The following is a 461373-nucleotide window of genomic DNA, read 5'->3' as shown; positions in this document are numbered from 1 at the left end:
TACGCGGCGGCACGGCTGTGGCTGGATGCCATCATCGATCCGCTGGATGGGCTTGCGCGTGGCCGTCATCCCGGGCTGTCATCCCGGGCGAGACCCGGGACGGGATGGATCAGCATGGGCATCGAAGCGGCCAGCCAGCCCCGGGTCAAGCCCGGGGTGGCAACGAGGGAGCTCAACATGGGGGTGTTCGACGCGATCACCGGTTGAACCGCCCCCTCAGATCAAGCCCTCCCGCACCGCCAGGTTCACCGCGCTGGCCACGCCCTTCACCTGGAGCTTCTCGTAGATGTGGCTCACGTGCGTGTTCACCGTAGCGTAGCTGATGTTGCACTTCGCGGCGATGATCTTGTAGCTGTAGCCTTCCGCCAGCAGCTTCAGGATCTCCAGTTCGCGTTCGCTGAGCTGGAAGTCGATGGCCTTGCTGTTGGAACCACGCTGCGCGAAGAGCTTCAGCACCTTCGCGGCGATCACCGGCGTCATGGGCGCACCGCCTTGGGTCACCTCCACGATGCCTTCGATGAGCTTGCCGGGTTGGGTCTGCTTCAGCAGGTAACCATCCGCGCCGGCGAGGATGGACGAGAAGATGCGCGCATTGTCCTCCAGCACGGTCTGCATCAGGATCTTCACGTCCTTGAACTGCTTGCGGATGAGGGTGACGCCCTCGATGCCGTCCACGTGCGGCATGTCGATGTCCATGAGCACCACATCCGGCGTGGTCTCCGCCACATGTCGCACCACCTCGCGGCAATCGGGCCAGGCGCCCACGCAGGTCATGTTGTCCGTGCTGTCGATGAGCAGCTGCAGCCCTTCGCGGCGCTTGGCGTTGTCATCGAATACGGCTACGCGGATGCTCATCTGTATCGTCGTTCGCGGGCAAAACTATTCCGACGCGGTGGGCGCATCCGTCATTGCGTCCAATGATTTTGAGCGGCCATCGGGCACGAAACGCAGTTCGATGCGGGTGCCCTTGCCGACTTCGGACGTGATGGTGAGCGTGGCTCCGAGCTCCGCCGCGCGCTTGCGCATGTTGGGCAGGCCATTGCCGCCACCGGTGGCGCTGTGCACGTGTGCGGTATCGAAGCCTTTACCGTTGTCGGCGATGCTCAGGACGATCTGCGACCGGTCGCGTACCAGCGTCACGCGCAATTCGGTGCAGTCGCTGTACTTCACGGCGTTGTTCACGGCCTCTTTGAACACGAGGTAGAGGTTCTTGCGCGCCGACATGTCCAGCGGCAGCGCGCGCAAAGCGGGGTCGTGGTCGACGTGCAGCGCGCATCCGCGCGTCTCGGTCATGCGCACGGCGTGGTCGATCGTGCGCTTCACCAGGTGCTCCATGTCGTCGTTGTCCGCGTTCACGGCCCACACGATGTCGTTGATGGACTCCAGCACCTGCGTGGTGCTCTCGCTGATGCGCGCCAGCAATTCGTTGGCCTCGGGCGCCTTCTGCGCCACCTTCTTCTGCGCCACGGAACTGTACAAGGACACGCTGCTGAGCGTGGACCCGATCTCGTCGTGCAGGTCGCGTGCGATGCGTTCGCGCACCGCCACCACCTTCATCGCCTGCGCCAAGCGGTAGCGGTAGAACGCGTAGAGCCCGCCGCCCAGCACCAGCAGCACCGCACCGCGGAACCACCAGGTGCCCCACCACGGCGGTTCGATGATCAGCTGGAGCGTGGCGCCTTGCTCGTCCCACACCTCGGCACTGTTGCGGCCTTGCACGCGGAAGGTGTAGGTGCCGGGATCCAGGTTGGTGAAGCTGGCCTGGTGCGTGGTGCCCGCGTCCACCCAATCGGTGTGGAAGCCTTCGAGCTTGTAGCGGAAGCGGTTCTTCCACGGGGCACCGAGGTCCATGCACGCGAAATGGATGGTGAGCGAACGTTCCGCATAGGGCAGCGTCAGTTCGGTCAGGTGGTCCGGCGGCGATGGCAACAGGAAGGCATCCGGCTCCCCCGTCCGCTTCACCCAGGCAACGGGCGTGTTGGCCAGGCCCAGCCCCGTGATCACCGTGGCGGAGGGGCCCATCTCGTCGTACAGCGTAGTAAGATCGAACCAGGTGACGCCGTTCGTGCCGGCGAAGTAGAAGTTGCCATCGGCGCCCACTGTCGCACTGTAGCGATTGAATTCCGTCCCTGCCAGACCATCGTTGCGGGAGTAATTGCGCGTGGCACCGGTCCGCGGGTCGAAACGGCACAGGCCGTTGTTGGTGCTCACCCACAGCTGGTGGCGTGCATCGGCGAGCACGCCGTAGATGGTGTTGTTGGGCAGTCCCGTGCGCACATCGAAGGTGGTCGTCGTGTACGTGCGCACGTCCACGCGCGCGAGCCCGGCATCCTCCGTGCCCACCCAGAGGAAGCTGTCCGGCCGATCGGGATCGGGGCACAGGGAGAAGATGCGATCGCTGGGAAGTGAGCGCGGTTCGGCCGCATCATGCCGGTGCACCGTCCATTGCTGTACTGCAGGGCGCCATTCCAACAGGCCTTGTCGCGTGCCGAGCCAAAGCGTACCCCCCGCGCCGAAGTGCATGGCGGAAATGGCGCGGTAGTCCACCTCGTGCAGCGCGAAGGGCAGCGCGTAGCGCGCGGTGATGCGCAGCGCGCGTGGATCGAAACGGAGCAGGAGATCGGCGGGCTTGCCAACGGTGCTGCTGGCGAGTATCCACAGGTCCGGGCTGTCGCAGTCCACCAGCATCAAGGGCTCTTCCTGTGTGCCCAACGGAACGGACACGGGCGCAGCGCTTCCTTCCGTGTAGCGCAGCAGCTTGTTCTCCTTCAGCGTTACGCACGCCCACCAATTCCCATCGTCATCGCGCTTGAAACAGGACCAGCTGGGTCCGCGGCCCGTGGGTGCGAGGGCTTCTTTGAGCGGTATCGGCCGCACCAGGCTGTCCGGCGGGTTCAGCCACAGCATGTCCGTGGTGGCCACCACGTAGCGCCCGGCGCGGTCGGCTTTCACCAACCACGGACTGGAACCTTGGAACAAGCGGTGGAAGCGGCCGGCCAGCGCGCGATGCAGCAGCACGCCATAGCCCGTGGTGCCGATCCATAGGTTGCCGGTACGGTCCTTGGCGAAGGTGTTCACAACGACGTCCGCGGGCAGGGTGCCACCGTTCACTTCGGCGAATCCATTGCGCACCGAACGACCGTCGTTCAACGCAACGCACCAAGCACCTGCAATGCCCCGGAAGCCCAACCACAGCTTGTCGCCATCCAACATCGATGCGCCAAGCTCCCCGTCATCCGCATGCAAGACGATGGTATCCGTGGGCGAACGCGACTTCCGATCGAAGAGAACGACCTGGTCCTGCCGCACCATCACCATGCGATCGCCCACCGTGTCCACGAGCAAGGACGCTGGCGCTGTGGTCGCGGGCAAGGCCAGGGCCTTCAAGGGTGAACGCGAAAGGTCGGCCTCGAGCGCTTTGATCACCAGCTGATCGGTGCCAAGCATCCAAACCTCGTTGTTGCGGCCGCAAGCCAACGCCTCGATGTGTTGCGCGACTTCCCGCACCGCACCGGACCCTGCGAAGGAAACCGTGCCTTGCACATCCAGCACGAGCATGCCTCTGCCTTCTACTTCACAGAACTGACGCACGGCCCTGGGCATCGCCACCGCGGAGGGAACGGCCCGAACGATGTGGGCGAACACACCGGTGCGCGGATCGTAACGGTCCACCGCACCGCTCTCCGTTCCGATCCACAAGTTGCCCGCACGGTCCTCGCACAAGGCGCTGATGTGATCGGCACAGAGGCTCAGGCTGTCGCGTTCATCGTGCCGGAAGACGGTGTAGCCATAGCCATCACTTCGAGCAAGTCCATCCTTCGTACCGAACCACAGGTAACCGGTGCGGTCCTGGAGTATGGCGCGCACCATGCCCTGCGGCAGGCCATCGTCCACCGTGATCCATTCAACGGGAAGCTCGGAGGTCCGCACAGCCTCTTGGGCCGCGGACGGCACCACCGACAGACCCATGATCAGGGCTGCCAGGGTGTTCGGCAGAGGGCTCGCGCGCATCGCTTCTTCGGGAAACTTAGGCATTAGCCCACGGGTGCGAATCATTGGACCCAATGATGCCTGCCGAGGCCCGGCTCATTGGACACAACGATTGTGGTGCCGTGCCGCGTGGAGTTCGTTTGCAGTGTCGAATCCCATCACTGACGAGCAAGCTCCATTCCCATGAAACCGTCTCTACGCCTTCTCCTCATCGGTTGCGTGTCGCTCCCCATGGCAGCGCTCGCTCAAACCTATTGCCAACCGGAGTACGTTGATGCCGGTATCTTCGGCCACTACATCGATGGTTTCGAAATGGGAACCATCGACAAAGTCGGTACCGGCGCTACCGCAGCTCCGGGCTTCACGAGCTACACCAACGGAGGTCCCGGCACCTTCACCGCCGTGGCACCTGGCGGCACCTATCAGGCGACCATCACTTCCGGACCCGCCGCCGATATTCAAACGTATTCGATCTGGGTGGACCTGGACCACGACCTCATCTACGAGTCGAACGAGTTGTTGGTGCAAGCCGCAACAAGTGGTGCAGGGGTGCAAGTGACCACGGTGAACATGACGATACCGGCCGAAGCAGCCGTTGGCTATACCAGCATGCGCATCGCGAGCGGAGGTCTGACCGCCCCCACTGAGCCCTGCGGTTACTACCTCTTCGGCGAGACCGAGGACTACATCGTGGTGATCGACAATGGCGCGCCGTGCATACCGGTGTACCTGTACGGAACCACCCAGGAAGACTTCATCAGCGATGTGATCGTCGGCACCATCAACAACAGCGCTTCAGGAACTGGTTCCACACCGTACAGCGACCTCACCCATGCCGGGCCGAACTACATCACGTCATTGACGCCGGATGTGAACACCCCCATGATCATCACCGCCGGCACGCACTACTCGACCATAGACTACCCCAACTATTACTCCGTTTGGGTTGATCTGGACCGGAACGGTGCCTTCTCGCTAACTGAGCGGACCGCCTTGGTCAGCGCCTTCCTTCCCAACCAAGTGGTCTCGTTCAACCTAGTGATTCCGGCTGGAACACCTAACGGCTACACGCGCATGCGCGTGATGTGCACTTATGACACCATACCGAGCGACGCCTGCGGCACCTACGGCTACGGCGAGACCGAGGACTACACCGTGGTGATCGACGATGGCCAAACCTGCATTCCCCTTTACGCGGCGCAAGCCAGCCAAGGCAACTACGTGACCGATGTGCAGTTGGAAGACATGCATTGGACCTCACCGAACGCGCCTGCTTCGGGCTACACCGATGCAACGGAATTCGCAGCGCACCTGCAGGCGGGTGTACCCAGTTCGCTCCACATCACCGGCGGCCCGTTGACAACGCCCGGTACCTATGTGTGGATCGACTGGAACGGCGACGGTTTCGATGCAGGGGATCTGTTGACATTCCTGTTCCAAGGGGTCGAATTCGAGGAGTACACCATTGAGGTCACCCCGCCAGCAGACATGTTCGGCTACGCGCGCATGCGTGTGAGCTCCGTTAGCGAAGAAGTGGGTCCGTGCGATCCTGCTGCGGCCGGCAGCGCCGTGGACTTCGGGCTCGCCGTAGGGCACAGTGGTTGGCCCTGCCTGCCCTTGCTGGGGTATGGCACACAACTCGGCGACGGCTTCGCCAACCCCTCCGTTCAGGGGGTCGCGCAGGCAACGCAAACGGCCTTTCCCTATTACGCCTGGTCGGCTTCCACACCCTACCACTGGGAACGCGGAAGCAGTTACGGGATCAGTTTCGAAGCCGGGGCCTATGTCCCTGAAACGTACCGCGTGTGCATGGACATGAACGACGATGGCGACTTCGCCGATATGAACGAAGTGCTGGCAACCAGTTCCAGTGCCTCCGCCGGACAACTGATGGCGATCGGCTTCACGATACCCGCCAATTGTCCGCCCGGCCAGCACTTCATGCGCCTGCGTGCGAACGATGATGCCAACTACCCGCTGGTGGATCCGTGCGAGGATCAGCTCTACGGACAGATCTTCGATTGGGTGGTCGCCGTGGAAGACCCCAACGGCCCGTGCATTCCCTTCGTCAACGCGTGGACCACGGGCGGCGATTTCATCGATGGTGTGCAACTGGGCACCATCGAGAACATGAGCACCGGCGGCACCTTCGCAGCGGCCTACCGCGACTACACGGCACAGACCGCCGACCTGATGGTGGGGCAGGCCGCGCCCTTGTTCATCACCAGTGGCGCGAACGGAGGCAACAGCTACAGCGCGTGGATCGACTACAACAACGACAACGACTTCGATGATGCGCAGGAATCGCTGGGCTGGATCGTCATTGCGGACCCGTATGCCACGGAGCTGCTCATCTTCAACGTACCACCGGGAACACCGCTCGGCCCCAAGCGCATGCGCGTGCGCTGCGCACCCACCGGCATCAGCGATGCCTGCGTGAGCGCGCCTACCGGTGAGACCGAGGACTATACCGTGAACATCAACGTGAACACCGGCGTAATGGCCGCCACCACCGCCGACCTGCGCCTGCTGCCCACCACCGATGGCGTGCAACTGCTCTCCGATGCCTCCCTCATCGGCAACAGCTATTTGCTCCTCGATGCCACCGGCCGCACGCTCTCCACCGGCCGCATCACCGCCGACCGCACGGACCTGCCCATGACCGACTTCGCGCGCGGCGCTTACACCGTGCAGGTGCACAACGGCGATGCGCGGCAGGTGAAGCGCTTCGTATGGTGAGCCAAGCACACGGCCACTGATCGCCGCAGGGGCTTCGGGAACGAAGGCCTTGCGGCGTTCATCTTGAACTTGCTTTCCATGCGGCGCTGGTTTGCGTAAACCCATTTCAGGACAAGACACCGAAGCCCAGAATCCGAGTCAGCCCATCGCCCTAGGCCATCCTCCAAAGCAGCTGCGCTGCCATCGCACAACGATCCGGCAATTCGGCCGTGGCATCCCGGATATCAGCGTCACCGATCCGACCGGCCACCTTATCAATTGGTGGGGTTGTCGGCGATAGACCCGGCGATGCGATCGTGTTCACTACTATCGCGGATCACGCGGCCTCTACCTTCACGCCATGCTCACCCCGGGTCGTCTCCGCGTAGCGATCATCACCTTGATCGTGTTGATCATGTGCTGCGTCACCGCATCAGCGATACTCAGCCTGCGCGCAGGGCATGCCGCACGGGCAGCATCCACCTTCTTCGCGGGGCTCGCGTTCTCCATCCTCTTCTGGACGCGCCTGCCGAAGAAGGTCGGTTGACCCGTTGCGGTTGAGCCGCTCTTGCCGGTCATCATCCTATTGATTCTGGCAGGGTGCCTAGTGATCGCGGCCCTTGCCGCAAACTTCCGCAGCTGGTCTCGCCGTGCGCGGCCTGTGCGTTCAGACGGACCCTGCGGCCTCGAAGTTGCGCACCTCGTTGCCGCGTGCAGTGGGTCTCGTTCTACCTATCCGTAGGACCCCTCCGCTGAACCTTCCCCTTGCCCTGGTGTACCGCACCGCATCATGCGCACCCGACTACTTGCGGCCCTCCTCTTGCTCGGCACTATCGGTCGTGCCCAGGACACGCTGCCGAATATCATGGACGACCACACGTATTTCGGTCCGATCCATTTCGCGAACGCCACCGATAGCGCCGACTTCATGCATTTCCGAAGAGGTCTGCGGATGGTGCAACGCGCCGACGCCAAGGACACCGCGAAGGTCCAGTACCGCATGGTGTGGAGGGAGGATCAGCACGGTGGCTTTGGGTCGGTGAGCCGAGGGGACAGCAGCGTGTGGCAGCCTCCTGAAAAGGTGTTGTTGGGCCTGTTCATGGGCGGCCCCTTTGTCACCGCGGATGGACGGCGCGGCATGTTGGTGGTGCACGATACCCCTTGCGGTTTGATCTGCCGCAATGCCTGGTACTACGTGGAGGAATGAGGAGGTGGCTTCAGGCCACCGCAGGGCCTCTGTCTTCGGGATCCAGCGCATGATGGCCACGTGATCCGTCCGAACCAAGGGCGTCGGTCGTCGGTGCAGGTCGTCAGGCAATACGTACCCTGTTGGGCGTGACCGTATCCATGCCATCTGATAGTTCGGCCTTGCGATGATGCGGCCAATGCCTTGCGCGGCTGTTGCCTGTGACCCATGCGCTACCGGAACCGACCTCGCACTGCCGCGCACCGCACGTTCGATGGGCCAGCGAATGCCGATGGCACGATCCGTCCGGTTCTTGGCCGTTCTTGATCCGGCACCACTTATACGTTTGCATCGTGAACTGTTGATGGATGAAGCCTCGTGTTGTTCTGCTCCTGCAACCGCGCACCAACTTGCTGGACCTGGGTGGCGTGGCACAAGTCTTCCTTGAGGCCAAGGCACAGGGATTTGATATCACCGTGGAGCATTGCGCGATGGGTGACCCGATCGATACCTCCATCGGGCTCTCGTTCACGGGTGTGAGCGACTTCGGCAAGCAGCGGCTCCAACGCGGCGATCACGTGTTCGTGATCAGTTCGGACATACAGTACGTGCTGTCGAACAGGTTCCAACCGAGCAAGGCGCTCTTGGAGCGGCTGCGCGACGCGCACGAACGCGGTGTCACCATCTGCGGGATCTGCAATGGCGTGTTCCTGCTGGGCAAGGCGGGGCTGCTGGACGGCCGTGCCTGCACCACGCATTGGAAACGCACGGCCCAGTTGCAGCGCATGAACCCCAAAGCCCAAGTGAAGGAGAACATCCTGTTCGTGGAGGATCGCGGCATCATCAGCAGCGCGGGCGCTACCTCAGGCGTGGACGTCGCCCTTCATGTGCTGGCCCGCTTGAAGGGTGAGCAGTTCAGCTTCCGCATCTCGCGCGAGCTGATCGTGTACAAACGGCGCAACGGCTCCGAAGCGCAGCACAGCGTGTACCTGGCCAGCCGGAACCACATGCACACGGGCATCCATCGCGTGCAGGACTGGTTGCAGGAGAACCTCCACCGCCGCACCACCCTGCCCGAACTGGCTGAGCGCGCGAACATGAGCTACCGCAACTTCTGCCGGGTGTTCCGGCGGGAGACCTCGCTCACCGTGCTGGAGTACATCACCCTCCTGCGCAAGGAGCTGATCAACGAACTGCTGAAACAACCGGACCTGTCGCGCCAGCAGATCGCGCAACGCTGCGGCCTGACCAGCGAACGGCACCTCTCACGCATGATCGCCCAATGACCATGAAGCACCAGGACCGCATCGATCACTTCCGACGGAAGCTCGATCACGAGCTCGACAGCGCCGACCTGTACGCCGCCATCGAAGCCGGGGAACGGATCGTGGTGGTGGACACGCGCACACGCGATGCCTACGCCACCGAGCACATCCCGGCAGCCATCAATTTGCCGCATCGTGAAATGAACGAGGGATCCGTTGCCGACCTGGACCGCCACGTGCTCTATGTGACCTATTGCGATGGCATCGGCTGCAACGCCTCCACCAAGGGCGCGCTGAAACTGGCCTCCATGGGCTTCGATGTGAAGGAGCTGGTGGGCGGATTGGACTGGTGGAAGCGCGATGGTCATTCCACCGAAGGGCGTGAAGGGCGTTCGGGCCTGCAATTCCAATGCGCGTGCTGATGGACAGCGCCATCGACATCCGGATCCAGCGCGCGCGGCCGGAGGATGCGCCCGTGGTGGCCTTGCTGGCGCAAGTGACCTTCCGCCAGGCCTTCGGTACGGTATGGAAAGACCCCGTGGTGCTGAAGAACTACCTGCGCGAAACGTTCGCGGTGGAGAAGGTCAGGAACAGCATCGGCAAGCCGAACAACGCTTACTGGCTCGCACTGGCCGATGGACTACCGGTAGGCTACGCGAAGATGAAAAAGCATAGCCCGTACGCGGGTTTGGACGATCCCTCGCCCGCCCAACTCCAGAAGATCTACGTGCTGGACGAGCACATCGGCAACGGCATCGGGGAGAAGCTCCAGGACGATCTGCTCGCCGAAGCGCGCGCCCTCGGTAAGCGCACGCTGTGGCTCGCAGTATGGGTAGGCAACGACAAGGCCATCCGGTTCTACGAACGGCACGGGTTCCGCAAAGCGACGGCCTACGCATACGACTTCCAAGGCATGCACTTCGATTACGACGTGATGACCCGAACGCCTTGACCGATGAAGGCGATCCACTTCGCACTGCCCGCACTGCTCGCGCTCATCGCTGCCTGCGGCAACGCCCTGGTGACCGTGGGCCAGAAGAAGGCCAGCGCCTTCGCGAACCCGTTCCTGTTCGGTGCTTTCTCCCTACTGCTGGCGGCCCTGTGTCTGTTCGCTATCGCCTGCATGCATTCCACCACGGGATGGCGCGCGTACATCGGATCGAACGCGAAGTGGATGGCGGCGAGCGCTGCGGGCCTGGTGCTGCTGAACGTGTTCCTGTACCTCCTCTATCGCAGCAGCGGGGCGGGCGCCTACACGCTGTACGCCTTGCTGGCCATGGGCACCACCTCCGTATTCGTAGCGATGAAGGTGTTCGGCGAACGCATCACCTTCTTCCATTGGATCTCCCTCCTGCTGGCCGCCGCTTCCATCGTGTCCCACTTGACGGGGAGCCTGTCGAGCCGAGGCTGAGGGACAGTGGTCGCACATGGGCCGCCGATGGAGGCATCAGATCTTGCGGGAATTGTTGTTCGCGATCTCCGCAATATCTGCGGAGAATAAACGCCGCCCGCGACCTGTCCGATCTGGTGATGAAGAGAGTCCTGTAGAAGGTCATGGCGGGCGGAGCGCACTTCATGCGGGCGTGATCGATCCGCACAGCCCAAACCGCTGGTTCAATGGCCAGTGATGACGATCGCTGCGCGCGCGACGGTGCTGTCGTCGCGTACCATGGCCGTGTAGCGTCCGGGCGCCAGTTGGGCCGCCGGCATCCATCGCCAGCGCAGGCCATCGCTACCCGCGTGCGGCAGCGAGCGCTCCTCCACCACGCGTCCCATGGCATCGAGCACTTGGAAGCGTGCTCCCGGTAAGACGTGGTCGAGCCGCAATTCAAATGGACCAGTTCCCACGGCGGGCATCACGGCAAGAGTTCCGGTCGCCACCGGGTCTTCCGCGATTCCCACGGCGGGCACTTCGCGCACCACCACGCCGTTGGGGTCGGTCAATCCGTTGCCGCTCGCGAAGAAGCCCAGCGCCGTGCCCGACGCGTCGAACCAATGCACGGCATCCTCGCCCCAGTCGCCCATGAGCAGGTCGCCGTCGGGTGGCAGGAAGGCATGCCCCTCCGGGTTGATGAGTCTGCTGATGTACACGCCGAGGTAGCTTCCGGTGGAGTCGAAGCGCAGCACGTTGCCCACGGTCCAGTCCTGCACCAGCACATCGCCGTTGGCCTCCTGCCAGATGTCGGTGGGGCCTTGCAGGATGGTGCTGTTGATGAACACATCGAGGAAGGTGCCGTCGGCCGCGAAGCGCTGCACCGTGCCGTTGCCGCCGTTGCCGTACACGGAGAGGTAGAAGCGGCCTTGCGCATCCCAGAAGTGGCCCAGCCCGTTGGGCGTGTCGATGCTGGTGAACTCATCCACGAAATCGCCGTCCAGGTCGAAGCGCACCACCTTCTTCTGCACGGTGCCCCATTGGGTCACATAGATCAGGCTGTCAGGGCCGATGGACATCTTGGAAGGCATTTCGAGCGCGTAGCCCGAAGTGAAATCACCGAGGTAGTCGCCGGTGAGACCATCGTAGCGCTTGATGGCGGTGTTGCCGAAGCCGGTGACGAGCACCGAGCCATCGGGATGGAAGAGCACCTGCTCCGGACCGAACAAGCTGCCGGAGCCGGAAGTGATGAACTCGCCGAGGAAGTTGCCGCTGGCATCGTAGCGGTGCACGGCGTTGGTGCCGCGGCTGTTCACCAGAACCTCGTAGGTGGATTGCGCTTGCACGGAGGAGGACAGGCAGCACGCGACAAGTGCAACGGGTATCGATGGTCTCATGGGCGATGGGGTTCGGGGCCGACGTGTTCAGCGCCAAGCCATGAGCAACCTAGGCAGACCGCGCATGCCATCTCCTGCAGAACAACCATCGGTGATGCGCACCAAGGCAGCGGCGTTCCGGGGGATGAACGGTGGCGGCGAAAGGGATGCTGAGCGCGTGACGCTATTCCTTCACGAAGCGCCAGCGCAGACCGGCCGCTTGGAGGATGTAGCTGCCCGCCGACAAGCGGACCACATCGACGCTGTGCTGATCCTGCGTAGTGAAGATCACCCGGCCGTTGATGTCGGTGACCCTGACCACGGCACCGGCCGGCAGCCCGCTCGGCAATTGCAATCGGTCCGTGGCCGGCACAGGATACAAGAGGCCTCTTGGTGCATCCGCCTCGGCAAGGGCTGTGGCCAGGGGCGTCAACTTCGCCACGAACCCATCACCGGCCTGGCCGGTCAGCTGGGCGCGTCCGGCGAGGTAGAGCGCCCCATCGTTGCCCATGACCATGGCGTTCACCTTGCTGTTCTGCGCACCGGGCACGTTCCACGGCTGCCGGAAGAGCCGTGTGCCGCTTGTGTCATACTCGTAGAGATAGGATCCGATATAGGCCGAGGCGATGATCCAACGATCATCGTGCAGGAGCGCATGGTCCATGTTGAGGCAGTAACTGATGTTGCCACCGGTGAGCGTATCGGTCCACAGCACGTTACCCGCGCTGCTCAGCTTGGCCGCTAGCAGATACGGCCCGGGGATGGACGCCTGGAAGGACCCCTCGCCCACTGCGTACACATCGCCCTGCGCATCGCAGCGCAAGTGCCGCACCCGGCCATTCACGCTGCTCAATCCGGGGAAGCCGAAGTCGGTGCTCCAGAGGATCGCGCCGTCGGCGGCCAGTTTGGTGACGTTGAACTGCTGGTTGCGTCCGCCACCGACCAGGACGTGCCCGAGCCCATCGGTGGTCATCGCGTTGTTGTTGTCCGTGGTGCTCACCAGCAGGTCCGTGGTCCAGAGGTGCGTTCCCGCTGATGAGTAACCGACCGCGGCGGAATAGGAACTGCCGTTGCGTGTCCACATTACCACCACCGAGTCGCCGATTGCCTCCACCGCCAGGCCGAGGCCGAAGCCGTTCCAGTTGGTTGGCAGCGGATGGGTGACCCACCACGCCAGATCACCCGAAGCCGTCAGCCTCGCCAGCCCCGGCCTGGTCTGCCCACCGGAAGTGAATCGGCCGGTGAGGTACACCTGGCCTTCGGTGTCCATGGTGGCATCGCCGAAGTCATCACCCGTGTTGGTGCCTGCGGAGTTCAGCACGATCTCGCCGGTCTGGATCCCGCCTGCCGTGTAGCGCTGCACGAGCACATCGTTGGTGCCGGTCTGGTTCTCGTAGTCCCCCAACGCGAGCACGGAGCCGTCGTTCAACTCGAAGATCTTCCACGCGCGCCCGATGCTGTCCGGCAGCCCGTTGATCCACAGCGGAACTCCCGTTCCATCGAACGCCGCCACGTAGAACTCCGCCGTGTTGGCGGGCTTGAACAGGCCGCTGGCGACCAGCTCCCCGCCGGGCAAGAGCACGAGGTCCTCCGCGCTATGGTAGCCGGTGAGCCCATCGAAAAGGCTGATCCACTCCGTGTTGTACTGCGCGCGTCCATCGGCGACCGCAACCGTTAGGGCACCCGCAAGGAGGAAGGGCAGCGATCCATTCTTCATGAGTTGATCCGTTTAAGCCAGCGTACCCAAGTGTACGACGGATCGTTCGCCCTCCGCACGCTGCCCACAAAGCTGCCGCCCACGCATCCATCGGCGTCCCGCAGCTTGTTGAGCGTCGGCTTTGCCGGGTGTTCCGGCGATGTGAATCACGAACGGCGGAAGGGTCACCCACCTACCAGCACCCTGAAGCCGCCCACCGTCATGCGCTTCATATCGAAGGGCGGATTCCTGGGGTCCATCATCTTCTCCATGCGCGGATCGGCCATGATCTTCTTCATGATGCTGTTGCGGTGCGCTTTCGATCGGTACAATATCCAGGAGAAGAGCACGGTCTCCCCCGCCTTCGGCTTCACGATGCGCGGAAAGGTGGCCGTGATGCCCTCGGGGGTGAGGTCGTCCCCCACGCACTCGAAATAGGCGAGCGCGCCGTATTCCATCCAGATCTTCTTCGCCTTGGCGGCGATGACGCGGTATTCCTTCAGTTTGTGTTCAGCGATGGGGATCACGAATCCATCCACGTACTGGGCCATGCGTGTTGGGTTTGAGGTCGACGGAATGCCTGCCCGAAGTTAGATGGCACGCGCGGCAACCGGAACAAGCCTGCCCCCATCCACGCGCCCCTTCGTCCGTCAGGCTCTGCGCCCGGCGAGGGCACCGAGGACGAGCGGCATGCGCATGCGGCTACGCCTTCTTCACATACATGCTCTTCAGCGCCATGGCCCCGAAGCCTTCGATCCAGCAATCGATGTTGTGATCGCCTTCCACGAGCTTGATGCCGCGCACCTTGGTGCCCGCCTTCAGCGCTTTCGGGGCGCCTTTCACGGCCAGGTCCTTCACCATCACCACATCGTCGCCATCGTGGAGCACGTTGCCATTGGCATCCTTCACCACCAGGCCGGCCTCAGGCATCTCATCCGGATTCCACTCATGCCCGCACTCCGCGCACATCAGCGAGGTGCCGGTCGGATACGTGATGAGCGATGCGCATTCGGGGCACTTGGCGTTCTCGGGCATGGTGATGGGTTCGCGCGCGAAAGTACCCGGCTGTCCGTGACCAGAAGCTTGCATCCATCATCCGCCAACGAGGCCAGCGCGCATCTTTGCGCAACATCATGCGGCCTATGCCTGATCCCAAGACCACATCCCTGAGGGACGGCGACAGGTGCATCGTCGTAGCCGGCACGCACAAAGGCAAGAGCGGCATCGCCCGCGACCTGAACATCAGCAAGAGCGGCCACCTCACCATCACCGTGGTGCAGGCTGATGGCGTGCGTTTCAAGACGCTAGGGCGAAACGTGAGCGTTGCGAACGAGTGAACGCGCCCTGCAGACTTACCTCACGCGCATCTTCTCCAGCCCCTTCACCCCTTTCACGATCAGCTCCTCCAGCACCTTCGCATCCACATCGCTCAGGCGCCTGAAATACAAGCAGCCCTTGCCCGTGCTGTGCTTGCCGAGCTTCTTCAGCTGCGCTGCCGACTTGTCGAGGCCCGTAAGGATGTACAACGAGAGGTTCGCCTTGCGCGGACTGAAACCGGTGAGCATCCATTCCCCTTCGCGGCCGCTGGCCCCCTTGTAGTGGTAGCGCCCGAAGCCCACGATGCTGGCGCCCCACATGCGCGGCTCCTCGCCGGTGATCTTCTTCATCAGCTTCATGATCGCGCGGCAATCGGCGGCGACTTCTTCGCTCTGTTCCGCGATGAAGGCTTCCACGCTGGCATCGTTCTCCTTGGTCTTGAGTTCAGCTTTGGCCATGGCGTTTGGTGTCACGCAAAGATGATCGGGCGCACCGTGCTTCAACCGGCCCTGCTTTACTTCGGGCCATGCCAGCGAAGAAAGCCCAAGGCACGAAGAAGACAACTACGCCTGCCAAGTCGAGGAATACAACGACCCGACCAACGGCGAAGACCCTGCGGTCGATGAAGGCGGGTGTCGCGAAACCCAAGGTGAAACTGTTGAGCGGCGGCAATCCGCAGATCGCCAAGGGCGATGGCGATGCGCCGGTGCAGGCGTACATCGCCGCGATGCCCGGCTGGAAGCGCGCGATCGGGGAGCGGCTCGATGCGCTTCTGGAAGAGCACATCCCGAAGCTGCAGAAGGCCGTGAAATGGAACTCACCGTTCTATGGGGTGGAAGGCCAGGGCTGGTTCATCGCCACGCACGTGTTCAACGAATTCGTTCGCATCACCTTCTTCTTTGGGCAGTCGTTGAAGCCGCTGCCACCCGGACCGAGCAAGGACAAGAACGCCCGCTACCTCGACATCTACGAGAGCGGCATCGAGGACGAGAAGCAACTGGTGAGCTGGCTGAAGCAAGCGGCGGCGCTTCCCGGCTGGTTGAATCATTGATCGATCATGAACGGACCGAATCCACGAGTAGACTGGTTCTTCGACAAGGATGGACCATGGAAAGCATCTTTCGCGAAGCTTCGTGAGCTGGCGCTGGACACCGGCCTCACCGAAGAACTCAAGTGGGGGCACCCCTGCTACACGCTGAAGGGGAAGAACGTCTTCCTCATGCACGGTTTCAATGAATACTGCGCGCTGCTCTTCCACAAGGGCGCGCTCCTGATGGACGATCATGGCATCCTGGTGCAACAGACGCCCAATGTTCAGAGCGCTCGGCAGATCCGTTTCAGCAGCCTGAAGGTGATCAAGGACATGGCCCCGTTGATCCGTAGCTACATGGAGCAGGCCATCGCTGTGGAGAGGGCGGGCATGAAGGTGCCGTTGAAGCCAGCGCAGGAATTCGCGATCCCCGAAGAGTTCGCCGCGAGGCTGAAGGCCATGCCTGCGCTGAAGAAAGCATTCCAAGCGCTCACGCCGGGAAGGCAGCGCGGCTACCTCTTGCATTTCGCCGGAGCCAAGCTGAGCAAGACTCGCGAAGCGCGCATCGAGAAGCACATGCAGCGGATCCTGGCGGGGAAAGGCCTGGATGACTAAGCCGATCAGCTGTTCCTAACTGGCATCGACTGAAGTTGCCGCAGCCATGGTCCGCTTGACCGCGACCAACCGAACAGCTACCGATCAGAGGTGACTGTAATTCGGGGCCTCACGCGTGATGTACACATCGTGCGGATGGCTCTCCTTCACACCAGCCGAGGTGATCCGGATGAATCGCGCATGCTTCAAGGCGTCCATGTCCGGTGCGCCGCAATAGCCCATGCCGGCGCGAAGCCCCCCTACGAGCTGATGCACCACTTCAGCGAGCTTGCCTTTGTAGGGCACCCGGCCAGAGATGCCTTCGGGCACCAGCTTTTTGATATCGTCCTCCATATCCTGGAAGTAGCGGTCCTTGCTGCCTTGCTGCATGGCCTCGATGCTGCCCATGCCGCGGTAAGCCTTGAAGCGCCGGCCTTCGTAGATGATGGTCTCGCCGGGGCTCTCCTCAACGCCGGCGAACATGCTGCCCACCATCACGGTTCCGGCGCCGGCCGCCAGGGCCTTCACGATATCGCCCGTGTAGCGGATGCCCCCATCAGCGATCACGGGGACGCCGGTGTGCGCGATCGCGCTGGCGCAATCGAGCACCGCCGTGAGCTGCGGAACGCCCACGCCCGCGATCACGCGCGTGGTGCAGATGCTGCCGGGCCCAATGCCCACCTTTACCGCATCCGCGCCAGCTTCAACCAGGGCCAGAGCGGCTTCCGCCGTGGCGATGTTCCCGGCCACCACATCCACGCCGGCGAAGGCAGCCTTCACTTGTTTCACCATGTTGATCACGCCCTTGGTGTGGCCGTGGGCGGTATCGATCACCAGGGCATCAACGCCGGCATCAACCAGCGCCTTCGCGCGCTCCATGCTGTCCGCAGCAATGCCGATGGCCGCGGCCACGCGCAGACGGCCCAAACGGTCCTTGCATGCGTGCGGGTGCTGCTTGAGCTTGAGGATGTCCTTGTAGGTGATGAGGCCGACGAGCTTGCCCTCCGGGTCCACCACGGGCAGCTTCTCGATCTTGTGGCTCTGGAGCACGTCCTCGGCCTGGGCCATGGTGGTATCAGGCTTGGCGGTGACGATGTTCTTTGAGGTCATCACCTCGGCCACCGGACGGGCCATCTTCTTCTCGAAACGCAGGTCGCGGTTGGTGACGATGCCGACCAGGAACCCGTCGGAATCGACCACCGGGATGCCTCCGATGCGGTTCTCGGCCATCAGGCGCAGCGCATCGCCTACGGTGGCGTGCCGGTCGAGCTTCACGGGATCGAGGATCATGCCGCTCTCGCTGCGCTTCACCCGGCGCACCTCTGCGGCTTGCTCCGCCACCAGCTGGTTCTTATGGATGACGCCGATGCCGCCCTGCTGCGCGATGGCGATGGCCAGCTCGGCACTGGTCACGGTGTCCATCGCGGCCGAGACCACGGGCACGTTCAGGCGGATGTTGCGGGAGAAATGCGAGCGCACATCCACGTCGCGGGGCAGCACCTCGCTGTAGGCAGGTACCAAGAGGACGTCATCGTAAGTGAGGCCCTCGCCGGTGAACTTGTCGTTGGGGAGCTTCCCGTTGGAGGGAAGGGCGCTGGCGTTTTTGCCCTGCGCTGCGGTTGCCGATCGTTCCATGCACAAAGGTAAACACCTGCCCGGAAGACCGGATCAATCGTCGCGGAGAAGCAGCACCGTTCCGCGCTTCACCACCATGCGGCCGGCGCCATTGCGCACGCTGCAGTAGTACGCATAGATCCCCTGCGGCATCACCTGGCTGCCCACCACGCCGTCCCAACCATCCTCCACGCGCTCGGTCTCCCAGATCACCTGGTTCCAACGGTTGATGATCACGAACCGGTATTCGGTCACATCGCCGAAGCCGATGATGGGCCTGATCTCGCGGTTCGCTTCAATGGCGCTGCCGATGATGAAGGCGTTCGGGATGTATATGAGCTCCTGCTGGAAGGCGCAGGCGTTATTGCTCGTGGAGGTGGCGTTGATGCCGGACGGGTTGCCCGCCTCGATGGCGACCACGTAGTAGCAGAAGTTCCCGGTCTCAGCCACGAAGGCATTCACGTCATCGTCGTACTCCCAGGGATCACTCGGGAGCAGCGCGATCTGCTCGAAGGCGCCATCGGCCACGCTGCGGTACACAGCGTAGCCCGCCACGGTCCCAGCCCATTGGATGTACCCATTCCAATTGAGCCGATTGATGCCATCGAGGCCCGGTTCGGCTTTGAGGACGATGTTCGCACCGAGGTTGCTCGTCACGGATGCGCTACCGCAGCTATCGAGCACTTGCATCCGATAGCGGTAGCCGTTCAACGACGGATCAACGCCCAGGTCAGTATAGGTGATCACCGGCCCTGCCGTGGCCGGGAAGATGGCCACTTCGTCATAGGCGGCGCCATTCACCGAACGCTCCAGCCGGTAGCCGCTCACTTGGGCGTTGAAGTCGACGCTGTCGATCACCGCGATCGCGTCAGGCGCCGTGACGGTGACGGTGCGGATGTAATTCCCGACCGGCAACTGGGGGTATTCCGTGAAACGGCAGGTCTTGTTGCTTAGCGAACTCGGAAGCCCCGGCCCTTGGATCGCCTTCACGATATAACAATACGTCTGACCCGGCTGGACATCGTGCTGGCAGGTGGTGGCATCGCCCGGAAGATTGGCGAGCACGGCCCAAGTGCCGCCATTGAACTGAACAAGGACCTGGATGCTGAGCGGCGCCCATCCTACATAGGGCGACCAGATGATTCGCGTTCTCGCGGCGCAACGATCGTACTCGGTACGGGCGAACATGGTGCTGTGGGAGGCACCGGTGGCACTGGTGTTGGGGCTCGGCGGCGTTCCTGAGAAACAGGTGTCGAAAGAGGCGATGGTGAAGGACTCCGGTCCGCCGAAAGGATAGCTGTCCGGCCAGGTGTAGCTGTTGTTGAATTGCCCGAACACCGTATCGATGATCACATCGCCACCGGGGCCGTTGTACACGACGATGTACCCGTCGGTGTCGGGCTGTGGGCTCGGTCCCCAGATGACCGTGCTCAGCCCACTGGTGCTATCCACGCTGACGGCCTGCACCACCGGCACCGAAGGCGGGGTGACATCGCGGAAAACCTCTCCGTCGCGATTGCTGAAAGAGATGCACCCATTAGCATCGGCCAGGCCTACACGGAACGTGAGCGAATCCTCGCAGATATCGACCACCCATTGGTAGGCGAAGGTGTTGGTGGGCACGGTGGCAATCTGCGTCCAAGTGCCAATCGGATACTCGAGCCAAATAGTGAAATCAGCGGACGAGGTGGATGAGGTCGCAGGCGCGTTCCATGAAAGGTTGGCACTGCCCAGCGGCGTGCTCTGGAACACTTGGAGGAAGAGCGTGGCAATGGTATCGCTCGGCACCGATACCTCCGGCGGCACTGCGTTGGTGGCTGATGCCATGAAATAGAACTGCGGACCCGCATTCGCCCCGGCACCAGCGTGCAAGAAGCTGGTGGTGCCGCAAGGCACATTGGTCACAAGGGCGAACGGCCCTAAAGGCGAGTTGGCATGCCAGATCTGGTATTGACCGCAAATGCCATTAGGGTCCAAGGGTATTGTCCAGGAGAGCGTCACGTCGCCGCTGACATCGACCGTGGCGCAGTGCGGCACCGGCGGATCAAGCGCCTGACCTGCAATGCCCGATGCGAGCACGCTGCCCCCGAAAAAGGCGGCAGCCCTTGCCATGCGGTTCGCACGCTTCATCACTGCTATAAGACGCTTCAGCATAGGGTCTTGTTGCCACCAGAGCATCATGCTGATGGAAGGGCGCACAATTGCGTGCGCGCGGCTTCGTACTCCGAGATCATCTGCCCGAGTATCGTGGCCGCCGGAAGCACATCCGAGAATCGGGCGCTCACCTGGCCGATTTCCAATTCGCCTTCGTCGAGATCTCCTTCGAACATCCCCTTCTTGGCTCGTCCACGTCCAAGCAATTGCTTTAATCCATCTGCATCAACCCCCTGATTGTATGCCGATTGAACTCGACCGAAAAAAGCGTTCTTCAAGAGGCGGACGGGGGTGATCTCCTTCAGGGTAAGCAGCGTATCGCCCTCCCCCGCTTGAGCGACTTGCTCCTTGAACGCAGGGTGCGCCGAACTCTCCTCGGAACAAACGAACCGGCTGCCCACCTGTACGCCATCGGCTCCCAAGGCCATCGCTGCGAGCATGCTGCGTCCATCGCAGATGCCGCCCGCCGCAATCAAGGGGATGCTGATCGCATCACGGACCAAGGGTACCAGCACGAGCGTGGTGGTCTCCTCACGCCCATTGTGCCCGCCTGCCTCAAATCCCTCGGCCACAACAGCATCCACGCCGGCCTTCTCGGCTTTCACGGCGAACTTGACGCTGCTGACCACATGCACCACCCTGATTCCTTGGTCCTTGAGCCGGCTCGTCCAGGTTGCAGGGTTGCCCGCCGATGTGAACACGATGGGCACCTGTTCCTCCGCGATGATGGCCATGTGCTGATCGATGTCGGGATAAAGCATGGGCACATTCACGCCGAACGGCCTTTCGGTGGCCGCCTTGCACTTGCGGATGTGCTCGCGCAGCACTTCCGGGTACATGCTGCCGGCACCGATCAGCCCCAAGCCACCTGCATTGCTCACCGCCGAGGCAAGCCGCCATCCCGAGCACCAGATCATGCCGGCTTGGACCACCGGGTACCGGATGCGGAAAAGGCTGGTGATGCGCGGATTCATGCGAGATTCGACGAAAGGCCGGCAAATCTAGGCGAGCAAGCTCCGGACCCCGTGGGATCGGGTGTTGAAAAAGCCTTGCCCATGAAGATCGTTCAGGGTACCGGTTCTTTCCTAAGTTTGCGCGTCATCCATCACGCTCCCAACGCCTTGCGCATGCGCCTTGCTACGCTTCGACTACCGCTCCTTTTCCTGGCTCTGGCAGCCCTATCAACGTCAAAGGCCCAATACGCCTGGGACATCGGCTTCCACATCGGCGGAGCTAACTATCTGGGCGAGATGGGCGGCAAGGACCAGCCCCGTCGCGACTTCATCTGGGACATGAAGCTCAGCCAGACGCGCTGGGCCATCGGCGGCTTCGCACGCCGGAAGCTCAATCGTTCTTTCTCGATCAGCACCGGGTTGATGTACATGCGGCTCCAAGGCGCTGATGCCCTTACCGAGAGCTATCGTCCCCGCCGTGGCCGCAATCTGAACTTCCGCAATGACCTGATCGAGTGGTACATCCGACCGGAATTCACCATCTTCCAGGATAATGATGTCGGAGGCCGCGGCCGTTACAAGACCGACTTCCGCCTGTTCGGCTATGTGGGCGTGGGCGTCTACTACCACAACCCGAAAGGACAGATCAACAGGGAGGGAGCCTTCTACAATCTTCAGCCCCTCAATACGGAGTTGGCGGATTATTCCCGCTTCGGCGCGAGCATTCCGGCGGGCATCGGGTTCCACTTCACGAAGAAGCGCCGGCACCGCTACGGCTTCGATATCGGCTGGCGCACCACCTTCACCGATTACATCGATGATGTGAGCACCACGTACAAGAATCCGGATCTGCTTCCGGGAGGTGCTACCGGCGATGCGGCTCAACTGGCTGACCAAAGCTCATACGCCTACGCCCTCGACCCCACCCTGCCGGATCCCAATAACTATGGATGGGGCTCGTTGCAAGCCAACGGCCAGCCCGAGAACATCCGCGGCGATCCCACGCACAACGACAGCTACTTGACCTTGACCTTCACCTACAGCTACGTGCTGCGCGGCCAATCCAACTTCTACCGCCAGCGCTATAGCTGGATTCGTGGCGGTAAGCGCGTGGGCCGCAAGTCGAGGGCGAAGTTCTGATTGCGCATAGCGGCGGACCTTGCCCGCCGAGTTCGAAGGCCGGGCCAAGAGCCCGGCCTTCGTTATTAGCGGCCCGAGTCCATCCCAAACACCCGCCTATTCGATCCCGTGCCGCTCGAGCCAATCGCCCAGGACCACCAGCGACCAGAGCCGCGACCAGTTCACGCGCTTGTCGCCAGCCAGGAAGCGCCGCCACTGATTGACTGCGGCCCCCGACCTGAACTCGGGCCGTGCATCCAAGCGTGCGATGCGCTCTTCGCAGAATGCACGAAGTTCGTTGCGCATCCAAAGCTCCCACGGCAGCGTGAAGCCCATCTTCGGGCGGTTCACGATTTCCGCTGGCAGCAGGTCGCCGAGCGAATCGACCAACAGCTGCTTCGGGCTGTGCGGGTACTTCTGCGCATCGCTCACGCCGAGCACGAACTCGACCAATTCGTGGTCGAGGAAAGGCACGCGCACCTCCAGCGCATGCGCCATGCTCATCTGGTCCGTGTCGCGCAACAGCACGCTCTGCAGGTAGGTTGACAATTCGCCAAGGGAAACCTGGCTGAGGAACGGCAGAGCATGCCCGGCGTCGTCTCGGATCAGGCCACGCATCACCGAAGACGCGCTTTTGGCTGGCAGGGAATCGCGCTTCAGCAACTGCCGAAGCTCGGCATCGGTGCGCGTGAGCCTGGAGACCGGGAAAGTATCATCGACGCTGAATGCAGGCAAACGCAGCAACTCGCCGAGCTTCTCACTGGTGATTCCCGGTCGGGCGGCAGAAATGACTGAGGCGGCCAATGACCTCAGCCCGCGCGGGAACTGCGTCACCCACCGCTTCTTCCACAAAGCGAGGGTTCGCGTGAAAACCGGATAGCCCGCGAAAACCTCATCGCCGCCCAGTCCGCTCAGGGCCATGGTGATGCCTGCCTCCTTGGTCACCTTCGAGACCACGTAGGTGTTGGGGCCATCGGCGCTGGGATGATCCATTGCCGCAAGCGCATCGGGCAGCATGCGCAGCATGTCATCAGGCTGCAAGCGGATCGCGGTGTGCTCGGTGCGGAACTTCCCGGCCACCAACCGCGCGTACTTCTCTTCGCTGAAGGCTTCTTCGTTGAAGACCACCGAGAAGGTGTGGACAGGCTGTGAGCTGGCCTGCGCCATGAGCCCCACGACCGCGCTGCTATCGATGCCGCCGCTGAGGAAGGCGCCGAAGGGAACGTCGCTGACCAAACGCTTCTCCACGGCGCGTGAAAGCCGATTATGCACTTCCTTCTTCACCGCTCCGATCGGCAAGTGCTCCGCCGAGCGATCCACCGCGGCAACCAGGTCGTACCAGCGCTCGATGCGGACTTCCTGGTCGCTTATCCGCATCCAATGACCGGCCTCCAGCATGCGGACGTCCTGCACCATGGTAGCTGGCGCGTGAACGGTCTGGTAGCGGAGGTGATCGACAAGCGCATCGGCGTCCAAGCGCCGAGGCACCAGCCCGGTGGCCAGCAGGGCGCGCAGCTCACTGGCGAAGAGCAGATGCCTGTCGTCGCGGTACCAATAGAGCGGCTTGATGCCCATGCGGTCGCGCGCGATGAAGAGCTCATCGCTCAGCGCATCGTGCACGGCGAAAGCGAACATGCCATGCAGGCGATGCAAGCATGCGGCGCCCCAGCACGCGAAGGCGGCCAGCAGCACTTCGGTGTCCGAACCGGTGCGCCAGGGCCACTCAAGCTGCTTCCTCAGCTCGCGGTAGTTGTAGATCTCGCCATTGAAGGCGAGGGCATAGCGGCCATCGGCGCTCACGAAGGGCTGGTTGCTATCGGGCGAGAGGTCGATGATGCTCAGGCGCCGGTGGCCCAGGACCGCATTGCTGCGCCTGAGCACGCCTGCAGCATCGGGCCCGCGATGGGCCATGGCATCGGTCATCCGCTGCGCGATGCCCTCCGGATCGGCGATCCCTTCAAGCCCGTGGATGCCCGCTATGCCGCACATGTTCAGCCGGAGCGTGCGCGCCGATGGATCAGTTTGACACGGTGGCGAGGGCGATGATGCGCTCCAGCCCTTCGCGCAACGGAAGCGGCTCGCGGCCCAATAGCGCACGCATGCGGGTGATGTCGGGCATGCGCCTCGTCATGTCACCCTCTTCAAGGGGCGGCAGGTGCACGATGCGCGATGAGCTGCCGGTGATCTCGATGATCATGCGCGCAAGTTCCTTGATGGGCAATTCGGCATCGCTCCCGATGTTGACCACATCGTTGAGCACCTCGTTGCCATGGAAGGCCGACAGGCAGGCATCGGTGTTGTCGTCGATGTAGCAAAAGGTGCGCGTCTGCATGCCATCGCCATACAAGGTGATGTCGTCATTGGCCAATGCCGCGCGGATGAACTTGCTCACCACGAAGTCGCGGCTCTGCTTGGGGCCGTACGTGTTGAAGAAGCGGAACACGGTGTACTCCAGCCCGAACTCCTTCTGGTAGCTGCGAAGGAAGGCCTCGCCGATGTTCTTCACGATGGCGTAAGGCAGCTTGCTGTTGAGCGGCGTGGTGCGCTCGTTCTGCGGGATCTCCACCGGCTCGCCGTACACCTCGCTGCTGCTGCTGTAGAGCACGCGCTTCACCCCGGTGTTCTTCGAGAGGTCGAGGATGTTGCGGATGCCATCGATGTCGCGCAGCACCATCACCGGATTGTCGGTGGTGCGCTTCACCCCCACCACGGCTGCATAGTGGAACACGTATTCGAAGCCGTGGGCGTAGAACACGGCGCTGATGTCCTCGAAGCGGTTCACATCGCACTTGATGAAGCGCATGTTTGCGGGCAACTGGGCCGGCAGCTTGCGCCGGTCGCCAGTGAGGAGGTTGTCCACCACCACTACTTCATGCTTCGGGTCGCTGGCGAGCTTCAGGGCGAGGTCGCTGGCGATGAAGCCGGCGCCGCCGGTGACTAGGATGCGTGACATGCGGTTGCGAATGTAGTTGGGCTTGCTTCGCCCCGCATTCCAGCGGCGCTCGCAACCACCGTTTGCAGGTTCAAGTCTTTCTGATGGAAGGACATTGCGCTTAGTACGAAGGCTCGTTCGCCGCTCACCACCGACGGTGGATCCGGCGCAGCACCAAGACGAGCAGCAGCGCGAAGGATGCCCCCCACCAGAACTCGGAACGGGTCACCATGCGCTTGATCCGGTACGGGAGCAAGCGCCAGTTGAAGCCCTCGCCCCTGCCCGACTGCGCGCGCCACCAGGCCGCATCGTAGGTCTCCGGCGATTGCAGCTCCTGGCCCGTGAGCGAGAGCGCGCTCCATTCCACGGTATCGGGATACGCATCGGCGATCAGCAGGGCATCGCGCGGCTCATCGCGGATGGCGCATTGGATGTAGGTGATGTTCGTAGCATGCTTCTGGAAGAAGATGCTGCTCGGCGCCTGCCCGCCCAAGCTTCCGCTGATCCAATAGACCTGCGCATGCTCGGCGATCTGCTCCAGGATCGGATAGACCTCTTTCCGGAAGTTGGTGCCGGTGAGCGAGCGGGTGTTGTCCTTGAAGAGATCGGAATACTGAGGGTCGTCCTCGGCCCAGATGGGGCGATGAGAGAAGATGAAGACACGCTGCAGCGCAAAGCTCGAGAGTGGATCGCTCACCGAGCGCAGTTGATCGAGCGCCTTGTCGCTCAAAGCGCCTTCGTTCAGTTCAGTATTCAAGATGAAAAGCAAGTCTGATCCGCGTTGGATCCGACCAAGCTCTTCGAACAAATCACCGGTATGGGGCTTCAAGTCATGATTCCCCGGCGCATTGAAGAAGGGCACCTTCAACTTGCTGAATAGCGCACGTGCATAGCGCGCGCTGTCCTTCTTCGCATCCATGAAGAGATCACCCGTGCTGAGGAAGAGGTGCGCCCCAAGCGCGTTGATCGTATCCAGGTTCGCAAGCAGCGTGGAGGCCGGATACCCGCTGCGGTTGCTGCTCTCGCCGTGGAAGTGCCCGCCGATGAGGATGCGGTAATGGCCGGTGCTATCGGCAGGCAGCACCTCCAAGCCATTGAAAGGCGAGCGCTGCGCGAATAGGGTGGCACTGGGATAGAAGGAAGAAGCGAAGAGATGTACGCCGAAGATGCCCAGCGCTTGGCTGCGGCTCCGGACGCGATACTTGCGCGAACCGCTCATGGGGCAACCGCGCTTTCGGACTTTCCATCGAGCGAAACCTCGTTGCCCTCGCCGGGAAGCAATTCCTTCCCTCCCGCGGTGATCGCGGTGGCCTTCAGCGCAACCCGGCTCGGGCCGCTGATGCGCTCCAGTTCCTTCACCACGATGCCGTTGCCTTTCGCCTCGATCGTGCAATTCACGACTTCCAGTCCCGAGCCATCGCGCACCTCAACTCCGTCACCTTGGGACCCGATGCTGCTACCTTTGATTACCGCCTCGCCCTGCACGCCCAGCTTCAGCGCTGCGCCCTTGCCGCCGAGCAGCACGCCATTCTCCCAGGTTGCCCTTCCGCCACGCAGCACCAGGCCATCGTCCTTCACGCCGCGCACTTCGCATTCATCCGCTTGCAGATACGAGGCGATCACCGTGAGGCCATCGTTCCCTCCAGCGAACACGACCTCCTTCATCTTCACCGTGCTGCGCACCACCGTGAAATGGTCGCTCGTGCCGGTGGTGGCGAATGCGCTACGTGTCATGCGCAGGGGCGACTCATGCACGAGCACCGTGCCCGAGCCTTCCACCATAACACCTTCCATCACTGATTCCTTCCGGCATTCCAGCAACTGCAGCTCGCCGTGGTTCAAGATCCGGATGGGCGCTTCGTTCAGGCCTCTCCAATCCAGCGGCGACCTCGACCGCAGCCTCACGCCCTTCCCGATGCTTAAGCTCAGTGGCGCCCCGGCCCGCACCGTGTAACCGGCCGGCATGTCCACATCCGCTGCGATGGACCAATCCCCCGGCTTGATCGTGATCACGCGCGCTTGATCATCGAAGGCCAGGAAGGGCAAGGTCCGCGGATCAACGCTGGGCATGCGAGTTATCGCCGCTCCATCGAGCAAGGAATAGGGGAAGACCTCCACGTTCCGTTTCACTGAAGCGCCGAGCACGGAGCACTCGAGCTTCAAGTCGCCGCGCCCCACCTTCTGCTTTACAGCGAAGCGCAGCTCCATCGGCTCGCCCACGCGGCCCGGCTTGCGCACCGGCACGATCGCAGGACCGATGGGAATCGCCCGCGTGCCGTCGGGCAGCAGCAGCGCGTGCACCTCGATGGGCAAACCTTCAATAGGCACCACGGTCACACGTACGGTGTCGGGACCATTGTCACCCAGGTAGGCGTGAAGCGCCTTAGGTGGATCGAGCAGCTTGCGTATGATCTTCTGATTGCCGTAGTAAACGCTGCGGTCCAGTTCCTTGTAGGGGAACTCGCGATAGAGCGTGGCGCTGGCGCTGTCGAGCGCGGGCTTCACGGCGGTGAAGGCGCTATCGAGCCAGGTCGTGCGGCTCACGCGCTCGAGATGCTGCACGTAGGCGCGGAAGAGGGCCTCGTCGTTGAACCATTGCGTGTGCAGGTCCATGCCCGGATCGCTGCGGCCGATGAACTTGTTGCTGCCCGCGAGCGTGCGGATGCCATGCGCGCTGAAGCTCTCGTAGCTCACCGGCTCCACGCGCTTGGCGAGCGGATCGTAGTAGAACTTCACGTCGCTCCAATCCATGCTGTGGTGGCCGCCCACGAGGTCGAGGATGGCGTGGTGGCGCGCGATGCGGTCGGCATCGAAGACCTCCGAAGCGCTCAAGTACCCGCGCCGGAAGCCATCGACCAAGGCCACGGCCTCCTCGAATCGCTCCCGCGCTTCCTTGTCCTTCTCCAGCTCGCTGCTTCCGAAGGCATCGAGCGATGCGGCCTGGTACGCGGCGAAAGGCTCGTCGAAGCGAACCTTGTTCATCTCGTTCAGGCGGTGCTCCCAGAACAGCGCGGGATCGAAACGGAAGAGCGGACCGGGGGCGCGGCCGTTGCGCGCGAGCAATTCCGGGCCGAAGTGCTCCTCGTATGCGTAGATGCCGAGGTCATCGTCGTTGAGGCGCACGCGGACGAAGCCGTATTGGAGCGCGGCCACGCCTTCGGCCTTCATGAGCCGGTGGTAGAGCCAATCGCAGAGGTAGTTCCGCGTGCCGGGGTGCTGCAAGGAGAAGCGCTGCATGCCCTTGAACCCGCCGTCCTTCTTGGCGATCACGCGCAGGCTCCACTTCTTGCCCTCCACATGGTCGGTGAGCTTGCCCTTGATCCGCACCTTGGCCTTGAAGACGCCCGCACCGCCATCGATCTCGGCGGGCACATAGCTGTTGCCCTCGGGCAGGATCACGCCGCGTGCGCGGGCCTCCTCCACCACGCGCTCGATCTCCTCCAAGTCATGCTCCTTGATGCGGATGGTGATGGTCTCCGGCTCATGCGCGAATCCCTTGGGGTAGTTGCGCACCAATTGCTTCGCGAAGACCGCCAAGCCAGGATGCCGCTTGCTCTTCAGCAGCCGATCGGCACCGAAGCCGCCCACGATGAACAGCGCGGCCACGATGCCCAGAACCCATGGCCAGCGGCGTTTGCGCGGGGCTTTGGCAGTTGGTCTGTTCGGCTTCGGCATGCCCTTATCGGAAGGGCGGCGAAGGTAGCGTGGTGCGGTGAGGTGGGGGTCTTTCAAGGATCTCGCGGAGGGCCTTTCTCCGAATCGCCGGCCTCCCCCACCAATCGTCTGATCAGGACCGCATCGATCACGGCGTGAGCCGCCATCGCCAGCAGCAATCCGCAGTGGTCAGCGGCCCAGCCGATGCCCAGCATGGCGAAGGTCAGGTAGAGCCCGTAGCGGAAGAGCGGGATATTGCGAAGTGGCAGGTAACCGTGCAGCGCCACGAAGAGCACAGCGGTGAGCGGGATGCCCAGCCAATGCTGCAGCGCGCCGCGGAAGAACAGCTCTTCGCCAATCCCCGCGCTGAGCGAAACCGCAAGCTGCAGCGACCGGTCAGGCATGAGCTCGCGCACCAAGCCCGCGTAGCGCATGCGCACTTCAGCCATATCAGGCCGAGCGATGATCCACCACGCGACCCACGCGATGATGATCCCCGCGCCGATGCCGATGACCGACTGCACTCCCCAATGCCAAGGCCCGAGCAAGAGCGCGAGCGCATCACGGTCCTGTACCTGCGTGATCAGCAGCCAGCCGCCGCCGCCCATGCCCACAAGGGTGAAGGCCGCCATGGCCCAGGCCCAACGCGATGCACGCGGCTTCTCCGCTTCGCGGTGACCTATCATGCGCCAAAGGAAACGCGCCCTCCCGCTTACGGAAGGGCGCGTTGCCAAATGCCCGGTTGCCTATTGCACCACCACGCGTTGCACGCGGCGATCGCCGTTGCGCGCGGTGACGCTCACCAGGTAGGCGCCAGCACCCAGGTGCGCTGCACCGATCACAGCACGATCACTGCTTAACGTGAAGCTCTCGACGATGCGGCCCGCTGCGTCAGCGATCTCCACGCGCGCCCCGATGCCATCGGCCACCTCGATGGTGAGCGGCCCATCGGTGGGGTTCGGATAGGCGGTGAATACGTCTTCGTCCGAGAAATCCTCCGGAAGGCCTACGGTGAATCCTTCGCCGGTCCACTCAGCGCGCTTGGTCACGGCCCATGCTCCGCCATTGATCTGCACCGAATCGACCTGCAGCTTCAGCTTGGGATACCGAGCCATTGACTGGTAGTAATAGTTCACGGTTTCGATGCGGACCGTCGTGGCGATCGCAGCCGCATCGGTGATCTGGCGGCGCACCTTCACGCGCAGCACATCATGCTGGTAGTTATTCGGTAGTTCCAGCTGGCCATAGGCGTCAGCGATGCCCGTGATGGTGCCTGTGCGCGTGACCGGGAAGCCGCTGATGGAATAGCTGGCCGCGTGCTGGTCGGTCCACGCGGTGAGGTAGGTGCAGGGCAGTTTCAGTTCGGTGAAGGGGTCGGAGTAGTTGATCACCCCGCCGGTCAGGTTGGTGCGCGATCCCACTTGCACGAGCCCATCGGCATCCACGTCCCAGAATGTGGTATCGGTTCCGCCATCGGTGCTCAGGAGTGAAGCACTGGGAACGAGCGCCGCGCTGGGCGTTACCGAAGCATTGAACCACCGGAAGTTACGGGTGCCGGTGTTGGGCACCAGCATGTTCCAGTAGTCCCAAGTGACGTTGGTGCCGGCACCGCCGATGGAGGTGAAATTATCCACCGTCAGAACGATGAACTCCATCCCGTCCAAGGGGATATCGTTGGCAGCGGTGAGCGTGGGCTGGGCCTTTGCGGCGAGGCCGAAGAATGCGCCCATGGCGGGCAGCGCGTAACGAAGGTGCATGGTTCCGTTCTGGTTTAGGTGGCGGAAGGTATGACGGGGCTGAACGATGCTTCGCTGCCTGAGCTTGGCAATGCTTCTCTTTGCGCCATGAAATTCAGCGTGAGCGAGATCAGCGAGCTCATCCGGCATCGCCGCACCATCTACCCGAAGGACTACTCCAGCCGCGAGGTGCATCGCGAAGTGGTGGAGCGCATCCTTACCAATGCCACTTGGGCTCCCACGCACGGCCTCACGCAGCCTTGGCGCTTCACCGTGTTCATGGGGGCAACGCGCGAACAGCTCGCGAACTTCCTGGGCGAGACCTACCGGTCGGGCACGCCGCCCGAGAAGTTCCTGCAGAAGAAGCTCGACAACATGACCCAAAGGCCGCTCCAGAGCAGCGTGGTGATCGCCATCGGATTGGAGCGCGACCCCAAAGGGAAGATCAGCGCGCGCGATGAGCAGTGGGCCGTGGCCTGCGCGGTGCAGAACATGCACTTGACCTGCGCGGCTTACGGCCTCGGCGGCTTCTGGGCCACTGGCGGTCCCATGACCGGTGAGGCCATGCGCGAATTCCTGAGGCTTGGACCCGAGGGCCAAGCGATGGGGCTGTTCTTCATCGGTTATCCGGCGATTGAATGGCCCAGCAGCCATCGGCGTCCGCTGGAAACCGTGTCGGAATGGAGAACCGCCTGAGCCATGCAGCTTCCCAACCTCACCAACTACGCGGAACACCCGACAGAAGATCAGTGGCTGGTGTTCCGATTCCCGAGTGAAGAGCAGGCGCTGGAGTTCGAGGAAGCGCTGCGCAGCAATGGATTGAAGCATGAGCGGGACCCTGCAGGAGGCCCTCCTTTCCTGGTGGCGGCCCGGCGCACCGACCGTGAGAAGGCCGTTCGTCTGAACTACATGGTGCTGGGCCGTCATCGGGAGCCCTTCATCGCGAACACGGCGCTGCGGTGGGCGCTGATCGGCTTACTCGCAATGCTGCTGGCTTTGGTCGTCATCGGTGCGTGGCTCGGCCAAGGCGCTTGACCGCGTTCCTCGCTCCTGGGCTGCCATAACCGGGAATGCAGCACGCGCTTCGCTCAGTCCACGTCATCTTTGGCCCATGTGGATAGTGCGTCCGGCGCTGGTGATGACTGCAGGCTGCTTCTGCTGGCCTGTTGCCGCGCAGGTGGGCGTAACCACCCTTGGCTTGCAGGTGAAGCCCGTGATCGCGCTCGACTATTTCGAGCCAGCCGTTGATGCGGAGCTGGAGCACCTCCGCTTCCGCCTTGAATTGGAGGGCGGCATCGCCTACGGCATGAGCGTGCGCGTTGGTCTGAGCCGGATGCTGAGCTTGGAAACCGGCCTCGGCCAGATCCAGCGCCGATTCCGATTCAGCGCAACCAACGACACCAGCGGCTACGAACAGAACGGAAGCTTCCGGTACGTGGGCTACGAGCTGCCAATGGCCTTATTGGTGTACCTGCGCCTCGGTGAGCGCACCTGGATGAACACCGCGCTCGGCGCCTCGCTCGACTTCTATCCCAGTGATGCGCAGGCCATACTTGGCGCGGGCGAGAGCGGCGTGTACGTGTTCCGGCAGAATTGGGCGCAGGCCAGCGTTCTGGGCAACATCGGCTTCGAGTACCGCACGGAACACTCTGGGTACTTCTACATCGGCGCCACTTATCACCGCCCATTCAACGATCTCGCGCAGGCCGATGCCACCTGGAGCTACTTCGGTCCGCCCGCCGTGCAGCGCTTCGGCACTCGCATGGCGCTTTCGGGCACCTACCTCACCATCGATCTCCGGTACTACTTCCACGAGGACCCCGAGAAGGCCCGCCTGCGCCGCGAACGGCAGCGGCGAACCCGGTGATCGGCGCCTCCGGGTACATTCGCGCGCAGCAAACGCACGCCATGACCCGCATCGCCCTGCCCGCATTCCTGTTGCTTCCCGCAACGCTCCTCGCGCAAGCGCCCAACGACGATTGCAGCAGCCCCATCGCCATCGCCTGCGGACAAGCGCTCGAGGGCAGCACCGAAGGCGCCACCGCCGATGCCGCACCCACCTGCGGCGCCACCGTGACCGCACCGGGCGTTTGGTTCAGCATCACGGGGAACGGGCAGCAGATCACGCTGAGCACCTGTCCCGATGAGCAGTACGACACCAAGCTCAACGTGTACACCGGCTCCTGCAGCGACTTGGTATGCGTAGCCGGCAACGACGACGCGAATGGCGATGTGTTCTGCTCCACGGTGAGCTTCGCATCGGAATCGGGCACCGATTACCTCGTGCTCGTGCAGGGTTATGATGGCGATACGGGTCCATTCACGCTCACAGCCTCCTGCGAAGGAATAACCTTCGATGTGTGCCAAGGAGCGCTGCCCATCACCTGCAACCAGACCTTCAACGGAAGCACCGAGAGCGCCACGCCTGATGCGGCCCCCTTCTGCGAGACCGGGATCACGGCCCCCGGTGCGTGGTACAGCTTCGTGGGCACTGGTCAGCAGACCGTGATCAGCACCTGCCCCGATGAGCAGTTCGATACCAAGCTGAATGTGTACACCGGCCCATGCGATGCGCTTGTTTGCGCAACCGGTAATGATGACGCGGCCGAAGGCGTGTATTGCTCCACGGCCACTTTCGTGGCGCAAGCGGGCACCACCTACTATGTGCTGGTGCAGGGCTACGACGGCGAGACCGGCCCTTTCGAGCTCACGGTGAATTGCCTGAGCTGCGGTGCGCCGCTGGACGCGGGAGTGCTCGCCTCGGATGTGACCGCGACAGTGAACTGGGCTTCAACGAACACCTCGGCCACGTACACCGTGGAATACGGCCCGGCCGGATTCACATTGGGTACTGGCACCGTCTTAAGCGGAGCCGTTGGAATTGATGGCCCGCCAGTGCAATTGACCGGCCTCACGCCGACCACCGATTACGAAGCGTACATCCAAGAGCAATGCGGCGCGGACCTCAGCCCGATGGCGGGCCCGCTGGCCTTCACCACCCTCACGGATCCGCCCGCGGTGAACGCGCTGTGCGGAGGCGCCCTGCCCATTACCTGCGGTGGCGAGGTCACCGGTAATACCGAGAGCGGATCGATCGGCGCTGCGCCGACCTGCGCAGCGGCCAACATCACCGCGCGCGGACTCTGGTACAGCTTCACCGGCAACGGCGACGACGCCACGCTCAGCACCTGCCTGAACAGCGGCTACGACACCAAACTCAGCGTATTCACCGGATCATGCAGCGCACTGACCTGCGTGGCAGGCAACGACGATGGCCCGAACTGCCCCGGTAATTCCAGTGAGGTCACTTTCCAGACAACGGCCGGCACGGATTACCTCGTGCTGGTGCATGGCTACGGTGCGGACGAAGGCGATTTCCTGCTCCGCCTGACCTGCACGCCGGCATGCGCACCGGTGGAGAACGATGCATGCACGGATGCCAGTGAGCTCACCGTTCAGCTGCCCGGCGGTTGCGAGAGCAGCACGGGCACCACGGTCTGCGCCTTCGGCACGCCTTCGCCCAACCCGCCATGCGACCCGTACGCCAACATCGTTGATACGTGGTATTCATTCAACACCGGATGGGCAAGCGATCTTCAGGTGATCATTGAAGCCGGTACGGCCGGCCTCGTGAATGCGGCGCTGTACACGGATTGCAACGAACCCGTCTACATCGACTGCTGGACCGAGATCGCCGCGCCGATCGACCTGACCGGCTTGGCCCCGAACACCGATTATCTGGTGCGCGTGTGGAACGGCGGCGGCTCGGAAGCGGGCAGCTTCAGCATCTGCGTGGAAGGCAATTTCAACCTGGCCATCGCTGACGGGATCGCCACGCGCGGGCGGATCTGGCCCGTGCCCGCGCAGGGCATGGTGCAATTCAGCAACAGCGGTGCCCCAGGCATTTATCGCGTACTCGATGCGCAAGGCCGATCGCTCCTGCTCGGCGCTGCGGTCCACGGCGTGAACGCCATCCCCATCGGCGGCTTGGAAAGCGGCGCCTACCTCTTGGTGGTCGGTGAGCGGCCGCTCGGCCGTTTCATCAAGGAGTGACCCTTCGCGGCGTTCAATCTTTCCGGGCGCGCAGCATCTCGCGCTTTCCGGGCGGGCCGGGCAGGCGCTCAACGGTGAATCCGACGGCCTGCATCGTGCGCCGCACCTCGCCTTTTGCGCAGTAGGTCACGAGCAGACCACCTGGACGCAGCGCATCATGCATGCGTTGGAAGACTTCCAAGGCCCACATCTCCGCCTGATGTCGCGGGGCGAAGGCATCGAAGAAGATCACATCATAAGCGCTGGTCTCATTGAACGCCTGCACGCGAGTGGGAAGCTTGCGGAAGCGCAGGCCGCCGGTCGCTTCATGCCAATCCTCCGATGGCGAGGACATGCGCTCTAGGAAGGGCTCGTGCAAGCCGGGCCAGGCAAGGTCGTCGCAGTGGCGGAGGCGCTCCAGCACTTCGGACGCGATCGGATGCGGCTCCAACGCGGTGTAATCGACCACGAACTTGCCTTCGAGGCAGCGCACCCAAGTGAGCAGCAGGTTCAGGCCGGTGCCCAGTCCAACCTCCAGCAGGTCGACATGCGCCTTGCCGGATGCCTCAAGGCCCGCCCGGATGAAAACGTGCGTGCTTTCGGCTACTGCGCCATGCAGGCTGTGGTAATGCTCATCGCCCCAGGCCAGGGTGTGCGAGCCATCGCCGGTGCGGATGGTCGATTCAATTCCCTGCATTCCTTGGAAGGGCAGCGGATCGTGCGCATTCTTCGAGGCCATGTCCATGGAACCGTCCGGCCCTACTTTCGCGAACATAGCGGCTCAACCCGATGCGACACACAATCCCCGTCTTCTTCGCTGTCCTCATCTCCTCTCCTGCCCTCCGAGCCCAGCAATGGGTGGAGCTGATGCTCGACGAATCACGCCCTGTGCATGAGGTGAAGGCCGCCTTCGATGCGCATTGGCAGAACCGCCCTTACGAGCGCGGCCAGGGCTGGAAGCAATTCCAGCGCTGGTACTGGTTCATGGAACAGCGCTGCGGCGCGGATGGGGCACGCCTCGACCCATCGATCTACGCGCAGGCGAACGCTGAATTGGACGCCCTCCGCAACCAGCGCGGTGCTCGCGACGAAGCAGTGTGGGAGCCTCTTGGCCCGTCGAATTGGACGAGCATCTCTTACAACCCCGGCAATGGCCGCGTGAACTGCACGGCCACGCATCCGGGCCAGGCCGATGTGATCTATGCGGGCACTCCCGCCAGCGGCCTCTGGCGAAGCACGGACTACGGCTCGACCTGGGAACCGCTGTACACCGACCTGTCAAGCATGGGCGTGAGCGGCATCGCCATAGACACCAGCGGCTCAGGCGTGATCTACATCGCCACCGGTGATGGCGACGGCGCGGACACGTACAGCCAAGGCGTGCTGAAGAGCATCGACAATGGGGAAACGTGGAGCGCGACGGGCCTCAATTGGACGATCACCCAGACCCGCACCACACGGGCGTTGCGCATGGACCCTACCAACGCTCAGCGACTGTATTGCGCAGCCAGCAACGGCCTCTACCGAACGCTCGATGGCGCGAACACCTGGCAGCAACTCTCCACGGGCAGCTTCCGCGATGTGGAGTTCAAGCCCGGCGACCCCACGCAGGTGTATGCCTGCACCGATCGCTTCTTCCGCAGTACCGCGGGTGGAGAAATCCTCACGCCGACCACCAACGATGGCTTGCCCACCCCCGACCTCGTAGGCCGCATGGCGATCGCGGTGAGCCCTTCGGCGCCCGAGGTGGTGTATGCCCTATGCAGCAACGAGGAGGACAATGGCTTCCTGGGCCTCTGGCGCAGCACCGATGCCGGACTCACCTTCGAGCTGCGCTCCGATTCACCCAACATCTTCAGCTATTCGGAGAACGGCAGCGGCAGTGGCGGCCAGGCTTGGTACGACATGGCCCTGGCCGTTGATCCCGACAATGCCGACATCGTTTACGTGGGCGGCATCAACGTGTGGCGCAGCGTGAATGGCGGGGCCAGCTGGCAGATCAAATCGCATTGGGTCTATCCTGCTGAGGTGGGCTACACGCATGCCGACATCCATTCGCTCGATGTGCATGACGGCAAGCTCTATTGCGGATCGGACGGCGGCATGTACGTCTCCGAAGATGGCGCAGAGACCTGGAACGACCTCAGCGCTGGGCTCGACATCATGCAATTCTACCGCCTCGGCAGCAGCGAACTGATGCCCGGCCTGATCATGGCAGGGGCACAGGACAATGGCAGCAACCGATGCATGAACGGTGATTGGACCCACGTGTTCGGTGCCGATGGCATGGAAGCCGCTGTGGACCCTTTCGATCCAGGCACCATCTTCAGCTCTTCCCAGAACGGTGGCCTCCGGCGCTCGAGCAATGGCGGCGTGGACTGGACCTCCCTTACCGATGACATGTTCGAGGAAGGCGCATGGGTAACTCCTTTCGCATTGGACCCACAGGTGCCTGGACGCATGTTCGCAGGCTTCAACAACCTGCTGTACTCCGAGGATCAAGGCGGCAATTGGGTGGACATGACCGGATGGCCCACAACGGAATTCGTTCGTTGCCTCGCCATCGCGCCAAGCAATAGCGATGTGTGGTACGTGGCGCGCAACGACAAGGTCTCGCGGCTCACCGACCAAGGCTTCACGCAGGTCAACATCCGGCCGGGCCTTCCACAGAACCAGTCGCCCACCTCCATTGCGGTTGACCCTGAGGATGCCTTCCATCTCTGGATCAGCTACTCCGGGCAGCATGTCTCGAACAAGATCTTCGAGAGCACCGATGGCGGCGCCACTTGGATCAACAGGAGCGCGGGCCTGCCCAATGTGCCGGCCAATAGCGTCGTGTGCCAGCCCAACTCGCCCAACGGCGTATATCTGGGCACCGACCTGGGCGTGTTCTACCGCGACGATTACACGAATGCATGGGAGCCATACGGAACGGGCATGCCCAACGTGGTGGTGAGCTAGCTCGAGATCAACATGGCCATCGGAAAGCTGCGCGCAGCCACTTATGGCCGCGGCATCTGGGAGGCGGATCTGTTCTTCTCACCCTTCGCTTCAGTGACCGAGATCGGGGCCAGCACGCCGCCACGCATCGTGCCCATCGACCACGAGGGCCGATTCAGATTGAATCTGGCCCAAGAGCATGGCGCCCTGCGGCAAGTGCGCGTGATGGACGCATCGGGACGGATGGTCCTGGAACAGCGTGCAGCCACCGGCATCATCGACCTGAGCGCGCGCGCTGCATCTGCCTACATCGTGCAGGTGATCACGGACAGGGGCCTCTGGAACCAGCGGCTGGTGCGCTGAGCGGCGCTCAGAGCACGGTGATCTCCGTGCGGCGGTTGAGCGCCTTGGTCGCTTCCGAGTCGTTCGGAGCCACTGGCTTCGACGCTCCATGGCCCTTGGCCACCAGCCGGTCGGCCGCAATGCCCTTGCCGATGAGATGATCGCGCACATTATTGGCCCGCTCCTCCGAGAGCTTCTGATTGTGCTCCTCGCTGCCGTCCGCATCGGTGTGGCCGCCCACTTCGATGCGCAAGCCAGGATTGACAGTGAGCAGCTCGACCAGCTGGTTGAGCTCCGTGCGTGAGGCCTCTTCGAGCACCGCGCTGTTCACAGCGAAGAAAAGGTTGCGCATGGTGCTGCTGCTTCCAGCGGCGAGCGGCTCCAGGTTCACATCCCAATCGAGCTGTGCGGCGCTGCGCTCAGGCACGGTGATCCGCTGGCTGTGCACCAGGTGGCCGTTAGCCTTCACGTACATGGCGTACTCCTTCCCGCCGGGAACGGCCACCATGTACTCGCCCGTCTCGCCATCGCTCTTGAAGCGCGCCACCAGCGAAGCATCGGAGAGGTCGAGCAGCTCAATATCGGCCTCCATGCCGTTAAGGAAACGGAGCGATAGGATCTTGCCCTTGACCAGCACGGCGGTGGATGATGCTGGTGCGATCGGGGCACCGCTTGCGCTGGCAACCGGCTCACCTATGGCTTCCTCCGCCAAGAAGTCCACCGCGTAGAGATCGTCTTCTCCCAAGCCGTCGGCACGGAATGAACTGAGGAAGCCATGCTTCCCATCGGCGCTGAGCACGAAGAAGAGGTCATCGTCGGGCGAGTTCACGGGCCATCCCAGGTTCTCGGGCTTGGTCCAACGGCCGTTCTCCAAACGCGTGCGGAACACATCGTAACCGCCCATGCTGTTGTGCCCCTTGCTGCTGAAGTAGATCGTCCTGCCATCCGGGTGAACGAAGACGCCTTCCTCATCATGGATCGTATTCACCGTGGGACCGAGGTTCTCGGCGGCGCCCCAATCACCTGTGGCCGCATCCCAACGACTGCGGTAGATATCCTGACCGCCCACATTGTCATCAGGCCGCTCGCTCACGAAGTACAGCCATTGGCGATCGAAGCTGTACCAAGCGCTGCTCTCGTGCTGAGGCGTGTTCACGGTCGGCCCCAGCGGATCGGGGACGCTCCAGGCGCTGCCGGTGCGCTTGCATTCGAACAGGTCGCCTGTGCCGTCCTGATCGCGGTAAATGAGCATCGTGCGGCCATCGTTGAAGAGGCCCACGCTCGCATCATTGCCCGGTGTGTTCACCGGCTCCGGCAATCGTTGCGCGGCGCTCCATCCCGATGCGCTCTTCCGGCTCATGTACACATCCTCGAAGTGGTCGCCGTTGACCCGGTTCACCTTGTCAGCGGCGCTTGTCGGCCGGCGCGATGTGAAATAGAGCTGCTCACCATCGGCGGTGATGGCCGCGCCATAGTCCGCGTGCGGGCTGTTGATCACCGCGCCCATGTTCATCACCTCAGCTCGAACGGCCCGTGCCTGCAGCGCCTTGCCATTGCGGCACTGGGTGATATGATCGTCGGCGGTGTTGTACAACGGGTCGGGATCCTGGAAAGGATTCTGCGATTTGTGCCGTTGGAAAGCAACAGTGGCTTCATCCCAACGGGCATTCAACTGCAGCGCGAACCCGAGCAGGAACTGCAATCGGGGGAACAGCGGATCGATGGAAGCGGCCTTCTCAAGGTATAGCAGCGCTTTGTGGCGGTGCGGCCCATTCAGTTGGCAGAGGCCCATGCGGGCATTGGCCTCAGCGCTCTCTGGAGCCAAGGCCAGGGCTTCCTCATACAAGGTCTCGGCATGCACGAATTGGGTGCTGCCCGCGCGCTCAGCCTTCTCGGCGCGCTTGAGCAGGTCCTGCAAGCGCTTGGCATCGGCCGGATCCTGGGCCAGCAGCAATCCGCTAGCAGCGATCAGGAAGGCAAGGAGGAGCGTGGCGATGCGCTTGGCCATGGGAGGGTTTCTTCGAAAGCGCTGTTCATACGCCGATTCCAGGTGAAGGTTCAGCGCTCCGGGCCGCGCCTATGTTTGCCGCGCACCGCATGGAGCGGCCCCGATCCGAACAACATGGCCAAGAAGAAGCAAGGCAAGCAGAAGAAGGAGGCGAAGAGCCTGCTCACCGAAGATTCACTCGCGTTCCTGGAGCGCTACCTCAATAACCCCTCGCCCACCGGCTTCGAGAGCGAAGGGCAGAAGCTCTGGCTCCAGTACATCAAGCCGTACGTGGACGCGCATCTGGTGGACCCTTACGGCTCCGTGGTTGGCATCATCAATCCGGAAGCGAAATGGAAGGTGGTGATCGAGGCCCATGCCGACGAGATCAGCTGGTTCGTGCATTACATCACCAAGGAGGGCTTCATCTACGTGAAGCGAAACGGGGGCAGCGACCACATGATCGCGCCGAGCAAGCGCGTGAACATCCATACGGACAAGGGCATCGTGAAAGCGGTGTTCGGCTGGCCCGCGATCCATGTGCGAACGGCGAAGAATGACCCGGTGCCCACCACCGAGAACATCTTCCTGGATTGCGGCTGCGAAAGCAAGGACGAGGTGGAGAAGCTAGGCGTGCATGTGGGCTGCGTGGTCACCTTCGAGGATGAATTCATGGTGCTCAACGGCCGGCACTTCACAGGGCGCGCGCTCGATAACCGGATGGGCGGCTTCATGATCGCCGAGGTTGCGCGGCTGCTCAGGGAGGAGCGCGCCAAGCTGCCCTTCGGGCTCTACATCACCAACAGCGTGCAAGAGGAAGTTGGGCTCCGCGGCGCGGAGATGATCGTGGAGCGCATCAAGCCCGATGTGGCCATCGTAACCGATGTCACGCACGACACGCAGACGCCCATGATGAGCAAGGTGCAGAGCGGCGACATCGCTTGCGGCAAAGGACCGGTGCTCAGCTATGCGCCTGCCGTGCACAACAGCGTGCTCCGCCACATCGTGAAGACCGCCGAGGCCGAGAAGATCCCCTTCCAGCGCTTGGCCGCCAGTCGCGCCACCGGCACGGATACCGATGCCTTCGCATACGGTGGCGCGGGCGTGCCCAGCGCATTGATCAGCCTTCCGCTCCGATACATGCACACCACCGTCGAGACCGTGAGCCGCGCGGACGTGGAGAACGTGATCCGGCTGATCCACGCCAGCGTGAAGGGCCTGAAGCCTGGGCAGGACCTGCGCTATTTCAAATAATTCGACGAGGGAGCCGGTGAACGCCGGCCCCGGCAGATCATTGCGCGCGGCAACGCCTTTCCGCGAATCCGTCTTCTTGTTGTGCATGGAGATCCAGCGCATCACCACCGAACAGACCTACCCACTGCGCCTGCTCGTGCTTAGGCCGGGCGGCGCACTGAGGAGGTTCAATGGCCGCACGATAATGATGAAGCCGCATTCCATCTGGGCGTGCAGAACGGAGCCGGTTTGATCGGCGTAGGAACCATTTACCCGGAGAAGCACAAAGGCATTAAAGGGCCTCGTCCCTTCCGCTTGCGCGGCATGGCCACGCATCCCGACCATCGTGGCCGCGGCGCCGGCGGCCTCATCGTTCGGTACGCCATCGAGGAACTGCGCAAGCTCGATTGCACGCTGGTATGGTGCAACGCGCGGATCAAGGCCGTGCCCTTCTATGAGCGCGAAGGCTTCCAGGTGCACGGCGAGGCATTCGAGCTGCCGGTGATCGGCATGCACTACGTGATGTGGAGGAAGATCTGATGGCAGGAGTTGGCTGCTTCGCTGCCGATTCCGGCAATGGTCTGCGGGCTAAGGCCGCTCCTGCCGGCGTCCCATCGGACGCCGCATTGTGGCAATTCTCTGAATTACCGTTCCGTGCTCCGGTTAACCTTGCGCAGCTACGCTGGCCGTGAACAATCGTCTGATCCTCTTCGCGCTCATCGGCTTCAACCTGGTGGTGAAGCTGCTCTGGCTCGGCGTTAACGACCTCGCGCACGATGAGCCCTTTACGGTGTATTGGTCGCAGCGGCCCATTGGCCGGGTTCAAGGCCATGCTCTTCGCGGAGAACAACCCGCCTCTGCATTTCCTGATCACTCGGTGGTGGAGCCAACTCGTTCCTTTCGAGGCGGCCTGGCTCAGGGTGCCCTCGGCCGTCTTAAGCGCCATGGCGGTCTTGCCGCTCCATCTCATCGGTCGGAAGCTCGGCGGCGACCGCACGGCGCTCATCACGGCAATGCTCTTCAGCTTGAGCAACTACCACTACAGCTATGCGCATGAGGTGCGCGCCTATGCGCTCTTCACGCTGCTGGCGTGCTGGAGCCTTTGGCTCGTGGTGCGCCGCATGGGCGATGCGCAAGTGGGCTGGCTGGCGCTCTTGCAACTGGCATTGTTGAATGCCGTGATGGTCTACACGCATTACTTCGGCTGGCTGATGGTGGGCGTTCAGGGCCTCTGCATCGTGCTGGTTCCCGGCCTTCGTGCATGGCGCGGCGCTTTCGTGGTGGGCAATGTGATCACCGCGGTGCTCTTCGCGCCGCTGGTGCTGGTGTTCCTGAAGCGTGCTGGCCATAGCCTTGGCGAAGGCACTTGGCTCACGCACCCGGTGCCGGAGGAGCTCTACAACATGGTGTGGAAGTGGAGCAATGCCCCGGTGGTGGCAGCGGCTTCCATCATCTTGATCGTTGCTGGCATAGCTCGTCGGCAGCGAGGCGACGCCGGCTTGCGGTTGGCCATTATCTGGGGCCTGGTTCCCCTGATAGGCCTGTTCATGCTGAGTCAATTCAAGCCCATGTTCCTCGACCGCTATTTGGTATTCTCCGCACCGGGCTTCGCGCTGCTGGTGGCTCTATGCATCCAAGCATCGCGCTTGCCGCAACTGGCGGCCAACCTGACCGGGGCGGCCCTGGTGGTTGCCATGGCCGTCACCTTCAGCCCTTGGAAGAAAGGACTCTACCAGCCTTCACGAGTAGCGGCCCAAGTGGATGCTTGGTGCGGGAGCGATTGCCACGTGGAAGTGGTGCCGCCCTGGTATTGGCTCAACCTGAAGGCCGGGCAGGGCATCGCTGAGCTGCGGCAGGACCAAGCGCACCTTCTGGAAGCGCGCGTCCTGGTGCCCGATCCGGTTCAAGCCAGAGCGCTCGGCCCCTACGTGCTCGTGGACGCCAGCGGGAACGACGAGAGCGCATGGGTGCGCGACGCGCTGCGACAGGCCTATGATACCATGCAATTCGCTGAGCCAGACCATCGGCTCCGGGTGTTCCTTTTCAGCGAGAGTCAGCAAGCCGTGCCGAACTGACCTGAGGCCTTGGGCCGGATGGTTGTTCGACGCTTCGGGCAACGGAAGGTCCTGAACAGCCGTCCAATGACTGTGTAAACCTGGCCTTGCCATGAGGTGAGGCCAGTGCTACCGCGCCCTCTACCTTTCCGCACCCAAGACCTAGCCCTGATGCTATATCGCCCTCTGGTCCTTCTGGTATCCGCCACGCTCCTTTCATGCAGCGCATCGGCACAAGTAGTGATCAACGAAGTGAGCGCGGCCAACTGGAGCGGCCCCACGGACAATTTCGGCGAACGTGAGGATTGGATTGAATTGTACAACAGCGGCGGCGCGGCTGCAGACCTGAGTGGTTGGTACCTGAGCGATAGCCAGAACAACAACACCAAGTACCAGATAGCGCCCGGAACCACCATACCAGCTGGAGGCCGGCTGGTGGTCTGGTGCAGCGGGCGCGGCACCACTGCAGCTCCGTTGCATACGAACTTCAAGATCACACAGGCCGCTGGCGAACGCGCTGTCCTGAGCAACGCATCTGGAACCATCGTGGACAATTTCCAGATCGTCAACACCACGCAGGCCGACCACAGCTGGGGCCGCACGACCGATGGAGCAGCTGCTTGGAGCCTCTTCCTCACGCCCACCCCGAATGCTGCCAATGCCGGCGCCAGCCCATCCTATTACGCGGCAACACCCACCATGAGCCAGCCTTCGGGCTACCATGGCACACCGATCAACGTGGCCATCACCGCACCGGGCGCTGGGATCACCATTCGTTACACCACCGACGGCAGCACGCCCACTGCCGCCAGCACGGCCTACGCTGGCCCTGTCGCCATCAACACCACCACGGTGCTGCGGGCACGGGCCTTCAGCTCTGCCGCAGGGGTTCCACCGAGCTTCGTGGAGACCAACACCTATTTCATCAACCAGACCCATACCCTGCCCATCCTCAGCTGCAGCGGTGATCAGGTGACCACGCTCCTTAATGGCAACGGTGGCATCGAGCCCGAGGGCATCATGGAGTATTTCGGCGCCAATGGCGTGCTGCGTGATAAGACCGGATGCACTTTCGATGAGCACGGACAAGACAGCTGGGCCTATCAGCATCGCGGCTTCGACTTCGTGGCGCGCGACCAATTCGGGCAGAACGATGGCATCCATTATCCGATCTTCCGCACCAAGGACCGCGATCATTTCCAACGCCTGATCGTCAAGGCATCGGCTGGAGACAACTACGACTACGGACCTGGTCAGCCGGCCCATATCCGCGACCAGTACGTGCAGGCCCTCAGCCAGGTCGGGGATCTCCGCGTGGACGAGCGCAGCTATGAGCCCGCTGTGGTGTACATCAACGGCCAGTATTGGGGCGTTTACGATGTGCGCGAGAAGGTCGATGACCACGACTACACGAACTACTACTATGGCCAAGGAGAGTACGACCTCCAGTTCATAAAGACCTGGGGCGGAACCTGGAGCGAATACGGGGGGGCGCAGGCCCAAACGGACTGGGATGCCTTGGTGGCCTACATCATGGGCAATGACATGGGCGTGCAGGCGAACTTCGACTATGTGGACACCCAACTCAATTGGAAGAGCCTCATCGACTACTTCTGCTTGAACAGCTACACGGTATGCGCCGATTGGCTCAATTGGAACACGGGCTGGTGGCGCGGATCGAACCCAACGGGTGAGCACAAGAAGTGGGGATATATCCTTTGGGACATGGATGCCACTTTCGGCCACTACACGAATTTCACCGGGATTCCAGACCAAACCGCGAACGCAGACCCATGCGCTGTGGAGGATCTGCCCAACCCGGGCGGGCAAGGCCATACGGACATCCTAGAGAAGCTGCTGGCGGAGAATGAGATGGTGCATGATTATTACATCAACCGCTACATCGATCTCGGCAACACGCTCTTCAACTGCGACTTCATGCTGCCCTTCCTCGACAGCCTGGTCGCCAACATCGCTCCGGAAATGCCGGGCCAAGTGGCGCGGTGGAACGGCACCTTGGCGGGCTGGCAGAACAACGTGCAGACCTTGCGCACATTCATCGAGACCCGCTGCGTCACCATCCAGCAAGGGCTCATCGATTGCTATACCCTGGCCGGCCCATTCCAGGTCACCTTCAATGTGGACCCTCCATTGAGCGGAGAGATCCAGGTGAACAGCATCGTGCTGCCCGATTACCCGTTCACGGGCACGTACTACGGGGGCATCAATACCACGCTGGCCCCTATTCCCGAAACCGGTTGGGTCTTCAGCCATTGGGAGATTTTCGGCGCTGATGCGCTCACGCCGAGCACCACCGATTCATTGGTGCGGGTCAACTTCACCGATGCCGACAGCATCGTGGCGCACTTCATCCCCCCTACCCGCTACGATGTGATGCTCGATGTCGTGCCCGCCAATTCCGGCAGCATCACCTTCGATGGAACCACCTACACCAGCTTCCCAACCGTGGCTTCCGTGGGCGAGGATGTCGATGTGCCGTTCAACATCAACCCGGCGCTCTACTACGATTTCCTCTATTGGGACTTCAAGAACGATACCGTGAACACCTACCTGCCCGGTGATTCGCTCACCAAATCGCAGGTGGCGCGCTACCTCACCACCGATACGGTGATCGCTTATTTGAAGCCGCAGGACTATGTGTTCTACATCGCTAACGCCTTCACCCCGAACGGCGATGGCTACAACGACTCTTTCAAGCCCATCATCAACGTAGTGGATCTTGCCACCTACGAGCTGAACATCTTCGACCGTTGGGGCGGCATCATCTGGTCCAGTAACGATCCGTGGGCCGAATGGGATGGTCAGGCCAGTGGCAAGGAAGTGCCGAGCGGGGTTTATGCTTGGCAGGCCTATGCCGTGGATGCGATCAAGAAAGACCGCTATGAGCTCTTCGGCCACGTGACCATTGTGCGTTAGCTATTGGACGGGCGCTATGAGGCGCTGCTTCGCTGGTGACCGGATTCGGCCCCAATAATACTCGGTCTTGGATCGTTAAGTGTTAAATTGTTCAACTAATTTGATCTTGCGCTGAACAATCGTCCGTGAGCCTTGTTCTCCCGGTGTTGTCAACCTAAACCCGCAACACCGATGAATCTCTTCCCTACCCTTCGAACCGCCCTGATCGCTCCGAGCCTCGGCTTGGCACTCTGGGCATCCGCGCAAACAGCGCGATTACAAGTGATCCACAATTGCGCCGACCTGAATGCGGCCGTAGTGGATGTTTATGTGAACGGAAACCTGGCGGTGCCCGATTTCGGTTTCCGCACTGCCACCCCATTCATCGACCTTCCGTCTGGGGTCGATCTGGAAGTGGCCATCGCCCCGGGCAATAGTTCAAGCGCAGGTGATGCGTTATTCACGCAAACCTTCAACTTGGCTGACGGAGAGACTTACATCGCCGTGGCAAGCGGCACCTTGGGCCTAGGCGGCTACAACCCCGCCACCCCATTCACCATCGAGGTCTTCGCTGGTGCTCGCGAAACCGCCCAAGGGCCCGGCACCGACGTGCTGGCCCTGCACGGAGCCACTGACGCTCCCATGGTTGACGTGTTCGAGAGCGCCGTGGTGAGCACCACCATCATCGACGACTTCAGCTACAGTGATTTCGCAGGTTACCTCGAACTGCCCACGCTCGACTTCACCCTGCAAGTGCGCACGGCTGACAACAGCACCATCGTGGCTGCCTATGCCGCCCCTTTGCAGACCCTCGGCCTCCAAGGCGCAGCGCTCACCGTGCTCGCCAGCGGATTCCTGAATCCCGCAGCCAACAGCAACGGACCTGCCTTCGGTCTTTGGGTGGCCCTGCCCCGCGGCGGAGCCCTGGTTGAACTGCCTGCAGCCACCATTCCCACCGCTCGTATCCAGGCCATCCATAACAGCGCCGATGCTGCCGCCAGCGAAGTGGACGTGTATCTCAACGGCGCACTGTTTGTTGATGACTTCGCCTTCCGCACCGCCACGCCCTTCGTTGATGTGCAGGCCGGCGTTGACCTCACCCTCAGCATCGCTCCGGGCAACAGCACCAGCGTGGCCGATGCCATCGCCGATTTCAATTACAACCTGCCTGCCGGTGAGACCTTCATCCTGGTGGCCAACGGCATCGTGAGCGCTAGCGGCTACAATCCCGCCACGCCCTTCGACATCCTTGTTTTCCCGGGTGCTCGCGAAACCGCCCAAGGGCCCGGCACCGACGTGCTGGCCCTGCACGGAGCCACTGACGCTCCCATGGTTGACGTGTTCGAGAGCGCCGTGGTGAGCACCACCATCATCGACGACTTCAGCTACAGTGATTTCGCAGGTTACCTCGAACTGCCCACGCTCGACTTCACCCTGCAAGTGCGCACGGCTGACAACAGCACCATCGTAGCTGCCTATGCCGCCCCTTTGCAGACCCTCGGCCTCCAAGGCGCAGCGCTCACCGTGCTCGCCAGCGGATTCCTGAATCCCGCAGCCAACAGCAACGGACCTGCCTTCGGTCTTTGGGTGGCCCTGCCCAGCGGCGGAGCCCTCGTTGAATTGCCTGCAGCCACCATTCCCACCGCTCGTATCCAGGCCATCCATAACAGCGCCGATGCCGCCGCCAGCGAAGTGGACGTGTACCTCAACGGCGCACTGCTTGTTGATGACTTCGCCTTCCGCACCGCCACGCCCTTCGTTGATGTGCAGGCCGGCGTTGACCTCACCCTCAGCATCGCTCCGGGCAACAGCACCAGCGTGGCCGATGCCATCGCCGATTTCAATTACAACCTGCCTGCCGGTGAGACCTTCATCCTGGTGGCCAACGGCATCGTGAGCGCTAGCGGCTACAATCCCGCCACGCCCTTCGACATATATGTTTACCCCGGTGCCCGCGAAACTGCCCAAGGCGCTGGCACCGATGTGCTCGTTTTCCACGGCTGCACCGATGCGCCCACGGTTGACGTGTTCGAGAGCGCTGTGGTGAGCACCACCATCGTGAATGACCTCTCCTACGGTGAATTCGATGGCTATCTGGAACTGCCCACGCTCGATTTCACCCTGCAGGTGCAAACGGCTGATGGCGCAACGACCGTGGCCTCTTATGCCGCTCCGCTTCAGACACTCGGCTTGCAAGGCGCCGCCCTCACCGTGCTCGCCAGCGGATTCCTGAACCCTGCGAACAACAGCAACGGTCCAGCCTTCGGTCTCTGGGTGGCCTTGGCCAGTGGCGGCAGCTTGGTGGAATTGCCCATCGCAACAAGCGTTTCGGAGGAAGGCCCCATCGCGTCTGCTACGGCATGGCCCAATCCGGCCAACGACCGGCTCATGCTTGATGTGGACGCCTTGCGCGATGCCAACCTTGAAGTGGACCTGATCGACGCCACCGGCCGCACTGCACGCCTGATGAGCAGCACGGCCCTGAACAGCGGTCGCACTCAGTTGAACTTGGACCTGAGCGGCATGGCCAATGGAAGCTACACGCTCACGCTTCGGAGCGACGGCGGCTCAGTGAACGTACCGGTCGTGATCGCGCGCTAAGCGATTCGTCCGCCATGCGGAAGGGCCCCCGAAGGTTTGGTGGGGGCCCTTCCCATTTGGCGGTGAATAGGGCGCCCTCTCTATCGCTATCCGATCATTATTAACCACCCCTTTACTTTCACCGCCGCCAATGGGACCCTTCCTCATGCGATTCCAGATCCGTGATCTGGAGCAGTTCACCGGGGTGAAGGCGCACACCATCCGGGTTTGGGAACGGCGATACGGCCTGCTGAAGCCCGATCGCACCGACACCAACATCCGCACGTACGACATCGATGAGCTGAAGACGATCCTCAATGTGGCCTACCTCAATCAGAAGGGCCATAAGATCTCCAAGATCGCCGCCATGCCCGTGGCAGAGCGCGACCGGGCAGTGCGCCAAGCCGCCTTACAGGACCATGATTCCTTGGGCATCATCAACACGCTGGTGATGGCGATGCTCTCATTCGATGAGCCGCTGTTCGAGGGCACCTGCGATGCCTATGCGGCGCAGCATGGCTTCCGTGCGCTCGTCGAGGACGTGCTCGTGAAGCTCCTGGAGCGCATCGGCCTGCTTTGGCAGAGCAATACGATCTGCCCGGCACAGGAGCATTTCGTGAGCAATCTGGTGCGGCAACGGCTGATCACCGAGACATCGAAGCTCCCGTTGAGCAACAGCCATCCGATCGATGTTCTTTACCTGCCGGAGGATGAGATCCATGAATTGGGCCTTCTCTACTTGAATCACCTGTTGCGCGCCGCTGGCCATCGAACCATCTATTTGGGCCAGAGCGTCCCCAGCAATGACCTGCTCCAGGTGGCGGGCCTTTACCACGGTCCCATCCGATTCATCACCCTTCTCGTGGTTCGGCCAACGGCCGATGATGCGCCAGCGTACCTGCGCGCGCTTCGCGCAAGCATGCCCGACCCGCGGATCACGTTCATGGCCGCAGGCATGCCCTTGCGTGGGGTCGAGGCCTCCGCGGTGCCGGAAGGCATGCAGCTCTTCCCTGACCTGGGAGCGCTCATTTCTACGGTGGCCCCTCGCTAGGGCAGCACCTTCCCGGGATTCATGATGCCCTGCGGGTCGAAGGCTTGCTTGATTGCGCGCATCACATTGAGCTGTTCAGCATTGAAGGCGATGTCCATGTAGGGCCGTTGAACCAAGCCGATGCCGTGCTCGCCGCTGAGCGTGCCGCCCAGCGAAACGGTCAGGGCGAAGATCTCGCGGATGGCTTTCGGCAATTCGTGTTCCCAGAAAGCATCGGAAAGGTCGCCCTTGATGATGTTCACGTGAAGGTTGCCATCGCCGGCGTGGCCGTAACACACGCTGCTGAAGCCGTAGCGCGCGCCGATCCCCTTCACGCCCTTCAGCAAACGCGGCAGTTCGTAACGCGGCACCACGGTATCCTCTTCCTTGTACACGCTATGGGCCTTCACGCTCACCGGCACGCTGCGCCGCATGCGCCAAAGCGCATCCTTCTCGGCTGAGCCCTCTGCGAAGAGCACTTCTCCCGCTTCATGCGCCTCCATCACCGTGACGATCGTCTCGCAGCAGCGCATGATCGCATCGGCATGATCGCCATCGACCTCGATGAGGAGGTAGGCACCGGGTTCCGATGAGAGCTGCGCGGGCAGTCCCTCGGTGTGCTGCATCGTCCACACGATGGCGTCACGCTCGATGAACTCCATGGCGCTGGGCGTGACGCCAGCTCTGAACGTGGCGCTCACCGCCTCACATGCCTTCTCCGCGCTGGCGAAGGGCACGAGCATGAGCCGGTCCTCCTTCGGCAAGGGCACAAGGCGCAGCACGGCCTTGGTCACGATGCCCAAGGTGCCCTCGCTGCCCACGAGCAAGCGCGTGAGGTCGTAGCCCGTGGCGTTCTTCAGCGTATTGGCACCAGTCCAGATCACCTCGCCATTGGGCAGCACCACTTCCAGATTGAGCACGAAGTCGCGCGTGACGCCATACTTCACGGCTCTTGGCCCGCCGGCGTTCTCTGCGATGTTGCCGCCTATGGTGCAACTGCCGCGGCTGCTGGGGTCCGGCGGATAATACAGGCCCTTCGCGGCCACGGTCTCTTGCAGCACCTGCGTGATCACGCCCGGCTGCACCGTCACTTGCAGGTTTCGCTCATCGATGTGCTCAATGGCATCCATGCGGTCGAGTGCGAGGCCCACGCCACCATGCACGCTCAGCGCGCCACCACTAAGGCCAGTCCGACCACCGATGGGCGTGATGGGGATATGATGCTCCGCACAGATGCGCACCACGGCGCTCACTTGCCCGGTGCTAGCGGGCCTTGCCACGGCCGAGGGCGGAAAGCTGAGGTCCTCGGTCTCATCGTGACCATAAGATCGGCGTGCCTCGTCGGAACGCGAGAGGCCTTCGGGGCCCAGTGCATCCAAGAGCTGCTGATACACGGAATCAATGATGTCGAGATCGGGCATGGGAGCCGGTTAAGCGTTCGCGAAGTTCTGCAACTGGAGCTAAGAGCGTGAAGGATCCGGAACAACGAGCGAATGGAATCGGGAATCGGAGAGGCCAGGTCCCTGCGCTGAAGGTCTTCAATGAACTCGAATTGCAGTAAGGATTGCCGTTGCGGATTGAGTGCGAGGCGTGAGCTGACGGGAATATCACCACTGCCGCAGCCTAGAGCGAAATCACCCCCCTTTGGTCTCAGCTCATGCCGGCCGGTCCTCTGCCATCACTGCACCACCACCTCTTTCACCACTTGGCGCCCGGCCCGTTCATTGATCCGCGCAAGGATTTCGGCGCGCAGGTAATTGAGCTCTTGCCGCAGCGGTGCACTGTCCACGCTTATCCGCAGGACGGTGCTGCGCAAGCGGAGCGCGGTGGTATGGCGCGCCACCATGGCACCCGCCACTTCGGGCCATGCTTCGGCGATGGCGGCCTCGTCGAGGCGCTCGCGCATGCCAGCGCCATCGACCAGGTGACCGATGGCCTCAGCCAGCGATTGCTCGTTGCGGCGCTTCACGGGTGATGCCTTCATGGGTGAGGTGGAAGAAGCGCGTCTCAAGGTCGAGGCCATCGAGCGCGGCATGGAGGCGCTTCGGATCGGTGTCGGTGATGAGCACTTGCCCGAAGCGGTGATCGCTGAGCAGCTGCAGCAGGTGGCGCATGCGCTGCGGGTCGATCTTATCGAAGATGTCGTCGAGCAGCAGGATGGGGCGCTGGCCGGCGCGCTGCGTGGTGAGCTCGAACTGCGCGAGCTTCAGCGCTATGAGGTAGGTCTTCTGCTGGCCCTGCGATCCGAAGCGCTTCAAGGGCTGCCCGTCTAGGGTGAAGAGCAGATCGTCCTTGTGGACGCCCGACGTGGTGTGCTGCGCGGCGAGGTCGCGTTCCCAGCTCCCGGCAAGCAGGTCGCGCATCGATGCGCCATTGAGCGGTGAACGGTATTCCAGCGCCACTTGCTCAGGCCCTGAGCTGATGGCGGCATAATGCTCCAGCAGCAGCGGTGCCAGGTCATGGATGAAGGCGCTGCGCGCGGCATGCACAGCCGAGGCGAGCACGCAGAGCTGCTCATCCCACGGCTCCAGCGCCGATGGCTGCACCCCGCCATGTTCAGCTGCCTGCTTCAGCAATGCGTTGCGCTGCGAGAGTGCGCGGTTGTATCGGATCAGCGCATCGAGGAAGGGCTTATCGAATTGCGCGATCAGGCCATCGATGAAGCGGCGCCGCACCTCGCTGCCATCGAGGATGAGCTGGCCGTCGTACGGCGTGATCATCACCACGGGGTAGCGGCCCACGTGATCGGCCAGGCGGTCGTATTCCTTGCGGTTGCGGCTGAGCACCTTGCGCATGCCGCGTCGCACGCTGCAGAGCACGGCATCATCGCCATCATCACCGCGCATCACGCCCTGAACCACGAAAAGCTCCTCACCGTGCCGCACGTTATGCTGGTCCTGCGCCTCGAGGTATCCTTTGCCGAGCGCGAGGTAATGGACCGCATCAAGCAGGTTGGTCTTGCCCACGCCATTGGGTCCGGTGAAGCAATTCACCTCAGCGCACAGATCGGCTTCCGCTTCGCGGTGATTGCGGAAGTTGATCACATGCAGTCGGGCGAGGTGGAAGGCCATGCGGCGAAGCTAACGGCGCCGCGAGCGTCCGGCGCGGTGCTGGCCACTGCCGAGCGATCGCGCTTTTATCTTCGGCCCCGCCTCATCGCCTACTTCCGCCATGCAAACACAACCTGTTGCCAAGCCCTCGCCCACCCAAGCTGCCAGCACTGCAACGGGAGCTCGGCCCGTTTCGGCGTTCATCGAGAAGCACTTCCTGCACTTCAACGCCGCCGCGCTCGTGGATGCCGCGAAGGGCTACAAGGAGCATTTGGGCCGAGGGAGGAAGATGATGATCACGCTGGCCGGGGCGATGAGCACCGGTGAGCTTGGCAAGATCCTGGCGGAGATGATCCGGCAGGGCAAGGTCGATATCATCAGCTGCACCGGCGCGAACCTCGAAGAGGATGTGATGAACCTGGTGGCGCACGACCATTACGAGCGCATCCCGAATTACCGCGACCTCACCCCGGAGCAGGAGCGCGCATTGCTGGACCGCGGCATGAATCGCGTCACGGATACCTGCATCCCTGAGCACGAGGCCTTTCGCCGCTTGGAGAAGCACGTGCTCGACCTCTGGACAGCCGACGATAAGAGCGGCAACCGCCGATTCCCGCACGAGTACTTCTACGCCATGATCAGGAGCGGCGTGCTGCAGCAGTACTACCAGATTGACCCGAAGGACAGCTGGATGGTGGCGGCTGCCGAGCGCAACCTGCCTATCATATGCCCCGGTTGGGAGGACAGCACCCTTGGCAACATCTTCGCCGGCCATTGCATGACCGGTGATTGCAAGCCGCAGATGATGAAGAGCGGCATCGAGTACATGATGTTCCTGGCCGAATGGTACACGAGCAATTGCGGCACGGACGGCATCGGCTTCTTCCAGATCGGCGGGGGTATCGCCGGAGACTTCCCTATCTGCGTGGTGCCCATGCTGCACCAGGACCTCCAGCGTGATCACATCCCCTTCTGGAGCTACTTCTGCCAGATCAGCGACAGCACCACCAGCTACGGCAGCTATAGCGGCGCCGTGCCCAACGAGAAGATCACCTGGGGGAAACTCGATACCGACACCCCGAAGCACATCATCGAGAGTGATGCTACTATTGTGGCGCCCCTCATCTTCGCCTACGTCCTCGACATGTGAACCACCATGCAGCGCCTGATTCGCTCCTTCAACACCTTGACCGATGCGCTCAAGGAGACCCTGCAGGAACAATATCCTGACGGGATCGACACCTCGCACATCAAGACCATCCCTACCGCCAAAGGCGAGATGCTGCGGGTTATCGAGCTGAGTACACCCGAAGCCCTTTACCTGATCAAGATCAACGCGGAGAGCCGCGCTGAGATCGAAGAGTTCCTGGATCAGGACAACGAGCCTGCCGCAGCCGGTGATGAAGACCTTGATGCGGAGGATGGGATCGAGGGCGAGGCAGAAGACGAAGGCGATGGCATCGACGACGCCGACGATGCGGATGATGATGATGATGATGATGATGCCGATGACGACGAGGACGATGAGGAGGACGCCGGGGATGATGATGACAAGGACGATGACGAGGACTGATCCCCGCTGAACCTTGCTTCTGAAACAGGCCCCGGATAACTCCGGGGCCTGTTTACTTTCGGCGCAACACCTGCACCATGAACGGCACTTTCCATATCGCCATCGCCACCACGGACCTCAAGCGCATGAAGGCTTTCTACGGGAAATTCCTCGGCCTCAAGGAAGGCCGGAGCGCCAAGACCTGGGTCGATTTCGACTTCTTCGGCCACCAACTCACTATCCAGGAAGTGCCCGTGACGTACAGGACTGCGCGCATCTACAACCCGGAATCCAATGTGCCCAGCGACCATTGGGGCATCGTGCTTTCCATGAGTGACTGGAAGAAGCTCCGAGACAAGCTCAAGAAGGTCGGCCATCCCTTCTTCATTGAGCCGCGCTTGGTGATGAAAGGCGAGGTGGGTGAGCAGCGCAGCATGTTCATCGAGGACCCGGATGGGCACGCGATCGAGTTCAAGGCCTTTGAGGACGCGGATGACCTGTTCCGGAAGGCATGACCGCGCGCGGAGCCATCGTGCTCTTTCTCTTCGGTCTCGCCCTCACCATCATGGGCGCAACGATCAAGATCATGCATTGGCCCTATGCTGATGCCCTGCTCGCTGGGGCTTCACTCATGCAGACCATCTCTGTCCTGGTGCTCGCCTACAAGGTCTTCAGCTACCCCGGCGCGAAGGACTTCCTGGACCGTTGATCAGCAAAGATGAAGGCGCCCGGATGAGCGCCTTCCTGAATCGAGTGCAGCAAGGTCAATAGTCGCGCATGGCGACCAATTCGCCTCGCTCATCATATTGCTCGCCGCGCTGTATCACGCCTTCGCTGTAAACCAGCCGGCAGACCACGCTGTTCCTATGGCTGCGGAACTCCCAAACGCCCTGCCGCAGGCCATTGCGGAAGCTCGCATGCGCCAGCACCGCACCGGTATCGCTGAACTGCTTCCATTCACCATCGCGGCGACCATCGCGGAAGCCGCCCATCTCCTTCACACGGCCATTTTCATGATAGGTGATGAAACGGACCCGATCACCCTCGCGATAACGCGTTGCCCGGAGCGTACCATCAGGATAGCGCTCTTGAACAAGCAACTCCGCACGTTGCGCGGACAACGACCCACCCATGATCATGAAAACGAAGAAGAAAGCAATCCCACGCATGGTCTTCCGGTTCTTTGCCGTCTTATACGCACAAAGGTAGCATCAAGTTCACCGAAGATTAACATGGAATTAACGCAAGTTCCTCCCTGCGCATTGTTCGTAGGATTACGAGACTTGATCGCGCGTGCAATCCGTGGTTCCCGCCCTTTGTGGACGAATGCTCAATCAGGATTAGCCGCAAACCACCAACCTCAGGCCTTGCGCAAATACCTGCTCTTCAGGACCATCGCGCCGAATCCTTCAATCCGGCAATCGATGTGGTGCTCGCAGTCAACCAATTCGATGTTCCGCACCTTGGTGCCCGCCTTCAAGGCCTTCGGTGCCCCTTTCACAGCCATGTCCTTGATCATCAGCACATCATCGCCATCCTGAAGAACTTTTCAATTGGCATCCTTCACAACAGGTCCCCCGCTCGCAGCAATCGATCCTCCGGGTTCCATTCTTGCCCGCACGCGACGCACATCTCGAGTTGCATGTTGGATAGATAAGGATGTGCATTCAGGGCATTTCTGGGAATCGCTCATTGGGATCGGAATGGACGGTAAGCTATTTCATGGCTCGGCTTCCAGATGACCCAGTGCACCTTTAGGCCCATATTTCCATTGACCGCTCACATCTGCGGTTGCGCGCATGACGAATGTCCATCATTATCCATGGTCGTCCAGTACCTTCACCGCAAAGCCGAAAGCCATGAAGAGCATCCTTGCAGCCGTCGACTTTTCAGCAGTGACCCCGAGCCTGCTTGCATTGTCATGTGAGTTTGCGAAACACCACAACGCCAAGCTGTGGCTCATCCATGTGGCCGCGCCAGACCCCGATTTCATCGGCTTCAAGACAGGTCCGCAATACATCCGGGATCATCGGGCTGAACAGCTGCGGCAAGAGCACATCGACCTGCAAGGGATGGCTGCGGAAGCCCGCGAAAAAGGCATTGATTCCGAGGCGTTGCTGTTGCAAGGCCCAACAGCAGAGACCATTCTCGCCGAGGTCGAAAGGTTGAAGAGCGACATGGTGGTGGTGGGTTCCCATGGGCACAGCGCTCTCTACCGCGCCTTCGTTGGCAGCGTGAGCGAACAAGTGCTCCGTGAATGCACGGCACCCGTTCTTGTGGTGCCCACGCCGAATCGCGGATAGGCCGGTTACCCTGGCAATCACGGAACTGAGCCGAGGGGCCAGTTCATCGAGCGAAAGGCCATTCAAACGGCCTCTACAATGCGCTATTTACCGCACGAACAGGGTCTAATCTTCGACGAACACTTGACATTCGTCTATCAATCCTGATACGTTCGCGCCACTCTTTCTCGACCGGATCGCTCTTCAGACCCTGCCTTTGGACGCTTGTTCAGTCAACTGAGCAAGACCATGCGATCCACTCAAGCAGCCTTGCCGGCGCCCAATCCTGAGGTGCTCTGGCTCGATCCCGACCTGGGCCTAGGGCCCTATCAAGGAAGCAGGCCAACAACGACTCCACTGGAGGGCCATTGGCCTTCCGCACCTCATGAGCAAACCCCTACACCTCGAACCCCGATGAAGCACCGAAACCCCTTCACGAAAGAGATCGCGCGGCTGATCGCGCTGCTCTTGCTGCTTGCCACAGGCTGGCATGCAGCGGCACAGCACCGGATCGATCCGGTGAAACCCCGTGCACCGCACACCGGCCACGACCACGGCCACGAGCACGTGGACATTGATGCCCTGCTGAACCGGCACGATCAGCGCATCACCTTCATGGAGAACGGAGGGCAGTTCGGAGCTCAGGTCCTTTACCGCGCCGATTTCCCGCTTGGCCAAGCCGTGGCCACCGCGCAAGGCATGGTGGTCACCGCCTTCGACCCGGTGGAAGTGGAGAAGCGCATCGCTGAAGGATTCCGCATCGAGGAGGAAATGGCCCAAGGCCGACCGATGCGCGAGCTGCAATGGCGCAAGCGCGGCCACTCCTGGCGGCATCGCTTCATCGGCGCATCGGATGCCATGCGGATCGAAGCACGTGATCGGCACCCCGAACTGACCAATTACTTCGTGGGCGAGCGCAGCGCCTTGGATGCCTCCAGTTTCCAGGAGGTCTGGTACACGGGCATCTATCGTGGCATCGATGCGCGCTACTATCCGGCTGAGGACGGCTCGTTGGAGTATGACCTGATCGTGAAGCCGGGCGGCGACCCCGGTAATGTCGCCATCGCCCACGAGGGCATCGAGCGCATGCATGTGAACGATGATGGCGAACTGGTCATCGAGACGATCCTGGGCGAAATGGCCCATCCCGCTCCATACGTGTACCAACGGAGCAACGGCCGCGAGACCCGCATCGACGCCGCCTACAAGGTGGACGGCAATGTCCTGCGATTCACCTTGGGCGCCTACGATCGCACCCAACCCTTGGTGATCGACCCCATTGCCATGCGATGGGCCACATGGATCAATACCAACAGCAGCAGCGACAACCACGGCCACTGCATCTGGGTGGACCCGAGCGACGGCGCCATCTATGTGGTCGCCCGAGTGACCGGGACCACCGACCAGATCACGCCCGGCGCGTTCGATGAGACGACGAATGGCGGCTTGGAGATGATCGTGGGCAAGTACCTCGAGCCTGCAACGGTGGGAGGCAGCGGCACCCGGGTGTGGCAGACCTACATCGGCGGAAACGGCGATGACAACCCCTACGCGATGGAGCAGGGACCCGACGGCAACCTGTACATCACCGGCCAGACCGGCAGCACCAACTTCCCGCTTCTGGGCGGTACGGCCTTCACCGGCAGCAGCGTGAACCAGCAGGCCCAGAGCGGCATCGATGTGTTCGTGCTGAAGATCAACACCGCCGGCAACAGCATCAAGGCGGCTGTCGTTGGTGGCAACGGAAGCGACGACAACTACGACGTGCGCCTGGCCGCAAATGGCGATGTGTTCGTGGGCGGGAGCACCACGAGCACCAACCTGCTCACGCTGAACCCCGGCAGCGGAGCCAGCAACACCAACAACGGCGGGAGCGATGTCTTCCTCTTCCGCGTCAACCAGGACCTGAGCAGCATCGTCTGGATGCGGAACTACGGCGGCAGCTCCGCCGACCGGGCCAGCATCATGCTCCACAACACCGCAACCGGAGACCTCTTCGTGGGCGGCAATACCAGCAGCACCAACTTCCCTACCCTGAACCCGCGCCAGAGCACGCGCGGCGGCAGCACGGCCGGATTCCTCCAACGCCTCAACGGAACCACCGCTGCCACCGTTTGGAGCAGCTATTACTCCAGCGCCAGCAGCCAGAATGCCAACCTGCTTTGCATGGAGTTCAATACCGCCAAGGATGAGCTCTTCTTTGGCGGCGTAACCAGCGGACTCAGCAGCTCGAACATCACGGACGGGGTGTTCGACACCAGCCACAACGGCAACAATGACTTCTATGTGGGCCGCATGACGATTGACCAGACATTCCTCGCTGGCACCTACATCGGCGGCTCCGGCAATGAAGTGAACATGATGGGCCTCAATACTGACCTGAACAATGATGCGTACGTCTTCGGCTACAGCGCCAGTACGAACTTCCCGGTGAGCGCCTCGCCCAACGTTCCGCTGCAGACCACCAATCAAGGCAGCAACGACAAGGTTTTCTTCAAGCTGAAGAGCAACCTGAACCAGCTCGAATTCAGCACCTACTACGGCGGCACCAGTGACGACTACGACCCCGTAGGCGAGCGCGGCATCAAATTCAACGATTGCCGCATCTACACCATCGTCACTGCGCAGAGCAACAACATCCCGCTAACCCAAGGCGCCGTCAACACCACCAAGAACAGCACGACGAGCCGCTACGAGCCGGGCCTTGTGGTCTGGGCCAACCCGCCCGACCTGCTCGGCAACAGCATCACCTATCAAGGCGTGTCCATCTGCCCCGGCGCAACCCCAGGCGACATCATGGGATCGGAGCCGAGCTATTCGTTGCCCACCATCGTGCGCAACAACGTCGCCTCCGGTTACCCTGCCTTCCCGAGCGCTGCGACTTACCAATGGCAGATCAGCCCTGACAGCCTCACTTGGACGGACATACCCGGCGCTACGGGCCAGAACCTCAGCGGCGCGCAGATCGGTGCGCTCACGCAGGACACGTACATCCGCCGCATCATCGGAGGCGATGCCTGCATCCTCGCCGGTGCTGCCGACCAAGTGGTTAAGGTGCGCATCATGACCGCCGACGGAACAGTGACCGATGCGCTGTGCAACGGTTCTGCCACTGGCAGCATCACGGCAACGGCCGATGGCCAGGCGCCTTTCACTTACGCCTGGAGCAATGGGCAGACCAGCGGGACCGCGGTGAACCTTGCGGCCGGTCCTTACAGCGTGACCGTTACCGACTTCAATGGCTGCAGCGCAACAGCCAACTTCGTGGTGGGGCAACCCGCTCCGCTCAGTGCGAATGTGAGCACAACGCTCGATGCCTGCGGAACCGGAACAGGCAGCGCCACAGCAAGCGGAACAGGAGGCACCCCCGGCTACAGCTATCTCTGGAGCACCGGTGCCACAGGTCCGAACCTCACGAATGCGAGTGCCGGAGCGTACTCCGTGCAGGTCACCGATTTCAACCAATGCAGCGCGGTGGTGCTGGTCAATATCGATGGCACCTTGCCGCCCTCTGCGAACGCGGGCGCCGACGCGGAGATCAATTGCACCACAGGTGCGACGGTGCAACTGGATGGCTCCAGCCAGACGCCAGGCGTGAACTTCAGCTGGACCGGTCCGGGCATCGTCAATGGCGGCGGTTCGGCCAACCCCACGGTGAACGCAGCCGGCACCTACACGCTAACGGTCACCAATCCTCAGACCGGCTGCACGGCGACGGATCAAGTTGATGTCACAGTGAACACGACTGTCCCCGGCGCGCAAGCCGCTGGCGGAACCATCACCTGCAGCAATGAATGCGTGATGCTCATGGGCACCGGCAACGGTTCGTTCGCCTGGAGCGGCCCGAACAACTTCAACAGCACCGAGCAGAACCCGACCGTGTGCGCCCCCGGCACCTACACGCTGGTTGTCACCGGCAGCAACGGCTGCACGAGCACCGCTACCGCTGAGGTGGAAGAGGACACCGATGTCCCCGGCGCGCAAGCCGCTGGCGGAACCATCACCTGCAACAACACGTGCGTGATGCTGAGCGGCAACGGCAACGGCTCCTTCGCATGGAGCGGCCCGAACAACTTCAGCAGCACCGAGCAGAACCCGACCGTGTGCGCTCCCGGCACTTACACGCTGATTGTCACCGGCAGCAATGGTTGCACGAGCACCGCCACCGCTGAGGTGGAGGAGGATACCGATGTGCCCGGAGCCTTCGCCACGGGAGGAACCATCAACTGCAGCAATGAGTGCGTGATGCTCATGGGCACGGGCAACGGCAGCTTTGCGTGGAGCGGCCCGAACAACTTCAACAGCACCGAGCAGAACCCGACCGTATGCGCCCCCGGCACCTACACGTTGGTGGTCACCGGCGCGAACGGCTGCACGAGCACCGCTACCGCTGAGGTGGAGCAGGACAATGACGTCCCCGGGCGCAAGCTGCTGGTGGCACCATCACCTGCGACAATGAGTGCGTGATGCTGATTGGCACCGGCAACGGTTCGTTCGCTTGGAGCGGCCCGAACAACTTCAACAGCACCGAGCAGAACCCGACCGTGTGCGCCCCCGGCACCTACACGCTGGTGGTGACCGGCAGCAACGGCTGCACGAGCACCGCTACCGCTGAGGTTGAGCAGGACACCGACGCACCCGGCGCGCAAGCCGATGGCGGAACCATCACCTGCAACAACGAGTGCGTGATGCTGATGGGCACCGGCAACGGTTCGTTCGCCTGGAGCGGCCCGAACAACTTCACGAGCACCGAGCAGAACCCCACCGTGTGCGCCCCCGGCACCTACACGTTGGTGGTCACCGGCGCGAACGGCTGCACGAGCACCGCTACCACTGAGGTGGAGCAGGACAATGACGTCCCCGGAGCGCAAGCTGCTGGCGGAACCATCACCTGCGACAATGAGTGCGTGATGCTGATTGGCACCGGCAACGGTTCGTTCGCTTGGAGCGGCCCGAACAACTTCAACAGCACCGAGCAGAACCCGACCGTGTGCGCCCCTGGCACCTACACGCTGGTGGTGACCGGCAGCAACGGCTGCACGAGCACCGCTACCGCTGAGGTGGAGCAGGACAATGACGTCCCCGGAGCGCAAGCCGCTGGCGGAACCATCACCTGCAGCAATGAGTGCGTCGAGTTGAGCGGCACCGGCAACGGCAGCTTCGCTTGGAGCGGCCCGAACAACTTCAGCAGCACCGAGCAGAACCCGACCGTGTGCGCCCCCGGCACCTACACGCTCGTGGTCACCGGTGCGAACGGCTGCACGAGCACCGCTACCGCTGAGGTGGAGGAGGACAACGACGTGCCTGGAGCCTTCGCCACGGGCGGAACGCTCACTTGCACGAACACCTGCGTGATCCTCATGGGCACCGGCAACGGTTCGTTCGCCTGGAGCGGCCCGAACAACTTCAGCAGCACCGAGCAGAACCCGACCGTGTGCGCTCCCGGCACGTACACACTCATCGTGACCGGCACGAACGGCTGCACGAGCACTGCTACCGCTGAGGTGGAAGAGGACACCGATGTGCCCGGAGCGCAAGCCGCTGGCGGAACCATCACCTGCAGCAATGAGTGCGTGATGCTCATGGGCACCGGCAACGGTTCATTCGCTTGGAGCGGCCCGAACAACTTCAGCAGCACCGAGCAGAACCCCACCGTGTGCGCCCCTGGCACCTACACGCTGGTGGTCACCGGCAGCAACGGCTGCACGAGCACCGCTACCGCTGAAGTGGAGCAGGATACCGACGTCCCCGGCGCGCAAGCCGCTGGCGGAACCATCACCTGCAGCAATGAGTGCGTGATGCTCATGGGCACCGGCAACGGTTCGTTCGCTTGGAGCGGCCCGAACAACTTCAGCAGCACCGAGCAGAACCCGACCGTGTGCGCCCCCGGCATCTACACACTGGTGGTAACCGGCAGCAACGGCTGCACGAGCACCGCTACCGCTGAGGTGGAAGAGGACACCGATGTGCCCGGAGCGCAAGCCGCTGGCGGAACCATCACCTGCAGCAATGAGTGCGTGATGCTCATGGGCACCGGCAACGGTTCGTTCGCCTGGAGCGGCCCGAACAACTTCAACAGCACCGAGCAGAACCCGACCGTGTGCGCCCCCGGCACCTACACGCTGGTGGTGACCGGCAGCAACGGCTGCACGAGCACCGCTACCGCTGAGGTGGAGCAGGATACCGACGTCCCCGGCGCGCAAGCCGCTGGCGGAACCATCACCTGCAGCAATGAGTGCGTGATGCTCATGGGCACCGGCAACGGTTCGTTCGCTTGGAGCGGCCCGAACAACTTCAGCAGCACCGAGCAGAACCCGACCGTGTGCGCCCCCGGCATCTACACACTGGTGGTAACCGGCAGCAACGGCTGCACGAGCACCGCTACCGCTGAGGTGGAGCAGGACAATGACGTCCCCGGAGCGCAAGCCGCTGGCGGAACCATCACCTGCAGCAATGAGTGCGTGATGCTGATTGGCACCGGCAACGGTTCGTTCGCTTGGAGCGGCCCGAACAACTTCAGCAGCACCGAGCAGAACCCGACCGTGTGCGCCCCCGGCACCTACACGCTGGTGGTCACCGGTGCGAACGGCTGCACGAGCACCGCTACCGCTGAGGTGGAGGAGGATACCGACGTCCCCGGCGCGCAAGCCGCTGGCGGAACCATCACCTGCAGCAATGAGTGCGTGATGCTGATTGGCACGGGCAACGGTTCGTTCGCTTGGAGCGGCCCGAACAACTTCAGCAGCACCGAGCAGAACCCGACCGTGTGCGCCCCCGGCACCTACACGCTGGTGGTCACCGGTGCGAACGGCTGCACGAGCACCGCTACCGCTGAGGTGGATGAGGACAACGACGTCCCCGGCGCGCAAGCCGCTGGCGGAACCATCACCTGCGACAATGAGTGCGTGATGCTGATTGGCACGGGCAACGGTTCGTTCGCTTGGAGCGGCCCGAACAACTTCAACAGCACCGAGCAGAACCCGACCGTATGCGCCCCCGGCACCTACACGTTGGTGGTCACCGGCGCGAACGGCTGCACGAGCACCGCTACCGCTGAGGTGGAGCAGGACAATGACGTCCCCGGAGCGCAAGCTGCTGGTGGCACCATCACCTGCGACAATGAGTGCGTGATGCTGATTGGCACCGGCAACGGTTCGTTCGCTTGGAGCGGCCCGAACAACTTCAACAGCACCGAGCAGAACCCGACCGTGTGCGCCCCCGGCACCTACACGCTGGTGGTGACCGGCAGCAACGGCTGCACGAGCACCGCTACCGCTGAGGTGGAGCAGGATACCGACGTCCCCGGCGCGCAAGCCGCTGGCGGAACCATCACCTGCGACAATGAGTGCGTGATGCTGATGGGCACCGGCAACGGTTCGTTCGCTTGGAGCGGCCCGAACAACTTCAACAGCACCGAACAGAACCCGACCGTATGCGCCCCCGGCACCTACACGTTGGTGGTGACCGGCAGCAACGGCTGCACGAGCACCGCTACGACGCAAGTAGGCAGCGACTTTGAGGCGCCGCAGGCGACGCTAAGCAGCACGCTGATCGGCTGTGAGGGCGAACCCGCAACGGTGAGCTACACAAGCAGCAGCGCAATCGCGACAGCCGAGTGGTTCAACGCCAATGGACTTGTAGGCAGCGGCAGCTCGATCTCCACGAGCACACCAGGCGCTTACACGCTCATCCTCACCGGAGTGAACGGCTGCACCAATGAGTTCAGCATCGAAGTGCAGCAGAACACCGATTGCGACAAGGACTGCGACCCCTTGATCCTCGAATGCCCTGCTGACATCACCGTGGCGTGCGCCGATGATTTCTCACCCTTCGGCCTCGGCGGCGAACCCATCTTCAACAAGAAGAAGGACGATGATTGCCCGGATGTGGTCCAGGCCTGGTGGAGCGATGCCATCATCAGCAACTGCCCGTACGTGATCCGCCGCACCTGGCACGCGGTGGGCAGCGATGGCAGCACCGAGACCTGCATCCAGTACATCACGGTCATCGACGATGTGCCCCCGATCTTCTACAACGTGCCTGCCGCGATGAGCATCGCCTGCGACGCCGACATGGACGCCATTGCCACGCCGGACGTGACCGCGTACGATGAATGCACCAAGGTGGATGTGACCGTCTATCACAGCATGGAGGTGATCCCCGGCGATTGCGCGGGCAACTACACCATCGTCCATACCTGGACCGCGCGCGACCAGTGCCACAACTGGGGCACCGCCACCTGGACGATCACCGTGCACGACGATCAGCCACCGGTGCTGTCTTGCCCGGTCGATGACATCACCGTGATCTGCAAAGAGCTGCCCGAGCCCAGCGACAAGTGCGAAGCCACCGACAATTGCTCCGCGGAGGTGAGCATCTCCGTGGAAGAGGAGAAGAGCGAAATGGATGACGAGGGCAAGTACGTGATCACGCGCACTTACATCGCCACGGACGACTGCGGCAACAGCTCCACCCACGTGCAACTGATCACGGTCTGGTGCGATAAGAAAGAGGAGGACGGCAAAGGCCCCGATCAGGCCGGCGTGAAGATGTCCGCGAGCGCCTGGCCGAATCCCTTCCGCGAAGAGAGCAGCATCAGCCTCACGCCCACGGAAAGCGGCTCCGCCACCGTTCTGGTGACCGATCTGCAAGGCCGGGTGGTGAGCGAACTGTACAACGGCCATGTGGAGGCCGGCGCCACCTTGGTGCTGCCCTTCCGCCCGGCCTAGCGCAATGGCTGCGCTTACCTCTATCGCATCCGGTTGAATGGCGAGGAGATCATCGGCCGCATCCTTGCGCAGCCCTGATCGACTTTCGACGATTGAACGACGAAGCCCTGGCGCGAGCCGGGGCTTCCTCGTTCTCAACGGCACGGTTGCTCGATCCTATCTTGGCCGCATGGCCGGTCGCCTTTTCCCGCGCTGGGGCATCCTCCTCATCGACCTGGTGCTCTGCATGGCGGCACTGGCCTCAGCGTACCTGCTCCGATTCAACTTCAAGGTGCCTGCGCACGAGGTTGAACTGCTCCTGCCCGTGCTGCCTGTCTTCCTGCTCGTGCGCGCCTCCACATTCCTGATCGCAGGCATCCCGCGCATCATGGTGCGGCACACCAGCACGGAGGATGCGCGCCGCCTCTTCCTCACCGTTGCTGCCGGCACAGCGGTTCTCGGCGCGATCAGCTTGCTTCGATTCCTCCTCTTCGATGGCCAGTACTTCCTTCCGCGCGCGGTGATCATCATCGACTTCATGGCCACCGCCATGCTCGTGATCTCGGCGCGCATCGCCTTCAAGCTGCTGCACCTGCGCAGCCGCGGCGCGGGCAAGGAGCGCGTGCGCGTGATCATCCACGGTGCGGGCGAAGCGGGCTTGATCACCAAGCGCACGCTCGAGCGCGAGGGATCAGTGAAGTACGAGGTCGTCGCGTTCATTGATGATGATGACCGCAAGGCCGGCAAGCGGCTCGAAGGGGTCGGCATAGCGAGCACCGGGCGATTGCCCGCCCTGCTCACCGAGGGCATCGATCAGGTGATCATCGCCATCGGCAAGCCCGACCCCGAGAAGCGGCGCCTGGTGGTGGATGCCTGCATAGCCGCGAAGGTGCAGGTACGCACCATTCCGCCGGTGAATGATTGGATCAATGGCCAACTGAGCGCAGGGCAGATCCAGCAGGTGCGCATCGAGGACTTGCTTGGGCGCCAGGTGATCCACATCGAGCAGGAAGCCGTGCGCCGGCTGGTAGCCGGCAAGCGCGTGCTGGTCACCGGCGCTGCGGGCAGCATCGGCAGCGAATTGGTTCGGCAGCTGGCGGAGATGGGAACGGCTGCACTTGCGCTGGTGGACATCGCCGAGAGCGGCTTGTATGATGTGGAGATGGAACTGGTAGGCAAGGGCCGCGGCGACATGCTCCATGTGCACGTGGCCGATGTGCGTGACTTGAATCGCATGGAAGCCGTGTTCGCGATGGAGCGGCCGCAGCTGGTCTTCCACGCAGCGGCGTACAAGCATGTGCCCTTGATGGAGGCCCAGCCCGAAGAGGCCGTGCGCACCAACATCGGCGGCACGGGCACGGTGGCGCGGCTGGCGTGCAAGCATGGGGCGGAGCGTTTCGTGCTCATCAGCACGGACAAGGCCGTGAACCCCACCAGCGTGATGGGTGCCAGCAAGCGCGCGGCCGAGATGCTCGTGGGCGCCATCGCGCAAGGCTGCGGAACCGTATTCGTCACCACGCGCTTCGGCAACGTTCTAGGCAGCAGCGGCTCGGTGATCCCGCTCTTCCGCAAGCAGATCGAAGCCGGCGGCCCGGTAACGGTGACGCATCCGGACGTCACGCGATTCTTCATGACCATCCCCGAAGCGTGCCGGTTGGTGATGGAGGCCGCAGCGATGGGACAAGGCGGCGAGATCTACGTGTTCGACATGGGCCAACCCGTGCGCATCGCTGACCTGGCGGACAAGATGATCCGCCTCAGCGGGAAGGAGCCCGGCAGCGAGATCGCCATCACCTACACCGGCCTGCGCCCCGGAGAGAAGCTCTACGAAGAGCTGCTCGCCACCAGCGAGAACACCCTGCCCACGCACCACCCGCGCATCCTCATCGGGCAGGTGTCGCCGGTAGATACCGAAGACGTGCTGCGCCGAACGGAAGCGTTGCTCCGATTGAGCGGCACGGAAGCCGTGATCGCACTGAAGGGCATGATCCCGGAATACGGCCCGGAAATGCGCGTGCGAACCGCACATTGAATCGGCTTGGCAACAATGCACCACCAGCATCCATGAGTCAGCACACCGAAGCCCAATTCCTCGCTCGCATCGTCGAACGCTCCCGGGAATACTCCCGATTCTACCTGAGCCAGCTCAAAGGCCAGGACCCTCATCGCGTCTTCGTTTGTGAAGGCAAGCCGCTGAATAGCCTGTTCTGGATCGTGGCCCACATGGCCACCACGCAGAATGGCCTGCTGCTCTACAGCACGGGTGGCCCGTTCAAGAAATTCAGCTGGGCCAAGCACTTCAGCGTCGGCGGCAAGGGTCTGCCGCCAGAGCAGTGCCCGCCATATGAGGAGGTGTGGGCCACTTTCAAGGAGGTGCATGAGAAAGCCATGGACTACCTGCCCACGCTCACGCCTGAGCAACTGGATGCACCCAATCGCACGGGCCTGCCGCTGATCGGGACGACGGTGCGCGACGCGATCATCCATGCGGCCCGGCACGAATCGCTTCACACGGGGCACCTCACCACCCTTTGCAAGCTCTACGGAATCGCCACCGTGTAGGACCGCTCGAGTACATCAGATCTCCAATCCAGACTTGGAGAAAGACCGGCAGAATGGCCCGTATGCACATCTGCTACAAACCTTCAAAGGCCATGTTGTTAAATCCTTCTGCGCAACACACCTTTGTTAGTCAATTGACAGAATCTCCGCACCGAACATCCATCTCAGCCAACCGAGGGGATTGATGTCAACGGAACGACAGACTCCGCTTTCATCACACCAAGCAGCTTGCGCCATGCCGAAGAACGTTTCATCGATGGTCGCAACCCTCAACCCGATAGGCCGCGTGACTCAAAGGGTGATTTTCTCGAGCACCATTCTCTTTCTAGCTCTTCCACTGACGGCCCAGTTCGGTCCACCGCGGGTCATCAGCCAATCACCATGGTGGGGGTTCAACTATGTCCATGAATTAGCGGACTTTGATGGCGATGGGGACTTGGATCTGCTCACCGGCGCGCAGCCCATCACCATATTCGAAAACACAGATAATGCTGGCACGTTCGCAACTGCGACAGTCATAGAATGCTGGATGCCACTTCTCGCAAGTGAATTATTCGTACTGGACGTGAATAATGACGGACTTCCGGATTTGATTCGCCGCAATCCCGACGGTGGACCTCCTATTTGGGAACGCAACATGGGGGGATTCCAGTTCGCGGCCGGAGTTGATATCCCTTCCTTGATTCTCTTCGATGTGAATGGCGACGGCGATCAGGATGCTGTTTCGAAATCAGGCAGTCAGTTGTTCATTAGCGAGAATGACGGCGCGGGCAACTATTCGGATCCGACTGCGATTGCGCAACTCATTGGAGGGAACAGTGACCTCTACCATCTTGATGTCGATGGCGATGGGCTTGACGACCTCGTTTTTCAACCACCCGGTCAATCTCAGCACGGGGTTTTCAGGAATCTAGGCAATGGCACCTTCGCCCAAACACAGACGAATGCCATCAGTCAAGGCAGCGACTTCCATGTCGCAGATGTGAACAGTGACGGGAGAATGGACCTGGTCCATAGCACCACAGGAGTGTCTCCGTATCAATGGGGCTATAGGCCAGGGCAACCGGACTGCACCATCGGGGCTTCACAATCCCTGTTGCTTTCAACGGGCACCGAGGCATTCCTCTCTTCGATAACCATGGCCGACGTGGATGGAGATGGTCAAAAGGACCTCCTCACCTCTCTACCCAACAATCTCCTGGTCGTGCGCATGCAAGGGAACTCAGCCATTGCACCTTCCACCTCGGCGCTCCCCAACCAACTCGGAATCATTAGTGGCCAGATGAGCGCGGGGGACATCGACGGTGATGGCCTCGACGAACTCGTTCTAGTCAACGAGGTCTTCGACATTCCGGGCGATGGCACATTGCTGCACATGCCCCCAGTGCATGCAGGCGTCAACACAGTACCTTATTTCCTGAGCATTTCAGACTTTGACCTGGATGGGCGTGACGACATCATGACCGGACCCTTCAACTTCTATCAGGTCGGCGTCTATAAGAACCTGGGGCCTGGTGAATTCGCGCCCGTGAAGTTCTCCGCTCGTTTAGGCAATGATTGGGCCTGCGACTACATCGACATGGATGATGATGGCGACCTGGACGTCGTTTCTATACGGAATGACAGCGTGTTCCTGAACACGAATTCGGGGTCACTCAATTTCCAAGAGCAATTCCTTGTCAGCGGCTCAGGCCTTCGCTCAGTGCGTTGCGCTGATGTGGACGCGGACGGGGACGTCGATATGATCGTTACCGGGGACACGCACCACATGCGCTTCCGCAATATCGGAGGCAACGAGTTCCAGTTCATGAGCAATATCTCAGCACTTAATTACAGCTTCGGGGAATGGCATTGTCTTGGATTCGCAGACATAGACCACGACGGCAATCCAGATTTGCTGGTCCATCAATCCGATATTGTGAAATGGGTCAAGAACAACGGGGCGATGAGCTTCGGGCCCAAAGCGAATCTTCCCAATAACTTCAACGCGGATTGGATCGAGCTCCGCGACATCAACGGCGATGGATCGCAGGACCTTCTCGGAGGGAGCGGTGGATCCGATGGAACAACCCAATGGATGCCGCACATCAGTGGCTCAAGCTACGGCGCCAGCTCTTCCATCGTGCCGAGTGGCATATGCAGTCAGTGCTGGTCCTTGCCGCTCGATTACGATCGGGACGGCGATGTTGATGTAGCGGTACTGCGAAGCGGAAATAATACAGGCTATCTCTGGCTGAATGACGGGCTTGGTGCATTCACTCCGGGCCCTTCCATCATTCAGGCCGGTTGGGATATCGAAGGCTCCGCGATTTTCGGATATCAACGCAAGTTCCGTGCTTTCGACTTCGATGACGATGGTGACGAGGACATCCTGTTATTCTCAGACGCGATCCAAGGTCGCGGAGCCCGGATGGCATGGGTCGAGAATTATGGTGCGGACCCCTTCACGCTGAGCGGCACCGTTTTCGGCGACATGAATGCGAACGGCGAATTCGATTCGGGCGATTTCGCGCTGCCTGGATCGAATATCACGGCTTCGCCCAATGGATATGTCGCACTTGGCAGTTCCGCAGGCACCTACACCCTGCACTCGAACAATGTGGACCAGACCGTATCGGCAACCCTGAACCTTCCGTTCTGGTCAACCTTGCCCGTTCCTCCGAGCTATACCGTTCAGCCTTCGCCAAGCGCACCGGATTGGACCGGCCTCGACTTCGGATTCGTGCCTTTGGTTGATACGAGTCTGATCCATGTTGACATCACGATCGCATCTGCACCTTGCTCCGCGCAGAACTCGTTGTGGGTGACGCTGCACAATCAAGGGACACGGATTGAGTCAGGCACCGTTACCGTGGCGCTCAACAACCTGTTCACCTACGTCTCATCCGCGCCTGCGGCATCCACCGTGAACGGAGCGACTTTCACCTGGAGCTTCAACGACCTGTTGCCGTTGTCGGTGCTTCCGATTCAAATCGTTATCACCATGCCACCTGCACAGAGCATCGGCACCGTTTGGACCCAAACGGCGACAGTGCTGACCAATGGCGCTGGGGGAGGATCGCCGAACAGCTTCATAGGCAGCCTCGATGGCACCGTTGCATGCTCCTACGACCCCAATGACAAGCTGGTTGAACCTGCAGGCTACGGCGTATTCGGCGCAATCCCGCTCAGCACGGAGGAATTGACCTACACTATCCGCTTCCAGAATACGGGCAACGCACCCGCTCAGGATGTCATGTTGCGCGATCAGCTCCACCCTCATCTCGATCTGACAAGCCTTCAGGTGCTCGCCTACTCGCATCTTCCAACGGAAATCCACGTTGAGTCGGCCGGAGAATTGGTCGTTCGTTTCGATGGCATACAGCTACCTGACACCTCGGCTGATTTCACAGGCAGCCAAGGCTTCATCAAGATGAGATTCCGGCTGATGCCCGGTCTTCCGCATTTGACGCAAGTATTGAACACGGCAGAGATCTACTTCGACCTGAACGAGGAGGTCGTGACCAATACCACGACATCGACCTTAGTGGATTGCTCCTTGTGGGAACCGGCCGTCAATCAGCTTTCCAATGGTCAATTGACCGCTACTGAAGGGGATGCGTATCAATGGTACTTGAACAATGAGCCCTTGTTCGGGGAAACGAGTCAGACGATCCAGCCGTTCGGACCCGGCGCATACGCTGTTGAAGTGACGAGCATCTTTGGTTGCCTGGCCATCACTGCGCCCATCGCTATCACGTCCGTTGGAAGCGCATTCATGCCAGCGGGCGGCCTGAAGCTATTCCCCGAATCCGGCGAGCACCACTGCCACCGCGATTCTGGAAGCACCTCCCGAGCCTGGTGCCAGTCTGGCCCTGATGGATATCCGCGGACGCGCTTTGATCACTGTCCCGATGCGTTCGCGCATGGTGAGCATACCCTGTGAGCAACTTGCGCCAGGCCTCTATGTTGTCCGCGTGTCCGGACCCCGAAGCACCTCCATCACTGGTTGCCTGATGATTCAGGACCGCTGAAGACGGACTGCCGTGTCACTTGAGTATTTGCTGCTTCCGTTCCTGCATCTGCTGGCCCTCGCCATCGGCATCGCTGCCGTGTATGCCCGTGGCCGGGCATTGCGTCGCACCACCACTGCGGCCGACCTGCCCGACGTTTTCCACGCCGACAACTGGTATGGGCTCGCCGCGCTGATCTGGATCGGCACCGGGCTGTGGCGCGCCTTCGGCGGTGCGGAGAAAGGCAGCGATTACTACCTGGAGAGCCACTGGTTCATCGGCAAGATGGGCCTCTTCCTGCTCGTGCTCGCACTGGAACTGCTCCCCATGATCACGCTGATCCGTTGGCGCGCGGCCTTCAAGCGGAACAGCGCGATCCCGCTGGAGAAGGCGCCGCTCCTCGCACGGCTCACCTTCGCACAATTGCCCTTGCTCCTGCTCATGGTGCTCATGGCAGCGGCCATGGCGCGGGGGATCTGAATGCCGCCTCTATCTTCCCGGCGCAACCCCCAACCGCATGCCCGCACTGCGAAAGCTCCTGCGCGGATTCATCCGCTTCCTTGTGCCTTGCTGCTGCTGCACGGCGGCGGCCCATGCCCAGCAGTACAAGCTGCGCGGCACGGTGAGCGACGGCACAACGGGTGAGACCCTCATCGGCGCCAACGTGGTGCTGAAGGGCACCACCATCGGCGCCGTGACCGACATCGATGGGCGGTTCGAGCTGCTGGTGAGCGAGCTGCCGCCGTATACCCTGGTGGTCAGCTACATCGGCTACACGCAATTCGAGCTGGTGGTGAAGAGCCTCGACAAGGAATTGAAGCTGAAGCTCAGCACCGATCAGGTGCTGCTGGGTGAGACCGAAGTGGTGGGCAGCCGGATCAGCGAGAAGCAGAAACAGGCGCCGCTCACGGTGGAGAGCATGGATGTGATCGCCATCCGCGAAGCGCCCAGCGGCGACTTCTACGAGAGCCTCGGCACCCTCAAGGGCGTGGACATGACCGCGGCGAGCATGGGCTTCAAGGTGCTCAACACGCGCGGCTTCAACAGCACCAGCCCCGTGCGCTCCCCTGCAGCTGATCGACGGCGTGGACAACCAGAGCCCCGGACTCAACTTCTCGCTCGGCAACTTCCTCGGCGCGAGCGACCTCGACGTGATGAAGGTGGATGTGATCGCCGGAGCCAGCACGGCCTACTATGGCCCAGGGGCCTTCAATGGCGTGGTGAGCATGACCACCAAGAGCCCGTGGAACTTCCCCGGCTTGAGCGTGAGCGCCAAGGGCGGCGAGCGCGGGCTGCTGGAGGGCGCGGTGCGCTGGGCGCAGGTTTTCAAGGACAAGGATGGCAAGCAGCGCTTCGCCTACAAGCTGAACGTGTTCGGCATGCGCGCCGAGGATTGGTACGCACAGGACTACAGCGCCACGAGCAACAGCCCGGCGCAGCCGGGCAATCCCGGCCGATTCGATGCCGTGAACATCTATGGCGATGAGAATGTGACGGTGAACAATGACTTCAGCAATAACGCCTTCGACCGCAGGACCTATCCCGGCCTTGGCCTCTTCCTGCGACCGGGTTACCGCGAGGAGGATCTGGTTGACTACGGGACCCACAACCTGAAGGCAGGTGCTGCGCTGCACTACAAGATCACCGACAGCGTGGAGGTGATCGCCGCCGCCAACTACAGCACGGGCAGCACGGTCTATCAAGGCGAGAACCGCTACCGCTTGGATGGCGTGCGATTCTGGCAGCAGCGGCTCGAGGTGCGCAAGGAAGGCAAGTGGTTCCTGCGCGGCTACTATACCGGCGAGGATGCCGGCAGGACGTATGACATCTTCACCACCGGTGTGCGCCTGCAGGAGGCCGCTGGCGAGACTCGCGAGTGGAACATCAAGTACTTCACCCTTTGGGAGACCTGGATCAAGCCGCGCATCAACAACGAACGCCCTGATTTCATCACGGTGCAGGAAGCGCCGGGTGCGGGCATCACATCGCAAGCTGCCTACGATTCCTACATCCAGCAATTCGTCGCTGACAACAGCGGGCTGTTCACGGGCTACCACAACGAGGTGGCCGATAGCATCGCTGTGATCGACAACAATGAATTGAATCCATCCTACGCCGCGGGCACGCAGCGCTTCAACGAGAAGCTGGATGAGATACGCGGCAAGCGCTTCACAGAGGGCGGATCGCTCTTCTACGACCGGAGCCAGCTCGCGCACGCCATGGGCGAGTACCGCTTCAAGCCGAAGTTCGGGGAGATCGCCGTGGGAGGCAGCTTCCGGCAATACATGCCCAACAGCGCGGGCACCATCTTCCGCGACACCGGCGATGTGGTGATCCGGAACAACGAATTCGGGCTCTATGCCGGCTTGGAGAAGAAGCTGATGAAGGACAAGCTGAAGGCCACCGCCACGCTGCGCATGGACAAGAACCAGAATTTCAATGCCCTGCTCTCCCCGGCCCTCTCCTTCGTCTACGTGCCTCGTCAGGACCGCACCTTCCGTGTGAGCTTCAGCAGCGCGGTGCGCAACCCGACGCTCGCAGATCAATACCTCTACTACAATGTGGGGCGCGCCATCCTGCTGGGGAATGTGGAAGGACAGTTCGAGGACGGCCGCGACAGCCTGATCACGGTGGAGAGCTTCAACGAATACCGCTCCTCGCCCACCCTGCTCGAAGGCCTCTCGAAGCTCGACTACTTCAACGTGGACCGCCTGCGGCCGGAACAGGTGCGCACCATCGAGGCTGGATACCGCGGCACGCACGCCGAGAAGTTCTACGTGGATGCGAGCGCTTACAGCAGCTGGTACACGGATTTCATCGGTTACCTCATCGGCCTCAGCGCTCGCTTCGACCAGACCAATGGATTCCCCGTAGGCGGCCTTCAGGCCTACCGCCTTGCTGCCAACGCCAGCACCACCGTGCGCACCCAAGGCCTCAACCTCGGCGTGAGCTACTTCCGCAAGCGAATGACCTACGGCGCGAATTACAGCTACAACGAACTCATCACCGGAGATGACGACCCGATCATCCCCGCCTTCAACACGCCGCGCAGCAAGTTCAACGTGAGCTTCACCGGGCACGACATGAAGGTGCCTTTCAGCGGCAAGCCCAACCTCGGCTTCGGCATCAATTGGAAGTACGTGGAGGGCTTTACCTTCACGGGCTCACCGCAATTCACCGGCCCCATCCCGAGCTACGACATGATCGACGCGCAGGTGAACGTGAAGTTCCCCGTGCAGCACCTGACGGTGAAGGTGGGAGGAAGCAACCTGTTCGGCTTCATCCCGATGTTCGAGGATTCTGAACCCAACCGGCCGCGTTGGGAACGGGTCTTTGACAATCAGGTGCGCATGGTGTACGGCGGTCCGTTCGTGGGGCGGCTGGCGTACGTGCAGGTGATCTATGAACTGGATCGGCGCTAGCGCAGCACCGCAAGTCTTTCCTCCAACGCCTTGATCTTCGCCTCGGCGTCGGCCTTCTTCTTGCGCTCGTTCTCCAGCACCTGCGGCGGCGCGCCATTCACGAAGCGCTCGTTGGTGAGCTTCTTCTCCACACCGGCCAGGAATCCGCGCAGGTGCGCGAGCTCGGCTTCGGCCTTCTTCGCTTCGGCCTCGGTGTCGATGTTGCCGCCAAGGTCCATGGCATACTCGGTTGTACCGACCAGGAAGGTGATGGAGCCTTCGCTGGCCTTCTCCACCTCAGCGATGGCCGATACGTTGGCCAGCTTGTTCACCAGAGCTGAAACGGAAGCGCGCATGGGCGCGGCACCCTTAGCCTGCACTTCCACCGCCTCCTTCGGGCTCATGCCTCGCTCGTTGCGGACGTTGCGCACGGCGGTCACCAGGTCGAAGGCGTGCTGAACCTCGGCATCGAGCTTCATATCGCCCTCACCACCCTTCGGCCACGCGGCGACGATGATGTCCTCGCCGTCCTTCCGCTCGCGGAGCATGTGCCAAACCTCCTCGGTGAGGAAGGGCATGAAAGGATGCAGGAGCCTCATCACCTCCTCGAAGATGGCCACGGTGGCGTCGTAGGTCCTGCGATCGATGGGCTGGGCCGCGCCATCCACGAATGCGGTCTTGATGCTCTCGAGGTACCAGCTGCACAGGTCGTCCCACACCAGCTTGTAGGTGGCCATGAGCGCCTCGCTGATGCGGAACTGCGCGAAGAGCTGATCGATCTCGGTGATGCTGCGCGCCACGCGGCTCTGCATCCACGCCACCACGGCCGCTGAGGGAGCCGGTTGCGGACGATCGTCGACGCTCCAGCCCTTCACCAGGCGGAAGGCGTTCCAGATCTTGTTGCTGAAGTTGCGGCCTTGCTCACAGAGCGAATCGTCGTAGGGCAGGTCGTTGCCGGCGGGGCTGGTGAGGAGCATGCCCACGCGCACACCGTCGGCCCCGAACTTCTCGATCAGTTCCAAGGGATCGGGGCTGTTGCCGAGGCTCTTGCTCATCTTCCTCCCCTGCTTGTCGCGCACGATGCCGGTGAGGTACACGTTCCTGAAGGGCACCTCCTGCCGGTATACCATGCCGGCCATGATCATGCGCGCCACCCAGAAGAAGAGGATCTCCGGCGCGGTGACGAGGTCGTTCGTCGGGTAGTAGTACTTGATGTCGGCGTTGTCCGGGTCCTTGAAGCCATCGAACACGCTGATGGGCCATAGCCAGCTGCTGAACCAGGTGTCCACGACATCCTCATCCTGCTTGATGCCGTTGGTGCTTTGCCCAGCGGCCTTGAACTGCGCGATCGCTTCGGCTTCAGTCCTGCACACGGCCGCATCGCCCGTCTCATTGTACCACGCCGGCACGCGCTGCCCCCACCACAACTGGCGGCTGATGCACCAATCGCGCACGTTCTCCATCCAATAGGCGTAGGTGTTGGCGAACTTCTGCGGATGCAGTTTCACGCGGCCATCCTTCACCGCTTCCAAGGCGGGCTTGGCCAGATCGCTCATCTTCACGAACCACTGCAACGAGAGGCGCGGCTCGATCACCGCATCGGTGCGCTCGCTGTAGCCCACCTTGTTCTTGATGTCCTCGATCTTGACGATGTGCCCTTTCTCGTCCAGTTCCTTCACGATCTTCTTGCGCACGGCGAAACGGTCCTCTCCGACGTACAGCTGAGCGGCCGGGCTGAGCGTGCCGTTCGGTTCCAGGATGTCGATGGTCTCGAGCTGGTGCTTCCTGCCCAGTTCGTGATCGTTCGCATCGTGCGCAGGCGTCACCTTCAAAGCTCCGGTGCCGAATTCACGCTCGACGTATTCATCGAAGATGATCGGGATGCTGCGCCCGATCAGCGGCACCAGAGCGCGCTTGCCCTTCAGGTGGGCGTAGCGCTCATCCTCGGGGTGGACGGCGATGGCGGTATCACCCAGGATCGTCTCGGGGCGCGTGGTGGCGATGGTGACCCATTCCTCCGCTGCGCCTTCAATCGCATAGCGCACATGGAAGAGCCGCGAGTTCTGCTCCTTCATGATCACCTCCTCATCGCTCACTGCCGTCAGCGCCACCGGGTCCCAGTTCACCATGCGAAGGCCGCGGTAGACAAGGCCTTTCTTGTGCAGGTCGATGAAGACATCGATCACCGCGTCGCTCAGGTCGGGCTCCATGGTGAAGCGCGTGCGGTCCCAATCGCAGCTGGCACCGAGCTTCTTCAGCTGCTCCAGGATCACGCCGCCGTACTTCTCCTTCCAAGCGAAAGCATGCTTCAGGAACTCATCACGTCCGATGGCGCTCTTCTTGATGCCCTGCTCGCCGAGCAACCGCACCACTTTGGCTTCGGTGGCGATGCTGGCGTGATCGGTGCCCGGCACCCAGCAGGCGTTCTTGCCCTGCATCCGCGCGCGGCGCACCAGCACATCCTGGATGGTATTGTTGAGCATGTGCCCCATGTGCAGCACGCCGGTGACATTGGGCGGCGGGATCACCACGGTGTAGGGCTCGCGCGCGTCGGGAACGCTGCGGAAGTAACCCTTGGCCATCCAGTGCGGGTACCATTCGGACTCGGCGTGCTGCGGATCGAAATGCTTCGGGATCTCCATCGCTTGGAATGAGCGGCGAAAGTAGCCCGCTGCCCAGCCCCGCAGGTGCCAAGGCGCTCAGGGTATCTTGCCGCGCACCACCGTCATGCGCCGCAGCCCGCTACGTGATGCCCTCGAAGCCATTGCCGCCAGCGATGGCAGCGATGTGCAGCCGCTCGCCCTGCTGGTGCAGGCGGTGCGGCCATCGCGCGGCGAGCGAAAACGGGGCGAGGCCCAGCGGTTCACCGCCCTGCTGCAGCTGATCGAGCACCACGACGACCTGCGCGAGGGCTTGTCGCGCTACGTGCACAGGTACTTCGGCGATAAGGCCATCGGGCGAACGCTCACCGACGCGGGCATGCCCAGCGGGTCGTTCTGGCATGAGCTGCGGCAGCGCCTTACCTATAAGGTCCTCCCCTACCAGCCCGCGCCCGAGACCTTGGACCATGCCCTGATCAATGCTTTCTTCCAGGAAGGCGATGCCGATTGGGTGAGCGCGCTGCCAGATGCCGATGTGGTCCGCTTGCTGGCCCTGCTCAGCGTGGATGGAATCGATGCACGCGACCACCATGGCCTGCTGATGCAGGAGCTGTTCTTCGCAGCCAAGGTGCTTGGGCTGCGCATCGCTGGACGCGCGTTCGATGGAGAGGTGCTCCGCATGGTTCCCGAGCATGCCAACTTCAACAGCCCCTTCGTGCGGCTCGAGGATGCGCTGGATCAATACCTCGACCTGTTGCGCCTGGGCGAGGCCAGCCGCCGGCCGGATGATGCCGCCCGCGCTCCGGTCATTGCCCTGGTGGCCGACTGCCACGCGGCCATCAACGATGCGTACCGCAACAGCGAGGTGCTGGGCATCACTTTCCGAGTGAACCAGCACCTGATCCTGATGGAGCGCATGCTGCGGCGCCTGCGCGGCGTGCTCGACGCCATCGCTCCGCCGTTGGAGATCGATGGACGCACGGCGCTGGCACGCACGCTGAAGGAAGTCGTGCGCATCAGCAGTGGCCGCACGCGCGTGGGGGCTTTCATCCAGGAGAGCACCCAGGTGGTGGCGAGGGAGATCACGCAGCACACGGGCCGCAAGGGCGAGCATTACATCACCACCAGCCGCAGCGAGTACCTCTCAATGCTGCGCAGCGCGCTGGGCGGCGGCGCGATCGTAGCCGTGGCGTGCATGCTGAAGGCCTGGTACGGCAGCATCGAGGGCAGCCTCTTCTTCCATGCTTTCCTGTACAGCATGAACTACGCGATGGCCTTCATCGCCATCTACCTCCTGCACCTCACCTTGGCCACCAAGCAGCCCGCCATGACCGCCGCCACCATCGCGAAGGCGCTCGACGATGGCCGCCGCGATGGCAGCATGCATTACGATTCACTCAGTGAATTGGTGGCACGCGCGTGGCGCAGCCAGTTCATCGCCTTCGTGGGCAACGTGGCCATGGCCTTCCCGGTGGCGGTGGCGCTCGCATATGGGTGGAGCACCCTCTTCGGCCCGGAGCTGCTATCGCATAAATCGGAGAAAATGCTTCACGAGCTCGACCCCTTGCGGTCGCTGGCCATTCCTCACGCCGCCATCGCCGGGGTCTTCCTCTTCATCAGCGGCCTCATCGCGGGCAGCATCACCAATGCGAGCATCCACCGCCATGTGCCGTTGCGCATACAGGAGCACCCGGCTCTGAAGCTGGTGATGAGCGAGCGCTGGCGGAAGCGGATCGCCCAGGCCTACGAACAGCACGCTGGCGGCGTGATCAGCAATTTCTGGTTCGGTGTCTTCATGGGATCGGTGGGCGCAGTGGGCGCCTTCCTCGGCCTTTCGCTCGATATCCGCCACATCACCTTCGCCGCTGGGAACCTCGGATTGGCCCTGGTGGGCATGGATTGGACCGCGACGCTTAACATGGTGATCGCCTCGGTGCTGGGCATCGGCCTCATCGGCCTATTCAACTTCATGGTCAGTTTCGCACTATCGATCATCCTGGCTATGCGCTCGCGCGGCATCGCCTTCCAGGACCTGCTGCCCATGCTCGCGGCCGTTCGACAGCGTTTTGCCCGGGAGCCCAGATCGTTCTTCCTCCCTCCGCCGGATCGACCTGCTTCCTCTACCGAACCGGAAGCGTAAGGAAACGCGATCCAGCGCGACCATCTTCGCAAATCACCCTGCACATGCGCATCCAGTTCCTGTTGGCCGCGTCGTTCATCGCCTTCGGCTGCTTTGCCCAAGTGAGCACCGATCCGCAGCCGCGCAACGTGCTCTTGGAAGAATTCACCGCCATCAACTGCGGCAACTGTCCTGCTGGGCACGTAACGGCCTCGGCCATTCTGAATGCCAATCCAGGCCGTGTGGTGCTGGTGAATGTGCACGCCGGTTCACTGGCGAACCCATCCGCATCGCAACCCGACTTCCGCACGCCCTGGGGCAACCAGCTGCACAGCGCCTATGGTGTCGCCTTCACGCCGCAAGGACTGGTGAGCCGCACGGCTTACAATGGCACTGCCCTGCTCTCCTCAGGGAACTGGAACGCGGCAGCGAATACCCTGCTCATGCAGACCTCCATCGTGAATCTGGGCATCGCCACCGATTTCGATCCCGCAACGCGCTTGTTGCAAATCTCCGTGGAGCACTATTACACCTCAACCAGCCCCGGTCCGGCCGATCGAATACATGTGCTGCTCACCGAAGATCATTTGACCGCTTACCAGGCGAACTACGGCGCAGGCGGCCCGCAACCCAGCTACGACCACCGGCATGCCTTGCGTGTGGGGCTTACTCCATTTACCGGTGATGCGCTCGGAACAGGCGCAGCCGGCGAGCAAGGTGTGAATACCTATTCGCATGTCCTGCCCATCGGGTGGGACGTGAACAACATGCGCGTGGTAGCCTTCATCAGCGAAGCTGCTGGAATCCTTCCGGGCATGGTGCATCAGGCGGCGGAGGCTCCGGCCATCGACGCTACGGCAGGAATAGCTGAAATGCCGCACCCAGCTGCATTGAACGCATTCCCGAATCCAGCGAACGGCGCTTTCGTGCTGCAAGCGCTTCATGGTTCAATCGGCGCGCTCACCGTTCGTGATGCGTCAGGCCGCGTGCTGGAACGGTTCAAGCCCATGGCTCCGGCCAATGCCCTGCTGCTTGATGCCTCGACATGGCCGGATGGGATCCATGTCATTGCCACGGACGATGGCCGTGCAACGCGACTGGTGGTCCAGCATTGATCAGCCGTTGATCCGCTTGAGCACGGACCGCTGGAGCGCTTCCGCATCCGGCGGCTGGCCGATGTCCCGGCGCTGCTGCATCCACCGATCGATCATCGCGCTCTGACGCTGGTAGGAACGGCAAGCCGTGCAGATGCGCAGGTGAAGCCAAAGGCGAAGGCGCTCGGAGAGGCCCAACGGCTTGAGCACGCGACGCTCGATGAGCATGGTGGCCTTCCGGCAGGAGACGCTCTGTGGCTGGCTCATTCGCGGGTCGGTTTGAGTCGTTGCTCGATGCAGGCGCGCAGCTTGAGCTTGGCGCGGTGCACCTGCTGCCAATAGTTCGCTTCGCTGAGGCCTAGCGCTTCCTGGATGCGCGCTCCCTCCATGTCTTGCAGGTACTTCATCTCCACGGCTGCTCGCAAGTGCTCGGGCAACGCATCCAGGCAATGTCGGAGCGCGCGATCGAGCTTCTCGGACTGGTCGTCTTGATGGAAGAGCGCGATGTCTTTCGGCGCATGACCACTGTTCCAATGCCCTTCCTGATCGAAGAACTGTTCAACAGGGTCGTCGGAACCGGACTCGCGGCCTGACAAGCGTTCGGCCTCGCGGTAACTCTTGCGGTAGTGGTCTAGCAGCTTATGCTTGAGGATGGCGAAGAGCCAAGTGCGCGGCGAGCTCTCGCCTTGGTACCGATCAAGGGACTCCCATGCGCTCACCAAGGCCACTTGCACCAGATCCTCCGCATCATCGGGGTCCTTCACCCGGTTCCGGGCGAAACGGAACAGGTCGGCGGTGTGCGCCTTCACCCATTCCTCGAAGGTCCTTCTCCGAGCAGTCTCGTCGATCGCCGTTGGCACGGCGCCAAGGTAGCGGAGCTATTGCACGATGAAGCGCTGCGAAAGCGTATTGCCTTGAGAGGTGAATCGCGCCAGATAGGCGCCGGGCGCCAAGCTGGAGAGGACGCTGCCGCCGCCCTGGGAAAGGCGCTGCTCACGCACGATGCGGCCCGAGCCATCGAGGATCACGAGCTGTCCGCTTGCGGTTGCGCGAATGCTGACCGGCCCTGCTGCAGGATTGGGGAAAACGGTGAGCGATCCCTCCGTCTGCCCTAATTCGCCGGAGCCCACAGCGAACAGGAGCGCGTTGAACGCATTGATCCGCCCATGGCCGTGGTAGATGTCGAAACCGGGCGTGTCCTCCAACGGATCACCCACCTGGTCCTCAGCGGTGGCCTCGATGATGGCGCGGATCTGCGCGGGCGTGCGTGTTGATTGCTGGGCCTTCAGCAGAGCGGCTAAGGCGCTCACATGCGGCGTGGCTTGGGAAGTGCCCGACCAATAGGTGGTGAACGAGACGTTACTCGCGTGACTGAGCCCGTAGATGTAGTCGCCTGGAGCGCACACGCTGATGTGGCTGCCGTAGTTGCTGCCGCTGGAAGCGCTCCAATAGAATGGCACGGCGCGACGGTCATTCGGCTTGGTGGCGCCCACGGCCAGCACGCCGTTCAGCGCAGCAGGAATGAAAGGCGTGCTGCTGTTGGTGTTCATCATGCAGGCCACAACGAGTACATCATTCGAGAGAGCGTAGTCCACGGCCGCTTGCATTTCCGGTGACGGATCCGTTCCGCCCATGCTCATGCTGATTACGTCGGCCCCATTGTCGATGGCGTAATACATGCCCGCGACCCACCAGCTGTAAAAGCCTTGGTTCGAGCTGTTCAGCGCCTTGATCACCATGGCCTTGCAATTGAGGTCAACGCCCGTGAAGCCGACCCCATTGTCGCCGACGGCCGCCACGATGCTGGTGACGTTGGTGCCGTGGCCCTGGTCGTCAGTCGGGTCGTTGTCGTTGTTGGCGAAGTCCCAGCCCTGCGCGTCATCAATGAAACCGTTGCTGTCATCATCGATCCCGTTCCCCGCGATCTCGTCGACGTTCTGCCAGATGCGATCGCCCCAGTCCGGGTGCTGCAAGCGCACACCGCTGTCGATGATGGCCACGGTCACCTCTTCGCTGCCCTGCTCGATCTCCCATGCGGCTTGCATGTCGATGTCGGCGCCTGCTACGGCCGGCGAGAGCGCGAAGGAGCCATCGTTATGCAGTCCCCATTGCTTGGCGTAATGCGGGTCGTTCGGCGTGAAGTCCCGATCGCCGCCGCCATGGCCCATGTGGTCACGCTCGGCGCGCAGGACGCCCGGGAGCAGGCGGTACGCCGCCAGCGCTTGGTCGACCTCTATGCCTTCAGGCAGCTCAACGACGAAGAGGGCGGGCATACCAGGCTTCGTCGGCGTGAGCCGATCGGCGCGCAATGCACCGAGCATCGCGCTCAGGCGATCCACCGGCTCCGCTCCGATGACGGCCCTGGCCGCGATGGGAACGGCCTTCAGCTGCGCGTTGGATGCGAGACGGATCATGATGCGATTGTTCATGCTCGCTTGGAGCGAGACGGCCAGGACGAGGAACGTGAACGAGGCGAATAGTCTCATGGCGATGGGTTCTGCATTGCGAAATTAAAGGAGTTAGCATGCCTCCGCGGCAATAACGGGATCCGGGATGATCATCCGCGCTCCTTGAGTTGCTCCTTTAAGGTCGGTCCCGCATGCCCAGGTTTACGCGGAACCAGGCTCATGGCATATTCCGCCAGCGCCGTGATGGTAAGGCTCGGGTTCACGCCCAGGTTAGCCGGGATGATGGAGCCATCGAGGATCCGCAGATCGGGATAGCCGAAGGCCTCGAAGCGCTCATTCACCACGCCCTCCTCGGCACTCGTGCCCATAGGGCAACCGCCGAGGATGTGCGCCGTGCTGCTCATGTCGAGAAGAACTTCGGGCAATGCGTTCATGGCCGTGCCACCGCTCTTTGCCGCGCAGCGATTCATCACCTCCTGTCCCACGCCGATGAAAGCGGGAACGCGCTTGCCCCCATCGTGCGCAACGCTGAGCCTGCCGCCGAACAGTCCGCGCTTCCATCGCACGCGCACGGCATTGTCCAAGCTCTGCATCACCAACAGGATGATGCTGTGCCTGCCGAAATCGCGGCGCAGCGCATTGAACGCCTTGCGGGGTCGGGTGATCGTGCTCCAGATGCTCTTCGCCACGCGCATGATCGGTGGCCCATCGCCTGCGGCCATCACAGCCAGCAGGCCCATGGCACCGGAGCCGTCGCCGTACTTCACCAGCTCGATGTGCGTGTGCGCATCGGGCTCGAACACGCGGCTGATGGCCACGCCGTGGTTCATCTTCTCCGGGATGCCGCGGATCCCGCAGAGCGACTCGCTGTTGGTGCGCACAGTGGCACCGAGCTGATCAGACAGCTTGGGCAGAGCGCGCAGCTCGTGTTTCTGCCGCAGGAGCAGCTTCAGCGTGCCCATGACGCCCGCGCTCACCACAAGCCCTCTTGACCGGGAAACGCGCTCCTTTCGCCCGAATAGCGCCGTGGTGCTGCGCACATGCACATGGTAGGATCCGTCCTTATGCTCGATGCGCGTGACCTCCGACTCCGCCATGATGCGAGCGCCGAACCTTTCCGCGAACCAGAGGTAGTTCTTGTCGAGCGTGTTCTTGGCGTTGAAGCGGCAGCCCACCATGCAGTTGGCGCAAGCCGTGCATCCGGTGCGCTCTGGTCCAAGGCCATTGAAGTAAGGGTCGGTCGGCGCCTTCGCATCGCCGAGGTAAACGCCCACATGATCCACGGGCTTGTACGTATCGGCCTTGCCCATGTCGCGCGCGACCTCTGCCAGCAAGCGGTCCTCAGGACCTTCCTGCTCGTAACGCGTGCTGCCCAGCATGAAGCGGGCGGTGGCGTAATGAGGCGCCAGCCGCGCTTTCCAATCGCCGAAGCGCGACCACGCCGGATGCGAGAAGAAGGCATCGCCTGGCATCATGTGGGTGTTGGCGTAAATGAGGCTTCCGCCGCCCACGCCCGCGCCGCTGAGCACCATGATCCGATTGAGCAGCTCGATCTGCTGCGGACCGAAGCAGCGCAGCATCGGGGCCCACAGGAACTTGCGCACGCTCCAATTGGTGCGCGGGAAATCCTTCGCTTCCCAGCGCTTGCCCTTCTCCAGTACGAGCACGCTGTACCCCTTCTCGGCCAGCCGCATCGCGCTGACGCTGCCGCCGAATCCGGAGCCGATGACGATGTGGTCGAGGACGTCGTCGGCGGGCATGCACCAAAGCTATCTGTGGGCGGGAAAGCCGCGCGCTCTAGAACTGGAAGTAGATGAAGGGCACCATCTCCGCCGTCACGGTCTGGTAGATGAGAACCACCGCACCTGAGCACGCGAGCACCATGGCCCAAAGGGGCAATGCTGCGAAACCCTCGCGGTAGCGCTGCTTGAGGGCCTCTGGCAGCCAATGCACCACGAGGCCGATGAGCATCAGCAGGAACACGCTCTTGAATGCGACGAGCACATCGAGCATGTGCCCTGTACCGAAATCACCGGTGAGCTGATGCAGGAATGCGTTCGCGGTCTCCATATCAGGGCTTCGGAACCAGATGCGGGTGAATGAGATGAAACCGAAGGTGAGCGCCACCTTCCAGGCGTGGGCGAGCCAGTGCGGGCTCTTCTCCCACGGGCTGATCCGCTTCCATTGCCTGTACACCAGAAGGCCCAGGCCATTGAGCCCGCCCCATATCACGAACATCCAACTTGCACCGTGCCACAAACCGCCGATGAGCATGGTGATCATGAGGTTGCTGTTGGTGGTGATCGCGTTCTGCAATCCGGGCCAGAAGCGCGAAAGCACGACGAGCAGCGCCACCACGCTGAGGTAGACCGCTGGCAGCCACCACCAGCCGGTGAGCAGCACGAGCGCCGCGCCGACCACGCTGAGCATGATCCAAGAGAAGAGCGATCCACCGCGATTGCCGCCCATGGGGATATAGAGGTAGTCGCGCAGCCAGGTGCTGAGGCTCATGTGCCAGCGCTTCCAGAACTCAGCCACGTTGCGCGCCTTGTACGGGCTGTTGAAATTCATGGTGAGCCGGAAGCCCATGAGCAGGGCCACGCCGATGGCGATATCGGTATAGCCGCTGAAGTCCGCGTACACCTGCAACGAATAGCCAACGATCGCCATCAGGTTCTCGAACCCGGTGAAGCGCAGCGGATCGGCGAAGACGCGGTCGATGAAGTTCACGGCGATGTAGTCGCCCACCACCATCTTCTTCACGAGGCCATTGAGGATCCAGAAGATGGCGAGCCCGAATTCAGCGCGTGCCAGCGCGTAGGGCCTGGCGATCTGCGGGATGAACTCGCTCGCGCGCACGATGGGGCCCGCCACCAGTTGCGGGAAGAAGCTCACGTAGAAGCCGAAGTCGAGCAGGTTCCGGACCGGCTTCAGGTCGCCCCGGTACACATCGATCGCGTAGCTCATGCACTGGAAGGTGTAGAAGCTGATGCCAACGGGCAGCAGCACCTTGTTCTCCACGAAGTGCGCATCCCACGCGAGGTTCGCCCAGCGCGAGAAGAAGTTCACCGGCTGCATCGCGGTGCCCGCGATGGCATTGATGTTCTCCACCACGAAGTGAGCGTACTTGAAGAAGAGCAGCACGCTCAGGTTCAGGGTGATGCTGAGCGCGAGCAGCAAGCGCTTGCGGCGCCGATCGTCCGTGGAGCCGCTGGCCCGGCCGATCAGGAAATCCGTGACGATGCTGAATAGCAACAGGCCAACGAAGAGCCCGCTGGTCTTGTAGTAGAAGAAGAGGCTGACCGCGAAGAGCCAGCCGCTGCGCACCAGCGGACGCTTGTGCACCAGCGAATACCCGGCGAGCGCCACGGCGAAGAAGCCCCAGAAGTAGAACCGCGTGAAGATCACCGGCGACTGCGTATCGTATGCCAGGACCGAGGTCCAGTCGAAGGCGAGCGTGGTCATGCTTGCGCGCAGCGATGCTTGATTGCGATCCGGCAGTCCACAGCTGAGCTTTCTGGGTTCATCGGGCCGTGCGCTGGATGTGCTCTCCGTACTTCCCGATCATCGCTCCGAACAGAAGGTCGCCCAGCAGTTCGTAACCCGCGCGGTTCAGGTGAACGCGGTCGGCTTTGGCCATTCCCGCCTTCTCCCAGCGCCGAATGCTCGCCTCTCCGCCCATCACGCCCCAGGTGTCCCAGACACCCACGCCTTCACTCGCGCTGAGACGCAGCATGGCATCGCGCACCGCGCCCGCGTTCTTGTTCACGAAGCGCCTCTTCATGTAGCTGTCCGTATTGGTGGTGAGCAGGATCGCGGCATCCGGCTCCGCGACGCGGATGCGGCGGATAAGCTCCCGGTAGTTGGCCTCATAGCGCGCCGCGCTGAAGTCCGGGTCATGCGCGTCGTTGATGCCGATGGAGAGGATGACGAGGTCAGGCTCCAGCAGCGCGAGCTCCTCGCTGAAGCGCTGGCAGCGCAGCCAACTCGCGGTGCTCGCGCCATTCACGCCGAGGGCGTGCAGCACCACGCCGGGATCATCCCCATCGAGCACGATGCCGCGCAGCGTGAATTGCCGCTGGGAGGTGTCCGTGCGCTCGATCCGAAGGCGCAGCGTATCCATGTAGCGGTCGTAGCTGAACTCGGTGAAGCCGCCGGCCTCATCCACGCGGCGATCGATGCGCACGGTGCTGTCCCGATCCCACGCGGTCACGGCGTAGCTGCTGTCCATGCGATGCAGCACCCGCACGCGCCGGAAAGGATAACCCGCATGGATGTCCGTCCGGAAGCTCACCTTCAGCTCAGCGAGCGTGTCGCGGGTGGTGGCGCTGATCCCCGCGATGCCGAGGATGCTGCTATCTGCACGCGTCACGTTGCGAACAGCCGACCACTGGCCGGTGTACTCGGGCCGGTACCACCACGGCGTGTTGCTCTTCGCCATGGCATAGGGGAACACGAAGCCGCGCCCAGCGCGCAAGCCGGGCGACAGTGACTGCAGGCGGTGCCGCAACTGCATGCTCCATTGATCGGCCTGCACGTGAGAACCGCCGATGTGCGCGATGCTCATTCTCCCTTCACCCTCGAATACCAGCTTGTCCAATCCGGCGTGATAGCGCGTCCACGCCGCGCTATCGCCCTTGAAGATGATCCGGTTGGAGGCGGTGTTCACGAAGGGAAGCTCCTTCACGCGCACCGGATTGCCTTGCGCGAGGACGGACGGTGCCAGCAAGGTCGCGAGCAGCGTGATCCGGCAACGGTTATTGCTGAGCAGCATGATGGTCGGCGTAGGCATTGATCAATGCGGTGTAGAAGAGCTCGCCCACTTTGCGCGCGCCCAAAGGGCTGAAGTGCGTATAGTCCTCGGCAGCGAGCGGCGGATCGGCCTGCACCCAGCTGACCATGCTGTTGCGCCCGCCCATGGCGTCGTACATGTCCCAGAACACCGCGCCTTGCGCGAGCGTGTTGGCCTTCATCGCGTCGCGAACGTCCTCAAGGTACGGCCGCGTCACGTAGTCCTCACCCTCTTTGATGCTCATGTCGCTGGGGCCGATGACGATCACCGGCACCCCGGGCGCGAGCTTGCGGAAGCGGCCGATCTGAGCGCCGAAGAAGCGGCCGTACTGCTCTGCTTCCTCCTTGCTCTTCAGGTTGGGCAGCACGTTGCCGCCGTATTGCAGGATCAACAAGGAAGGTCCGAGCTGCGCGTACATGGAGGCCAATAGGCTTTGGTCCTGCCGCTTGAATTCGTAGCCCGCTGCGCCGCGTGCTGCGATGTTGTCCACGGAAACGCCATCGCGGCCATCGAGGGCGATGCCGAAGATGTCGGGGCTGTCTGCGCCACGGAAGCGAAGCGTCAACTCCTTCGGCGATGATCCGAGTCGCCATTCGCGCAGCAGCAGCTCGTTCGCCGGTCCGATGGTCTCACTCGCGAGCTCCGCACCGTCAGCTTCCACCGTGACGGTCACCGGCGCACGGTGCCAACCGAACCAGAGCTTGCACCGGCTCCACGCCTGCGCCTTCGCGTAGCACCTGCGCTCCGGCTTCAAGGTCACGAAGGCCTCATGCACGATGGTGTCCAGCGCGAAGGTATCGTGGAGGATCGGCGAGAATCGGGAGAACGCGGAAAGCGCTCCGAAACGATCATGGCTCTGCTCCTTGGGCTTCTTGCCCATCACGCTGTACCGCTTCCAATCACCGCCGAGCACGCGCTCCACGCTGAAGTGCGGAACGATGTCCGCCACGGCGATGAGGCCCGGGCCGTTGCCACCGAATTGCGCTTGCAGCTTGTTCCGCACGTAGGCAGTGATGCGGTCACCCTCGATCTGCGAATCGCCATAGTGCAGGATGCGGATCGGCTTCGGCTGCGACGCCGCCGACTCCAGATCGGCGAAGAAGGGTTGCAGCACGGCTGAGCCTTGCGCTGGGAAATGCAGTTTGATGCGCTCTTCCAATGGCGCAAGGGCGCTCGGGTCGAAGGCCGGCACCTTGGACGCGGAATCGACCGGGGCTTCCACGGCGCTCGTGTCCAACGGCGCTTCCGTTGAATCCGTGGCTACTGCGAGGATATCACTGATGTCCACGCGCGCCTGCTCCACCGGAAAGAGCACGTCATGCGTCCGCGGCAAGCGAAGCGTGAGCCCAAGAATGGCAAGGCCATCGCGCGGGATCAACTGGCCGAGGAGCGCGAGCACCGCAAGCACCACGACAAGGAAAACGAGCACGCGTGCAGGGCTCATGGCTTGGTGGGGACTTTGATGCGCTGCCCCGGCCGGATGCCAGGGCCGATGCCATTCACGCGCATGAGGCTGTCAGCATCGACGCCGGGGTAGCGCTTGGCGATGCCGTAGAGCGAATCGCCCTTGCGCACCGTGTACCATGTGAAGCGCTCGCCCGCCGAACGCGAAGGCGGATGCTCGGCGTCCACCGGCACCTCCGCCGTCGCACCATCGGGCTTCGGCGATGCATCGTTCACAGGGCCATCCGCATCGTCGCTCCTCTCCTGCTGCTTCTCGAAGCGCGCGCGCTGCGCGGGCGTCACCCAGATCACGAGTTCCTCGCCCACATCGATATGATCGCCGCGCATGCGGTTCCAGGTCCTGATCTGCGACACCTTAACGTTGAAGCGCTGCGCGATGCGGCCGAGGAAATCACCGCTGCGCACCCGGTAGTAGATGGCCTCACGGCCGCTCGGTCCTTGTGCGATGGCATCCGCGCCGGGCTCGCTGGCGGTGCGTGCGCGCTCGACCAGTGCTTGCTGCACATGCGCGATGGAATCGGACAACGCCGAGTATCGGACGCCTTCGCCCTTGGGCACCAGCAGCGCATGGTAGGCGGGCGCCTCGGCACCGCAGAGCGTGGGGTTCAGGGCGCGCAAGCGATGCAACGGCAGGCCCAAGGTCATCGCCAGCGCATCGAAGCGCACGGCTTGCGGGGATCGCAATGTGTCCGCCGGCTCCATCGGGGTCACTGTCATGGGCGCAATGCCGAGCTGTTCCTGGTGCGATGCGAGGTAGCACATCGCCATCCAAAAGGGCAGCGCATCGCGCACGCCAGCGGTCACGTGCGGATAGAGCTCGTGCAGTTCCGCGGTCGCATGCGTGCGTCCGATCGCGCGCTGCAAATTCGCCGGTCCGCAGGTGAAGGCCATGATCGTTCGGCTCCAATCGCCATGCTGCGCGAAGAGGTCCTTCAGGTAGCGCACTGCCGCCATCGTGCTCAAGCGAGGGTCGAGGCGCTCGTCCACTTCTCCGTTCACGCGCAGGCCGTAGCGCAGCGCAACAGGATAGGTGAGCATCCAGAGACCAGCGCCGCCCTCAGGACCTTCGGCCAGCGTATTCATGCATGAGAGCGCAAGCGGCAGGCGCTTCAGCTCCTTCGGCAAGCCTTGCTGCACCAATTCGCCCTCGATGAGCGCATCGTAGGCGTGCACCAGGCCGAGGGCAGCCCGAAGGTCGTCACGGCGCGCTTCGCCGAGCACATCCACATAGCGCGCCACCAGGCTGTCGGCGAATACGGGAAGTCCGGGCTGCGCGGTGCGCAGCTTGGCGAACAGGCCGCGCGTGTCCATGGCGCGCACCACGCCGGGCGCGTGCTGGCGACGGTCGGCTTCCTGCGCCGATCGCACTGGCCATGTGGCCACAAGGCTATCGAGCCGCCACAGTGGCTGCGCTGGTGCGCAAGCAGTGGTGAGCACGGAGATGATCGCGAAGGCGCGCATGTGGGCGCGTAAAGCAAGAACCGCGCGCAGGGTGGAACGCGTGGTGCAGCGCGGGCATTTTGCACGGTAGGGTGTTGAGGGGGGCGCAACGGCAATTAGGACCCCATCACCCCGCACAGATGCCACAGCAAGCGCGCGCCCACGTTGGCATCCCACTCATCCTTGCCGGGGCTCACTTCCACGAGATCGAAGCCGATGATGGTGCGCTTGGCGGCGAGGCGAGAGAGCAGGTAGGTTGCTTCTTCGAAGGCGAGTCCGCCCGGCACCGGCGTCCCCGTATTGGGGCATAGCGTGGGGTCGAGGCCATCGATGTCGAAGCTGATGTGCACCTTCTCCGGCAATGCGTTGATGATGGCCTCGCATTGATCCTTCCAAGTGGCACCGGCGTATTGCATGGCGCGCATATCTGCGCTGCGCACCACGCGCACGCGGTCCTTCTGCTTCAGGAAGACCTCGTTCTCCTGCTGGCAGAAGTCGCGGATGCCCACGCTCACGATGCGCTCCAGCTGCGGCAGCGCCAGCGCGTTGTGCATGATGCTGGCGTGGCTGTACAGGAAGCCTTCGTAGGCGATGCGCAGGTCGAGGTGCGCGTCGATGTGCAGGATGCCGAACTTCTTGTGGCGCTTGGCCTGTGCGCGGAAGAGGCCGAGCGGCGTGCTGTGATCGCCGCCCACGAGGCCGACCAGTTTCCCTTTCTTCAACCAGTGGGCGCAGCGCTCCTCCACCCAATCGTTCATCACCGCGCACTCCTCGTTGATGAGCACCATGGACTCGGCGGCCTTCGCGAGCTTCTTCGGGCTCGTTTCGCCGGTCTGCGCATCGATCACGAGCGCGGCGAGCTTCTTCAGGGCGGCGCTCTGCTGCTTCAAGGCCTTGGGCACCTCATCCATGGCGATGCCTCGTTTCCATAGCCCAGGGAATTCCGGATGGAAGAGATCAACTTGCAGGCTGGCCTCCCGGATGGCCTGGGGGCCCCGCGAGCATCCGCCCCCGTAGCTGGTGGTCACTTCCCACGGCACCGGCACGAGCACGATGTCGGCCTCTTCGCAGGTGAAGGGCAGGCCGTAGATCTGCGCGCTGGGGTCAGCTGGGCTGTTGGGGTCGAAGGACTTGGTCTTGGCGGTCTTGCTCATGGCCGCCAAGGTAGGATCACGGCGTTACCTCAATCGGTCCGCGCCGCGCACCAGTTCCTCATCCTTCCGGATGGCCCGCTCAGCCAGGATGCCGAGCGCGATCACCGCCACCGGCAGGAAGAATGAGGCTCCGTAACGCCCTTGAGATGAACTGCAGCACGCCCGTGAGCAGCGCTACCATCCAGCCGCCGCGCACCAGCCTTGCCTGACGCATTCGGTTCCTGTAAAGGAAGACCGCGGCCAGCAGCACCAATGCTACCGCGGAATGCAGAACGGCATACGGTATCGGCAAGCCGATGTCCAGGATCTCGGTGCCATCAGAGGTCCTCATTCCCGATGCAAAGAACCGCGCCTCCGTTCCGCCCTTTGACCATGAGCGTACAGGAAAGAACCAAGTGGCACCGCTGGATAGAGCGGCTGCGAAGAGGAAAGCGGACTGGATGCGCTGGATCATGTGCGGAACCGGTGGGCAAAGATGCTCCCGGCCGGGCTTGCGCATATCGGGGATCCGCTTACGTTTGCGCCGTACTGCATCAACGGGCTCCGTTCGGAGCCTGTGACCCGACTGAAATCTTACCGGATCGAATAAGGCCCTGAAGGGCTTTCCGCATGGCGCAGTGGCGCCCCTCCATTCACACTACCGCACGCAAATGCACGACCAAGAGGCGCTCAGCGCCATGAAGCTCGCTGAGCTGAAGGACATCGCGAAGAAGCTGGGCCTGAAGAAGACCGACACCCTGAAGAAGCAGGACCTGGTGACCAAGATCCTGGAGGCCCAGGCCTCCAAGAAGGGCGAAGGCGAAAAGGCCATCGGCCCGGCCTTCCGCGGCGACGATAAAGACCTCACCGACCTGGCCACTTCGGATGAACCCAGCGTCGTCGAGGATCCCGAACCGGAGCCCACGACCATGGGCGATGACCGGGACGACGATGAGGATGACGGGGATGACGATGAGGAGGAGGACGACGACGAGGACGAGACCAGCGAAACGGCGGAGAAGGCTGCCACCGGCGCACCGCCACCACCTTCAGAAGCGCCTTCCGGTCAGGATCCGAACCGTGAGACCCGGCAGGACCGTTGGCGAGATCGTCGCGAGCGTCAACGGCAGGAGCGTCAACAAGGAGGCGAACAACGTCAGGCGCAGGAGCAGCGCCCGCAGCAGGCCCACCGTCCGGAACAGGGCGATCGCCCTCGCGAGGACCGCCGCGAGGATCGCCGCGAACCTCGACAGGACCGTCCGCAAGGCAATGGCGGAGAGCAGCGGGGCGACCAGCGCGTCGATCAGCAGCGCCAGGACCGCCCGTTCCAGCCGCCGCGCGAGCAGATCACCTTCGACGCCTTCGTGGAATGCGAAGGCGTGCTGGAGGTGATGCCCGAAGGCTACGGCTTCCTGCGCAGCAGCGACTACAACTACCTCGCATCGCCGGACGATGTGTACGTGACGCAGCAGATCATCAAGCAATACGGCCTCAAGCTGGGCGATACCGTGAGCGGCTTCGTGCGCCCGCCGCGCGAGGGCGACAAATTCTTCCCGTTGGTGAAGATCGACCGGATCAACGGCCGTGACCCCGAATGGGTCCGCGACCGTGTCCCCTTCAAGTTCCTCACCCCCCTATTCCCCGACGAGAAATTCACCCTCGCGGCCAAGGACGCCAACATCAGCATGCGCGTGCTCGACCTCTTCGCGCCCATCGGCAAGGGACAGCGCGGCTTGATCGTGGCTCAGCCCAAGACCGGCAAGACCGTGCTGCTGAAGGACGTGGCCAACGCCATCGCCGCGAATCATCCGGAAGCCTACCTGATCGTGCTGCTCATCGATGAGCGCCCGGAGGAAGTGACCGACATGGCCCGGAGCGTGAAGGCAGAAGTGATCGCGAGCACCTTCGACGAGCCGGCCTCTCGGCACGTGCAGGTCGCCGGCATCGTGCTGGAGAAAGCGAAGGCGCTCACCGAGTGCGGCCACGACGTGGTGATCCTGCTCGACTCGATCACCCGCCTGGCACGTGCCTACAATACCGTGCAGCCCGCCAGCGGCAAGATCCTCAGCGGTGGTGTCGACGCCAATGCGCTCCAGAAGCCCAAGCGCTTCTTCGGCGCTGCTCGGAAGATCGAGAACGGCGGCTCGCTCACGATCCTGGCCACCGCTCTGGTGGATACCGGCAGCAAGATGGACGAGGTCATATTCGAGGAGTTCAAGGGCACCGGCAACATGGAGCTGCAGCTCGACCGCAAGATCTCCAACCGCCGCATATTCCCTGCCATCGACATCATGAGCTCCGGCACCCGCCGCGACGACCTGCTTCACGGCAAGGAAGTGATGCAGCGTACCTGGATCCTGCGCAAGCACCTGGCCGACATGAACAGCGTGGAAGCCATGGAATTCGTGAAGAAGCACATGGAAGGGACAAGGAGCAACGAAGAGTTCCTGGTCTCGATGAATGGGTGATGGCGCAGCGCCGACCCTCTGGGTCGACCAAGGAAACAGAGAGGTTCCCGGATGAAGGATCGAGGGTTGATATGGCGCTAGCGATCCTCACGGCACTGGCAGTCGTAGCGCTGCGCTTGGTCCTGCATGCCATTGATGCCGCTCCACAGGGAACCGACTTCATGCTTGTGCATTTCCTGGCGATCGTGACCGTGGTCTTCTTCAACCAGCTGCGCTTCATGCGCAAGGCGAAGGAAGACGCGGGATTCCCTCACCTGGTGCGCGAGGGTTTCAAGGGCGCTGCGATCTACGCGCTGATCATGCTGCTCTTCCTCTGGTGGTATTACCATGCCGTAGAGACGGACGCCTTCGAGCGGCGGGTTGAGCAGCTCGTGTTCAGTGCTGTTGAGGAAGGACAGGAGGAGCTTCGGGTGCGCCCGATGATCATGCGCTTCTTCACCCCGTTCAACTACGCGAGCATGAGCTTCTTCGCGCTCCTGGCGGCAGGCATTGCGAACGCGCTCATCATCGGCGCCATCCACCACAAGATCCTGCGCCGAACTATGCGGTGAAGGCCTCGCTGAGGGCCTGCAGGTCCAGCCCTCCGAAATTGCCGCTGCTCATCATCAAGAGCACGCTGTCCCCTCCGATGCCCTTGCGGACCTCGCCCATCACGGCGATGGGGTCGTTGAGCACGATGAGGTCCTCGCGCGCGAAGGCGCGCTTCACGCGCTCCATGGGGATCGGCGGCAGGCGCTTGAGCTCCACCGCATGCGGGTCGTAGAACACGATGGCGTGATCCGCAGCGTCCATGCAGCCGGCGTATTGGTCGATGAAGCCCTCGTTGAGGCTGCTGTACGTGTGCAGCTCCATGCAGGCCACCAAACGGCGATCAGGGAATTGCTCGCGCACGGCTTCCAAGGTGGCCTTCAGCTTGCTCGGTGAATGGGCGAAATCCTTGAAGACGATGCGGCCGGGGGACTCAGCGAGTTTCTCCAGCCGCTTTGCCGCTCCGTGGAAGGTGCCGATCGCGGCATGGAACTGCTTATCGCCGATGCCGAGCAGGTGGCACACATGGCGCGCGCCCTCGAGGTTCTGCAGGTTGTGCTTGCCGAAGACCTGCAGCGGGACATCGCCATGCGCGGTCTCCAGGATGGTGACCCCTTCGACGATGCGGTGCTTCGGCACGCCGTAGCCCACGCGCTGCGCCTTCACTTCTTCCTCTTCCCCGACTTCCTTCACCGTTCCGTCCTCCGTGCAATACACCAGCTTGCCACCTGGCTCAATGCACGCGATGAACTTCCGGAACTGGTCCACATAGCCATCGAAGGTCTTGAACACGTTCACATGGTCCCACGCGATGCCACTGATCAAAGCGATGTCCGGCCGATACAGATGGAATTTGGGAACGGGTTCCAAGGCCGAAGCGAGGTACTCATCGCCTTCGATGATGGCCACCTGGCTCGTATCGCTGAGCTTCACCATGCAATCGAAGCCGTCGAGCTGAGCGCCCACGAGGTAATCGAACTCCACACCGGCCTGCCGCAGCACATGCACGATCATGCTGGTGATGGTGGTCTTGCCGTGGCTCCCGCCGATCACCACGCGGGTCTTGCCCTTGGTGCGCTCGTAGAAGTACGATGGGTAGCTGAACACGGGGATGCCCAACTCCTGCGCGCGCTTCAGCTCGGGGTTGTCGGCGCGGGCGTGCATGCCGAGGATCACCGCGTCGATCTCCTTGGTGATGTCCTCCGGATGCCAGCCGAGCCGATCAGGCAAGAGGCCAAGGCGATCCAATCGGCTGCGGCTGGGCTCGAAGATCTCATCGTCGCTGCCGGTGATGTCGAAGCCCTGGCGATGCAGCGCGATGGCCAGGTTGTGCATGGCGCTGCCGCCGATGGCGATGAAGTGCAGGCGTTTTGGGGTGGGCATTTCTCAAGGGCCAGTCGGACATATGCTGCTGACCTCGCCGCGAAGCTGCGCCCACTGGACCGTTGTCGGTGACCATCCGTACGTTTGAAGTGAACGCGCGCTTGTCAGCAAAGCGAATGATCCGCTATGCCTCCTCGCTCACTTGGGCCGAAATGAAAGCCAAGGCGGATGCCTTCGCCCCTAGCCGATTGATGCTTCGTTTCGGCATACAAGGCGCTTATTCGCGTGAATCCCGGGTAACTGTCATCGGCCTTCAGTCATCGCTCATCCTGAAACAGAGCGCCGATGGGCCATGGTTCACCGGGCGCTTCACTCCTGCTTTCGGGGAGTGGTTCGTGACGGCCAGTCTTGTGCTGTTCGCCGCCATGGCCTTGTTCGCACCCACCCTGCGCATCAACGGCGAAGCGGCTACGTGGCCGATGCGCATCATCGCCTGCGCAGCGGTACTCACCCTTCTAGGGCTGGTCCGTTTCTATATGAGGCTTGAGCGCAAGCATTTCGTGCGCGAGGCCGAGCGCTTCCTCGGATTGGATCGGATGGATGAAGCCGCCCCTATGCCCTAAGGCTTCACCAGCACCACCTTGCCGTCCTTCATCACCGCGATGGCAGTGCCCTTGGCCTTCGCTTCCGTCCGCGCGGCTTTCGCTGCGCGTCGTAAGGCGCGGCCGACCATTTCGGTGAACGCCTCCTGTGCCTTCGACTTCGCGGCCTTACTCATGCTTCTGCAGAATCAGTTTGGCGGGACCTGATGTATTGTCGTAGACAGCCCAATAATCAGCTACTTCCTTGTAACGCGCTTCAAAGTTAGCCCAACCACGCTTGAAGCGCCGCCGCACACCGGACTTGGGCACATCATAGCCACCGCTCTTCACCCTGAGTTCGATGCGCTTCAGGGCGGTTTCGTTTACCTCGATGAGCATCACAGGGAGGCAGCGCGCTACGGTCTTGGCCATGGCTGGCGAAGGTGCATCCTCCATCCAGTCGAGCGATCTTCGCCCCTATGACCCTTCACCCGATCGACACGGGCTACTTCAAGCTCGACGGCGGCGCCATGTTCGGCGTGGTGCCCAAGACCCTTTGGAGCAAGCACCACCCGCCCGATGAGAACAACCTCTGCACCTGGGCCATGCGCTGCCTGCTGGTGGAGGATGGAGACCGGCTCATCCTCATCGACAACGGCATCGGCGACAAGCAGGATGCGCGCTTCTTCAGCCACTATGACTTGCATGGGGACGATACGCTCGAAGGCTCCCTGCGCAAGGCCGGTTTCAGCAAGGACGATGTGACTGACGTGTTCCTCACGCACCTGCACTTCGACCATTGCGGAGGCAGCATCGTGCGCGAGGGCGACATGCTCATCCCGGCATTCCGCCGTGCGAAGTATTGGAGCAACGAGCACCACTGGGCCTGGGCCACGCAGCCCAATCCACGCGAGAAGGCCAGCTTCCTCAAGGAGAACATCCTGCCCATCCAAGAGAGCGGTCAATTGGAGTTCGTGCCCGTGGGGCGCCGCAGCGAAGAGGAGAACGTTTACCTGAAAGAGGTCTTCCCCGCGTTCGACGTGTTCCTGGTGAATGGCCACACCGATGCGATGATGATCCCGCACATCCGGTACAAGGGCCGCACCATCGCGTACATGGCCGACCTATTGCCGAGCATCCACCATATCCCGCTGCCGTGGGTGATGGCCTACGATACGCGCCCGCTGCTCACCATGCAGGAGAAGTCCGATTTCCTCGGAGTTGCCGCCGACGAGGGCATCGTGCTCTTCTTCGAGCACGACCCCGTGAACCAGTGCTGCACCGTGGAGCGAACGGAGAAAGGCGTTCGGCTGAAGGAGGCGTTCCCCTTGAGCGCTTTGTGAGCCGCTCCTTTTTGAGCATCGTCCGGGACGAGGACTGCGCCAGGTCGCGGCCACGGTTGATAACTTGACGGGTATTCCGTCGCGGAGATTCCGGGAAACAGGCCATATACTTGTGCCGGATAATCGGCCAAGACCATGACGGATACCATGGCATCGGTACCGTGTGCCGACCTGATAACCCGCGCAATCCTCTAGCCTCCATCCTGCTTCAGACCAACCTTCACCCTCCTTCCCCCATGGCAAACACAGTCTTCGGAAGCAACATCAAGCTCCTGCGCACCCGACGCGGCCGATCGCAGGAGGAAGTGGCGGTCGCGCTCGACGTGAAGCGATCGAGCTACAGCGGCTATGAGAATGGCAGCGCCGAGCCCACCTTCGAACTGCTGGTGCGCATGAGCGAGTACTACAAGATCAGCATCGACAAGCTCTTGCGCGATGACCTCACCCAGCTGAGCGAGAGCCAGCTGGGCATCCTGGAGCGCGGCGGCGACATCGACCTCAGCGGCCGGAGGCTGCGCGTGCTGGCCACCACGGTGGATAAGAACGACCGCGAGAACGTGGAGCTCGTGCCCGAGAAAGCCAAGGCCGGCTATGCATTGGGCTACGCCGATCCGGAGTACATCAGCATCCTGCCCACCTTCCAGATGCCCTTCCTGGCCAAGGACCGCAAGTACCGCACCTTCCAGATCAGCGGCGACAGCATGCCGCCCGTGGCCGACGGATCCTGGGTGACCGGCGAGTACGTGCAGAACTGGCAGGCACTGCGCGACGGCCAGCCCTACATCGTGATCACCAAGGAGGACGGCATCGTGTTCAAGGTTGTGTACAATCAGTTGAAGGAGAAGGGCTCCTTGCTGCTGTGCAGCACCAATCCGCTCTATGCGCCCTACGAGGTGCAAGTGGCCAACGTGCTCGAGATCTGGAAATTCACCCACTTCATCAGCGCCGAGCTGCCCGAGCCCAATATGAGCCGCGACGAGCTGGCCCGCAGCGTGATGGAACTGCGCAAGGAGGTGAGCCAGCTGCGGCTATCCATGGAGCAGCAGGGCCGGTTGGCGTTCTGAGCGGCTTCGGGAGAACCACGTGCGCCAACGCATTCCCGCAGGCCGGGACCCGCGTTGGCGCTTGGTCTTTTTTAACGGCGAAACCCGCATGCTCCCGCCAAAACCGAACGGTTACATTTGGCACCCTTTCAACGACCTTATCCTCAGGAGAATGACACCGAAGAAGCTCTTGGCCGCGGCGTTCTGTGGCCTCTGCATCACGTACGCCAACGCCCAGAACGGAAGCACCGACCCCGTGCTGATGACCGTGGATCGCCAACCAGTGACCCGCGCGGAATTCGAGGCCATCTACAAGAAGAACAACAAAGAAGCCTCGGTGACCAAGGAAGCCCTGGACGAGTACCTCGAGCTCTTCATCAACTATAAGCTGAAGGTGCGCGAGGCGGAGACCTTGGGCATGGACACCATCGGGAAATTCCGCAATGAGCTCGATGGCTACCGCAAGCAACTGGCCCGCCCCTATCTAATCGACCGGGAGCTGAATGATGCGCTGATGCGCGAGGCCTATGACCGCAGCACGCAGGAGGTGCGCGCCAGCCACATCCTGCTGCAGGTGCCACCAGACGCCAGTCCGGAGGACACCATGGCTGTCTGGAAGCGCATCACGGCGCTGCGCGACCGCATCATGAACGGTGAGGATTTCGCAACGGTGGCCAAAGGCGTGGGCGGCAGCGAGGACCCCAGCGCGCAGAAGAATGGCGGCGACCTGGGCTGGTTCAGCGCCTTGCAGATGGTTTATCCCTTCGAGAACGCAGCGTACAACACACCCGAAGGCACCGTGAGCCAACCGGTGCGCACGCGTTTCGGCTACCACATGGTGAAGGTGACGGGACGCAGGCCCGCACGCGGCCAGATGAAGGTGGCGCACATCATGCTGCGCAGCACCGATCAGGACAGCCCCGAGAAGCAAGCAGAACGCAGAGCAGCGCATCCGCGAGATCCACCGCCAGCTCGCATCGAACGCCATCACCTTCAGCGAGGCCGCGCTCAAGTACAGCGAGGACGAGAGCAGCAGCACCAAGGGCGGCGAACTGGCGCAGTTCGGCACAGGCAAGATGATCGAGGAGTTCGAGGATGCCGCCTTCGCGTTGAAGCAGCCCGGTCAAATGAGCGAACCGATCAAGTCGCGCTTCGGCTGGCACATCATCCGCTGCATCGAAGCCATTCCGCCTCCTACCTATGACCAGGCCAAATCGGAGCTTAAGACCAAGATCGCCCGCGACAGCCGCGCTGAGATCACCCGCAAGGCCTTCATGGAGCGCCTGCGCAAGGAATACGCCTTCACCACCTATCCGAAGAACTTCGACAAGGCCATCGCCCTGATCGACACCAACGTGTTCAAGAAGGGCACCGCCACCACCGATACGATCATCCGCCGCCAGTACGTCGAAGGCCCATTCACCAAGGGAAAGGGCAAGAAGGCCGTGCGTTACCGCCGCGAACTTGCGGGTGCCATCAGCGGTGGCCGCATGCTCGCCGCGAAGAGCCGGCCGTATGAGGAGATGACGCAGACCCTCGATGATACCGTGGTGGTGCGCGAAGTGATGGAAGGCTGGGCCTACGACCGGAAGAGAGCCGCGAAGCTCACCAAACCGGTCTTCTCCTTCGCCGGCGGCACGGTGAGCCAGCGCGACTTGCTCGACCAGATCGAATCGCGCCAGCGCCGGGAGCGCGTACAGGCGATCCCTGGATACGCGAGCGCACGCATGATGGAATACGCCGACGAGCGGATCCTGGCCTATGAGGACAGCAAGCTCGAGGAGAAGTACCCCGAGTTCCGCATGCTGATGAAGGAGTACCGGGATGGCATCCTCCTCTTCGAACTCACCGACCAGAAGGTCTGGGGCAAGGCCGTAAAGGACAGCACGGGCCTCGATGCCTTCCACAAGGCCAATACGGATCGATTCATGTGGCCAACACGATACGAATGCGACCTGTACGCTTGCGCGGATGCTGCCGTTAGCAAGCAGATGCGCGCCCAGCTGAAGCGCGGCAAGCGCGGAAAGGACCTGATGGATATCGTGAACAAATCGAACCCGCTCGCATTGAGCATCGATGGCGGGATCTTCTCGGCCGAGGAGAAACCCTACCTCGCCGGGCTGAGCGCAATCGGCCTGAGCAAGGACATCGCCTTCGAGGGCAAAGTGATGGTGGCGGATGTGAAGCGCATATTGCAACCGGCCCCCAAGGCGATCGACGAGGCGCGCGGCGTGATCACTGCGGCCTACCAGGACCATCTGGAGAAAGAATGGATAGGCGAATTGCGCGCGAAATACCCTGTCACGGTGGACAAGGCCGTGCTGTATTCCATCAAGTGACCCCGCAAAGGGCACGGCTCCGAACGGCCTGCGCATCGCTCGCAGCCTTGGCGTGCCTGGGCGCGTGCTCCACTGGATCAGACGATGACGACCCCGTGGTTGCGCGCGCTTATGAACAGCAATTGCGCTGGAGCGACCTGCGCCAGATCGTTCCCATGGGCACGGAACCAGAAGACAGCGCAGCCTTGGTGCAGGCCTACGTGAACAGCTGGCTCAGGCAGCAGGTGGAACTGCGCCACGCTGAGCAGCAGCTTGCGGAGAACCGGAAGCTCTTCGATGCCGAGCTCCGCGATTACCGCAGTTCACTGCTTCTTCACGCATACGAGGAGGAACTCGTGCGGCAGCACCTCGACACGGCCTTCTCAGAGGGCGAGATCGAGTCATACTACCAGGCCAACACCGATCGTTTCGTCCTCCGCGACGACCTGGTGCGCGCGCGATGGTTCCGTGTCACCGAGAATGACCGCCGCGCACTGAAGCGCATCGAGGACCGTTTCCTCAGCGGGAAATCCGATGACATGCGCGAGGTTGAGATCCAATTGGCCTTGCGGAACATCGCGATCACGGATCGCAGCGGAGCCTGGACCCCCCTTTCGGAACTCCGCAATGAGGTGCCCATCGAATCCATCTCCGCAGTGCCTCCGGCGGGAAAGCGGCTCACCTTGAGGGACGACGATGGAGCGTGGTTCCTGGACATCGTCGAACTTCGCCCCCGCCTGAGCCCATCGCCCATTGAACTGGTGCGTCAGGACATCCGCTCCATCCTCCTCAACCAGCGCAAGCTCACCTTGATCGAGCGCATGCGCGAAGACCTTTATCAACAAGCCCTAGCAAACGATGCGATCGAAGCGCCTTGAAATCCTCGCGCTCGCCGCTGCGATGCCTTTGGCGCTGCTCGCGCAGCCCCAGTCGCTGATGATCGACAAGGTCGTGGCGGTGGTGGGCCGCGAAGCGTTGCTGCGCTCCGATGTGCTCGGAAAGCTGGAGCAGGCGCGTCAAGCAGGTGCTCCGTCGGACGGATTGGAATGCGCGATGCTCGATGAGCTGCTCTACGAGAAGCTGCTGGTTGAGCAAGGCAAGCTCGACAGCGTGAACGTGGATGAGGCGCAGGTGAACTCGGAGCTCGACCGCCGCATCCGCTATTTCTCCCAGCAGATCGGTGGCGACCGCAAGCTTGAGGAATACTACGGCAAGAGCATCGCCGAGATCAAGGACGATTTCCGAAAGCAGGTGCACGATCAATTGCTCATGCAGCAGGTGCAGCAGCGCATCACCGCGGAGGTGAGCCTCACCCCGCGCGATGTGAAGCGTTTCTTCGAGCGCATACCCGAGGACAGCATCCCATACGTGGGCACCGAGGTGGAGTTCTCCGTCATCCTTCGGGTGCCCAAGGCCAGCGAAGACGAAGTGAGGCGCGTGCGAAGGAAGATGGAAGAGTACCGGGAAGCCATCGTGAAGAAAGAGAAGGACTTCTGCGTGCTGGCCATGGCCTACTCCGAGGACCCAGGGTCGGCCAAGGATTGCGGCGAACTCGGCATGGTGCCGCCTGGAGTGATGGTGCCCGAATTCGATGCCGTGGCCATGAGCCTGAAGGATGGCGAGGTGAGCAATGTGTTCTCCACGCAGTTCGGATGGCACTTCATGCAGATGGTGGAGCGACGGGGCGAGCAGTACAATGCGCGTCATGTGCTCATGATCCCCAAGGTCTCACCTGCCGACCTGCTGCGCGAACGCGACCGCTTGGATAGCGTGCGAACGGCCGTGATCGCCGGCACGCTCGATTTCGGTGAGGCCGCGCTTGCCATGAGCGATGATGAGGAGAGCAAGGGCAACCGGGGACTGATGGTGGAGCCCAACGCGAATTCGACCCGATGGGACCTGAAGGCCATCGACCAGCAGACCTTCTTCGTCCTTGACCGGCTGAAGCCCGGTGAGGTGAGCGAGCCCCAGGTTATCATCAATCCCGATGGAAGCAAGGCCTACCGCCTGCTCAAGCTCTTGAGCCGCAGTGAGCCGCACCGGGCCAATCTGCGCGATGATTACCGCCTGATCCATCAAGCCGCCGAAGCGCGCAAGCGCCAGGAGAGCGTGGATCGGTGGGTGAGCGAACGGAGCGCAACCACCTACATCCGGATCGACCCCGAATACCAGGAGTGTCCATTCACCCATCCTTGGAACCCGCCCGCAACAGGGCAACGACCATGAGCAGCGACGTGCAGAGCGTAGAGCGGTTCGGCGATCAGTATCGCCGGCTGAAAGCCGAAGTGAACAAGGTGATCATCGGTCAGGATGCCGTGGTGGACCATGTGCTCCTGGGCATTTTCAGCCGAGGGCATTGCCTTCTGGTCGGCGTGCCTGGATTGGCGAAGACCTTGCTGGTGAATACTGTGGCGCGCGCGCTCGGATTGACATTCAATCGCATCCAGTTCACCCCTGATCTGATGCCGAGCGACATCATCGGCAGCGAGATACTTGGTGAGGACCGTCACTTCCGCTTCATCAAAGGGCCGCTTTTCGCCAACATCGTCCTGGCCGATGAGATCAACCGCACCCCGCCGAAGACCCAGGCCGCGTTGCTCGAAGCCTTGCAGGAGAAAGCCGTGACCGCGGCCGGCCAGACCCACCGTTTGCCAGATCCTTTCTTCGTGCTCGCTACGCAGAACCCGATCGAGCAGGAAGGCACCTATCCCCTTCCAGAAGCGCAGCTAGACCGGTTCATGTTCGACATCCGGGTCGATTACCCCTCCTTCGCTGAGGAGCTCGCCGTGGTGAAAGCCACCACCAGCGATGAACAACCCGAATTGAGGCCTGTTCTCACGGCCGAGGAGATCATCCATTTCCAAGGCCTCGTGCGTCGGGTACCGGTTGCCGAGAATGTGCTTGAGTACGCCGTTAAGCTCGCTACACGGACGCGGCCTGGCTTGGTTACCGCACCGGCCATCATCAACGATAACGTGGGTTGGGGTGCGGGCCCGAGGGCCTCGCAATACCTGGTGATCGGTGCGAAGGCGCATGCCTTGGCCCACGGAAGGTTCTCTCCCGACATCGCGGATGTGCAGGCCGTGGCCCTGCCGATCCTGCGACACCGGATCGTTCGCAACTACAAGGCGGAGGCCGAGGGCGTTACCGTGGACCGCATCGTGAAGGAACTGCTCTGAGCGGCGCTCACCCAAAGCGAGACGCAATTCACCGATTGGGTTCTTCGCCATGGGCCGACCGGGCAGCGATCCGCCTAGCTTTGCCTTCAACACCGAAAGCCATGAACAGCAGATTGCAACGCTCCGCATGGCTGGCCGCAGCCGCTATTTTCCTCGGACCCGCGAGCGCGCAGCTTCCCACCAGCGTCGACATCTCTTTGGACCATGATCCCGGGAATCAAATGCTGCATGTCAGGTTCAGGGCCAATGATTTCAGTTTCAACGAGCTGTTGAGCAGCGTGGTGTTCACCATTCGCTGGCCTGAATCATCCACGGCCACCTTGGGCTTTGGCGCCAGCCCTTGGTGCCCTTCACCAAGCGTGGCTTTCCCCGTTACCCCATCAAGCATGCAAACGCCGGGGAACGGGTACAAGTACCGCACATGGACCTCCATTGCGCTTGTGGCGATCGGGGACCTGATCGATGACGGTGGATGCGAGCAGAGCCTTCCTGCCGATGAATGGGAGATCGTCTACGATATCCCCATCAGCAACGATCCGGGCGGGACTGCTTTCGAGATCGCAGCCGATCAGTGGACCTTGGACAATAACCGAGCGTACTTCGTGTCGCTGAACGGTGTTGACGCAACAGGAGCGATTTTCTCCACTTCCACGGGATCTGCCATTCCCGAAGCCGCCACGGGCTTCACGATCCAGCCGAATCCTGCGAACCAATTCATCGCATTATCCTCTCCGGAGGGAACCTCAGGCCTTTGGCAAGCGGAGGTCTTTGATGCTGCCGGTCGCTCAGCGATGCTCGCCAACGGTCAGCATTGGCCTGCCGTGATTGATGTGAAAAGCCTCATGCCTGGCTCTTATTCAGCTGTCCTCTCCGTGAACGGGTCCTTGCGCACGGAGCGCTTCATCATTGCCCGATGATGCTTGCCCGAACAGCGCTCGTATTGGGTTTCGCCGCTGTTGCCCATTGCGCCTCCTCCCAGGCATGGCAGGTCTTCGACATGACCAATGCAGGCCTGCCTAGCAACACCGTCACGGACCTTGCCATTCAGGCTGACGGCGTTGCATGGGCCGCAACGGATTGGGGCTTATGGCGATGGGAGAACGGTGAATACGAGGTCTTCCAGACCAGCAATTCAGGATTGCCTGATAATACGCTGCGAGCGCTTTGCATCGATAGCCAGGACAGGCTCTGGATCGGAACCTCCATCAGTGGAGCCGTTATGTTTGATGGTCAGGCTTGGGAAGTGTTCAGCACACTCAACTCACCCATGCCAGATGATCAGGTGAACACCATTCATGAGGATGCCAATGGCTGGCTCTGGTTCGGCACGGTGAGCGGGCTCGCGTGCTATACCGGTTCGGAATGGCGGATCTACGACAGCACCCCCTCGAGCTACAATGGTCGCGTGCTCAATGGAGACCACATCCTGTCCATCGATTCACGCGACGATGGCTTGTATGTCCTCGGAACGCTCAATGGCGGGTTCCATTTCCTTACGGACACCAGTGTCCACTTCTTCACCACGTTCAACTCAGGGTTCTGGGACAACACCCAGCGTGGCGTGCTGCTCGACGTTGGTGCCAATGAGCGTTGGGTCGCAACTCCGGCTGCAGGCCTGCTTCGGCAGTTCGGTGATTGGTACGGCGGCACCTGGTTCCAATACTCGAATTTCAACTCCGACCTCCCCTCCAATGCCTTAGTTGACCTGGATCAGGATGCTGCAGGGAACCTCTGGCTGGCCAGCCAGACAGCCGGATTGATCAAACGAACGGAGGCGGGCACCTACGAGAGCTTCACATCCTCGAACTCCGGGCTGCCTGTGAACACGCTGAACACCCTCTTGGTTGCCCCCGACGAAACCGTTTGGGTAGGCATGTACGACGGCGGCGTTGCCCGATTCGACCCCTCGCTTGGAGAAGTTGAGGCGGTTGTGGAGCCGCGTGGGATTCAGGTCGTTCCGACCCTTAACCACGGCACGTTCACACTGCGCTGGCCAGGCGCCAATGCTTGGGTCCGTTGGACCGTTTCGGATTTGAGCGGCCGCGAGCACGCACAAGGCGAAGGCATGCTGGTTGACGGCCTCCGCTTCGACGGAATTCATCTCGCTCCTGGAGGGTACATCCTGTCCGTTTCTGGCATCGGGAACCCAATGTCAAGCCGATTCTTGGTCCATTGACCTTGCGCATCCGATAAGGTATCTTGCGCGGCCTGCGACGGCAAATCCCACACGAATGAGGTCAATCCTACTCGGAAGCTTAGCTTCTTTCCTGTTCATGGCGCCCATCGCCCATTCCTCGTATGGGCAGTGCACCACCACCACCGCCACCACCTGCCAGTGCAAGGTCGCCGGGCAAACCAACTGCGATCTGCTGCCGGACATTCAGATCTCATGGTACGCCTTGGCGAACTACGCGAGCGGCCCAAGTCAGTATGCGCAGAATGCCAGCAGCGATGCTGGCCGGCTCCGCGTAAGCGGAAGCACCCCGAACCAGGGCTTCGGACCTTTGGAGGTCAGGGGAAAGAACGCTGCAAATCAGCGGACCTTCATTTGCGGGCCGGATACGGTTGTCGTGGACAGCCTACCCAACGACAACAACGGATTCACTTGCTCGAATGGCTTCGAGGCGAAACAGCGCCTCTATCAGCGCGTGTACCGGAAGCAGGGCAACACGATGACCTATACCGAGGAGCTCCGGGGCACAATGACCTATCATCCCACGCACAACCACTACCATGTGGATGATTGGACCACGATGACGCTGCGGATCGAGCAGCCCGGCGTATCCGACCCGAGGCTTTGGCCGATCGTGGCCACTGGTGCCAAGTTGGGGTTCTGCCTGATGGACCTGAGCACTTGTCCTTCGAGCTCCGGACACTGCCGGACCTCGCAGTTGTACAATCAGGGCACGGCGCTCAACAGCTCCAGCAATTTCCCGAATTATGGGCTCGGCGTCGGATACAGCTGCTCCGAGAATTTCCAGGGCATCAGCGTAGGCAAGAACGATATCTACTCAGAGGGATTGGATGGGATGTGGATCAATCTGCTTCCGGGAAACCCAGGTCTTCCCGTGCTGTGCAACGGCAATTACTGGATCGTGGCGGAAGTTGATCCTCGGGATGCGTGGCGGGAAGAGAACGAGGACAACAATTACACGATGATCCCCATTACCATCAACACCCAGAAAGCCGCTGGCAGCGGTGGTACTGGAAGCCTTTTGACGAATAAGCGCGCCCTGATCGCACAGGGTGAGACCATTACCCTGACCGCCACTCCGGGGTACAGCTATCTGTGGAGCAATGGCGCCACAACGCGGTCGATCACGGTATCGGCAGCTGGAACTTACTCGTGCACGGTTACGGCTCCTTGCGGCTCCATCGCCACACCGAGCATCACCGTGAGCGTGCTCACGGCTCCCGCTGCGCCGGTTGGGACCGGAACAACGGTGCTCACGGGAAACACGGCCGAGATATCAGCCACAGGTGCGAATGTGCGCTGGTACGATGCCCCCGCTGGCGGCAACCTCCTTGGTACCGGTAATTCATTCACTACCCCAGCACTCACGAGCACAACGAACTACTGGGCCGCAGCTGTGAATCAATCGCTCGGCTCAACAGTTTCAGCCGGAAAAGCCGACAACACGGGCGGCGGCGGCTACTTCAATGGGAAGCATTGGCTCTACTTCGATGCTTACGAGCCATTCAAGCTTGAGTCCTTCAAAGTGTACGCGAACAGCTTCGGCAAACGGCAGTTCGTCCTGCGCGACCAGCTCGGCAACCTGATCCAGGAGAAGTTCATCGAACTCGCCCCGGGCATGACTGAAGTAGTGGTGAACTGGGATGTGCCGGCGGGTGTGCAGCATGCCATCACCGCCTTCGACGACAACAGCGACGTATACCAGGATCTCTACCGGAACAACGCTGGGGTCTCTTACCCCTACTCTATTGGCTCCATGGGGGCCATCACTGGTTCGTCCGGCGGAAGCGGCGTTTACTACTTCCTCTACGACTGGCGCGTGAGCACCAACAATGTGGAAAAGGAGAGCGCGCGCACCATGGTCACCGCTACGGTTCACCAAGGAGTAAGCGCCGATGTGAGGGTGTTCTTGGATGGTCCGTACAACACGGTGTCGGGCAAGATGAACGATGGACTGCGCGCCGCCGCTCTGGTACCAGCTTCAGAACCATTCACTGCATTAGGGTTCACCCATGCAGCAGGTGGTGGTGGCGAAACAGCCACCCCGGCATTCCTGCAAACAACCGGAAACGATGCACCTGTTGATTGGGTGCTTCTCGAGTTGCGGAATTCGGGGAATCCAGCTCAGGTGGTAGCCACGCGGAGCGCACTGGTCACGCGTAGCGGTAATGTCGTCTCTGGATCCGGTGGCGTGGTCCGGTTCGGCATGCTCGACGGTACCTTCCACCTGGCCGTGCGTCATAGGAATCACCACGGATGCATGACAGCAGAACCGATTCAGCTCACCGAAGGCTCCACCGTGGTCGATTTCACTGCTCCTTCCACTCAGACCCATGGCACCAATGCTCGGAAAGCGAGCGGCAGCGTCATGACCCTGTGGTCCGGAAACGTCCATCGTGACGGCTTCCTGAAGTATGTCGGCGATGTGAACGACCGCGATCCCATCCTAGAAGCCATTGGCGGATCCGTCCCCACCAATACGGCCTCTGGATACATGATGGAGGACGTCAACCTTGATGGTTTGATAAAGTATGTCGGCGATGAGAACGATCGCGACCCCATCTTAGTGAACATCGGCGGAACGATCCCCACTGATGTGAAAGTTGAGCAATTGCCCTAAATCGCGACATTGCGCCCTCGTCCATACCCCCCGATAAGCCCCTCGTTCGAACAGTGCCCTAACCAAAACCAATGGCAACGATGAACCGGAAACGTAACGCCCTCAGGCAGCTGATGGGAGCTTGTGCCGCCTTTTTCCTCTACGCTGCACCGAGCTTCGCCCAACTCCCATCCAATGTAGACATCGACTTGGTAGAGGGGCCAGCGGCCAATCAACTTGACGTCCGCCTTCGGGCCAACGGCGCCGATTTCGGCCAGTTACTCTCCTCGTTGACATTCACCGTTCGCTGGGTCGGTACCTCTCCAGCAACACTGACCGCCGGAACCTCGCCTTGGTGCCCAGGCCCAGCCTTTCCGATAGCACCCACTACACAGGTCAACAGCGGCGGGTTCAACTACCGCACGTACAACGCGGTATCCTTGGTACCGCTGGATGATGAGGACAACGGCGGTTGCGGTGCTACCCTCACGAATGGGGCTTGGGTCACCGTGCACCGCATCAATGTGAACAACAACACGGGTTGCACGGAGTTCCAAATAGTGAACGACAGCTATACCGCTGCCAACAACAGGAACTTCTACATCTCCCTCAACGGTGTTCCAAAGACAGGCGCTATTGAACCGACGACTGCACTGCGCGGGAATTGCGCGCCTGATTGCCTCGGGGTTATCGGAGGCACTGCTTTGCCCGGCACGCCTTGCAATGACAATAACGCCTGCACAGTCAATGATGTGTACACAGGGACCGCTCCGAATTGCGGTTGCGCTGGAACTTTCCAGGACACGGACAGTGATGGCGTGTGCGATGCGAACGACCCGTGCCCGACCCAGGCCAACGTGGTGCCCGGCCAAAGCTGCAACGACGGTGATGCCTGCACGATCAACGATGTGGTGACCGCCAACTGCGGTTGCGCCGGTACCTTCCAGGACACTGATAGCGACGGCACATGCGACGCCAATGACCCTTGCCCGACCCAGGCCAACGTGGTGCCTGGCCAGAGCTGCAACGACGGTGATGCCTGCACGATCAACGATGTGGTGACCGCCAACTGCGGTTGCGCCGGTACCTTCCAGGATACCGATAGCGACGGTGTGTGCGATGCCAGCGATCCGTGCCCGACCCAGGCCAACGTGGTGCCCGGCCAGAGCTGCAACGACGGTGATGCCTGCACGATCAACGATGTGGTGACCGCCAACTGCGGTTGCGCCGGCACCTTCCAGGATACCGATAGCGACGGCACATGCGACGCCAATGACCCTTGCCCGACCCAGGCCAACGTGGTGCCTGGCCAGAGCTGCAACGACGGTGATGCCTGCACGATCAACGATGTGGTGACCGCCAACTGCGGTTGCGCCGGTACCTTCGAGGATACCGATAGCGACGGTGTGTGCGATGCCAGCGATCCGTGCCCGACCCAGGCCAACGTGGTGCCCGGCCAGAGCTGCAACGACGGTGATGCCTGCACGGTCAACGATGTGGTGACCGCCAACTGCGGTTGCGCCGGTACCTTCCAGGATACCGATAGCGACGGTGTGTGCGATGCCAGCGATCCGTGCCCGACCCAGGCCAACGTGGTGCCCGGCCAGAGCTGCAACGACGGCGATGCTTGCACGATCAACGATGTGGTGACCGCCAATTGCGGTTGCGCCGGCACCTTCCAGGATACCGATAGCGACGGCACATGCGACGCCAATGACCCCTGCCCGACCCAGGCCAACGTGGTGCCTGGCCAGAGCTGCAATGACGGTGATGCCTGCACGATCAACGATGTGGTGACCGCCAACTGCGGCTGCGCAGGCACCTTCCAGGACACCGACAGCGATGGCGTTTGCGACGCGAATGATGCCTGCCCGCTGCTGCCCGTCCTGGTGAACGGCGACCCTGCGATGACGGCAACGCGAACACCGTCAACGACGTGGTGACCAACTGCATCTGCGCGGGCACCCTGCTCGATGATGACTGCGAAGGCAACCCCGGCGGCCCTGCCCAGCCCGGAACCGCGTGCAACGACAACAACGACTGCACCATCAACGACCTGTGGGATGCCAACTGCAACTGCGCAGGCACCTTCCAAGACACCGATAGCGACGGTGTGTGCGATGCCAGCGATCCGTGCCCGACCCAGGCCAACGTGGTGCCCGGCCAGAGCTGCAACGACGGCGATGCTTGCACGATCAACGATGTGGTGACCGCCAATTGCGGTTGCGCCGGCACCTTCCAGGATACCGATAGCGACGGCACATGCGACGCCAATGACCCCTGCCCGACCCAGGCCAACGTGGTGCCTGGCCAGAGCTGCAATGACGGTGATGCCTGCACGATCAACGATGTGGTGACCGCCAACTGCGGCTGCGCAGGCACCTTCCAGGACACCGACAGCGATGGCGTGTGCGACGCGAATGACGCCTGCCCGCTGCTGCCCGTCCTGGTTAACGGCGACCCCTGCGATGACGGCAACGCGAACACCGTCAACGACGTGGTGACCAACTGCATCTGCGCGGGCACCCTGCTCGATGATGACTGCGAAGGCAACCCCGGCGGCCCTGCCCAGCCCGGAACCGCGTGCAACGACAACAACGACTGCACCATCAACGACCTGTGGGATGCCAACTGCAACTGCGCAGGCACCTTCCAGGACACCGATAGCGACGGCACCTGCGACGCCAATGACCCTTGCCCGACCCAGGCCAACGTGGTGCCCGGCCAGAGCTGCAACGACGGTGATGCTTGCACGATCAACGATGTGGTGACCGCCAACTGCGGTTGCGCCGGCACCTTCCAGGATACCGATAGCGACGGCACATGCGACGCCAATGACCCCTGCCCGACCCAGGCCAACGTGGTGCCTGGCCAGAGCTGCAATGACGGTGATGCCTGCACGATCAACGATGTGGTGACCGCCAACTGCGGCTGCGCAGGCACCTTCCAGGACACCGACAGCGATGGCGTTTGCGACGCGAATGATGCCTGCCCGCTGCTGCCCGTCCTGGTGAACGGCGACCCCTGCGATGACGGCAACGCGAACACCGTCAACGACGTGGTGACCAACTGCATCTGCGCGGGCACCCTGCTCGATGATGACTGCGAAGGCAACCCCGGCGGCCCTGCCCAGCCCGGAACCGCGTGCAACGACAACAACGACTGCACCATCAACGACCTGTGGGATGCCAACTGCAACTGCGCAGGCACCTTCCAGGACACCGATAGCGACGGTGTGTGCGATGCCAGCGATCCGTGCCCGACCCAGGCCAACGTGGTGCCCGGCCAGAGCTGCAACGACGGCGATGCTTGCACGATCAACGATGTGGTGACCGCCAATTGCGGTTGCGCCGGCACCTTCCAGGATACCGATAGCGACGGCACATGCGACGCCAATGACCCCTGCCCGACCCAGGCCAACGTGGTGCCTGGCCAGAGCTGCAATGACGGTGATGCCTGCACGATCAACGATGTGGTGACCGCCAACTGCGGCTGCGCAGGCACCTTCCAGGACACCGACAGCGATGGCGTTTGCGACGCGAATGATGCCTGCCCGCTGCTGCCCGTCCTGGTGAACGGCGACCCTGCGATGACGGCAACGCGAACACCGTCAACGACGTGGTGACCAACTGCATCTGCGCGGGCACCCTGCTCGATGATGACTGCGAAGGCAACCCCGGCGGCCCTGCCCAGCCCGGAACCGCGTGCAACGACAACAACGACTGCACCATCAACGACCTGTGGGATGCCAACTGCAACTGCGCCGGCACCTTCCAGGACACTGACAGCGATGGCGTTTGCGACGCGAACGACAATTGCGCCACTGTGCCCGGCCAAATTGGCTCGACATGCGATGATGGGAACATCGGTACCGAGAACGATGTGTTGAATGCCAGCTGCGTTTGCCAGGGCACCCCAGTCGGAGGCTGCGACTACCCGGTGAACCTGGTGATTGAAACGGATGCGAACGGAGGTGAGACCGAATGGGATATCGTCCTTCAGGGCACCGAGACCGCCGTTTGCTCCGGAGGGCCTTACACCGGGTCGAACGACGCCTTCATTGGCGAGCAATGCTGCCTCAACACCGGATGCTATGAGCTGCGCGTGTTCGATAGCGCAGGCGATGGCATGAGCTCGGGTGGATATGTGCTCAGCCTCCTCACCGGTGAACGCCTGATCGACAACCGTGACAACGGAAACGGCTTCACCGAGGTGAGCACCATCGCGAACGGCGAGGGCTTCTGCTTGCCGATCGGATCTTCGACCCTCAGTGTCACTTCCTGCGACAGGGAATGGTGGACTTCGGGTGAGTTGATCAATTTGAATCCTGAAGCGGCCGTGACCGCCGTTTGGAATGCATTCCCTGCAGGTAGCCCGGAGCGCAGCAATACCGGCTACCAGATGTGGTGGTTCGATCCCAATGGTGGATTCAGCTTCCGCCGGTATCAAAGCCACAACACCGCCAACAGCTTGCCCGCCAGCTCCATCCGGGCCTCACGGTTCGTGGTTAATGGCTGGATCGGCAATCAGCTTGAGGAAGGCGTGCTTTATAACGTCCGTGCTCGCAGCCGCGTCCTTGGCACCTACTCGGAATTCGGACCCACATGCCGGTTCCGCCTCGATGTGCAACTGGCAGAGTGCCCCCCCACTCAGCTGGTGAACATTCCCGGTCATCCGGAGTATTCCTGCGGTGTTACTCGCCAAGCACCGTCAAGCCAGAAGATCTGGGCATTCGCCCGCCCAGGTGCCGACCTCTATCAATTCGAGTTCCGCGTGCCATCTGAGGGCATCCAATTCCTGAAGACCTCGACCACGCACTGGACCAAGCTCAATTGGACAGGCGCGAACGCTCTCTTGAATGGCACGACTTACGAGGTGCGCGTGCGCATCTCCAAGAATGATGGCCTGAGCTGGTGCCCATACGGCGACGTCTGCCAAGTGACCATTGATAACAGCACAGGTGAGCTGGTGACCATTGGTTCTGAAAGCGTTGGGAACCAGAGCATGCAGGAGACCCGCATGACCGTGTGGCCAAATCCGAACCGCGGAGAGCTTCTCAACATGAGCATCGATGGCTTCACAGCCACGGATGCGGCATTCACCTTCGACCTGTACGACATGCTGGGCAACCGTGTGCTATCGACCACACGCGCCGCTCAGGAAGGATCAGTGAATGGGGTGCTTGAGCTGCCCGCGAGCCTTGGCACCGGCATCTATGTGCTGCACGTGACCGGAGCCGGAAACAGCTGGACCGAGCGCGTGGTGCTACAACGCTGATCACTGCATACCATCTGAATGAAGGGGCCGTCTCGCAAGAGACGGCCCCTTCTGCTCCTGAGCTTAATGCACCATGGTCAGCTGCTCAGGAGATGAACCGCGGCCCAACAGGATCACCTTAACGCATCGGTATCACCAATGGGGCGCCGTAGATCCTATCCTCAATCGGTCACTGGGCGATTCATGGCCCTTGAGGGGTGCTTGTAACGATGCCACCGATGAACATCCAGAACGGCATCATCGATCACGAGTGAGACCCAACACCAGCAGCCAACCGACCCTGCTTTCTCGATCCGGAGGATAGGGCGGGGAACAACAGGTCAGAAGCCGCTTCGCAACCCCGGCTACCTGATCTGCTCCTCCAGTTTCACCCAAGCCTGCACCATCCTCAATTGGCCATAGCCGAATCGCCCTTGGAAATGACCCGCCGCACCGTTCAAGCCCTCTTTCGGGTTCTCGCGCATCCAGTTGGCGATGGCCTCGCGCTCGCTCTCCAGCATCAGCTCGGCGATGTCCACTTCGCCCTCAGCGATGCCCCGCGCGAAATGGCCTTCGATGGTGCTCTTGGCCATGCTGCGCTTGGCAGCGATCTCCTCCAGCGTGAGGCCTTCCTTGTGCAGGGCGTAGGTTGTGGCGTAGGTGGCCCCTGCTGCGCGGGGCGGTGACCCGCTCCTGCCGGTGCCATCCGCAGAATCCTCAGCGTTGCGGCGACCGCGTTTACGTCCGGATTTCCCGCTGGCCTTCGGCTTGTGCGCCTCGGCCCATGCACGTGCCTCTCCGACCATCGCCGCGCGCTTCGCAGCCAGACCCTGCTCGATGTCCTTCTGCCGCCTCACCTCCACACCATTTAGGATGCACGTTGTGAGGTAGCCCACCTTGGCGATGGTGGCCACCTTCTTCATCAGCATGCCGTCGATCTCCTTCAGCGCATTGGTGTACTCCTTGGTGCGGCTCAGCATCTCTGCTTGCGCCATATGCTGGAAGAGCGCCTTCATCTGCGCATGCAGCAGCTCGCCGTAGTAGGCGCCGCCCTTCTCGATGCGCACCAGCAATTCCTCACGCTTGTCTTCGTGCAGCAGCCTGATCAACTGGCTGCGGAACTTCTGCGTGTTCTCCTCCTCGCTGCGCAGCTTCTCTTGGAAGACCTTCAAGGCGGTCTTCATGCTCTCGTCCTCGAACTGGGCGGTTTCGGGATGATCCTTCTGCGTGTAGTCCACCTTGCGCAGCATGTCGCCGAAGTCGAAGGTGCCTGCAAGCAGCTGCTTCAGGTAGTCACGCTGGCTGGCCTTCAGTTGCTGCGGAAGCGGCTCCTGCCCAAAGCCCCGGTTCGTGAAGGCCACCACGTCCTTGTCGCTGCTCACCACGCTGGGGTCGATAAGCGTGCGCAGGATCAATCCATCCAAGGAGCGCAGCCGAGAGAGCGCCACATAGACCTGCCCAGGCGCGAAGGCATGACCTACATCGATGATGGCCTTGCTGAAGGTGAGGCCCTGGCTCTTATGCACCGTGATGGCCCAAGCCAGCTTGACCGGATACTGCTCGAAGGTGCCGAGGACTTCCTCCTGTTGCTCCTTCGTGGCGGCATTCACCACATAGCGCTTATTCTCCCAGGTTTCGCGCTTCAGCTTATAGGGTTCGCCCGTATCCATGCGAACCGTGACGCCATCCTTCTCCAACACTTCCACCTTGGCAAGCTTGCCGTTGAAGTACGCCTTCTCCATGTCGTTCTTCACGAACATGACCTGCGCGCCCACCTTCAGCTCGATGCGCTCGAGCACCGGGTGCATGCTCTGCGGGAAATCGCCTTCCACCTCGGCCACGAACGCGTGCGATATGCCGGGCAATTGGGAGAGTGCGCGCTGGTTCAGCTCATCCGCCTTGTGATTGTGGGTGGTCAGGGTGATGACGCCGTCCCTTTCCTCCTTGCTGATCTCGGGCTTGTAGTGCCTGTTCAGCTCTTTGACATCCTCTTGCGTGACGGTGTTGTTGCGCAGATTGTTGAGGATATGGATGAAGTTGCCATCCTGCTGGCGGAAGATCCTGTCCAATTCGATGTGCGCGTAACCGTGCTCCTTGATCACGCGGCTCTCGAAGAAGTGCATGCTCGCGTAGTAGCGCTGCATCACGCGCAATTCATGGTCCTTCACGACGGGCGGCAGCTGGAAGAGGTCGCCGATGAGCAGCACCTGAGCGCCACCGAAGCTCTGGTATCGATTCTGCCGCACGGCGCGCATACGGAAGTCGATGGCATCGAGCAGGTCTGCGCGAAGCATGCTCACCTCGTCGATGATGAGCAGGTCCACTTCGCGCAGCACATTGCGGCGGATGGCGTTGAGCGGATGCCTCCGCGTGAGCGTGTCCTGGTCGTGGAAGGCGCCCTCGGGGATGTCGTGCGGCCGCTGCTTCTCTGGAAGGAAGGCCCCGAAGGGCAGCAGGAATTGCGAATGGATGGTGACACCCTTCGCGTTGAGCGCCGCGATGCCCGTAGGCGCCAGGATCACATAGCGCTTATGCGTGCTGGCGGCGAGTTGGTGCAGGAAGGTGGTCTTCCCGGTGCCAGCCTTGCCGGTGAGGAAGACGTGGCGGTTGGTGCTGTTGACGAAGCGTGCGGCCAACGCGGCCATCTCGGTTTCCTCGAAGACTCCCCCAGTCATCGGGCGCAAGTTCGCCTCTGAGGAATCGAGTGCGGTGAGCGAAGGGAAGGAAGCGCTCGGCGTGACTGCTGCTTCAACGGGCATCGGTTAAGGGTGAACAGAACGGCTCCGGCTTTCACTGACGGGAAAACCGTCATCCGGCACGGGTAGAAAATAGGAGCGCCGCCGTTAGAGCAGAGCTTCAGATCATCACCGACTTTTCAACGCTCCACCATGAAACGAACCACCTCGCCGCCGATCCGCATCGCATAGAGCCCGGCTCGCAGCGACGCCACATCCAAGCGGAACCGGTGCCCAGTGGCGCGATCCGAAAGCACCGAACGGCCGCTGGCATCCAGCACATCGATCACGGTACTTCCCGTGGACGTGTTAAGCATGACCTCGATGAAGGCGCCTGCTGGATTGGGGAACACCCGGAAGGACCCCGCCTCATGCTCTTCAATTCCGATTCCGATGCCGCTGATCTCCGTGAGGCCAGTGCTGGTGGCCACCCAGATATCGCCTTGCGCATCCATGGCGAGACGGCGCACGTTCGGGCCTGCAAGCCCGTCGTCTTCCTCGTACTGAGACCAGGCATTGTCGGCGTAAACGCTGACGCCTCCTTCAGTCACGAGGTAGTCCACGTACACCGCCGCCCACACCCGACCTGCATTGTCGATGAGCATATCGGTTACCGGATTCAACTCGTCGGGCGGCGGCAGCACGAAGAAGGCCTCGTGGTCAACGATGTGCGTGTTGGCGGCACTGAGCACCGAGATGCCATCGGCAGTGCCAACCCATTTCTCCTGCGCATTGCTCACCGCGATGCTGCGGATGCGGTTGCTGAGCAAGCCTTGGGTGGTGGTGATCGCCGTGAATGCAGTGCCATTGTACACCAGCACCCCGCCTAAGCCTCCGCTCAACAGCACATCGCCATTGCTGGCGAACGCCACGTGCGTAGTGCCGCCGAATGGGATGCTCGGTGAGCCGAATGCCGTGAAGGTGCTTGCGCTGAACCGCGTGGCGCCGTTGATCGTGGCCAGCCAAACATCGCCATTGGGCGCCTGTTTGATGTTCTTGATCTCGTTGTCGCTAAGGCCATTGGCCGTCGTGTAGTTGGTGAAGGTGCTGCCCTGCAGAACACTCAAGCCGAAATCGGTGCCAACCCACACGTCGCCGTTGTCAAGGACCTCGATGGCATAAGTGTCATCATTCAGGAAGGTGGGGTGCGAACCGACACTGTACGTGTTGAACGTGGTGCCGTCGAAGGAGGCGATGCCAGAGGCCGTGGCGACCCAGATCTTCCCGTCCGGAGCAACGGCAACGTCGCGCACATCGGCATTGGGAAGCCCTTGGCCGGTGCCCCAGGTGTTGAAGGTCTGCGCGTGGAGGCTAACGGTTGCAGCCAGTGCAATCAGTGAGGAAAGGTGCTTCATGGGATGATGAGGAATGGTTTGCTCAACGCGGCATCGTCGAAGGTGGCTCGCAGTGTGTAGTGCCCGGCAGCCAGGGCAAAGGTGCGCAGTTCGATCAATTGGCGGCTGGCAAGTGCAGCCGGCCCGGCCACGCGTCGGCCATCGGAACGGAACACCTCCACCACGAAGTCGCCGTCGCGATCGATGAACGCGAAGACATCGGTGCTGCCGGGGTTCGGCCAGAGCTGAAAGGAGGCATCAGGATCGAGACCGACAGTTGGCTGGTTGTAGGCCTTGAAGGTCGGGGGCATGCGAGTGAAGCCGCCGGTCGCATTGGGTGAACGGGCCCAGCTGTATATCGGGTATTGGGCTCCGTAGCCCACCTGATCCATGATGTGATCCGCATCGTAAGCCAAAGTGAGGCTCTCCCCTTCCGCATCGAGCTTGAAGCTCGCGTGGTAGTCGTCCACCCATTCGCGGTCATCGGCCCAGATGATGAGGTACTCGCCGGGCGCAAGCGTGAATGCGGGCATGTACCACTTCTGCACGTCAGCGGGATCATCACTGAGGCAAAGGCCGTTGGTCGTGATCACCGCATCACTTGCGTTGAACAGCTCGATCCAATCGCCGGTGCTCCCGGACGCATCGGGCTGCGTCCGGTTATCGGCCATCACCTCATTGATCACCAAGTCGCCGGGAGCGAGCCGCGTGAAGATGCGGTGCGTCTTGTAGGCAGCGCCGCGCGGAGAGAATTCACCGGCCGTTGCATTCTCCGCATAGATGTAGTACTCGATCAGGTTCGACTCGGCGAGGAAGGCCGCCCCATAGACGCCATCGCCCGCGGCCCCATCGCCATGCGCGCCATCGTCGAGCATCGCGATGCGTTCGAAGCTCCCGCGCTCAGCGAAGCGGTAAGCGATGATGGCGCTGTCCGCACCCGAGATCGCACTGGTGATGGTGACCGCCTCACCAACGCTGATATCCACGGGCGCGCTCTGAGGCCAGCCGATCGCAGGCTGGCCCGTGTATCCAGGCACCGTCTGCAGGTAGGCATTGCGGCTGGTCATGAGCGATGCGATGCCCGGATACGCGATGGTGAAGCTCACCGGGTCGGCCAGGTTGTCGAGGAAGCCTTGGTAGCTGTAGAACTTGTTCGTATCGGCCTGCACATGAGGTCCGATGAGGGTGCGCAGCTGCTCGGCGAGCTGATAGATGCCTCCGTCCACGAAATGTTCCTCGATGATGGCGCGGATGTGCGCGAGGTACATCCGTCGGTGCATGGGATCCTCGAACAGGCTTCGCATCAGCGGCCGCTCTGAAACGCTCACGCCGTTGAAATGGCTCAGCGGATCGATGCTCGCCGCCTGCGTCACGCTGAATCCGTTCCAATAGGTGCTCGCATCAGAGAGCCGGAATGCACCGAAACTCATGTTCATGTCCCACGGGATGGTGTTCCATAGGCCGTCGGTGTCGCGGTAGAGGTAGTAGTTCTGCGCGTAGCCCACGTAGCTGTCGAAATTGATGAGCGCGTAGTTGAGTGCATGCATCCATAGGGCGCGATCCACATTCAGCACGGTATCGATCCGCTGCGGATTCGCATTCAGCGCATCGATCAGCTCAAGCAAGTGGCCCCAGCCGTGCGCGCTCTGCATCTCATAGAGCGAATAGTACCCGGCACTGTCTGGTCCGGGGGCGTCGCTCAGGTTGCAATTGTCGCCCGTGAGGTCCACCGTGGGCGGGTTGCCTTTGACGAAGGCACCGTTATCCTCCCCGAAATGGGCCTTGAGGAAATCGTTCGACACATCCTCCGTCAGCACATAGAGGCCTTGCAGCGTGTCGTTCACGAAAACGTTGGCGTAGCTGGCCCGGGAAGCGGGCATGTAGTCGCGAGCGATCTCATAGGTGAGCACTTCGCGCAGGAACGAGGGGTCCTGGAACACGTTGCTGAGCTTGATCTTCTTCTGGCCCTGGTAATCCTGGCCGCCTATGGTGTGGTTCAGGTCGATGTTGAACGGGTTCTTCATGCGGCCTGAGCTATAGGAACTGTAGCCCTTGAACCGGACCCCGCAACCTTGCAGCACCGTGCCGTCGATGGAGACCTGGCCGGTGAGCCTGCCATTCTCGCCCTGCGTGTAGAGGTCCTCCAACTGCGATCGCCAATCCGCTTCGACGAAGGTCATGCGGATCTCATGTACAACGCCCGCGTCGAATAGATCGGACTGCGGACGCGCCTGAAGCACGGCCCCGATAGCCACGGCCAATAGAAGGATCCTGCCTCGCATCAATGCGCCACCACCAGCTTCCTCGTTTGCCGGTCGCCAGTGCCGTGTTCGAGCACAATGGTATAAACACCGCTGGGCAGGGAGCTCACATCGATGGTCCAGTCCGGAAGCTGCCGCCTCACGTTGCGGCCGCTCGCGTCAAGGACAACATACGATCGCAAGGTCTCCATGTCCACACCAGCCAGGTTCACCTGCTGGTTCGCCGGGTTGGGGAAGATATTGAAGGACTCAGCCTCCTCTTCCGTGAGCACTTCAGTCGTGATCCCGCACGGATCGTTCAGCAAGGCGATGATGCCTGGATGGTCACAGGTGTATCGGAAACCCTTCTGCGGCCCTGCATTGTACTGCCATACCAATTGATTGGAGCTGTTCACCTCGTACATGTACTGCTGCGATACCGCGCAAAAGACATTGCCGTTGGGCATGAGCTGCTGGGCGCTCTGACCGCTGGCATTGGCCAGGCACTGATGGCGGAAACCGTAAGTGGCCGGCCCCCATACGGTACCCGGTGTCCAAGGGTAGTTGTAGCCGTCCATCGCCGGGTTTATGGCATCCACTACGGACGAATTCCCGCTGCCCCCGCTATTGTTGAAAAAGGAGATCCAGCCATCCATGGTGCCGCCCACCACCCATCTGGGGTCATGCACGGCCGCTGTGATGCGCTGCGTGCCCGCGACCCCATAGTTCGCCGGTTTGCCCCAGCGGAACAGGAAATCACCTCCGCGCCCCCCATTGCCTCCGGTATGGCCGGCCGCCTCGGCGGTTGTTGTGCTGTGGTCGATGATGAAGATCTCACTGAGGTAGCGCGCGCTGAAGACGATCTGATCGAGATCCTCGTTGTAATCGATGCCGTTCTCGTGGAACCAATCGATGCCACCAGGCCCAGCCCCGCCGGAGACCGTTACGTTGATGTTCATACGGTGCGGGTTCTCCGCAATGGGCATATAGTTGGGCTTGGTCGCGTCCACATATTGGATGAAGCGATCAAGCATCTCCCATTGCCACACCACCTGAGCCGTGCTTCCCGTGGGCTGGATCTCGATGATGCGGCCAGGGTACTTGGCCGATGCGCCGGTATAGCCCAATGCCTGCAGCTCGGCTACCGTTTTCTTCACATAGGCCAACAGCAGCACATTGCCATTGGGCATCAGGCAGAGGTCGTGATGCGTGACGTGATCGGCGGTGGAATAGATGAAATCCCAAACCACCTGCCCTTGCGGATTCAGCTCCTGCACGCGGCCGCTCACCGCCGCCGTGCTGATCTGATTCCCGGTATTCACCGCGCTGCGCACCAGATTGCCGTTCGGCTTCAAGGCCATGGCATAACTGTAATTCGTGGGACAGGTCCACGTGTAGGCGATCTGCTGGTTGGCGTTGATCAGACGTGCGGTTGTCGCGTTGCTGAGGTTGTACAGCGCGAAGCCATCGAACTGGGCTGAAGCCGTGGTGGCAAAGCCGATACCAATGGCTAGGATTGAATTCCGGAGCATGAGCTAGGTGAGGAGGGTTTGGGGATGGAGACCGCCGAAAGGGAACGCCGTTTTCATGCAGGCTTCACACAAAAGTGACATTCGCTCCGATGCCGCCGTGCCCTGTTGGTTTAACCCTAGCCCATCGCCGATGAATGGGTTTCGATGAACGACCGAAATCAATGGACGAAGGATACGACCGGCCGATGGCTTCACACAGGCTCGATGGTTGACGCCGGCGTACACTTGGGCACCGCCTGCCACCAAGCAGCGGAGAATCTGCCATGTGCTACGGAGTGAAAGCGCGCACGGAGATGAGCCTTCGGATCGCGAAAAGCCGTGGGAACAAGGAAGCGGCCGATAAGCTCACCCGACTGCTGAACCCCTTCCCCGAGCTGGACCTTCACTACGCGAATGCCTTCGCGCACCCGCGCATGGTGCTTTACACCGATGCCAAGCCGCATGACCCGCAGTTGGCGTTTTGGGGCCTGGTGCCCGCTTGGGTGAAGGATTCGGACCAGCAGCGAGCAATCTGGAACCAGACGCTCAACGCACGCGGCGAGAGCATCTTCGAGAAGCCTGCATTCAGGGATTCGGCAAAAGGGCGGCGTGCCATCGTGCATGTCGAAGGCTTCTATGAGCATCATCATTTCGGCAAGAAGGCCTACCCCTTCTTCATCCACCTGAAGGACAGGCCGCATTTCGCACTGGCTGCGCTCTGGGATAGTTGGAAGGACCCCAGCGGCGGCGCCCCCATGCTCACCTTCAGCATAGTGACTTGCAAGGGCAATGATCTGCTCAAGCGCATACACAACAATCCGAAGCTCGAGGGTCCGCGGATGCCTGTGATCCTCACTGAGGAAGAAGAGGCACAGTGGCTGGCCCCGGTCCAGAACCGAGCAGATGAGGAATCCATCTTGCGGTTGATCAAGCCTTACCCCACCCAAGCCATGGCCGCCTACAGCGTGCGCCCCTTGCTCGGCAAAGAAGGAATGGGGAATTCCCCGGTCGCAAGCGAGGCATTCGTTTATCCAGATCTGATCCTCGCTGACCCGTTGGCCTGAAGCCGTCTTATTCAGCCAGCCAGTTCGCGATGATGCGGGGACCATCAGGGGTGAGCACGCTCTCCGGATGGAACTGCACTCCGCACACCCGGAATCGCGCGTGGCGCAGGGCCATCACGATGCCCTCAGCACTGCGAGCGGTCACCTGCAATTCAGCCGGCATGCATGATTCGTCGGCCGCCCAACTATGATAAAGGCCGGCTTCGAAGGGCGATGGCACTCCACGGAAGAGAGGATCGACCGGTCCCTCAACGTTGCACGGGACCGCGGCTCCGTGCATGACCCGTGCCTGATTCATCAATCGGCCGCCGCAGGCTTCCACCAAGGCTTGCATGCCCAGGCATACGCCGAGGATGGGGTGCGAGGGCATCAGAGCTTGCATCAGCGGCATGGTGATCCCCGCTTCCGATGGGAGGCCTGGCCCTGGGGAAATCACGATCCTCTCGTAGCGCGAAGCCTCACTGATGCTGATGGCGTCATTCCGCACCACATCCACCTGCGCATGCACCGCGAGCAGGTGGTGCAGGTTCCAGGTGAAGGAATCGTAGTTATCGAGGAGCAGGATACGCACGTGCCGATTGCCTGGGGATTGAAGGCGCCAACCTATGCCAGAAGCTGCTCCATAGCGCTGGTCCAGTCCACCGATAACCGTTGACGGATAGCCGCGAACGGCACAACACCGCCCCGGCCCGCCTCGTATCATTGACCGAAAGCCCTTCAAAGCATGACCGCCCGCCTTCCCGTACGCATTTGGTGGCGCCGGGCTATCTATTTCTTCCCCTTCCAGCTGCTGCTGCTGCACCTGAAGAAGAACCACTTGCTGCTCCTGGCGTGGCTGGTGCTGTTCGCCTATGTGACGGAGAGCCTTGGGGTGAAGTACGGCGTGCCCTACCTCTTCCTTTTCCCGGAGTACTTCGGCCGTGTCGATTTCTTCTCGCACCTGATCACCGGCTTCGCTTTGGGCGGATTCATCACCGCTTTCAACCTGTACAGCTACGCGATGCATGGGTACCGCTTCCCCTTCATCGCCACCATCGCCAGGCCCTTCCTCAAGTTCAACGTGAACAACGCCTTCATCCCGGCACTGTTCATACTCACCTACCTCTGGTGCGCAGCGCGCTTCCAGTACACTCAGGAATTGGTCCCGATGCCGCGTGTGGCCTTGCACCTGCTGGGATTGCTCGTGGGCGTCCTCGTCTTCTTGGGCATCGCGCTGCTCTACTTCACGCGCACGAACACCGACATCGTGAAGCTGTCCGGGAAGTCGGCCGAGGAGTACCGGCCGGAAGAGCCGCTCATGGACATTTTGGGGCCGCAGCACGAAGCCCCGCCCAAGCGGCCTCATGAGCGGCGCAAGGCCATGCGCTGGCTGCGTCGCCAGCAGCGCACGGAGAAATGGCGCGTTGAAACCTACCTCACTCCCCGCCTGCGCATCATGCTGGCCCGAAGCAGCGCGCACTACGATCAGGAGCTGCTGCGTGATGTTCTCTGGCAGAACCACATCAACGGGTCCATCTTCGAGGTGGTCCTGGTGCTCACTTTCATCCTGCTCGGCGCATTCAACAACGTTGCGCTCTTCGCCATCCCTGCTGGGGCAAGCGCCTTCCTCCTGTTCACGGTCGTGCTCATGCTCGTGAGCGCGCTCTTCAGTTGGCTGCACGGCTGGACCGGGGCTGTGATCCTGCTGGCTGTGGTGGGCCTGAACCTCGTGAGCCAGCGCACGGAACGCTTCATGTATGACACCCATGCCTATGGGCTCGACTATGAGCAGCCGCCCGCCACCTATGATCGCAATACCATCACGGTCATGGCCAACGACACGGCTGTTGCCGCACGCGATGCCCGAGCCATGCTGGCCACGCTCGAGCGATGGAAGGCGAACAACCTGCGCTTCGCCGATGCCAGCGGCAAGCCCAAGATGGTGATCATCAACACCAGCGGGGGGGGGCTGCGAAGCATGCTATGGACCTATCGCGGGCTGCAGGTGGCCGATAGCATGCTGGATGGAACGTTGATGGAACGCACTGCATTGATGACCGGCTCTTCTGGCGGGATCATTGGTGCGGCTTACTTCCGCCAGATCCAGCAGCGCGACCGGGATCAAGGCACCAAGGATCGCTTCAGTCATGCCGTGCTCGATGAGATCAGCGGTGACGTGCTCAACCCGGTGGCCTTCAGCTTCGTCACCAACGACATGTTCATCCGGTACCGCAGCGTCCGCGATGGCGATCGCCGGTACACGCTCGACCGCGCCGCAGCGTTCGAAAGGCGATTGAATGCGAACACGCGTGGCCTGCTCGACGTGCGTTTGGGTGAAATGGCAGCGGCCGAACGGGAAGCCCTCGCCCCAATGCTCGTGGTGAGCCCGACCAGCATCAACGACGGGCGCCGATTGGTGATCGCGGCGCAGAATGCCTCGTACCTCACGTCCATCACCCCGAGTGCATCGGTCCATCTTCAAAGCCAGGCTGAGGCCATTGAATTCCGCCGCCTATTCGCCGATCACAGCCCGGACAGCCTCAAGCTATCCAGCGCACTGCGCATGAGCGCCAGCTTCCCGTACATCACACCGATCACCACTTTGCCCAGCCAGCCACCCATGCGCGTGATGGACGCAGGGGTGCGGGACAATTATGGATACAGGGTAACCCTGGCTTGGCTCGCAACCTTCCGGGACTGGATCGCAGCGAACACAAGTGGTGTCGTGGTGCTGCAACTGCGCGACACTCAGAAGCAACTGGAGGTGCACCCGAGCAGCGGCTCTCTGATAGGCCGGGTACTCGACCCGATCGGAAGCGTGTACGACAACTTCGTGCGAGCACAGGACCAGGACTACGACCTCATGCTGCGCCTATTCGACCCCACAGGGGCTGCGCCAATGGAGGTGGTCGATGTGCAGCTTTGGCACGATCGATCCGAGCGCATCTCACTCAGTTGGCATCTTACGAGGGTTGAACGGGAGCGAGTGCTGCGATCAGTGCACGGACCTGGGAACCGCTTGGCGTTCGCGCGATTGTCCGAGCTCTTGGGTACGGCTAGCCCGATTGCTGAAGGTGCCAGCGCACCAGCCCGCTGAGCGGATCGCGCTCCACGCCGAGCAGTTCCATTCCATGCTCCAACAGGCAGGCTGATAGGATCTCATGGAAGCCCCAGGCCACCGATCCAGTAGCCTTCACCGCTTGGGTCTGTTCATAGGAATGAAAGGGCTTGAAGGCCTCGATGAAGGCATGGAAGCGCGCGGTGATGAGTTCCCGGACATAGGGTTCATCGGTATAAGGAGCCAATCGCCCCGCGTAAGAAGCCAGCGCACGCGACGGGAATGGAGAACGGTGAACGGCATCCAGCACGTCCGCCAAGACAGGCCCATGGAGGCCGAAGAGCTGAACGCGCAGATCCTCCGGCATCCGTCGGTAAAAGGCATCCTGGAGCATCGTCTTCCCGATGTCTGCGCCGCTGCCTTCGTCACCTAGCACAAAGCCCAAGGAAGGCAGGGATTGGTGCAGATGCGCACCATCCCACCAACCCACGCTCGATCCGGTTCCCAGCACCAGCACCAAACCCTGTCCGCTACCCCAGAGCCCCCGTGCCGCTCCTTCCAGATCCGTATGCACGATGATCTCGGCCGATGGCCAAATCTGGCGCAATGCCGCTTGCATGATGGCCGCTCGTTCCGCAGAGCCGCAGCCCGCACCGTAAGCAAGCACCTGCCGCGCGGCAAGGGCCGATGGCAGCCTCTGGGTGAGGTAATCGCGAACGCCTGTTCCGAAGCGCTCAGCATCGCCGCTCAAGGGATTGAAGCCGGGCATCGACTCGCCAGCCAATGGCAGCATCGAAACTGGTGCCTGGCCATCAACAAGCGCCCAGCGGCTCGAACTGCCTCCGATCTCAGCGATGAGCAGTGACATGCGGCAAAGTTCGGCCTCCCCGCATCAAGCCCCTTCGTTGAATAGGAAGTGGTTGGGGCTGGCCATGCCATTCTTCACCGCGTAGAGCACCAGGGCCGCTGTGCTGTTCACGCCCAGCTTCTGCATGATGTTCTTCCGGTGGGTGACCACGGTATGGGCGCTGAGGTTCAATTGGTCTGCGATGCGCGTATAGGATTTCCCTTCAGCGATGAGGCCGATGATCTCGCATTCCCGGTTGCTCAACGTCACCGGTGCGCATGACAAGGGCTCGGCAACGAACCGATCCACATCGTGCCCGGCTCTGCGCAAGGCATCCAGCACCTTTCCGCAGAAGAAGCGCTGGCCCATGGCGGTGCATCTCAAGGCATCGCGTATCTCCTGAAGGTCGCAATCCTTCTTCACATAGCTTGTGGCGCCGGCCTTCACGGCGTTCATGAGCACGACCGGCGTTGGCTCCGGGGTGATCGCCACGAACCGGGTCCGCGGGGAGCGCTTGATCCCCTCCCGGATATCGCGAGCCGCGAAACCCTCGGAAGTGTGATCGATCAAGGTCACATCCGGCCGGTGCCGCACAAGCAGCGCTTTCAGCGCAATAGGATCCCGCGCCGAGCCCACCAACTCCACATCCTCGGCCGCCTCGAATAAGCCTCGCATCCCTATCAAGGCCAATTCACCATGATCCGCAAGAAGCAACTTCACCCTTCTCATCCGTTCTTTGGAATCATTCCAGATTGGTTGCGAATGTACCCCCCGCTCCCAATGCACCCGTCCTGCGATATGCACACGTGTTAGTTCACGTTGCGTTCAGGCACGCTGTAACGTGCACCATCTTCGCTGATACGTGCCCCCGGGTAGATTGAGACCGCCTCATTCAACAGTTCAACGCTGCTCTTGTACCGAGAGCTGAAGTGACCGAGCAATAAGGCGTGCGCACCGGCATCGCGCGCCATGGTGGCGGCATCTGCGGCGGTGCTGTGCATGGTTTCCTTGGCGCGTTTGGCCAATTGCCGGGTGAAGGTGGCCTCGTGGTAGAGCAGGTCGACGCCTGCGAGGAAGGGGATGAGCTCCGGCGCATACGCTGTATCGGAGCAATAGGCATAACGCCGGGAAGGCGCTGGTGGATTAGTCAGCGAATGGTTGGGAATCACCGTCCCATCATCCATGGCGAGGTCCTCTCCGGCTTTGATTCGGTTGCGCATGAACGGCGGAACGAGAGGCACCTTGGATTCGATCAAGGAGCGAAGGGCCGGGGTTTCGGTGAATACGAATCCTGTGCACGGGATTCTGTGCCGAAGCGCCAACAAGGTCACGACCACATGCGAATCGGCCCAAGCCAAGGACCCGCTGCTGGGTTCAAGCGGATGGAAGGCGAGCGGATAGCGCAAATAGGTCTGTGAAGCGCGCAACTGCACATCGATGATCTCCTTCAGCGGATTCGGGCCATGCACATGCAGTTCGCGGGTTCGGCCCATGAGGTGCATGCTGCTGATCAGGCCCATGAGGCCGAGGTAATGATCGCCATGCAGGTGACTGATGAAGATGTGTCCGATCCGGTTGAAAGGCGCTCCCGCTGTTCGCAGGCGCTCCTGGGTCCCTTCGCCGCAATCAATCAAGTAGTGCTCACCATGCACGATGAGCAACTGGGCTGTCGGGAATCGCCCACGGGCCGGCAGTGCGGCACCCGTGCCTAAGGTGATCAGGTCAAATTGGCGATGTGCCATGGAAAGCAAGAAGGCCCCACGGGGGCCTTCTCAAGTTGTCAGCTGTTGAAGCGGCTCATCGGCTCACCATCATCCGGCCGGTGAAGCTGCTCCGACCGCTCTCCACCTTGTACAGATATACTCCTTCCTGCAGGGTGCCCGACTCATAAGGGATTCGATTCAGGCCGGCTTTGCCTTGGGTTCGATAGCCCCATAGCTCTTCTCCTAGCAGGGTGAACACCCGCACCTTGACTTCAGCCGAGCGGTCCAAGCTGAATTCGATGTTCGTTCGGGCGCTGAAGGGATTTGGGGCATTATGAACCCCGCTGACCGTGGCCATGCCGATATCGGCCACTCCCACGTTGTTCGGGGCAATGATGATCCTGTACCCCGTGAAATCAATCGGGTAAGGAACAGCAGAACCGAAAAGGGTGAAGTACCCGGTTACTTGCAAGGTGAGCGGGAAATCACCGGCTTCGGTGGGAGTCCCTTGGATGACCCCGCACCCGAGAACCGATGGCAGATAAGTGCACGGTGCAGGTGTTTGAGAGGCACAGCCGACGGTGAGCCCGGCAGGCAGTCCCGTCACGCCATCGAATGCGATGCTATCAATCGTAACCGCAGGGAAGGTCGGATCGATGTCCTGTGCATTGACCGGGACGATCAGATTCAAATCCTGGCTATATGGTATATCCACCATGCCATCGACGAAGTTCTCCGTGGTATCAGGCCATACGCCATAGACGCTATCAGCGTACAACGGATTGGGCGTACACGGCTGGGCGAGCGCCGAAGCGCTTAGTAAGAGCGAATGCAGCGGTGAGTAATGCGTTCTTCATGCGTTCCATTCAGTCTTTGTTCACGTCCTTCTCGATCTCCTCCATGTAGAGCAGGTCAACTGCCTCGGCAACCGTGGGTGTTACGGAGAGCACACTCTCGAGTTGCGAGATCTGGACCAGCTTCTGAACAGGCTCCTGCAAACCGCACACCACCAAGCCACCATTAACGCTCTTGCACAAACGGTTGGCCACAAGCAAGGCGCTAAGGCCGGAAGAGTCGCAATAGCGGGTCGCCGCAAGGTCAATGACCACATTCCGCACCCCCGTCTTGTTCAGGTATACGAGTTCGCTCTTCAACTCAGGTGCACAGGTGGTATCCAGCTTATCGACGTTACTGGTTACGAGCGTATAGCGCCCTTTGTCCTCAATGGTGAAGTTCATGGTGCGATGGTCTCCGGCCAAATATAGGCAGCGGCATCCGGCTGCCGGGAATGATCGCCCTTTGCCACTTTCAAACAGCTGTGCGTGGGATACGCGCCGCAAGCAGGTACAGGACCGCCATGCGGATTGCAACCCCGTTCTCGACTTGATCAAGAATGATGCTATTCGCGTGGTCAGCGACTTCACTCGTGACCTCTACCCCGCGATTGATCGGGCCAGGATGCATGACCACCACTTCCTTGCCGATCCGGCGGTAGCGGGGCAGGTTGAGACCATAGAGCATGGCGTACTCGCGCAGGCTCGGGAAGCTCGCGATACCATCGCCTCCCTGGCGTTCGAGCTGGATGCGGAGCATATTGGCCACGTCGCACCAGCCCAAGCCGCTGTCAAGGTCATCCACGAACCGCACACCAAGGGCCCGGATATGGCGCGGCATCAACGTGCGCGGTCCGCAGAGCATCACCTCTGCACCGAGCTTCTGGAGGCAGAAGATGTTGCTGAGCGCAACGCGGCTGTGGAGGATATCGCCCACGATGAGCACCTTCACCCCTTTCACCCTTCCAAGCTTCTCGCGGATGCTGTAGGCATCCAGCAAAGCTTGCGTAGGATGCTCATGGGTTCCATCGCCGGCATTCAGGATCCGAGCCCGTGCATGCCGGGCCAAGAACATGGCCGCGCCGGGGTCCGGGTGGCGCATGACCACCATATCCACCTTCATCGCCAGGATATTGTTCACCGTATCGATAAGGGTCTCGCCCTTGCTGACACTGCTGCCGCTGCTGCTGAAGTTGACCACATCGGCGCTCAATCGCTTCTCGGCGAGCTCAAAGCTCACGCGCGTGCGTGTGCTGCTCTCGAAGAACAGGTTGGCGATAGTGATGTCCCGCAGGCTGGGAACCTTCTTGATAGGGCGCCCGAGCACCTCCTTGAAACCGTCGGCGGTGCGGAAGATCAGATCGATATCGGCCCGTGAAAGCTCCTTGATCCCAAGCAGATGATCGACGCTCAGCGACTCGCTGCCCAGCGCATTCCGATTGGTGTTGACGGGGCTCATTGGTCAGCGATGGATCCCTTGGAAACGGAGGTTCCGATTTCCGCATCGGAAGTGTGCAGCAAGACCCGATCCTGACCTTCAATTTCCCTCCATGCCACGGTGACCCGCTGGTCGCCGATGCTATCCACCCATTTGCCAACGTAATCAGGCTGAATAGGCAGCTCACGGCTGAACCGGCGGTCGATGAGCACCAACAGGCTCACGCTGGTTGGCCGTCCGAAAGCGAGCATCGCATCGAGTCCGGCGCGTATGGTGCGTCCTGTGTAGAGCACATCGTCCACGAGCACCACGCGACGGCCGTCCAGATCGAAGGAAATGTCCGTCGCGTTCGGAGCCGGCAGCGTGCGGCGCTGCCTGAAATCATCACGATGGAACGTGATGTCGAGCTCTCCGTACGCCAAGAATTCCTTGCCGATGATGGAAAACAACTCGGAGCGGAGCCTTCTTGCCAAAAGCACCCCGCGAGGCTGAAGGCCGATCAAGGCGACCCCATTCAGGTCACCATAATCCTCAATCAGCTGATGGCAAAGCCGGGTAATCGTCAGGCCGAAGGCCTTGCTCGCCAAGAGTGTCGCCGGCCGCATGCGTGGCCGAAGATAGCGGGCGGCATTCTTCAGCACGGGTGCAACGCGCAGGAGTACCATTGCCAAGCCCCGAACGACAGCCAGCGAATGCGCAGGAATCAGACCTTCGCGGCATGCGATTGCTCCTGCTTCCCTTAGGCCTTGCGTGCGCACTGGACCCTGGTGCCGTGCGTGCGCAGCAACATGACCTCGTCGGCTATTGGCATAATTGGAACGATGGCAGCGCTCCGTACTTGGCGCTCTCCCAGATTGACGACCGCTACACCGTGATTGACGTCGCCTTCGCTGAACCGGTACCAGGTACAAGCCACCTGATGGCCTTTTACCCTAGCGGAACGCCTCAATCGATTTTCATCGCCGAGGTGGCGGCCTTGCGTGCGCAGGGCAAGAAGGTGCTCATCAGCATTGGCGGCGCGAATGCCTCTGTGCATCTCGATTCAGACCAGGAACGGGATGAATTCGTGAGCAGCATGCTCGCAATCCTCGGCACCTATGGCTTCAATGGGATCGATATCGACCTGGAAGGCAGCTCAGTCGCCATCACTGGAGGCACAATCGGGACCCCTGCCGATGCCACCATCCTTCGTCTCATCAACGCCATCAATGCCATCGCTGATGCTTTTGAAGCATCGACCGGCGCTCCGATGATGCTCACGATGGCTCCCGAGACCGCGTACGTGCAAGGCGGCCAGAGCGCATACGGTGGGATCTGGGGAGCTTATCTGCCGGTGATCGATGCGCTCCGTGACAGAATCGACATCCTCCATGTGCAGCTGTACAACAGCGGAAGCATGTATGGCATCGATGGCGGAATCTACACGCAAGGCACCGTGGACTTCATCGTGAGCCAGACTGAGGCCGTGCTGCAAGGCTTCGGCACCGTAGGCGGTTCCTTCGCCCCGCTCCCTGCGGAGAAGGTCGCCATTGGCCTGCCTGCGTGCCCTTCTGCGGCGGGTGGCGGCTATGTGAGTCCTGCAGTGCTGGCAGCTGCAGTGGGTTACCTGCGCGGCGCCGGGCCTCAACCAGGGCAATACCAGCTCTTGTCCGCCTACCCCGACTTGCGCGGCTTGATGACCTGGAGCATCAATTGGGATGCTGCGCCGGGATGCGCAGCAGCATACGAGTTCGCGGACTCTTATGAAGAAATCTTCGAACTGAGCACGAGCTTCAATGATGCGGTAGTCCCGATCAGGGCCGCCATCGTCGAAGATGGCGATCTCATCGTTCCCGACCTCGTGGAGCAGAGCGCGCTCAGCCTTTTCGATTCCATGGGCAGGCTATGCGCCAATATGGTGCTGCAGGGCGGAAGGGCGAGATTGCCCTCGAACCTCCCACCGGGCATTTACACCATCGTGCTGACTGATTCCAGCGTGACGCCGATGCGTGTGCTCGTGCCTTGATTCAGGAAAGCAGTCGTTGCCGCAGGGCGAACTCAAGCTGCCGATTGGCTTCTTCAAGTCGCTTCAGATAGGCCTCACGCGCCTCTTCCTCGCGGATGGCCGTGAAAGCGTCCTGAACGGCCTTCACCAATTGATCATGCACCCATGGCTTGGCGAAATACTTGGTAACGCCGCCATTGTTCACGGCGTCGATGACCGCCTCGAGGTCAGAGTAGGCCGTGATGAGCATGCGGCACACCTCTGGAAACCGCTCCTTGGCCAATGTGAGCAGCTCACTCCCTTTGAGGCCCGGCATCCGCTGGTCGGCGATCAAGACGTGAACACGCTGCGAATTCAAGTGCATCCACGCTTCATGCAGGTCGGCTGCCAACAGCACCGTCATGCACTGCCTGAATGCGGCTTGGAACGCTTGGCGGTTGCCTGCGTCATCATCCACAAAGAGCACCACAGGCATTTCATGGGGGGTCGGATCGCGAGCAAGGGCGTTCATTGGCGATAGGGTTGCGCCGCTCTTACGCAGGTCTGAATCAGAGGTTCGTCGAAGTCTGATGTGGATAAATTGTTAATAACTTGACCTTGACTAGCTTCGCCCCCACTCGGACACCTTGGGCATCACTCTCCTGACCACCCATGAACACCTGGCTCGAAGGGCTGCGAAGCGCTTCAGCGGCGGACCCGGATCGTATTCGGCCCGTTTTCTTCCGCCTTGCGAACTCGTCTGACCAACGGGGGCTGGAAGAGCTGCTGAGGCGCCATTCGGGCATCACCGTGCACAATCAGCTGAACGCACAGTTGCGCGAGCTGCTGAGAGCTCGATGCCCGGCCGTGAAGTGGACTGAGGAAGATCTCGAGGCGGCGGTCATCGCTCACCTGAACGGCTGTTCACCCGAGCTTTATGGATGCTGGGTGTTCTACCCTTGGTCGAATCGCTTGGTCCATCTCCTCGACGAGCCTGAATTCGCCGAAGTAAGGACCGACCGTAACCGCAACAAGATCACCACGGAAGAACAAGCCATCCTTGCCACCAAGCGCGTAGGTGTCATCGGCCTAAGCGTAGGTCAGAGCGTTAGCCTGGCGATGGCGATGGAACGCAGCTGCGGGGAGCTCCGATTGGCCGACTTCGACACATTGGACCTCAGCAACCTGAACCGGATCCGCAGCGGAGTGCATCATCTCGGGATCCGCAAAACGGTGAACGCGGCGCGGGAGATCGCTGAGATCGACCCCTACCTCATGGTGACCTGCTACCATGAGGGCATCACTGAGGAGAACCTTGACCGTTTCCTCACCGAAGGCGGGAAGGTGGACCTGCTCATAGAGGAATGCGATAGCGTGGCGGTGAAGATCATCGCCCGGCAGCGTGCGAAAGCACACCGGATCCCGGTGGTGATGGACACCAGTGATCGGGGCATGATCGACGTGGAGCGCTTCGATCTGGAGCCGGACCGGCCGATACTGCATGGGTTGGTGGAGCATCTGGATGCGCCCAAGGGCACTGAGGTGAACCCGGAACTGAATCGGGCCCTGAGCATGGCCCTCATCGACCCAGCAATGCTCAGCGCGCGCATGCGCGAGTCCCTTCCGCTCATTGGCAGGAACTTGAGCAGCTGGCCTCAACTAGCATCAGCCGTAATGATGGGTGGAGGCGCTGCCTGCGACGCAGCGAGGCGAATACTGCTCGGCCAGCTTCAATCCAGCGGTCGCTGGTTCGTGGATGCTGCCGAACTCATGAAGGAGCAATCGTTCGACGCGGTCGATCAACAACAGAGCTTGACATGAAACGCAGCGACCGGCTTTGGATACGCGCCTTCCGGCCAGTGGATGAACCCAAGCTGGCAGCGGAATACCTGCTGGAACACGAGCGCGTGCTTTCCGATATCGGGGTGACCCCAGCGATTGCCAGTTCCAACCGCTGGCTCTCAGACCCATCGGTCCACTTGATCGCGGCCATGCACGACCGCTTAGGAATGGTGGCAGGCATCCGGGTTCAACCCGCAGGGCCATCCGGTCCATTGCCGATGGAACAAGCCATCGCCTCGTTGGATGCCGGCATCCATGGGGTGCTCCGATTCTTGGAGGAAGGCGGCGTGGCAGAGATCTGTGGCCTCTGGAATGCTCACCGCTTCGCAGGACGAGGGCTACCACTGCTCTTGAGCGCATCTGCCGTGGCGCTTGCGAGCCAACTCAATGTGCGATCCATGACCTGCTTCGTAGCGCATTACACGCTCCGTCATGCAAGGAGGGTGGGGTTCGTCCCGCTTGAAGGGATTGGAGACAAAGGAGTATTCACTTACCCCATACCGAGCATACGCTCCATTGCGATGGTCATTCCTGATGCGTTCGCCCTCACGCACGCTTCACCTCAGATCCGCGAAGCAATGTTCAGCCTGCGGACCAGGCCGGTGCAGAAACGGCTTGAGAACGTTACGGACTGCGCGCTAGAGGTGCACTACCTGCTGCACGCCGATAACCAGCAAGAGGATCTCCGCGTGTTCGGAGAGATCCTGCAGCAAAGGCACCGCTACAGCGCCTGAACGAAACCGAGGACCGCGTGCTTGGCGTACAAGCGCGCGATGAAGAATCTCCTCATTTCGGTCGCCAGCCTGCTCGCGCTGCAGGCGGCTGCAAAAGCTGAATCCCGGATTCAGGCCGTTCGCCCCGGTCATGGGCCCATCGGCAGCGCAATTCATGTGCTCAGCGACAGCGCTGGCACCTTGACTCCGGAACAGGCATTCAATAGCGAGGGCTATTCGGCTTCGTTCGCGGATGTTCCCAACCTGGGCATCAGCGACTTCACCTTCTGGCTTCGCTTCAAGGCGCTGAACGATTCGGAAGAGTCGGGCCTTGTCATGCACCTTCCTCATCCCGAGCTGGATGACATCCAGGTTTTCCTCGATCGCGGCGGGAAATTGGTGCAGATCGCCCATACCGGGCAGATGATCGGTCACGGCTCGCGCTCCGACGCGGAGAGAGAATATGCCTTCCACATCCCAACAGCGCCGGGGGAAGAGTCCGATGTGCTCGTTCGCTTGCAGAGCAGGAAGCAGCTGCAAGTCCCCATGCTCGTGCAAACAGAATCGGACTTCAGCGCAGCTAAGGCCAAGCGCAACCTCTTCATCGGGCTGTACGTCGGCGTGATGCTCGTCCTTGCCCTCTACAACCTCTTCATATTCCTCTCCACGCGTGACCGGTCCTACCTGCTATACGTGGCGTACATCGCCGCGGTGGCCTTGACCCAGCTCGCCTTCTTCGGCACAGGCCAGTTCCACCTCTGGGGGGCAAGCAACTGGCTGAGCACGAACGCTTCGATCATCCTGACGCTGCTCACCGCCACGGCCGCTACTGAATTCATGAAGTCCTTCCTGCGCACCCAGGTCCTGGTGCCTCGGATGCACGGCGCCTTCAGGTGGTTCTATGCGAGCTTCGCGCTCTGCCTTGCCATCTATCTCTTCGTCGACCCCCTGATCGGCTATCCGCTCGCCCAGCTGATCTCCGGCATCTATGCCTTCTTCTTCCTCGCTGTTGCGATCAAGGTCTCGCGCAGCGGATCTCGACAAGGCAAGTACTTCCTGGCTGCGTGGCTGATCTTCCTGCTAGGCACGATCGCATTCGTGCTGAAGGATGTCGGCGTTTTGCCTTACAACCTGATCACGACGAACACGATGCCGTTGGGATCGGCGATAGAAGGGATACTCCTCTCATTCGCTCTGGCTGATCGAATCAACACGCTTCGGCGCGAAAAGGACCGCTCCCAGGCAGAAGCCCTATCCATGGCCCAAGAGAACGAGAAGCTCATTCGTGAACAGAATCAGGTCCTGGAGGAGAAAGTGCATGAACGCACCGCCGCGCTGCAGGAGAGCAACGAACAGCTGAAGCGCACACAGACGCAATTGGTGCAGAGCGAGAAGATGTCGAGCCTCGGTCAGCTCACCGCCGGCATCGCGCACGAGATCAACAACCCGATCAACTTCATCAGCAGCAACATCGGGCCGTTACGGCGCAATGTGGGCGAAGTGATGGACGCCATCCGATCCTACCGGTCCATCCCCGCAACCGATGAGGCCGCAACAGCCCTTGCCGCGCAGCGAGAGCGCGACGACCGCACCGGCCTGGACGAGACCATCACCGAACTGGACGAGATCATCCACAGCATGGACGAGGGCGCGCGCCGCACAGCGGAAATCGTGCGCGGCCTGCGCAACTTCTCCAGGCTGGATGAAGACGACCTGAAGCCCAGCGACCTGAATCTTGGCCTTCGGAGCACCTTGGCCGTGCTCGCACCCCAGTACCGCGACAAGGTGGAATTGCGCATCGAGGCCGGAGAGCTCCCCAAAGTGGAGTGCTTCCCGGGCAAGATCAATCAGGTCTTCATGAACGTGATGAACAATGCCGCTCAAGCCACGCTTGCACGGCAGGACGGCAGGCCGAGGCAGGTCACCGTGACCACAGCAGCGAACGAGCATGAGGCCAGCGTGCGCATCAGCGATACCGGGGTCGGCATGTCCAATGATGTGATGGCCAGGATCTTCGAGCCGTTCTTCACCACGAAACCGGTTGGCGAGGGCACCGGCCTCGGGCTGGCCATCGTTTACGGGATCATCAGCGAGCACCAGGGCTCCATCCAAGTGGAGAGCCAGCCCGGCATTGGCACCACCTTCATCATCACCCTTCCGTTGCGCCAAGCGCGCGTGCAGGAGCAAGCCGCTTGAAACCATGGCAACCGAACGCCTGCGCGTGCTCTTCGTTGATGACGAGGAGCGTAACCTGAAAGCCTTCCGCGCAAGCTTCCGGCGCGAGATGGACGTCTTGATAGCCCCTTCCGGGCAGGACGCGCTGGAACTGCTGGCGCGGGAGAACGTGCATGTGATCGTATCGGATCAGCGCATGCCAGGCATGAGCGGCAGTGAATTCCTCGCCATCGCCCGTGAGCGGCATCCGCATGTCATGCGCATGCTGCTGACCGGGTACAGCGACCTGGACGCCGTGGTGCGCGCCGTGAACGAGGGCGGCATCTACGCGTATGCCACCAAGCCATGGGATGAGAACGACCTGCGCCTGCGCATCCATCAGGCCTTCGAGATCCAGCAGTTGCGGGCAGAGAAGGAAAGGCTGCTCGACCGGTACAGCCAGGTCTTCGAGGCCACCGCCGACCCCATCGTGATCGTGGACCAACGCGGCCAGGTACTCGACGCCAACGCCGCATGCGCCGCGCTCATCGGCGTTGACCGCGACGATCTGCGCCAACGGAGATTCACGGAATTCCTCGACGACGCGAAAGCGCTCATCAGGAGCCTGAAGCAGCACCGCTCGGGCAGGGACTTCGTGAACGTCGACCTCACCATACGCAACGCCCTTGGAGCGGTGATCGACTGCTTGATGACCGCCACCAGCCTGGGACCGCAAGGCGAGCACCGCAACGTGTTCCAGGCGGTGATCAAGGACATCACCGACCGCAAGCAGGAGCAGAAGCGGCTGGAGAAGCTCAACGCCGACCTCGATCGCCGGGTAACCGCTCGGACCTCGCAACTGCTCGAAGCGCTCGAGGACCTCGGCTCATTCTCCTACTCCGTGGCCCACGACCTGCGCTCACCGCTGAAGAACATCGCTGCCATGAGCGAAATGCTCAGGGCAACCGCCCTGAAAAATCCCGCACTCGACGATTGCGTTCCTTATGCTGACCGCATCGAGCGAGGCGCCAAGCGGATGATCCAATTGGTCGATGACCTTCTGCGGTTCTCGCAGACCAATACACGGGCGCTGGAACGGAAGGAGCTCGACCTGCGTCAACTCGTGCGCGAGGCTGTCACCGACACGGTGCCCGATGAACGCATGGGGCAGGTCAGCGTGAATGTGGAGCCGGGCGCCACGGCGCTGGCCGATGCGCCCATGCTCAAGGTGGCTTTGCACAACCTCCTCTCCAATGCGCTCAAATTCACCCGCAACAAAGAGCTCCCGTCCATAGCCATCGACCATTCCCAAGAGGCGGAACATGACCATATCGTGGTGCGCGACAATGGCGTCGGCTTCGATTCACGGCACAAGGAACAAGCATTCAGCGCGTTCAAGCGCCTGCACAAGGCTGACCAGTTCGAAGGGACCGGTGTTGGCCTGGCCATAGTCCAGCGCATCGTTGGCAAGCATGGCGGCGAGGTATGGGCCGAAAGCACCATTGGCCAGGGGACCTCCATCCACATCAAACTGCCGCGGTCCATGAGCCAGCAGCCCGGCTTGCCGTTCGTGAAAGTGGCCTGAATGAAACCTGCCTGAAGGACGAGCCGTATCGAAGGCAACTTTCCCGCTCTCCCATGAACCGCATCATCGCCCTCGCCCTCTTCTCCGCTTTCGCAAGCGGCAGCGTCCTCGCGCAGGCCAAAGCAAAAGGCAAACTCGTGGACCGCCGCGACCAAGCCGAGGGCTGGTACGTGCCCGTCCACGGACATGTGACCATCGACGGCAAGAAGGCCGAAAGCTTCGAGATGGTCCTTTACAAGGACAACATGGAGCTGGGCAAGCTCGAAGGCAAGAACGGCCACTTCGAGCTCGAGCTCGACATCGACCAGTTCTACACCCTTCGCATCACCAAGCAAGGCGTGCAGGAGAAGATGCTCTACTTCGACACCAAGCTCCCGCCCGACCTGGTGAAGTACCCCGATTATGAGTGCTTCGTGAACCTGCAGGAGCCCCTTGCTGACGGCATCGACCCCTTCTACACCGATTTCCCCTCCGCGATCGTCCGGTACGATGAGGCAATGGGCGGGTTCTACCATAGCGAGCATTACCTCTCGCATATCCAGACCCGGCTCGCTGGAGTCAGCAGCGCCACCTTCTAGCAGCGAACACCTTCCCTCCGGCCTGACAAAAACAACCAACCAAGGCCGAGGAACAGCAAGGCGGGCCCGTAAGCCCGCCTTGATCTTTGCTGTCAGTGCTGATCGTAATCGATCACTACCCGCTGCGAGCGCGGATGGGTCTGGCAGGTGAGCACGTAGCCATCGGCCACCTCTTCATCGGTAAGCGCGTAGTTCATCTCCATCTCCACCTGCCCTTCGATTACCCGCGCCTTGCATGTGCAGCACACCGCTCCCTTGCAGGCGTACGGCACATCGAGGCCGCTATCCAGCGCCACATCGAGCACGGCATCGCCGTTGGCCTTCACCTTCAGCTCATGCTCGCGGCCGTCCATGATCACCTTCACATCGGCCACACCGCTGAAGGCGGTCGACGTGGCATGCGTTGCCTCCTTCTTCGCCTCCGTGCTTACCGGCGTGCCGAAAAGCTCGACGTGGATCCGCTTCCTATCGACCCCGAGCTTCTCAAGCGCCTCGCTCACGTTCACCATCATCTGCTCCGGGCCACAGATGAAATACTCATTGGTATCGCTGTCCGTCACGAAGCGCTTCACCAATTCCGCCGCCTTCTCCGTGGTGATCCGCCCGTTGAAGAGCTTCTCCTCATCAACGCCCTTGCTCAGGATGTGGAATACGCCGAGCCGGTCTCCATGCTGCGCCTTCAGTTCCTCCAAGCGCTGGCGGAAGATGATCCGGTCCGCATCGGTGTTCCCATAGAACAGGGTGAACCGGCTCCTTGGCTCGGTGCGAAGAACCGTCTTCAGGATGCTCAGGATCGGCGTGATGCCGCTGCCTGCCGCGAACGCCACGATCTGGCGCTCCTTGGCGGGGTCCAAGGCGGTGGTGAAATTGCCCATGGGAGACATCACCTCGATGCTCATGCCCGGCTTCAGCTTATCAACAAGCTGGGTGCTGGCACGGCCATTCGGCACTTTCTTCACCGCGATGCGAAAGCGCTCGCCATCCAATGGGCTGCTGCAGATGCTGTAGGAGCGGCGCAGCTCCTCGCCGTTCACCGTGAGCTTCAACGTAACGTATTGGCCGTGCTGGAAAGCGAATTCACTGCGCAACGAAGGCGGGACATCGAAGCCCACCACGATGCAGTCAGGGGTCTCCTGATGCACTTCGGCGACGGGAAGGGACTGGAAGTGAGCCATACGGGTGCTGCTCATGCTGAAGGCGGGCAAAAATAGACGCGGTTGTTCAGGCAGGAGCCCGATGAACAGATTGACCGCCCGTATCGTTCGGAAGTGACGGGAATCAGGCTCGCATGGAGGCCCGCCCCTACTTTCGCGAACCGTAATCGTATGCCCACAATGACCGAAGTGAAGAACCTCGAGGATCTCTTCCAAGCCAAGATCGACGCCGAGCAGAAGATCGAGCCGAAGGACTGGATGCCTGATGCGTACCGCAAGAACCTCATCCGGCAGATCAGCCAGCATGCGCACAGCGAAGTGGTGGGCATGCTGCCCGAGGGCAACTGGATCACTCGCGCACCCAGCCTGAAGCGCAAGGCCATCCTGCTCGCCAAGGTGCAGGACGAAGCCGGGCACGGACTCTATCTGTACAGTGCCGTTGAGACCATGGGCACCAGCCGTGAGCAAACCATCGACGACCTGCTTAGCGGGAAAGCGAAATACAGCAGCATCTTCAACTACCCCACCCTGACTTGGGCCGATATCGGCGCCATCGGCTGGCTGGTGGACGGGGCCGCCATCATGAACCAAGTGATGCTCTGCCGAACCAGCTACGGCCCTTACGCCCGCGCCATGGTGCGCATCTGCAAGGAAGAGAGCTTCCACCAGCGCCAAGGCTATGAGATCATGGCCGTGCTGGCGAAGGGCTCTCCCGAGCAGAAGGAAATGGCCCAGGATGCCCTGAACCGTTGGTGGTGGCCCAGCCTGATGATGTTCGGACCCACCGACGCCAACAGCCCGCATAGCGCGCAGAGCATGAAGTGGAAGATCAAGCGCCAGAGCAACGACGAGCTGCGCCAGACCTTCATCGACCGCACCGTGCAGCAAGCGGAAGTGATCGGCCTCACCATTCCTGACCCGGACCTGAAGTGGAACGAGGAGACCAAGCACTACGACTGGGGCACGATCGACTGGACCGAGTTCAACAACGTGGTGGCCGGCAATGGCCCTTGCAACAAGGAACGCCTCGCCGCCCGCAACAAGGCCCACAGCGAAGGAGCATGGGTGCGTGAAGCGGCCGTGGCCTACGCCGCCAAGAAAGCGAAACGCAAAGCCGCCTGATCGAAGCACACGTAGCGTCGACCCATCGGGTCGACCTACACTGTTACCACCGGACACCAATGAGCACCAACCCGAACAACTGGCCCCTCTGGGAGATCTTCATCCAGAGCAAGCGCGGCCTCGATCATAAGCACGTGGGCAGCTTGCACGCCGCTGATGCCGACATGGCCATCGAGAACGCCCGCGATGTCTACACCCGACGCAACGAAGGGAACAGCATCTGGGTGGTGAAGAGCGAGCACATCCACGCCAGCCGGCCGGAAGATGCCGAGAGCTTCTACGACCCCGCGGATGACAAGGTGTACCGCCACCCCACCTTCTACACGATGCCCGAGGGCGCTAAATACATTTAGTGAATGGTGAATGGGAGGTGGTGAATAGCGCCAACGCGCATTCCCCATTCACCATTCACCAAGCCCCATTCACCATGAGCCCAGCACTCTACACCTACACCATCCGCCTCGCGGACGACCTCCTCATCCTGAGCCAACGCCTCAGCGAATGGTGCGGCCACGGGCCCATCCTGGAGGAGGACATCGCCCTGACCAACCGCGCGCTGGACCACCTCGGCGAAGCGCGGAACCTCTTGACCTATGCTGGTCAAGTGGAAGGCAAGGGACGGACGGAGGACGACCTCGCCTACCTGCGCATGGAGCGCCAGTACACCAACGTGAAGCTGGTGGAACAGCCCAACGGCGATTACGCCCACACCATGGTGCGCAGCTTCCTCTTCGATGCCTACCACCTGCCGCTGATGCAGGCCCTGCTGAAGAGCAACGACGCCCAGCTCGCGGCCATCGCGGGAAAGGCCGTGAAGGAGGCCACCTACCACCTGCGGGCCAGCAGCGAATGGATCATCCGCTTCGGCGATGGCACCGAAGAGAGCCACCAGCGAGCCCAGACCGCCTTGGATAACCTGTGGACCTACACCGGTGAGCTGTTCGAGACCGATGGCGTGATTGATGAAATGGTGAAGGCGGGCATCGCGCCCGACATTTCCGCAGTGAACGCAGCGTGGAGCAAGACCGTGGACCAGGTGCTGTCCGAAGCCACGCTGAAGCGCCCCGCCGACGCCTTCATGATGACCGGCGGTCGCAAGGGCCTGCACAGCGAGCACATGGGCTTCATCCTGGCAGAGATGCAGCATGTGACGCGGGCGTATCCTGGTGTTAGCTGGTAACGGCCGGCGACAGATCCGCCCCCTCAATCGAATCACCAGTAGCGTCGACTCACCGAGTCGACCTACCACCATGGAACCGAACGCGAACATCACCAAACGCCGCATCCTCGAACTCCTCGATTACGTGAAGGATCCGGAGATCCCGGCGATCAACGTGCTGGAACTGGGCGTGGTGCGCGGCGTGGAGGTGGAGGTGAGCGGCAAGGCCATCATCACCATCACACCCACCTACACCGGCTGCCCGGCGATGGACGTGATGGCGGCCGACATCAAGACGGAATTGCTGGAAGCCGGCGTGCCCGAGGTGGAAGTGAAGATGAGCCTCTCCCCCGCCTGGACCACCGACTGATCACGGATGAAGGCAAACGCAAGCTGAAGGAGTACGGCATCGCGCCGCCCGAGAATACCGCCGACATCCGCGCGCTGAAAGGCGAGCAGCCCGTTGTGCAATGCCCGCAGTGCGGATCGACCAACACGGTAATGCTTTCGCTCTTCGGCAGCACAGCCTGCAAGGCGCTGTGGAAATGCCAGGATTGCCTGGAGCCGTTCGATCAGTTCAAGTGCCTGTGAGCCGGCCGAGCCGCTCTGCCTGAGGCCGCTACTTTCGCCGCCCGATGCCGACCGGGCAGAAATACACCGTCGATCCCTCACGCCTCGATGGCGTCACGGATGAACCGCTCTTCGCAGCGGTAGCAGCGGAAGCGGCGCATCAGGACATTCCCGCCTTCGCCATCGGCGGCTACGTGCGCGACCGTCTGATCGGCCGTCCGTGCAAGGACATCGACTTCGTGGTTGAGGGCGACGGGATGGCCTTCGCCATGACCGTAGCGAAGCGATTGAATGCCGAACCCGTGCATGTCTTCAAGAATTTCGGGACGGCGATGTTCATGCACGGCGACACGCAAGTGGAATTCGTGGGCGCACGTAAGGAGAGCTACAGCCGCAACAGCCGCAAGCCCGAGGTGGAGCCGGGCAGCATCAAGGACGATCAGGAGCGCCGCGACTTCACCATCAATGCGCTGGCCATCTCGCTCAACCAGGGCAGCCTCGGCGCGCTGGTGGATCCCTTCGGCGGCATCCTGCATCTCGATCAAGGCCTGCTGCGCACACCGCTCGATCCCGACATCACCTTCAGCGACGATCCGCTGCGCATGCTGCGCGCCGTGCGCTTCGCGAACCAGCTGGGCTTCACCATCGACCCCATCACCTTCGAGGCGATCAAGCGGAACGCGAAGCGGCTGGAGATCATCAGCGCCGAGCGCATCCACACCGAGCTCAACAAGATCATCCTCTGCGACACACCGAGCCAAGGCTTCATCCTGCTGCGCGAGAGCGGCTTGATGGCTGAGTTCTTCCCCGAGTTCCTGGAGCTGGCGGGCGCCGAGGAGAAATTCGGCATCGGCCACAAGGACAACTTCTACCACACGCTGCAGGTGCTCGACAACGTGTGCGCGAATAGCAACGACCTCTGGCTGCGCTGGGCCGCCATCCTGCACGACATCGCCAAGCCCGCCACCAAGCGCTTCGAGCCTGGCCATGGCTGGACCTTCCACGGGCACGAGGACAAAGGCGCGCGCATGGTGCCCAAGATCTTCCGCCGCCTGAAGCTGCCGCTCGATGAGCAGATGAAATTCGTGCAGAAACTCGTGGCGCTCCACCTGCGGCCCATCGCCCTCACCAAGGAAGAGGTCACCGACAGCGCCATCCGCCGCCTGCTCTTCGACGCCGGCGACGACATCGATGCGCTCATGATCCTCTGCCGCGCGGACATCACCAGCAAGAACGAGAAGAAGAAGGACCGCTACCTGCGCAACTACGAGCTGGTGATGCAGAAGCTCAAGGACGTCGAGGAGAAGGACCGCGTGCGCAACTTCCAGCCGCCCATCACCGGCGAGGACATCATGCGCGCCTTCAACATCCCGCCCTGCAAGCTCATCGGCGACATCAAGACGGTGATCAAGGACGCGATCCTCGATGGCGAGATCGAGAATGAGCGGGGGCAAGCGTGGCAGTTGATGTTAGCGACCGGGAAAAGGCTGGGGGTTGAACCTGTTGAAGGGGTTGAGGGTTGATTGCGGGACGGTTGCGGGTCAGTCAACGCACTTAGCTTCGCCAGCGATTCGGCGGCTAAAAGCCGACCCCCGACCAGCGCCCGAGTCAACCTCCAACCTTCAACCGCACCAGTGAGAATCTACCGCTTCCGCGTCCTGATCGACCACCCGAGCGAGGCCTTCCGCGACATCGAGATCGGCAGCGAGCAGACCTTCAAGGAACTGCATACGGCCATCAAGGATGCCTTCGGGTTCATCGGGCAGGAGATGGCGTGCTTCTACGTGAGCGACGAGGAATGGGGCAAGGGCCCGGAGATCCCCTTGGCGGATCTGGGCTTCGCCGAGGAAGGCGAGGTGCCGGCGCTGATGGACCAGGTGCTCATCAGCGACCATATCCGCAGCACGAACCAGCGCTTCGTTTACGCCTACGACTTCCTGCATATGTGGATGTTCATGGTGGAGCTCATCCATGCCGGCGATCCGGAACCGGGCATCACCTATCCGCGCGTGGTGCTCAGCATGCACGAGGCGCCCGATGAGCACAGCAAGGAGGACGACCTCTCGGCCGGCATCCTGGAAGAGGATCCTTATGCGGTGGGCGAAGAGGAGCATCAGTTCGAAGAGGGCGAGGATGAGGACCTCTTCGGCGACGAAGGCGATGAGGGTGAAGGCCATGATGAATTCAGCCAAGGCGGTGGCGAGGACGATCCGTTCCGCTGATGCCTGAACGCGCGCTCGTGATCATCGGCGGGCCGACCGCTTCGGGCAAGACCGATGCGGGCATCGCGCTCGCGAAGCACTTCGGAACGGAGGTCATCAGCGCGGATTCGCGGCAGTTCTACCGGGCGATGCGCATCGGCACGGCGCGGCCCTTGGAGCACGAGCTGCACGGCGTGAGGCATCACTTCCTCGGGCATTTGGAACTGGAAGAGACCTGGAGCGCGGGCCGCTTCGCCCGTGAAGCGGAGCCCCTGCTGCAAGAGCTGCTCGCCAAGCATGGCATCGCCGTGCTCGTGGGCGGCAGCGGCCTGTACATCGACGCGCTGGTCAAGGGCCTCGACCCGTTGCCGGCCAGCGACCCCCGATTGCGCGAGCGCTTGCAGAAGCAGCTCGAGGCGCGAGGCCTCGATTCGCTGGTGCATGAATTGGAGAAGATCGATGCCACCACCCACGCGCGCATCGACCGGGCGAACCCGCACCGCGTGATCCGCGCGCTCGAGGTATGCCTGCTCACCGGCAAGCCGTACAGCGAGCAGCGCACGGGCGCACAGGACCGCGCGGACATGCGCATCATCCGCATCGCCATGGACCTGCCGCGCGAACAGCTCTATGCCCGCATCGACGAACGCGTGGACCGCATGATCGCCGAGGGACTTGTGGAGGAAGCGCGCGCCCTCCTTCCCCATCGCTCGCTCAATGCGCTGCAGACCGTCGGCTACAAGGAGCTCTTCGCCCGCTTCGATGGCGCGTTGGACCTGGCTGCGGCCATCGCCCTCATCAAGCAGCACAGCCGCAATTACGCCAAGCGGCAGGTCACCTGGCTCCGGCGCGATGCATCGTGGCACTGGCTCCCGCCCGCCGATCATCTCGCGCACATCGCCCATGCGGAGGCCCAGCGATGACCGGCTCCTCCGCACCGCGGTCTGGCTGATCCTCGGCCTGGGCCTCGTCGATCGCGCCAACGTCCTCTTCGGTTTCGCATTCACGCACATCGGAATCGACGATGCGCTGATCATGCAGGTAGCCGCCGATTACGGCAACGGGATCTTCCGCGAGCCCTTCCTCTACGGCCAGAACTACAACCCCATGCTAGAGGCCCTGCTCGCAGCGCCCTTCATCCGCATGGGGGCCGCGCCGTGGATCGTCCTCCCCATCGTCACCTCGGTGCTCGCGCTTCTCCCGTTCTGGTCGTGGAGCCTATGGGCGCTCCGGAAAGGCGCATTGGCCCCTGCCTTGGTGATCGCCCTCGCGCCGATCGTGCTGCCCGCGGAGTGGGCCATGATCACGAGCATGCCGCGCGGCTGGGTGCATGGGCTCGCGCTATTGGCCTTCGTGCCTTGGGTGCTGAATGTGCGCCATGCGTGGACCAGGCACCTGCTCTCGGCCTTCACGCTGGCGGCCGCGCTGCTCTGCAATGCGAATGCACTGCCTGCTGTTGCAGCCGTCGCGCTTTGGCTGTTGCTGCGCGATGGAAGGCATGCTTCGCTTTGGATCAGTGCGGCCCTTGCTTCCGCGACCGGTTATGGCGTCCATGGTGCTGCGCAAGCATGGTATGCCGCCCGACCCGGTTCCGTGGTGCATGGGATCGGCGCGAATGACCTGGCCTTCAACCCGTGGTTGATCATCGACGGGCTCGCGAACATCGGCTTGCACTTCGAGCACCTGCATCCCTTCGGCGGCTTGGGCTGGTTGCCCCTCGCCTTGCTGCTCGTTGCCGCATTCGTGCTCTTGCGTCAAGGCGAATGGCGCGTGGCGCTGTCCATGATCGCCGCGATGACCGTCTTGGTCCTAGCGCTAGGCATCCCCAAGGTGCATGAAGGATGCGCGAGCGTATTCTTCCCGCGCTCGCGGATGATGCTCAGCGTGCCTTTGCTCTTGGCGGGCATGCTCGCCTGGCTGCTGCGGGGCTCACGGGTCCCGCGCTGGTTCGCGATCGCGGGCCCGATCCTGGCGCTGATCACGGTCCTCGCACAGGCGCAGGCGCTGGAAGGCATCGTGGATCGCGAGCTGGCCCAACAGGAATGCGCCTGGGTTCGCGAAGAGCCGTTGGGATCAGTGCGTGACCGTTGCGAGGCGATTCGAGAGACGGCCATCACCAACGGTTGCAGCTTGATCGTTCCCATCCGCTGGCCGCACATCAAGGTGGACCATCGCGCGCATTTCACCGCGCACCTCACCTGCTACGCCTGCCCGGTGCTCGTCGAGGGCTTCCCGTCGGCCTATGGGGCAGGTTACGACCGTCGGTCATGGGTGCGCGAGGCGCATCAGCAAGCACCGCAAGGACGCGTGCTCTTCATCGGCGGGGATGGTGCCGCTTGGCAGCGCGCGGTCGCCGGTGGCTTGGCCATCCAGGATGTCAGTGACCAGGGCGTCACGATGCACATCGCGCAATGCGACTCGATCGCCATCAGCGATCTCATCCTGCTCCTTGGTATTGACGATGACCTTGACCTTTGATCACAGCTGCACGCCGATCAGCAGCACATCATCCACCTGCTCCTCATCGCCCTTCCAGTGGCGGAAGCGGTCGCTGATGGCTTGGTGCTGATCGTCCATGCCGAGGCCCGCGGTCTCCACGAGCCATTGCTTGAAGCCCGTGCTGCGCAGCTTCCTGCCCTGCGGCCCACCGAACTGGTCGGCGATGCCATCGGAGAAGAGGTAGATGCGATCGCCGGGAAGGCATCGCGCTTCGTGCTGGGCGAAGGGCTTGTCGATGCCCTCGTGGTAGCCGATGGGCATGCGGTCGGCCTTCAACTCGGTGATCGCGCCGTTGCGCACCAGGTAGAGCGGATGGTAGGCACCGGCGAACCGCAAGGTGGCGCTGCGCTCATCCACGACGGCCACGCTCACGTTCATGCCATCGCGGTGGCTCATTTCGAGCTCGCCCCTGTTCAGCACCTGCTCGAATCCCGCGCGCATGGCATCGAGCATGGCTGCGGGCTCCGTGATGCGGCGCTGCAGCACCACCTCCTCGAAGAGCGAGGCGCCGATCAGGCTGAGCAAGGCGCCCGGCACGCCATGGCCGGTGCAGTCCGCCGCTGCGACGATTTTCTTCCCATCCACCTCGGCGAACCAGAACAGATCACCGCTCACGATGTCGCGCGGACGGAAGAGGATGAAGCTCTCGGGGAACAGCGCGGCGAGGTCAGCCGCTTCGGGCAGCACGGCGCGCTGGATGCGCTGCGCGTAGCGGATGCTGCTGAGCAGGTCGGCGTTCTGGCGCTTCACCAGCGCCTGCTGCTCGCTCACCTTCTCCTGCAAAGCGATCCGCTCGTGGATGTCGCGGATGAAGAGGATGATCGCGGGACGGCCATCGTAGCTCGTGACGCGCGCGCTGCTCTCCACGGGGAGCACGGCGCCGCTGGCGGTGAGCATCGGCACATCGTCATATACCGCGCCCTTCTTCTCCCAGGCATCGGCGATGCGCTCGGCGCTGCGGTGCAGCATGCTGTCCGGGTGCAACTGGAAGATGGTGAGGCCCTGCAGCTCCTCCCGCGCATAGCCCAGCATCGTTGCGGCCTTGTCGTTCGCCTGATAGATGCGGCCGTTCACGAAGTTGATCACGAAAAGCCCGTCGTTGCTGCCCTCGAGCACTTCGAGGTAGCTGGACCGGTCGCGCTCGAGGCGCTCGTGGCGCGCACGCAGCCGGTTGTAAGCGAAGGCCAACCCGGTAGCGGCGCCGAGCAGCGCCACGGGCACGGCCACCACGGCCAAACCGATGCTCAGCTCCATGATGCTGCTGGTGTTGCCGGTAGGCCTTGGAGCGCGCCGAAGATCAGCTCCGGGTCCAGGAACTCGCCGACCCGATCGGGGCGCGAGACATAGCGTACCGTGCCTTCGATGTCGATGAGGAATGAAGCCGGCAGCGGGATGCCTTGCTCGTAATCAACGCCCATCTCGAGCATGGGGTTGTTGTACACCACACCGTATTGCCCGCTCACCGCTTGGTCGTTGTCGCTGAGCATGCGGTAGCCCACGCCGATGCGCGCCACCATGTCGCGGTTCACGTCGATGTTGTCGGGGCCGATGGCCACCACATGCACGCCCTTCTCCGCGAAGCGCTGCCGGTTGCGCTCGTAGGTGCGCAGCATCATGTGGCAGCCGGGGCACCAATCGCCGCGCACGAAGACGAGCAGCACCGGATGCCTGCCGGCGAATTCCGATAGGCGCCTCATCTGCCCGGTCTGGTCGGGCAGCTCGAAATCGATGGCCTGCTGGCCCACCTGCACCTTGTAGCCGAAGCGCGCGCTGCGCCGGATGCGGAAGCCGTCCTGCACATAGCTGAAGGTGAGCCCGAGCGCGCCGACGATGGGCAGCAGCGGCGCGAGCCAGAGGTCCCAGGCGAAAGGCTGGCCGCTGACCGCGAGCGCGTAAAGCCCCGCAGCGGCGACCGACATGCCCGAGTCGAGCCAGAGCAGGTTCACATAGGTGAACTGCTGCATGAAGGCCTGCCGCGCAACGATGGCCGTGCCCGCCAGCAGCATGACCAAGGAGAGCATGGGCCAGGTGCTGTAGCGCAGGTCCAGTGCAATGCCGATGGCCAGCGCCGTGAGCAGGATCAGCGTGAATTGGTAGTTGCTCGTGTACTTCTTGAACTCGAGCTGCACGAAGCCGTGCGCGAGGACGAGCATGCCGGCCATCAGCATGGGTTCACCGAACAGGAGGGGCACCGCCGAGGCCAGCAGCAGGAGCACGGCCAGGCTCGTGAAGGGGTGTATCCGCGTAAGCACGCGCGTCTTACGCAATGCAGCGACCGATGTTGCCCGGGAAACCGTTCAGCGGGCGCGGTACTTCGCCCAGTTGATCAGCAGCACCCCGAGCAGGATGATCATCAAGCCGCCGATCTCGGTGGCGCCGATCTGCTCCTTGCCCAGCCAAACGCCGAGCAGCACCGCCACAACGGGATTCACATAGGCATAGGTGCTCACCTGCGTGGCGGGTCGCACGCTCAGCAGCCAGACATAGGCGCTGAAACCGATCACGCTCCCGAAAACCACGAGATAGGCCTCGGCGATCCAGGCATTCCGCGGCACCTCGGCGAAGGAGAAGCCCTCCCATTCCCCCAGGGCGAAGCTCACCACCAGGAAGCACACCGCACCCGTCAGCATCTGCCACGCGCTGTTCGCCGTGTTCGAGAGCTTCACGGGGTTGTACTTGCTCCACACCGAGCCCGATGGCCAGGCCAGGATGCCCAAGGCCAGCACCGCGATCGCCGTCGCCTCCGCCTCGAAGCCCTGATCGGTCAGTTGCACGCTCAACCGCTCCCGGAAGAGCAGCCACACGCCCGCGATGCCCGCCGCTATGCCGATCATGGTGGTGGGGCTGCGGAAATTCACGCTCCACTGCGGACGGTCCACCACGGTGAAGGTGAGCGGCGCCACGGCGATGGCGATGGCCGCCACGCTGCTGGGCACCGTTTGCTGCGCCCACACCACCGCGCCATTGCCCACGAAGAGCAAGAGGAAGCCCACGAGCAGCACCTTCCACAGGCCGTTCTCCGGTACAACGCTGAATCCCTGCGCGCGGGTCATCGCGAACATGATCGCGCTCGCCGCCGCGAAGCGCAGGCCGCCGAGCATGAAGGGCGGGAAGCCCGTGAGCGCTTCCTTGATGCCGTAGTAGGTGCTGCCCCAGATGATGTACAGCGCCGCGAAAGCGAGGATGACTTTCAAGCGGGAAGGCGCGGCGGGCACGGGTGCGAAGATGCCGCAGCCAAGCTGAGTTGCATCGAGAATCTCTTCACCCTCCGCCCCTACCTTCGCCCGGTACCCATTCGACGCCATGGCCCGCACCAAGACCGCCCCCGAAGCCGAGATCAGCTTGAGCGAATTGAAAGAGGAAGTCCTGCGCGACTACGAGCTCTGCGTGCTCAGCCGCGAGGCCTCGCTCATCGGCCGCAAGGAGGTCCTTGGCGGCAAGGCCAAGTTCGGGATCTTCGGCGATGGCAAGGAGCTGGCGCAGGTGTGCATGGCCAAGCAGTTCCGCGATGGCGATTGGCGCAGCGGCTACTACCGCGACATGACCTTCATGTTCGCCATCGGCCAGCTCACCGTGCAGCAATGGTTCGCGCAGCTCTACGCCCACGCCGATGTGAGCGCCGACCCCAGCAGCGCTGGCCGCAGCATGAACGGCCACTTCGCCACGCGCAGCCTCGACGACCACGGCGAATGGAAGGACCTGATGGCCCAGCCGAATTCCTCGCCCGACATCTCTCCCACGGCCGGACAGATGCCGCGCCTGCTCGGGCTCGCCCAAGCCAGCAAGGTCTTCCGCAACAACGAGGCGCTGCATGGCCACACGCACCTCACCGACCGCGGCAACGAGGTGGCCTTCGGCACCATCGGCGATGCCAGCACCAGCGAGGGCCACTTCTGGGAGACCCTGAATGCCGCCGGCGTGCTGCAAGTGCCCATGGCCATGAGCGTTTGGGACGATGGTTGGGGCATCAGCGTGAGCAAGGCCTACCAGACCACCAAGGGCAGCATCAGCGCGCTGCTCGCAGGATTCCAGCGCGAACCCGGCACCAACGGCATCGAGCTCTTCAAGACCAAGGGCTGGGACTACGTGTCGCTGAACCGCACCTACGAGACGGCCATCGCCCTGTGCCGCGCCGAGCATGTGCCCGTGCTCATCCACGTGGAGGAGGTGACGCAGCCACAGGGCCACAGCACCAGCGGCAGCCACGAGCGCTACAAGAGCAGCGTGAGCGATTGGATCCGCGACAAGGACGGCAACCGCGTGGAGGAAGTGCCCCTGCTCGATTGGTACAAGGTGTACGACTGCAACGTGAAGTTCCGCGAGTGGATCCTGAATGCGCGGCCGGGCGGCGAGCTGATCGCCAGCGTGCAGGAATTGGACGAGATCGAAGCGAAGGCCAAGGCCGATGCGCGCGCAGCGCAGAAAGCCGCGTGGAAGGCTTTCCAGGATGAGATCAAGACGGAGCGGGAAGAGGTTGTGGGGTTGATTGAAGGGTTCGGGGTTGAAGGTTGCAATGCCATTGCCGCGGAGCTGAAGGCCGAGATGTCTCCCGGTCGCAAGGAGGTGCTGAGCGCCGCGCGACGCGCGCTGATCGCATCCGGCGGCCATGCGCCCGCGCTGCAAGCCTGGGTGGACAACGCTCTTGCCCTCAATGCCGACCGCTACGGATCGCACCTTTACTCGCAGAGCGCGAAGAGCTGCTTGCGCGTGCCCGAAGTGCCCGCTGAGTACGCCACCGACGAGCAGGTCGATGGCCGCATCATCATCCGCGACAACTTCAAGGCGCTGTTCGAGCAGGAGCCGCTGCTGCTCACCTTCGGCGAGGACACCGGCAAGATCGGCGACGTGAACCAGGGCATGGAAGGCATGCAGGCCCAGTTCGGCGAGCTGCGCGTCTCCGATACCGGCATCCGCGAGGCCACCATCCTCGGACAGGGCATCGGCTTGGCGCTGCGCGGCCTGCGCCCCGTGGCCGAGATCCAATACCTCGATTACCTGCTCTACTGCCTGCAAGGCATGAGCGACGACCTGGCCACCGTGCTCTGGCGCACCAAGGGTGGACAGAAATGCCCGCTCATCGTGCGCACGCGCGGCCATCGGCTCGAAGGCGTGTGGCACAGCGGCAGCCCCATGGGCATGATCATCAACAGCCTGCGCGGCGTGGTGGTGTGCGTGCCGCGCAACATGCAGCAGGCCGCCGGCATGTACAACACGCTGTTGCAAAGCGATGACCCCGCGCTGGTGATCGAATGCCTCAACGGCTACCGCAGCAAGGAGCGCCTGCCCAGCAACCTCGGCGCCTTCACCGTGCCCATCGGTCAGGTGGAAGTGGTGCGCGAAGGCACCGACCTCACCCTCGTGAGCTACGGCAGCACTTTCAACCTCTGCGCGAAGGCCTGCGAGACGCTCGAAGGCATGGGCATCTCCGTGGAGCTCATCGATGCGCGCACCCTCCTCCCCTTCGACCGCGCGCACCGCTGCGTGGAGAGCTTGCAGAAGACCAACCGGCTGCTGGTGGTAGATGAGGACGTGCCCGGCGGCGCCAGTGCCTTCATCCTCCGCGAAGTGCTCGAAGTGCAGGGCGGCTACCGCTACCTCGATGCCGCACCCGCCACCCTCACCGCCAAGGCCCACCGCCCCGCCTACGGCAGCGATGGCGATTACTTCAGCAAGCCCAGCGTGGAGGATGTGGTGGAGAAGGTGATGGGGATGGTGAGGGAATAATCATTGGCCATGAACCGGATCCACCTGCTTCCTGCACTCCTGGTAGTAGCGCTTTGCCAGGCCCAGAGCGGTCCTTGGACCATCTACAACACCAGCAACTCAGGCCTGCCCTCGAATTACGTTCGGGCGATCGTGCAGGATGGGATGGAATATTGGATCGGCACCGATGCTGGCGCTGTGCGCTTCGATGGTGTGGACTGGACGGTTTACAACACGCAGAATTCCGGCCTGCCGCACAACAACGTGCGAGCCATCCTGATTGACGGCACAGATAAATGGTTCGGCACCGCCGGTGGCGGTATCGCCAGGTTCGATGGTATGAACTGGACGGTGTTCAACACCCTGAACTCCATGCTGCCCTTCAACACCGTGCTGAGCATGACCATGGATGAAGAGGGCCAGCTCTGGATCGGCTGCGCGAACACCCCCCTTGCACCCTTCCTGGGCGGGGCGGCGCGCTTCGACAAGGTGTCGTCCTGGACCATCTATAGCAGTGCCAACTCCGGGCTGGTGTACAACAACGTGCGCACCATCAACGCGGATGACCTCGACGACGTCTGGTTCGGCACCCTTGCAGGGCTTTCGCGCAAGCAAGGAAACAACTGGACGACCTATACCACAGCGAACTCGCCCATGCAATGCGATGACGTGCGTGCGCTGGTGCACGATCCTGACGGTGACCTGTGGATCGGAACCTACGGTTGCGGCACAGCCGGTGGCGCCCTTGAGTTCGATGGCGTGAACTGGGAGGTCTACGACACCACCAATTCCTCTTTGCAATTCGGATCCGTAGGCACCATCCATATCGACACCTGCGGGGATGTCTGGATGGGGAACGTTTTCTTGAACCGTTTCGATGGAACTGCGTGGACGCTGTACGACACGGCGTTGTTCGATATCCCCAGCTACAATGTGACGCTGGTGACCGAGGATGACCAGCACCGCATCTGGGCGGGCACGGCCGATGGTGGGATCGCCGTGTTCGACAACGACTGCGGTTCCGTTGTAACGGGTCTTGATCCTTCCATCATCGCCCCTTCCATAACCCTCGCACCGAACCCGGCGACGGACCTGGTCGTGCTCCACATCAACAACATGGGAACCGGTCGCTGCGACCTCACGGTGTTCGATGGGATGGGACGCCGCGTGCGCTCCACACCCAACATGGACGGGCAGGATATCACCATCCAGCGGAATGGCCTGCCCGCCGGTCCCTATTCATGTATTCTGCGCACCCAGCACGGTGAAGCGTGGATGGGATCCTTCATCTTCGAACCATGAGCTTCACCGCCAGAGCATATCGCCCCGCCTACGGCAGCGATGGCGATTACTTCAGCAAGCCGAGCGTGGAGGATGTGGTGGAGAAGGTGGTGGGGATGCTTGCTGAGTAGGGTGGCGCTCCACGGCTTTCAAGCGTCTTGGCGCTGCGCGCGTTTCGAGATCGCTTCGGGCCTCTGGCCCTCGCGATGACCGGCTCCGCGAATTGATGCGCGGAGCCGGTCATCGCGAGGCTGGCCGACAGGCCAGCCGAAGCGATCTTGCCACCTGTGACCGGGATCTGAGGCGCGACCGTGCCACCTGTGACCGGGATCACCAGCCAACGCACATGACCGCCTGGGTGTACATCATGACCAACAAGCCCAACGGCGTGCTCTATGTGGGCGTCACCTCCGACCTCAAGGGCCGCGTGGCCAAGCACAAGAGCAAGGCCTACCCCAACAGCTTCTCTGCCGAGTACAACCTGGACAAGCTCGTGTACTTCGAGAAGATCGATGGCATGAGCAAGGCCATTGAGCGCGAGAAGCAGCTCAAGGCCGGGAACCGGGCGCGCAAGGTGAAACTGATCGAAGGGATGAACCCGGAGTGGAGGGATCTGGGCGGACAGATACCTTAGCATGTCTCATGAATCTCAATATCGCCTGCACGCTCACCGCCAAGACCCACCACCCTGCCTACGGCAGCGCTGGCGATTAATTCTCGAAGCCGAACGTGAAGGATGTGGTGGAGAAGGTGGTGGGGATGGTGACGGAGTGACGAGGCCACGTTCAGCAGCTCCGCGGGAATTGGGGAGCCGCTGAGCGGATGCCTCCTTGGCTACATTCGCTGATAAGCTTGCGGTGATGGAGGCCTAAATCTCAGAACAGTGATCACACATGAGTAATATTCTTCGGCGCTCGATAACGGCTCGCTCTTGCATCGTCATCCTGCTTTCGTTGGTGTTGAACGCGAGCATGTCGCATGCTCAGAGGAAATGGGACTATGTGTACTCGCCTATCGACTTCGACATTCTTGGTGAAGCCGCTCCGCTTGGACAAGCGCCAACAGGGTCTGGGTTCTTCTGGGGCAATTCATTTGACTACGCCGTCTATTCATTCACCAATATCCTACGCGATATCAACGCGAACAAGAAGGAAGAGCAACAACAGGCATTGCGCGCCCAGCAATCCATGGCCAAGCTGAACATGATCAAAGGGCAATACGCCAGCTATCCTGAATACCCTGAAGCCATAGTAGATGGTTGGCATAATGTAGTCGTAACGGACAACATGAACTTCTGCAGCAACGCCAAGGTTCTTGTCAAGGACAATCGAATCATCAAGTTCGTTGTGAATGAATGCGTCCCTTTGAATTTCCTCGCTATGTCTCCGATCAGAAACGGGAAGACCATCATCACGTTGCGAGGAGCAAATAATGACCAATTGAACATCATTGAGGTCTATTTCCTATTCGACTTGGACGAGCCTGTTCTGGTTGATAAACCGGAGCAACCGGGATATGTGTGCTTCTGGACCACAAGTCAATCCTACGACAAGGTGCATCTGAAGTTGGATGGACAGTGGATGGAGAAGATGACCGTTGAATTCGATGACATGCCAGATTGCTTCAGCAACGGCATGGTGTGCCGCATTCTTAAGCCTGGTACATATAGCTATATGGCACAGCGGAGTGGTGGGGCTGATTCTCAAGGCACTTTCGAAGTGAGAAAGAACGAATGCCTTCGGATACGGATCCATTGATACCAATTATGCTCAAACCCGCACAGGTTTCCGGAAGCGCCAGCCCTTAACAAGAACCTCCGCAGTGGTCTGTCCGCTGCTCTTGAGCGGACGACCCTGCGGCCACGGAGACCGAATCATCAGCGCCTTAATGACCCCGGCCGAATGACCCGTGCTGCAGGGTCCGCCCGCTGGGCGCTGTGCCAACGCGCGGCGACACCGTTGTGAGGGTAACGTGGTGGTTACTGCTAACGGAGACCCTGGCGAGGTTAAGACCCTGCATAGGTGAAAGGTGAACGCAGGGTCCCCGAGGACAGGAGACCATGCGGCGGTTCAGATGGCCTCCCAGCTGGCCTGCACGTTGGGGTCGCTGGCCGTCGCAGATCAATTGTGACATGGGTCTATTTGTCCTGCAGCCTTGCGCAAGGAGGCGGTGCTCAAGAGCATATGGCCGCCGGTGCCCGGGAAGTACTGGGTAATGGAATGGGCGGCGTCCGGATCGACAACGACCCCGTTCCACCGTTCCTCGCCTTTGATGAGCGTAAGGATGAGCTCCGTGAAAAGGATCTGGAAGAGCTCTACACCCTCCTCCGTCTCCGGAATCTCTTCCACGGTCGTGAACACATGCAGGACCGGATGCGGGTTTCCATCGACCACAGTTGTGAACGCGCTGGTTCCATCGGCCTCGAAGAACATGGGGACAATCACGGTGAATTTCTCGGCCATCATGGTCTGGATGAGTTCGAAACCACGCTCTTCCGTAGGGTTCTCCACGAAGAACATCATGGCTGCCCGCATGCGGGCATTGTCGGGCACCATGCCGCTTACGTTGTTCTCAGAGTAGTTCATGTTGCGCACCTTAACGCCAAAGACGAAGGTAATTGCATGCCGGTGCTTCCTTTCGCATGATCTGGAGTGAGCGCCGCACCATCACTAGCGAATCTCTTCTTCCAAGCCCGCGCAGCGTCCTCGCCGAGTGCCCCCCCTTGAGCACAACCTACGAAGGGTCTGGCGTTGCAAAGCGAGCGGAGCAAGATGGACCCTGCGGCGGTTCAAAGCGCCTACATTCGTTCGCACGGCAACACCGCATCAACTACCAAGCACCCATGACAACCCTCAATTTCCAAGACGCGCAGAAACGATTCGCCGAGATCCGTGAGGAGATCAAGAATCTTCAATTGGAAGCAGAACAGCTCCTTCTAGCGCATCAAGGCCAGGACAGGCCGGCGGGGTATGGCAAATGCGACCACTTCGATAGCTGTGGTTGTGATATCTATAACAACAGCACTGTACCTGCAGTTTGTGGCACCTATAGGAATGGCAGAGAATGCGGGCACTATGCGTCAGAACATGCGTTCTGATCGGTTAGGGCATTAGGCCTCCGCAGGGTGCCCCCAAAGTTTCGAGGCGGTCTGTCGTGCCATTAAGACCTGGCACCTCCTCCCTCGACCACCGCTCGACCCGTCGTGCTAATCACGACAACCCAACGGCCGCACCAGAACGTCCATCAACACGTTCGGCTCACTGCACCACCAAGCGCTCGTGGAGCAAGGTCCCTCCGCGATCCACACTGAGCACATAGGCACCCGTTGCCCATCCGCTCACATCGAGCACGAGCGGATCCGTCCGCATGGTGCGGGTGAGCACCAGGCGGCCGGTCATATCCGCGATGCGCAGCACATCGTTCGCACGCGCATTCACGCGCAGCTCACCATGCGCGGGATTGGGGTAGACCAGGCGCCCCCCTGCAGCGCCCCCCTGCTCGAGGCCCATCACCGCGTCGTACTCCCCGATGGTGATGTTGTCCAGGTACACGGTCTCGTCATAGAAGGGCGCCGGCAGCCAGTCCTTGCTGATGCGGATGGTGAGCTCCGCGTTGTCGTAGAGGTTCCATTGGCCCGTTCCGAAGGCCAGATCATACCACTGCGCGGGCGCCGTGGGCACGAAGGCGCTGTCCGTGTTCGTGCCGGAGAAGTAAAATTGCGAGAGGGTGTACCACGGCCCCACGGGCAACGTGCCATCGCAGAGGTCGCGCAGGTAAAGGCCCACATTCGCGAAGCGCACCATTGGGTAGTTGGTGCCGGCGATCTTGAAGCGCACGGTGGGCATGCTCAAGCCGCTGAAGTCGAAGTTGCCGATGCGCACCTCCACCTGCTCGCCTGCCAAGGGGGAAGGGGCCGGTGGCACCACGATGCAATGCGCGCTGTTGTAACCCGTGGCGGCGGACACCTGCCAGAGCTGTCCGCCGTTGTCGACCAATGCGGCGTTGGCATCCGGGAAGGCGAAGCCGTCCTCGAAATCCTCTGCATAGGGCACTGGGCCAATGGCGAGCCCGTTGCTGCTCCCGCTGTTCAAGGCCACGGGGATGACCTGCTCCACCGAATCGCACACCGCACCCGCGCACGCCTTGAGCTTAACCGTATAGCTCCCCGCAGCCGTGTAGGTGAGCACCGGCGAAGCCTGCGTGTTGGGCGCCATGCTCGCTCCAGCATGGGTCCAGATGAACTGGTCGGCCACCAGGCAGGTGACGAGCGGCACCACTGTGACCACGGCATTGCTGCAACTCGGCTCCACGCTGTAGTGGAAGTCCACATTGAGCGCGCAGGGCACCTCGGGCTGCACGCCGGTATCCTCGAGGTTCTGCGCGGTGACGTGCATGTGGCGCGGATAGGCCAGGTCGGTCATCACGGCGGCCACGCGCCCGGCCTGGCCTTCGGTGAACATCCGGCGACAGCTTGAATAGTCCATGATGTTGTCCACGTTCTCCACCACGCCTGGGGTGCAAACCGTGAGGGTGGTGTCGCAGGTACCGGGCGAACCCATGGTGACCGGGGTGTCCAGCACGCCATCATCGCCGCAGGCCACGCCCGGGTTGTTGCTGTTGCCGAAGGTGTGGTAGAGCCCGAGCCAATGCCCCACCTCGTGGGCCAGGATGCGGCCATTGCCCGCGTGCGTCCGCATCCAGAAGATGCCATCGTTCGGGTCGTTCGGATCGCCGCCCGGCTGCGGGATCGTCGCGGAGGAGAAGGCGGACACGCCGTAGAGGAAGATGTTGAGGTACTTCGATGGATCGAACGCCGCGCCGGTGATGTTCGGCGCGCCGATGCTGATGTCGTAGTAGTGGTACACGATGCCCGAGATGCAATTGCCCGACGGGTCGAGGTGGGCCAGGCGCAGTTCCACCGAGAGGTCTCCGATGATCGGCTCGAACGCTGAGCACACATCGGAGAGATCATCGTTGGTGCCACGGAGCACTTCGTTGGCCACGTTGATGGAGTTCCGGATGGTCCATGGCGCAACGGGCTGTTGGATGTCCGAGTAGAACACGTGCACCACCGTGGGGATGATGAACTGCGGACCGCCGCCGCGCGTTGGGGCATCCATTGGGATGCTGAGCGGCAGCGGGCCTTGGGGAGCCAGGGTGCCGCACTGCGCGAAGGCTCTTATCGCGATCACCAGAGCAAGGCAGGTCAAGGATAAGCGATGGCCCATGGGATGGTTTCAATCCATGACGGGCGAGGGCATCGCGGAGGTTGTTCCAGACCAGAGAAGTCCTGGGGCGAGCCGTTCGCTTCAGCGATGCCTCATCGCCGAAGGTCCGCCTCTCCTGCTTCCGCATCGGATTCATTGTGGATCGCGCAGGTTGAATTGGCGCCCCGATCGCGACGGCCTGGATCGCAGGAGTGCCTGAAGCGAGACGACACTTCCTCTTGTCCTTCGGCCGAATCCCCAGCTCCATGCATCCGCGATCCGTGGCCATGCCAGAATCGCCTCCGCGTTGCGGATGACCGGCATCTGACCCGCGCCAGGACTAGACCGCCGCAGTGTGTCCTCGAACCTCCGCATTGGTCGGTCCGCCGCACTTGAGCGGAGACCCTGCGACCCCGAAGATGCAGGCATCATTCTTCTCGTAGGTGCCGCCGAATCCGTCCGCCGCGCACGGCACACAGCCCTACTCCACCACCAACCTCCCCTTCACCTCCCGCTCCTTGCTGCGCGCCACCACCAGATAGGTGCCGTGGCCCCAATCGCTGGCATCGACCTGGATGGTGCCGGTGGCTTGGGGGATGCTGTGCACGGTGCGGCCGCGGATGTCCATGAAGGTGAGGGACCATGCGTTCGTCGCATCGGGCAAGGTGATGCGCACAGGACCGTGCGATGGCACGGGCGCGATGAGGAGCTCGCTTGCTTCGGCGTGCTCCTCGATGCCCACGAAGGCGCAGGGGCACACCCATGGCTCGCGGCCCAGGTCGGGGTCCTGCATGCCGAAGAAGAGCGCATGGCCCATGTCGGCGAGCTCGTGCGGCCAGCTGGTGTCCGGACCCGGAAGGATGTCGGCCAGCAGATAGGTGCCCGCCTCGGTGCCATTGGTGTACCAGAGCTCGGCGCCATGCACGCCATCGTCGGCGCGGAAGACCACGCCGCCGCAGGCCGCCGTGAGATCGCCAACAAAGGAGGAGCTCGGGCCCGGCAGGATGTCCTTGACGAGCCAGGTGCTGCTGCCATCGCTCGCGTAGAGCTCGTAGCCCACGGCTGTGCCCGACGCATAGCCGAAGAAGTAGTAGAGCCCATTCGCCGCGAGGCTCTCGAAGACGCCGGTGCTCGATGCGCCGGGGCTGAAGTCGCTCACCAGCTGCGTGCCCGCCTCGGTGCCGTCGCTCACCCACAGCTCATCGCCGTGGTCCGCCGTGCGTGCCAGGAACATGAGCCGATCGCCCACCACGTGCAGGTGGCTGATGCCGGAAGGCTCGGTGCCGGGATTGATGTCCTTCACCATCCACGTGCCCGCCTCGGTGCCGTCGCTGCGCCAGAGTTCAAGGCCATGGTCGGCATCGGCGGCGGCGAAGTAGGCCACCTCATCCAGTGCGTGGATCTCGCCGGGATCATCGGTGGAGCTGCCCGGTGCGATGTCCTTGATGAGCGCGGTGCCGGCTTCCGTGCCATCGCTGCGCCAGGGCTCCCAGCCGTGCACGCCATCGTTGGCCCAGAAGAAGAGCAAGCCGTTCACCACCCGCATACGGCTCACGTTGCTGTTCATCGTGCCCGGATAGATGTCCTTCACGAGCGAGGTGCCCGCCTCGGTGCCATCGGTGCGCCAGAGCTCCACGCCGCTGCTGCTTCCGTTTGCGGCGAGGTACACCGCTCCGTTGAATTCCGTCATCTGGTTGGGCATGCCATGGCCCGGACCGGTGTTGAAGTCCTTCACCAAGGCGGTGCCCGATGCGGTGCCGTCGCTCCTCCAGAGCTCCATGCCGTGCACGCCGTCGATGGCCCCGAAGTAGAGCTGGCCGTTGACCGCCTGACACTCCAATATGCCCGAATTCCCATCGCCGGGGTTGATGTCCCTGACGAGAATCGTCCCCGACGGGGTCCCGTCGCTCTTGTAGAGCTCGCGTGAGGTGGGCACATCCGTCGCGCTGAAATAGATGCGGCCGTTCATCAGCACCGGCAGCATGGGCATTGATCCGCAGACCCCCGGCCAGATATCGCGCAGCATCTGCGGCGTTTGGGCGTGGCTCGCGCCAGCCAAGGTCAATTGCACGATGAGCGCGGCGAGCGGGGATCGGCGTGTCATGGATCGGGTGGTTCTTGGTTGCGGCTCCTGGCGTCGTGAAGATCGGGACTGTCCATCAATCAGCACTGCGATTCCTGAGCGGCTTGGCACCGGTGCCGTTCCATCGGGCATCGGACGGCGCGGGGTATCGAAGCCCTGTTGGTTGCAGATAGGCGTATAGAGGACGCTCTCGCTTGCATCGTCGAGCGGAGAACGCGTGGAAGGGTGGGTCGGCATCGCATGGGGCCATTCACGACGGCGCGAACGCAGGTGAACAGGGTTTTAGTGCCTTGGGGGAGCAATCGCTTTCCCCCTGCATGTGCATACGACCGCATGTCTGCGCATCAACGCCTTTCTGAAGCGCCTCGGGCTGCAGGGCGGATCACTGGGACCACGGATCGGCGATCCGCCCGTCCTCACCTCACCATCGCCACCCCGAGCCCGCTGATACGCGATCACTCGGTCGCACTTGCATCATCACGCGCCAGCGACCTTGATTCTGATCCTGCCATTCTTGCTTCAACGGATAGGTCCTGAAATCGATGCTAACCCCATCTTCGCCCTCCCCAGCAGCGGGATGAATCACATGCGCCCTCTCCTCTGCCTCATCCCCCTCGTTCTCCTGCTCCCTGCTTGCGAAGCCATCACCGGCAAGGAGCTGGCCCGGCTGCCCATTGAATCGCTGAGCACGCCGGAGGACCTGGTGATGGGCGAGGCCACGCTGAACCTGAAGAAGGATGACGTGATTGCGCTGTGGAGCCACCTCGATCTGGCGTACGACGGCGTGGCGGCGCTGCGCATGCGCGTGCGCGTGGTGAAGGACGATGCCGACCTGCAGCTCTTCGAGCTGGACCCCATGGAGAAGAACGTGACCATCGGCGAGACGAAGACCGAGCTGAACGGCCACACCGAATGGAGCTTCACCGGCAAGAACGGCGAGTACACCGTGCCGGAGGATGGCGCCTACACCTTCAAGGCGATCCTGACCGCCGAGGAGAACCCGAGCCTGGTGTTGAAGAAGGCGGAGCTGGTGCTGAAGCAGTGATGGCTCGGTAAGCGAGAACCTCCGGATGGACCATTACGCCGCCCTCGGCCTCACGCACGAGGCTACCGCTGATGCGATCCGCGCGGCCTACCGCCGTTTGGCCAAGGTGTACCATCCCGATGTCTCCGCGCTGCCCGATGCGCAAGCCCGCTTCGTGCGCATTACCGAAGCGTATGAGGTGCTCGGCGATCCGGCCAAGCGCCTGCGCTACGACCATACGCGGCACAGCCCGAGCCCGCGCCGTGCCGCGCCGCGCCAGGAGCCGCGCTACGAGCGCGACGTGAACCGCTACCAGCGCGAGGCCCGTGCGCGCGCCGAGCAGTTCAGCAGGATGAAGTATGCCGACTTCGACGCGCAGTACTTCGATACCGCCTTCGGCTACTTCGCGCCCAAGATGCTCGGCTGCTTCGGCATCGCTGCCGTCTTCCTCGTCGTTATGCTGCTGCTGATCGCCGCGACCTTCATGTTCGACCTGAACGTGGGCTGGGCGTTATTGGCCATGCTCCTGCTCATCCCTTTGGGCGTGTGGGCGAGCACGGAGTTCGATGCCTGGCACAACCGACGGCAGCGCAAGCGGAAGACCGGGATGCCTTGAGGCCGTGGTCGGTCCCGATGCGATCCGGCGCCAACGCGCATCTTCGCCCCATGCCTTCCCGCGCCTTCGACCGTCGCACGTTGATGCTCGTGACCGTGGCCGCCCTCGGCTATTTCGTGGACATCTACGACCTCGTGCTCTTCAACGTGGTGAAGCGCGAGAGCCTCGAGTTCATCCTGGGCGCCGGGCATCCCGACATCAAGGACCGAGGCATCGACCTCTTCAACATCCAGATGCTCGGCATGCTGGTGGGCGGCGTGCTCTGGGGCGTGTGGGGCGACAAGAAGGGCCGCATCACCGTGCTCTTCGGAAGCATCCTGCTCTACTCCATCGCCAACATCGCCAACGCCTTCACCTTCGACCTGGTGAGCTACGGCGCTGTGCGCTTCATCGCGGGCGTGGGCCTCGCAGGCGAATTGGGCGCGGGCATCACGCTGATCGCCGAGACTATGCCCCGCGAGAAGCGCGGCTGGGGCACCATGATCGTGGTCACCGTGGGCGCGCTGGGCGCCGTGGCCGCGAGCATCGTGGGCGGCTATGGCGAGGGCATCAGTGCGTTCATTGAATCATTCACCGGATATCGCTTGATGAACTGGCAGGTGGCCTACGTGGTGGGCGGCGCAATGGGCCTGGCCCTGCTGGTGCTGCGCATGGGCACCTTCGAGAGCGGACTGTATAAGAGCACGGAGAAGATCGAGGTGGAGCGCGGCAGCCTGCGCATGCTCTTCGGTGATCGCACGCGCGCGCTGCGCTACCTGAAGACCATCCTCATCGGTGTGCCCATCTGGTACGTGATCGGATTGCTCGTGAGCCTGAGCCAGGATGTCGTCGTGCCCGAGCTCGGCATCGATACCAGCGCGCTCGATGCGGCCGGCAAGCAGCGCATCAACGGCACCGCCATCCGCTACGCCTACATCGGCCTCAGCCTCGGCGACCTCCTCAGCGGGCTCTTGAGCCAATGGCAGCGCAGCCGCCGCAAGGTGATCATGCTCTACCTCGGCCTCAACCTCGCGCTCACGCTCTTCTTCCTCTTCGGCATGCGCGGCGCCACCATTGCCACCTACAATTGGATGTGCTTGGCGCTGGGCATGGCCACCGGCTACTGGGTCATCTTCGCCACCGTGGCCAGCGAGCAGTTCGGCACGAACCTGCGCGGCACCGTGGCCATCACCGCGCCCAACTTCGTGCGCGGCAGCATCTACCCCATCACCATGATCTTCCGTGCCTTGGTGGTGCCCGTGGGCAACGTCACCGCGGCCCTGCTCGTGGGACTGCTCTGCATCGGCGGCGCCTTCTGGGCCGTGCGCCGCAGCACCGAGACCTTCAGCAAGGACCTGGATTTCGTGGAGGAGTGAGCCTCACGCCTCTTCTTCCTCCTCTTCACTGCTTGTGCCCAGCAAGGAGCCCAGCACATCGCCGAAGCGGTGCCCGCGCGTGAGCTTGCTGCGCCCGATGCGGCTATGCTCAGCCATGCCGTGCAGCATGAACTCCATCCACAGCGGCACTTCCTCCGGCTGCAGATACGGCTGCTTGCCGGTGACTTTCTCGCGTAGGCCCGGCACCGCAGCGAGTGATTTCAGGTGCTGCGCATCGGGCGCATCGGCCAAGAGTTCGAGCTGATCGTTGTCGAACCAATCGAGCAGCGCGGAGTAATCGTCGCGGCCTTGCGGCTTGCGGCTCGCCTGCTCGGCGGCACGACGCGCCTTCACGGCATCGGGGAAGAGCTCCTTGAACACGTTGCGGATGGCGGTGGCGATGAGGATGCGCGCCACGCTGTCGGCCCCCTCCTGCTCGCCCTCGTACACCAGCTCGATCTTGCCGTTGATGGCGGGCACCACCGCCCAGAGGTCGGCGATGCGCGCCACGGTGCGCTCCTCGCCATTGCGAAGCGCGCGCAGCTCGGCCGCGCCGATCAGGCTCTCCAGCGCGCTGATGGTGAGGCGCGCGCTCACGCCGCTCTTCGGGTCGACGAACTCGCTGGATCGGGCCTCCATCGCGATGCGCTCCACGAGCACCCGCAACAGGTCAGGCACGCGCACGCGGGTGGCCTGCTCCGTGGTGGTGCGCGCCTCCTGCGCGGTGATGCGCATGCCCAGCTCGATGCTCTCCGGATAGTGCGTGAGGATCTGCGTCTGGATGCGGTCCTTTAGCGGGGTGATGATGGCGCCCCGATTGGTGTAATCCTCCGGGTTGGCGGTGAAGACGAACTGGATGTCGAGCGGCAGGCGCAGCTTGAAGCCGCGGATCTGCACATCGCCTTCCTGCAGGATGTTGAAGAGCGCCACTTGGATGCGCGGCTGCAGGTCGGGCAGCTCGTTGATGACGAAGATGCCGCGATGGCTCCGCGGGATCAAGCCGAAGTGGATCACGCGCTCGTCGCTGTAATCGAGCTTCAGGTTGGCGGCCTTGATGGGATCACTGTCGCCGATGAGGTCGGCCACGGTGACATCGGGCGTGGCGAGCTTCTCGGTGTAGCGCTGGTCGCGGTGCAGCCAAGTGATGGGCGTGGCATCGCCGTGGGTTGCGATGAAGTCCTTCGCGAAGCGCGAGATCGGCGCCAGCGGATCGTCGTTGATCTCGCTGCCCTCCACCACCGGGATCCATTCATCGAGCAGCTGCACGAGCGAACGGGCCATGCGCGTCTTCGCTTGTCCGCGCAGGCCGAGCAGGTTTATGCTGTGCCCGGCGAGGATGGCGCGCTCGAGCGCGGGGATCACGGTGTCCTCGTAGCCGTGGATGCCCTCGAAGAGCGGCTGCCCGGCACGGATGCGGGCGATGAGGTTGGTGCGGAGCTCGGCCTTCACGGAGCGCGGCGCGTAGCCGCTCTTCTTCAGTTCGCCGAGGGTGGTGGGCTGTTTCATCTGTTGGGTCGTTGGGGCGCGCCAGACGCGCCCTTGCTCATCGCTGTTAGGAAGCCTTCCTGTTGGAAGCGTGATCGCGGAACACCATGTCCGCGAGGCCTTGCAGGCCGGTGTAGAAGGCGCGGCCCTGGTTGGCCTCGGTGAAGCGCTCGATGAAGCGCTGCAGATGAGGGTCGCGCGCGATCATGAAGGTGGTGATGGGGATCTGCGCCTTCCGCGCGCGAGCGGCGGCATCGAGGCAGCGCGCCACGATGAAGTCGTCGAGCCCGAAGCTGTTCATGTAATACTCGCCATCGCGCTTGATGCAGCTGGGCTTGCCGTCGGTGATCATCACGATGCGGCGGTTGCGCACCTTGCGACGGCGCAGGATGTCCATGGCGAGTTCGAGGCCGGCCACGGTGTTGGTGTGGAAGGGACCCACCTGCAGGTAAGGCAGGTCCTTCAAGCTCACCTGCCAGGCATCGTTGCCGAAGACGACGATGTCGAGCGTGTCCTTCGGGTAGCGGCGCTTGATCAGTTCGGCCAGCGCCATGGCCACCTTCTTGGCGGGCGTGATGCGGTCCTCGCCGTAGAGGATCATGCTGTGGCTGATGTCGATCATGAGCACGGTGGCGCAGGCGCTCTGGTGCTCGGTCTCGATCACTTCCAGATCGTCCTCGCTCATGCGCAGGTCGTCGATGCCGCGCTGCTGGGCATTGCGGATGCTGTCGCTCATGGCCACCTGCTCGATGCGGTCGCCGAAGCGGAAGGCGCGCCGGTCGCTGGTGGGCTCATCGCCCGGACCGGCCTTGCGCAGGCCGTGGCTGCCGCGCTCGCTCTTCTTCAGCTTGCCGAAGACCTGATCCAGCGCGCGCTCACGGATCAGCTTCTCGGCCTTGCCGGTGAGCGGCGTCTTCCCGCCTTTCGTGGGCCGGCCGATCATGCCGTGCTTGCGCAGGTCGTCCTCGAACTCCTTCCGGCCATAGGCCTTCGTGTAGAAGCCGTGCTCCTTGTCCAGCTCGTCCATCCAGTCGAGCGCCTCTTCCACATCGCCGCTGGTATGGGTGAGCAGCTCGATGAAGAGCGGCAGCAAGCGCTCGAAGGGCGTGCTATCGTCCTGCGGCGGAACGTACTTGGCGAAGCGGTGCCCGAGCATGCAGCGAAGTAACAGCGGGAAGCGGCCGGGGTTCGATGGGCTGCCGAATCATACCGCGGCGGTGATGAACGGTGCCACGAATGACCATCGGCCCCAGCCCGAAGCAGTCACGCAGCTACCTTGCCCACCCCTCAACTGAACGCATGAACGCACGCCTCGCTTCTGTTTCGGCCCTCATATGCCTGGGCCTGCTGCAACCTGCCACCGCCCAGCAAGCCCTATCCAACAAGGACATCTGGGCCAGCCCGCTCTTCAGCGCCGAGTACGTGGGCGGCTTGGCCAGCATGAAGGATGGCCTGCACTACACCGTGCTCGAGGAGGAAGGTGGCGAGGCCATGATCAACCAGTATGCCTATCGCACCGGGAATAAGGTGGCCACCTTGGTGAAGGCCGGTGAGTTGGTGCCTTCGGGTGGCAAAGAGCCCATCGGCATCGAAGGCTACAGCTTCAGCGGCGATGAGAAGAAACTGATGTTCGAGACGGAGAGCGAGCCGATCTACCGCTACAGCTCCTTCGCCTACAACTACGTGTTCGACCGCGCGAGCAAGAAGCTGGTGCCGCTGAGCGATGTGAAGAAAGCCAAGCAGCGCCTGGCCACCTTCAGCCCCGATGGCAGCAAGGCCGCCTTCGTACGCGACAACAACCTCTTCGTGGTGGACCTGGCCACGATGAAAGAAGAGCAGATCACCACCGACGGCGAGTGGAACAAGGTGCTGAATGGCGCCACTGATTGGGTGTATGAAGAGGAGTTCACGCTGGTGCAGGGCTACGCATGGAGCCCCGATGGCAGCAAGCTCCTGTACCTGCGCAGCGACGAGAGCGGCGTGAAGGAATTCGACCTGACGCTCTACAAGAACCAGCTCTACCCGAGCGAGTACCGCTTCAAGTACCCCAAGGCTGGTGAGGACAACAGCAGGATCTCCTTGCACCTGCGCGACCTCAGTGGCGGCCTCACCTACAGCATCCCCTTGGGCACCGAGGAAACGGACATCTACATCGCGCGACTGGGCTTCACGCCGAAAGGCGAACCTTGGTTCATGCGCCTGAACCGACTGCAGAACGAGAAGGTGCTTTGCACGGTGAAACTGCCGCCGCCCGGCACCAAGGCGCGTCCGGTCCCCACCGAGATCTACAAAGAGACCAGCCCCACCTACATCGAAGTCACCGACGACCTCTTCTTCCTGGCCGATGGCAGCGGCTTCATCCTCACCAGCGAGAAGGATGGCTGGAACCACATCCACCGCGTGAACCTGAAGGACGGCAGCCAGCAGCAGCTCACCCGCGGCGCCTGGGACGTGGTCGGCGTGAAGGGCATCGACGAGAAAGGGCAGCGCGTGATCTTCACCGCGGCCAAGAGCGCGCCCGAGAACCAGGAAGTGCTGGCTGCGCCGCTGAGCGGGAAAGGCGTGATGCAGCTCTCGCCCCTGGGCGGCGTGAACGATGCGGAGTTCAGCACGGGCTTCCGCTTCTTCATCAACACGCGCAGCACGCTGAACACGCCGCCGGTGATCACCCTGCACGATGGCAGCGGCAAGCAGGTGAAGGTGCTGAAGGACAACGCCAAGCTGGCGAAGACCTGCGCCGACTACGGCATGCAGCCCCGTGAGTTCTTCACCTTCACCACGAGCGAGGGCGTGGAGCTGCGCGGTTGGATGATGAAGCCCGCGGACTTCCAGAGCCGGGAGCGCTATCCGGTGCTGCTCACGCAATACAGCGGCCCCAACAGCAACCAGGTGCTCGACTCCTGGGGCGGGCGCAACAACCTATGGCACACCCTGCTCGCCCAGAAGGGCTATATCGTGGTGTGCGTCGATCCGCGCGGAACGGGCCATCGCGGCCGCGACTTCCGCCACATCACCTATGGCCAATTGGGCAAGTACGAGACGGTGGATCACATGGCCACCGCCCAATGGCTGGGCCAGCAGCCATGGGTGGATAAGGAGCGCATCGGCATCTGGGGCTGGAGCTACGGCGGCTACATGAGCAGCCTGTGCATCACCAAGGGCGCCGACCTCTTCAAGGCTGCCATCGCCGTGGCGCCCGTGACCAATTGGCGCTACTACGACAGCATCTACACCGAGCGCTACATGGGCCTGCCCAAGGACAACGCCAAGGGCTACGACGACAACAGCCCGGTGTTCCATGTGAACAAGCTGAAAGGGAACTACTTCCTCATCCACGGCCTGGCCGACGACAATGTGCATTACCAGAACGCTGCGGAGATGACCAACGCGCTCATCAAGGCCAACAAGCCCTTCGACCAGTTCATGTACCCCGATCGCAACCACGGGATCGGCGGCGGGAGCACGCGGCTGCACTTGTATGAGATGATGACCGAGTGGCTGACCCGGAATCTTTAAGGACCTGTTCATAAGCCGGATCAGCAGCCTGCGCGCCAGTTCCGCATCCGCTACTTTTGCCCTGCATGGCGCATTCGCGCCCAGTGCATGAACGAAGGTCATCACCCGCCACCGCATCGCAACCATCAGCAAGGCTGCGTGGACCGCTACGAGGCCATGCAGCGCAAGGGGACGAGCGTCTTCTTCGACGTGGAGGACCTTGAATTGGTGATTGACCACTACCTGCAGGAGAACGATGCACGGCGCGCCAAGGAAGCGCTGGACTTCGCCATGGCGCAGCATCCGGGATCGGTGGAGCTCATGTACAGCGAGGCCGTGGTGCTCATGAACCTCGGGCGCTTGAACAAGGCCCTGGAGGTGCTCGACGCCTTGGGGAAGCTGGAGCCCTGGAGCGCGGAGGTGCACCTGCACAAGGGCAGCATCCATAGCCAGCTGCGCAACTACCGCCGGGCCATTGAGCACTACCGCCGCGCGCTCGAGCTCGCCGATGAGGGACACGATGAGATCCTGCTCGACCTCGCCTTCGAGCACGAGAGCCTGGGCAAATACGACGAGGCCATCGACCTGCTGAAGCGCGGCCTCGACGTGAACCCGGAGAACGAAGGCCTGCTCTATGAGCTCGCGCATTGCTTCGAACTCTCCGGCGCGGACCAGAGCGCGATCGCCTTCTTCCGGGAGTTCACCAATGAGCACCCGTACAGCCTGGTGGCCTGGTACAGCCTGGGCAACGCCCTCTCCCGCCTCGACCGGATCGATGAGAGCAACGAAGCGTTGGAATACTGCCTCGCGATCAACGAGGAATTCGCTTCGGCGCTCTTCACCAAGGCGCGCAACATGCTGGTGAAAGGCGATTATGCCGGTGCGGTGACCTGCTACGAGGAGGTCCTCGGCATCGAAGGCCCGCAGGCCGTCACGTTCAGCTACATCGGCGAATGCTACGAGAAGATGGAGCGCCATGAGCAAGCGCTGATCCACTACGACCAGGCCCTGGCTCTGGACCCGAACTGGGTGGATGCCTGGGTGGGCCGTGGCGTGGTGAAGGACATCCAGGGCAAGCTCTCCGAGGCGGTGAAGGACTTGGAGACCGCGGTCCGCCTCGCGCCGGATTCGGGCGACGCTTGGTACTACTATGCGAATGCCTTGGGCCGCAGCGAACGGTACGAAGAATCCCTGTCGGCTTATACCCGCCTGAACACCCTCGACGCTGGCAACCTCGATGGCTGGCTCGATCATGCCGACCTGCTGCTCGGCCTCAAGAGCCCCGAAGCAGCCGTGCTGAAACTGCGCGAAGGCGACCAGGTGCACCGCATGAATCCCCGCTACCGCTACCGCCTGGCCAGCTACCTGCTCCGCGCCGGCCAGCAGCAGCAGGGCCTTCTGGAACTCGAAGAAGCGCTGATGGCCGATCACGCAGGGCACGCGCAATTCCTGGAGCACTACCCCGAGGCCTCGGCCATGCCTCAAGTGATCCATCTCCTGGGACTATACGCTCCATGAACTATACGCTCTCGCATATCCCGGAACGCACGGCGAAGCCGCGCGAGCACGGGCTGACCATGGTCATGGACAAGGGCCTGGCCATTCGGCAGGCCGAGGACATGATCGAGGCGAGCGGCCATTTGACGGACCTGGTGAAGCTGGGCTTCGGCACTTCGTTCATCACGAACAAGCTGAAGGAGAAGATCAAGTTGTACCAGAAGGCCGGCATCCGCGTCTATCTGGGCGGAACGCTCTTCGAGGCCTTCGTGGCACGCGGGCAGTACAAGGATTACCGCAAGCTCCTTGATCAATTCGGCCTCGATACCGCTGAAGTGAGCGACGGCTCCATCAACATGCCTCAGAAGGAGAAGTGCCGCTACATCACCGATCTGGCCAAGCATGTCACGGTGCTCAGCGAAGTGGGCAGCAAGGAGAGCGGGATCCTGATCAGCCCCTCGAAATGGGTGAGCATGATGAAGGCGGAGCTCGATGCAGGCAGCTGGAAGGTGATCGCAGAAGCGCGGGAGAGCGGCACCGTGGGCATCTATCGCCCCAGCGGCCATGCGCATACCCAGCTCGTGAACCGCATCCTGGCCAAAGTGCCCGCCGAGCACATCATGTGGGAGGCTCCGCAGAAAGCGCAGCAGGTCTGGTTCATCAAGCAGCTCGGCGCCAATGTGAACCTCGGCAACATCGCTCCCGAAGAGGTGATCCCCCTCGAAACGCTCCGTCTGGGCCTGCGCGGCGACACCTTCTTCCAGCACCTGCCCGAAGCAGTGGCCGAGAAGCTCCGGCAAGTGAAGCCCGAGAACTGACCCGCGCTCCAGGATCACTTGGAAAACTCGCTGCCCGAACGGGCCGGATGGATGGCGCAGCGCACCTACCTTCGTCGCTACAATTCAAACCACGCCCCATGAGTCAACGGATACCCTTCGCCTTCGCGGCGCTTGCCCTTACCGCCACGGTGAGCGCACAGCGCTACCTCACGGAGACCTTCTCCGCGGCCAACATCACGACCACCCCCGACGTGATCTACGGCACCAACATCGATTTCCTCACCAGCAACCTGGCCTCGCCGGATGTGAACGCCAACGTCACTGAGCTGCAAACGGCCGTGACCCTGGGCAACCCCATCCCTTCGGCCTACTTCGACCCCACCGATGGCAGCACGGCCGTGAAGGTGACCAACGTGCGCATGGATGTCTATGAGCCGAGCCAGAGCATCGATACCGAGATGCAGCGCCCGCTCGTGGTGTACATCCACACCGGCAATGCACTGCCTCCGCCCATCAACGGCAGCCCTAATGGAACGCGCAAGGACAGCAGCGCCGTTGAGGCCTGCACCCGCATGGCCAAGCGCGGCTACGTTGCGGTGAGCATGAGCTACCGCTTGGGCTGGAACCCCCTTGCGGCCACCGAGCTCGAGCGCCGCGGCAGCTTGCTCAACGCCATCTATCGCGCCCTTCACGATGTTCGCCAGTGCGTGCGCTTCATGAAGGCCAACGCCACCACCTACCGCATCAATCCGAACAAGATCATCGTCCTGGGCGAAGGCACCGGAGGCTACATCAGCCTGGCCCATGCCACGCTCGATGACGTGCAGGAGCTCTACATCGAGAAGTTCCGCCCCGACCCCTTCGATCCCACGGTGAGCTTCGTGGACCCTGCCTTGGTCGGTGACATCGAAGGATTGAATGGCCAGCTCACCCTTTACCGCCCGAATGGCCAGACCAGCACCTCTCAGTTCTGCGTGAACATGGGCGGCGCCCTGGCCGATACGAGCTGGCTTGAGCAAGGCGACCAGCCGATGGTGGCCTTCCACACCGTGTTCGACCCCTTCGCGCCCTTCACCGAGGGCATCGTGATCGTGCCCACCACGGGCGGCCCTGTTGTTCCGGTGCAAGGCAGCAATCTCTTCATGGAACTGGCCAACCAGTACGGCAACAACGCCAGCTTCGCGAACCTCCCCAGCACGGATTCCTACACGGCCCGTGCACGCTCGCTCTACGGCAGCACCCAGACCCATGGCGCCAACAGCGTGGTGATCAATACCGATGTGGAGGGCCTGTTCCCCGTTGTGCGCCCGGCATGGCCTGCCCCCGCACAGGAAGAAGCCAGCCCTTGGCAATGGTGGGACCCCAATAGCCCCATCGCACAGACCGTGGTGAGCGCCGGCCCTCCGCCCATCACCGCCCACATGGCCAGCAGTGCCAGCAACCCGGATATGAGCGCCACCAAGGGTCGCGCATACCTCGATTTGAGGGCGCTGGTTAAGTGAGCGTTTGGCCGAACCCCGCAACGGAGAATGTGAACGTCTCCATCGCGCAGGGCCTTGTGCGCCGCTACCGCCTGCTCGACATCAATGGCCGCGTGGTGGCCACTGGCAATCCTGCGGCGCAGCGCTTCGTGATCGAGCGCAACGGGCTCGTGGCCGGCACCTACCTGGTGGAATTGGAAGCGGAGAACGGACGCATCGTGCGCAAGCTGATGCTCGATTGATCATTCAAGGACGGATCGGAGAAGGGCTGCCGCAAGGCGGCCCTTTTCTTTGCGCCCATCATGGAACGCATCACGGAGCGCGAATCGCGCCACAACGACCTCGAGCGCAAGACCACGCGTGAATTGCTGCTGGGGATCAACGCCGAGGACCGGCTCGTGGCCGATGCCGTCGCTGAGGCGATACCCTCCATCGAATCGCTGGTGGATGTTCTTGCGGAACGCATCGCGCGCGGGGGCCGGCTCTTCTACCTGGGCGCGGGAACGAGCGGGAGATTGGGCATCGTGGATGCGAGCGAGTGCCCCCCCACGTTCGGCGTGCCGCACGGCCTGGTGATCGGCCTCATCGCGGGCGGTGACAGCGCGATCCGCAAAGCCGTGGAGTTCGCCGAGGATGACCGTGAGCAAGGCTGGGCGGACCTGCAGGAGCATGCCATCGGAGCAGACGATACCGTGATCGGCATCGCGGCGAGCGGGAGCACGCCGTATGTGGTGGGCGCTTTGGAGCGATGCAACACTGAAGGCATCCTCACCGCGTGCATCACCTGCAATCCGGGAAGCCCCGTGAGCCTGGTGGCCAAGCATCCCATCGTTGCCGCTGTCGGCCCCGAATTCATCACCGGCAGCACGCGCATGAAGAGCGGCACGGCGCAGAAGCTCATCCTGAACATGATCAGCACCGCCACCATGATCAAGCTCGGCCGCGTGAAGGGCAACCGCATGGTCGACATGCAGCTGAGCAACAACAAGCTCATCGACCGCGGCACGCGCATGGTGATGGACGGGCTGGGCATCGGCTACGATGAGGCGAACGCGCTGCTGAATGAGCACGGCAGCGTGCGGAAGGCGGTAGAGAGCCGCCGCTGAACGACGAGGCCCCATGCACGAAATCGAGCCCTACTGGAACTGGCGGCACAAGTACACCAGTGAAGAGGACGAGCGCTCGCCCTTCTTCGGCGAGGAGCACAGTGAGCTCTACTTCACCAACGCCGTTTACGACCACTTCATCCACCCGCAATGGGACAGCTTCGGGAGCAGCACGCTGTACATGAAAGTGCTCTTCGCCGACTACGAGGATGGTTTCGCGATCCTGGAGCTCATCGGCGAGTGGAACGACCTGCTGCACAACGACGTGATGACGCTCAAGCGGAACATTGTCGAGCACCTGATGGCCAACGGCATCCAGCGCTTCATCCTCATCGGCGAGAACGTCCTCAATTTCCACGCGAGCGACGACGAGTACTACGCCGAATGGTTCGACGAGGTGAACGAGGCCGATGGCTGGATCGCGCTGCTCAACTTCCGCCCGCACGTGCTCGAGGACATGCAAGCGGCGAACATCGACCACTACTTCCTGCTCGGCGGCAAGCTCGATGCGATGCGCTGGCGGACGCTGGGTCCGGAAGAGCTGTACGAAGCGGTCGGCGCCGTGGTGATGAAGCGCTTGGGCTCCTAGAACCCGCCGATCTTCACCGTCATTCGCGCCATGTAGTTGCGAAGCGCATCGGGCGCGGTATAAGGCAGCTCGAGATCGCTCGTCCACAGGTAGGAAGCGCCGAACCCCACGCGGAAAGCCTCCACCACGGTGACCTCAAGCTCAAGGCCGGGCTCCACCGCTACGAAGGCCTGACCATCCGTGCGGTTACGGCGATCGCTGTTGCTGCCGCTGTTCGAGCGCGGGTAGCTGTACGATACGCTGCCCAGACCGATGAGCACCGGAACGGTAAGGTGCACTGCGTGCTTGCCCAGGACTATCGGTTCGATCAGCAGGCCGCCGTAGCCGTAGCGCAGCTCGAGCCCGCTCACGTCCTCGGTGCCGAAATCGCGCAGGAACTGCTCATAGGCCACATTCTTGATCGTGCTGCTGCTCCATGCGCCGCCCAAACCCAGCGCCACCTTGTGCTCGAGGATGAAGGCCCCGCTGAAGCCGAGCAGGAGCACATCGGCGCCCATCACGTTGGTCAGCTTCGGCGTGAATCCGAAGTAGCCGCCGGTCACGGAAGTGCTGTCGTTGAACAGGGCCTTGGGCTTCGGTTTCTCCTGGGCCGATGAGGTGGAGGCTGCAAGGAGCGCCAGGGCGAAGAGAAGGGGTCGGTTCATCATGGCCGAAAGGTATCGGCTCACGCCCGCCTTTTCCGCAGCAGGTGCCATACGTGCCGGTCGATCGGCAGCGACACCGCATCTTCAGCGGCCTGCGCAAGCGGGGCCCATCGGAACACCTCTTGATCGCCTGGACCCGTTATGCCCCTGTACGGGAGATCCACCACGGGAATGGCCTCCAAGCCTGCCACCCGGAACGTGAAGTACACGCTCACCACCTGCATGGGCGTGCTGTGGAAGGCGCTCTGCTGGAAGAAATCCGTGGTGTAGAAATGCTCCACATCCAAGGCCTCCACCCCGATCTCCTCGCGCACTTCGCGGATCAAGCATTCCTTCAAGCCTTCGCCGTATTCCAAACCGCCGCCGGGGAACTTGGTGATGCGCTGGCCCTTGATCAGCTCATCGGCCACCAGGACCTGCGTCCGTTCCGCATTCAACAGCAAGCCGTAGGCGCGGATCGTGAACATGGCTCAGGCCACCGGTTCGAGTTTCACGCTCTTCAAATGCTCATCGAGCGAATCGTCGGCCACCTCGCGCCTCATCAGCGTCAGGTCGGTCACAACGCGCTCGCCGCAGTACTGCTCGTTCTCGAGCATGGACCAGGCCTGCTCGAACTGCGCGGCCTTGAGCGGCCCGGCGATCAGCAGCATGGGCTGCAAAGGAATCTCGACACCGAGCTTCTTGATGCGCTTGTTCGCGCGCACATGGTCCAGCAATCGCTGCTGCAGCGCGCTGATCGGCCCGACCGGCTCAACGCCCACATAGATGCGCTTGCGGTCATCTGAATGGCGGATGCCATCGAGCTTCAGCCGGAAGCCGCGCTGGCCGGAGGCGCCGCGCGCAATGGAATCGCTCAACGTGGATTCGTACTCCGGCGGGAGCTCGCTCTCCAGCAGCGTGATGCCCGGCAAGCGGTAGAAGCACTCGAAGCGCCCGATGCGGTCGCGCAGCGCATGGCGCGTCTGCATCACCCAGGCCAGCGCATCGCTGGGCACATCGATGCTCACGCGGTACTGGCAGGTGTACACCAGCGAGTCGAAGAGCGTGAGGGCGTCAACCGCCGCCTTTCGGGCCATGGCGCAAAAGAAGCCGCCCGGAGCCCCGGTCAACCCCTGCTCGTTACCGCGAAGGCAACAGGTCATTGGTGAAAAGCGGCACGATTCACGGTGCGCGCATACTGATCGCATGGCGATCGCGGTTGTTCAAGCATCCTAACCCAAACCCTTGCGCTATGGTCCGACCCTTGACCTTGTCGTTGGCGCTGGCGCTGGCCGCAGGCCTCGCCGCGCAGAGCACCGAATCGATCCAGCTGCGCTTCGCGCTCGATAGCCACGAGCTCGCGGCTACAGAGCACGCCGCCTTGCTGCGCGCCTGCGACGATCCCGCGGTGAACCGCATCACGCGCATCACCCTGCACGGCCACACCGACGTGCGCGGCAGCATCGCTTACAACGAAGCCCTGAGCCGCCGCCGCGTGGATGCCGTGCGCGAGGCCCTGACGGGCACCTGTCTCGCCGGCAAGCCCATCGAAGTGACCTGGAGCGGTGAGCGCATGCCCGCGGCCCAGGGCGCCAACGAGGCCGACCACGCGCTGAACCGCCGCGTCCACGTGGAACTGCACTTCGGCGACGCCCCCCTTCCTCCGGCAGTTCTTTGCGCGCATCCCAAAGTGAAACCGCTGCTGCCGGGCATCGACAAGGCACGCGAGCGGCATGTGGTGGATGCTGCGCAGTCCATCAACGTGCTCATGAGCGATGGCGTCCGCGTGATGATCCCGGCGAACGCGATCCTGGACGCGCTTGGCCGACCGGTTGAAGGCGAGATCGAACTGAGCTACCGCAGCTTCAACGAGCCCTACGAGATCATCGCGAGCGGAATCCCCATGCACGTGAGCACACCGGCGGGCATGGGCCACATGGAGACCGCCGGCATGTACGAGCTGTACGCCAGCGCCAACGGCGAACAACTGAGCCTTGCGGAAGGCGCGCGCATCACCCTCGAGCGACCGGAAGAACCAGCGCTCGAAGAGGGCTTCGTGGGCTGGCAACTGAATGCCGGCACGGGCGATTGGCAGCCGAGCGGCCAAGTGAGCGCAGCGCCCATGAGCGCAGTGCAAGCATCGAGCGCCACGGAAGCCACCAGCCTGTATTGGAACAAGCTCTGGGACCTCGAGCGAGAGAAGCGGCCGGACACCACACTCTTCGATGCGCGGCGGGCCAGCGCCCGTTACTGCCATCTGACGCCATGCGATACCGCGGCATCCGGCAGAAGCTGGATCCGCAAGCGCGACCGCTTCAAGCACCAAGGCCGCGTGCCGGAGATCCGCGTGGCGGGTCACAAAGGCATGTACGACGCCGACCGCATCGTCTTCGTAGTGCAGGTCGACAACAAGAATGACAAGCAATTCCCCGATTGGCGCCGCGTGCCGCATAAGGCCATCTGGGAATACACCGGTCCCGAATCGCGCGCCATGTTCAAGCGGCTCTATGGGCGGAGGCACCTGTTCCAGGACATCCACCTCGATATGGAAGCCGGGCAGGAGGAAGGCACGCTCTGGCTGAAGGAGAACGGCGAATGGCTGCAACTGCCCGTGAGCGCGAAGTGGAACCGCAGCTCGCCCTTGAAGGCTGCTCAATGGGACCGTGCCATGGTGCTGTATGCCAAGGCGCTCAACAAGCGGCAGGCCCGCTTCGACCGTGATGTCATGCGCAGCGCCAACCGCTACAAGCGCGAGCATGCCGATATGCCGCTCACTGCCTGGAAGCACGCACGCCGCGCCATGAATGACAGCGAACAGGCCATGGTGCTAGAGCCCTGGCGCGAATACGCCGCCACGCGCCGCCCGGTGAACTGGGAACAGGGCAATGCCAATTTCGCTGCGGTGCGCACCACGTTCGGCCTCGATGGCTTCGGGCTGTACAACATCGACCGCATCATGAAGATGGCCGTGCAGCAGAACGTGCTGGCCAGCGCCGTAGGACCCGATGGCGCGCCCTTCCCTTGGGTCAATGCCTACGCCGTGCTGCGCGACGAGAACTCCGTGATCACCTATTGGGAAGCGGCACCGGCACGCGCGACAACCTGTTGGTGGCGCCGGGCAAGATGAAATCGCTCTTCCTCGTGGACCGCGACGGCAAAGTGGCCCGCGCCGATGTGGCCCCGCTGAACAGCAAAGAGCCGCGCGTGGTGCTCAAGGCGCATCCGCTGGATGAACCGAAGAGCTTGGACGAGCTGCGCGCGGATGCCAGTCGGTGAGCTAGCTTCGGGCGCATGAGGACCTTCATGCTCGTGCTGGCCTTAGCGCTCACGCGCCTTGCAGGAGCCCAATTCCAATGGGAGCAGCTGCCCGATTTCCCCGGCACGGCGAGGGATGATGCCGCTGCCTTCAGCATCGATTGCGACGTGTACGTTGGGACGGGCATGCAAGTGGGCTGGTCGTTGACGAATGACTTCTGGAGGTACGACTCCTTCAATCAGACCTGGAGCCCATCAACGTCAGTACCCGCGTCACCTCGGCAATACTGCACTGCACAAAGCATATCCGGCCAAGGCTACCTGTTCGGCGGCCTGGATGCTTCCGGTCCATTGAATGAGCTCTGGTCCTTCGATCCGGGCACGCAATCCTGGATCCAGCGTGCCTCACTGCCCGGTGCTGGTCGCTATGCATGCGGCTCATTCGTTTCTGCCAACGACCTCTACATCTGCGGAGGAATCATCGCCGGCGGAACTGCTTTGACCGAGTTGTGGAGGTATGAACCCTCCACGGATTCCTGGGAGCAGCGCACGTCCCTGCCCGGCGTGGGCAGGCACCGGATGGGCACTGCCGAAGGCGGATTCGTCGCCGGTGGCGCTGATTCCAGTTATGCCGCATTGGATGAATGCTGGTCCTATAACATCTCTGGAGATGAGTGGGCGCCAATGCCCGCATTGCCCGAAGGCCGGTTCGGAGGAAGCGGGGTGAGTTGGAACGGAGGCCTCTTCTACATAGCCGGCGCGGTTGACAATTCGAACTTCAGGGCGACGGCTTTCCGCTTCACCGCATCGGGCTGGGAACTTGCAGACGCCGTGCTTCCAAGCGATCGGCGGGGAGGCGTTGTCGCCGCGTCCGGCTGCGCCGGTGGATGGAATTTCCTGAACTACGGCCTTGGGCTCGATGGCACCATGGCACGCCGCAACGATTGGTACGGGACCACGTTCGCATTCTCCATCGGCGAACAATCGCCGTCCTCCTTCAGCGTTTACCCGAACCCCGCCAACGAGGCGATACGATTGCCTGATGGCATGTCATTCAACGAGGCCCTCATCATCAATGCCCAGGGCCAAGTGGTGGACCGGATCAGGGCGAACCGTGGGCACGTGCTTCCGATCCATCATCTCTCAGCTGGTGCATTCACGCTGCATCTTCGGCTGAACGAGGGCTTCAGCATCGCACGCTTCATCAAGCTCCCTGATGCAGTTCATTGAACCTGCCCTCGATGCCTATTGCGAAGCCCAGAGCGGCAACGAGCCGTGGTACCTGAAAGAGCTCGCCGCCGAAACACGCGAGAAAGTGCACATGCCCGCCATGCTCAGCGGTCATCTGCAAGGGCGATTCCTCGCCATGCTCAGCCAGCTCGTTCGGCCGCGCATCGCTGTCGAGATCGGCACCTACACCGGCTACAGCGCGCTCTGCTTGGCCGAAGGGCTCGCTCCCGGTGGCATGCTGCACACCATCGACATCGACCCCTACCTGCCGGAGATGGTGCACCGCTACGTCGAGAAGGCCGGCATGCTCGACCGCATCACCATGCACCATCGGCCAGCGCTTGAGGTGATCCCGGAGCTTCCCTCTCCTTTCGACCTCGTGTTCATCGATGCTGATAAGCAGAACTACCCGGCTTACCTCGAAGCCGTGCTTCCGCGCATGGCGAAGGGCGGCATCATCATCGCCGATAATGTCCTATGGAGCGGAAAGGTGCTCGCGCCAAAGCAACAGCGCGACGACCAGACCTCCGCGCTGGTCCGATTCGCCGAGCTGGTGAACGCGGATCATAGGCTCGACCCGGTGATGATCCCGCTGCGCGATGGAGTGCTCGTCGTGCGCGTGAAGTGACCGGCGTCAGCCGCGCATACCTTCGTTCGACCCCAACTTCACCGCCATGGAAGCACAACTCTTCTACAAGGAACTGGGCCGCCTCCTCTACGCGATCGCGGCCGCGGATGGAAAGGTGTCCGACAATGAGGTGCGCACCCTGAAACGCGTGGTGAGCGAGCAGCTGGTGCCGCAGGAGGTGAGCACCGATCACTTCGGCACCGACCAGGCCTACATCACCGAATTCGAGTTCGAGGTGCTGGCCGAGCGCGGCGCTTCCGTGGAGGGCGCCTTCGACTCCTTCATCGCCTATATGGCCCGGCACCGGCACGACCTCACCGCTGAGCGCAAGGAGCTGATCTACCGCTGCGCCGATGCAGTGGCCAGCGCCTTCCATGGCGTGGGCAAAGCCGAACTGCCCTTGTTGGCCGAGCTGCACAAGCACCTGCATTAGCCCTGTACCCGAGCCCGTTATCTTGGGCGCGTGCGCATCGTCGACCTCCGCTCCGATACAGTGACGCAGCCAACGCCCGCCATGCGCGAGGCGATGCTGAGCGCGGAACTGGGCGACGACGTATTCGGCGAGGACCCCACCGTGAACGCCTTGGAGGAGCGCATGGCCGTGCTCTTCGGGCACGAAGCGGCGCTCTTCTGCCCGAGCGGCACCATGACCAACCAGATCGCGATCAATGTGCATACCCGTCCCGGCGACGAGGTGCTCTGCGAGGAAGGCGCGCATGTCTACCGCTACGAGGGCGGCGGCATGATGGCCAACAGCGGCTGCAGCGTGAAGCACCTGCCTGCCGATCGCGGCCGCTTCACTGCCGATGATGTCGAAGCGGCCATCAACGACCGCAACGCCGCTTACCTGGCCAACACGCGGCTGGTGGTGATCGAGAACACCGTGAACCGCGGCGGCGGCGCCGTCTGGGACATTGCCGAAACGGCGCGCATCCGAACGATCTGCGATGCCCATGGCCTTGCGCTCCACCTCGATGGCGCGCGGCTCTTCAACGCCATGGCCGTTGATGGCAGCTCACCGCAGGATTGGGGCCGCACCTTCCAGAGCATCTCCATCTGCCTCAGCAAGGGCCTTGGCGCCCCGGTGGGCAGCGTGCTCACCGGCGATCGGACCTTCATCCTTCAGGCCCGTCGCGTGCGAAAGCGCTTCGGCGGCGGCATGCGGCAGGCGGGCATGCTCGCAGCGGCCGGCCTCCATGCGCTCGATCATCATGTGAAGCGCCTCGCCGTTGACCACGCGCGCGCCAAGCTCATCGGCGCAGCGATCAGCACAAGGCCCTGGTGCAAGCACCTGATGCCGATCGACACCAACATCATCATCTATGACCTGCGCGCTGAACGCACGGCGAAGGAGCACGTGGCGCTGCTCGAGTCGAAGGGCATCCGCTGCTTCGCCATCGGCCCAAGCCAGGTGCGCATGGTCACCCACCTCGACATCGGGGACGAAGGCACTGATCGGACCATTGCCGCGCTGAACAGCATCACTGCATGAAAGCCGCCATCCTCGCTGCCATCGCTTTCACCCTTGCATCCTGCACCGGTGCGCAATACCTGGAGAAGGGAACGCACGATGGTGTCGAGGTCGCTTACCGATGGAACCACCCGCCTGGCAAGCCCAGCGAGCTGCTCCTGCGCTTGAAGAACATCGCCGATACTGACCGCGCCATCGCGCTGGCCATCGACCTCCACTACCAGGGCCGCAACGTTGAATCGTTCGAGGCCGACACCTGCTTGCGCCCCGGCATGATGCTCTTGGGCAAGCTCAATGGGATCTACTTCATCCCGGAGCGCCTCACCACCGATCAGATCAAGGATGGCGGCGCTCAGATCGAAGTGACGCGTACGGATGTGACCAAGGCCCCCTGCCCGTGATCAAGCGCAATGCCATCGACCGTGCGTTGCCAGCGCTGATCGCCTTGCTGCTGGTGGCTTCCGGACTGCTCCTGGGGTGGCATCACCGTGAAACCGAGCAGCGCACGGCGGACCTGGCGGGCATGGGCCTCCTGCGTGCCCAGCAGATGCTTGCGGTCCGGATCGAAGCCATGTTCCATGAATGGGAGGAGGATGCCGTGGAGGAATCCTCCTCCATCGCCGAAGGCATCAGCGATGAGCAGATGATCCTGCGCTGGAAAGGGCTGCTGCGCTCGGATTGGCCCGTGATCTCCATCCGATTGGCCGACGAGTTCGGCAACGAGACCAGCCTGCACCGGAAAGACACGGCCTTACTGCTCGTGCGCACGCAGCAAGGAGGCCCGGACAGCCTGCCCATGGCTTATACCATCAGCGAGCGCGGCATGGACACCGTGCCAAAGCCGTGGGGCGCATTCGGGCGCTACGACCCGCGAGAGCGGATCTGGTTCAGCAAGGCGCTGGAGAACCGGCGCGAGGAACCGGTCTGGAGCGAACGCCAGTTCGGCGATAGCGTGCAGCGTGTGTTGCAGGTTTGTCACCTGATCCGCAGCAAGAGCCCCGAGCAGGCCTTCCGTGTGCTGCTGCTCGACATCGACCTCGGCCGCGCCGCCTCCATGGATGCAAGGTCACCCAGCCTGGTGCGCTACGGCATGCTGCTGATCAATGGCGACGCCCGTGTGTATGCCAGCAACCCAGCTGCCACCGAAGAGCCCATGGCCATGGTGCTCTCCCGGGCGCTCCCAACCTGGATCGAACGGAAATTCAACAAGTCCATCATCCTGGAAGAGGGCGGCCGGTCCTACGCCGTCCAAGTGAGTCCCGTGCAACTGAACGGCTGCCAGCTGTATACGGCCATCGGCATCGAAGCCACGGAATTCGCGGAGCTCACGAGCAGCGAGCTGCGCGCCAATCGCATCGCGGCTGCCATCCTGGCCACCTTGGCCGTTTTGCTCATCCTGCTCGCCTGGCGGGGCCGGATGCGGCGACGGGCTGCTGGAATTCTCGCATTGCAGGCACGCCAGCTGCAGGATCGCCTCACGAAGGCCACAGGTGAGCGTGAAGTGCTGAGCCGAGAGGTGCATCATCGGGTGAAGAACAACCTTCAGGTGGTGAGCAGCTTGCTGAACCTCCAGGCATCCTCGCTCGACGATCCGCACGTACGAGACGAATTCCTGCGCGGCAAGCGCCGGATAGACACCATCGCGCTGGTTCACCACCGCCTGTATGACCAGCCTGACCTGCGCAACATCAATCTCGATTCCTTCCTGAGGCAGCTCTCGGACTCCATCGCTGGCATGCACGAAGGACTGCGTTCCACGGTGAGCATCGGCGTGGAGGCCAATGGCCTGAAATGCGACCAGGACACCGCCATCGAACTGGGCATCATCGTGTGCGAATTGGTGAACAACGCCTTTCAGCACGCATTCCCGCACGCCACGGGCGGCCACATCGATCTCACGGCTTCGCGCGTGGAGGGCGACCTGTACCGCTTGGTGGTGAGCAACAACGGCGTCCCGCCCGCGAACGGCGCGCGCAGCGGACCGGGCAAGCTGGGACTCGAGATCGTGGAGGCGCTGGCCGAGCAGCTCGATGGCAGCCTGCACATGCGCAACGATGGCCATGCGGCCTTCGAAGTGCTCTTCCGCATGCGGCACACAGGCACCTCAGCGGAAACCGACGAGGCCCAAGGCACCAAGTAGGCCGCCGCTCGCCCTGAGCAAGGTGATCTCCGCCACCTTGGCATCGAAGCCGGCTACAACGGACTGCCGCTCGGCATTCGCCAGGTCCAACTGGGCCTGGCGGAACTGAAGGCCGGTGAGCAGGCCGGCTCGGAACAGCTCGCGTGTGCGATCGAAGTTGAGCTGGGCCGTTGTCACGGCATCACCTTGCATCCTCAAGACCTCGCGCTGGCTGCGCCACGTGGTGAAGGCATTCCGCACATCGCGCTCCACTTGAAGGCGGGCCTGCTGCTCCGCAAGCTGGGCATTCTCGGCTCGCAGTCTCGCTTGCTCGGCCTGGGTGCTGACCCGTCCGCCATCGAACAAGGGAACGCTGACCGTGACGCCGGCATTGAGGCCTTGCGTGTAGGTGCCGAGCACGAGGCCCACTCCATTGCGCTGATCATTCACGCCGTAGTTCGCGTTCAGGTCGAGACGTGGCCAGCGCAACGACCTCGCGATCCGCTGCTCCACTTCCGCAGCGCGCACCTGGGCGGTGGCCGATGCGAGCTGCACGTTGCCCTGCAGGGCCTCCTGCACCAGCTGCTCCTGCGACAAGCCTTGGGCGTAGGTGATGCTCCGGGAAACGCGCAACGGCGCATCGGGCGCCCGCCCGATCAGCACGTTAAGGTCGCGCGCACTGCGTTCCCGTCGCTGGCGTGCGAGCAGGTACGCCGTGCTGTCGGACTGCAGATCCACTTGCGCGTTGAGCAAATCCAAGCGGCCCGTGCCGCCCAGAGCCGCCTTCCCTTCCTGCCGCTGGTAACGGTCGGCGCTGATCTCCACGATGCGTTGCGTGATCGACACATCCTCATCCAGCGCGGCGAGGGCGTAATACAGCGCGATCACCTGCGTGAGCGTGCCCTCCACCTGGGCGCGGGTGCGGAGATCGGCCAGCTGGGCGCTCAACTGAGCACGATCGAGCGTGGCGAAATTGCCCATGCCATTGAAGAGCGTGTAGGTGAGGCCGATCTGCCCGCCGAGGGAGGTGTTCACCACGCCGGTGCGCTCCACATCGGGGATCCCTTCGGTGAAGTCGAGCCGGGTGTCCTGGTTGCTGTAGTTGCCGCGCCCAGAGGCCTCGAAGCGCGGCAGCAGGCCCGCATTGCCCGCAGTGGCTTGCGCATCGGCGATGGCCGCCTCGTTCTTCGCGATGCGGATGCCGTGCTCGTTGGCGAGCGCAAGCTGGATCGCAGCGGAAAGCATGAGCGTATCCTGAGCGAACAGTACGGCAGCGCACACGAAAGCACTAGTGCTCGCGATGATCCTCAAGGTTCTCATAAGGTAGTTCGATCACGGCGGGTTCAACGGATTCGGCGCTCGGCCTCTCTGCGTTCCAGGCCCAGCCCATGAAGCGCCGCAGCTCGTTCAGCACGGCCATGAGCACCGGAATGAGGATAAGCGTGACGAATGTGGCGATGGCCAGGCCGTACGCCACGGTAATGGCCATGGGAATGAGGAATTGCGCTTGGAAGCTCTTGTTCAACGTGATGGGCAACAGGCCGGCCACCGTGGTGAGCGAGGTGAGCAGGATGGGCCTCAGGCGAGAGAGCGCTGCGGTGCGCAACGCTTCGTGGAAAGGCATGCGCTCCTTCATGTTATCATTGAACGTGCTCAATAGCACCAATGAATCGTTGACCATCACGCCGATCAGGGCGATCATGCCGAAGAAGCTGAAGAGGCTGATCTGCACGCCATGCAGCCAATGGCCCCATGCGATCCCGATGAAGCCGAAGGGGATGCAGAGCAGCACCACGAGCATCTGCCAGAAACTGCGCAGCGTGATCACGATCATGGCGAACATGATGATCAGCGTGATGGGCATCACGCGCATGGCGCTGGTGCCCACCTTGCGGCTCTGCTCTCCCTGGCCCTCGAAGCTGTAACTGAGACCGGGGTACTTGGCAAGCAGCGGCGGCATCACCTCGGCAGCGATCACGCCCTGGGCATCGGTGGCGCTCTGGGCGCTGCTCGCCAGGTCGGCCTCCACGCGGACCTCCCGCTTCCCATCCAGGTGATTGATGGCACGGATGCCCCGTTCGATGTGATACGTGACCAGTTCGCTCAAAGGGATCTGCCGTCCGTCGATGGTGCGGATGCGCATATCCTCCAGATCGCGGAGCGATGCGCGGGCAGCTTCCGCGAAGCGCACTTGGATCTTCACCTCATCCTCGCCGCGCTGCACGCGCTGGGTCTCAAGCCCGAAGAAGCCCTGCCGCACCTGACCGGCGATCTCCTGGGCGTTAAGGCCCAGCAGGAACGCCTTCTCCTTGAGCTGCAGCACCACCTCCCTGTTACCCGGGCGGTCACTATCCACCACATCGCGAAGGCTCGGGAGCTCTTGCAGCTCCGACCGCAACTCGGTCTTCGCCGCGTTGAGCTCCGATAATTCGTTGCTGCGCAGCGATACCGATACGGGCTTCCCGAAGGGCGTGGCCAGCCCGAATGTGAGGTTCTGCACACCCGGGACCGTGCCTGCCATCTCCCTGATCCGGTTGCTGAAGTCCTCCGCGCGGAAGCCGCGCTGCTCTCCATCGAGCAGTATGATGTTCAGCTTGCCCTGCTCCGCGCGGGGCCCGAGCATGGATTGGACCTTCAGCACCACGTCCTGGCTGTCCTCGCGGTTGGCGCTCAGCTCATCGTTCAACTTCCAAACGAGCTGCTCCATGCGCTGCAGTTCGCTCAGGACGATCGATTCCCGCGTGCCTGTGACCATCTCAAGGTCAACAGCCACATCGTCGCGCTCGATCACCGGGAAGAACGTGGTCTTGATGACGCCTTTCCCGACGAAGCCGATCGTCACAGCCAACAGGAAGAAGCAGATGCCCACTGTGAGCATCTTGTGCCGCATAATCCGATCGAAGAATGGACCGTAGCGCTTCTCGCGCAGCCAACCCATGAAGCCATCCATGCGCGCCTCGAAGCGGTTCTTCTGCCTCGTGAGGCCCTTCGAGTGCGCTACGTGCGCTGGCAGCGTGAAGGCTGCTTCCACCAAGGAAAAGCCAAGCGTGGCGATCGTGACGAAGGCAAGGGCCGGCGCGAAATCACCCAAGCGGCCCTCGATGAAGAAGAAGGTGCTGAAGGCGGCCACCGTAGTGAGCACCGAGCTGACCACAGCCGGCAGCACCTTCCGGATGCCGATGAAGGCAGCCTGGACCGGGGGATGGCCGCGCTCGAACTCCTGGTAGATGCTCTCGGTGATCACGATGCCGTCATCGACGAGGATGCCGACCACGAGGATCATCCCGAAGAGGCTCATGACATTGATGGTGATGGCTGAGGGCGCCAGGATGAACATGCCGGCGAAAGCGACAGGTATGCCCACCGCCACCCAGAAGGCAAGGCGCCAATTGAGGAAGAGCGCCAGCGTGACGAGCACGAGGACGAATCCCTGCAGGCCGTTCTCCACGAGCATCTCGATCCGCTGCCTGAGGACGGTGGTCGCATCGCTGATGAGCGTGGCCTTCACAGCGCTGCCGCGTGCGTTGAAGTCCTCCATGTACTTCAAGGTGGTCTCAGCGATGAAAAGGATGTCCTCGCTCACCGTGCTGCTCACCGTGACCACGACGCTGGGCACCCCGTTCACGTAGTTCCGCGCTGGGTCATCGGCCCAGGCATCGCGCACATCAGCAACGTCCTGCAAGCGCAGCATCCGACCGTCGGCTCCGGCCCTCACCACGGTGTTGCGCAGGCCTTCGGCTTCCACGCGCTTATCGCGAACACGGATGAGCAGTTCCTCGTCGCTGGTCTTGATCTTGCCGCCCGTGACATCGAGGTTCGCGGCCCTTACCGCCGCAGCGGCCTGCACGAAGCTCAGGTTGTTGGCGCGCAGGTCGGCTTCGCGGAAGGCCACCTCGATCTCTTCCTCCGGGAAGCCGCTGAGCTCCACCTTGCTGAGGCCATCGACCGAGCGAAGGTCCTGCTCCACACGGCGGGCCATGGTCTTCAGCGCACGCAGGTCGACGCCCTCACCGCTGAGCGCGAAGCTCACCGCCGGGCGGATGTTCTCCAGCTTGAACGTGCGGATGGGCTCCATGCCTTCAGGCAACTGCGGAATGCGGTCCACCGCGTTCTTCACATCCTGGAGCACCGCATCCGTGTCGTATCCCTTGACCACCTCGACCGTGATGATGCCGCCGTTCTCCTGGCTCACGCTGCTCACGCGCTCCACGCCGCTCACGCCCTTCACATCATCCTCGATGCGCAGCACGACGCCCTCCTCCACTTCTTCAGGAGCAGCGCCCGGATAGATGATCTGCACTTGGATCGTTCGGCTCTCCACCTCAGGGAAGAGCGAGCTCCGCGTGGACCTCAGGCCGAAGATGCCGAAGATGAAGATGAGCACCATCACGGTGTTCACCGCAACGGGGTACTTGATGAAGTATGCGGTCAGGCCTTTCATGGCTGCACGGCGGCTACACGCATTCCTTCATGAGCGCCGCTGAGGCGATCGGTCACCACCACCTGCCCATTCGCAAGGCCGCTCACCACGGCCTGCTCCACGCCTTGGTGCAGCACCTCCACCGGCTGCTTCACCAGCGCGCTGTCCTGCACGGTGTAGAGGGCCGCATCCTCCAACAAGGCGCTTCGCGGAACGCTCACCGCATCGTTCAGCGAACCGGCCATGATGGTGCCCGTGAGGTATTGGCCATCGCGCAGTCCTTGACCGTTCACCTGGACGAAGAGCTTCACTGTCTGCGTGCCGCCATCTATGCTCTCACCGACCCGGATGATGCGGCCCTTGTAGGTTCCAGGGACTTCATGGCTGGCAAGGCGAAGCGTATCGCCCACCTTCACGAAGGCCAACTCGCCCGCACCGATGGCCGTCTCCATTTCCAATGAGCCCGGCGCGATGAATTCTCCGAGCCGTGTTCCCGGCGTCACGATCGTGCCCGCTTCTATGCCGGCTCCAACCACCACGCCATCGAATGGCGCCGGTACGGTGTACTTGGCGAGCCGCTCGTAAAGCGCTCGAATGCCGTAGTACTGGTCGAGGACTCCGCGGCCTGCGAGGTAATTGCGTTCTTGCTCGCTCACCACCTTCGGCAGATCCGGCAACTGGCCTTCCACCGGTACGCTCTTCAGATAGCTATCCCATTTCGCCGCGACATCCGGCAGGTCGATGCGGAGATCAGGCACAAGCTGCACCAGGGTCCGGATGAAGCCGCTCTGCTGGGCGTTCACCTGCGCACGCACCTCGCCATCATCAATGCGGAACAGCACCTCGCCTTCGGCGAAGCTCACACCCTCGCGGAAATCCTTGCCGGTACGCAGCACGGTGCCGCCCACTTCCGCGGTGATCACCATGCGGTCCATGGCGCGGAGCCTGCCAGTTACCGGGATGCTCAACTGCACGGGGCCGTTCCGCGCCACAAGCGTTCGAACCAGGCGCGCCTGCGTCGCTGGCGTTGACCGCTCGGTATCGGCCTTGCTGTCCTTCAACTTCCTGCAGGTGACCACGCCACCCACCATGAGCACTAGGCCAAGGACGATTGACAGGCGTCTTCTTAAGAGATCATTCATGCGCGGATGGATCGGATGATGAATTCGGGGACGGACTTGCGGCGCTTGCTGATCATGCGGCGGAAGGCCTCGTCGGTGATGCCGTGTATGTGCGTGATCATGGGCCGGGCGATGAAGGGGTGCGCGCAGAGCGCCATGATGTTCACCAGCAGCTCGCGCGGGTCGATGTCGATGATCTCGCCGCGCTCGCGCGCTTCCGACACGAGTCTCAAGAAGCACTGGCGGCTCTCCATGCCCCGGTCGATGAAGGCGCGCAGCCCTTCGGGATCGCGGTTCACCTCATTGGCGATGAAGAGCGGGAGCTGCGGGTTCTCCGTCATGCGGTCGAGGTAGGCCCCTACGAAGGCCTCGATGGCCTCGAAGAGGTGCTCGCGCCCTCTGAGCGAATCCCAGATGCAGCCGAATTGCTTCTCCACCCCGCCCTTGAACACGCCCTCGAAGAGCCGCTGCTTGTCCCGGAAGTAGTAATGGAGGAGCGCCTTGTTGATGCCGGCCTCATCCGCCACTTCCTGCATGCGGGTGCCCGCCATGCCCTTGCGGATGAAGACCGCGCGCGCAGCTTCAAGGATGCGCTGCTCGGTGCTCTCTTCCTTCACGGGGGCCATGCGGGCGCAATATTAACCATCTGGTTAAACCCGATGGTGAGGCGCCATGACCAACCGTTGGTGCGCCGCTTGCGCGCAGGCAGCGGCTGAGGGCATCAAGGCACCGGCACCTGCCGGCCCGGTGCGGGCGCTAGCTTTGGCACACCATGCGGAACCCCTGCGCGCTCGCCCTCCTGTTGCTCACGCCCACCTTCGCTGTTGGAGCTGTCGGCGTTGTGGTTGAATCGAAGGTGTACCACGCTCCGGGCATCGGCCCTCGGGTGGAGGTGAGCATGGCCTTCCTCGCGGGAACGCTGATCACGGCGCCGAACGCGGCGGGCTTCATGCAAGCGCGCGTGGAAGCGCTCACGCTGATCGAGCAGAACGGCGCCATCAAAGCCTTCGCGAAGACCGAGGTGCTCGGGCCGGAGCGGCTCGATTCGATCCAGGTCGATCTGATCCACCAGGAGACCTTCAACCTGGCGCCTGGTAGCTATGAACTGGTGCTGGAGCTGCGCGACCTGAACAGCACCGACACCACCGTGACACGGCATCGTTCACCGCTGGCCATCGGAGCGGCACCGGCAGGCGTGAGCATCAGCGATATGCTGCTCGCCGAGCGCATCGAGCCGGCCACCGCCGAGCGTCCTCGTCCATCGGGATACTGGCCGGTCCCGCTCTTGAGCGATTACCTGCCTTCGGCCATCGCCAGCCTGGGACTCTATGCCGAGGTGTATGGCACGGACTCGGCCTTCGGCGCGGATAGCCTCTTCCTCTTGAACGTGCAGATCGAGGACTTCGAGCACAAGCGCGTGCAAGGCGCCTTCAAGCGGAGCATGCGCGCCAAGGCGGCCCCCGTGGTACCCGTGGCCTTGGAGATGCCCATCGACCAGCTGCCTAGCGGCAACTACGTGGCCGTTGTTGAGGCCCGCGACCGCAGCGGAGCGCTCATCGCGCGTCGCGAGCTCTTCTTCCAGCGCAACAATCCGATCCAGCGCAACTACGACCTCGAATCCATGGCCACGCTCGACCTCAGCAACACCTTCGCAGGCGCGCTCACGGACCGCGACACGCTCGCCGAGCACTTGCTGAGCATGCGGCCCATCGCCGATCCACTTGAGCGGAAGATCATCGACGACCGCTGGAAGGACCAGGACATTGACCTCATGCGCCGCTTCTTCTACAGCTTCTGGATGAACCGTGGCGGCGCGGACCCGGAAGCCGCATGGAACGCCTACCGGGCGGAAGTGATCAAGGTGAACAAGCTCTTCGGCTGCCGCGTGCAGAAAGGCTACCAGACCGACCGCGGAATGGTCTTCCTGAAGTATGGTGCCCCCAACAGCATGATGGACCGCTTGAATGAGATGGATGCCTACCCGTACACCATCTGGCATTACTACCGCGCGGGCCGCTTCACCAACCGGCGATTCGTGTTCTACCAGCCCGACCTCGCGAGCACCTGCATGCAATTGCTGCACAGCGAGGTGCCCGGTGAGATCCAGAACCCGCGCTGGAACCAGATCCTGCACAGCCGCAACGTGGCCATGCCGAATGTGGACCCGGCCAAGGTCGATACCTACAGCGGCGAGCGCGCGAACGAATTCTTCCAGATGCCGCGCTGACCGGCGCAAGCCGAAGCGCGCCACCTTTGCCGCCGCATGAACCGGACGGCGGTCGTCATCCTCAACTACAATGGCCGGGCCTGGCTCGAGCGCTTCCTGCCGGGGGTGCTCGCCCATAGCCCAGGGGCCGAGGTGATCGTTGCGGACAACTGCAGCACCGATGATTCACGCATCTGGTTGCGCGGCGCGCATCCGAGCGTCCGGTGCATCGCATTGGAGAGGAACCTCGGCTTCGCCGGGGGCTACAATGCTGCGCTCGCTCAGGTGGAAGCCGGGCGTTACGTGCTGCTGAACAGCGACGTGGAAGTGACGCCGGGCTGGCTCGATCGGCTGAACGCGTACATGGACGCGCACCAGCGCATGGCGGCCTGCCAGCCGAAAGTCCTCTCGCACGCGGCGCCGCAGCAATTCGAGCACGCTGGTGCCGCGGGCGGCTGCATCGACCGCAACGGATACCCCTTCTGCCGCGGCCGCATCTTCGAGCTCACGGAGCAGGACAACGGCCAGTACGACGACGATCGCGCCGTGTTCTGGGCAACGGGCGCGTGCCTGATGATCCGCAGCGATGCCTTCCGCGCAGCGGGCGGATTCGATGACGCGCTCTTCGCGCACATGGAAGAGATCGACCTGTGCTGGCGACTGCGCCGGATGGGCTGGAGCATCGGCTACACGAGTTCGGCGCGCGTGCTGCACGTGGGCGGCGGCGCGCTCGGGTACGGCCATCCTTTCAAGACCTACCTCAATTTCCGCAACAGCCTCATCGTGCTCACCAAGAACCTGAAGTCGCGCGCCCTCTGGCTGCGGCTGCTGCGCCGATTGGTGCTCGATGGATTCGCCGCGCTGAAGTTCCTGCTCGAAGGGCATCCCGGCCATGCCTGGCAAGTGGCGCACGCGCATTGGTCGTTCTTCGCGGCGCTTCCGCGCGTGCTGCGCCAGCGCCGCGAGCTGATGCGCGCCGAGCGCGACCCGGACCTCACCGGCCTCTATCTGCGCAGCATCGCCTACGACCGCTTCATCATCGGATGGCGCCGCTTCGACCAGCTCGATGCCAAGGCCTTCGTTCAGGAGCGCTCCAGCAAGTGAAGCACCGCCAAGCGGTAGCCATCAAGGCCCAGGCCCATGATGCTGCCGACGCACGCCGCGCCCACGATCGATTCGTGGCGGAAAGACTCGCGCGTCAGCAGGTTGCTGATGTGCACCTCCACCACCGGCACACGCACGGCGGCCACGGCATCTCGGATGGCCACTGAAGTATGGGAGTACCCTCCTGCATTCAGCACCACGCCCTGGAAGGCGCCCTCTGCTTGCTGAATGGCGGTGACGAGCTCCCCCTCGAGGTTGGTCTGCAGGTGCTCGATCACCACCTGCGGAAGCGCCTCGCGCAATTCAACCACATACTCCTCGAACGAGCGGCCGCCATACACCGACGGCTCGCGCGCACCCAGCAGGTTCAGGTTCGGACCGTTCAGGATGAGGATGCGCGGGGCTGGGGTCATGCGGGCGAAGTTCGCTATCCCCGTGGAGTGATGAACCATCCACACCGCCGCGTTGGCATTGCGCTCCGGGACCCGTGGCCGGTGCAGTACATGCCGCTTCACCTTCGCACGCATGGATTGGGACAAGGCGCTTCGCGGATTCCGCATGCACCTGAAGCTGGAGCGCTCACTTAGCGACCGCACCCTTGCGGCCTATCTCACCGACCTGGCCAAGCTGCGCGCTTTTGCCGAAGAGCAGGTTCCGCCCATCGCGCCGGACGCCTTCGCGCTCGATGATCTGCAGGAGTTCATCTCGTCCGTTGCTCGGGGCGGCGCAGCCGCCACCAGCCAGGCGCGCCTGCTCAGCGCGGTGCGCATGTTCCACCGGTACCTGCGCAAGGAGAGGTCGATCAGCGATGACCCGAGCGCGCTGCTCGGAAGTCCGCGCTTGGGCCGCAAGCTGCCCGTGTTCCTCACCCTCGATGAGATCAACGCCATCTGCGACGCCATCGACCTGAGCAGGCCGATGGCCCACCGCGACCGCGCCATGGTGGAGACGCTCTACGGCTGCGGCCTGCGCGTGAGCGAGCTCTGCGGATTGCGGATCTCGCGGATCAGCGCGGCGGAAGGATTCGTGCGCGTGGTGGGCAAGGGCGACAAGGAGCGGCTGGTCCCCATCGGAGCGGAGGCGCTGCACTGGATCGGACTCTACCAGACCCATGAGCGCGGCCATCTCCCGATGAAGAATGGCGCGGAGGACATCCTGTTCCTGAACCAGCGCGGAAGCGGCATCTCCCGCATGTGGGTCTTCAAGCTGGTGCGCGCGCTCGCGGTGAAGGCCGGCGTGCGCAAAGCCATCGGCCCGCACACCTTCCGCCACTCGTTCGCCACGCATTTGGTCGAGGGCGGCGCCGACCTGCGCGCCGTGCAGGAGATGCTGGGCCACGCCAGCATCACCACCACCGAGATCTACACGCACCTCGACCGCGAATACCTCCGCAGCAGCATCCTGCAATTCCATCCGCGCGGGCGCTCGTGAGGCCTTGGCCTTGCCCGATAACTTGCGCGCCGAATGCGAACGGTCGTCCTCCCGTTGCTGGTCCTATCGGCCACTGCCTGCGCCCAGCAGCCGTGGTCCATAGGCGCGCGCGGCCACTACGGCTTCTTGTGGGCGCACCGGCCGGCCAGCTGGATCCTCGTGGAGGGACATGCTGGTGCCACTGAGCTGTTCGTTGAACGGCAAGTGGAAGGCGACCGGGCCTGGCACCGGTCTTACGGTATGCCTCGGTACGGGGTGCTCGCCGTCCATACGCGCATGGCGAACCCGGAGCGCATCGGCGACGCCATCAGCCTGATGCCCTACCTCTCCTTCCCGCTGGCCCAGGGCGAACGCTTGAGCTTCGGCTTGCGCGTGGGATGGGGCGTGGGCTACATCGCCAAGCCCTTCGACCGGCTTGAGAACACGCGGCAGATCGCCATCGGCTCGCGGATCAACGGCTCCCTGCAGCTGATGCCCGAGCTGCGCTACGATGCGCGACGCCTTGGCCTGCACCTTGGCCTCAGCCTCGATCACTGGAGCAATGGCAGCGCGAGGCAGCCGAACCTCGGCCTCAACTTCCTCAGCCTCGCGCTCGGCGCATCATACGCATTGGGCCATGCGCCACCACAGCGCGCCGTGCCCGAGACGCGCGGGTTCGAGCGGGAGCGTCGCGAGTTCTGCGTGGTGGGCGCATTCGGAATGAGCGAGAGCGGCCGTCCGCTCAACGGACAGTACAGCGTGTACGTGCTCAGCGCCGACGCGAGCTGGCGCATGGGCGGCAAGGGCGCGCTGTGCGCAGGCATCGATGCCTTCAACAAGGGCGACTTGCCCACGGTGCTTCCCGGCCTTGAGGGAAGAAGCCGGGCGGAGCTCACCCAAGCGGGCGCGCACATCGGCGGCTCGCTGCTCATGGGCCGCGGCGAATTGCTCTTCCACTTCGGCGGCTACCTCTTCTCCCCAGAACCCGATGATGCGCCGGTGTACCAGCGCACGGGCATGCGGTACCGGCTGGGCAAGCACCTGCTCGCCAGCGTGTGCCTCAAGACGCACTTCGCCACCGCCGACCATTGGGAGTTCGGCATCGGATACCGATGGAATTGAAGCGCCTCCTCCCTTTCCTCTTCATCGTGCTCGCAAGCTGCCAGCGCGATCAATGGGACGATTGCGTGACGAGCACAGGCGCCGTGCAAGTTGAAGGCCGCGCCGTCCCAGCCTTCAGCTCGATCGAGATCGACGACCGCATCGACCTCGTGCTCGGATCGCGCGCCACAGGCAGCGTGGCGGTGGAAGGCGGTGCCAACCTCATCGGCCAAGTGGTCACTGAAGTCAAGGACGGCACCCTGCGCATCCGCAACGACATGCGCTGCCGATGGGTGCGCAGCTTCAAGCCGCGCATCACGGTGCATGCACCCGTGGAAGGCATCTGTCGCATCACCCTGCGCGGCACCGGCGACATCAGCTGCGCCGATACGCTGCGCTGCGCCGCGCTCCTACTGGAGCAATGGGGCGCTGAAGGCACCGCCGCGCTGAAAGTCGATGTTGACCGCCTCGACATCGCGCTGCACACCGGCGCCGGCGATGCGCTCATCACTGGCGCCTGCAACGAAGCGAACCTCTACAGCGGCATCATGGCGCCCATCGATGCGAGCGGGCTTCGCGCAAGCACGGTGCGCGTGAACAACAGCAGCGTGGCGAACGTGCGCTGCTGGGCGGTGAATGAACTGGACGCCCAGGTGCGCAGCGTTGGCGACGTGTTCTACAAAGGCGATCCCGCCAGCATCCAGAGCGTGATCACGGGAAGCGGGAGACTGATCGCCGAGTAGGACCCTCAGTCGCGCACCCAGGCCCCACGCGCAACGGCCTCGGCATTCGGCGCGAGCACCAGGTAGCCGTACACTCCGGACGGAAGTGCACTGGCATCGAATTCCACGCGTGCATCCATGATCAGCCGCTGCATCACCAAGCGCCCGGTGGCATCGCGCAGCTCGAAGAGGCCGCCCGCCTCAGCGCCATTCAGCAGCACCTGCACCATCGACGATCCCGGATTCGGCACCAAGCGGACCGCGCTGGCGAAGGATGCGATGTGCACGGCACGGGTGCCGGAGTAGGCAGCCGTTCCATCCTCATCGACTTGATGCAAGCGGTAATAATTCACGCCCTGCACGGGATGCTCATCGACGAGCCGATAGGCAATCGCCTGCGCACTGCTGCCGGCGGCCTGCATATGCCCGATGGCCTCGAAGGACCGTCCATCGCTTGAACGCTCCACGCTGAAGTATGCCGTTCCCGATTCACTCGCGGCGCGCCATTCCAGGTTGACGCCTGTGCCTTCGCTGTGGGCATCGAAGCTCAGCAACTCCACAGGAAGGACCGTGCAATCGAGCGAGGCGCCGTTCTGCAGGATCCAATCCAGGCTGAAGCCCGTGCTGCTCTGGCTCCAGTTGCTGATGTACATGAGGTAGACCTGTCCGATCACGACCTGCATGCCGGGGACCCATCCGCAGCGTTGCGGCGCGACCAACGGGCAGTCATCGAACGTGGAGGGGATCCCATAGGAAACCGCCGTGCTCGCGAATTGCGGGGGCGAGAATGTTGCGTGGCCCATGCCGGTGGCGTAGCTGCCCGTGCTCGCGAAAGTGGCCGGACCGCTCGACGCGGCGCACCGGATCGGCGGGCCGCTGGGCGGGCAGAGTGTGCCGGGCGTGGTGCCTGGGGGATAAGGCCCCCACACCGCCCAATCGTAATCATCCGGTCCGATCGGGTTGATGGAGAAGCCGAGGTTGCCCGAGGCGCTGGGCGAGAACACGTACCAGGTGCCTTGGAACTCGGTCACGTCGAGGCAGCCGGAGTTCGTAGGATTGATGTCGGCCACATTGCCGGTGTTGGTGGTGTTGTTGCCGATGGACACGTTGCTGCAGATGGTCATGGCGCCGAGGCAATCCTCTTGCGGTGGCGGCGGCGGCACGCAGGTCACCGTGCCGGCATAGGTGGTTCCAGCGGCCGGTGGGGTGCCGGAATTGAACAGCGTGGAGCCGCCGAGCGTGAGGATGTACGAGTTGTCCGTCTGCCACGCGCCCGACGCGTTGTAGGTGAGCACCACCGTGCCGCCGATGTTCACGCCGAACTGCACGGATACGGAAGGCGATCCAAAGGGAACCGTGTAGTACTGGAACGGACCGCCGTTGATGCTCACGCCCACATTCGAGGTGCCCCAGCCGTCGCTAAAGCTGTCGAAGAGCGTGAGGGTGTACACGCAATCGCCCGCAGGCGGCGTGGCACAGGTGATCGCGAGCGGCGCGCACGTGGCATTGGTGGCGCAGTTGTACAGATCCACCAGCACACGGAGCTGCCCGGTGAAGCCCGCTGTCCAGGTCACCGTTGATTGCAGCCCGCAGAAGTCATCGTTGTAGCCGAGCGAGCCGCCGCCGGCGTTGTTGTACAAGGTGATCTGCGTATCGAAGGAAGCCCCGCAGGTGCTGAAGGTGTATGTGTTGCCTGTCACCACATTGATCAGCGCGTACTGACCGCCCTGCACGCACGGCACATTGGTGGTGCCGGGGCAACTGGGTGTTACCGCCGCACCGGTGAGCGTGTTGTTGTTCGGGCATTGCGCTGCCGCAACAGCACCGATCAACAGGAAGAAGAAGGAAGCGGAGAATCTCACCATGCCATTCCTTGACGATGGTGAAAGTAGGGGAATTGCACTTTGCCGCGCTTGCCCTCCATGCCGGTTCTGCACAGCGGCCCAAACTCACTCCTTCACCCAGCGCAGGGTGATGCGCATTCCATCAGCTGACTCGATGCGGATCAAGTACTGACCCGGCGCGAGATGCGCGGTGCTCAAGGTGGTGGAACCGCTCAGTCCCGATCCGGCTGCAATCATGCGCCCCACAGGATCGAGCATCGTGAACGCGTGCGCTCGTTCAGGAAGCGCGACCGTGAGCTGCTCCGAGCCCGGGTTCGGGAAGATGCCGATCCCATGGTCGAGCTGTGCGCCGGATGTACTCAACGCCACATCGCACCAAGTCGTGCCGCCGGGTAATTGGGGGTTCGTGAAGGTGATCTCGCCATCCCAATAGCAGCGGAAGTTCTCACCAGCGTCGATGGTCCAACCGCAGAACGGGTAAGGCACCATGCCATAAATGAAGCCAATCCGTTCGTAATACCATTCACCGCCGAAGACCGGGACACCATTCCCAAGATCAACCATGTACTGCCAGCGCCTGATCGGAACACCATCAACGAGCACTGTGCCCGTATCGTTGACCTGAATGATCCCGGTGTTTCCGATGGCTCCTGCGCAGTACAGGCCATGATTCGGGAAGAACCAGCGATCGCCGGGCACGGCATCGAAGCGCAACAAGGTGTCCCAAGCCGTGCCATTCGGGCTCCATGCGGGCACCATCAAGATGTCGTCTTGCACCGTGGTATAGAGGACCTCATCTATCCACACGGTGTCCTGATCAAGGATGCTCGCACGCATGCCTGTGGTGCGGATGCGCTGGGCAGGATGACCCAAGAACACGGTATCTCCGATGTAGGCCCTGTGGTAATGGCCGTAGAAGCCGATGGACATGTCCTCGTAATTCCATTGGGCGCCGGGCGGGCACCAGCTCTGGGCCATGGTCATGCACGGCTCCAGCAAGCAAGAAATCAGAAATGCGCGCATAGCGAACGAATGTAACCGGAAGTTCTGGATAGGATCGCGTCTCTGCTTGAAAGGTGAGCGCCGCATTCTTCCATGCACCCGATCTTCGTTGCCATGCAACGCGCTCCCTTCGTGCTCTCCGGCGGCGGGGCCCGCGGCTTCGCGCATCTGGGCGTGCTGGAGGCATGTGCCGAAGCGGGCATCACACCTTCAGCCATCAGCGGCACCAGCGCGGGAGCGCTGCTGGGAGCCTTCATTGCCGGCGGCTTGGCACCCGAGGCCGTGCTCGAACTGATCCACGCTCAGGTGCCGGAGGTCTTCAATCGCTGGCGCATCCTGCGCGGCGACCGGCTCTCGCAGCAGCGCATGCGCGATTTCCTCGAGGCCTACCTGCCCGCGAAGCGATTCGAGCAGCTCGGCATTCCCTTCTTCGTGAGCGCCACCGATTTCACCACCGGCCGACAGCGCTTCTTCTCCAGCGGCGATCTGGTGCCTCCGTTGTTGGCCGCCAGCGCAGTGCCCATGATCTTCCCAGCCGTGGAGATCAACAGCGTTTCTTATGTGGACGGCGGCCTCAGCAACAACCTGCCCATCGAGCCCTTCGACGATCGACGGGAGCAGGTGATCGCTGTGTACGTGAACCCGTTGTCGCCGCTCGATGGCCGCATCGGCTTCTGGGAAACGTTCGACCGCACGGTGCACCTCAGTTTCCGCGAAATGGTGGCGCGATCGGCGCAAGGATGCCGATTGCTCATCGAGCCGCCCGACCTCGCCGCCTTCAGCGCCTTCGACCTGCATGATGCCGATTTGATCCGCGCCATCGGCTTCGCGCACGCCAAGCAGGTGCTCACCCACGCGAAGTGATGAGCATCACCTCCGCGTGATGGCCGGTACACGCCGCACAGACCAATCGCGCATCTTCGCCACGCATGAGCAAAGCCCTTCGGAAAAAGGCCACGGAGCTCCTGGGCTTCGGCATGCCCAAGCAGACGGTGTTCGATACGATGGTGCTGGAGCACCCTGAGGCCAAGCCGAGGAAGATCGCCGAGCTGCTGCGCTACATGCCCACGCAATGGGCACGGGAGAAATTCCGGCTTGCGCACCTGACGCTCCTGGGCATCATCGCTTTATCGGCCGCATTGCGCGTGCTCCGCTCCTTGATGGAGAAGGATATCCAATTCGATCAGGCCACGGCCTACCTGAGCCTGGTGCCCATCGCTACCCTTCTCGTAGGCTGGAGCCTTTACCGCTGGCAAGGCCAGGTATTCGAATGGGTGGGCTGGGGCAACATCTTCAGCGGCACCACCCTCCTGAGCGAACTGGGAGCTTTGGCCAAGGGCGAAGTAGATGCATGGTCGATCGCGCTGAGCGCGCTCTCCGTGGGCATCGGAGCGCTATCCCTCTACCTGGCCCGGAGCGCATTCGCCAAGCCGAAGGAAGAGAAGGACCCGTCAGGCGGGCCTGTGCGGTACCTGTTCCCCGTTGAAGAACTCAGCTGACGGCCGCCTACATTTCCCGCGCCTTCCATTCCATGCTACGAACGCTGGCCTTCGGGCTGCTCCCCTTCTCGCTCACCAGCGCTGCGCAGGATGGCGTCTTCCACATCTTCCACAACAACAAGATGCTCGGCACCATCGACGTGCTGCGCGTGGCCCAAGGCGACAGCGTGACCTACTCGATGATCTCGCGTTCGGACTTCACCCTCCTGTGGAAGCGCCACGTGAACACGGTGGCGCGCACGTTGCATGTGGCCGGCCAGGTGACCAACTGCCTCACCACCGTGCACGAAAGCGGCGCATTGCGCGACAGCAGCGCGCTCCGATGCATCGGTGGCCGCGGGCTCTACGTGGTGCATCCGGACAAGGTGTACAGCGCCGACCTGCCTAAGAACCCGTGGTCAACGGCGCGCATGTACTACGATGAGCCAATTGGGCAGGACAGCGTGTTCGTGGAGAGCGAGCTGTTCGAGTGCCCGCTGGAGCGCATCGCGCCGGGCGAGTACATCCTGAAGCTGCCCAACAAGGAGAAGAACCACTACGTGTACCGCAATGGGCAGCTCCAGGAGATCCGCGTTGACCGCGGATGGCTGGGGCTGGTGTTCAGGCGCGCCGGATAACACGCCCAGGTCAGGCCAGCCTAACGCATGATCGACAACTTCGCAGCCTGGCGAAGCAGCCTATCCCGGCTCGTTCGTCTTCCAGCCGCAGCACCACCCATGAAGAAAGCACTACTCGCCCTCCTGCTCGCCGCCGGTGCGCCCCACGTCTCCTTCGCGTTGCAGATCGGACTCACCGTGTGGAATGAGACCTGCGGTCATGCCAACGGCGCGATGGAGGTCAATGTCATGATCGGTCAATGGCCTTACACGTACGCGTGGTCCAACGGCTCTATCGAAGGGACGATCACGGATCTCACCCCCGGCTGGTACACCGTGACCGTGACCGATGCATTGGGCCAGGTCGCAGTGGACAGCGCAGAGGTGCTGGCCGTGCCCTACCTGCAATGGCCCTATTCCATGACCACTCCGCAAGGCGGTCTTTTCGGCTGCGGCGGCTGCAACGCAGGCTTGCATCTGCCCGATAGCCCGATGGACCTCGGCTGGCACAATGTCGAAGGCTTCTTCGCGGTGTCCCCGGCCGCCTTCGATTCCTTCCCGGGATTCGGCTGGCTCTTCGGACCGTATTGTGCCAACGACTATCCGCAGCTCACCATCACGGACAGCACGGGTTGCATGGGCACGGTAACGCTCAACACGCTGAATGTGTCTTATGGCAGTCCCATGGCCTTGCTCGATGTGCAGGGCGCCTGCCTCGGCGCCAATGGGAGCCTTACGATTGACGTGTTCTCTGGCGCCGGCATCGTGGACCAGATCAACGTGACAGTGTACAACGATGCTTGGACGGAGGTGGGCGGGTGCACCGCCTGCGGCTGGCCCGAAGTGTACACGTTCGAGGGACTTGCGGCGGGCGACCACCACATCGTGCGCACCGAGTACTACTACGATCCCTACGGCATGAGCTGTCCGCCTGAGACCTTGAATGTGACCGTGCCCGATCTCGGGCCCTTCTGCGGGCAGGTCTACGGCTCACTCTTCTTCGATCACGACCAGGATTGCACGCAGGACGCGAACGATGAAGCCATGCCTTACCGGGTGATGGAGATCACGCCCGGTCCGGAGTATGTGATCACGAATGCCGCGGGCACCTTCAGTCGGAACCTCACCTATGGGTCGTACACGCTCGATCAGCAAACGGGCACTGCTCTCATCCAGTTGTGCCCGGCGCAGGATCCGATCCCGTTCACGATCTCGGCGGGCTCACCGCTCGTCAGCATCGCAATCGCCGATAGCAGCGCCATCCCCTTCGACCTCGCACTCTTCGGCGCGCAGGGCCCCACGCGCGTCGGCTTCGATGCGAGCTATCACTTGGACGTCCGCAACCTCTCCGGCGCGCTCTCGGGTCCGATCACGCTCGCCTTCGTCATCGATCCGGAGCTCACATACGTGAGTGCATCACCATCGCCGACAATCATCGCTGGCAATACGCTCACTTGGGACCTGCCTGCACTGGGCGCATTCGGCAGCACCGACATCCATATCGCGTTGAACGTGCCTGCGAACATCAACCTGCTCGGCACCGATGTGACGTGCACGGCATCCGTGAGCAACAGCGTGAGCGAGACGACGCTGGCGAACAACGCCATCGCGCTCACGAGCACCATCACCGCCGCGGTCGACCCCAACGACAAGATGGTACGCACCAGCAGCGGCACCAGCGCCACGCAATACTTCATCGGCACCGATGCCTGGCTCGATTACACCGTGCGCTTCCAGAACACCGGCACCGATACGGCCTTCACCGTGGTGATCGTGGACACGCTGCCAGCCGCTTTGGATCCGCTCAGCTTCGAGCCTGGGGCGGCATCGCATCCCTATGATGTCGCCATGAGCGGAGATGGAATCGTCGCCTTCACCTTCGCGAGCATCCTATTGCCGGACAGCAACGTGAACGAGCCGGCGAGCCACGGCCTCATCGGCTTCCGCGTGAAGCTGGACCAACCGGAACTGCCCGGCACGGTGGTGAGCAACGCGGCCGACATCTTCTTCGATTTCAATCCGCCCATCCGCACCAACGATGCGGTGGTGATCACCGAGGTGAGCACCAGCGTCGGCGAAGGCGCGGTGGATGCATGGGCGCTTGCACCGAATCCTGCGGAGGATCATGTGCGCATCATCGGCCCGCAAGAACAAGGTGCTTCCTACCGGTTGCTGGCCAATGATGGCCGCTTGTTGCAAGCTGGACTCTTGGGCGATGGTCGCATCGGCACAGGCGCGCTCGCGAACGGGCACTATCTGGTGCATGTGTCGAATGCGAAGGGCACGAAGGTGCTGCAGTTCGTGAAGCGCTAGCGGTCCTGGCGTTCACTCGGACCATGGGTCCAGTAGCTTGGCCGCATGGGAATGAGGGTCATCATCACCGGCGCGACCGGTTATGTGGGCGAAGGCGTGCTGCTCGAATGCCTCGTGCATCCTGCCGTCGAACAGGTGCTCGTCGTCGGACGGAAGAGCTGCGGCCGCCAGCATCCGAAACTCAAGGAGCTCTTGGTGATGGACTTCTTCTCGCTCGATGCAGCCGTGGACCAACTGCGCGGATACGATGGCTGCTTCTATTGCGCGGGCGTGAGCTCTGTGGGCAAGAACGAAGCGGACTTCACCCGCCTCACCTACGATACGACGCTCGCCTTCGCGAAGGCCATGGTCAGCGCTTCGCCGCAGGCCATCTTCATCTACGTCTCCGGCGCTGGCACCGATAGCAGCGAGAAGGGCCGTTTGATGTGGGCGCGGGTGAAGGGGCGCACGGAGAACGAACTGGGGCGCTTGGGCTTCAAGGCGAACTACAACTTCCGGCCGGGCATCATGACAGTGACGCCGGGCATGCGTAACCCCAAATGGTGGATGCGCGCGCTGGTGCCGGTTTTCGCTGTGCTCATGCCCTGGGCCACTTGCAGCATGAAGGCGGTGGGCCTGGCGATGATCAACGCGGTGCGGAAGGGATATCCCAAGTCGACCATCGAGGTGAAGGACATCAAGGTGCTTGCGAAGACGTAGGGTTACGGCCAGAGCATCTGCCAATAGGCCAACAGGCCGACCATCGGAACGATCAGCACGACGAGCGTTCCATTGAGCCAACGAGGCACGCCGCTTCCACGAACGGCCATGAACAGGCCCGCCGTCATCGCTACGATGATGAGCGGCAGCCAACCCAATGCAGGATGCACATCGGCGAGACCGAAGTAGTACGGCGATTCGTTCAGCAAGAGCACGGATAGCAGCACCGCCAAGGCCACACAGAGCAGGCCGCTCAGAAGTGCCGTAACCAACGCCGATCCGGGATGCTTCCGGATCAGGCGGATTGAATCGCGCAGGAACCAGAAACCACAGCCCACGCCGGCAAGCAGCACGATGCAAAGCACTGCCACCAAGGTCCAGAACAGCCACGGCTGATGGAAGGGCGTTCGGTAGGAGAGCAGCGCGGCGTATTCCGGCCGCTCACTGAAGAGCGAGGCCATTTCCACAGCGTGATCGCCCTTGGCCAGTTCCTCCTTGAGGTCGAAGGTGACGCGCTCGCCGAAGTCGTGGTAGAAGAAGAGGTGCGCCTTGCCGAGCGCGGGGTCGAATAGCGCGCTGAAGAGCGTTCCTTCCCCCATCCGGCTGCGACAAGCCTTCATGCTTTCCAGCACGCGTGTCGCGTGTTCCAATGAAGCATCGGTGCCTTCGCTGAGCAACGCACGACCGGCCTGCAGACGTGGAATCGGGATCGCAGCAGGGTCAGCGCATGTGCTCATGCGCCAGTTGCCTACAGCGTACCACGGGTCGTGGCCTTCGATCAGGGTATCGTTCTCCACGATCAGGTAGTCGCCATTCCTATCAGCCAGGTAGAGCATGGCATGCGGGATGGCGCTGCGGTCGTAACGGCGGAATACGGTGGCGGCCTCGTGCACATCGGCGCACGTGCGGAGCACGAGCCGTATCAAGTCATCCAGGTGAAGCGTGCTGAGCCCTGGTCGTGCTGCCGTATGGTGGATGGGGATGCCGAGTCCATCGTACACCAGCCCGGCTTCGTTCATGCCCATCTGGTCGGTCATGGTGCGCAGGGGGCTGCCGTTGAAGTGGCCGAAATGGATCGCGCCATACTGCCCGTAATGCCCCTGCTCGAACCGCACCTGTGCATTGATGCTCCACGCATCCTCGTTGCAGCCGATGAAGGTGCGGCCGTCGGCGGTCACCTTGAAGCTGGTGCAGGCAGGTGCGCTGAACGGCAGTAGCGCGAAGGGAAGAAGCGTGAGCCGCATGATGAGATCAATGCTGCGCTGGGCTAACGTAACGCGCGGCGGGATGAGTTCGGGTCCACCCTCTCCAGATTCCTTAGCCTCATGTCCTTCGTCCGAGCCCCACCCTACGACCCAAAGCACAAAATCCGCATCGTCACCGCCGCCTCGTTGTTCAGCGGCCACGATGCCGCCAGCAGCATTCCCGCTTAGGCGGGATTTCGCTTCGCTCTACATGCTTGGCGGATCATCCTGATCACCGGCGCCGGGGTGATCCACCTGGGACACGACCGCAGCGTAGAGGACTTGCCAATCAACGCGATGCGGTGCTCATGGCCGGGGTAGTTGTCAACGTGCCGTGCTGAACAGAAGGAACAAGCTGCCAGGGCGCACGATGTCCATCGGCCTCCGTCAGGGTACCTGTTCTGTGCGTGTGGCGGTGGGTGTAGCACCGCCAATGGTAATGAGCACCGGATCGCGATCATTATCGGCGCCTACGTACTTCACCACGCCATCCATGTTCACATCCTCGGGCCAGTAGCCGCTCACCGTGTTGGTGGGCACGTTGCCACCGACGCGTACCAGGATCGGGTCGCGATCGTTCTCTGTGCCGACGTATTTGATCGTGCCATCGCGCAGCACATCGCCGGCCCAGTGCAGCCGTGCGGATCCCACTTGGGTCATCGGCTGGTTGCCGACAACGGGTGTAGCCGGGTCGGACAGGTCGAGCACCGTGGCACCGGACAGGCTGAAGGCCACCGGCAAGAGCGACATGGCCCCGAAGTGATTGCGGTGATGCACGGCGAGGTGGTGGTTCCCCAGCACCAAGGGCCAAAGCGGCCATGATGTGCCATCCATGCCCACGATGTCGCCATCGCGCTGCAGCAAGCACGAGCGTGTGGCCAGCACCCTCGTAGGGTCTGCTACATCGCGTTGTTCCAGCACGACCCAATCCACCACGGCATCCGGTCCGGCGATCGCGAGCACTGCGTTGGTGGTCGCTTCTCCCCCGCCCTTCATGCGGTGGTCGTAGCCCAACGCGGTGTACGGCTCGTTCACGGGCACGAGGCCCGCGCTGCGAAGGCCATCGTTCATGGTGCCGTCCAGTGTGTTGTATGGTCCGGACAGCAGCGTGCGCACCTGCACTTGCACCGGCGCGCACACCGGAATGATCGAGCGGCCGTCCAGTTGCCAGGCGGGGTCATCGGTGATGCATAAGTAGGCGAGTACCGTGGGCACCAGATCGGCTTGTGTGACCGTGCCGGTAATATCCGTGGTGATCAGCGGCAGCACGTTCGCAGCCCAAGTAGCGCTCGTTGCCGAGGATGATGTGTAGTGCTGGGCCGAGGGCGCACCGCTCACCTGATTGGCCAGCGATCCTCCGCTTCCTTCATCCATTCGCCAGTGGCCGATCAGGTTCGATGCGTTCGGATGGGTGCCGTTCAATGGCTTTCCGCTCCACGCCGAAACGGTCTCGATGGGCAGTGCCACGTTCCAGATGCGCACATCGGCCATGGTGCCCGTGAGGCTGACGCCGTAGGTGGTGGTGCCGTCCTGCCCGAAGCAGAGCTGCAAGGCCGTGCTCACATCGCCGATGACGCTCATGGCGGCGCTACGCAACAGCAGGCCATCCTGGAAGATGCGAGCCTCGCCGTTGCGATCGCAGGTCACCGCGATGTGATGCCACTGGTTGTCGTTGATCGGCAGCCCGCTCAGGTCGATGCGATCCACGCCGTCGCCGATGTTGAATTTCCACGTGCTGCCGCTGGTGTTGGTGCTCAGCACCCAGCCGGGGTTCAAGCCGCTGTTCCAATTCTTGTTGCCCACGAACACCGGGTCGCCGGTCCACGAAGCGGGCATCTTCACCCGGCATTCGATGGTGAAATCCTGCGCAGTGCCGAACTGGTACGGTGCGGTGCTGCTGACGCGTGCGTGCTTGCCTGCGGCGAACACGATGGCCGTGGAGGGCGTGATGGTATCGCGGTCGGCAGGCCGAACGGCGGGGTCGATGCCATCGCCGCTCACGAAGGTGAAGATGCGCTGCTCATCGAAGGTGATGCCGCCGTGCCCGGCAGGGCCATTGCCTCCGTGGTCCGTGGTCACGATGATCATCCAATCCTCGTCCGCGGGACGCTGGCGCACCGCGTTCAGGATAGGACCAAGCTGCTGGTCCACCACCTCGATGGCGGCCGTGTATTGCGGCGTGGCGGGGCTGAAGCCGTAGAGGTGCCCGGCGTGGTCCACATCATCGAACTGGAGGAAGAGCACATCGGGATCACCGTTGGTGAGCAGGTTCACCGCCGCATCGGCCACGGCCTGATCGGTGGTGGGGCTCAGCTCCTGATCCGCACCGCTGGTGATCGTTGTGTTGATGGGGGCCCAGTGCGAGATGCTCCGCAGATCAAGGGAGGGGTCCACCGCACTGAGGCGGGCGAAGAAGTGGGGCCAAGTGGCGAACTGGTTGTTGGCGAATGAATTGTCGATGGCCTTGTGCTTCTGCTCCCACACGCCAGTGAGCATGGTGCTCCAACCGGTGGCGCTCCAGGTGGGCGGATGCGTGTTGCCTTGGAAGCTCTGGATGCCCGCTGCGGCCAGGCTGTCCAGGTGCGGGGCATTGGTCGCGAGGATGGCATCGCCGCGGCAGCCATCGATGCCGATGATGAGGACCTTGCGCTGTTGGGCGAAGAGCGCGGCAGAAAAACCGAAGAGAAGGACGAGCAAGGCGGATCGCATGCCCGCAATTTGGCGAAACGCATGATATGCTCTGCTCCACCGATACCTTCGCCTCATGTCCTTCGTCCAAGCCCCTCCCTACGTCCCCAAGCACAAGATCCGCGTCGTTACCGCTGCGTCCCTCTTTGACGGCCACGATGCTGCGATCAACATCATGCGGCGCATCATCCAGAGCACCGGCGCCGAGGTGATCCACCTGGGGCACGACCGCAGCGTGGAGGATGTGGTGAACACCGCGATCCAGGAGGATGCCCACGCCATCGCCATGACGAGCTACCAGGGCGGGCACACCGAGTACTTCAAGTACATGTTCGACCTGCTGAAGGAGAAGGGAGCGGGGCACATCAAGATCTTCGGCGGCGGCGGCGGCACGATCCTTCCGGAAGAGATCAAGGAGCTGCATGCGTACGGCATCACGCGGTTGTACCACCCGGACGACGGTCGTGCGATGGGCCTTCAGGGCATGATCAACGACATGCTCGAGAAGGCCGACTTCGACTTGAGCAACAAGGTGAACGGCGAGGCGAAGAAGCTTACACCGAACAACTGGCCGGCCATCGCCAAGCTCATCAGCACGGCGGAGAACCACCCGGAGGTGTTCGCCACCATTGCCGACGAGATCCACAAGAAGGCCGAAGCGAACAAGGCGCCGATCCTCGGTATCACGGGCACGGGCGGCGCGGGCAAATCATCCATGGTGGATGAGCTGATCCGTCGCTTCATCCTCGATCAGCCCACGAAGACCATCGGCGTGATCAGCGTGGACCCTAGCAAGCGCAAGACCGGCGGCGCGCTGCTGGGCGACCGCATCCGCATGAACAGCATCCGCGGCGAGCGCGTGTACATGCGTTCACTGGCCACGCGCCAGAGCAACCTCGCGCTGAGCAAGCACGTGAAGGAGGCCGTGAGCATCCTGAAGGCCGCCGGCTTCGACATGATCATCCTCGAAACGAGCGGCATCGGCCAGAGCGATACGGAGATCCTCGACCACAGCGATGTCTCGCTCTACATCATGACGCCCGAGTTCGGCGCGGCCACGCAATTGGAGAAGATCGACATGCTCGACTTCGCCGATGTGGTGGCGATCAATAAGTTCGACAAGCGCGGCGCACTCGATGCCCTGCGCGACGTGAAGAAGCAGTACAAGCGCAACCACCAGCTCTGGGATGCCAACGACGATGACCTGCCCGTGGTGGGTACGATCGCCAGCCAGTTCAACGATCCCGGCACGAACTCGCTGTACGCGCGCCTGATGAAGAAGATCGCCGAGAAGACAGGCGTCGCGCTCGACAGCAGCTTCCACGCGCACGACGAGATGAGCGAGAAGGTGTGGATCATCCCCCCCGCCAAGAGCCGCTACCTGAGCGAGATCAGCGAGAACAACCGGAGGTATGACGAGAAGGTCAGGCAGCAAGCCACGATTGCTGATCAACTCTACGGTCTCTATTCGGCTGTGCTGACGTTCGGTGGGCCTGACCTTCTCGGATCAGATGATCAGACGATCAGACGATCAGAAAATGGCAGTGCCGAAGTCGCGACGCTGGTGAAGAAGTTCGACGCGCTGAAGAAGGACCTCGACCCGCACCTCTGGGCCATGATCAGCGGCTGGAAGAGCGAAGAGGAGAAGTACGGCGGCGAGTTCTACACCTACTTGGTGCGCGGCAAGGAGATCAAGGTGCCGAACCACACCGAGAGCCTCAGTCACCTGAAGATCCCGAAGGTCGCGCTGCCGAAGTTCCGCAGCTGGGGCGACAAGGTGCGCTGGGCCATGCAGGAGAACACACCCGGCTTTTATCCCTACACGGCGGGCATCTATCCCTTCAAGCGCACCGGCGAGGACCCCGCGCGCATGTTCGCCGGCGAGGGCGGACCGGAGCGCACCAACAAGCGCTTCCACTACGTGAGCCAGGGCCTGCCCGCCAAGCGCCTCAGCACCGCCTTCGACAGCGTCACGCTCTACGGCCACGATCCCGGTCGCCGTCCGGATATCTATGGAAAGGTGGGCAACAGCGGCGTGAGCATCTGCTGCCTCGACGATGCCAAGAAGCTCTACAGCGGCTTCGACCTGAGTGCGCCCACCACCAGCGTGAGCATGACCATCAACGGTCCCGCGCCCATGCTGCTCGGCTTCTTCATGAACGCCGCCATCGACCAGAACTGCGAGAAGTACATCCGCGAGCACAAGCTCGAGGGCGAAGTGGAGAAGCGGGTCAACGAGATCTGGGAGAAGCGGGGGATCGCGAGGCCGAAATACGCCCTCACCCCTAACCCCTCTCCCAAGGAGAGGGGGACGGATCCCGCAGAAGATGATGGCCAGGTGCATGCCTATATGACCGGTGACCCTGCCACTGCTGCGAAGCTGATGGCCTACGCCAACAGCATGCGGAAGAACCCCACGGAAGCCGAGGACAAGCTCTGGCAGGCCATCCGGGGCAATGCCACTGGCGGACGCATCCGACGCCAGCACATCATCGACAATTACATCGTCGACTTCGTTTCGCTGCCTAAGCAACTGGTCATCGAAGTCGATGGTGACATCCACGACTTGCAAAAAGAAGAGGACGCGGCCCGAACGCTTATGCTCAATGAACGCGGCTACCAGGTCATCCGGTTCCGGAACGAAGAAGTCTTGGCCGATGTCTTCAAAGTGAAGAAGGCCATCGTCGACGCACTCAACAAGCGCCCGGACTTCTCGAAGGAGGATGCGCATTCCTCCCTCTCCCTGGGAGAGGGCCGGGGTGAGGGCCCCCCTCTCCCTGGGAGAGGGGCCGGGGGTGAGGGCGCATTACCCAAAGGCAACGATGGCCTCGGCCTCCTCCTTCTCGGCATCACCGGCGATCAAGTCCTTCCGAAAGAGGTCTACGAGAAGATCAAGGCCGACACCCTCGCGCAAGTGCGCGGCACCGTGCAGGCCGACATCCTCAAGGAAGACCAGGCGCAGAACACCTGCATCTTCAGCACCGAGTTCGCGCTGCGGTTGATGGGTGATGTGCAGCAGTACTTCATCGACAAGAAGGTCCGCAACTTCTACAGCGTCAGTATCAGCGGCTACCACATCGCGGAGGCCGGTGCGAACCCGATCTCGCAGCTCGCCTTCACCCTGGCCAACGGCTTCACCTACGTGGAGTACTACCTCAGCCGGGGCATGGACATCAACGCCTTCGCGCCCAACCTGAGCTTCTTCTTCAGCAACGGCATGGACCCCGAGTACGCCGTGATGGGCCGCGTGGCGCGCCGTCTCTGGGCCAAGGCGCTCAAGCACCGCTACGGCGCCGACGAGCGCAGTCAGATGCTCAAGTACCACATCCAGACCAGCGGCCGCAGCCTCCACGCGCAGGAGATCGACTTCAACGACATCCGCACCACGTTGCAGGCGCTCTACGCCATCTATGACAACTGCAATAGCCTGCACACGAACGCCTACGATGAAGCGATCACGACGCCGACGGAAGAGAGCGTTCGGAGGGCGATGGCGATCCAATTGATCATCAACAAGGAACTCGGGCTCGCGAAGAATGAGAATCCCTTGCAAGGCTCGTTCATCATCGAGGAGTTGACGGACCTCGTGGAGGAAGCGGTCTTGACGGAGTTCGATCGGATCACGGAGCGCGGCGGTGTATTGGGTGCGATGGAAACGATGTACCAACGCAGCCGGATCCAGGAAGAGAGCTTGTACTACGAGACCTTGAAGCATACCGGCGAGTATCCGATCATCGGGGTGAATACCTTCCTGTCGAGCAAGGGATCACCGACGATCCTGCCGAAGGAAGTGATCAGGGCGACGGAAGAAGAGAAGGAAGCCCAGATAGCGACCGTGGAGAGCTTGAGAACGGCTTACGCGCACGAAGCTGCGAAGGCGATCAAGGATCTGCAGCAGGCTGCGATCCGGAACGAGAACATGTTCGAGGTGCTGATGGAGGCGACGAAGTATTGTTCACTGGGTCAGCTTACGGCGGCGATGTTTGAGGTTGGCGGGCAGTACAGAAGGAACATGTGAAACCTTCGATCGTGCTTTCTCAGAACACCTGGCCGATCCCGAAGAACAACAGCCGGTCCTCGTGTGATACTCCGTAGTCGAGGAAGAGCATTGTGCTTTGGTTCCAGGCGATGCGCAAGCCCGCACCATAGGATGCTCGTGCATGCGCGAGGTCGAGATCCTGCCAACGATCTCGCACACTGCCGAAGTCGGCGAAGGAAGCCACACCAACCCCGAAGCGTTGTTTGCCCCAAGACAGGTCGATCAGCCGAGCGCGCAGTTCCACGTTGGCGAACCAGAGCGCACGTGCGAGGAAGCGGTTCGCACGATAGCCCCGCAAAGACTGCTTTCCGCCCAGCGCATTGATGCTGCCGTCCGGGCTCCATTGGTCCTGGAACTCGAAAAAGGGCGCCTCGGAGCCGAAAATGTTCCCGGCCGCAACACGCCCCGCGAGCACGGTGCGTGGACCCACTGGCAGCTTGTGATAGGAACGCGCCTGTACGAACAGTTTACTGAAGGTGAACTCAGAGCCGATGGTTGGCGACGAAAACTCGTTCGCCACTTCAACATAGTGGCCGCTCGTGGGGTCCGGCTCAAAGTCGCGCGTGTCGTGCATGATGGCCCCTTGCACGATGGAGACCCAGCCGCCATCAACGCCGGAGATGAGTTCCTGGTCGTATTCACGCCGAAGCAGTGAGTGTCCATTGGGCGCGGTCAGTTCTTCGCCGGTCAAGGGATCGCGGGCCTCGGCCTCGGTGCCCTCGAAAGTGGCATACCGCAAATGCTGGATCTCGTAACCGGCCATGACTCGCCAGCGCCCCCTGCCCAAGGCATAGTCGCCTTTGAGGTTGAGCATGTACTCGGTCTCGCGAAACCGGTTGGAGAGCGCGTCCGTGACAAGCGCCGCTTCGCCCTCTTCTCCGGGACGCAAGGTCTTCCGTGCTTCATCGAAAGCGGCATAGGTGCTGAAGCCAGGACCAGTAGGATCGGAGGGAAGGTGCAATGGACCCAATGTGCTCTCCGTAAGCCCGAAGTAGAGGTTGGCGGGGTTCTGCTGCGCCTTGAAGTCGATTTTGATCCGCCAGCGCGTGCCTTTGTAATAGGGCGCATCGAGCGATAGCACCAGCTCGCGGGCGTTGCTGGTGTAGTAGGCCGCATTGGCCTTGAGCTTGGCGAGGTAGGGCGTGTAGGCGAAGCGCGGGTCGTCGCGCGTGCCGTTCCAATACACGTTGCCACGTATGCCAAAGCCAAAGCCGGTCACCGGATCGGAAGACAGGTCGGGAATGCCGGTGAAGAAAGTGCCTTCGCGCTTTTTCGCGAGATCGGCATCGCTCATGCGCCGTGACCGCATGAAGGCCAAGGAATCCTCGGTCGTTTGGGCGAGCGAATGCCCAGTCACGGCCAATGAAACGAGCAGTGCGGACATCTTCATGCCGCGAAACACGGATGCGCTCCGGAAGAAAGTCTGAAGGTTCAGCCGGAGGTGTTCGGCTGTACGCCGAAACAGTGCATGCCCTTCTCGAAGGCATAGCCGAGCGACCAGCCCTGCCGTTCACACACGCGTTGCGCAATGGCTAAGCCGAGGCCAAGCCCTTTGCCGGAACCGGCGAAACGCTTAAACAGCCGGTCCAGGTCCAAGGGATTGTCCGTTCCAGTGTTCGTAACAGTGAACATCGTTGCGGAAATGTGGATGCGGATTCGTCCGCCCGATCTGTTATGGCGGATGGCGTTGCTCACGAGGTTGCCCAGCAGGATCTCCGCCATACCCGGCTCCATAGGCCATTGCACAGGTGGCTCCGCCTTCAAGGATACCGAGAGGCCAAGGCTGGCGATGTGTTCCTGTGCCTGGTCCAGCAACGAGCGGACGATCACGTGTGGATCGCACAGCACGCTCGGCCCCGCCAACATATTGTCCACATGGATCAAAGTCAACAAACCATCGTGGGTGCGGCGCATCCGCCCCAAGAGCCGGTTGGCCTCGTCCAACAGACCGGCCTGTTCCGTGGTGAGGCCGCTGGTCTGGAAAAGACGTTCCACTTTGCTTTGCAGCAAGGCGATCGGCGTGCGCAATTCATGCGCGGCGTTCTCCGTGAAGCGCTGCTGCTCGGCATAGATGGCCCTGTTCCGTTGTGTGAGCTGTTCCACCACGCGTTCGAGTTCATCGAACTCGGTAACGCCCGTAGGCGTGGCTTTGAAGGGCACGGGGCCGTCCACTTGGAAACGCTTCAGCGCGTCCAGCAGGCGATGGAACGGTGCCCAGATCCGTCGAGCGGAGACACGGTCGAACACCATCACGCCGCCGAAGAGCAGCACGAGCGACACCAAGGTGACCATGGTGATCGCCGTCACCAATTCCTCGGTTTCCTCGACTACGCGGGTCACGGTGATCGCATGAGGTACTCCGTTCAGCACGACCGTGCTTTCGTAGGTTCGGAACGGCTCCTCATGGCCGTGCAGTTCATCGTGCCGCTCGATCGTATGGAACCGGTCCTCTACAACACTGTCCGGTGGAAGAACGGACAGGTACGCACCCGCCTCGATCGCATTGATCCGTTGGATTGCTTCGGCGAGCTCTTCCTGGGTCAGCCGCTCCGCATGAAGGCCGCGCTCCACCTTTCGCTTCACCACTTCAAGGTCTTGGTCGATATCTGCCAGCCACACCGTGCGCAGGATGAGATAGTAGGCCGGGATGCTCAGGAGCAGCACCACTGTGGCATAGATCCAAATCGGTCGCCGAGTGCGTTGCAGCAGCTTCATGCCTGAGCGGAAAAACGGTAGCCAACACCGTGAACGGTACGGATGCGATCGGCGCAGCCCGCCTCGGTCAGCTTGCGTTTCAGGTTCTTCATGTGCGCGTAGATCAACTCCTGTGCCCGGTCGTCATCCATGCCGCCAGTGAGGTGTTCGGCGATCACGTTGCGCGGCAATACGCGATCGCGCGATGAGGTGAGCAGGCGCAACAACCGGAATTCCGTGGGTGTCAGCGGTACCGGGACCCCATGCACCAATGCTGTATGGGCGGGCAGGTCGATCTCCAGTTCTTCGAAGCGTAACCGGTCATGCCCTTCGAAACGTGTGCGGCGCACCGTGGCCTGCACGCGCACGGCCAGTTCCGCCAGATGGAAGGGCTTTGTGATATAGTCATCCGCGCCGATGCGCAGGCCCTCGATGCGATCGTCCAATGCATCTTTCGCGGACACGATCACGACTCCGTCGGTCCGCCCTAGCTCTTTCAGCTTGCGCAACACTTCGAGGCCATTACCATCAGGCAGGGTCAAGTCGAGGATCACACAGTCGAAGGGCTTATCCAGGATGTTGTCCAAGGCTTCGCGCACGGTGCCTGCGATGATGCACCGTGTACCGGGATCGTCCAGATAGGCCTTGACGTCGTCGGCCAGTGAACGCTCATCCTCGACGATCAGCAGGTCCATCATGCTCCAAAGTTCCGTGATACATGCACGCCCAAACAACGCTTCGATCCTGAAGTTCTTTGGAATGGCCGTTCGTTGCATGCTTCCCAACTTCGCGGCATGGAACGCTCCATCTGGTTCGCCTTGATCTCCATGGTCTTCGCCGGTGTCACGGCCGTGATCGCCAAGGCGGGCATGCGCCATGTGAGTGGTGACGTAGCCTTATTGGTGCGTACCAGCCTGATCTTCCTGCTGGTGTGGGGCAATGCCTTCGCCTTTCGGCAGGTGAAGGACATGGCGTTGCTCACCACCCGTGATGTGCTTCTTCTCTGCTTGAGCGGTGCCACCACCTTCTTCTCGTGGCTGTTCTACTATCGCGCGATGAAGGAGGGTAGCGTTTCGGTGGTGGCCACGATTGACAAGGCGAGCATCGTGGTGACGCTTGTGCTTTGCTTCCTATTCCTCAAGGAACCCTTCACATGGCGCATTGCCTTGGGTGCCACGTTGATCTTGAGCGGACTGTTGGTGCTGGTTTGGAAATGATGGTTGCCAACGTGATGTGCGTGAGCGGGCGAAGCGGCAGCCCGGCGCAGGCAGGGCCTTGCGGATGCGTGCAACGAGGAGGCGACGAAGGAGCCCCCGGAGTTCCGCAGCCGCTGGCCCTGACAAGTTCGGCTACAGCGCAGCACGCGACCCCGAGGCTTTTGCGAGGGGGCACGCCCAAAGAACCACCAGGCGCAGAACAACGATCTTCAGCACCGAGTTCGCGCTGCGCCTGATGGGCGACGTGCAGCAGTACTTCATCGACAAGAAGGTCCGCAACTTCTACAGCGTCAGCATCAGCGGCTACCACATCGCGGAGGCCGGCGCCAACCCCATCTCGCAGCTCGCGTTCACCCTGGCCAACGGCTTCACCTACGTGGAGTACTACCTCAGCCGGGGCATGGACATCAACGCCTTCGCGCCCAACCTGAGCTTCTTCTTCAGCAACGGCATGGACCCCGAGTACGCCGTGATGGGCCGCGTGGCGCGCCGCCTCTGGGCCAAGGCGCTCAAGCACCGCTACGGTGCCGACGAGCGCAGCCAGATGCTCAAGTACCACATCCAGACCAGCGGCCGCAGCCTCCACGCGCAGGAGATCGACTTCAACGACATCCGCACCACGCTGCAGGCGCTCTACGCCATCTACGACAACTGCAATTCGCTCCACACGAACGCCTACGACGAGGCCATCACCACGCCCACCGAGGAGAGCGTGCGCCGCGCCATGGCCATCCAGCTCATCATCAACAAGGAGCTCGGCCTGGCCAAGAACGAGAACCCGCTGCAAGGCAGCTTCATCATCGAAGAGCTCACCGACCTGGTGGAAGAGGCCGTGCTCACCGAGTTCGACCGCATCACCGAACGCGGCGGCGTGCTCGGCGCCATGGAGACCATGTACCAGCGCAGCCGCATCCAGGAGGAAAGCCTCTACTACGAAACGCTGAAGCACACCGGCGAATACCCGATCATCGGGGTGAACACCTTCCTCAGCAGCAAGGGCTCACCGACAATACTGCCGAAGGAAGTGATCAGAGCGACGGAAGAAGAGAAGGAAGCGCAGATCGCGACGGTGGAGAACCTGCGCGCGGCGTACGCGGATGAAGCGGCGAAGGCGATCAAGGACCTTCAGCAAGCCGCGATCCGGAACGAGAACATGTTCGAGGTGCTGATGGAGGCGACGAAATATTGTTCGCTGGGGCATTTGACAGCAGCGATGTTCGAGGTTGGGGGGCAGTATCGTAGGAACATGTAGGTCGGCATGGCTTTTCATCATTGGGTAGCGCCTTGGCCCGATGTGGCAACTGAGCCCGAGGATCAATACATCCTAGCAAGGGACATCTCAGATGGCGATGTGCGCTTGGAGGCATATAAGGCCATGTCGAACAGGAGGAATGGGTTCTTGGAACGGCCGATCGCTCCTGATCTGTTCAAGTTAGCTCCAGGTGCCAGTCCGACGGACATGCTTACGAAGCTGGTACAGCCCCATCGGACCATGGTCATCAGTGACAGATTGAAGGGCATCGTAGAGCACTTCGACATCTTCGAGCATCGCCTTCATCCACTTCGGATGCGTCGCAGCGATGGGCCATCCTTGAACTACTGGATGCTGGAGTGGCGGGACGATGTCATCCAGTATGTCGACTTCGCTCGGTCGAGATTCACCAAGATGGACCTGTTCAGGCGCGCTGCTCCCGTGGATCTGCCAATAAGGTCCTTGGCAGAGTATCAGGAGCAAGTGATTGCGATCAACAAGGAAGCCCCAGCGAGCTTCTGGACGATACGCGGCAATATGGTCGTTTTCGCGACCAATGATTGGCCGGGTCGTGATATGTTTGACCTAGGTGCCCTCAACCTAATCGTTCAACGAGGCCCGATCATCAGTAATCGATTGCTTGGTGCGTTGTTGGATGCTGGGGTCACTGGCATACAGTTCAGCCGAGCCGAAAACATTAAGGATGTATGAGGCACTGTCAGACATTATGAGCATGGCAGTGTACCCTAGGATGGAAGTTCAGACCTTGGTCAAGAACTAGAGCATCTTCGCAGTACTGATGGAAGCGATCGTACTGCTCGCTCGGGCAGCTCACGCAAGCGATATTCGAGTGGAGGGACAGCACAGGCGCAACATGTAGTTCATGACCTCTCACACCGACCTCTCCCAGCTTGAGCGCATCTACAAGGGTGATCGCACCCGCATGGCAAGTTGGGTGGGCATCTACCTGGAAGAGACCCCGGACCAGCTGCAGCGCATGGCGGCGTGCTTGGAGCGCGCGGACCTGGACGGGCTGCTGGCCATCGTGCACGACCTGAAGCCGACCATGCATTACCTGGGCGCACAGCGCATGCAGGAGCTCTTGGTGCGGTTGGCACAGGAGGCGAGGTCGTCTGATGGCGCAACCGGCGCGTCGGTCCTTCCGGAGCTGATGGAAGAGGTCCAGGCCGTAGCGGCGGAATTGCGGCACCACTTCCAAGCCGAACTGGGCTGAGCGCAGAACTGGTGTAAATACGAGGTGCCGGTCCCCTTCACCCCACAACCTTTGGACGATGATCCGCCTAGCCCTCGCCGATGACCAGCTGCTGTTCCGCAAGGGCATGGCCATGATCCTGCGCGACATGGCGGGTGTGCGCGTGGTGCTGGAGTGCGCCAACGGCGAAGAACTGCTCGCTGGGCTGAAGACCACCAAGGTCGACCTTGTCTTGCTCGACCTGGAGATGCCGGTGCTCGACGGCACGGCCACCATGCGACGGATCAAGCAGGAATACCCTGCGGTGAGAGTGATCATCCTGAGCTCCCACGATGAGGACAAGTACATCACCAGCCTCATGGCGCTCGGCGCGAACGGCTACATGCTGAAGTCCGCCGAACCGGACGAGATCGATACGGCCATCCGGTCCGTGGCACAGAGCGGGTTCTACCTGAACGATGCGGTGAACAAGGCGATGCTGCACGGGCTGGTGAAGAAGAAGCAGGTGAAGCCGACGTTCAATGAGATCGATCCCCTGAGCGACCGTGAGCTGGAAGTGCTGCGCGGCATCTGCACGGAACTCACCACGGCGGAGATCGGGGCGAAGCTCTTCGTGAGCCCGCGCACGGTGGAGTTCCACCGCAACAACCTGCTGCTGAAGACCGGCGCGCGCAACATCGCAGGGCTCGTGGTGTACGCCATGACCAAGGGGATCTACACGCCATGAGGGTGCGTGTGCTGCGATCCATGCTGCTGTTCGTTCTCCTGACCGGGAGCGTGGCGCAGGCGCAGTGGGATACGCTCTTCCTTCCGTTCCGTGCGCTCACCATCGAGGATGGCCTTTCGCAGGGCATGGTGAGCAGTATCATCCAGGACCGGGCCGGCTTCATGTGGTTCGCCACCAAGGACGGCCTGAACCGCTACGATGGCTATTCCTTTCGTGTGTTCCGCAACGATCCGGCGGACAGCACCACCGTGCGCGACAACTTCATCCAGGCGATCCACGAGGACCGTGCTGGGCTGATCTGGGTAGGCACGAACAGCGGGCTGGACGTGTTCGATCCCGCAACGGAGGTCTTCCACCATTTCCCATGTGGTGGGCCGGCATCCAGCCCACCTGCTGGCAAGGCAGGCCCGCTCTGGCCAATTGGTAGTGATCAATGTGCGACGAACGCCATCGCGGAAGACCCCGACGGGCATCTCTGGGTGTCGGTGGGACTAGGGCTCTACCGCATCGATGCCGATCGAAGTGGATCTTCTCCTGCAGGGCCAGGCACGCGCGTGGAACTGGTCGGGGCGTGCCCCGGAGTGAAGGTGAATTGGATAGCCTTGGATGAAGCGGGCCTGTTACGCGGGGCATGGACCTTGAACGGCGAGGACCTGAACGTGCGCACCTTCACCGTGGATACCCGCGATGAAGCACGCATCGCGGCCATGATCGCGGATCCGCAACTGCTACCGTGGAGCCCCTTGGTCGCTGGGCAGGGCGAAGAGGATTGGGCCGTCTTTGCCTCCGATACCACCCGGCATCGCACCTACAGCTTCAGTAATGCGGTTCTGGAATTGCGCGATGACGCGAAAGCGATCATCTCCACCACCAGGCTCTCCACCGCAGATTGGATGAGTGTGATCCGCGCGACCCCTGATGCCCATGGAGCGCTGTGGGCGACGGACCACCGATTGTGGCGCTGCGACCCGCGTACCGGCCGGGTAACGCGCCTGATCCCGACATCCGCCGAACTGAGGATCGAGGCGTTGAAGCCGATTTGCCTGTATCGCGATCGCAGCGGTGTGATGTGGATCGGAACGAACGGCTTCGGGGTCCTGCGGTACGACCCACGAGCGGAACGCTTCCACAAGCAGCGGTTGCACAGCATGCGAATGATGGTGCCATTGCGCGACGGGCGCATGTTCGCGTTCACTTGGTCACAATGGGTCTATCTCTTCAAGGAGCCGGACCTCGCACAGTTTTCCATCGAGACCTACGGCAAGGAGATCGATCCGGGGACCTACGAACCCTGTTTGGTGGAGGAAGGCCGTGGGGTGTTCTGGTCGAACATCGGGAATGCGCTCACACGCTACGACGAACGGGACGGAAGCATGCTGCGCTATGCCGACGCGCAGCTCCCGGTCCGCTTCCCGCTCCATATCGGGCATGATAGCCTGATCAGCTTCGGCAGCACCAAGGCCTTCGGCCGGTTCAACACGCGCACCAAGCGATTCAGTGGCATCCCCTATCCCATCCCTGCGCTAGGTGGTACGTATGAGTTCGTGCAGGCCATCGTCCAGGACGCGCAGGGGACCTTCTGGCTCGGCACCATGAAGGGCTTGCTGCGCCTTGACCCGGTTACCAATGCCTGGACCCACTATGCCAATAAGCCGGATGATCCGGGTTCACTTTCCACCGATGTGATCTTCTGCCTGCTCAACGATCCGAAGGACTCGAACATCCTCTGGGTGGGCACCAACGGCGGCGGCCTCGACCGTTTCGACAAGCGCACGGGCCAATGCACGCAGTTCCAGACCCGAGAGGGCCTGCCGAACAACGTGATCTACGGTCTGCTCGCCGATGACGACGGCCAGCTCTGGATGAGCACCAACAAGGGCATCGCACGCTTCGATCCCGTGACGCGGGAGGTCCGGAGCTTCGATGCGACTGATGGCCTGCAAGGCGATGAGTTCAACCGCTATGCCTTCTGCAAGACCGCGGACGGCACGTTCTACTTCGGCGGCGTCAACGGCTTCAATTATTTCCGCCAGGAGGAACTGCGCACCGATACGCTGCCTGCGGTGGTGCACATCACGGACATCAAACTGACGAACCGGTCCATCGCCTTCGGGGCGGAGGGTTCACCCCTGACGGCCCCCACGCACCTCACGCGCGAACTCGTGTTCGCCTACCGCGATGCGGCCATGATCACCTTCGAGTTCGCCACCATGGAGTTCAGTGAACCCGAGGAGCACCGCTACCAATACAAACTGGACGGCTTCGACACCGATTGGATCATGGCCGGCAAGGACCGCAGCGCGGTGTACACGAACCTCGATCCCGGCACCTACACCTTCCAGGTGCGAGGCGACAACCGCGACGGCCTCTGGGACACGGAGGGCACTACGCTCCAGCTGACCGTGCTGCCTCCCTGGTACCGCACGTGGTGGTTCTATGCGCTGTGCGTGCTGGCGATCGGTGGCGGAGTGTTGTTGTACATCCGCTCGCTCACCGCGCAGAAGAAACGCTTGGAGCGGACCGTGGCGCAACGCACGGCGGACTTGAGCAAGGCCAAGGAACGGGCCGAGCACAGCGAACAGGTGAAGCAGCAATTCCTCGCGAACATGAGCCACGAGATCCGCACGCCGATGAACGCCATCGTGGGCATGAGCAATGCGCTGCGCCGCGATAAGCCCACGGATGAAGCGACGCGCGCGAGCTACGTGGATGCCATCGCGACCAGCAGCGAGAGCCTGCTCGGCATCGTGAACGAGATCCTGGACCTGAGCAAGATCGAATCGGGCAAGCTCCAACTGGAAAAGGTGCGCATGGAGCCGCGCAGCGTGATCAAGAGCGTGATCGAGGTGTTGCGCTATCGGGCCGAGGAGAAAGGATTGAAGTTGGATGCGGTGATCGCGAGCGAGGTACCGGTCGCGGTGATGGGCGATCCTGCGCGCCTGCAGCAAATACTGATGAACCTGGTGGGCAACGCGATCAAATTCACCGAACAGGGTTCGATCCGGATACACATGGACGTACAGGAACGGTTGTCCGATGCGATCATGCTCCGCTGCACCGTCACCGACACCGGCATCGGCATCGCACCCGATCGTGTGGCCCATGTCTTCGACGAATTCACGCAAGCCGAGAGCGATCATACGCGACGCTTCGGTGGCACCGGTCTCGGCCTCACCATCTGCAAACGCCTGGTGGACATGCAGGGCGGCACCATCGGCGTTACGAGCGAGGTGGGCAAGGGCAGCAGCTTCATGTTCACCGTTCCTTACGCCATCGCGAAGCAGCAGGAGGAGGCGGAGATCCAGTACGGGCGGGAAATTTCCCGCCCCCACCCATTGCATGACCTCCGCATCCTCCTCGCAGAGGACAACAAACTCAACGTGATGGTGGCGCGGGTGGAACTGGAGAACATCATCCCCGGCCTGCACCTGGATGTGGCGGCGAACGGCCAGCTCGCGCTGGACATGCTGCAAGCCAACGACTACGACCTCGTCCTCATGGACGTGCAGATGCCCGTGATGGACGGCTACGAGGCAGCCCGTGCGATCCGTGCGCTGCCCAACGGGAAGTCCCGCATTCCCATCCTCGCCATGACGGCCAACGTGATGCAGGCCGAATTGGACCAGTGCCTGGATGCCGGCATGGACGGCTTCGTGCCCAAGCCCTTCAAGCAGGAGGAGCTGGTGGCGGCGATCTCCAAAGCGATCAGGCGATCAGAGAATTAGACGATCAGAAGATCGCTCCTTGGGGAAAGGCGATCGGTCCTGGCGGAACCAGGCATTCCATTTTCTGATCGTCTGATCTCGCGAGCAAATCGAAGCGATCATTTTCCGATCGGCTCGCAGAACTGGTATTTCTACTAGGTGTGGGGTGAAACGGTCTTGGGACCTTCGTTCCGTGAAACCAACCCTACTGAACATGAAACACGCTCTACTCGTTCTGGCCTTGATCGCCACGCAGGCACAGGCCCAGATCATCTACACGGATGTGATCCCTGATGCCAGCTACGGTGGCACCAACGACAGCTGCTACCTCGATCTCGATAACAATGGCGAGGCGGACTTCTTGATCATCCGACGGGAGGACCCGGGTTACTGTATGAGCTGCCTTATAGGAACGCATTATCGTGTCCTCATCTATCCAATGTCCACACATGTGATCTCTGGTTTTACCTGGCTTTCCCAACAATTTCCCCAATGCCATCAGAGCGGACAGGTGATCGGCACGAACCTGAGCTACAGCGTGACCAATGGCCTGATGAGGGATGCCTCCCCTAGCGGTGGCTGCCCGCCGATCTTGGTCGGCTGCACTCCCTGGCCTCCATTCTCATGGGCGAACTACCCGGAGGGCTACCTCGGCCTGCGCTTCATGATCGCAGGAGAGATCCACTACGGTTGGGCCCGGCTCAGCATCCCCTCGGCCGCCGGGTTCACCTTGAAGGACTACGCCTACAACAGCGTGGCCAATGAACCGATCGCGGCAGGGGATGATGGAGCGACGACAGGAATAACGAGCATCGCCCTCCGCACCATGCAGGTATCGCCCAACCCGTTCACCGCCGCGTTGAGCATTTCGCTCCAGACCGGAACAACGGGTGCCGTGCTCTGCAGGGTGCTCTCCTTGACCGGCCAAGCGGTGATCACGCGCACGGTGGCAGCCACCAGCGGGCCTTCCGCCATCACCCTCGATCTGGCGTCGCTGGCACCCGGCACCTACCTGCTGGAAATGCAGGTGGACGGCGAACGGATGGTGAGGAAGGTGGTGAAGGAGTAACGGATGATCGGAAAACACACAACTCGGATCACCACACTCTTCACACCATGAAACACGCCAACCCTGTCCTGCTCTCAGCGTTTCTGTTCGCTGGCGTTGCCGAAGCGCAACCCACCATCGACCACAGCAACTTCGCTGCAAGCCCGGGTGAATCGTTCGTGCTGAACGCCAGCACCTGGATGAACCCGGGTGCCAGCGGCGCCAATGTCACCTGGGACTTCAGTGGCCTGGTGATCGATAGCACCTTTACCTATGCGTACGTGGATCCGGCCTCGACACCGATGACCGATAGCTTCCCCACCGCCACAGTGGCGCATGCCGAGGGTAGTGGCTACGCCTACCGCTCCTTCGACGCCACCGGTGGTTACTACCTCGGATACCACATGGACCAAGACGCGGTGGTCGACTACCAGGATCCGGAAATGACCTTCCAATTCCCGTGCACGTATGGCACGCAATGGGTCGATGACCTCTTCGCGGATTACCTCCCCGGCCCTTCCTGGTTTATGCTGGTTCGATCGACGCCGAGGCCGATGGCTATGGGACATTGATCCCTTGCCCTATGGCACCTTCACCAATGTGCTTCGCCTGCATCTCACCAGGAGCTACACCCTCGAAACCCCTTGGCCGGAGGATGGATTCTACGTGGACACGATCTACTACTACCTGCACCCCGGCACGCACTACCCGCTGGTGGAAGTGTATTCCAACAGCGCCGGTGAAGATCTATCATCCCTCACTGTGACCACTGGCGTTCGCTGGCTCAGCGACCCCTTCGCGGGGATACAGGGAACCGTGGCGCCCGCGAACACGCTCGTTGCTGTGGCGCAGGGCGATGGCCTGGTCCGCCTGGACGTAGTGCTGACCACGGGCGGCGCTGCCACGATCGATGTTATCGATGCGGCCGGAAGAAGGGCCGCGCAGGAACGCATGGCTTTGAGCGCGGGAGCCAGCAGCCACACGCTTTCTGTATCCACCCTCAGGCCCGGCCTGTATAGCGTGCGCTTGCTCCTGAACGGCCAGCAGATGACGACACGGTTGGTGATGCCGTGAGCCGGATCCAAGAACCGGTATTTCTACGAGGTGCGGGATGAACCGGTCGTTGGACCTTCGCTCCACCCATACAACACGTTCCGACCATGAAACACGCACTACTCCTTTTGGCCTTGCTCGCCACCCAGGCACAGGCCCAGATCATTTACACGGATGTGGTCCCGGATGCCACCTACACGGGCACCAACGATACTTGCTCCCTCGACCTGAACAACGATGGGAACATCGACTTCCTGATCGTGCAAAGCACGATAAATGCCCCCTGCCCTAACGGCCCTGGCCTGAACTGCGTAGCGACCAATACAAGGCCGCGTAGTTGGGTGAAGATCACACCCCAAGGGACCAATGCGGTGGTAAATGCGGCCTCCTTTGCTTCACAACTTCCAGCGTGGCAGGCGATCGCCCCTGCGTTGAGCTGGAACAATGCGGGTGCGCAGGTCCTGATGACCCAGGGCTCACCAACCTGCGTCTATGCCCCAGTGGGGCTTGGCCAATGGGTCTGCAATCTGGGATCGTTCACTGGGTCATGGTTGGGCGGTGCATCCGTGGATTCCCCCATGTTCCTCGGTTTGCAGTTCGATATCGCTGGAATCACGTTCTATGGTTGGGCCCGCTTGAGCATTCCTACTAACGGTACGAGCTTCACCCTGAAGGACTATGCCTACAACAGCGTGCCTGGTGAAGCGATCCTGGCCGGTGATGTGGGATCGATCACCACAGGCATCACGAGCACCGCGCTCCGGGGCATGCAGCTATCGCCCAATCCGTTCTCCTCAGTGTTGAGCATCTCACTCCCCAGCGGAACAACGGGTGCCGTGCTCTGCAGGGTGCTCTCCTTGACCGGCCAAGAGCTTCTCACGCGCACGGTGGCAGCCACCAGCGGGCCTTCCGCCATCACCCTCGATCTGGCATCGCTGGCACCCGGCACCTACCTGCTGGAACTGCAGACCGGCGGCGAGCGGATGGTGCGGAAGGTGGTGAAGGAGTAACGGAAGATCGGAATACACACAACTCGGAACACCGCACTCTTCACACCATGAAACACATCTACCCTGTTCTGCTATCAGCGCATCTGTTCGCTGGCACCGCGGCAGCGCAACCCATCATCGACCAAAGCAACTTCGCTGCAAGCCCGGGCGAGTCGTTCGTGCTGAACGCCAGCGCCTGGATGGATCCCGGCGCCAGCGGCGCCAATGTCACCTGGGACTTCAGTGGCCTGGTGATCGATAGCGCCTTTACCTATGCGTACGTGGATCCGGCCTCGACACCGATGACCGATAGCTTCCCCACCGCCACACTGGCGCATGCCGAGAATGCTGGCTACGCCTACCGCTCCTTCGACGCCACCGGTGGTTACTACCTCGGATACCACATGGACCAAGACGCGGTGGTCGACTACCAGGATCCGGAAATGACATTCCAATTCCCGTGCACGTATGGCACGCAATGGGTCGATGACCTCTTCGCGGATTACCTCCCCGGCCCTTCCTGGTTTTATGCTGGTTCGATCAACGCCGAGGCCGATGGCTATGGGACATTGATCCTGCCCTATGGCACCTTCACCAATGTGCTTCGCCTGCATCTCACCAGGAGCTACACCCTCGAAACCCCTTGGCCGGAGGATGGATTCTACGTGGACACGATCTACTACTACCTGCACCCCGGCACGCACTACCCGCTGGTGGAAGTGTTCACTAATAGCTCCGGGGAGGAAGGTGGCGAACCCATAGTGACCACGGGCGTTCGCTGGCTCAGCGATCCCTTTGCTGGGATACAGGGAGCCGTCGCGTCCGCGAATACGCTCGTTGCTGTTGCGCAAGGCGATGGCCTCGTTCGCCTGGATCTATCGCTGAACGCAGGCGGAGCTGTCACGATCGATGTGATCGATGCGGCCGGACGAATTGTCGCACAGGATCGGTTGGGCCTTGGCGCGGGAGCAAGCAGCCATACGCTTGCCGTGTCGGCGCTCAGGCCCGGACTTTATACCGTGCGCATGCTCCTGAACGGCCAGCAGATGACGACACGGTTGGTGATGCCGTGAGCCGGATCGCAAAACCGGTATTTCTACGAGGTGCGGGGCCGAACAGGCCCCGCACCTTTGGTCCTGCCTAGCAACCCCTCAACCAACGCCTTCGCCGGGCTTCGGCGACCAACGCATGAAACACCTTCTACTCCTTTTGGCGGTGATCGCCACGCAGGCACAGGCCCAGATCATCGTTATCACCTTCGAAGGCACGGTGAACGGAGCCCCGACACCCTTGGACAGCATCCTTGTGATGAACCTGACGCAAGGAGGGGACACCACCATCTACTTCCCCGATAACGTGCTGGTGTTGGGCACCACAGGGATCAATGATGCAGGGAACCCTGGTCCTGCCATGCAGGGCATGCCCAATCCGTTCGCTGGCAGTACGGAGGTGGTGTTCGATGCCATGGGTGGTATGGCGCTGATCACCTTGCACGATGTTGCCGGGCGCGAGCTATTGTCGCAAGCTGCGAACTTGGAGGCAGGCACACATCGTTTCCGGGTGAGTTGCGAACGGCCGGGGGTACACCTGCTCACGGTGGTGCAGGGCGGTGTCCGGAGCTCTTTGCGCTTGATGGCCACGGAGGGCGCTGGTGTGGCGTGTCTCTCGCTCATGGGTGGTTCGGACCGGGGAGCACCCAAGTCCGACCGTTCCTTGTTCACCTGGACCCCGGGTGACGAGCTGCGCTACATCGGCTACGCCACGAGCGGCGTGGTGTTGCACAGTGCCGCGATCGATGAAGTGCCGGTCGCCACGGCCACGCGCACCTTCGTGATGGCCGCAGGAGCGGTTTGTCCGGCATCCCCAACGGTTACGGACATCGACGGTAACACCTACCCCGTGGTGCAGATCGGCGACCAATGCTGGATGGCCGCCAACTTGAGTACCAGCCGCTACAGGAACGGCGACGACATACCCAACGTTACGAGCAGCCCAGCTTGGGGCCAGTTGACCACCGCTGCCTGGTGCAGCTACAGCAACGATGCTTCCAACGACGCCACCTACGGCAAGCTTTATAACTGGTACGCTGCCGCCAACCCCAACATCTGCCCCCAAGGGTGGCACATGCCCACGGATGCCGAATGGCAGCAAATGGAACTGGCCTTGGGTATGCCGACCGACGAGTTGAACGGCGAGCTTTATAGGGGGCGTTTACAGAACGTAGGCGGCAAAATGAAGGCCACCACCTTGTGGGATGCTCCCAATACCGGCGCCACCAACGAGACCGGGTTCTCAGGTCTTCCGGCCTCCTACCGCAACCATAACGGCTTTTACCTACTTGGCCGCATCGGCTATTGGTGGACTGCCACCGAGTACAGTTCGGGCGGCGCGCTGATCCGCGGCCTCAGCTTCGTTGGCCCGAACCCGAACGATACCACGCTAGGCATCGAGAGGCGGTTCATGGGCAAGATCCTCGGGGGCTGCCTGCGTTGCGTCATGGATTGACGCTTCGAATGCGCACAACGCACCTTCACGTTGACCTGTCCAGAAGAGGTTCCAGCCACCGTAGGATCTCTCGGCAAGGACACTGGGGCATGAGCCACCAAGTGCGCCGGGCATTCCATATTCTGATCATCTGATCTCGCGAGCAAAGCGAAGCGATCATTTTCTGATCGGCTTGCAGAACTGGTATTTCTACGAGGTGCGGGATGAACCGGTCGTTGGACCTTCGCTCCACCCATACAACACGTTCCGACCATGAAACACGCTCTACTCATCTTGACCTTGATCGCCACCCAGGCACAGGCCCAGATCATCTACACGGATGTGATCCCTGATGCCACCTACACGGGCACCAACGACACCTGTTCCCTCGATGTGGACAACGATGGGAACATCGACTTCCTGATCGTGCAGCGCACGGTGAACGCCCCGTGCCCGGGCGGCCCGGCTAATTGCGCCGCGACAAATACACGGCCGCAAAGTTGGGTGAGGATCACGCCGCAAGGGACCAATGCCGTGGTGACCGCGGCCACCTTCGCCTCTCAGCTTCCAGAGGGGCAGCTGATCAGCCCTGCTTCGGCATGGAACAATACGAGCCACCAGGTATTGATCACCCAGGGCGCGCCAGCGTGCATCCCCTTTGGGCTGGTGAATCCGCCACAGTGGTATTGCCGGGCAGGGCTCTACACGGGAGCCTGGTTGGATAGCGCGTCCGTAGCTTCACCTAAGTTCCTCGGCCTGCGGTTCGAAAGCGCTGGAAGCACCTACTATGGTTGGGCCCGATTGAGCATCCCCTCAAATGGAACGAGCTTCACCCTGAAGGACTATGCATACAGCAGCGTGGCTGCTACGGGGATGCTTGCAGGGGAGACCCAATGCGCCATCCCCTTAGGCCTGTCCGTGACCAACGTGGACTCCAATACGGTGAACCTCACGTGGCAATCGACCACCACCGACACCTTCAACCTGCGGTACCGGCCAACGGGTGCGGCTACCTGGTCGGTGATCGACTCGATCGCCGCGACCAACTTCACCTTGGCGGGCCTTTCCGGTTGCACCGAGTATGAGTTCCAGGTGGAAGGCTTGTGCGATGGCGTATCGACCGGCTATTCGGCAAGCTTCATCCGCACCACCTTGGGCTGCGGCGCGTGCATCGAACTGACCTATTGCCCCAGCTACAGCATTCTCACCGGAGATGAGTACATCGCTCGTGTTGCGGTGGGCACCTTGGACAACCAGTCCGGCGCCAACGATGGCTATGGCGATTTCACCGGGTTAGGCACCGCGCTGCAGATCGGTCAGGGCCACCCCATCACCCTTGAACCGGTCTTTGTTCTATTCGATGTCTACCCCATGTACTTGAGAGTGTATGTGGACCTTAACCAGAACGGCAACTTCACCGGCCCGGGGGAATTGGCCTATAGTGCCAGCGTCTTTGCGCAAGGCTCCATCAGCGGCACGCTCAACATTCCCGCGAATGCGTTGACAGGTCCCACCCGTATGCGCGTGGTCATGGTGGAAGGTGACCCAGCGACCACGAGTTGCGACTATTACAACATCGGCGAGACCGAGGACTACTGCATTGAACTCGTGAACAACACCACCTCGGTGGGCGAAGGCACGCATTCCGCACAGCTGCGCGTGTTTCCCAACCCCAGCGATAGCGAGGTCATCTTCGATCTGGCGGGCATCGGCGCAGGAACAACGCTGCGCATCGATGTGCTGGACGGGATCGGCCGCACCGTGGCAAGCCAGAACCTGGACCAGGGGCGTGCCATGATCACCACCTCCGGATTGGCCGATGGCCTCTACGTGTATCGCATCACCCGCAGCGGTATGGAGGTGGCGAGCGGCAGGTTCCAAGTGCAGCACTGAGCACCGGCTCCTGGTCCTCATCAGGTCTTCGCTCTGCGCAGAGCTTGCGGAATGTCGATTCTATGGCAATTCAGAAGGAGCACGGCCTGGCCAGGAATGAGAACCCGCTTGTGCAGCCATCATCGAAGAACCCGCCGACCTGGTGGAAGCGGGGAGCCGGTCCCGGCCCCGAGCCGCAGTGCTTGCTCGGGCAGTTGACGCAGGCGATGTTCGAGGTGGGGGGCAGTACCGGAGGAACTCGCAACGCGCAATAGCCGCCCTGCTTTCAGGTAGTTCCATTCCCCATGGACCGCTCCATCGCCTTCGCCCTCCTCTCCATGGTCTTCGCCGGGGTAACGACCGTGCTGGCCAAGGCGGGCATGCGCCACGTGAGCGGCGATGTGGCCCTGCTGGTGCGCACCTGCCTCATCTTCGGGCTGGTGTGGGGCAACGCCTTCGCCTTCCGGCAGCTCAAGGAGCTGGCCCTGCTCACCATGCGTGATGCGCTCTTTCTGTGCCTCAGCGGCGCCACCACCTTCTTCTCCTGGCTGTTCTACTACCGGGCGATGAAGGAGGGCAGCGTATCGGTGGTGGCCACCATCGACAAGGCGAGCATTGTGGTCACGCTGGTGCTCAGCTTCCTCGTGCTGCGCGAGCCCTTCACCTGGCGCGTGGCCCTGGGCGCCACCCTCATCCTGTGCGGCTTGGTGGTGTTGGTGTGGAAGTAGGGGGGGGCGTGCCGGCTCGAAGACTCGCCGACGCGCTTTCCGCTCGTACTCCTCGCTTCTTCGTCGCTGCGGGGTACCCGCTTCAATCGCTCACGCGGCATCCTGCACTGCCTTCTGCATGACCAACTGATGAATGATGCTCTTGTAGTGTTCCGCGATCCGCCAGGCCTCCCCGGCATCGTCGCATTCCTCGATCACGAAGCCGTCGGGTGCTTCGCCGGTTCCGAGGTAGGTGGCAGTGAGGCGCCAAGCCGTTGCTCGAGCCTCCAGTCCGTCGATCAGCTGGCCGAGGTCGAGACCGTTGAGGCGGATGACGTATTCCTTGTCGTGGGCCATGGGGCCAGGTTAGGCACTCCCCGACATAAGAGCCAGGGATTACTCCAGCACGCGACAGCCAGCAGCGATCAAATGGTCATAAGTCTCGTCCAATTCGTGGATTGCACTTGGAACGCAGATCAGGACACCCTCGCGGCCACGCGTTAATAGAACGCGGTACGCGTTCAATCGCAGACCGAGCGGATCATCAACATCGCTGGGCTTCTGGTAACGCATGGCCAAGGCATCGTCCCACTGTCCCTCTTTCCGGATAAGGTCGGTACCCCAGACCAAGAGGCTGTGGTCCAATTCCAAACCTTGTGCTGAGAACTCACTGATCGCATCGTTCAACCGTCGGCAAGAACTGGGTGAACTTTCAGGGTCGGCGTACCAAGGCCCTGCACGGAAGGTCAAGGTCTTCACCTTCTGGAAGTCCAGCTCATCGAGGCCTTTGTCACGCCCACCCGTCAACAGTCCGTAGCGTGCTTCCGGCTGGTCGCGGTACTTCTCCCACAGAAAGGCCTTTGCTTGATGAAGGTCTCTCGAGATGCGTATCTGATAACCTTGGGACCAAAGTCGGTCGACCAGCGCCCTCAGTTGCTCCGATGAGTGTGTCCCATCCATCAAGGCACTGGCCCATTCACTCAGTCCGTGCGCGAAGTGGAAGCGCACGGAACGGGCCAAGTGCAAGGACTCGATGGACTTGTAGGGTATGCCGCGAGACTCGAAGATCGACGCGAACTGTGACGGGCCGCTCACATCCCACATTTCCCCGCCTAGTTGCACCGCCTCGGCCCATAGCTCCATGCCACCTTCTTCACCCGTATAGATCTGTTGTCCCTCGCCGATGAGGCCGATCACAACGGACCAAGATGGGATGCGGCCTGCGAACTGGACAAAAGAAGCTGGCTCGGAGATGGCTTTCGTGTCTTTGTGCTTCTGTTGCACACGATGAGCATCCCAAGCACGTTGGGCTTCGTCGAAGATGAGGACATGGTGAGGCGGGGCGATGGACTTCTTGTTGGAGTAACGCTTCACAAAGTCCTTCACATTCTGGACGAACACCTTGCCTTCGCCACCGGCGCGGCGCATCTCGTACTGCAGCACATCCACCAATGGCTTATTGCCGGAGAGGAATACCGCTGGTGCGCTCGGCTTCTGACCATTGGCCATTGGCTCGGCCAGATCATCGAGAAAATGCTCGTGGGCGATCTGAAGTCCCACATAGGTCTTGCCGGCACCGGGTACGCCGCTCACGAGCACCAACTTCCTCCGTTGCCGTTGGTGGGTCTCGTGTATCTCATCCACAACCGCTTTCAGTGCTTCACGGGTCACCTCGTCGATGCGCTTGATGCGAGGGAGGGCTTGGCTGCTGAAGTAGGCGCGGACAGCCTGTACGAGCGAAGGAGGGGGTTGGTGATTGTGCTGATCGAGGAATCGCTCCAATGCGATCGGTGCCTTCCCCGGAGAATCAAACCTTAGGACCTCCGCGTGCAAGCTGTCGATGTTGGTGAGGGTGAGCCATTCCTCCCTGCGCTGAACGCCGGGCATGCCGTAGTTGACCACCAGCGCGTGAACCGGAACACCATCCTCTCCGCAAAGAACGTGGTTGGTGTAGATCCGGCGAGCATAGTCGGCCACTTGCTCCAGATAGGCTTGGCCGGTCTGGCCATCGCCCTTCAGTTCCACGACCAAAACAGCGCCAGATATCAGCAGGACAACATCTGCCCGCTTTTGTGACTGTGGCAGACCATATTCGAAAATCGCCGAATAGTCCTGCGCCAAGGGCTGTATATCCAGCACTTTCCCTGCTTCCACTTGGATCAAAGGCAACGAGCTGTTCCAAGCCCTGATCTGCTCAGGTGTAGATTCCTTAACGAATGTGACCAGCGCATTCACCATTTCGCTCGTAGAAGTGCCTCGCAAGACCGGGAACGAACCGGCCCAGCCAGCATCCATTGACTCAATGACCGGGAACAAAGCGGAACTCATTTGATGTATGCCGAGCAAGGTAGCCGGTGCGGCCTCATCACCTTCAATACCGAGTTACGGCTGGTCTGCTCAAAGGCGCTCAAGGACCACTTCGCCAAGACAATCATAGCCCAGCACTTCCAAGCCTACGAAGGCAAGCAGCTGACCCTTCCTGCGGAAGCCGCAGGCCTGATGAGCTGACAACAGCCCGTCCATCCGGAGCTGCGGCCGGCTGATGCGTGATGCCCTCCAGACGCCGGCGCGATGAACGGACAGCCCTTCCGGGTGTACGGACCGTGCGATGATCCTGCAATCTCCTCCGCTCTTCCGACTTGCCCTCGCACTCCTGTTCTCCGCATGGGCGCCCCTGCCGCTTGTCTTCGCCTAGGATCTCAGTGGCACTTGGCGCGGCGAGCTGGTCCGCGGCATGAACGAGCGCTTCGTGATCGATATGGAGCTGATGGCCGATGCGGGCCGCATCACGGGCACCAGCCACATCACCTTCCCTTGGCAGCAGGCGCATTACGCGCGCATGGCCATCGAAGGCGAGTCGCGCGGTGGCGTGTGCCGCTTGCGCGAATCAGGCATCGTGGAGCAGAGCCTGACCGAGTACCGCTGGGTGCTGCAGGGCGGCGCGCTGCGGCTCGATACCAACGGAACCGCATGGCGGCTGTATGGCGAATGGCATCCGCCCGGCTGCGCGCCCGGCCGGATCATGCTGCTGCGCACGGCCACGAAGCAGCGGTCAGTGCACGAGCCGCCGCCACCGGTGCTGCCCCGGCGCGTGGAAGGAAGGCCGGTGGACTGGGAGGCCTCGGTGACGCTCGCGGCGGACGGCACGCTGCTCTTGCTCTACGACGACCGCCGCATGGACGGCGATACGGTGACCATCTTCGTCAATGGCGATTGCATCGCGCGGCGCATCGCGGTGCCGCATCGCTTCACGCCGCGCGCCATCCCCATCCGGCTGAGGCCTGGCACCAATTACCTGGTGATGCAGGCCGAGAACGAGGGGAGCGAGCCGCCGAACACCGCGGGGCTCGTGTTGCAGGCGGCAGGCGAGGAGCACCGGCTGGTGCTGCGCGCCACCGTGAAGCGCAGCGGCGGGCTGCGGATCCAATGCGGTCCCTAGCGATTGGCGCGATGAATCAGTGCGCCCGCAAGCTTCTCGCGCTCGTGGCGCTCACCGTGTCCACCGGCCTTCATGCGCAACCCGATCAATCGGTCATCATCGTGCGCGACGAGAACGGACACAGCATGCGCGGTACGTATGCGCCGAGCTTCGCTGAGCAGCAAGGGCTCGGCACCCGGCGATGGCCGGCGTGGACGGTGGAGCTGCATTTCAACGTGAGCGCCGATTACCCGTACGACCCGCATCAGGTCGGCACGCATCAATGGTGGGCGCTCGCACCGGACACGGTACGCTTCCATGGTCGCCGCCATCCGCGGTTCCAGGTGATCGATTGCTGGTGCGAGCGGAAGTTCCTGCTCGTGCGGCGCGGCCCGGAGAGCATGCGCATCGACCTGCCCGAAGCGAAGGATGAAGGCGTGGAGCGCGGAAGGGAACCGACCGTGATCGTATTCAAGCCGGATGGGCGCGCGCGTTGACCTGGTTCAGCTGTTCGCTCGTCGCGCCGACCAGCCGTACGCGGCATAGAGCAGACCGGGCACCGCCACCACGATGAAGGGCGAGGCCAATAGGTCGGGCCGCAGGGCGAGCAGCGCGACGATGCTCCCGAAGGCGATGAGCCCGCCAGCGAGCGGGCGCCAATAGGCGAGTGCAAGTCCCACGCTGGTGCAGCAGGGGAAGAAGGCGAAGGCGATCACCTCCTTGGTGCCGTTGAAGCGCATGCCGTTGGGTCCGTTCGCATCGCCGGTGAGGTGCCCGATGAGCATCCAGAGCAGGAAGAGGAGCATGACTGTGCCGGCGGTGAGCGCGGCCCAGCGCAGCAAGCGGAGCAAGGAAGTGGAAGGCATGATGGTACGGTGGCGCGAATCGAAAGTACGTGTTCGCGGATCTCGCTATGCGCCATGCGCTGCTCCACGTTGCGCGACCGCGAACAACGGGCCCTGCAGGAGGACAAGCATCATGGGATGTCCGAGGGGAGCAAGCGCAATGAGCTGCCTGATCGGTTCGCGTTATCGCTAGGGCCAACCAGCGCCTTCGCAAGTCCGGCGATACCGGTGGTGAGCGCGCGCCTTCGTGAGCGCAACAGCGTACCCCACCAGACGGGGTCGCGTCAATGCACGACGATCAGGCGTTCCTGCGCCAGGAGTTGCCCCTCCTCGCCCACCACGCGCACCAGGTAAGGCTGCGCGGCCAGGTCGGCCACGGGCAGAATAGCCTCCGGGCCCGTGAAGCGGACGGCGCGGAGCACGCGGCCCGAAGGGTCGATCAGCATGGCGCGCGCCGCACCCGGCGATGCGGGCAGGCGCAGGAACACCGCGTCGTTCGCCGGTACCGGGTACAGCAGCAGTTGGGGCAATCGCGATCCGGGCAGTGCCGTGGCGACGTCCGCGCAACTCGACCACACCCCGCTCAGCACGTTCGCGGTGTAGCTGTTCAGGCTGTCGATGTCCGCGCCGATGTCGCTGCCATCGGAGGCTGCGCCGTAATACGGACTGGTGGGCAGCAGCGCGTAGTTGTCGTTGGCAGCGTCCACGAAGCCCACGGGACCGGTGCCCGCCGGGAACCAGTGGTTGGGCGGGTAGCTCGCGGGGTTGCCGTTGGGTCCGCCGGGTGTGCCGATGAGCACGTTGTGCGAGAAGGTGGAGCCCGGGAAGTAGGTATTGATGGTGGGGTTCCCGCAGCCTGATCCCGTGCCGCACACCCCATAGCTGCCGAAGCCCACGATGTTGTCCTGGAAGGTGAGGAAGAGCGTGGGGTCGCCGCCCGCGCTGGTGGTGGTGCCCGCGTTGAGGCTGGTGTTGTGGCGGATGGTCAAGTGCTCCGTTCCGTTCAGGAACTGGTACATCTTGTTCACGTTGCTGATGGCGTACGCGAGGTTGTGCTCGATGAGGATGCGCGTGCTCACGGGATTGTCCAGCTGGTCATCGTGCCCGCTGATGTTGTAGCCGCCATCGCTGCCTTTGAGGATGTTGTAGCGCATGGTGATGTCCGTGGTGCGCGCCCACATGCTGGCGCCGCTTTGCGTGCGCGGGGTGATCACGATCGCGAAGCCGCTCTGGCAATCGGCCCAGTTGTTCTCCAGGATGTTGCCTTCCACCAGCACCCGCTGCGCGCTCTTCAACTCGAAGATGTTCTTCACGCACCAGGCCGTCCCGCCGAAATCAGGGTGCCCCTCCTTCCAGCTCATCGGCTTGAAGAAGTGGTTGTTGCGCACTTCGATGTCGGAGGGCACGAGGTCGGGGATGTTCGGGTTGGCGCCACCGAACATCACGTTCTCGCCGCTGCCCTCGAGGTAATTGTTCACGACCTTGAACGGGCCGGGGCCGTTCCATCCGCAGATGGCCTGCGCATCCTGGCTGGTGCTCTTGCAGTCGCTGATGTGGCAGTTGATGATGGCGGTGCGCGCGCTGTTGAGCATCACGCCGCGCTTGCTGCCGAGCGTTGCATCACCATGGATGTACATGCGATCGAGCACGATGTCGTGGGGCAGCGCGCCCACATTGTTCTGCGTGCCATCACCGATGCGGATGATGTCGCTGACGTAGCTGGTGGCCGCCACCTCCAAACCCATGAGGTAGTAATGATGCGCGCCGCTGAGGAAGGTGATCGCGCTCTGGTTGGCCGGCGCTTGGAAGCGCGCCAGGGTGCCGGCGTACGAGGGGTCGATGCGCTGATCGGCCGGCGGCAATTGCACATCGGGCAAATTGGTGCGGATCACGATCCAGTCATCGCCGGTCTTGGCGGGCAGCGTGATCGCCGCCGCGTAGGTGTGACCGGGCTGCAGCAGGATGGTAGTGCCGGGCTGCGCGGCGTTGATGGCCTGTTGCAACTGCCCGTTCAGGTAATCGCAGCCGCTGCTGCACACGGTGATGGTGGCCGCGGTGGTTGGGTAACAGACATCGAGGTACTCCTGCGGGAGTTCGGGGAGCACCTGGGAACGAGCGGCCAGAGCGAACGTGAGCAGGGCGATGGTGCAAGGAAGGCGCATGACAATGCGAAAGTAGAAGGTGTGCCGCCTTAGCTTGTGTCTCAGTTTGCCGAAGTGCCCTCTAAGTCGGTAGCACTTCGGCAAACTGAGACACTAACGTCAGCTGACGGTGTCAGAGCTTCACCACCCGCCAGCTGCCGATCGTGCGCTGATCGTTCGCGATGCGCACGATCAGTAGGCCATCACCGCAGTCCACGCGGAGCATCATGCGTTGATCGTTCACTTGTGCACGCGCTGGCACTTCGCGTCCCAGCGCATCGTGCACGGTGACGGTGTATCGATGGGCTGCTTCGGGCAGGTCGATCAGGAGCACATCCATGAACGGGTTCGGATGAACGGACACTTCCGCAGCGCGCAGTGACGCAACTCCCGTCGAGATCGGGTCCACGCAATCCGAGGTGCTGCTGCAGCCATCCACGGTAATCGTCACGGCAAAGGACCCGTTACCGCCCGGCGTGTAGATCTGGTCCGTCGCTCCAGCGATGGGCAGCGAGTCGTTGTCGCAATCGATCCATTGATACGCATCGGCGGTGGCATCGCAGAATAGCGAGGCATCGCCAACGGTGATGGTGGGCACGGCCGGTGGCTGTGCCACGGTCACCTCCACGGGATCGGTGTCCAGTTCGCAGCCCGATCCATCGGTCACCGTTACGAGGTAGCTGCCGGCATCGGTAACGGTGATGCTTGGTGTGGCCTCGCCCGTGCTCCAGGCATACGTTACCGCCGTCGGCGCCGTGAGCACGACGCTATCGCCGCTGCATAGGGCGATCGTGCCGGCAGGGTCGATCGGCAGCGCTGCCAAGGGGCATCCTGGAACGAACTCCCAGAACTCGTCGGTAAGTGTCTGGCCACCGCCCACGTATCCTATGCCGTTCAGGGCGACACCGGTGCTCACATTGGACGCTACGCCCGGGAAGCCCGCTGCGGGTGTCCAGGTATCGGTCGCCTGGTCCCATGCCCAAAGGTCATTTAAGCCAGGGCTGCCGGCGCCGATGAAGCCGCGGTTGCCGATGCTGAACCCGAAGGCCTGATAGCGCGGCGCACCGCCTACATCGGCCTTCTGCGTCCAGGTCTCCGTGACCGGGTCCCACTCGTAGAACTCGTCATGCTCGTTCACGCCATCGTATCCGGTGCCGATGTAGCCCTTCCCATTGATGGCGAAGCCCACACTGCCATACACAGGCGTGCCGGGGAAGGACGGTTTCTGCGTCCAGGTATTCGTCGCCTGGTCCCATTCCCAGAAGTCGCTCTGGCAACCCTCACCGTTGCCGGCATTGTCTCCGGTGCCGATGTAGCCCTTGTTGCCGATGGAGAAACCAGCCGCGCCCCATCGCCCGGTCGCGGGCAACGGCGCCTTCTCGGTCCAGGTGTTGTTCGCGGGATCGTACTCCCACAGGTCATTCCGGTAGCCGATGTCCCAGCCACCGAAGAAGTATCCTTTGTCGCCGATCGTAAAGGCGGTCACGTACAGGCTGCCATCACCGGGATAGGACGCGCGTGGCACCCAATTGCCTGTTTGGGTGTTGTACGACCAGAAGTCATGGAGGAAGGTATTGAGGTTGTACCCGCAACCGATGTACACACGATCGCCTATAGCAAAACCGGTTGCCCAGTATCGGTCGCCCCCCTCGATATCCGTGAGTTGGCTCCATGTGCCTTGGGCATGAATCGTTGTACTGGTGGAAAGGCCGACGAGCAGGAGAATGGCGGTGACTGTGTTGCGCATGGTGGTTGGGTAGGCAGCGTCAAATATCTGCTGATATCAGGAAGCTGAACATCAGTGAAGCTGGTCGGTGGAATGCGTTGATGGTGCGATTAGGGCGCGACCAGCACAGCGCCTTCCGTTCGCGTACTTTACGCGCAACCGATCCCTCGTATGAACACCAGGTCCTTGCTGCTGGTCCTTGCTGCGCTCGCGTTCCATCGCGCTATGGCCCAACCCTGCGCCTGCCCAGCCGCCTTCAGTTGGATGGTGACCACCTTCGAGCAAAACGACGCCGGTTTCCAGCTTGTGGTGGACCGCAAAGGCCAGGCCGCCTACGAAGAGCACACACAAGCCCTGCGCGCCAAAGCCGACAGCGCTAAGGATCCGGTCGCCTGCACGCAAGTGCTCGACGAATGGCTGCACTGGTTCCGCAAGGGGCATATCGGCATCGGTCCCACGGAACAGGCGCAACAAGCAGCGCAAGTGCACGCAGCGAACACGGCCGCGCAGCCCACGACCGTTCCACCGAGCCGCACGATGAAGCTCACGGAAGGGGATCTGGTGAAGCGATTGAATCAAGCCGGTGCGAAACGGCACCCCTTGGAAGGCGTGTGGACCATGGGACCCTACCGCGTGGGCATCGTGCGGCAACCGAAGGACAGCACGCGCTTCGATGCGGTGATCCTGGCCTCGGAGAACAAGAATTGGAGAACCGGCGAGGTGAAAGTTGAACTTCAACGCCAGGCGGACGGGCGCTACGCGGGCACCTTCTATATGGGCGACCATTCACCCGAACCAGTGGCGGCCACCTTAAAGGGCAGCAGCGGCAGCATGCTGCAGATGCGCGGTGTTTGGATGCGTCAGGTGCCCGCGCCACAGTTCTCCCCGGCCGAACGCATGCACCAACGGGCGATGGACGCCGAAGCGCCCTTCCTGGAGCGGCTCAGCGACCGCACGCTCTACATGCGCATCCCTTCCTTCGAATACGCGCAGAAGGCGATGATCGACAGCGTGCTCTCCGCCAACGATGCGCTGATCCGCAACACGGAGAATTTCATCATCGACATCCGCAACGGGACCGGTGGCAGCGATGCGAGCTACGCAGGGTTGATCCCCTACCTCTACACGGGACCGATACGCAGCGTAGGCGTGAAGCTGCGCGCCACCGAGCTGAACGCTGCGGGCTACGAGGCCTATGCCGACATGTTCGGTCGGGACACAGAGGATGGGCGCTGGTGCCTGGATGTGGCCACCCGCATGCGTGCTGCGCTCGGGACGTGGTTGGAGATGGACGAACAGCCGTGGTCAGTGGACAGCGCGCACACCGTGCTGCCCTTCCCGCAGCGGGTGGGGATCCTGCACAACGCCGGCAACGGCAGCACCGATGAGCAGTTCCTGTTGGATGCGCGCACCAGTGCCAAGGTGAAGCTCTTCGGACGCCCCACGCAAGGTTCGATCGATGCATCGAACCTGCGGGAGATCGCATCACCCGATGGTTGCTTCATGCTGGCCTATACCATGAGCCTGAGCCACCGCCTGCCGCACATGCCGGTGGATGTGATGGGCATCCAGCCGGACCACTACCTGGATGAGGGCATTCCGGAGATGGAGTGGATCGGGTATGTGCAGGGCGTGTTGGAGGGGCGGTGAACTGAACGACCGGTAACGTGTACAGCCTGCCGATGCGCGCGCTCCTCCTTGTGCTCCCGGTGCTGGCTTGTTGCGCCTGCACGCATACCCGTAACATACGCAAGGCGGAGCTGGTGAGCGCCAGCATGGACTCCGTCCGCGTAAGCCTCACCGGAACCGTGATGCTGGATGGCGGTTGTTCCGGGGATCGTCCGCTGTTCGCGTTGGAAATGCGCACAGATACCGGATGGGTGCAGCACATTCCCTTTGCGGGCTCGCAAATGCTCTGTGGCGCGGGCTCATGGTACTGGCGCAAGCGCGATGTGCTGCTGGACCTGAAGTTTGAAGTTGAATGGGGCCTGAGGCGTCGCAAGGACCGTGTGCTGGCACCAGGCATCTACCGCTTGGTGTTCATGGGCGCCAGCGGGAAGCGGAAGGCGACGCGGGAGTTCAACCTGTAGTATCACGAACCAGAAGTCCACCCCGACAGGATCGAACCGTGACCTCGCCTTGCGTGCACCATCCCTCGATGCGCCACCTCCTCACAGCCCTGCTCCTGACCCACTGTGCCCAAGCAGGAGCGCAGTTCAATGAGTTCTCCTTCCGCTTCAACTTCGCCTTCATCGAGGATGGTCCCGCGCTCGCTCCGTTGAAAGGTGCCTATCGCGTGGAGTACATCGGGCGCGGGCAATACTGGAGCTATGAGGATCCGCGCTGGCCGGTCCACTTCCCGGGCCAACCACGCAGCTTGACCCCGTGCATCAAGGTGAACGGCGCTCCCTTGATGGTGGTGGAAATGCGCGGGATCTTCGGCTACCCGGATAACAAGCTGATCGCGATCCGCGGATCCGACACCATGATCGTGGACCTGAACCTGGACGGGCGCATGGAAACACGTATGCTGGAGCGCACCGCGAAGCTGGGTGCACCGCCGCGTCCGCCCGTGCTGCTGCCGTTCCGCAAGGGATGGTTCACCAACATCGAACTGGTGCACGAGCCGGGCATCATGGCGCTTACGGAACGCTTCGACGCGCTTTGGGCGGAACGGCGCTCCGAGGTGCTCGCGCTCTATGAAACAGCCCGCCATTCGTTCACGCTCGAGTCGGACGGGTTGCGTACCGGGCCCTTGTCCATCAATATCGATCGCGACCCGAACTATGCGCACCACTTGCTTGAGTTCCCGGCGAGTGGACCTGGGACGCGCTTCGAGCTTTACATGCAGGATAGCACGGGCGTGGCGAGCACCACTGCCAGCCTGAGTGTGGACATGCCGCCGGATGGGGAGACCAGCAAGTGGGTGGACATCACCGAGCTGCCGTATGGTCGGTACACCACCTACCTGCGATGGCGTGGGCATGAGAGCTTGTTCTTCTTGACGTTCGGATGGTGATGGGCAGAACGGCTCCGCATGGCATGCGCACGGCCTGCGCCGCTGTCCTCTTGATCGCTGCGCATTTGATACAGGCTCAACCCGGTTGGCGTGAGCTGGAATTCTCCTTCATGCTGGAGCACCAAGGGTTGGCTGTGCCCGCTGAACGGTTGCAGAAAGGCAACGAATTCATCTTCGAGGTGGACGGTGAACGCACCCGGCCGTTCCCCGTCAACAACACCCCCCTCAGCATGGTCGAGTTCCCGGCAGAACGGAGCGACATCACCCGGCATCGCGACACGCTCTGGCTGCGCATCCGGCATCGCGATGAAGGGGTGATGGAGATCGCCTTCCCGCCACGCGCGGGCTTGCGCACGAACCACCCGTATGCCACGGACCACATGATCGTGGCCTTCGCCCCCGGCCGCACCAGCGTGACCGACCTGCCCAAGTTCCTGCGCGTCACCGGCACCTTGGTCGGACTGGACCCCTTGATGGAGTTCTTCCCAGGCACGATCATGGCCGCGAGCTGTGGGTGCGACACGGTCCATCACGCCATTGACCGTTTGCGACCGACCTTCGACTTCGGCGTACGCTGCCGCACGACCCGTACCGGCAGCCTGCCCGAAGCGGTAGTGCACCTATTTGCCGAAAGTCCCTACCACCCGGACATCAGCATGCGTATCCGTGGTACGGCCCTCGGACCTGAGTGGCCGCTGGACACGGTACGCTTCGCCCCCACACAGTTCCGTGCAACGGGCTGGCATCGCGTTGAATTGGATACCGCCGTGGTGCGCGACACTGTGTTCGGCTGGGACCATGCAGGGTACGATCGACATGTGGGCGTGCCACCGCCCAGCTATGTGGTGCACCTCTCGCACGCGCAGCCCACCAAACGCGATACCTTGGTGTTCCGCTTCTGGTGGTTGGGTGGCAGTGAGCATGTGCGCATCACGCATCGCACGGTCCCGGACCTTGAAGGTGAGCACATCCTGGAGTTCACGGTCGATCGGTCCCCGGTGGGGATAACCGATGATCACGCGCAGGAACGCGAGGTCACCGTGCAGGTGCCGCCCTTGCCTGCCGGGCGTGTGCGGTTGCAGGTGAAGTACAAGGAGGATCCGTCCTTCCCTACGCCACGTTATGCCGCGTTGGATGGACACTACCTTACGGTACGATGAAGTGGTTGGCCGCACATGACTTGCTGATCGGTGCGCTGGTGATCATGGGCGCACCACTGAGCGCGCAGCCCCAACCGCCCGACTTCTGCTTCGTGATCTCCGAACCCGGCGATGCCGACAAGCCGCTGTCGCGTGCCTACGTGGTGAAGCAGCAGTACCGCGAGCGCGTGCGTTACTACGACTCGGATCAATACTGGCTCAAGCGGGACACGAGCATCGCATTGCATAGCCGCGACCTGTTCAAGGAGAAGAACGATGGCTGGCGCGTGTTCACGCCGATGGTTGGTGTGTCCGAGAGCCGCATCCTGGTGATCGCCGGCACCGACACCATGCGCATCGATCTGCCCGATGATATGCAGCCGCTGATCGATCGGGCCTGGGCGCGCTGGCCCGAGCCTTCTCCGGAGGTGATGCGCTTCAAGCCCGGACGCACATGGGACGTGAACACCTGCATCAACGAATACCAGGCCGGTGTGGCCACGCACCAGTTCATTCTGAAGCGCTTGAAGAAGGAAGCGAACTGGGTGGATCCACCCGCGAACATCCCACCGCCGGGCATCCGTCCGCCGGAGCCGCGACGACCTATTGAGCCCATCGCCGCACCTGAGCCGAAGCGACCTGCCACGCCCGAGGATCCGGAAGCGTTCTGGGCCAAGCAGCCGCCGTTGAAGAACGTGGAGGTGGAGCGCATCAGCGCCGACACGGTCTGGCTGCGCATCACCGGTCGTGTGATGCTGGACGGCGGGTGCGCGAGCAGGATGCCCCTGTTCGGCGTCGAGCTGCTCGCCGACACGGGATGGGTGATGCGGCTCCCGCATCGCGTGCAGATGGACTGCGGCATGCCGTGGGGAGACTGGGAGGACCAGCTGGTGATGCTGCACCCCTTGCGAAGCGTTAGCGGGTGGGTAGGCGCCAATTCACCCACGGCCACGAAAGAGCTTATGCCCGGCACCTACCGCATTGTGCTGATGGGTGGGAATATGCAGGAGATGCGTACAAGACCTTTCCGGTTGCCGTGAAGGGCTGTGCAGCGATGCCTTCCAGCTGATCGATCCAGTACGTTCGAGAGCAAGCGTGCAGTGTTCGCGCGGTTCAGAACGATGATCGGATCACGGTCCTCGTAAGGTTGGCTCAACATGATCCACCTACATTCACGTCCGACTTTCCTGGGCAGGTCATTGCGAACGAGGCAAGGGGGATGACCATCCCGATACAGTGGAGCGCAGATCATGAGCACATACCGCAACCTGATCTTCGCGATCGTCCTGGGGCTATCGACAAGCGCGCAAGCACAGTACCTCGATTCGCTCTACGCCATCTGGCAAGACCCGTCCCGATCCGATTCCATCCGTGTTGCCGCCTACGTTGACTATGTGTGGGACGGCTACCTGTACACGCAGCCCGACACGGCCGCGATCCTGGCCGAAGCCCTGCACACCTTCGCCCAAGCGCGCCAATACCCCAGGGCCTCAGCAAAAGGGTACAACCTGCAAGGTGGTGCGAGCAAGAACTTGGGCGACTACCCCCGCGCCTTGGCCTACTACCAACAAGGCTTGGCGATCAATGAACGGATCGGGGACAAGAAAGGCATCGCAGGCAGCCTGAACAACATCGGCCTCATTTACTGGCAGCAAGGCAACAACCCGCGCGCGTTGGCATACTACCAGAGGTCCCTCGCGATCTTCGAAGGGATCGGGGAGAAGACCGGCCTCGCGAACAACCTCAACAACATCGGCACCATCTACCTCGATCAAGGCAATTTCACCCGCGCGTTGGAGTACCTCGAAAAGAGCCTGGCGATCCGGGAAGCGAGCGGGGATATGAAGAACATGGCGAGCAGCCTAAGTAATCTCAGTGCGGTGTACGCCGAACAAGGTGATACGGCCCGCGCGTTGGAATACAACCAAAGAGCCTGGCGATCCAGGAAGAGATCGGGGATAAGAGCGGCATCGCGGTCAGCCTGAACAACATCGGTGTCATCTACGGTGGCCAAGGCAACTACCCCCGTGCGTTGGAATACCACCAAAAGGCGCTGGCGATGCGGGAAGAGCTCGGGGACAAGAGCGGGCTCGCCATAAGCCTGAACAACATCGGGCTGGTCTATCGCGGACAGGGCAAGGCCAGCCTTGCGATCGGCTATTGCCGAAAGAGCCTGGCCCTGGCGGAAGAGATCGGTGCATGGGACCTCCAGAAGGATGCGTGTCAATGCCATTATGATGCCTACAAGGCCATGGGCAAAGGCAACGAAGCGCTGGTGTATCTGGAGAAGATGAACGTGATCACCGACAGCCTCAACGCCCAAGAGACCTCCAAGAAATTAGAGCAGATGGAGTTCGCCAAGGTGATGCTGCAGGATAGCATCGCCAAGGCCGAAGAAGCCCGTCTGGTGCAGCAAGCGCATGAAGCGCAGATGCGCGGCGAGGAGCGTACACGGAACATCGCCATCGGTGGTGGCTTAGCGGTGCTGCTGTTGGCCGGTGGCATCTACACCCGCTTGCGGTACGTGCGCCGATCGAAGGCTGCACTGCAAGTGGAGAAGGACCGCTCCGAGAACCTCCTGCTCAACATCCTGCCGGCCGACATTGCGGCCGAGCTGAAGGAGAAGGGCAGGGCCGATGCGCGTGACTTCGATCAGGTCAGCATCCTCTTCACCGATTTCAAAGGCTTTACCGCTGCATCAGAGAAGCTGAGCGCCCAGGAGCTGGTCAGTGAGATCAATACATGCTTCGAGGCCTTCGACGACATCGTGGGCAAATACGGCATCGAGAAGATCAAGACCATCGGCGATGCGTACATGGCCGCTGGCGGGCTACCGGTGCCAACGGACAACTCGGCCACGAACACGGTGCTGGCGGCCTTGGACATGCAGGCCTTCATGAAGCGGCACAAGGCCGAGCGCGAGGCCCTGGGGAAGCCCTACTTCGAGATGCGCGTGGGCATCCACACCGGCCCTGTGGTGGCAGGCATCGTGGGCGTGAAGAAGTTCCAGTATGACATCTGGGGCGATACGGTGAACACGGCCAGCCGGATGGAATCATCCGGCGAGGTCGGACAGGTCAACATCAGCGAGGCGACGTATGCGCTGGTGAAGGATGCCTCGGCATCGCGCGGCAACCCGGCATTCACCTTCACCCCCCGCGGCAGAGTGCAGGCGAAGGGCAAGGGCGAAATGGAGATGTACTTCGTTCACCGTAGCAGCGAAGTCGCGTAGGTGAAATTCGTCCAATGCCCGGCCACCATCAGTACAACGCGGAGCGATGGACCCGTCTAGGCGCCGATGGGCAACCACTGAGGGGGCCGATCGCAAGGATCTCCCCATTCACCAACCCCCATTCACCATATCCTATTCACCATTCACCAACTCCCATTCACCTGCATTCGTAAGTATTGATAGTTCGCGCGGCTTTGTGCAGTTTGGCACCATGCTATCCTCCACCGCACGCACCCTGCTCGTGCCTGCCCTGCTCACCTGCCTTGCCTTCTCGGCAGCTGCCCAGCGCAATGTCGATTCGATCCTGCACGTATTGGAGACCGCGCCGCCGGACAGCAACCGCCTGCGCTCACTGAACCGCGCTGGCGCCATCTTCATGGAGCGCGGCGATCTCGACAGGGCCATCGCGCTGTACACCGAGCTCACGGAGCTCGCGCGCAAGTTGGGCAACACCCGTGCACAGGGCCTCGGCCTTGAGCAGTTGGGCACGGCGAACTACTACCTGGGCCGTGCACCCGCCGCCATGGACTTTTGGGAGCAAAGCATGGCCATACGCTTGGACCTTGCCGATTCCATCGGAATCTACGCGCTGCGCATCAACATGGCGAACGGCATGGTGAGCATGGACGATCTCGAGCAGGGACTGCGCGCGTTCTTCGAGGTGCTGGCTTGGGCGGAGCGCAACGGTGACCGTTCGTTCCAGTCTTCCTGCTACTCCAACATCGCCATGGTGTATGCCCTACAGGGCAAACTGGAGGATGCCGCCAGCTACTACCGCCGCTTGCTCGTCGATTTCAAGTCAGAGATCACTCCGGTGGACCGAAGCATCGCGCTCGCCAACTTCGGGCAGGTCCAGTTGGACATGGGCCAGCCGGACGCTGCGCGGATCACCTTCACCGAGCTGAAGGAATTGGCCGAGGCCGGGCGCATGATCGCAGCGTTGTCCACCGCCGAACTCGGTTTGGGCAACGTGGCACGGCTGGCCGGGGACCGCATCGGCGCTCGCGCGCATTTCGAACGGGCCCGGCTCGGCTACGCGGCGGAGGACCATGCGATCGACGTGGCCATCGTTCAGGAACGCCTTGCCTCGCTCGATCGCGAAGCGGTGGACAGCCTCGACCGCGCCTACCTGGAGCGCTTCTTCCACGGAGCCACCAAGCCGGCCCTCGCCGAAGCCCATGCCCTGCTCGATAGTGCCATCACCACCTTCCTGGTCAACGAGGACACGCCCAATCTGATGAGCGCCTACAGCGCGCTCAGCGAGGTGGAGCGCGCGCAGGGTGATCATCGCAGCGCCTTGGAGCACCACAAGCTCTTCAAAGCATGGAGCGATACGCTCTTCAACGCCGAGCGCGACAAGAAGCTCACGGAAACGGCCATGACCTATGAATTCGAGAAGAAGCAGGCCGCCGCGAAGGCCGAGCAGGAGAAGAAGGACCAGCGCCAGCGGCTGGTACGCAATTCCATCGCGGGCGGTCTCGCCTTCTCGTTGTTGTTCCTTGGGGTCGTATGGCGGCAACGCAACAAGATCAACGCGGCGCGCAAGCGCAGCGACGAACTGTTGCTGAACATCCTGCCCGAAGAGGTGGCGGATGAACTGAAGGCAACGGGCGCTGCGGAAGCGAAACACTTCGACACGGCCACCATCCTTTTCACCGATTTCAAGGGTTTCACGCAACTGAGCGAGCAGGTGACACCGGCGGAACTGGTCGCGGAACTGAACACCTGCTTCAAGGCCTTCGACGGCATCATGGCGAAGTACCGCATCGAAAAGATCAAGACCATCGGAGACGCTTACATGGCCGCCGGCGGATTGCCCGACCCGCAACACGGTCCACCGGCCGATGTGATCCGTGCGGCACTGGAGATGCAGGACTTCATGAAGCGGCACAAAGCGGAACGCGAAGCCGCAGGCAAACCCTTCTTTGAGATGCGCGTGGGCATTCACACCGGCCCGGTCGTAGCAGGCATCGTGGGCGTGAAGAAGTTCCAGTACGACATCTGGGGCGATACCGTGAACACGGCCAGCCGCATGGAGAGCAGCGGGGAAGTGGGGCAGGTCAATATCAGCGAAGCCACCTATGCCTTGGTCAAGGACGCGCCCTGGCTCGCCTTCGCTCCGCGCGGAAAAGTGCAGGCCAAGGGCAAGGGCGAGATGAACATGTACTTTGTAACATCCGAATGAGGCCCCATCTGTTGTGGTTATTCGGCCTCGCCGCCTTGGCAACGAGTGCCCAGAGCCCGGCCATGCTCGACTCCGTGGAGCAGGAGATCAACCGTGCCGCACACGATACCACTCGAGCGGACCTGCTTGTGACGCTGTACGAATGGACCGCGCACCAAGGCGCCATGGCCGAACAATACCGCGACCGCCTGTTCAACGTGTTCGTTGAGCTCGAGCGGTCCTCCGAACCCGCGGTGGTGCGCAAGGCGGCCCGTGTACGCGCCCGTTACCTGTGCGCCTTCGGATCACAGCAGACCTACACCTCCGATTTCAGCGGGGCACTGAAAGCCTACATGGAAGCCTGGCGCATCACGGAGAACCCTACGGACCGGGAAACGTTGGACCATTACGCACGCCTGCAGCGTTTCTACGAACTGATGGGAGACACCACCCGCATGGTGGAGTTCGCGCGGCAGATGCTCCCTTTCGCCCATGCGCTCAAGGACACCGCCTCCGTGCTGCTCGCGCAGCTGGCCATCGCCATCAAGGAGCCGGACCATGTGCCCATCGACAGCTTGATTGTTCTGGGCGATCGCTTCACCAAGACAGCGCACGATCGCGGCATCTTCAATTGGAACATCGCCTACCTGCTCAGAGCACGGGGCGACCAGGATGAAGCGATGCGTTGGTTGAGGAACTCCATCGCCGCACATGGTGACGACCCGGTGGACCTGCCCTTCGCGCTCATGCACTGGACGTTGGCGGAGCATTACGACAGGATGGACAGCGTCCGGCAGGGCATCGCCACCATCGAGCGGGCCATCGAGTTAACGAAAGTCGCCAAGGTTGATGCATGGCTGGGACGCGAGCGCACCTTGTTGGGCGAGTTGCTGATCCGCGATGAACGGCTGCGCGATGCGGAGCAGGCCTTGTTACAGGCCATCGAGGAATTGAAAGCCACCGGACAGGTGCGCTTCGAGATGGCGGCAACGAAGGCCCTGAAAGACCTCTACGTCCGTGAGGGACGCCTTGCCGACGCCCTGCACATCACGGAAAATTGGGTCGTCTTGAAGGACAGTGTGGACGGGATGCAAGCCGTAAGGGAGACGGCCCAATTGGAGTTCGAGGCGGAGATGAGGGCGGACAGCCTCTCCAACGCCATGCGCATGGCGCAGGAGATCCAACGCGGGGAAGCGCGCGTTGCCCAAGAGCGCACCCGCCGCAACATCGTCCTGTTCGCCGGGCTCGGTCTGCTCGTCTTCGGGGTGGTGGTGTTCCAACAGCGACGCCGCACGCAAAAAGCCCTTCAACGCAGCGATGAACTCCTGCTGAACATCCTGCCCGAGGAAGTCGCGGAAGAACTGAAGGCAACGGGCGCTGCGGAAGCGAAACACTTCGACACGGCCACGATCCTGTTCACGGATTTCAAAGGCTTCACGCAATTGAGCGAACAAGTGACGCCCGCCGAACTCGTCGCGGAGCTCAACACCTGCTTCAAGGCCTTCGACGGCATCATGGCGAAGTACCGCATCGAAAAGATCAAGACCATCGGAGACGCTTACATGGCCGCCGGCGGATTGCCCGACCCGCAACACGGTCCACCGGCCGATGTGATCCGTGCGGCACTGGAGATGCAGGACTTCATGAAGCGGCACAAAGCGGAACGCGAAGCCGCAGGCAAACCCTACTTCGAGATGCGCGTGGGCATCCACACCGGGCCGGTCGTCGCCGGCATCGTTGGCGTGAAGAAGTTCCAATACGACATCTGGGGCGACACCGTGAACACGGCGGCACGCATGGAGAGCAGCGGCGAAGTGGGCCAGGTGAATATCAGCGAGGCGACGTACCGATCGGTGAATGGTGAAGAGCGAATGGTGAATGGTGAGGATGGGGCCAGCTATTCACCAACTCCCATTAACCATTCACCCGCGTTCGTATTCACCCCGCGTGGAAAGGTGCAGGCGAAGGGGAAAGGTGAAATGGAGATGTACTTCGTGGAGCGATCGTAATTTCATCCGCCACTTCTCCCATGATGTCCATGTCCGGGAAGATTGTCACGTGCACGCTGCTCCGCCGTCGCTCCATGACCTCCGCTCATGCTCGAGCATCCACCTGCCGTTACACCGACAGCTTCAACGCGATGCAGATGAACACATGCGGTTACAACCGGTTGGCAAACGGTGTGGCAACCCGTCAAGCCCGTTGCAAAGCCAGGCTGGATCGTTGGATCCATCGTGATCCTTGAACATGCATCCCGCCATCCGCCAACTGTACATGCCTGTGCAACCGACCGTTCAAGGGTCTACCGGTAACGTGGCGTATGCGGAATTCAAGCCGGCCTCGCAACTCGAGGACTTCATTCATTGTTATTGGCAGCTCAATACGAGCGTCGCGCTTTCAGAGCCGTTCGTGTATCGCGTGGTCGCCGATGGCTGCATCGACATCTTCGTTGAGCTGAACGCCCCTCAGGACAATTACGTGATGGGATTTTGCAAGCGGTACACGCAATTCCCGCTGGGCACGTCCTTCAACTACATCGGCGTGCGGTTCCTCCCCACCGTGTTCCCTCAGCTGTTCAGGGTCAACGCAGCCGAGCTGAGCGATCGCTTCGAGCCACTCGTCAACGTGGTGCCGCACCTCTCGGCTTTCATCGCCGAACGGTTCAATGCGGGCACAACGACCGAAGAGTTGCGAAGCGTCCTGGACGCATACTTCACGGGCTTGGTAGAGCGCACCCCGTTCGACGATGATGGCAGGCTGTACAGGGCCATCGAGGTGATCCTGAAGAAGTCCGGGGTGGTGAACATCGAAAGGGACCTGGACACGGGCATCAGTCCGCGCCAGCTCCGACGGCTGTTCGAGTACTACATCGGCGACACGGCCAAGACCTTCGCGAAAGTGGTCCGCTTCCAGAACGTACTGCGTGCCAAGCCTTCATCCCAGAGCCTGAAGCACAACGAACTGTTCTTCGGTGAAGGTTATTACGACCAGTCCCACTTCATCAAGGAGTTCAAGGCCTTCTATGGTGTAACACCCAGCAAGGCGTTCGGCCGGTGATCTTGTTCGTTCTGTACTATGATCCGGTCGCGGCCTGTTGGAGCTTTGCGGTCATAACGATCACAAGATGAAACTGAACGCAGGCATCATCACATCGAAGTTGGCGGAAAGCAAGGCTTTCTACACCAGCATCCTAGGCTTCGGGGTTTCCTTCGAGAACGAGTTCTACCTCCTGTTGCATACCCCCAACAACCAGGCGGAACTCAGCTTCCTACTGCCGAACCACCCCAGCCAGCAACCCATCTTCCATCAGCCATTCCTTGGACAGGGAATGTACCTGACCATTGAGGTCGAGGATGTGGATGGGATCTACAACGACCTCAAGCAGCGCGGTGTGCCGATTAAGATCGATATCCGGGACGAACCCTGGGGTGACAGGCACTTCGCCATAGAAGACCCGAACGGTATCGGCATCGATGTCGTGAAGTACTCTCCACCTCAAGACCGGTCCTAGACCCCAAGCTGGCCAGGTCTTCCACCGCCCTCGAACCGGGCTCCGAGGAAGCCCCATGGTCGCCGGCATCGTGGGCGTGAAGAAGTTCGCCTACGACATCTGGGGCGATACGGTGAACACGGCCAGCCGCATGGAGAGCAGTGGCGAGGTGGGGCAGGTGAACATCAGTGAGGCGACCTATTTGCTGGTGAAGAACGAGACAAGTTTCAACTTCACCCAGCGGGGAAAAGTGCAGGCGAAGGGCAAGGGGGAGATGGAGATGTACTTCGTGCGCCGCACCGGGGAGTTCGCGCAGACTTGAGAGCGTGCGTCGATCGCGAAAGGTGCTTCGGTCGTGCGTAGGAACTTTCACCCTCCGGCTATTGCCCATTCCAAGAAAGTTCCCCTTCTTGGGTCCGTGCAAGCCACTCAACTTCTGCGCACCGGAGGCGTGCTGACCGTCCTGTTCCTGTCTTGCTGTGCGTCGGTGATCCGGGCACAGGACGACACGGACTCCCTGCGAAGGGTCCTGGCCGCGTCCGCACCGGACACCACCCGCGTGAACGCGCTGAACACATTGGCGCAGGCGTACATGGACGTGGAACCGGACAGCGCGATCAGTTACGCATCGCAGGCGCAACGGCTTGCCGAGGAACTCGCTTTTGAACCCGGACTTGGCGAGGCTTTGCGCATTGTCGGGACCGGCTACATGCGTCGGCAGGAGTACGGCATTGCCAGCAGCCATCTTCAGCGTGCCTTGGCGCTCTGGGCCAAATTGGGCGATGCCGACAAGCAGAAGAAGATCCACTTCGCACTCGCTCATATCGCAGAGCAACAGAGCGACTTCCCCGAAGCGCTCAAGCAGCACCTCATCAGCCTGAAGCTCGCTGAGCAACTCGGGGACAGCGCGGCGGTGGTGGACATGCGCATGGACATCGGCGTGGTGTATGGCCATATGGGCGAGCATGCGAAGGCGACCGCCTTGCTTGAGCAGGTGCTGCAGGCCTATGAGCGCACAGGGGACAGCTTGGGCATTGCCAGGACATGCAACAACCTGGGCAATGTGCTGGACGACGAAGGCCGCTCCGACGAGGCGCGGATCTACCTGAACAGGGCGGTGGACATGGCGCGCGCCTTGAGACATCCAATGGGAGAGGTCATCACCCTCGGTTCCCTGGCCAACCACTATCAGCGCCTGCAGCAGTTCGATACGGCACTGGTATACAACGAACGCATCCTGGCCCTCCTCGAGCGGATCGGCGACCCGTTCAGGCTCGCAGCGGCCTCCATCAACACGGGCGAGATCCTCACACGGATGAAGCGCTACGACGAAGCGGAGGAGTACCTCAACAGGGGCATCGAATATGCGCGGTCGGTGGGTGCGAAGCAGTGGCTCTCCAACGCGCACGCGGGCCTGTACGACATCGCCAATGCACTGGGCGATGCCCCCGAGGCACTGGAACAGTTCAAACTCCACATCGCCTACCAGGACAGCATCACCAACGAGGCGAACACCCGAAAGGCGGTCCAGGTACAGATGCAGTACGACTTCGACAAGAAGGAAGCTGCCACCCGGGTCGAGCAGGAGCGGAAAGACCTGCGCCAGCGGTTGGTGAGGAATGGGATCGCCGGTGGACTCGCTGGAGCACTGCTTTTCCTGGGCGTGGTATGGCGCCAGCGCAACCGCATCAGCAAGGAAAAGGCGCGCAGTGAAGAGCTTCTGCTGAACATCCTGCCGGAAGAAGTCGCTGAGGAATTGAAGGCCAAGGGTTCGGCTGAGGCTGTGCACATCGACCAGGTCACCGTGCTCTTCACCGACTTCAAGGGCTTCACGGCGATGAGCGAAACACTGAGCCCGCAGGAACTGGTCCGCGACCTGAACGAGTGCTTCAGCGCCTTCGATCACATCACCGCCAAGCACGGCATCGAGAAGATCAAGACCATCGGGGATGCGTACATGGCCGCTGGAGGATTACCCACGCCGAATACAACGCACGCCACAGATGTGATCAAAGCCGCTTTCGAAATGCGCGACTTCATCGCCGAAGGCAAGGCCCGGAAGATCGCGGCGGGGTTGCCGTATTTCGAGATCCGCATCGGAGTGCACACTGGCCCGGTGGTCGCGGGCATCGTAGGCGTGAAGAAGTTCCAGTACGACATCTGGGGCGACACCGTAAACACGGCGAGCCGCATGGAGAGCAGCGGCGAGGCGGGACAGGTCAATATCAGCGAGGCGACTTACGCGTTTGTGAAGAGCGAGCCGGGTCTCACCTTCACCCCTCGCGGGAAGGTGCAGGCGAAGGGCAAGGGGGAGATGGAGATGTATTTCGTTTCCGGAATGTGACAAGCCTGACCAGGGCATGGAACATCAACCTCATGCGCATGGCGAGTAACTCCAAGGTCCTCCATCCCGCGGCTCCGGGCCTGCGGGCTGCTCCTGCTGTCGATCGCGGTCCGTACGTTGGCCACTAGCGCACAGGACGGACGCGTGGCGGATTCCTTGCTACGGATCGTGGCCGCGAACGCGGCCGACACGGTCACCGCCGATGCCCTGTATGAGCTGTCCATCGAGCACCTCGGGCGGGATGGTGACCGGGCCAAGGAGTTCGCCGACCGGTCGATCGCCCTTTCGGAGCGCATCGGCTACGGACTTGGCGTGGCCAAGGGCCATGTGATGCTGGCGGCGGTGGCGGAGGACAAGGGCCAGCTGCCGCTGGCCTTGGAGCACTACGAATTGTCCCATGACAAGAGCGTGGCCATCGGCGATAGCATCGGTATCGCCCAGACGCTGGGGAACAGCGGCAGCGTGCTGGCCCGGATGGGCGACATGCCCAAGGCGCTGGAGCGTTTCATCGCGGCGCGCAAGCTGAACCATGCGCTGGGCCGGAAGGACTGGGAGGCGAACAACCTCTCCAACATCGGCAACGTGCAGAAGAACCTGGGACGGTTGGATGAAGGGCTGCGTTACCTGAGGGAATCCGAAAAGCTGTCCCTGGAGTCGGGTGATGTCGCGGGAGTCGCATCCGCGCGTTCGAACATCGCCACGGTGCTTTATGAGCAGGGACAGTTCCCCGAGGCGCTGCGGCTGACCGGGCAAGCCCTGGAAGGCTTCCGCACCATCGGGTATGCGAACGGGGAGATGCGCGCCTTGGGCAACATGGCGGACATCCGCCTGCGCATGGGTGATGGGGCCGGTGCGTTGCACGATGCGCAGGAGGCCCTCCGCATGGCCGGAGAACTCGGCGACCCGAGCGGGACAGCCCAGGCCCACATCACGTTGGGGCGGGCACATCTCCTGGCCAAGCGCTACGATGACGCGGGGCGCGAACTGCGCCAGGGGGTGACCGATGCCAGCGCGAGTGACAGCTGGGACCTTCTCCTGAACGCCTACCTTGAATTGAGCCGGGTGGACAGCGCGCGCGGCGACCATGCCGCAGCCCTTGCCTGGTTCAAGCGCACCGTGGCCGCGAAGGACAGCCTGTACAACGCCTCCAGCGCGCAGGACCTGATGCGCCAGAAGATGCAGTTCGATTTCGACCGCAAGGAGGAACTCGATCGGGCCGAACAGGAAAAGAAGGACGCCCTGAGCGCCGCCGAGCTGCGCCGACAGAAGCTGTTGCGCAACGGTTCGCTCTTCGGTCTGGCGCTCATGGTCGCGTTCGCCGGGGTGTTCCTGTTCCAGCGCGTGCGGATCGGCCGTGAGCGGGCACGCAGCGAAGCGCTCCTGCTGAACATCCTGCCCTCGGAGGTGGCCGAGGAGCTGAAGGCGAAAGGCGAGGCCGAAGCCGTGCAGATCGATCTGGTCACCGTGCTCTTCACGGACTTCAAGGGGTTCACAGCGATGAGCGAGCACATGAGCCCGAAGGACCTGGTACGCGACCTCAATGAGTGCTTCAGCGCATTCGACCGCATCACGGAGAAGCACGGCATCGAGAAGATCAAGACCATCGGCGATGCCTACATGGCGGCCGGTGGCCTTCCAACACCGAACACCACGCACGTCACTGACGTGATGAAGGCGGCATTGGAGATGCGCGACTTCATCGCTGAGGGCAAGGCGCGGAAAGTTGCGGCAGGCCTTCCCTACTTCGAGATCCGCATCGGTATCCACACCGGCCCGGTGGTGGCCGGCATCGTAGGTGTGAAGAAGTTCAGCTACGACATCTGGGGCGATACGGTGAACACGGCCAGCCGCATGGAGAGCAGCGGCGAGGTGGGGCAGGTGAACATCAGCGAGGCGACCTATGCACTAGTGAAGGATGAACCCGGTCTCACGTTCACGCCGCGCGGCAAAGTGCAGGCGAAGGGCAAGGGGGAGATGGAGATGTACTTCGTAGAATGGAGCGTGTGAGCAGAGTGCCTGCTGCCCTGCTAGAAAGACGCCGGCCTCAGCCCAGCACTTCCCGCACGATCCGATCGATCTCGTCGAACTGGTCCTTGCCTTTGATGACGTACTGCTCCGCACCCTTCTGCACGGTCTGCAAGGCGACACCATAGTGGGTTTGGCTGCTGAGCATGATCACATGCACCTGCCGATCGAGCTTCTTGATCCGCTGAAGGATCTGCAGTCCATCGGCGGCGTCCTTCACCACGTTGTTCAGGTGGTGGTCCAGGATCACCAGGTCGGGATGGTCGCTCAGGTGCGCCAGGCAATCCTCGCCGGTATGGAAGACCTCCACCGCGTGGGGAAAGCTGCTGCGCAGGTGGTCGGCCAGCATGGTGGCGAGCATCACATCGTCGTCCACGATGAAGATCTTCTTGGCCATGGTCATTCGTCGCGGAGCGAAGATAGGGGCCGCGAAGTCAATGGCTACCTTGGCCGCATGGACGCGCCACTTACCGATCTGGCCTACCTCGAACGCTTCTGCAAGGGCGACCGGTCGCGCATGGAGAAGTACATACGGATGTACCTGAGCGGTGCGCCCGATCTCTTCGAGAAGATGCATTCGGCGTTGGCCGCGCAGGATGGAGAGTCGCTCGCCGTGGCCGCGCACAGCGCCCGCCCGCAGGTGAACTACATGGGTGCGCAGAAGCTGTTCGACCTGCTCACCACCTTGGAGCAGCAGGCGCGTGCCGATGGTGCTTCAACCTGCCATGCGCTGGTGAAAGAAGCGATGGACCTGAACGAAAAGGTCATGGCCGAACTGCGTGGGCGGTCCGGCCATGGCGGCTGAGGAGGTGATGCTCAATTCCTGGTGAGCGCAGGATCGAGACCACTTTCATCCGTTGCGCGGAGCAAGCCGAGGGCCAGGTCCTCCGAGTCGGTCAGCGTGTTCGGCGCGGAACCGTTCACCCGGTTGATGACGCGAATGATGGTGACCGGAACACCGTTCCGCAGTTGGACATACTGATCCATCAGCACCGCGGTACCACCCAGCAGGCCACTGTAGGTGCCGCGCATCACGCTGTCGTTCACGCTCTCCACCTCGCCCACCAGGGAGAGATGCGAGCCGCCGAGCCCGGTGACGCTCTTGCGCAGGAAGGCGGCGCCATCCGTGTTCATGATTGGCATGCGGTCCACCAGCACCAGCGCGTGGTTGGCTGTGACGTACACCTCCATGTCGTCGGCATCGAGGTCGAGCAGCCAGTTGGCGGGGGTATTGGTGCCCAGAACCGCCCGGTTCGCGGCAAGCCAGTTGTTCGTCGGGATCATCGGGGTCTGTGCGTTGAGCGCAGTGGCGAGCATCGTGTTCATGGCGGTGAGGAGGATCAGGTTCTTCATCATTCGGGCCGGTGGGCATTGGATCGCTGACCGGCGGGACAAAAGTGCCCTTGTAACGAGGCCCTCCGCCAGCGCGGATACACGGGAAATGAAGAACAGGTGGAAATACGGGTGTCCGGTATTTCCACCTGAACGACCTTCGGGCCATGATCAAACTCGCCCTCGCGGACGATCAGGTGATGTTCCGCCGCGGACTGGCCATGCTGCTGCGCGACATGCCGGATGTGCAGGTGACCTTCGAATGCTCGAACGGGGAGGAACTGCTCACCGCGCTGCGCGACAACGCCGTGGACATCGTGTTGCTCGACCTGGAGATGCCCGTGCTCGATGGCATGAAGGCCATGGAGCGCATCCGGGCCGAACACCCGCAGGTGAAGGTGATCGTGCTGAGCATGCATGGCGAGGAGAAGTTCATCGTACACCTGATGGAACTGGGCGCGAACGGTTACGTGCTGAAGACCGCCGAGCCGGACGAGATCGAGAACGCCATCCGCGCCGTGGCCAGCACGGGCTACCACTTCAGCGAGATGGTGAGCCGCGTGATGCTGCACGGATTGGTGAAGAAGGACAAGATCAAGCCCACCTTCGACGATGTGGACCCGCTCAGCGAACGTGAGCTGGAAGTGCTGCGCCTGATCTGCCAGGAGCTCACCACCACGGAGATCGCCGGCAAGCTCTTCCTCAGCCCACGCACCGTGGAGGGCCACCGCAACAACATCCTGCTGAAGACCGGCGCGCGCAACACAGCGGGCCTGGTGGTGTATGCGATGAGCAAGGGGATCTTCAGGCCATGAGCACCGGAGCGCGCGCTTGCATCGCCATTGTGGCATGCCTTCTGGCGGCAGCGGCATCGCGTGCGCAGGTCGATACCCTCCTCATCCCACTGCGCCATCTCAGCATAGAGGACGGCCTTTCGCAGGGCATGGTGGGCAGCATCCTCCAGGACCGCGCCGGCTTCATGTGGTTCGCCACCAAGGATGGGTTGAACCGCTACGACGGCTACTCCTTCAAGGTGTTCCGGCACGACCCGCAGGACAGCTCGTCGGTGCGTGACAACCACATCCTGAAGATCTTCGAGGACAGCAAAGGCCTGCTCTGGATCGGCACCAACAGCGGGTTGGATGTGTTCGACCCGGCCACGGAGGTCTTCCACCACCTTCCCCGCATGGAAGGCACCTCACAAGACGGCGGCGATCTGGTGTGCGATGTGCGCTCCATCGCCGAGGATCCGTCCGGGAACATCTGGTTCAATACGGCTTTCAACCTCTATCGCGTCCGACCGGGCACTACCGCAGCTGCGCCCTTGGGGCCCGGCACACACGCACAACGCATCGCCGATATCCACAATTGTGGATTGTTCGTCGACCATGCCGGTATCCTGCGTTCGCACGGGCCGAACGTGCTGGACCGCACCTACCCCGACCGGCCCTACCTGCACATCGACACGCGGGATGAGCCATTCATCGCATCGTTGGTCCGCGACGTGGCCGACCGCACCGTGCATCCGGTCCTGGGACTTCGGAACGAACGGATCGTCGAATTGGCCGTGCGGGATGCCCACCGCCGGATCACCTATCAGGTGGCGGGCACCGGAACCGTTACGGAGATCGACGATGCCACGGGCCATGAACGCGTGATCCCTGCGGGGCAGCCTGCCTGGGGGTGGCCGAAGCACGGTATGGCGGATGTGGACGGCCGCATTTGGCTGGCCACGGACCAGGGTCTCTGGCGTTGCGATCCCTCGACCGGTCGATCCAGCGCCATGCGACCGATAGATGGCCCTCTAGGCATGACGACCCTGGACGTGGCCTGCATCCATCAGGACCGCAGTGGCGTGATCTGGATCGGCACCCCAGGCTACGGCATCTTCATCTACGACCCGCGCATCGAACGGTTCCATACACAACTGATGCGCTCCGTCGGATGGATGGCACCCCTGAGCGACGGCCGCGTTCTGCTGGTCTCCGGCCTGAACGTGAAGGTCTGTGATCCGCATCGCTCGATCACGACTCCGGCGCCACCCGGTTTGGTGGAGGGCAGTGAGCGGCAGTTCTACTACGACCGGACGGGATCGTTCGTGGTATCGCCCAACGGTACGGTCTGGTCGAACGCCAACGGGATCCTCGCCCGGAGCGCAACAGATGACAGGGACTTCCGGTTCTTCCGAGACCCTGCGATCCCCGTCGAATTCCCCCTATATGCCAGTGGCGATACGCTCGTCGCGTTCGGCAGTGCATCCTCCCACGGGCTGTTCGATACGCGCAGTGAGCGCTTCACCAGCGTGCCCTATCCCATGGAGGCATCCGGAGGTGAATACCGGTTCGTGCAAGCCACTCAACGTGATGCGGCCGGGATCTTCTGGTTGGGCACCATGAAAGGTCTCCTGCGCCTGGATCCGCGAACGAACGCATGGCAGCACTACCAGAACATCCCGTCCGACACCACCTCGCTGGCCGCGGATGTGATCTTCTGCCTGCTCGGTGATCCGAAGGACGCCGACATCCTGTGGGTGGGCACCAGTGGCGGAGGGCTGGCACGCCTGGACAAACGCACCGGTCGTTGCAGACGTTTTTCCACACGGGACGGCTTGCCGAACAACGTGATCTACGGACTGCTCAGCGACGACGACGGGCAACTGTGGATGAGCACCAACAAGGGGCTCTGCTGCTTCGACCCGGAGACCTATGCTGTGCGCAACTTCGATGGACGGCATGGGCTGCAGAACGACGAGTTCAACCGCTACGCCTTCTGCAAGACACAGGACGGCACGCTCTTCTTCGGCGGTGTCAACGGCCTCAACCATTTCCACCCGCGCGACCTGCGCATCGATGAGCGTCCGGTGCAAGTGGCCATCACCGACATCAAACTGTCGAACCGCTCCATTGCGCTTGGTGCGCCGGAGGCCCTGCTGAAGGTGCCCACCCACCTCGCGGAGGAACTGGTGATCCCGTATGCGGAGGCGAGCATGCTCAGCATCGACTTCGCCAGCATGGAATACATCGCGCTGGGCAACCGCACCTATCAGTACCAACTGGAAGGCTACGACCGGCAGCGGATCGATGCCGGCCAGGCGCATTCGGCGAACTACACCAACCTCGATCCGGGCGACTACACGTTCAAGGTCTGGGGCCGCAACCGCGATGGCGTGTGGAACGCGGAGCCGATCGCCCTGCGCATCACGATCCTTCCGCCGTGGTACCTCACCATCTGGGCAAAGGTGGCGGCCGTGTTGATCCTCGCAGGGGCCGTGCTGCTCTTCATCCGCATCCGCACCGGTGGATTGAAGAAGCAGAAGGAACTGTTGGAACGCACGGTGGCCGAGCGCACGGCGGAGCTGAGCCAGGCCAAGGATCGCGCGGAGCGGAGCGAAGTGGTCAAGCAACAGTTCCTGGCCAACATGAGCCACGAGATCCGCACGCCGATGAACGCCATCATGGGCATGACCGGGATCCTCAAGCGCAACGAACACTTGCCAGAGCAGGAGAAGTACCTCAATGCCGTTTCGCAGAGCAGCGAGAACCTCTTGGTGATCCTCAACGACATCCTGGACCTGAGCAAGCTGGAAGCCGGGAGGACCGAATTGGAGCAGGTGGCCTTCGATCCGCGACAGGTCATCGGCAACGTGCGCGACATCCTGCGCTACAAGGCCGAGGAGAAGGGCCTTGCGCTGGTCGTTGAAGTGGATGGCGATCTGCCGGGGATGCTACTCGGCGATCCCACCCGGCTGAACCAGATCGTACTGAACCTGGCCGGCAACGCGATCAAGTTCACCGAGCGCGGCTCCGTTACGCTGCGCGCACGATGGGTGAACGGTGAACTCCGCATCGATGTGATCGATACCGGTATCGGGATCCCGCAAGACCGGTTGTACACCATCTTCGAGGAGTTCACGCAGGCCTACAGCGATACGGCGCGCAAGTATGGCGGCACCGGTCTTGGCCTCACCATCAGCAAGCGGCTGGCCGAGATGCAGGGTGGAAGCATCACGGTGAAGAGCGAACAAGGCAGGGGAAGCACCTTCACGTTGACCATCCCGTATAGCATCGCCAGCGCAACGCCAGCGACAACGGCACCGGACCCTGGCGTTGAAGGGAAGGAGCTCCGGAACGTGAGGATCCTTCTGGCCGAGGACAACGACTTCAACGCGATGGTGGCGCAGGATGAGCTGGCCGATGCGATCCCCGGCGTGCGGGTGGACGTCGCTGTGAATGGTAGCATCGCGCTGGAGATGGTGCGAGCGAATGACTACGACGTGATCCTGATGGACGTGCAGATGCCGGAGATGAACGGCTACGATGCCACGAGAGCCATCCGCGCTTTGAAAGGGAACAAGTCTCGCATACCGATCGTGGCCATGACGGCGAACGTGATGAAGGAAGAGGTGGAGCGCTGCAAGGAAGCGGGCATGGACGGCTACGTGCCCAAGCCGTTCAAGCGGGAGGAACTGATCGGGGCCTTGCAAGCGGCACTGCACACATCGCAGACCTGATGGAGCACCGCACAGCAACCACCTTGATGCTGGTCCTCATGGCCGGGGCCACGCTGCGTGCCCAGCCGCAACGGACCGACACGCTTTACCTGCCTTTCCAGCACCTCAGCATCGAGGACGGCCTGTCGCAGGGCATGGTGAACACCATCCTGCAGGACCGGTACGGTTTCATGTGGTTCGGCACCAAGGACGGACTGAACCGCTACGACGGTTACACCTTCACCGTGTTCCGGCAGGATCCGGAGGACAGCACGACCCTGCGGAACAACTACATCCATGCGCTCTTCGAGGACAGGCAGGGCCGCCTGTGGGTGGGGACGGGCGAGGGCCTGGAGCTGTTCGACCGCGCCAACGAGCGGTTCATACATGCGCATGCCGGGCCGACACCCATCCTGGACATCGTGCAGGGCATCGCACAGGACGCCCACAACGACCTCTGGCTGGCGTGCAACAACGGGCTGTTCAAACTGACGTTCGCGGGGGGATCCCATGACGATGGTATGCCGCTGTGTACGATCAATCAATACCTCGGCAACAGTTGCCTCGTGAGCGCGGACCGTACGGGAACGATCTGGGCCAGCCAGCATGACCGGAACAGCTTCCGCGTGGTACCGAATCATGCGGGTAAGGACCGGATGGACACCCTGCTGCTCGATCGACCGGTGGGCAATACCAGCACCGGCAGGACCTTGCGAGCGCTCACGGGACTGGTCGCAGCGGAAGACACGATCGAACAGCACATCTATGGCCTGCACCTGTTCGGCATCGCGCAGCTCGATGCACGCTCCGACCAGGCGAAGACGCTGTACGAAGCGGGTTCCGAACTGGGCCAGATGCGCGGCATGAACGCCACCGTGGACGGCAAGGGCCGGTTGTGGATCGCCGTGTACTCCGGCATCTACCTCTTCGATCCCGCCGCTGGAGGCTTCTCGCGCGTGCTGCCGCGCGACCAGAACCTCCTGCTCCAAGCCCAAGGCGCCAAATGCGCCTATCGCGACCGCAATGGTCTCGTCTGGGTCGGCACCTCGGGCTATGGCCTGCTCGCCTACGATCCACGCAGTGCCCGGTTCAACACGGTGAAGTCCGGGAGCTGTGGTCCCATGCAGGCCTTGCCTGACGGGCGCGTGTCGGTTGCCTTCCACAATGGATTTCTGAACGAGTTCGATCCTCGGACCAACTCGTGGCCAACGTGGATCCCCTGGTTCGAGAAGGTGAACGACCCGGCGCTCAACATCTTGAGCCGAGCGAACCGCGTACTGGTCAGGGACGAACGAGGGATGTACTGGTTCAACCATGAGGGCCTCCTGACCTATGAGCCCGTGCAGGACAGGATCACCCGCATCCCACGCGACACGGCCGCCATCCGCGCCTTCCCGGAGGAGACCTACAACGAGACCTTCCTGTTGGAAGGTGATTCGCTCATCTGGTCGGGCTCGGCCCACACGCTCTGTCGCTTCGATCGCCGGACCGGACAGTTCCACTATGTGCCCTATCCGCGATCACGGGTCGGTGAGGTCGATCGGTTCCTGCACGCGATCATCCGCGATGACAGCGGGCTGCTTTGGCTGGGCACAGCGACGGGATTGTACCGCTACGATCGTCGCATGAGCGGCATGGCCGCCTGGCAGGTGTACACACACGTTCCTGCGGATCCGGCCTCCCTTTCCACGGACATCATCTATTCACTGTTGAACGACCCCGTCGATCCGGATGTGCTCTGGGTCGGCACCAACGGCGGTGGCCTCAACCGAATGGACAAGCGCACGGGCAGGTGTGTTCGCTACGGCACCAAACAAGGTCTGCCCAACGATGTGGTGTACGGCATCCTTCCCGATGAAGCCGGCAACCTGTGGATGAGCACCAATAAGGGCATCTCGCGTTTCACGCCCGGTACGGGGACCTTCCGCAACTACGATGCGAACGACGGGCTGCAGAGCGACGAGTTCAACCGCTACGCGCAATGCAGGCAAGCGGACGGTACGCTCTTCTTCGGTGGCGTGATGGGCTTCAACCACTTCAAGCCGGCCGAGCTCGCGGACGATAGCACGGCCAGCCTCATCCGCATCACGGGCATCAAGCTCATCAACCGTGCGGTGGACCATCGCCAGGAAGGTTCACCGCTGAAGGCACCTGCGTATCTGAGCGAAGGCATCACCATTCCGTACAGTGCGAACATGGTCATCTTCGAGTTCGCAGCCATGGAGTTCAGCGCGCCGCGCACACATCAGTACCGCTACAAGCTCGATGGCTTCGATGCGGATTGGATCGACGCGGGCACCGACAACAGCGCCATCTACACCAACCTCGACCCCGGCACCTACGTGTTCCACGTTCGCACGCGCAACAGGGATGGCATCTGGGACACGAAGGGAACATCGTTCACCCTTACGGTGACCCCGCCGTGGTGGCGCACGTGGTGGTTCTACGCCGCCTGCATGATGGCCATCGGTGGCGGCGCATTGCTGTACATCCGCATGCTGAACATGCGGAACGTGAACCTGGAGCGCACCGTGGAGCAACGGACCCGTGACCTGGTGTCGGCCAAGGAACGCGCGGAGCGCAGCGAGCAGGTGAAGCAACAGTTCCTGGCCAATATGAGCCACGAGATCCGCACGCCGATGAACGCCATCATGGGCATGAGTGGCATCCTGAAGCGCGATCCGCATCCACCGGAACAGGACAAGTACCTCAACGCGATCGCGCAGAGCAGCGAGAATCTGCTTGTGATCATCAACGACATCCTCGATCTGAGCAAGATGGAGGCCGGGAAGATCGTGTTGGACCACGTGCCGTTCGAGCCGCGCAAGGTGGTGGACAGCGTGTACGACCTGCTCCGTTTCAAGGCCGAGGAGAAGAAGCTGGCCTTGACGATGGAGGTGGAGGGTTCCGTTCCGCAGCGTTTGATGGGTGATCCAACGCGCTTGCAGCAGGTCCTGGTGAACCTCGTGGGCAACGCCATCAAGTTCACGGAGCAGGGGAGCATCACCGGCAGGATGAGCTCCAACGGATCGGGTGATGGTCGTATCGAACTGATGTTCGTGATCAAGGACACCGGCATCGGCATCGCGCCCGACCGCCGGGAGCGCATCTTCGATGAGTTCGATCAGGGACAGGGTGCCACGGCCTTCAAGTACGGCGGTACCGGCCTTGGGCTGTCCATCAGCAAGCGGCTGGCGGAAATGCAAGGTGGCGGCATCACCGTGGAAAGCGAGATCGGCGAGGGCAGCACGTTCACGGTGAGGATCCCCTACGCCGTGGCGCCTTCGGATACCACTGCCGCAGCCCCCATCCGCCGCGCGCCGATCACGGAACTCCGCGACCTGCGCATCCTGCTCGCGGAAGACAACGCGTTCAACGCCATGGTGGCACAGGACGAGCTGGCCGATGCGATCCCCGGCGTGCGTGTGGATGTGGCCGTGAACGGACGGATCGCTTGGGAGATGGTCCAGGCCAATGACTACGACGTGATCCTGATGGATGTGCAGATGCCGGAAATGAACGGCTACGACGCGACGAGGGCGATCCGTGCATTGAAAGGTGACAAGTCACGCATCCCCATCGTGGCGATGACGGCCAACGTGATGAAGGAGGAGGTGGAGCGCTGCAAGGAAGCCGGAATGAACGGCTACGTGCCCAAGCCCTTCAAGCGTGAGGAGTTGATGGGGGCGATCATCACTGCTATTGGCAAGTGAGCACGATTCAACATGATGATATGACCGTGGAGAGCAGCTGTGAGGTAGGGCAGGGGAACATCAGCGAGAGCACTTATGCGCTGATAAAGGATGACCCGGGACTCACGTTCACCCCGCCCGGAAAAGTGCAGGCCAAGGGGAAGGGGGAGATGGAGATGTACTTCGTGGAGCGGAGCGCAGGGGCCGCTTGATGGGCCGCTGGCCTTCACCGTTGCGGATGGCTGCGCCGTTCAGGACATCCGGCGGCCCGCCACCGCTTCCACCGCACCGAGCACGGCGATGAGCCCTTGCAGCCAGAAAAGTTCGGTCATCAGCACCTGCACCCCGATCCAGATCAAGGTGCCGGCACCGAGGATGAGCGCAGCGCGCGATGCGGCTGCGGAACGGCGCAGGGTGAGCACGAGGCCAACAGCATGGCCCAGCCCGAGCACGCCGAAGAGGATCGCCCCGGGCCAGAAGAAGTCGGCGAAGAGCGTGCTGTGCATGAAATCGCGCGGCAGCTGGAGCAGGGATCCATCAGGCGCGAGCATCAGGAGCAGTCCACCGATGGTGGCGTTCAGCGCAAGGAAGCCTTGAATGACCAGCAACGCGGCTCGCATGGGACGAATTTGGTGATCGCGGAGGTAAGGGGCCATGATGGCGATGACCCACGACCTGGATGCCCGAAATGCACTGCGCTATCAACGGATCAGGCACACGTGCCCGCTGATCCGAAGATCCATGGAAGCGGAACGATCGCGTGCTCGTCCGCGCCAGGCGTAAACCCCATCGGGCACGGGCGATCCATGGGCGGTCCCATCCCAAGCCGACTGGTCCATTGCCGATGTGAAGAGCACCCTCCCCCATCGATCATAGATGGTGAACTCCAAGGCGGCATCCGGGTTGGCCATCCACAGCGGTTGCCAGCGATCGTTGATCCCGTCGTTGTTCGGGGTGAACGCATTCGGGGCGAACACCGGCGAGCCGCAATCATCCACCACAAGGATGGAAGCCGTTGCCGGGCAATGATCGGGCGCAGACACCTGCACGGTGTAGGTCCCCGCTTGCTGCACCGCGATCACCGCCGTGCTCTCGCCGGTGGACCAGCTCACCGATGCATTCGCCGGCAAGGGGCCGGGGTCGAGCACGAGCAAAGGGTGCGCGCAGAAATCGGCCACCGTATCGTTGGGCAGATGCAGTTGAATCGGTTCTGTGAGATGCACGTGGATCGTATCGGACATGATGCAGCCATAGAGGTCCGTGCTCACGCTGTATGCACCAGCACTGTCGGCCACGATGGTGACTCCTTCCTCGCCCGTTGACCATGTGTAGGTGGCGCCATCCACAGGATCCTGCACGGCCAGCGCCACCGCAGCGCACGCGTTGATGTCCGGACCGAGCTGCGGCGGCGCGATCGCGTGCACGCTCACATCGTCCACGAAGTAGTAGCTGTAGTAGGTGAGCGGGAAGTCCGTGGGCACCTCCTCGAATACCGTTGCCGCGCCGTTGCGGAAGTTCCCGATGGTGATGTACGCGAATGCCGAATCGGCCACGAAGCAGCCGTGGATGCGCGTCCAACCGTTCTTCTGATCGAGCATCACCAGCGAGCTGTTCGTGACCTGAGGGGCGGCCGTGATCGCGAATTCATCGGCGCGGTACGGAGCCTGCGTGCTCAGCAGCGCGCCGATGTCGTTCACCGCGTACTTGGAGACATCGGCGAGGCTCACGAAGAACTCCACGGCATAGGTGGCCCCGGGGATCAGCGGCGCGGCCAGCGCACGCGTCACGTACTCGTGGTCGTTGTCCGTGGCGGTGGTGACGGCCGTGGTGGAATAGAAGCAATAGAAGCCCGCGTATCCATTGCCGCTTCGGGCCGGCTCATACCCGGATTGGTTGTCCGGCACATTCATGCTGAAGGGAACGCCGAGGCAAGCGTTGAAGTAGTCGCTGGTGCCATCGGTGGGGCGTGACCAACCGGTCGCGCGATCGATCTGGCTCACGTAATCGGGGCATTGCGAAAAGGCCTCGAAGTCCCCGTTCGGAACGAGATTCTGCCCTTGCGCCTGCATCAGCAGCAGGGCTGCGGGTAGGAGCTGTGAACGCCTCACGCTCTGAAGATGCGAATCACGCGGCTCCGCGTTGCTTCACTGGACACGGACGGTTGGGCGTTGGTGCGGGTGGTGGGCAGGCCAATGCCTGCGGTTCAAGCCCCATGAAAAGCGGAAGGCTGCCCCATGGACAGCCTTCGCACGTAAGATCCGATCGCTCAGAACTTCTTGTCGATCTTCTTGATCAGCTTGGGCATCTTCTCCTGCATGTCCTTCATCAGGTTCTCAGCGGCCTCCTCGCAGAGGGGCTTGAGCTTGTCGAGGTCCATCACAGGGATCCCCTTCACCATGGCCACGGACTTCTTCGCCGGGGCGTACTCCACGAAGTTGAAGACCTTCTCCCCTTCGCTGTTGAAGAGCATGATGTTCATCACTGCGGCCACGCCGGCGGTGCCCATGCCGCCCACGGCCACCTTGGGCTGGAACTTGAAGCCGAGGTTGATGAACATGACGCCATCGGCCTTGCCCTTGAAGATCTCGAGCATCTTCATCTTGTTGCTGTTCTCCTTCTTCAGCGCATTCGGGATCAGCACCTTGTAGCCCGGGTAAGGCAGGGAGCCGTCCATGAGGCGGCTGCCGTCCTGGTCGCTCTCGCCGAACTTGCTCACGAAGGCCTTGTACTGCTCATTGCCGATCACGTCCGCTTCCGGCATGAAGTCGAAGGTGAATTCCTTGGCGTAAAGGCCGAAGAAATCATCGTGGAATTTGGCCAGCACGGAGGTGAGGTCGAAGCGGTCGTCCTTGGCCAGCGTGGCCACGCCTGCCGCCAGCGATGCATCGCCGTTCAAGTCCGATGTGTCGATGTACTTATCCACGTAGCAGGTCACTACGGCCACGGTCTTCTTCTGCGCGGAGAGGAAGGTGGTGCTGGCGAGGGCGATTCCAAGAAGGAGGTGTCTTGCGGTCATCATCGTTTGGTGTTGGGTTGCATGTTTTTCATGCGGGCGGCGAATGTAGGCCAGCCGACGGGCAGCCGGCACCCGCGACGGCCGATTCCTCACACGCTCGTCATCACCAGGCTCTCCGGCGTGAAGCGCGCTCCAGCGAATTCGATCTCCGGTTCTCGCAGCACTGCGGTGCCGGTCGTCGTGAACCCGTTGGCGCGCAGCACGCGCTCCCAATCGTCCTGCTCGTACTTCGTGAAGCCGAATGCCGTGAAGGGCATGCTCTCCATGGATGCTCGCGTGCGCAGCACGGCGGTGAATGTCCCGCCTGGTTTCAGGACGCGGCGCACTTCACGCAAATGGACGCCCGGATCGTCCCAGAAGTAGACCACGTTGATGCAGAAGACCCGGTCGAACGATGCGTCGGCGAAAGGCATGCGGTCGCTGGGACCATGAGCAAGCGATAGAACGCCGGAGGCGATGAGTTCGGCGTTCCGCTCGGTGGCTTGCTCCACCATGTCCTTGCTGAAGTCGAGGCCGTGCAATCGCAAGGCCTTTGCTCGGCGCGCGAGGTCGCCGAAGAAGAGCCCATTGCCGAATCCGATCTCGAGCACGCTCATGCCATCGCGCAGGTCAAGCGCTTCCCATGCACCCTCGTACAGCGATCGATTGGCCGCGTTCATGCGCTCGCCCACCTTGCGCGCCATGAAGCCATGCGGTTTCCGCAATTGCGCGGCCATCTGCTGCGGGGTGGGACCTTTGAACAGCAGGCGCAGGAACCGGATCGGATTCATGCGCTAAAGATGACGGTGATGGTGGGTCCGACCCTCGGACAACGCGCAGCGGATGCGGACAGCTTGGCGCCCAGCCGCACCGCCTACCGCCGGCTGTTCACCCACCTCACCCCTACCAGCCGGTCGAGGCGCTGCATGCGGTCGGTGAAGTAGAGCAGCACGGTGTAATCGTTCTCCGTCTCGAAGTGGCTGCCCTCGATGGTGGTGATATCGGCGGCGCCGGTCTCGCGCGCCAGCGTCACATAGCTGAAGTCGTAGAAGCCCTGCTTGATCAGGATCGCCGCGTGATAGGCCTTGCGCTCCGCATCCCATTGCATGCGGAAGGCCGGCTGGCATTGCCAATCGCTGAGCTGGCCGTACACGTAGGGCTCTTGCATCAGCGGCGCTTCCATGGGCAGCAAGAAATGCACGTTGAAGTAATCGGCGCCGAGCGGGTCGCCATCCACCATGTCGTTGCGCACGAGGTATTTCCCGTTGATGTCCTGCTGGCTGTTGTAGCGGCGGATGGTGCGCGGCGCCTCGGGCTGCAGCCAGGCCTCGTACACGCGCTGGCCCAGGCCGGGCACGATGCGCTCGATGCGGTTGGTGATGAAGCGCTGGTCCTTCAGGTCGAAGTTGCGGAACTCATTGCCGCCCATGAAGAGGGCCTGGTCCGGGAAATCATACACCAGCTCGGTGCCGCGAACGAAGCGGGGCTGGGCGCCGGTGCGGGCATCGTCCCACCGGAAGTTCTGCAGGATGGTGACGTGCAATTCCCCGAAGGGGTCCTGCACGGGCAGGTTGTTGGTGTTGATGGTGAGATCGACCTGCTGGGCCGCATCGCGCAGATCCACTTGGCGTGCAGGAGCCACGCGGGCATTGATGCTGGACACCGGCTCCACCACCAGCATGCGGCGCGTGAGCACCAGGTCCTCTTCATCGCCGCCGCGGTACACCTTGATCAGGTAATTGCCGCTGCGCATGGGCCTCATCTGTTCATTGGGCACCACGACCTCGTAGTGGATGAACGGCTGCAAGGTGTTGTAGCTGAGCTGGCCGGGCGGCAGGTAGGCGTTGCTGGCACCTTCGATAAAGAGGCCTACCGGGAGATCCGATGGCTGCCACGCGTGATCGCAGTGCACCAGGGTATAGGACAGGTCCTCAATGTCGGGCGCGAGGTCGTCGAAGCGCAGCACCACTTGCTCAGTGCTGCCCAGCTCGATGATGGGCGCTGCCAGCTCGAAGCCGGCCTTGAAGCATTGCACCGTGCGGATGGTGGGGCTGTACACGCGGTCGGGGGTGAGCGCGCTGACAGGCTTCGCATGCTCGACAGCCTCGTTGCCACCGCTCGCAGGAGCCGCACTCGCACAGGCCAGAAGCAGGATCGAAGAGAAGATGGCCACGCGCATGCTCACACCACCGCTGCTGATCGCGGGCCACGAAAGTAGAAGCCACAGGGTCCCGGAACATCCACCATGGCCCGCAAGGTTCCCGTTGGTCAGCGAGGCCATCTTCAGCTTGTTGAAAACCGAGGTTGAAGCAGCTCTCCGCACGACTTGGAGGCGAAAGGTGCGCGACTACATTTGCCGCCGCCCTGCCGGACGGGGTACCCGCAGCATGTCCAACACGATCCGGATCCGCAAAGGACTCGACATCCGCCTGAAGGGCGAAGCAGAGAAGGTCCTTGTGCAGGCTGATCCCGCGAAGGTCATCGCGATAAAACCGACCGATTTCCACGGCCTCGTGCCCAAGGTGCTGGTGAAGCCCGGCGACAAGGTGAAAGCGGGCACTGCCCTCTTCGCCGACAAGTACAACGAGCGCGTGCTCTATACCAGCCCTGTGAGCGGCGAGGTGGCCGATGTGCTGCGCGGCGAGAAGCGCAAGGTGCTCGAGGTGCGGATCCTGGCCGATGCCCAGACCGAGTACGAGGACTTCGGCACCGGAGAGCCCGGCTCCATGAACCGGGAGACCATCATCCAGAAGCTGCTCAAGAGCGGTGCCTGGCCGGTGATCACGCAGCGCCCGTACGACATCGTGGCCAACCCGGCCCAGGAGCCCAAAGCCATCTTCGTGAGCGCCTTCGATAGCGCTCCGCTGGCGCCTGACCTTGATCTGGTCGTGCGCAACCACGGCGCCGATTTCCAGACCGGCCTCGATGCGCTGGCCAAGCTCACCAAAGGCAAGGTGCATCTGGGCGTGAGCGATAAGACCGCCGCGCGCGAATTCCTCGATGCCAAGGGCGTGACGCGCCACAGCTTCAGCGGACCGCACCCGGCGGGCAATGTGGGCGTGCAGATCCATGCCATCAGCCCCATCAACAAGGGCGATCTGGTGTGGACCGTGAGCGTGCAGGATGTGATCCTCATCGGCCGCCTCTTCCGCCAGGGCCGCTTCGATGCTTCGCGCACCATCGCCATCACCGGCAGCATGGCGCGCAATCCGAAGTACGTGCGCACCGTGATCGGCGCACCCCTGAAGGACCTCATCGGCGGTGTTGAAGGCAAGGTGCGCGTGGTGAGCGGCAACTGCCTCACCGGCAGCACGGTGGGCGCCGATGGCTTCCTCGGATTCTACCACGGCCAGGTGACCCTGCTGCCGGAAGGCGACACGCCCAAGTTCTTCATCACCGACGGTTGGGCCACTCCGGGCTTCAACACCTTCAGCGCCAACCGCAGCTTCCCCACCTGGCTCATGCCCGGCAAGAAGTTCGCGCCGGACACCAATCAGAACGGCGAGGAGCGCGCCTTCGTGATGAGCGGACAGTACGAGCAGGTCTTCCCCTTCGACATCTATCCTGTTCAGCTGCTGAAGGCGATCCTGGCGAACGACATCGAACAAATGGAGAAGCTGGGGCTTTATGAAGTGGCGCCGGAGGACTTCGCCCTGTGCGAGTTCGTTTGCACCAGCAAGATCAATTCGCAGAGCATCGTCCGCGCCGGACTCGATGCCCTGAAGAAGGAAACCACCTGAGCGATCGGCATGAAAGCGCTGCGGAACCTCGTCGATAAGGTAAAGCCCACCTTCGCAAAGGGCGGCAAGCTCGAGAAGCTGCACTGGGTCTTCGACGGCCTGGAGACCTTCCTCTTCACCCCCGGTCACGCCACCGAGCGCGGGGCGCACATCCGCGACGGCATCGACCTGAAGCGGACCATGAGCATCGTGATCACGGCCATGATCCCCTGCCTGCTCTTCGGCATGTGGAACGTGGGCCATCAGCATTACCTGGCGCTCGGGCAGTTCATGGAGCTCGGCGATGGCTTCTGGGACAAGTTCCTCTTCGGCGCGATCAAGGTGCTGCCCATCGTGGTGGTGAGCTACGGCGTGGGCCTTGGCATCGAGTTCCTCTTCACCAGCATCAAGGGGCATCCCATCCAAGAAGGCTATCTCGTGAGCGGCATGCTCATCCCTTTGGTGATGCCTGTGGACACCCCGCTGTGGATGGTGGCCGTGGGCGCTGCCTTCGCGGTGGTGATAGGCAAGGAGGTGTTCGGCGGCACCGGCATGAACGTCGTGAACGTGGCCCTCACCGCGCGGGCCTTCCTCTTCTTCGCCTACCCCACCATGATGAGCGGCGACAAGGTGTGGGTGAGCACCAGCGTGGAAGAAGGCCAGAAGGTGGTCGACGGTTTCAGCGGCGCTACTTCATTGGGCCATGCAGCCAGCGGCGCCATCGATAAGGTGACGCCCATGATGCAGTCGTTCTGGGGCTTCGAGGCCGGCAGCATCGGCGAGACCAGCGCATTCGCCTGCCTGATCGGCGCGGCCATCCTCATCATCACCGGCATCGGCAGCTGGCGCATCATGCTGGCCACCGTGCTGGGCGGCTCGGCCATGGCAGCACTCTTCAATTGGGTGGGCCCGCAGATCGGCAACGCGTACATGCAGATCCCCATTCTCCATCAGCTCATGCTCGGCAGCTTCATGTTCGGGACGGTCTTCATGGCCACCGATCCGGTCACTGCGGCTCAGACCGATACCGGGAAATGGATCTATGGCTTCCTCATCGGTGCCATGGCCATCCTCATCCGCGTGGTGAACCCCGCCTACCCCGAGGGCATGATGCTGGCCATCCTCTTCATGAACGTGATGGCCCCGCTGATCGACCACTATGTTGTGCAGGCCAACATCAAGCGCCGCCTGAAGCGTGCTGCGCTGCAAACCGCCTAACCGAACGCCATGGCCTTCGACAAGAACAGCAATTCGTTCACCTTCATCTTCGCCACCGTGATGGTGGTGGTGGTGGGCACCCTGCTGGCGGTGACCTTCCTTGCGCTGAAGCCCGCCTACGATGAGAACATCCGCCGCGAGAAGATGCAGAACATCCTCGCCAGCATCAAGGTGAAGGTTGACCGCGATGCGGCCCCGGCCAAGTACGATGAGCTCGTGAAGGAGACCTTTCTCGTGGATGCGAACGGAGCGCCTGCAGAAGGCGATGCGTTCAGCCTCGATGTGCTGAAGCAGTACAAGGACTGGAAAGCCGGAGTGGGCAAAGCCGAGGATATGATGTACCCGGTGTACAAGGCCAATACGGATGGAAAGGAGCTCTTCGTGCTGCCCATGGTAGGCACCGGGCTGTGGGGCCCGGTCTGGGGCTACGTCAGCGTGGAGAAAGATGGTCGCACCATCTACGGCAGCACTTTCGACCACAAGGGCGAGACCCCGGGACTGGGCGCCGAGATCGCCACGCCGGTGTTCATTGACCAGTTCCCGGGCAAGACCATCACCGAAGAGGATGGCAGCTACACGGGCATCAAGGTCTACAAGGGAGGCTCAGGGACCACTGACCCGCACGGGGTCGATGGCATCAGCGGCGGCACCATCACCAGCGATGGCGTGAATGAGATGCTGATGCGCACCCTCGCCGTGTATGACAAGTACCTCAAATCCGTGGTGGCGCCTCCTGCACCGCCCGTTACCGAAGCCGTGCCGACCGACAGCCTCGCGACCGATTCCACTTCTACCAGCCTTGTGAACCCATGAGCACCGCCACCGCAGCTCCTGCAGCAAAGCCTGCCGAAGGCCTCTTCAGCAAGAAGAACCGCAAGCTCATCACGGACCCGCTGAACGATAACAACCCCATCACCGTGCAGGTGCTGGGCATCTGCAGCGCGCTGGCCATCACCGTGAAGGTGCAGAACGCCGTGGTGATGAGCCTGAGCGTGCTGGCCGTGGTGGTGGTGGGCAACATGGTGATCAGCGCCCTGCGCAACCTGATCCCCGGCCGGATCCGCATCATCGCCCAGCTGGTGATCGCCGCCGGCCTGGTCACGCTCGTGGACATCGTGCTGAAGGCATACGTGTATGATGTGAGCAAGCAGGTGGGCGTGTACGTGGGCCTGATCATCACCAATTGCATCCTCATGGGCCGGTACGAGGCCTTCGCCATGGGCAACAAGGTGTGGCCCAGCGCGCTCGACGGACTGGGCAACTCCTTGGGCTATGCGTGGATCCTGGTGGCTGTGGCCACGGTGCGCGAGATCACCGGCAACGGGTCGTGGATGGGCATCCGTTTGATCCCCGAGAGCGTGTACGCCGCGAACGGGGGCGGCTATTTCAATAACAACATGATGATCCTGCCGCCCATGGCGCTCGTGCTGGTCGGGATCATCATCTGGATACAGCGCTCGCGTAACACCAAGCTCATCGAGCAGTAACACCGTACCGCCATGAACCTGGTCAACATCTTCGTCAAGGCGATCTTCATCGACAACATGATCTTCGCCTACTTCCTGGGCATGTGCTCGTACCTGGCGGTGAGCAAGACCGTGAAGACGGCCGTGGGCCTGGGAGCCGCGGTGATCTTCGTGCTGGGCGTCACCGTGCCCGTGAACTACCTGCTCGAGAACTACGTGCTCAAGCAAGGGGCGCTGAGCTGGCTGGGCGCTGGCTTCGCCGATGTGGACCTCAGCTTCCTCGCCTTCATCATGTTCATCGCCGTGGTGGCCGCCATCGTGCAGCTCGTGGAGATGATCGTGGAGAAGTTCGCGCCCGCGCTCTACGGCGCGCTCGGCATCTTCCTGCCGCTGATCGCGGTGAACTGCTCCATCCTCGGTGGCGCGCTCTTCATGCAGGAGCGCCAGTACAGCACCATCGCCGAGGCGAGCAGCTTCGCCGTTGGAAGCGGGGTCGGCTGGTTCCTGGCCATCGTCGCCATCGCCGCCATCCGTGAGAAGCTCCGCTACAGCGACATCCCCAAGCCGCTCCGCGGACTGGGCATCACCTTCATCCTCACCGGCCTCATGGGCATTGCCTTCATGGCCTTCATGGGCATCAAGATCTGACCAATGGGCAGCACCATCCTCATCACCCTCGCGGTCTTCCTCATCGTCACGCTCGCGCTCACGGGCATCCTGCTCTACGCGAAGACCAAGCTGACGGCGAGCGGCCTGGTCAAGATCCGCATCAACGGCGAGAAGACCGTAGAGGTCGCGGCCGGCAGCACCCTGCTGAGCACCCTAAGCGAGCAGAAGATCTTCCTGCCCAGCGCCTGCGGCGGCGGCGGCACCTGCGCCATGTGCAAGTGCCAGGTGCTGGAAGGCGGCGGCGAGATCCTGCCCACCGAGGCGCCCTACTTCAGCCGCAAGGCCATCGCCGAGAAATGGCGCCTGGGCTGCCAGGTGAAGGTGAAGCAGGACATGGACATCAAGGTGCCCGAGGAGATCTTCGGCATCAAGAAGTGGGAGTGCGAGGTGGTGAGCAACTACAACGTGGCCAGCTTCATCAAGGAATTCGTGGTGAAGCTGCCGCCCGGCGAGCACCTGCACTTCGAGGCCGGCGGATACATCCAGATCGATGTGCCGCCCTGCGAAGTGGACTTCAAGGACATGGATATCACCGCCCACCCCGAACTGGTGGCGCTGGGCCGCGATCCGCAGGACTTCAAGCCCGAGTGGGACAAGTACAAGCTCTGGGACCTGAAGATGAAGAACCCCGAGCCCATCTTCCGCGCCTACTCCATGGCCAACCACCCGGCCGAAGGCAACATCGTGATGCTCAACATCCGCATCGCCACGCCGCCCTGGGACCGCGCGAAGAATGGCTGGATGGACGTGAATCCAGGTATCTGCTCGAGCTACGTGTTCAATTGCAAGCCCGGCGACAAGGTCACCATCAGCGGCCCCTACGGCGAGTTCTTCATCAAGGAGACCGGTGCTGAGATGCTCTACATCGGCGGCGGCGCCGGCATGGCCCCCATGCGCTCGCACCTCTTCCACCTCTTCCACACGCTGAAGAGCGGCCGCAAGGTGACGTACTGGTACGGCGGCCGGAGCAAGCGTGAGCTCTTCTATCTGGAGCACTTCAACAGCATCGCGCGCGAGTTCCCGAACTTCAAGTTCTTCGTGGTGCTCAGCGAGCCGCATCCCGACGACAATTGGAAAGTGAAGAAGGATGTGAACGACCCCGAGGGCGATGGCTTCACAGGCTTCGTGCACCAGGCCGTGATCGACCAGTACCTGAAGAAGCACGAAGCGCCCGAGGACATCGAGTTCTACTTCTGCGGACCGCCCATGATGAACGCCGCAGTGCTGAAGATGGTGGACGACTGGGGCGTGCCCAAGGAGAACGTGAGCTTCGACGACTTCGGCGGATAACGCATATCCGCAATGCATGCAGCAGCCGGGCCGGATGGTCCGGCTGCTCTGCTTCCTGCGCCTACTTTCACGCCTCCGAGACAACATCCGCCGGATGCTGCGCTGCGCACTCCTCTTCACCGCCCTGTGCCTAGCGCTCAGCGCCGCATGCCAGAGCGTGCCGGTGGATCAGCTCGCTCAGGACAGCAGCATCGTGTACCGCTTCGAGTTGAAGGAGGGAGCGCTCGTGATCGGCCGCATCGTGGCCGCCGATGCCGACTCCATCCACGTGGCCAGCGGCTCCTACAGCCGGCACGACATCGCGCGCAGCGACATCGCCCGGGCCACGCGTTACAACGAAGGCAACAACCGCTTCGGCAAGAACTGGTTCGAGGCGCCGGCCCCATCGCGCAACCTCATCGGACCAACGGCGATCCCGATGAAAGCGCGCGAGATCCGATTCACCACTACGTACCTGCTATTCGATGCGCTCAGCGCGGGCCTCACCAAGCGGCTCTCCGTGAGCGCGGGCCTCGAGAAGACCTCCTTGCTCAGCCAGTCGTCGGTCGGCGGCATCTACTTCGGCTCGGCGAAGTACGGCGGAGCGATCGCCGAGGGCATCCATGTGGCCGCGAGCGCCAATATCCTCAGCGTGCCTTACGGCGGTTGGGTGTTCACCAATGATCGGCGCTTGAACCTCGGCTTCCTAGGCGGCTTGGCCACGCTCGGCGATGCCGACCGCAACCTCACCGTAGGCCTCAGCTGGTCGGTGCTCGACTTCCAATGGATCACCCGCTATCCGCTGGTCACCGTGGGCGGCCAATGGCGCTTCGGCAAACGCATCGGCCTGATCTCCGAGAACTGGGTGCTGCCCATCCCGGGATCACGATCGCCCTACCTCCTCTCCTACGGCCTGCGCGTCATGGGCACACGCATCTGCGCCGACTTCGGCCTGCTCAACAGCGAGAACATCTCCAGCGTGGTTTCCATCGGCATCCCCTTCGCCTCGTTCAGCGTGAAATTGTGAGGATCCCGACCCTTTGATTTGCCAAACGACGAATCCCCGATGATCCGCTCCTTCCCCATCGCCGGCATCGCACTCGCAATCGCGCTAGGTTCATGCGGCCCCAAGAAGCCCGGATGGACCCGGCTCGAAGGCAAAGCGCAAGGCACCACCTTCACCATCACCTACCTCGACTCGCTGAGCCGCGACCTCACCATGCCCGTGGATAGCCTCTTCCGCGTGATCGATCGCAGCCTGAGCCTGTGGGACAGCACCAGCACGGTGACGCGATTCAACGCTGCTGCGGATAGCTTCATCACCGATGATCGCCATTTCCAAGTGGTGCTCGCGCTCTCGAAGCAGCAATGGAACGGAACGCAAGGCGCCTTCGACCCTACCGTGCTGCCGCTGGTGAGGGCATGGGGCCTGGGCAAGGAAGGCCGTGCTGCCCTCGACACCGCTGCGGTCGATAGCCTCATGCCATGCGTGGGCATGCCGCGCATCTACATCCCCGATAGCTGGGAACGGACAGCGGGATCAACGGCGCTCACCTTCCGCAAGAGCTCCCCGTGCGTGCAGTTCGACCCCAACGGCATCGCGCAAGGCTACACCGTCGACATGCTCGCGCTGCTGCTTCGCCAGCGGGGCATCGAGCGGTTCATGGTGGAAGTAGGCGGCGAGGTGCGCGCCTCCGGGCTGAATGATCGCGGTGAAGCGTGGTCCATCCAGATCGACAAGCCCATCGATGGCGATGCGCACGTGCAACAGACCGTGGTGCGCTTGAATGACCGCAGCCTGGCCACCAGCGGCAACTACCGCAAGTACGTCGAGCTGAACGGCAAGCGCTACGGCCACACCATCGACCCGCGCTCCGGAAGGCCCGCGATGAACGATCTGCTCAGCGCCAGCGTGATCGCCGACGATTGCGCCACCGCCGATGCGCTCGGCACCGCACTGATGGTGATGGGCACGGACGCCGCGCAGGAATGGCTCATGGCGCACCGCGAGGCAGAGGCCTACCTGATCAGCGATGATGGGAAAGGCGGGTATGCCGTGTGGATGACGGAGGAGTGGCCGAAGTGAACATGGCAGCTTGAAGATTGAAGCTTAAAGCTTAAAGCTTGAAGCTTGAAGCTTCACCCCCCAACCTCCTCGCGCTTGCACTTCTCCTCCGGCCGTGCACCGCAGAAGCCGCAACTGCCGCCTTCGGCCTGAACCAGCGGATTGTTGCTGGCGCACGTGCCGGCGAACTCACCTCCCTTCTTCGCCCAGATCTTCACAGCGATGCCCGCGAAGGCCAGAGCAAGAAGACTGACGCCTAGCAGGATGGTGATGAGGGCCGTGCTCATGCTCAAGGACTCGGTTCCGGCGCGAAGGTAGAGCCCGGATGATGCCGATCAGCTCCGGGATTCAGTCGTGAGAGCATCTTCCGGCCATGAGCGAGCTCCGATTCCGACCGCGCTTCCGGTTCCGCACGCCCCTGCACCCCGATGCCATCCGCGACCGCTTGCGCGCACAGGTGCGCGATGCGAATCCGGCTGCTTACCGGCTCAAGGGCAACCTCCCCCACATGATCCTGCAATACCCGCCCGAACACCAGCGGCTGTGGACACCGCAGATGGACATCGACCTGGAGATGGAACAGGAGCCCGGGCAGGAGACCTTCACCGTGGTGCGGTGCATGATCGGACCGGCGCCCACCGTGTGGATGATGTTCATGGGCGGCTATATCGCACTGGGCCTGCTGGCCACCTTCGGCCTGGCCATCGGCTATCCGCAATTGCGGCTGAACGAATCGCCGTGGGGCCTCTACGGCGCGGCCATCCTGGTGACCGCCGGACTGGTCCTGTGGCTGTTGGCCCAAGTGGGCAAGCATCAGGCACGAGAGCAGATGCGCGCCTTGCTGCGCTTCATGGATGCCTCGCTCGGCTGCGATAGCCTGGCCGCAGCAGAAGAGGAGCGTTCACGCTGAAGGTCCACGCCCCTTCCCGATCCACCCCAGATGCGTGTGGTGGAAATCGTCGTTGAACTTGAGGCCGTATCCGAAGATGCGGTCCATGCTGGCGTGGCCGAAGAGGATGACACCGGCTGCGGTGACCCAGCCAGACATAAGCAATAGGCCAGTGGCCAAGACCACGACGCCGACGCCCTTATGATGCAGCAGGTTGTATGTGAACGCTCCGATACTGGAGTTCAACAGGTAGCCCAGCATACCGATATCAGGCCCAACCAGCAACAACGCGTAAGCCCACCAGGTTGCGTCCGTGGCTATCAGATAGTAAGCGCACGCGAGGAACTGCGCCAGCTCCTCCAGTCTCAGCATGTTCTTCATCCATCGAGGATAGCGCGCAAAGGCCCACGGCTATCTTCCCCGCCATGTTCAAGGTGATCCGCAGCAGCGCCGGCGCGGGCAAGACGCACGCCCTCGTGAAGCATTACCTCGGGCTCTGCCTCGGCACCGCCAGCACCACCGCCTATCGGCAAGTGCTCGCGCTCACCTTCACCAACAAGGCCGCCAGCGAGATGCGCGAACGCGCCGTGGAATACCTGCGCAAGCTGAGCGCGCTGGACCTGGCGGAAGGCCACATGGCCGATGTGATGCAGGCGCTCGAAGCAACGAGCGGTGCCACGCGCGAGGAGGTCGCGCGCCGGGCCGATGCCGTGCTGCGGCACATGCTGCACCATTATGGCGATGTGGCCATCAGCACCATCGATGCCTTCACGCGGCGCGTGGCCCGGCCCTTCGCGCGCGACCTGCGATTGGATCAATCACTGCGCATGACCACCGATACCGGCTGGTACCACGACCGCGCCGTGGACGCGCTGATCGCGGAAGCAGGGACCAATGAGGAAGTGACGCGCCTGCTGGTGCAGGCTTGTGAGCAGTTGCTCGAGGATAATGCGCGCTGGGACCCCGCGGACCGCCTGCGCGCGCTGATCCACGAACTCGAGAAGGAGCGATCCATCAAGCCGCTTGAGGCGCTGAGCCGGCTCGATGCGCACAGCGCGATGCGCATAGCGAAGGAATTGCTTGACGGGATGCGTGCAGAGCGTGAGCGCATCCGCGCGGCCGGTAAGGCGGCATTGGCGGTGATGGAGAGCGCAGGCGTTCCGGATGATGCCTGGGCCGAAGGCACCAAAGGCATTCCGAATTACCTGCGCAAGATCGCCGGCTTCGATTCCGAATGGATCAATGAGGGCAAAAGCGCCACGAAGGCCATCGGCAAGGATGCCTTGCACAGCGGGAAGGCCGATGCTGGTGACAGGAGCCGCATCGGCAGCGTTGCTGATGGGTTGAAGAGCGCCTTCGCGCATGCACAAGCCACCTTGGATTCCGGCCAGCGGCGCTGCTTCCTGCTGCGCGCGATCCGGCGTGAGCTGCCAACGGCCTTCGCCCTTCATGAGCTGAGCCGTCATCTGGAACAGCTCAAGCACGATGATGGCGTGGCCTTCTTCAGCGACCTCACCCGCCGCGTGGCCGAAGTGGTGCGCGACGAGCCTGCGCCATGGATCCTCGAGCGCGTGGGCGAGCGTTACCTGCACTTCCTCATCGACGAATTCCAGGATACGAGCCTGCTGCAATGGGAATGCCTGCTGCCGCTCATCGACAACGCCTTGGGCAAGGGCGGCAGCGCCTTCATCGTGGGCGATGCCAAACAGGCCATCTACCGTTGGCGCAATGGAGAGGCGCAATTGCTCACCCGATTCCCCGCGCTGCACGGGCGCGACGATGGACCGCTGGCGGCAGAGCGGGAGGAAGCGATCCGCCGCAACTACGTCGAAGGCGACCGGCTCGTGGCCAATCGGCGTTCCTCCGCCACCATCGTCAACTTCAACAACGCGCTCTTCGATGCCTTGCCAGCGATCCTGCCCGAATCGTTGCGCAACGCATACGTGGCCCAGGAACAAGCTCCCTTCCGCACCGAGGAAGGCCTGGTGAATGTGCAGGTGCTCCCACCGGAAGTGAAGGGCGAAGAGGCCGAGGAAGCAGTGGCCAAACACCTCGTGGACTCCGTGAAAGAAGCCCTCGACGATGGCTTCCTGCCGGGCGACATCGCCGTGCTGGTGCGCAGCAAGAGCGTCGGTGCGCGCTGCGTGGAAGCCTTGAAGGTGCAGGGCTACCAAGTGAGCTCCCCCGATGGCGGCAAATTGGCGGGCAGCGAATCGGCGCAGCTGATCATCGACCTCCTGCATGTGCTTCATCGGCGCGATGAGAGCGCTGCCGCGCGTGCCTTGCAGCGCATGGCCCGGATCAACGCGCCTGCGGGTGCGGCCACCGTGGATCCCTTCCCGGAGTCGCGCAAGGGCATCGCGCTCGAGCGCATCGATCTATGGCTCCGTGAACATGGCGGCCCAAGGCTGCGCACCACGCTCACCGCATTGATGGAAGCCCTCGCGAGCGCACTCGGCCTCGATCCCGCGCTCGATGGCCAGCTGCTCGCCTTGCTCGATGAAGCGCACGACTTCGGCTTGCAGCACGGGCAGGACATCACCGCCTTCCTGGAGCATTGGGAGCGCAAGGGCGGTGAACGTGCAGCGGCGGCCTCCGCTTCGCGCGACTCCATCCAGGTCATGACCATCCACAAGGCGAAGGGCCTGGAGTTCCCGGTGGTGATCGTGCCCACCACGCAGATGCACAGCGGGGGCAACAACAAAGAGCGCCAGTGGATCGACGTAAGTTCTGAGATCACCGAGCTGCCCTATGCGCTGATCGAAACAGGCAAACCGATGAGCGAGCTCGGCCTTCCGGAACTCGTGGAGGAAGATGGCCTGAAGCTCCTGGATGAACTCAACTTGCTCTACGTCGCCTTCACGCGGCCCAAGCAGCGCCTTTACGCATTGGCCAAATCCGATCGCGCCGACCCGGTTACCAAGCAGCTCATCGCATGGCTGGCCCCGCAGCAGAGCGCGGACCGATTCATGAGCGGGGGGCGATCGGCGCCTTGGCATCAGGCAGAGGACACGATGCCGGAAATGCTGCGTCCATCCGTCGGGAACGCTGCGCAGGATCTCCCGCTGCGCTTCGAGGCGCCGGCCGACTGGGACCCCGCCGATCCCGATCCCTTGCGCCGCTTCGGCAACCTGGTGCATGATGCGCTCAGCCGCGTCAGCGTCGCGACGGACCTCCCTGCCGCGCTGCAGGCCATGCTGCGCGAAGACGCCGTGGAAGATGAAGAAGCCGCTGTGCTGCGCGAGCGGCTCGAGCCCTTGCTGCGATCGGCCGCGCTTGCGCCATGGTTCAAGCCCGGCCTCACCATCCGCAATGAGGCCACCATCATCACAGCCGACGGCCATGCGCTGCGCCCTGACCGCATCGTGATCGACGGGAAGGCCGCGCGTGTGCTCGATATCAAGACCGGAGCGCCGTCGCAGAGCCACCACGACCAAGTGCGCGGCTACATGGAGCTCTTGGGCGCGCTCGGCTTCGCCCAGGTGGAAGGCGCCCTCCTGTACACCCGCAATGGCCAGGTTGAAACCGTGCATCCGCGATGAGCACCACCTTCTGCATTAAGTCCTTCGATCGGCTCAGCACACGCGAGCTGCATGACCTGCTGAAGCTGCGCATCGATGTGTTCGTGGTGGAGCAGCATTGCCCATACCCCGAGCTCGATGGCCTCGACCTGGAGGCGCTGCACCTGCTCGGCCGCACCGCCGATGGCGCCTTGATCGCCTGCGCTCGCATCCTTCCGCCAGCTGACGACGGATTGCCCCGGATAGGCCGCGTGGCGGTGCATGAAGCGCATCGGGCCAAGGGCATCGCGCATGCGCTGATGCGATTCGCCTTGGAGGAGATTGAGCAGCGCTACGGATCGAAGCGCTCGAAGCTCTCTGCGCAATCGCACCTGCAGGCCTTCTACGCGAAGCATGGCTACTGCGCCGTGAGCGATGAGTACCTGGAGGATGGGATACCGCACGTGGACATGGAGCGGCGGGAAGGGTGAGGGCCGGGTACATCCTCTTCTTGCCTGGCCACGGTCACTCGCGAACCTTGCGCTTCCTTTGCCCGCGACCGCCTCGCGCCATGCCTCTCTCCTCCGCCCTGCTCGACCACGCCGTTGACCAATTGGCCACCCTGCCCGGCATCGGCCGGCGCACGGCCATGCGGCTGGCCTTGGAGCTGCTGCGCCGCGAGCCGCAGGAGGTGGCGCGCTTCACCGAGGCCATCCGCCGCATGCGCGAGGAGCTGCGCCGCTGCACCGTGTGCTGCAATATCAGCGATGAGGAGCAATGCGCCATCTGCCGCGACCCGCGCCGCGACAGCGGACTGATCTGCGTGGTGGAGGACATCCGCGATGTGATCGCGATCGAGGCCACGCGGCAATTCAATGGCCTGTACCACGTTCTGGGCGGCGTGATCAGCCCCATGGAAGGCATCGGCCCCGACGAACTGAATGCTACGGAACTGTTCGATCGCGTGCGCCAGGGAAGCGCTGCATCGGACGAAGCGCGGGTGAAAGAGGTGGTGCTTGCGCTCGGCGGCACCCTGGAGGGCGATACCACGGCCTTCTACCTGAACCGCCGCTTGAACGAGATGGGCGTGCTGGTCACCACCATTGCGCGCGGCATCAGCGTGGGATCGAACCTGGATCAGGCCGATGAAGCCACCCTCGGCCGGAGCATCGTGGACCGGAAGCCTTACGAGCAATTGATGAAACGATGATCGAGGAATTGGCATGGCTTGGTGGAAATGCTTCGGGCCAAGGGCCTCGGGCCCCGGGCTGCGCAACGTGTGCTGAGAGCGCTGCGCAGCCCGGGGCCCGCAGCCCGCAGCCTGGGATGCACAAGTTCAGGCACAAGCCTTCCCATCGTTGGATACCGATCGCCGCACACCGATGAAGCTCAGCGTCATCATCGTCAACTACAACGTGCGGGCGTACCTGGAGCAATGCCTGCGCACGGTGTTCAAGGCGCTGGAGGGCATCAACGGCGAGGTGTTCGTGGTGGACAACCAGAGCACCGACGGCAGCGTGGAGATGGTGCGCGAGAAATTCCCGCTGGTGAGGCTGATCGCGAATGCGGAGAACGTGGGCTTCAGCCGCGCGAACAACCAGGCCATCCGCGCCAGCATCGGTGAGCATGTCCTCTTGCTCAACCCCGACACGGTGGTGGGCGAGGACGTCTTCCGCAAAGTGCTCGCATTCCTCGATGCGCATCCGAAGGCGGGCGGCCTCGGCGTGCGCATGATCGATGGCACCGGCCACTTCCTGCCGGAGAGCAAGCGCGGGCTGCCGACGCCGGCCGTGGCCTTCTACAAGATCATCGGCCTCACGCGCCTGTTCCCTCGAAGCCGCGTCTTCGGCCGCTACCACCTCGGCCACCTGCCCGAGCATGAGGCCGCGCGCATCGAGATCCTCTCCGGTGCCTGCATGTTCCTGCGGCGCAAGACCCTCGACGAGGTGGGCCTGCTCGATGAGAGCTTCTTCATGTACGGAGAGGACATCGACCTCAGCTACCGCATCACCTTGGGCGGCTACGAGAACTGGTACTATCCGGAGGCGCGGATCATCCACTACAAGGGCGAGAGCACCAAGAAGAGCAGCGTGAACTACGTGTTCGTGTTCTACAACGCCATGGCGATCTTCGCCCAGAAGCACTTCACGCGCCGCCGCACCGACGTGCTGGGCATGCTCATCACCGGCAGCATCTACCTGAGTGCCGCCGGCGCCATCGTGATGCGCTTCCTGCGCCGTGCCTTGCTGCCCATGACCGACGCGCTGATGGGCCTGGCCATCCTCTTCGGCTGGTCGCTCTTCGTGGGCAAGGAGGGCCTGTTCATGCAGCAGCTCACGGACCTCGCGCTCCCCTTCGGGCTCTCTTTGGCGGTGATCGGCATGGTGGGCGGCTACGACCTGCCCGTGCGCCTGATCAACGTGCTCAAGGCGACTGCAGCGATCTTCATCGGGCTGCTGCTCTGGTTCCGGCCCTTCGGAGCGAGCAACTTCCTCGAGGATATCTTCCAGGAATTCGAGTGGACGATCATCGGCCTCTGGACCGGGACCGCGCTTGTGGCTGGCCTCACCTCGCGGCTCCTGCTGCATCTGCTCCGCACCAAACCATACAGCCTGCGCACCCTCGACCGGAAACGCGTGCTGGCCATCGGGAGCCCCGATGAGCGCAAGCACGCCCTTGCGCTGCTCTGGCAAACGCACTTCGGCCTGGGGCGCCAGAAGCAGCTTGATCCGCAGGATGTGCTGGCCGACGATGCCGACCAGGCCATCCGCAAGAAGATCCGCAAGCACGGGATCGATGAAGTGGTGTTCTGCGCGAAGGATCTTTCATGGGCGCGCATCATCGCGCTCATCGAGGGATTGCGGCACGCTGGCGTGATGGTCAAGATCGCGCAGCCCGGCATCGAGCACATAATCGGCCCCAACAGCGTGGAGAGCCTGCACGACCTGGACCTCATGGAGCCCCATGCGGTGAATGGTGATGGCGCCCGTCGTTCGAAACGCCTGTTCGATGTGGTGATGGCGCTGGCATTGCTGGTCGGATGGCCGGTGGCAGCCTGGTTCGTGGCTGATGGATCCGGCCTGCTGAGCAATGCATGGAACGTGCTCCTGGGCCGGCGCAGCTGGGTGGGCTATCGACCGGGTGCTGAACGAAGCCTGCGATTGCCCCAACTGCGCGCTGGAATCATCGACCCGCTGCCCACCGTGGCATCACCCACCGCTGCCATGACCTTAAGGGCCAACACCGCATACGCGAAGGACTACAGCCCGATCAACGACCTGGAATTGCTGGTGAACGGGTTCAGGAAGCTGGGCGATCAATAGCCCGATCGGTCGTTAGGCAGGTGGTTACATTTGGCCGCGCCCCAAGCGGGCACCAGCGCCATGTCCCAGATCGAGATCCTGCTGCCCAAGATGGGCGAGAGCGTCGCCGAGGCCACCATCACCAAATGGCTGAAGAAGCCCGGCGATGCCGTTGCCGCCGACGAACCGATCGTGGAGATCGCCACCGACAAGGTGGACAGCGAAGTGCCTGCGCCCGAGGCCGGCATCCTGAGCGAGCAGCTGGTGAAGGAAGGCGATGTGGTGAAGGTGGGCCAGCCCATTGCACGCATCGGCGCGGCAGCGGGTGCAAGCGTTCCCGCTGCCGCTCCTGCTGCACCGGCGCCTGCAGCAGCGAAACCGGCGCCCGTGGCCAAGGCAGGTGCAGCGAGCAACGGGCACGCGGCCCCCGCTCCGGTGGAGGGTTCTGGCCCGGTGGCACGTACGGGTCCGAGCGGCAAGTTCTATAGCCCTTTGGTCCGCAACATCGCGCAGAGCGAAGGCGTGTCCATGGCCGAACTGGAATCCATCGCTGGATCCGGCGAGGGTGGCCGCGTCACGAAGAAGGACATTCTCGATTACCTGCCTGCCCGTGGCGGAGCAGCCGTGCCCGCTCCCATCGCCGCAGCGCCGAAAGCTCCTGCCGTCCCAACCGCTGCCGCAGCAACTCCGCCCCCCCCTGCAATCACCGCCGCCGCAGGTGATGAACTCATCGAGATGGACCGCATGCGCCGCTTGATCGCCGACCACATGGTGATGAGCAAGCGGACCAGTCCGCACGTCACCAGCTTCGTGGAGGCCGACGTCACCAACCTGGTGCTCTGGCGCGAGAAGGTGAAGAAGGCCTTTGAGCAGCGCGAGGGCGAGAAGCTCACCTTCACCCCGGTCTTCATCATGGCCATCGTGCAGGCCATCAAGGAGATGCCCATGGTGAACGTTCAGGTCGACGGATACACCATCATCCGCAAGAAGGACATCAACATCGGCATGGCGGCGGCACTCCCAACGGGCAACCTGATCGTGCCGGTGATCAGGAACGCCGACCAGCTGAACCTGGTAGGCCTTGCCAAGCGGGTGAATGACCTGGCCAACCGGGCGCGTGCCGGCAAACTGCTCCCCGATGAGGTGGCCGGAGGCACCTACACCGTGACGAACGTGGGCACCTTCGGGAATGTGCTCGGCACCCCGGTCATCAACCAACCCCAAGTTGCGATCATGGCCACCGGGGCCATCCGCAAGAAGCCAGCGGTGATCGAGACCCCGACCGGCGATATGATCGGCATCCGCCACCAGATGTTCCTGAGCCATAGCTATGACCATCGCGTGGTGGATGGCGCTTTGGGAGGCCGCTTCGTTCGACGCGTTGCGGACATCCTGGAGGCCTGGTCCGTCGATCAGCCATGGTGACCATAGCGGCCAAGGGATAAATTCTACTTTAGCCCCAATTCCCCAGAACCGAACGCGCCAAGCCGATGATCCCACGCTACCGCAGTCTTCTCGCCGCCGCATTCTCCGTGCTCTCAACGGTGTCAATGGCCCAAGGAGGCAATACCACTTTCAACTGGAAGTTCGAGGAGGCCTCGAAGCTGATGGAGGAGAAGCTCTATAACCAGGCCGCAGAGATCTGGAAGGAGCTTGTGACCGAGCAGCCGGATAATGCCAACCTGAATTATCGGCTGGGCCTGAGCTATTTCAGCTCCTTCAACCAGAAGGCGAAGGCGCTTCCATACCTGGAGAAGGCATCCACGCTGCGCAAGGGAGGGAACTATGGCGGCTTCAACACCGCTGGCTACGACCCCTTCGACCCTCGCGAGACCAACGCTCCAGTGGAAGTGGACTACTACCTGGGCAGGGCCTACCACCTCAATGAGAACTTCGACAAGGCTGATCTCTTCTACCAGAAGTTCCTCGACGGCGTCGATGCGCGCCATGCCATCCGCCCGCTGGCCGTGCGTGGCAAGGAACAGACCGCGAACGCCCGCGAACTGCGCAAGAATCCGCTGGGGTACCAGGTGAGCAATGTGGGCCCCGTGGTCAACAACGACCATCCCGATTTCAGCCCTGTGCTTTCCGTCGATGGCAACGCCCTGTTCTACACCTCTCGGCGGGTGCGCCCCGATAGCTCGAACAAGAGCGTGCTGGATCCCATCGCGGGCATGCCCTATGAGAACATCTACGTGAGCTACAAGGACCGCGAAGGCAACTGGCAGACCCCGGAACTCCTCAACATCAACCCCAGCGGCGCAGGTCACCTGGCCAGCGTGAACGTGGCCGCCGATGGACAGACGCTCTACATCTACCGCGATGATGGCGGTGATGGCAATATCTACGAGAGCAAGCTGGTCGGTGAGGTGTGGACGGACCCCGTCCTCATGAGCAGCGACATCAACACGCGCTCTTGGGAAACGCATGGCGCCCTTACGGCCGATGGCAACACCTTCTATTTCATCAGCAATCGTCCGGGCGGGCAAGGCGGCCGCGACATCTATCGCGTGGTGCGCCTGCCGAATGGCCAATGGAGCAAGGCCCAGAACGTGGGCAACGTGGTGAACACCGCCTACGACGAAGACGGCGTGTTCATCCATCCCAACGGCCGCACCATGTACTTCAGCAGCATCGGCCACAACAGCATGGGGGGCTTCGACATCTTCCAGACCGAACAGCAGGACGACGGCACCTGGACCCCGCCGGTGAACCTGGGCTACCCGCTGAACACCGTCGATGACGATGTCTTCTTCATCACCACCGCTGACGGTCGCCGCGGCTACTTCAGCAGCGACCAGATCGGCGGATTCGGCGAGAAGGACATCTACTTCGTGGACCTGCCTAGCGAGATGGAATCCGAAGGGTTGGCCGTGCTCAAGGGGTACATCATCCCGGCACCCGGCGAGGAATTGCCTCCGAGCACCATCCTCTACGTGACCGACAAGACCACTGGCGAGGTGAAGACCTATAAGCCGCGCCAGCGCGATGGCGTATACGTGGCGATCCTCCCGCCCTGCCGCGAATACAACCTCGATTACCGCGTGAACGACAAGACGGTGCACACGGAGGACATCTTCGTGGAGTGCGAGAGCTCCTATCAGGAGATCAACAAGGAGATCTACCTCGCTCCGGTCTCCCTTGGCGGTCCTGCCAGCATCGTGGACCTGCCGAAGGGATCGCCTCCCGGCAAGAAGGAGAAGGGCGAACCCGTCAAGCCGAAAGAGGGCATTGCTGATGGCACGGAGATGATCAAGGATCCGGTAACCGGCAAGGAACGTCCGAAGACCGACGCCGAGAAGGAGAAGGAGAAGACCGGCAAGCATGTGGCGCCCGATGCCAGCTATGCGGATGAATTCGCCAAGTACTACGCGTACAACGTGAAGGACATCGACCAGAGCGAAGCGCGCTGGGTGCAGTTCATCGATGTGGTGGTGAAGCTGATCGCCGAGAAAGGCGAGGCCCGCATCGTGATCGATGGCAGTGCCTCGAAAGTGCCCACCAAGACCTTCGGCACCAACGAGAACCTGAGCAAGCAGCGCATGGAAGATGCCCGCAAGCGACTGGTAGAGGCTGTCCAGGCCCGCGGCAGCGACCCGAACAAGCTCATGCTCGAAGCCGTGAACCACCTCGTACAGGGACCTCGCTACCAGGGCGATTACCAGAACACGGAGAAATACGGCAAGTTCCAATTCGTGAAGCTCAAGGCACGCTAGCGCTGCGCCTTGTGGAGAACTCGTGAGGCCCCGGAGACCCCGGGGCCTCATCTTTCCTGCACCTTCGTGCCATGCCGCTTCAACTCGAACGCCCCCTTGCCTTCTTCGATCTGGAGACCACCGGTACACGCATCGGAAAGGACCGGATCGTCCAGGTGGGCATTGTGCGCCTGATGCCTGACGGCGCGCGCACGAGCTACCAGACCCTCGTGAACCCGCAGATGCCGATCCCTGCCGAAGCCACCGCCGTGCACGGCATCACCGACCTCGATGTGGCACTGGCACCGACGCTGGACGCCGTAGCGAAGGAGATCCTCAAGGAACTCGAAGGATGCGACCTCGCCGGCTTCAACGTCCTCCGCTTCGATGTGCCCTTCCTCGCTGAAGAGCTGTACCGTGTCGGAGCGGAATGGGATCACGCGAGCCTGCGCATCGTGGATGTGCAGCGCATCTATCACCAGATGGAGCCGCGCAACCTGAGCGCTGCGCTCAAATTCTACTGCGGCCGTGAGCACGAAGGCGCGCATGATGCGTTGGCCGACGTGGAGGCCACCGCCGATGTGCTGCTTGCGCAGTTGGAGCGCTACCCGGACAAGCTGCAAGGCACCACGGACTTCCTCGGTGAGCTCAGCGGCGATCGCAAGCGCAGCCCCGATGCCGCAGGCAAGCTCAAGTTCGATGACAACGGGAGCATCTGCCTCACCTTCGGCAAGTACAACGGCTGGACCTTGGAGAACATCGGCCGCAACGATCCCGGTTACCTTCAATGGCTGATGACCAAGGCCGAACTGCCAGGCAGCACCTTGGCCGTGATGCGCAACGCACTTGCTGATCTGAATGCCTGAGTCGATCCAGGTTGGACAGGTTGAAGGTTGTTCAAGAGGCAGGTGGAGGGTTGTTCGATAGCCCCAACCTGTGCCACAACCCCTAACGTCATCAACCCTCAACCTCTTCAACCACCCATGAAACTCATCTGCATAGGCCGCAACTATGGTGAGCATGCCAAGGAGCTCGGCAATTCCGTGCCCGATGAGCCGGTGATCTTCCTCAAGCCGGAGAGCGCGCTGATCCCGCAGGGCGGCCCGATCAGGCTGCCATCCTTCAGCAACGATGTGCATCACGAGATCGAATTGGTCTTCGCCATCACGCGGCGCGGCGGGAGAGCTGTCGCCGACCGTGTGACCATCGGCCTCGACCTCACCGCACGCGACCTGCAGCAGGAGCTGAAAACGAAAGGGCTCCCGTGGGAGAAAGCGAAGGCTTTCGATGGCTCGGCATACGTAGCGGATTCCTTCACAGCGGTTGAGTCGTTCCCTGCCGGCCACCATATCGAGTTCCTGCTGAAGAAGAACGGGCAGGTGGTTCAGAGCGGCCACAGCAGCCAGATGATCTTCGATGTGAACACGCTGATCACGTACGTGGAGAAGTACATGCGCATCGAGGACGGCGACCTGCTCTTCACCGGCACCCCTGCGGGGGTTGGGCCGCTCATGGTCGGGGACCATCTCAAGGGCTACATGCAAGGGGAACTGCTCCTGAACCTCATTGTATCAGCGCCTGCTCACTGATTCCCCTCGCCGGGCATCTGTAGCTTCGCGCAGTTCATTCGACTGCATCCAGATTTTAGCTGCCTCTCGTGCGCTTGAGCCGATGCGGTCATGCGCTCTTGTGAACACCGGATCCCGCCGTTAATTTTGATTTCCCGAAATCAAAACGCCCCGAAACGATGCGAAACGCGATCGTGAACCCGGTCTACCAACTTGCGCTGCTTCCACCGACCGTGCGGAGCATGGCGCTCGGCATAGGCTTGAGCCTCGGCGCCGCGCAGGTCCTTGGGCAGTGCGATTCGGGGTACTCGGTCTCTCCTAGTTCCGGCTCGTACTCCGCTTCTGCAGGGAGCGGATCTTTCACGGTAAGCGTTCCTACTGGATGCACCTTCGTGGTGTTCCCGAACAATTGCTTCCAGTGGATCGAGATCCAGCCAGGCACAGGCAACACGGTAACATTCATCCGATCCGCGAATACCTCGTGCTCCAGCCGGAGCTGCACGATCAGCATCACGAACGGGAACTGGGAAGATGTAGAGAGCTTCCCCATAACGCAGGCTGGAATCGGCTCCATCCCGCAGCCCGGCGCAATCTCGGGCCTTGCTACAATGTGCGGCCCCGAGCCTAGCACTTACAGCATTTCTCCAGTATCGGGGGCCACGAGCTATACATGGTCCTTCACCGGCCTGGGCAGCCTGCCCGGCAGCGGCACTTCAATCGACTTCACACCTCCCGGCAGCGGCACCTTGAGCGTTGTGGCCAATAATAGCTGTGGAAGTAGCAGTCCGCGTACGCTTGCCATCGCTGTACTTGACACACCTGCCACGCCAGGACCGATCACTTCTGCTCCTTTGCTTTGCGCGGGAGCTACCACCACGTTCACGATTGCTGCGGTGCCCGATGCCAGTTCGTACGCCTGGACCTTGAATGGAAGCACCCTCTTGGCAGGTGCGACCACATCGGTAACCTTCGGGCTCACCACCAATGGGACACTAACGGTCACAGCCAGTAACGCCTGCGGCACGAGCGCTGCCTCGGTGCTAGACTTTGAGGTCCTTCCGGCTCCGCTTGCTCCTGGATCGATCACCGGAGATACCGTGCTCTGCCTGAATGGTATGGCCGAATATTCCATCGACCCCGTCCCTGGAGCCTCCAGCTACCAATGGACCCTGCCTGCGGATTGGTCTGGCGCTTCTGATTCCACATCAATCGGCGTCGGCATCGTGAACACCGGGGGAATGATCACGGTTGCAGCGATTACCGCCTGCGGTGTTGGGCCGACATCATCACTTCAGATTGGGCTAGCCAGTGCAACACTTTCACCCGGGCCAATATCCGGCCCTGCGAGTATCTGCCCTGTGGTCGGCACTGCAACGTATTCCGTAGCCCCGGTTAGTGGTGCAATCGCCTACCTCTGGACCCTTCCGGCAGCTTGGTCCGGCAGCAGCGGTACCGAAACGATTGTCGCAACAACCAATGGCAGCGGAGGCACTGTTAGTGTTCGGATATTCGATGGATGCGTGAATAGTGACCCACAATCGCTTCCTGTTTCGACAACGAGCGGCGCGCCAGCTATACCATCGGCGATTTCGGGGAACGCGGTCTCTTGCGCCGGGTCCACCCAGGTCTTCTCCGTGACGGATGATCCGTTGGCTTCAGGGTACAACTGGACCCTGCCTCATCCATCATGGTCCGGCACATCAAGCACCTCCTCCATCACGCTTACGGTAGGCAGTTCGTCCGGCCAGCTTCGCGTCGTTGCTATGAACGATTGCGGAAACAGTCCGCAACGGGTGCTCTCGGTAGGCACGATGAATCCCCCAACCTTGCTTGCGCCCAATGGAGACGTGGATCCGTGCATCTTCACCTCTGAAACCTATTCAACGAATTCGGTCTCTGGTTACGTCTATCAATGGCAGATAACGGGAGCCAACCTCTCAACCATCACAACGCTGATTAGCTCGCTGCCTGTAACGTGGATTCAGAGCGGCCAACAGTCCATCTCTGTCATGGCATCGAATTCTTGCGGGTTCGGCTCCCCAGCGGTGCTCGGAGTTTATGTGCAAGAATGCACTTCCGTGCCAGAAGAGCACTCTGCACCCGTCTGGTCAGTCTATCCCAACCCCTGCGGCGATGTAATCACGGTGAGAGGCCCGACCTCGACCATTCCGCTCTTGAGTTTCGATATTCTTGATCTCCAGGGTCGAATGGTCACGGGCCCATGGGTACGAGCTGTGCATCCGCAGAGCCCCATTGATATCCTTCACTTGGCCCCTGGCACGTATCTATTGAGGATTGCAGACCATTTAAGCTCGCGGATGATCAAATTCCAGAAGCTATGATTCGCCTTGGCCGAATAATGCAGCCTTTACCTCGACGTGAACCAGAGTATCGCCAGCGGCCGTTCCTCATCCTCACTTGACTTGCTGGTCTCACGCTAAGGGTGTCAGTGCCTAGCGAAGGGTACATTTGCCGCCCATGACCCGGATCGTCAACGTCGGCAACATCGCCTGCGGCTCCGACCAGCTCTTCCTCATCAGCGGTCCTTGCGTGATCGAGACCGAGGACGTGATGCTGCGAACCGCCGAGAAGCTCAAGGAGGTGAGCGAGCGGCTGAAGGTGCCCATCATCTTCAAGAGCAGCTTCACGAAGGACAACCGCAGCAGCGTCGATTTCTACCAAGGCCCCGGCCTGGAGGAAGGCTTGAAGGTGCTCGCCCGGATCAAGAAGGACTTCGGCTTCCCGATCCTCACGGACATCCACTACCCCAGCCAGGCCAAGCCCGCTGCGGAAGTGGTGGATGTGATCCAGATCCCTGCCTATCTGGTGATGCAGACCACCTTGGTGACCGAAGCCGCGAAGACCGGTGCCGCGATCAATCTGAAGCACGCGCAGTTCCTCGCGCCGGAGAACATGATCAACCCGGCGAAGAAGTGCGAGAGCGTCGGCAACAGCAGGATCATCCTCACCGAGCGCGGCTACACCTTCGGCTACAACGACCTGGTGGTGGACCCGCGCGCCTTCTACCACATGCGGAGGACGGGCTACCCGCTGGTCTTCGACATCACGCACAGCATCCGCAAGTACGGCATCCCCAGCGCCGATCCCCGCGGCGGCAACCGCGACGTAATGCCCACGATCGCCCGCGCCGGTGTGGCCGCAGGGGTGGATGGCGTCTTCATCGAGACCCACCCGGACCCGAGCACCGCCAAGTGCGACGCTGCCAGCCAGCTCTGCGTGTACGACCTGGAGGAATTCATCAAGCCCCTGCTCGATCTCCACGCCGTGGAGGTGAAGCACCGGCAGTTAGCCGCAGAGACGCAGAGTCGCTGAGAAAGCCAACACGAACCAACCAACCGCATTCTCCGCGCCTCTGCGCCTCTGCGGCCAATCAACCCAACATGGAACTTTACCTCGACAGCGCCGACATCAAGGAGATCGACGAAGCCTTCAAGCTTGGCTTCCTCACCGGCCTCACCACCACGCCAACGTTCATGCACCGTGGCGGTGTCACGAACATCGACAAGATGATCCTCGACCTCGCCAAGAAGGTGCCCATCCTGCAGGTGGAGGCCCTTGGCGAGACCGCCGAGGAGGTGGTGAAGGAAGCGGAGCGCCAGTTGAAGATGGGCCTGAAGAAGGACACCACCGTCTTCAAGATCCCCGTGAGCCTCGAAGGCCTGCGGGCGTGCAAGATGCTCCGCAACAAGGGCATCATGGTGAACGTGCACCTGGTGTACACCATCCAGCAGGCCTACATGGCCATGCAGGCCGGGGCCACCTTCGTGTGCCCGCTCGTGGGCCGCTTGCAGGATCAAGGCCACGATGCCCTCGCACTCGTGGAGCAATGCGTGCGCGCCGTGAACTACTACGGCTACGACACCAAGATCATGTTCAGCAGCGTGCGTACCGTGGAGCATGTGCGCAACGCCGTGGAACTGGGCGTTCACACGATCACCGTGCCCTGGAAGCTGATGAAGCAGCTCACTGACAACCACTTCACGGCCATCGGCACCAAGCAGTTCTACGTGGACACGCGCCTGATCACCATGAAGGTGAAGGACGTGCTCTCGCGCAGCAATCCCATCGTGAAGGACAGCGCCACCGTGAGCGAGGCCCTCGTGGAGATGACCAAGCACGGCTTCGGTGCGGTGATGGTGGTTGACGGCAAGGGCAAGAACGTAGGCGTTTTCACCGACGGTGGCCTGCGCCGCGGCATCGAGAAGGAGGGCAACAAGTTCCTCGCGAAGAAGCTGAGCACGCTGAAGTTCAACGCGCCCTTCACCATCAGCCCGGAAGCCCTGCTCGATGAGGCCCAGAAAGCCTTCAAGGAGCACAAGGTGGACACGCTGAGCGTGAGCGAGAACGGCAAGCAGCTCGGCATGCTCGACATCCAGGACCTGATGAAGGCCATTGCCGGTTGAGGCTTGAAGGTTGATCGGATCGGGGGGTGAATGCACCTCAACGAAGTGAATCATGCCACGCTACATTCACGATGAGCCCGAGCTCCTGCGCCGCCTGGCCCGCACCAAGGCCGTGCTCTTCGATTGGGACGGAGTCTTCAACGACGGCTTCAAGGATGCCGAGGGCGGCAGCCCCTTCAGCGAGGTGGGCAGCATGGGCGTGAACCTGCTGCGCTTCGCCCTGTGGCTGCGCAACGGCTCATTGCCGAAAGCCGCGGTGATCACCGGCCAGCACAACCCGTATGCGGAGCGCTTCGCCCAGCGCGAGCGGCTGCACGGCGTGTACATGGGCTTCACCAACAAGCCCGAGGCCTTCGATGCCTTCCTCGCGAAGCACGGGCTAGAATCCGATGAGGTGGCCTTCTTCTTCGACGATGTGCTGGACCTGCCCGTGGCCGCCCGCTGCGGATTGCGCGTGATGATCGGAAGCCCCGTGACGGCCTGGCTCGCAGAGCAGGCCATGAAGCGTGGCGAGGTGGACGTCGTAACAGCGAACAGCGGCGGCGCGAACGGTCTGCGCGAGGCCACCGACTCCATTATCGCCTTGTTGGGCAACGGCGCGGAAGTGATTCAGCATCGCACGGCATATTCAGGGACCTACCAGCGCTACCTGAGCGAACGGCAGGCCGTGCAGCCTGATGCGGTGCGCAATGCACGCTAGCCCTCCCCTACTTCAGCTTCACTGAGGTCACTACGGGCACATGCCCGACGGTCACCGCTGCTTCCTCGAACGAGGGGGGGCCGAAGCGGCCGCGCGCATCGTTGCCGAAGCCATAGGGCTCATTGGGGATGCCGATCGCATTCGTGTCGAGCGCACCGTTGCCGTTCACATCGTGGAAGACCTTGATGGCATGCATTCCAGGAGGCATGCTCAGGTAAACGACTCGCGCTTTCGCCCCATTGGCAGACGCCTCCTTGGTCATGCAGCCCTTCTCGGTCGTGTACGCTTCTTCGCTCGGGCAAACGGCCACCAGCAATTTGCCGCCCGCATCGGGTCTGCTCAGGGCAATGTCGATGGTGAGCGACGCCTGCGCTTGTGCGAGGAATGCGATGAGAAGGCCGGTGAGGAAGGTCAGGGTTCGCATGGGAATCGCGCGTTGCATGATAGGGCATCCTTCAATCGGCGGTCGAACTCGTCAGCGCTGATCTCGAATGCGCCCAAGGAGCGGGTGAAGGGATTGATGTACTGCGAATCGAAGAGCATGAAACCAGCGGAATTGAGCCGTTCCGCCAGCGCGTAGAACGCCGCTTTCCCGGCATTGTTCGTGCCGAAGAGGCTCTCACCGAAGAAGGACGCGCCCAGCGCCACGCCATAGATGCCACCGACAAGACTCCCTTGGCGCCAAGCCTCCACTGAATGCGCATGGCCTCGTCGATGAAGTTCGGTGTAGGCGGCGATCATACGATCATCGATCCAGGTCTCGGCTCGATCGGCGCAGCGGCGCATCACTTCCTCGAAGCAGCTATTCAACGTGATGGTGAAGCGACCGGTGCGCAGGTGGCGTGCGGTCGTATGGTCGGGCTTCAAGCTCGTGAGGTCGAACACCGCTCTGCGCAAAGGCCGATGGATGTGGATCACCCCACCATCTTCAACCATCGGGAACCGGCTGCGCTGATACAGCTGCATGAGCACATCGGCAGAAAGAAGAAGGCTGGATTCAGCATCAACCATCACTTCACAGCGCGGACCGTCCGCGTAGCACCGTTCACGCTGACCTGGAAGAACCAAAGGCCGGGCGGCAGTGCCTCCAATGATCCAACATGCAGGGTTCCGTTGACCACCATCGCGCCCCGCTGAACGGACGACCGGCCGGAAGCATCGAGGATGCGCAGCGTCGCGATGCCATCGGCCATGCCCGGTACAACGAGTGCGAGCTGGTCCTCGAAGGGGACGGGATAGGCCAACGACCCTGATGCGAATTCGCTCTCCGACACAGTTGTGGTGAGCGTGAGCCATGCATGCGCCTGCATGAAGTCCGGGATGCCGTAGCCCATGCTGTCGTTGGGCGTGAGGTACAGGTGGGCGCTGCGCCTCACGGCGTCCATGACATCGTGCGCGGTGCGCTGCGGATGCAATTGCCAGAGGCAGGCCACGAGTCCGGCGAGGATCGGCGAGCTGAAGGAAGTGCCATTGATCGCGGCCACGCTATCGCCCTCCAGCCGGAGCCCGATGGCCCCGGCGCCCATGGCCATCACATCGGGCTTCACGCGGCCATCGGCACTGGGGCCGAATGCGCTGAACCCCGCATGCAACTCGTTCTCGCCCACCGCGCCCACCGCGAGGATGTCGAAGGCATCGGCCGGCGCGCTGATATGGTGCCAGGCGCTCCAGCCGTTGTTGCCCGCGCTCTGCACCGGGATCATGCCCTTCTGCGCGGCCATCCCTGCTGCGATGCTGATGCGCGTGGTGGCGCCATCGAGTTCCGGGTAGGTGTGGCTCAGCAGCGAATCGTCGTATGTGGTGTAGCCGAGTGAGGTGTTGAGCACATCGCATCCAAGGCTGTCGAGGAGTTCCGCGCCAGCGATCCAATTATCCTCTTCAACGGGCATCTCGAATGCGACCTCCTCAGTGCGCACCAAAGCGTAATCGGCGAGCGGCGCTGTGCCTTGCAGGTAGCCGGGGAGGACGCCGGTCATGCACGAGAGCACGCTGCGGCCGTGCCAATGATCGTCGTACACATCGCCGTCATGATTCACCATGTCGCGGGTGAGGACGATGCCCTCGCGCGCGCGCAGGTCGGCGAAGGCGGCCAGCGAATCGGTGTCCTCGAAGCCGGAATCGAGCACGCCGATGAGCATGCCCTGGCCCTTGGCATCGAGAGCATGAAGCTCGTGGCCGTTGAGCATGCTGATCTGCGTCCACGACCAGCCGTAATCCTCGGGCTGTCCGCCGCGCGAAACCATGGGCGGCGGCGCCTCCAGGGTGAATTTCTCCAGAGGTTGCGGGGGAAGGAAGAGGCGACGGGTGGTCCGGATACTGCTCACGAAGGGCAGCTGTCCGATGGCATCGAGCGCATCGATATCCGACGTTCGGATCGTGACGGCGTTGAACCACTTGCTGCGATTGATCAGCTGAACTTCGCCGGTGGCGAGCACGGCGCTGATGTATGCCGGGGCCACGGGCAGATCACTCGGGCCGATGGCGATGCCCTGGTCCTGCCTGCGCATGATGGATCTCGCGGATAGGAATTCCTGCGGCTCACCAACGGTGAACGGAGTCGCATCCTTGTCGGTGAACTGCACCCAATAGGTATCGGGGCCGGTCTGCGCCGAGATGCTGATCACGAACGACGAAAGCAGAAAGGCGATCAGGTTCCTCATGCTATTCAATTCCATGAGCCACGGCGACCATGTCCAGACGCCAGCATTCGAGACAGCCCGCGGCTTGTTGGTTCTTGAACTCACGATAGGCGCTCACCATGCCGAGGTCCTTGGCCCAGCGCTCCTCGTAGTTATTGGTGCCGATCAGGTTCGCGGGCACGGTGTTCTTCACGAGCACCGTATTGGCGTGGCTGAGTCCGCCACCTGACCACGCTTGCCCAACCTCCCTGAAGGCCACTTCCAGCTCGCCTTCCACATTGTACACGTTCACATCCCAACGCCGGCCATCTCGCACGGGAAAGCTGAGCTTCTGCCTGCGGAGGTTCTCTTCAGTCACTTCGGCCGCGATGTTGTCCATGGTGCTGGTCCACACATCGCGCACCACCCAATTGCTGTCGGCATCGAGCACCATGCGATGGATGCGCCAAGCCGTTCGACCGGCCGGGTCGGTGTACTCCTCCACCACCTTCTCCTTCAACCGGTAGCTCACCGAGCCGATGTTCGGAACCGGATCATCGCGCCAGGCGCTGTCCACCTGGTACTCGATCCACGCACCCACCTTGCGAGGGAAGTAGCCCTGACCCAGGTCAGGCGCTTGGGCCTCCTCCTTCCTGCAGGATGCGAGAAGGCCAGCACCAAGGACGATCGTGAGTAGGAGCCGGGTCGGTCTCATGGTCTATGGCCTATCGATGAACCCGCCGCCGAGCACATCATCGCCAATGTAGAAGACGGCGCTCTGCCCGGGTGCGATGCCTGCAACAGGTGCATGGAATTCGACATGGACCCGATCGCCATCCATCTTCAGCGTTGCGGGGGTGCCCTTGTCCTTGTACCTGATCTTCACGGTGGCCTCCATCTCCCCTACCAACGCCTCCGCCCGCTGGAAGTTCGGCTTGCGCACCCACATGCTGGTCCGGTCCAGGTCGCTCTTGCGTCCCAGCACCACGGTATTGGACTCTGGCCGGATATCGGTAACGTACATCGGTTCGCCGGTGGCGATGCCCAAGCCCTTGCGCTGGCCGATGGTGAAGAAAGGATAGCCATCGTGCTCGCCGAGAGCTTCACCACTGGTGCTCACGAGCTTCCCCTGGGCCAGTTTGGCGGTGGCCTCGGGCTCCTTGCGCTTGAGGAAGCCCCGGTAATCGTTGTCGGGGATGAAGCAGATCTCGTAGCTCTCGCTCTTCTGCGCCAACTCGGGGAATCCGCTGTCCATGGCCATCTGGCGGATGGCGCTCTTGCGGAAGTGGCCGATGGGGAAGCGCGTGCGGGCGAGGTTCTTCTGCTCCAGCCCCCATAGCACGTAGCTCTGGTCCTTGGTCTCATCGAGGCCTTTTCGCACGGCCCAACGGCCATCGGCGTGCTGGAGCGATCGCGCGTAGTGCCCGGTGGCGATCAGCTCGCACTCCATCATGTCGGCGCGCTTGAGCAGGGCCTCCCATTTGATGAAGGTGTTGCAGAGCACGCAGGGATTCGGCGTGCGGCCGGCCATGTACTCTCGCGTGAAGTTGCCGATGATGGCTTCGCCGAACTCCTCGCGGATGTCGATGATCATGTGGTGGAAGCCGCGGCTCACCGCCATGTTGCGCGCATCGTTGATGCTATCGAGGTCGCAGCAGCCCGTGATCCGCTTGCCGCCGCTGGCATCGGCGTAGTCCCAGGTCTTCATGGTGACGCCGATCACCTCGTAGCCCTCATCATGCAGCATCAGCGCTGCCACGGAGCTGTCCACTCCGCCGCTCATGGCCACCAGTATACGTCCGTGCTTGCTCATGCTCGTTCCTAGATGCCTCTTTCAGCTTTCGCTCTTCATGCCTCCTCCGTCACCTGAGCGGAGCGAAGCCGCCGCTTTCGGCCTTCACTTCTCAAGCTTACTTCTGCTCCACTCCTGCCTTGTACATCACCTTCCGCACCGGCTTGCCTTTCTCGTCATACTCGGTCACCTCGCCCTCGAGCAGGTCATTCACGTAGGTGCCCTCTCGCTTCTTGGTCTGTCCTTCGAGCACGCGCTCAAGGTCGGACGGCAGCCCCATCGATTCATCGGGCTTGGCGGCCTTCACCACCCACTTCCCGTTGTCGTGCCACTCGGTGAATCTGCCCTCGCGCTTGCCCTTCTTGTAGGTGTGCTCGCTCTTGGGGCGTTCATCGTCGAAGTGCTCGGTGAAGGTGCCGTTCTCCTTGCGCTCCTTCACCAACTCGCCTTTGGCATAGAGCGCTTGCAACTGCAACGATCCATCAGCATTGAAGTAGTACCAGGTCCCATCGCGGACGCCGTTCACGACATCGCCCTCGATCTCTTTCTTGCCATTCGGATGGTAGAAGGTCATGCGTCCTTCGGCTTCCCTGTTCACGTAGGTGGCTTCGCTCTTCAGCTTGCCATTGGCGAACCAGCTCTTGCTCGGACCGTGCAGCTCACCGTTCACGCGCTCCTCGCGCTCGGCCACCTGCCCATCGGGGTAATAGGTGAGTTGCTCGCCATGGAGCTTGCTGTCCACGTAGCGCTCCACCTTGCGCAAGCCGCCATCCTCGGCGTAGTAGTTCCAAGTGCTGTCCTTCTGCTGCCCGATGTACTTGCCGCGGGCCATCACCGCACCGTTGATATGGTAGTGCTCTGCACGGCTCGTGCGCGCATCGCCGGCGTGGTGCTGCGTGGTGGTCAGGCGCCCCTTCTCATCATAGTGCTTGAACTCGCCCGTAGGCTTATCGTCGATGAACCGGCCCTTGTAGCGCAACTGACCATTGGGCCAGGCTTTGCTCCATGCGCCCTGTTTGCGGCCTTTGGAATCGGTGGTGTTGGGGGTTGGCTGGGCGGCCGAGGAGAGCACCGCCAGGACGCACGCAAGAATGAGGAAGGCACGGGTTCGCACGGCGCGAAAGTAGTTGAGGGGTGCAGGCCCATCGAGGGGCAAAGACAAGGCCATCAGCACCATCGCCGAACAGCAGGCGGGGCGGGATCATCTTTGCGCCGCCTTGAGCGCGCGCGCCCCCATTTCACGGAAGGACATCGATCGGCTGGCGGTCCCGGCGATCATCAGCGGCATCGCGGAGCCGGTGATCTCCTTGGTCGATACGGCCTTCGTGGGGCGATTGGGGACGGCCGACCTGGCTGCGGTGGGCATCGCGAGCAGCTTCTTCCTGCTGGTGGTGTGGGTGCTGGCGCAGACGCGCAGCGCCGTGCTCGCCGTGGTGGCGCGCTACTTCGGCGAGGGCCGCTTGGACGCCATCACGGGACTGGTGCCCATCGCGATCTGGATGAACTTCGCGCTGGGCTTCCTCTTCTTCGCCATCACCACGGCCTTCGCGGAGCCCATCTTCCGGCTCTACAACGCCGAGGGCGAGATCCTTGAGAAGGCGGTCGAGTACTACCGCATCCGCAGCTATGGCCATCCGATCGTGCTGGCCACCTTCGCCCTCACAGGCGCATTCCGCGGGATCCAGAACCTGAGCTGGGGCATGTGGATCAGCATCATCGGCGCGGCGGTGAACGGCGCGCTGAATCCGCTGCTGATATTCGGATGGGGACCGATTGCAGGGATGGGGATCGCTGGCAGCGCATGGGCCAGCCTGTTCGCGCAGGTCGTGATGTTCGGCATCGCCGTGTGGATCATGCAGACCCGCACGCCGTTCAGCATCATTCCCAAGAGCTGGCATCATCCGGAGCTGAAGGGCCTCTGGCTGCTCAGCACGAATCTCTTCGCACGGACGATCGCGCTCAACACCTGCTATTACCTCGGCAACCGCTATGCAACGGGCTACGGCGAGGCATACATCGGCGCGCACAGCATCGCCATGCAGATCTGGCTCTTCAGCGCCTTCTTCATCGACGGCTATGCGGCGGCCGGCAGCGTGCTGGTCGGCAGGCTCAATGGCGAGAGGAACCATCGTGAGCTGCATCGCGTGAGCTGGCAGGTGGTGCGCATGAGCGTGCTGATCGGAGCGGTGCTGGCGCTGGTCTACCTCGTCGGCTACCGGAGCATCGGCCAACTGTTCACGCAGGATGTGCGCGTGCTCGACCTGCTCTACGCCGTGTTCTGGATGGTGGTGATCACGCAGCCGATCAATGCAGTGGCCTTCGCCTTCGATGGCGTGTACAAGGGCCTCGGCAACGGCAAGATCCTGCGCAACGTGCTGATGATCTCAGCGTTCGGCGTCTTCATCCCGGTGGCCTGGGGCATGCACCTGCTCAACGCCAAGCTCTTCGCGGTGTGGACCGCCTTCCTCCTGTGGATGGCCGTGCGCGGCCTGCTGCTCGCACTGCACTTCGAGAAGCACCACCGACCCGCCTAACTTCGTCCCATGCGAAGCCCGATTCTCGCGATGCTGCTCCTGGCCGCCGTGAATGCCGCAGCTCAGGACTTCGGTGATTGGGACGATCCACCGCAAAGCTGGCGCGACCGCATCTGGTTCGGCGGTGGGTTGAATGTCGGCTTCGGGACCATCACGGCGGTGCAGATCGACCCCGTGGTCGGCTACAAGGTTGACCAGAAAGGCCGCTACTCCATCGGATTGGGCGGCAGCTACTGGCATTTCCGGGACAATACGCCGGGCTACCAGTTCCGTGAAACGGGCCTCGGTTACCGTGCCTTCAACCGCTTCCGGGTGATCCCGCCGGTGTTCCTGCACGCTGAATTCCTGCACCTGCGCGTGCCGGTGTGGAGCCCCACCGATCGCGGATTCGTGAACACCTGGGTGCCGCACCTGCTCGTTGGTGGCGGCTACATGCAGCGCATCAGCAGGGGCAGCTCGCTGTACGTGCAACTGCTCTACGAAGTGCTCCAGGACCCCAACAGCCGTTACCGTCTTTGGCGCGGGCCCATCCTCGGTGGTGGAATCGGCATCGGATTCTGAAGCATGCCCGCCCACCGCGTGCTCCGCCGCCTCCGCAACATCGCGCTCGTCGTGGTCGCGCTGCTGGCGCTCGGAGCCATCTGGTTCGTCATCGAAGTGCATGTATCGGCCCCTTTGGCCGACGGCGAGGCGGATCAAGTGCCTGCGCGAAGCCTTGGGCCCGATGGGCGCTGGCACGTGGGCCGCAACTGGCTCGGTCGCGATAGCCTTGGCCTGTACGAGGCCTATATCGAAGGCGGGGACCTGGAGCGCGGCCTCGCTTTGGGCGCGCTGGCCGGTGAGCTCATCGAACGGCAGGAGCGGATCTTCGTTGGACGCTTGCGGGAGATGGTGCCGGGAGCCGTGCGGCTCGACTACCTGAAGTACTTCACCGCCTGGTACAACCGCGACCTCGACGAGCATGTGCCGCATGAGTACCTGCGCGAGATCTACGGCGTGAGCCGATCCTTCGCCGATGCGTACGACTTCGTGGGGCCGAAGTACATGCGCGCCCTCAACTACCACGCGGCGCACGACATCGGCCATGCGCTCTCCGACCTTGCCATGGTGGGCTGCACCTCATTCGCAGCGAAGGGAGAGCGATCGGCAGATGGCCAGCTGATCATCGGCCGCAACTTCGACTTCTGGATGGGCGACGACTTCGCCCGGGAGAAGCTCATCCTCTTCATCAGGCCCGATGAAGGGATCCCGCACGTACTGGTGAGCTGGGGCGGCTTCATGGGGGCCGCTTCGGCCATGAACCTTGAGGGCCTCACCGTCACCATCAACGCGGCGCGCAGCGAACTGCCCTATGGCGCACGCACGCCCATCGCTCTGCTTGCGCGGGCCATCGTGCAGCATGCCGCCACCATCGATGAGGCCATCGCCATCACCGCGAAGCATGAAGTGTTCGTGAGTGAGAGCATCCTGGTGGCCAGCGCGCGCGACGGCCGCGCCGTGATCATCGAGAAGGCACCGGATGGCATGGACGTGCACGATCCCGGCACGGACCTGCTCATTTGCGCCAACCACTACCAGAGCGATCGATTCAAGGACAGTGCGCCCAACCAAGCCAACATCCGCGAGAGCGACAGCATGGCGCGCTACAGGCGCATGCAGCAGCTCGTGGATTCTGCAGGCAGGCTCGACCCCGGCAATGCAGCAGCGATCCTGCGCGAGCGCAAGGGGCTTGACGGCGCTGAACTGGGCATGGGCAACCCGGCGGCGATCAACCAGCTCATCGCGCACCATGCGGTGATCATGCAGCCCGCCGACCGCCGCCTCTACGTGAGCGCATGGCCCTATCAACTGGGCGCCTTCGCCTGCTACGACCTCCGTGATGTGTTCGCGCGTTGCGCTTCGGGAAAAGGGCTCACCATCACCCGTGATACCGTTCGGACCATCGGTCCCGACCCGTTCCTTTTCACCACTCGATTCTCCGAGCACCAGTGGTGGCAGCACCAGCGCACGCGGATCGCAAGCAGCGCGCTTGCAGGAGCGCCCATCAGCCTCTCGCCCCAGGAATTGGATCGCTTCATAGCGGCAGCGCCCGACAGTTACATCACGCACATGGCACTGGGCGATCTGCATCGCGCCCGCGAGGAGAACGCCCTGGCAGCGGAGCGGTACAGCGCTGCGCTGCGCCTGCCCGTGGCATCGGAGAAAGAACGCGAACGCTTGGAGGAACGCTTGCGCGCTTGCACCTTGGCCGCCGCTGAGCCATGAGCGACCTGCACCCTTCCTTCGCCGCGCAATCCCTCGAACGCCTCCTGGCGCATGCGGAGGACCTGCGCGCGCGCTCGCCATGGTACCGCGAACGGCTCGCCGCGGCCGGAAGCGTGCGCACCGCCGACGACTTCACGCGCCTCCCTTTCACCACCAAACAGGAATTGAGCGAGCATCATCGGCGCTTCCTCAGCGTGCCGCGATCGGAGATCGCCGAGCATGTGTTCACCAGCGGGACCACGGGCAGGCCAGTGCCCTTCGCCCTGAGCGCCGCCGATGTGGATCGCTTGGGCGCCAATGAGCGCCTATCGCTTTCCATGGCCGGCATCACCGCAGCCGACACCGTGCAGATCACCACCACGCTCGATAAGCGCTTCATGGCCGGGCTGGCATACTGGCTAGGGCTTCGGGCGATTGGCGCTGGCGCGGTGCGCAGTGGCCCCGGCAATGCGGAGGGCCAGTGGGAGACGGCGATCGAATGCGGGACCACCACGCTCATCGGTGTGCCTTCTTTCCTCTTGCGCATGCTGCGCGAATGGGAGAAGCGCGGGCTGCGCGCAGAACAGACCGGCATCACGCGCGCCATTTGCATCGGGGAGCCCATCGCCTCGGGCTTCAGCGCGCCCAACCTGCTTGCGCAGCGCATCATGGGGCTTTCCGGATGGTCCTTGCACGGCACTTACGCCAGCACCGAGATGGCCACGGCCTGCACCGAGCGCGAGCCCTGCGCCGGCCATGTGGTGCCTCCCGGCCTCATGCACATCGAAGTGGTGGATGATGAAGGCAGGCCCGTGCCTGAAGGCGAAGCCGGTGAAGCAGTGGCCACGCCATTCGGCGTGGAAGCCATGCCACTGCTCCGCTTCCGCACCGGCGATGTCTGCGCATGGCGCATGGGCACCGATGCCTCAGGCCACCAAGCCGTTCTGCTAGGGCCGGTGCTTGGCCGAAAGGAGCATCGCATGAAGGTGAAGGGCACCACCCTCTGGCCGCAACAGGTGATCGATGCGCTCAATGCCGAATCCGAAATCGAAGGATTCGCCGTGGTGCGCGAGCGCGATGAGCACGGCGGTGATGCGCTGCGCGTGCTGGCCGCAGCCCCCGCCTCCGCGCTGCAAGACCTCGGTGACCGGCTGGCCGGCCGGCTTCGGGTGCGCCCAGCGGTGGAAGCCATCAGTCGTTCGGAGCTCGACAAGCTGATCCATGACCCGCGGCAACGGAAACCGATGATCGTCATCGATCGATCGAAGGCATAGCGCTACTTATGCACTTGCAACGGCCGAGTCCATTGTCCCCGAGCGAACACCCACTCCCAAATGGACGACAGCCGTTCCAATGATCCGGGCGAAGGCCGCTTCGACGTCCTGATCATTGGTGCTGGCCCTTCGGGAACTGTGGCGGCGGCTTGGCTCGCGCAGCAGGGCCATCGCGTCGCGGTGCTCGAGCGCGCCACCTTCCCGCGCTTCGTGATCGGCGAGAGCCTGTTGCCCTTGAGCATGGGCCATTGGGACGAAACGGGCATGCTGCCCAAGCTGAAGGAGCAGGGCTACGCCATCAAGCGGGGAGCGCGCTTCTTCCGGGGCGACCGCGTGTTCAACCTCGCGTTCGGCGAGAACTACACCCAAGGCTGGACCTGGACCTGGCAGGTGCCGCGCGACCACTTCGATAAGGTCCTGGCCGATGAGGCAAGCCGGCTGGGGGCAGAGGTCCTTTTCGATCACGAGGCGCTGCGCGTTGACCTCAACCATCGCGATGGCGTCGAATTGATCACCCGCCACAAGGGGGCCGAGCACCGATTCACCGGGCGATTCCTCATTGACAGCAGCGGCTACGGCGGCACCTTGGTGAAGCTCCTCGGGCTTCACGATGCCCCTGCCGGCAATGGGCGCATGGCCCTTTTCGCCCATGTTCACGAGACCGAGGAGCACCGAGCGCGCTGCTTCGAGCCCATGCAGATCAGCTTCGAGGTGGTGGCGCGCGACCTCTGGTTCTGGAGCATCCCCTTCTCCGACGGCCGCACCTCCATCGGCTTCGTCGGCGACAACAGCCATTTCGCCGAGGCGATGGGATCCGGCTCAGATGCCACCGCGATGCACAGGATGCTGGAGAAGCAGAAGGCCTTCGGCGACCGCTACGCGAATGTCGAATTCGTGCATGGCCCCCAGTGCATCCGCGAATACACGCACTACAACCAAGCCCTCACCGGAGAGCGCTATGTGCTCACCGGCAACTGCGCCGGCTTCCTCGATCCGGTGTTCAGCAGCGGGGTGGCCTTCGCCACCGAGAGCGGGCTGAGGGCAGCCAAGCTGCTCGACCGCCAGTTGAAAGGTGAGGCCATCGATTGGAAGTACGAATACGAGGACCATATCCGCAGCGGCGCCGAGGTTTTCCGCACCTATGTGGACGCTTGGTACGACGGCGACCTCCAAGATGTCTTCTTCGCCGACGATGTGCAGCAATCGCACAAGGAGCGCATCGTCTCGGTGCTCGCGGGCTACGTTTGGGACAGCACCAATCCTTACGTGAGCAAGCACGGCAAGGCAGTGCGGGCACTTGCGCAGACGATCCGCTTGCGGGATGCTGAGCGGCGTTCACAGGCAGCCACGGACCTACATTCGGCGCGTACAAACAATGGCAGCACGCTCATGAAGGAAGCAGGACAGAGTACCAGCACCGTGGAGGAGAGCACCGCCGCCGATGCGCGCTCCGAGGCCCAGCGCATCGCTTTCGGCCCGGTGCTCTTCCAGGCGTGCCAGGCCATGCGCAGGATCGGCCTGCTTGATGCGATGGTGAAGGCCCGGGGCCACGGAGCAACGGAGGCCGACCTGATCGCGGGCTGCGGATTGACACCCTACGGCTTCCGCGTGCTCATCGACATGGCCCTCACCGCGAACGTGGCCTGGCAGCGCGGTGACCTTTACGGACTCACCAAGACAGGCCATATGCTCGCCACGGACGAGATGACGCGCGTGAACCTCGACTTCGTGGACGACGTGTGCTACAAAGGCCTCGCGCATCTCGAAGAAGCCGTGCGCACCGGGACGCCAGCCGGGCTGCGCGAACATGGTTCCTGGCCCACGGTGTACCAGGGCCTCGCCCACCTCCCGTCGGAATTCCGCAAGAGCTGGTTCGAATTCGACAACTACTACAGCGACCGGTCCTACCCCGAAGCGCTCAAAATCGTGTTCCGCGACGAGCCGCGTGTGATCATGGACGTGGGCGCCAACAATGGGAAATGGAGCCTCGCCTGCCTAAGGCACGACCCCGAAGTGCGCATGATCGCCGTGGACCTGCCCGGCCAGCTGCGCGACCTCGAGCGCAACATCGCTCAAGCGGGCATGAGCGCGCGCGTGACCACCCACGCCGCTGATATGCTCGATCCCGCGAGCACCCTGCCTCCGGGAGCCGATGCCATTTGGATGAGCCAGTTCCTCGATTGCTTCAGCGAGGACGAAGTGATGGCCATCCTGCAGAAGGCCAAGGCAGCCCTGAGCGCTGAGGCATCGCTATGGATCATGGAGACCTTCATCGACCATCAGCGGTTCACGGCGGCAGAGTTCTCGCTCGCCGCCACCTCCCTCTACTTCACCGCCATCGCCAACGGCAACAGCCGCATGTACCGCGCTGAGCACTTCGAGCCCTTGGTGGAGCGTGCCGGGCTGCGCATCGTGGAGCGCGTGACCGATGTGGGCCTCGGCCACAGCCTGCTGCGCTGCATGCGCTGATCAGCTCGCCGCGTGGATCCTTGAGAGCAGGTGGCCCTTGCCCACAAGCTCCGCGCAGGTGGCCACGGCGCTCACCGTCACGCCCAGCAGTCCGTGGAGGTTGAGGTTCTGTCCGGTGAGAAGCAGGTTGGGCACCTTGGTGCGCGGCGCGATGAAGGTGCGCAGCGGCGAGGCGCTGTCCTTGCGGATGCCGTACATGGTTCCGTCGGGCGTGCCGATGTAATCGCGGAAGGTGAGCGGGGTGGTGCTGTGCACCGACTTGATCCCCGCGCGCAGGCCGGGGAAGCGCTCCTCGATGACCCCGATGAGCTTCTCCTCGCGCGCGTGCTTGAATTCCATATAGCCGGGATCGCGGTCGCCGGGCTCTGCCACGGTGCTTCGGCTGCCGGCCCATTGCTCCACCTCACCATAGCGCATGTAGGTCATCACGGTGATGGCATCGGCATGCGTCGTTGACTTCTGCGTGGCAGGCGTGGAGAGCATGTAGCCCGATGGCCACCGCGCCGGATCGTAATCCACAGCATCCCAGACACCGCCGTAGAGCATGCGGTACACGTTGTAGTTCAGGTACGGGAACGCGCCGGGCTTCATCACCAGGTGAAGGGCATGGGAGGCCACGGTGTTCTCCAATGATTTGATCCTCGAGCGGTAGGCGGGCCGCACATGGCCCGGCGCGATCGTCCATGAGCATCGCCGGGTGGATATTGGCGATGCACCATTTGCAGCTGAACGACTCGCCGGTCGCGGTGCGAACGGCGCGGACGCCCTCGGGCCCCATATCGAATCCGGTGACCCGCGTGCGCGAACGGATCTCCGCTCCCGCCGAGCGCGCGTTGCTGGCCAGGTGCTTGGCGATCTGCGATCCACCATCGACGCAGCGCCATGAGCTCTCCACATAGGTGTTCTGAACCAGGGCATGCACGTAGAACGGTGAAGCATGGTCTCCGGCATAGAGCGCGTTGTTCCCGCCCAGCACCGTCCGGAGCGTCTCATTCGGGGTGAGCGAGGCGATCACCTGCTCCGCATTCAACGAGAGGCGCTCATCCATCCAATCCTTGGAGTCGCTGTCGCGCACGCGGTAGAGCGGGAAGAGGTCGCAGGTCTCCTGGACCAGGCGCGCGTAGCGCTCAATGGCGCTCCGCTCACCGGGGAAATGCTCGGCCAGCCTGGCCACGAAATTATCCCAGCCTTGCGCGTACGGATAGCTGACGGGATCATCCGGCAGCTCGATGCGGTCGAAGGCGTCCATGTCCATCCGGCGCAGCTTCAGCTTGTCCATGATGCCGTAATAGCTGAAGTACCGGTGCAGGTTCTGGCCCGGTTCAAGGCCGCCGATGTAATGCACGCCCGTATCGAACACGGTCTTGTCGCGGCTGAAGACCTGGAGCGTGCCGCCGAGCTGGTGATTCTGCTCGAGGACGAGCACCTTCATGCCTTCGCGCGCCAGCGTCACGGCGCATTGCAGGCCGCCCAACCCGGCTCCGATGATCACTGCATCATATTGGCTATCGCTCATAGGCTTGTCAGTATGGCCAATTCGTTCGAGGTGCGGCGCGCCGCATGCGCCCATTCCACGCGCAGGCCGCTTGCCGCGGCCATGCCCTCGAACTCCTCCCGGCTGATGAACTGCATCGGTTGATTGGTCTTGTTGAATCCGATCGCAACAGCGATCCGCTCTGTCCACCGCGTGCGCGCATGACGCTCATCACCGCTGCGGAAACCGTCGCGAACATAGATCGCGCCGCCCGGCGCCAAGGCCTGCGAGCAACGCTGGAGCAGGTGCTGTTGTTCTCCGGGCCGCAGGTAGTGCAGCACATCCTTCAGGATGATCGCATCCGACTCGCTGATCGGCGCATGCAGCGCATCGCCTTCCTGCATGGTGATCCCCGGCCAATGGCGGGCCGCGTGCCTGGCGATGGCCACCTTGTCGCGATCGCGCTCAACGGCCACGATACGCCGCTCGGTGGAGCACCAATGCAACAGGAGCGACACCATGCCATGCCCGCTGCCCAGGTCCGTGATGCGCGCTCCAGGCGGGATCCGCTGATTGAGCAGCGCGTGCAGTCCCTCATCCATCCTGGCCTTGATCCGCGCATGCCATTCAAGCACCGGGCCCTTGTAGGTGAATGCGCGCACCAGCCGCTCATGGAAATAGCGCGGCGTCTCCCGGTCGCGGCGCAGCGCTTCGTACTCGGACTTGAACCAGGCCGCAATGCCCTTGGTGCGGTCGCGAGCGCCAGCACCGAACCGCGGATCGCCGGGGGCGATGGGCGGCAGCGGCCGCATGGTGATGGTGGCGTTCTTCAGCAGCGCGTCGCCCTTGCTCATGGCCTCGCCGAATCCATGCAGCAGCACGGGCACGATGGGCGCGCCGATGGTCTCAGCGATGTGGAATGCGCCCTTGTGGAAGCGGCCGATGCTGCCATCGCGCGAACGCGTGCCTTCCGGGAAGATGATCACCGAGACGCCCTGCGCGATGAGCTCGCGCGCACGCTCCACGTTCAGCTCCGTGCCATCCTCGCTGCGGAGGAAGCCCGCGTAACGCACCACCCGGCCGAAGAAGGGGCTGTTCCACACCCAGCGGTTGGTCATCATCACTGCCCTCGGGGTGATCATGAGCATGGCGAGGATGTCGATGAAGGAGGCATGGTTCGCGATCACGATCGCGGGCCTGTCCTTCAGCAGCGGTGCGAAGGACCGGATGTCCTTGCGCACATTGGCCATCACGTACACGAGCGATCCGGTGAAGAGCCGCACGATGCTCCGCGTCCAATGCTGCTTGATGCGCTTGGGCGCAGGCACGAACATGAAGAGCGCCCAAGCCACGCTCAACAGGATGCAGCCCAGCAGGAAGTAGCTGAAGGCGAACAGGGAGAACAGCAGCGAGAGCAGCGTGAAGGGCTGCCTTCCCCTATCGGCCCTGTCGCCAATGAACAGGCCGAAGAGCACGGGCTGCACGGTAAGCGCAACGGCCAGCAGGGCCGCCATCCCCGTGACGGCCAGTGCGGCGATGGAACGGAGCGCAGGATGCGCCGCCAGGAAGAGCGCTCCTGTTCCGATGATCGTGGTTATCGCTGAGAGCACAACGGCGCTCCGGAACGAGCGCGTATGGTCGGTGCCGGTGCGGTGCCGGGCGAGCATGCCCTCGGTGGTGAAGATGCAGTAGTCGTCCCCGAGGCCGAAGATGAAGGTGCACACCATGATGTTCACCAGGTCGAATCGGATGTCGAGCAGCCCGCAGAGCCCGAGTATCCAGGCCCAACCAAGGGCCATAGGCAGGAATGTGAGCAGCGCGAGTTCGATGCGGCCATACGTGATGAGCAGTGCGAGGAATACGATGGCGGTGGTGCGCCAGAGGATGCCTGAGAGGTCCTCATCGATCACCTGGGCCACATGCGCGCCGAGCATCCCGCGGTGCATCACTTCGACACCATCCAGCGCGGTCATGCGGTCGCTCACCGCATCCACTTCAACGGGCGGCACCATCAAGCGAACAGCCACGAGCGTTTCGCCATCCGCTGACCCGATGAATTCGCCCGGAAGTCGGAGGCCCGCATGAGCGGGTCCGTGACGGCCGTGCCCTTCGATCTGCTGCAAGAACCCATTGAAGGCATCGGACGTGAATCCATTGCGCACGGCTGCTTCGCGAATGCGCTTCACAAGCCGATCCGCGCCATCAGCCTGGAACGCATCGCTCCAAGACTTCAACTTCGATCGCTTGGTCCGTTCCGAAGGATCAAGATCACAAGGCAGCGCTCCTTCCGCTCGACCTGCGCTGCGCTCTGCCGCAATAGCGACCTCCAAGCGCTGCCGCGCTTCTTCCTGTGTGCCGCCCACGCCCGTGATGAACACCGGCACGGCGCGATCACGGCTCCCTTCCATCCGGTCGCGCACTTGGCGCATGTCCGCAGGGATCAGGCTGAGCCGTTCCGGGTCCGCATCCTGCTGCACACGGCCGGCGAATGGCAACAGGCCCGCCGTGACGATGACGATGCCGGGCAGCGCGATCCATCGGCCTGCGCGCGGAGGAGCAGCCGCGTGCGACCCCGCTCCTTCGTCACTGATGTTCTTGCGCGCGCGCACCGCCGGCACGAAATGCGGCAGCACAAGCAGCACCATGAAGAGCGCACCAGCGAGCATGAAGCCAGCGATCACGCCCAGGTCGGCGAGGACCCTGCTGCTGGCGAAGGACAGGGCCCCGAAGGCGAGCACCGTGGTGATGCAGCCCAGCAGCATGGGCGCCGTGACTTCGCGCAAGGTGGCGGCTACATCCCGGCGATGGCGCAAGTGCGTGAGGAAATGGAAGGAATAATCGAGCGCGATCCCGAGCAGCGCAGAGCCGGCTCCGATGGCCAGTCCGGAGACGCTGCCGCGCAAGAAGGCCAGCGCGCCCACCCCAACCACGAAGCCGAATAACGGCGGGAGCAGGAAGACCGGCATGAGGCGCAGGTCTCGATAGTACCAGAGCAGCAGCAGCAGCACCAGCGCAAGGGCCACCGCCGATGTGCGGATCGAATCGGCGCCGATGGCCGAGCGATTGGCCACCGCCATGGGCGCAGCTCCGAACGCGGCGGCCTTGATGCCTCCCGAACGCACGGCGTCCATGGACCTGTTCAGCACATCCATCATCCGTTCCGGATCCGCAGCGCCTTCCGCCGATGGCCAGAGCAAGGCCACGGCCATGCTGCTATCCGGGCTGAAGAGCACGCCATCGATCAGGGCAGCGCTGCCGCCGAAGGCGCCTGCCAACAGTCGATCCCGCAACGGCTGCGTGAGCCCGAAGGGATCGTGGAGCAAGCGCTCCGCATCGAACTCGCCGCCTGGCGCGGCAAGAGCGTTGCGCACGGCCTTCACCGCACTGTCAAGCGCACGGTCATCGGCCGCGGCCAGCCACTGAAGCCGCTGAGCATCGGCATGCAGCGGGATGCGGTGGGTGATCCCGTTAAGGAGCTCCTCGGCCAAGGCCGCATCGGGGCGGCAGAATGCACTATCCACCGCGCCTTGCGGATCTTCAAGCACCTGCGCCACGAATCGATCGGCGGCGGCGATCAGGCCGTCGCGGTCGGCGCCATCAACGAAAAAGCCGACCGTGATGGGGCCTTGTGCGCCGCCTTGCTCCAGCAGCACGCGGTAATGCCGAAGGGAAGGGTCGTCCGGGAGCGCGTCGAAGAGATCAGTGCTGAAGCGCGCCCGGCTTGCAGACCAAGCCGAAACGGCTGCAATCAACAGCGCGAGCACGGCCCACAGCCATCGCCTACGGCGCGTACGTTCATAGATCCCTGAAATCGCTCCGCCCATGGCGTTGCGGGTAAACATAGGCTAAGGCCTACTTTCGTGGCCCCTTTGAAGAAAATGAAGTCGAGCGTATCCCCTGCCACCGGCCTGGAAGCGATGGGCCTGGGCACGTTCATCGGCATTGTGCAGGGCAATCGGTTCGTGGCGGATGAGGCCAGCTGGGACCGTGTGCGCCGCTCATTCACCTACCTGACCGAAGTGGCGCACAAGCAGGTGGTGTACGGCATCAATACAGGCTTCGGGCCCATGGCCCAGCATGCGGTGAGCGCGGCTGATCATCAAGCGCTGCAATACAACCTGGTCAGGAGCCATGCCTCGGGCACCGGCACGGATCTGCCCGATGAAGCGGTGCGGGCCATGATGCTGGTGCGCGCCATCACCTTCCTGCACGGTCGCTCGGGCGTATCGGAACCCGTGGTGCGGCAATTGATCGCCTTCCTCGATCACGGCATCTGCCCGCGCGTGCCTTCGCTGGGCGGAGTGGGCGCCAGCGGCGACCTCACCCAGCAAGCGCACCTCTGCCTTGGGCTGATCGGCGAGGGGCGCGGCACGCTCCATGGGCGCAGCGACAGCATGGAAGCCATCCTGGGGCGTTGCGGGCTTAAGCCTGTTAACCTGCAGCTGCGCGACGGACTCGCCATGCTCAATGGCACGGCGGCCATGACCGGGATCGGGCTGCTCAACGTGCAGCGCGCGCATACCCTCATCGATCGCGCCATCGGGCTCTCGGCGCTGATCACCGAAGCCTTGGGCACTTGGACCGATCATCTAGGCGAGCCCCTGAACGGCGCCAAACGGCATCGGGGCCAGCAAGAGGCGGCGCGACGCATGCGCGAAGCCCTTGCCGGAGCGCAATCGGTGCGCGATCGCATGGAGCACCTCTCGTCCAACGGCAGCGGCACCTTCAACCACATGGTGCAGGAGCATTACAGCATCCGCTGCGTGCCGCAGGTCGTAGGCCCCATCCTCGACCGTGCGAGCCAATGCGAGCGCACCTTGTTGGACGAGCTGCATTCGATCGATGACAATCCGCTGATCGACCCGGACAACGGCATCCACCACGGCGGGAATTTCCACGGCGACCAGGTATCGCTGGAGATGGATACGCTGCGCTTGGCCCTCGTGAAGCTGTGCATGCTGGCCGAACGGCAGCTCAACTTCCTCCTCAACGACAAGGTGAATCAGCGCTTCACGCCCTTCCTGAACCTGGAGGCGCCTGGCCTGACGCTGGGCATGCAGGGCATGCAATTCACCGCGACCAGCACTACGGCCGAGTGCCAGGCCCTATCCACTTCGCTGTACGTGCACAGCATCTCCAACAACAACGACAATCAGGACATCGTGAGCATGGGCACCAACGCCGCGCTGGCCACGGCCCGTGTCATCGGCCACGCCCAGCGCGTTCAATCGATCCTGGCCATCGCTGCGGCGCAAGCCATTGACATCGCAGGGCTCCAGGACCGCCTTTCGCCTGCAGGCAGGGCCATGCACGCGCTCATCCGCTCGGCGTCGGCGCCCATACGATCCACGAGCGATCCCGCTGCCGCCATCGACGCCGTGCACGATGCGCTGTATACCGCAATACGTCCCTCCGCATCATGAGCACCGTGAAATGGGCCTTGATCACCGGCGCATCGCGCGGCATCGGCCGGGCCATCGCCCTCGACCTGGCGCGCGTTCATGGCCTGAGCATCATCGTGAACTACGCATCGAACGAAGCCGCAGCGCGCGAAGTAGCCGGCCTGGTCCGTGCTTCGGGGGCCGAAGCCCACTTGGCCGCATTCGATGTGCGCGATGCCGGCGCGGTCACGGCAGCTTTGGCGGAATGGCGCGCGGCGCATCCGCAAGCGCGATTGGAGGTGCTGGTGAACAATGCCGGCATCACGCGGGACAATCTGCTGGTGTTCATGAAGCGCGAGGACTGGCACGATGTGGTGGATACGCACCTCAACGGCTTCTTCAATGTGACCACGGCGGTGCTCCAAGGATTCGTGCGGCAGCGCGGAGGCCGCATCATCAACGTGGTCTCGCTCAGCGGCGCCAAGGGTGTTCCCGGCCAGGCGAACTACTCGGCTGCCAAGGCAGGCGTGATCGGCGCCACCCGCTCTCTCGCGCAAGAGGTTGCCAAGCGCGGCATCACGGTGAATGCCGTGGCCCCGGGATTCATCGAGAGCGATATGACCAAGGACCTTCCGGTGGATCAATTGAAAGCGCTCGTGCCCATGGGCCGCTTCGGCACGCCGGAGGAAGTCGCATCGGTGGTGAGCTTCCTGGCATCACCCGGCGCGGCCTACATCACCGGCGAAGTGATCCACGTGAACGGAGGACTGCATTCGTGATGGAGCATCGCGTCGTCATCACCGGCATGGGCCTCTGGAGCTGCTTGGGCCAGAGCCTGCAAGAGGTGGAAGCCGCTTTGCGCGCGGGCCGTTCAGGCATCGGCTTCGCCCAGGGCCGCAAGGACATGGGCTACCGCAGCGCCCTTACGGGGGTCGTTCCCACGCCCGATCTGAAGGGCCGGCTCACTCGCCGCGAGCGCATCGGAATGGCCGAGCAGGCCAACTACGCGTTCGCCGCCACGGAGCAGGCCTTGGCGCAGGCCGGCATCGATCGCGCCTGGCTCGAGGCCAATGAGACCGGGATCATCTTCGGCAACGACAGCTCTGCGCTGGCCGTGATGGAATCGGTGGACACCATCCGAAAGAAGAATGACACCACCTTGGTGGGCTCTGGCGCCATCTTCCAAGGCATGAACTGCACGGTGACCATGAACCTGAGCACCATCCTCAAGCTCAAGGGCATCAATTTCACGCTGAGCGGCGCCTGCGCGAGCGGCTCGCACGCCATCGGAATCGGGTACCTGCTGATCAAGCAAGGCTTGCAGCGCATGGTGATCTGCGGGGGCGCCCAGGAAGTGAACGACTATGCGTTCGGCAGCTTCGATGGGATCAGCGCATTCAGCACGAAAGAAGACGATCCTGCCGGAGCATCACGGCCCTTCGATGCGAACCGCGATGGGCTCGTGCCCAGCGGCGGTGCGGCAGCGCTGATCATCGAGAGCCTCGAATCGGCGCGCCAGCGCGGCGCCGCCATCCTTGGCGAGATCACCGGATACGGCTTCTCCTCCAACGGCGACCACATCTCCGACCCGAACCTCGACGGGCAAGTGCGCGCGCTGCGCATGGCCCTGGGCATGGCCGGCATCAGCGCAGCGGACATCGATTACGTGAACGCCCATGCCACGGGCACCCCCGTTGGCGACCGCATCGAGGCGCAGGCCATCGACGCTGTTTTCGGACAGCGCCGGCCTTACGTGAGCAGCACCAAGAGCATGACCGGGCACGAATGCTGGATGGCCGGCGCCAGCGAAGTGGTTTACTCGATGCTGATGATGCTCGGCGGGTTCATCGCCCCGAACGTTAATTTGCGCCAGCCGGACGAGGACAGCTCCAAACTGAACCTGGTCCGGGAGACCATCGAGGCACCCATCAACCGATTCCTTTCCAACTCCTTCGGCTTCGGCGGGACCAACTCCACTCTGATCGTGCAACGCTACCAGGACTGATTCACGCCATGGCCCATTCCGTTCATCGACAGGAGATCATCGAGAAGACCAAGAGATTCCTCAGTGAGGAGTTCGAGGTGGACCCTGACACGATCACGCCCGAGGCACCGTTGAAGGAGACCCTGGCGCTCGATAGCCTCGACTATGTGGACCTTGTGGTGGTGATCGAGGAGAATTTCGGCTTCAAGGTGAAGGGAGAGGACTTCTTGAAGATGACCACCTTCAACGACTTCTTCGACCATATCGAAGCGAACGTGCCCGCGCAGGCGTGAGCTCGCAAAGCGGAACCTGGAAGGGAACAAGTCGCGGCACACCGCTCGGCTATCGGTTCTTCATCCTCGTCCTGCGCACGCTCGGCCCCCGGGTGGCGCATGCCTTCCTATGGCTCGTGGTGCCTTGGTACGCCCTCACTGCACGTGCCAGCAACAAGGCCATCCGCAGCTACTTCCAGCGGCTCCGCGCAATGGGCCATCACGAGCGCCTCACCGTGATCGGATCCTACATGACTTTCGGCAGATCGCTCATCGATCGTGCCGCCATGCGCGCCGGACGTGCCGGCGATTACACCTGGCTAAAGCTCGGAACCGTGCAGCCCTTGAGGGATGCAGGTGCCGGCGTGGTGATCAGCGCGCATGTGGGCAACTGGGAACTCGCGGGCAACCTGCTCGGCCATCAGTCCGAAATGCCTGTGCACGTGCTGATGCAGGATGCCGAGGTAGCGGCCATCGCGCGTGCGCAGGAAAAGGGGCAGGAGAGGCGCGCATTCAATGTGATCGCCATCAAGGACGACTTCTCGCACGTGTACGCTGCGGCCGAGGCCATGCGGTCCGGCGGACTGCTCTGCCTCCACGGCGATCGGTTCCTGCCCGGCGCGCGAACCGTTGCCCGGTCCTTCCTCGGCGCCGATGCGCTCTTCCCGGTGGGACCCTTCGCCCTCGCCCGCTCGCTGCAGGTTCCCGTGACCTATGCCTTCGTGGTGAGCACGGCACCGTTGAGCTACGCCTTCCACGCCACGGCCCCATTGCCAGCAGGCTCTTCCGTCGACACGCTCATCGATGCCTATGTGCAGGCGCTGGAGCAGGTGGTGAACAAGTATCCGCTCCAGTGGTTCAATTATTATGACTTTTGGCGCCATGACACAGGCCCTGGCCAGCGGCGCTGACGCATTGGCGCTGATCCCTCAGAAGTCGCCCTTCGTGCTCGTCGACACCTTGATCGGCGCTGCACCGGCGCGTTACCACAGCGCATTCACCGTGCCGGCAGGCCATGTGCTGCTGCGCGGCTCCGAGCTGAGCGAGGCCGGCTTGATGGAGAATGCTGCGCAGACCGCCGCAATGGGCGTCGGGCATCTCGCCAAGCTCCAAGGCGCACCGCCTCCATTGGGCTTCATTGGCGCCCTCTCGCGCATCGAGGTGCTTGCCCTCCCCTCGGTCGGTGAGCGGATCGAGACGGTGGTTGAACTGCGCCATGAAGTGATGAGCGCACGCGTGCTCGAGGCCACCGTGCAGCGCGGACAGGAGGTCATCGCACGGCTCGAATTGAAGGTCTTCATCATCGACGAGAACGCGACGGCATGATCGAGAGCAGCGCAGAGCGGGCCATCACCTTCGGAGACCTGGACCCGATGGGGATCGTATGGCACGGCAACTACATCCGCTTCATGGAGCTCGGTCGCGAGGCCTTCGGGCGGGCGCACGGCCTCGATTCCATACGGATGTACGATCAAGGCTACTACACCCCCATCGTGCGCGCCACCATCGACCACAAGGCCATGCTCAGCTACGGCGATACCGTGGTCGTCCGCGCATGGATCAAGCCGAGCCCAGCGGCGAAGATCATATTCCAGTACGAGCTCACGCGCAAATCCGATCACGCAGTGGTGGCCACCGCAGAGACCGTGCAGGTCTTCCTCGACCGTGATCGCAAGCTCCTGCTCGATGTGCCTGATTTCTACCGGGCCTGGCAGGAAGAGCATCAGCTCGTGGCCCGATGAGCGCAGCACCCATCTGGATCGGTGCAGCCCATTGCGTGAGCGCGCTCGGGGAAGGACCACGTTCCCATGTGAATCGCATGCGCGATGGCGGAACCGCGTTGCGCACCATCGCCGACCTCACCAGTAAGCCGATGGTCGCGGGCTTGATCCCCGATGAGCTGCTGCCCACCGGCCCGCGGCGCATCCAACGCCTGCTGGACCGCTGCCTGCTCGGCCTGCTGGACGACCTGAAGCCCCGGCCGGATGAACGCTGGCTGCTCGTGGTCGCTACCACCAAAGGCGACATCGCCGCGCTGGAACAGGGTGATGCCGCAGCCAGCGCGCTGCCCCTGCTGGGTGAGCATGCGCGCCAGCGTTGCGGCTTCAGCGCCCAGCCGCTAGTGGTATCGCTCGCCTGCGCCTCAGGAACGGCCGCGCTGATCCTGGCGTGCAGCGCCATCGAGCAGGACCGGTACGACCATGCCATCGTCATCGGCGCCGATGCGCTCAGCCGATTCGTGCTTGAAGGCTTCGCATCGCTATATGCGCTTGATGCGGTGCCCTGCAGGCCCTTCGATGCACAACGGGCGGGCACGACCCTTGGCGAAGCGTGCGCTGCCGTGGCGGTCTCCAGGGATCGGGACCGCATTCCCGGAGTGATCGGCCGCTGGGTGGCAGGCAGCATCGCGCACGATGCCAATCATATCTCGGGCCCATCGCGCACCGGCGAAGGGCTCTTGCGCGCAGTGCAGAGCGCCTTGCGAATAGCCGACCTGCGCCAATCCGATATCGCTGCGGTGAACGCGCATGGCACGGGCACCGTTTACAACGACGCCATGGAATCGATCGCCTTCGAGCGCTGCGGGCTCTCTCATGCTCCGCTGAGCGGCTACAAAGGCTGGTTCGGCCACACGCTCGGGGCGGCGGGGCTCCTGGAAGCGATCATTGCCGTGAAGGCGCTGCGGGAGGGAATCGTGCTGCGCACCTTGGGCCTCAGCGAGCCCGGCGTTCCGGGCCGCGTGAATGCCATCAGCACCGATGCTGCGGTCCCGGGCCGCACGCTGCTGAAGACCTCTTCCGGATTCGGAGGATGCAATGCTGCCGTGATCATCGAAGCTGAATCATGAGCATCCTGGCCAGCACCACGTATCGCGATGGCGCATTCACCTCGGTCGGCGCGCGATTCGAATCTGCGGAAGGCGATGCCGATCAGCGTTTGGCCGCCGCATGGGGTCAATTACGGATCGACTATCCGCGCTTCCACCGCGCTGACCGCCTTTCGCGCTTGCTGCTCTTGAGCGCTGCACCCTTCTTCGAGGCCAACGGCCCTATGGCGGCATGTGATGCCGGAACCATCGGCATGCTGCTCTGCACCTGCACCGGCAGCATGGAGAGCGATGCGCGCTACCAAGCGCTCCTGCACGATGAAGGCGTGGCCAGTCCGGCCCTCTTCGTGCCCACGCTCCCCAGCATCGCCCTCGGCGAGCTCAGCATCCGTCATGGATTGCACGGCAGCGGAGTTTGCCTGATGATGCCAGCGCCTTCAGCGTCCGCCTTGGCGCCGGCCATCGGCATGCTGAAGCAGCAGGGCATGCGCCGCATCGTGTGCGGCTGGGCCGATACCTTCGCCAGCCATGCCCGATCGGCCTTCGCCGCGATTGATGCGGAAACCTGGGCCGATACCCGCTTGAACCAACTCCAATCCCTGTTCGATGAGCACTGAGCCGACAACTGAACTGAAGCAGGACCTGAAAGCGCAAATCATCAAGCACCTGAACCTGCAGGACCGCACCGTGGAGAGCATCGCCGATGACACCCCGCTCTTCGGCGAAGGGCTGGGGCTCGACAGCATCGATGTGCTGGAACTGATCGTGCTGATGGACCGCCAGTACGGCGTGCGCATCAGCGATCCGCAGGAGGGCCGGACCGTGTTCCAGAACGTGACCACGATGGCCGAACACATCTTGGCCAAGCGGTGAACCTACCGGCCATCGGGATCACCGGCGCTGGCGCCGTTTGTGCCATCGGATCGAGCACCGCCGAGATCGCGCATGCGCTCGATGAAGGACGGAGCGGGATCGTGCCGCGGCGGATCCGAGGGTTCCCGGAACTGCATGTCGGCGCCGTTGCGCTGAGCAACCCCGAGATCGCGCAACGCCTGGGATTGGGCGCCGACAGTCCGCGCTCACGCACGGCGTTGCTGGCCATGCTCGCTGCCCGTGAGGCGGTGGGCGAAAGCGCCCAACCGGATACGGCGGTGATCAGCGCGAGCACCGTTGGCGGCATGGACCTCACCGAGGACCTGTTCGACGACTGGCGCAAGGGCCGGATGGAGCAAGCGCGGATAGCCCGGGAGCACCCGGTGAGCGCGCACACGGAAGCCGTGGCCAGCGCCATCGGTTCGCGCGCCTTCCGCACCACCATCAGCACCGCATGCAGCTCATCGGCCAATGCCATCGCCATGGGTGCCCGCTTGCTGCAACAAGGAAGGGCGCGGCGCGTGCTGGCAGGCGGATCCGATCCGCTCTGCCGTTTCACCATGGCCGGATTCCGCGCATTGAGCGCGATGGACCCGCAGCACTGCCGCCCATTCAGCCCTGAGCGCAAGGGCATGAACCTCGGCGAAGGCGCGGCCTACCTGGTGCTCGAGCGCCTCGACGATGCCGTTCGAGAAGGACGCGTGCCTTTGGCCCTGCTCGCTGGCTGGAGCAATCGAAACGATGCGCATCATGCCACGGCCACCTCGCCTGATGGGCACGGCCCCTTTCAAGCCATGCAAGAAGCCATTGCCCGCGCCGGGCTGGAACCAAGCGACATCGACCACATCAACGCCCACGGCACTGGAACCGACAACAACGACGACACCGAACTCCGCGCCATGGAGCGGCTCTTCGGCACGGTGCCGCCCTTCACGAGCACCAAAACGCTCACCGGCCACACGCTCGCAGCGGCTGGTGCGCTCGAAGCCGTGATCGCCCTGCAATGCCTCCGCACGGGTCTGGTGCCAGCCGCCAGCATCGCGCAAGCGCCGATGAACGGTCACACCGCGATGCCCGTAGCCGCGCCGATGCGTGCAGCCCTGAAAGCGATCCTCAGCAGTTCCTTCGGCTTCGGCGGGAATTGCTCCGCACTCGTGATCACAAGGCCCGCATGAGCATCGTCCGCAGCACATCGCGACTGGGCCCCATCGAAGGCGATCCCGCACCGATCCCGGCATCGGCGGCAAGGAGGCTCTCGAGCATCCAGCACGAAGCCTGCCTGCTGTCGCTCGCAGCGCTGCATCGCGCAGGCGTCGCGCGGCCCGATGCCATCGTGGCCAGCACCGCGCTGGGCTGCCTCGATGACACCGAGCGCTTCCTCACCGACCTGCATGACGCAGGCGATGCCCTGCTCTCACCCCTCCCCTTCATGCGATCGACGCACAACACCATGGCGGGCCAACTGGCGCTGATGCTGAAGTGCGATGGCCCGAACATCACGCATGCGCAAGGCTTCGATGGATTCCATGCCTCCTTGGTGGAAGCCGAGATGCTGCTGGACGAACGGCCCGAGTGGAACGTGCTGGTGCTCGCGATCGATGAGCGCACGGCATTGCTGGATCGCCTGGCCCAAGCCCTGCAACCCGGATCCATCGTTGGCGGCGGAGGGGAAGCGTTCCTGCTCACCGGCGCAAGCGACCAAGGCCTTGCCAGGATCACCTGGGCAGAGGGAAGGACGGCGACTCCTTTGCTCCCGGATCCTGCACTCCCCTTCCACGGCTCCATGCTGGCCCAGCGCATGGGCGATGCGATCACCAGCGGATTGCGCTCAACGCTGCGCATCGGTCCGAATGGATCAGGTGCAACCGATCTGCTCCTTTCGCCATGGTGACCCACGCGCGCACCCGATGGCCTTTCCTGGGCCTGCATGCGATCGCGATCGCCGGGCTTGCGCTCGGCTGGTGGGGCGCATGGCCCATCTTGATCACCCTGCTCGCGCACCTGGCCTTGCTCGCATGGGGAAGCGCCACCCCTGGTGCTGGCTTCTTCATCGCGCACGCGCGGTCGTTGCCCGAAGGTCAGCTTGCGCTCACCTACGACGATGGCCCGGCTCCGGACCGCACCCCGGCCTTGCTCGACCTGTTGAAGCGCGAGCAGGTGCAAGCTACCTTCTTCTGCATCGGCGAGCGCGTGGAGCGCGCGCCTGAACTCGCGAAACGCATCGTGGATGAAGGCCATGCCATCGCTGTTCATACCCACCGTCACCCGTGGTGGTGGGGATTCATGCCCGCGTCCATCGCGAGCAAGGAGATCGCGCGTTGCGGAGCGGCCATTGCCAAGGCCACGGGCTCAGCACCTGCGCTCATGCGCCCTCCCTTCGGGGTTACCAGTCCGGCTACGGCCCGTGCCATGCGACGAAGCGGCCTTATGCCTGTTGCATGGGACCTTCGCAGCTTCGACACCATGAGCATCGATGCCGACCTCCTTGCTGCACGGGTGGTGCCGCAGCTGAAGCGGTCCTCGATCGTTCTGATGCACGACACCGCGCCCTCCGCCATCGGGCTCACCCAGGAGCTGATCCGTGAGGCCCGCACGCTTGGCAGGAAGTTCGTAAGGCTCGATGCTGCCATGTTCCAGGTCCGCACGGTCCTCGCTCCCCTCGCCTTCGGTGCCATGTGCACGGGCCTGCTGCCCCAGCTGTCAAGCGCGCAGTCCGTTCCGCAGCCCATCGCTGCGAATGACCCCTTGGTGATGAAGCTGCGTGCCCAGGCCAAAGCCGACGCGAATGTGCAAGCGGCATTCACGCAAGAGAAGCGCATCCAGGGCTTGGCGAAGCCGCTGGCCAGCGAAGGGCGCTTAGCCTTCCAGGCACCGGACAAGCTGCGCTGGCAAGTGAACTCACCAGCTGCCATGACCGTTGTGGTGGCCGGAAAGAGCGTGCGTGTGCAAGAGCAGGGCAAGGAACGGGCAGCGAGCCCGCGTGAGAAGCAGGTATTCACGGGCGTCCAGCGATTGATCGGCGCCCTGCTCACCGGCAGCGCGTTCGCAGAGAGCGGGATGCCGGCGGAGTTCTTCCGCGATGCTGGTGCGCTCCTGGTGGAATTGAAACCGGAGCAGGCCGGCATGAAGAACAGGATCGACCGCATACAGCTGCGCTTCTCCACAGCCACGCTGGCCCTCGATGAGCTCAGCATCCTGCGCCCGAACGGTGATGCCACCATCACGCGCTTCCATGACGCGCAGCGCGACGTACCCTTGCCCACGAGCACCTTCACGCTGCCATGACCGGATCCGAATCGCAAGCGCTCTTCCTCATCGATGACATGCCGGAAGCCGGCCCGAACGGGACCGCGCATGCGCGCGTGCAAGCGGACCATCCCATCCTGCAGGGGCATTTCCCGGGAAGGCCTGTAGTGCCCGGCGTTTGCCTGGTGGATCTCGTGCTGCGCGTTTGCAGCGCGTTGCTGGGAGCTGAGCATCGCATCATCCGCGCGCGGTCGATCAAATTCCTCATGCCCGTCGAGCCGTCCACAGCACCTGAACTGGCCGTGCACGCATCCGTTCTGCACGCCGATGGATCCGTGAAAGCCGAAGCGCGGATCATGGCCGGCGAAACCGTGGCCATGAAGCTCACGGCCGAATTGGCCCCGGCACACTGAAAGACGCGCGCCATGCCGCCCAGGATCGCCGTGGTGATGGCCACTTACAACAATGCCGGCACCTTGGCCGCGGTGATCGCCAGCGTGAAGCGCGTTGCGCCGGGCCCTGTGATCGTGGTGGACGATGGCAGCACGGACAGCACCGAGACGATCCTCCGGGAGGCCCAAGGAATCGAATGCTTGCGCGTGGCGGCGAACAAAGGCAAGGGCCATGCGCTGCGAATCGGCTTCGCTCATGCACGAGCTATCGAATGCTCGCATGCGATCACCATCGATTCCGACGGGCAGCACGATGCGGATGACATCCCTGCCATCGCCGCAGCGATCCTGGAAGAGCCCAAGGCCATGGTGATGGGCGTGCGGAACATGGATCAAGCCAGCGTGCCGGGCCGCAGCTCCTTCGGCAACCGCTTCAGCAACTTCTGGTTCAAGGTGGAAACGGGTCTCACGCTGCGCGACACGCAGACCGGCTTCCGCGGCTGGCCCCTGGCACCGATGGAAAGAATGCGCTGGCTCACGGACCGCTTCGGATTCGAGGTGGAGGCCATCGTGAAGCTTGCATGGCGCGGAACACCATTCGAGCAGGTACCGGTGCGCGTGCGCTACGATTTCCCCGAGCGGGTCTCGCACTTCAAGCCCTTCCTCGACTTCTCGCGCATCAGCGTGCTGAACGCCTGGCTGGTGACCTGCGCGCTCGCTTGGTATTGGCCGAAGCGCTTGATCCTGCAAGGCGGCTTGTGGCGGGCGATCAAGGCCGAAGCGGTGCACCCCGAAGAGAGCTCCATGCGAAAGGCCTGTGCGATCGGCTTCGGCCTCTTCATGGGCATCGTGCCCATCTGGGGCCTGCAACTCCTGGTCGGGATCCCGCTGGCATACCTGTTCCGGCTGAATCGCGTGCTGTTCGTGGCGGCAGCCAACATCAGCATCCCGCCGATGATCCCGGTGATCCTATACGCCAGCTACCGGATGGGCGCGCCCTTCGCAGGGGCCGAAGCCTACCTCCCAGCCAGCCTCGATGACCTTTCCTTGGCCGGGATCCACGAGCATGTCGTGCAATACGCCGTCGGCGCCGTCGTGTTGGCCGCATGCATGGGGGCCATCGGCGTCGCCATCGCCTTCCCGTTACTGCGGATCTTCAGGCAGCGGTGAGCGAGGCGGGCACGGTTAATCCGCGCGCCCCCATTCCTTCCAGGGTAGCCAGGCATCGGAGATATGCCCACGTTTAAGCCCGGCTCGGTATCCGTGGTGCGCACTTTGATCGTGTAACGGGCGTCGCTCTTATCCTTTCCAGCCATGAGCGCCACCTTTCCTTTCGACAGGCGCTCGTTGAGCATTTCCTCGAATCGAGGCTCGTACACGCTGGAGCGAGCCGCTACCCACATCTCAGTCCATGAATCGCCTTTGCCAGCCTCTTTATCGTTGTGCTCCCTCCGCTTCTTCTCCACGTACTTCTCCTCCGTGAACTTGCCTACCACCATGTTCTCATAGCTGTACACGAGCATCACGGCCGATTCATCTGCACGTGCGGAGAAATCACCTTTCCTGAGAATGGCACGCATGGGTGAGGCACCGAATTGGGCGAGGCCCGGAGCAACGGGCATGAGGACCGCGGACGGCGATTGGGAGCGAAGCATGGGTATTTGGGGGGCGCAGTCTATTCGCTTCCTGCCAAGCGTCGCTTCATTCAGAATACGCTGCAAGAGCATTGCCTGCCCGAGGTCCGCGCAGACGATCATCTTTGTCCTCCCTTCGCCATGGCCACCGCTCTTGTCCTACCGGCAACCCCACCAATCGCTCCGGCGTATGAGGCCGCCATGCAACGGCAGCAATACGCGGTGATCGACGTGGAGGTCACCGAAGGGGACCCCACGCGCGGGCGGGTGATGGAGGTGGCGGTGATCGCGCTGGATGGCAGCCGTGAGCGGCTTCGCTGGGACAGCCTGGTGCAACCCCGCGAGCGCGTTCCGTGGTTCACCCGCAAGCTCACAGGCATCGACGATGACCTATTGCGCCATGCACCCTGTTTCCATGAGATCGCCAGCACCTTGGCCACGCTCACGCAGGACCGCATCGTGGTGGCCCATAACGTCCGTTTCGACATGACCGCGCTGCGCCATGAGTTCGCTCGGGTGGGCCTCCCCTACGAGCGGGCCACGGTCTGCACCGAACGCGTGGGCCGTAGGCTGATGCCCGCCCTCGAGCACTACAACCTCACGAGCCTCTGCCGGCATTTGGGCATACACTTCCCGAAAGCCCATCGTGCCTTGGCCGATGCAGAGGCCACAGCGGAACTGCTCAAGCGCATGATCCAGGAATTCGGTTCCGAGGCGGTGCTGGGCGGCTTGTTGCCAGAGCGGTTGGCCAAGCGCGCCTAACCAAGCAGGGCATTGCTCGCCCACAGGACCCACATCACGATCGCGGCGCCGCTGCCGAAGAAGGCGAGTCGCATTCCAAGGCGTGATCGCTTCACGCTCGCGGCCGTGTAGCGCAGCAAGTGCTTCCTGGCCCTGCGCTGCCCCCACCAGCCGAATGCGATGGCATAGAGACCGAGCACCAGCGCAAGTGAACAAAGATGCCCGGCGAACGCCAGCGGAACGCTCAAGGCGCCGAAGACCAGGGTCACCGTCGAGAGCGGAAGCCGCCGTTCATCCTGTTTCATCATTGAATCCCGCGCAAGGCGGCATCGATTGGAAGCACCTGCGGGATCACCAGTTCGTCGCCTGCGTTGCGGATCGCATGCTGCGCGATCGCAGCACGGTCTTCTTCGGTGGCCTGATGGCGCATGCGCGCGCGTACTTGTTCCTCAGTGACGCCGTCGCGCGCCATCACCCGGCGTATCCGCTCCGGCGCCGGGCAGCTTACAGTGATCACCTGATCGAAGCGCTTCCAGCCCTCGTTCTCGGCCAGCAGCGCTGCTTCCATGATCACATAGGGGGCCTCCTGCTCACCGACCCATCGATCGAAATCGGCACGGACGGCCGGATGCACGATAGCGTTCACCGCTTGGCGCGCCTGCTCGTTGTTGAAGATGATGTCCGCCAACGCCGCTCGATCCAATCGGCCATCACGGTATATGCCCTGCCCGAAACGAGCGGTCAGCGCCGATCTCAAGGCCGCATCGGTCTCCATCAGCGCACGCGCTCGCTCATCAGCGTGGTACACGGGTATCCCGAGGACCGCGAAGACCTTGGCCACGGTGCTCTTTCCGCTGCCGATCCCGCCGGTGAGGCCTACGCGTAGCATGGGTCAGTAGCAGGCTGGGGGTTGAAGGTTGACCGGGAGGTTGGGGGTTGCTTCAGCCATTGGTTGATCCTGTACCCAATCCTCAACCTGCGGCAACCTTCATTCAACCCTCAACCCGCATTCAACCTTTAATTCTTCACAGCTTCATTCAATTGCATGGTGCTGTCCATGGCGATGGCGCTCTTCTCGAAGCGGAGCTTCACGTTGTTGTCCACTTCAACGAGGATCGTGGTATCCGCCACCTCCAGCACCTTGCCGTGGATGCCGCCGATGGTGACCACCTTGGCCCCTTTCTGCAGCGCCTCGCGGAATTTCTTGGCGTCCTTGGCCTTCTTCTGCTGGGGGCGGATCATGAAGAACCAGAAGACCACCATGATGAGGCCCATCATGATCCAGAACTGAGGACCGCCGCTGGCACTGGGTTCCGCAGGTGCGGCTTGAAGGAGGATTGAGTGAAGGAGCATCGTTTCGTTGCTTAGGGTTTCGGGTTGGTCTCAGGTCCGAGCACTTCACCGGTGATGGTGAGCACGGTGCTCGCGGGCAGGGCATTGCTCACCACGGTCACGCTCTTGTGCTGCACGCCGCTGCGGCCCTCGCTGTCGAAGGCCACGGTGATCTCCCCGCCTTCGCCGGGAGCGATGGGCTCCTTGGGCCAGTCCTTACCGACGGTGCAGCCGCAGGAGCCGTTCACGGCGGAGATCACCAGCGGGCTGCCGCCGCTATTGGTGAAGGAGAACCGCATCTCCACGCGCTTGCCTTGCACCACCTTGCCCATATCATGCGATGCGCGCTCGAAACTGATGCGCGGGTAGTCCTCTTCATCGAGCTGCTCGTAGCCTGATGCGGGGAAGTTGATGTCGCGCGTGCTCACCTCACCGCGCTCCCCGCTGTCCGTGAGGAAGCAGCCGTTCAGCGCGGGCACAATGGCGACAAGGAGAATGGAGCGGCGCATGGGTTCTCAGCTCTCGAGCAGTCCACGGCCCACTTTGCGGATGCGGCCATCGGCCTTCATCTCGGCGAAGAGCTTGTCGAGCACGCCGTTGATGAAGAGCTTGCTCTTCGGCGTGCTGTAGGCCTTGGCGATCTCGATGTACTCGTTCAAGGTGACCTTCACGGGGATCTGGTCGAAGATGCGTGCCTCGGTGAGGGCCATCTTCATCAGGATCATGTCGGTGTAAGCGATGCGGTCCGTGTCCCAGTTGCTGGCCTTTGCGGCGATGAGCGCTTCGTGCTCGGAATCGAGCACGATGGATTGGCGGAAGAGGTCGTTCACGAAGGCGCGCTCCTCCACGGGATCGTGCGTGAGGCCATTGAGGCATTGATCCCCCCCATCGGCCACGCGCCATTGCTCCAGCACGCGCTTCACGAGGCTAGCCGCCAGATCGAGGTCCTCGAGCCAATAGATGCTGCGGCCCTCGAACACATCCTGGATGGACTCGTTGTTGGCGATCTGCTCGCTCAAGAGCTCCACAGCAAAGGCGCGGTCCTTCGTGAAGTAAGGTGCTGTTTCGGCCATGTAGGCCTTGTAGGCATCGCTCTCCTCCATGGCCTTGAACAGGGCGGTGAAGAGCTCCATGTGACCCACCCAGCTCACCCGGCGCTTCTCGCATTCGAGGCGAAGGCGCTCGCTCTGGGCGATGCCGCGCACGATCACATGCTCCACGAAGCGGCGGCTGGGGTCGAGGTCCGCAGCGGTGGGCAGGTGCTTCTTCTTGCGGTCCTCCATGCGCAGCTCGGCCACATGGCGCAATTCGCCGAAGGCGAGCAGCAGCGCCAGGTAAAGGTCGTGCGTGCGGTCGATGCCCTGATGCAGCTCCTTCTCCACGGCGGCCGTGCTGGCATGCTCGCCCTGACCGTAGGCATACAGTGCTTGATAGACCTTGATGCGGAGATAGCGGCGGTTCAGCATGGGGATGGGAAGCGAGGCTCGGTGTCTGTTATGTCAATCGCTTCTCGTCTACTTCGGCTTCCTGCGATCCGTGCCCTTGCGCCAGCTTGCTCCAACCGGTCAATGCGCTCCGAACCGCCCTTCGGCCCCGCCTACCTTTGGCGCCCGATCCAAAGAGGGCATCGCTGGAAAGGCGGCCAAAAGTAGAAGTTCCCTTCCGCTCCGATGCGACCGCTCCTGAAGCTTAACCCGTACTTCGCCAAGTACCCTTGGCAATTGCTGCTGGGCACGGTGTTCATCGTGCTCAGCAACCTCTTCGCGGTGTACGCCCCGCAAGTGGTTCGCGAGGCCATCGACCTGATCACGGCGGGCTTCGCGCAGCTGCAACTGCCCGCCAACGAGCGCACGCTGGCCGTGCCCGACACCTTGGAGCGGTGGGTCAGCTGGACGGGCATCGGACTGAATGAGCGCGTGCAGCGGCTTGGCGATGGCGGCGAGCTGGCGCGCACCATCGTCTGGCTAGCCGGCTTGCTCGCGCTGCTCTACCTCGCGCTGGCGCTGCTCAAGGGCTTCTTCCTCTTCCTCATGCGGCAAACGATCATCGTGGTGAGCCGCTTGATCGAGTTCGACCTGAAGAACGACGTCTTCGACCACTATCAGCGCCTGGACCGCGCCTTCTACAAGCGCAACAGCACCGGTGACCTCATGAACCGCATCAGCGAGGACGTGGGCAAGGTGCGCATGTACCTCGGACCGGCGGTGATGTACACCATCAACCTGGTGGTGCTCTTCGTGATGTGCATCGGCTTCATGCTGCATGTGAACACCGAGCTCACCCTGTGGACGCTGGCGCCGCTCCCGCTGATGAGCATCGCCATCTACTATGTGAGCGATGTGATCAACCGCAAGAGCGCGCGCGTGCAGGAGCAGCAGAGCCGCTTGAGCACCCTGGCCCAGGAGACCTTCAGCGGGATCCGCGTGCTGAAGGCCTATGCCAAGGAGCCGATGGCAGTGGACCGTTTCCGCGAGGCCGCCAGCGAGTACCGCGCTCGTAGCCTGGAGCAGGCCAAGGTCGATGCGGTATTCATGCCCGCCATCATGCTGCTGATCGGCGTGAGCACCGTGCTCACCATCCTCGTGGGCGGCCTGAAGCTGATCAACGGCGACCCCAGCGTGACCGTGGGCAACATCGCCGAATTCATCATCTACGTGAACATGCTCACGTGGCCCTTCGCCAGCCTCGGGTGGGTCACCTCGCTCATTCAGCAGGCCAGCGCCAGCATGGTGCGCATCGATGAGTTCCTCTCCACCGAACCGGTCATCGCCGATGCGGCCGATGAGCTCCAGGATGTCCACGGCGCCATCACCTTCAAGAAGGTCAGCTTCACCTACCCCGATACGGGAATTGCCGCGCTGCGCGACGTGAGCTTCCACTTGCCCGCCGGAGGAACCCTAGCCGTGGTGGGCCACACCGGCAGCGGCAAGAGCACGCTCGCCGACCTGGTCGCCCGCGCTTATGACCCCACCAGCGGACAGGTGCTCATCGATGGCATCGATGTTCGGCGGATCAAGCTCGCACGCCTGCGGCACCAGCTCGGCTTCGTCCCGCAGGACGTCTTCCTTTTCAGCGACAGCATCCGCAGCAACATCGCCTTTCGCCTGGAACCATCGGCCGATGTGGAGGAACGGGTGGTGCAGGCGGCACGCACCGCGCAGGTGCACAACGACATCATCGGCTTCCCCAAAGGCTATGACACGCTGCTGGGCGAGCGCGGCATCACCCTCAGCGGCGGACAGAAACAGCGCGTGAGCATCGCCCGGGCCATTGCCGCCCGACCGCGCATCCTGCTCTTCGACGACGCATTGAGCGCCGTGGACACCGCCACGGAAGAGGCCATCCTGCGCGAGCTGCGCAGCGTGATGAAGGGCCGCACCACGGTGATCATCAGCCACCGCATCAGCGCCGTGCGCGACGCCGACAATATCCTGGTGCTCGATCACGGGCGCGTGGTGGAGGAAGGCACGCACGCCGAGCTCATCGCCAAGGGCGGCGTATACAATCAATTGCACGAGGAGCAATTGCTGGAGGAGGCAGAGGGGTGAGGAAACCCGATCGCATCATGGACGTCTATCCGTTCGAATGCAGCATTCACTTAGCGGGATCGTGGACAGGCTCTTGTGGCTCCTTCGCTTAGCGGCACTTCCGGGACTATTGGCGTTGGCAAGCGTGGCTCACGGGGCTGATGGCACCGATTCGCCTGGTTCACCGGCGGTCAACCCAGTGCCACTGAAGCGCGGCAGCCGCATGCTGCACCGCTCGCGCTCGAACACCACGCACGACACGCACTACCTGTTCGGCACCTCGGCCATCGCCATGGAAAGCGGACGCGGCTGCTACCAAGTGCATGACGTGCTGCTCCACAGCGCGAGCTTCTCACCGGTGCAAGGCCTGGCCCTCGGTGGCGGGGTGCAAGTGGCCTCGCTCGTGAGCAGTTTGGCCTCTCGCGAGCGTGAACCCCTGTTATTCGCGCGGGCCACCTTCAGCGGGAAGCTCGGTGGCGGTGCGCATTTGGGCGGCTTCGTACTGGCCGCGCGCACCAGCGTGAGCCCATCGGCGCGCGAGCGCAGCACCTTTCCCGTGAGCTTGGGCCTCGGAGGTGCGCAGCTCACCCTCGGCAACGACCGAGCCCACGCGACCATCTCCATCGGCGGGGCCATGGACGACCTCGGCATGAAGGACCGTCCGCTATTCGGCCTGGCCGGGATCGTGCACCTCACCGGCCAGTTCTGCCTGATCACCGAGCATTGGCAATTGCCATTCGGCCCCGACGGCTACCGTGTGCACGGCTATGGCGTTCGCTTCACGCACCGTTCCATGGCCCTCGATGCCGCCTTCGCCGTGAACCGCGAGCTCGCGGACTTCTTCTTCCTAGGCGTGCCGGTGCTGGGGCTCTCGTTGCGCTTGTGATTGGGATCGCAGATGCAGCGCAGGTCCGCAAGGCCGACCACGTCATCCCGTCGTTGATCCTGGAGGGCCGAGGCAGCGTCCGATCACCGGGATCATCTGCTATGGTGCGATTACCTTGCTGGCATGTTCGCCACGCTGATCGGCAATACGCTGTTGCGCATGTTCGATCTGTACCGCGCCTTCCCGCGCCGCCTGCTTGAATTGGGCCTATTCCTGATGATGGCCTCTCTGGCTTTCGGCTTCGTGGCCGGCGGCACGGTGAGCTGGCTCGCTTGGGAACTGCAGCTCATCCCCGAGGCCTATGCCTCGGACTTCCAGTTCTCCATGTTCTTCGGGATGTTCAGTGAACAGCAAGGCACCGTGTGGAGCTTCATGGTGCTGGCCCTCGGTCTCGCAGCGGTGCGGCTCTGGCGCGAAGGCGAAGGGGGCTTCGGCGAACTCTCTTTCACGCAGCTCTGGGCTGGCATCCGCCATCGGAACTGGAGCGTCTTCGGCGTGTGCTGCATTGCGCTGGTGCTCATCAAGGTGGCCCTGTATAATCCGGTCTTCGATATCTCTGGCCTGCGCGACCCTTTCTGGGAGGGCCTTGGAGAAGACATGGGCCCGCGCAAATACCGCTTCATGAAGTGGCTGAATGACCTGATCGCGGAGTTCTTCGCTTGGGCACCTGATGCCATGGTGGTAGCGCTCTTATATGCCGAAGCGGGCAAGCGGTTCATTCGCTCGCAATGGAGGGAAGCGTTCACCGTGCTGATGGCGATGGCATTGTTGACCTGCATCCTGAATGCCGTGCAGCTATCGCTGCTCTCCACCTTGAAGCTGCTCGTGTTCCCGGCCTTCAGCATCCCCTTCGAGGCCTCATTGATTCCGCTGGTGATGCAAGGCGGGCTGATCGTGCTGCTCGGCGGCCTGCTGATGCCCGCGCAATTGCTCTGTTACACGGTGCCCTTTGAGCAATGGGCTGGCAAGGGTCCGAAGCCGGCGCCTGACCCGTTCGATGAAGCCGCATCCACGGCTGAAGGCTGAAGGGCCCGACGTCATCCGGCTGCACCCAGCGGGAAAGCGGCGGATCGCTCAACCTCGCCGACTTTTCCACGTACAGACGGCCCGAATGAACTTGGCCGTTAGATTCGCAACCCTCTGCTTCGGCGCTGGATTGGAACCTCAGCGTCGGTCAACAGGCAGTTGGAACCTGCAAGGAAGAATGAAGCTCAACTGGGCCTTGCTATTGCCGTTGCTCTTGCTGCTGCCAGCGGCTGCACCCGCGCCTGCACCATCTGCTGGTCCCTCAGTGGATGAAGTCCGCGAGCTCTACACGGAGATCGGACTTGAGGGCTGCGTGGCCGAGAGCGCATTCACCAAGGGATTCAGCAGCCTGGCGCGAAGGGCGGCCCGGCCGAAGGTGCTCGCCATCGCCGACATGACCTTGCCCAGCACGGCCAAGCGCCTCTCGATCATCGACCTGGAGAAGAAGGAACTGCTGCTCACCACCTATGTGGCGCATGGTCAGGGGTCGGGCGAATTGACCTGCACCAGCTTCAGCAACCGCCATGGCTCACATGCCACCAGCAAAGGGTTGTATCGCGTTGGCGCCGAGATCATCAGCCCCAAGCATGGCGCCGCGCTGCTGCTGCACGGCCTGGACGCCAACCTCAACTGCCAAGCGCTCGCGCGTGAAGTGATCATGCACGGCGCCGATTACGTGAGCGAGGCCTTCATTGCCGAGCACGGACGCCTGGGCCGGAGCTGGGGATGCCCCGCCGTGAGCCGCACCGACATGCCGCGCATGATCGAATTGCTCGCCGACGGTGGATATCTGTACGTCCACGGCCGCTGAGGCGCGCTGGCCCGGTCTTTTCCTTCGCGGCGGCATCCCGCTGCACATGCGATCACTTCCCGCCTTGGGCATCCTGGCCCTGCTTGCGTCCTGCGCCTCCCCCGTCGCCAGACCCGACATCGCGGAGCAGGCGCAGTCCATCGAGGCCGTGTTCGAGACGCCAGCCGCCTACACGGTCAGGACACTGGATCCGGCGGCCATCGGCGACTTCATCGCGAAGCATCCGGAGCACCTTCATGATTCAATCGGCATCGCGGGCTTCTACAAGCGGCGCGGATACCAGTTCGCCTGGTTCGTGAACGATTCGCTCTCGCAGAGCGCGGCCGCATTCCACAATCTGGTGAGCAGCGCCGATACGGTGTACCGCGAACTCGGCTACGTGCGTGCCCGACTCGATGAACTGATGCTGCGCGGGAAGGTCAATGGCGATCACGACTGCGACAGCTGCATGCAGCACATCGAGCTGGCCCTCACGGCGCAGTTCTTCCGTTTCGCCGACAAGAAGTACGGCGGCACCGTGGGCAAGGACCTGCGCGAGCTCGACTGGTTCATACCGCGCCGCAAGAAGAACTTCGACCGGCTGCTCGACTCGCTCGTGGCCGGCCGCATGGACCTGTCGCCGGTGGAGCCGCTGCATCCGCAGTATGCGCTGCTCAAGTCGCAGTTGAAACGGTACCACGACCTCTCATCCGTGCAATGGCCCGAGCTGAGCCTTGGCGACCGCCGCAAGCTCGAGCCCGGCGATAAGGCGGACTGGGTGCCCGATCTCCGGCAGCGCCTGATGCTGCTCGGCGACTTCATCGCCTCGGGCGACAGCGTGCTGCTCTTCTCACCGGAATACGACAGCCTGCTCGTGGCCGCCGTGAGGCGTTTCCAGGAAAGGCACGGACTGCATCCCGATGGCGTGATCGGCAAGGGCGCGATCGCGCAGCTCAACATTGCACCAGCCGACCGCGCGCGCACGATGCTCGTGAACATGGAGCGGCTCCGCTGGGTGCCCGAGCAGAACGCGCCCGACCTGCTGCTGGTGAACATCCCCGAGTTCCGCCTATACGTGCATGAGGCCGATACCGTGGCATGGAGCATGGTGGTGGTGGTGGGCGCCACGGCCACGCGCACCGTGATCTTCAGCGATTCGCTCAGCACCATCGTCTTCAGCCCCACCTGGACGCCGCCGCCGAGCATCGTCCACGGCGAGATCCTGCCCGCGCTCGCGAAGGACCCGAGCTACCTCAAGAAGAAAGGCATGGAGGTGATCGGCGGTTCAGCGAAGAATCCGATCATCCGGCAGAATCCTGGCGCGGACAACGCGCTGGGCCGGGTGAAGTTCCTCTTCCCCAACAGCTACAGCATCTACTTCCACGACACGCCCAGCAAGAGCTTCTTCGCCCGCGAGAGCCGCGCCTTCAGCCATGGCTGCATCCGGCTCAGCGAGCCGCAGCGCTTCGCTGAATACCTGCTGCGCGGCGATACCACCTGGACCGCGGAAAAGGTGAAGGAAGCCATGCACAGCGGCGAGGAGCAATTCGTGCGCTTGAAGAAGAAGCGCCCTGTGAGCATCGGCTACTTCACGGCCTGGGTCGATCGCCAGGGCCGCTTGCACTTCCGCGATGATGTGTACGGACACGATGCGCGGCTGGCGGAGGAGCTGTTCGCTTTGCCTGCTGCGGAGATCTGAGCTAGGCCTCCTGCATCCGCTTCGCTGCGCGCTTCCGCTCGTTCTCGTCCAATCGGAACTTGCGGATGCGCAGGCTTTGGGGCGTCACCTCCAGCCTGTTGCCTGCCGCCTCCTTAGCAAGGGCATGGATGAGCATCGCATATCCGGACCCAGACCGGATGGCCCAATGCGGGCTGAACGACCCGGTCAACTATCTTGCCCAAGGCCAACGCACACCGTGATCTCCGGCATGGACAGCATCATCCGAACCCTAGGTCGCCTTACTCCAATGACACCGGAACAGGAAGCGGCGCTGAAAGCCGTGCATCCCTTCCTGCGCACGTTGCGAATCAAGAAGGGCGGTTACTTGCATAGCCCCGGCGAAGTACCTGATACGGTTTCGCATGTCGAGAAGGGGATATTCGGACACATGCTGACTGATACCGCAGGCAACGAACGCATCCTGCGATTCTATCAGGAGGGCTCATTCATCGAGGACTGCGGGGCGTTCAATGCACGGAAGCCCATCGAATACGCCGTGCGGGCGCTCGAACCATGCACGGTCTCCTACTTCAAATTGATGGAAGTGGCGCATTTGTATGCAGCGCATCCAAGCTTCGAGAAGCTCGGTCGCTTGATGATGGAAGGGACATCTTCGGCGCACCAGGAGCACCTTTCCATGCTCATGCGCTACAATGCCGTTGAGCGTTATCGCTACATGCTCGAGAATTCGCCGGACCTCACACGGAGGATCTCGGTAACCCACCTGGCCCAGTACCTGGGGATCAATCGGGTGACCTTGAGCAAGCTCAGGGCAAAGTTGGTGGAAAGGAGCGTTTTGTAGCCTAGGCTACGCGCCACCGTCCTGGGGCGTGCGGTCCTTTGGCGCAGGATTCACGCTCCATGAAACAACACATCGATACGCGCATCTTCTGGGGATTGATGACCGGTTCCATTGCCGCGCTGCTATTCGCTTTCGGCGACCTGCTGCTGGCCGAGCAGGGGCTCTTCATGCAGGCCGATAGCCGTCCTGATGAGTTCGCGGCACTTGTGACGAGCGACCACTTCCGGATCTGGGCCATTCGCGGTCTCTTCGGCGTGGTGCTGGAAATGCTCGCGTTCCTATGCTTGTACCTCGCTTTGCGCAATGGGAGATCGGAGCGCCTCGCCTTCTGGGCGCTGGTCTTGTTCCTGGTCCACATCTCAACAGGGCAATCCCTCTTCGCCATCCTTTATTTCATCTTCCCGGGAATCGGCGAGATGCACCTGCAGGGCCTGGATCAGGTAATCGGTCTCGCCCACATGAAGGGTGACCTGCTCGCCTTCATCGTCGGAGGGGGCATCATCTGGGTCCTGGCCAACATCCTTTTCGCCATCGCGATCTGGAGGGATGGGACGCTGCCGAAGGCATCTGGCGTGGTCATCCTCATCGGGTTCCTGCTGATCGATGCGCCAAGCCCAATCGTGCAGTTCATCGCGAACCTGATCTGGGGCGGTGCTTTGCTCTGGATCGCGCTTGCGTACCGCAAGCACTGCTTGGCCCGGTCTTCCTAGCAGAGCATCGCGGCGACCGCCGCATGACTATGCCTCCTGCATCCGCTTCGCCGCGCGCTTGCGCTCGTTCTCGTCCAATAGGATCTTGCGGATGCGCAGGCTCTTGGGCGTCACCTCCAGGTACTCGTCGTCGGCGATGTACTCCATGCACTCCTCGAGGCTGAACTTCACGGCGGGCGCGATGTTGAGCTTCTCATCGGTGCCGCTGGCGCGCATGTTCGTGAGCTTCTTGGTGCGCACCACGTTCACCACGAGCTCCTCGCCGGGCTTGGGGCTCTCGCCGATCACCTGGCCCAGGTAGATCTCATCGCCTGGATCAACGAAGAACTTGCCGCGGTCCTGCAGCTTGTCGATGGCGTAGGCGACCACAGCGCCTTGCTCACCGCTGACGATGCAGCCGGGGCGCGGCGCGGCAATGGAGCCTTTGTGCGGCTCGTAGCCGGCGAAGCGGTGAGCGATGATGGCCTCGCCCTCGGTGGCGGTGAGCAGCGCGTTGCGCAGGCCGATGATGCCGCGCGCGGGGATCTTGAACTCCAGCACGGTGCGGTCGCTCTTCTGCTCGATGTTGAGGATCTCACCCTTGCGGCGGGTCACATGATCGATCACGCGGCTGCTGAATTGATCGGGCACCTGCACGGTGAGGAACTCGATCGGCTCGTGGCGCTCGCCATCGATCTCCTTGTAAAGCACCTGCGGCTGACCGAGCTGGAACTCGTAGCCCTCGCGGCGCATGGTCTCCACCAGGATGCTCAGGTGCAGGATGCCGCGGCCGAAGACCAGCAGGCGGTCCGGGCTGTCGGTCTCCTGAAGGCGCATGGCCAGGTTCTTCTCGATCTCCTTGAAGAGGCGGTCGCGCACGTGGCGGCTGGTGACGAACTGGCCCTCCTTGCCGAAGAAGGGCGAGTTGTTGATGGTGAAGAGCATGCTCATGGTGGGTTCGTCCACCTTGAACTTGGGCAGGCCCTCGGGGTTCTCTGCGTCGGCCACGGTATCTCCGATATCGAAGTTCTCGAGGCCCATCACCGCCACGATCTCTCCGCAGCCCACCTCCTGCTTCACCTTCTCCTTTCCGAGGCCTTCGAAGACCATGAGCTCCTTCACTTGGCCTTTCTTCACCGTGCCATCGTTCTTCATCAGCGTGATCGGTTGGCCGGGCTTGATGCTGCCGCGCGTGATGCGGCCCACGGCGATACGGCCTTGGAAGCTGCTGTAGTCGAGGCTGGTGATGCGCATCTGCAAGGTGCCTTCCACCGCTTTGGGCGCGGGCACGTGCTCCAGGATCACATCCAACAGGTGGCTCACATCCTCCGTGGGGGTCTTCCAATCGGGTCCCATCCAGCCTTGCTTGCTGCTGCCGTAGACCGTGGGGAAGTTGAGTTGTTCCTCGCTCGCATCAAGAGCGAACATGAGGTCGAATACGGCCTCGTGCACCTCCTCCGGCGTGCAGTTCGGCTTGTCCACCTTGTTGATCACGACGACAGGCTTCAGGCCAAGTTCAATGGCCTTGCCCAGCACGAAGCGTGTTTGCGGCATGGGACCCTCGAAGGCATCCACCAGCAGGATCACGCCGTCGGCCATGTTGAGCACGCGCTCCACCTCGCCGCCGAAATCGCTGTGGCCAGGGGTATCGATGATGTTGATCTTGACGCCCTTATATCGCACGCTCACGTTCTTGGCCAGAATGGTGATGCCGCGCTCACGCTCCAGGTCGTTGTTGTCGAGGAGCAGGTCCTTCACCTCCTCGTTCACGCGGAACAGCTGGCATTGGTGCAGGATCTTGTCGACCAGCGTGGTCTTTCCGTGGTCGACGTGGGCGATGATGGCGATGTTGCGGAGCTCTTTCATGGGAAGGGCCTCGGAAAAGGCGCGCGAATGTAGGACTTTGCGAGGTGCGGAGCACGCGGCGGCCAGAGCGCGCGAGGGCGGCGCAGTGGGCATTAGGAGGAATTGGCGTGCAATCGTTCAGGCTGCTCTCATTGGAACAGCCAGAGCATGAGAATGGCGAGGAGGAGCATCAGGGGTGCTCCAACTACCCAGAGTCGCGTTTCCGCATCATGGTATCCGCGGGAGTCATTCAACCACTCCCAATACCTCCCCAACAGCTCCTTTATCCTCCGCATGGGGAATAAGCTACCGCTTCGTCACCTCCGCCTTGAACTTGGCGATGGCGTTGCGCGTGAACTCCGAGAGCACCAACCGCCCGCTGATCCTGGCGCGCTCGATCAGCAATGCATCCCAATCCTCGGTGCCCTTCCACATCACCTGCTTGATATCGGCCATGGCCTCTGGGCTGTATGCCGAAAGCTCCTTGGCGTGCGCAGCGATCCGCGCATCCAGCACCTCCATCGTCGCGAAGACCTCCGCGTAGATGCCATGCTGCTCGCACCATTGGGCGCTCCGTCGCGTGGCGGGCGTGGCGCTGAGCAGGCCGAAATGACCGGCACCCACTTTCCGCTCCACTGCGGGCCCGACAACGAATGGGCCGATGCCCACGGCGAGCTCGCTGAGGCGCGCACTGGCACTGCTGTGCGCATAGGCGATGTCCACCGCACAAGCCAGGCCCACGCCGCCGCCCACGCAATGGCTGTGGATGCGGCCGATGACGAAGACCGGTGCGGTGCGGATGGCATTGATCACGTGCGCGAAGCCGCTGAAGAACTCCAGTCCGCGTGCTTCATCCTCAATGGCCACGAGCTCATCGAAGCTGGCGCCGGCGCAGAAGGCCTTGTCGCCGTCGCTGCGCAGGATGATGACGCGCGTGGCGGCATCCTTCCCTGCGCTGGTGATCGCATCGGCGATGCCGCGCAGGATGTGGCCGGGCAGGCTGTTGCTCTTCGGGTGGTGGAAGGTGACCGTGGCGATGCCGCCTTCGGTGGTGGAATTGACGTAGCCGTCGCTCATGCCGCGAAGATGCGGAGCCGCGTTCATGATCCCCCCATCCACTCCTTGAAGGCCCGCGCCTTCTCCCGGCTGACCATGATCTCTTCCGGCGCGGGTGGCCTCAATTCCACCTTCAGCTTGCCGTTGAAGTGCTGATGCACCATTTGGATGCAAGCGATGCAAGCGATGCACTGGCGGTTGAGTCGGAAGAACCGCGCGGGATCGAGTTGCTGCTCGATATCATCGAGCGGCTGATCGAGCAGGTGGCGCTTGCCGTCGCGGGTGCGCAGCTCCGTGCTGCCATCAGTGCTCAAGAACCAGGCGATATCGCTGGTGGGCACGGACAGCAGCTTGCTGCCAAGCTTGATGAGGAACCGGTCGCGGTAGCGCGGCGAACGGTTATCGATAGCGGACAGCAGACGCTCGATATCAGGCGAAGGGGCGACGGCTGCAGTGCGTGTGAGCGCGCGGAACTTTTCCATGCTGCGCGCCAGATCGGCTTCTTCGATAGGCTTCAGCAGGTAGTCGATGCCGTTGGTGCGGAAGGCCTCAAGCATGTACGCATCATAAGCCGTGGTGAAGATGATCGGGCAGGGCGGCGGCGCTTGCCGGTAGATCTCGAAGCTCAACCCATCGCTCAGTTGGATGTCGCTGAAGATGAGGTCTGGCGAGGGGTTGCCGATGAGCCAGCGCACGGCGGCCTCGATGCTGTCGAGCACTTCGAGCACTTCCACCTCGCCATGGTGCTGGGCGAGCAGGTTGCTCAGCCTGCGGTAGGCCGGCGCCTCGTCCTCGATGATGAGCGCTTTCAGCTTCATGCGCTGTGCACCGCACGTCCGCTCAGTTCCAGCAAGGGCAGGGCCACCAGGAAATGCTCGCGCGTCTCGATCACATCCACCGGACGGTCGCTCAGGATCGCATAGCGCTGCTTCACGTTGCTGAGCCCGGTGCCGGTGCCGTCGATGGTGCCTTGCCGGCGGCGCAGGTTGTTGCGCACAACGAGTGTGCGGCCTTGCTCCACATGGATGTCCACCGTGAGCGGATGCGCGGTGGACGCCACGTTGTGCTTGAGCGCGTTCTCCAGGAGCAACTGCAGGGTGAGCGGCGCCACGAGCAAGGTGCGATGCTCCTTCGCCACGTCCACGCGGATGCGAAGGCTTTCCTCGAAGCGCACCTTCATCAGGTGGATGTACGCCTCGGTGAAATCGAGCTCAGTGCCCAAATCCACCACCTCCTTCTCCTTGTGTTGCAGGATGTACCGATACACATGGCCGAGCGCCTTGGTGAACTTCACCGCCTGCAAGGGATCCTCGGGGATGAGAGCGACGAGCGTATTCAAGCTGTTGAAGAGGAAGTGCGGCGATACCTGATTGCGCAGGATGTCGAGCTCAGCGCGCAGCTGCCGGCTCTTCAGCGCTTCCGCCTCGATGGCCTGCCGCTTCCACATGGCGAAGAAGTAACCTGCTTCGTACAGGGTGCCGATAAGGGCTGTGGTGCCGAAGCATTTGATCAGGTTGAGCTTCCACTCACCATTCATGTAGGCGTTCTCCTGGATGCCTGCCGCATCGAGCACGGTGCAGGCCAGGTAGTCGATGCCGATGATGTAGGCGGTGGTGCTGAGCGCCGTCAGTGAGATGCGCCGGCCGGTGCGCTCGAATCCTGGGAAGCGCTTGCGGAAGGCCGTGATGATCATGTAGCAGCCCTGCCAGATGAGGCCGGTGATGATCACCGTGATCAAGAAGTCGAGCGCGTTCAACGGCTGGTCGTGGAAGAGCGTGCCTAGCGCGAGCGCCACCAGCGGGATGCCGATGATGCGCGGCCAGGGCTCTTGCAGCAGGTTGAAGCGGGTCATCGCTGACGAAAGTACCGGTAAGACACCGGGCCGATGGCGCTTGTTCGGGCTGAAGCGACTCCACGCTGAGATGAAGCGTCGGTTCCGGGGATTGAGCCGCAAGCCGCTTCGAGGCGGACGAGGAAAGCGTTCCAACCGGCTCATCGGCTGCTTCAACAAGCACTTGCCACGGCCCATCAAACGCGTGGTGGCGTGGCTTCCCGGGCCGCTCCAGTTTCGCCGCCGCAACCAACACCGAACTCCCATGCAACGCTACCTCTCGCTCGCGGCCTTCGCGGCGCTGCTTATCCCAAGCCTCTCCTTCGCACAAACGCAAGTGGTGAAGGGTACCGTGAAGGATGCCGACACCCAGATGACCCTGCCTGGCGCCACCATCCTCTTGATGGACAGCGATCCTGTCGTAGGCGCTACCACCGACCTGGACGGCCGATTCCGTTTGGAGACCGTGCCGCTCGGTCGGCAGCAGCTGCAGGTGAGCTACATCGGCTACAAGTCGACAGTGATTCCCAATGTGCTGGTCACCGCCGGCAAGGAAGTGGTGCTCGACATCGCCTTGGTGGGGTCGGTTCAAGCGCTCGAAGCAGTGGAGATCAAAGGCGACCGCAGCAAGGACCGCCCGGTGAATGAACTGGCCAAGGTGAGCGCGCGCACCTTCAGCCTGGAAGAAGTGACGCGATACAGCGGCGGCCGCAATGATGTGGCGCGCCTCGCCACCAATTTCGCAGGGGTGAGCGCGGCGAATGATGCGCGCAATGACATCGTGGTACGCGGCAATTCGCCCACCGGATTGCTCTGGCGGATCGAAGGCCTGCCCATCGGCACCACCAACCACTTCGGCACCCTGGGCACCACGGGCGGACCGGTGAGCGCGCTCAATACCAATCTGCTCAAGACGAGTGATTTCCTTAGTGGCGCTTTCCCAGCCGAATACGGGAACGCCAACGCGGCCGTGTTCGATGTGAAGTTCCGCAATGGCAATGCGGACAAGCACGAGTTCACCGCGCAGATGGCAGCCTTCAGCGGCGCGGAGCTCATGGCTGAAGGACCCATCAACCGCGAAAAGCAGAGCAGCTACCTGATCAGCTACCGCTATGGCATCGCCGGCGTGGCAGCCACCGGCACCAGCGCCACGCCCTACTTCCAGGACCTCGCCTTCAAGCTCAATCTCGGCAAGACCAAACTGGGCCGATTCGAGCTCTTCGGCATGGGCGGCCGCAGCAACATCGATTTCCTCGGCGCGGAGATCGACAGCACGGACCTCTTCGCGGACCCTTCAGTGAACACCTACTTCAAGGCCGACGTGGGGCTGCTCGGGCTCACGCATTTCATCCAGCTCAACGAGAAGAGCTACCTGAGGACCACGCTGGGAACCACCTACCAGGGCTCCGCCTTCGAGCAGGACAACATCCTTGGCGGATCCGGCGATCAGCCCGTGCGCACCTACCGCGCCACCGATGCCGTGGACCAGGAGCAGCGCTACACGGTGAGCAGCCAGTACAACCGCAAGTTCAGTCCGCGCTTCAGCCTCCGCGCTGGCGCGGTGAATGAGGCCTACACCCTCACGAGCTATGTGGACGATCGAGATCGCCGTAACGGCATCCCCGATGCCAATGGCGACAGCATCCCGGATTTCTTCCAGCGATACCGCGATGTGGACGGCACCTTGAACCTCTTGCAGGCCTATGCGCAGGGCGAGTACAAGTTCACGGATGAACTGGCCTTCACCCTCGGCTTGCATGGCCAGTACCTCGATTACAACGACGATGCGATGGTAGGGCCGCGCGCCGCCTTGAGTTGGCAGTTCAGCCCGAAGCAGCGCTTGTCGCTGGCCTACGGGCTGCATGGTCAACTGGTGCCGCTACCGGTGCTCTTCTACCAGGAGGAGACCTCGCCGGGCACCTACGCCCGCACCAACCAGGACCTCAGGTTCCAGAAAGCCCATCATGCGGTGCTGGCTTACGACCACCGTTTCGGCGGCGAGTGGCGCGTGAAGGCCGAGACCTACTACCAGCTCCTCTTCGATGTCGGCGTGGACCGCACGCCCAGCTCCTATTCCGTTGTGAACGAAGGCTCCGACTTCATCTTCACCGAGCGCGGCGGATTGGTGAGCAACGGCACAGGGTCCAACTATGGTGTGGAACTCACCGTGGAGAAGTTCCTGAGCAAGGGCTACTACGCGCTGGCCACGGTCTCGCTCTTCGAGTCGCAGTACAAAGGCAGCGATGGCGTGGAGCGGAGCACGGGCTTCAACAACAACTACGTGCTGAACACGCTGCTGGGCAAGGAGTGGGGAATCGGCAAGGCGAAACGCAACGCGCTCACCTTCGACGCCAAGTTCACCACCAGCGGTGGCCGCCGCTACAGCCCGATCGACCTGGATGCCACACGCGCCAACAACGGCCGTGAAGTGTACGTGGACAGCGAAGCCTACAGCAAGCGCTACGACGCCTACCTGCGCCTCGATGTGAAGTTCGGCGTTCGCATCAACGGCAAGAAAGGCAAGGTGAGCCACCAGTTCTTCGTGGACCTCCAGAACGTCACGGACCGCGAGAACATCTTCGTGGAGCGCTATAACCGCGTTACCGACCGGATCAATCCGGTGTATCAGAACGGCTTCTTCCCGGACTTCATGTACCGGATCCAATTCTAGCGGGTCATTGGGGGTTGAAGTTCAATCTGGTTGATGGTTGCCCGGAGATCAAGCTCCGCCCCCAACCGGCCCTCCACTCAACCTTCAACGCTCAACCTTCTTCCATCCCCAACCGGCCGCCCATCAACCCTCAACCTGCATCCCTTCAACCTTCAACCTGCAGATGAACCAAGTCATCCTCATCACCGGAGCCAGCAGCGGCATGGGCAAAGCCTTCGCGCTGCGCCTGATCCAAGAAGGCCACATCGTATACGGTGCCGCCCGGCGCGTGCAGGACATGCACGATCTCGTGGAGAAAGGCGGACATGCCATCGCGCTCGACATGACCGACGATGCATCACTCGTGAGCGCTGTGGAACGAATCATCGGCGAGCAAGGACGCATCGATACGCTCATCAACAACGCTGGATATGGCATCTATGGCTCCGTGGAAGAAACGCCGCTCGATGAGGCGCGCCGCCAATTCGAGGTGAACCTCTTCGGGCTTGGCCGCCTCACGCAACTGGTGATCCCGTACATGCGCAGTCAGCGTAGGGGCCGCATCATCAACATCAGCAGCATGGGCGGCAAGATGTACCTGCCCTTGGGCGCCTGGTACCACGCCAGCAAGCATGCGCTTGAGGGCTGGAGCGATTGCCTGCGGCTCGACCTGAAGGAGCACGGGATCGATGTGGTGATCGTGGAGCCGGGCGTGATCCGCACCGGATTCGAGGAGGTGATGGTGGCGCCCATGATCGCGCGCAGCGGCAGCGGCCCCTATGGCGCGCTCACGCGGCAGGTGGCCAAGGCCACGGAGAAGAACTACCGGGAAGGCTCATCGCCAGAGGTGATCACGCGCCTCGTGGTGAAGGCCGTCACCTCCCGCAGGCCGAAGACACGCTACACAGGTGGGCACCTCGCACTACCGGTGATGGCGCTGCGTAAATGGGGCGGCGACCGCGTGTTCGACTGGGGGATCATGAACATGAACTGATGCACAGCAGGGGTATCATCAGGGGATCCTGCTGAAAACTCCGTTCCCGTGCTGCCGCAAGGGCCTTGGCATGCGATTTCCTTTGCGGCACGCGTTCCCTTGCCATGCGCTGCCGATCCGCGATCATCATTCTCCTCGCCGCCGCAACCGGCACCGGCGTGAAAGCCCAGCTCCAGCCGGGTTTCGCCCCCGCCGAGGCCCGTGATCTCAGCGCGCTGTGCACCACGCACACCTTCAGGGAGCTTTATGGCGATGATGGCGACATGATCCCCGACGGCTACCAGCGCGTGTACGAATCACCGGTGATGGGCATGGACAATAAGTTCCAGCTCTTCCGCAAGGGTGACATGGCCGTGCTGGAGATCCGCGGCTCCACCTCGAGCGCGATCAGTTGGATGGAGAATATCCAGGCCGCCATGATCCCGGCCCAAGGCGTGATCCGCATCGACGGGCGCCCCTTCCCCTACCGCTTCGCAGAGGACACCGCGGCAGCCGTGCATGCCGGCTATGCGCTTGGCATCGCCTGCATCGCGAACGACGCGGTTGCGCGTATCCGCCAGCTCACCGACAACGGCGTCCGGGACCTCATCATCACGGGCCACAGCCAGGGCGGAGCGCTCGCGTTGCTGCTGCGCGCTTACTTGCATCATCTTCCGTCATCGGCGATCGGCGCGCCGATCCGGATCAAGACCTATGCCTTTGCCCACCCCATGGTGGGCAACCGCGCCCTCATGGATGAATTCTCCGCGATGAATGCCAAGGGCGCCGGCTGCTTCAGCCTGGTGAATCCGGCGGACCCGGTGCCGCGCATGCCTCTGGCCTACGACGATGGCCGCTTGGTGAGCAGCGATCGCGTCTTCGCGGTGATCACCGGCCAGGAGCCGTTGGACCCGATGGGCCGCGTGCGTTCGGCCGCGATCAAGATGCTGCGCAGGCCGATCACGGGGATCACGGCGTACTTGAGCGGTTCCGTGGAGAAGCGAATCGCAAGCACCGTGGGTGAAGTGGAACTGCCGCCTTACCGGGACGAGATCAACTACGCACCGATGGAGGGTCGCATGGACCTGGAGCCGTTCGCCTATCCAGCATGCCTGAAGGACAGCAGCTGCCTGCGGAACGATTCGATCCTTCGGGTGGAGCCACGCGATGCGCAAGGCCATTTCACCAACCCTGAGCTCTACCGCGAAGAGCCTTCGTTCTATCAGCATAAGCCATACAACTACCATGTCGGGGTGCTCCGCCGGTGGTTCCCGCTGGAATTCGAGGCCCTGCCACGCAAATTCCTGCAGGAGAATCTCTGATCGGCCAAGGAGCATTGAGCGCCATTCACGGCGAACAGGATTGAACACCACACCTTGCCCGGCGTTCCTTTGGCGCAAAGCCGAGTTGAATCCATGAAGCCGTTCTTTCTCCTGATGGCCGCCTGCATCGCTGCGGGCTGCAACGTCGTCAAAACGATCGAGAGGCAGGGTGCCAAGGCCTTCCGCGAGGCGGGGATGGAAGCCCGCTCATTCGCTGCGGCCACAGGCCAGCGATCCGTTTGGGCCAGCTCAACCATTTCGCGCAACGAGAAGCCCAAGCTGCTCTTGATCCACGGCATCACCAGCAGCCACGCCATGTGGGCCGGGAACCTGCCTGCGCTCCGCGAACGCTTCGACCTGATCGCGCCCGACCTGATCGGTCACGGGCGCACGACCGCTGCATGGAGCGGGAACAGCGTGGACGAGCAGGTGCGTCACATCGTGAGCATCCTCGACAGCCTGAAGGTCAACGAGCCTGTTTTCGTGGTCGGCAACAGCTATGGAGGAGCCATCGCGGCCAATTTCGCAGAACAGCGCCCGGAGCGGACGCGTGGCCTGGTGATCTACGATGGGCCCGCCAGCGATTACACGCGTGCAATGGCTGATAGCGTGGCTCGGTCAGTGGGCGCCGCTGACATCGCGGCGCTCTTCACCCCCACGAATGCCGATGAACAGCGCCGATTGGTGAACACCGCTTTCTATGCGCCGCCGAAGATCCCCCGGTTCGCATTGAAGCAGATGCACCGCAGGCTCTCCGCGCAGCGCGCCAAGCATCTCGCGCTCTTGCAGGACCTGTTGCACCGCGAGGCCGAATACGCCACCAAAGCCTACCAATGGAACATGCCCGTGCATGTGATCTGGGGCGAGGGCGACAAGCTGATCCCATTGGCTGTCGGGCGCGGCATCGTGAAGCGAAGCGGCCTGCCGGAGAATCGGCTCATCATCATCCCGAAGGCAGGGCATATTGCCAACAGCGAGCAGAAGGATGCCTTCGAGTCGCATTTGCTCCGCGTGCTGAAGGACGGTCCTTGCCCTGATCCTGCTATTGCCAGCGAGGGGCCCTGCACGAAGGAACTGCGGCAGGTGTGCGGTTGCGACGGACAGACCTACGCGAACCCATGCCTGGCTTGGCGCGCTGGCGCGCGCGTGGAGCACCTCGGTGCGTGCGTGAAGTGAGTGCTGCTACAAGCTGAGCAGGTCCTTGAAGCGCGCGGCCTGCCTCCGGCTCACTTCGATGGCCTCCGGCTCACCGTCCTTGCCAACGTGCTTGAGCTTCACCATGAGGCCGCCGCTGAACCACGGCTCGATCTTGTCCACCCAGCGCAGGTTGATGATGTGCTTGCGGTTGGCGCGGAAGAAGACCAGAGGATCGAGCTTCTCTTCCAATTTGTTCAACGAGCGCAGCACCAGCGGCTTCTGGTCGGCGAAGCGCACGCGCACGTAATTGCCTTCGCTCTCGAAGTAGCGCACGTCCTTCAGCGTCACGAACCAGCACTTCTCGCCATCCTTCAGGAATATCTGATCGCGCTCATGGAGGATCTCGCGCATCGGCGCGCCATCCTCCGCTTGCTGCGGCAGCTTGTTAATGGCCTCCTCGAGCCGCGATGGCTCGATGGGCTTCATCAGGTAATCAAGCGCGTTCACGCGGAAGGCCTCCAGCGCGTGCTCGTCATACGCCGTGACGAAGATCACCAGCGGCGCATGGTCGAGGGATTCGAGCAGCTGGAAGCCTGTGCGCCCCGGCATGTTGATGTCGAGGAAGAGCAGGTCGGGCTTCTTCTCGGCGATCAGCGCTTCCGCCTCATCCGCGTTGGCCGCCTCGCCTACGACCTCGATGGAATCGTGCTTTTCCAAGAGGGAGATCAGTTCCTTGCGCGCCAGGCGCTCGTCATCGACTACTAAGGCTTTCATCGGTTGGTGCAGGTTGGGGGTTGAGGGTTGGTGCAGGCTGGGGGCTGAAGGTTGGCACAGGGTGGAAGTTGAGGGTTGTTGGGCAGAGGTTTGGGCAACCCTCAACCTCCGCCAACCTTCAACCTGAGTTCAACGGCAATTCCACCTCCATGAGCACCATGCCTTCGTGGTTGCCGATGCGCATGGCGGCTTGTCCGCCATAAATGAGTTCGAGCCGCTTGCGCGTGTTCCTCAGGCCGATGCCGGAGCCATTGACCTTTCCCGGCTCATAATGCCCGCTGTTGGCCACGGACAGCACCATGCCGTTGATGCCGCGCTGCGCGCCGATCACGAGGTCGCCGCCTTGCGGGAGCCGGGCCACGCCGTGGCGCACGGCATTCTCCACCAAGGTCTGCAGCAGCATGGGCGGCACGTGCTCACGCGCGAGCGAATCGTCCACGTTGAAGCGCACGCGCAAGCGTTCTTCATAGCGCATCGCCTCCAGCGCCAGGTAGCTCTTCACGATATCGAGCTCTTCGCCCAGCGGAACGGTGCGGCGCCGCACGGTGGTCATGGCGTTGCGCAGGATGGCGCTGAGCTGCGTGATGGCGCGCTTGGCCTGCTCGGGATCCTCGTCGATGAGCGCGCGGATGCCGTTGAGCGCATTGAACATGAAGTGCGGGTTCATCTGCGCGCGCAGGGTGCCCAACTGATTCTCGCGGTTCGCCGACTCCAGGCGCAGGTTGCGGATCTCCTCGCGCCGGTGCCGCATGAAATAGCCGTAGGCGAAATAGAGGAAGCTCCACACCGCCAGCAGCAATGCCCAATTGATCAAACGCGCCACATGCTCCAAGGGCGCGCGCGCCACGATGGCCGATGCATCGCCGAGCACGGCGGAGACCAGCACGCCCTCGACGACGAAAGCAGGCACGCTGAGCACGACCGCAGCCAGCGCGATGCGAGGAAGCACAACGCCGATGGGACGCTCGAGCCAATGCCGGCGAACGATCACCGCGCGCAGCAAGTGGCTCACCCCGATGCCGGTGGCCAGCTCAGGCAGCAGCATGCGCCAGAGCCGCGGATCATACGTGCCATCGACCCACGAGGCGAGCAGGCTCAACCCGAAGTAGAGGCCCCAGCCGATGAACTGCGCCGACCAGTAAATGGCCCAGCGCGGGATGCGCTGCATGGGTCGTGAGCGCGCGGGATCCATGTTCGCCCGGCCTTCGGCCAGCAGGCGCGCAAGTTACCCGCCCATTCCGAGGCCGCGATGCACCTACATGAGCGGCGCGAAGGCGTGGCGGAAGGCGCCCTTGCCCTCAAGCTACCTTGCCGCCGCCATGAACTTCCTGGGCCATCTCTTCCTCAGCGGCGACGATCCGATGGTGATCACCGGCAATTTCATGGCCGACGCGGTGAAGGGCCGCGACCTTTCCCGGTTCGATCCACGTCTGCAGCAAGGCATACGCCTGCATCGCCGCATAGACACCTTCACCGATGCGCACCGGACCGAGCACGCAGGCCGCACCGCGCTGCGCGCTCACGCTGGCCACTACGCGCCCGTGGTGCTCGACCTCTTCTTCGACCACCTGCTCGCGTACCAGTGGGAGCGATGGCATGCGGAGCCCTTGAACCGCTTCTCCTCTCGCATGTATGATGTGCTGGAGGCCAATGCAGAGCACATGCCCGAGCGGACGCAGCGCATGCTTCCGTACATGATAGCGGGAGATTGGCTTACGAGCTATGCAGGACTAGATGGCCTGGCCAGGGCATTGCACGGCCTCAGTCGCCGCGCGGTGAATGGTACCCGGATGGCAGGCGCCGAACAGGTGCTCATCGATCACCGTAGCCGATTCGAGCAGGAGTTCGAACCCTTCCTGCAAGGCATCATCGTACACGTAGCAGAAACATGAAGCGCAGGTGGTGGGTGTTCGTAGCGGCTGCAGCAGCCTTCATCCTGGTGTATGCGCTGGTGCAATGGACCGTGGCGGATGATGGCCCCGGTGACCCTTGGAGCGGCATCGAAGCGGAGCGCGACCTGGACATCATCGCGAACGACACCCTGCGCGTGATCGTGCTGCGCGACCCCCTCGTGTGGGAAGAAACGCCGAAAGGCGAACGCGGACTGGCATGGCAATGGATCACGCGCTTCTCCAAGGCGCAAGGACTGAATGTCAGCGCCGTGCCCATGGCGCATCCCGACGCCATGCTGGCCGCCCTCTGGGATGGCCGGGCCGACCTCATCGCTGCGCCGCTTTTCCTGGACGGTGCCGAACGGCGCCATTACCATCAATCGGATCCCTTCGCATCATCGGCACCGATGATCGTCAGGCTGCGACCCGATGCGAAGGAAGGCTCCGGCCCGGCGCTGGGTCCAGTCATGGATAGCGCAGCGCTCGCCATTTCCTCGCCTTTCGCGCACCACCGCTATTCAGGATGGAACAAGTTCACAGTGCAGCGCGCCCTGCACGACAGCGCTGACACGGAGGACGATTTGCTCATGGAAGTGCTCTTGGGCCGCGTGCCTGCCGCCATCGTATCGCGCCTCCGCGCTGAACATGAGGCAGCGCGCTTCCCGGCCCTGCAATTCGAGGGACCGGCGGGCGAAGCGGTGCCTTGGCGCTTGGTGATCCGAAGGAATGCGCCGGACCTGCGCAAGGCGATCGAGGTCTGGCAGAGCGATGAACACGAGCTCATGGAGCTGGCGAAACTGATGAAGGCGCATAGGGCTCCTGTGCCACCTCCAGGTCCCTTGCGCTCTCGCCGCATGAAAGGCCTCTCCCGGGACAGCATCTCGCCCTTCGACCGATACTTCCGCGCGCACGCTTCGGGCCTAGCGTACGACTGGAAGCTCCTGGCCGCCATGGCTTGGAAGGAATCGCGATTCGACAGCACCGTGACCTCGCACAAAGGCGCCATGGGCATCATGCAGATCATGCCGCGCACCGCGGCCCGCTTCGGTCTCGACACCAGCAGCGTGGTGGAGGACCATATCCGCGCAGCTGCGCGCTACCTCGCCCGGCTCGACACCATCTGGCTGCGCGCCATCCCCGACCGGCAGCAACGCATGCGCTTCGTGCTGGCCAGCTACAACGCCGGCCCTGGGCACATCATCGACGCACAGCGCCTGGCCGATCAACTCGGCCTCGACCCCGCGCGCTGGGAAGGGCATGTGGAACGCGCCGTGCTTTTACTCGCCAAGCCACGATTCTACCTCCGTCCCGAGATGAAGAACGGCTACTGCAAAGGCAGCCAGGTGTTCAATTACGTACGCGGCGTATTGGCTGTAAGGGAGCAGCTGGGAGGAGGTGGAAAAAGGAAGGTGGAAAGCTGAGCGGGACTCCTTCGCTCCGCCATGCCTTCGGCAGGCAGGCTCGGAGCGACCCGGTGCGGCCAGTGATGTCGCAAGCGCCTTTGTTGCTGAGCCGGATCTTCGGCAGCTACTCCGTGGCAAGAGGATGGCAACAAGCCGGCATCGTAGGATCCAGCGAATGGATTCGCAGCTAGGTCGAAGCCCGCTCGATCGCAAAGGGCCGCGCGCTACCTTGCGGCTCACTATCCAGAACCATGAAGCGTTTCGCTGCATTCTCCGCCCTTGCGCTGACCATCAACCTGCACGCCCAGGACCTTCCGCATCAGCTCGCGCCGCATGAGGTGCCGCTGATCCCGGCCTACAAGGAAGGCCTCGCTGCCGGTGCGCGCGGCATCACCACCCCGCCCCCATTCGCACCCCGCACCATGGCCGAATGGGAGGAGGTGCAGACCTTGGTGATCACGTGGACGAGTTTCCCCGGGATCCTGAAGCAGATCGTGCGCTACGCCAAGGACGAGTGCGAGGTGCTGATCGTGTGCAGCGATCAGGATGCCGTGATCAGCACCCTTCAGAACAGCAGCAGCGGCGGCCCCATCACCGACCTCGACAACATTACCTTCCTCGAAGCACCCTTCAATAGCATCTGGATGCGCGACTACGGCCCGGAATGCATCTACGCCAACGAAGTGGACTCGCTTTATCTGCTCGACTGGATCTACAACCGCCCGCGCCCACTGGACAATGCGCTGAGCGACGAGATCGCCACGGCGAAGAACATCGGCATCTACAGCACCACCACCGCGCCGTGGGACCTGGTGCACACCGGCGGCAACTTCATGGCCGACGGCTTCGGGACGGCGTTCAGCAGCGATCTGGTGCTCGAGGAGAACGGGCCAAACGGCGATTACAACACCACCGTGCGCGATGCCGCCAGCGTGGATAACGTGATGAACCAGTTCATGGGCATCCAGCCGGGACGCTACGTGAAGATGACGCCCCTGCCCTACGACAACATCAACCACATCGACATGCACATGAAGCTGCTGGATGAGGAGACCTTGCTCATCGGAGAGTTCCCCACCGGGGTGAGCGATGGCCCGCAGATCGAGCAGAACATCCAATACGTACTGAGCAACTTCAACTCCGTGTTCGGCACGCCCTACCGCATCGCTCGCATCCCCATGCCGCCCAGCACCGGCGGCGCTTATCCTCCGAGCGGCAGCTACCGCACCTACGCCAACAACATCTTCATCAATAGAACGGTGCTCGTGCCCACTTACCGCGAGCAGTACGACACCACCGGCCTCCGGATCCTGCGCGAGAACCTGCCCGGCTACCGCGTGGTGGGCATCGATTGCGACGACAGCGGCAACAACATCATCAGCCAGAGCGGCGCCATCCACTGCATCACCAAGACCATCGGCGTGGCCGATCCGCTGCTGATCCGCCACCAGCGCCTCACCGACACCTACGAGACCGCCATCCCCTACAACGTGGAGGCCTACATCCGGCACAAGAGCGGCATCGCATCAGCCGAGGTCTATTGGACCACCGATACCACCGCCGGTTATACGCCCGTGAGCATGACGGCTGGTGCCAACAACAGCTGGAGCGCCGCCATCCCCGCGCATCCCGCCGGCAGCCTCATCTACTACTACATCCAGGCCATGGCCAACAGCGGCAAGCAGCAGGTGCGCCCCATCACCGCGCCGCATGGCTGGTGGCGCTTCCGCGTGCTCGACATCAACGCGGGCATCGGATCGCAAGGGCCGATCCTCACCGAGGTGTACCCCAACCCCACCAGCGACATCCTCACGATCACCCTCGGCAGCTCCGGCACGCAGCGCGTGCGCATCACGCTGCGCGATGCACTGGGCCGTGAGGCCATGCTGATCCACGATGCGCCCATGCACGCCGATGGCCGCGCCTTCGCGGACCTTCGCTACCTGAGCCCCGGAGCCTATCACCTCCTTGTCGAAAGCGCGACCGGGCGGCAAAGCGTGAAGGTGGTGAAGCGGTGACCCCTTCTCAGCCTTGGCTGTGCATGGCCACCGCGTTGCCCTCGGTGTCCATGAAGAAAGCCATGTAACCGATCTCGGGTGAGATCTGCGTCTTGGGGACCATCACCTGGCCACCCGCTTTCTCCACGCGGCCCAGCGCCTCGCTCAGATCGGGATTCGCATTCAGGTAGATCACCGCGCCCGTGGAGCTCGGCGTGTGCTGCTCGCTCTTCACCAGTGCGCCGCCCACCTTGCCGTTCATGCCATCGCCGGGGAAGGCGCGCATCTGCATGCCTGGGAAGTCCATGGCTTCCATGCGGATGCCGAAGACGGTCTCGTAGAAGCGTTGCGCGCGGTCGAGGTCGCTCACGGCGATCTCGAACCAATTGAGTGCATTCGTGCTGTTGTCCATCTGTTCCGCGATGCCGGGTTTGTCGTCCATCGCTGCTGTGCAACCTATGCGCGAGAAGCAACCGATCGTGCCGGCGAGTGATGGGAGGTTCGCGGATTGATGGCCGGGGCATCGCAACGCGGTGAGACGCGCTAAGAACTGAGCACGGTAGCACCAGCGAATCTCCACCACGCTCCCTGGGGCCAAAAATCCTGCATGGCTCAGTCGGAACCGGCCGAGCACGGACTCCTATGAAACAAGAAGCCCCCCGCTTGTGGCGGAGGGCTCCAGTGCTTCGTTATGCGGTTAGCCGCGCTTCACTTGCACAGCGTTTGGGCCTTTGGGGCTCTGCTCCACTTCGAAGGTGACCTTGTCGCCTTCGCGGATCTGATCGAGCGTGCCGGTCTTGTGCACGAAGACGTCCTTGCCGCCTTCATCGGGGGTGATGAACCCGAAACCTTTCTCCGTATTGAAGAACTTCACTGTACCACTTGCCATTGGACTTGGGGAATCGTGCGGCGGTTGTAATGCCGCGTGTTGACCTTGGTAAAAGCACCAAGGGGGCGCAAGGTAGGCTTTCGGCCCGTGCAATGGGCAGGGGGCAGCACTCCGCGGCCAGCTGAGCCTGGGGCGCAGGATGCCTTCTTCAGTCACGGCGAGCGATGCAACATGGATTTGGCCGTTTCACCGCCCCTGCTACATTTGGGTTCGCCATACCCTGCCCAGCCATGCGCGACGATCGTGAGGATGTTTACTCCAAGGCCGTGAGGGCCGGGAAGCGGACCTACTTCTTCGATGTGAAGAGCACGCGCGGCCGCGACCTCTTCCTCACCATCACCGAGAGCAAGAAGCACACGCACGAGGACGGCACCACGCACTACGACAAGCACAAGATCTTCCTCTATAAAGAGGACTTCGAGAAATTCATCGACGGATTGCAGGACGCGGTGGACGAGATTGAGCGTCTCCGCGCCACTGGCGATTACAGCAATGGCTCCGATCAGGCGCCGCGCGAAGCCGACTCCGATGCGCCTCCCTTCACGGACGTGAACTTCGAGGACCTCGACCGGAAGGACATCTGATCCCAGGCACTTTCGCCCACACCACGCAACCATCACGCTGCTGCATGCGCATTCCAGTCCTGCTCATGCTGTTCTCGGTCGGCACGGCGTGCGCCCAGGATCCCGCCACTGCTCATGCGCTTGTGCGCGAAGGTGTTGTGTTGCACGACGATCGCTCCTACATCCAGGCCATTGCCAAATACGATGCGGCGTTGGAGGCCGACAAGGACAACTTCCTCGCCTTGGCCGAGAAATGCCACACGCTCTGCACGGCGCAGCGCTTCGAGGAGTGCATCGCGCTATCCGACCATACACTGGCCATCCACGGCGCCAATGACCAGATCAGCATGGTGCTGCTCGCCTATGCCAACTCGCTCGATCACCTGGGCCGTGCAGAGGAGGCGCTCATCATGTACCGCCGCGCTCAAGAAGCCTCGCCCGAAGACCATCAGCTCTGGTACAACGAGGGCGTCACCCTCGCAGGCCTTAAACGCTACGATGAGGCCGTGGTCAGCTTCCAGCAATCGGCCATGCGCAATCCGGAGCACGCCAGCAGCCACAACGGCATCGCACGGATCGAGGCCGGTCAGGGCGAACGCGTGCGCGCCGTGCTCGCCTTCGCGCGTTTCCTGATCCTTGAGCCCGAGAGCGGGCGCGCAAAGGCGAACCTTGAGCTCATGAAGCAGACCATGGAAGGCAATGTGGAGCGTACCGGCAAGAAGAACATCACCATCCGCGTGGATGCCAGCCGCCTGCCCGCTGAGGGCGACACCGCGCGGCGCGTGAACGATTTCACCACCGCTGAACTGATGCTCGCCATGCTCACTGCGGCCGATATGGACAAGAAGAACAAGAAGAAGGAGCCTTCTGAGCTCTTCTCCGGCAAGCTCGATATGCTCATCGGCCTGCTCGAAGACCCTGAGGGCAAGCAGAGCGGATTCTATTGGGAGTACTACGTCCCTTTCTTCCGGCAACTGAAGCAGGCCGGCCATCTCGAAACGGCTGCCATGGTGATGCAGGCCACCGCTGAGGATGAGCACGTGTCGAAGTGGATCCGTTCGAACGAAGCTGCCATCAAATCGCTCTACGCTTGGTGCCGCGCGTATGAGTGGCCGAATTGACCTGGTTCAAGCGCCTTCAAGCACCGCTGCGATATCGGGCTTGAAGTAGCCGGGCCCCTTCAGCACCTTTCCATCTTCTCGGTAGATCGGCTTGCCATCGGCCCCGAGCTTGCTCATGTTGCTGCGCTGGATCTCGCGGAACACCTCGTCGATCTTGTGCTCGAGGCCGTGCTTCAGCAAGGTGCCGCAGAGGATGTACAGGATATCGCCCAATGCATCCGCAACCTCCACCAGGTCACCGCGCAGGGCGGCATCGAGGTACTCCTCGTTCTCCTCGCGGATCAGCTTGTAGCGCAGCAGCGCATCACGGTCACCGATGGCGCCGAGCGGGGCATCGGCGTTGGCGATCCCGAAGGCCTCGTGGAAGGTGCGCACATGCGTGGTGGCCTCAGCGAGCGTCAGGGCATTGGTGGTGGGGGCATCCATGCGGCCGAAGGTATCGGGCGCACGGATCGCGGCGGTACGCGGTGCCCACGGCTGAGCGTTGCATGGCCCATGCGAGAGGTTAACACGCTTTAACGGCGGGCCGTGGCTGCCCCGAAAGCCGCCCCGGCACCTTTGCCTTCATTCGATCATCCGCATGGAACCAGTCATTACGCAATCGGCGCAAGCCGTCACTTCAGAGAGCATCCGCGCGCTCAACGACCGGATCCAGCAGGCCAGCGCCTTCGTGGAGCTGATCGACCGGGAGATGGAGAAGACCATCGTGGGGCAGAAGGACATGGTGCAGAAGCTGCTCGTGGCCTTGCTCGCCGATGGCCATGTGCTGCTCGAAGGCGTGCCCGGCCTGGCGAAGACGCTCGCGATCAAATCGCTGGCCAGCACGGTCGATGCAGGCTTCAGTCGCATCCAGTTCACGCCGGACCTGTTGCCCGCTGACCTCATCGGAACGCAGATCTATAGTCAGCGCAGCGAGGAGTTCACCGTGCGCAAGGGACCGGTCTTCAGCAACTTCATCCTCGCCGACGAGATCAACCGCGCGCCGGCCAAAGTGCAGAGCGCCTTGCTCGAGGCCATGCAGGAGCGCCAGGTCACCATCGGCTCCAGCACCTATCCGCTGCCCGAGCCTTTCCTCGTGCTGGCCACCATGAACCCCATCGAGCAGGAAGGCACCTATCCGCTGCCCGAAGCACAGACCGACCGCTTCATGCTGAAGGTGGTGCTCAATTACCCGCGCCAGGAGGAGGAGAAGCTCATCATCCGCCAGAACACGCGCGCCGGGCAGCAGCCGCAGCCGCAGCGCGTGGTTACCCCGGCGGAGATCCTCACCGCCCGCCAGCTCGTCCGCGAGGTTTACATGGATGAGAAGATCGAGCAGTACATCGTCGATATCGTGCACGCCACCCGCAAGCCCGATCAGCACAAGCTGGGCGACCTCACGAGCATGATCGCCTTCGGCGGCAGCCCGCGCGCAAGCATCAACATGGCGCTCGCGGCGAAGGCGCTCGCCTTCTGCAAGCGCCGCGGCTATGTGATCCCCGAGGATGTGCGCGCCGTGTGCCCCGATGTGCTCCGCCACCGCATCGGGCTCACCTACGAGGCCGAGGCCGAGAACATCACGGTGAACGAGATCATCGACCGTGTGCTGAATACCGTCGAGGTTCCTTGAACCCAAGCAGCAGGGGCGGGAGCGGGCGCGACGCCCTTGCGCCTGCCCTTGCTACTGACTTTCGCATGAACACCGCCCAGCATACCAAGGAACTCCTGAAGAAGGTGCGGCTCGTGGAGCTCAAGACCCGCGGCCTCAGCGAGCACATCTTCAGCGGCGAGTACCACAGCGCGTTCAAAGGGCGCGGCATGACCTTCAGCGAGGTGCGCGAATACAGCCCCGGCGATGAGGTGCGCACGATCGATTGGAACGTGACCGCGCGCTTCGGGCATCCGTTCGTGAAGGTGTTCGAAGAGGAGCGCGAGCTCACCGTGATGCTGCTGGCCGACCTGAGCGGTTCCGGCGATTTCGGGAGCACGCACCAGCTCAAACGGGAGCTGGTCACGGAGGTCTGTGCCACCATCGCCTTCAGCGCCATCAAGAACAACGACAAGGTGGGCCTGCTCCTCTTCACCGACAGCGTGGAGAAGTTCATCCCGCCGAAGAAGGGCCGCGCCCACATCCTGCGCATCATCCGCGAACTGATCGAATTCACGCCCAAGGGCACCGGCACCGGCATCGCGGGGGCCCTGCGCTACCTCAACAGCGTGATCAAGAAGCGCAGCATCGCCTTCCTCGTGAGCGACTTGCTCGCCAGCGGCTACGAGGACGCGCTGAAGATCGCCAACCGTCGGCACGACCTCGTGGTGCTGCGCACCGCCGATCCGCGCGAGGCCGAACTGCCGGATATCGGATTGGTGCGCATGGCCGATCCCGAGACCGGTGAGCAGCTTTGGATCGATACCAGCAGCAGCCGCGTTCGCAACGCATACCGCGCCGCTGGCCTCAAGCACGCGCAGCGCACCCGCGAGACCATGCGCCGCAGCGGCGTTGACCATGCCGTGATCGGCACCGACACCGGCTACGTGCGGCCGCTGATGCAGTTGTTGAAGCAGCGTGAAGGCGGACGATGAGCAAGGCCTTGGCCATAGCATCGATGATGGCGCCTGCGCTGATGCAGGCGCAGGAATCAGCCCCGGTACTGGTCGGACTTGATCCGCCCAGGATCCGCATCGGAGAGCATGCCGTGATCAGCCTGAGCGCGAATGCCGAAGGCCCAGCTGTGAAGTGGCCGGCCATCGGAGATACGATCACAGGCCATATCGAGGTCATCAGGATCAACGAGCCGGAAACCGCGGAGCTGGATGGCGCGGGCGGGCCTGCTGGCGCAAGGGTCGTGCGCCGCATCACCATCACCTCCTTCGACACGGGCTATTGGGCCATCCCGCCCTTCAAGCTGAACGTGGGCGAACGAGCCGTGGAGACCGAGCCCCTCTTGCTGCGCGTCGATGGCTACCCGGTGGGCGATGCGGCCGTGCCTGCGGACATCAAGCCCATCCAGCGCCTTTCCTTCAGCCTCTTCTGGTGGGCACGGCAGCAATGGAAGTGGATCGCTGGTGCTGGGCTCGCCGTGTTGCTCGCAGCCGCAGCGATGCTTCTGGTGCGCCGCATGCGCAAGGCCCCGCAGGAACCCGTGCTGGAAGCAGCACCCATCGCCTTGCACGAGCGCGTGCTCGCCGCGCTCGATGCATTGGAGCAGGAGCGCCTCTGGCAGCAAGGCCTGCACAAGCCCTATCAATCGCGCCTCACCGACCTGCTGCGGGGCTACATCGAGGAGCGGTACAACGTGCCAGCATTGGAGCGCACCACCGATGAGCTGATGCACGAGCTGCGCGTGAGCCCGCTCAGCAACGATCACCAAGTGCTGCTCGGCAACATGCTTCACGCCGCGGACATGGTCAAGTTCGCCAAGGCACTGCCTAGCCCGCAAGAGAACGAGCAGCTCATGGCCTCGGCACGTCGCTTCGTGATGGCAACCGCAGAACCCGATCCCGCGCATGCGAAGGCCTGAACCCGATATCGCCTATTGGGTCTGGTGCGCGGCAGGCGCAATCGCTGTGGCCGCAAGCGCCTGGATCGCCGTCAGCCGCTTCACCCTGGCGCATCCGGAATTGCTTTGGCTCGGAGCCGTGCTCCCGCTGGCCGCCGCGCTGCAAGCCTTGCGCGATCGCAGAAGCGCGGGACTCACCCGGCTGAGCACACTGAGCGCGCATCTGGGAAGGCGCGGCAGCTGGAAGGCCTTGGTGAAAGCCATGCCGCTGGCCCTGGGCATAGCCGGAATGGCCATGCTCATCATCGCCCTGGCCCGTCCTCAGAGCCACGACACCCGGGAAGACGTGCACCAGGAAGGCATCGACATCGTGATCGCGATGGACATCTCCGGCAGCATGCTCGCCAAGGACCTGAAACCCGATCGCCTCGAGGCAGCCAAGCGCACGGGCATCCGCTTCATCGATGCGCGGCCCAACGACCGGATCGGCTTGGTGGTGTACGAAGGCGAGGCCTTTACCCAATGCCCCCTCACCACCGACCACGCCACGCTGAAGCAACTCATGGCCGATGCACGCTCTGGCCTGATCGAAGGTGGCACCGCGGTGGGAATGGGCCTGGCCACCGCCGTGAACCGCATGCGCGAGAGTGAGGCCAAGAGCAAGGTGGTGGTGCTGCTCACCGATGGCGTGAACAACACCGGGTCGGTGCAGCCGATCGATGCAGCGCACATCGCCGAGGCGCTGGGCGTGCGCGTTTACACCATCGGCGTGGGCACGCGCGGCAAAGCCCTCTCTCCCGTGGCGCGCTATCCCAATGGCCAATACAAATTCGAGTACATCGATGTTGACCTCGATGAGCCCACGATGAAGGAGATCGCCGCGCTCACCGGGGGCAAGTACTTCCGGGCCACGGATGAGAAGCGGCTGCGCGAGATCTACGAGGAGATCGATCAGCTCGAGCGCACCCGCATCGAGGTGGAGCAGTTCACCAGCCGGAAAGAGGAGTTCCACCCGTTCGCGCTGCTCGGGGCGAGCCTGCTCCTCGCCGGATTCCTGATTGACCGCAGCTTGCTGCGCGGCATCGCATGAGCGCACGTACCGCATACCACTGGGGAATCATGGCCTGGGCCGCCATCGGCTTCGAGCTGCTGCTCACCCTGGCCGCTGCCGGTGCGTGGTGGTTCATCGCCCAGTGGGTGCCTTCCTTCCACATGGCTCGTCCGGACATGCTGCCCGCGCTGCTGGCCGGACCGGTCGCGCTGCTCACCTTCATCGCCAACACCGCCTGGCGCGATCGCGCGCTGCGCCGCTTCGCCCAGAGCGGCACCCTTGCCCGCATGATGCCCGGCGTGAGCGCAGCGCGCAACCTTGGGCGCTACCTGCTGCTGCGCACGGGCATCGGCCTGGCCGGCATCGCGCTGCTCGCCCCGCAGCTCGGCTCCCGCCCGGAGACCGTGAAGGGCAAGGGCATCGACCTCATGCTCTGCGTTGACGTGAGCAACAGCATGGAATGCGAAGACCTCCGTCCCAGCCGCATGATGGCCACGCGCCGCGCCATGCTCCAGCTCATCGACCGGTTGAAGGGCGACCGCCTCGGCATCGTGGTCTTCGCTGGCGATGCTTACGTGCAGCTTCCGCTCACCACCGACCGCAGCGCAGCCAAGCTCTTCATCCGCACCATCGGCACGCATTCCGTTGCCAACCAGGGCACGGCCATCGGCGCCGCCATCGACCTGGCGAGGCAGGCCTTCAAGGAAGAGAGTCCGGCCGGCAAGGCCATCATCGTGATCAGCGATGGCGAGAACCACGAGGACGATGCGCCGCTGGCCGCTGAGCAGGCAGCAGCGGCCGGCATCGTCGTGCATGCCATCGGCATCGGCACACCGCAAGGGGCGCCCATACCCGTGAAGAAAGGCGGCCAGAACCTCGGCTTCCGCAAGGACCGCAACGGCAGCACCGTGGTGACGCGGCTGAACGAGCCGATGCTCCGGCGCATCGCGTCCTCGGGCAACGGATCCTATGTGCGCGCCTCCAGCAGCAACATGGGGATCGTGGAACTCGTGGAGCAGCTCAAGCGAATGGAACAGGCCGATGTAGGGAGCATGCGCTACACCGCCTATGACGATCAGTACCAATGGCCCTTGGGTGCGGCGCTGGCCTGCTTCGCCTTGTACCTGCTCGTTGGAGAACGGAGAAACCCGCGCGCGGTGTGGCGCGCATCCGTGCCATGAAACGCATCCTCCCGCCCGCCCTGCTCCTGTTCGCCGCCTGCGCCACGCCGCAAGAGCGCATGGCCGAGCGCGCGCTCCGGCTCGGCGCCTCTGCCTACGACGCCGGGGAGTTCATGCTGGCTGACAGCCTCTTCGCCAGTGCGCCCTTCGATGCACGCGCGCTCTTCAATGGTGGCAACAGCGCCTTCCGCCTGGCCCGGTGGGGCGATGCCATTGAGCGCTACCGCGCTGCGCAGCACCTTGATAGCGCCGCAGAGCACCACGCCAGCGTCCTCTTCAACCTCGGCGCCGCGCACCTGGCCGATGCGCGCGATGCCGACTCCACCATTGTGCGCCTGAACCGGGACCTGGGCGCATTGCGGATCGAGGGCAGCGACATCGCGCAGGATGTGAGCACCTTCGTGCTCCGCGACAGCCTTCGCCGCGACCTCATGAAGCTCGAGCGCTCCATCGACTCTTCCTACGCAGCCGCCATAAGCTGGAACAAGGCGGCGCTGCGCCTCTCCCCTGCGGACGACGATGCCCGCCTGAACCTGGTGCTTGCGCAACGCGCATTCGATGCCCGCAAGCGCGCCCGCGATGCGCAGGACCAGCGCAACAAGGACAAGGATGCGAACAAGGAACTGGGGCTGCGCGCGCTGGCGATCATACAGCAGGCCGACTCGCTCGTTGAGCAATACCGCTTCAACCAGGCCTTGGAGCTCATGCAGCAGGGCCTCCGCGAGGATCCCAGCCTGAAGCAGAAGGAAGAATACATGAAGAAGCTGGAGACCGTGACCAACGCAGCGAAAGCCTCATGAGCATCAGGAACAACATCGCCTTCGCTGCGCTCGTGCTGTGCGCAGTTGGCTCCAACGCACAGTCCGATACCACGGGTGCGCGATCCGCCGATGCCTACTTCAACCGCGCATCGCGCCAATACGTGAAAGAAGACAAGAGCAGCGCCATGCGCGTGCTCGATGAAGGCTTGCGGGCGCACCCCGGCGATGCGAAACTGCTTAAGCTCGCCGAGCAGCTCCTGAAAGAAGAGCAGCAACAGAATAAAGCCCAGCAGCCGCAGCAACAGGAGCAGGAACAGCAGCAAGAACAGGGGCAGGAGCAACAGCAGGAAAAGGAGCAAGTGCAGCAACAAGACAAAGAACAGGAGCGGAACAGCGGTGGCATGGAGAAGCGCGATGCGGAACGCATGCTCGACGAACTGAACAGGAAAGAGCAGGATGTGCAGGAGCGCGTTCGGGCGCGAAGCATGCCGGGCCGCAAGGCGCGAATCGAAAAGGACTGGTGATGATGAACCCGCTGCGCAACCTCCTGACAGCGTTGATCGCTCTCGTCGCGGCGCCGCTCGCGCTGGCGCAGGAGATCACCTTCACGGCACAGGTGGACCGCAACCAGGTCGCGGCCGGTGAGCACGTGAAGCTCACGATCACGCTCACCAACGCCCAGGAACGGTTCGAGGCACCTGACCTCGGCGGCTTGGTGATCGTGCAAGGGCCTTTCGAGAGCAGCAGCTACAACTTCATCAATGGCCGCTCCAGCAGCACCGTGAGCCGCACGTGGGTGCTCACGGCCACGCGCCCGGGCCGCTACGTGATCGGCCCTGCGAAATCGCGCGTGGGCAAGGGCTTGGTGCAGACCGATCCGATCACCGTTGAAGTGACCAAGGGAAGCGCGCCGCCGCAGGAGCCTGCCGTGGCTCAGGGCCAGCACCGCGACCCGAACCTCTTCATCGCGCTGAGCCTGAGCAAGAGCAAGGCATATGTCGGTGAGCAAGTGGTGGCCACCTATCAGCTCTACAACCGCTACTCCGGGCTCGAAGCGCCGCAGATGGACCCGCCGAAGCTCAACGGCTTCTGGAGCGAGGAGCTCGATACCCAAGGTGCGCGCTGGGAGGAGCGCGTGGTGAACGGGCTCGGCTACCGCGTGATCACCATCAAGCAGCAGCTGCTGATCCCGCAACGCGCCGGCACCCTTCGCATCGACCCCATGGGCCTCACTTGCATCGTGGGCCGCAGCTTCTTCAACCCTGGCCGCACCATCGATGTGAAGAGCAACGCCGTGGAACTGAACGCCCTTCCCCTGCCGGCCAACGCACCGGACGCATTCAACGGTGCAGTGGGCGAGCTGGAACTTGAGGTGAAGGCCGACCGTACTGAAGTGAGCGTGGACGATGCGATCGAGGTGGAGGTGCGCCTCAGCGGCCGCGCCAACCTCAAGCTGATCGAGGCGCCGAAGCTCCAGTTCCCGTCCGACTTCGAAGTGTACGAGCCGCGCGTCACGGACCGCATATCATTGGGCACAGGCGGCATGAACGGCTCACGCGGGTTCCAGTACACCGTGATCCCGCGCCACGATGGGTCCTTCGATCTCGGCTCCGTCACGATGAGCTACTTCGACCCGAAAGCCGGCGCGTACAAGACCCTCAACAGCGCGCCGCTCAGCATCGTGGTCTCCCCGGGCGATGGGCAGGCCGGGAGCCCCATGGCCAATCGCGTGCAGCGCTCTGAGGTGGCCACGCTCGACAGCGACATCCGCTATATCCGAACCGGCGACCTTGAACTGCGCGAGAAGGACCGCTTCCTATTCGGCACTTGGCCGTGGGCTGCGGGCATGAGCGCTCCACCGCTCGCTTATGCGCTGCTGCTGATCTGGCACCGGAAGCGGCAACGCCAACGCGCGGACGCCACGGGCATGCGCCGGCGCACGGCGGACAAGCTCGCTCGGAAGCGCTTGCGCGAAGCCGAGGCCGCGATCACGAGCAATGACCGGGCGGCCTTCCATGGCGCGCTCTCAAGAGCGCTGCATGGCTATCTGGGTGACAAGCTGGGCCTGGGATTGGCCGAGATCAATGCCGACCGGATCGCGGAACGGCTGCATCCGCATGCCGATGCGCGCGCCATGGCAGCGGACGCCGTTCGCATCATCGCAGCGTGCGACATGGCCCGCTTCGCGCCGGTGGACGCGACACCGCAGAAAGCATTGTACGAAGACGCACTCCAACTCATCCAGCGCATCGAGCGCGCCGCTCACGCATGACCCGTGCACTGCTCCTCATCTGCGCCTGTGCCATGGCTTCACAGGCCTCCGCGCTCACGAAGAGTGAGGCGGATTCGCTCGTGGCGTTCGGGCAACGCGCCTACGCCGAAGGCCGCTACGAGGTGGCGCTCTCCGCCTTCGACAGCACCGCCAGCGCATTCCGGTCCGCAGGCCTTTGCCTTGCATTGGGCAACTCGCACTACAAACTCGGTGATGCGGCGCGCGCCATCCTCTGGTACGAGCGCGGGTTGCGCCTCGCACCCAACGACGGCGACCTGCAGATGAACCTCGACCTGGCCAGTGAGCAGATCCGCGATCGCATTGCGCCGAGCGGCACCACAGGGCTCGGAAAGACCTGGAGCATGCTGCGCGGCAACGACCCCGATGCCTGGGCGCGCTATACGCTCTTCGCGTGCCTGCTGCTCTTCACCGCGCTCGCCAGCGCACGGCTCACCCAAGGCCTGAAGCGGCAAGTGGCCCTCGCGGTGAGCGCGATGGCGTTCATGGCCATGGTTGCGTGCATGACCATCGCTTGGTCAAGCCACCGGGAGGTCCGCTCCAGGGGCGAGGCGATCATCATGGTCGCCAAAGTGGAGGCGCTATCGGAGCCACGCAACGGCGCGAAGCAGCTCTTCGTGCTGCACCGCGGAGCCAAGGTGTCCGTTGCTCCCGATGCCGAAGGCTGGTGCACTGTGATCCTGCCGAATGGCGCAACGGGCTGGGTGCCCAGCACGGCGCTCGAGCGCATCTGAATACCGGTTCGGGACCATTTCAAACCCGTCCGAGCGATCCGCTGCGAGCGCTGACTTCTACTCGAGGATCACTTTCCCGCGCGCAGCGCGATCACCATTCACCGCTTCGTAGAAGTACATGCCAGCAGCGCGCCCGCTGGCGTCCCATGGCAGCTGAAGCATGCCACTCTCCGGCGCCTCGCCGAGATAGAGGCCATGGACCAGGGCTCCGCTCAGATCGAATACGCGTACTTCGAGCGGTGCAGCGGGATCCAAGCCAGTGATATTGATGGTGGTGGCGCCCAAGGCCGGGTTCGGGAATGCCGTCGCGCGCAATCCATCGGCCAGCGCATCAGAGCCATGGCCTTCCTCGGGTGCGAAGGCCGCCATGCCGGGGCAGGAGAGCAAGCCGCTGTTCATGGTGCCGCCCTGATACCCGGAATTGATGTTGCGCACGATCGTGTTCACCGTATTGAACGTGTACGTCGTCACGCAGCCCCCGAGGGTCTGGTCCGCGAGGTCCGCCACCTGTTGTACCGTCCATCCCGCAAACGTGCCTTGGGCCACCACCATGTTCTTGAGGAGCACAGCAGAGGAACTGAAGGAAGCATTGACCTCATCGAAGCGGATGTTGAGCTTCAGTGCGGTGAGGTTGCCCAAGAAGGCGTTGTTGACGGCGCCTCCTGGATTGACCGTGGTTCCTGTTGGCAGCAGGTTGAAATCACCATAGAGCGGCAAGGCATTGGCAACCGCAGTTGAACTGGTGAAGCGAACCAACCGCTGACCGCATCCGATGGTGAGGTAATTCGGTGCCGGGAAGGCGCTGGCGAAGTTGGCGTGCATGTAGGCCACGGATGCAGAGCTGGTGCTTACCGAACCCCATGTATTCTGTGTCTCAGTGCGGATCCCCACGCAGCTGCCACCAGCCAAAGTGATCGTTGAGGAGCAAGAGGCGGAGCAGCCATTGGCACCGGTAACCGTGGCGGTGTAGGTGCCTGAAGAAGCAACCGTTGCAGTTGCGGAGGCCTGCACAGGCGAGGTGTTCCAAGAGTAGGTGTAAGGTGATTGGCCTCCAGTCGCAGCCACGCTCACCGTGCTGTTTCCTGCATTCGCTGAGCAACTCACCACCGGCGCGGCCTTCACCGTGACCGTGGTGGCGGCCGATGTGGAACTGCAACCGCCGTTCGACACCACTACGGTGTAGGCACCGGAAAGCGTGGCCGAGTAGTTGCTGGCCGTGGCACCGCTGATCGCTGTCCCATCGCGCCGCCATTGGTAGGTGAGACCCGTTCCTGTATTCGCGTTGAGCAGCACATTGCCGCCTGCGCAGAAGCTCGTGGTTCCACCGGCCGTGATGGTGGCCGTTGGCGCAGCACTGACCGTTACGGTCGTGGCCGCACTCGTAATGCTGCAACCGCCGCTGGTCACCACCACCGTATAGCTGCCCGCCGTCGTAGCGGTATAGCTGCTCGCCGTTGCCCCGCTGAGGTTCGTCCCATTCCGGCGCCATTGGTAGCTGTAGCCCGTACCGGCAGTGGCGCTGAGCACCACATTGCCTCCGGTGCAGAAACTCGTGGCACCGCCAGCCGTGATGCTTGCCGTGGGGGCAGCGTTCACCGTGACCGAGGTGGCTGCGCTTGTTGCGCTGCAACCGCCGCTCGTGACCACCACCGTGTAGCTTCCATTGGTCGTAGCGGTGTAGCTGATCGAAGCAGCCCCGCTGATGTTGATGCCGTTCCTGCGCCACTGGTATGCGTAACCCGTGCCTGTGCTCGCATTAAGCACGACGCTTCCGCCATTGCAGAACGTTGTCGCGCCACCAGCCGTGATCGTCGCCGAAGGCGCTGCGCTCGCGGTCACCTGGACGGCTGCGCTCGTGGTTGTGCACCCACCGCCGGTCACACGCACCGTATAGCTGCCGGTAGCGGCAGCGGTGTAGCTGCTAGCGGTCGCACCGGAGATATTGGTTCCGTTGTTCCGCCATTGATAGGTGTAGCCCGTGCCGGTGGGGGTGCTGAGCACCACATTGCCGCCGGTGCAGAAGCTCGTGGCTCCGCTGGCCGTGATACTGGCCGTGGGCGATGCATTCACCGTGACCGTGGCAGCCGCACTGGTGGTGCTGCATCCGCCATTCGTGACCACCACCGTGTAACTACCGGCCGTGGTGGCGGTGTAGCTGCTGGCTGTCGCCCCGCTGATGCTGGCGCCATTGACCCGCCATTGATGGGTGAGCCCCGATCCCGTGTTCGCGTTCAGCACCACGCTGCCGCCATTGCAGAACGTGGTTGCCCCACCGGCGGTGATCGTCGCCGAAGGCGCGGCGTTCACGGTCACCGTGGTGGCTGCGCTGGTTGTGCTGCAGCCGTTACCCGTCACCACCACCGTGTAGCTGCCCGATGCAGCAGCAGAATACGTATTGGAGGTTGAGCCGTTGATGTTGGATCCGTTGTTCCGCCATTGGTAGGTATAGCCCGTGCCGGCAGCAGCAGTTAGCAACACGCTGCCCCCTGTGCAGAAGCTTGTTGCACCGCTGGCCGTAACGCTGGCCGTGGGCGCCGCATTCACGGTGACCGATGTGGCTGCGCTCGTGGTGCTGCAGCCGCCGCTCGTGACCACAACGGTGTAGCTGCCAGCGGTGGTGGCGGTGTAGCTGCTCGTTGTGGCTCCGCTGATGTTGATGCCGTTCTTGCGCCATTGATGCGTGAGGCCTGTGCCCGTATTCGCGCTCAGCGCCACGCTCCCGCCATTGCAGAAGGTGGTGGCTCCGCCAGCGGAGATCGTTGCCGACGGCGCTGCGCTCACGGTTACGGTCGTGGCTGCGCTCGTGCTGCTGCAGCCGCCGCTGGTGACCACTACCGTGTAGCTGCCGCTGGCCGTCGCCGTGTAACTGCTCGACGTGGCACCGCTGATGTTGGTGCCGTTGTTCCGCCATTGGTAGGTGTAGCCCGTGCCTGTTGCCGCGCTGAGCAACACATTGCCGCCTGTGCAGAAGCTCGTTGCGCCGCCGGCCGAAATGCTGGCCGTTGGGGTTGATGGCGTGCCTACGCACTGGCAACTGGCGTTCCAGGTGTCGTTGGCGGTGCATGCGTTGTTGTCGTTGCATGCGGTCCCGGCTACAGCGGCTCCACCGGGCACGCCGGCGCAATCGACTTGCTGGCCGCACGCGGTCCCGATCGCGTAGCGGTAGATCACTCGCGACTTGTAGGGCTGCAGCGTGATTGATGCGCCCATCACGTTGCCGTCGGTGTCCTTCCAGCAACCGGCAGGGATGCTGAAGACCTGCGCAGTGGCTTGCTCATTGACCAGGATCATCTGACGCTGCAAGGGATCCACCGGCACGGCCGTCACCCGCTCAAGCGTGACATTGTCCAAGTAGTAGATGCCTGCGGTGTAGCTGCTGGTGAACATGCACACGCCCTGGTCCGTGCGGTCGCTCTGGAAGAAATGCTCCACATCGCGGCGGTTGGCATCGAATGGGAATGCACGCTCACCGATCCGGAAGGGATCATTGGCCTGGCTGTTGGCCTTGAATCCAACGACGAGTTCACCCATCACATCGCCCACCATGCTGAACTTCATCCGGTACCAAGCGTCCAACTGGACCCCAACAGTGGCGCTATGATTCAGGTTATGGGTGGCATAGGTCGCATTGCTGGTGAAACTCGTCTTCAGGCAGCCGACATCAAGCTTGGTGGTGTTATGAGTGATCACCCCCTGGCTGGGCCAACCGGTCCATCCGGTCACGTTGCTCCCGAAACTGCCATTCGGCACCGCTAGCGTGGCCAGCACCTGCTGGACTTCCATGCTGGGCAGGTAAAGAGGGCTGCGTGTACCGGTGGGATCCTCATTCATCACCGCCTGCCAGCGCTCCAGGGTGTAGTAGTCATGCGCGCCGGTGACCGAGTTGCGCAGATAGATGCTGCGGTCGTTGTACGGACTGAAGTAACGGTTGCCCGTCCAGGTTCCGAAGTCCACGAAATTCGCGCTGTACACATGGTACTGCTGGACCAGGAGCTGGTCCTTGTTGAGGCTGTAGAGCACGTTATTGCTGTAGACCGTGTTGTACGCCGGCACATGGAAGGGGGCCGTAGCGCCGGGGCCATTGTAGTTGCTGTAGTCGGAGATGAAGAGCTGGATCTGGTTATTGAAGAGCACATTGTCCTCGATGCGGTTGCCCGTGAACAGCATCGTATGGTCCACGTACATGCCGGAGCCCTTGCAGTTCATCACGGTGTTGCCCTTCACCAATATGTTCTTGTTGAACACATTGCCGAAGTAGATGCCCATGCAGATGGGAACGGAATGCACCCAGCCGATAGCGCTGCTCTCCACATCGCCGCTGAGGTCGCGCACCACGTTATCGCGGATGATGGCGCCGTCGGTCTGATCGAAGGTGATGCCCGCGCCATCATTGAGGATGGCCATGCTGTTGATGACCAGGTTGCGCTCCACGATGGCGTTGTTGTTCACGGCAATGCCGCAGTAGCCCACATTCTCCACATGATTGTCGCGGACGGTCATGCCCGTTCCATTGGTGCGGATGGCGATGTAGCCCATGTTCTGCTCGCCGAGGCCCTTCACCATCGCGATGTCGGTGAGGGTGCACTGCTCGAGCACTGAATTATTGTCGAGCAGCACCACCGCGCTACCATATGTGCGCTGCACATTGAGGTGGTGGAAGTGCTGGTTGTTGCCAGTGCTGTAGATGGCCTGCCAGGTATCCGTGAAGGTGCAGTTGAAGGCCTCGAGGTCGGTGGTGCCGGATAGCCGAAGGCTGGCTGTGGTATGGTGGCGGAAATGGATCTCGCTCACCTTGATGTGATGCCGCTGCCAGCCGCCGTAAATCCCGAAATCGGTCACCGCGGCCTCCACGAGCACCGTATTCGGGTTCGCGTTGCTCGGGCACCAGAGGTAGAGCATGCCTGCGGCCCGGTCATGGAACCATTCGCCGGGTGCGTCGAGCAGTGCGAGCTTGTTGCGCATGAAATAGCCCCATTGCCAGGTGCCCAGGGCGTTGCCCGTGGCCGTATGAGTAAGGGTGCTATTGCTGAATGCCGAGACATAGGCGGTATCGTAGCTCCAGTTGGTGGTGCGAATCACCGCGGTGGCACCTGTCCAATAACCGCTGGGCTGATTGAGCTCGCTGTCAGTAAGACTGGTGCTGGTGCCTTGATCAACGCGCAGCCAGCCGGTATTGGGGAAGCGCGCGATCTCTTGCAATGCGCCATTGACGAAGACCTGTTTCGTGGCTTGGCTCAAGGGCGCCTTCCAGATGTTGCCGCTATGAAGCGTCCATCCTGTAACGGCCACGCTTCCGCTGATGATGGGTTGGGCGCCGGTGCCATAAGCACCCACCTCGATGTAGGCGGTGGCGTTGCCGCTGTTTAGGATGCTCAGCTTGCCACGGTACACACCTCCGCGTTGGAACAGGATGCGGTCGCCTGGCTGGAAACTGCTGCTGAGCTGATTGGCGCGGTCGATGGTGCGCCAAGGCGTGGATTGGCTGGTTCCGTTGTTGCTGTCGTTGCCCGTGGGCGAGAGGTAGTAGGTGGCCGCATTCACGCCAAGGCCGCAAATGACCAGTATCAGGGAGAGGAGCTCGCGCATGGGTTCAATGCCACGGAGGTTCCGGATCCGGGCGCCGCGAAATTGGCCGAACCCGCGCCGCCGTAGGCTTCCGCCATCAACAGGCCATCCACAATTCGACCAGCGGCACCTGATGCCCGATAGAGCGTGATCGATCCGCAGTTACCCGGCGCAGAAGCTGTGCGAGCATTGGTTCAACCGAGCGGCCAATGTTGATAACCGGGCTCGAATGGGGCAATCCGGAGGCTTTGCAGAGGCGCGGTTTCCCGCTCCGTGGCCCGTGGGTCAACAGCCAACGCCGCTTCAGCCGAAAGCCGAATGCGCTGCGATCCCGGTTGGATTCGAACCAACGACCGCCTGCTTAGAAGGCAGGTGCTCTATCCAGCTGAGCTACGGGACCTTGCTCGGCAAAGGTGGCCATGAAAAAGGGCCAACCTAAGTTGACCCTTTACATTGTCGGGGCGGCCAGATTCGAACTGACGACCTCCTGCTCCCAAAGCAGGCGCGATACCGGGCTACGCTACGCCCCGAACGAAAAAGACCCGGCTGGCGGGCCTTTGCGGAGAGGGGGGGATTCGAACCCCCGGTACAGTTTAACCCGTACGGCAGTTTAGCAAACTACTGGTTTAAGCCACTCACCCACCTCTCCGAGTGATAGTTGGAAAGAACGCCCCCTCAAAGGGAGCGCAAATATAGACGGCTCATCCGTACGCAGCAGACCACAGGATCGCGGGGCTACTTTTGCCGCCCTTCAACCTTAAGACACCCCCCCTATGGCACGTGAAGTCGTCATCGTTTCCGCAGCACGAACCCCCATCGGATCCTTCGGCGGCAGCCTCTCGGAAGTCCCCGCCACCAAGCTTGGCGCTGCCGCGATCCAAGGCGCGCTCGCAAAGGCCGGGATCAAGGCCGAGGATGTGCAGGAGGTGATCATGGGCAGCGTGCTGCAGGCCAACCTGGGCCAGGCGCCTGCCCGGCAAGCGGCCAAATTCGCCGGGCTACCCAATGAGGTGACCTGCACCACCGTGAACAAGGTGTGCGCAAGCGGCATGAAGGCGATCATGATGGCTGCTCAGGACATCCTCTTGGGCGATGCCGATGTGGTGGTGGCGGGCGGCATGGAGAGCATGAGCCAGACCCCCTACTATGTCGAGAAGGCGCGCTATGGCTATCGGTTCGGCAACGGCGTGCTCATCGATGGCATCGGCAAGGACGGCCTCACCGACGTTTATCACCAGACCGCCATGGGCGTCAGCGCCGAGCTCTGCGCCAAGGAGCACAAGATCACCCGCGAAGAGCAGGATGCCTTCGCCATCGAGAGCTACAAGCGCAGCGCGGCCGCATGGTCCGCAGGCCGCTTCGCCGATGAAGTGGTGCCCGTGACCGTTGCCACGCGAAAAGGCGATGTGCAAGTAGCCGAGGATGAAGAGTACAAGAACGTCAACTTCGACAAGGTTCCCGGGCTGAAGCCGGTATTCCAGAAGGACGGCACGGTGACGGCGGCGAATGCCAGCACCATCAACGACGGCGCCGCGGCACTGGTGCTCATGAGCGCGGAGAAGGCAAAGGCCCTCGGCTTGAAGCCCATCGCACGGATTCTCAGCTACGCCGATGCCGAGCAGGCCCCTGAATGGTTCACCACGACCCCCGCGAAGGCATTGCCGCGGGCCGTGGAGAAGGCGGGCCTGAAGATGAGCGACATCCGATTCGTTGAGCTCAATGAAGCCTTCAGCGTGGTGGGCATCGCCAACACCAGGCTCATGGGCCTGGACCCCGCCAAGGTGAACGTGAATGGCGGCGCCGTGAGCCTCGGCCACCCATTGGGGTGCAGCGGCGCACGCATCATCGTCACGCTGATCAATGTGCTGAAGCAGAACAACGCACGCTACGGCGGTGCCGGCATCTGCAATGGTGGCGGGGGCGCGAGCGCGATGGTGATCGAAGCGCTCTGATCGCTACGGCCACCAACAGGCGGGCGTTGAACATGAACGCGCTGGGCGCCGCATGAAGCGATCCGCAGGGCGGACCTTCGTGCTGCACGGATGAAAGCCCTCTGCACCATCGGCCTGCTGATCCTCAGCAACGCCTTCATGACGTTGGCCTGGTACGGCCATCTGCGCTTCAGGGAATTCGATTGGGGCAAAGGGCTCGGGCTCTTCGCCATCATCGGCATCAGCTGGGGCATCGCCTTCTTCGAGTACGTGCTGCAGGTGCCGGCGAACCGCATCGGCAGCGATCTGCATGGGGGCCCATTCACGCTGGTCCAGCTGAAGGTGCTGCAAGACGTGATCACGCTGGTGGTGTTCACGCTCTTCCCGCTCGTTGCCTTCAAGCATGAAGCGCTGCGCTGGAACCATGCGCTGGCCGCAGTATTCCTGGTGGCAGCGGTCTGGCTCGTCTTCAAGAAGTAGCGCGGTGCGGCAGATGTGATGCTGGTTGATGCAGAGGCAGGTTGCGGATTGATGCCCCGGCATGCTTGCCTACCGACAGCAGGATGATGGTTGATGCGGATCTTGTGCACCCGTTTCACTGGGCCGTCAACCTCCAACCCTCAACAGTCCGAACCTTCAACCTTCCCCATGCACTTCCCCCTGTTCGGTGAACTCGTTGTGATCCTCGCGCTGGCGGCGGGGATCCTGCTGCTGTTCCGCCGATTCAGGCTGCCGGGCATCCTGGCATTCATCCTAACGGGCATGATCGCCGGACCTCACGGCTGGGGCTGGGTGAAGGAAGTGGAGGAAGTGGAAGCGCTCGCGGAGATCGGTGTGGTCTTCCTGCTTTTCGTCATCGGCATGGAGTTCAGCCTGAAAAAGCTCGCGAGCCTGGGCAAGACGGTCTTCGGCGGCGGTGCTATGCAAGTGGGCCTGACCATTGCGGGCGTGGCCGGCGCTCTGCATGCTTTCGGCGTGCGCACCGAGAGCGCGGTCTTCATCGGTTTCCTGACCTGCTTGAGCAGCACCGCCATCGTGCTGCGCGTGCTGCAGGAAAAGGGCCGCATGGATAGCGCGTCGGGCCGCGTGGCCACGGCCATCCTCATCTTCCAGGACATCATCGTGGTGCCCATGATGCTGATCACGCCGCTGCTGGCGGGACAGAGCCAGGACATCACCAGCGACCTGCTCCTGCTGCTCGGCAAGATGGCCCTGCTGCTGGTGGCGGTATTCCTCGGTGGCCGCTACGTCGTGCCCAGGCTGCTGCGCGCGGCGATCAAAGGGCGCGGCAATGAGCTGTTCATCATCACCATCGTGGTGATCTGCTTCGCTGCGGCCTTCACCACGCAGGCCATGGGGCTTTCGCTCGCGTTGGGCGCCTTCTTCGCGGGCCTGGTGATCAGCGAGACCGAGCATGCCTACCACGCCACGGGCATCGTGCAGCCCTTCCACGAGCTCTTCCTGAGCTTCTTCTTCGTCTCTATCGGCATGCTGGTCGATGTGCGGCTCTTCCTTGATGCGCCCCTCACGATCATCGGCCTTTTCGCTGGGGCCACCCTGCTGAAGGTGCTCGCCGCAGCGCTGGCCGTGTGGGTGCTGCGCTACCCGCTGCGCACTGCGCTCCACAGCGCGCTGGGCCTGTTCCAATTGGGCGAGTTCGGCTTCGTGCTCGCCATACCAGGCCTCAAGCATGGCCTGCTGAGCCAGGAGCATTACCAGCTCTTCCTCTCCGTGGCCATCCTGGGCATGGCCACCACGCCATTCATGCTCGATCGCAGCGAGCGCATCGTGCGCAAGGTGTTCCTTCAATTCGTCCCAGCGCGCGTGAGCAACCGCCTCGATAGCCTCATGCGCGTGAAGCGCGAGCAGGAAAAGCGCATGGCCACCGTGCTCAAGGACCATGTGGTGATCATCGGCTTCGGGCTCAATGGGCAGAACGTGGCCACCGCCGCCATGGAGAGCGGCATCCGCTGCGCCGTGGTGGAGGAGGATCCCGACTTGGCCCGTAAAGCGCAAGCGATCGGACTGCCCGTGCTCCATGGCGATGCCACCAACGACCATGTGCTGCATGAGGCGCATGTTGAGCGCGCACGGGTCGTGGTGGTCGCCATCAGTGACCCCGAAGCCACCAAGAAGATCGTGGCCTGCGTGAGAGGCATCAGCAGCGCCGTGTACATCATCGTGCGCACCCGTTACGTGCGTGAGATCCAGGCCAGCCTCGATGCCGGCGCCAACGAAGTGATCCCCGAGGAATTCGAGACCAGCATCGAGATCTTCTACCGCGTCCTCCGCAAATACCTCGTCCCTGAACAGCGCATCCAGGACCTCGTGGCCCGCATCCGCGGAGGGCATTACGGCATGCTGCGCGGCGTGAGCAGTTCCCCGGCGGTGGCGCCCCAAGCGCCATTGCCCATTCCGGGCATCGAGATCGCCACGCTGCCGGTGACCCTTGGTCGCGGCAAGGTGGTGGGCCATACCGTGGCGGAGATCGGGCTGCGCGAGAAGTACGGCATCACCGTGCTCGCGATCCGGCGCAAAGAGAGGCACATCACCAATGTGACGGGCAGCACGCGCATCCTCACCGATGATGTGCTCTACCTGCTCGGAAGCCCGGAGGCCATCGTGCGGCTTGACCAGGAGCTGCGGTGATCGTGAATGGCTCGGGCTCCCTGTTCTTCGCGGATCCAAGGACCACGAATACCGGGAAATCCGCCGGGAAGCTGATGCTCGGCTGTCAGGGAAATGCTGTGCGCAGAAGACCGGGCTTCAGAGAACCACGGGACCCGGCAACCTCTCGCCCGGTACCTTCGCCCCATGTCGCTCCAAGAGCTCGCGGAAAAAGTGGTTGCGCGCATGCATGACCATGACCCGTTCAGCATCTGGCTCGGAATCGAGCGGCTGAAGGTGGAACCCGGGCAATGCGTCCTGCGGATGAGCGTGCGCGATGAGATGCTCAATGGCTTCGCCATCGCGCATGGCGGGATCACCTACTCCCTTGCCGATAGCTGCCTCGCCTTCGCCAGCAACAGCCATGGCATCCAGAGCGTGAGCGTGGAGACCAGCATCAGCCACACCAAGGCCGTGAAAGCCGGCGACGTGCTCACCGCCACCAGCAAGGAGATGAGCCTTACTCGTAGCATCGCCATCTACTACATCACCGTGACCAATCAGGACCTCGAGCAAGTGGCCCTCTTCAAGGGCACCGTTTACCGCACGGGCAAACCCTGGTTCCCGCAAACGCACCAATCGACCTGAATGAAAGAAGCCTACATCGTTGACGCCGTGCGCACGCCCATCGGCAGCTTCGCCGGGGCCTTGGCGCCCGTTCGTGCGGACGACCTTGCCGCTCATGTGCTGCGCGAATTGATGAACCGCCACCCTGCGCTCGCCCCCGAAGCCATCGACGACGTGATCATGGGATGCGCCAATCAAGCGGGCGAGGACAATCGCAACGTGGCACGCATGGCCCTTCTGCTGGCGGGCCTGCCCGTGACCGTGCCGGGAGAGACCGTGAACCGGCTCTGCGCCTCGGGCATGAGCGCGGTGGTGGGCGCGGCGCGCGCAATCGCCGCGTCGAACGGCGAGCTCTTCATCGCAGGCGGGGTGGAGCACATGACCCGCGGCCCTTGGGTGATGAGCAAGACCAGCACGCCCTACGGCCGCGATGCACAGCTCTTCGATAGCAGCTTCGGCTGGCGCTTCGTGAACCCGCGCATGAAGGAGCGATTCGGCACCGACGCCATGGGCGAGACGGCCGAGAACCTGCTCGATGCGAACCCCATCTCGCGCGAGGACCAGGACCGCTTCGCGCTGTGGAGCCAGCAGAAGGCAACCGCCGCGCAAACAAGCGGCCGGCTCGCCAAGGAGATCGCACCGGTGCCGATCCCTCAGCGGAAAGGCGATCCAGTCCTCTTCGCACAGGATGAGTTCGTGAAACCCAAGTCCACGATCGAAGGACTTTCCGCCCTGAAACCAGCATTCCGGAAGAACGGCACCGTAACGGCCGGTAACGCAAGCGGGCTCAATGATGGCGCCGCCGCTCTGCTGGTGGCCAGTGAGCTTGCACTGAAACTGCACGGCCTCGTGCCCAAGGCGCGCATCGTGAGCAGTGCGGTGGTTGGTGTGGAGCCCCGCATCATGGGCATCGGGCCGGTGAGTGCCACCAAGCTTGCGCTGGCACGTGCTGGCCTCACCTTGGACCAGATTGACCTTTTCGAACTGAATGAAGCCTTCGCGGCGCAGGTTCTGAGCTGCACCCGCTCGCTGGGCATCGCCGATGATGATCCACGGATCAACCCCAATGGCGGGGCTATCGCCTTGGGCCACCCGCTGGGCATGAGCGGCGCCCGGCTCCTGCAAACCGCAGCCATTGAGCTTCAGGCACTTGGCAAGCGTTACGCGCTCTGCACCATGTGCATCGGCGTTGGCCAGGGGTACTCCGTGGTCATCGAGCGCTGTTGAAATCCATCCGTCGATCTGGCGGAGCACTGGCTTCACATCAATGCTAGCTTGGCCGACCTAAACGCCTGCTCCATGCTCCCTCAGGAACAGATAAACCTGTACATCGCCGAACGCCCGGAATGGCAGCGGAAGATGCTGGTGCGGCTGCGGCAATTGATCCACACCGTGGATGAGGAGATCGAGGAGACCTGGAAATGGAACAGCCCGCATTTCGACCATGATGGCATCATGATCGGCCTGCAAGCCTTCAAGGAGCACGTGGCCGTGTGGTTCCACAAGGGCGCGCTGATCAAGGACCCGAATAAGCTCTTCGAGAAGGACGATGCCAAGGGCATGCGCTCCTACAAGCTGCGTGAAACGGACACCATCAACGAGGCCGCTTTCGTTGATCTGGTGAAGCAAGCCGTGAAGGTGAACATGAGCGGAGCCAAGCTATCAGACGCCAAGCCCGCCCGGAAAGCCCTCGTGGTGCCGCCCGAACTGGAGAATTGCCTGAAGAAGGATGAGGAAGCGTGGGCGCACTGGGAGAATTTCAGCTACTCCCATAAGAAGGAATACGTGGAATGGGTCACCGACGCCAAGCAGGACGAGACCCGGAAGCGCCGTATCGCACAGGCGCTGGAAATGATCCGTGCCGGGGTGGGCAAAGAAGACAAGCACCGGGTTTGACCGGCATATCGAACAACGAAAAAGCCCCCGTCGCCGGGGGCTTTTCATTTCAGGGTCGTGCCTTATTCGGCAGAGGAAGCCGCTGCGTCACGCTTCTCGGTGTGCCTGGCGAAGCGCTTCTTGAACTTGTCCACGCGGCCTGCGGTGTCGACCAGCATCATCTTGCCGGTGTAGAAGGGATGGCTGGTGTAGCTGATGTCGAGCTTGATCAGGGGGTACTCGTTGCCGTCCTCCCATTTCATGCTGTCCTTGGTGGCAGCGCAGCTCTTGCCGAGGAACATGTACTCGTTGCTCATGTCCTTGAAAACCACCGTGCGGTAGTTCTCGGGATGGATGCCTTTCTTCATGGCCTTGTCTCGTTAATGCCGCCCTCCTGCGAGCGGGGCGCAAATGTAGCTGTTAACCTCATTCAGGCAAGCTCCGGAGACACCCTTAGGCAATGATCTGCCCGACCGTGCGTATGGGCATTCGGTTCCGGCCATATTTGCCCGCCTTGAAGCTCACCCGCCTCCTCCCCTTCCTAGCTGCTGCAGTACTGCTGGTCAATTGCCGCAAGGACAAGCTCTTCACGGACGACCCCGTGACCTTGGATTTCAGCCAGGCCGAGGTGCTGTTCGACACCGTTTTTACCCAGAACCCCTTCTCGGTGACCAAGCGATTCCGGGTGCGCAACCCCGATTCGCAAGGGGTGCGGGTCGATATCGCTCTCGAAGGCGGCAGCCCCTCCCCCTTCCGGATCAATGTCGATGGCGCCGCAGGCACCAGTTTCCAGGATGTGGAGATCCTGGGAGGCGACAGCATTTATGTCTTCGTGGAAGCGAGCCTGGACCAGACCGGGCAGAGCACTCCGCTGATCCATGAGGACCACATCGTGTTCCTCACCAACGGCACCGAACAGAAGGTGAAACTGGTTGCTTGGGGGCAGGATGCGCACTACTTCAGGCCCGACAATTTCCCAAGCGGCCTGCCCGCCTACAGCATCATCGCAGGGCTCGATGACAATGGCAACAGCATCTGCGAGACCGTGACCTGGCCAAACGACAAGCCCTACGTGATCTACGGTTATGCGGTGGTCGACTCCTGCAGCAAGCTCATCATCGACCCTGGTGTCCGCGTGCATGTTCATGGCGGAGGCGGCCTGTGGATCTATCGATGGGGACAGATCGAAGCCAATGGCGATGTGAGCAGTCCGATCACCTTCCAAAGCGACCGCCTCGAGGCGCTCTATGCCGAATTGCCCGGCCAGTGGGATCGGATCTGGATCAACGATGGCCCGGCCGGCGGCGACAACAAGTTGAAGAATGTCGTCATCAAGAACGCGTTGGTGGGCGTGCAATGCGAGACCTGGCCTGGAGTGCCAGATGCGGTGACCAGCCAGGCCAAGCTGATCCTGGAGGACGTGAAGATCCGCAACTGCAGCGCCGCGGGGATACTGAGCCGCAATTACCGGATCGATGCCGCCAACCTGCTGGTGAGTGATTGCGGTCAATATTGCCTGGCGCTCACCGGTGGCGGCGCGTACCGGTTCCGGCACATGACCGTGGCCAACTACTGGAGCTACGGCATCCGCAACACGCCGGCTTTCATCATGACCAACACTTACGCGGACATCACCGGCACTTTGCAGGTCCGGGACATCGACACCAGCGTATTCAAGAACAGCATCATCCATGGAGCGAACACCAACGAGTTCAAGCTCGAGTTCGATGCGCTGGCCACGCCGGACCTTCTCTTCGACCGCATGATGCTGAAGACCGATCAGAGCACGACCGGCGATTTCTTCGACCCGCTGAACATCTACCGGAACCAGAACCACGGCTTCGTGAGCGTGACCGACCGCGACTTCCACCTCACTTCCTCAGCCTTTGCCCGGGACAAGGCCGACGGCGCAGGCCCCTTCCTCGATCTGGACGGCGTGGCACGGGGCGCAGATGGACTGCCCGACCTGGGCTGCTACGACTATGTGCCCTGATCAGCCCAACCCGAGCAGGAAACGAAGGGTATCCACTCCATCAGCGTAGTCGCTCAGGGCCGGGTGCTGGGCCTCCCCGAAGGCGATGCCATCGCGCGCCACCACGCACTGGATCTTCTGCTGGTTGGCCTCGATGTACGCGAGCGCCTCTTCCTTGCGGTCGTAGCGCTGGTAGAAGAGCGCCGCAACCGGGCTCGCCAATGCGGCATCCTCCTTCATGAGCAAGAAGCCGTTCTCGAGGAAAGGCACGCGGTCGAGCAGCCAGAGCGCGCGCGTGTAGTCGTAGTTGTTGCCGTACTTGTTGTGGTGGACGATCGCCGACCAGGGGTAGAAGGCCCTGAATATCCGATCGAGGTCGAAGCTGCGCGGCACCAGCAATTTGCTCACGTTTCGGCAGCCCAGTCCGAAATAGCGGAACACATCCTCGCCCAATGCGGCCAGCTGTCCATCGGTCTCGGTGCCATCGAGCACGGCGATGCTCACGCGGCTCTTGCGCACGATGCGCGGCACATGCCTGAAATAGTGATCGAAGTACCGGGCGGTGTTGTCGCTGCCGGTGGCGATCAGCGCATCCACCTCCCCGAGCTTCCCCGTCAGCGTGATGAGGCGTTCGGAGGTGCCGGGCAGGAAATGGTCGAGCACCCCCAGCAGCGCGGGAATCAACTCCGGCTCCTGCGAAGAGCATTTGATCCGAGCCCGATGGCCCGAGAGGAACACGGTGATGACATCGTGAAGCCCGACCAGCGGCACATTGCCCGCGAGGATGAGGCCGATGGTCCTTGGCCGGACCTCGCTGGACTGAAGCTCAGGATAACGAGCCAGCCATTCCGCAAGCGAGGCACCGGCCAGCGATTGGGCCCAAGCGCCGAGCGCGAAGCGCACATTCTCCTCCGTGGCCCAGCCGGAATGCTGCTGCGCCCTGCGGATGAGGGAATCCAGCGTGCCGAACTCAATCTCCGAAAGACCGATGGAATGCCCCGGCCAAGCGGACCCTGCGCCCAGAGCATGCATCACCGCGCCGAGCTGCTCGAGCGCCGATCGCCGTTGTTCCGATCCGTTCATGCTCCTCTGGTGGTCACATCGCGCCGATCCGCCCGGCTATCTTCGCGGCGCTAAAAGTATCCCGCACCACCATGGCCATCATGATCACCGACGAATGCATCAACTGCGGCGCCTGCGAACCGGAGTGCCCCAACAATGCCATCTATGAGGGCGGCGCTGAATGGCGGCTGGCCGATGGCACCGCGCTCCACGGGCCGCAGACCACACCGATGGGCAACAGCTACGATGCCGATGCGGCCAATGCGCCTAAGACCATGGACGTTTACTACATCGTGGCCGACAAATGCACCGAATGCACCGGGTTCCACGACGAGCCGCAATGCGCTGCCGTGTGCCCGGTCGATTGCTGCGTGGACGACCCCGACCATCGCGAGACCAAGGAGCAGCTGATGGCCAAGAAGGAGTTCATGCACCTGTAGCGAACTGATGGTGAAGCCGCCGTTCGAGCTGCGCCAACGGCGTGATTTCGGGCAGCTGATCAGCGGCTCTTTCGCGCTGATGCGCCAGCATGGCCGGCCCTTGTACCGAGCCATCGCCGTGAGCTGCCTGCCGCTCCTGCTCTTCGGGGCCTACCTCATCGGCGGGGGCTTTGGGCAGATGATGGGGGCGCGCACGCAAGACCCTTTCGCATCCAGCGGCGACCGCTTCGCCTACGGCGGAATCATGATCGGCGCGGCATACGTGCTCTTCGCGCTATTGATCGTGTTCCTGCATGCGCTGGTGCATGAATTCCTCCGCGCGCACGATCGCGGCGAGTCGAGCTCAGCAACCACGGGTTTCCTGGTGAAACGCGCGCTGGGCCGGCTCTTCCACTATCTCGGCATCCTGACCTTGCTGGGCCTTATGGCAGGCGGATCGGCCGTGGTCTTCGTCTTGCTGATCCTGCTGGAGGAGCCGGTGCTCAGCGTAGTGGCCGTCATGGGCATGATAGCCGCCGTCCTGGCCGTCACCACCTACGCATCGCTCGCGAGCGCAGCACAGGCCGTTGAGCGCATGGGCGTGGCTTCGGCGATGCGGCGTTCATTCATGCTGGTGCGCGGGGACTTCTGGCCCACGCTCGGGGTCTCGATGGTGATGGGCCTGATCGTGGGCGCGATCGGCTACATCGTGCAGATCCTGGGCGTTGTGGTGATGATGCTCTTGATGTTCCTGGGTGCATCCGGCGATCCAGAGGCGATGAACTCGGTGATGCCGATCGTGATGTCGGTGTTCTTCGGATTGCAGTTCGGGGTGATGCTCTTCACCTATCCGCTTCCTTGCGCGTGCATGGTGCTGAAGCTCTGCAGCCGCGTTGAAGAGACCGAAGGGCGCGGCCTGCGCTCGCGGATCGAGGCTTTCGATGCGATCTGAGCCCGATCAGCGCAGCCACTCCAGTTCCACGCGCCGCTCTCCGGGATCGCGCCCCAAGCTGCGGCTGTCGCCGTAATAATTCACCAGCAGGCGGTCGCCGTCGATGCCCCGTGATAGGAGGTAGCCCCGGACGGCCTTCGCGCGCTGCTCGCTGAGCCAGAGGTTGCGTGCAGGATCACCGCTGCGATCGGTATAGCCGGTGATGAGGACTTTGTCCTGCGGTGATCGGGCCAATTGCTCGAAGACCTCATTGAGCAGAACGCGCTGATCCGGCTCGAGCGAGGTGCTGTTCCGCCCGAACCGGACGGCGAGGTTGCGGCCGGTGAGCGCTGCGAGATTGGCGGAGGGGTTCTCCTCGTTACCACGCGCACGTGCATCCTTCATGTCGATCTCCAACCCGGTGAGTCGGTCTTCCATGTCCTCCATGCGGTCGCGCAGCTCCCAGAGCTCCTGGCGCTGGTCCATGCGGTCGATGCGCTGGTTGATGGCGTCGAGCTCCTGCTTCAGCCAACGGTCCCGCTTGCGAATGCGCGATGATGGGACAGCGCCGGAAGCGGTTCCGATGGAATCGGGGACGGCGCGATCGGCAATTCCCTGCAGGAGGCCCCCGGCTAACTCGGGATCCGATCCCGCCCCGCCGCCGGTGTCAGCCATGCGCAGGTCAAGGGCGCAGAGGTAGTTCTCCTGGTCGAACACGGTGCCGCAGGTGCTGTTGATGCGTTCGGCTTGTCCCGGCGGGATTGGCTCAGCCCCGAGCACATTCAACTGGCTCAATGGAAGCAGGTCGGCCCGCAGCTGCCGCTCGAGTTCCTGCCGCTGGCTGCGCACGTAGTAATACACCGCCAGGTATTTGTCCTGTTCCGCGCCTCCATCCACGCCGAATCGGGCGTTGCTCCAATCGATCCGCGTCAGGCGCTCCAACTGGCCGCGCGTGCTGGGGCTCAGCGCAACGCGATCCGAACCTGGATGCAGTTGGAAAACCGCTGCCGCGATCAATGCATCAATATCGGTGGCCATGGCTTCAGCCGGCAGATCGCTCTTCACGCCTTGCTTGGTGAAATGGACGCGCGCATCCAAGTAGGCTCCGATCGCCGATTCAACCAGCCTGTCGAGCATGACCGCATCCTCAGCAGGCGCATCGCTCAGGCGCTGCAGCTCGAAGGCAGTGCCCGGGTCCCGGGCCGATCTCCAGATGGCACGCATCACCGGGCCTGCTCCCTGTCCAGCACCCGAGACCTCCACGATGATGTCTGTGCCATTGCACGCGGAAACCAACCGGGATGGCTGCGGCCAAGCATGATGAGCGGTGAGCAAGGCGATCGCCCAACCCGTGGACCGGTATGCACCAACCAAGGTCATAGCCTCGCCTTCACGGCATTTCGAACCGCTTCGATCTGCAATCGCTCACGCGCCCAGCGCCATGCCTCGTTGCGTGAGTCGAACACCCGGAATGGGAAGCGAGGACGGTGCACTTGCCGGAAGAACTCCAACTGGCCGCGGCATTGCGCGTTGGCCGTGTACACCGCAACCGGGTGGCCCTGAGCGCGGCAAACGCGCACCAGCAGCGCACGGGCGCTGTCATCAACGGCCACGCCGGGCGCATGATCGATGAGCACCGGCACGCGGCCCGTGGCATCCATGGCAGCCACCAGCCTGATCATCTCCTTCATCACCTTCGGCCGCAACTGCGCGCCCTCGAGCAGGACAAGGTGCAGCACCCCCTCATCACGCCACAATTCGAAGGGCTGTTCGAAGACGGGAGGCTCCCATTGAAGCATGCGGCAAGCTAGAAGCGTTGAAGCGGCTGGCATCGGCCCGTGCCCGGTGCGATCTCAACACCGCATGTGCATAAGGTGGATCACTGGTGAGCGGCTACCTTGGTGGCATGAATGCCATTGAACGACCGGCTTCCTCGGAATTCGCCGCTTACTACTTGCCGTACATCGCCCGCTGCGAGGGCGACGACCTGATGGCCGTTCTCAAGTTGGCCTCGGAGCGATTCGAATCGATGACCGCATCCCTTCCCGAGGCCATGGGCGATCACCGGTACGCTGAAGGCAAATGGTCGATCAAGGAAGTGCTGCAGCACCTGATCGACTGCGAGCGGGTGTTCGCGTATCGGGCCTTGCGCTTCGCGCGCAACGATGCCACCGAGCTCCATGGCTTCGATGAAGATGCCTATGCGCCAGCTGCGGAGGCCGACCGCCGCTCCATGCCTGACCTCCGCTCCGAGCATGCGGCCGTGCGTGCAGCGAGCATCGCCCTATTCGGGAGCTTCACGCGGGCCATGCTGTTGCGGCACGGCACCGCCAATGGCAACCACTTCTCGGTGCGCGCGCTGGGCTGGGCCATCGCGGGCCACGAGCAGCACCATCTTGATGTGATCAACCAACGCTACCTCGCACATGGCTAAGACCATTCAGCGCTGGTTCGACCTGTATGGCGAGAGCCATCAGAACCCCTTGAATAAGCTCATCCATTGGATCTGCGTACCGACCATCTTCTTCTGCGTGGTCGGGCTGATCGCATCCCTGCCGCCAGAGGAACTTCCTCATATCGGCCGAATCCCTTGGGCGAAGCTCATCGTCGGGCTGGTGGTGCTCGGATTCTACGTGCCTCGCTCGCTCACCCTGGCCATCGGCATGGCTTTGTGGGGATACGCTTGCCTGTGGATGTCAAAGGCCCTGATCGACCACGCGCCCTGGCCGCTCTGGGCCATCTGCCTTGTGCTCTTCGCGGCAGCCTGGGTTGGGCAATTCATCGGTCATCACATCGAAGGCAAGAAGCCGAGCTTCCTGACGGACCTTCAGTTCCTGCTCATCGGGCCGGCCTGGCTGATGGGCTTCATCTACCGTCGGCTTGGCATCCCCTATTGAGCGCCCCGCGCTCAGTGCAACTCGCGGATCATGCGCAGCAATGCGCCGCGGACACCATCACGGCCATTCGCAAGCGCATCGGGCATCGGAAGCACGCGGTGCCTGGGTTGTTCTCCGCGATCGGGCGGTGCATCGCTCACGCCTTCGGGGATGTACCGGAGCAAGGGGATCTCCAGTCGCAGGCCCGAACCCGGTGCGAGCACGGTCGCAGTTCGGCCACCCGTGAAGCTGTGCGCATTCGTGGCGGTCTCCTCTCCGATCAACCGGGCCCGCCCGGTGCGGTGCGCGATCATCGCCAATAATGCAGCGGCATCGCGAGTGCCCCCGTCGCACACCACATAAACGCGTCCGTCGTAAGCTTCCCGGTCGGGGGTGACGAGAGCCAATCGCGGATCATCGGGCCTCAAAGAAGCGCTGCCTTGCTGCGGTGGCAGGTAGTTGCGGTCCACGCTCGCAACGAACTCATCCGGCAAACGAACCGCACCCGGGAGCGCATGCGGCTGCGTTGCGCGAACGGTGATGCCCTGCACCAGCCTGAAGGGTTCGCGTGCAATGGAGGCGAAAACCCATTCGGCCATGCCCAATTCTCGCCCGCCAGCGCCGCGCAGGTCGAGCACCAGCGCCTTCGCATCCTCCGCACGGGCTTCCTTGAGAACGGATTCCAGGAAGGCCTTCGGCTTCTGACCACTGCTCTTGAGCACTTCCGGATCGAGCGTGGTCAGGCTCACCCAGAGCGCAGCGCTCTCCTTATCCCACGCGCTGCGCCAAGGATGAAGCGCGAGGCCTGATGGCTTCAGGCTGCGCGCAATCTCCTCTTGTCGCAGGCCGGCAACGACATCCTCGTGCCGATCTCCATCGACCGTCTCTGTTTCGACGATATAGCTCCTGGCCGAACCGTAGGTGAGCAGGAAGAGCCATGAGAAGCGCTCCTGCACCTGGTGCCAGCGCCCCGACTGATTCGCACCATCAGCGGCGACCCATTGGCCGAGGTCGCGGATGATGCGCTCGGCACCAAGGCCGTTTATGGAAATGACCCGTGAGCCCGGCGCGAAGCTGCGGAAGCCCTTGAGCTCCGCGTTGATGTAGAGTTCCTCATCGATGAGGCGCACGGTGAACGGCAGCAAGAAGGCCTCGCTCATGATCCGGTCCACCAAGGCTGAATCCAGTTCCGCACGCAGCCTTGAGTCTCCGATGCGAGCGAGCACGGGCATCATCCTTCTCAGGAAAAGATCGGCAGTGAGCGGTTCACGAAGCGAATCAATGAGCTGGTCAAAGGCCCAATCGAGCTCGCCGCGCGTAATGAACCGGTAAGGGTCTGGATGCGCTTGGTGGATGGCGACCCGCAAGAGCTCGGCATCTGCCCGCAGCCTCTCCGGATAGATGAGCGACCCGAAACCGCCATGCTGCCCGCGAAGCAAGAGAGCCAGCGGAGCAAGAACCAACAGCACCATCCATCTGCGCATCGGCGCAAAGCTATGGAGGCCAGCAAAGGCAAAGCGCCTGAGACGAAGAAAGCCCCCGCGATCGCGAGGGCTTCCGTTCATCTTGCGTTCATGATCACGCCTTCACTGCAGTGCGCGGGGCAGCAGCAAGGGTCTCGGCGCTGCAGCCATCCTTGTACTTGGCGAAATTGTCGTTGAACTGCTTCGCGAGCTTCTCGGCGGTGGCGTCGTAGGCTCCCTTGTCCTTCCAGGTGCTGCGTGCGTCGAGGATCTCCGCAGGCACATTGGGGCAGCTCACCGGGTAGCTCACGCCAAAGACCGGGTGCTCGGAGTATTCCACGCGGTCCAGTTCGCCACGGAGCGCAGCACCGATCATGGCGCGCGTGAACTTCAGCTTCATGCGCTCTCCGGTGCCGTAAGCGCCGCCGCTCCATCCGGTGTTCACCAGCCACACGCGGGCATCGTGCTGCTTCATCTTAGCGCCCAGCATGTCGGCGTACTTGGCCGGGTGCAGCGGGAGGAAGGCCTTGCCGAAACAGGCGCTGAAGGTGCTCTGCGGCTCAGTTACGCCCGCCTCGGTGCCCGCCACTTTCGCGGTGTAGCCGCTGATGAAGTGGTACATGGCCTGGCCAGGGGTGAGGCGGCTGATCGGCGGGAGCACGCCATAGGCATCGCAGGTCAGGAAGAAGATGTTCTTCGGATGCCCTCCTACGCTCGGCTCGGCGATGTTCGCGATGTGATGGATGGGGTAGCTGACGCGCGTGTTCTCCGTCTTGCTCTTGTCGGCGAAATCAACCGTGGAGGTGTCTTCGATGAAATTGATGTTCTCCAGGATCGCGCCGAACTTGATGGCATCCCAGATCTGGGGCTCCTTCTCCTTGCTCAGGTCGATGCACTTGGCGTAGCAACCGCCCTCGAAGTTGAACACGCCCTGTTCGCTCCAGCCGTGCTCGTCGTCGCCGATGAGCCTGCGCTCGGGGTCGGCGCTGAGGGTGGTCTTGCCGGTGCCGCTAAGGCCGAAGAACACTGCGGTATCACCATCGGCGCCGATGTTGGCGCTGCAGTGCATGCTCAGCACGCCGCGCTCTTGGGGCAGCACGTAGTTCAGCACCGTGAAAATGCCCTTCTTGATCTCGCCGGTGTAGCCGGTGCCGCCGATGAGGATCATCTTGCGGCTGAAATCGATCGCGGCGAAGTTGTGCTGGCGCACGCCATCGGCAGGGCCATTGGCCGTGAAGCCCGGAGCACAGATGATGCTCCATTCGGGCTGGAAGCCATCGAGCTCGGCTGCCGTGGGGCGCAGGAACATGTTGCCGGAGAACATGGCGCTATAGGGCATCTCGGCCACCACGCGCAGGTTGAGCCGGTATGCGGGATCGGCGCAGGCGTAGGCATCCTTCACGTACACGTCGCGGCCTTGCAGGTAGGCGGTGATCTTCTCGTGCAGCTTGTCGAAGGCTTCCGTCGAGAGCGGGATGTTGACATCGCCCCACCACACGGTGCCTTCCGTCTTGGCATCCTTCACGGTGAACTTGTCCTTTGGGCTGCGTCCGGTGAATTCGCCGGTGTCGATGGCCAGCGCCCCGGTGTCGGCCAGCACGCCCTGCCCATTCACGAGCACGTGCTCCACCAACTCGGCCGGCTCCAGGTTCCAGTAGATGTCGCCCACGCGATTCAGGCCGAGCTTCGAGAGATCGGCGTTGTTCGGCTTGTTACCGAAGTCGTTCATGTTCCTGCGATTTGGAATTGGGCGCCAAAAGTAGCGGGACGCACCCTGCAGGGACTAACGCTGGTCATGTTGCCTTAACGCGGTTATGAACAGTACGAGCCACGCTGCCATGAAGCAAAGGCCGCCCAGCGGAGTGACCGGTCCCAAGTAGGGGCCGATGCCATCCAAGCCGATCAACTCCCTCGTGCTCAAGAGGTACAGCGAGCCGCTGAAAAACACGATCCCTGCCATCAGCAGCCTAGCGATCCACCTGATTGGGGTGGCTGGCAATCGACCGGCGAAGGCCCCCAACACCAGCAATCCAATAGCATGGATGAAGTGGTACTGGACGGCCGTGGCCCATACAGCTTCCTGGTCGGGGCTCAGGTGCGGCTTCAATCCGTGTGCGCCGAAAGCCCCGAGGCCTACCGCTGCGGCCATGAGCAATGCCCCGACGGCGAACCAGTTGCTTCGCATGCGGCAAAGGTGCGCCATGAAGCAAGAAGCCCCTCTGCAGGTGCAGAGGGGCTTCCCGGAAAGGACTCGAGGACTACTTCTTCATGTTCTCCATCTCCTTCTCGAAGGTCTCCTTGAACTTCTCGTAGTCGTAGTCGATGCGCAGGCGCTCATCGTTGCTGAGGCGTTCGTTGTAGGCCGAGAGCAGTTCCTGGGCGCTGAGCTCGATGGCCACATAGGTCTTGTAGTTGCCGGTGGCGTTCACGCGCATCATCTTCTCGCAGATGGTCTTCACGCCGGTGAGCTGCTGATCGACCACTTCACGGGCAAGGGACTCGTAGCGCTCGCCGATCTCCTCACGGTTCTGCATCTCACGGCTGTTCACGTAGTTGTCGATCACCGCCTTCACTCGGGTGTTGATCGCGGCGGCCAGGTCGGCGCGGGCATTGCTCATCGCCTTCTTCTTGCTGGTGGCCTGATCCATGCTCTCGCCCAGGTTGTTGGCGCGGAACACCTTGTTGTCGGTGAAGAACTCAGGGCCGGAGCACGGGATGATGACCTCGGTCTCGCCGGTCGGGTCGGGCTTCACTTCGGCCTGCTTCTTCTTGCTCTTGCACGCGGTCATTCCGCCGGCGAGCAGGACGGCCGCGAAGGCCATGCTGAGGGTGCGGGTGGTCTTGGAGGTTTTCATGGTGTTTCGCCGATGCCCGGCGCGGCGTTGAGTGTGCTGATGAGATTCGTTTCGGTGGGACTTCGGTTTTGCTGATCGCGTGCCAAACTACATGAAGCGGGTCACTGGAAGGCGCTCAGGATGCCTGGCACCACCTCGCGACGCAGTTCCTGTCCGGCTTTCTTGTAGGCATCGAGGCTGGCTTTCTCCAAGCTGAGCTGGATGCCCTTCACGGATTGCTTCGCCCCTTGGAACACGATGTCCTGCGACTTGCGGTCCTGGAAAGTGTAGGTCATATCGAGGAAAGCCGTGGCGAATCCATTGGATTCACCTCCGGGCCGCGTAGCGCAATTCAGCTGGAGCAGGAGCTCAGCCTCGGTCTCACGGTCCACCAGGCGGAATCCGCTCCGCGTGAGCTCTTCGCGGAGGACCACGGCGATCCCGGCATCGCCTACGGCCGCGCCAAGGCTCGTTTCATTCGACCGCATGTGCACCCGCGGCATCCGCATGCTGATCGGGGCACGGGCCTCAGGGACCGTAAGGCTTCCCAAGAGCGCCTTCACGACTTCCGGTTCCAGGTCCTTGCTCACCAGGGCATCCATATCGGGCTTCACCACAAGATCGTTGCTGCCTTGGGCAATGGCCACGCGCTGAACGTCGATCCGCAAGCGCCCCTCGGAGTCGGTATTCTTCTGCTCGGCCACCGGACCGTCGAGACCGGCATACGTTATCCGAAGCGGCAATTGCGGCAGATCGCGCCCGAGCTTCCCTTCGGCGAAGGTGGCCGTGACCAAGACCTCGCGCCGGAAGCGGTTGGCGTATTCGAGCTCGCAACGTTCGGGCAACAGCGCCAAGCGTATCCCGGCGGTGAGCGCTTGCAAATGGCCGAACACCTCATTCGCGATCGGCACCTGCCTGCCATTCAGCTCCACCACATCGTTCTCGCCCCAATAGGCCTTCATGGCGATGAGCGCTCGCAAGTCCTGGTCGATGGCTGCTCGAAGGTCGCCACCAGCGAGGCTGGCGATCGCGCGCTGATGCAGGTCGACGGCCGTGCCGATGGCGGCGGACTTCCGCTGGGCCTTCAGGCGGGCATGATCGGCCTTCGAGAGGCGGTAATACACCCAATGCTCGGTGGGAGTGTCCCACGAATCCACCAGCTCATATCCTTCGAGCTGCTCCTGCGAGGTGGTCTTGATGGTGCTGGTGAAGGTCTCGTCGAAGCGGTTACGGCCGTCGGCCGTGAAAAGGATGCTGCTTCCCTCGACGCGCACGCTGATCTCTTGGGCCATCTGGTCCAATGCGCTCTTGCGGGCCGATTCCACGGCATCGGCCCTGGCCTTGCTGCCCAAGCCCACACCGATGTAATACGCACTGCTCACAGGCCGGCTGCGCACCCATTCGGGCCGGTCATCGGGCGGAGGCGGCGGCGCCTCCTGAGCGGTTTGCCCGCTCTTGCATGCCATCAGCGCGCAATATGCCACGAAGAGAAGCAGCCGGGTCATGGCAGGCGCTCGTTGAGTTCCTGCTGTATGGCCGCGGCCATCTGCACCGTGCCCTGGCGAACCAGTTCGCTGCCCAAGGTGGCCGACGACTTCACCTCGCGAGGCGCATTCAGCAGGTTGCGCAGGTCCCCGCGACGGTTGTTGCTGAGGTCGGCGGCTCCATTCAGGCTTGGGTAAAGGGCATCGCGGTTGCCCGTGTAGGTGGCGTAGTACATGTGGTCCTCACTCTCCCGATCGAAGGACTTGCTCATGAGCACTTCTCCCGTCTCGAGCGAAACGAGCCTGTAGTTCACGGCGATGCGCGCCTTGTTCTCCTGGTAGTGCTCCGTGTAGCTCACAGGCTTGTAGCGGGTCACGAAGTACTTCTCGCCCGTTTCCTTGTTCACCTGCTCCACACGGTACGCCTCGAAGCCGCTCTTGGTGCTCTGCCGCAGCTGGCCGGGCTCTTCGCGGTAATCGGTCACATCACCGATCAGCAGGGCCTGCGCGCCGATGAGGTTGCCCGCTCGGGTGGCCGTTTGCTCATCGACGATCCCGGTCAGGCTCAAGCGCTGCTCTTGCATGATGCGCTCCAGGTTCTCACGGTCAACCACCTTGAGGAAGGGGTCGCCCGACTCCGTGAGCGCGGTGATGGCCTGCCCCTGCAGGCGGGCAGCGATATCCTGTCGTTTGGAGGTGGTGGTGAACGGAAGCACGGCTATGGTGAACTGCCCTTTGGTGAGCGCCTCTTGGCGCAGTGCGCCGGCATCCTTATAGGCCGCATCGCGCTTCACCACTTGATCCAAGGACCCGTAAGCCTTGCGGAAAGCACCGGCGGCCAGGTCCGATTTCCCTGCGCGGTAAAGCGGCTCGAGGTAGGCGATGGACTGCAGGCTGGAGGCGTCCTTGTAATTCGGCTCCAAGCGCGCGATCCTGGCGAACACCTGCTCGGCTGCACGGTAATCCTCCTTGGCCATCAAGGCCTGGCCTTCGTTGTAGAGTTCCACGAGGTACTCGCCCTTCACGCGCTCGAAGTCGGTGCGGTAGTGATCAGGGATCTCGAGCACGACACCGAGGCGGCCCACGCGCTCCTGGTAGAGCTTGGCGTCGAGGTAGGCATTCACGGCATCGCCCTTCGCGGAACCCATGGCGGTGGCCTTGAAGAAGGCGCTGAGCTTGTCGTTGAGCAGTTGCTGCCCGGTCTTCTTCAACCCGATCTTGGCATCGATGTTCTTCTGATTGCGCTGCGCGCTCTGCTCGTACATGGCAGCCGCCTCCGCGTACAGGCCAGCCTCATCGAGCTTCGCTCCCTTCTTGGCAAAGGACTTCGATCCGGAACAACCCGCAGCAAGCAACGCTGTGGCCAACAAGGCTATGCCGAGTGAGGGTTTCATGATGAATGCCCTGATGCGCGAGGAGCCCGCTTTAGCGTGATTGGATGAACTCGTTCAGGTCGTCGATGCTGCTGCTGAAGGAGAAGGCGTCGTTCACCTTGTAGTAATTGCCGATGTCGTGCGTGCGGTCGTAGGCGAACTTGGCGAAATCGAGCTTGCTCTCCTCGAAGCTGAACACGCCCATGATGCCCTTCACCTGCTCGGTGGTGAAGCAACGATCACGACCGATCTGCTTGGCCAGGGTGAGCTTGGTCTCCTCGAAGCCCTTGCTCTCGATGCTCGTCTTCGCATCGGCGAACTCGGTTCCGCTCATGTGCATGGGGCAGCCCACGGGTCCGCTGTAGCCGGGCATGCGGTACGGCTCTTCCACGGGTGCGGGCTTCATGGCCGGTTTGCTGGCTGGTGCAACCGGATCGGCGGATACGGTGCCCGTGGTGGTGGTGGTCGTGGTGGTGCGCGTGGTGGTGGTGGTGCGCGTGGTCTGGTTGGTGGTGCCGTCGGTCACGCCCACATTCATGTTGATGCCCACCCCGTTGATGCCGATGCTCATGTTCACGTTCTCCCCGGTGCCCGTGCCGCCGCCTTCCTCCACCACGGTGACCGTGGTCGACTGCTGCACTCCGCCCACAGCCGCATCCTGCTGCACCGTGTTGGCGGGCCTCGCTTGCGCAGGCTTGTCCTCAACGAACTCAGTGGGCTTCGGCTTCACAGGCTCGGATCGAGCGGCCGTGCCCAATTCGGCTTCTCCCTGCGGACGGAATACGCGCTGGCCCTTCTTGTTGGTGGTGATCAGGATCGTGCTCTCCTTGCCCATGGTGAACCAGCCGCTCTGCTTCACCTCAGGAATCGACTGGTCCTCGAATTTCACGACGCAGAGGGGCGTCTCGTTGCGGATACCGGTGGCCACCACGCGTGAGGCGGGTGCGGCATTCTTCACGTCACCATCGATGATGAGGGTGAACTTGGCGCCATCGTCGGTGAAGAAGACCAGGTCGCAGGTCTGGGAGAAGGCCGCCACAGGGGCCATCAAGGCGGCGAGGAGAAGAGCGGAGAGCTTGCTCATGGGAAAGGGTGTTTTTCGGGTTCGCGAATGTAGTTCGTGACCGACGAAGGCAACGGGTATGCCACGAAGCGCTGATGAGGCTGACCACATGTAGGCAACGGGCGCTTCGCATCTTCGCGCCCTAGCCGACATGCGCAAGATCCTCATCCTCGGAGCGGGCCGCAGCGCCTCATCGCTCATCCATTACCTGATCACCCACGCCGACCAGCAGGAGTGGCGCATCACCGTGGCCGATAAGGATGCGGCTCAGGCCCAGCGCATGGTGCATGAAGGGCCCGCCGTGGCGCAAGGAACGGCGCTCGATGCCACGGATGCAGGAGCACGGGCCAGCCTCATCGCGCGGCACGACCTGATCATCAGCATGCTGCCCGCCTTCATGCACATGGATGTGCTGAAGGATTGCCTCGCGCTCGGCAAGCACGTGATCACGCCCAGCTATGTGCCCGATGCGCTCTGGCCGATGGATGCCGACTTCAAGGCGAAAGGGCTGCTCGTGCTCAACGAGATGGGCCTCGACCCGGGCATCGACCACATGAGCGCCATGCGGATCCTCGATCGCATCCGCGCGGAGGGCGGAAGGATGGAAGCCTTCGAGAGCCATTGCGGCGGATTGGTGGCGCCCGAGAGCGACGACAATCCATGGGGCTACAAATTCAGCTGGAACCCGCGCAACGTGATCCTGGCCGGGCAGGGCGGCGCGGCGAAGTACATCCGCGACGGGCAGGTGAAGTACATCCCCTACCACCGGCTCTTCACCGATACGGTGCGCATCAGCGTGGCCGACCTGGGCGATTTCGATGCCTACGCGAACCGCGATTCGCTCAAGTACCGCAAGGCCTACGGGCTCGAGGAGATCCCCACCCTGCTGCGCGGCACCCTGCGTAAGGCCGGCTACTGCGAAGCCTGGAACACCTTCGTGCAACTGGGCTGCACGGACGACAGCTACGCCATGGAGCTTCCCGAATCCGCCACCTACAACGACTACCTGGACTCCTTCCTTCCGCACGCTGCTGGACGCGACACACGGACCATGCTCACTGAAACGCTGGGCATCGACCCCCGAGGTGAAGTGATGGAGAAGCTGGATTGGCTCGAACTCTTCAGCAACAAGCCCATCGGCGCAGCGGGCCTATCACCAGCCGCCACCTTGCAGCGCCTGCTCGAAGAGAAGTGGAAGCTCGGCCCTGACGACAAGGACCTCGTGGTGATGTGGCACCGCTTCCGCTACAGCATCGAAGGGCAGCACCAGGAATTGCAGGCCTCGCTCGGCGTGATCGGGCAGGACCGAACGCACACGGCCATGGCGCGTACCGTAGGACTGCCCATCGCCATGGCGTGCAAGCTGGTGCTCAACGGAAAGCTCGAGGACCGCGGCGTCCTGCTGCCGCTGAAGCCCGCGATCTATGACCCGATCCTCAACGAGCTGGAGAAGCACGGCATCGTGTTCCGAGAGGAGGAAGTCGAGGTTTGATCAGCGATCGATCAAGTCGGCCACCAAGGCGCGCGCCTCGGGCGTGAAGGACTTCGGCCCTTCGCCTTCAACGGTCAGTTCCTCCTCTGCGCATGCACCGCGCATTCGTCGCAGCTCCAGCAGCACACGCTTCGGTGGCCGGTGCGCCACATACCGAAGCAGGCACCGTCGCGCAGGGAACAGTTCCAGCGCTGCGCTCAGCGCAACGAACTCCGCTTCGCGATCGGAAGGAATGATCACCGCGAAGTGCCCGGTTGGAGCAAGCGAATCACGCACGCAGCGAAGCAGTTCATCGAACGCGAGCTCCGCACCGTGCTTGGCCACACGTCCGCGTTCCTCGTTGGCTGGGGCAGTGCCGCTGTAGTACGGCGGATTGCACAGGATCAGGTCGAAGGGCGCATCGCTCTTCATGCGCCGCACATCCATGCGATGCACGCGGATGCGATCGGCCCATGGCGAAGCAGCGGCATTCTCGGCGGCCTGTGCAGCGGAGCCGTCATCGATCTCCACGGCATGCACTTGCGCTGAGGCATTGCGCTGTGCGGCGATCAGCGCCAGCACGCCGGTTCCCGTGCCGATGTCGAGGATCCGCTTCGCATCATCGTAGTCCACCCACGCGCCGAAGATCACCGCATCGGTGCCCACCTTCAGGGCGCAGCGGTCCTGGTGGATGGTGAACTGCTTGAACCGGAACACGCGGCGAAGATCCTACCTTGCCTCTTCGTGATGGACAAGAAAATCGTCAGCGGCAAACAGCCTGTGGTGCTGGAGCACCTGATGCATGAATCGCAGCGGAGGATCGCCTTGCGCTTCCCCTATGAAGCGTCGCTCATCGCGGCAGCCAAGAAGTCGGGAGCGAAATGGAGCAACACGCATCGGTGCTGGCACACACCCAACTCACCGGAGCATCTGCAAGCCATTTTCGCGGCATTCAAGGGCTTGGCGTGGGTGGACATGAACGGCCTGCGCAAGAAGCCCGATGCGTCAGCGTCGAATTCAAGCGTGAAGCCCACCAGCAAACCCGCCAGTGCAAAGAAGCCGATTCCCGCAACCGCACAAGCACCGAAAGCCGCACGGGGAGCGGGTTCCCTCACAAGTGTGCAAGAAGCCGCGCTGAACGCCATGCGCCGCAAGCTGGAGGTGGCACGCTACAGCCCGCGGAGCATCCAGGTTTACCTAGGCGCCGCCAGGCAGCTATTCCTGCACTTCACGAACAAGCATCCCAACGACATCCGCACGGAGGACATCGAAGCCTTCCAGCACCATCTGGCAACGGAACGAAAAGTGAGCAACAGCACACTGAACCAGGCGGTGAACGCCATCCGTTACTACTACATGAACGTGCTGGGCGATGCCAATCGGGTCACCTTCATCGAGCGGCCGCGCTCAGAGCGGAAACTGCCTACTGTGCTCAGCGAAGAAGAAGTAGCAGCGCTGCTCCGCAGCGTCGACAACTTGAAGCATCGGTGCATCCTCATGCTGATCTATTCATCTGGCCTGCGGCTAAGTGAGCTCATCGCCCTGGAACGGCGTGACCTCGCTGTGGAACGCGGGCAATTGGTTGTAAGGTGCGGCAAGGGCAACAAGGACCGCATCACCCTCCTGAGCCGGAAAGCACTGGCCATCGTGGATGAATACCTCATCCAGTACAAGCCCGAACGGCACCTGTTCGAAGGCCCTGATGGCGGGCCTTACTCACCACGAAGCGTGCAAGCCATCTTCCATCGTGCTCGAGAGAACGCCGGCATCACCAAGCCGGCCACCGTTCATACCCTTCGGCACAGCTTCGCCACCCACCTTTTGGAAAAGGGAACCGACCTGCGCTACATTCAGGCCCTGTTGGGGCACAGCTCCAGCAAGACCACAGAGATCTACACCCACGTAAGCACCAAAGCCCTTGGCAAGATCCGCAGCCCGCTCGATGACCTGGACCTGTGATTGTCCTATTGCGGAATACCAACCCAGGTGGAACGATATGCGCAATAAGAGCCTCCACACAAGTCTGGAAATATCCGCAATGCGGATATGATCAGTTAGCGGTCAGGCTCTGACGACACTCTACAACATAAACTTTGACAGTATGACAATTAAAAATAATACAGCATCGGTTAGACAAAAGGAGATAGTTTCCCAATATCTTCAAGAGCTTGACAAACATTTGACCGACCTTAAAAACGGAAAAGCTGAGAAGACTTTCGAAATAAAGGATTTAGCGGAGTTGTTGTTTGTAAGTCCTAAGCATTTAAGCAACACTATTCAGGAAGTATTGGGAAAATCTCCCTGTGATATTTATGAAGAACGGCTTATGGTAATTTCTAAAGAACTTTTGCTCACAACTAACAACACAATTTCACATATCGCACAGACACTGACTTTCGACCCTTCCAACTTCACCAAATTTTTCAAAAGTTATGAAGGCAAAACTCCTAAACAGTTTCGTGAGCTAAATTCAAGAACTGAACTTCACACCAAATAATAGGAACTTCTCACCATAACAAGACCATCCTTTATTTGCAACTTTGCATCAACAAATGCAAAAAGATTATGGCAAAGAAAATATTAATTACAGGTGCAAGTGGTGGGTTTGGAAAATTAACCGTATTGACACTATTACAAAAAGGGCATCAGGTAGCTGCTTCAATGCGTGACATTCACGGTAAAAACAAAAACGTTGCTGACGAACTGAGGAAAGCAGGTGCGAAAATCATCGAGATTGATGTTACAGATGACACAAGCGTAAACAACGGAGTACAAAAAGCTATTACAGACCTTGATGGCTTGGATGTTTTGATAAACAATGCGGGCTTGGGTGTTCTTGGAATGCAGGAGTTCTTTACCCCTGCTGATTTTCAAAAAGTATTTGACATCAATGTCTTTGGCGTTCAGCGAATGAACAGGGCTGTGGTTCCCTACTTCCGTGAAAAGAAGGACGGTTTGATTGTTTATACTTCAAGCTTGCTTGGCAGAATAGCCTTGCCATTTTACGGAGCTTATCAGGCTTCAAAATGGGCATTGGAAGCTCTAGCAGAAAATTACAGGGTAGAACTTTCTGGTTTCGGAATTGAAAATTGCATTGTAGAGCCGGGAGGATACCCAACTTCATTTAACGAAAATCTAATAAAGCCAAGCGACAAAAGTAGAGAAGCCGCTTATGGCGATTTTGCAAAAGTGCCTGAAATAGCACTTCAAAATTTTGAGAATGTTTTAAAGAACAATCCGCAACAAGACCCTCAAAAAGTGGCAGACGCTTATGCCGAACTTCTTGAAAAACCCAAAGGCGAAAAACCATTCCGTAAGGCAGTTGATTTTATTGGTATGGCAGAACATATCCAAAAATATAATGAACACCACGAGCAAATAATGACAGGACTTTACACAAATTTGGAACACAAGGAATGCTGAGTGTAAAGAAATAAGTCAACGTGAAATATTTTCAGGACAAAGGTTAATACTTCGGTATTGACCTTTTGGCATTAGCAAAAGCCCGAACCGCTAACAAGGTATTTGCAAAAGCACGGCTGACGGAAGTAATTGAACAGTTGTGCATCTATCAACTTTTGTGCTTATATTTAGCTGACGTTTTTCAAATACCGTGCCTTCGCAAATACCCAAAACGTTATATGCCATTTTAAGGAATGAGAAAATTAATCATCATATCATCCATAATTTTTTTTGTTATGGTCGGACTGTATTTTCTTCGACTATTGCTTTTTAATCCATTTGACTTTGGTCCATGTGATGGAAATGGACCGGCAAATGGTGAGAGAAAATACTACCACGACAATGGCAAACTACGAACAATAGGCACGGTTAAAGACTGCCTTTGGGACGGTTTAGTAAAAACTTTTTACACCACAGGAGAACTTGAAAGTATTGCAAACTATAAAGCTGGACAACGACATGGTTTGACAGAATATTTTACAAAAGATAGTATCAAGTGGCGACAAGAGAATTTTGTTGACGGCAATTTAATTGACTTCCAAGTAACAGACCTGTCTGACAATTCAGTTTTCAGTTTCAAAAATGACACCCTACGATTGCTGACTGCGGGAAAAACTAATTCTGTTCTATTTAACAAGCCAAGGACAATGTCTGGTTACGACGAACCATTCACAAGTTTACATAATGGCAAACTTTTAATCCGTGGCGACCAAGACTTTTATGTAATGGACAGACAATTAAAAATAGAGATGAATCTACGCGACACTTTGCTCAAATATATACCAACAGCTTATAATGAAAAAACTGACTTTAGTGGTAATAGACACACTTTCCTTTGGCATAGAAGAATTTCGGGAGACACGCTGAGAGTAAAGGTCTTCTATGACGGAAACGAGCATCAATCAAACCACAAAATATGGGAAAGGACTTATCTACTAAACAAATAAAACCGCACATAACACGGGTTTTGCGTTAGTGGGCGGACAGTGCGAATAGAAACATTTGAGCAATTAATAAACGTTGGTGCTGGCAGACAGTTTTCGGTTTCAAAAGCCCACCAACGCAAAGCCCGAAACCGTTAGCGGTAATTCAAAAATGCAAGCAAGTCTCTGGAAAATCTGGATAGCGGCCACGTTAGGTTTGTCCTGCTCCTATACTGGAACAGAGCCGACTGCTCTAGCTCTTACCACCCTTGACCCGGACAGAGCCTGCCTCCATCGTTTAAGTGTTTCTGATCCAAACATTTTCAAGGAACTTTCATCAGCTGATGACATGCTTCAAAACCCTGTGGGATTTGACTTTCTCGCCGGAGCGGAATACCAAGACAGCGTTGAATACTACAATCGTTACGCGGCGTATCATATTTTGAAAGGGAACCTCTCGGTCGCAACGTCTGCACTCTTGCGGGCGTGCTTTCTAGATTCGACCGTGGCCTACTCCTTCTACAACTTAGGTATAGCTGAGCTAAAAACTCAGAATCATCTTAATGCGCTATCGGCAACAGATATTGCTGAAAGACTTTGTCCCAATGACTTCCATACGCTGGCTAATAAAGGATTCATCCTATTAGAGCTAGAGCGCAATGCCGAGAGCGTTGAGTATTGCACTAGAGCCTTCCAGATGGATTCCCTCAACCGGCGGAACATTGGGAACTTGATCCATGGGCATTTCCGCTCAGGTAACAAAGAACTAGGTGATCATTATCTCCAGTACATGGAAGAAAACCTACTGCTGACGGAGGATGATCAAGTGTCCTTTGAAAGGTTTAAAGAAAGGAACAACTACCGCTAACATGCTCTTGCCGCAAGCCGCCCTCGTCCCGGTGACAACTCCCGTTGAAGCGATGAACACTTCGTCCAGGAACAAGATCACGAAAGGCGGCCTGCGGCAAGCGCAGGCCCGTTATGGGTCAGCGGCGAAAAAATACGCCAAACACAAAGCCCTCGCACTGAAAAATACAACAGAACCCGGCCCGGCTGAGAACCCAGAAAAGGGCGGCTGAAGGCCGCGAAGAGGCTACTTGAAGCTATCCTCCCCATATTTCGAGAAGTAATAAAAGACGCTGTTAGTAGCTATTTCCAGAGAAATCTTGAACATTTCTTCCTCTTCCCATTGCTCAACCTTGAAAAAGAAAGACCCTCGATTGAATTTACCATCCTCGACATGAAGGTAAATCTTGTTCAGCTTACCGAACATCGCAATCGTTACGACTCTGTCTATGATGCTAGAGTCATCAGCAAAATCACACCCATCCCCAAAACAGACGAAAGGGAATATCGTCTCATGCAGCAGGGCCGTCCTAAACCCGATGACATTCTTTCCGAGGCGCTCGATAGCGTTACCCTTTGCTTGCTTCGGCTTACCTTCTAGTTCACGCAAGTCATTAGTCCCTTGGTTTTTCTTCTCCGCTATTAGAATCGGTCGCAACTCCCCATTCTTATCCTTCAGGCTTAGTATTCCTCCGTCGGGTCGCATAGAGGAGATGGAGTGATAGAAGTGGAACTCAACCTCAGGAAAGTGCTCCTTAAGCGATTCGACTACATCTTGTAGCAACCACTGCGATTCATACTCCAACTCAATGCCGGGAAACTTCTGGCTAAGAGCTTCTACCACACGCGCTATGGCCCTAGCCAACTGCTTCTCCTGCTTCTTCGAGATGGTGTTGATGACAGTGTTTGCGCGCTGCTTTCTCAGATCGTCCTTCTTGCTCATTGTTCACTGGCTCTTCTCCAGCAAGAATAGGTATTCCGTCACATACTGTTCTCGTGAGTTCAGGTTGCGGCTACCGCGATAGGTATTGTAGCGCGTCTCCAGCGTGGACAGCTTGCCAAATTTCTCAAGCCCAGCAACAAACTCATCCTTCTTGATGAACCCCTCGCTGTTGTATGAGATCAGAAAGAAGCGGGCATTCAGATTCGCAATGATGGAGAACAGGGCGGGCTTGGCGCTTTGCGGCTTGTTGAAGGGACTTCGGTTCCAGTCGTCAGGTATCCCACTGACTCGACTGTATGATGCCGGGGGCTTATAGTTGGCAATAAGGTTCAGCATGAAGTAGTTCGACCCATAGGGGTGTTGGTTGTAGGGCGGATCCATATACACGAGGTCGAAAGGCTCGGTGTGTTTCTGGCTGAACGCTACGGCATCCTCTTGGGTAATGGTTATCCCAGTCTCGTGGTTGGAAAGTGTTGGCAATGCAATATCAATATCGCCAAGTATGCGCACCAACGCATTCGCGCCTTCTCCGCCGAAAGCACCAATCCCCTGTCGGTTCTTATAGAACCCCTTGAACACGCCCGCCGTGTTGTTGTGGATGGATGCTTTCACGATAAGCGGCCCTAGGTAGAACTTTTGCAAGTGCTGCGGGATGCGCTCAATGTGTTGCCGCGCCGTGTCGATGAATTCGGCATTCCTGCGCGTATAGAAAACACGTTCGCCCTCTTTGACGTTTGAGTCGTCCTCGGGTGCGTATAGCTCGGCAATGAATCCGCGCCTCCAGTCGCTGGCTATCTCGTTGTCTAACCACTTCAGGTAATGGCGCAATTCTTCGCGGTCAACCTCTGACCTGTTCGTTAGGTAACAGGCGTTCACTATTGAGGTGTAGTCCTCTAGGTCGTTGCAGGCAATCGACTCGGCATGCATCTTCATAAAGCGCGACACCACGCCACTACCCGCGAACAGGTCAAGGAAGGATAGATGCTCCTTGCCGAGTCTATCTTTCACAATCTCGACACCCTTCCCAATGAAGGGCAAGAGGCTTCTCTTGTTGCCGAGGTAGGTAATCAACTCCCCCTCAAGGTACGCCTGATTCTCAGCAGGCTTTGAGTCAATCGTTAGCTGCATGTAGTTCCATTCTTCTGTCGCGTTTCCTGTCAAGCCCCTCATTGACAAGTCTAATCATCTTCACCGCTTCCGCTTCTCGAAACTTCTCAACGAGCCAACGCTCGCATGTGGAAATCCAATGCAGCGCAAGGGTGCCCACTGCGCCTAACCTTCAAAGCCCCAATGCGAACAGCCGGGCCGGGTTCTGAGTCCCGCTTGACCACTGACAGCAAGCCACTACCTTGCAGCAATGGGCGGGACCAAATGCGGAAGACGCCGCCGACCCATAACAGCACCTTGCCGCAACGCCTCCCAACGCACCAAATAGCCAACGCACAAAAGGCGCTGCGGCAAGCTGCGGACCGTTGAACGCCAATGCGCGCGGAGCCGCGCATCAGCGTTCAACAGCGAATGACCACCGCATTTAGGCAGCACGTGCGCGCCTATTGCTCGCCTTCCGTACTCAGCCTTTGTTCAGCTCAATCAGGCCCGGCGGCGTGCGCACCAGCAGCACGTTCTCTTCCGGATCCACGCCCAGGATCATCTCGTCCGTGACCGGGATGAGGACCTCCTCCTCGCCGTGCAGCACCACGAGCACGGGGTTCTTCTCCGTGCCTTCGATGGCCGTGACGATGCCCAGCTCGCCATGCTCCTCGTCGCGCACGAGCATATCGATGAACTCCTCGGGGTCCCAGCTCTCGTCGCTGCCATCGGCGAGGAGGCCGGGCGGCGCGTAGAGGTCGCGCCCCACGACGATCTGCGCGCTTTGCGGGTCGTTGAAGTCGTCGAACTTCACGAGCACCTCATTGCCTTTCTCATGCAGCCTACTGAATGCGAAGGGGACCTTCTGGCCCTCGATATCGACGAAGAGTGAGCCTGCGTGAACCAGATCCTCCGGATCGACGTCGTCCAAGTGCACGATGAGCTCCCCTTGATGCCCCCAAGGCTTCCCGATACGGCCGATCCGATGCAGGCTATCGAGGTCCATGGGGTGAAGGTAGCCGAGGGCCGCACTCAACGCGCAGCCTGGGTGACCTTGCCGCCCGGGGTACGGTGACCGCCGGGATAGAAGGCGCCCAGATTGACTCGCGCGCGCCGAACGAAGGAATCGAGGGTATCGCCATCGCGCAGCGCGCGCAGCACCAGCTCGGCCGTGGCCTCGGCATCGTTGCCCGCGCGGTGATGCTTGAGCGGGATGCCATGGCGGTCGCACAGGGCCTTCAGGTTGTAGGTGGAGTGCCCGGGCCAGACACGCCGCGCCATGGAGACCGAGCAGAAGTACCGGAAGCTCGGATGCTGCAGGCCTTGACTGGCCAAGGTGGCGCGCAGCACGCCCATGTCGAAGGCCGCATTGTGCGCCACCACCGTCGCGCCGAGCAGCAGCGCATGCACCTCTTCCCAGATCTCCTCCCAACGCGGCGCCTCGGCCACATCGTCGGGGCGGATGCCATGCACGGCCACGTTCCATGGGCTGAAGTACGGCCACTGCGGCGGCTTGATGAGCCAGTTGCGCACCTCGCGCACCACGCCGCCGCGCACGATCGCGATGCCCAGCTCGCAGGGGCTGTCGGCGGCGGTGGTGGCCGTCTCGAAGTCGAGGGCGAGGAAGTCCATGGAGCCGCGAATGTAGCGGGCGAAGACCACGGCCCAGCCATCGTGATTCTCCATGCTGTGGCGATATTTTCGCCATCTCGTGGCGATTTTCCACCCTGCGGGCTACATTCGCGGGGCGCTGCCCGCATGAGCGCATCATCATGAAAGCCAGGAACCTCAGGCATTACGTCGATACCGCGATGAAGGACACCCCGGTGGTGCTGCTGAACGGCGCGCGGCAGACGGGAAAGACCACCTTGGTGAAGGACATCGCGGAGCGGAGGAAGACGGTCTACGTGACCCTCGACGACCATGCCGACCTTGATGCCGCGCTGAACGACCCGGCGGGCTTCATCGCGGGCCTCGGCCCCTACGCGGTGATCGACGAGGTGCAGAACGCGCCGAACATCTTCCGCGCCATCAAGGCCTCGGTGGACCGCGACCGGCGGCCTGGGCGCTTCCTGCTGACTGGCAGCGCCAATGTGCTGGTGCTGCCCAAGCTGGGCGACTCGCTGGCCGGCCGCATGGAGATCATCACCCTGTACCCGATGGCGCAGGACGAACTGGCCGGGCGCAAGAGCGGCTTCATCGATGCGGCCTTCGGCAAGCGGTTGCCGGTGAAAACGCCAACGCACCACGACCGCACGAAGCTGGCGCGCAAAGTGTTCGCGGGAGGCTACCCTGAAGTGATGGGCCGCGCCGACAGCGCGCGCCGCAACGCATGGTTCAAGGCCTACGTCACCGGCATCCTGCAGCGCGACGTGCGCGACATCAGCAACATCGCCGATCTCACCGCCATGCCTAAACTGCTGGCGCAGCTGGCCATGCGCAGCAGCGGCCTCATGAACGCAGCGGACATCAGCCGGAGCATCGATGCGCCGCACAGCACCCTGCGCCGCTACCTCGCGCTGCTGGAGGCCACCTTCCTGAACGTGCCCTTGCGCCCATGGACGGCCAACCGGGCCAATCGACTGGTGAAAGCGGAGAAGATCCATCTCTCGGACAGCGGCTTCGCGGCGCACCTCTGCGGGGTCAACTCGGCGGGCGACCTGGCCAAGAGCGAGCGCTTCGGACCATTGCTGGAGACCTTCGTGGTGAATGAGCTGCGCAAGATGGCGGGCTGGAGCAGGACCACCGCTGAAGCCTACCACTTCCGCAACGAGAAGGCACGCGAGGTGGACGTGGTGCTGGAGGACAGCGCGGGCCGCATCGTGGGCATCGAGGTGAAGGCCTCGGCGAGCATCGGGCACAGCGACCTCGCTGGCATGAAGCAATTGCGCGAAGCGGCCGGCAGCAAGTGGGTGCGCGGCATCGTGCTGCACTCGGGGCCGGGAATCACCGGCTTCGAGAAGGACCTGCACGCCGTGCCCATGGCCGCGCTGTGGGAATGGTAGGTGGCGAGATTTTCGCCACGCCGTGGCGAATTTCCGCCAACCTCCTGATCACAGCTTCACCACCTCCGCATCGGCCAGCGCGCGGTAGAGCTTCTTCTCCGTGGCCTCGCTGATGTTCACCAGCGGCAGCCGCATGGTGTCGCCGCAGATGCCGAGCTCCTTGAGCACGTACTTGATGCCGCCGGGGTTCCCTTCGGTGAAGAGCAGGTCGATGACCTCGATCAGGCGCAGGTGCTCCTGGCGCGCGGCCGCCAGATCGCCCTTGAGCGCGGCGTTCACCAATCCGCTGAATTCCTGCGGCAGCGCATTGCCCACCACGCTGATCACTCCCGCCCCGCCCATGGCGATGATGGGAAGCGTGAGCGCATCATCGCCGCTGATCAGCATGAAGTCCTTCGGCTTGTGCTTAAGGATGCGGCCCATCTGGTCGAGGTTGGCGCTGGCCTCCTTGATGGCGATGATGTTGGCGAAGTCCTTGGCGAGCCTGACGGTGGTCTCGGCGGTGATGTTGCTGCCGGTGCGGCCGGGCACGTTGTAGAGGATGATCGGCCGCAGCGCCACTTGCGCGATGGCCTTGTAGTGCTGGTAGATGCCCTCCTGCGTGGGCTTGTTATAGTATGGGCTCACGCTGAGGATGGCATCCACGCCATCCATCTCGAAGGCTCCCAGCGCCTCCACGACCTCGGCGGTATTGTTGCCGCCCGCGCCCAGCACGACGGGCACGCGGTTGCGCACGAAGCCGATGGTCTCCGCGAGCAGCTGCTTCTTCTCGGCCTTGGTTAGCGTGACGCTCTCTCCCGTGGTGCCCATGGAGACCACGTAGTCAACGCCACCGGCGATCTGGTGCTCAATGAGCTTCTCCAGCCCGGCGTAATCGATCTGCCCATTGTCGCGGAAGGGCGTCACCATCGCGACGCCCAGGCCCTTGAATCTTTCGTCCATGCTTGTTTCGCCGATCGGCGTATTCAGTTCAGTGAAGGCTCCGGCTTGCTGTTCACCATGAGCAGGTAATGATGCACTTGCTGGATGAGCTGCGGCAGGCTGCGCGATCCTGCCATGTCGATCATCATGTCATGGATTTTCTTGTTGCTCTCGCTCCACCGGCCCACTTTGAAGCGCGCTCGGCTCTTGGCCAGGATGTACTGGATGGGCAGGCGGTCCTCCAAGGTGAGGTCGATGATGATCTCGTATTCCTCGGCCATGAAGTTCTGCACCGTGTTGCCCTGCGGGATGCGGTACCAGTTGAGGTCCTTCAGGCAGATGGCCTCGAAGTTGAGCTTGGCGTGCAGGAAGTGCGGCATCACCTTCTGATCGGAGTAGCCAAGGGCCATGATATTGCTGAGGCCGAGCTCCTCCTTCAGCCGCTTCACGTAGTTGCGCACCTGGTTGTGGGCGGCCTCATCCTCCACCACGTACACGATGGCCACCTTACGCGACAGCGCGATGTTGCGGGCGATGGGCTTGCGGTCCTGCGGAAGCTCGCGCAGGAGCTTGCGGATGCCCATCCATTCCTTGATGCGGTCGAGCAGCTTCATCCTTCGATCATCCGCGTGAGTTCGTCCTCATCGATCACCGGCACCTTCAGTTCCTCGGCCTTCGCGCGCTTGGCGGGCCCCATGCCCTCGCCGGCCAGCACGTAGCTGGTCTTGCTGCTGATGGAGCCGGACACCTTGCCGCCGTTGCGCTCGATGGCCTCCTTGATGCCGTCGCGGCTGAAGTTGCGGAAAACACCCGACACCACGATGGAGAGCCCTTTCAGCTTGTCGCTGGCCGGGCCATCGTCTGCGTCCTGCTCCATGCGCAAACCATGCTGGGCGAGCCTTTCGACGATGCGCCGATTGCCTGGAACCCCGAAGAAGTCGATGATGCTCTCGGCGATCACCTCTCCCACTTCCCCGATGCCTAGCAGCTCTTCCTTGCCCATGGCCATGAGGCGTTCCATGCTTGTGGCGCCGCGCGCGATCTTCTTCGCAACGGTCTCGCCCACGTGCCGGATGCCCAATGCGAATAGCACGCGCTCGAAGGGAACCTGCTTGCTCTTCTCCAGGCCCGCGATCACCCTCTCCGCGCTCTTCTCCTTCCATCCCTTGCCCAAGGCCAGGATGCGCTCCGCGGTCAGCTCATAGAGGTCGGCCACATCGCGGATGAGGCCGGCATCGTGGAACTCCTGCACCGTCTCCGCGCCCAAGCCGTCGATGTCCATGGCGCGGCGCGATACGAAGTGCTCGATGCGGCGGGTGATCTGCGGCGGGCATCCGTGCTCATTGGGGCAGTAGTGCTGCGCTTCGCCGTCGAGGCGGATGAGGGCCGTGCCGCATTCCGGGCATTGATGCGGGAATCGGACCCGATGAGCGCCATGCACGCGCTTCGCCAGCTCCACGCCCACCACTTGCGGGATGATCTCGCCGGCCTTCTCCACGCGCACCATGTCACCCTGATGAAGGTCGAGGCGATCGAGCTGGTCGGCGTTGAAGAGCGATGCGCGCTTCACGGTGGTGCCCGCGAGCTGCACGGGATCCAGTTCAGCCACCGGTGTCACCGCCCCTGTGCGGCCCACTTGGAAGGCGACTCCGAGCAGCTTTGTGACGGCCTGCTCCGGGGCGTACTTGTAGGCCATGGCCCAGCGCGGGCTCTTGGCGGTGAGGCCCAGCTCTTCCTGCACATCGAGGTCGTCGACCTTCACCACCACGCCATCGATGATCATCTCCAGCTCATTGCGGTGCTGGCCCCAATGATCGATGAAGGCCATGATGCCCGCCGCATCGTTCGCCCGCTCGATGAATCGCCGCGCGGGGTCGGGCGTCTTGAATCCCCATTGCTGCGCGCGCATCAGGTTGTCGAAGTGGCTGCGGGTGGGGAGCGCTTCGCCCTGCAGGCTGTACATGAAGCTATCGAGCCCGCGCTTGGCCACCTCTTTGGGGTCCTGCTGCTTGAGCGTGCCGGCAGCTGTATTGCGCGGATTCGCGTAGAGCTCTTCTCCTTCCCGCTCGCGCTTCGCGTTGAGCATGTCGAATCGCTTCTTCGTGAAGATCACCTCGCCCCTGGCCTCGAACTCCTCAGGCCAGCCATCACCTTGCAATCGCAAGGGGATGCTGCGGATGGTGCGCACATTGGCGGTGATGTCCTCCCCTTTCTCTCCATCTCCGCGCGTGACCCCCCGCACGAGCTCGCCATTCCTGTAGCTCAGGCTGATGGCCACGCCATCGTACTTCAGCTCCATGCTGTATCGCGTGGGGCCGATGGCCTTCTCCACGCGCGCCACGAACTCCTCCACTTCCTCGCGTGAATAGGTGTTCCCGAGCGAGAGCATCGGGTACCGGTGCGGCACCGTGGGAAAGCCCTTGGTGATATCGCCGCCCACGCGCTGGGTGGGGCTGTTGGGCGATGCGAGGTCGGGGAACCCGGACTCCAGCGCCTCCAGCTCCTTGAGCATGCGATCGAACTCGGCGTCGCTGATGACCGGTGCCGCCACCACGTAATAGAGATGGTTGTGCCTTTCGAGCTCACGGCTCAATTCGGCGATGCGCTGCTCGGCACTATTCCGGTCCATTCCCCTTCTCCTTTCGCTTGAAGATGCCTTTCACGAGAACGCCCAAACGTAGGCCGACCTTGCCGTACCACGTCCAATCGCTCAGCATGACCGTGGCCGAACGGTCGGCAGCGAGCACATGCCGGTAGCCCGCGCCCGCACCGATGAATAGCCAGCGGAGAATGCTGTAGTCAGCGTGCAGTGTGGCCTCTATGGGTACCAATTCATTCACGGCATACGGCACGAGGCGGTTGTCCGTGCCGAGGTATGAGCGGCGGTAATTGCCCAAGCCGACCGAGACCGGCACACCGACCTGCCAACGGCGCGAATCAACCAGCAAGCGCTCGTAGCTCAAAGCCACGAAATCGAAATCGGTGTGGTGCTCCCGGACACCGACGCCTTCGATGGGGACGGCTGACTGCACGTAATCGTCGCCAAGTCCATAGAAGCCGATGCCGAGCAGGTCCTTGCCGCGCTGAGCGCCGATCCGGAGTCCGTAGAAGCGCACCTGCTCGGCATTCACATTGGTGTTCCTGTAATCGAAATTGAAAGTCACGCGGAATGCCGCCTTCGTCTTGGCCGGGGCAGGCTGCTGTGCCCGTGCGCCCTCAGCCATGGCCAATAGAAGAACGAACAGGACGAGCCCTAACGCACGCATCGGATGAAGCGTTCGTTGCCGCTCATGTCGCTCAGCGCATCCACTTGGCTGAATCCGATCGAGCGGAGCGCCGAAGCGGCCAAGGCCGCGTGCCGGTAATGCGCCTCGAACCAGAGTCGGCCGCCGTTGCGCAGCGCACGCGCTGCAGAGTGCCCGATGGCCCGGTAGAAGGCAAGAGGATCGCCTTCTGGCGCGAACAGGGCTATATAAGGCTCGCGCGCGCGCACGCGTGCGAGGAGCGAACCCGCCTCTTCCAGCGGGATGTAGGGCGGATTGCTCACCACCAGATCAAGGCCGCCCGGCAACTCGAAGCCTTCGCTGAGGGCATCGTCCAACTGCCAGGCCACATCGAGGCCGAGTGATTCGCCATTCGAGCGGGCCACGGCAAGGGCGGCCACGCTCACGTCGATTCCGATGATCCGTGCCGCAGGGAACCGCTGCTTCAGCGCGAGCGCGATGCAGCCGCTGCCCGTTCCGACATCAGCGATGCCGGTCGGGCTGAAGCCGTCGTGCGCGATCAGCTCAACCAACTCCTCGGTCTCGGGCCGGGGGATGAGCACATCGGGCGTGACGCTGATCTCGAGTCCATGGAAGCGCACTTTGCCCAGGATGTGCTGCAAGGGCTCACCCGCGCGAAGCCGCTTGAGCGGCAGGTACACCTTCAGCAGATCCGATTCGTGCAGCGATTCGAGCTTGCGTGATTCGAGCTGCGCGGCATCCCAACCGAGCTTCTCGTGGAACACGGCGCGCGCGATGGCCCTCACCTCGCCCGCTTCATAAAGCGGTGAGAGCTGCTCCCGGTACTGATCGAGCACGGAACCCACGCGATTGCTGCTGCTGCGGATGCCCATGGCGCCAAAAGTAGAGGGGCGGCAGGGCCTCGGAACGGATCATCCACCTTTGCGCCGCTTTGACGGGAACGCACGAGCATTGGATGCGCCGCTGCCTGCAATTGGCGCGGCTGGGAGCGGACAGCGCCGCGCCCAACCCGATGGTGGGCGCTGTGCTGGTGCATGAAGGCCGGGTGCTCGCTGAAGGATGGCACAAGTCGCCGGGCACGGCTCACGCGGAGCGGGCCTGCCTCGGATCCTGCGGCAGCAGCGAAGTGCCTCCCGATGCGGTGATGTACGTGAACCTCGAGCCTTGCGCGCACCACGGGCGCACGCCGCCCTGCGCCGACCTATTGATCGCACGTGGGGTGAAGCGCGTGGTGATCGCGCATCTCGACCCTTTCGCGGAAGTGAATGGAAAAGGCGTCGCTCGGTTGATCGCCGCAGGCACCGGAGTCCTTGATGGCATCCTGGCGGAAGAAGCGCGCTGGTTGAACCGGCGGTTCATCACCTCCATGGTGAAGGGCAGGCCTTACATCATCCTGAAGTGGGCGCAGAGCCCAGATGGCTTCATCGATCAGCACCCTCGCGCCGAACGTGCCGTGCAGCGCATCTCCTCAGCGGAGACCGATGTGCTCGTGCACCGATGGCGCGCCGAGGAGCAAGCGATCCTGGTGGGCAGCCGCACCGTGGTGAATGATGACCCGCGACTGGATGCCCGTCACGTGCAAGGCCGTTCGCCGCTTCGCGTGGTGATCGATCGGAGCAACCGCATCCCGGAAGGGTCGCGCGTGTTCGACGGCCTGCACCCCACATTGCTGCTGACCGGGCAAGAACGCCGTGGCGTGAATGCGGAGCAGGCCATCATCAGTGCGTCGGAGGACCCGCTTCAACGAGTCCTTTCGGAGCTGCACCAGCGAGCCGTGCGATCAGTGCTGGTGGAAGGCGGTGCCGAGCTGCACGCCCGCTTCATCGCTTCCGGCTTGTGGGATGAAGCGCGCGTGATCACTGGCTCACGGACCATCGGCAACGGGAACCGCGCTCCTCGGCTCACCGGTCAGGCCATGCGCTCACTCGATCACGGACCGGACCGGATCGGCCTTTTCATCAATGAATCGCAGCAAGCGCTGCCTTCCGAAACATGGCACTGGTGACGATCACCGCGCTCTGGATGGCGCTGCTGCTGATCTGCTTCAAGGTGTTCGGCAAGCGCGAAGTGCCGTTGCTGCCGGCCATCGTGATCAACTACTTCACGGCCTGCGCATGGGGAGCAGCCATCACCAAGCCATGGGCCATCGGTCTTCCCACTGTGCTGATCCCACCGGCGACCTTCCTCGGCGCGCTGTTCATCGCGCTCTTCTACCTCACTGCGCAAAGCGCTCTGCGCGCCGGCGTGGCGGCCACTTCGGTGGCGAGCAAGATGAGCCTCGTGCTCACGGTCCTGTTCGCCGTGGCCTTCTTCGGAGAGCGGCCCGCACCGCTCGGATGGGCCGGCATCGGCCTCGCTCTTGTGGCCGTGCCCGTAGCGTCGTATGCCCGCGGTGCTCCCGGAGCGCGCGGCGAATGGCTTCTGCCTGCGATGCTGTTCCTGGGCAACGCCGCCATCGACATCACGATCAACGCCGTTCAACGGCAGTTGCTCACGCAGGAGACCGAACCGCTCTTCCCCACGCTCGTCTTCGCGGTGGCGGGCGCTATCGGCATCATCGCGCTGATCGCGCGCAGCGAGATGAGCTCGCTGCTCCAGCCCAAAGCGATCATTGGCGGCCTCATCCTCGGCAGCATGAACTACGCGAGCCTGTACTTCCTGGTATCGACGCTCTCGAGGAGCGGCCTGGCATCGAGCAGCGTCTTCCCCTTGCTCAATATCGGCGTGATCCTGTTCAGCACGGCGCTGGGCATCGTGCTCTTCGGCGACAGGCCCCGTCGCATTCAGGCCGCTGGCATCGCCCTGGCCGTGATCGCGATGGGCTTGATACTCGCCGCGCAGCGGATGGCCGCCGGCTCAATCGAAGTACGGCCTCAGCGCAGCAACAAGATCGAGCGGAGCGGCGCACGGCCTCTTCGTGCTTCTGTCCACGAACACCAAGGTGGTCTCGCCTTCGGTGAGCAGCGCATCGCCCGCGTGGCGGAGCTCGTAGCGGAAATGGATGCGCGCGGCGGGCATCGAGGTGATCGATGTGCGCACCGTGACCTCGTCATCATAACGCACCGGACGATGGTACCTGATGCTCAGGTCGCGCACGGGCAGCAGCAGTCCGTTCTCCTCGATCCGCCTGTATGGGAAGCCGATGCTGCGAAGCGCCTCCACCCGCCCCACCTCGAACAGTTCGGCATAACGGCCATAGTACATCTGCCCCATCTGATCCGTCTCGGCATAGCGCACTCGCACGCGCGTCTCATGGGTGTACATGCGCGCAAGTTTAGCTGCGCGCGGCGATGATCCCCGATGTTGCGCGCAGGACATCCGCAACGCTACCTTCACCGCATGCCCGTGATCGATGCGCGAAACAGCGGATGCATCCCGCGCTGCTCCGTTGCGCACGGGCGTGATCCGCTCTGCGCCGCGCAGCGCACGGAGCTTCAGCGAACGCGGACCGGCAGCGGTGATACGATACGCGAATTCAGGTCACGCAGCAAAGGGATTTTTCCATCGCTCCAACTTGAAGCCCACGTTTTTTTTTCACTTTCTTCGGTACATATTTGCCCCCCTTCCCACGATGCACTGACCATCACCGATCACCATCGCGGAGCAAGCCGAGACGAATCCTACAACCCCTAAACATCCGACGCCCCATCCATGAAGAAGGATCCCGAGAAGACCTGGGAACGGTGCCTGGCGGTGATCAGGGACAATGTGACCCCGCAGAGCTTCAAGACCTGGTTCGAACCGATCAAGGCCATGAAGCTCTCGGACAATGTCCTGACGATCCAGGTGCCTTCGCAGTTCTTCTATGAGTGGTTGGAGGAGCATTACATCGGGCTCCTCAAGAAGATCATCCGCAAAGAGCTCGGCGCCGATGGCCGCTTGGAGTACTCCATCATCATGGAGAACGGATTCCAGAGCGCGCATCCGTACACGGTGAAGATGCCGACGAGCAATGCGCGTGAAACGAAGAACCCGGCGGTTGCCCTGCCGATCGATGTGGCCAACAGCCCGATCAAGAACCCGTTCGTGATCCCTGGCCTGAGGAAGATCAAGGTCGAGAGCCATCTCAACGCCAATTACTCCTTCGACAACTTCATCGAGGGAGACTGCAACCGGTTGGCACGCAGTGCAGGATACGCCGTGGCACAGAAGCCCGGAGGCACCGCATTCAACCCGTTGCTGATCTATGGCGGTGTCGGCCTCGGCAAGACCCACCTCGCGCATGCCATCGGCATCGAGATCAAGAAGCACCATCCCGACAAGACCATCCTGTACGTCCCGGCGGAGAAGTTCACGCATCAGTTCATCGAAGCGGTGAAGAACAACACCGTCGGCGACTTCACGCAGTTCTACCAGATGATGGACGTGCTCATCATCGATGATGTGCAGTTCCTTGCGGGCAAGGAGAAGACCCAGGACGTGTTCTTCCATGTCTTCAACGCGCTGCACCAGAGCGGCAAGCAGCTGGTGATCACCAGCGACAAGGCGCCCGTGGAGATGGCCGGCATGTAGCAGCGGCTCCTCTCGCGCTTCAAGTGGGGCCTGAGCGCTGACCTGCAGACGCCCGGGCTCGAGACGCGCATCGCCATCCTGGAGAAGAAGATGTATGCCGAGGGCATCGACCTGCCGAAGGAAGTGGTGGAGTACCTCGCCTACAGCATCACCACCAACATCCGCGAACTGGAAGGCGCCATGATCAGCCTGATCGCGCAGAGCTCGTTGAACAAGAAGGCCGTGACGCTCGATCTCGCCAAGCAGATGATCGACAAGTTCGTGAAGAACACGGCGCGTGAGGTGAGCATCGACTACATCCAGAAAGTGGTTTGCGATTACTTCGACCTGCCGATCGAGCTGCTCAAGAGCAAGACCCGCAAGCGCGAGGTGGTGCAGGCGCGGCAGATCGCCATGTACTTCGCGAAGAAGATGACCAAGAGCTCGCTGGCCAACATCGGCGCGCACTGCGGCGGCAAGGACCACGCGACCGTGCTGCACGCGTGCCGCACCGTGAACAACCTCTCCGAGACCGACAAGCAGTTCCGCGGATACCTCGAGGACCTCGAGAAGAAGCTGAGCCTGCACTGACCGTACCCTTGAACCAAGACCAAGCGTTGGGCTCCGAAAGGGGCCCTTCGCGATTCAGGGCGACGCCGGCTCGGGCATCAATCGGCCGGGGCATGCCCGCCATGGCAATAACACCGCCACATGCCGCGTGTTCAAAAGTGGCGCGGTAGCTGCCCGAGTGCCCGCAACGCGCTCCGGTAGCTTCGCGCGAATCGCATGAGACGCACCTTCATCCTTGTCCTTGTCGCCGCCACCGCCTTGCTGAGCCTCAGCAGCGCGCGCCCACAGCCGGTGCGCGCGGATGAGAATCCTCGGCATCACGGCCAGCCGCCTTTCCTGAAGCAATCAGCTCTTTGGGCCGATAGCGTGCTGAGCACCCTGAGCCTCGACGAGCGCATCGCGCAGCTCATGATGGTGGCCGCGTACAGCAACAAGGACGCGAAGCATGAATCGGAAATCGAGGCGATGATCCATGAGCGGAACATCGGCGGGCTCATCTTCTTCCAAGGCGGGCCCGGGCGCCAGGCCAAGCTCACCAACCGCTATCAGGCCGCGGCGAAGACGCCCATCCTCATCGGCATGGACCTCGAATGGGGCTTGGGCATGCGCTTGGACAGCACCATGAAGTTCCCGCACCAGATGGCCTTGGGCGCCGTTCAGGATGAATCGCTGATCACCGAGATGGGCAATGAGATCGCGCGGCAGATGCGCAGGCTCGGCGTGCACGTGAGCTTCAGCCCGGTGGTCGACGTGAACAACAACCCGGCGAACCCAGTCATCAACGACCGCAGCTTCGGCGAGGACCGCGAGAACGTGGCGCGCAAGGGCATCGCCTACATGCGCGGGCTGCAGGAAGGCGGCGTGATCGCCACGGCGAAGCACTTCCCCGGCCACGGCGATGCGGATAGCGACAGCCACCATACCCTGCCGCTGATCGCGCATAGCCGCACGCGCCTCGACTCACTCGAGCTGTACCCCTTCCAGCGACTTGTCGAAGAAGGACTGAGCGCCATGATGGTGGCCCACCTCGAGGTGCCCGCCCTGGACAGCATGAAGGGACAGCCCAGCACCTTGAGCCGCCCCATCGTGAACGACCTTCTGGCGCGGGAACTCGGCTTCCAAGGCCTCGTCTTCACCGACGCGCTCAACATGAAAGGCGTGGCCAACGCCGACAAGCCCGGCGAGATCGAATTGCGCGCCCTGCTCGCAGGCAACGACGTTCTGCTATTCCCCCAGGATCCCGTCAAGGCCATCGCGCGCATCCGCAAGGCCATCGATGACAAGGAGCTCGACCCGCTGGTCATCGACCACAAATGCCTGAAGCTGCTGCGCGCCAAGCATTGGGCGGGGCTTGATCAGGAGACGCACGTGAAAGTCGAGGGGATCGCGAGCGACCTGAACACCAAGCAGGCCGAAGCGCTGCGCCGGGATCTCTACGCCAGCTCAATCACCGTGCTGGCCGACCACAAGCAATTGCTCCCCTTGCGCGACCTCAACAAGCACCGAATCGCGTCCGTGGTGATCGGAGATTCGCTGAACAACGCTTTCCAGCAATCGCTCGCGCGCTATGCCGACGTCAAGCTGCTGCGCTGCGACAAGGCCTTGAAGAAAGACAGCCTGATGGCCCTGCTCCGTTCGCTCGAAGGCTGCGACCAGGTGATCGTGAGCATCCACCGCACCTCGTGGCGCGTGAAGAGCGACTTCGGGATCCCCGAAACCGCCATGGACATCGTGCGCGAGATCGCTGCGCGCAAGCCCACCGTGCTCACGCTGTTCGCCAACCCATACCGCCTCACGCGGGCCTATGGCGCGCAGCATCTGGCCAGCGTCGTGGTGGCGTATGAAGAGAACGACGACACCCAGGACCTGGCCGCGCAGGCCATCTTCGGCGCGATCGGCGCCACAGGCAAGCTGCCCGTCACGGCGAGCTCCTTCTACCAGTGCGGAGATGGCCGATCCCTTTCGCCGATCGGTCGCATGGGCTATGCGCCGCCCGAGGCGCTGGGCCTGCGCTCTTCCGAACTCGCCGACATCGATCGAATCGTGCAGGATGGGATCGCTGCCAAGGCATACCCCGGGGCTCAGGTGCTCGTGGCCGTTGATGGCGATGTGATCTGGAACAAGGCGTACGGGCACCCCACGTACGATGCCAGGCAGAGCACGCGCACCAACGACCTCTACGACCTTGCTAGCATCACCAAAGTGGCCAGCACCACGCTCGCGCTCATGAAGCTGGTGGATGAAGGCCGCGTTGACCTGGACCAGTCCGTCGGGCACTATCTCACCGAGATCGAGGGCGATTCCCCAGGGCATGCGCGCATGAAGCTGCGCGACATCCTCACGCACCAAGCAGGGCTCAAGCCCTTCCTGCCCTTCCAGAACAAGCTCATGAAGGACGGGAGGTTCAAGCCGGGCGTGGCGAGCGACACGGCGAGCGCAACGCATGGAGTGCGCCTGGCCGAAGGGCTGTACATCCGCAATGCATACCGCGACAGTCTCCTGCACTGGGTGCTCGACGCACCGCTCGAGAAGAGGGGTGAGTACGTGTACAGCGACATGGGCTACTACCTTCTGCAAGAGATGATCGAGCGCATCACAGGAACCACGCTCGACCGTTACGTGCAGGAGCAGTTCTATCGGCCATTGGGCGCCACCACGCTCACTTACCGTCCGCACGAACGCTTCGCGAAGGCGCGGATCGCCCCCACGGAGGATGACAAGATCTTCCGCCAGCGCATGGTCTGGGGCGATGTGCACGATCCCGGAGCGGCGATCAAGGGCGGCGTAGCCGGGCACGCGGGCCTTTTCGGCAGTGCCAACGACCTGGCCAAGGTGATGCAGATGCTCGCCAACGGCGGCAGCTATGGCGGCAGGCGCTACTTGAGCGAAGCGGTGGTCAGCGAATTCACCAAGTGCCAGTTCTGCGCGCCCAACGGCACCGGCAACCGACGTGGATTGGGATGGGACAAACCCGTGCAGAATGGCAAGGGCGGCCCCACCTGTGAGTGCGTGAGCTATGCCAGCTACGGGCACACCGGCTTCACCGGCACCATGGCCTGGGTGGATCCAGAGCAGCATGTGGTGTACGTTTTCCTGAGCAATCGCGTGCATCCCAGCGCCGCAACCAACAAGCTGGTCGAGCTGGGCATCCGCACCAAGGTGCAAGAGGCTGTGCATGGGGCGGTGGCCGCACGAGCGCAAGCCGCTCGCGCCGCACCGCGCGCTACCGGTGCCAGCACCCGATAGCGTTCAGTCCAGCACCATGCGGGTGCTCCATCGCCCGGATCCCGAATCGACCGTGATCACCACGAGGCCCAAAGCGCATTGGGGCGGCACTAGCTCGATCGGCCATTGATCAATCGGGATCCGCAGCAGCGATCGCCCTAGCGCATCACTCATTTCAAGGCGCGCAGCTCCATCACCGCCGCCGATGCGCAAGAGGCCATCCGCCCCTTGGCCCGCCCACAGCCCTGGAATGGCCGAACGGCTCAGCGCCACCACCTGGCTCAATGAGCCGCCTCCATCGAGATCGACCTGGCGCAGGCGGTAATAGCCGATCCCCGGCAAGGGCTGCGCATCATCGAAGATGTAATCGCGGCGCTCGTGCGAATCGCCTGCACCGGGCAGCTGCGCGATCGGCATGAAGCGCTGCGCGTCGGTTGATCGCTCGACGATGAACCACGCATTGCCCTGCTCGCTGGCGGTGCTCCAACGCAGGCGCGCAATGCGATCCTCCTCCCGCACCGTGAAGGTGAGCAGCTCGATGGGCAACGGGCAATCGAAGGTGGCTATGAAGGCGAGGTTGGCGGGACTATTCGGTGCGCCCGGCGTTTCGGCGCCCGCGACACCAGCGCTGGTGAAGTTGGCGGCCAAGCGGTAGTTGCCGCTGTTGAAGAAGAGCACGCGGCCGGTGTGGTCCATGGCGCTGATGCGGAGGTTGTCGAGCCCTCCGTTGTTCATGTTCTGCCCATTGGTGCCATAGCTGATGCCGTGGAAGTAACGGCCCTGTGCATCGCGCGTCTGCGCCGCATCGCCCTCATTGCGGAAGCTCATGTAGTTCCAATTGCCGGCGCCCCAGGCGCAGCTGAAGTAGCCCGATGTGCTGGCCGGATTGGGCGATGTGCCGCACCCCTGCATGCTCGGATGGCTCACCGGCAGGATGTACCGCTTGTCCGCAGGCGATGCATCGCTGGGATCATCGGGAGGCAGCGAAGCGTTGGGGTCGGTGTTGTTGTAGAGCAGGATGATGCTCCCGGTGGGCACGGCCGCCCATTGCGCGATGCTCGCGAAGCGCAGGTGGCCCGCAGCGGTTCCGCTGTTCACGAGCGTGGCGCCGAATCCATTGTAGAGGGAGCCGTTGTTGTCATCGACCTTGATGCCCCGGATATCGATCGTGGAGCAGGGTGGCCCCACGGCGATCAGCTCCACGTACTCCTTCGCGCCGCTGGGCCCATTGCTCAGTTCGTTCACGATCAGCCCGGTGCCCGGCGCGCTGAAGGGGATGGTGAGCTGCACATCATCCACCGCGAAACTCGGGTCGGCGCCCGAGCCATCGTTGTTGTTCACCCAGCGGAAGCCGATTCGCACGTTCGGGTTGTTGTCGGCGCTGGCGGGCAAGGCGATGCTATAGCTGGTCCATTGTCCCTGGCCGCTGCCGCACACGGGCGCCTTCGGAAGGTCGATGAGCTGGTTCCAAGCAGAACCGTTGTAGTACCAGAGCGTAGCATTGTCAGCCGTGCCCTGCCCGTTCTCGATGTACTTGAAGCTGAGCGTGAGGCCCGCGAGCCCCGTCAGGTTGATCATGGGCGACTCGGCGCGCTGATCGGTCTGGGAAGAATTGCATGAACAGCAGAAGGCGCACAGCGCCGGCGGGCAACCGGCATCATAAGCGGCACCGCAATCGCCCGCAGGGCAGAAGAAGCAGCCATTCGGCGAGACGCAGCTGATATCGTTGCCGATGTGCAGGGTCTCGTTGGTTCCGCAGCCCGCCCCGCAGGCGCCTACTGCCTGCCCATTCTCACGGCAGCTGATGAACCAGCGATTAGCGCACGCTCCGTTGGTTCCGGTGCTCGTAACGCTCCAGGCGCCGTTCGGACCTGTGTAGGCCGATGCGTAGCAGCCGCCCGTGCACGCGTTCTCGAACTCCTCACCCCATACGGCGAGCTGGCCCCTGGTGCTCAGAGGCAGCAGGATGAGCGCAACGACCAGATTCCTCACGGCTCATCGAAAGTAAGCCGTGAACCGATCCTTCGTCCGCTGCAACTACCCGATGCGGTACTGCTCCTGCACTTCGGACCAGCCGAAGAGGAAATAGCCGAACAGGGCGTTCAGGCGCTTAAGGACGATGGGATTCGGCGAGCGCGTGCCACGGAAATACTCATCCTGGAAACGGTACAGATCGTATTCCAGGAAGACCGCCTTGCCCATGGCGTACACGGAGTTCTTGCTCGGTGCGTTCAGGCGCGACATGCGGTCGCTGAGCGCGCGCACGGCTTGCTCCACATCAGTGCAGCCCTGGCCGGTGGCCTGCGCGAACTTCGAGATGGACAATGCATGCATGCGCTTGTCGGTGCCAGGCCCAAGGGCGCGGTGCATCTCCATCAGATTGGCCGTGAGAACGATCAAGAGGAACCGGGCGTCGTCCTCCTCGCTCAAGCCCGGGCATTCCTCGAACTCCGGGGCTTCATTCAATTCGGCCGCCACTAACGGGAATCCATCGCTGCACATCTCCAGCACGCTATTGACGAACACATTCGCCAGCTTCTCCTCCGTGATGCGCTTCCTTCCGAAAAGTGTTGAGATCATGCCGATCTTGGTTCCCGCGAAGATCCAGGGGTCGCGCCCGTCGATCCGTGGCGCCGCTTCGTCCGATTTCAACATTGTTATCCACCTACCAACGCCATGATGACCCTCCTGCGCGAATTCGCGGACTATGACCATTGGGCCAACACGCGCTTCGTTGAGCGCTTGACCGAGGAATCGGAGGAGACCCTCGATGCGCTGGCCCCGAGCAGCTTCCCATCGCTGCGCAAAACGGTGCTGCACATCCGCGATGCGGAATGCGCCTGGACCCATCGCCTGCAGGGCACACCGGTGCGCTGGCCTGCTGAACCGAGCATGGCCGTCGGCACCCTCATCACGCATTGCGAGCGCCTGCGCGAACTCGTGCACGGCATGGATGAAGCCGGATTCGCGAGCGAGCGCGCCTACCGCGACCTCAAGGGGAATGAGCATCGGAGCCCGGTGTGGCGCATGCTCCTGCATTGCTTCAATCACAGCACGCAGCATCGCGGGCAATTGATCACGCAGATGCGGATGCTCGAACTTGAGCGGATACCCGCCAACGACCTGGTGGTGTTCCAACGCTCGCTTCCGGCAGGATGACTGCGTGCCGGGCCGTCCACAAGGCCCATGAGCCCCTTGATCGACGTTGCTCCGGCACGCAACGCTCACACCCCGCTGGCTACCTTCGCCGCCTGCCGACGCACCCATCGCGCGGCGCACGAACTTGCCCGAATCCATCCTCATCCTCGACCACGGCTCGCAGTACACCCAGCTCATCGCGCGCCGGGTGCGCGAACTGAATGTCTATTGCGAGATCCATCCTTTCAGCAAAGCGCAGCAATTCGCTCATGACCCCAGCGTGCTGGGCGTGATCCTGAGCGGCAGCCCGAGCAGCGTTCACGACACGGATCCGCCGGACACGGACCTTACAGGGATCATCGGCGCAAAACCGATCCTCGCGGTCTGCTACGGCGCGCAGCTCATCGCCAAGCGCATGGGGGCACCGGTTGAGAAGAGCCGCATCCGCGAATACGGACGCGCACACCTGAGCACCATCGCCGACAATCATCTTTTCGACGGCATCGAAGCCGGAACGCAGGTCTGGATGAGCCACGGTGATAGCATCACCGCACCGAGCGAGGCCATGGACGTGATCGCCAGCACCAAGGACGTGCCGGTGGCCGCCTTCGCATTGCGTGACCTGCTCACGTACGGCGTGCAATTCCACCCCGAGGTCTATCACAGCACCGACGGCCTGCAGCTGCTGCACAACTTCGTGATCGGCATCTGCGGTTGCACCGGCAATTGGACGCCTCACGGCTTCGTGGAGCGCACCGTGGCCAGCCTGAAGCAGCAGCTCGGTGAGGATCAAGTGGTGCTCGCCCTTAGCGGCGGTGTCGACAGCAGCGTGGCCGCTCTCCTGCTCGACCGCGCCATCGGAGAACAGCTCCATTGCATCTTCGTGGATAACGGCTTGTTGCGCAAGGACGAATACGCGCGCGTGCTCGAGAGCTATCGCCACCTCGGCCTCAACATCACCGGCGTCGATGCCAAGGCGGAATTCTATTCCGCGCTGAAGGGATTGGACGAGCCCGAGGCGAAGCGCAAGGCCATCGGCCGCACCTTCATCGAGGTCTTCGACCGCGAAGCGCATCGCATCCGGGGCGTGAAGTGGCTGGGCCAAGGGACCATCTACCCTGATGTGATCGAGAGCGTGAGCGTGAACGGGCCCAGCGTCACGATCAAGAGCCATCACAACGTGGGCGGATTGCCGGACCGGATGAAGCTGCAAGTGGTGGAGCCGCTGCGCCTGCTCTTCAAGGACGAAGTGCGCCGCGTGGGCCGCGAGCTGGGCCTTGACCCCATTATCCTCGGACGGCATCCATTCCCCGGGCCAGGCCTTGCCATCCGCATCCTCGGCGAGATCACGCCCGAGAAGGTGGCCCTGCTGCAGGAGGTCGATCACATCTTCATCCAGGGCCTGCGCGACGAGGGCCTGTACGACCAGGTGTGGCAGGCAGGCGCCATCCTCCTCCCTGTGCGCAGCGTGGGCGTGATGGGCGATGAGCGCACCTATGAGAACGCTGTGGCCTTGCGAGCCGTGAGCAGCACCGACGGCATGACCGCTGACTGGTGCCACCTCCCCTACGAGTTCCTGGCACGGATATCGAACCAGGTCATCAACCGCGTGAAGGGCGTGAACCGCGTGGTCTACGACATCAGCAGCAAGCCGCCGGCTACCATTGAATGGGAATGAACGCTCGAGCCAAAGGGTTGATGGCTGGCCCTGCGCACAGGGCCATCACGCGTTGCAGGCTGCATCTCGCTGCATGCCTCCTGCTCCTGCCCCTCGTCTCCTGGGCCCAAGAGACCCGCATCATCGATGGGAAGAAGTTCACCGTGCATCGAGTTGAGCAAGGCCAGACCCTTTTCGCCATATCACGTTCGTTCGCAGTGCCGGTGGAAGCACTGATCAACGCCAACCCGGAGGCGCGAAGCGGCATCGGCATCGGGCAAGAGCTGTTGATCCCTCAAGCGGCAGTGGTGAAGAAGGAAGCACGCCATGCGCCTGCGCTTCTGAAGGACGGCGAGCTGAGCCATACCGTTGGAAAGAAGGAAACGCTCTTCGGGATCGCCAAGCGCTACGGCACCGACATCAATGTGCTCCTCGAGCGCAATCCCGACGCGGTGAGCGGGCTGCGCGAAGGCGCGGTGATCATCGTTCCCGCCGCATCAGCTCAGGCAGCAGCCGATCCCGCGCTCCGGCCGGCCGAGCCGATGCACACGATCGACCACACCGTGCAACCGGGAGAGACCCTCTTCAGCCTGGGACAGCGCTACAGCGTGAAACCCGAGGCGATCTTGACCGCCAACGACGGACTGCCAGAAGGGCTCAAGGCCGGATCCACCGTGCGCATACCGCAACTGGGGCCCGCTCCGGAGCCGCTGAAGCCGCCCGCGCCCGCCGCTGCGCCGAGTACGCTGCACCGGATCGGCCTGTTGCTGCCATTCGCCACTGAGCGCAACGACAGCATGATCGTGGCATCGGCCACCGCTGCGGACGGACCACGCTTCCACGAGGCATCGCGCATTGCAGCCCAGTTCTACGGCGGCTCGCTCATCGCACTCGACTCGCTCGCCAGCCTTGGCCTGAACGCAGAAGTCAAGGCCTTCGACGTGGGCGACGATGCACTCCAATGGAGCAGCGCGCTGAAGGATCCCGCGCTCGCCACCCTTGACCTGTGCATCGGGCCCTTCCACCGCGCTGCGATCGAGCAGCTGGCCCGTTCGCATCCCCGGCTGCCCATCGTGTGCCCTGTTCCGCAGAGCAACAAGGTGGTGCTGGGCTTCGCCAATGTATCCAAGGCCGTGCCCGCGCGCACCGACCTGGTGCGCCATGCTGCACGCTGGCTCGCCGCTGCTCACGCGCGCGACAACATCATCGTGCTGCGGCCCGACATCCTCAGCGACAAGGAGATCCAAGAGCCGATGATCAATGCGCTCAACGCCGCCATGACCAACCAGGGCGGGAAGCTGCGCGACAGCGTCCTCGTGCTGCGCACTGGCCGCCGCGATCTCGGCGAGCTGGCCTTGAAACTCGATGGCGCGCGCCTTAATGTGATCGTGGTGCCCAGCGAGGACGTGGAGTTCGCAGCCACCGTGGTGGTTAAGCTCAAGGCCCTTGCAGCGAAGAACAGCATACGCCTGGTCGGCATGGAGAGCTGGCTGCACATGGACCCCGTTTCCGCCAGCGACCTCGACGCGCTCGGATTCACCTACGCTTCGGCCAGCCACTTCAACGCTGAAGACGCAGCCACGCAGCGCTTCATCGCGCGGTTCCGCGAGCGCTTCCAGCACGATGTGGATGAGTACGCGCTTCTCGGATACGACGTCACCTTCCAGTATGCGCGCGCCCTCATGCTGCACGGCCGCATCGACGCGGATTCATCGGTGCCGGAGCAGCCGTTGCACACCGGCTTCCGCATGAGCCGCACCGGCCCTGAGAACGGCCTGCGCAATGAATTCGGCGTGATGCTGCAGGTGAAGGACCTGAAGTTGGAGCGGGCGCAGTAGCTACCCGATCGCCTCATTCAAGCTCGGGAGCCCGATGCGCCGAAGGAGCGCGAAGTGCGAGCGCAACGCTTCGAGCAGCGTGCGATTCACGTTATAGGGCAGGCCGAACTCGCGAGCGGTGCGCTCCACGATGGGCGCGATCGCCGGATAATGAACGTGGGAGACCCGCGGGAAGAGGTGGTGCTCTATCTGGTAATTGAGGCCGCCCACGTACCAGCCGATCACCGGATTGCCTGGGCTGAAGTCCACCGTGGTGCGCATCTGGTGCGCCGCCCAGTCGTCGGCGATCACGCCTTTCGCATCGGGCATGGGGTGGTCAGTGCCCTCCACGGTGTGCGCGAGCTGGAACACCAGCGTCAGGATGGCCCCGGCGATGAAGTGCTGGAGCAAGAAGCCCAGCACCACCAGCAACCACGGCAATCCGAGCGCGATGGGCATGCCGATCACCACGAGGAAGTAGATCACCTTCACGGCAATGATGCGCAGCAGGGCGATGCGATGGCTACGGGCGCTTCCGGGCATGAGCCCGCGCCGGATGTACTGGGGGAACTGGATCAGGTCCTTGGCCAAGACCCAGTAGAGCGAGAGCAGGCCATAGAAGAGCGAAGCATAGAGCCATTGGAAGCGGTGGTACCACCGGGTGGTGGAATGAGGCGAGAATTTCAGCACCAGGCGATCGGCGATATCGTCGTCCATGTGCGTGATATTGGTGTAGGTATGATGCAGGATGTTGTGCTGCAGCTTCCAATTGTGCGTGCTGCCACCAAGCAGGTTCAGGGTGTGACCCAGCCACCAGTTCACGCGCTCGTTGGAAGAGTAAGCGCCATGGTTGGCGTCGTGCATCACGCTCATGCCGATGCCGGCGAGGCCCAAGCCCATGACTGCCCACAGGGCCATTTGCGCGCCGGGCGAAGGTTGGGCAAGCAGGATGACCACGAAAGGCACCATGTACATGGCCAACAGCACCACCGTCTTGAGCACCATGGCGCCATTGGCGTGCGGGCTGATACCGTGCTCCTTGAAGTAAGCCTCAACACGGGCACGGACGGTGGCGTGGAAATCGGACTTCTCGACAGGAATGAACTTGATCCGTTGCTTGGGCTCCATGCATGCCGCCATCCAGAGCGAGTCCTGGCTTCGGGCGGGCCGAATCTAGCCCTCCGCCGACACGCCTTGACTGTCAGGCGTCAGAAGCCCTCCTTCACAGGATGGATCGTATCCGCACGGCCGACGGGCCGACGGCATCAGCGAATCACCGAGAAGCGCAACGGAGGCTCCTGATCAATCAGTAAGGTGTAGGTTCCTGCACCCAGATCATCCAGCGCAAAGAGGCAATCGGTGCAGGCGGCGAGGCGCCCGCTGCTCACCGTGCGGCCATCAGCAGAGAAGATGCGCCAAGCACCCTCGACCGGCACGGATGCCCGCACATTCATCTGATCGTGCACAGGATTGGGCCAGGAACTCAAGGCGTTGCCCTCCGCCTCGCCAAGACCAAGCACCAGATCGAAAGGCTCGGAGAGGATCGGGTCGCAGGCGTAGGTGGCTTCCACGGTATACACTCCGCCTTGCGTCGGGATGAAGCAGGCATCCGCTTGGAATGGCTCGCCGTTGAGGTACCACTGGAAATCGGTTGATGCCGGACTGAAGCAGATCGACTCCTCGAACTGGAAGATCACCGGCGGCGCTTCCTCGAGGAAGAAGATGCCGATCTCTACGCCCAGGCCCATGATGAAATCCGGGCACTCCGCCGGTGCGCCGCTGGCACTATAGTAGCCGGCCTCGGTGGGGTAAAGCACGGTCCCGTTCGCGCCGGGGATGGGATCGCCGTTGAAGGTCCACTGGATGTTCTCCGTGACACTGCCGAGCGTGAGCTGGATGAAAGCGCCGGGGCAGTAGTAGCTCTCGCCCTTGCCGCCGATGCTCGCAGGCTCATCGCCCTCGTGGATCACGAACGGTAGAAGGAAGGCCCAGCCATCGACCAGAACGCCGGGCGAGAACTCGCCGCATTCATCCAAGGTGCTGAGCACTGTGAATACCGAGCCGGCATCGCTGGCAGCGCTCACCATCAAGTTCTGCTGGTTCGCATTGAAGAGGGGCGAGCCGTCCTTGTACCATTGGTAGCTATCGGCAGGCTGGGTGCTGAGGATGATGCTCTCATTCGGACAGAGGATCACTTCGCCAGGAGTGATCACCGGGTCGTGGTCGCATTGGGAGGCCGCGATCGTGCCGAGAAGTGCGAAGGCGAGCGTGAGCGTTGCTTTCATGCTTGCAGCTGTTTCGAGTGATTGACGCATGGCTGAAGCCTTGCGCTGCCTGGGCCCTGAACGAACATCATCAGGACGACGAAGATGATCATCGCGCGATCGACCTCATGCACAACCCGCGAGTCGCATGGCCGCATTCACCACTTCGCGGAAGAGCGCTGCGCTGCACGCCTTCAGCTCAACGAAGGTGGCGCCCTTATCGCCCCACTTGTTCGGCACCGGGAAGAAGACCAGCGGATTTCGCGCATGCAGTTCGGCCTGAAGCTCCTGATCCAGCATCAGTGCAGCCCTGTTCTCATCTACCCAGAGCGTGAGGAAGATCCTTGAAGCCTTGCCCTTGGGCGTGATCCCCCGGAAAGCCTGCTTATCGAAGTGCGCGTGCTCCGTGACGCCGGGCAGGGCGAGCAGGAGGTCGCGAGCACCGGCGGCGTCCACAGCCGAAAAAATCAGTTCAGGTAAGGCCAGCTCTGCGCGGGGCTCAGCACCTCGATGTGCAATTCGCCAGCGCCGTCGCGCCATTGCAGGGCCACGCAATCGGGCTTCTTCCGTTTGCCGCAGCGCACGGCGGTGAGCAGCTCATCGGGCACGCGACGCGGCTTGCGGGTTCGGGGGGCGGTATGGGTGCGGGTCGCTGGCACGCACCTAATATAGGATGCGGCAGCTACCAACCAAGCAGCGGAACTCAATTCCCCATCAGCACCTTCACCGCCGCCTCCAATTGCTGATCCCTTCCTTGCGATACGACACCCGGATCGAGCGGCTGGCGCACATCGGGATCGAGCTGCTGGTTCTCCAGGTAATTGCCCGCGTTGTCCACCATGCCCACCTGCGGGATGCCGAACCACATGCCGTTCTGAAGGCCCTCCCACCAAACGGCGGTGCCGGTGCCCGGCACGGGCATGCCCACCAGCTTGCCGATGCCCAGCGCACGGTAGGTCACGGGGAACATGTGGGCATCGCTGTAATTGCTCTCGCTCATCACCACCACGCTGGGGCGCTGGTACTTGAAGTGCGGCTCGGTGCCCAGGTTCTGGTCGCGCGGCAAAAAGGTCATGTATGTCTTGCCATTCAGGAAGGTGGCCAAGTCGTCGTGCAACCAGCCGCCGCCGTTGAAGCGCGTATCCACCACAAGCCCCTTCTTGTCGTGGTAACGGCCAAGGGCCTCCTCGTACACCACGCGGAAACTGTGGTCGTCCATGCCCTGCACATGCACGTAACCCAGTTGGCCTCCGCTGAGGCTATCCACCAGATGCCGGCAGCGCTCCACCCAGCGCTTGTAGAGCAGGCCGTAGTCCTCGCCTTCGGCAAGCGGTTTCACGCTCTCGTCCCAGCGGGTCTTGGTCTTGGGGTCGTACAGGCTCAGCAGCATGGGCTTGTTGCCTTTGCGGTTGAAGAGCATGGCCCAATCAATGTCAGCCGCCACCTCCACGCCATCGACCTTCTCGATCACGTGCCCGGCCTTCACCTTGCTGCCATCCCTGGTGAGCGGGCTGCGCGGCATGATCTCCGTGATGCGAAGTCCAGGCCCCGGCTCGTTGGCGAAGAAGCATCCGAGCGATGCGGTCTGGTCATCGTTGGGCATTTCGAAGCGGTAACCGGCACCGGTGTGCGAGGCATTAAGCTCACCGAGCATCTCGCTGCACAGCTCGGCCATATCGAAGTTGTTGTTGATGAAGGGCAGGTAGCGCTGGTACTCGGCCTTGTACTTGTCCCAGTCCACGCCCTGCAGGTCCACGCGGTAGAACTTCTTCTTCACTTGCCGCCAGATGTGCTCGAAGAGGTAGGCGCGCTCGGCGCTTTCGTCGAGGATCATTTCGCCGCCTATGCCCACGCTCTTGTTCTCATTCTTCTCGGTGTCGTAGTAGCCTATGCTCCCATTGTTCAGGTAGAAGAGCTTCTTGGCATCCTTGTCCCAAGTGAGGCTATGCGCCCAGCCATCGCCCATCTTGTTCAGGATCTTGGTCTCGCGCGTACGGATCTCGAACTGCCAGAGGTCCGTGCCCTTCTCGAAAGCCGCGAGGTAGTAAAGCTTCTCGCCATCCTTGCTGAGCAGGGCATCGCTGAGGGCGCTGCTGTTCGGCGTTAACCGCACCCGGCGGTACTCGATTCCCTCCAACTCGATCTTCAAGGGTTTCACTTCTTCCTTCTTCTCCTCCTTGTCCTTCTTCACATCCTTGTCGTTCTTGCCGTCCTTCCCGTCCTTCCCTTCGTCCTTCTTCTCCTCCTCTTCCTTCGCCAATGCGGCCTCCTCCTTCGTCATCTTGAACTTGTCAAACGCCTCTTGCGTTAAGAAGATGGCGTAGGCGTCGCTCTCGCCCCCCCAGCTGGCGTGGTTCTTCTGCCCATCGCGGTCGCTCATGTACACGATGGCCTTGCCCTCCATGGCCCAACGGGGCGTGTAGCCGCCATAGCCGCTGCGGGTGAGGTTGACGACCGGCTCCTTGCCTGACGCGTTCACGAGGCCCACCTGGCCGATCCACTGCTTATCGTGCAGGAAACTGACCACGAACCACTTGCTGTCCGGGCTCCATTGGTACCACTGGTCGCCGTCGCTGTAGCTGTAGTTCTTATTGCCCGGAACGATGACGCGCGTCTGCTTCGTGGCCACATTCAGGACCTTGAGCGCGGTGCGTTCCTCCAGATAGGCCACTTCCTTTCCATCGGGCGAATAGGCGCATTGGAACTCCTCGGCGGGCGTATTGAGCAAGGCTTCTTCCTTCAGCAGGGTGGCGTTGAAGAAGTACTTCTCGTCCTTACGGACCAGTGAGGTGGTGAACAGGTCCCAGCTCTGCCCGCGCTCGCTGGCATAAAGGATGGTGCGGCCATCGGGACTGAAGCTCACGTTGCGCTCCTGCTCGGGCGTGCTGGTGATGCGGCGCGTGGTGCCTTCGGCGATGCTCGTCACGAAGACCTCGCCGCGATGGATGAGCACGGCTTCCTTGCCGCTCGGGCTCAGGGCATATTCATCGGCATTGTTCACGTTGATCGTGCGCTGCGGCAGGTACCGGCCATCGCTGTGGATGCGGATGTCCACCTTCTTCGGCTCGGCGCCATCGGTCAGGGTGTACAGCTCGCCCCGGTAGCTGAAGCAGAGCGTGCCATTGCTGCTGATGCTGAGGTAGCGCACCGGATGATCCGTGAAGCGCGTCACCTGCATGCTGCGCCCGCCGGATGCCGGCATGCGATGCACATTGAAGCTGCCGCTCTCTTCGGTGAGGTAGAAGAGCGTGCCGCCATCCTTGCTCCAGACCGGATCACGGTCCTCGCCGGCGAAGGGGGTGAGCTGCTTGTACTCCTTCGTGGCGGGATTGAAGGTCCAGATGTCGCGCGTGACCGACGAGGTGTGGTGCTTGCGCCAATTGTCCTCGTAGCCTTTGCGATCGTGGTAGGCAATCAGCTTCCCATCGGGGCTGTAGCGCGCGTTCTGCATGGCGATGGTGCTCACCTGCATCACGCGGCCGCCTTTCACGGGCACGGTGTAGAGCTCGCCGAGGCCGCCAACGGGGAATTGCTGGTGCTTCACATCGTCCTGGCGCGTTCCGTAGAAGATCACCTGGGCGCCATCGGCGCTGAAGTCGCTGGCCACTTCGCCATTCCCGTGGAAGGTGAGGCGCGTTGGCGCACCCCCGGTAGCGGGCATCACGAAAACATCGTTGTTGCCATGGCGGTTGCTGGTGAAGGCGATCTGCTTGCCGTCGCGGCTCCACACCGGGGTATGGTCGTAGGCTTCGTTGGAGGTGAGCGGCATGGCATCGCCACCCGATGCGGGCACGCGCCAGATATCACCATGGTAGCAGAAGGCGATGGACTGCCCATCGGGGCTGATGGCGGCGTTGCGGAGCCAAAGGGGCTGGGCCGAAGCGGAAATCGTTGCCGAGAGCGCGGTGAGCAGGAGGGTGCTTTTCATGGTCGGCGAAGCTATCCGCGGAAAGCCAGTCCGAGCGCGCTTCTCCTTGCGCTGCGGATGAACGGTGCGATCGCGGGATAAAGCGTTGCGCCCCATATCACACGGGCCGTCATGCATTCCGCAGCATCCGAAGCGCAGTGCTGTCCCTTCGTGGCATCAACACCGATCACCATGAAAGCAATCGCACTCACCGCCTCTCTCCTGCTCGCGATCCCGTTCCGGGCCCAAGTGGCTTGCGATATCCTCAGCGCAGGTCCCTTGCAGGGAAGCTATGCGCATACCTGGGCCGAACCCGCTGCTGGCTCATGGGACACGCCGAACATGCTCTACGCTTCGAACCGGGTGATCGGCGATCTGGTGCGCGCGCATAGCGGCGGCCCGGACGACAGCCTCGCCTGCTCGCCACTGACCAATCCAGCGGCGGTTGCTGGCAAGGTGGCCCTGCTTTACCGGGGCACCTGCGATTACGCGTTGAAGGCGAAGCATTGCCAGGAAGCCGGCGCAATCGCGGTCGTGATCATCAATAATGTCCAGGGCCCGCCCGTGGAAATGGGCGGCGGTCCTTATGGCCCGCAAGTGACCATCCCTGTGTTCCAGATCACCTTGGGCGACGGTGAGGCATGGATGGAGGCCATCGAAACCGGCGCAACGCTCTCAGTGCTTCTTGGCAACAAGGATGGCTAATATGCCGTGGATGCCGGCGTGCGCAAGCAGGGCGTGCTGCTGCCCAATAGCCTCGCGTTGCCCGCCTTGCTCGCCTCACAGCCTGGCGACCACGCTGTGGGGCTGGGCGCCATGGTGCACAACTTCGGCTCCGAGGACATCGCCTGGCTCTCATTGCACGCCGTGATCGAACAGGATGGTGAGAGCGTGTATGATGAAGCCACTTTGCCCTTCGCCCTTGCGCCCGGCGATAGCGTGCTGGCGCAGCTTCCGGATTGGACGCAGCCCGCCTTCAGCGGCAATTATCAGCTCACCTATCACGTGGTGGCCCTCAACGATCAGCACGCCTTGGACAATCAGTACACCGTTCCGCTGCATTACGCCGACCGGTACGCCTTGGCGCCTGTTGAACAAGCCTCAGGCACACCCGTGAGCACCGTGGGCATGCAGCCCGCCCAAAGCGCGGGAGCGTACGAGAGCTGCATCCACTTCCGCGACGCGCATGCCTCGCGAATCGCGGTCACCGGGATGGACCGGCAAGTGTCGGTGAACGAGCCGCTCACGATCGCCGGCGACGGCGTGATCACCCGGGTATATGAATGGCAGGATCCCTTCGTCACCATGGATGATGCCGGATTCGGCTTCAGCCAGCTCTCCCTCATCCACGACGAGGAGCATGTGGTCACCGCCTCCGGCAACTCCGCCATGGTCCACTTCCCCTTCACCGAGCCCCTGCTGCTCCAGGACAATGCGCGCTACCTCTTCTGCACCGTCACCAGCAACCCCACCGTGTTCTTCGGCTTCCATGAGCATGTCCACTATGGCCTGAATGAAGCGGTGTACGGCCAGCCCACCAGCCCGATCAGCAACGGAGGCAATTGGTTCATCGGCTTCACCGGCGGTCCGGTGGCGAGCTTGGGGCTGCGCACGGCGGACGCCGCTTCCATCGGGATTGAAGAGGCTGCATCGCCGCGGCTCAGCGCATACCCGAATCCGAGTGCAGGCATCTTCCAACTGATGATCGAATCCACCCAGCCGGTGCAGCTGATCGCCCGCGATGCGCTCGGGCGCGAGGTGCTGCGCCAACGCACAACCGCAGGCCGGGCCGTCGTTGATCTCACGGGCCGTCCCGCTGGCGTGTACATGCTCAGCATGCAGGGAAGCAGCGCTGCCCGCGCGCTGAGGCTGGTGGTGGAATAGCGAGGCCGGGCGTCGGCCGCATCGCGCGGCGTTGCGTTCCTTCGCCGCATGGGCAAGCGCGCGTTCGACCTGATCGCATCGGCCAGCGCGCTGCTGGCGCTCTCCCCGCTCATGCTGCTGATCGCCCTCGTCGTGGCCATCGGATCGCGGGGCGGCGCCTTCTTCCGGCAAGTGCGCGTGGGCAAAGGCGGTAAGGAATTCCGGCTGCTGAAGTTCCGCACCATGCGACCCGGCAGCGAGGCTGGCGGCCAGATCACCGTGGGTGGCCGCGACCCGCGCATCACGCGCATCGGCTACGTGCTCCGCAAGACCAAGCTTGATGAGCTGCCGCAGCTCGTGAACATCGTCATGGGCGACATGAGCATCGTGGGACCTCGTCCCGAAGTGCCTCGCTACGTGGCGCTCTATTCCGAGGAGCAACGACAGGTGCTCAGCGTAAGGCCCGGGCTCACCAGCCTGGCCAGCATCGCGTACATCGATGAGAACGAAGTGCTGGGCCGCGCCAGCGATCCAGAGCGCGCGTACGTGGAAGAGGTGATGCCGGCGAAACTCGCGCTCGATCGGCGGTATGTCCGGGAGCGCAGCATGTGGCTCGATCTGCGGATCATCGCTCGAACCGCGCTTCGATTGATCAACTGATGAGCGCATCGGTCCTTCCTTCTCCTGTTCGACGCATTGCTGCACCCGGAGCGCTCGCCTTGGTCATCGCCGCCATCTTCTCCATCGGCCCCTTCCATGCCGACGAGCACTTCCAGATCCTCGAGTTCGCTGGCTGGAAGCTGGGCATCACGCCGGCAACGGACCTCACCTGGGAATTCGCTGCGCGCATCCGACCGGCGCTTCAGCCAGCCATAGTGGTGGTGGTGCATCGCCTATTGAATGCCGTTGGCATCGACGACCCGTACGGCACCGCTCTCCTGCTGCGTTTATTCACCGCAGCGCTCGCGTGGTACGGCGCCGTGCTCCTGTTCAACAGCCGGCTGCGCGATGATCAAGCGCTTCAGAATCCTCGCCTGCAGAGCACCTACGCGGCACTCGCCTTCCTGGTCTGGTTCGGGGTGTTCGCGGCCGTGCGGTTCTCCTCCGAAGGGCTGTCGGCCGCGCTCTTCCTCATCGGCTTCGCGCAGGTGGCTTATGGCGATGGTGAGCGTAGTCGTTCATGGCTGCTCGGCGGACTGCTCATCGGCTTGGCTAGCGTGGTGCGCGTGCAAATGGGCTTCATGGCGATCGGCCTCGCGGGCTGGTGCCTGCTGGTGAAGCGAGCGGCATGGCCCAAACTGATCTCATTTGTCGCGGGTGTCGCGGTGGCGCAGGCCATAGGACTGATGACTGATCGCTGGTTCTATGGCGAATGGGCCTTCACGGCATGGAATTACTTCGAGCAGAACATCATCGCGGGCAAGGCAGCTTCCTTCGGCACCGAGCCGTGGTGGTGGTATTTCACGCAGATCGCTGAGCGCGCTGTGCCGCCCTTCAGCATCGCGCTCATCGCCTTGCCGCTGCTTGCCTTCGTCTTCCGCCGGCGAGATCCAATTGTCTGGGCATCATTGCCATTCCTCTTGGCGCATCTGGCGATCGGCCACAAAGAGCTTCGCTTCCTCTTCCCGCTGATCCCCTTCCTTCCGGCGCTTGTTGTGCTTGGCGCGCATGCGGCACTGGAGCGGGGTTGGTTCAAGCACTTCAGCGATCAGTGGTGGAGCGCGCTCCGCATCGTTTTCATCATCGTTCATGCGCCACTTCTATTGGTCGTGCTCTTCAAGCCCGCGAATGAGGATGCCGTGCTGCGTAAGGCCATCCACGATGCGGCCAATGGACCGATGATCCTCGTGCATGAAGGCCGGCAACCTTTCGCGCAAGAGCACCCGGTGCGGTTCGGCAGGCCGCAAGGCCTTCGTTTCGCCGCGCGTGGTGATGGTTGGCCCGATGAATCAGCCTTCCTCCTGCTCACTCAGGAACAATCGCCTGTCCTTCCTCCAGGCTGCGTCGCTCGCGAATGCTTCGCTTCCTATCCGGCTTGGTTGAAGCGGTTCAACATAGGCGGCTGGGCTGATCGCACCGACCGCTGGGTGCTCTGGGAAGTGAGGCGACCTGAATAAGAAGAACCTCTATCCCTCGGCCCTGCCGAGCATATCACGCAGTTTCTCCAGGTCAGCGGCGCGCTCACTGTCGCCCATCTTGGCGTAGCTATTGGCCAGATTGTTCAGTTGGCGGCGGATGATGTCGATATTGGTGCAGGGCTGATAGAACGATGGGCGCGGCTCGATCTTCAGCTTCGCCAGGAACTCGTTGATCTCATTGCGGCCCAGGATATCGCCTTGGCTGAAGGCGTTCACATAGAAGAGCACGTTCTCCTCGCCTTGCTGGCCGGCATCCGCGCCGCCGATGCTATCCTCATCGAGATAAGCGAGCACGAAATGATTGGGCAGGTTCACCCCGCGCATGGGCAGGCCCAGGTCCTCAGCGAGCACCTGATAGATGATGGCCAGCGAGAGCGGATTGCCCTTGCGGCTATCGAGCACCTCATTGATGTAGCTGTTCTGCGGTGCGTGGTAGTTGCGCTTGTTGCCCTTGAAGCCATGCACCTGGAAGAAGATGTGGTTGAACACGCGCACCTTCTCGAAGGCCGTCAGGTGGTCGTTCAGCTCGAGCCAGATGTCCTGCCTGATCGCGGCCAGCCGCGCCTTCACCTTCTGCTCATCCATGTCAGGGTAGCGGTAGCGGCTGATCACCAATGCGCCCTCGAGCAGGTCCTCGCCGCCGGCTTCGTACCAGGCCTTGAGGCGGTCGGTGACGCGGCTCAGGTGGATGGTGTGCAAGAGATCCTCGACGCGGTTGCGGAAGAGGTCGCCGAAGTCGTCGATCTCCCAGGCCCGCTCCAGTTCCGGCACGATGTCGTCGCCCAGCTGCACGATGCGGTCGCGCACCTGGGTGTAAATGGTCTCGTCGGGATCGTCGATCAGGGTGATCAGCGCGCGGATCTCGTTGTTGCCCATGTGATCGCCGGGTAAGCGGCTCGGAGCGAAAGCTATCGGGGAGGTAAGGGGAGTCCTGGGCCTTCAGCACGCATGTTTCAGCGGGCGCCTGTTGATGGCGCCAGACGCACGATTGGCCTGAACAAGCGCATGTGGAAAGGCTGAGCCAATGGATCTGCCATGTTAGATTTCGGCATGCCTCAAGTTCAACAAGCCCTCTGCGCGTGCCTGCTTGCTACGGCCGCCAACCATGCAATCGCACAAGTGGTCACTGCTCCCAACGTGGACGACACGGAGTTCGGAGACTCATTGTTCACCATTGTGGAGGTGTCGCCCGCATTCCCTGGCGGGGAAACCGAGTTGTACAAATACCTGCTGCCAGCCATCCGCTACCCGGAAGCCGCGCGCGACGCTGGCATACAAGGCACGGTGTTCGTCAACTTCGTTGTGGAAAAGGACGGAAGCATCACGAACGCGAACGTGCTGCGCGGCATCGGTGGCGGCTGCGATGAGGTTGCGCTGAAAGCCGTGCGCAGCATGCCCGTATGGACGCCCGGCGAGCACAAAGGGCAGAAGGTGCGCGTGCGGTACAACCTGCCGGTGAAATTCACGATCAAGGAACCAGTGCCGCCCCTGATCGATACCGTGGCATTCATTGACCCCGTTATGATGCCTAGCTTCCCTGGTGGCGAGGCCGAGCTGAGGGCATTCATCAAAGCGAATCTGCGCTATCCAACTGAAGCTGCGAAGGAGGAGATCATCGGGGACGTCTACACAACGTTCGAGGTGGATTCGGAAGGAAATATCATGGATCCGAAAGTGTTGCGTGGGGTGCATCCATCCATCGACACAGAAGCGCTTCGGTTGCTGAACGCCATGCCGCGATGGAATCCAGGCATGCTGAACGGTAAGCCCGTTCGCGTGCAATTCACCCTGCCGATCAGGTTCAGTCCAAAGTAATCAGGCCAAATGAGCTTTGCGGACAGAAGCTCTGAATGGGAAGGAGCCTCTTCACCTGTGGAGTAGTCCATTGCGTCGAATGGTAGCGGCGGTCCGCCGACTTTTTCATGCGAATTGATGTCATCGGGCCGTAGTATTCAGAGCATGAAGCACTCCCTTGCATTGTTCTTATCAGTTGCATCCCTGCCCTTGTACGCAGCAACCTACCACATCGCCACCACCGGCAGCAACGCCAATAATGGCCTTTCGCTGGCCACAGCCTGGGCCAGCATCCAACATGGCGCCAATACCGCTGTTGCCGGCGATACGGTTCTCGTTCATCCCGGCAACTATCAGGGCTTCGCGGCCATGGACCACAGCGGCACCGCGGCCGATCCCATCGTCTTCTTCGCCGACGCGGGCGTGCAGATCACCAGCCCTTGCGCCTACAACAACCTCGACGGCATCAACGTGGAGGGCGTGAGCTGGGTGATGGTCGAAGGCTTCACCGTGAATGACATGCCGCGCACCGGGATCCGCACCGCGCTGAGCGATCACGTCACCATCCGTTTCAACTCCTGCCACAGCAATTTCAAATGGGGCATCCTCACCGGCTTCGCGGAGCACGTGATCATCGAGCACAACACGTGTAGCGGCAGTGAGGATGAGCACGGCATCTACTTCAGCAACAGCGCCGATGACCCCATCATCCGCTTCAACCACTGCTTCGACAACAACGCCAATGGCATCCACATGAACGGCGATGCCAGCCTCGGCGGCGACGGCACCATCAGCAATGCGCAGGTCTACGGGAACGTCATCCATGGCAACGGCGTGAACGGAGGGAGCGGCATCAACTGCGATGGCGTGATCAATTCGGCCTTCTTCAACAACCTGCTCTACGACAACCATGCGAGCGGCATCAGCCTCTACCAGATCGATGGCGGCGCGCCGAGCACCGGCAACCGGGTGCATAACAACACCATCATCAACGCCAGCGACGCGCGCTGGTGCGTGAACATCACCGAGGACTGCACCGGCAACCAGGTGCTCAACAATATCCTCATCAACCAGCACCCATGGCGCGGGAGCATCGTGGTGGCCGCTAGCGCATTGCCAGGCTTCGTGAGCGATCACAACATCGCCACTTCGCGCTTCAGCCCCGATGGCGATGCGACGATCCTCACGCTTGCGGATTGGCAAGCATTGGGTTACGACGCCAACAGCGCGGTGGCCCCGGCGCAAGCGAGCCTGTTCGCTTCGCCCGGCAGCGATTTCCATGCGGCCTCGGCTGCCTCACAGCAGGTCAACAGCGGCACCGCGGCGGTGGCTTCGGTGGTCATGGATGATCTCGATGGCGCGCCGCGACCGCAAGGCGGGGCCTTCGACATCGGCTGCTATGAGAGCGCGTTCGGAGCGACCTCAGCAACCGATCTCGCCGAAGAGGAATCCCCCTTGGTGTTGCTGAGCGACGCAGTCAGCGTGCATGCCAATGAAGCTGGCATGCTGCGGATCTCGGACGCTACCGGCCGCCTGCTGATGCAAACGATGCTCCCGAAGGGCCGATCACTGGTACCGCTTCCACAGGCTGGTCTCATGCTCATTGACCTGCGCAGGGCCGATGGCCGGACCGTGCATGCCTTGCGTGCCGTTGTGATGCGACGCTAGCCCGCTAACCGCTCCAAAGACTCTCCGATCATGCGGTCAATCGCCGCGTGGTGGTCCTTGCTGTACTCCTTGCGCAGTCGGTTGGCCACCACCGTGCACACGGTACAGGTGCGATGGCCCAAGAGGCCGCCGAGGCCATAGAGCGCGCTGGTCTCCATCTCGTAGTTGGAAGCGCGCAGTTCCTCGTGCTCGAAGGCGCTGATGCGCTCGTTCAAGCCATCGACGGAAGGCAGCAGGCGCAGTTGGCGTCCTTGCGGGCCATAGAAGCCACCGGAGGTGATGGTGATGCCCACCGTATTGCCGTGGCCGAGGCGTTCGATGAGCTCCTTGTCGCCCGCAGCCACGTAGGGCACCGGCAGGTTGTCCGGCCATTCGCAATGCGCAAGGAAGCCGTTGAGCAGCCGGTTCTCGGCATCGGTATTCTCGTAGGCGTAATAGTGCAGCACATTATCGAGGCCCACGCCGTAAGCGCTCACGATGCGGCTGTCAACAGGGATGTCCTCCTGCAATGAGCCGCAGGTGCCGAGGCGCACGATGCGCAGGCGCTTGTGCTCGCGCTTGGGCGTGCGCGAGGCCAGATCGATGTTCACCAGCGCGTCGAGCTCGTTGAGCACGATATCGATGTTATCCGTGCCGATGCCCGTGCTGAGCGCGGTGATGTGCATGCCGTGGTAGACGCCGGTGTGCGCCACGAACTCGCGGTTCTGCACGCGGTGCTCGATGCGCTCGAAATGGCGGCTCACCTTCTCCACGCGGCCCTGATCGCCCACCACGATGACGAGGTCGCCGAGCTGCTCGGGCCGCAGGGCGAGGTGGTAGACGGAGCCGTCGGGATTGAGGACGAGCTCGCTGGGCTCGAGCACGGTGCCGGGTTCAGTGAGGGTGATGGCGTGCATGGCGCTTGGCGAACGGTTGAGGGTTGAGGGGTTGAGGGTTGCGCGTTAACCGACGGTTCTCATCTATTGCACACCGAACACTTTCTGCAGCAGCGCCGTCGTGCGCGCCAAGGGATCCTCGCGGATGCGTTTCTCCTCTTGTGCGAGAACCGTGAAGAGGCCTTGCAAGGCCCTGTCGGTCACGTAGGCGTCGAGATCGGGGTTCACGGCCTTGCCCCCGGTGAACAAGCTGGCGGTGTTGTAGGCCGTTGCCACGGGCTGCCAATAGCTGGTGAGGGCCACCTGCTGCGTGGCATTCTTCACCACGGGCGCGAATCGAGCGCGCAAGGCCGCGCTCGTCCTCTCGCGAAGGAAGCTGGTGGCCGCATTCTCACCGCCGCGCAGGATGGTGAATCCATCTTGTATGGTCATGCCGGTGATGGCATCCACGAAAACGGGCACGGCTTCCTTCGCCGCTGCCTCCGCTGCCGTATTCAGTGCGTGCTCGAAATCCTCCACCGGCTTGGTGATGCCCAGGCCCGTGAGCGTATTCTTCACCTTGATGGCCTCTTCCGGGAAGGGGATCCGGATGAGCGCATTGCTCCAGAAGCCATCGGCAGCACTGGTGCTGCTCACCGTGCGCTCGGCGCCCACGCGCAGCGCTTCCTTCAGGCCCGCGATCACCTCTTCGTTGCTGAGCGCTGAAGGCGTGCTGGTGGAACCCAGGATGGTCTGCAGGTCCTGCGGCGAGCACGCGATCAGCGATAGGGCGAGCGCCATCGCTGCGCAACGGGGCATCGGCTTCTTCATGGTTCACTGAGTTTCACAAGCGCCGAGCGCCACTCCAGGAGCAGATCAACGGATCGGTTCGACGCGTAATCGAAGCAGACCATCACGCTCCGGCCTTCGGCGCACAGCTCATGCTGATCATCCTTCAAGCGCACGATCCGGTAGTGCAGGTCGAAGCTCTTGGTGCCGATGCGCCCGGCAAGGCACTCGGCTTCGATCCGGTCGCGCAGATGGATGGGCCTGCGGTAATCGACCTCATTGCGCGCCAGGATCAGGCCCTGCTTCTTCCAATCGTGGTCGGGCGAGATGAAGCGCCGCAGCAGCTCCATGCGGGCCAGCTCGAACCATTGCAGGTACACGGCATTGTGGACATGATGGGCCATGTCCACGTCGGCGAAGCGGATCTGGATGGGCACCCTGGCTATCGGCATGCGGCGAAGATGGCGTTGCGGCAAGGCTCAGGCGACAGCGGCTTCCTCGCCGATCCGGAACTCGCGCGCGGCCATCTCCGCGATATGACTTCCGATAGCCAATGCCGCCGTTGCGGCTGGTGAAGGCGCATTGAGCACGTGGATGTGATTGCCGCGCCGCTCGATCCGGAAATCATCGACCATGTTGCCGTCCGTGCCCAGCAGCATGGCGCGGACCCCGGCGCGGCCCGGCTCGATATCGTCCATGGTGAGCGATGGGATCAGCCGCTGAAGGGTCTTCAGGAAGAGCTTCTTCGAGAAAGCCCGACGGTACTCGTTGATGCCATAGCCCATGTTGCGAAGGAAGAGCTTCCAAGTGCCGCCGTAGGTGAGCGCATCCAGGGTGTCGCGCAGGTCGAAGTCGGTCTTGCCATAGCCCTCGCGCTTGAAGGTGAAGACCGCGTTAGGGCCGCACTCGATGCTTCCATCGGTCATGCGCGTGAAGTGGACGCCGAGGAAGGGGAAGCGCGGATCCGGAACCGGGTAGATGAGGTGCTTCACCTTGTGCTTGCCCTGTTCGGTGAGCTCGTAGTAATCGCCCCGGAAGCCGACGATCCGCTCACGGACCACGGCGCCATCGGCCTTGGCCAGGCGGTCGCTCTGCAAGCCGCCGCAGAAGATGGCGTAGCGAGTTCGGTGCGTGCCTTTGCTGGTGCGGACTTGCGAGCCCTTGTCGCCGGAAGCGATGCCCAGGCATTCTTCACCGAGCGCCACACGGCTCTCCGGCTGAATGGCCAGTGCCAGCTCGGCCATTTTCGCAGTGGCGCCGCGGAAATCGATGATGCCCGTGCAGCCCACATGCACTCCGGCGATGCCCGAGCAATGCGGCTCGATCTCCCGGATCTCATCGGCGGTGACCTTGCGCATGTCCTCGATGCCGTTGGCCATGCCGGTATTGAAGATCTTCTCCAGGCGCGGCAGTTCCTCGGCGTCCGTCGCCACGATCAGCTTGCCGCAGATGTCGTGCTTCACGCCGTGCTGCTTCGCGAAGGCTACCAGCTCGCGCCGGCCGTCGACGCAGTTCTTCGCCTTGTAGCTGCCCGGCTTGTAGTAGATGCCGCTGTGGATCACGCCGCTGTTGTTGCCGGTCTGGTGGTCGGCCAGGCCCTTCTCCTTCTCAAGGAGGAGGATCCGGAACCGCGGGAATCGCGTTTGCAGCTTGTACAGGGTGGCCGCGCCCACGATGCCGCCGCCCACGATCACCACGTCCCAAGTGCGCTCGTTGCTCATGGGGGCGAAGATCGCGCGGTTAGCTTCGCCGCCATCCATGGCGCAGCGCACAACGCCCGAAGTGAAGAACCGGAAGGCCGGCTTCGAGTACCACCTGCTGGACAGCTACGAATGCGGCATGGTGCTGCAGGGCAGCGAGATCAAGAGCATCCGCGCGGGTGGGGCCAGCATCAACGAGGCCTTCTGCGCCTTCGCTGGGCCGGACCTCGTGGTGCGGAACATGCAGATCAACCCCTACGGCACCAACCCGCATTTCGTGCATGAGCCGAAGCGCGACCGCAAGTTGCTCCTGCACGCCACGGAGCTCGCCAAGCTGAAGCGGAAGCTGAAGGACGCCGGCATGACCATCGTGCCGGTGCGCCTCTTCATCGGCGAGAGCGGCTATGCCAAGCTCGAGATCGCATTGGCCAAGGGGAAGAAGACCTTCGACAAGCGCGAGAGCATAAAGGCGCGCGACGTGCAGCGCGACATCGACCGCGAACGGTGATGGACTGGCGCGCGCACATCCGGAGGCATGGCGGCGCGGCGCTGCCCGGTGAGCCGTGGGCGAAGAGGCTCCTGTTCGCGCTGGTGATGATCGGCGCCGTGCTGCGTTTCTGGGACCTCCCGAACCTGCCCTACACGCATGATGAGCTCAGCGCGCTGCACCGCCTCCACCCCACCCTCTCGCAGACCATCACCGATGGCGTGATCGCCAACGATACGCACCCGCCCGGCGTGCAGGTCTTCGAATGGTGCTGGTCCCGGGTCTTCTCCCAGCAGGAAGCCGACATGAAGCTGCCCTTCATCGTCATGAGCCTCGCGGCCATCGGGCTGCTCTACCGCTTCGCCATGGCCTGGACCGGACCCGGTGCGGCCCTGATGCTAGCCGCGCTCATGGCCGCCTTGCAGTACAGCGTCTTCTACGGTCAGCTTGCGCGGCCCTATGCTGCGGGCCTTTTCACCACCGCGCTGCTCGCCGACCAGCTCACGCGCTGGCTCGCCCTCGGCAATCGGAAAGCCCTCATCGGTTCGGCCTTCGCCATGGTGGCCAGCGGCTATGTCCATCACTTCAGTTTGCTGCTCGCCATCCTCATGGCCGTCACAGGGCTGCTGCTCGCTCCTGCAGGGAAGCGCAAGGAGTGGCTGATGGCATGCGGTGCGGCCGGCCTGCTCTACCTGCCCAACCTGCCGATCTTCTTCACCCAGCTCAACCAAGGTGGCTTGTCGGGCTGGCTGCAAGCGCCCGGTGCGGATTGGCTCCCGCACTATGCCGCCTACATCGCGCATTGGTCGCCATTCCTGGGCGGCGCGCTCATCATGGCCGTGATCATCTCCGTGGTGCTTTCGCTCCGATCAGGAACGCTGCCCGCTCCGACGAAATGGATGCTCATCCTTTGGGGCGCCTTGCCATTGGCGATCGGCTACGCCTACTCCCTGTGGCGCGCACCGGTGCTGCAATACTCCGTGGTGCTCTTCAGCTTCCCCTACCTCGCGCTCTTCTTCCTGCAAGGGCTGAGGCATTTGACCAAGCGCGCAGTGATAGTGGGCATCCTCGTTCTGGCCTGCGTGAGCGTGCATTCGCTGGTGCATTCGCGCAAGCACTACACGGTCACCTACCATTCGAAGTACGAAGCCATGCTCCAAGAGGCCATCGACGCCACCAAGCAGCTCGGCCGCGACCGGGTGCTCGTGCTCTTCGAGACCGAATGGCACATGGTCGATTTCTACAAGCGCCATTGGGGCGTGCCCGAGGAGGAGTTGAACGCCGTGAACATCCATGGCATGCCGCAAGCACGCATCGATTCGATCCTCGCTGTGCATGCCGGCGACCACGTGCTGCTGGGCCGCAGCAACGGCGGCATGGATGAGACGCCCGGCATGGTTCAGCAGCGCTTCCCGCGACTGGCGGGCCGTCGCGACCTGGTTGAAGGGCAGGTGCTGAGCTTCAGCAGGACGCCTGTTGCCAACCAGCGCTTCGACCGCGACACGGTGGCGCATCTGGATCCGTCGCATCAGCTTGGTCCGTGGGAGGTGAGCGAATGGGTCGCCCGCATCCCTACCGGATGGGACATGGCGGGGAACGAATTCGGGATGCTGATCGAGATCGGCCTGGACAGCGTTGCGCACGATGCAGCCGATGCAATCGAGGTGGTGTTGGATGTGGAGGGCTTCGGTCCGGATGCCGATGCTGCGATCGTAGCGGAACTGCACGGTGCCGACAGTTCGATGTTCTACCGCACGGGTGAATTGCAGCCAGCGCTTCGTGCTGATGGACAAAGCTCCCTGGTGGTGGCCTTGTGCCCGTCGTATTCAGGCGCTGCGCATGGGGCCCGGCTGCGCACCTATGTGCACAACCGAAGCAGAGGCCCACTGCACGTGCGCTCCTTCACCGTGCTTCGCCGCGATGCGAATCCGGTGCGCGATGCGGTGCTCGGCCCGATTCCTTGGCTAGGCCGTTTCCCTCCAGAATGAGCGAAGGCCGCGCATGGCGGCCTTCGCAAAGGGGAATGGCGGCGATCAGAGCTTCACCGTGAGGCCGATGCCCAAGGTCTGCTTGAACTGCGTGGCAGGGCCCGCGTAAGGAACGCCTTCCGCATCCTTCTTCGGCAGATTGGTGTCGTGATCATAGAGCAGCAAGGTGTTCAGCGTGGCCGCGAACCAGTCGTTCACCTTGAAGGTCCAGAGCGTTTCCCAGGTCACATCCATATTGCCGGGCTCGCGCAGGTAGTTGCTGAAGATGTCGCCGCGGGTCATGAAGCTGATGTTCTTGGCCAATTCGGCCTTGTACATGAAGCGCAGGTAGCCGCCCGCCTCGAGCTCGGTGGTGTTGCCGTTCTTCACGCCATAGACGCGCAGCTCGGGATCGGTGCTCCCGCCCCAGAGCAGCTCATCGTTCACGATCACCAGGCGCGCCGTGGCCGGCGAGATGAACACCGTGAAGTTGTCGTTGGGCTTGTAATCGAGGCCGAGGCCGAGCAGGCCGTAGGCGGGCGCGAGGAAATTCGAGATCCGCGTGCCATCGGTGTTGAAGCCCTCAGTGAACTGGGTGCGGAACTGGAACACGCCGGCCAGGTACCAATGCTTCTTGAGGTCGTAGCCGTACTTGCTGTTCAGCTCGATGCGGTCATCGGTCTTCACCGGATCGCCATCCTCGATCTGCTGGCCGCCGAAAGCGAGCACCAGGCTGTTGTCCCAGGCGCGGCGCCCCTTCTTCCAATTGGCCGCCCCATTGAACATGGCGATGCCGCTCACGGTGTTGAATCCGCCCGCGGCCCAGTTGGTGAGGCTCACCTGCGTCATGTTCAGGCTGAAGACGCCGCTGCGCTGCCATTTGCCATCGAGGCTGTCGGTGGTGTGGCGGGCAGCGGCCGCTGCAGCAGCGGCATCGCGGGCCTTCTGGTCGATGTCTTCCTGGGCGATGGTGCTGATGGCTGAAAGAGCAGCGAGGTTCAATAGGCAGATGCGGACGATTCTCATGGACGGCGGTTAAGTTGGGTTTCGGTTCGCAAAGGTGGCAACGGGAAACGGACCCGCGATCATGGTTGTTCAGCCGCCTGGTCGAGCACCTCGATGCGCTCACTGATGAGCCGTGCGGTGGGGATGAGCACTTCGCGATCACCGCAGCGCAGTGCGATCCGGATGCTGTCGATGCGGGTGATCACGCCTTCATCCTGCCCGATGCGGATGCGCATGCCCGGAGTGAAGCGGTCCTTGCCGTAGTAGCTGCTGAGGATGTTCGCGAGGATGTCCCTGGCCGCGAATCCGTACGCGATGCTGAATGCGACGAAGAGCGAGCCCACGACGATCAGGATATTGCTGGTGATGAGGGTGGTATCAACACCGGCCACGTTGAGCGCGGTGATGGTGATGTAGAGCAGGATCACCACGAAGAGGATGCGTCCGATCACCTTGCCGCCCCCGATGCCCATGGCCTCGCCCATGCTTCCCATGACGAAGCGCGCCTTGTCGGCGAGCCAGAAACCGAGCACGAACACCGCCAGCGCAGCGAACAGGGTGGGCAGATAGGCGAACACGCGCTCGATGCCGTTGATCACCGGTGTCATGCCCAGGACCTCGGCGGTGAGCATGACGGTGCCGAGCATCACGGACCAGAAGACGATCACGCCGAGCAGGGTGCCCAGGCTGGTGGCGCCGGCCCGTACAAGGAGCTTGCTGAAACCGGTCCTTTCCGCCAAGCGCTCCAAGCGGCCTACCACGCTCAACCGCTGGATCAGCCACCGCATGGCCCGCGCCACAAGCCAGCCGATCAGTAGCACCAAGGCTGCGAGGAGCAAGGTGGGCGATCGGTCGATCAGGGTATTCAAGGTTCCGTTGAGCGCGCCCTGCACGCGGGCGATGAGGCCATCGATGGTATCCATATCAAGGGTCGGGTTTGGTCGGGTTCGAATCGTTGCCTGCGCGTTTGCGCTCCAAGGTGCTGAGCTTGTCGAAGAGCGCGTGGGCGTAATCGGCTAAGAAGAGCTGAGCGAAGCGCATAAAGAGCACGGCCGAGCGAAGGCTGCCCATCACCTCCTTCCGCAGGTGCTCGGGCGGCTCTTCCGTGGAGCGGATGATATGGAAGGGGTTGGCGCTCATGCAGCGTCGGGGGCCAGGTTGCGATAGTGCATCAGGGCGCGTTCGCGGGCGCGCATCAGGCGCATCTTCACCGCGCTCTCGCCCAATCCAAGGGCCTCGGCCATCTCCTTCACGGCAAGGTCATCCTGGTACTTCATCAGGAGCAGGGCGCGGTCCTCGGGTGAGAGCGCATGGAGCACGGCAGGCAATTGCTCAGCCCGCATCTCGAGCAGCTCGGCTTCATACCGGTCCTCGGCTCCTTGGGCGACCTGGTGCTCCTCATCGAGGTCATCGGTCCGGTTGCGCTTCTGCCGGCGGAGGTGATCGAGGCAGCGATTGTAGGTGATGCTGTAGAGCCAAGTGCCGAAACGGCTGCGGTGGTCGAACTTCGGCAGATGCAGGAATGCCTTCAGGAAGATGTCGTGCGTGAGGTCGGCGGCCAGCTGCTTGTCGCGCGTCATCCCCAGGCATTTCTGGTAGACCTTGGAGGAGTAACGATCGTAGAGCACGCCGAATCGGTCCGCATCCGGTTTGCGCTGGATCTCCTTGACGATCTCCTCATCCGTGGCCTCTGGGGCCGGTATCGCCTTCTTGCTGAACAGCACCTGGGGAGCGGTGTCGCTTGGGACGCGCTGCGCCGAACCGGTCACATCGCCTCCCCCGCACGGGTTGAAATGCCGATGGCCGCAGGTGCGGCCATCGAACGAGTGGGCGCTATTGGATTCGAACCAACGACCCCCACCTTGTCAAGGTGGTGCTCTGAACCAGCTGAGCTAAGCGCCCGGTTGCAGCCTTTCGGCTGCGCGGGCCGCGAATGTAGGCCCCGCTGCTGAATCAGGAAAAGGCCGGCTACTCGGCGCTGACAGCGAGCACCAGGTTATCCATGAGTTGCGGGCATGGCTCCTCAATGCCCATGGCGGTGCCCGCCGAGAGCAGATCGATGCCTTGAAGGGCCGTGCTCCATTCCACTTTCAGGCTTGCGCGAACGACCTGCTCTCCGATCTCCGGCTCCAGCTCCAAGACCGCTGGGCGCACCAAGGCATCAGTCGCGCAGTGGCACACGAACGATTCGTCCTCCGGATCGGAGAAGTCGCCGTCGCCGTTCACGTCCACCAGGCCCTCAAGCTGAAGGAACTTGAATCCGGCAGCCGGATTCCAATCCCAATGATTGCCAGGGGCGTTCAGCGGGTACGGCAGCGATAGCGGGTTCGCATGGTTCAGGGCGCTGTCGAGCCCCAAATCGAAGCGCAGGCGGCGGATATCGGTGACTGGCACCCGGCCGATGCTCTTCTCATGGATGAAACCAAGCAGCGCATCCTCCACGACAGCGCTCATCGGGAATTCGCCGATCGTGTCACCAGCTGCAGTTTCCGCAACGAACCCGGAGAAGATGAGCTTCAGGGCGGTGAAGCGGACCGTGTTCCCCGCTCCGTCAGCGAAGGCAGCCTGCGGGTCGAGGGGCAATGAATCGTACAGATGAGCGATGCGGACGGCCAAAGTGGGCCTCGTATCCTCGGGTTGCACGGGATCAGGTGGCGCGCATGCCGATAAACCGCCGAGCAGGAATACCCCGAAAAGTGCTCGTGGCCGAAGACGCATCGAGCCGAAAGTAAGGCCAGCGGCAGCGCCGCTGGGCGCACATGCCCCCAGCGGCGCCATGCCCCTAGAGCTCGGTAATCGCGGTCACGAGGTTGCTCATGGCCTGCTGGTTATTCGGACCTCCGCCCATGGCCACGTTGTTCGTGAGCAGGTCAAGGCCCATGAGCAGCACAGCCACATCCAGCTTGCCGGTCACGGTCACCGCACCGCCGTTCACATCCTGATGGAAATGGAAGTGATCCTCGGAGAGCAGCGCATCGGTGGCGCAGTGGTACGTGAAGGTGAGGTCGGCGGCGTCATCGAAATCGCCGTCGCCGTTGCCATCCACATGGCCTTCCATGTTCATGAACTTGTATCCCGCTGCGGGATTCCAGCTCCAGTGCATGCCGGGGATGTTGAGCGGATAGGCGGCCGAGGTGGGATCCGCATGGTTCACGGCACTGTCAAGGCCGAGCATGAAATGCACTTCATGGATATGGCCTGCGTTCATGGTGCCTAACTCGAAGGAAGCCGTGGGCGTGGCACCGTCGAATAGAACGACCTTGTCGTGGAATTCAGCCACGGTCGCGCCACCGTCATCCTCCATGTGGAAATCGGAGGCATAGAATTTCAGCGTGTTGAACTGGATGGCGTGGCCCATGCCATCGGAGTAGATGGCATTGATGTCGAAGGCGTTGGCGCCATGCATGAAATTGAGGCGCGTGCTCACCGTGGCGGCGCTTCCGCCGCCGGTATCGTGAACATGCTCCTCCTCCTTCTCCTTCTTGCACGCGGTAAGGCTCAGGGCAGCGAGGGCCCAAAGCGAAATCCTGTAATTGCTCATGGTTCAGTGTTGTTTGATGTTGTAGGTGAGGCCCAGGACTAAGCGCTCGCGGTTGGGGATCATCTGCTCTCCCAGTTGACGCGCAACAGCGTACTGGAAGGCGCCTTGGAATCCCCAGGAGCGCCACCACATGCGGAGCCCTGCATGGGTGAAGAGGGTTGAACTTCCGGTGCCGTCGATGGCTTCGCCATCGTGCGCATCCTTGCCGGCGAGCTCGTGGTACGCGCCCAAGGAGGGCAGCACTTTCCAATCGGAGCCGTGCTCGAAACGGCGGAAAATCTCGAGCGTGGTGCTGATGCCGTGCCCCATCCGGTGCCTTTCCGCCCCTTCGCCATTCCGCCTGCCGATCACGGTGACCGCCGCGCCGTTCCGGTTGCGCCGCACGCTGTATTCGGCACTGCCCAGCAGGTCCCAACCACCGGTGCTCGGCTGCAGGTCGTGCTGCACCTCTGCCTCGCGCCAGCGCATGGATGTATGGCCAACGGGCGCCTTCATGCCAACGCCCAGCATCAAGCGGTGCGCGGTGCGCTCATCAGTGGTTGTGCACTTGGTATTGGCCATGAGGTAGCGGGCAATGGCATAGGGGTCGGCCACGGCATAAACATCGGCGGACACCGTGCCGTTCACGGCGCTGTAGTTGTTCACCGCCGGCACGGCCGCCAGGATTGCCAGGCGTTTCGTGAGCCACAGGTCGGCACGCAGCTCCACCACCTGGTAGAGCTCTCGATACCGCATGTCAACAGCGGTGCTGGCCGCATGGTCACCATGCTTCAGCGCCTTGCTCACGCCCGGCAAGGTGCCTTCCAGCCTCCGGTAACGGTACAGCAGGCCAATGGTCGAGGTTCGATCGTGCGGTTGTATGCCCAGGAAGATCCCGCATACATCGCACGCTGTGGTCAGGATGGGCAACAGCACCAACCCGACAACGAGGAAGAGGCGCATGGAAAAGGGTTAGTAGGTTCGACGGATGGCGGCGCTCATGCAGGGCGCCTTGCGTTCGCACCTACCCCCAAGGGACGGGATCGGACTGTGCCCGGAATCCGTTCAGGAGGCCGTCCTCCACATGCGCGAAACGACGCGGTTGGGCGCTGTTCGCGATCAGCACAGGGACACTGAACCCATCCACGGCGGGTTCGGTCCGGAAATCGATCCGCTCTGCTGGGAAGCCCTGCGCAGCCTCTTGCTCCAGCGCTTTCAGTCGCTTGCTCAACTGGCATTGCCCGTGGCAGGTCCGCATACCCATCGCCACGTCGCGTTGCACGCAGAGCTCCCGTTCGATGTAGGCCCGGTGCAATTGGAAATGCAGCACGAAAAGGGAAGGCGCGACCATGCCCGCCAGGATGGCGAATAGCAGCACGAAGGACCCTCCCTTGAGCATGGTGCAATACTACGGCTCTTGCAACCGGACAAGGTGACGTCCATCAGGTCTTGTGAACAACCATCTTTGAGGCGCTACGCATGCTCCATCACGACCTGCTGCTCGTCATCGGGCTGCTCTTCGCGGCATCGCTGCTCACCTTGCTGGGACCCAAGCTGCGGATCGCGCAGCCCATCCTCTTGGTTCTCGGGGGATTGGCGATTGCCCTGATTCCTGGCGTGCCGCACGTGAAGCTCGAGCCCGAGCTGGTCTTCCTGGTCTTCCTGCCCCCCCTGCTTTACGAAGCGGCCTGGTTCACCTCGTGGCGGGCCTTCTGGAAATGGAAGCGCAGCATCCTGATGCTCGCCTTCGGGCTGGTGTTCTTCACTTCACTGGTGGTGGCCTTCTTCACCAGCTGGCTCATCCCGGGATTCACCCTGGCGATGGGCTTCCTCTTGGGCGGCATCATCAGCCCGCCCGATGCCGTGGCTGCCACGTCGGTGCTGAAGGGCATGCCCATTCCCAAGCGCGCCACGGCGATCCTTGAAGGCGAAAGCCTGGTGAACGATGCCAGCAGCCTGATCGTGTTCCGCTTCGCCTTGGCGGCCGTTGTCTCCGGGCAATTCGTGGCGACTGAAGCGCTGGAGCAATTCACGATCCTGGTGCTCGGGGGCATCGTGGTCGGCCTGGTCATCGCGCACGCGGTGTACTTCCTGCACCGGGCACTGCCCACCACGCCGAGCATCGATACGGCCATGACGCTGATGTCCCCCTACATCATGTACATCGCGGCGGAGGAGCTTGAATGCTCCGGCGTGATCAGCGTGGTCACCGGCGGGCTCTTCCTTTCCTTCCGCTCGCACGCATTCCTGGACTACCGCGCCCGCGTGCAGGCCACGCAGGTCTGGCACACGGTGAGCTTCGTGCTGAATGCCTTGGTCTTCATCCTCATCGGGCTGGATCTGCCGGTGATCGTGGAGGGGCTCAGCGCGCAGGCCTTGGGTGAAGCGATCGTCTACGGCCTGCTTGTGAGCCTGTTGGTGATCGCCGTGCGCTTCCTCTGGATGTACCCAGCTGCGCACATCCCGCGCTGGTTGTTCCCAAGGATCCGCCGGAATGAGCAATCACCGGGCTGGCGTGGGCCTACGCTGCTGAGCTGGGCGGGCATGCGCGGAGTGGTGTCGCTGGCGGCCGCACTCTCCATTCCCGTGGCCCTGCCCACTGGTGAACCCTTCCCGCATCGCGAGACGATCCTGGTGATCACCTTCACCGTGATCCTCGTCACGCTGGTGGGCCAGGGCCTCACATTGCCCTGGGTGGTGCGCCTGCTGAACATGGGCGAATTGGATGCCGACACGCCGCATGCGGAACAGGAACTGGCGCTGCGAATCAGAATGGTTCGCGCAGTGGTGGAGCATGTGACCTCGCTGCCCGATCGCGATCAGCGCCTGGAACGCGTGCACCAGCACTTCCTGAGCCTCGAGCAGAATTACCTCAAGGCGCTGGAGGAGCTGCGCGATGCCGAGAAAGCGGCACTGCCCGAGGATGGCAACCGCGAACTGCAGCGCTCCCTGATCGCCGTGCAGCGCCGCTCACTGGCCGATGCGCGCCGGGAACGGGCCTTCGATGCGGAAGTCGTGCGCAAGATGGAAGGCCAGCTGGACCTGGAGGAAATGCGGATGAACAACTGAACCATGCACGCAGGACGTCGATACTCCTTCTCACAAGTGGTCCATTGGACCCGGCGCGATATCTATTTCTTCCTTGTGCTCGGGGCCTTGCCCACCGCGCTCTACCATTTCCTCGGGTGGACCTGGCTCACGATCCCCTGGGTGCCCATCGCCATCGTGGGCACTGCGGTGGCCTTCATCGTCGGCTTCAAGAACAACGCCACCTACGCGCGCCTGTGGGAGGCCCGCCAGATCTACGGCGCCATCGTGAACAGCAGCCGCTCTTGGGCGATCATGGCCATCGACTTCGTGAGCCCGGCGCAGGCCAAAGCGGCCATCCCCGAGCATGACCTCAAGGGCATCCGGGCACGGCTCATCCATCGGCACCTGGCTTGGCTGCATGCACTGCGCTACCAACTCCGCGTGCCCCGGACCTGGGAGCACACGATCAAGGTGTACAACCGGGAGTACCGCAAGAACTACACGGTGGATGAGCAGGACGGCCCTTCCCTATCGGATGCTATCGCGGGGCTGATCACCGATGAAGAACGGTCCTCTGTGCTCTCGAAGAGCAACGCTGCCACGCAGCTCATCGCCGCGCAATCAGCAGACCTCCGTGCCCTGCATGACCAAGGGCTCATCAGCACCCTGCACCACGTGGAGATGGAGAACCTGCTGGTCGCCCTCTATGACCATCAGGGCAAAGCCGAACGGATCAAGAACTTCCCCTATCCGCGGCAGTACGCCACCATCAACCTCATGTTCGTGCGCTTGTTCAACTGGATGGTGCCCTTCGGCATGCTCGGTGAATTCGCGAAGCTGGGCCCGGGCTTCATCTGGCTCACGGTCCCCTTCACCGTGGTGGTGGGTTGGGTATTCATGATGATGGAGCGCATCGGCGAGGCCACGGAGAATCCTTTCGAGGGCAGCGCGAACGATGTGCCCATCACGGCGATCACCCGCACCATCGAGATCGACCTGCGCGAGATGCTCGGGGAGGCGCACGGCCTGAAGCCGATGCAGCCGATAAATGAGATCCTGTTGTGAGGGAGGTGATGGAGCAGAGGGCGGTCCCGGCCCGCATCGAACGCAGTTGCTCTCTTCCAAGCCTATGAACTGCCAGCAAGAAGAAAGGGCCGCCCCTCGGCAGCCCTTTGCTCTTCCGTTTGATCGCGGTCACTCTTCCACCACCTCGAAGGGGATGGTGCGCACCACATCGCGGTGGAAGGCCACCTCAGCCTCGTACTTGCCGATGCTCTTGATGGCCTCGCCCTTAAGCTTGATGCTCTTGCGGTCGACCTCGAAGCCCATGGCCTTGAGCGCATCAGCGATCATGATGGTGTTCACGCTTCCGAAGATGCGGCCCTTCTCGCCCACCTTGGCGCCGATCTTCAGCGTCTTGCCTTCCACGCTTCCGGCCAGTGCCTCAGCGTCAGCCTTGATCTTGGCGAGCTTATGCGCGCGTTGCTTCAGCGTCTCTGCGACCTGCTTCTTCATGCTCGGCGTGGCCAGATCGGCCAGCCCGCGGGGAAGCAGGTAATTGCGGGCGTAGCCCTCGCGCACCTTCACCACGTCGTTGGCGTAGCCCAAGTGCTCCACGTCTTTCTTCAGGATGACTTCCATGGCTTTTCGTGTGGAGGGTTACTTCATCATATCAGCCACGTAAGGCATCAAGGCCAGGTGGCGGCAACGCTTGATGGCCTGGCCAACCTTGCGCTGGTACTTGAGGCTGGTGCCCGTGAGGCGGCGCGGGAGGATCTTGCCCTGCTCATTCACGAAGCGCAGCAGGAACTGCTCGTCCTTGTAGTCGATATAGGTGATCCCCATCTTCTTGAAGCGGCAGTACTTGGCCTTCTTCGTCTCGATGGCGATCGGGGTGAGGTAGCGGATCTCGCCGCCGGCATTCTCAGTGCTCATGGGTTCAGGCGTTGGCGGTTTCGGCGGATTGCTTCCGTTTGTTGCGCATGCGCTCGGCGAAGGCCTGATGGTGCTTGTCCATCTTGGTCGTCAGGAAGCGGATCACGCGCTCATCGCGGCGGTATTCGGTCTCGAGCTTGGCCACGAACTGCGCGTCGGCCTCGAACTCGATCAGGTGGTAGAAGCCCGTGGACTTCTTCTGGATGGGATACGCGAGCTTGCGCATCCCCCAGTTCTCTTCATGTTGGACCTTTCCATGGCCTGCTTTGATCAGGTCTTTGAACTTCTTTACCGTCTCCTTTGCCTGGTCCTCAGACAAAACGGGAGTTAGAATGAAGACGGTCTCGTACCGGGTGGTCATGTTGACTGTTCGGTTGAAAATGGGCCGCGAATGTAGCGGGCAGAACCTTACACTCGGTTGAATGACCGGTTTACGGACCATTTGGGCCTCTACCCAACGAGCAGCGCAGCCGTTCCCTACGGCTCACTTCAATGTACAACTGACTGACGGTCAGCCATCAATGCCACATGAGCCAGAAAGCGATGATGCCTCCGAAATAGCCCAGCGCGGCTGGAAAGGCCATCCGCCGTACATACCACAGGAAGTCAATGCCCAGAATGCCCATGGTAGCCACCCCGGCCGCCGATCCGATGATGAGGATGCTGCCTCCGGTGCCTGCGCAGTAAGCGAGCAGCTCCCAGAAAGGATGGTCCACTGGGAACTGCTCCATCGGGTACATGCCCATCGCCGCGGCGACGAGCGGGACATTGTCCACCACCGCGCTCAGCATGCCAATCACTGTGTTCACCGCGTAAATGCTACCCAGCTTGGCGTCGAGCAGATGGGCCGTATCAGTAAGGTGGCCCGCAACCTGAAGACCTGATACCGCAGTGAGGATGCCAAGGAAGAACAGCACGCTGGGCACATCGATGCGTCGCAGCACCGAGGTCACGAGCAGGTGCCCCTTGTCGGTCTCAATGGTGTTCATGTGCATGATCTCGGTCACGATCCACAGGATGCTGAGGCCGAGCAGGATGCCCATGTAGGGCGGCAGATGCGTGTACGTCTTGAAAAGCGGCACGCCAAGAAGAGCCACCAGGCCCAGCACGAAAACGAGTTGCTGTTTGCCTCGCGAAACGGCTTTGTGCCCGGGATTGTCCTCGGCCAGTGCATCGGGTCGTTGGATCGTACCCTTGAACGTGAAGGTGAACCAGATCAGCGGCAGCACGAGGCACACGAGGCTGGGCACGATGAGCTTGGCGATGATGTTCCCCGTGGTCACCTGGCCGCCGATCCAAAGCATGATGGTGGTCACATCGCCGATGGGGCTCCACGCGCCACCGGCGTTGGCCGCGATGATCACCATGCCCGCGAACGTCCACAGGTCATTCTTGTCCTTGATGAGCTTGCGCAGCAGCGCGCACATCACGATCGCGGTGGTCATGTTATCCAATGCGGCGCTCAGGAAGAAGGTGATGATGCTCAGGACCCACATCAGGGTCACCTTGTTGGTGCCTTTGATCCGGTCCGTGATCACCCGGAACCCCTCGTGAGCGTCCACCAGTTCCACGATGGTCATGGCGCCCATGAGGAAGAACAGGATGCTCGCGATATCACCGAGGTGATGCATGAGCTCCTCGATGAGCCCTTCCGTTCCGGCATGCCCAACGGTGGCCCCGAAGAGATCGTGCTGACCGACCATCAACAGCACCCAGACAAGGACGCCGGTGAGCAGCGCGGTCGCGGCCTTGTTGATGCGCAGCGGGTGTTCGAGCGCGATGCCCAAGTAGCCCACAATGAAGACGATTCCGATAAGCATGTACATGAGCGAGGGGGTTGGTGCGGCAAATGTGCGCGTTGGAACGCCGTTGGCGATCTCCTTCGCCTTCGGATACTTACCGCAGGTTGTTGATGGCCTGTCTCAGGACCAGAGCAGCCAGAAGCACAGGATGGCCCCCACGTAGCCGATGGCCGCAGGAAGCGCGATCCGCTTGAAATACCAGATGAAATCGATGTGCATGATGCCCAT

397 protein-coding genes, 4 tRNA genes and 5 pseudogenes (2 of these 406 cut by a window edge) are annotated in these 461373 nt (G+C 62.3%); 241 read left to right on the top strand and 165 right to left on the bottom strand.

Annotated features, from left to right (window positions below; genetic code table 11):
• Positions 1–207 carry the 3' portion of a hypothetical protein gene (locus tag IPK70_13845; protein MBK8228242.1) on the top strand. The gene continues 12 nt to the left of window position 1, outside the view, so only the last 207 of its 219 coding nucleotides appear in the window; its start codon lies off the left edge, out of view; it ends in the stop codon at positions 205–207.
• Between the two features lie 9 nt (positions 208–216).
• Here IPK70_13845 and IPK70_13840 read toward each other — a convergent pair whose 3' ends face one another.
• Positions 217–855 (bottom strand): response regulator transcription factor, encoded by a 639-nt coding sequence (locus IPK70_13840; GenBank protein MBK8228241.1) that lies wholly within the window; start codon positions 853–855, stop codon positions 217–219.
• 24 nt (positions 856–879) lie between these two features.
• Complete coding sequence (locus tag IPK70_13835) at positions 880–4011, bottom strand: hypothetical protein (GenBank protein MBK8228240.1); 3132 nt, start codon at positions 4009–4011, stop codon at positions 880–882.
• 162 nt (positions 4012–4173) lie between these two features.
• On the opposite strand from IPK70_13835, the gene IPK70_13830 reads away from it, so the two are divergent.
• The 7 genes from IPK70_13830 (at position 4174) to IPK70_13800 (ending at position 10570) form a co-directional block, all read left to right on the top strand.
• Entirely contained in the window at positions 4174–6729 is a 2556-nt protein-coding gene (locus tag IPK70_13830; GenBank protein MBK8228239.1) for a T9SS type A sorting domain-containing protein, read from the top strand.
• A 340-nt stretch (positions 6730–7069) separates the two neighbouring features.
• Positions 7070–7255 (top strand): hypothetical protein, encoded by a 186-nt coding sequence (locus tag IPK70_13825; protein ID MBK8228238.1) that lies wholly within the window; start codon positions 7070–7072, stop codon positions 7253–7255.
• Between the two features lie 243 nt (positions 7256–7498).
• Positions 7499–7915, top strand: coding sequence for a hypothetical protein (locus IPK70_13820; protein ID MBK8228237.1), 417 nt, complete (start codon positions 7499–7501; stop codon positions 7913–7915).
• Positions 7916–8262: 347 nt separating this feature from the next.
• Positions 8263–9180: a DJ-1/PfpI family protein gene (locus tag IPK70_13815; GenBank protein ID MBK8228236.1), complete on the top strand. Its 918-nt coding sequence runs from the start codon at positions 8263–8265 to the stop codon at positions 9178–9180.
• 2 nt (positions 9181–9182) lie between these two features.
• The gene (locus IPK70_13810; GenBank protein ID MBK8228235.1) at positions 9183–9581 is read left to right on the top strand and encodes a rhodanese-like domain-containing protein; all 399 of its coding nucleotides are present in this window, start codon (positions 9183–9185) and stop codon (positions 9579–9581) included.
• Entirely contained in the window at positions 9581–10111 is a 531-nt protein-coding gene (locus IPK70_13805; protein ID MBK8228234.1) for a GNAT family N-acetyltransferase, read from the top strand. Before IPK70_13810 ends, IPK70_13805 begins: the two co-directional genes overlap by 1 nt.
• Positions 10112–10114: 3 nt before the next feature.
• Positions 10115–10570, top strand: a complete 456-nt coding sequence (locus IPK70_13800) for an EamA family transporter (protein ID MBK8228233.1) — start codon at positions 10115–10117, stop codon at positions 10568–10570.
• Between the two features lie 203 nt (positions 10571–10773).
• Here IPK70_13800 and IPK70_13795 read toward each other — a convergent pair whose 3' ends face one another.
• From IPK70_13795 to IPK70_13780, 4 genes are all read right to left on the bottom strand, one after another.
• Positions 10774–11928, bottom strand: coding sequence for a hypothetical protein (locus tag IPK70_13795; GenBank protein ID MBK8228232.1), 1155 nt, complete (start codon positions 11926–11928; stop codon positions 10774–10776).
• Positions 11929–12091: 163 nt separating this feature from the next.
• Positions 12092–13624 (bottom strand): T9SS type A sorting domain-containing protein, encoded by a 1533-nt coding sequence (locus IPK70_13790; GenBank protein MBK8228231.1) that lies wholly within the window; start codon positions 13622–13624, stop codon positions 12092–12094.
• A gap of 164 nt (positions 13625–13788) precedes the next feature.
• Positions 13789–14154: a DUF1428 domain-containing protein gene (locus IPK70_13785; protein MBK8228230.1), complete on the bottom strand. Its 366-nt coding sequence runs from the start codon at positions 14152–14154 to the stop codon at positions 13789–13791.
• Between the two features lie 151 nt (positions 14155–14305).
• On the bottom strand, positions 14306–14638 hold the full coding sequence (locus IPK70_13780) for an alkylphosphonate utilization protein (protein ID MBK8228229.1): 333 nt from the start codon (positions 14636–14638) through the stop codon (positions 14306–14308).
• A gap of 107 nt (positions 14639–14745) precedes the next feature.
• Here IPK70_13780 and IPK70_13775 point away from each other — a divergent pair, with 107 nt between their 5' ends.
• Positions 14746–14940 carry an RNA-binding protein gene (locus IPK70_13775; protein ID MBK8228228.1) on the top strand — a complete coding sequence of 65 codons (195 nt, stop codon included), beginning with the start codon at positions 14746–14748 and terminating at the stop codon, positions 14938–14940.
• 15 nt (positions 14941–14955) lie between these two features.
• Here the strand turns inward: IPK70_13775 and IPK70_13770 are convergent, their stop codons facing one another.
• Entirely contained in the window at positions 14956–15378 is a 423-nt protein-coding gene (locus tag IPK70_13770) for a DUF1801 domain-containing protein (GenBank protein MBK8228227.1), read from the bottom strand.
• Positions 15379–15446: 68 nt separating this feature from the next.
• On the opposite strand from IPK70_13770, the gene IPK70_13765 reads away from it, so the two are divergent.
• Both IPK70_13765 and IPK70_13760 read left to right on the top strand, forming a co-directional pair.
• A complete protein-coding gene (locus tag IPK70_13765; protein ID MBK8228226.1) occupies positions 15447–15971 on the top strand; it encodes a DUF1801 domain-containing protein in 525 nt (174 codons plus the stop codon).
• A gap of 6 nt (positions 15972–15977) precedes the next feature.
• Positions 15978–16565 (top strand): YdeI/OmpD-associated family protein, encoded by a 588-nt coding sequence (locus tag IPK70_13760; GenBank protein MBK8228225.1) that lies wholly within the window; start codon positions 15978–15980, stop codon positions 16563–16565.
• Positions 16566–16649: 84 nt separating this feature from the next.
• Here IPK70_13760 and guaB read toward each other — a convergent pair whose 3' ends face one another.
• From guaB to IPK70_13745, 3 genes are all read right to left on the bottom strand, one after another.
• Entirely contained in the window at positions 16650–18179 is a 1530-nt protein-coding gene (gene guaB / locus IPK70_13755; protein ID MBK8228224.1) for an IMP dehydrogenase, read from the bottom strand.
• 33 nt (positions 18180–18212) lie between these two features.
• Positions 18213–20270: a gliding motility-associated C-terminal domain-containing protein gene (locus IPK70_13750; protein MBK8228223.1), complete on the bottom strand. Its 2058-nt coding sequence runs from the start codon at positions 20268–20270 to the stop codon at positions 18213–18215.
• Between the two features lie 65 nt (positions 20271–20335).
• Entirely contained in the window at positions 20336–21286 is a 951-nt protein-coding gene (locus IPK70_13745) for a nitronate monooxygenase (protein ID MBK8228222.1), read from the bottom strand.
• 153 nt (positions 21287–21439) lie between these two features.
• Here IPK70_13745 and IPK70_13740 point away from each other — a divergent pair, with 153 nt between their 5' ends.
• Entirely contained in the window at positions 21440–22405 is a 966-nt protein-coding gene (locus IPK70_13740) for an outer membrane beta-barrel protein (protein MBK8228221.1), read from the top strand.
• Between the two features lie 96 nt (positions 22406–22501).
• Here the strand turns inward: IPK70_13740 and asnB are convergent, their stop codons facing one another.
• The 6 genes from asnB to IPK70_13710 form a co-directional block, all read right to left on the bottom strand.
• Positions 22502–24373 carry an asparagine synthase (glutamine-hydrolyzing) gene (asnB, locus tag IPK70_13735; protein MBK8228220.1) on the bottom strand — a complete coding sequence of 624 codons (1872 nt, stop codon included), beginning with the start codon at positions 24371–24373 and terminating at the stop codon, positions 22502–22504.
• Positions 24374–24401: 28 nt separating this feature from the next.
• On the bottom strand, positions 24402–25337 hold the full coding sequence (locus IPK70_13730; protein ID MBK8228219.1) for an NAD-dependent epimerase/dehydratase family protein: 936 nt from the start codon (positions 25335–25337) through the stop codon (positions 24402–24404).
• 124 nt (positions 25338–25461) lie between these two features.
• Positions 25462–26535: a metallophosphoesterase gene (locus tag IPK70_13725; GenBank protein ID MBK8228218.1), complete on the bottom strand. Its 1074-nt coding sequence runs from the start codon at positions 26533–26535 to the stop codon at positions 25462–25464.
• Complete coding sequence (locus IPK70_13720; GenBank protein ID MBK8228217.1) at positions 26532–28991, bottom strand: CotH kinase family protein; 2460 nt, start codon at positions 28989–28991, stop codon at positions 26532–26534. The genes IPK70_13725 and IPK70_13720 overlap by 4 nt, the downstream gene beginning before the upstream one ends.
• Before the next feature lie 53 nt (positions 28992–29044).
• On the bottom strand, positions 29045–29656 hold the full coding sequence (locus IPK70_13715; GenBank protein ID MBK8228216.1) for a CPBP family intramembrane metalloprotease: 612 nt from the start codon (positions 29654–29656) through the stop codon (positions 29045–29047).
• A 60-nt stretch (positions 29657–29716) separates the two neighbouring features.
• The gene (locus IPK70_13710; GenBank protein MBK8228215.1) at positions 29717–30727 is read right to left on the bottom strand and encodes a T9SS type A sorting domain-containing protein; all 1011 of its coding nucleotides are present in this window, start codon (positions 30725–30727) and stop codon (positions 29717–29719) included.
• Positions 30728–30814: 87 nt separating this feature from the next.
• Here IPK70_13710 and IPK70_13705 point away from each other — a divergent pair, with 87 nt between their 5' ends.
• The 4 genes from IPK70_13705 to IPK70_13690 all read left to right on the top strand — a co-directional run bounded on the left by IPK70_13705 (position 30815) and on the right by IPK70_13690 (position 34759).
• Positions 30815–31402 carry a nitroreductase gene (locus IPK70_13705; GenBank protein MBK8228214.1) on the top strand — a complete coding sequence of 196 codons (588 nt, stop codon included), beginning with the start codon at positions 30815–30817 and terminating at the stop codon, positions 31400–31402.
• A gap of 3 nt (positions 31403–31405) precedes the next feature.
• Positions 31406–31741, top strand: a complete 336-nt coding sequence (locus IPK70_13700) for a hypothetical protein (protein MBK8228213.1) — start codon at positions 31406–31408, stop codon at positions 31739–31741.
• A 76-nt stretch (positions 31742–31817) separates the two neighbouring features.
• Positions 31818–32573 (top strand): hypothetical protein, encoded by a 756-nt coding sequence (locus tag IPK70_13695; protein MBK8228212.1) that lies wholly within the window; start codon positions 31818–31820, stop codon positions 32571–32573.
• A gap of 41 nt (positions 32574–32614) precedes the next feature.
• On the top strand, positions 32615–34759 hold the full coding sequence (locus IPK70_13690) for a fibronectin type III domain-containing protein (GenBank protein MBK8228211.1): 2145 nt from the start codon (positions 32615–32617) through the stop codon (positions 34757–34759).
• 13 nt (positions 34760–34772) lie between these two features.
• On the opposite strand, the gene mnmD is transcribed toward IPK70_13690, so the two are convergent.
• Positions 34773–35477, bottom strand: a complete 705-nt coding sequence (gene mnmD, locus IPK70_13685) for a tRNA (5-methylaminomethyl-2-thiouridine)(34)-methyltransferase MnmD (protein ID MBK8228210.1) — start codon at positions 35475–35477, stop codon at positions 34773–34775.
• Between the two features lie 50 nt (positions 35478–35527).
• On the opposite strand from mnmD, the gene IPK70_13680 reads away from it, so the two are divergent.
• A complete protein-coding gene (locus IPK70_13680; protein ID MBK8228209.1) occupies positions 35528–37699 on the top strand; it encodes a hypothetical protein in 2172 nt (723 codons plus the stop codon).
• 12 nt (positions 37700–37711) lie between these two features.
• Complete coding sequence (locus IPK70_13675; GenBank protein MBK8228208.1) at positions 37712–38041, top strand: T9SS type A sorting domain-containing protein; 330 nt, start codon at positions 37712–37714, stop codon at positions 38039–38041.
• Between the two features lie 7 nt (positions 38042–38048).
• Here IPK70_13675 and IPK70_13670 read toward each other — a convergent pair whose 3' ends face one another.
• Positions 38049–40028, bottom strand: a complete 1980-nt coding sequence (locus IPK70_13670) for an OmpA family protein (protein ID MBK8228207.1) — start codon at positions 40026–40028, stop codon at positions 38049–38051.
• A 114-nt stretch (positions 40029–40142) separates the two neighbouring features.
• Between IPK70_13670 and IPK70_13665 the strand changes: the two genes are divergently transcribed.
• The 6 genes from IPK70_13665 (at position 40143) to IPK70_13640 (ending at position 49841) form a co-directional block, all read left to right on the top strand.
• Positions 40143–41261, top strand: a complete 1119-nt coding sequence (locus IPK70_13665) for a M42 family metallopeptidase (GenBank protein MBK8228206.1) — start codon at positions 40143–40145, stop codon at positions 41259–41261.
• 210 nt (positions 41262–41471) lie between these two features.
• Positions 41472–41780, top strand: coding sequence for a GNAT family N-acetyltransferase (locus IPK70_13660; protein ID MBK8228205.1), 309 nt, complete (start codon positions 41472–41474; stop codon positions 41778–41780).
• Between the two features lie 236 nt (positions 41781–42016).
• The gene (locus tag IPK70_13655; GenBank protein ID MBK8228204.1) at positions 42017–43315 is read left to right on the top strand and encodes a glycosyltransferase family 39 protein; all 1299 of its coding nucleotides are present in this window, start codon (positions 42017–42019) and stop codon (positions 43313–43315) included.
• Positions 43316–43465: 150 nt separating this feature from the next.
• Positions 43466–46231, top strand: a complete 2766-nt coding sequence (locus IPK70_13650; protein ID MBK8228203.1) for a CotH kinase family protein — start codon at positions 43466–43468, stop codon at positions 46229–46231.
• Between the two features lie 171 nt (positions 46232–46402).
• On the top strand, positions 46403–48811 hold the full coding sequence (locus IPK70_13645) for a DUF4397 domain-containing protein (GenBank protein ID MBK8228202.1): 2409 nt from the start codon (positions 46403–46405) through the stop codon (positions 48809–48811).
• Positions 48812–48956: 145 nt separating this feature from the next.
• A complete protein-coding gene (locus IPK70_13640; protein MBK8228201.1) occupies positions 48957–49841 on the top strand; it encodes a MerR family transcriptional regulator in 885 nt (294 codons plus the stop codon).
• Here the strand turns inward: IPK70_13640 and IPK70_13635 are convergent.
• The 3 genes from IPK70_13635 to IPK70_13625 form a co-directional block, all read right to left on the bottom strand.
• Positions 49838–51241: an FAD-binding protein gene (locus IPK70_13635; GenBank protein ID MBK8228200.1), complete on the bottom strand. Its 1404-nt coding sequence runs from the start codon at positions 51239–51241 to the stop codon at positions 49838–49840. The genes IPK70_13640 and IPK70_13635 overlap by 4 nt on opposite strands.
• 257 nt (positions 51242–51498) lie before the next feature.
• A complete protein-coding gene (locus IPK70_13630) occupies positions 51499–51804 on the bottom strand; it encodes a DUF721 domain-containing protein (protein MBK8228199.1) in 306 nt (101 codons plus the stop codon).
• On the bottom strand, positions 51758–52891 hold the full coding sequence (locus IPK70_13625; protein ID MBK8228198.1) for a DNA replication/repair protein RecF: 1134 nt from the start codon (positions 52889–52891) through the stop codon (positions 51758–51760). The genes IPK70_13630 and IPK70_13625 overlap by 47 nt, the downstream gene beginning before the upstream one ends.
• Positions 52892–52991: 100 nt before the next feature.
• On the opposite strand from IPK70_13625, the gene IPK70_13620 reads away from it, so the two are divergent.
• The 4 genes from IPK70_13620 to IPK70_13605 all read left to right on the top strand — a co-directional run bounded on the left by IPK70_13620 (position 52992) and on the right by IPK70_13605 (position 55131).
• On the top strand, positions 52992–54020 hold the full coding sequence (locus IPK70_13620) for a deoxyhypusine synthase family protein (GenBank protein MBK8228197.1): 1029 nt from the start codon (positions 52992–52994) through the stop codon (positions 54018–54020).
• Between the two features lie 6 nt (positions 54021–54026).
• Positions 54027–54443 carry a hypothetical protein gene (locus IPK70_13615; GenBank protein MBK8228196.1) on the top strand — a complete coding sequence of 139 codons (417 nt, stop codon included), beginning with the start codon at positions 54027–54029 and terminating at the stop codon, positions 54441–54443.
• 77 nt (positions 54444–54520) lie between these two features.
• Positions 54521–54937 (top strand): VOC family protein, encoded by a 417-nt coding sequence (locus tag IPK70_13610; protein ID MBK8228195.1) that lies wholly within the window; start codon positions 54521–54523, stop codon positions 54935–54937.
• Positions 54934–55131, top strand: a complete 198-nt coding sequence (locus IPK70_13605) for a hypothetical protein (protein ID MBK8228194.1) — start codon at positions 54934–54936, stop codon at positions 55129–55131. The genes IPK70_13610 and IPK70_13605 overlap by 4 nt, the downstream gene beginning before the upstream one ends.
• Positions 55132–55186: 55 nt before the next feature.
• On the opposite strand, the gene IPK70_13600 is transcribed toward IPK70_13605, so the two are convergent.
• On the bottom strand, positions 55187–55591 hold the full coding sequence (locus IPK70_13600) for a hypothetical protein (GenBank protein ID MBK8228193.1): 405 nt from the start codon (positions 55589–55591) through the stop codon (positions 55187–55189).
• A 191-nt stretch (positions 55592–55782) separates the two neighbouring features.
• A pseudogene (locus IPK70_13595) lies at positions 55783–56115 on the bottom strand (alkylphosphonate utilization protein).
• A gap of 166 nt (positions 56116–56281) precedes the next feature.
• Between IPK70_13595 and IPK70_13590 the strand changes: the two are divergent.
• The 8 genes from IPK70_13590 to IPK70_13555 all read left to right on the top strand — a co-directional run bounded on the left by IPK70_13590 (position 56282) and on the right by IPK70_13555 (position 75388).
• Entirely contained in the window at positions 56282–56725 is a 444-nt protein-coding gene (locus tag IPK70_13590) for a universal stress protein (GenBank protein MBK8228192.1), read from the top strand.
• Between the two features lie 393 nt (positions 56726–57118).
• On the top strand, positions 57119–61171 hold the full coding sequence (locus IPK70_13585; protein MBK8228191.1) for a hypothetical protein: 4053 nt from the start codon (positions 57119–57121) through the stop codon (positions 61169–61171).
• Positions 61171–65433 carry a hypothetical protein gene (locus tag IPK70_13580; GenBank protein MBK8228190.1) on the top strand — a complete coding sequence of 1421 codons (4263 nt, stop codon included), beginning with the start codon at positions 61171–61173 and terminating at the stop codon, positions 65431–65433. The genes IPK70_13585 and IPK70_13580 overlap by 1 nt, the downstream gene beginning before the upstream one ends.
• Before the next feature lie 169 nt (positions 65434–65602).
• Positions 65603–67444 carry a polysaccharide biosynthesis protein gene (locus tag IPK70_13575; protein ID MBK8228189.1) on the top strand — a complete coding sequence of 614 codons (1842 nt, stop codon included), beginning with the start codon at positions 65603–65605 and terminating at the stop codon, positions 67442–67444.
• A gap of 32 nt (positions 67445–67476) precedes the next feature.
• Positions 67477–67974 (top strand): DinB family protein, encoded by a 498-nt coding sequence (locus tag IPK70_13570; protein ID MBK8228188.1) that lies wholly within the window; start codon positions 67477–67479, stop codon positions 67972–67974.
• A 235-nt stretch (positions 67975–68209) separates the two neighbouring features.
• Positions 68210–71899 carry a VCBS repeat-containing protein gene (locus IPK70_13565; protein ID MBK8228187.1) on the top strand — a complete coding sequence of 1230 codons (3690 nt, stop codon included), beginning with the start codon at positions 68210–68212 and terminating at the stop codon, positions 71897–71899.
• A 115-nt stretch (positions 71900–72014) separates the two neighbouring features.
• Positions 72015–72446 (top strand): DUF2214 family protein, encoded by a 432-nt coding sequence (locus tag IPK70_13560; protein ID MBK8228186.1) that lies wholly within the window; start codon positions 72015–72017, stop codon positions 72444–72446.
• 746 nt (positions 72447–73192) lie between these two features.
• Positions 73193–75388: a TonB-dependent receptor gene (locus IPK70_13555; GenBank protein MBK8228185.1), complete on the top strand. Its 2196-nt coding sequence runs from the start codon at positions 73193–73195 to the stop codon at positions 75386–75388.
• Here IPK70_13555 and IPK70_13550 read toward each other — a convergent pair.
• Positions 75385–78009, bottom strand: coding sequence for a valine--tRNA ligase (locus IPK70_13550; protein ID MBK8228184.1), 2625 nt, complete (start codon positions 78007–78009; stop codon positions 75385–75387). The two genes, IPK70_13555 and IPK70_13550, sit on opposite strands and share 4 nt — an antisense overlap.
• A gap of 85 nt (positions 78010–78094) precedes the next feature.
• Between IPK70_13550 and IPK70_13545 the strand changes: the two genes are divergently transcribed.
• Together IPK70_13545 and IPK70_13540 are read left to right on the top strand one after the other, a co-directional pair.
• Positions 78095–80107 (top strand): recombinase, encoded by a 2013-nt coding sequence (locus tag IPK70_13545; GenBank protein ID MBK8228183.1) that lies wholly within the window; start codon positions 78095–78097, stop codon positions 80105–80107.
• A 44-nt stretch (positions 80108–80151) separates the two neighbouring features.
• On the top strand, positions 80152–81201 hold the full coding sequence (locus IPK70_13540; protein ID MBK8228182.1) for an Omp28-related outer membrane protein: 1050 nt from the start codon (positions 80152–80154) through the stop codon (positions 81199–81201).
• On the opposite strand, the gene IPK70_13535 is transcribed toward IPK70_13540, so the two are convergent.
• From IPK70_13535 to IPK70_13485, 11 genes are all read right to left on the bottom strand, one after another.
• A complete protein-coding gene (locus IPK70_13535) occupies positions 81202–81447 on the bottom strand; it encodes a hypothetical protein (GenBank protein ID MBK8228181.1) in 246 nt (81 codons plus the stop codon).
• Positions 81444–82040, bottom strand: coding sequence for a sigma-70 family RNA polymerase sigma factor (locus IPK70_13530; protein ID MBK8228180.1), 597 nt, complete (start codon positions 82038–82040; stop codon positions 81444–81446). Before IPK70_13530 ends, IPK70_13535 begins: the two co-directional genes overlap by 4 nt.
• An 18-nt stretch (positions 82041–82058) precedes the next feature.
• The gene (locus tag IPK70_13525) at positions 82059–83666 is read right to left on the bottom strand and encodes a S8 family serine peptidase (protein ID MBK8228179.1); all 1608 of its coding nucleotides are present in this window, start codon (positions 83664–83666) and stop codon (positions 82059–82061) included.
• Between the two features lie 71 nt (positions 83667–83737).
• Entirely contained in the window at positions 83738–85348 is a 1611-nt protein-coding gene (locus tag IPK70_13520) for a GMC family oxidoreductase (protein MBK8228178.1), read from the bottom strand.
• Between the two features lie 37 nt (positions 85349–85385).
• Entirely contained in the window at positions 85386–87053 is a 1668-nt protein-coding gene (locus IPK70_13515; protein MBK8228177.1) for an MBOAT family protein, read from the bottom strand.
• 58 nt (positions 87054–87111) lie between these two features.
• Complete coding sequence (locus IPK70_13510) at positions 87112–88380, bottom strand: hypothetical protein (protein MBK8228176.1); 1269 nt, start codon at positions 88378–88380, stop codon at positions 87112–87114.
• Positions 88346–89824: a hypothetical protein gene (locus IPK70_13505; protein MBK8228175.1), complete on the bottom strand. Its 1479-nt coding sequence runs from the start codon at positions 89822–89824 to the stop codon at positions 88346–88348. The genes IPK70_13510 and IPK70_13505 overlap by 35 nt, the downstream gene beginning before the upstream one ends.
• Positions 89821–91305 (bottom strand): LysM peptidoglycan-binding domain-containing protein, encoded by a 1485-nt coding sequence (locus IPK70_13500; GenBank protein MBK8228174.1) that lies wholly within the window; start codon positions 91303–91305, stop codon positions 89821–89823. Before IPK70_13500 ends, IPK70_13505 begins: the two co-directional genes overlap by 4 nt.
• 95 nt (positions 91306–91400) lie before the next feature.
• Positions 91401–92438 (bottom strand): agmatinase family protein, encoded by a 1038-nt coding sequence (locus tag IPK70_13495; GenBank protein MBK8228173.1) that lies wholly within the window; start codon positions 92436–92438, stop codon positions 91401–91403.
• A gap of 24 nt (positions 92439–92462) precedes the next feature.
• Positions 92463–92555 (bottom strand): DUF4293 family protein, encoded by a 93-nt coding sequence (locus IPK70_13490; GenBank protein ID MBK8228172.1) that lies wholly within the window; start codon positions 92553–92555, stop codon positions 92463–92465.
• Positions 92518–92892, bottom strand: a complete 375-nt coding sequence (locus tag IPK70_13485; protein MBK8228171.1) for a DUF4293 family protein — start codon at positions 92890–92892, stop codon at positions 92518–92520. The genes IPK70_13490 and IPK70_13485 overlap by 38 nt, the downstream gene beginning before the upstream one ends.
• Before the next feature lie 196 nt (positions 92893–93088).
• Here IPK70_13485 and rho point away from each other — a divergent pair, with 196 nt between their 5' ends.
• Together rho and IPK70_13475 are read left to right on the top strand one after the other, a co-directional pair.
• The gene (gene rho, locus IPK70_13480) at positions 93089–94885 is read left to right on the top strand and encodes a transcription termination factor Rho (GenBank protein MBK8228170.1); all 1797 of its coding nucleotides are present in this window, start codon (positions 93089–93091) and stop codon (positions 94883–94885) included.
• Positions 94886–94956: 71 nt separating this feature from the next.
• The gene (locus tag IPK70_13475; protein MBK8228169.1) at positions 94957–95436 is read left to right on the top strand and encodes a hypothetical protein; all 480 of its coding nucleotides are present in this window, start codon (positions 94957–94959) and stop codon (positions 95434–95436) included.
• Here IPK70_13475 and IPK70_13470 read toward each other — a convergent pair.
• A complete protein-coding gene (locus IPK70_13470; GenBank protein ID MBK8228168.1) occupies positions 95426–96796 on the bottom strand; it encodes a peptidoglycan synthetase in 1371 nt (456 codons plus the stop codon). The genes IPK70_13475 and IPK70_13470 overlap by 11 nt on opposite strands.
• Positions 96797–96948: 152 nt before the next feature.
• Between IPK70_13470 and IPK70_13465 the strand changes: the two genes are divergently transcribed.
• On the top strand, positions 96949–97359 hold the full coding sequence (locus IPK70_13465; GenBank protein ID MBK8228167.1) for a hypothetical protein: 411 nt from the start codon (positions 96949–96951) through the stop codon (positions 97357–97359).
• Here IPK70_13465 and IPK70_13460 read toward each other — a convergent pair.
• Both IPK70_13460 and IPK70_13455 read right to left on the bottom strand, forming a co-directional pair.
• A complete protein-coding gene (locus tag IPK70_13460; protein ID MBK8228166.1) occupies positions 97356–97514 on the bottom strand; it encodes a hypothetical protein in 159 nt (52 codons plus the stop codon). The genes IPK70_13465 and IPK70_13460 overlap by 4 nt on opposite strands.
• Positions 97507–97749, bottom strand: a complete 243-nt coding sequence (locus tag IPK70_13455) for a hypothetical protein (GenBank protein MBK8228165.1) — start codon at positions 97747–97749, stop codon at positions 97507–97509. The genes IPK70_13460 and IPK70_13455 overlap by 8 nt, the downstream gene beginning before the upstream one ends.
• Before the next feature lie 47 nt (positions 97750–97796).
• Here IPK70_13455 and IPK70_13450 point away from each other — a divergent pair, with 47 nt between their 5' ends.
• From IPK70_13450 to IPK70_13390, 13 genes are all read left to right on the top strand, one after another.
• A complete protein-coding gene (locus IPK70_13450) occupies positions 97797–98660 on the top strand; it encodes an MBL fold metallo-hydrolase (protein ID MBK8228164.1) in 864 nt (287 codons plus the stop codon).
• A gap of 236 nt (positions 98661–98896) precedes the next feature.
• Positions 98897–99724: a LexA family transcriptional regulator gene (locus tag IPK70_13445; GenBank protein ID MBK8228163.1), complete on the top strand. Its 828-nt coding sequence runs from the start codon at positions 98897–98899 to the stop codon at positions 99722–99724.
• Positions 99725–99875: 151 nt separating this feature from the next.
• A complete protein-coding gene (locus IPK70_13440) occupies positions 99876–100907 on the top strand; it encodes a peptidylprolyl isomerase (GenBank protein ID MBK8228162.1) in 1032 nt (343 codons plus the stop codon).
• Positions 100831–102042, top strand: a complete 1212-nt coding sequence (locus IPK70_13435) for a hypothetical protein (GenBank protein ID MBK8228161.1) — start codon at positions 100831–100833, stop codon at positions 102040–102042. Before IPK70_13440 ends, IPK70_13435 begins: the two co-directional genes overlap by 77 nt.
• Positions 102039–102899 carry a hypothetical protein gene (locus tag IPK70_13430; protein MBK8228160.1) on the top strand — a complete coding sequence of 287 codons (861 nt, stop codon included), beginning with the start codon at positions 102039–102041 and terminating at the stop codon, positions 102897–102899. Before IPK70_13435 ends, IPK70_13430 begins: the two co-directional genes overlap by 4 nt.
• On the top strand, positions 102880–104247 hold the full coding sequence (locus IPK70_13425; protein MBK8228159.1) for a peptidylprolyl isomerase: 1368 nt from the start codon (positions 102880–102882) through the stop codon (positions 104245–104247). The genes IPK70_13430 and IPK70_13425 overlap by 20 nt, the downstream gene beginning before the upstream one ends.
• Positions 104244–105200: a MoxR family ATPase gene (locus IPK70_13420; GenBank protein MBK8228158.1), complete on the top strand. Its 957-nt coding sequence runs from the start codon at positions 104244–104246 to the stop codon at positions 105198–105200. The genes IPK70_13425 and IPK70_13420 overlap by 4 nt, the downstream gene beginning before the upstream one ends.
• 101 nt (positions 105201–105301) lie before the next feature.
• Positions 105302–106117, top strand: coding sequence for a T9SS type A sorting domain-containing protein (locus IPK70_13415; GenBank protein ID MBK8228157.1), 816 nt, complete (start codon positions 105302–105304; stop codon positions 106115–106117).
• The gene (locus IPK70_13410; GenBank protein ID MBK8228156.1) at positions 106114–107376 is read left to right on the top strand and encodes a hypothetical protein; all 1263 of its coding nucleotides are present in this window, start codon (positions 106114–106116) and stop codon (positions 107374–107376) included. The genes IPK70_13415 and IPK70_13410 overlap by 4 nt, the downstream gene beginning before the upstream one ends.
• Before the next feature lie 97 nt (positions 107377–107473).
• Positions 107474–110014 (top strand): hypothetical protein, encoded by a 2541-nt coding sequence (locus tag IPK70_13405; protein ID MBK8228155.1) that lies wholly within the window; start codon positions 107474–107476, stop codon positions 110012–110014.
• An 80-nt stretch (positions 110015–110094) separates the two neighbouring features.
• A complete protein-coding gene (locus tag IPK70_13400) occupies positions 110095–111936 on the top strand; it encodes a hypothetical protein (GenBank protein MBK8228154.1) in 1842 nt (613 codons plus the stop codon).
• Positions 111933–113618 carry a hypothetical protein gene (locus IPK70_13395; GenBank protein ID MBK8228153.1) on the top strand — a complete coding sequence of 562 codons (1686 nt, stop codon included), beginning with the start codon at positions 111933–111935 and terminating at the stop codon, positions 113616–113618. Before IPK70_13400 ends, IPK70_13395 begins: the two co-directional genes overlap by 4 nt.
• Positions 113615–115270 carry a T9SS type A sorting domain-containing protein gene (locus tag IPK70_13390; protein MBK8228152.1) on the top strand — a complete coding sequence of 552 codons (1656 nt, stop codon included), beginning with the start codon at positions 113615–113617 and terminating at the stop codon, positions 115268–115270. Before IPK70_13395 ends, IPK70_13390 begins: the two co-directional genes overlap by 4 nt.
• A 344-nt stretch (positions 115271–115614) precedes the next feature.
• Here IPK70_13390 and IPK70_13385 read toward each other — a convergent pair whose 3' ends face one another.
• From IPK70_13385 to IPK70_13370, 4 genes are all read right to left on the bottom strand, one after another.
• Positions 115615–117894, bottom strand: coding sequence for an AAA family ATPase (locus IPK70_13385; GenBank protein ID MBK8228151.1), 2280 nt, complete (start codon positions 117892–117894; stop codon positions 115615–115617).
• A 230-nt stretch (positions 117895–118124) separates the two neighbouring features.
• The gene (locus IPK70_13380) at positions 118125–119339 is read right to left on the bottom strand and encodes a T9SS type A sorting domain-containing protein (protein MBK8228150.1); all 1215 of its coding nucleotides are present in this window, start codon (positions 119337–119339) and stop codon (positions 118125–118127) included.
• Positions 119336–121600: a CotH kinase family protein gene (locus IPK70_13375; protein ID MBK8228149.1), complete on the bottom strand. Its 2265-nt coding sequence runs from the start codon at positions 121598–121600 to the stop codon at positions 119336–119338. The genes IPK70_13380 and IPK70_13375 overlap by 4 nt, the downstream gene beginning before the upstream one ends.
• Positions 121600–123090 carry an aryl-sulfate sulfotransferase gene (locus IPK70_13370; GenBank protein ID MBK8228148.1) on the bottom strand — a complete coding sequence of 497 codons (1491 nt, stop codon included), beginning with the start codon at positions 123088–123090 and terminating at the stop codon, positions 121600–121602. The genes IPK70_13375 and IPK70_13370 overlap by 1 nt, the downstream gene beginning before the upstream one ends.
• A 263-nt stretch (positions 123091–123353) precedes the next feature.
• Here IPK70_13370 and IPK70_13365 point away from each other — a divergent pair, with 263 nt between their 5' ends.
• Entirely contained in the window at positions 123354–124133 is a 780-nt protein-coding gene (locus IPK70_13365) for an SOS response-associated peptidase (GenBank protein ID MBK8228147.1), read from the top strand.
• Between the two features lie 7 nt (positions 124134–124140).
• Here the strand turns inward: IPK70_13365 and IPK70_13360 are convergent, their stop codons facing one another.
• Positions 124141–124704, bottom strand: coding sequence for an aminodeoxychorismate/anthranilate synthase component II (locus IPK70_13360; protein MBK8228146.1), 564 nt, complete (start codon positions 124702–124704; stop codon positions 124141–124143).
• A 153-nt stretch (positions 124705–124857) separates the two neighbouring features.
• Between IPK70_13360 and IPK70_13355 the strand changes: the two genes are divergently transcribed.
• On the top strand, positions 124858–127209 hold the full coding sequence (locus IPK70_13355) for a patatin-like phospholipase family protein (GenBank protein MBK8228145.1): 2352 nt from the start codon (positions 124858–124860) through the stop codon (positions 127207–127209).
• Here the strand turns inward: IPK70_13355 and IPK70_13350 are convergent.
• From IPK70_13350 to pyrR, 7 genes are all read right to left on the bottom strand, one after another.
• Positions 127169–128038, bottom strand: coding sequence for a hypothetical protein (locus IPK70_13350; GenBank protein ID MBK8228144.1), 870 nt, complete (start codon positions 128036–128038; stop codon positions 127169–127171). The genes IPK70_13355 and IPK70_13350 overlap by 41 nt on opposite strands.
• A gap of 24 nt (positions 128039–128062) precedes the next feature.
• A complete protein-coding gene (locus tag IPK70_13345) occupies positions 128063–128692 on the bottom strand; it encodes a response regulator transcription factor (protein MBK8228143.1) in 630 nt (209 codons plus the stop codon).
• A gap of 134 nt (positions 128693–128826) precedes the next feature.
• A complete protein-coding gene (locus tag IPK70_13340) occupies positions 128827–129759 on the bottom strand; it encodes a ribonuclease Z (GenBank protein ID MBK8228142.1) in 933 nt (310 codons plus the stop codon).
• Between the two features lie 55 nt (positions 129760–129814).
• On the bottom strand, positions 129815–130498 hold the full coding sequence (locus tag IPK70_13335; protein ID MBK8228141.1) for a T9SS type A sorting domain-containing protein: 684 nt from the start codon (positions 130496–130498) through the stop codon (positions 129815–129817).
• 88 nt (positions 130499–130586) lie between these two features.
• Positions 130587–130958, bottom strand: coding sequence for an STAS domain-containing protein (locus tag IPK70_13330; protein MBK8228140.1), 372 nt, complete (start codon positions 130956–130958; stop codon positions 130587–130589).
• A gap of 70 nt (positions 130959–131028) precedes the next feature.
• Positions 131029–132012 carry an aspartate carbamoyltransferase catalytic subunit gene (locus IPK70_13325; GenBank protein ID MBK8228139.1) on the bottom strand — a complete coding sequence of 328 codons (984 nt, stop codon included), beginning with the start codon at positions 132010–132012 and terminating at the stop codon, positions 131029–131031.
• Positions 132009–132596 carry a bifunctional pyr operon transcriptional regulator/uracil phosphoribosyltransferase PyrR gene (gene pyrR / locus IPK70_13320; GenBank protein ID MBK8228138.1) on the bottom strand — a complete coding sequence of 196 codons (588 nt, stop codon included), beginning with the start codon at positions 132594–132596 and terminating at the stop codon, positions 132009–132011. Before pyrR ends, IPK70_13325 begins: the two co-directional genes overlap by 4 nt.
• A 113-nt stretch (positions 132597–132709) precedes the next feature.
• Between pyrR and IPK70_13315 the strand changes: the two genes are divergently transcribed.
• On the top strand, positions 132710–133996 hold the full coding sequence (locus tag IPK70_13315) for a chitinase (protein MBK8228137.1): 1287 nt from the start codon (positions 132710–132712) through the stop codon (positions 133994–133996).
• Position 133997: 1 nt separating this feature from the next.
• Here IPK70_13315 and IPK70_13310 read toward each other — a convergent pair whose 3' ends face one another.
• Positions 133998–134486, bottom strand: a complete 489-nt coding sequence (locus tag IPK70_13310; GenBank protein MBK8228136.1) for a response regulator — start codon at positions 134484–134486, stop codon at positions 133998–134000.
• A 140-nt stretch (positions 134487–134626) separates the two neighbouring features.
• On the opposite strand from IPK70_13310, the gene IPK70_13305 reads away from it, so the two are divergent.
• The 5 genes from IPK70_13305 to IPK70_13285 are packed head-to-tail and all read left to right on the top strand — an operon-like array spanning position 134627 to position 140826.
• Entirely contained in the window at positions 134627–135775 is a 1149-nt protein-coding gene (locus IPK70_13305) for a ThiF family adenylyltransferase (GenBank protein MBK8228135.1), read from the top strand.
• A complete protein-coding gene (locus IPK70_13300) occupies positions 135772–136530 on the top strand; it encodes a hypothetical protein (protein MBK8228134.1) in 759 nt (252 codons plus the stop codon). Before IPK70_13305 ends, IPK70_13300 begins: the two co-directional genes overlap by 4 nt.
• 39 nt (positions 136531–136569) lie before the next feature.
• Positions 136570–138705, top strand: a complete 2136-nt coding sequence (locus IPK70_13295) for a GHKL domain-containing protein (protein MBK8228133.1) — start codon at positions 136570–136572, stop codon at positions 138703–138705.
• A 4-nt stretch (positions 138706–138709) separates the two neighbouring features.
• Complete coding sequence (locus IPK70_13290) at positions 138710–140248, top strand: response regulator (GenBank protein ID MBK8228132.1); 1539 nt, start codon at positions 138710–138712, stop codon at positions 140246–140248.
• Between the two features lie 53 nt (positions 140249–140301).
• Positions 140302–140826, top strand: coding sequence for a hypothetical protein (locus IPK70_13285; GenBank protein ID MBK8228131.1), 525 nt, complete (start codon positions 140302–140304; stop codon positions 140824–140826).
• 92 nt (positions 140827–140918) lie between these two features.
• Here the strand turns inward: IPK70_13285 and paaK are convergent, their stop codons facing one another.
• Positions 140919–142016: a phenylacetate-CoA oxygenase/reductase subunit PaaK gene (paaK, locus tag IPK70_13280; GenBank protein ID MBK8228130.1), complete on the bottom strand. Its 1098-nt coding sequence runs from the start codon at positions 142014–142016 to the stop codon at positions 140919–140921.
• A 144-nt stretch (positions 142017–142160) separates the two neighbouring features.
• Between paaK and paaA the strand changes: the two genes are divergently transcribed.
• The 8 genes and pseudogenes from paaA (at position 142161) to IPK70_13240 (ending at position 149510) form a co-directional block, all read left to right on the top strand.
• Positions 142161–143102: a 1,2-phenylacetyl-CoA epoxidase subunit A gene (paaA, locus tag IPK70_13275; GenBank protein MBK8228129.1), complete on the top strand. Its 942-nt coding sequence runs from the start codon at positions 142161–142163 to the stop codon at positions 143100–143102.
• Between the two features lie 59 nt (positions 143103–143161).
• A complete protein-coding gene (gene paaB / locus IPK70_13270; protein ID MBK8228128.1) occupies positions 143162–143455 on the top strand; it encodes a 1,2-phenylacetyl-CoA epoxidase subunit B in 294 nt (97 codons plus the stop codon).
• Between the two features lie 74 nt (positions 143456–143529).
• Positions 143530–144282, top strand: a complete 753-nt coding sequence (gene paaC / locus IPK70_13265) for a phenylacetate-CoA oxygenase subunit PaaC (protein MBK8228127.1) — start codon at positions 143530–143532, stop codon at positions 144280–144282.
• A 70-nt stretch (positions 144283–144352) separates the two neighbouring features.
• Positions 144353–144852: pseudogene (paaJ, locus tag IPK70_13260) on the top strand (phenylacetate-CoA oxygenase subunit PaaJ).
• A 44-nt stretch (positions 144853–144896) separates the two neighbouring features.
• Entirely contained in the window at positions 144897–146354 is a 1458-nt protein-coding gene (locus IPK70_13255) for an HD domain-containing protein (GenBank protein ID MBK8228126.1), read from the top strand.
• 111 nt (positions 146355–146465) lie between these two features.
• Complete coding sequence (locus IPK70_13250) at positions 146466–147053, top strand: hypothetical protein (protein MBK8228125.1); 588 nt, start codon at positions 146466–146468, stop codon at positions 147051–147053.
• Positions 147053–147955, top strand: a complete 903-nt coding sequence (gene miaA / locus IPK70_13245; protein ID MBK8228124.1) for a tRNA (adenosine(37)-N6)-dimethylallyltransferase MiaA — start codon at positions 147053–147055, stop codon at positions 147953–147955. Before IPK70_13250 ends, miaA begins: the two co-directional genes overlap by 1 nt.
• Complete coding sequence (locus tag IPK70_13240) at positions 147936–149510, top strand: hypothetical protein (protein MBK8228123.1); 1575 nt, start codon at positions 147936–147938, stop codon at positions 149508–149510. Before miaA ends, IPK70_13240 begins: the two co-directional genes overlap by 20 nt.
• Here the strand turns inward: IPK70_13240 and IPK70_13235 are convergent, their stop codons facing one another.
• The 3 genes from IPK70_13235 to IPK70_13225 are packed head-to-tail and all read right to left on the bottom strand — an operon-like array spanning position 149511 to position 152725.
• Positions 149511–150785, bottom strand: a complete 1275-nt coding sequence (locus IPK70_13235) for a SpoIIE family protein phosphatase (protein ID MBK8228122.1) — start codon at positions 150783–150785, stop codon at positions 149511–149513.
• Positions 150776–151798 carry a redoxin domain-containing protein gene (locus tag IPK70_13230; GenBank protein ID MBK8228121.1) on the bottom strand — a complete coding sequence of 341 codons (1023 nt, stop codon included), beginning with the start codon at positions 151796–151798 and terminating at the stop codon, positions 150776–150778. Before IPK70_13230 ends, IPK70_13235 begins: the two co-directional genes overlap by 10 nt.
• 30 nt (positions 151799–151828) lie before the next feature.
• A complete protein-coding gene (locus tag IPK70_13225) occupies positions 151829–152725 on the bottom strand; it encodes an EamA family transporter (protein ID MBK8228120.1) in 897 nt (298 codons plus the stop codon).
• A 109-nt stretch (positions 152726–152834) separates the two neighbouring features.
• Between IPK70_13225 and IPK70_13220 the strand changes: the two genes are divergently transcribed.
• The 4 genes from IPK70_13220 to IPK70_13205 all read left to right on the top strand — a co-directional run bounded on the left by IPK70_13220 (position 152835) and on the right by IPK70_13205 (position 158272).
• A complete protein-coding gene (locus IPK70_13220; GenBank protein ID MBK8228119.1) occupies positions 152835–155255 on the top strand; it encodes a transketolase in 2421 nt (806 codons plus the stop codon).
• Between the two features lie 9 nt (positions 155256–155264).
• Positions 155265–156536, top strand: a complete 1272-nt coding sequence (locus IPK70_13215; protein MBK8228118.1) for a hypothetical protein — start codon at positions 155265–155267, stop codon at positions 156534–156536.
• 325 nt (positions 156537–156861) lie between these two features.
• Complete coding sequence (locus tag IPK70_13210) at positions 156862–157149, top strand: GIY-YIG nuclease family protein (GenBank protein MBK8228117.1); 288 nt, start codon at positions 156862–156864, stop codon at positions 157147–157149.
• A gap of 259 nt (positions 157150–157408) precedes the next feature.
• Complete coding sequence (locus tag IPK70_13205; GenBank protein ID MBK8228116.1) at positions 157409–158272, top strand: hypothetical protein; 864 nt, start codon at positions 157409–157411, stop codon at positions 158270–158272.
• Between the two features lie 363 nt (positions 158273–158635).
• Here the strand turns inward: IPK70_13205 and IPK70_13200 are convergent, their stop codons facing one another.
• The 3 genes from IPK70_13200 to IPK70_13190 form a co-directional block, all read right to left on the bottom strand.
• On the bottom strand, positions 158636–159100 hold the full coding sequence (locus IPK70_13200) for an SseB family protein (GenBank protein MBK8228115.1): 465 nt from the start codon (positions 159098–159100) through the stop codon (positions 158636–158638).
• 672 nt (positions 159101–159772) lie between these two features.
• Positions 159773–161743 carry a T9SS type A sorting domain-containing protein gene (locus IPK70_13195; GenBank protein ID MBK8228114.1) on the bottom strand — a complete coding sequence of 657 codons (1971 nt, stop codon included), beginning with the start codon at positions 161741–161743 and terminating at the stop codon, positions 159773–159775.
• Between the two features lie 460 nt (positions 161744–162203).
• Positions 162204–163826, bottom strand: coding sequence for a hypothetical protein (locus IPK70_13190; GenBank protein MBK8228113.1), 1623 nt, complete (start codon positions 163824–163826; stop codon positions 162204–162206).
• A gap of 565 nt (positions 163827–164391) precedes the next feature.
• On the opposite strand from IPK70_13190, the gene IPK70_13185 reads away from it, so the two are divergent.
• Genes IPK70_13185 through IPK70_13175 form a run of 3 tightly spaced genes read left to right on the top strand, consistent with a single transcriptional unit; the run spans position 164392 to position 166800 of the window.
• A complete protein-coding gene (locus IPK70_13185; protein MBK8228112.1) occupies positions 164392–164850 on the top strand; it encodes a hypothetical protein in 459 nt (152 codons plus the stop codon).
• 25 nt (positions 164851–164875) lie between these two features.
• A complete protein-coding gene (locus IPK70_13180; GenBank protein MBK8228111.1) occupies positions 164876–165445 on the top strand; it encodes a J domain-containing protein in 570 nt (189 codons plus the stop codon).
• A gap of 50 nt (positions 165446–165495) precedes the next feature.
• The gene (locus IPK70_13175) at positions 165496–166800 is read left to right on the top strand and encodes an MFS transporter (protein MBK8228110.1); all 1305 of its coding nucleotides are present in this window, start codon (positions 165496–165498) and stop codon (positions 166798–166800) included.
• 3 nt (positions 166801–166803) lie between these two features.
• Here the strand turns inward: IPK70_13175 and IPK70_13170 are convergent, their stop codons facing one another.
• Both IPK70_13170 and IPK70_13165 read right to left on the bottom strand, forming a co-directional pair.
• On the bottom strand, positions 166804–168306 hold the full coding sequence (locus tag IPK70_13170) for a sigma 54-interacting transcriptional regulator (protein ID MBK8228109.1): 1503 nt from the start codon (positions 168304–168306) through the stop codon (positions 166804–166806).
• Positions 168307–168352: 46 nt separating this feature from the next.
• Positions 168353–169441, bottom strand: a complete 1089-nt coding sequence (locus tag IPK70_13165; protein ID MBK8228108.1) for a VWA domain-containing protein — start codon at positions 169439–169441, stop codon at positions 168353–168355.
• 143 nt (positions 169442–169584) lie between these two features.
• Here IPK70_13165 and IPK70_13160 point away from each other — a divergent pair, with 143 nt between their 5' ends.
• The 7 genes from IPK70_13160 (at position 169585) to IPK70_13130 (ending at position 177232) form a co-directional block, all read left to right on the top strand.
• Positions 169585–171801: a S9 family peptidase gene (locus IPK70_13160; GenBank protein ID MBK8228107.1), complete on the top strand. Its 2217-nt coding sequence runs from the start codon at positions 169585–169587 to the stop codon at positions 171799–171801.
• A gap of 138 nt (positions 171802–171939) precedes the next feature.
• Positions 171940–173298 carry a tetratricopeptide repeat protein gene (locus IPK70_13155; GenBank protein MBK8228106.1) on the top strand — a complete coding sequence of 453 codons (1359 nt, stop codon included), beginning with the start codon at positions 171940–171942 and terminating at the stop codon, positions 173296–173298.
• On the top strand, positions 173295–174095 hold the full coding sequence (locus IPK70_13150) for a phosphosulfolactate synthase (GenBank protein MBK8228105.1): 801 nt from the start codon (positions 173295–173297) through the stop codon (positions 174093–174095). The genes IPK70_13155 and IPK70_13150 overlap by 4 nt, the downstream gene beginning before the upstream one ends.
• Before the next feature lie 98 nt (positions 174096–174193).
• On the top strand, positions 174194–175558 hold the full coding sequence (locus tag IPK70_13145; protein MBK8228104.1) for a carboxylesterase family protein: 1365 nt from the start codon (positions 174194–174196) through the stop codon (positions 175556–175558).
• A gap of 29 nt (positions 175559–175587) precedes the next feature.
• The gene (locus IPK70_13140; GenBank protein MBK8228103.1) at positions 175588–175779 is read left to right on the top strand and encodes a T9SS type A sorting domain-containing protein; all 192 of its coding nucleotides are present in this window, start codon (positions 175588–175590) and stop codon (positions 175777–175779) included.
• 60 nt (positions 175780–175839) lie between these two features.
• Positions 175840–176643, top strand: coding sequence for an N-acetylmuramic acid 6-phosphate etherase (gene murQ / locus IPK70_13135; protein ID MBK8228102.1), 804 nt, complete (start codon positions 175840–175842; stop codon positions 176641–176643).
• 13 nt (positions 176644–176656) lie between these two features.
• Positions 176657–177232, top strand: coding sequence for a hypothetical protein (locus IPK70_13130; protein ID MBK8228101.1), 576 nt, complete (start codon positions 176657–176659; stop codon positions 177230–177232).
• On the opposite strand, the gene IPK70_13125 is transcribed toward IPK70_13130, so the two are convergent.
• From IPK70_13125 to IPK70_13115, 3 genes are read right to left on the bottom strand one after another with little or no spacing between them, the layout of a single operon-like run.
• Positions 177229–177879, bottom strand: a complete 651-nt coding sequence (locus IPK70_13125) for a hypothetical protein (protein MBK8228100.1) — start codon at positions 177877–177879, stop codon at positions 177229–177231. The genes IPK70_13130 and IPK70_13125 overlap by 4 nt on opposite strands.
• A gap of 17 nt (positions 177880–177896) precedes the next feature.
• The gene (locus IPK70_13120) at positions 177897–178343 is read right to left on the bottom strand and encodes an NUDIX domain-containing protein (GenBank protein ID MBK8228099.1); all 447 of its coding nucleotides are present in this window, start codon (positions 178341–178343) and stop codon (positions 177897–177899) included.
• A gap of 3 nt (positions 178344–178346) precedes the next feature.
• A complete protein-coding gene (locus tag IPK70_13115; GenBank protein ID MBK8228098.1) occupies positions 178347–178952 on the bottom strand; it encodes a 2'-5' RNA ligase family protein in 606 nt (201 codons plus the stop codon).
• Positions 178953–179107: 155 nt separating this feature from the next.
• Here IPK70_13115 and IPK70_13110 point away from each other — a divergent pair, with 155 nt between their 5' ends.
• From IPK70_13110 to IPK70_13075, 8 genes are read left to right on the top strand one after another with little or no spacing between them, the layout of a single operon-like run.
• On the top strand, positions 179108–180982 hold the full coding sequence (locus tag IPK70_13110; GenBank protein MBK8228097.1) for an OmpA family protein: 1875 nt from the start codon (positions 179108–179110) through the stop codon (positions 180980–180982).
• Complete coding sequence (locus IPK70_13105) at positions 180979–181131, top strand: hypothetical protein (GenBank protein MBK8228096.1); 153 nt, start codon at positions 180979–180981, stop codon at positions 181129–181131. The genes IPK70_13110 and IPK70_13105 overlap by 4 nt, the downstream gene beginning before the upstream one ends.
• A gap of 15 nt (positions 181132–181146) precedes the next feature.
• Positions 181147–182340: a hypothetical protein gene (locus IPK70_13100; GenBank protein ID MBK8228095.1), complete on the top strand. Its 1194-nt coding sequence runs from the start codon at positions 181147–181149 to the stop codon at positions 182338–182340.
• Positions 182327–182968, top strand: coding sequence for an O-methyltransferase (locus IPK70_13095; protein ID MBK8228094.1), 642 nt, complete (start codon positions 182327–182329; stop codon positions 182966–182968). The genes IPK70_13100 and IPK70_13095 overlap by 14 nt, the downstream gene beginning before the upstream one ends.
• 46 nt (positions 182969–183014) lie before the next feature.
• Positions 183015–183401 (top strand): TerB family tellurite resistance protein, encoded by a 387-nt coding sequence (locus tag IPK70_13090; GenBank protein ID MBK8228093.1) that lies wholly within the window; start codon positions 183015–183017, stop codon positions 183399–183401.
• Between the two features lie 36 nt (positions 183402–183437).
• Positions 183438–184460: an aminotransferase class V-fold PLP-dependent enzyme gene (locus IPK70_13085; GenBank protein MBK8228092.1), complete on the top strand. Its 1023-nt coding sequence runs from the start codon at positions 183438–183440 to the stop codon at positions 184458–184460.
• Positions 184457–184840 carry a hypothetical protein gene (locus IPK70_13080; protein MBK8228091.1) on the top strand — a complete coding sequence of 128 codons (384 nt, stop codon included), beginning with the start codon at positions 184457–184459 and terminating at the stop codon, positions 184838–184840. The genes IPK70_13085 and IPK70_13080 overlap by 4 nt, the downstream gene beginning before the upstream one ends.
• Positions 184837–186579, top strand: coding sequence for a sensor histidine kinase (locus IPK70_13075; protein MBK8228090.1), 1743 nt, complete (start codon positions 184837–184839; stop codon positions 186577–186579). The genes IPK70_13080 and IPK70_13075 overlap by 4 nt, the downstream gene beginning before the upstream one ends.
• Here the strand turns inward: IPK70_13075 and IPK70_13070 are convergent.
• From IPK70_13070 to IPK70_13055, 4 genes are read right to left on the bottom strand one after another with little or no spacing between them, the layout of a single operon-like run.
• Positions 186544–187869, bottom strand: coding sequence for a TolC family protein (locus tag IPK70_13070; GenBank protein MBK8228089.1), 1326 nt, complete (start codon positions 187867–187869; stop codon positions 186544–186546). The genes IPK70_13075 and IPK70_13070 overlap by 36 nt on opposite strands.
• Positions 187847–190999, bottom strand: a complete 3153-nt coding sequence (locus IPK70_13065; GenBank protein ID MBK8228088.1) for an efflux RND transporter permease subunit — start codon at positions 190997–190999, stop codon at positions 187847–187849. Before IPK70_13065 ends, IPK70_13070 begins: the two co-directional genes overlap by 23 nt.
• The gene (locus IPK70_13060) at positions 190996–192120 is read right to left on the bottom strand and encodes an HlyD family efflux transporter periplasmic adaptor subunit (GenBank protein ID MBK8228087.1); all 1125 of its coding nucleotides are present in this window, start codon (positions 192118–192120) and stop codon (positions 190996–190998) included. The genes IPK70_13065 and IPK70_13060 overlap by 4 nt, the downstream gene beginning before the upstream one ends.
• Positions 192117–192725 (bottom strand): TetR/AcrR family transcriptional regulator, encoded by a 609-nt coding sequence (locus IPK70_13055; protein MBK8228086.1) that lies wholly within the window; start codon positions 192723–192725, stop codon positions 192117–192119. The genes IPK70_13060 and IPK70_13055 overlap by 4 nt, the downstream gene beginning before the upstream one ends.
• 146 nt (positions 192726–192871) lie before the next feature.
• Between IPK70_13055 and IPK70_13050 the strand changes: the two genes are divergently transcribed.
• Both IPK70_13050 and IPK70_13045 read left to right on the top strand, forming a co-directional pair.
• Positions 192872–194326, top strand: coding sequence for a GWxTD domain-containing protein (locus tag IPK70_13050; GenBank protein ID MBK8228085.1), 1455 nt, complete (start codon positions 192872–192874; stop codon positions 194324–194326).
• A 36-nt stretch (positions 194327–194362) separates the two neighbouring features.
• On the top strand, positions 194363–195409 hold the full coding sequence (locus tag IPK70_13045) for a glycosyltransferase family 2 protein (protein ID MBK8228084.1): 1047 nt from the start codon (positions 194363–194365) through the stop codon (positions 195407–195409).
• On the opposite strand, the gene aroQ is transcribed toward IPK70_13045, so the two are convergent.
• Positions 195388–195822, bottom strand: coding sequence for a type II 3-dehydroquinate dehydratase (aroQ, locus tag IPK70_13040; GenBank protein ID MBK8228083.1), 435 nt, complete (start codon positions 195820–195822; stop codon positions 195388–195390). The genes IPK70_13045 and aroQ overlap by 22 nt on opposite strands.
• Positions 195823–195934: 112 nt before the next feature.
• Here aroQ and IPK70_13035 point away from each other — a divergent pair, with 112 nt between their 5' ends.
• Genes IPK70_13035 through IPK70_13025 form a run of 3 tightly spaced genes read left to right on the top strand, consistent with a single transcriptional unit; the run spans position 195935 to position 198663 of the window.
• Positions 195935–196840 (top strand): tyrosine recombinase XerD, encoded by a 906-nt coding sequence (locus IPK70_13035; GenBank protein MBK8228082.1) that lies wholly within the window; start codon positions 195935–195937, stop codon positions 196838–196840.
• A gap of 33 nt (positions 196841–196873) precedes the next feature.
• Positions 196874–197941: an acyloxyacyl hydrolase gene (locus IPK70_13030; GenBank protein ID MBK8228081.1), complete on the top strand. Its 1068-nt coding sequence runs from the start codon at positions 196874–196876 to the stop codon at positions 197939–197941.
• Complete coding sequence (locus IPK70_13025; protein MBK8228080.1) at positions 197938–198663, top strand: DUF2807 domain-containing protein; 726 nt, start codon at positions 197938–197940, stop codon at positions 198661–198663. The genes IPK70_13030 and IPK70_13025 overlap by 4 nt, the downstream gene beginning before the upstream one ends.
• Before the next feature lie 5 nt (positions 198664–198668).
• Here the strand turns inward: IPK70_13025 and IPK70_13020 are convergent, their stop codons facing one another.
• Together IPK70_13020 and IPK70_13015 are read right to left on the bottom strand one after the other, a co-directional pair.
• Entirely contained in the window at positions 198669–200507 is a 1839-nt protein-coding gene (locus IPK70_13020; protein ID MBK8228079.1) for a T9SS type A sorting domain-containing protein, read from the bottom strand.
• A gap of 84 nt (positions 200508–200591) precedes the next feature.
• On the bottom strand, positions 200592–201509 hold the full coding sequence (locus tag IPK70_13015) for a T9SS type A sorting domain-containing protein (GenBank protein ID MBK8228078.1): 918 nt from the start codon (positions 201507–201509) through the stop codon (positions 200592–200594).
• A 93-nt stretch (positions 201510–201602) separates the two neighbouring features.
• On the opposite strand from IPK70_13015, the gene IPK70_13010 reads away from it, so the two are divergent.
• The 5 genes from IPK70_13010 (at position 201603) to IPK70_12990 (ending at position 206595) form a co-directional block, all read left to right on the top strand.
• Positions 201603–202352, top strand: coding sequence for a patatin-like phospholipase family protein (locus IPK70_13010; GenBank protein ID MBK8228077.1), 750 nt, complete (start codon positions 201603–201605; stop codon positions 202350–202352).
• A 65-nt stretch (positions 202353–202417) separates the two neighbouring features.
• Positions 202418–202987 (top strand): hypothetical protein, encoded by a 570-nt coding sequence (locus IPK70_13005; GenBank protein ID MBK8228076.1) that lies wholly within the window; start codon positions 202418–202420, stop codon positions 202985–202987.
• A 32-nt stretch (positions 202988–203019) separates the two neighbouring features.
• On the top strand, positions 203020–203604 hold the full coding sequence (locus tag IPK70_13000) for a hypothetical protein (GenBank protein ID MBK8228075.1): 585 nt from the start codon (positions 203020–203022) through the stop codon (positions 203602–203604).
• 99 nt (positions 203605–203703) lie between these two features.
• The gene (locus IPK70_12995) at positions 203704–205896 is read left to right on the top strand and encodes a hypothetical protein (GenBank protein MBK8228074.1); all 2193 of its coding nucleotides are present in this window, start codon (positions 203704–203706) and stop codon (positions 205894–205896) included.
• 51 nt (positions 205897–205947) lie between these two features.
• On the top strand, positions 205948–206595 hold the full coding sequence (locus IPK70_12990; protein ID MBK8228073.1) for an NAD-dependent epimerase/dehydratase family protein: 648 nt from the start codon (positions 205948–205950) through the stop codon (positions 206593–206595).
• A 2-nt stretch (positions 206596–206597) separates the two neighbouring features.
• On the opposite strand, the gene IPK70_12985 is transcribed toward IPK70_12990, so the two are convergent.
• Both IPK70_12985 and IPK70_12980 read right to left on the bottom strand, forming a co-directional pair.
• Positions 206598–207839 (bottom strand): hypothetical protein, encoded by a 1242-nt coding sequence (locus IPK70_12985; GenBank protein MBK8228072.1) that lies wholly within the window; start codon positions 207837–207839, stop codon positions 206598–206600.
• A gap of 387 nt (positions 207840–208226) precedes the next feature.
• Positions 208227–210548 carry an alkaline phosphatase family protein gene (locus IPK70_12980; GenBank protein ID MBK8228071.1) on the bottom strand — a complete coding sequence of 774 codons (2322 nt, stop codon included), beginning with the start codon at positions 210546–210548 and terminating at the stop codon, positions 208227–208229.
• Positions 210549–210603: 55 nt separating this feature from the next.
• Between IPK70_12980 and IPK70_12975 the strand changes: the two genes are divergently transcribed.
• Entirely contained in the window at positions 210604–214545 is a 3942-nt protein-coding gene (locus IPK70_12975) for a methylmalonyl-CoA mutase family protein (protein ID MBK8228070.1), read from the top strand.
• 19 nt (positions 214546–214564) lie between these two features.
• Here IPK70_12975 and IPK70_12970 read toward each other — a convergent pair whose 3' ends face one another.
• Genes IPK70_12970 through IPK70_12960 form a run of 3 tightly spaced genes read right to left on the bottom strand, consistent with a single transcriptional unit; the run spans position 214565 to position 217958 of the window.
• Positions 214565–215950: a BamA/TamA family outer membrane protein gene (locus IPK70_12970; protein ID MBK8228069.1), complete on the bottom strand. Its 1386-nt coding sequence runs from the start codon at positions 215948–215950 to the stop codon at positions 214565–214567.
• A gap of 47 nt (positions 215951–215997) precedes the next feature.
• A complete protein-coding gene (locus tag IPK70_12965) occupies positions 215998–217281 on the bottom strand; it encodes a HAMP domain-containing histidine kinase (protein ID MBK8228068.1) in 1284 nt (427 codons plus the stop codon).
• Positions 217278–217958 carry a response regulator transcription factor gene (locus tag IPK70_12960; GenBank protein ID MBK8228067.1) on the bottom strand — a complete coding sequence of 227 codons (681 nt, stop codon included), beginning with the start codon at positions 217956–217958 and terminating at the stop codon, positions 217278–217280. The genes IPK70_12965 and IPK70_12960 overlap by 4 nt, the downstream gene beginning before the upstream one ends.
• A 96-nt stretch (positions 217959–218054) precedes the next feature.
• Here IPK70_12960 and IPK70_12955 point away from each other — a divergent pair, with 96 nt between their 5' ends.
• The 14 genes and pseudogenes from IPK70_12955 (at position 218055) to IPK70_12890 (ending at position 233547) form a co-directional block, all read left to right on the top strand.
• Positions 218055–218477 (top strand): EamA family transporter, encoded by a 423-nt coding sequence (locus tag IPK70_12955; protein MBK8228066.1) that lies wholly within the window; start codon positions 218055–218057, stop codon positions 218475–218477.
• 205 nt (positions 218478–218682) lie between these two features.
• Positions 218683–219729, top strand: a pseudogene (locus IPK70_12950) (methylmalonyl-CoA mutase).
• Positions 219730–219735: 6 nt separating this feature from the next.
• Positions 219736–220440 (top strand): hypothetical protein, encoded by a 705-nt coding sequence (locus IPK70_12945; protein MBK8228065.1) that lies wholly within the window; start codon positions 219736–219738, stop codon positions 220438–220440.
• 172 nt (positions 220441–220612) lie between these two features.
• Positions 220613–220963 carry an Hpt domain-containing protein gene (locus IPK70_12940; protein ID MBK8228064.1) on the top strand — a complete coding sequence of 117 codons (351 nt, stop codon included), beginning with the start codon at positions 220613–220615 and terminating at the stop codon, positions 220961–220963.
• Between the two features lie 58 nt (positions 220964–221021).
• A complete protein-coding gene (locus IPK70_12935; protein ID MBK8228063.1) occupies positions 221022–221669 on the top strand; it encodes a response regulator transcription factor in 648 nt (215 codons plus the stop codon).
• Positions 221666–225394, top strand: a complete 3729-nt coding sequence (locus tag IPK70_12930) for a response regulator (GenBank protein MBK8228062.1) — start codon at positions 221666–221668, stop codon at positions 225392–225394. Before IPK70_12935 ends, IPK70_12930 begins: the two co-directional genes overlap by 4 nt.
• A gap of 193 nt (positions 225395–225587) precedes the next feature.
• Positions 225588–226442, top strand: a complete 855-nt coding sequence (locus IPK70_12925) for a T9SS type A sorting domain-containing protein (GenBank protein ID MBK8228061.1) — start codon at positions 225588–225590, stop codon at positions 226440–226442.
• A 47-nt stretch (positions 226443–226489) separates the two neighbouring features.
• On the top strand, positions 226490–226993 hold the full coding sequence (locus IPK70_12920) for a hypothetical protein (GenBank protein MBK8228060.1): 504 nt from the start codon (positions 226490–226492) through the stop codon (positions 226991–226993).
• Between the two features lie 4 nt (positions 226994–226997).
• Positions 226998–227495, top strand: a complete 498-nt coding sequence (locus IPK70_12915) for a T9SS type A sorting domain-containing protein (GenBank protein ID MBK8228059.1) — start codon at positions 226998–227000, stop codon at positions 227493–227495.
• Between the two features lie 86 nt (positions 227496–227581).
• The gene (locus tag IPK70_12910; protein ID MBK8228058.1) at positions 227582–228484 is read left to right on the top strand and encodes a T9SS type A sorting domain-containing protein; all 903 of its coding nucleotides are present in this window, start codon (positions 227582–227584) and stop codon (positions 228482–228484) included.
• 47 nt (positions 228485–228531) lie between these two features.
• Complete coding sequence (locus IPK70_12905; GenBank protein ID MBK8228057.1) at positions 228532–229536, top strand: T9SS type A sorting domain-containing protein; 1005 nt, start codon at positions 228532–228534, stop codon at positions 229534–229536.
• 115 nt (positions 229537–229651) lie between these two features.
• Complete coding sequence (locus IPK70_12900) at positions 229652–230968, top strand: hypothetical protein (protein MBK8228056.1); 1317 nt, start codon at positions 229652–229654, stop codon at positions 230966–230968.
• 252 nt (positions 230969–231220) lie between these two features.
• Positions 231221–232840, top strand: a complete 1620-nt coding sequence (locus tag IPK70_12895; GenBank protein ID MBK8228055.1) for a fibronectin type III domain-containing protein — start codon at positions 231221–231223, stop codon at positions 232838–232840.
• A 284-nt stretch (positions 232841–233124) separates the two neighbouring features.
• Positions 233125–233547: an EamA family transporter gene (locus IPK70_12890; protein ID MBK8228054.1), complete on the top strand. Its 423-nt coding sequence runs from the start codon at positions 233125–233127 to the stop codon at positions 233545–233547.
• Positions 233548–233637: 90 nt separating this feature from the next.
• On the opposite strand, the gene IPK70_12885 is transcribed toward IPK70_12890, so the two are convergent.
• Together IPK70_12885 and IPK70_12880 are read right to left on the bottom strand one after the other, a co-directional pair.
• Positions 233638–233883: a hypothetical protein gene (locus IPK70_12885; protein ID MBK8228053.1), complete on the bottom strand. Its 246-nt coding sequence runs from the start codon at positions 233881–233883 to the stop codon at positions 233638–233640.
• Between the two features lie 39 nt (positions 233884–233922).
• Positions 233923–235764: a DUF2075 domain-containing protein gene (locus IPK70_12880; protein ID MBK8228052.1), complete on the bottom strand. Its 1842-nt coding sequence runs from the start codon at positions 235762–235764 to the stop codon at positions 233923–233925.
• A gap of 93 nt (positions 235765–235857) precedes the next feature.
• Between IPK70_12880 and IPK70_12875 the strand changes: the two genes are divergently transcribed.
• From IPK70_12875 to IPK70_12865, 3 genes are all read left to right on the top strand, one after another.
• Positions 235858–236034 (top strand): hypothetical protein, encoded by a 177-nt coding sequence (locus IPK70_12875; GenBank protein ID MBK8228051.1) that lies wholly within the window; start codon positions 235858–235860, stop codon positions 236032–236034.
• Between the two features lie 226 nt (positions 236035–236260).
• Positions 236261–236965 carry a hypothetical protein gene (locus IPK70_12870; protein MBK8228050.1) on the top strand — a complete coding sequence of 235 codons (705 nt, stop codon included), beginning with the start codon at positions 236261–236263 and terminating at the stop codon, positions 236963–236965.
• Between the two features lie 11 nt (positions 236966–236976).
• On the top strand, positions 236977–237441 hold the full coding sequence (locus IPK70_12865; protein MBK8228049.1) for a hypothetical protein: 465 nt from the start codon (positions 236977–236979) through the stop codon (positions 237439–237441).
• Between the two features lie 6 nt (positions 237442–237447).
• Here the strand turns inward: IPK70_12865 and IPK70_12860 are convergent, their stop codons facing one another.
• From IPK70_12860 to IPK70_12850, 3 genes are all read right to left on the bottom strand, one after another.
• Positions 237448–237810: a hypothetical protein gene (locus IPK70_12860; protein ID MBK8228048.1), complete on the bottom strand. Its 363-nt coding sequence runs from the start codon at positions 237808–237810 to the stop codon at positions 237448–237450.
• A 263-nt stretch (positions 237811–238073) separates the two neighbouring features.
• Positions 238074–239951 carry a hypothetical protein gene (locus IPK70_12855; GenBank protein MBK8228047.1) on the bottom strand — a complete coding sequence of 626 codons (1878 nt, stop codon included), beginning with the start codon at positions 239949–239951 and terminating at the stop codon, positions 238074–238076.
• 112 nt (positions 239952–240063) lie between these two features.
• Positions 240064–241677, bottom strand: coding sequence for a hypothetical protein (locus tag IPK70_12850; GenBank protein ID MBK8228046.1), 1614 nt, complete (start codon positions 241675–241677; stop codon positions 240064–240066).
• Between the two features lie 204 nt (positions 241678–241881).
• On the opposite strand from IPK70_12850, the gene IPK70_12845 reads away from it, so the two are divergent.
• The 14 genes from IPK70_12845 (at position 241882) to IPK70_12780 (ending at position 259051) form a co-directional block, all read left to right on the top strand.
• Positions 241882–243306, top strand: a complete 1425-nt coding sequence (locus tag IPK70_12845; GenBank protein MBK8228045.1) for a peptidase S41 — start codon at positions 241882–241884, stop codon at positions 243304–243306.
• Positions 243307–243338: 32 nt separating this feature from the next.
• Entirely contained in the window at positions 243339–243746 is a 408-nt protein-coding gene (locus tag IPK70_12840) for a hypothetical protein (protein ID MBK8228044.1), read from the top strand.
• A gap of 68 nt (positions 243747–243814) precedes the next feature.
• Complete coding sequence (locus tag IPK70_12835; protein ID MBK8228043.1) at positions 243815–244675, top strand: hypothetical protein; 861 nt, start codon at positions 243815–243817, stop codon at positions 244673–244675.
• Between the two features lie 23 nt (positions 244676–244698).
• A complete protein-coding gene (locus tag IPK70_12830; protein MBK8228042.1) occupies positions 244699–245835 on the top strand; it encodes a hypothetical protein in 1137 nt (378 codons plus the stop codon).
• Positions 245832–246854, top strand: coding sequence for a hypothetical protein (locus tag IPK70_12825; protein ID MBK8228041.1), 1023 nt, complete (start codon positions 245832–245834; stop codon positions 246852–246854). Before IPK70_12830 ends, IPK70_12825 begins: the two co-directional genes overlap by 4 nt.
• Before the next feature lie 210 nt (positions 246855–247064).
• Positions 247065–247799: a tetratricopeptide repeat protein gene (locus tag IPK70_12820; protein MBK8228040.1), complete on the top strand. Its 735-nt coding sequence runs from the start codon at positions 247065–247067 to the stop codon at positions 247797–247799.
• A gap of 47 nt (positions 247800–247846) precedes the next feature.
• Positions 247847–249046, top strand: a complete 1200-nt coding sequence (locus tag IPK70_12815; GenBank protein MBK8228039.1) for a tetratricopeptide repeat protein — start codon at positions 247847–247849, stop codon at positions 249044–249046.
• Positions 249047–249773: 727 nt separating this feature from the next.
• The gene (locus IPK70_12810; protein ID MBK8228038.1) at positions 249774–251231 is read left to right on the top strand and encodes an adenylate/guanylate cyclase domain-containing protein; all 1458 of its coding nucleotides are present in this window, start codon (positions 249774–249776) and stop codon (positions 251229–251231) included.
• The gene (locus IPK70_12805) at positions 251228–253219 is read left to right on the top strand and encodes a hypothetical protein (protein MBK8228037.1); all 1992 of its coding nucleotides are present in this window, start codon (positions 251228–251230) and stop codon (positions 253217–253219) included. The genes IPK70_12810 and IPK70_12805 overlap by 4 nt, the downstream gene beginning before the upstream one ends.
• Before the next feature lie 238 nt (positions 253220–253457).
• A complete protein-coding gene (locus IPK70_12800) occupies positions 253458–254267 on the top strand; it encodes an AraC family transcriptional regulator (protein MBK8228036.1) in 810 nt (269 codons plus the stop codon).
• A gap of 67 nt (positions 254268–254334) precedes the next feature.
• Entirely contained in the window at positions 254335–254721 is a 387-nt protein-coding gene (locus IPK70_12795) for a VOC family protein (protein ID MBK8228035.1), read from the top strand.
• A gap of 55 nt (positions 254722–254776) precedes the next feature.
• Positions 254777–255022: a hypothetical protein gene (locus IPK70_12790; GenBank protein ID MBK8228034.1), complete on the top strand. Its 246-nt coding sequence runs from the start codon at positions 254777–254779 to the stop codon at positions 255020–255022.
• A 129-nt stretch (positions 255023–255151) separates the two neighbouring features.
• The gene (locus tag IPK70_12785; protein MBK8228033.1) at positions 255152–257044 is read left to right on the top strand and encodes a tetratricopeptide repeat protein; all 1893 of its coding nucleotides are present in this window, start codon (positions 255152–255154) and stop codon (positions 257042–257044) included.
• A 168-nt stretch (positions 257045–257212) separates the two neighbouring features.
• Complete coding sequence (locus tag IPK70_12780) at positions 257213–259051, top strand: tetratricopeptide repeat protein (GenBank protein MBK8228032.1); 1839 nt, start codon at positions 257213–257215, stop codon at positions 259049–259051.
• A 37-nt stretch (positions 259052–259088) separates the two neighbouring features.
• On the opposite strand, the gene IPK70_12775 is transcribed toward IPK70_12780, so the two are convergent.
• A complete protein-coding gene (locus tag IPK70_12775) occupies positions 259089–259466 on the bottom strand; it encodes a response regulator (protein MBK8228031.1) in 378 nt (125 codons plus the stop codon).
• A 57-nt stretch (positions 259467–259523) separates the two neighbouring features.
• Between IPK70_12775 and IPK70_12770 the strand changes: the two genes are divergently transcribed.
• Positions 259524–259874, top strand: coding sequence for an Hpt domain-containing protein (locus IPK70_12770; GenBank protein ID MBK8228030.1), 351 nt, complete (start codon positions 259524–259526; stop codon positions 259872–259874).
• 11 nt (positions 259875–259885) lie between these two features.
• Here IPK70_12770 and IPK70_12765 read toward each other — a convergent pair whose 3' ends face one another.
• Positions 259886–260425, bottom strand: a complete 540-nt coding sequence (locus tag IPK70_12765) for a hypothetical protein (protein MBK8228029.1) — start codon at positions 260423–260425, stop codon at positions 259886–259888.
• A 143-nt stretch (positions 260426–260568) separates the two neighbouring features.
• On the opposite strand from IPK70_12765, the gene IPK70_12760 reads away from it, so the two are divergent.
• The 4 genes from IPK70_12760 to IPK70_12745 are packed head-to-tail and all read left to right on the top strand — an operon-like array spanning position 260569 to position 268794.
• Positions 260569–261216 (top strand): response regulator transcription factor, encoded by a 648-nt coding sequence (locus IPK70_12760; protein MBK8228028.1) that lies wholly within the window; start codon positions 260569–260571, stop codon positions 261214–261216.
• On the top strand, positions 261213–264911 hold the full coding sequence (locus IPK70_12755) for a response regulator (GenBank protein ID MBK8228027.1): 3699 nt from the start codon (positions 261213–261215) through the stop codon (positions 264909–264911). The genes IPK70_12760 and IPK70_12755 overlap by 4 nt, the downstream gene beginning before the upstream one ends.
• Positions 264911–268603, top strand: a complete 3693-nt coding sequence (locus IPK70_12750; GenBank protein MBK8228026.1) for a response regulator — start codon at positions 264911–264913, stop codon at positions 268601–268603. The genes IPK70_12755 and IPK70_12750 overlap by 1 nt, the downstream gene beginning before the upstream one ends.
• Entirely contained in the window at positions 268600–268794 is a 195-nt protein-coding gene (locus tag IPK70_12745; protein ID MBK8228025.1) for a hypothetical protein, read from the top strand. Before IPK70_12750 ends, IPK70_12745 begins: the two co-directional genes overlap by 4 nt.
• A 39-nt stretch (positions 268795–268833) precedes the next feature.
• On the opposite strand, the gene IPK70_12740 is transcribed toward IPK70_12745, so the two are convergent.
• From IPK70_12740 to IPK70_12720, 5 genes are all read right to left on the bottom strand, one after another.
• Positions 268834–269202 carry a hypothetical protein gene (locus IPK70_12740; GenBank protein ID MBK8228024.1) on the bottom strand — a complete coding sequence of 123 codons (369 nt, stop codon included), beginning with the start codon at positions 269200–269202 and terminating at the stop codon, positions 268834–268836.
• 81 nt (positions 269203–269283) lie between these two features.
• Positions 269284–270690 (bottom strand): gliding motility-associated C-terminal domain-containing protein, encoded by a 1407-nt coding sequence (locus IPK70_12735; protein MBK8228023.1) that lies wholly within the window; start codon positions 270688–270690, stop codon positions 269284–269286.
• 158 nt (positions 270691–270848) lie between these two features.
• On the bottom strand, positions 270849–271601 hold the full coding sequence (locus IPK70_12730) for a hypothetical protein (protein MBK8228022.1): 753 nt from the start codon (positions 271599–271601) through the stop codon (positions 270849–270851).
• 86 nt (positions 271602–271687) lie between these two features.
• On the bottom strand, positions 271688–272368 hold the full coding sequence (locus tag IPK70_12725; protein MBK8228021.1) for a class I SAM-dependent methyltransferase: 681 nt from the start codon (positions 272366–272368) through the stop codon (positions 271688–271690).
• An 83-nt stretch (positions 272369–272451) separates the two neighbouring features.
• Positions 272452–273858: a DUF5103 domain-containing protein gene (locus IPK70_12720; protein MBK8228020.1), complete on the bottom strand. Its 1407-nt coding sequence runs from the start codon at positions 273856–273858 to the stop codon at positions 272452–272454.
• A gap of 106 nt (positions 273859–273964) precedes the next feature.
• On the opposite strand from IPK70_12720, the gene IPK70_12715 reads away from it, so the two are divergent.
• The 8 genes from IPK70_12715 to IPK70_12680 all read left to right on the top strand — a co-directional run bounded on the left by IPK70_12715 (position 273965) and on the right by IPK70_12680 (position 282004).
• Positions 273965–275317, top strand: a complete 1353-nt coding sequence (locus tag IPK70_12715; protein MBK8228019.1) for a Na(+)-translocating NADH-quinone reductase subunit A — start codon at positions 273965–273967, stop codon at positions 275315–275317.
• A 9-nt stretch (positions 275318–275326) separates the two neighbouring features.
• Complete coding sequence (locus IPK70_12710; protein ID MBK8228018.1) at positions 275327–276514, top strand: NADH:ubiquinone reductase (Na(+)-transporting) subunit B; 1188 nt, start codon at positions 275327–275329, stop codon at positions 276512–276514.
• 9 nt (positions 276515–276523) lie between these two features.
• Positions 276524–277327 (top strand): NADH:ubiquinone reductase (Na(+)-transporting) subunit C, encoded by an 804-nt coding sequence (gene nqrC, locus IPK70_12705; GenBank protein MBK8228017.1) that lies wholly within the window; start codon positions 276524–276526, stop codon positions 277325–277327.
• A complete protein-coding gene (locus IPK70_12700) occupies positions 277324–278001 on the top strand; it encodes an NADH:ubiquinone reductase (Na(+)-transporting) subunit D (GenBank protein ID MBK8228016.1) in 678 nt (225 codons plus the stop codon). Before nqrC ends, IPK70_12700 begins: the two co-directional genes overlap by 4 nt.
• Positions 278002–278013: 12 nt before the next feature.
• Positions 278014–278628 (top strand): NADH:ubiquinone reductase (Na(+)-transporting) subunit E, encoded by a 615-nt coding sequence (gene nqrE, locus IPK70_12695; GenBank protein ID MBK8228015.1) that lies wholly within the window; start codon positions 278014–278016, stop codon positions 278626–278628.
• A 3-nt stretch (positions 278629–278631) separates the two neighbouring features.
• Positions 278632–279939, top strand: coding sequence for an NADH:ubiquinone reductase (Na(+)-transporting) subunit F (locus IPK70_12690; protein ID MBK8228014.1), 1308 nt, complete (start codon positions 278632–278634; stop codon positions 279937–279939).
• A gap of 94 nt (positions 279940–280033) precedes the next feature.
• Entirely contained in the window at positions 280034–280945 is a 912-nt protein-coding gene (locus tag IPK70_12685; protein ID MBK8228013.1) for a hypothetical protein, read from the top strand.
• A 39-nt stretch (positions 280946–280984) separates the two neighbouring features.
• The gene (locus IPK70_12680) at positions 280985–282004 is read left to right on the top strand and encodes an FAD:protein FMN transferase (GenBank protein ID MBK8228012.1); all 1020 of its coding nucleotides are present in this window, start codon (positions 280985–280987) and stop codon (positions 282002–282004) included.
• 53 nt (positions 282005–282057) lie between these two features.
• Here IPK70_12680 and IPK70_12675 read toward each other — a convergent pair whose 3' ends face one another.
• Positions 282058–282270 carry a cbb3-type cytochrome oxidase assembly protein gene (locus IPK70_12675; GenBank protein MBK8228011.1) on the bottom strand — a complete coding sequence of 71 codons (213 nt, stop codon included), beginning with the start codon at positions 282268–282270 and terminating at the stop codon, positions 282058–282060.
• Positions 282271–282356: 86 nt separating this feature from the next.
• Here IPK70_12675 and IPK70_12670 point away from each other — a divergent pair, with 86 nt between their 5' ends.
• Positions 282357–282893, top strand: coding sequence for a hypothetical protein (locus IPK70_12670; GenBank protein ID MBK8228010.1), 537 nt, complete (start codon positions 282357–282359; stop codon positions 282891–282893).
• Here IPK70_12670 and IPK70_12665 read toward each other — a convergent pair.
• Complete coding sequence (locus IPK70_12665; protein ID MBK8228009.1) at positions 282885–283253, bottom strand: DUF4260 domain-containing protein; 369 nt, start codon at positions 283251–283253, stop codon at positions 282885–282887. The two genes, IPK70_12670 and IPK70_12665, sit on opposite strands and share 9 nt — an antisense overlap.
• A 44-nt stretch (positions 283254–283297) precedes the next feature.
• Between IPK70_12665 and IPK70_12660 the strand changes: the two genes are divergently transcribed.
• From IPK70_12660 to IPK70_12605, 12 genes are all read left to right on the top strand, one after another.
• Positions 283298–286414 carry a UvrD-helicase domain-containing protein gene (locus IPK70_12660; protein MBK8228008.1) on the top strand — a complete coding sequence of 1039 codons (3117 nt, stop codon included), beginning with the start codon at positions 283298–283300 and terminating at the stop codon, positions 286412–286414.
• Positions 286411–286863, top strand: coding sequence for a GNAT family N-acetyltransferase (locus IPK70_12655; protein MBK8228007.1), 453 nt, complete (start codon positions 286411–286413; stop codon positions 286861–286863). The genes IPK70_12660 and IPK70_12655 overlap by 4 nt, the downstream gene beginning before the upstream one ends.
• 80 nt (positions 286864–286943) lie before the next feature.
• Positions 286944–287582 carry a recombination protein RecR gene (recR, locus tag IPK70_12650; protein ID MBK8228006.1) on the top strand — a complete coding sequence of 213 codons (639 nt, stop codon included), beginning with the start codon at positions 286944–286946 and terminating at the stop codon, positions 287580–287582.
• A gap of 172 nt (positions 287583–287754) precedes the next feature.
• Positions 287755–289695: a glycosyltransferase gene (locus IPK70_12645; GenBank protein ID MBK8228005.1), complete on the top strand. Its 1941-nt coding sequence runs from the start codon at positions 287755–287757 to the stop codon at positions 289693–289695.
• Positions 289696–289755: 60 nt separating this feature from the next.
• Entirely contained in the window at positions 289756–291099 is a 1344-nt protein-coding gene (locus IPK70_12640; GenBank protein ID MBK8228004.1) for a 2-oxo acid dehydrogenase subunit E2, read from the top strand.
• A 65-nt stretch (positions 291100–291164) separates the two neighbouring features.
• Positions 291165–293390 carry a PD40 domain-containing protein gene (locus IPK70_12635; GenBank protein ID MBK8228003.1) on the top strand — a complete coding sequence of 742 codons (2226 nt, stop codon included), beginning with the start codon at positions 291165–291167 and terminating at the stop codon, positions 293388–293390.
• 71 nt (positions 293391–293461) lie between these two features.
• Positions 293462–294235, top strand: coding sequence for a 3'-5' exonuclease (locus IPK70_12630; GenBank protein MBK8228002.1), 774 nt, complete (start codon positions 293462–293464; stop codon positions 294233–294235).
• Positions 294236–294352: 117 nt separating this feature from the next.
• The gene (locus IPK70_12625) at positions 294353–294958 is read left to right on the top strand and encodes a fumarylacetoacetate hydrolase family protein (GenBank protein MBK8228001.1); all 606 of its coding nucleotides are present in this window, start codon (positions 294353–294355) and stop codon (positions 294956–294958) included.
• 158 nt (positions 294959–295116) lie between these two features.
• Positions 295117–297279, top strand: a complete 2163-nt coding sequence (locus IPK70_12620; GenBank protein MBK8228000.1) for a T9SS type A sorting domain-containing protein — start codon at positions 295117–295119, stop codon at positions 297277–297279.
• 136 nt (positions 297280–297415) lie between these two features.
• Entirely contained in the window at positions 297416–298270 is an 855-nt protein-coding gene (gene kdsA / locus IPK70_12615) for a 3-deoxy-8-phosphooctulonate synthase (protein MBK8227999.1), read from the top strand.
• A gap of 68 nt (positions 298271–298338) precedes the next feature.
• Positions 298339–299361, top strand: coding sequence for a CBS domain-containing protein (locus IPK70_12610; GenBank protein ID MBK8227998.1), 1023 nt, complete (start codon positions 298339–298341; stop codon positions 299359–299361).
• A gap of 52 nt (positions 299362–299413) precedes the next feature.
• A complete protein-coding gene (locus IPK70_12605; protein ID MBK8227997.1) occupies positions 299414–300061 on the top strand; it encodes a phosphatase in 648 nt (215 codons plus the stop codon).
• Positions 300062–300068: 7 nt separating this feature from the next.
• On the opposite strand, the gene IPK70_12600 is transcribed toward IPK70_12605, so the two are convergent.
• The 6 genes from IPK70_12600 to IPK70_12575 all read right to left on the bottom strand — a co-directional run bounded on the left by IPK70_12600 (position 300069) and on the right by IPK70_12575 (position 305585).
• Positions 300069–300503: a DUF2141 domain-containing protein gene (locus IPK70_12600; protein ID MBK8227996.1), complete on the bottom strand. Its 435-nt coding sequence runs from the start codon at positions 300501–300503 to the stop codon at positions 300069–300071.
• Complete coding sequence (locus IPK70_12595) at positions 300473–301027, bottom strand: leucyl/phenylalanyl-tRNA--protein transferase (GenBank protein ID MBK8227995.1); 555 nt, start codon at positions 301025–301027, stop codon at positions 300473–300475. The genes IPK70_12600 and IPK70_12595 overlap by 31 nt, the downstream gene beginning before the upstream one ends.
• Before the next feature lie 44 nt (positions 301028–301071).
• Positions 301072–302721, bottom strand: a complete 1650-nt coding sequence (locus IPK70_12590; GenBank protein ID MBK8227994.1) for a S8 family serine peptidase — start codon at positions 302719–302721, stop codon at positions 301072–301074.
• A 1-nt stretch (position 302722) separates the two neighbouring features.
• On the bottom strand, positions 302723–303394 hold the full coding sequence (locus tag IPK70_12585; GenBank protein ID MBK8227993.1) for a hypothetical protein: 672 nt from the start codon (positions 303392–303394) through the stop codon (positions 302723–302725).
• Positions 303395–303397: 3 nt separating this feature from the next.
• A complete protein-coding gene (gene mnmA / locus IPK70_12580; GenBank protein MBK8227992.1) occupies positions 303398–304492 on the bottom strand; it encodes a tRNA 2-thiouridine(34) synthase MnmA in 1095 nt (364 codons plus the stop codon).
• A 97-nt stretch (positions 304493–304589) separates the two neighbouring features.
• A complete protein-coding gene (locus IPK70_12575) occupies positions 304590–305585 on the bottom strand; it encodes a toxin-antitoxin system YwqK family antitoxin (protein ID MBK8227991.1) in 996 nt (331 codons plus the stop codon).
• A 103-nt stretch (positions 305586–305688) separates the two neighbouring features.
• Here IPK70_12575 and IPK70_12570 point away from each other — a divergent pair, with 103 nt between their 5' ends.
• The 5 genes from IPK70_12570 to IPK70_12550 are packed head-to-tail and all read left to right on the top strand — an operon-like array spanning position 305689 to position 312992.
• A complete protein-coding gene (locus IPK70_12570; protein MBK8227990.1) occupies positions 305689–307005 on the top strand; it encodes an MATE family efflux transporter in 1317 nt (438 codons plus the stop codon).
• A gap of 9 nt (positions 307006–307014) precedes the next feature.
• Complete coding sequence (locus tag IPK70_12565; protein ID MBK8227989.1) at positions 307015–307566, top strand: hypothetical protein; 552 nt, start codon at positions 307015–307017, stop codon at positions 307564–307566.
• A gap of 3 nt (positions 307567–307569) precedes the next feature.
• A complete protein-coding gene (locus IPK70_12560; GenBank protein ID MBK8227988.1) occupies positions 307570–309270 on the top strand; it encodes a peptidase C45 in 1701 nt (566 codons plus the stop codon).
• Positions 309267–310523: an AMP-binding protein gene (locus tag IPK70_12555; protein ID MBK8227987.1), complete on the top strand. Its 1257-nt coding sequence runs from the start codon at positions 309267–309269 to the stop codon at positions 310521–310523. Before IPK70_12560 ends, IPK70_12555 begins: the two co-directional genes overlap by 4 nt.
• A gap of 60 nt (positions 310524–310583) precedes the next feature.
• Positions 310584–312992, top strand: a complete 2409-nt coding sequence (locus IPK70_12550; GenBank protein ID MBK8227986.1) for a tryptophan 7-halogenase — start codon at positions 310584–310586, stop codon at positions 312990–312992.
• On the opposite strand, the pseudogene IPK70_12545 reads toward IPK70_12550, so the two are convergent.
• Together IPK70_12545 and IPK70_12540 are read right to left on the bottom strand one after the other, a co-directional pair.
• A pseudogene (locus IPK70_12545) lies at positions 312993–314508 on the bottom strand (NAD(P)/FAD-dependent oxidoreductase).
• Complete coding sequence (locus tag IPK70_12540) at positions 314505–318230, bottom strand: 1-acyl-sn-glycerol-3-phosphate acyltransferase (GenBank protein MBK8227985.1); 3726 nt, start codon at positions 318228–318230, stop codon at positions 314505–314507. The pseudogene IPK70_12545 and the gene IPK70_12540 overlap by 4 nt, the downstream one beginning before the upstream one ends.
• 105 nt (positions 318231–318335) lie before the next feature.
• On the opposite strand from IPK70_12540, the gene IPK70_12535 reads away from it, so the two are divergent.
• The 16 genes from IPK70_12535 to IPK70_12460 all read left to right on the top strand — a co-directional run bounded on the left by IPK70_12535 (position 318336) and on the right by IPK70_12460 (position 331837).
• Positions 318336–319889: an aromatic amino acid lyase gene (locus IPK70_12535; GenBank protein ID MBK8227984.1), complete on the top strand. Its 1554-nt coding sequence runs from the start codon at positions 318336–318338 to the stop codon at positions 319887–319889.
• Between the two features lie 5 nt (positions 319890–319894).
• Positions 319895–320626 (top strand): 3-oxoacyl-ACP reductase FabG, encoded by a 732-nt coding sequence (fabG, locus tag IPK70_12530; protein ID MBK8227983.1) that lies wholly within the window; start codon positions 319895–319897, stop codon positions 320624–320626.
• Positions 320626–321852: a beta-ketoacyl-[acyl-carrier-protein] synthase family protein gene (locus IPK70_12525; protein ID MBK8227982.1), complete on the top strand. Its 1227-nt coding sequence runs from the start codon at positions 320626–320628 to the stop codon at positions 321850–321852. Before fabG ends, IPK70_12525 begins: the two co-directional genes overlap by 1 nt.
• A gap of 8 nt (positions 321853–321860) precedes the next feature.
• On the top strand, positions 321861–322124 hold the full coding sequence (locus IPK70_12520) for an acyl carrier protein (GenBank protein MBK8227981.1): 264 nt from the start codon (positions 321861–321863) through the stop codon (positions 322122–322124).
• Positions 322121–323014, top strand: a complete 894-nt coding sequence (locus IPK70_12515; GenBank protein MBK8227980.1) for a lysophospholipid acyltransferase family protein — start codon at positions 322121–322123, stop codon at positions 323012–323014. The genes IPK70_12520 and IPK70_12515 overlap by 4 nt, the downstream gene beginning before the upstream one ends.
• Positions 322986–323429 (top strand): hypothetical protein, encoded by a 444-nt coding sequence (locus IPK70_12510; GenBank protein MBK8227979.1) that lies wholly within the window; start codon positions 322986–322988, stop codon positions 323427–323429. Before IPK70_12515 ends, IPK70_12510 begins: the two co-directional genes overlap by 29 nt.
• A complete protein-coding gene (locus tag IPK70_12505; GenBank protein MBK8227978.1) occupies positions 323426–323845 on the top strand; it encodes an acyl-CoA thioesterase in 420 nt (139 codons plus the stop codon). Before IPK70_12510 ends, IPK70_12505 begins: the two co-directional genes overlap by 4 nt.
• Positions 323842–324951 carry a beta-ketoacyl synthase gene (locus IPK70_12500; protein ID MBK8227977.1) on the top strand — a complete coding sequence of 370 codons (1110 nt, stop codon included), beginning with the start codon at positions 323842–323844 and terminating at the stop codon, positions 324949–324951. The genes IPK70_12505 and IPK70_12500 overlap by 4 nt, the downstream gene beginning before the upstream one ends.
• The gene (locus tag IPK70_12495) at positions 324948–325547 is read left to right on the top strand and encodes a hypothetical protein (GenBank protein ID MBK8227976.1); all 600 of its coding nucleotides are present in this window, start codon (positions 324948–324950) and stop codon (positions 325545–325547) included. The genes IPK70_12500 and IPK70_12495 overlap by 4 nt, the downstream gene beginning before the upstream one ends.
• Positions 325537–325803: an acyl carrier protein gene (locus IPK70_12490; GenBank protein MBK8227975.1), complete on the top strand. Its 267-nt coding sequence runs from the start codon at positions 325537–325539 to the stop codon at positions 325801–325803. Before IPK70_12495 ends, IPK70_12490 begins: the two co-directional genes overlap by 11 nt.
• Positions 325800–326978: a beta-ketoacyl-[acyl-carrier-protein] synthase family protein gene (locus IPK70_12485; GenBank protein MBK8227974.1), complete on the top strand. Its 1179-nt coding sequence runs from the start codon at positions 325800–325802 to the stop codon at positions 326976–326978. Before IPK70_12490 ends, IPK70_12485 begins: the two co-directional genes overlap by 4 nt.
• On the top strand, positions 326975–327694 hold the full coding sequence (locus tag IPK70_12480) for a beta-ketoacyl synthase chain length factor (protein MBK8227973.1): 720 nt from the start codon (positions 326975–326977) through the stop codon (positions 327692–327694). The genes IPK70_12485 and IPK70_12480 overlap by 4 nt, the downstream gene beginning before the upstream one ends.
• Positions 327688–329088, top strand: coding sequence for a polysaccharide deacetylase family protein (locus IPK70_12475; GenBank protein MBK8227972.1), 1401 nt, complete (start codon positions 327688–327690; stop codon positions 329086–329088). Before IPK70_12480 ends, IPK70_12475 begins: the two co-directional genes overlap by 7 nt.
• Positions 329085–329462, top strand: coding sequence for a hypothetical protein (locus IPK70_12470; protein ID MBK8227971.1), 378 nt, complete (start codon positions 329085–329087; stop codon positions 329460–329462). Before IPK70_12475 ends, IPK70_12470 begins: the two co-directional genes overlap by 4 nt.
• Before the next feature lie 12 nt (positions 329463–329474).
• The gene (locus IPK70_12465) at positions 329475–330611 is read left to right on the top strand and encodes a DUF2062 domain-containing protein (protein ID MBK8227970.1); all 1137 of its coding nucleotides are present in this window, start codon (positions 329475–329477) and stop codon (positions 330609–330611) included.
• Positions 330612–331216: 605 nt separating this feature from the next.
• Complete coding sequence (locus tag IPK70_12460) at positions 331217–331837, top strand: 3'-5' exonuclease (protein ID MBK8227969.1); 621 nt, start codon at positions 331217–331219, stop codon at positions 331835–331837.
• On the opposite strand, the gene IPK70_12455 is transcribed toward IPK70_12460, so the two are convergent.
• The 5 genes from IPK70_12455 to IPK70_12435 form a co-directional block, all read right to left on the bottom strand.
• Complete coding sequence (locus IPK70_12455) at positions 331834–332124, bottom strand: hypothetical protein (GenBank protein ID MBK8227968.1); 291 nt, start codon at positions 332122–332124, stop codon at positions 331834–331836. The two genes, IPK70_12460 and IPK70_12455, sit on opposite strands and share 4 nt — an antisense overlap.
• Complete coding sequence (locus IPK70_12450) at positions 332121–332705, bottom strand: dephospho-CoA kinase (GenBank protein MBK8227967.1); 585 nt, start codon at positions 332703–332705, stop codon at positions 332121–332123. The genes IPK70_12455 and IPK70_12450 overlap by 4 nt, the downstream gene beginning before the upstream one ends.
• A 128-nt stretch (positions 332706–332833) precedes the next feature.
• On the bottom strand, positions 332834–333169 hold the full coding sequence (gene yajC, locus IPK70_12445) for a preprotein translocase subunit YajC (protein ID MBK8227966.1): 336 nt from the start codon (positions 333167–333169) through the stop codon (positions 332834–332836).
• Positions 333170–333180: 11 nt separating this feature from the next.
• Entirely contained in the window at positions 333181–333657 is a 477-nt protein-coding gene (locus IPK70_12440) for a DUF1573 domain-containing protein (GenBank protein MBK8227965.1), read from the bottom strand.
• A 6-nt stretch (positions 333658–333663) separates the two neighbouring features.
• On the bottom strand, positions 333664–334614 hold the full coding sequence (locus IPK70_12435; protein MBK8227964.1) for a transcription antitermination protein NusB: 951 nt from the start codon (positions 334612–334614) through the stop codon (positions 333664–333666).
• 204 nt (positions 334615–334818) lie between these two features.
• Between IPK70_12435 and IPK70_12430 the strand changes: the two genes are divergently transcribed.
• The 7 genes from IPK70_12430 to IPK70_12400 all read left to right on the top strand — a co-directional run bounded on the left by IPK70_12430 (position 334819) and on the right by IPK70_12400 (position 342609).
• Positions 334819–336696: an ABC transporter ATP-binding protein gene (locus IPK70_12430; GenBank protein ID MBK8227963.1), complete on the top strand. Its 1878-nt coding sequence runs from the start codon at positions 334819–334821 to the stop codon at positions 336694–336696.
• A 37-nt stretch (positions 336697–336733) separates the two neighbouring features.
• Positions 336734–337561 (top strand): hypothetical protein, encoded by an 828-nt coding sequence (locus IPK70_12425; GenBank protein MBK8227962.1) that lies wholly within the window; start codon positions 336734–336736, stop codon positions 337559–337561.
• 123 nt (positions 337562–337684) lie between these two features.
• Positions 337685–338587 carry a hypothetical protein gene (locus IPK70_12420; GenBank protein MBK8227961.1) on the top strand — a complete coding sequence of 301 codons (903 nt, stop codon included), beginning with the start codon at positions 337685–337687 and terminating at the stop codon, positions 338585–338587.
• Between the two features lie 178 nt (positions 338588–338765).
• A complete protein-coding gene (locus IPK70_12415; GenBank protein ID MBK8227960.1) occupies positions 338766–339398 on the top strand; it encodes a murein L,D-transpeptidase catalytic domain family protein in 633 nt (210 codons plus the stop codon).
• A gap of 46 nt (positions 339399–339444) precedes the next feature.
• On the top strand, positions 339445–341076 hold the full coding sequence (locus IPK70_12410; protein ID MBK8227959.1) for a L,D-transpeptidase family protein: 1632 nt from the start codon (positions 339445–339447) through the stop codon (positions 341074–341076).
• Between the two features lie 229 nt (positions 341077–341305).
• On the top strand, positions 341306–341899 hold the full coding sequence (locus IPK70_12405) for a Crp/Fnr family transcriptional regulator (GenBank protein MBK8227958.1): 594 nt from the start codon (positions 341306–341308) through the stop codon (positions 341897–341899).
• Positions 341900–341958: 59 nt separating this feature from the next.
• On the top strand, positions 341959–342609 hold the full coding sequence (locus IPK70_12400; protein ID MBK8227957.1) for a hypothetical protein: 651 nt from the start codon (positions 341959–341961) through the stop codon (positions 342607–342609).
• 27 nt (positions 342610–342636) lie between these two features.
• Here the strand turns inward: IPK70_12400 and typA are convergent, their stop codons facing one another.
• From typA to IPK70_12380, 4 genes are all read right to left on the bottom strand, one after another.
• Positions 342637–344454, bottom strand: coding sequence for a translational GTPase TypA (gene typA / locus IPK70_12395; GenBank protein ID MBK8227956.1), 1818 nt, complete (start codon positions 344452–344454; stop codon positions 342637–342639).
• Between the two features lie 285 nt (positions 344455–344739).
• Positions 344740–345510 (bottom strand): enoyl-CoA hydratase/isomerase family protein, encoded by a 771-nt coding sequence (locus IPK70_12390; GenBank protein ID MBK8227955.1) that lies wholly within the window; start codon positions 345508–345510, stop codon positions 344740–344742.
• A 23-nt stretch (positions 345511–345533) separates the two neighbouring features.
• Entirely contained in the window at positions 345534–346301 is a 768-nt protein-coding gene (locus IPK70_12385; GenBank protein ID MBK8227954.1) for a response regulator transcription factor, read from the bottom strand.
• Between the two features lie 2 nt (positions 346302–346303).
• Positions 346304–347341, bottom strand: a complete 1038-nt coding sequence (locus tag IPK70_12380) for a histidine kinase (GenBank protein MBK8227953.1) — start codon at positions 347339–347341, stop codon at positions 346304–346306.
• Between the two features lie 244 nt (positions 347342–347585).
• On the opposite strand from IPK70_12380, the gene IPK70_12375 reads away from it, so the two are divergent.
• The 4 genes from IPK70_12375 (at position 347586) to IPK70_12360 (ending at position 353441) form a co-directional block, all read left to right on the top strand.
• Complete coding sequence (locus tag IPK70_12375) at positions 347586–349991, top strand: TonB-dependent receptor (protein MBK8227952.1); 2406 nt, start codon at positions 347586–347588, stop codon at positions 349989–349991.
• 163 nt (positions 349992–350154) lie between these two features.
• Positions 350155–350964 carry an SDR family NAD(P)-dependent oxidoreductase gene (locus IPK70_12370; GenBank protein MBK8227951.1) on the top strand — a complete coding sequence of 270 codons (810 nt, stop codon included), beginning with the start codon at positions 350155–350157 and terminating at the stop codon, positions 350962–350964.
• A 104-nt stretch (positions 350965–351068) separates the two neighbouring features.
• Positions 351069–352265, top strand: coding sequence for a hypothetical protein (locus IPK70_12365; protein ID MBK8227950.1), 1197 nt, complete (start codon positions 351069–351071; stop codon positions 352263–352265).
• 114 nt (positions 352266–352379) lie between these two features.
• Positions 352380–353441 carry an alpha/beta fold hydrolase gene (locus IPK70_12360; GenBank protein MBK8227949.1) on the top strand — a complete coding sequence of 354 codons (1062 nt, stop codon included), beginning with the start codon at positions 352380–352382 and terminating at the stop codon, positions 353439–353441.
• Between the two features lie 6 nt (positions 353442–353447).
• Here the strand turns inward: IPK70_12360 and IPK70_12355 are convergent, their stop codons facing one another.
• Together IPK70_12355 and IPK70_12350 are read right to left on the bottom strand one after the other, a co-directional pair.
• Positions 353448–354176, bottom strand: coding sequence for a response regulator transcription factor (locus IPK70_12355; protein ID MBK8227948.1), 729 nt, complete (start codon positions 354174–354176; stop codon positions 353448–353450).
• 118 nt (positions 354177–354294) lie between these two features.
• Positions 354295–355344 (bottom strand): histidine kinase, encoded by a 1050-nt coding sequence (locus IPK70_12350; GenBank protein ID MBK8227947.1) that lies wholly within the window; start codon positions 355342–355344, stop codon positions 354295–354297.
• A gap of 151 nt (positions 355345–355495) precedes the next feature.
• On the opposite strand from IPK70_12350, the gene IPK70_12345 reads away from it, so the two are divergent.
• The 3 genes from IPK70_12345 (at position 355496) to IPK70_12335 (ending at position 359489) form a co-directional block, all read left to right on the top strand.
• Entirely contained in the window at positions 355496–356068 is a 573-nt protein-coding gene (locus IPK70_12345; GenBank protein MBK8227946.1) for a DUF479 domain-containing protein, read from the top strand.
• Positions 356065–357489: a transglycosylase SLT domain-containing protein gene (locus IPK70_12340; protein MBK8227945.1), complete on the top strand. Its 1425-nt coding sequence runs from the start codon at positions 356065–356067 to the stop codon at positions 357487–357489. Before IPK70_12345 ends, IPK70_12340 begins: the two co-directional genes overlap by 4 nt.
• Positions 357490–357722: 233 nt before the next feature.
• A complete protein-coding gene (locus IPK70_12335; protein ID MBK8227944.1) occupies positions 357723–359489 on the top strand; it encodes an agmatine deiminase family protein in 1767 nt (588 codons plus the stop codon).
• 7 nt (positions 359490–359496) lie between these two features.
• On the opposite strand, the gene IPK70_12330 is transcribed toward IPK70_12335, so the two are convergent.
• Positions 359497–359880, bottom strand: coding sequence for a VOC family protein (locus IPK70_12330; GenBank protein MBK8227943.1), 384 nt, complete (start codon positions 359878–359880; stop codon positions 359497–359499).
• Positions 359881–360165: 285 nt separating this feature from the next.
• Positions 360166–360357: a cold-shock protein gene (locus IPK70_12325; GenBank protein MBK8227942.1), complete on the bottom strand. Its 192-nt coding sequence runs from the start codon at positions 360355–360357 to the stop codon at positions 360166–360168.
• A gap of 230 nt (positions 360358–360587) precedes the next feature.
• On the opposite strand from IPK70_12325, the gene IPK70_12320 reads away from it, so the two are divergent.
• Positions 360588–360941 carry a PUR family DNA/RNA-binding protein gene (locus tag IPK70_12320; GenBank protein ID MBK8227941.1) on the top strand — a complete coding sequence of 118 codons (354 nt, stop codon included), beginning with the start codon at positions 360588–360590 and terminating at the stop codon, positions 360939–360941.
• Positions 360942–360985: 44 nt separating this feature from the next.
• Positions 360986–362041 carry a tetratricopeptide repeat protein gene (locus IPK70_12315; GenBank protein ID MBK8227940.1) on the top strand — a complete coding sequence of 352 codons (1056 nt, stop codon included), beginning with the start codon at positions 360986–360988 and terminating at the stop codon, positions 362039–362041.
• A 6-nt stretch (positions 362042–362047) separates the two neighbouring features.
• On the opposite strand, the gene IPK70_12310 is transcribed toward IPK70_12315, so the two are convergent.
• A complete protein-coding gene (locus IPK70_12310; GenBank protein MBK8227939.1) occupies positions 362048–362467 on the bottom strand; it encodes a nucleoside triphosphate pyrophosphohydrolase family protein in 420 nt (139 codons plus the stop codon).
• A 154-nt stretch (positions 362468–362621) separates the two neighbouring features.
• Here IPK70_12310 and IPK70_12305 point away from each other — a divergent pair, with 154 nt between their 5' ends.
• From IPK70_12305 to IPK70_12265, 9 genes are all read left to right on the top strand, one after another.
• Entirely contained in the window at positions 362622–363650 is a 1029-nt protein-coding gene (locus IPK70_12305) for a MoxR family ATPase (protein ID MBK8227938.1), read from the top strand.
• A gap of 65 nt (positions 363651–363715) precedes the next feature.
• Positions 363716–364603, top strand: a complete 888-nt coding sequence (locus tag IPK70_12300) for a DUF58 domain-containing protein (protein ID MBK8227937.1) — start codon at positions 363716–363718, stop codon at positions 364601–364603.
• Positions 364600–365541, top strand: a complete 942-nt coding sequence (locus IPK70_12295; protein ID MBK8227936.1) for a hypothetical protein — start codon at positions 364600–364602, stop codon at positions 365539–365541. The genes IPK70_12300 and IPK70_12295 overlap by 4 nt, the downstream gene beginning before the upstream one ends.
• The gene (locus IPK70_12290) at positions 365528–366610 is read left to right on the top strand and encodes a VWA domain-containing protein (protein ID MBK8227935.1); all 1083 of its coding nucleotides are present in this window, start codon (positions 365528–365530) and stop codon (positions 366608–366610) included. Before IPK70_12295 ends, IPK70_12290 begins: the two co-directional genes overlap by 14 nt.
• The gene (locus IPK70_12285; GenBank protein ID MBK8227934.1) at positions 366607–367752 is read left to right on the top strand and encodes a VWA domain-containing protein; all 1146 of its coding nucleotides are present in this window, start codon (positions 366607–366609) and stop codon (positions 367750–367752) included. Before IPK70_12290 ends, IPK70_12285 begins: the two co-directional genes overlap by 4 nt.
• Positions 367749–368552: a hypothetical protein gene (locus IPK70_12280; protein MBK8227933.1), complete on the top strand. Its 804-nt coding sequence runs from the start codon at positions 367749–367751 to the stop codon at positions 368550–368552. The genes IPK70_12285 and IPK70_12280 overlap by 4 nt, the downstream gene beginning before the upstream one ends.
• A complete protein-coding gene (locus tag IPK70_12275; GenBank protein MBK8227932.1) occupies positions 368549–369037 on the top strand; it encodes a hypothetical protein in 489 nt (162 codons plus the stop codon). The genes IPK70_12280 and IPK70_12275 overlap by 4 nt, the downstream gene beginning before the upstream one ends.
• Positions 369038–369069: 32 nt before the next feature.
• Positions 369070–370785 carry a protein BatD gene (locus tag IPK70_12270; protein ID MBK8227931.1) on the top strand — a complete coding sequence of 572 codons (1716 nt, stop codon included), beginning with the start codon at positions 369070–369072 and terminating at the stop codon, positions 370783–370785.
• Positions 370782–371537 carry a tetratricopeptide repeat protein gene (locus IPK70_12265; protein MBK8227930.1) on the top strand — a complete coding sequence of 252 codons (756 nt, stop codon included), beginning with the start codon at positions 370782–370784 and terminating at the stop codon, positions 371535–371537. Before IPK70_12270 ends, IPK70_12265 begins: the two co-directional genes overlap by 4 nt.
• Positions 371538–371594: 57 nt before the next feature.
• Here the strand turns inward: IPK70_12265 and IPK70_12260 are convergent, their stop codons facing one another.
• The 4 genes from IPK70_12260 to IPK70_12245 form a co-directional block, all read right to left on the bottom strand.
• Positions 371595–377123 (bottom strand): right-handed parallel beta-helix repeat-containing protein, encoded by a 5529-nt coding sequence (locus IPK70_12260; protein MBK8227929.1) that lies wholly within the window; start codon positions 377121–377123, stop codon positions 371595–371597.
• A 305-nt stretch (positions 377124–377428) separates the two neighbouring features.
• Positions 377429–377502: transfer RNA gene (locus IPK70_12255), tRNA-Arg, on the bottom strand.
• A gap of 56 nt (positions 377503–377558) precedes the next feature.
• Positions 377559–377632: transfer RNA gene (locus IPK70_12250), tRNA-Pro, on the bottom strand.
• Positions 377633–377662: 30 nt separating this feature from the next.
• Positions 377663–377751: transfer RNA gene (locus tag IPK70_12245), tRNA-Ser, on the bottom strand.
• A gap of 124 nt (positions 377752–377875) precedes the next feature.
• On the opposite strand from IPK70_12245, the gene IPK70_12240 reads away from it, so the two are divergent.
• From IPK70_12240 to IPK70_12215, 6 genes are all read left to right on the top strand, one after another.
• Positions 377876–379054 (top strand): acetyl-CoA C-acyltransferase, encoded by a 1179-nt coding sequence (locus IPK70_12240; GenBank protein ID MBK8227928.1) that lies wholly within the window; start codon positions 377876–377878, stop codon positions 379052–379054.
• Between the two features lie 90 nt (positions 379055–379144).
• Positions 379145–379513 (top strand): DMT family protein, encoded by a 369-nt coding sequence (locus IPK70_12235; protein MBK8227927.1) that lies wholly within the window; start codon positions 379145–379147, stop codon positions 379511–379513.
• Between the two features lie 168 nt (positions 379514–379681).
• Positions 379682–381682 carry a cation:proton antiporter gene (locus tag IPK70_12230; GenBank protein MBK8227926.1) on the top strand — a complete coding sequence of 667 codons (2001 nt, stop codon included), beginning with the start codon at positions 379682–379684 and terminating at the stop codon, positions 381680–381682.
• Positions 381683–381847: 165 nt separating this feature from the next.
• Positions 381848–382288 carry a hotdog fold thioesterase gene (locus IPK70_12225; GenBank protein ID MBK8227925.1) on the top strand — a complete coding sequence of 147 codons (441 nt, stop codon included), beginning with the start codon at positions 381848–381850 and terminating at the stop codon, positions 382286–382288.
• Positions 382289–383494 carry a 3-oxoadipyl-CoA thiolase gene (pcaF, locus tag IPK70_12220; protein ID MBK8227924.1) on the top strand — a complete coding sequence of 402 codons (1206 nt, stop codon included), beginning with the start codon at positions 382289–382291 and terminating at the stop codon, positions 383492–383494. It abuts the gene before it with no gap.
• Between the two features lie 72 nt (positions 383495–383566).
• On the top strand, positions 383567–384163 hold the full coding sequence (locus tag IPK70_12215; GenBank protein ID MBK8227923.1) for a YdeI/OmpD-associated family protein: 597 nt from the start codon (positions 383567–383569) through the stop codon (positions 384161–384163).
• Positions 384164–384225: 62 nt separating this feature from the next.
• Here IPK70_12215 and IPK70_12210 read toward each other — a convergent pair whose 3' ends face one another.
• Positions 384226–384510, bottom strand: a complete 285-nt coding sequence (locus IPK70_12210) for a type B 50S ribosomal protein L31 (protein ID MBK8227922.1) — start codon at positions 384508–384510, stop codon at positions 384226–384228.
• Between the two features lie 146 nt (positions 384511–384656).
• Here IPK70_12210 and IPK70_12205 point away from each other — a divergent pair, with 146 nt between their 5' ends.
• On the top strand, positions 384657–386135 hold the full coding sequence (locus IPK70_12205) for a hypothetical protein (protein MBK8227921.1): 1479 nt from the start codon (positions 384657–384659) through the stop codon (positions 386133–386135).
• On the opposite strand, the gene IPK70_12200 is transcribed toward IPK70_12205, so the two are convergent.
• Positions 386136–387197, bottom strand: a complete 1062-nt coding sequence (locus IPK70_12200) for an acyl-CoA reductase (protein ID MBK8227920.1) — start codon at positions 387195–387197, stop codon at positions 386136–386138.
• A 71-nt stretch (positions 387198–387268) separates the two neighbouring features.
• Between IPK70_12200 and IPK70_12195 the strand changes: the two genes are divergently transcribed.
• Together IPK70_12195 and IPK70_12190 are read left to right on the top strand one after the other, a co-directional pair.
• Positions 387269–387616 (top strand): 4Fe-4S dicluster domain-containing protein, encoded by a 348-nt coding sequence (locus IPK70_12195; GenBank protein ID MBK8227919.1) that lies wholly within the window; start codon positions 387269–387271, stop codon positions 387614–387616.
• Positions 387617–387623: 7 nt separating this feature from the next.
• The gene (locus tag IPK70_12190; GenBank protein ID MBK8227918.1) at positions 387624–388547 is read left to right on the top strand and encodes a hypothetical protein; all 924 of its coding nucleotides are present in this window, start codon (positions 387624–387626) and stop codon (positions 388545–388547) included.
• Positions 388548–388553: 6 nt separating this feature from the next.
• Here the strand turns inward: IPK70_12190 and IPK70_12185 are convergent, their stop codons facing one another.
• On the bottom strand, positions 388554–389789 hold the full coding sequence (locus tag IPK70_12185; GenBank protein ID MBK8227917.1) for an OmpA family protein: 1236 nt from the start codon (positions 389787–389789) through the stop codon (positions 388554–388556).
• Between the two features lie 113 nt (positions 389790–389902).
• The gene (locus tag IPK70_12180; GenBank protein ID MBK8227916.1) at positions 389903–390325 is read right to left on the bottom strand and encodes a hypothetical protein; all 423 of its coding nucleotides are present in this window, start codon (positions 390323–390325) and stop codon (positions 389903–389905) included.
• 107 nt (positions 390326–390432) lie between these two features.
• On the opposite strand from IPK70_12180, the gene IPK70_12175 reads away from it, so the two are divergent.
• Together IPK70_12175 and IPK70_12170 are read left to right on the top strand one after the other, a co-directional pair.
• On the top strand, positions 390433–390960 hold the full coding sequence (locus IPK70_12175) for a DinB family protein (protein MBK8227915.1): 528 nt from the start codon (positions 390433–390435) through the stop codon (positions 390958–390960).
• Complete coding sequence (locus IPK70_12170) at positions 390953–391423, top strand: DUF962 domain-containing protein (GenBank protein MBK8227914.1); 471 nt, start codon at positions 390953–390955, stop codon at positions 391421–391423. The genes IPK70_12175 and IPK70_12170 overlap by 8 nt, the downstream gene beginning before the upstream one ends.
• 11 nt (positions 391424–391434) lie before the next feature.
• On the opposite strand, the gene IPK70_12165 is transcribed toward IPK70_12170, so the two are convergent.
• From IPK70_12165 to IPK70_12135, 7 genes are all read right to left on the bottom strand, one after another.
• Positions 391435–392886 (bottom strand): hypothetical protein, encoded by a 1452-nt coding sequence (locus tag IPK70_12165; protein ID MBK8227913.1) that lies wholly within the window; start codon positions 392884–392886, stop codon positions 391435–391437.
• Positions 392887–392980: 94 nt separating this feature from the next.
• On the bottom strand, positions 392981–394594 hold the full coding sequence (pckA, locus tag IPK70_12160; GenBank protein ID MBK8227912.1) for a phosphoenolpyruvate carboxykinase (ATP): 1614 nt from the start codon (positions 394592–394594) through the stop codon (positions 392981–392983).
• Positions 394595–394648: 54 nt separating this feature from the next.
• Positions 394649–395050, bottom strand: a complete 402-nt coding sequence (locus IPK70_12155; GenBank protein ID MBK8227911.1) for a DUF423 domain-containing protein — start codon at positions 395048–395050, stop codon at positions 394649–394651.
• Positions 395051–395123: 73 nt separating this feature from the next.
• Positions 395124–395720 (bottom strand): LPP20 family lipoprotein, encoded by a 597-nt coding sequence (locus IPK70_12150; protein MBK8227910.1) that lies wholly within the window; start codon positions 395718–395720, stop codon positions 395124–395126.
• A 101-nt stretch (positions 395721–395821) separates the two neighbouring features.
• A complete protein-coding gene (locus IPK70_12145; protein ID MBK8227909.1) occupies positions 395822–397204 on the bottom strand; it encodes an LPP20 family lipoprotein in 1383 nt (460 codons plus the stop codon).
• On the bottom strand, positions 397201–398577 hold the full coding sequence (locus IPK70_12140; GenBank protein ID MBK8227908.1) for a hypothetical protein: 1377 nt from the start codon (positions 398575–398577) through the stop codon (positions 397201–397203). The genes IPK70_12145 and IPK70_12140 overlap by 4 nt, the downstream gene beginning before the upstream one ends.
• A gap of 31 nt (positions 398578–398608) precedes the next feature.
• Positions 398609–399640 (bottom strand): DUF4476 domain-containing protein, encoded by a 1032-nt coding sequence (locus tag IPK70_12135; protein ID MBK8227907.1) that lies wholly within the window; start codon positions 399638–399640, stop codon positions 398609–398611.
• Between the two features lie 130 nt (positions 399641–399770).
• On the opposite strand from IPK70_12135, the gene IPK70_12130 reads away from it, so the two are divergent.
• Entirely contained in the window at positions 399771–401111 is a 1341-nt protein-coding gene (locus IPK70_12130; GenBank protein MBK8227906.1) for a saccharopine dehydrogenase NADP-binding domain-containing protein, read from the top strand.
• Here IPK70_12130 and IPK70_12125 read toward each other — a convergent pair whose 3' ends face one another.
• Complete coding sequence (locus IPK70_12125; protein ID MBK8227905.1) at positions 401112–401807, bottom strand: methyltransferase; 696 nt, start codon at positions 401805–401807, stop codon at positions 401112–401114.
• 30 nt (positions 401808–401837) lie between these two features.
• Here IPK70_12125 and IPK70_12120 point away from each other — a divergent pair, with 30 nt between their 5' ends.
• The 6 genes from IPK70_12120 to IPK70_12095 all read left to right on the top strand — a co-directional run bounded on the left by IPK70_12120 (position 401838) and on the right by IPK70_12095 (position 406554).
• The gene (locus IPK70_12120) at positions 401838–403049 is read left to right on the top strand and encodes a tyrosine-type recombinase/integrase (GenBank protein MBK8227904.1); all 1212 of its coding nucleotides are present in this window, start codon (positions 401838–401840) and stop codon (positions 403047–403049) included.
• 142 nt (positions 403050–403191) lie between these two features.
• On the top strand, positions 403192–403587 hold the full coding sequence (locus IPK70_12115) for a helix-turn-helix transcriptional regulator (GenBank protein ID MBK8227903.1): 396 nt from the start codon (positions 403192–403194) through the stop codon (positions 403585–403587).
• A gap of 68 nt (positions 403588–403655) precedes the next feature.
• Positions 403656–404513, top strand: coding sequence for an SDR family oxidoreductase (locus IPK70_12110; protein MBK8227902.1), 858 nt, complete (start codon positions 403656–403658; stop codon positions 404511–404513).
• A 275-nt stretch (positions 404514–404788) separates the two neighbouring features.
• Positions 404789–405499, top strand: a complete 711-nt coding sequence (locus IPK70_12105) for a hypothetical protein (GenBank protein MBK8227901.1) — start codon at positions 404789–404791, stop codon at positions 405497–405499.
• A gap of 76 nt (positions 405500–405575) precedes the next feature.
• Positions 405576–406343: a hypothetical protein gene (locus IPK70_12100; GenBank protein MBK8227900.1), complete on the top strand. Its 768-nt coding sequence runs from the start codon at positions 405576–405578 to the stop codon at positions 406341–406343.
• 1 nt (position 406344) lies between these two features.
• Entirely contained in the window at positions 406345–406554 is a 210-nt protein-coding gene (locus IPK70_12095) for a hypothetical protein (protein MBK8227899.1), read from the top strand.
• Positions 406555–406568: 14 nt separating this feature from the next.
• On the opposite strand, the gene IPK70_12090 is transcribed toward IPK70_12095, so the two are convergent.
• The 4 genes from IPK70_12090 to IPK70_12075 all read right to left on the bottom strand — a co-directional run bounded on the left by IPK70_12090 (position 406569) and on the right by IPK70_12075 (position 410039).
• Positions 406569–407264, bottom strand: coding sequence for a restriction endonuclease (locus tag IPK70_12090; protein MBK8227898.1), 696 nt, complete (start codon positions 407262–407264; stop codon positions 406569–406571).
• Between the two features lie 3 nt (positions 407265–407267).
• Positions 407268–408392, bottom strand: coding sequence for a DNA adenine methylase (locus IPK70_12085; protein ID MBK8227897.1), 1125 nt, complete (start codon positions 408390–408392; stop codon positions 407268–407270).
• A 442-nt stretch (positions 408393–408834) separates the two neighbouring features.
• Positions 408835–409359 carry a 16S rRNA processing protein RimM gene (gene rimM, locus IPK70_12080; protein ID MBK8227896.1) on the bottom strand — a complete coding sequence of 175 codons (525 nt, stop codon included), beginning with the start codon at positions 409357–409359 and terminating at the stop codon, positions 408835–408837.
• Between the two features lie 26 nt (positions 409360–409385).
• Complete coding sequence (locus tag IPK70_12075) at positions 409386–410039, bottom strand: 3'-5' exonuclease (GenBank protein ID MBK8227895.1); 654 nt, start codon at positions 410037–410039, stop codon at positions 409386–409388.
• A gap of 86 nt (positions 410040–410125) precedes the next feature.
• Between IPK70_12075 and IPK70_12070 the strand changes: the two genes are divergently transcribed.
• Positions 410126–411358: an ATP-binding protein gene (locus IPK70_12070; GenBank protein ID MBK8227894.1), complete on the top strand. Its 1233-nt coding sequence runs from the start codon at positions 410126–410128 to the stop codon at positions 411356–411358.
• 48 nt (positions 411359–411406) lie between these two features.
• Here the strand turns inward: IPK70_12070 and IPK70_12065 are convergent, their stop codons facing one another.
• Genes IPK70_12065 through prmC form a run of 5 tightly spaced genes read right to left on the bottom strand, consistent with a single transcriptional unit; the run spans position 411407 to position 416396 of the window.
• Positions 411407–412300: a 4-hydroxy-tetrahydrodipicolinate synthase gene (locus IPK70_12065; protein ID MBK8227893.1), complete on the bottom strand. Its 894-nt coding sequence runs from the start codon at positions 412298–412300 to the stop codon at positions 411407–411409.
• Positions 412301–412323: 23 nt separating this feature from the next.
• Entirely contained in the window at positions 412324–412893 is a 570-nt protein-coding gene (locus IPK70_12060) for a hypothetical protein (protein MBK8227892.1), read from the bottom strand.
• A complete protein-coding gene (gene ligA / locus IPK70_12055) occupies positions 412890–414908 on the bottom strand; it encodes an NAD-dependent DNA ligase LigA (protein ID MBK8227891.1) in 2019 nt (672 codons plus the stop codon). The genes IPK70_12060 and ligA overlap by 4 nt, the downstream gene beginning before the upstream one ends.
• Positions 414895–415545, bottom strand: a complete 651-nt coding sequence (locus tag IPK70_12050) for a hypothetical protein (GenBank protein MBK8227890.1) — start codon at positions 415543–415545, stop codon at positions 414895–414897. The genes ligA and IPK70_12050 overlap by 14 nt, the downstream gene beginning before the upstream one ends.
• Positions 415533–416396 (bottom strand): peptide chain release factor N(5)-glutamine methyltransferase, encoded by an 864-nt coding sequence (gene prmC / locus IPK70_12045; protein ID MBK8227889.1) that lies wholly within the window; start codon positions 416394–416396, stop codon positions 415533–415535. The genes IPK70_12050 and prmC overlap by 13 nt, the downstream gene beginning before the upstream one ends.
• Positions 416397–416479: 83 nt before the next feature.
• On the opposite strand from prmC, the gene ribD reads away from it, so the two are divergent.
• A complete protein-coding gene (ribD, locus tag IPK70_12040) occupies positions 416480–417529 on the top strand; it encodes a bifunctional diaminohydroxyphosphoribosylaminopyrimidine deaminase/5-amino-6-(5-phosphoribosylamino)uracil reductase RibD (protein ID MBK8227888.1) in 1050 nt (349 codons plus the stop codon).
• A gap of 472 nt (positions 417530–418001) precedes the next feature.
• On the opposite strand, the gene IPK70_12035 is transcribed toward ribD, so the two are convergent.
• The 3 genes from IPK70_12035 to IPK70_12025 form a co-directional block, all read right to left on the bottom strand.
• On the bottom strand, positions 418002–418148 hold the full coding sequence (locus tag IPK70_12035) for a hypothetical protein (GenBank protein MBK8227887.1): 147 nt from the start codon (positions 418146–418148) through the stop codon (positions 418002–418004).
• Between the two features lie 15 nt (positions 418149–418163).
• Positions 418164–418307: a hypothetical protein gene (locus IPK70_12030; GenBank protein MBK8227886.1), complete on the bottom strand. Its 144-nt coding sequence runs from the start codon at positions 418305–418307 to the stop codon at positions 418164–418166.
• Positions 418308–418380: 73 nt separating this feature from the next.
• The gene (locus tag IPK70_12025; protein MBK8227885.1) at positions 418381–418788 is read right to left on the bottom strand and encodes an acyl-CoA thioesterase; all 408 of its coding nucleotides are present in this window, start codon (positions 418786–418788) and stop codon (positions 418381–418383) included.
• Between the two features lie 387 nt (positions 418789–419175).
• On the opposite strand from IPK70_12025, the pseudogene dnaA reads away from it, so the two are divergent.
• Both dnaA and IPK70_12015 read left to right on the top strand, forming a co-directional pair.
• Positions 419176–420606: pseudogene (gene dnaA, locus IPK70_12020) on the top strand (chromosomal replication initiator protein DnaA).
• Positions 420607–420801: 195 nt separating this feature from the next.
• Positions 420802–423831 carry a serine hydrolase gene (locus IPK70_12015; protein ID MBK8227884.1) on the top strand — a complete coding sequence of 1010 codons (3030 nt, stop codon included), beginning with the start codon at positions 420802–420804 and terminating at the stop codon, positions 423829–423831.
• 3 nt (positions 423832–423834) lie between these two features.
• On the opposite strand, the gene IPK70_12010 is transcribed toward IPK70_12015, so the two are convergent.
• Together IPK70_12010 and IPK70_12005 are read right to left on the bottom strand one after the other, a co-directional pair.
• Positions 423835–425802, bottom strand: a complete 1968-nt coding sequence (locus IPK70_12010; protein MBK8227883.1) for a hypothetical protein — start codon at positions 425800–425802, stop codon at positions 423835–423837.
• A gap of 45 nt (positions 425803–425847) precedes the next feature.
• Positions 425848–426390: a hypothetical protein gene (locus IPK70_12005; GenBank protein ID MBK8227882.1), complete on the bottom strand. Its 543-nt coding sequence runs from the start codon at positions 426388–426390 to the stop codon at positions 425848–425850.
• Positions 426391–426486: 96 nt separating this feature from the next.
• Here IPK70_12005 and IPK70_12000 point away from each other — a divergent pair, with 96 nt between their 5' ends.
• From IPK70_12000 to IPK70_11990, 3 genes are all read left to right on the top strand, one after another.
• The gene (locus IPK70_12000; GenBank protein ID MBK8227881.1) at positions 426487–426969 is read left to right on the top strand and encodes a DinB family protein; all 483 of its coding nucleotides are present in this window, start codon (positions 426487–426489) and stop codon (positions 426967–426969) included.
• 124 nt (positions 426970–427093) lie between these two features.
• A complete protein-coding gene (guaA, locus tag IPK70_11995) occupies positions 427094–428626 on the top strand; it encodes a glutamine-hydrolyzing GMP synthase (protein MBK8227880.1) in 1533 nt (510 codons plus the stop codon).
• The gene (locus tag IPK70_11990) at positions 428623–430443 is read left to right on the top strand and encodes a LysM peptidoglycan-binding domain-containing protein (GenBank protein ID MBK8227879.1); all 1821 of its coding nucleotides are present in this window, start codon (positions 428623–428625) and stop codon (positions 430441–430443) included. Before guaA ends, IPK70_11990 begins: the two co-directional genes overlap by 4 nt.
• Here IPK70_11990 and IPK70_11985 read toward each other — a convergent pair whose 3' ends face one another.
• The 5 genes from IPK70_11985 to IPK70_11965 all read right to left on the bottom strand — a co-directional run bounded on the left by IPK70_11985 (position 430444) and on the right by IPK70_11965 (position 436614).
• Entirely contained in the window at positions 430444–431550 is a 1107-nt protein-coding gene (locus tag IPK70_11985) for an acyl-CoA desaturase (GenBank protein MBK8227878.1), read from the bottom strand.
• Positions 431551–431687: 137 nt separating this feature from the next.
• Complete coding sequence (locus IPK70_11980) at positions 431688–432707, bottom strand: immunoglobulin domain-containing protein (GenBank protein ID MBK8227877.1); 1020 nt, start codon at positions 432705–432707, stop codon at positions 431688–431690.
• A 105-nt stretch (positions 432708–432812) separates the two neighbouring features.
• Positions 432813–433142, bottom strand: a complete 330-nt coding sequence (locus IPK70_11975; GenBank protein ID MBK8227876.1) for an MmcQ/YjbR family DNA-binding protein — start codon at positions 433140–433142, stop codon at positions 432813–432815.
• An 11-nt stretch (positions 433143–433153) separates the two neighbouring features.
• Positions 433154–433345: a hypothetical protein gene (locus IPK70_11970; protein MBK8227875.1), complete on the bottom strand. Its 192-nt coding sequence runs from the start codon at positions 433343–433345 to the stop codon at positions 433154–433156.
• A 44-nt stretch (positions 433346–433389) separates the two neighbouring features.
• Positions 433390–436614, bottom strand: coding sequence for a PD40 domain-containing protein (locus IPK70_11965; protein ID MBK8227874.1), 3225 nt, complete (start codon positions 436612–436614; stop codon positions 433390–433392).
• A 171-nt stretch (positions 436615–436785) separates the two neighbouring features.
• Here IPK70_11965 and IPK70_11960 point away from each other — a divergent pair, with 171 nt between their 5' ends.
• Genes IPK70_11960 through IPK70_11945 form a run of 4 tightly spaced genes read left to right on the top strand, consistent with a single transcriptional unit; the run spans position 436786 to position 440573 of the window.
• On the top strand, positions 436786–437298 hold the full coding sequence (locus IPK70_11960) for a hypothetical protein (GenBank protein ID MBK8227873.1): 513 nt from the start codon (positions 436786–436788) through the stop codon (positions 437296–437298).
• A gap of 18 nt (positions 437299–437316) precedes the next feature.
• On the top strand, positions 437317–438477 hold the full coding sequence (locus IPK70_11955) for a T9SS type A sorting domain-containing protein (protein ID MBK8227872.1): 1161 nt from the start codon (positions 437317–437319) through the stop codon (positions 438475–438477).
• Between the two features lie 48 nt (positions 438478–438525).
• Positions 438526–439116 carry a sugar transferase gene (locus IPK70_11950; GenBank protein ID MBK8227871.1) on the top strand — a complete coding sequence of 197 codons (591 nt, stop codon included), beginning with the start codon at positions 438526–438528 and terminating at the stop codon, positions 439114–439116.
• A complete protein-coding gene (locus IPK70_11945; GenBank protein ID MBK8227870.1) occupies positions 439116–440573 on the top strand; it encodes a hypothetical protein in 1458 nt (485 codons plus the stop codon). Before IPK70_11950 ends, IPK70_11945 begins: the two co-directional genes overlap by 1 nt.
• Before the next feature lie 9 nt (positions 440574–440582).
• On the opposite strand, the gene IPK70_11940 is transcribed toward IPK70_11945, so the two are convergent.
• Entirely contained in the window at positions 440583–441470 is an 888-nt protein-coding gene (locus tag IPK70_11940; protein ID MBK8227869.1) for a transglutaminase family protein, read from the bottom strand.
• A gap of 174 nt (positions 441471–441644) precedes the next feature.
• Here IPK70_11940 and IPK70_11935 point away from each other — a divergent pair, with 174 nt between their 5' ends.
• Entirely contained in the window at positions 441645–442409 is a 765-nt protein-coding gene (locus tag IPK70_11935; GenBank protein MBK8227868.1) for an energy transducer TonB, read from the top strand.
• A 144-nt stretch (positions 442410–442553) separates the two neighbouring features.
• Positions 442554–444056 (top strand): right-handed parallel beta-helix repeat-containing protein, encoded by a 1503-nt coding sequence (locus IPK70_11930; protein ID MBK8227867.1) that lies wholly within the window; start codon positions 442554–442556, stop codon positions 444054–444056.
• On the opposite strand, the gene IPK70_11925 is transcribed toward IPK70_11930, so the two are convergent.
• The 4 genes from IPK70_11925 to lhgO form a co-directional block, all read right to left on the bottom strand.
• The gene (locus IPK70_11925) at positions 444053–444952 is read right to left on the bottom strand and encodes a nucleoside phosphorylase (GenBank protein ID MBK8227866.1); all 900 of its coding nucleotides are present in this window, start codon (positions 444950–444952) and stop codon (positions 444053–444055) included. The genes IPK70_11930 and IPK70_11925 overlap by 4 nt on opposite strands.
• A gap of 63 nt (positions 444953–445015) precedes the next feature.
• Positions 445016–445741 carry a DUF4197 domain-containing protein gene (locus IPK70_11920; protein MBK8227865.1) on the bottom strand — a complete coding sequence of 242 codons (726 nt, stop codon included), beginning with the start codon at positions 445739–445741 and terminating at the stop codon, positions 445016–445018.
• Positions 445738–446151 carry an acyl-CoA thioesterase gene (locus tag IPK70_11915; protein ID MBK8227864.1) on the bottom strand — a complete coding sequence of 138 codons (414 nt, stop codon included), beginning with the start codon at positions 446149–446151 and terminating at the stop codon, positions 445738–445740. Before IPK70_11915 ends, IPK70_11920 begins: the two co-directional genes overlap by 4 nt.
• Before the next feature lie 27 nt (positions 446152–446178).
• Positions 446179–447420 carry an L-2-hydroxyglutarate oxidase gene (lhgO, locus tag IPK70_11910; protein MBK8227863.1) on the bottom strand — a complete coding sequence of 414 codons (1242 nt, stop codon included), beginning with the start codon at positions 447418–447420 and terminating at the stop codon, positions 446179–446181.
• A 37-nt stretch (positions 447421–447457) separates the two neighbouring features.
• Between lhgO and smpB the strand changes: the two genes are divergently transcribed.
• Both smpB and IPK70_11900 read left to right on the top strand, forming a co-directional pair.
• Complete coding sequence (gene smpB, locus IPK70_11905; GenBank protein ID MBK8227862.1) at positions 447458–447907, top strand: SsrA-binding protein SmpB; 450 nt, start codon at positions 447458–447460, stop codon at positions 447905–447907.
• Complete coding sequence (locus tag IPK70_11900) at positions 447907–449874, top strand: glycosyltransferase family 39 protein (protein MBK8227861.1); 1968 nt, start codon at positions 447907–447909, stop codon at positions 449872–449874. The genes smpB and IPK70_11900 overlap by 1 nt, the downstream gene beginning before the upstream one ends.
• A gap of 45 nt (positions 449875–449919) precedes the next feature.
• On the opposite strand, the gene IPK70_11895 is transcribed toward IPK70_11900, so the two are convergent.
• The 9 genes from IPK70_11895 to IPK70_11855 form a co-directional block, all read right to left on the bottom strand.
• A complete protein-coding gene (locus IPK70_11895) occupies positions 449920–450879 on the bottom strand; it encodes a DUF3078 domain-containing protein (GenBank protein ID MBK8227860.1) in 960 nt (319 codons plus the stop codon).
• A 59-nt stretch (positions 450880–450938) separates the two neighbouring features.
• A complete protein-coding gene (locus tag IPK70_11890) occupies positions 450939–451781 on the bottom strand; it encodes a mechanosensitive ion channel (protein ID MBK8227859.1) in 843 nt (280 codons plus the stop codon).
• A gap of 1 nt (position 451782) precedes the next feature.
• Positions 451783–451998 (bottom strand): hypothetical protein, encoded by a 216-nt coding sequence (locus tag IPK70_11885; protein ID MBK8227858.1) that lies wholly within the window; start codon positions 451996–451998, stop codon positions 451783–451785.
• The gene (locus tag IPK70_11880; protein MBK8227857.1) at positions 451995–452582 is read right to left on the bottom strand and encodes a sigma-70 family RNA polymerase sigma factor; all 588 of its coding nucleotides are present in this window, start codon (positions 452580–452582) and stop codon (positions 451995–451997) included. Before IPK70_11880 ends, IPK70_11885 begins: the two co-directional genes overlap by 4 nt.
• Before the next feature lie 103 nt (positions 452583–452685).
• Positions 452686–452760: transfer RNA gene (locus tag IPK70_11875), tRNA-Val, on the bottom strand.
• A 66-nt stretch (positions 452761–452826) separates the two neighbouring features.
• Positions 452827–453576, bottom strand: coding sequence for a hypothetical protein (locus IPK70_11870; protein MBK8227856.1), 750 nt, complete (start codon positions 453574–453576; stop codon positions 452827–452829).
• A 64-nt stretch (positions 453577–453640) separates the two neighbouring features.
• Positions 453641–454399 carry a hypothetical protein gene (locus tag IPK70_11865; GenBank protein ID MBK8227855.1) on the bottom strand — a complete coding sequence of 253 codons (759 nt, stop codon included), beginning with the start codon at positions 454397–454399 and terminating at the stop codon, positions 453641–453643.
• A gap of 3 nt (positions 454400–454402) precedes the next feature.
• Positions 454403–455341 carry a hypothetical protein gene (locus tag IPK70_11860; GenBank protein ID MBK8227854.1) on the bottom strand — a complete coding sequence of 313 codons (939 nt, stop codon included), beginning with the start codon at positions 455339–455341 and terminating at the stop codon, positions 454403–454405.
• 61 nt (positions 455342–455402) lie between these two features.
• Complete coding sequence (locus IPK70_11855; GenBank protein ID MBK8227853.1) at positions 455403–455777, bottom strand: hypothetical protein; 375 nt, start codon at positions 455775–455777, stop codon at positions 455403–455405.
• An 80-nt stretch (positions 455778–455857) separates the two neighbouring features.
• Between IPK70_11855 and IPK70_11850 the strand changes: the two genes are divergently transcribed.
• On the top strand, positions 455858–457447 hold the full coding sequence (locus IPK70_11850; GenBank protein ID MBK8227852.1) for a Na+/H+ antiporter: 1590 nt from the start codon (positions 455858–455860) through the stop codon (positions 457445–457447).
• 3 nt (positions 457448–457450) lie between these two features.
• Positions 457451–458473 carry a multidrug transporter gene (locus tag IPK70_11845; protein MBK8227851.1) on the top strand — a complete coding sequence of 341 codons (1023 nt, stop codon included), beginning with the start codon at positions 457451–457453 and terminating at the stop codon, positions 458471–458473.
• A 129-nt stretch (positions 458474–458602) separates the two neighbouring features.
• On the opposite strand, the gene IPK70_11840 is transcribed toward IPK70_11845, so the two are convergent.
• From IPK70_11840 to nhaD (IPK70_11820), 5 genes are all read right to left on the bottom strand, one after another.
• Entirely contained in the window at positions 458603–459049 is a 447-nt protein-coding gene (locus IPK70_11840) for a 50S ribosomal protein L9 (GenBank protein ID MBK8227850.1), read from the bottom strand.
• Positions 459050–459067: 18 nt separating this feature from the next.
• Positions 459068–459343: a 30S ribosomal protein S18 gene (locus IPK70_11835; GenBank protein MBK8227849.1), complete on the bottom strand. Its 276-nt coding sequence runs from the start codon at positions 459341–459343 to the stop codon at positions 459068–459070.
• 4 nt (positions 459344–459347) lie between these two features.
• The gene (locus IPK70_11830; GenBank protein MBK8227848.1) at positions 459348–459704 is read right to left on the bottom strand and encodes a 30S ribosomal protein S6; all 357 of its coding nucleotides are present in this window, start codon (positions 459702–459704) and stop codon (positions 459348–459350) included.
• 157 nt (positions 459705–459861) lie between these two features.
• A complete protein-coding gene (gene nhaD, locus IPK70_11825; protein ID MBK8227847.1) occupies positions 459862–461169 on the bottom strand; it encodes a sodium:proton antiporter NhaD in 1308 nt (435 codons plus the stop codon).
• 96 nt (positions 461170–461265) lie between these two features.
• Positions 461266–461373: the 3' portion of a sodium:proton antiporter NhaD gene (gene nhaD / locus IPK70_11820; protein ID MBK8227846.1), read on the bottom strand. It continues 1209 nt past the right edge of the window; only the last 108 of its 1317 coding nucleotides appear in the window; its start codon lies off the right edge, out of view; the stop codon is at positions 461266–461268.

This window comes from Flavobacteriales bacterium, from assembly GCA_016712535.1.
Classification (GTDB): Bacteria; Bacteroidota; Bacteroidia; order Flavobacteriales_F; family PHOS-HE28; genus PHOS-HE28.
This window is presented reverse-complemented; position numbering and strand designations above follow the sequence as displayed.

Bases quoted from the DNA above. Each gene is read 5' to 3' on its own strand.
- IPK70_13840 (MBK8228241.1), bottom strand. From the start codon at position 855: ATGAGCATCCGCGTAGCCGTATTCGATGACAACGCCAAGCGCCGCGAA.
- IPK70_13835 (MBK8228240.1), bottom strand. From the start codon at position 4,011: ATGCGCGCGAGCCCTCTGCCGAACACCCTGGCAGCCCTGATCATGGGT.
- IPK70_13830 (MBK8228239.1), top strand. From the start codon at position 4,174: ATGAAACCGTCTCTACGCCTTCTCCTCATCGGTTGCGTGTCGCTCCCC.
- IPK70_13825 (MBK8228238.1), top strand. From the start codon at position 7,070: ATGCTCACCCCGGGTCGTCTCCGCGTAGCGATCATCACCTTGATCGTG.
- IPK70_13820 (MBK8228237.1), top strand. From the start codon at position 7,499: ATGCGCACCCGACTACTTGCGGCCCTCCTCTTGCTCGGCACTATCGGT.
- IPK70_13815 (MBK8228236.1), top strand. From the start codon at position 8,263: ATGAAGCCTCGTGTTGTTCTGCTCCTGCAACCGCGCACCAACTTGCTG.
- IPK70_13810 (MBK8228235.1), top strand. From the start codon at position 9,183: ATGAAGCACCAGGACCGCATCGATCACTTCCGACGGAAGCTCGATCAC.
- IPK70_13805 (MBK8228234.1), top strand. From the start codon at position 9,581: ATGGACAGCGCCATCGACATCCGGATCCAGCGCGCGCGGCCGGAGGAT.
- IPK70_13800 (MBK8228233.1), top strand. From the start codon at position 10,115: ATGAAGGCGATCCACTTCGCACTGCCCGCACTGCTCGCGCTCATCGCT.
- IPK70_13795 (MBK8228232.1), bottom strand. From the start codon at position 11,928: ATGAGACCATCGATACCCGTTGCACTTGTCGCGTGCTGCCTGTCCTCC.
- IPK70_13790 (MBK8228231.1), bottom strand. From the start codon at position 13,624: ATGAAGAATGGATCGCTGCCCTTCCTCCTTGCGGGTGCCCTAACGGTT.
- IPK70_13785 (MBK8228230.1), bottom strand. From the start codon at position 14,154: ATGGCCCAGTACGTGGATGGATTCGTGATCCCCATCGCTGAACACAAA.
- IPK70_13780 (MBK8228229.1), bottom strand. From the start codon at position 14,638: ATGCCCGAGAACGCCAAGTGCCCCGAATGCGCATCGCTCATCACGTAT.
- IPK70_13775 (MBK8228228.1), top strand. From the start codon at position 14,746: ATGCCTGATCCCAAGACCACATCCCTGAGGGACGGCGACAGGTGCATC.
- IPK70_13770 (MBK8228227.1), bottom strand. From the start codon at position 15,378: ATGGCCAAAGCTGAACTCAAGACCAAGGAGAACGATGCCAGCGTGGAA.
- IPK70_13765 (MBK8228226.1), top strand. From the start codon at position 15,447: ATGCCAGCGAAGAAAGCCCAAGGCACGAAGAAGACAACTACGCCTGCC.
- IPK70_13760 (MBK8228225.1), top strand. From the start codon at position 15,978: ATGAACGGACCGAATCCACGAGTAGACTGGTTCTTCGACAAGGATGGA.
- guaB (MBK8228224.1), bottom strand. From the start codon at position 18,179: ATGGAACGATCGGCAACCGCAGCGCAGGGCAAAAACGCCAGCGCCCTT.
- IPK70_13750 (MBK8228223.1), bottom strand. From the start codon at position 20,270: ATGGCAAGGGCTGCCGCCTTTTTCGGGGGCAGCGTGCTCGCATCGGGC.
- IPK70_13745 (MBK8228222.1), bottom strand. From the start codon at position 21,286: ATGAATCCGCGCATCACCAGCCTTTTCCGCATCCGGTACCCGGTGGTC.
- IPK70_13740 (MBK8228221.1), top strand. From the start codon at position 21,440: ATGCGCCTTGCTACGCTTCGACTACCGCTCCTTTTCCTGGCTCTGGCA.
- asnB (MBK8228220.1), bottom strand. From the start codon at position 24,373: ATGTGCGGCATAGCGGGCATCCACGGGCTTGAAGGGATCGCCGATCCG.
- IPK70_13730 (MBK8228219.1), bottom strand. From the start codon at position 25,337: ATGTCACGCATCCTAGTCACCGGCGGCGCCGGCTTCATCGCCAGCGAC.
- IPK70_13725 (MBK8228218.1), bottom strand. From the start codon at position 26,535: ATGAGCGGTTCGCGCAAGTATCGCGTCCGGAGCCGCAGCCAAGCGCTG.
- IPK70_13720 (MBK8228217.1), bottom strand. From the start codon at position 28,991: ATGCCGAAGCCGAACAGACCAACTGCCAAAGCCCCGCGCAAACGCCGC.
- IPK70_13715 (MBK8228216.1), bottom strand. From the start codon at position 29,656: ATGATAGGTCACCGCGAAGCGGAGAAGCCGCGTGCATCGCGTTGGGCC.
- IPK70_13710 (MBK8228215.1), bottom strand. From the start codon at position 30,727: ATGCACCTTCGTTACGCGCTGCCCGCCATGGGCGCATTCTTCGGCCTC.
- IPK70_13705 (MBK8228214.1), top strand. From the start codon at position 30,815: ATGAAATTCAGCGTGAGCGAGATCAGCGAGCTCATCCGGCATCGCCGC.
- IPK70_13700 (MBK8228213.1), top strand. From the start codon at position 31,406: ATGCAGCTTCCCAACCTCACCAACTACGCGGAACACCCGACAGAAGAT.
- IPK70_13695 (MBK8228212.1), top strand. From the start codon at position 31,818: ATGTGGATAGTGCGTCCGGCGCTGGTGATGACTGCAGGCTGCTTCTGC.
- IPK70_13690 (MBK8228211.1), top strand. From the start codon at position 32,615: ATGACCCGCATCGCCCTGCCCGCATTCCTGTTGCTTCCCGCAACGCTC.
- mnmD (MBK8228210.1), bottom strand. From the start codon at position 35,477: ATGGCCTCGAAGAATGCGCACGATCCGCTGCCCTTCCAAGGAATGCAG.
- IPK70_13680 (MBK8228209.1), top strand. From the start codon at position 35,528: ATGCGACACACAATCCCCGTCTTCTTCGCTGTCCTCATCTCCTCTCCT.
- IPK70_13675 (MBK8228208.1), top strand. From the start codon at position 37,712: ATGGCCATCGGAAAGCTGCGCGCAGCCACTTATGGCCGCGGCATCTGG.
- IPK70_13670 (MBK8228207.1), bottom strand. From the start codon at position 40,028: ATGGCCAAGCGCATCGCCACGCTCCTCCTTGCCTTCCTGATCGCTGCT.
- IPK70_13665 (MBK8228206.1), top strand. From the start codon at position 40,143: ATGGCCAAGAAGAAGCAAGGCAAGCAGAAGAAGGAGGCGAAGAGCCTG.
- IPK70_13655 (MBK8228204.1), top strand. From the start codon at position 42,017: ATGAGCCCTTTACGGTGTATTGGTCGCAGCGGCCCATTGGCCGGGTTC.
- IPK70_13650 (MBK8228203.1), top strand. From the start codon at position 43,466: ATGCTATATCGCCCTCTGGTCCTTCTGGTATCCGCCACGCTCCTTTCA.
- IPK70_13645 (MBK8228202.1), top strand. From the start codon at position 46,403: ATGAATCTCTTCCCTACCCTTCGAACCGCCCTGATCGCTCCGAGCCTC.
- IPK70_13640 (MBK8228201.1), top strand. From the start codon at position 48,957: ATGCGATTCCAGATCCGTGATCTGGAGCAGTTCACCGGGGTGAAGGCG.
- IPK70_13635 (MBK8228200.1), bottom strand. From the start codon at position 51,241: ATGCCCGATCTCGACATCATTGATTCCGTGTATCAGCAGCTCTTGGAT.
- IPK70_13630 (MBK8228199.1), bottom strand. From the start codon at position 51,804: ATGAAGGCATCACCCGTGAAGCGCCGCAACGAGCAATCGCTGGCTGAG.
- IPK70_13625 (MBK8228198.1), bottom strand. From the start codon at position 52,891: ATGGCCTTCCACCTCGCCCGACTGCATGTGATCAACTTCCGCAATCAC.
- IPK70_13620 (MBK8228197.1), top strand. From the start codon at position 52,992: ATGCAAACACAACCTGTTGCCAAGCCCTCGCCCACCCAAGCTGCCAGC.
- IPK70_13615 (MBK8228196.1), top strand. From the start codon at position 54,027: ATGCAGCGCCTGATTCGCTCCTTCAACACCTTGACCGATGCGCTCAAG.
- IPK70_13610 (MBK8228195.1), top strand. From the start codon at position 54,521: ATGAACGGCACTTTCCATATCGCCATCGCCACCACGGACCTCAAGCGC.
- IPK70_13605 (MBK8228194.1), top strand. From the start codon at position 54,934: ATGACCGCGCGCGGAGCCATCGTGCTCTTTCTCTTCGGTCTCGCCCTC.
- IPK70_13600 (MBK8228193.1), bottom strand. From the start codon at position 55,591: ATGCGTGGGATTGCTTTCTTCTTCGTTTTCATGATCATGGGTGGGTCG.
- IPK70_13590 (MBK8228192.1), top strand. From the start codon at position 56,282: ATGAAGAGCATCCTTGCAGCCGTCGACTTTTCAGCAGTGACCCCGAGC.
- IPK70_13585 (MBK8228191.1), top strand. From the start codon at position 57,119: ATGAAGCACCGAAACCCCTTCACGAAAGAGATCGCGCGGCTGATCGCG.
- IPK70_13580 (MBK8228190.1), top strand. From the start codon at position 61,171: ATGCTGATTGGCACCGGCAACGGTTCGTTCGCTTGGAGCGGCCCGAAC.
- IPK70_13575 (MBK8228189.1), top strand. From the start codon at position 65,603: ATGGCCGGTCGCCTTTTCCCGCGCTGGGGCATCCTCCTCATCGACCTG.
- IPK70_13570 (MBK8228188.1), top strand. From the start codon at position 67,477: ATGAGTCAGCACACCGAAGCCCAATTCCTCGCTCGCATCGTCGAACGC.
- IPK70_13565 (MBK8228187.1), top strand. From the start codon at position 68,210: ATGCCGAAGAACGTTTCATCGATGGTCGCAACCCTCAACCCGATAGGC.
- IPK70_13555 (MBK8228185.1), top strand. From the start codon at position 73,193: ATGACCACCAAGAGCCCGTGGAACTTCCCCGGCTTGAGCGTGAGCGCC.
- IPK70_13550 (MBK8228184.1), bottom strand. From the start codon at position 78,009: ATGGAGATCCCGAAGCATTTCGATCCGCAGCACGCCGAGTCCGAATGG.
- IPK70_13545 (MBK8228183.1), top strand. From the start codon at position 78,095: ATGCGCCGCAGCCCGCTACGTGATGCCCTCGAAGCCATTGCCGCCAGC.
- IPK70_13540 (MBK8228182.1), top strand. From the start codon at position 80,152: ATGCGCATCCAGTTCCTGTTGGCCGCGTCGTTCATCGCCTTCGGCTGC.
- IPK70_13535 (MBK8228181.1), bottom strand. From the start codon at position 81,447: ATGAGCCAGCCACAGAGCGTCTCCTGCCGGAAGGCCACCATGCTCATC.
- IPK70_13525 (MBK8228179.1), bottom strand. From the start codon at position 83,666: ATGAGACTATTCGCCTCGTTCACGTTCCTCGTCCTGGCCGTCTCGCTC.
- IPK70_13520 (MBK8228178.1), bottom strand. From the start codon at position 85,348: ATGCCCGCCGACGACGTCCTCGACCACATCGTCATCGGCTCCGGATTC.
- IPK70_13515 (MBK8228177.1), bottom strand. From the start codon at position 87,053: ATGACCACGCTCGCCTTCGACTGGACCTCGGTCCTGGCATACGATACG.
- IPK70_13510 (MBK8228176.1), bottom strand. From the start codon at position 88,380: ATGCCTACGCCGACCATCATGCTGCTCAGCAATAACCGTTGCCGGATC.
- IPK70_13505 (MBK8228175.1), bottom strand. From the start codon at position 89,824: ATGAGCCCTGCACGCGTGCTCGTTTTCCTTGTCGTGGTGCTTGCGGTG.
- IPK70_13500 (MBK8228174.1), bottom strand. From the start codon at position 91,305: ATGCGCGCCTTCGCGATCATCTCCGTGCTCACCACTGCTTGCGCACCA.
- IPK70_13495 (MBK8228173.1), bottom strand. From the start codon at position 92,438: ATGAGCAAGACCGCCAAGACCAAGTCCTTCGACCCCAACAGCCCAGCT.
- IPK70_13485 (MBK8228171.1), bottom strand. From the start codon at position 92,892: ATGATCCAGCGCATCCAGTCCGCTTTCCTCTTCGCAGCCGCTCTATCC.
- rho (MBK8228170.1), top strand. From the start codon at position 93,089: ATGCACGACCAAGAGGCGCTCAGCGCCATGAAGCTCGCTGAGCTGAAG.
- IPK70_13475 (MBK8228169.1), top strand. From the start codon at position 94,957: ATGGCGCTAGCGATCCTCACGGCACTGGCAGTCGTAGCGCTGCGCTTG.
- IPK70_13470 (MBK8228168.1), bottom strand. From the start codon at position 96,796: ATGCCCACCCCAAAACGCCTGCACTTCATCGCCATCGGCGGCAGCGCC.
- IPK70_13465 (MBK8228167.1), top strand. From the start codon at position 96,949: ATGAAAGCCAAGGCGGATGCCTTCGCCCCTAGCCGATTGATGCTTCGT.
- IPK70_13460 (MBK8228166.1), bottom strand. From the start codon at position 97,514: ATGAGTAAGGCCGCGAAGTCGAAGGCACAGGAGGCGTTCACCGAAATG.
- IPK70_13455 (MBK8228165.1), bottom strand. From the start codon at position 97,749: ATGGCCAAGACCGTAGCGCGCTGCCTCCCTGTGATGCTCATCGAGGTA.
- IPK70_13450 (MBK8228164.1), top strand. From the start codon at position 97,797: ATGACCCTTCACCCGATCGACACGGGCTACTTCAAGCTCGACGGCGGC.
- IPK70_13445 (MBK8228163.1), top strand. From the start codon at position 98,897: ATGGCAAACACAGTCTTCGGAAGCAACATCAAGCTCCTGCGCACCCGA.
- IPK70_13440 (MBK8228162.1), top strand. From the start codon at position 99,876: ATGACACCGAAGAAGCTCTTGGCCGCGGCGTTCTGTGGCCTCTGCATC.
- IPK70_13435 (MBK8228161.1), top strand. From the start codon at position 100,831: ATGAGCGAACCGATCAAGTCGCGCTTCGGCTGGCACATCATCCGCTGC.
- IPK70_13425 (MBK8228159.1), top strand. From the start codon at position 102,880: ATGCGATCGAAGCGCCTTGAAATCCTCGCGCTCGCCGCTGCGATGCCT.
- IPK70_13420 (MBK8228158.1), top strand. From the start codon at position 104,244: ATGAGCAGCGACGTGCAGAGCGTAGAGCGGTTCGGCGATCAGTATCGC.
- IPK70_13415 (MBK8228157.1), top strand. From the start codon at position 105,302: ATGAACAGCAGATTGCAACGCTCCGCATGGCTGGCCGCAGCCGCTATT.
- IPK70_13410 (MBK8228156.1), top strand. From the start codon at position 106,114: ATGATGCTTGCCCGAACAGCGCTCGTATTGGGTTTCGCCGCTGTTGCC.
- IPK70_13405 (MBK8228155.1), top strand. From the start codon at position 107,474: ATGGCGCCCATCGCCCATTCCTCGTATGGGCAGTGCACCACCACCACC.
- IPK70_13400 (MBK8228154.1), top strand. From the start codon at position 110,095: ATGAACCGGAAACGTAACGCCCTCAGGCAGCTGATGGGAGCTTGTGCC.
- IPK70_13385 (MBK8228151.1), bottom strand. From the start codon at position 117,894: ATGGCCGCGTTGGCCGCACGCTTCGTCAACAGCACCAACCGCCACGTC.
- IPK70_13380 (MBK8228150.1), bottom strand. From the start codon at position 119,339: ATGAAGCACCTTTCCTCACTGATTGCACTGGCTGCAACCGTTAGCCTC.
- IPK70_13375 (MBK8228149.1), bottom strand. From the start codon at position 121,600: ATGCGAGGCAGGATCCTTCTATTGGCCGTGGCTATCGGGGCCGTGCTT.
- IPK70_13370 (MBK8228148.1), bottom strand. From the start codon at position 123,090: ATGCTCCGGAATTCAATCCTAGCCATTGGTATCGGCTTTGCCACCACG.
- IPK70_13365 (MBK8228147.1), top strand. From the start codon at position 123,354: ATGTGCTACGGAGTGAAAGCGCGCACGGAGATGAGCCTTCGGATCGCG.
- IPK70_13355 (MBK8228145.1), top strand. From the start codon at position 124,858: ATGACCGCCCGCCTTCCCGTACGCATTTGGTGGCGCCGGGCTATCTAT.
- IPK70_13350 (MBK8228144.1), bottom strand. From the start codon at position 128,038: ATGTCACTGCTCATCGCTGAGATCGGAGGCAGTTCGAGCCGCTGGGCG.
- IPK70_13345 (MBK8228143.1), bottom strand. From the start codon at position 128,692: ATGCGAGGCTTATTCGAGGCGGCCGAGGATGTGGAGTTGGTGGGCTCG.
- IPK70_13340 (MBK8228142.1), bottom strand. From the start codon at position 129,759: ATGGCACATCGCCAATTTGACCTGATCACCTTAGGCACGGGTGCCGCA.
- IPK70_13330 (MBK8228140.1), bottom strand. From the start codon at position 130,958: ATGAACTTCACCATTGAGGACAAAGGGCGCTATACGCTCGTAACCAGT.
- IPK70_13325 (MBK8228139.1), bottom strand. From the start codon at position 132,012: ATGAGCCCCGTCAACACCAATCGGAATGCGCTGGGCAGCGAGTCGCTG.
- pyrR (MBK8228138.1), bottom strand. From the start codon at position 132,596: ATGCGGCCGGCGACACTCTTGGCGAGCAAGGCCTTCGGCCTGACGATT.
- IPK70_13315 (MBK8228137.1), top strand. From the start codon at position 132,710: ATGCGATTGCTCCTGCTTCCCTTAGGCCTTGCGTGCGCACTGGACCCT.
- IPK70_13310 (MBK8228136.1), bottom strand. From the start codon at position 134,486: ATGAACGCCCTTGCTCGCGATCCGACCCCCCATGAAATGCCTGTGGTG.
- IPK70_13305 (MBK8228135.1), top strand. From the start codon at position 134,627: ATGAACACCTGGCTCGAAGGGCTGCGAAGCGCTTCAGCGGCGGACCCG.
- IPK70_13300 (MBK8228134.1), top strand. From the start codon at position 135,772: ATGAAACGCAGCGACCGGCTTTGGATACGCGCCTTCCGGCCAGTGGAT.
- IPK70_13295 (MBK8228133.1), top strand. From the start codon at position 136,570: ATGAAGAATCTCCTCATTTCGGTCGCCAGCCTGCTCGCGCTGCAGGCG.
- IPK70_13290 (MBK8228132.1), top strand. From the start codon at position 138,710: ATGGCAACCGAACGCCTGCGCGTGCTCTTCGTTGATGACGAGGAGCGT.
- IPK70_13285 (MBK8228131.1), top strand. From the start codon at position 140,302: ATGAACCGCATCATCGCCCTCGCCCTCTTCTCCGCTTTCGCAAGCGGC.
- paaK (MBK8228130.1), bottom strand. From the start codon at position 142,016: ATGAGCAGCACCCGTATGGCTCACTTCCAGTCCCTTCCCGTCGCCGAA.
- paaA (MBK8228129.1), top strand. From the start codon at position 142,161: ATGACCGAAGTGAAGAACCTCGAGGATCTCTTCCAAGCCAAGATCGAC.
- paaB (MBK8228128.1), top strand. From the start codon at position 143,162: ATGAGCACCAACCCGAACAACTGGCCCCTCTGGGAGATCTTCATCCAG.
- paaC (MBK8228127.1), top strand. From the start codon at position 143,530: ATGAGCCCAGCACTCTACACCTACACCATCCGCCTCGCGGACGACCTC.
- IPK70_13255 (MBK8228126.1), top strand. From the start codon at position 144,897: ATGCCGACCGGGCAGAAATACACCGTCGATCCCTCACGCCTCGATGGC.
- miaA (MBK8228124.1), top strand. From the start codon at position 147,053: ATGCCTGAACGCGCGCTCGTGATCATCGGCGGGCCGACCGCTTCGGGC.
- IPK70_13240 (MBK8228123.1), top strand. From the start codon at position 147,936: ATGCGGAGGCCCAGCGATGACCGGCTCCTCCGCACCGCGGTCTGGCTG.
- IPK70_13235 (MBK8228122.1), bottom strand. From the start codon at position 150,785: ATGGAGCTGAGCATCGGTTTGGCCGTGGTGGCCGTGCCCGTGGCGCTG.
- IPK70_13220 (MBK8228119.1), top strand. From the start codon at position 152,835: ATGGCCCGCACCAAGACCGCCCCCGAAGCCGAGATCAGCTTGAGCGAA.
- IPK70_13215 (MBK8228118.1), top strand. From the start codon at position 155,265: ATGAACCGGATCCACCTGCTTCCTGCACTCCTGGTAGTAGCGCTTTGC.
- IPK70_13210 (MBK8228117.1), top strand. From the start codon at position 156,862: ATGACCGCCTGGGTGTACATCATGACCAACAAGCCCAACGGCGTGCTC.
- IPK70_13205 (MBK8228116.1), top strand. From the start codon at position 157,409: ATGAGTAATATTCTTCGGCGCTCGATAACGGCTCGCTCTTGCATCGTC.
- IPK70_13200 (MBK8228115.1), bottom strand. From the start codon at position 159,100: ATGAACTACTCTGAGAACAACGTAAGCGGCATGGTGCCCGACAATGCC.
- IPK70_13195 (MBK8228114.1), bottom strand. From the start codon at position 161,743: ATGGGCCATCGCTTATCCTTGACCTGCCTTGCTCTGGTGATCGCGATA.
- IPK70_13190 (MBK8228113.1), bottom strand. From the start codon at position 163,826: ATGACACGCCGATCCCCGCTCGCCGCGCTCATCGTGCAATTGACCTTG.
- IPK70_13185 (MBK8228112.1), top strand. From the start codon at position 164,392: ATGCGCCCTCTCCTCTGCCTCATCCCCCTCGTTCTCCTGCTCCCTGCT.
- IPK70_13180 (MBK8228111.1), top strand. From the start codon at position 164,876: ATGGACCATTACGCCGCCCTCGGCCTCACGCACGAGGCTACCGCTGAT.
- IPK70_13175 (MBK8228110.1), top strand. From the start codon at position 165,496: ATGCCTTCCCGCGCCTTCGACCGTCGCACGTTGATGCTCGTGACCGTG.
- IPK70_13170 (MBK8228109.1), bottom strand. From the start codon at position 168,306: ATGAAACAGCCCACCACCCTCGGCGAACTGAAGAAGAGCGGCTACGCG.
- IPK70_13165 (MBK8228108.1), bottom strand. From the start codon at position 169,441: ATGCTCGGGCACCGCTTCGCCAAGTACGTTCCGCCGCAGGACGATAGC.
- IPK70_13160 (MBK8228107.1), top strand. From the start codon at position 169,585: ATGAACGCACGCCTCGCTTCTGTTTCGGCCCTCATATGCCTGGGCCTG.
- IPK70_13150 (MBK8228105.1), top strand. From the start codon at position 173,295: ATGAACTATACGCTCTCGCATATCCCGGAACGCACGGCGAAGCCGCGC.
- IPK70_13145 (MBK8228104.1), top strand. From the start codon at position 174,194: ATGAGTCAACGGATACCCTTCGCCTTCGCGGCGCTTGCCCTTACCGCC.
- murQ (MBK8228102.1), top strand. From the start codon at position 175,840: ATGGAACGCATCACGGAGCGCGAATCGCGCCACAACGACCTCGAGCGC.
- IPK70_13130 (MBK8228101.1), top strand. From the start codon at position 176,657: ATGCACGAAATCGAGCCCTACTGGAACTGGCGGCACAAGTACACCAGT.
- IPK70_13125 (MBK8228100.1), bottom strand. From the start codon at position 177,879: ATGATGAACCGACCCCTTCTCTTCGCCCTGGCGCTCCTTGCAGCCTCC.
- IPK70_13120 (MBK8228099.1), bottom strand. From the start codon at position 178,343: ATGTTCACGATCCGCGCCTACGGCTTGCTGTTGAATGCGGAACGGACG.
- IPK70_13115 (MBK8228098.1), bottom strand. From the start codon at position 178,952: ATGGCCCGAAAGGCGGCGGTTGACGCCCTCACGCTCTTCGACTCGCTG.
- IPK70_13110 (MBK8228097.1), top strand. From the start codon at position 179,108: ATGGTCCGACCCTTGACCTTGTCGTTGGCGCTGGCGCTGGCCGCAGGC.
- IPK70_13105 (MBK8228096.1), top strand. From the start codon at position 180,979: ATGAAATCGCTCTTCCTCGTGGACCGCGACGGCAAAGTGGCCCGCGCC.
- IPK70_13100 (MBK8228095.1), top strand. From the start codon at position 181,147: ATGAGGACCTTCATGCTCGTGCTGGCCTTAGCGCTCACGCGCCTTGCA.
- IPK70_13095 (MBK8228094.1), top strand. From the start codon at position 182,327: ATGCAGTTCATTGAACCTGCCCTCGATGCCTATTGCGAAGCCCAGAGC.
- IPK70_13090 (MBK8228093.1), top strand. From the start codon at position 183,015: ATGGAAGCACAACTCTTCTACAAGGAACTGGGCCGCCTCCTCTACGCG.
- IPK70_13080 (MBK8228091.1), top strand. From the start codon at position 184,457: ATGAAAGCCGCCATCCTCGCTGCCATCGCTTTCACCCTTGCATCCTGC.
- IPK70_13065 (MBK8228088.1), bottom strand. From the start codon at position 190,999: ATGAAAGGCCTGACCGCATACTTCATCAAGTACCCCGTTGCGGTGAAC.
- IPK70_13060 (MBK8228087.1), bottom strand. From the start codon at position 192,120: ATGAATGATCTCTTAAGAAGACGCCTGTCAATCGTCCTTGGCCTAGTG.
- IPK70_13055 (MBK8228086.1), bottom strand. From the start codon at position 192,725: ATGGCCCCCGTGAAGGAAGAGAGCACCGAGCAGCGCATCCTTGAAGCT.
- IPK70_13050 (MBK8228085.1), top strand. From the start codon at position 192,872: ATGCGGAACCCCTGCGCGCTCGCCCTCCTGTTGCTCACGCCCACCTTC.
- IPK70_13045 (MBK8228084.1), top strand. From the start codon at position 194,363: ATGAACCGGACGGCGGTCGTCATCCTCAACTACAATGGCCGGGCCTGG.
- aroQ (MBK8228083.1), bottom strand. From the start codon at position 195,822: ATGACCCCAGCCCCGCGCATCCTCATCCTGAACGGTCCGAACCTGAAC.
- IPK70_13035 (MBK8228082.1), top strand. From the start codon at position 195,935: ATGGATTGGGACAAGGCGCTTCGCGGATTCCGCATGCACCTGAAGCTG.
- IPK70_13030 (MBK8228081.1), top strand. From the start codon at position 196,874: ATGCGAACGGTCGTCCTCCCGTTGCTGGTCCTATCGGCCACTGCCTGC.
- IPK70_13020 (MBK8228079.1), bottom strand. From the start codon at position 200,507: ATGGTGAGATTCTCCGCTTCCTTCTTCTTCCTGTTGATCGGTGCTGTT.
- IPK70_13015 (MBK8228078.1), bottom strand. From the start codon at position 201,509: ATGCGCGCATTTCTGATTTCTTGCTTGCTGGAGCCGTGCATGACCATG.
- IPK70_13010 (MBK8228077.1), top strand. From the start codon at position 201,603: ATGCAACGCGCTCCCTTCGTGCTCTCCGGCGGCGGGGCCCGCGGCTTC.
- IPK70_13005 (MBK8228076.1), top strand. From the start codon at position 202,418: ATGAGCAAAGCCCTTCGGAAAAAGGCCACGGAGCTCCTGGGCTTCGGC.
- IPK70_13000 (MBK8228075.1), top strand. From the start codon at position 203,020: ATGCTACGAACGCTGGCCTTCGGGCTGCTCCCCTTCTCGCTCACCAGC.
- IPK70_12995 (MBK8228074.1), top strand. From the start codon at position 203,704: ATGAAGAAAGCACTACTCGCCCTCCTGCTCGCCGCCGGTGCGCCCCAC.
- IPK70_12990 (MBK8228073.1), top strand. From the start codon at position 205,948: ATGAGGGTCATCATCACCGGCGCGACCGGTTATGTGGGCGAAGGCGTG.
- IPK70_12985 (MBK8228072.1), bottom strand. From the start codon at position 207,839: ATGCGGCTCACGCTTCTTCCCTTCGCGCTACTGCCGTTCAGCGCACCT.
- IPK70_12980 (MBK8228071.1), bottom strand. From the start codon at position 210,548: ATGCGATCCGCCTTGCTCGTCCTTCTCTTCGGTTTTTCTGCCGCGCTC.
- IPK70_12975 (MBK8228070.1), top strand. From the start codon at position 210,604: ATGTCCTTCGTCCAAGCCCCTCCCTACGTCCCCAAGCACAAGATCCGC.
- IPK70_12970 (MBK8228069.1), bottom strand. From the start codon at position 215,950: ATGTCCGCACTGCTCGTTTCATTGGCCGTGACTGGGCATTCGCTCGCC.
- IPK70_12965 (MBK8228068.1), bottom strand. From the start codon at position 217,281: ATGAAGCTGCTGCAACGCACTCGGCGACCGATTTGGATCTATGCCACA.
- IPK70_12960 (MBK8228067.1), bottom strand. From the start codon at position 217,958: ATGATGGACCTGCTGATCGTCGAGGATGAGCGTTCACTGGCCGACGAC.
- IPK70_12955 (MBK8228066.1), top strand. From the start codon at position 218,055: ATGGAACGCTCCATCTGGTTCGCCTTGATCTCCATGGTCTTCGCCGGT.
- IPK70_12945 (MBK8228065.1), top strand. From the start codon at position 219,736: ATGGCTTTTCATCATTGGGTAGCGCCTTGGCCCGATGTGGCAACTGAG.
- IPK70_12940 (MBK8228064.1), top strand. From the start codon at position 220,613: ATGACCTCTCACACCGACCTCTCCCAGCTTGAGCGCATCTACAAGGGT.
- IPK70_12935 (MBK8228063.1), top strand. From the start codon at position 221,022: ATGATCCGCCTAGCCCTCGCCGATGACCAGCTGCTGTTCCGCAAGGGC.
- IPK70_12930 (MBK8228062.1), top strand. From the start codon at position 221,666: ATGAGGGTGCGTGTGCTGCGATCCATGCTGCTGTTCGTTCTCCTGACC.
- IPK70_12925 (MBK8228061.1), top strand. From the start codon at position 225,588: ATGAAACACGCTCTACTCGTTCTGGCCTTGATCGCCACGCAGGCACAG.
- IPK70_12920 (MBK8228060.1), top strand. From the start codon at position 226,490: ATGAAACACGCCAACCCTGTCCTGCTCTCAGCGTTTCTGTTCGCTGGC.
- IPK70_12910 (MBK8228058.1), top strand. From the start codon at position 227,582: ATGAAACACGCACTACTCCTTTTGGCCTTGCTCGCCACCCAGGCACAG.
- IPK70_12905 (MBK8228057.1), top strand. From the start codon at position 228,532: ATGAAACACATCTACCCTGTTCTGCTATCAGCGCATCTGTTCGCTGGC.
- IPK70_12900 (MBK8228056.1), top strand. From the start codon at position 229,652: ATGAAACACCTTCTACTCCTTTTGGCGGTGATCGCCACGCAGGCACAG.
- IPK70_12895 (MBK8228055.1), top strand. From the start codon at position 231,221: ATGAAACACGCTCTACTCATCTTGACCTTGATCGCCACCCAGGCACAG.
- IPK70_12890 (MBK8228054.1), top strand. From the start codon at position 233,125: ATGGACCGCTCCATCGCCTTCGCCCTCCTCTCCATGGTCTTCGCCGGG.
- IPK70_12885 (MBK8228053.1), bottom strand. From the start codon at position 233,883: ATGGCCCACGACAAGGAATACGTCATCCGCCTCAACGGTCTCGACCTC.
- IPK70_12880 (MBK8228052.1), bottom strand. From the start codon at position 235,764: ATGGTGAATGCGCTGGTCACATTCGTTAAGGAATCTACACCTGAGCAG.
- IPK70_12875 (MBK8228051.1), top strand. From the start codon at position 235,858: ATGTATGCCGAGCAAGGTAGCCGGTGCGGCCTCATCACCTTCAATACC.
- IPK70_12870 (MBK8228050.1), top strand. From the start codon at position 236,261: ATGAACGAGCGCTTCGTGATCGATATGGAGCTGATGGCCGATGCGGGC.
- IPK70_12865 (MBK8228049.1), top strand. From the start codon at position 236,977: ATGAATCAGTGCGCCCGCAAGCTTCTCGCGCTCGTGGCGCTCACCGTG.
- IPK70_12860 (MBK8228048.1), bottom strand. From the start codon at position 237,810: ATGCCTTCCACTTCCTTGCTCCGCTTGCTGCGCTGGGCCGCGCTCACC.
- IPK70_12855 (MBK8228047.1), bottom strand. From the start codon at position 239,951: ATGCGCCTTCCTTGCACCATCGCCCTGCTCACGTTCGCTCTGGCCGCT.
- IPK70_12850 (MBK8228046.1), bottom strand. From the start codon at position 241,677: ATGCGCAACACAGTCACCGCCATTCTCCTGCTCGTCGGCCTTTCCACC.
- IPK70_12845 (MBK8228045.1), top strand. From the start codon at position 241,882: ATGGCCCAACCCTGCGCCTGCCCAGCCGCCTTCAGTTGGATGGTGACC.
- IPK70_12840 (MBK8228044.1), top strand. From the start codon at position 243,339: ATGCGCGCGCTCCTCCTTGTGCTCCCGGTGCTGGCTTGTTGCGCCTGC.
- IPK70_12835 (MBK8228043.1), top strand. From the start codon at position 243,815: ATGCGCCACCTCCTCACAGCCCTGCTCCTGACCCACTGTGCCCAAGCA.
- IPK70_12830 (MBK8228042.1), top strand. From the start codon at position 244,699: ATGCGCACGGCCTGCGCCGCTGTCCTCTTGATCGCTGCGCATTTGATA.
- IPK70_12825 (MBK8228041.1), top strand. From the start codon at position 245,832: ATGAAGTGGTTGGCCGCACATGACTTGCTGATCGGTGCGCTGGTGATC.
- IPK70_12820 (MBK8228040.1), top strand. From the start codon at position 247,065: ATGAGCACATACCGCAACCTGATCTTCGCGATCGTCCTGGGGCTATCG.
- IPK70_12810 (MBK8228038.1), top strand. From the start codon at position 249,774: ATGGTGTATGCCCTACAGGGCAAACTGGAGGATGCCGCCAGCTACTAC.
- IPK70_12805 (MBK8228037.1), top strand. From the start codon at position 251,228: ATGAGGCCCCATCTGTTGTGGTTATTCGGCCTCGCCGCCTTGGCAACG.
- IPK70_12800 (MBK8228036.1), top strand. From the start codon at position 253,458: ATGCATCCCGCCATCCGCCAACTGTACATGCCTGTGCAACCGACCGTT.
- IPK70_12795 (MBK8228035.1), top strand. From the start codon at position 254,335: ATGAAACTGAACGCAGGCATCATCACATCGAAGTTGGCGGAAAGCAAG.
- IPK70_12790 (MBK8228034.1), top strand. From the start codon at position 254,777: ATGGTCGCCGGCATCGTGGGCGTGAAGAAGTTCGCCTACGACATCTGG.
- IPK70_12775 (MBK8228031.1), bottom strand. From the start codon at position 259,466: ATGGCCAAGAAGATCTTCATCGTGGACGACGATGTGATGCTCGCCACC.
- IPK70_12770 (MBK8228030.1), top strand. From the start codon at position 259,524: ATGGACGCGCCACTTACCGATCTGGCCTACCTCGAACGCTTCTGCAAG.
- IPK70_12765 (MBK8228029.1), bottom strand. From the start codon at position 260,425: ATGATGAAGAACCTGATCCTCCTCACCGCCATGAACACGATGCTCGCC.
- IPK70_12760 (MBK8228028.1), top strand. From the start codon at position 260,569: ATGATCAAACTCGCCCTCGCGGACGATCAGGTGATGTTCCGCCGCGGA.
- IPK70_12755 (MBK8228027.1), top strand. From the start codon at position 261,213: ATGAGCACCGGAGCGCGCGCTTGCATCGCCATTGTGGCATGCCTTCTG.
- IPK70_12750 (MBK8228026.1), top strand. From the start codon at position 264,911: ATGGAGCACCGCACAGCAACCACCTTGATGCTGGTCCTCATGGCCGGG.
- IPK70_12740 (MBK8228024.1), bottom strand. From the start codon at position 269,202: ATGCGAGCCGCGTTGCTGGTCATTCAAGGCTTCCTTGCGCTGAACGCC.
- IPK70_12730 (MBK8228022.1), bottom strand. From the start codon at position 271,601: ATGATGACCGCAAGACACCTCCTTCTTGGAATCGCCCTCGCCAGCACC.
- IPK70_12725 (MBK8228021.1), bottom strand. From the start codon at position 272,368: ATGAATCCGATCCGGTTCCTGCGCCTGCTGTTCAAAGGTCCCACCCCG.
- IPK70_12720 (MBK8228020.1), bottom strand. From the start codon at position 273,858: ATGGCCTCGCTGACCAACGGGAACCTTGCGGGCCATGGTGGATGTTCC.
- IPK70_12715 (MBK8228019.1), top strand. From the start codon at position 273,965: ATGTCCAACACGATCCGGATCCGCAAAGGACTCGACATCCGCCTGAAG.
- IPK70_12710 (MBK8228018.1), top strand. From the start codon at position 275,327: ATGAAAGCGCTGCGGAACCTCGTCGATAAGGTAAAGCCCACCTTCGCA.
- nqrC (MBK8228017.1), top strand. From the start codon at position 276,524: ATGGCCTTCGACAAGAACAGCAATTCGTTCACCTTCATCTTCGCCACC.
- IPK70_12700 (MBK8228016.1), top strand. From the start codon at position 277,324: ATGAGCACCGCCACCGCAGCTCCTGCAGCAAAGCCTGCCGAAGGCCTC.
- nqrE (MBK8228015.1), top strand. From the start codon at position 278,014: ATGAACCTGGTCAACATCTTCGTCAAGGCGATCTTCATCGACAACATG.
- IPK70_12690 (MBK8228014.1), top strand. From the start codon at position 278,632: ATGGGCAGCACCATCCTCATCACCCTCGCGGTCTTCCTCATCGTCACG.
- IPK70_12685 (MBK8228013.1), top strand. From the start codon at position 280,034: ATGCTGCGCTGCGCACTCCTCTTCACCGCCCTGTGCCTAGCGCTCAGC.
- IPK70_12680 (MBK8228012.1), top strand. From the start codon at position 280,985: ATGATCCGCTCCTTCCCCATCGCCGGCATCGCACTCGCAATCGCGCTA.
- IPK70_12675 (MBK8228011.1), bottom strand. From the start codon at position 282,270: ATGAGCACGGCCCTCATCACCATCCTGCTAGGCGTCAGTCTTCTTGCT.
- IPK70_12670 (MBK8228010.1), top strand. From the start codon at position 282,357: ATGAGCGAGCTCCGATTCCGACCGCGCTTCCGGTTCCGCACGCCCCTG.
- IPK70_12665 (MBK8228009.1), bottom strand. From the start codon at position 283,253: ATGAAGAACATGCTGAGACTGGAGGAGCTGGCGCAGTTCCTCGCGTGC.
- IPK70_12660 (MBK8228008.1), top strand. From the start codon at position 283,298: ATGTTCAAGGTGATCCGCAGCAGCGCCGGCGCGGGCAAGACGCACGCC.
- IPK70_12655 (MBK8228007.1), top strand. From the start codon at position 286,411: ATGAGCACCACCTTCTGCATTAAGTCCTTCGATCGGCTCAGCACACGC.
- recR (MBK8228006.1), top strand. From the start codon at position 286,944: ATGCCTCTCTCCTCCGCCCTGCTCGACCACGCCGTTGACCAATTGGCC.
- IPK70_12645 (MBK8228005.1), top strand. From the start codon at position 287,755: ATGAAGCTCAGCGTCATCATCGTCAACTACAACGTGCGGGCGTACCTG.
- IPK70_12640 (MBK8228004.1), top strand. From the start codon at position 289,756: ATGTCCCAGATCGAGATCCTGCTGCCCAAGATGGGCGAGAGCGTCGCC.
- IPK70_12635 (MBK8228003.1), top strand. From the start codon at position 291,165: ATGATCCCACGCTACCGCAGTCTTCTCGCCGCCGCATTCTCCGTGCTC.
- IPK70_12630 (MBK8228002.1), top strand. From the start codon at position 293,462: ATGCCGCTTCAACTCGAACGCCCCCTTGCCTTCTTCGATCTGGAGACC.
- IPK70_12625 (MBK8228001.1), top strand. From the start codon at position 294,353: ATGAAACTCATCTGCATAGGCCGCAACTATGGTGAGCATGCCAAGGAG.
- IPK70_12620 (MBK8228000.1), top strand. From the start codon at position 295,117: ATGCGAAACGCGATCGTGAACCCGGTCTACCAACTTGCGCTGCTTCCA.
- kdsA (MBK8227999.1), top strand. From the start codon at position 297,416: ATGACCCGGATCGTCAACGTCGGCAACATCGCCTGCGGCTCCGACCAG.
- IPK70_12610 (MBK8227998.1), top strand. From the start codon at position 298,339: ATGGAACTTTACCTCGACAGCGCCGACATCAAGGAGATCGACGAAGCC.
- IPK70_12605 (MBK8227997.1), top strand. From the start codon at position 299,414: ATGCCACGCTACATTCACGATGAGCCCGAGCTCCTGCGCCGCCTGGCC.
- IPK70_12600 (MBK8227996.1), bottom strand. From the start codon at position 300,503: ATGCAACGCGCGATTCCCATGCGAACCCTGACCTTCCTCACCGGCCTT.
- IPK70_12595 (MBK8227995.1), bottom strand. From the start codon at position 301,027: ATGCAGCTGTATCAGCGCAGCCGGTTCCCGATGGTTGAAGATGGTGGG.
- IPK70_12590 (MBK8227994.1), bottom strand. From the start codon at position 302,721: ATGAGGAACCTGATCGCCTTTCTGCTTTCGTCGTTCGTGATCAGCATC.
- IPK70_12585 (MBK8227993.1), bottom strand. From the start codon at position 303,394: ATGAGACCGACCCGGCTCCTACTCACGATCGTCCTTGGTGCTGGCCTT.
- mnmA (MBK8227992.1), bottom strand. From the start codon at position 304,492: ATGAGCAAGCACGGACGTATACTGGTGGCCATGAGCGGCGGAGTGGAC.
- IPK70_12565 (MBK8227989.1), top strand. From the start codon at position 307,015: ATGCGAAGCCCGATTCTCGCGATGCTGCTCCTGGCCGCCGTGAATGCC.
- IPK70_12560 (MBK8227988.1), top strand. From the start codon at position 307,570: ATGCCCGCCCACCGCGTGCTCCGCCGCCTCCGCAACATCGCGCTCGTC.
- IPK70_12555 (MBK8227987.1), top strand. From the start codon at position 309,267: ATGAGCGACCTGCACCCTTCCTTCGCCGCGCAATCCCTCGAACGCCTC.
- IPK70_12550 (MBK8227986.1), top strand. From the start codon at position 310,584: ATGGACGACAGCCGTTCCAATGATCCGGGCGAAGGCCGCTTCGACGTC.
- IPK70_12525 (MBK8227982.1), top strand. From the start codon at position 320,626: ATGGAGCATCGCGTCGTCATCACCGGCATGGGCCTCTGGAGCTGCTTG.
- IPK70_12520 (MBK8227981.1), top strand. From the start codon at position 321,861: ATGGCCCATTCCGTTCATCGACAGGAGATCATCGAGAAGACCAAGAGA.
- IPK70_12510 (MBK8227979.1), top strand. From the start codon at position 322,986: ATGACACAGGCCCTGGCCAGCGGCGCTGACGCATTGGCGCTGATCCCT.
- IPK70_12505 (MBK8227978.1), top strand. From the start codon at position 323,426: ATGATCGAGAGCAGCGCAGAGCGGGCCATCACCTTCGGAGACCTGGAC.
- IPK70_12500 (MBK8227977.1), top strand. From the start codon at position 323,842: ATGAGCGCAGCACCCATCTGGATCGGTGCAGCCCATTGCGTGAGCGCG.
- IPK70_12495 (MBK8227976.1), top strand. From the start codon at position 324,948: ATGAGCATCCTGGCCAGCACCACGTATCGCGATGGCGCATTCACCTCG.
- IPK70_12490 (MBK8227975.1), top strand. From the start codon at position 325,537: ATGAGCACTGAGCCGACAACTGAACTGAAGCAGGACCTGAAAGCGCAA.
- IPK70_12480 (MBK8227973.1), top strand. From the start codon at position 326,975: ATGAGCATCGTCCGCAGCACATCGCGACTGGGCCCCATCGAAGGCGAT.
- IPK70_12475 (MBK8227972.1), top strand. From the start codon at position 327,688: ATGGTGACCCACGCGCGCACCCGATGGCCTTTCCTGGGCCTGCATGCG.
- IPK70_12470 (MBK8227971.1), top strand. From the start codon at position 329,085: ATGACCGGATCCGAATCGCAAGCGCTCTTCCTCATCGATGACATGCCG.
- IPK70_12465 (MBK8227970.1), top strand. From the start codon at position 329,475: ATGCCGCCCAGGATCGCCGTGGTGATGGCCACTTACAACAATGCCGGC.
- IPK70_12460 (MBK8227969.1), top strand. From the start codon at position 331,217: ATGGCCACCGCTCTTGTCCTACCGGCAACCCCACCAATCGCTCCGGCG.
- IPK70_12455 (MBK8227968.1), bottom strand. From the start codon at position 332,124: ATGATGAAACAGGATGAACGGCGGCTTCCGCTCTCGACGGTGACCCTG.
- IPK70_12450 (MBK8227967.1), bottom strand. From the start codon at position 332,705: ATGCTACGCGTAGGCCTCACCGGCGGGATCGGCAGCGGAAAGAGCACC.
- yajC (MBK8227966.1), bottom strand. From the start codon at position 333,169: ATGCTCCTTCACTCAATCCTCCTTCAAGCCGCACCTGCGGAACCCAGT.
- IPK70_12440 (MBK8227965.1), bottom strand. From the start codon at position 333,657: ATGCGCCGCTCCATTCTCCTTGTCGCCATTGTGCCCGCGCTGAACGGC.
- IPK70_12435 (MBK8227964.1), bottom strand. From the start codon at position 334,614: ATGCTGAACCGCCGCTATCTCCGCATCAAGGTCTATCAAGCACTGTAT.
- IPK70_12430 (MBK8227963.1), top strand. From the start codon at position 334,819: ATGCGACCGCTCCTGAAGCTTAACCCGTACTTCGCCAAGTACCCTTGG.
- IPK70_12425 (MBK8227962.1), top strand. From the start codon at position 336,734: ATGCAGCATTCACTTAGCGGGATCGTGGACAGGCTCTTGTGGCTCCTT.
- IPK70_12420 (MBK8227961.1), top strand. From the start codon at position 337,685: ATGTTCGCCACGCTGATCGGCAATACGCTGTTGCGCATGTTCGATCTG.
- IPK70_12415 (MBK8227960.1), top strand. From the start codon at position 338,766: ATGAAGCTCAACTGGGCCTTGCTATTGCCGTTGCTCTTGCTGCTGCCA.
- IPK70_12410 (MBK8227959.1), top strand. From the start codon at position 339,445: ATGCGATCACTTCCCGCCTTGGGCATCCTGGCCCTGCTTGCGTCCTGC.
- IPK70_12405 (MBK8227958.1), top strand. From the start codon at position 341,306: ATGGACAGCATCATCCGAACCCTAGGTCGCCTTACTCCAATGACACCG.
- IPK70_12400 (MBK8227957.1), top strand. From the start codon at position 341,959: ATGAAACAACACATCGATACGCGCATCTTCTGGGGATTGATGACCGGT.
- typA (MBK8227956.1), bottom strand. From the start codon at position 344,454: ATGAAAGAGCTCCGCAACATCGCCATCATCGCCCACGTCGACCACGGA.
- IPK70_12390 (MBK8227955.1), bottom strand. From the start codon at position 345,510: ATGAGCGACGGCTACGTCAATTCCACCACCGAAGGCGGCATCGCCACG.
- IPK70_12380 (MBK8227953.1), bottom strand. From the start codon at position 347,341: ATGACCCGCTTCAACCTGCTGCAAGAGCCCTGGCCGCGCATCATCGGC.
- IPK70_12375 (MBK8227952.1), top strand. From the start codon at position 347,586: ATGCAACGCTACCTCTCGCTCGCGGCCTTCGCGGCGCTGCTTATCCCA.
- IPK70_12370 (MBK8227951.1), top strand. From the start codon at position 350,155: ATGAACCAAGTCATCCTCATCACCGGAGCCAGCAGCGGCATGGGCAAA.
- IPK70_12365 (MBK8227950.1), top strand. From the start codon at position 351,069: ATGCGCTGCCGATCCGCGATCATCATTCTCCTCGCCGCCGCAACCGGC.
- IPK70_12360 (MBK8227949.1), top strand. From the start codon at position 352,380: ATGGCCGCCTGCATCGCTGCGGGCTGCAACGTCGTCAAAACGATCGAG.
- IPK70_12355 (MBK8227948.1), bottom strand. From the start codon at position 354,176: ATGAAAGCCTTAGTAGTCGATGACGAGCGCCTGGCGCGCAAGGAACTG.
- IPK70_12350 (MBK8227947.1), bottom strand. From the start codon at position 355,344: ATGCAGCGCATCCCGCGCTGGGCCATTTACTGGTCGGCGCAGTTCATC.
- IPK70_12345 (MBK8227946.1), top strand. From the start codon at position 355,496: ATGAACTTCCTGGGCCATCTCTTCCTCAGCGGCGACGATCCGATGGTG.
- IPK70_12340 (MBK8227945.1), top strand. From the start codon at position 356,065: ATGAAGCGCAGGTGGTGGGTGTTCGTAGCGGCTGCAGCAGCCTTCATC.
- IPK70_12335 (MBK8227944.1), top strand. From the start codon at position 357,723: ATGAAGCGTTTCGCTGCATTCTCCGCCCTTGCGCTGACCATCAACCTG.
- IPK70_12330 (MBK8227943.1), bottom strand. From the start codon at position 359,880: ATGGACAACAGCACGAATGCACTCAATTGGTTCGAGATCGCCGTGAGC.
- IPK70_12325 (MBK8227942.1), bottom strand. From the start codon at position 360,357: ATGGCAAGTGGTACAGTGAAGTTCTTCAATACGGAGAAAGGTTTCGGG.
- IPK70_12320 (MBK8227941.1), top strand. From the start codon at position 360,588: ATGCGCGACGATCGTGAGGATGTTTACTCCAAGGCCGTGAGGGCCGGG.
- IPK70_12315 (MBK8227940.1), top strand. From the start codon at position 360,986: ATGCGCATTCCAGTCCTGCTCATGCTGTTCTCGGTCGGCACGGCGTGC.
- IPK70_12310 (MBK8227939.1), bottom strand. From the start codon at position 362,467: ATGGATGCCCCCACCACCAATGCCCTGACGCTCGCTGAGGCCACCACG.
- IPK70_12305 (MBK8227938.1), top strand. From the start codon at position 362,622: ATGGAACCAGTCATTACGCAATCGGCGCAAGCCGTCACTTCAGAGAGC.
- IPK70_12300 (MBK8227937.1), top strand. From the start codon at position 363,716: ATGAACACCGCCCAGCATACCAAGGAACTCCTGAAGAAGGTGCGGCTC.
- IPK70_12295 (MBK8227936.1), top strand. From the start codon at position 364,600: ATGAGCAAGGCCTTGGCCATAGCATCGATGATGGCGCCTGCGCTGATG.
- IPK70_12290 (MBK8227935.1), top strand. From the start codon at position 365,528: ATGCGAAGGCCTGAACCCGATATCGCCTATTGGGTCTGGTGCGCGGCA.
- IPK70_12285 (MBK8227934.1), top strand. From the start codon at position 366,607: ATGAGCGCACGTACCGCATACCACTGGGGAATCATGGCCTGGGCCGCC.
- IPK70_12280 (MBK8227933.1), top strand. From the start codon at position 367,749: ATGAAACGCATCCTCCCGCCCGCCCTGCTCCTGTTCGCCGCCTGCGCC.
- IPK70_12275 (MBK8227932.1), top strand. From the start codon at position 368,549: ATGAGCATCAGGAACAACATCGCCTTCGCTGCGCTCGTGCTGTGCGCA.
- IPK70_12265 (MBK8227930.1), top strand. From the start codon at position 370,782: ATGACCCGTGCACTGCTCCTCATCTGCGCCTGTGCCATGGCTTCACAG.
- IPK70_12260 (MBK8227929.1), bottom strand. From the start codon at position 377,123: ATGCGCGAGCTCCTCTCCCTGATACTGGTCATTTGCGGCCTTGGCGTG.
- IPK70_12240 (MBK8227928.1), top strand. From the start codon at position 377,876: ATGGCACGTGAAGTCGTCATCGTTTCCGCAGCACGAACCCCCATCGGA.
- IPK70_12235 (MBK8227927.1), top strand. From the start codon at position 379,145: ATGAAAGCCCTCTGCACCATCGGCCTGCTGATCCTCAGCAACGCCTTC.
- IPK70_12230 (MBK8227926.1), top strand. From the start codon at position 379,682: ATGCACTTCCCCCTGTTCGGTGAACTCGTTGTGATCCTCGCGCTGGCG.
- IPK70_12225 (MBK8227925.1), top strand. From the start codon at position 381,848: ATGTCGCTCCAAGAGCTCGCGGAAAAAGTGGTTGCGCGCATGCATGAC.
- pcaF (MBK8227924.1), top strand. From the start codon at position 382,289: ATGAAAGAAGCCTACATCGTTGACGCCGTGCGCACGCCCATCGGCAGC.
- IPK70_12215 (MBK8227923.1), top strand. From the start codon at position 383,567: ATGCTCCCTCAGGAACAGATAAACCTGTACATCGCCGAACGCCCGGAA.
- IPK70_12210 (MBK8227922.1), bottom strand. From the start codon at position 384,510: ATGAAGAAAGGCATCCATCCCGAGAACTACCGCACGGTGGTTTTCAAG.
- IPK70_12200 (MBK8227920.1), bottom strand. From the start codon at position 387,197: ATGAACGGATCGGAACAACGGCGATCGGCGCTCGAGCAGCTCGGCGCG.
- IPK70_12195 (MBK8227919.1), top strand. From the start codon at position 387,269: ATGGCCATCATGATCACCGACGAATGCATCAACTGCGGCGCCTGCGAA.
- IPK70_12190 (MBK8227918.1), top strand. From the start codon at position 387,624: ATGGTGAAGCCGCCGTTCGAGCTGCGCCAACGGCGTGATTTCGGGCAG.
- IPK70_12180 (MBK8227916.1), bottom strand. From the start codon at position 390,325: ATGCTTCAATGGGAGCCTCCCGTCTTCGAACAGCCCTTCGAATTGTGG.
- IPK70_12175 (MBK8227915.1), top strand. From the start codon at position 390,433: ATGAATGCCATTGAACGACCGGCTTCCTCGGAATTCGCCGCTTACTAC.
- IPK70_12170 (MBK8227914.1), top strand. From the start codon at position 390,953: ATGGCTAAGACCATTCAGCGCTGGTTCGACCTGTATGGCGAGAGCCAT.
- IPK70_12165 (MBK8227913.1), bottom strand. From the start codon at position 392,886: ATGCGCAGATGGATGGTGCTGTTGGTTCTTGCTCCGCTGGCTCTCTTG.
- pckA (MBK8227912.1), bottom strand. From the start codon at position 394,594: ATGAACGACTTCGGTAACAAGCCGAACAACGCCGATCTCTCGAAGCTC.
- IPK70_12155 (MBK8227911.1), bottom strand. From the start codon at position 395,050: ATGCGAAGCAACTGGTTCGCCGTCGGGGCATTGCTCATGGCCGCAGCG.
- IPK70_12150 (MBK8227910.1), bottom strand. From the start codon at position 395,720: ATGAAAACCTCCAAGACCACCCGCACCCTCAGCATGGCCTTCGCGGCC.
- IPK70_12145 (MBK8227909.1), bottom strand. From the start codon at position 397,204: ATGACCCGGCTGCTTCTCTTCGTGGCATATTGCGCGCTGATGGCATGC.
- IPK70_12140 (MBK8227908.1), bottom strand. From the start codon at position 398,577: ATGAAACCCTCACTCGGCATAGCCTTGTTGGCCACAGCGTTGCTTGCT.
- IPK70_12135 (MBK8227907.1), bottom strand. From the start codon at position 399,640: ATGAGCAAGCTCTCCGCTCTTCTCCTCGCCGCCTTGATGGCCCCTGTG.
- IPK70_12130 (MBK8227906.1), top strand. From the start codon at position 399,771: ATGCGCAAGATCCTCATCCTCGGAGCGGGCCGCAGCGCCTCATCGCTC.
- IPK70_12120 (MBK8227904.1), top strand. From the start codon at position 401,838: ATGGACAAGAAAATCGTCAGCGGCAAACAGCCTGTGGTGCTGGAGCAC.
- IPK70_12115 (MBK8227903.1), top strand. From the start codon at position 403,192: ATGACAATTAAAAATAATACAGCATCGGTTAGACAAAAGGAGATAGTT.
- IPK70_12110 (MBK8227902.1), top strand. From the start codon at position 403,656: ATGGCAAAGAAAATATTAATTACAGGTGCAAGTGGTGGGTTTGGAAAA.
- IPK70_12105 (MBK8227901.1), top strand. From the start codon at position 404,789: ATGGTCGGACTGTATTTTCTTCGACTATTGCTTTTTAATCCATTTGAC.
- IPK70_12095 (MBK8227899.1), top strand. From the start codon at position 406,345: ATGCTCTTGCCGCAAGCCGCCCTCGTCCCGGTGACAACTCCCGTTGAA.
- IPK70_12090 (MBK8227898.1), bottom strand. From the start codon at position 407,264: ATGAGCAAGAAGGACGATCTGAGAAAGCAGCGCGCAAACACTGTCATC.
- IPK70_12085 (MBK8227897.1), bottom strand. From the start codon at position 408,392: ATGCAGCTAACGATTGACTCAAAGCCTGCTGAGAATCAGGCGTACCTT.
- rimM (MBK8227896.1), bottom strand. From the start codon at position 409,359: ATGGACCTCGATAGCCTGCATCGGATCGGCCGTATCGGGAAGCCTTGG.
- IPK70_12075 (MBK8227895.1), bottom strand. From the start codon at position 410,039: ATGGAGAATCACGATGGCTGGGCCGTGGTCTTCGCCCGCTACATTCGC.
- IPK70_12070 (MBK8227894.1), top strand. From the start codon at position 410,126: ATGAAAGCCAGGAACCTCAGGCATTACGTCGATACCGCGATGAAGGAC.
- IPK70_12065 (MBK8227893.1), bottom strand. From the start codon at position 412,300: ATGGACGAAAGATTCAAGGGCCTGGGCGTCGCGATGGTGACGCCCTTC.
- IPK70_12060 (MBK8227892.1), bottom strand. From the start codon at position 412,893: ATGAAGCTGCTCGACCGCATCAAGGAATGGATGGGCATCCGCAAGCTC.
- ligA (MBK8227891.1), bottom strand. From the start codon at position 414,908: ATGGACCGGAATAGTGCCGAGCAGCGCATCGCCGAATTGAGCCGTGAG.
- IPK70_12050 (MBK8227890.1), bottom strand. From the start codon at position 415,545: ATGCGTGCGTTAGGGCTCGTCCTGTTCGTTCTTCTATTGGCCATGGCT.
- prmC (MBK8227889.1), bottom strand. From the start codon at position 416,396: ATGGGCATCCGCAGCAGCAGCAATCGCGTGGGTTCCGTGCTCGATCAG.
- ribD (MBK8227888.1), top strand. From the start codon at position 416,480: ATGCGCCGCTGCCTGCAATTGGCGCGGCTGGGAGCGGACAGCGCCGCG.
- IPK70_12035 (MBK8227887.1), bottom strand. From the start codon at position 418,148: ATGAGGCCGCCAATGATCGCTTTGGGCTGGAGCAGCGAGCTCATCTCG.
- IPK70_12030 (MBK8227886.1), bottom strand. From the start codon at position 418,307: ATGCGACGGGGCCTGTCGCCGAAGAGCACGATGCCCAGCGCCGTGCTG.
- IPK70_12025 (MBK8227885.1), bottom strand. From the start codon at position 418,788: ATGTACACCCATGAGACGCGCGTGCGAGTGCGCTATGCCGAGACGGAT.
- IPK70_12015 (MBK8227884.1), top strand. From the start codon at position 420,802: ATGAGACGCACCTTCATCCTTGTCCTTGTCGCCGCCACCGCCTTGCTG.
- IPK70_12005 (MBK8227882.1), bottom strand. From the start codon at position 426,390: ATGATCTCAACACTTTTCGGAAGGAAGCGCATCACGGAGGAGAAGCTG.
- IPK70_12000 (MBK8227881.1), top strand. From the start codon at position 426,487: ATGATGACCCTCCTGCGCGAATTCGCGGACTATGACCATTGGGCCAAC.
- IPK70_11990 (MBK8227879.1), top strand. From the start codon at position 428,623: ATGAACGCTCGAGCCAAAGGGTTGATGGCTGGCCCTGCGCACAGGGCC.
- IPK70_11985 (MBK8227878.1), bottom strand. From the start codon at position 431,550: ATGGAGCCCAAGCAACGGATCAAGTTCATTCCTGTCGAGAAGTCCGAT.
- IPK70_11980 (MBK8227877.1), bottom strand. From the start codon at position 432,707: ATGAAAGCAACGCTCACGCTCGCCTTCGCACTTCTCGGCACGATCGCG.
- IPK70_11965 (MBK8227874.1), bottom strand. From the start codon at position 436,614: ATGAAAAGCACCCTCCTGCTCACCGCGCTCTCGGCAACGATTTCCGCT.
- IPK70_11960 (MBK8227873.1), top strand. From the start codon at position 436,786: ATGAAAGCAATCGCACTCACCGCCTCTCTCCTGCTCGCGATCCCGTTC.
- IPK70_11950 (MBK8227871.1), top strand. From the start codon at position 438,526: ATGGGCAAGCGCGCGTTCGACCTGATCGCATCGGCCAGCGCGCTGCTG.
- IPK70_11945 (MBK8227870.1), top strand. From the start codon at position 439,116: ATGAGCGCATCGGTCCTTCCTTCTCCTGTTCGACGCATTGCTGCACCC.
- IPK70_11940 (MBK8227869.1), bottom strand. From the start codon at position 441,470: ATGGGCAACAACGAGATCCGCGCGCTGATCACCCTGATCGACGATCCC.
- IPK70_11935 (MBK8227868.1), top strand. From the start codon at position 441,645: ATGCCTCAAGTTCAACAAGCCCTCTGCGCGTGCCTGCTTGCTACGGCC.
- IPK70_11930 (MBK8227867.1), top strand. From the start codon at position 442,554: ATGAAGCACTCCCTTGCATTGTTCTTATCAGTTGCATCCCTGCCCTTG.
- IPK70_11925 (MBK8227866.1), bottom strand. From the start codon at position 444,952: ATGCACGCCATCACCCTCACTGAACCCGGCACCGTGCTCGAGCCCAGC.
- IPK70_11920 (MBK8227865.1), bottom strand. From the start codon at position 445,741: ATGAAGAAGCCGATGCCCCGTTGCGCAGCGATGGCGCTCGCCCTATCG.
- IPK70_11915 (MBK8227864.1), bottom strand. From the start codon at position 446,151: ATGCCGATAGCCAGGGTGCCCATCCAGATCCGCTTCGCCGACGTGGAC.
- lhgO (MBK8227863.1), bottom strand. From the start codon at position 447,420: ATGAGCAACGAGCGCACTTGGGACGTGGTGATCGTGGGCGGCGGCATC.
- smpB (MBK8227862.1), top strand. From the start codon at position 447,458: ATGGCGCAGCGCACAACGCCCGAAGTGAAGAACCGGAAGGCCGGCTTC.
- IPK70_11900 (MBK8227861.1), top strand. From the start codon at position 447,907: ATGGACTGGCGCGCGCACATCCGGAGGCATGGCGGCGCGGCGCTGCCC.
- IPK70_11895 (MBK8227860.1), bottom strand. From the start codon at position 450,879: ATGAGAATCGTCCGCATCTGCCTATTGAACCTCGCTGCTCTTTCAGCC.
- IPK70_11890 (MBK8227859.1), bottom strand. From the start codon at position 451,781: ATGGATACCATCGATGGCCTCATCGCCCGCGTGCAGGGCGCGCTCAAC.
- IPK70_11885 (MBK8227858.1), bottom strand. From the start codon at position 451,998: ATGAGCGCCAACCCCTTCCATATCATCCGCTCCACGGAAGAGCCGCCC.
- IPK70_11870 (MBK8227856.1), bottom strand. From the start codon at position 453,576: ATGCGTCTTCGGCCACGAGCACTTTTCGGGGTATTCCTGCTCGGCGGT.
- IPK70_11865 (MBK8227855.1), bottom strand. From the start codon at position 454,399: ATGAGCAATTACAGGATTTCGCTTTGGGCCCTCGCTGCCCTGAGCCTT.
- IPK70_11860 (MBK8227854.1), bottom strand. From the start codon at position 455,341: ATGCGCCTCTTCCTCGTTGTCGGGTTGGTGCTGTTGCCCATCCTGACC.
- IPK70_11855 (MBK8227853.1), bottom strand. From the start codon at position 455,777: ATGCTCAAGGGAGGGTCCTTCGTGCTGCTATTCGCCATCCTGGCGGGC.
- IPK70_11850 (MBK8227852.1), top strand. From the start codon at position 455,858: ATGCTCCATCACGACCTGCTGCTCGTCATCGGGCTGCTCTTCGCGGCA.
- IPK70_11845 (MBK8227851.1), top strand. From the start codon at position 457,451: ATGCACGCAGGACGTCGATACTCCTTCTCACAAGTGGTCCATTGGACC.
- IPK70_11840 (MBK8227850.1), bottom strand. From the start codon at position 459,049: ATGGAAGTCATCCTGAAGAAAGACGTGGAGCACTTGGGCTACGCCAAC.
- IPK70_11835 (MBK8227849.1), bottom strand. From the start codon at position 459,343: ATGAGCACTGAGAATGCCGGCGGCGAGATCCGCTACCTCACCCCGATC.
- IPK70_11830 (MBK8227848.1), bottom strand. From the start codon at position 459,704: ATGACCACCCGGTACGAGACCGTCTTCATTCTAACTCCCGTTTTGTCT.
- nhaD (MBK8227847.1), bottom strand. From the start codon at position 461,169: ATGTACATGCTTATCGGAATCGTCTTCATTGTGGGCTACTTGGGCATC.